At 37.5% G+C, this 461,373-nt stretch carries 479 protein-coding genes, 1 tRNA gene, 1 other RNA gene, 2 pseudogenes and 4 riboswitches (2 of these 487 cut by a window edge); of the genes and pseudogenes, 361 read left to right on the top strand and 122 right to left on the bottom strand.

All coding sequences use genetic code 11. From position 1 onward, the window contains the following. Both JOC83_RS11105 and JOC83_RS11100 read left to right on the top strand, forming a co-directional pair. Positions 1–974 carry the 3' portion of an N-acetyldiaminopimelate deacetylase gene (locus JOC83_RS11105; protein WP_205187175.1) on the top strand. The gene continues 154 nt to the left of window position 1, outside the view, so only the last 974 of its 1,128 coding nucleotides appear in the window; the start codon falls outside the window, past its left edge; the stop codon is at positions 972–974. Between the two features lie 57 nt (positions 975–1,031). Next, positions 1,032–1,274: a YkuS family protein gene (locus JOC83_RS11100; protein ID WP_205187167.1), complete on the top strand. Its 243-nt coding sequence runs from the start codon at positions 1,032–1,034 to the stop codon at positions 1,272–1,274. Positions 1,275–1,310: 36 nt separating this feature from the next. On the opposite strand, the gene JOC83_RS11095 is transcribed toward JOC83_RS11100, so the two are convergent. Beyond that, complete coding sequence (locus JOC83_RS11095) at positions 1,311–2,180, bottom strand: mechanosensitive ion channel family protein (protein ID WP_205187165.1); 870 nt, start codon at positions 2,178–2,180, stop codon at positions 1,311–1,313. A 364-nt stretch (positions 2,181–2,544) separates the two neighbouring features. Between JOC83_RS11095 and JOC83_RS11090 the strand changes: the two genes are divergently transcribed. The 5 genes from JOC83_RS11090 (at position 2,545) to JOC83_RS11070 (ending at position 8,421) form a co-directional block, all read left to right on the top strand. Beyond that, positions 2,545–3,093 carry a peroxiredoxin gene (locus JOC83_RS11090; protein WP_205187163.1) on the top strand — a complete coding sequence of 183 codons (549 nt, stop codon included), beginning with the start codon at positions 2,545–2,547 and terminating at the stop codon, positions 3,091–3,093. A 140-nt stretch (positions 3,094–3,233) separates the two neighbouring features. Beyond that, positions 3,234–3,686 carry a redoxin domain-containing protein gene (locus JOC83_RS11085; RefSeq protein WP_205187161.1) on the top strand — a complete coding sequence of 151 codons (453 nt, stop codon included), beginning with the start codon at positions 3,234–3,236 and terminating at the stop codon, positions 3,684–3,686. A 315-nt stretch (positions 3,687–4,001) separates the two neighbouring features. After that, positions 4,002–5,744, top strand: coding sequence for an ABC transporter ATP-binding protein (locus tag JOC83_RS11080; RefSeq protein ID WP_205187160.1), 1,743 nt, complete (start codon positions 4,002–4,004; stop codon positions 5,742–5,744). Between the two features lie 15 nt (positions 5,745–5,759). After that, positions 5,760–7,577: an ABC transporter ATP-binding protein gene (locus tag JOC83_RS11075; protein WP_205187159.1), complete on the top strand. Its 1,818-nt coding sequence runs from the start codon at positions 5,760–5,762 to the stop codon at positions 7,575–7,577. Between the two features lie 181 nt (positions 7,578–7,758). Then, positions 7,759–8,421 carry a potassium channel family protein gene (locus JOC83_RS11070; RefSeq protein ID WP_205187158.1) on the top strand — a complete coding sequence of 221 codons (663 nt, stop codon included), beginning with the start codon at positions 7,759–7,761 and terminating at the stop codon, positions 8,419–8,421. Positions 8,422–8,462: 41 nt separating this feature from the next. Here JOC83_RS11070 and rnjA read toward each other — a convergent pair whose 3' ends face one another. Both rnjA and JOC83_RS11060 read right to left on the bottom strand, forming a co-directional pair. Next, positions 8,463–10,130 carry a ribonuclease J1 gene (gene rnjA / locus JOC83_RS11065; RefSeq protein WP_205187157.1) on the bottom strand — a complete coding sequence of 556 codons (1,668 nt, stop codon included), beginning with the start codon at positions 10,128–10,130 and terminating at the stop codon, positions 8,463–8,465. A 5-nt stretch (positions 10,131–10,135) separates the two neighbouring features. Then, a complete protein-coding gene (locus JOC83_RS11060; protein WP_205187156.1) occupies positions 10,136–10,345 on the bottom strand; it encodes a DNA-dependent RNA polymerase subunit epsilon in 210 nt (69 codons plus the stop codon). 519 nt (positions 10,346–10,864) lie between these two features. On the opposite strand from JOC83_RS11060, the gene JOC83_RS11055 reads away from it, so the two are divergent. Next, positions 10,865–11,647, top strand: a complete 783-nt coding sequence (locus tag JOC83_RS11055; RefSeq protein ID WP_205187148.1) for a Cof-type HAD-IIB family hydrolase — start codon at positions 10,865–10,867, stop codon at positions 11,645–11,647. Between the two features lie 56 nt (positions 11,648–11,703). Here the strand turns inward: JOC83_RS11055 and def are convergent, their stop codons facing one another. Both def and JOC83_RS11045 read right to left on the bottom strand, forming a co-directional pair. Next, positions 11,704–12,258: a peptide deformylase gene (gene def / locus JOC83_RS11050; protein ID WP_205187146.1), complete on the bottom strand. Its 555-nt coding sequence runs from the start codon at positions 12,256–12,258 to the stop codon at positions 11,704–11,706. Positions 12,259–12,410: 152 nt separating this feature from the next. Continuing rightward, positions 12,411–12,542, bottom strand: coding sequence for a YjcZ family sporulation protein (locus JOC83_RS11045; RefSeq protein ID WP_205187144.1), 132 nt, complete (start codon positions 12,540–12,542; stop codon positions 12,411–12,413). A gap of 613 nt (positions 12,543–13,155) precedes the next feature. On the opposite strand from JOC83_RS11045, the gene JOC83_RS11040 reads away from it, so the two are divergent. From JOC83_RS11040 to JOC83_RS11015, 6 genes are all read left to right on the top strand, one after another. After that, the gene (locus JOC83_RS11040) at positions 13,156–13,797 is read left to right on the top strand and encodes a YkyA family protein (protein WP_205187137.1); all 642 of its coding nucleotides are present in this window, start codon (positions 13,156–13,158) and stop codon (positions 13,795–13,797) included. Positions 13,798–14,424: 627 nt separating this feature from the next. Next, positions 14,425–15,543, top strand: coding sequence for a pyruvate dehydrogenase (acetyl-transferring) E1 component subunit alpha (gene pdhA / locus JOC83_RS11035; RefSeq protein ID WP_205187135.1), 1,119 nt, complete (start codon positions 14,425–14,427; stop codon positions 15,541–15,543). Positions 15,544–15,546: 3 nt separating this feature from the next. After that, entirely contained in the window at positions 15,547–16,524 is a 978-nt protein-coding gene (locus tag JOC83_RS11030; protein WP_205187133.1) for an alpha-ketoacid dehydrogenase subunit beta, read from the top strand. Positions 16,525–16,636: 112 nt separating this feature from the next. Beyond that, positions 16,637–17,995: a dihydrolipoamide acetyltransferase family protein gene (locus JOC83_RS11025; RefSeq protein ID WP_205187132.1), complete on the top strand. Its 1,359-nt coding sequence runs from the start codon at positions 16,637–16,639 to the stop codon at positions 17,993–17,995. Positions 17,996–17,998: 3 nt separating this feature from the next. Further along, complete coding sequence (gene lpdA, locus JOC83_RS11020; RefSeq protein ID WP_205187131.1) at positions 17,999–19,411, top strand: dihydrolipoyl dehydrogenase; 1,413 nt, start codon at positions 17,999–18,001, stop codon at positions 19,409–19,411. Between the two features lie 156 nt (positions 19,412–19,567). After that, a complete protein-coding gene (locus JOC83_RS11015; RefSeq protein ID WP_205187129.1) occupies positions 19,568–19,819 on the top strand; it encodes a hypothetical protein in 252 nt (83 codons plus the stop codon). A gap of 83 nt (positions 19,820–19,902) precedes the next feature. On the opposite strand, the gene JOC83_RS11010 is transcribed toward JOC83_RS11015, so the two are convergent. Then, the gene (locus JOC83_RS11010; protein ID WP_205187121.1) at positions 19,903–20,235 is read right to left on the bottom strand and encodes a hypothetical protein; all 333 of its coding nucleotides are present in this window, start codon (positions 20,233–20,235) and stop codon (positions 19,903–19,905) included. A gap of 107 nt (positions 20,236–20,342) precedes the next feature. On the opposite strand from JOC83_RS11010, the gene JOC83_RS11005 reads away from it, so the two are divergent. The 3 genes from JOC83_RS11005 (at position 20,343) to JOC83_RS10995 (ending at position 22,243) form a co-directional block, all read left to right on the top strand. Continuing rightward, entirely contained in the window at positions 20,343–21,365 is a 1,023-nt protein-coding gene (locus tag JOC83_RS11005) for a M23 family metallopeptidase (RefSeq protein ID WP_205187119.1), read from the top strand. Positions 21,366–21,426: 61 nt separating this feature from the next. Then, complete coding sequence (locus JOC83_RS11000) at positions 21,427–21,819, top strand: DUF1885 family protein (RefSeq protein WP_205187117.1); 393 nt, start codon at positions 21,427–21,429, stop codon at positions 21,817–21,819. Positions 21,820–22,117: 298 nt separating this feature from the next. Beyond that, positions 22,118–22,243 carry a GapA-binding peptide SR1P gene (locus JOC83_RS10995; protein WP_205187115.1) on the top strand — a complete coding sequence of 42 codons (126 nt, stop codon included), beginning with the start codon at positions 22,118–22,120 and terminating at the stop codon, positions 22,241–22,243. Positions 22,244–22,387: 144 nt separating this feature from the next. On the opposite strand, the gene JOC83_RS10990 is transcribed toward JOC83_RS10995, so the two are convergent. Further along, positions 22,388–23,869 carry an aminotransferase class I/II-fold pyridoxal phosphate-dependent enzyme gene (locus tag JOC83_RS10990; protein WP_239583461.1) on the bottom strand — a complete coding sequence of 494 codons (1,482 nt, stop codon included), beginning with the start codon at positions 23,867–23,869 and terminating at the stop codon, positions 22,388–22,390. Between the two features lie 256 nt (positions 23,870–24,125). On the opposite strand from JOC83_RS10990, the gene JOC83_RS10985 reads away from it, so the two are divergent. Beyond that, positions 24,126–25,100: an NAD(P)H-dependent flavin oxidoreductase gene (locus tag JOC83_RS10985; protein WP_205187104.1), complete on the top strand. Its 975-nt coding sequence runs from the start codon at positions 24,126–24,128 to the stop codon at positions 25,098–25,100. A 26-nt stretch (positions 25,101–25,126) separates the two neighbouring features. Continuing rightward, on the top strand, positions 25,127–25,399 hold the full coding sequence (locus JOC83_RS10980) for a UPF0223 family protein (RefSeq protein ID WP_205187102.1): 273 nt from the start codon (positions 25,127–25,129) through the stop codon (positions 25,397–25,399). Between the two features lie 57 nt (positions 25,400–25,456). On the opposite strand, the gene JOC83_RS10975 is transcribed toward JOC83_RS10980, so the two are convergent. Beyond that, complete coding sequence (locus JOC83_RS10975; protein ID WP_205187100.1) at positions 25,457–26,086, bottom strand: YktB family protein; 630 nt, start codon at positions 26,084–26,086, stop codon at positions 25,457–25,459. A 260-nt stretch (positions 26,087–26,346) separates the two neighbouring features. On the opposite strand from JOC83_RS10975, the gene JOC83_RS10970 reads away from it, so the two are divergent. Then, positions 26,347–26,538, top strand: a complete 192-nt coding sequence (locus tag JOC83_RS10970; RefSeq protein ID WP_205187098.1) for a hypothetical protein — start codon at positions 26,347–26,349, stop codon at positions 26,536–26,538. 118 nt (positions 26,539–26,656) lie between these two features. Beyond that, entirely contained in the window at positions 26,657–27,454 is a 798-nt protein-coding gene (locus JOC83_RS10965) for an inositol monophosphatase family protein (protein ID WP_205187096.1), read from the top strand. Between the two features lie 63 nt (positions 27,455–27,517). On the opposite strand, the gene JOC83_RS10960 is transcribed toward JOC83_RS10965, so the two are convergent. Next, a complete protein-coding gene (locus tag JOC83_RS10960) occupies positions 27,518–27,703 on the bottom strand; it encodes a YlaF family protein (RefSeq protein WP_205187094.1) in 186 nt (61 codons plus the stop codon). Between the two features lie 214 nt (positions 27,704–27,917). On the opposite strand from JOC83_RS10960, the gene typA reads away from it, so the two are divergent. From typA to JOC83_RS10945, 3 genes are read left to right on the top strand one after another with little or no spacing between them, the layout of a single operon-like run. Next, on the top strand, positions 27,918–29,759 hold the full coding sequence (gene typA, locus JOC83_RS10955; RefSeq protein ID WP_205187092.1) for a translational GTPase TypA: 1,842 nt from the start codon (positions 27,918–27,920) through the stop codon (positions 29,757–29,759). A 33-nt stretch (positions 29,760–29,792) separates the two neighbouring features. Next, on the top strand, positions 29,793–30,113 hold the full coding sequence (locus JOC83_RS10950; RefSeq protein WP_205187261.1) for a YlaH-like family protein: 321 nt from the start codon (positions 29,793–29,795) through the stop codon (positions 30,111–30,113). Positions 30,114–30,130: 17 nt separating this feature from the next. After that, a complete protein-coding gene (locus tag JOC83_RS10945) occupies positions 30,131–30,421 on the top strand; it encodes a hypothetical protein (RefSeq protein ID WP_205187085.1) in 291 nt (96 codons plus the stop codon). Positions 30,422–30,444: 23 nt separating this feature from the next. On the opposite strand, the gene JOC83_RS10940 is transcribed toward JOC83_RS10945, so the two are convergent. Next, positions 30,445–30,888 carry a hypothetical protein gene (locus tag JOC83_RS10940; protein ID WP_205187083.1) on the bottom strand — a complete coding sequence of 148 codons (444 nt, stop codon included), beginning with the start codon at positions 30,886–30,888 and terminating at the stop codon, positions 30,445–30,447. Position 30,889: 1 nt separating this feature from the next. Beyond that, complete coding sequence (locus JOC83_RS10935) at positions 30,890–31,090, bottom strand: YlaI family protein (RefSeq protein ID WP_205187082.1); 201 nt, start codon at positions 31,088–31,090, stop codon at positions 30,890–30,892. Positions 31,091–31,286: 196 nt separating this feature from the next. Here JOC83_RS10935 and JOC83_RS10930 point away from each other — a divergent pair, with 196 nt between their 5' ends. Continuing rightward, positions 31,287–31,748, top strand: a complete 462-nt coding sequence (locus JOC83_RS10930) for a pyridoxamine 5'-phosphate oxidase family protein (protein WP_205187081.1) — start codon at positions 31,287–31,289, stop codon at positions 31,746–31,748. Between the two features lie 80 nt (positions 31,749–31,828). Here the strand turns inward: JOC83_RS10930 and JOC83_RS10925 are convergent, their stop codons facing one another. Continuing rightward, on the bottom strand, positions 31,829–32,443 hold the full coding sequence (locus tag JOC83_RS10925; RefSeq protein WP_205187078.1) for a YhcN/YlaJ family sporulation lipoprotein: 615 nt from the start codon (positions 32,441–32,443) through the stop codon (positions 31,829–31,831). A 214-nt stretch (positions 32,444–32,657) separates the two neighbouring features. Between JOC83_RS10925 and JOC83_RS10920 the strand changes: the two genes are divergently transcribed. Continuing rightward, on the top strand, positions 32,658–33,989 hold the full coding sequence (locus tag JOC83_RS10920) for a PhoH family protein (protein WP_239583459.1): 1,332 nt from the start codon (positions 32,658–32,660) through the stop codon (positions 33,987–33,989). A 76-nt stretch (positions 33,990–34,065) separates the two neighbouring features. Here the strand turns inward: JOC83_RS10920 and JOC83_RS10915 are convergent, their stop codons facing one another. Beyond that, complete coding sequence (locus JOC83_RS10915) at positions 34,066–34,563, bottom strand: peptidyl-prolyl cis-trans isomerase (protein ID WP_205187068.1); 498 nt, start codon at positions 34,561–34,563, stop codon at positions 34,066–34,068. 119 nt (positions 34,564–34,682) lie between these two features. Here JOC83_RS10915 and glsA point away from each other — a divergent pair, with 119 nt between their 5' ends. The 4 genes from glsA to pyc all read left to right on the top strand — a co-directional run bounded on the left by glsA (position 34,683) and on the right by pyc (position 40,991). Next, the gene (glsA, locus tag JOC83_RS10910) at positions 34,683–35,612 is read left to right on the top strand and encodes a glutaminase A (protein WP_205187066.1); all 930 of its coding nucleotides are present in this window, start codon (positions 34,683–34,685) and stop codon (positions 35,610–35,612) included. Positions 35,613–35,712: 100 nt separating this feature from the next. Then, entirely contained in the window at positions 35,713–35,979 is a 267-nt protein-coding gene (locus tag JOC83_RS10905; protein ID WP_239583488.1) for an Fpa/YlaN family protein, read from the top strand. A 214-nt stretch (positions 35,980–36,193) separates the two neighbouring features. Beyond that, complete coding sequence (locus JOC83_RS10900; protein WP_205187058.1) at positions 36,194–37,378, top strand: FtsW/RodA/SpoVE family cell cycle protein; 1,185 nt, start codon at positions 36,194–36,196, stop codon at positions 37,376–37,378. A 160-nt stretch (positions 37,379–37,538) separates the two neighbouring features. Continuing rightward, the gene (pyc, locus tag JOC83_RS10895; RefSeq protein WP_205187056.1) at positions 37,539–40,991 is read left to right on the top strand and encodes a pyruvate carboxylase; all 3,453 of its coding nucleotides are present in this window, start codon (positions 37,539–37,541) and stop codon (positions 40,989–40,991) included. Between the two features lie 37 nt (positions 40,992–41,028). Here pyc and JOC83_RS10890 read toward each other — a convergent pair whose 3' ends face one another. Beyond that, positions 41,029–41,961 carry a COX15/CtaA family protein gene (locus JOC83_RS10890; protein ID WP_205187054.1) on the bottom strand — a complete coding sequence of 311 codons (933 nt, stop codon included), beginning with the start codon at positions 41,959–41,961 and terminating at the stop codon, positions 41,029–41,031. A 1,257-nt stretch (positions 41,962–43,218) separates the two neighbouring features. Here JOC83_RS10890 and coxB point away from each other — a divergent pair. From coxB to JOC83_RS10855, 7 genes are all read left to right on the top strand, one after another. Continuing rightward, on the top strand, positions 43,219–44,274 hold the full coding sequence (gene coxB / locus JOC83_RS10885; RefSeq protein ID WP_205187052.1) for a cytochrome c oxidase subunit II: 1,056 nt from the start codon (positions 43,219–43,221) through the stop codon (positions 44,272–44,274). 44 nt (positions 44,275–44,318) lie between these two features. Next, positions 44,319–46,187 (top strand): cytochrome c oxidase subunit I, encoded by a 1,869-nt coding sequence (gene ctaD, locus JOC83_RS10880; RefSeq protein WP_205187051.1) that lies wholly within the window; start codon positions 44,319–44,321, stop codon positions 46,185–46,187. Next, a complete protein-coding gene (ctaE, locus tag JOC83_RS10875; RefSeq protein WP_205187050.1) occupies positions 46,187–46,807 on the top strand; it encodes a cytochrome c oxidase subunit III in 621 nt (206 codons plus the stop codon). Before ctaD ends, ctaE begins: the two co-directional genes overlap by 1 nt. Before the next feature lie 4 nt (positions 46,808–46,811). Next, positions 46,812–47,147 carry a cytochrome c oxidase subunit IVB gene (gene ctaF / locus JOC83_RS10870; protein WP_205187046.1) on the top strand — a complete coding sequence of 112 codons (336 nt, stop codon included), beginning with the start codon at positions 46,812–46,814 and terminating at the stop codon, positions 47,145–47,147. A gap of 376 nt (positions 47,148–47,523) precedes the next feature. Further along, complete coding sequence (gene ctaG, locus JOC83_RS10865) at positions 47,524–48,435, top strand: cytochrome c oxidase assembly factor CtaG (protein ID WP_239583458.1); 912 nt, start codon at positions 47,524–47,526, stop codon at positions 48,433–48,435. A gap of 76 nt (positions 48,436–48,511) precedes the next feature. Beyond that, on the top strand, positions 48,512–48,976 hold the full coding sequence (locus JOC83_RS10860; RefSeq protein WP_205187044.1) for a DUF420 domain-containing protein: 465 nt from the start codon (positions 48,512–48,514) through the stop codon (positions 48,974–48,976). A gap of 104 nt (positions 48,977–49,080) precedes the next feature. Next, positions 49,081–50,253 carry a GNAT family N-acetyltransferase gene (locus JOC83_RS10855; protein WP_205187042.1) on the top strand — a complete coding sequence of 391 codons (1,173 nt, stop codon included), beginning with the start codon at positions 49,081–49,083 and terminating at the stop codon, positions 50,251–50,253. 115 nt (positions 50,254–50,368) lie between these two features. On the opposite strand, the gene ytvI is transcribed toward JOC83_RS10855, so the two are convergent. Further along, positions 50,369–51,427, bottom strand: a complete 1,059-nt coding sequence (ytvI, locus tag JOC83_RS10850; RefSeq protein WP_205187040.1) for a sporulation integral membrane protein YtvI — start codon at positions 51,425–51,427, stop codon at positions 50,369–50,371. A gap of 236 nt (positions 51,428–51,663) precedes the next feature. Then, positions 51,664–52,023 (bottom strand): YugN family protein, encoded by a 360-nt coding sequence (locus JOC83_RS10845; protein WP_205187033.1) that lies wholly within the window; start codon positions 52,021–52,023, stop codon positions 51,664–51,666. 234 nt (positions 52,024–52,257) lie between these two features. Between JOC83_RS10845 and JOC83_RS10840 the strand changes: the two genes are divergently transcribed. From JOC83_RS10840 to JOC83_RS10820, 5 genes are all read left to right on the top strand, one after another. Continuing rightward, on the top strand, positions 52,258–52,677 hold the full coding sequence (locus JOC83_RS10840; protein WP_205187030.1) for a CBS domain-containing protein: 420 nt from the start codon (positions 52,258–52,260) through the stop codon (positions 52,675–52,677). Between the two features lie 232 nt (positions 52,678–52,909). Then, positions 52,910–53,914, top strand: coding sequence for a CAP domain-containing protein (locus JOC83_RS10835; protein ID WP_205187029.1), 1,005 nt, complete (start codon positions 52,910–52,912; stop codon positions 53,912–53,914). A gap of 76 nt (positions 53,915–53,990) precedes the next feature. After that, positions 53,991–54,779, top strand: a complete 789-nt coding sequence (gene ypjB, locus JOC83_RS10830) for a sporulation protein YpjB (protein WP_205187027.1) — start codon at positions 53,991–53,993, stop codon at positions 54,777–54,779. 60 nt (positions 54,780–54,839) lie between these two features. Continuing rightward, positions 54,840–55,517, top strand: a complete 678-nt coding sequence (locus JOC83_RS10825) for a zinc metallopeptidase (RefSeq protein WP_205187025.1) — start codon at positions 54,840–54,842, stop codon at positions 55,515–55,517. A gap of 145 nt (positions 55,518–55,662) precedes the next feature. Next, the gene (locus JOC83_RS10820; RefSeq protein ID WP_338038900.1) at positions 55,663–56,124 is read left to right on the top strand and encodes a PCYCGC motif-containing (lipo)protein; all 462 of its coding nucleotides are present in this window, start codon (positions 55,663–55,665) and stop codon (positions 56,122–56,124) included. Positions 56,125–56,183: 59 nt separating this feature from the next. Here the strand turns inward: JOC83_RS10820 and JOC83_RS10815 are convergent, their stop codons facing one another. After that, positions 56,184–57,056 (bottom strand): YitT family protein, encoded by an 873-nt coding sequence (locus tag JOC83_RS10815; protein ID WP_205187023.1) that lies wholly within the window; start codon positions 57,054–57,056, stop codon positions 56,184–56,186. A 234-nt stretch (positions 57,057–57,290) separates the two neighbouring features. On the opposite strand from JOC83_RS10815, the gene JOC83_RS10810 reads away from it, so the two are divergent. From JOC83_RS10810 to JOC83_RS10720, 19 genes are all read left to right on the top strand, one after another. Continuing rightward, positions 57,291–57,626, top strand: a complete 336-nt coding sequence (locus JOC83_RS10810) for a nucleotide pyrophosphohydrolase (protein WP_205187015.1) — start codon at positions 57,291–57,293, stop codon at positions 57,624–57,626. A 13-nt stretch (positions 57,627–57,639) separates the two neighbouring features. Continuing rightward, a complete protein-coding gene (gene dapB / locus JOC83_RS10805; RefSeq protein ID WP_205187013.1) occupies positions 57,640–58,440 on the top strand; it encodes a 4-hydroxy-tetrahydrodipicolinate reductase in 801 nt (266 codons plus the stop codon). 27 nt (positions 58,441–58,467) lie between these two features. Beyond that, the gene (gene mgsA, locus JOC83_RS10800; protein WP_205187011.1) at positions 58,468–58,875 is read left to right on the top strand and encodes a methylglyoxal synthase; all 408 of its coding nucleotides are present in this window, start codon (positions 58,468–58,470) and stop codon (positions 58,873–58,875) included. A 1-nt stretch (position 58,876) separates the two neighbouring features. Beyond that, a complete protein-coding gene (gene bshB1 / locus JOC83_RS10795; RefSeq protein ID WP_205187002.1) occupies positions 58,877–59,593 on the top strand; it encodes a bacillithiol biosynthesis deacetylase BshB1 in 717 nt (238 codons plus the stop codon). Next, positions 59,590–60,720 (top strand): N-acetyl-alpha-D-glucosaminyl L-malate synthase BshA, encoded by a 1,131-nt coding sequence (bshA, locus tag JOC83_RS10790; protein ID WP_205186994.1) that lies wholly within the window; start codon positions 59,590–59,592, stop codon positions 60,718–60,720. The genes bshB1 and bshA overlap by 4 nt, the downstream gene beginning before the upstream one ends. An 11-nt stretch (positions 60,721–60,731) precedes the next feature. Beyond that, positions 60,732–61,922 (top strand): CCA tRNA nucleotidyltransferase, encoded by a 1,191-nt coding sequence (locus tag JOC83_RS10785; RefSeq protein WP_205186990.1) that lies wholly within the window; start codon positions 60,732–60,734, stop codon positions 61,920–61,922. Further along, positions 61,907–62,896, top strand: coding sequence for a biotin--[acetyl-CoA-carboxylase] ligase (locus JOC83_RS10780; RefSeq protein WP_205186989.1), 990 nt, complete (start codon positions 61,907–61,909; stop codon positions 62,894–62,896). The genes JOC83_RS10785 and JOC83_RS10780 overlap by 16 nt, the downstream gene beginning before the upstream one ends. A 271-nt stretch (positions 62,897–63,167) precedes the next feature. After that, positions 63,168–64,001 (top strand): 3-methyl-2-oxobutanoate hydroxymethyltransferase, encoded by an 834-nt coding sequence (gene panB, locus JOC83_RS10775; RefSeq protein ID WP_205186988.1) that lies wholly within the window; start codon positions 63,168–63,170, stop codon positions 63,999–64,001. 1 nt (position 64,002) lies between these two features. Then, complete coding sequence (gene panC, locus JOC83_RS10770; RefSeq protein WP_205186987.1) at positions 64,003–64,848, top strand: pantoate--beta-alanine ligase; 846 nt, start codon at positions 64,003–64,005, stop codon at positions 64,846–64,848. A 14-nt stretch (positions 64,849–64,862) separates the two neighbouring features. Then, positions 64,863–65,246, top strand: a complete 384-nt coding sequence (gene panD, locus JOC83_RS10765; RefSeq protein ID WP_205186986.1) for an aspartate 1-decarboxylase — start codon at positions 64,863–64,865, stop codon at positions 65,244–65,246. 225 nt (positions 65,247–65,471) lie between these two features. Continuing rightward, positions 65,472–68,288: an ATP-dependent DNA helicase DinG gene (gene dinG, locus JOC83_RS10760; RefSeq protein WP_205186984.1), complete on the top strand. Its 2,817-nt coding sequence runs from the start codon at positions 65,472–65,474 to the stop codon at positions 68,286–68,288. Between the two features lie 86 nt (positions 68,289–68,374). After that, the gene (locus JOC83_RS10755) at positions 68,375–69,196 is read left to right on the top strand and encodes a ComEC/Rec2 family competence protein (protein WP_205186982.1); all 822 of its coding nucleotides are present in this window, start codon (positions 68,375–68,377) and stop codon (positions 69,194–69,196) included. A 194-nt stretch (positions 69,197–69,390) separates the two neighbouring features. Continuing rightward, a complete protein-coding gene (locus JOC83_RS10750) occupies positions 69,391–69,561 on the top strand; it encodes a DUF4264 family protein (RefSeq protein ID WP_205186980.1) in 171 nt (56 codons plus the stop codon). Between the two features lie 12 nt (positions 69,562–69,573). Then, complete coding sequence (locus JOC83_RS10745; RefSeq protein WP_205186978.1) at positions 69,574–70,059, top strand: cell wall elongation regulator TseB-like domain-containing protein; 486 nt, start codon at positions 69,574–69,576, stop codon at positions 70,057–70,059. A gap of 87 nt (positions 70,060–70,146) precedes the next feature. Continuing rightward, positions 70,147–71,331, top strand: coding sequence for an aminotransferase class I/II-fold pyridoxal phosphate-dependent enzyme (locus tag JOC83_RS10740; protein ID WP_205186976.1), 1,185 nt, complete (start codon positions 70,147–70,149; stop codon positions 71,329–71,331). A gap of 222 nt (positions 71,332–71,553) precedes the next feature. Then, positions 71,554–72,846: an asparagine--tRNA ligase gene (gene asnS / locus JOC83_RS10735; protein ID WP_205186974.1), complete on the top strand. Its 1,293-nt coding sequence runs from the start codon at positions 71,554–71,556 to the stop codon at positions 72,844–72,846. Positions 72,847–73,110: 264 nt separating this feature from the next. Beyond that, a complete protein-coding gene (locus JOC83_RS10730; protein WP_205186973.1) occupies positions 73,111–73,821 on the top strand; it encodes a DnaD domain-containing protein in 711 nt (236 codons plus the stop codon). A gap of 229 nt (positions 73,822–74,050) precedes the next feature. Then, on the top strand, positions 74,051–74,710 hold the full coding sequence (gene nth, locus JOC83_RS10725; RefSeq protein ID WP_205186972.1) for an endonuclease III: 660 nt from the start codon (positions 74,051–74,053) through the stop codon (positions 74,708–74,710). After that, the gene (locus JOC83_RS10720; RefSeq protein WP_205186968.1) at positions 74,703–75,218 is read left to right on the top strand and encodes a YpoC family protein; all 516 of its coding nucleotides are present in this window, start codon (positions 74,703–74,705) and stop codon (positions 75,216–75,218) included. The genes nth and JOC83_RS10720 overlap by 8 nt, the downstream gene beginning before the upstream one ends. Positions 75,219–75,243: 25 nt before the next feature. Here the strand turns inward: JOC83_RS10720 and JOC83_RS10715 are convergent, their stop codons facing one another. Together JOC83_RS10715 and recU are read right to left on the bottom strand one after the other, a co-directional pair. Further along, positions 75,244–77,940 carry a penicillin-binding protein 1A gene (locus JOC83_RS10715; RefSeq protein WP_205186966.1) on the bottom strand — a complete coding sequence of 899 codons (2,697 nt, stop codon included), beginning with the start codon at positions 77,938–77,940 and terminating at the stop codon, positions 75,244–75,246. 63 nt (positions 77,941–78,003) lie between these two features. Further along, entirely contained in the window at positions 78,004–78,606 is a 603-nt protein-coding gene (gene recU, locus JOC83_RS10710) for a Holliday junction resolvase RecU (protein WP_205186965.1), read from the bottom strand. 169 nt (positions 78,607–78,775) lie between these two features. Between recU and JOC83_RS10705 the strand changes: the two genes are divergently transcribed. The 3 genes from JOC83_RS10705 (at position 78,776) to JOC83_RS10695 (ending at position 80,932) form a co-directional block, all read left to right on the top strand. Further along, the gene (locus JOC83_RS10705; RefSeq protein ID WP_239583457.1) at positions 78,776–79,750 is read left to right on the top strand and encodes a DUF2515 family protein; all 975 of its coding nucleotides are present in this window, start codon (positions 78,776–78,778) and stop codon (positions 79,748–79,750) included. Positions 79,751–80,265: 515 nt separating this feature from the next. Next, positions 80,266–80,523: a hypothetical protein gene (locus JOC83_RS10700; protein WP_205186962.1), complete on the top strand. Its 258-nt coding sequence runs from the start codon at positions 80,266–80,268 to the stop codon at positions 80,521–80,523. Positions 80,524–80,575: 52 nt separating this feature from the next. Continuing rightward, entirely contained in the window at positions 80,576–80,932 is a 357-nt protein-coding gene (locus JOC83_RS10695) for a YppE family protein (protein WP_205186961.1), read from the top strand. A gap of 57 nt (positions 80,933–80,989) precedes the next feature. Here the strand turns inward: JOC83_RS10695 and JOC83_RS10690 are convergent, their stop codons facing one another. Together JOC83_RS10690 and yppF are read right to left on the bottom strand one after the other, a co-directional pair. Continuing rightward, a complete protein-coding gene (locus JOC83_RS10690; RefSeq protein WP_205186960.1) occupies positions 80,990–81,157 on the bottom strand; it encodes a hypothetical protein in 168 nt (55 codons plus the stop codon). 132 nt (positions 81,158–81,289) lie between these two features. After that, a complete protein-coding gene (gene yppF, locus JOC83_RS10685) occupies positions 81,290–81,490 on the bottom strand; it encodes a YppF family protein (protein ID WP_205186959.1) in 201 nt (66 codons plus the stop codon). A 196-nt stretch (positions 81,491–81,686) separates the two neighbouring features. Between yppF and JOC83_RS10680 the strand changes: the two genes are divergently transcribed. Then, positions 81,687–82,163: a YppG family protein gene (locus tag JOC83_RS10680; RefSeq protein WP_205186958.1), complete on the top strand. Its 477-nt coding sequence runs from the start codon at positions 81,687–81,689 to the stop codon at positions 82,161–82,163. A 102-nt stretch (positions 82,164–82,265) separates the two neighbouring features. Beyond that, a complete protein-coding gene (locus JOC83_RS10675) occupies positions 82,266–83,075 on the top strand; it encodes a YitT family protein (RefSeq protein WP_205186957.1) in 810 nt (269 codons plus the stop codon). A 218-nt stretch (positions 83,076–83,293) separates the two neighbouring features. Here JOC83_RS10675 and JOC83_RS10670 read toward each other — a convergent pair whose 3' ends face one another. Next, positions 83,294–83,449, bottom strand: coding sequence for a hypothetical protein (locus JOC83_RS10670; protein ID WP_205186956.1), 156 nt, complete (start codon positions 83,447–83,449; stop codon positions 83,294–83,296). Between the two features lie 280 nt (positions 83,450–83,729). Between JOC83_RS10670 and JOC83_RS10665 the strand changes: the two genes are divergently transcribed. After that, on the top strand, positions 83,730–83,876 hold the full coding sequence (locus JOC83_RS10665; protein WP_205186954.1) for a hypothetical protein: 147 nt from the start codon (positions 83,730–83,732) through the stop codon (positions 83,874–83,876). 182 nt (positions 83,877–84,058) lie between these two features. On the opposite strand, the gene JOC83_RS10660 is transcribed toward JOC83_RS10665, so the two are convergent. Then, a complete protein-coding gene (locus JOC83_RS10660) occupies positions 84,059–84,442 on the bottom strand; it encodes a hypothetical protein (protein ID WP_205186951.1) in 384 nt (127 codons plus the stop codon). 277 nt (positions 84,443–84,719) lie between these two features. Between JOC83_RS10660 and JOC83_RS10655 the strand changes: the two genes are divergently transcribed. From JOC83_RS10655 to JOC83_RS10640, 4 genes are all read left to right on the top strand, one after another. Then, positions 84,720–85,976, top strand: coding sequence for a hypothetical protein (locus tag JOC83_RS10655; protein ID WP_205186949.1), 1,257 nt, complete (start codon positions 84,720–84,722; stop codon positions 85,974–85,976). Positions 85,977–86,033: 57 nt separating this feature from the next. Continuing rightward, the gene (locus JOC83_RS10650; protein ID WP_205186947.1) at positions 86,034–86,699 is read left to right on the top strand and encodes a DUF2642 domain-containing protein; all 666 of its coding nucleotides are present in this window, start codon (positions 86,034–86,036) and stop codon (positions 86,697–86,699) included. 223 nt (positions 86,700–86,922) lie between these two features. Continuing rightward, a riboswitch (SAM riboswitch) is annotated at positions 86,923–87,039 on the top strand. 69 nt (positions 87,040–87,108) lie between these two features. Further along, complete coding sequence (locus tag JOC83_RS10645) at positions 87,109–88,254, top strand: trans-sulfuration enzyme family protein (protein ID WP_205186946.1); 1,146 nt, start codon at positions 87,109–87,111, stop codon at positions 88,252–88,254. Next, positions 88,238–89,428 carry a trans-sulfuration enzyme family protein gene (locus JOC83_RS10640; RefSeq protein WP_205186944.1) on the top strand — a complete coding sequence of 397 codons (1,191 nt, stop codon included), beginning with the start codon at positions 88,238–88,240 and terminating at the stop codon, positions 89,426–89,428. Before JOC83_RS10645 ends, JOC83_RS10640 begins: the two co-directional genes overlap by 17 nt. A 94-nt stretch (positions 89,429–89,522) precedes the next feature. On the opposite strand, the gene JOC83_RS10635 is transcribed toward JOC83_RS10640, so the two are convergent. From JOC83_RS10635 to JOC83_RS10610, 6 genes are all read right to left on the bottom strand, one after another. After that, positions 89,523–89,789: a hypothetical protein gene (locus JOC83_RS10635; RefSeq protein ID WP_205186942.1), complete on the bottom strand. Its 267-nt coding sequence runs from the start codon at positions 89,787–89,789 to the stop codon at positions 89,523–89,525. Between the two features lie 55 nt (positions 89,790–89,844). Further along, the gene (locus JOC83_RS10630; protein ID WP_205186940.1) at positions 89,845–90,525 is read right to left on the bottom strand and encodes an SIMPL domain-containing protein; all 681 of its coding nucleotides are present in this window, start codon (positions 90,523–90,525) and stop codon (positions 89,845–89,847) included. Between the two features lie 116 nt (positions 90,526–90,641). Further along, positions 90,642–92,123 carry a sodium/proline symporter PutP gene (gene putP, locus JOC83_RS10625; RefSeq protein WP_205186938.1) on the bottom strand — a complete coding sequence of 494 codons (1,482 nt, stop codon included), beginning with the start codon at positions 92,121–92,123 and terminating at the stop codon, positions 90,642–90,644. A gap of 515 nt (positions 92,124–92,638) precedes the next feature. Beyond that, positions 92,639–93,643 carry a spermine/spermidine synthase domain-containing protein gene (locus JOC83_RS10620; RefSeq protein WP_205186936.1) on the bottom strand — a complete coding sequence of 335 codons (1,005 nt, stop codon included), beginning with the start codon at positions 93,641–93,643 and terminating at the stop codon, positions 92,639–92,641. Continuing rightward, entirely contained in the window at positions 93,633–94,046 is a 414-nt protein-coding gene (speD, locus tag JOC83_RS10615) for an adenosylmethionine decarboxylase (protein WP_205186934.1), read from the bottom strand. The genes JOC83_RS10620 and speD overlap by 11 nt, the downstream gene beginning before the upstream one ends. Positions 94,047–94,221: 175 nt before the next feature. Next, the gene (locus tag JOC83_RS10610) at positions 94,222–94,734 is read right to left on the bottom strand and encodes a YhcN/YlaJ family sporulation lipoprotein (RefSeq protein ID WP_239583456.1); all 513 of its coding nucleotides are present in this window, start codon (positions 94,732–94,734) and stop codon (positions 94,222–94,224) included. 150 nt (positions 94,735–94,884) lie between these two features. On the opposite strand from JOC83_RS10610, the gene JOC83_RS10605 reads away from it, so the two are divergent. The 4 genes from JOC83_RS10605 to JOC83_RS10590 all read left to right on the top strand — a co-directional run bounded on the left by JOC83_RS10605 (position 94,885) and on the right by JOC83_RS10590 (position 97,948). Next, positions 94,885–95,271 carry a MerR family transcriptional regulator gene (locus JOC83_RS10605; protein WP_205186932.1) on the top strand — a complete coding sequence of 129 codons (387 nt, stop codon included), beginning with the start codon at positions 94,885–94,887 and terminating at the stop codon, positions 95,269–95,271. Beyond that, positions 95,264–96,949 (top strand): acyl-CoA dehydrogenase family protein, encoded by a 1,686-nt coding sequence (locus tag JOC83_RS10600; RefSeq protein WP_205186931.1) that lies wholly within the window; start codon positions 95,264–95,266, stop codon positions 96,947–96,949. Before JOC83_RS10605 ends, JOC83_RS10600 begins: the two co-directional genes overlap by 8 nt. A 64-nt stretch (positions 96,950–97,013) precedes the next feature. After that, positions 97,014–97,184 carry a hypothetical protein gene (locus JOC83_RS10595; protein ID WP_205186928.1) on the top strand — a complete coding sequence of 57 codons (171 nt, stop codon included), beginning with the start codon at positions 97,014–97,016 and terminating at the stop codon, positions 97,182–97,184. 146 nt (positions 97,185–97,330) lie between these two features. After that, the gene (locus tag JOC83_RS10590) at positions 97,331–97,948 is read left to right on the top strand and encodes an acetate uptake transporter (RefSeq protein ID WP_205186926.1); all 618 of its coding nucleotides are present in this window, start codon (positions 97,331–97,333) and stop codon (positions 97,946–97,948) included. 46 nt (positions 97,949–97,994) lie between these two features. Here the strand turns inward: JOC83_RS10590 and JOC83_RS10585 are convergent, their stop codons facing one another. Continuing rightward, entirely contained in the window at positions 97,995–98,897 is a 903-nt protein-coding gene (locus JOC83_RS10585) for an AEC family transporter (RefSeq protein WP_205186925.1), read from the bottom strand. Between the two features lie 170 nt (positions 98,898–99,067). On the opposite strand from JOC83_RS10585, the gene JOC83_RS20260 reads away from it, so the two are divergent. From JOC83_RS20260 to kynB, 4 genes are read left to right on the top strand one after another with little or no spacing between them, the layout of a single operon-like run. Beyond that, positions 99,068–99,427, top strand: coding sequence for a hypothetical protein (locus JOC83_RS20260; protein WP_338038899.1), 360 nt, complete (start codon positions 99,068–99,070; stop codon positions 99,425–99,427). Positions 99,428–99,482: 55 nt separating this feature from the next. Further along, positions 99,483–100,769: a kynureninase gene (kynU, locus tag JOC83_RS10575; RefSeq protein ID WP_205186923.1), complete on the top strand. Its 1,287-nt coding sequence runs from the start codon at positions 99,483–99,485 to the stop codon at positions 100,767–100,769. Positions 100,770–100,783: 14 nt separating this feature from the next. After that, the gene (kynA, locus tag JOC83_RS10570; protein WP_205186921.1) at positions 100,784–101,623 is read left to right on the top strand and encodes a tryptophan 2,3-dioxygenase; all 840 of its coding nucleotides are present in this window, start codon (positions 100,784–100,786) and stop codon (positions 101,621–101,623) included. A 15-nt stretch (positions 101,624–101,638) separates the two neighbouring features. Next, positions 101,639–102,262: an arylformamidase gene (gene kynB, locus JOC83_RS10565; protein WP_205186913.1), complete on the top strand. Its 624-nt coding sequence runs from the start codon at positions 101,639–101,641 to the stop codon at positions 102,260–102,262. Between the two features lie 48 nt (positions 102,263–102,310). On the opposite strand, the gene JOC83_RS10560 is transcribed toward kynB, so the two are convergent. Continuing rightward, positions 102,311–102,610 carry a DUF6509 family protein gene (locus tag JOC83_RS10560; protein ID WP_205186906.1) on the bottom strand — a complete coding sequence of 100 codons (300 nt, stop codon included), beginning with the start codon at positions 102,608–102,610 and terminating at the stop codon, positions 102,311–102,313. A gap of 188 nt (positions 102,611–102,798) precedes the next feature. Here JOC83_RS10560 and JOC83_RS10555 point away from each other — a divergent pair, with 188 nt between their 5' ends. Further along, entirely contained in the window at positions 102,799–103,581 is a 783-nt protein-coding gene (locus JOC83_RS10555; protein ID WP_205186904.1) for an SDR family oxidoreductase, read from the top strand. 177 nt (positions 103,582–103,758) lie between these two features. Here the strand turns inward: JOC83_RS10555 and JOC83_RS10550 are convergent, their stop codons facing one another. From JOC83_RS10550 to JOC83_RS10525, 6 genes are all read right to left on the bottom strand, one after another. Then, complete coding sequence (locus tag JOC83_RS10550) at positions 103,759–104,466, bottom strand: hypothetical protein (RefSeq protein ID WP_205186902.1); 708 nt, start codon at positions 104,464–104,466, stop codon at positions 103,759–103,761. Between the two features lie 64 nt (positions 104,467–104,530). After that, positions 104,531–104,815, bottom strand: coding sequence for a DUF4176 domain-containing protein (locus tag JOC83_RS10545; protein ID WP_205186900.1), 285 nt, complete (start codon positions 104,813–104,815; stop codon positions 104,531–104,533). 2 nt (positions 104,816–104,817) lie between these two features. Continuing rightward, entirely contained in the window at positions 104,818–105,525 is a 708-nt protein-coding gene (locus JOC83_RS10540; RefSeq protein ID WP_205186899.1) for a hypothetical protein, read from the bottom strand. Between the two features lie 40 nt (positions 105,526–105,565). After that, the gene (locus JOC83_RS10535; protein ID WP_205186898.1) at positions 105,566–106,879 is read right to left on the bottom strand and encodes an LXG domain-containing protein; all 1,314 of its coding nucleotides are present in this window, start codon (positions 106,877–106,879) and stop codon (positions 105,566–105,568) included. 14 nt (positions 106,880–106,893) lie between these two features. After that, the gene (locus JOC83_RS10530; RefSeq protein ID WP_205186897.1) at positions 106,894–107,169 is read right to left on the bottom strand and encodes a DUF5344 family protein; all 276 of its coding nucleotides are present in this window, start codon (positions 107,167–107,169) and stop codon (positions 106,894–106,896) included. Positions 107,170–107,171: 2 nt separating this feature from the next. Then, on the bottom strand, positions 107,172–107,534 hold the full coding sequence (locus JOC83_RS10525; protein ID WP_205186896.1) for a hypothetical protein: 363 nt from the start codon (positions 107,532–107,534) through the stop codon (positions 107,172–107,174). A gap of 191 nt (positions 107,535–107,725) precedes the next feature. Here JOC83_RS10525 and JOC83_RS10520 point away from each other — a divergent pair, with 191 nt between their 5' ends. Both JOC83_RS10520 and JOC83_RS10515 read left to right on the top strand, forming a co-directional pair. Then, positions 107,726–109,153: a class I SAM-dependent DNA methyltransferase gene (locus JOC83_RS10520; protein WP_205186895.1), complete on the top strand. Its 1,428-nt coding sequence runs from the start codon at positions 107,726–107,728 to the stop codon at positions 109,151–109,153. After that, entirely contained in the window at positions 109,140–109,697 is a 558-nt protein-coding gene (locus JOC83_RS10515) for a restriction endonuclease subunit S (protein ID WP_205186894.1), read from the top strand. Before JOC83_RS10520 ends, JOC83_RS10515 begins: the two co-directional genes overlap by 14 nt. Positions 109,698–109,840: 143 nt before the next feature. On the opposite strand, the gene JOC83_RS10510 is transcribed toward JOC83_RS10515, so the two are convergent. Beyond that, positions 109,841–110,092 (bottom strand): DNA alkylation repair protein, encoded by a 252-nt coding sequence (locus tag JOC83_RS10510; protein ID WP_205186893.1) that lies wholly within the window; start codon positions 110,090–110,092, stop codon positions 109,841–109,843. Between the two features lie 116 nt (positions 110,093–110,208). Between JOC83_RS10510 and JOC83_RS10505 the strand changes: the two genes are divergently transcribed. The 12 genes from JOC83_RS10505 (at position 110,209) to JOC83_RS10450 (ending at position 123,859) form a co-directional block, all read left to right on the top strand. Continuing rightward, positions 110,209–112,503: a DEAD/DEAH box helicase gene (locus JOC83_RS10505; protein ID WP_205186891.1), complete on the top strand. Its 2,295-nt coding sequence runs from the start codon at positions 110,209–110,211 to the stop codon at positions 112,501–112,503. Next, a complete protein-coding gene (locus JOC83_RS10500) occupies positions 112,487–113,755 on the top strand; it encodes a ribonuclease H-like domain-containing protein (protein WP_205186890.1) in 1,269 nt (422 codons plus the stop codon). The genes JOC83_RS10505 and JOC83_RS10500 overlap by 17 nt, the downstream gene beginning before the upstream one ends. A 157-nt stretch (positions 113,756–113,912) precedes the next feature. Continuing rightward, entirely contained in the window at positions 113,913–114,089 is a 177-nt protein-coding gene (locus JOC83_RS10495; protein ID WP_205186888.1) for a hypothetical protein, read from the top strand. 100 nt (positions 114,090–114,189) lie between these two features. Continuing rightward, positions 114,190–114,657 (top strand): spore coat protein, encoded by a 468-nt coding sequence (locus JOC83_RS10490; protein ID WP_239583455.1) that lies wholly within the window; start codon positions 114,190–114,192, stop codon positions 114,655–114,657. 61 nt (positions 114,658–114,718) lie between these two features. Beyond that, entirely contained in the window at positions 114,719–115,273 is a 555-nt protein-coding gene (locus tag JOC83_RS10485) for an SLOG family protein (protein ID WP_205186884.1), read from the top strand. Positions 115,274–115,379: 106 nt separating this feature from the next. Beyond that, on the top strand, positions 115,380–115,694 hold the full coding sequence (gpsB, locus tag JOC83_RS10480; protein WP_110112321.1) for a cell division regulator GpsB: 315 nt from the start codon (positions 115,380–115,382) through the stop codon (positions 115,692–115,694). 68 nt (positions 115,695–115,762) lie between these two features. Next, positions 115,763–116,151, top strand: an RNA gene (gene rnpB, locus JOC83_RS10475) — RNase P RNA component class B. A gap of 221 nt (positions 116,152–116,372) precedes the next feature. Then, positions 116,373–118,046 carry a glycoside hydrolase family 13 protein gene (locus tag JOC83_RS10470; protein ID WP_205186882.1) on the top strand — a complete coding sequence of 558 codons (1,674 nt, stop codon included), beginning with the start codon at positions 116,373–116,375 and terminating at the stop codon, positions 118,044–118,046. Between the two features lie 284 nt (positions 118,047–118,330). Next, entirely contained in the window at positions 118,331–119,476 is a 1,146-nt protein-coding gene (locus tag JOC83_RS10465; RefSeq protein WP_205186880.1) for a THUMP domain-containing class I SAM-dependent RNA methyltransferase, read from the top strand. A gap of 139 nt (positions 119,477–119,615) precedes the next feature. Next, positions 119,616–119,822: a DUF3921 family protein gene (locus JOC83_RS10460; protein WP_205186878.1), complete on the top strand. Its 207-nt coding sequence runs from the start codon at positions 119,616–119,618 to the stop codon at positions 119,820–119,822. 469 nt (positions 119,823–120,291) lie between these two features. Next, entirely contained in the window at positions 120,292–122,226 is a 1,935-nt protein-coding gene (locus tag JOC83_RS10455; RefSeq protein ID WP_205186876.1) for an ATP-dependent DNA helicase, read from the top strand. A gap of 112 nt (positions 122,227–122,338) precedes the next feature. Beyond that, complete coding sequence (locus JOC83_RS10450; protein WP_205186874.1) at positions 122,339–123,859, top strand: carboxypeptidase M32; 1,521 nt, start codon at positions 122,339–122,341, stop codon at positions 123,857–123,859. Between the two features lie 60 nt (positions 123,860–123,919). Here JOC83_RS10450 and JOC83_RS10445 read toward each other — a convergent pair whose 3' ends face one another. From JOC83_RS10445 to JOC83_RS10435, 3 genes are read right to left on the bottom strand one after another with little or no spacing between them, the layout of a single operon-like run. Continuing rightward, positions 123,920–125,560, bottom strand: coding sequence for a b(o/a)3-type cytochrome-c oxidase subunit 1 (locus tag JOC83_RS10445; protein ID WP_205186872.1), 1,641 nt, complete (start codon positions 125,558–125,560; stop codon positions 123,920–123,922). Continuing rightward, the gene (locus JOC83_RS10440) at positions 125,557–126,030 is read right to left on the bottom strand and encodes a cytochrome c oxidase subunit II (RefSeq protein WP_205186870.1); all 474 of its coding nucleotides are present in this window, start codon (positions 126,028–126,030) and stop codon (positions 125,557–125,559) included. Before JOC83_RS10440 ends, JOC83_RS10445 begins: the two co-directional genes overlap by 4 nt. 16 nt (positions 126,031–126,046) lie before the next feature. Further along, positions 126,047–126,193, bottom strand: coding sequence for a cytochrome c oxidase subunit 2A (locus tag JOC83_RS10435; RefSeq protein ID WP_205186868.1), 147 nt, complete (start codon positions 126,191–126,193; stop codon positions 126,047–126,049). A gap of 250 nt (positions 126,194–126,443) precedes the next feature. Further along, positions 126,444–126,545: riboswitch (purine riboswitch) on the top strand. A gap of 125 nt (positions 126,546–126,670) precedes the next feature. On the opposite strand from JOC83_RS10435, the gene JOC83_RS10430 reads away from it, so the two are divergent. From JOC83_RS10430 to JOC83_RS10375, 12 genes are all read left to right on the top strand, one after another. Then, complete coding sequence (locus JOC83_RS10430) at positions 126,671–127,264, top strand: xanthine phosphoribosyltransferase (protein WP_205186866.1); 594 nt, start codon at positions 126,671–126,673, stop codon at positions 127,262–127,264. A 3-nt stretch (positions 127,265–127,267) separates the two neighbouring features. Further along, the gene (locus tag JOC83_RS10425) at positions 127,268–128,581 is read left to right on the top strand and encodes a nucleobase:cation symporter-2 family protein (protein ID WP_205186865.1); all 1,314 of its coding nucleotides are present in this window, start codon (positions 127,268–127,270) and stop codon (positions 128,579–128,581) included. 251 nt (positions 128,582–128,832) lie between these two features. Beyond that, positions 128,833–129,384, top strand: coding sequence for a GNAT family N-acetyltransferase (locus JOC83_RS10420; protein WP_205186863.1), 552 nt, complete (start codon positions 128,833–128,835; stop codon positions 129,382–129,384). A 384-nt stretch (positions 129,385–129,768) separates the two neighbouring features. Next, complete coding sequence (locus tag JOC83_RS10415; RefSeq protein ID WP_205186862.1) at positions 129,769–130,857, top strand: type III polyketide synthase; 1,089 nt, start codon at positions 129,769–129,771, stop codon at positions 130,855–130,857. Positions 130,858–130,861: 4 nt separating this feature from the next. After that, positions 130,862–131,416, top strand: coding sequence for an isoprenylcysteine carboxyl methyltransferase family protein (locus JOC83_RS10410; RefSeq protein ID WP_239583454.1), 555 nt, complete (start codon positions 130,862–130,864; stop codon positions 131,414–131,416). 322 nt (positions 131,417–131,738) lie between these two features. Beyond that, positions 131,739–135,371 (top strand): dynamin family protein, encoded by a 3,633-nt coding sequence (locus JOC83_RS10405; RefSeq protein ID WP_239583453.1) that lies wholly within the window; start codon positions 131,739–131,741, stop codon positions 135,369–135,371. A 16-nt stretch (positions 135,372–135,387) separates the two neighbouring features. After that, positions 135,388–136,143, top strand: a complete 756-nt coding sequence (locus JOC83_RS10400; protein WP_205186860.1) for a nucleotidyltransferase domain-containing protein — start codon at positions 135,388–135,390, stop codon at positions 136,141–136,143. 31 nt (positions 136,144–136,174) lie between these two features. Next, positions 136,175–136,438 (top strand): YpbS family protein, encoded by a 264-nt coding sequence (locus JOC83_RS10395; RefSeq protein WP_205186859.1) that lies wholly within the window; start codon positions 136,175–136,177, stop codon positions 136,436–136,438. Positions 136,439–136,581: 143 nt separating this feature from the next. Continuing rightward, positions 136,582–137,193 (top strand): hypothetical protein, encoded by a 612-nt coding sequence (locus JOC83_RS20005; RefSeq protein ID WP_239583452.1) that lies wholly within the window; start codon positions 136,582–136,584, stop codon positions 137,191–137,193. Positions 137,194–137,297: 104 nt separating this feature from the next. After that, on the top strand, positions 137,298–137,891 hold the full coding sequence (locus tag JOC83_RS10385) for a hypothetical protein (protein ID WP_205186858.1): 594 nt from the start codon (positions 137,298–137,300) through the stop codon (positions 137,889–137,891). A gap of 48 nt (positions 137,892–137,939) precedes the next feature. After that, the gene (locus JOC83_RS10380) at positions 137,940–138,398 is read left to right on the top strand and encodes a divergent PAP2 family protein (protein ID WP_205186857.1); all 459 of its coding nucleotides are present in this window, start codon (positions 137,940–137,942) and stop codon (positions 138,396–138,398) included. Positions 138,399–138,488: 90 nt separating this feature from the next. Next, positions 138,489–138,767, top strand: a complete 279-nt coding sequence (locus JOC83_RS10375) for a DUF6123 family protein (protein ID WP_205186855.1) — start codon at positions 138,489–138,491, stop codon at positions 138,765–138,767. Between the two features lie 133 nt (positions 138,768–138,900). Here the strand turns inward: JOC83_RS10375 and JOC83_RS10370 are convergent, their stop codons facing one another. Continuing rightward, complete coding sequence (locus tag JOC83_RS10370) at positions 138,901–139,299, bottom strand: reverse transcriptase-like protein (RefSeq protein ID WP_205186853.1); 399 nt, start codon at positions 139,297–139,299, stop codon at positions 138,901–138,903. A 33-nt stretch (positions 139,300–139,332) separates the two neighbouring features. Continuing rightward, the gene (locus tag JOC83_RS10365; RefSeq protein ID WP_205186851.1) at positions 139,333–140,010 is read right to left on the bottom strand and encodes a queuosine precursor transporter; all 678 of its coding nucleotides are present in this window, start codon (positions 140,008–140,010) and stop codon (positions 139,333–139,335) included. A 222-nt stretch (positions 140,011–140,232) separates the two neighbouring features. On the opposite strand from JOC83_RS10365, the gene JOC83_RS10360 reads away from it, so the two are divergent. From JOC83_RS10360 to JOC83_RS10350, 3 genes are read left to right on the top strand one after another with little or no spacing between them, the layout of a single operon-like run. Next, positions 140,233–140,886 carry a ribonuclease H family protein gene (locus JOC83_RS10360; protein ID WP_205186849.1) on the top strand — a complete coding sequence of 218 codons (654 nt, stop codon included), beginning with the start codon at positions 140,233–140,235 and terminating at the stop codon, positions 140,884–140,886. Between the two features lie 17 nt (positions 140,887–140,903). Continuing rightward, positions 140,904–141,086: a zinc-finger domain-containing protein gene (locus tag JOC83_RS10355; protein WP_205186848.1), complete on the top strand. Its 183-nt coding sequence runs from the start codon at positions 140,904–140,906 to the stop codon at positions 141,084–141,086. A 54-nt stretch (positions 141,087–141,140) separates the two neighbouring features. Further along, positions 141,141–141,410 carry a DUF2564 family protein gene (locus JOC83_RS10350; protein ID WP_205186847.1) on the top strand — a complete coding sequence of 90 codons (270 nt, stop codon included), beginning with the start codon at positions 141,141–141,143 and terminating at the stop codon, positions 141,408–141,410. A 66-nt stretch (positions 141,411–141,476) separates the two neighbouring features. Here JOC83_RS10350 and cspD read toward each other — a convergent pair whose 3' ends face one another. After that, a complete protein-coding gene (gene cspD / locus JOC83_RS10345) occupies positions 141,477–141,677 on the bottom strand; it encodes a cold-shock protein CspD (RefSeq protein ID WP_205186846.1) in 201 nt (66 codons plus the stop codon). 315 nt (positions 141,678–141,992) lie between these two features. On the opposite strand from cspD, the gene JOC83_RS10340 reads away from it, so the two are divergent. Next, the gene (locus JOC83_RS10340) at positions 141,993–142,283 is read left to right on the top strand and encodes a hypothetical protein (RefSeq protein ID WP_205186840.1); all 291 of its coding nucleotides are present in this window, start codon (positions 141,993–141,995) and stop codon (positions 142,281–142,283) included. Positions 142,284–142,440: 157 nt separating this feature from the next. Here JOC83_RS10340 and JOC83_RS10335 read toward each other — a convergent pair whose 3' ends face one another. Beyond that, entirely contained in the window at positions 142,441–143,655 is a 1,215-nt protein-coding gene (locus JOC83_RS10335) for a NupC/NupG family nucleoside CNT transporter (protein WP_205186839.1), read from the bottom strand. 386 nt (positions 143,656–144,041) lie between these two features. Here JOC83_RS10335 and JOC83_RS10330 point away from each other — a divergent pair, with 386 nt between their 5' ends. Then, complete coding sequence (locus JOC83_RS10330) at positions 144,042–145,283, top strand: bacillibactin exporter BcbE (protein ID WP_205186838.1); 1,242 nt, start codon at positions 144,042–144,044, stop codon at positions 145,281–145,283. A 43-nt stretch (positions 145,284–145,326) separates the two neighbouring features. On the opposite strand, the gene JOC83_RS10325 is transcribed toward JOC83_RS10330, so the two are convergent. After that, entirely contained in the window at positions 145,327–146,619 is a 1,293-nt protein-coding gene (locus JOC83_RS10325) for a purine/pyrimidine permease (protein WP_205186837.1), read from the bottom strand. 218 nt (positions 146,620–146,837) lie between these two features. Here JOC83_RS10325 and JOC83_RS10320 point away from each other — a divergent pair, with 218 nt between their 5' ends. The 13 genes from JOC83_RS10320 (at position 146,838) to JOC83_RS10260 (ending at position 160,968) form a co-directional block, all read left to right on the top strand. Beyond that, positions 146,838–147,662, top strand: coding sequence for a M55 family metallopeptidase (locus JOC83_RS10320; protein ID WP_205186836.1), 825 nt, complete (start codon positions 146,838–146,840; stop codon positions 147,660–147,662). A 14-nt stretch (positions 147,663–147,676) separates the two neighbouring features. Further along, complete coding sequence (locus JOC83_RS10315) at positions 147,677–148,609, top strand: ABC transporter permease (protein WP_205186835.1); 933 nt, start codon at positions 147,677–147,679, stop codon at positions 148,607–148,609. After that, the gene (locus tag JOC83_RS10310; protein WP_205186833.1) at positions 148,609–149,562 is read left to right on the top strand and encodes an ABC transporter permease; all 954 of its coding nucleotides are present in this window, start codon (positions 148,609–148,611) and stop codon (positions 149,560–149,562) included. The genes JOC83_RS10315 and JOC83_RS10310 overlap by 1 nt, the downstream gene beginning before the upstream one ends. A 4-nt stretch (positions 149,563–149,566) precedes the next feature. Then, positions 149,567–150,568 (top strand): ABC transporter ATP-binding protein, encoded by a 1,002-nt coding sequence (locus JOC83_RS10305; RefSeq protein WP_205186831.1) that lies wholly within the window; start codon positions 149,567–149,569, stop codon positions 150,566–150,568. A 40-nt stretch (positions 150,569–150,608) separates the two neighbouring features. Further along, entirely contained in the window at positions 150,609–152,240 is a 1,632-nt protein-coding gene (locus JOC83_RS10300) for a peptide ABC transporter substrate-binding protein (protein WP_205186829.1), read from the top strand. Positions 152,241–152,350: 110 nt separating this feature from the next. Beyond that, complete coding sequence (locus tag JOC83_RS10295; RefSeq protein WP_205186827.1) at positions 152,351–153,292, top strand: S66 peptidase family protein; 942 nt, start codon at positions 152,351–152,353, stop codon at positions 153,290–153,292. Continuing rightward, entirely contained in the window at positions 153,289–154,368 is a 1,080-nt protein-coding gene (locus JOC83_RS10290) for a dipeptide epimerase (RefSeq protein ID WP_205186826.1), read from the top strand. The genes JOC83_RS10295 and JOC83_RS10290 overlap by 4 nt, the downstream gene beginning before the upstream one ends. A gap of 23 nt (positions 154,369–154,391) precedes the next feature. Further along, positions 154,392–155,312: an NlpC/P60 family protein gene (locus JOC83_RS10285; RefSeq protein WP_205186825.1), complete on the top strand. Its 921-nt coding sequence runs from the start codon at positions 154,392–154,394 to the stop codon at positions 155,310–155,312. Continuing rightward, positions 155,312–156,325, top strand: coding sequence for an ABC transporter ATP-binding protein (locus JOC83_RS10280; RefSeq protein ID WP_275580427.1), 1,014 nt, complete (start codon positions 155,312–155,314; stop codon positions 156,323–156,325). The genes JOC83_RS10285 and JOC83_RS10280 overlap by 1 nt, the downstream gene beginning before the upstream one ends. Positions 156,326–156,340: 15 nt before the next feature. Beyond that, positions 156,341–157,126: a serine hydrolase gene (locus JOC83_RS10275; RefSeq protein WP_205186819.1), complete on the top strand. Its 786-nt coding sequence runs from the start codon at positions 156,341–156,343 to the stop codon at positions 157,124–157,126. 113 nt (positions 157,127–157,239) lie between these two features. Further along, the gene (locus JOC83_RS10270) at positions 157,240–157,785 is read left to right on the top strand and encodes a hypothetical protein (RefSeq protein WP_205186817.1); all 546 of its coding nucleotides are present in this window, start codon (positions 157,240–157,242) and stop codon (positions 157,783–157,785) included. Positions 157,786–157,894: 109 nt separating this feature from the next. Further along, on the top strand, positions 157,895–160,072 hold the full coding sequence (locus JOC83_RS10265; protein WP_205186815.1) for a DNA topoisomerase III: 2,178 nt from the start codon (positions 157,895–157,897) through the stop codon (positions 160,070–160,072). A gap of 11 nt (positions 160,073–160,083) precedes the next feature. Next, the gene (locus JOC83_RS10260) at positions 160,084–160,968 is read left to right on the top strand and encodes an EamA family transporter (RefSeq protein WP_205186813.1); all 885 of its coding nucleotides are present in this window, start codon (positions 160,084–160,086) and stop codon (positions 160,966–160,968) included. Between the two features lie 51 nt (positions 160,969–161,019). Here the strand turns inward: JOC83_RS10260 and JOC83_RS10255 are convergent, their stop codons facing one another. After that, positions 161,020–161,169 (bottom strand): hypothetical protein, encoded by a 150-nt coding sequence (locus JOC83_RS10255; protein WP_205186811.1) that lies wholly within the window; start codon positions 161,167–161,169, stop codon positions 161,020–161,022. 70 nt (positions 161,170–161,239) lie between these two features. Then, complete coding sequence (locus JOC83_RS10250; RefSeq protein WP_378913045.1) at positions 161,240–161,503, bottom strand: DUF3892 domain-containing protein; 264 nt, start codon at positions 161,501–161,503, stop codon at positions 161,240–161,242. Between the two features lie 91 nt (positions 161,504–161,594). On the opposite strand from JOC83_RS10250, the gene JOC83_RS10245 reads away from it, so the two are divergent. After that, complete coding sequence (locus JOC83_RS10245; RefSeq protein ID WP_205186809.1) at positions 161,595–162,275, top strand: class I SAM-dependent methyltransferase; 681 nt, start codon at positions 161,595–161,597, stop codon at positions 162,273–162,275. A 156-nt stretch (positions 162,276–162,431) separates the two neighbouring features. On the opposite strand, the gene metA is transcribed toward JOC83_RS10245, so the two are convergent. Continuing rightward, positions 162,432–163,340 carry a homoserine O-acetyltransferase MetA gene (gene metA, locus JOC83_RS10240; RefSeq protein WP_205186807.1) on the bottom strand — a complete coding sequence of 303 codons (909 nt, stop codon included), beginning with the start codon at positions 163,338–163,340 and terminating at the stop codon, positions 162,432–162,434. 272 nt (positions 163,341–163,612) lie between these two features. On the opposite strand from metA, the gene JOC83_RS10235 reads away from it, so the two are divergent. The 4 genes from JOC83_RS10235 to JOC83_RS10220 all read left to right on the top strand — a co-directional run bounded on the left by JOC83_RS10235 (position 163,613) and on the right by JOC83_RS10220 (position 167,627). Continuing rightward, positions 163,613–165,301, top strand: a complete 1,689-nt coding sequence (locus JOC83_RS10235; RefSeq protein ID WP_205186805.1) for a formate--tetrahydrofolate ligase — start codon at positions 163,613–163,615, stop codon at positions 165,299–165,301. A gap of 75 nt (positions 165,302–165,376) precedes the next feature. Beyond that, complete coding sequence (locus JOC83_RS10230; protein WP_205186803.1) at positions 165,377–166,567, top strand: DUF6843 domain-containing protein; 1,191 nt, start codon at positions 165,377–165,379, stop codon at positions 166,565–166,567. A 14-nt stretch (positions 166,568–166,581) separates the two neighbouring features. Continuing rightward, on the top strand, positions 166,582–167,085 hold the full coding sequence (locus tag JOC83_RS10225) for a hypothetical protein (protein ID WP_205186801.1): 504 nt from the start codon (positions 166,582–166,584) through the stop codon (positions 167,083–167,085). A gap of 62 nt (positions 167,086–167,147) precedes the next feature. Next, a complete protein-coding gene (locus tag JOC83_RS10220) occupies positions 167,148–167,627 on the top strand; it encodes a glutathione peroxidase (RefSeq protein ID WP_205186799.1) in 480 nt (159 codons plus the stop codon). Between the two features lie 38 nt (positions 167,628–167,665). Here JOC83_RS10220 and JOC83_RS10215 read toward each other — a convergent pair whose 3' ends face one another. Further along, positions 167,666–168,130 (bottom strand): DinB family protein, encoded by a 465-nt coding sequence (locus JOC83_RS10215; RefSeq protein ID WP_205186797.1) that lies wholly within the window; start codon positions 168,128–168,130, stop codon positions 167,666–167,668. A 145-nt stretch (positions 168,131–168,275) separates the two neighbouring features. Between JOC83_RS10215 and JOC83_RS10210 the strand changes: the two genes are divergently transcribed. The 3 genes from JOC83_RS10210 (at position 168,276) to JOC83_RS10200 (ending at position 172,001) form a co-directional block, all read left to right on the top strand. Beyond that, a complete protein-coding gene (locus tag JOC83_RS10210) occupies positions 168,276–168,932 on the top strand; it encodes an HD domain-containing protein (RefSeq protein WP_205186795.1) in 657 nt (218 codons plus the stop codon). Further along, the gene (locus JOC83_RS10205; protein ID WP_205186787.1) at positions 168,913–170,805 is read left to right on the top strand and encodes an ABC-F family ATP-binding cassette domain-containing protein; all 1,893 of its coding nucleotides are present in this window, start codon (positions 168,913–168,915) and stop codon (positions 170,803–170,805) included. The genes JOC83_RS10210 and JOC83_RS10205 overlap by 20 nt, the downstream gene beginning before the upstream one ends. A gap of 71 nt (positions 170,806–170,876) precedes the next feature. After that, complete coding sequence (locus JOC83_RS10200; RefSeq protein ID WP_205186785.1) at positions 170,877–172,001, top strand: conserved virulence factor C family protein; 1,125 nt, start codon at positions 170,877–170,879, stop codon at positions 171,999–172,001. Positions 172,002–172,094: 93 nt separating this feature from the next. Here the strand turns inward: JOC83_RS10200 and JOC83_RS10195 are convergent, their stop codons facing one another. After that, positions 172,095–172,937, bottom strand: a complete 843-nt coding sequence (locus JOC83_RS10195; RefSeq protein WP_205186784.1) for a polysaccharide deacetylase family protein — start codon at positions 172,935–172,937, stop codon at positions 172,095–172,097. 203 nt (positions 172,938–173,140) lie between these two features. Here JOC83_RS10195 and ilvD point away from each other — a divergent pair, with 203 nt between their 5' ends. From ilvD to JOC83_RS10145, 10 genes are all read left to right on the top strand, one after another. Then, the gene (gene ilvD / locus JOC83_RS10190; protein WP_205186783.1) at positions 173,141–174,847 is read left to right on the top strand and encodes a dihydroxy-acid dehydratase; all 1,707 of its coding nucleotides are present in this window, start codon (positions 173,141–173,143) and stop codon (positions 174,845–174,847) included. Positions 174,848–175,080: 233 nt separating this feature from the next. Continuing rightward, entirely contained in the window at positions 175,081–175,518 is a 438-nt protein-coding gene (locus JOC83_RS10185) for a BrxA/BrxB family bacilliredoxin (protein WP_205186782.1), read from the top strand. Positions 175,519–175,688: 170 nt separating this feature from the next. After that, complete coding sequence (locus JOC83_RS10180; RefSeq protein ID WP_205187243.1) at positions 175,689–176,465, top strand: class I SAM-dependent methyltransferase; 777 nt, start codon at positions 175,689–175,691, stop codon at positions 176,463–176,465. Positions 176,466–176,522: 57 nt separating this feature from the next. After that, positions 176,523–176,648, top strand: coding sequence for a YuzL family protein (locus tag JOC83_RS10175; protein WP_205186781.1), 126 nt, complete (start codon positions 176,523–176,525; stop codon positions 176,646–176,648). A 530-nt stretch (positions 176,649–177,178) separates the two neighbouring features. Beyond that, positions 177,179–177,781, top strand: coding sequence for a YpjP family protein (locus tag JOC83_RS10170; protein WP_205186780.1), 603 nt, complete (start codon positions 177,179–177,181; stop codon positions 177,779–177,781). A 235-nt stretch (positions 177,782–178,016) separates the two neighbouring features. Then, positions 178,017–178,784, top strand: a complete 768-nt coding sequence (locus JOC83_RS10165; RefSeq protein WP_205186779.1) for an anthrax toxin lethal factor-related metalloendopeptidase — start codon at positions 178,017–178,019, stop codon at positions 178,782–178,784. A 198-nt stretch (positions 178,785–178,982) separates the two neighbouring features. Beyond that, the gene (gene purU, locus JOC83_RS10160) at positions 178,983–179,885 is read left to right on the top strand and encodes a formyltetrahydrofolate deformylase (RefSeq protein WP_205186777.1); all 903 of its coding nucleotides are present in this window, start codon (positions 178,983–178,985) and stop codon (positions 179,883–179,885) included. 110 nt (positions 179,886–179,995) lie between these two features. After that, a complete protein-coding gene (locus tag JOC83_RS10155) occupies positions 179,996–180,790 on the top strand; it encodes a thymidylate synthase (RefSeq protein ID WP_205186774.1) in 795 nt (264 codons plus the stop codon). Then, positions 180,787–181,278, top strand: coding sequence for a dihydrofolate reductase (locus tag JOC83_RS10150; protein ID WP_205186772.1), 492 nt, complete (start codon positions 180,787–180,789; stop codon positions 181,276–181,278). Before JOC83_RS10155 ends, JOC83_RS10150 begins: the two co-directional genes overlap by 4 nt. Before the next feature lie 95 nt (positions 181,279–181,373). Beyond that, a complete protein-coding gene (locus JOC83_RS10145) occupies positions 181,374–182,093 on the top strand; it encodes a lysophospholipid acyltransferase family protein (protein WP_205186771.1) in 720 nt (239 codons plus the stop codon). A gap of 118 nt (positions 182,094–182,211) precedes the next feature. Here JOC83_RS10145 and JOC83_RS10140 read toward each other — a convergent pair whose 3' ends face one another. Continuing rightward, on the bottom strand, positions 182,212–182,457 hold the full coding sequence (locus tag JOC83_RS10140) for a hypothetical protein (protein WP_205186769.1): 246 nt from the start codon (positions 182,455–182,457) through the stop codon (positions 182,212–182,214). A gap of 213 nt (positions 182,458–182,670) precedes the next feature. Here JOC83_RS10140 and ilvA point away from each other — a divergent pair, with 213 nt between their 5' ends. The 7 genes from ilvA (at position 182,671) to JOC83_RS10105 (ending at position 189,690) form a co-directional block, all read left to right on the top strand. Continuing rightward, the gene (ilvA, locus tag JOC83_RS10135; RefSeq protein WP_205186768.1) at positions 182,671–183,942 is read left to right on the top strand and encodes a threonine ammonia-lyase IlvA; all 1,272 of its coding nucleotides are present in this window, start codon (positions 182,671–182,673) and stop codon (positions 183,940–183,942) included. A 168-nt stretch (positions 183,943–184,110) separates the two neighbouring features. Further along, positions 184,111–184,362 carry a DUF2535 family protein gene (locus tag JOC83_RS10130; RefSeq protein WP_205186767.1) on the top strand — a complete coding sequence of 84 codons (252 nt, stop codon included), beginning with the start codon at positions 184,111–184,113 and terminating at the stop codon, positions 184,360–184,362. 231 nt (positions 184,363–184,593) lie between these two features. Next, on the top strand, positions 184,594–185,436 hold the full coding sequence (locus tag JOC83_RS10125; RefSeq protein WP_205186766.1) for a DegV family protein: 843 nt from the start codon (positions 184,594–184,596) through the stop codon (positions 185,434–185,436). A gap of 170 nt (positions 185,437–185,606) precedes the next feature. Beyond that, a complete protein-coding gene (locus JOC83_RS10120) occupies positions 185,607–187,226 on the top strand; it encodes a sensor histidine kinase (protein ID WP_205186765.1) in 1,620 nt (539 codons plus the stop codon). 240 nt (positions 187,227–187,466) lie between these two features. Then, the gene (locus tag JOC83_RS10115; protein ID WP_275580426.1) at positions 187,467–188,054 is read left to right on the top strand and encodes an SCO family protein; all 588 of its coding nucleotides are present in this window, start codon (positions 187,467–187,469) and stop codon (positions 188,052–188,054) included. A gap of 180 nt (positions 188,055–188,234) precedes the next feature. Then, entirely contained in the window at positions 188,235–189,107 is an 873-nt protein-coding gene (locus JOC83_RS10110) for an SGNH/GDSL hydrolase family protein (protein WP_205186764.1), read from the top strand. A gap of 13 nt (positions 189,108–189,120) precedes the next feature. Continuing rightward, positions 189,121–189,690 carry a YpmS family protein gene (locus tag JOC83_RS10105; protein WP_205186762.1) on the top strand — a complete coding sequence of 190 codons (570 nt, stop codon included), beginning with the start codon at positions 189,121–189,123 and terminating at the stop codon, positions 189,688–189,690. Between the two features lie 49 nt (positions 189,691–189,739). Here JOC83_RS10105 and JOC83_RS10100 read toward each other — a convergent pair whose 3' ends face one another. Then, positions 189,740–190,489 (bottom strand): DUF4397 domain-containing protein, encoded by a 750-nt coding sequence (locus JOC83_RS10100; protein ID WP_205186760.1) that lies wholly within the window; start codon positions 190,487–190,489, stop codon positions 189,740–189,742. A gap of 301 nt (positions 190,490–190,790) precedes the next feature. Between JOC83_RS10100 and JOC83_RS10095 the strand changes: the two genes are divergently transcribed. The 5 genes from JOC83_RS10095 to JOC83_RS10075 all read left to right on the top strand — a co-directional run bounded on the left by JOC83_RS10095 (position 190,791) and on the right by JOC83_RS10075 (position 194,930). Next, entirely contained in the window at positions 190,791–190,973 is a 183-nt protein-coding gene (locus JOC83_RS10095) for a hypothetical protein (RefSeq protein ID WP_205186758.1), read from the top strand. After that, positions 190,951–191,388 (top strand): hypothetical protein, encoded by a 438-nt coding sequence (locus JOC83_RS10090; protein ID WP_205186756.1) that lies wholly within the window; start codon positions 190,951–190,953, stop codon positions 191,386–191,388. The genes JOC83_RS10095 and JOC83_RS10090 overlap by 23 nt, the downstream gene beginning before the upstream one ends. Positions 191,389–191,552: 164 nt before the next feature. After that, positions 191,553–191,708, top strand: a complete 156-nt coding sequence (locus tag JOC83_RS10085) for a YjcZ family sporulation protein (protein WP_205186754.1) — start codon at positions 191,553–191,555, stop codon at positions 191,706–191,708. A gap of 166 nt (positions 191,709–191,874) precedes the next feature. Further along, a complete protein-coding gene (locus JOC83_RS10080; protein ID WP_205186745.1) occupies positions 191,875–193,284 on the top strand; it encodes an ATP-binding protein in 1,410 nt (469 codons plus the stop codon). A gap of 176 nt (positions 193,285–193,460) precedes the next feature. Beyond that, positions 193,461–194,930, top strand: a complete 1,470-nt coding sequence (locus tag JOC83_RS10075; protein WP_205186743.1) for an NAD(P)/FAD-dependent oxidoreductase — start codon at positions 193,461–193,463, stop codon at positions 194,928–194,930. Positions 194,931–194,960: 30 nt separating this feature from the next. Here JOC83_RS10075 and JOC83_RS10070 read toward each other — a convergent pair whose 3' ends face one another. Continuing rightward, positions 194,961–195,410 carry an FtsX-like permease family protein gene (locus JOC83_RS10070; RefSeq protein WP_205186742.1) on the bottom strand — a complete coding sequence of 150 codons (450 nt, stop codon included), beginning with the start codon at positions 195,408–195,410 and terminating at the stop codon, positions 194,961–194,963. 6 nt (positions 195,411–195,416) lie between these two features. Next, complete coding sequence (locus JOC83_RS10065; protein WP_205186741.1) at positions 195,417–195,614, bottom strand: hypothetical protein; 198 nt, start codon at positions 195,612–195,614, stop codon at positions 195,417–195,419. A gap of 337 nt (positions 195,615–195,951) precedes the next feature. Continuing rightward, positions 195,952–196,099: riboswitch (cyclic di-AMP (ydaO/yuaA leader) on the top strand. 203 nt (positions 196,100–196,302) lie between these two features. On the opposite strand from JOC83_RS10065, the gene JOC83_RS10060 reads away from it, so the two are divergent. From JOC83_RS10060 to JOC83_RS10025, 8 genes are all read left to right on the top strand, one after another. Further along, positions 196,303–197,538: a dicarboxylate/amino acid:cation symporter gene (locus JOC83_RS10060; RefSeq protein ID WP_205186740.1), complete on the top strand. Its 1,236-nt coding sequence runs from the start codon at positions 196,303–196,305 to the stop codon at positions 197,536–197,538. Positions 197,539–197,715: 177 nt separating this feature from the next. Beyond that, positions 197,716–199,065: an aspartate aminotransferase family protein gene (locus tag JOC83_RS10055; protein WP_205186739.1), complete on the top strand. Its 1,350-nt coding sequence runs from the start codon at positions 197,716–197,718 to the stop codon at positions 199,063–199,065. Then, positions 199,066–199,758: a CoA transferase subunit A gene (locus JOC83_RS10050; protein ID WP_205186738.1), complete on the top strand. Its 693-nt coding sequence runs from the start codon at positions 199,066–199,068 to the stop codon at positions 199,756–199,758. Next, the gene (locus JOC83_RS10045) at positions 199,743–200,405 is read left to right on the top strand and encodes a 3-oxoacid CoA-transferase subunit B (RefSeq protein WP_205186737.1); all 663 of its coding nucleotides are present in this window, start codon (positions 199,743–199,745) and stop codon (positions 200,403–200,405) included. Before JOC83_RS10050 ends, JOC83_RS10045 begins: the two co-directional genes overlap by 16 nt. 29 nt (positions 200,406–200,434) lie before the next feature. After that, positions 200,435–201,703: a peptidase gene (locus JOC83_RS10040; RefSeq protein WP_205186735.1), complete on the top strand. Its 1,269-nt coding sequence runs from the start codon at positions 200,435–200,437 to the stop codon at positions 201,701–201,703. Between the two features lie 74 nt (positions 201,704–201,777). After that, positions 201,778–202,647, top strand: a complete 870-nt coding sequence (gene ablB / locus JOC83_RS10035) for a putative beta-lysine N-acetyltransferase (protein ID WP_205186733.1) — start codon at positions 201,778–201,780, stop codon at positions 202,645–202,647. A 133-nt stretch (positions 202,648–202,780) separates the two neighbouring features. Further along, on the top strand, positions 202,781–204,196 hold the full coding sequence (gene kamA / locus JOC83_RS10030) for a lysine 2,3-aminomutase (protein WP_205186731.1): 1,416 nt from the start codon (positions 202,781–202,783) through the stop codon (positions 204,194–204,196). Positions 204,197–204,209: 13 nt separating this feature from the next. After that, positions 204,210–204,482 (top strand): YokU family protein, encoded by a 273-nt coding sequence (locus JOC83_RS10025; RefSeq protein ID WP_338038897.1) that lies wholly within the window; start codon positions 204,210–204,212, stop codon positions 204,480–204,482. Between the two features lie 106 nt (positions 204,483–204,588). Here the strand turns inward: JOC83_RS10025 and JOC83_RS10020 are convergent, their stop codons facing one another. From JOC83_RS10020 to JOC83_RS10010, 3 genes are all read right to left on the bottom strand, one after another. Further along, positions 204,589–204,918: a hypothetical protein gene (locus tag JOC83_RS10020; RefSeq protein WP_205186728.1), complete on the bottom strand. Its 330-nt coding sequence runs from the start codon at positions 204,916–204,918 to the stop codon at positions 204,589–204,591. Positions 204,919–205,091: 173 nt separating this feature from the next. Next, entirely contained in the window at positions 205,092–205,940 is an 849-nt protein-coding gene (dat, locus tag JOC83_RS10015) for a D-amino-acid transaminase (protein ID WP_205186727.1), read from the bottom strand. 267 nt (positions 205,941–206,207) lie between these two features. Continuing rightward, positions 206,208–207,245 (bottom strand): acyltransferase family protein, encoded by a 1,038-nt coding sequence (locus tag JOC83_RS10010; RefSeq protein ID WP_205186726.1) that lies wholly within the window; start codon positions 207,243–207,245, stop codon positions 206,208–206,210. A gap of 416 nt (positions 207,246–207,661) precedes the next feature. Between JOC83_RS10010 and JOC83_RS10005 the strand changes: the two genes are divergently transcribed. The 3 genes from JOC83_RS10005 (at position 207,662) to JOC83_RS09995 (ending at position 209,356) form a co-directional block, all read left to right on the top strand. Next, positions 207,662–207,877, top strand: a complete 216-nt coding sequence (locus JOC83_RS10005; RefSeq protein WP_205186725.1) for a YozE family protein — start codon at positions 207,662–207,664, stop codon at positions 207,875–207,877. 223 nt (positions 207,878–208,100) lie between these two features. Continuing rightward, complete coding sequence (locus JOC83_RS10000; RefSeq protein ID WP_205186724.1) at positions 208,101–208,790, top strand: hypothetical protein; 690 nt, start codon at positions 208,101–208,103, stop codon at positions 208,788–208,790. Between the two features lie 374 nt (positions 208,791–209,164). Continuing rightward, on the top strand, positions 209,165–209,356 hold the full coding sequence (locus tag JOC83_RS09995) for a YozD family protein (protein ID WP_205186723.1): 192 nt from the start codon (positions 209,165–209,167) through the stop codon (positions 209,354–209,356). A 60-nt stretch (positions 209,357–209,416) separates the two neighbouring features. On the opposite strand, the gene JOC83_RS09990 is transcribed toward JOC83_RS09995, so the two are convergent. After that, positions 209,417–210,526, bottom strand: coding sequence for a DUF2515 family protein (locus tag JOC83_RS09990; RefSeq protein ID WP_205186722.1), 1,110 nt, complete (start codon positions 210,524–210,526; stop codon positions 209,417–209,419). Between the two features lie 183 nt (positions 210,527–210,709). Between JOC83_RS09990 and JOC83_RS09985 the strand changes: the two genes are divergently transcribed. From JOC83_RS09985 to JOC83_RS09960, 6 genes are all read left to right on the top strand, one after another. Next, the gene (locus JOC83_RS09985; RefSeq protein WP_205186721.1) at positions 210,710–210,913 is read left to right on the top strand and encodes a hypothetical protein; all 204 of its coding nucleotides are present in this window, start codon (positions 210,710–210,712) and stop codon (positions 210,911–210,913) included. 11 nt (positions 210,914–210,924) lie between these two features. Next, positions 210,925–211,725 carry a serine/threonine protein kinase gene (locus tag JOC83_RS09980; RefSeq protein ID WP_205186720.1) on the top strand — a complete coding sequence of 267 codons (801 nt, stop codon included), beginning with the start codon at positions 210,925–210,927 and terminating at the stop codon, positions 211,723–211,725. 14 nt (positions 211,726–211,739) lie between these two features. After that, positions 211,740–212,510, top strand: coding sequence for a sporulation protein (locus JOC83_RS09975; protein WP_205186719.1), 771 nt, complete (start codon positions 211,740–211,742; stop codon positions 212,508–212,510). 63 nt (positions 212,511–212,573) lie between these two features. Continuing rightward, positions 212,574–212,714, top strand: coding sequence for a hypothetical protein (locus tag JOC83_RS09970; RefSeq protein WP_205186718.1), 141 nt, complete (start codon positions 212,574–212,576; stop codon positions 212,712–212,714). Positions 212,715–212,797: 83 nt separating this feature from the next. After that, positions 212,798–213,433 (top strand): phosphatase PAP2 family protein, encoded by a 636-nt coding sequence (locus JOC83_RS09965; protein ID WP_205186716.1) that lies wholly within the window; start codon positions 212,798–212,800, stop codon positions 213,431–213,433. 43 nt (positions 213,434–213,476) lie between these two features. Continuing rightward, complete coding sequence (locus JOC83_RS09960) at positions 213,477–213,980, top strand: hypothetical protein (protein ID WP_205186715.1); 504 nt, start codon at positions 213,477–213,479, stop codon at positions 213,978–213,980. Between the two features lie 105 nt (positions 213,981–214,085). Here JOC83_RS09960 and JOC83_RS09955 read toward each other — a convergent pair whose 3' ends face one another. Further along, on the bottom strand, positions 214,086–215,504 hold the full coding sequence (locus JOC83_RS09955) for an LVIVD repeat-containing protein (RefSeq protein ID WP_205186714.1): 1,419 nt from the start codon (positions 215,502–215,504) through the stop codon (positions 214,086–214,088). Between the two features lie 322 nt (positions 215,505–215,826). On the opposite strand from JOC83_RS09955, the gene JOC83_RS09950 reads away from it, so the two are divergent. Beyond that, on the top strand, positions 215,827–216,150 hold the full coding sequence (locus JOC83_RS09950) for a YodL domain-containing protein (protein ID WP_205186713.1): 324 nt from the start codon (positions 215,827–215,829) through the stop codon (positions 216,148–216,150). A gap of 48 nt (positions 216,151–216,198) precedes the next feature. Here JOC83_RS09950 and JOC83_RS09945 read toward each other — a convergent pair whose 3' ends face one another. Continuing rightward, positions 216,199–216,357, bottom strand: coding sequence for a hypothetical protein (locus JOC83_RS09945; protein ID WP_205186712.1), 159 nt, complete (start codon positions 216,355–216,357; stop codon positions 216,199–216,201). Between the two features lie 218 nt (positions 216,358–216,575). Here JOC83_RS09945 and JOC83_RS20190 point away from each other — a divergent pair, with 218 nt between their 5' ends. Beyond that, the gene (locus JOC83_RS20190; RefSeq protein WP_205186711.1) at positions 216,576–217,130 is read left to right on the top strand and encodes a VTT domain-containing protein; all 555 of its coding nucleotides are present in this window, start codon (positions 216,576–216,578) and stop codon (positions 217,128–217,130) included. Between the two features lie 138 nt (positions 217,131–217,268). Then, entirely contained in the window at positions 217,269–217,976 is a 708-nt protein-coding gene (gene deoD / locus JOC83_RS09935; protein WP_205186710.1) for a purine-nucleoside phosphorylase, read from the top strand. A 122-nt stretch (positions 217,977–218,098) separates the two neighbouring features. On the opposite strand, the gene JOC83_RS09930 is transcribed toward deoD, so the two are convergent. Continuing rightward, positions 218,099–218,572 (bottom strand): hypothetical protein, encoded by a 474-nt coding sequence (locus JOC83_RS09930; protein WP_205186709.1) that lies wholly within the window; start codon positions 218,570–218,572, stop codon positions 218,099–218,101. Between the two features lie 132 nt (positions 218,573–218,704). Here JOC83_RS09930 and JOC83_RS09925 point away from each other — a divergent pair, with 132 nt between their 5' ends. The 4 genes from JOC83_RS09925 (at position 218,705) to JOC83_RS09910 (ending at position 221,996) form a co-directional block, all read left to right on the top strand. Then, positions 218,705–219,277 carry a DUF2087 domain-containing protein gene (locus JOC83_RS09925; RefSeq protein ID WP_205186707.1) on the top strand — a complete coding sequence of 191 codons (573 nt, stop codon included), beginning with the start codon at positions 218,705–218,707 and terminating at the stop codon, positions 219,275–219,277. A 290-nt stretch (positions 219,278–219,567) separates the two neighbouring features. Beyond that, positions 219,568–219,741, top strand: a complete 174-nt coding sequence (locus JOC83_RS09920; RefSeq protein WP_205186706.1) for a hypothetical protein — start codon at positions 219,568–219,570, stop codon at positions 219,739–219,741. A gap of 101 nt (positions 219,742–219,842) precedes the next feature. Beyond that, entirely contained in the window at positions 219,843–220,256 is a 414-nt protein-coding gene (locus JOC83_RS09915) for a CBS domain-containing protein (RefSeq protein WP_239583448.1), read from the top strand. A gap of 288 nt (positions 220,257–220,544) precedes the next feature. After that, positions 220,545–221,996 (top strand): SulP family inorganic anion transporter, encoded by a 1,452-nt coding sequence (locus JOC83_RS09910; protein ID WP_205186704.1) that lies wholly within the window; start codon positions 220,545–220,547, stop codon positions 221,994–221,996. Between the two features lie 39 nt (positions 221,997–222,035). Here the strand turns inward: JOC83_RS09910 and JOC83_RS09905 are convergent, their stop codons facing one another. From JOC83_RS09905 to JOC83_RS09895, 3 genes are all read right to left on the bottom strand, one after another. Continuing rightward, entirely contained in the window at positions 222,036–222,206 is a 171-nt protein-coding gene (locus tag JOC83_RS09905) for a hypothetical protein (protein WP_205186702.1), read from the bottom strand. An 85-nt stretch (positions 222,207–222,291) separates the two neighbouring features. Then, positions 222,292–222,447 (bottom strand): hypothetical protein, encoded by a 156-nt coding sequence (locus JOC83_RS09900; RefSeq protein ID WP_205186700.1) that lies wholly within the window; start codon positions 222,445–222,447, stop codon positions 222,292–222,294. Between the two features lie 148 nt (positions 222,448–222,595). Further along, positions 222,596–223,762 (bottom strand): FtsW/RodA/SpoVE family cell cycle protein, encoded by a 1,167-nt coding sequence (locus JOC83_RS09895; protein ID WP_205186698.1) that lies wholly within the window; start codon positions 223,760–223,762, stop codon positions 222,596–222,598. 217 nt (positions 223,763–223,979) lie between these two features. On the opposite strand from JOC83_RS09895, the gene JOC83_RS09890 reads away from it, so the two are divergent. The 11 genes from JOC83_RS09890 (at position 223,980) to JOC83_RS09840 (ending at position 233,010) form a co-directional block, all read left to right on the top strand. After that, a complete protein-coding gene (locus JOC83_RS09890; RefSeq protein WP_205186696.1) occupies positions 223,980–224,558 on the top strand; it encodes an inorganic phosphate transporter in 579 nt (192 codons plus the stop codon). A 71-nt stretch (positions 224,559–224,629) separates the two neighbouring features. Continuing rightward, positions 224,630–225,013, top strand: coding sequence for a hypothetical protein (locus tag JOC83_RS09885; RefSeq protein WP_239583447.1), 384 nt, complete (start codon positions 224,630–224,632; stop codon positions 225,011–225,013). Positions 225,014–225,379: 366 nt separating this feature from the next. Beyond that, positions 225,380–226,006 carry an FMN-dependent NADH-azoreductase gene (locus tag JOC83_RS09880; RefSeq protein ID WP_205186695.1) on the top strand — a complete coding sequence of 209 codons (627 nt, stop codon included), beginning with the start codon at positions 225,380–225,382 and terminating at the stop codon, positions 226,004–226,006. A gap of 262 nt (positions 226,007–226,268) precedes the next feature. Continuing rightward, positions 226,269–226,772, top strand: coding sequence for a PTS sugar transporter subunit IIA (locus JOC83_RS09875; RefSeq protein ID WP_205186693.1), 504 nt, complete (start codon positions 226,269–226,271; stop codon positions 226,770–226,772). 36 nt (positions 226,773–226,808) lie between these two features. Further along, positions 226,809–227,636, top strand: a complete 828-nt coding sequence (locus tag JOC83_RS09870) for a PRD domain-containing protein (protein WP_205186692.1) — start codon at positions 226,809–226,811, stop codon at positions 227,634–227,636. 253 nt (positions 227,637–227,889) lie between these two features. Further along, positions 227,890–229,275 carry a sucrose-specific PTS transporter subunit IIBC gene (locus JOC83_RS09865; RefSeq protein WP_205186687.1) on the top strand — a complete coding sequence of 462 codons (1,386 nt, stop codon included), beginning with the start codon at positions 227,890–227,892 and terminating at the stop codon, positions 229,273–229,275. 26 nt (positions 229,276–229,301) lie between these two features. Further along, positions 229,302–230,249 carry an aminoimidazole riboside kinase gene (locus tag JOC83_RS09860; RefSeq protein WP_205186686.1) on the top strand — a complete coding sequence of 316 codons (948 nt, stop codon included), beginning with the start codon at positions 229,302–229,304 and terminating at the stop codon, positions 230,247–230,249. A 229-nt stretch (positions 230,250–230,478) separates the two neighbouring features. Continuing rightward, the gene (locus JOC83_RS09855) at positions 230,479–230,745 is read left to right on the top strand and encodes a hypothetical protein (protein ID WP_205186685.1); all 267 of its coding nucleotides are present in this window, start codon (positions 230,479–230,481) and stop codon (positions 230,743–230,745) included. 36 nt (positions 230,746–230,781) lie between these two features. Next, positions 230,782–231,549, top strand: a complete 768-nt coding sequence (gene yidC / locus JOC83_RS09850; RefSeq protein WP_205186684.1) for a membrane protein insertase YidC — start codon at positions 230,782–230,784, stop codon at positions 231,547–231,549. Positions 231,550–231,974: 425 nt separating this feature from the next. After that, a complete protein-coding gene (locus tag JOC83_RS09845; protein WP_205186683.1) occupies positions 231,975–232,472 on the top strand; it encodes a GNAT family N-acetyltransferase in 498 nt (165 codons plus the stop codon). 22 nt (positions 232,473–232,494) lie between these two features. Beyond that, entirely contained in the window at positions 232,495–233,010 is a 516-nt protein-coding gene (locus JOC83_RS09840; protein WP_205186682.1) for a GNAT family N-acetyltransferase, read from the top strand. Positions 233,011–233,275: 265 nt separating this feature from the next. Here the strand turns inward: JOC83_RS09840 and JOC83_RS09835 are convergent, their stop codons facing one another. The 3 genes from JOC83_RS09835 to JOC83_RS09825 form a co-directional block, all read right to left on the bottom strand. Continuing rightward, positions 233,276–234,130 (bottom strand): glycerophosphodiester phosphodiesterase, encoded by an 855-nt coding sequence (locus JOC83_RS09835; protein WP_205186680.1) that lies wholly within the window; start codon positions 234,128–234,130, stop codon positions 233,276–233,278. Between the two features lie 208 nt (positions 234,131–234,338). Further along, positions 234,339–234,980, bottom strand: a complete 642-nt coding sequence (locus JOC83_RS09830; protein WP_239583446.1) for a class F sortase — start codon at positions 234,978–234,980, stop codon at positions 234,339–234,341. Next, positions 234,980–235,786, bottom strand: a complete 807-nt coding sequence (locus tag JOC83_RS09825) for a DUF4397 domain-containing protein (RefSeq protein WP_205186678.1) — start codon at positions 235,784–235,786, stop codon at positions 234,980–234,982. Before JOC83_RS09825 ends, JOC83_RS09830 begins: the two co-directional genes overlap by 1 nt. Before the next feature lie 318 nt (positions 235,787–236,104). On the opposite strand from JOC83_RS09825, the gene JOC83_RS09820 reads away from it, so the two are divergent. After that, positions 236,105–236,983 carry a YitT family protein gene (locus JOC83_RS09820; protein ID WP_378913290.1) on the top strand — a complete coding sequence of 293 codons (879 nt, stop codon included), beginning with the start codon at positions 236,105–236,107 and terminating at the stop codon, positions 236,981–236,983. A gap of 53 nt (positions 236,984–237,036) precedes the next feature. Here the strand turns inward: JOC83_RS09820 and JOC83_RS09815 are convergent, their stop codons facing one another. Together JOC83_RS09815 and JOC83_RS09810 are read right to left on the bottom strand one after the other, a co-directional pair. Continuing rightward, positions 237,037–237,489: a hypothetical protein gene (locus tag JOC83_RS09815; RefSeq protein ID WP_205186676.1), complete on the bottom strand. Its 453-nt coding sequence runs from the start codon at positions 237,487–237,489 to the stop codon at positions 237,037–237,039. A gap of 10 nt (positions 237,490–237,499) precedes the next feature. After that, the gene (locus JOC83_RS09810; RefSeq protein WP_205186674.1) at positions 237,500–238,279 is read right to left on the bottom strand and encodes a hypothetical protein; all 780 of its coding nucleotides are present in this window, start codon (positions 238,277–238,279) and stop codon (positions 237,500–237,502) included. Positions 238,280–238,593: 314 nt separating this feature from the next. Between JOC83_RS09810 and JOC83_RS09805 the strand changes: the two genes are divergently transcribed. Further along, positions 238,594–239,325, top strand: coding sequence for an alpha/beta family hydrolase (locus JOC83_RS09805; RefSeq protein WP_205186672.1), 732 nt, complete (start codon positions 238,594–238,596; stop codon positions 239,323–239,325). A gap of 151 nt (positions 239,326–239,476) precedes the next feature. On the opposite strand, the gene JOC83_RS09800 is transcribed toward JOC83_RS09805, so the two are convergent. Together JOC83_RS09800 and JOC83_RS09795 are read right to left on the bottom strand one after the other, a co-directional pair. Continuing rightward, positions 239,477–240,772 (bottom strand): MFS transporter, encoded by a 1,296-nt coding sequence (locus tag JOC83_RS09800; protein WP_205186670.1) that lies wholly within the window; start codon positions 240,770–240,772, stop codon positions 239,477–239,479. 350 nt (positions 240,773–241,122) lie between these two features. Then, positions 241,123–241,725 (bottom strand): DUF3885 domain-containing protein, encoded by a 603-nt coding sequence (locus JOC83_RS09795; protein ID WP_205186668.1) that lies wholly within the window; start codon positions 241,723–241,725, stop codon positions 241,123–241,125. 269 nt (positions 241,726–241,994) lie between these two features. Here JOC83_RS09795 and JOC83_RS09790 point away from each other — a divergent pair, with 269 nt between their 5' ends. The 4 genes from JOC83_RS09790 (at position 241,995) to JOC83_RS09775 (ending at position 244,919) form a co-directional block, all read left to right on the top strand. After that, positions 241,995–242,336, top strand: coding sequence for a hypothetical protein (locus tag JOC83_RS09790; protein WP_205186665.1), 342 nt, complete (start codon positions 241,995–241,997; stop codon positions 242,334–242,336). Between the two features lie 167 nt (positions 242,337–242,503). Beyond that, positions 242,504–243,241 (top strand): CAP domain-containing protein, encoded by a 738-nt coding sequence (locus JOC83_RS09785; protein ID WP_205186663.1) that lies wholly within the window; start codon positions 242,504–242,506, stop codon positions 243,239–243,241. A 131-nt stretch (positions 243,242–243,372) separates the two neighbouring features. Beyond that, complete coding sequence (locus tag JOC83_RS09780) at positions 243,373–243,930, top strand: TetR/AcrR family transcriptional regulator (protein WP_205186661.1); 558 nt, start codon at positions 243,373–243,375, stop codon at positions 243,928–243,930. A gap of 59 nt (positions 243,931–243,989) precedes the next feature. After that, the gene (locus JOC83_RS09775; protein ID WP_205186659.1) at positions 243,990–244,919 is read left to right on the top strand and encodes an SDR family NAD(P)-dependent oxidoreductase; all 930 of its coding nucleotides are present in this window, start codon (positions 243,990–243,992) and stop codon (positions 244,917–244,919) included. 44 nt (positions 244,920–244,963) lie between these two features. Here JOC83_RS09775 and JOC83_RS09770 read toward each other — a convergent pair whose 3' ends face one another. Further along, positions 244,964–245,539 (bottom strand): HD domain-containing protein, encoded by a 576-nt coding sequence (locus JOC83_RS09770; RefSeq protein ID WP_205186657.1) that lies wholly within the window; start codon positions 245,537–245,539, stop codon positions 244,964–244,966. A gap of 79 nt (positions 245,540–245,618) precedes the next feature. Between JOC83_RS09770 and JOC83_RS09765 the strand changes: the two genes are divergently transcribed. Continuing rightward, entirely contained in the window at positions 245,619–246,017 is a 399-nt protein-coding gene (locus JOC83_RS09765) for a secondary thiamine-phosphate synthase enzyme YjbQ (protein ID WP_205186654.1), read from the top strand. A gap of 69 nt (positions 246,018–246,086) precedes the next feature. Here the strand turns inward: JOC83_RS09765 and JOC83_RS09760 are convergent, their stop codons facing one another. Continuing rightward, positions 246,087–247,028, bottom strand: coding sequence for an ATP-grasp domain-containing protein (locus JOC83_RS09760; RefSeq protein WP_205186653.1), 942 nt, complete (start codon positions 247,026–247,028; stop codon positions 246,087–246,089). A gap of 170 nt (positions 247,029–247,198) precedes the next feature. Here JOC83_RS09760 and JOC83_RS09755 point away from each other — a divergent pair, with 170 nt between their 5' ends. Both JOC83_RS09755 and JOC83_RS09750 read left to right on the top strand, forming a co-directional pair. Further along, positions 247,199–247,771 (top strand): GNAT family N-acetyltransferase, encoded by a 573-nt coding sequence (locus JOC83_RS09755; protein WP_205186651.1) that lies wholly within the window; start codon positions 247,199–247,201, stop codon positions 247,769–247,771. A 38-nt stretch (positions 247,772–247,809) separates the two neighbouring features. Then, positions 247,810–248,310: a PCYCGC motif-containing (lipo)protein gene (locus tag JOC83_RS09750; protein WP_205186650.1), complete on the top strand. Its 501-nt coding sequence runs from the start codon at positions 247,810–247,812 to the stop codon at positions 248,308–248,310. A gap of 491 nt (positions 248,311–248,801) precedes the next feature. Here the strand turns inward: JOC83_RS09750 and JOC83_RS09745 are convergent, their stop codons facing one another. The 3 genes from JOC83_RS09745 to JOC83_RS09735 all read right to left on the bottom strand — a co-directional run bounded on the left by JOC83_RS09745 (position 248,802) and on the right by JOC83_RS09735 (position 251,499). After that, on the bottom strand, positions 248,802–249,299 hold the full coding sequence (locus JOC83_RS09745; RefSeq protein ID WP_205186649.1) for a hypothetical protein: 498 nt from the start codon (positions 249,297–249,299) through the stop codon (positions 248,802–248,804). 306 nt (positions 249,300–249,605) lie between these two features. Beyond that, the gene (locus JOC83_RS09740) at positions 249,606–250,487 is read right to left on the bottom strand and encodes a BMQ_0737 family morphogenetic spore coat protein (RefSeq protein WP_205186648.1); all 882 of its coding nucleotides are present in this window, start codon (positions 250,485–250,487) and stop codon (positions 249,606–249,608) included. A gap of 331 nt (positions 250,488–250,818) precedes the next feature. Then, positions 250,819–251,499, bottom strand: coding sequence for an NlpC/P60 family protein (locus JOC83_RS09735; RefSeq protein WP_205186647.1), 681 nt, complete (start codon positions 251,497–251,499; stop codon positions 250,819–250,821). A gap of 633 nt (positions 251,500–252,132) precedes the next feature. On the opposite strand from JOC83_RS09735, the gene pfkA reads away from it, so the two are divergent. Further along, positions 252,133–253,092, top strand: a complete 960-nt coding sequence (gene pfkA / locus JOC83_RS09730) for a 6-phosphofructokinase (RefSeq protein WP_205186639.1) — start codon at positions 252,133–252,135, stop codon at positions 253,090–253,092. A gap of 20 nt (positions 253,093–253,112) precedes the next feature. On the opposite strand, the gene JOC83_RS09725 is transcribed toward pfkA, so the two are convergent. Then, positions 253,113–253,256, bottom strand: a complete 144-nt coding sequence (locus JOC83_RS09725; RefSeq protein WP_205186631.1) for a hypothetical protein — start codon at positions 253,254–253,256, stop codon at positions 253,113–253,115. 116 nt (positions 253,257–253,372) lie between these two features. Here JOC83_RS09725 and JOC83_RS09720 point away from each other — a divergent pair, with 116 nt between their 5' ends. Next, positions 253,373–253,792 (top strand): universal stress protein, encoded by a 420-nt coding sequence (locus tag JOC83_RS09720; RefSeq protein WP_205186629.1) that lies wholly within the window; start codon positions 253,373–253,375, stop codon positions 253,790–253,792. A gap of 86 nt (positions 253,793–253,878) precedes the next feature. Beyond that, entirely contained in the window at positions 253,879–254,640 is a 762-nt protein-coding gene (locus JOC83_RS09715) for an NAD-dependent protein deacylase (protein ID WP_205186627.1), read from the top strand. Between the two features lie 35 nt (positions 254,641–254,675). On the opposite strand, the gene JOC83_RS09710 is transcribed toward JOC83_RS09715, so the two are convergent. After that, positions 254,676–254,927, bottom strand: a complete 252-nt coding sequence (locus JOC83_RS09710) for a hypothetical protein (RefSeq protein WP_205186625.1) — start codon at positions 254,925–254,927, stop codon at positions 254,676–254,678. A gap of 249 nt (positions 254,928–255,176) precedes the next feature. On the opposite strand from JOC83_RS09710, the gene JOC83_RS20365 reads away from it, so the two are divergent. From JOC83_RS20365 to JOC83_RS09695, 4 genes are all read left to right on the top strand, one after another. Continuing rightward, positions 255,177–255,410, top strand: coding sequence for a YuzI family membrane protein (locus JOC83_RS20365; protein WP_472924483.1), 234 nt, complete (start codon positions 255,177–255,179; stop codon positions 255,408–255,410). 85 nt (positions 255,411–255,495) lie between these two features. Then, on the top strand, positions 255,496–255,906 hold the full coding sequence (locus tag JOC83_RS09705) for a MerR family transcriptional regulator (protein WP_205186624.1): 411 nt from the start codon (positions 255,496–255,498) through the stop codon (positions 255,904–255,906). Between the two features lie 102 nt (positions 255,907–256,008). Beyond that, positions 256,009–257,388 (top strand): hemolysin family protein, encoded by a 1,380-nt coding sequence (locus JOC83_RS09700; protein WP_205186623.1) that lies wholly within the window; start codon positions 256,009–256,011, stop codon positions 257,386–257,388. Between the two features lie 431 nt (positions 257,389–257,819). Continuing rightward, the gene (locus JOC83_RS09695; RefSeq protein WP_205186621.1) at positions 257,820–257,984 is read left to right on the top strand and encodes a hypothetical protein; all 165 of its coding nucleotides are present in this window, start codon (positions 257,820–257,822) and stop codon (positions 257,982–257,984) included. Between the two features lie 91 nt (positions 257,985–258,075). Here the strand turns inward: JOC83_RS09695 and JOC83_RS09690 are convergent, their stop codons facing one another. Then, positions 258,076–259,176, bottom strand: a complete 1,101-nt coding sequence (locus JOC83_RS09690) for a mechanosensitive ion channel domain-containing protein (RefSeq protein ID WP_205186620.1) — start codon at positions 259,174–259,176, stop codon at positions 258,076–258,078. Positions 259,177–259,535: 359 nt separating this feature from the next. On the opposite strand from JOC83_RS09690, the gene JOC83_RS09685 reads away from it, so the two are divergent. The 9 genes from JOC83_RS09685 (at position 259,536) to JOC83_RS09645 (ending at position 267,276) form a co-directional block, all read left to right on the top strand. Further along, a tRNA-Thr gene (locus tag JOC83_RS09685) sits at positions 259,536–259,609 on the top strand. 53 nt (positions 259,610–259,662) lie between these two features. Continuing rightward, positions 259,663–260,364, top strand: a complete 702-nt coding sequence (locus tag JOC83_RS09680; protein ID WP_205186619.1) for a tyrosine-type recombinase/integrase — start codon at positions 259,663–259,665, stop codon at positions 260,362–260,364. 151 nt (positions 260,365–260,515) lie between these two features. Next, complete coding sequence (locus JOC83_RS09675; protein ID WP_205186613.1) at positions 260,516–260,698, top strand: hypothetical protein; 183 nt, start codon at positions 260,516–260,518, stop codon at positions 260,696–260,698. A gap of 109 nt (positions 260,699–260,807) precedes the next feature. Then, positions 260,808–261,476, top strand: a complete 669-nt coding sequence (locus tag JOC83_RS09670) for a hypothetical protein (RefSeq protein ID WP_205186612.1) — start codon at positions 260,808–260,810, stop codon at positions 261,474–261,476. A gap of 751 nt (positions 261,477–262,227) precedes the next feature. Continuing rightward, positions 262,228–263,109, top strand: coding sequence for a helix-turn-helix domain-containing protein (locus JOC83_RS09665; protein ID WP_205186610.1), 882 nt, complete (start codon positions 262,228–262,230; stop codon positions 263,107–263,109). A 147-nt stretch (positions 263,110–263,256) separates the two neighbouring features. Then, positions 263,257–263,394, top strand: a complete 138-nt coding sequence (locus tag JOC83_RS09660; protein WP_205186609.1) for a hypothetical protein — start codon at positions 263,257–263,259, stop codon at positions 263,392–263,394. A gap of 337 nt (positions 263,395–263,731) precedes the next feature. Further along, the gene (locus JOC83_RS09655; RefSeq protein ID WP_205186608.1) at positions 263,732–264,691 is read left to right on the top strand and encodes an ABC transporter ATP-binding protein; all 960 of its coding nucleotides are present in this window, start codon (positions 263,732–263,734) and stop codon (positions 264,689–264,691) included. Further along, the gene (locus JOC83_RS09650) at positions 264,688–266,208 is read left to right on the top strand and encodes an ABC transporter permease/substrate-binding protein (protein WP_205186607.1); all 1,521 of its coding nucleotides are present in this window, start codon (positions 264,688–264,690) and stop codon (positions 266,206–266,208) included. The genes JOC83_RS09655 and JOC83_RS09650 overlap by 4 nt, the downstream gene beginning before the upstream one ends. A gap of 210 nt (positions 266,209–266,418) precedes the next feature. After that, entirely contained in the window at positions 266,419–267,276 is an 858-nt protein-coding gene (locus JOC83_RS09645; protein WP_239583443.1) for an STAS domain-containing protein, read from the top strand. A 64-nt stretch (positions 267,277–267,340) separates the two neighbouring features. Here JOC83_RS09645 and JOC83_RS09640 read toward each other — a convergent pair whose 3' ends face one another. Beyond that, complete coding sequence (locus JOC83_RS09640; RefSeq protein ID WP_205186606.1) at positions 267,341–267,706, bottom strand: cupin domain-containing protein; 366 nt, start codon at positions 267,704–267,706, stop codon at positions 267,341–267,343. Positions 267,707–267,865: 159 nt separating this feature from the next. On the opposite strand from JOC83_RS09640, the gene JOC83_RS20255 reads away from it, so the two are divergent. Then, complete coding sequence (locus JOC83_RS20255) at positions 267,866–269,035, top strand: DUF418 domain-containing protein (RefSeq protein WP_205186605.1); 1,170 nt, start codon at positions 267,866–267,868, stop codon at positions 269,033–269,035. Positions 269,036–269,130: 95 nt separating this feature from the next. Here JOC83_RS20255 and JOC83_RS09630 read toward each other — a convergent pair whose 3' ends face one another. Continuing rightward, positions 269,131–269,292, bottom strand: coding sequence for a hypothetical protein (locus JOC83_RS09630; protein WP_205186604.1), 162 nt, complete (start codon positions 269,290–269,292; stop codon positions 269,131–269,133). A 195-nt stretch (positions 269,293–269,487) separates the two neighbouring features. Next, positions 269,488–269,958 (bottom strand): DUF2306 domain-containing protein, encoded by a 471-nt coding sequence (locus tag JOC83_RS09625; protein WP_338038896.1) that lies wholly within the window; start codon positions 269,956–269,958, stop codon positions 269,488–269,490. A 151-nt stretch (positions 269,959–270,109) separates the two neighbouring features. Here JOC83_RS09625 and JOC83_RS09620 point away from each other — a divergent pair, with 151 nt between their 5' ends. From JOC83_RS09620 to JOC83_RS09515, 22 genes are all read left to right on the top strand, one after another. Continuing rightward, on the top strand, positions 270,110–270,964 hold the full coding sequence (locus tag JOC83_RS09620; protein ID WP_205186602.1) for a PhzF family phenazine biosynthesis protein: 855 nt from the start codon (positions 270,110–270,112) through the stop codon (positions 270,962–270,964). Between the two features lie 134 nt (positions 270,965–271,098). Next, complete coding sequence (locus JOC83_RS09615) at positions 271,099–271,743, top strand: hypothetical protein (protein WP_205186601.1); 645 nt, start codon at positions 271,099–271,101, stop codon at positions 271,741–271,743. 48 nt (positions 271,744–271,791) lie between these two features. Then, positions 271,792–272,889, top strand: coding sequence for a M24 family metallopeptidase (locus JOC83_RS09610; protein ID WP_205186599.1), 1,098 nt, complete (start codon positions 271,792–271,794; stop codon positions 272,887–272,889). 309 nt (positions 272,890–273,198) lie between these two features. Next, a complete protein-coding gene (locus JOC83_RS09605) occupies positions 273,199–273,780 on the top strand; it encodes a suppressor of fused domain protein (protein WP_239583442.1) in 582 nt (193 codons plus the stop codon). A gap of 518 nt (positions 273,781–274,298) precedes the next feature. Next, positions 274,299–275,480 (top strand): poly-gamma-glutamate synthase PgsB, encoded by a 1,182-nt coding sequence (gene pgsB, locus JOC83_RS09600; RefSeq protein ID WP_205186597.1) that lies wholly within the window; start codon positions 274,299–274,301, stop codon positions 275,478–275,480. A gap of 21 nt (positions 275,481–275,501) precedes the next feature. Continuing rightward, positions 275,502–275,951, top strand: a complete 450-nt coding sequence (gene pgsC / locus JOC83_RS09595; RefSeq protein ID WP_205186595.1) for a poly-gamma-glutamate biosynthesis protein PgsC — start codon at positions 275,502–275,504, stop codon at positions 275,949–275,951. A gap of 33 nt (positions 275,952–275,984) precedes the next feature. Further along, positions 275,985–277,268, top strand: coding sequence for a CapA family protein (locus JOC83_RS09590; protein WP_205186593.1), 1,284 nt, complete (start codon positions 275,985–275,987; stop codon positions 277,266–277,268). Between the two features lie 26 nt (positions 277,269–277,294). After that, positions 277,295–278,854, top strand: coding sequence for a gamma-glutamyltransferase family protein (locus JOC83_RS09585; protein ID WP_205186590.1), 1,560 nt, complete (start codon positions 277,295–277,297; stop codon positions 278,852–278,854). A gap of 24 nt (positions 278,855–278,878) precedes the next feature. Further along, a complete protein-coding gene (locus tag JOC83_RS09580; protein WP_205187269.1) occupies positions 278,879–279,112 on the top strand; it encodes a CapE family protein in 234 nt (77 codons plus the stop codon). Between the two features lie 154 nt (positions 279,113–279,266). After that, on the top strand, positions 279,267–280,838 hold the full coding sequence (locus tag JOC83_RS09575; RefSeq protein ID WP_205186589.1) for a gamma-glutamyltransferase family protein: 1,572 nt from the start codon (positions 279,267–279,269) through the stop codon (positions 280,836–280,838). A gap of 308 nt (positions 280,839–281,146) precedes the next feature. Continuing rightward, complete coding sequence (locus JOC83_RS09570) at positions 281,147–282,733, top strand: gamma-glutamyltransferase family protein (protein WP_338038895.1); 1,587 nt, start codon at positions 281,147–281,149, stop codon at positions 282,731–282,733. A gap of 211 nt (positions 282,734–282,944) precedes the next feature. After that, positions 282,945–284,411 (top strand): Na+/H+ antiporter NhaC, encoded by a 1,467-nt coding sequence (gene nhaC, locus JOC83_RS09565; protein WP_205186585.1) that lies wholly within the window; start codon positions 282,945–282,947, stop codon positions 284,409–284,411. Positions 284,412–284,692: 281 nt separating this feature from the next. After that, positions 284,693–285,964, top strand: coding sequence for an ABC transporter substrate-binding protein (locus JOC83_RS09560; RefSeq protein ID WP_205186583.1), 1,272 nt, complete (start codon positions 284,693–284,695; stop codon positions 285,962–285,964). 81 nt (positions 285,965–286,045) lie between these two features. Further along, entirely contained in the window at positions 286,046–286,897 is an 852-nt protein-coding gene (locus tag JOC83_RS09555) for a carbohydrate ABC transporter permease (protein ID WP_205186581.1), read from the top strand. A gap of 85 nt (positions 286,898–286,982) precedes the next feature. Beyond that, on the top strand, positions 286,983–287,774 hold the full coding sequence (locus tag JOC83_RS09550) for a carbohydrate ABC transporter permease (RefSeq protein ID WP_239583475.1): 792 nt from the start codon (positions 286,983–286,985) through the stop codon (positions 287,772–287,774). A 10-nt stretch (positions 287,775–287,784) separates the two neighbouring features. Then, positions 287,785–289,509 (top strand): glycoside hydrolase family 35 protein, encoded by a 1,725-nt coding sequence (locus tag JOC83_RS09545; protein WP_205186577.1) that lies wholly within the window; start codon positions 287,785–287,787, stop codon positions 289,507–289,509. Positions 289,510–289,521: 12 nt separating this feature from the next. Continuing rightward, positions 289,522–291,753: an alpha-galactosidase gene (locus JOC83_RS09540; RefSeq protein ID WP_205186575.1), complete on the top strand. Its 2,232-nt coding sequence runs from the start codon at positions 289,522–289,524 to the stop codon at positions 291,751–291,753. Positions 291,754–291,755: 2 nt separating this feature from the next. Further along, on the top strand, positions 291,756–293,726 hold the full coding sequence (locus JOC83_RS09535; protein ID WP_205186573.1) for a beta-galactosidase: 1,971 nt from the start codon (positions 291,756–291,758) through the stop codon (positions 293,724–293,726). Further along, entirely contained in the window at positions 293,713–294,897 is a 1,185-nt protein-coding gene (locus JOC83_RS09530; protein ID WP_205186571.1) for a galactokinase, read from the top strand. The genes JOC83_RS09535 and JOC83_RS09530 overlap by 14 nt, the downstream gene beginning before the upstream one ends. After that, positions 294,894–295,883, top strand: coding sequence for a UDP-glucose 4-epimerase GalE (gene galE, locus JOC83_RS09525; protein ID WP_205186569.1), 990 nt, complete (start codon positions 294,894–294,896; stop codon positions 295,881–295,883). The genes JOC83_RS09530 and galE overlap by 4 nt, the downstream gene beginning before the upstream one ends. 75 nt (positions 295,884–295,958) lie before the next feature. Further along, positions 295,959–297,002 (top strand): aldose epimerase family protein, encoded by a 1,044-nt coding sequence (locus JOC83_RS09520; protein ID WP_205186567.1) that lies wholly within the window; start codon positions 295,959–295,961, stop codon positions 297,000–297,002. An 18-nt stretch (positions 297,003–297,020) separates the two neighbouring features. Further along, the gene (locus JOC83_RS09515) at positions 297,021–298,013 is read left to right on the top strand and encodes a LacI family DNA-binding transcriptional regulator (protein ID WP_205186566.1); all 993 of its coding nucleotides are present in this window, start codon (positions 297,021–297,023) and stop codon (positions 298,011–298,013) included. Between the two features lie 173 nt (positions 298,014–298,186). On the opposite strand, the gene JOC83_RS09510 is transcribed toward JOC83_RS09515, so the two are convergent. Then, a complete protein-coding gene (locus JOC83_RS09510) occupies positions 298,187–298,729 on the bottom strand; it encodes a DUF420 domain-containing protein (RefSeq protein ID WP_205186564.1) in 543 nt (180 codons plus the stop codon). A gap of 221 nt (positions 298,730–298,950) precedes the next feature. Between JOC83_RS09510 and nhaC (JOC83_RS09505) the strand changes: the two genes are divergently transcribed. The 6 genes from nhaC (JOC83_RS09505) (at position 298,951) to JOC83_RS09480 (ending at position 304,521) form a co-directional block, all read left to right on the top strand. Then, positions 298,951–300,384 carry a Na+/H+ antiporter NhaC gene (gene nhaC, locus JOC83_RS09505; protein WP_205186562.1) on the top strand — a complete coding sequence of 478 codons (1,434 nt, stop codon included), beginning with the start codon at positions 298,951–298,953 and terminating at the stop codon, positions 300,382–300,384. 419 nt (positions 300,385–300,803) lie between these two features. Next, complete coding sequence (locus tag JOC83_RS09500; protein WP_205186561.1) at positions 300,804–301,019, top strand: RNA chaperone Hfq; 216 nt, start codon at positions 300,804–300,806, stop codon at positions 301,017–301,019. Between the two features lie 198 nt (positions 301,020–301,217). Beyond that, complete coding sequence (locus JOC83_RS19995; RefSeq protein ID WP_239583441.1) at positions 301,218–302,327, top strand: DUF1349 domain-containing protein; 1,110 nt, start codon at positions 301,218–301,220, stop codon at positions 302,325–302,327. 10 nt (positions 302,328–302,337) lie between these two features. After that, positions 302,338–302,892 (top strand): sugar O-acetyltransferase, encoded by a 555-nt coding sequence (locus tag JOC83_RS09490; protein WP_205186560.1) that lies wholly within the window; start codon positions 302,338–302,340, stop codon positions 302,890–302,892. 144 nt (positions 302,893–303,036) lie between these two features. Further along, positions 303,037–304,284: an MFS transporter gene (locus JOC83_RS09485; RefSeq protein ID WP_239583440.1), complete on the top strand. Its 1,248-nt coding sequence runs from the start codon at positions 303,037–303,039 to the stop codon at positions 304,282–304,284. Positions 304,285–304,338: 54 nt separating this feature from the next. Further along, complete coding sequence (locus tag JOC83_RS09480; protein ID WP_205186559.1) at positions 304,339–304,521, top strand: hypothetical protein; 183 nt, start codon at positions 304,339–304,341, stop codon at positions 304,519–304,521. Positions 304,522–304,574: 53 nt separating this feature from the next. On the opposite strand, the gene safA is transcribed toward JOC83_RS09480, so the two are convergent. Beyond that, positions 304,575–305,201, bottom strand: a complete 627-nt coding sequence (gene safA, locus JOC83_RS09475) for a SafA/ExsA family spore coat assembly protein (RefSeq protein WP_205186558.1) — start codon at positions 305,199–305,201, stop codon at positions 304,575–304,577. 227 nt (positions 305,202–305,428) lie between these two features. After that, on the bottom strand, positions 305,429–306,118 hold the full coding sequence (locus JOC83_RS09470; RefSeq protein ID WP_205186553.1) for an FHA domain-containing protein: 690 nt from the start codon (positions 306,116–306,118) through the stop codon (positions 305,429–305,431). A gap of 213 nt (positions 306,119–306,331) precedes the next feature. Between JOC83_RS09470 and JOC83_RS09465 the strand changes: the two genes are divergently transcribed. The 5 genes from JOC83_RS09465 to JOC83_RS09445 all read left to right on the top strand — a co-directional run bounded on the left by JOC83_RS09465 (position 306,332) and on the right by JOC83_RS09445 (position 310,707). Continuing rightward, the gene (locus tag JOC83_RS09465; protein ID WP_205186550.1) at positions 306,332–306,490 is read left to right on the top strand and encodes a hypothetical protein; all 159 of its coding nucleotides are present in this window, start codon (positions 306,332–306,334) and stop codon (positions 306,488–306,490) included. Positions 306,491–306,788: 298 nt separating this feature from the next. Next, a complete protein-coding gene (locus JOC83_RS09460) occupies positions 306,789–307,463 on the top strand; it encodes a response regulator transcription factor (RefSeq protein WP_205186548.1) in 675 nt (224 codons plus the stop codon). Continuing rightward, complete coding sequence (locus JOC83_RS09455) at positions 307,463–308,842, top strand: sensor histidine kinase (RefSeq protein ID WP_205186546.1); 1,380 nt, start codon at positions 307,463–307,465, stop codon at positions 308,840–308,842. The genes JOC83_RS09460 and JOC83_RS09455 overlap by 1 nt, the downstream gene beginning before the upstream one ends. A 75-nt stretch (positions 308,843–308,917) precedes the next feature. After that, complete coding sequence (locus JOC83_RS09450; RefSeq protein WP_205186544.1) at positions 308,918–310,006, top strand: ABC transporter permease; 1,089 nt, start codon at positions 308,918–308,920, stop codon at positions 310,004–310,006. After that, entirely contained in the window at positions 310,003–310,707 is a 705-nt protein-coding gene (locus JOC83_RS09445; protein ID WP_205186542.1) for an ABC transporter ATP-binding protein, read from the top strand. The genes JOC83_RS09450 and JOC83_RS09445 overlap by 4 nt, the downstream gene beginning before the upstream one ends. Before the next feature lie 61 nt (positions 310,708–310,768). On the opposite strand, the gene JOC83_RS09440 is transcribed toward JOC83_RS09445, so the two are convergent. Then, entirely contained in the window at positions 310,769–311,869 is a 1,101-nt protein-coding gene (locus JOC83_RS09440; protein WP_205186540.1) for an AI-2E family transporter, read from the bottom strand. A gap of 222 nt (positions 311,870–312,091) precedes the next feature. Further along, positions 312,092–312,751 (bottom strand): hypothetical protein, encoded by a 660-nt coding sequence (locus JOC83_RS09435; RefSeq protein ID WP_205186538.1) that lies wholly within the window; start codon positions 312,749–312,751, stop codon positions 312,092–312,094. A gap of 190 nt (positions 312,752–312,941) precedes the next feature. Between JOC83_RS09435 and lepB the strand changes: the two genes are divergently transcribed. From lepB to JOC83_RS09365, 14 genes are all read left to right on the top strand, one after another. After that, positions 312,942–313,499 (top strand): signal peptidase I, encoded by a 558-nt coding sequence (gene lepB, locus JOC83_RS09430; RefSeq protein ID WP_205186536.1) that lies wholly within the window; start codon positions 312,942–312,944, stop codon positions 313,497–313,499. A 132-nt stretch (positions 313,500–313,631) separates the two neighbouring features. Further along, positions 313,632–313,838 carry a hypothetical protein gene (locus tag JOC83_RS09425; RefSeq protein WP_205186534.1) on the top strand — a complete coding sequence of 69 codons (207 nt, stop codon included), beginning with the start codon at positions 313,632–313,634 and terminating at the stop codon, positions 313,836–313,838. 179 nt (positions 313,839–314,017) lie between these two features. Then, positions 314,018–314,944 (top strand): ring-cleaving dioxygenase, encoded by a 927-nt coding sequence (locus JOC83_RS09420; RefSeq protein WP_205186533.1) that lies wholly within the window; start codon positions 314,018–314,020, stop codon positions 314,942–314,944. Positions 314,945–315,080: 136 nt separating this feature from the next. Continuing rightward, on the top strand, positions 315,081–316,997 hold the full coding sequence (locus JOC83_RS09415) for an S-layer homology domain-containing protein (RefSeq protein ID WP_239583439.1): 1,917 nt from the start codon (positions 315,081–315,083) through the stop codon (positions 316,995–316,997). A 183-nt stretch (positions 316,998–317,180) separates the two neighbouring features. Further along, the gene (locus tag JOC83_RS09410; RefSeq protein WP_205186532.1) at positions 317,181–318,035 is read left to right on the top strand and encodes a C40 family peptidase; all 855 of its coding nucleotides are present in this window, start codon (positions 317,181–317,183) and stop codon (positions 318,033–318,035) included. 215 nt (positions 318,036–318,250) lie between these two features. Beyond that, complete coding sequence (locus JOC83_RS09405; protein WP_110112141.1) at positions 318,251–318,544, top strand: WXG100 family type VII secretion target; 294 nt, start codon at positions 318,251–318,253, stop codon at positions 318,542–318,544. 88 nt (positions 318,545–318,632) lie between these two features. Next, positions 318,633–318,872, top strand: a complete 240-nt coding sequence (gene yukD, locus JOC83_RS09400; RefSeq protein ID WP_205186531.1) for an ESX secretion system protein YukD — start codon at positions 318,633–318,635, stop codon at positions 318,870–318,872. A 14-nt stretch (positions 318,873–318,886) separates the two neighbouring features. After that, positions 318,887–320,197 (top strand): type VII secretion protein EssB, encoded by a 1,311-nt coding sequence (gene essB / locus JOC83_RS09395; RefSeq protein WP_205186530.1) that lies wholly within the window; start codon positions 318,887–318,889, stop codon positions 320,195–320,197. A 15-nt stretch (positions 320,198–320,212) separates the two neighbouring features. Then, positions 320,213–324,688, top strand: coding sequence for a type VII secretion protein EssC (gene essC / locus JOC83_RS09390; RefSeq protein ID WP_205186527.1), 4,476 nt, complete (start codon positions 320,213–320,215; stop codon positions 324,686–324,688). Further along, positions 324,685–327,495: a type VII secretion protein EsaA gene (gene esaA / locus JOC83_RS09385; protein ID WP_205186526.1), complete on the top strand. Its 2,811-nt coding sequence runs from the start codon at positions 324,685–324,687 to the stop codon at positions 327,493–327,495. Before essC ends, esaA begins: the two co-directional genes overlap by 4 nt. Positions 327,496–327,523: 28 nt before the next feature. Next, the gene (gene essA / locus JOC83_RS09380) at positions 327,524–327,970 is read left to right on the top strand and encodes a type VII secretion protein EssA (RefSeq protein WP_205186525.1); all 447 of its coding nucleotides are present in this window, start codon (positions 327,524–327,526) and stop codon (positions 327,968–327,970) included. A 127-nt stretch (positions 327,971–328,097) separates the two neighbouring features. Next, the gene (locus JOC83_RS09375) at positions 328,098–328,523 is read left to right on the top strand and encodes a DUF5082 domain-containing protein (protein WP_205186524.1); all 426 of its coding nucleotides are present in this window, start codon (positions 328,098–328,100) and stop codon (positions 328,521–328,523) included. Positions 328,524–328,525: 2 nt separating this feature from the next. Then, the gene (locus tag JOC83_RS09370) at positions 328,526–328,792 is read left to right on the top strand and encodes a DUF5344 family protein (RefSeq protein WP_205186523.1); all 267 of its coding nucleotides are present in this window, start codon (positions 328,526–328,528) and stop codon (positions 328,790–328,792) included. A 492-nt stretch (positions 328,793–329,284) separates the two neighbouring features. Next, positions 329,285–330,913, top strand: a complete 1,629-nt coding sequence (locus JOC83_RS09365; protein WP_205186520.1) for a C40 family peptidase — start codon at positions 329,285–329,287, stop codon at positions 330,911–330,913. Positions 330,914–331,002: 89 nt separating this feature from the next. Here the strand turns inward: JOC83_RS09365 and JOC83_RS09360 are convergent, their stop codons facing one another. Together JOC83_RS09360 and JOC83_RS09355 are read right to left on the bottom strand one after the other, a co-directional pair. Then, complete coding sequence (locus JOC83_RS09360) at positions 331,003–331,452, bottom strand: DinB family protein (RefSeq protein ID WP_205186518.1); 450 nt, start codon at positions 331,450–331,452, stop codon at positions 331,003–331,005. A gap of 152 nt (positions 331,453–331,604) precedes the next feature. Then, on the bottom strand, positions 331,605–333,140 hold the full coding sequence (locus JOC83_RS09355) for a UDP-N-acetylmuramoyl-L-alanyl-D-glutamate--2,6-diaminopimelate ligase (protein WP_205186516.1): 1,536 nt from the start codon (positions 333,138–333,140) through the stop codon (positions 331,605–331,607). A gap of 319 nt (positions 333,141–333,459) precedes the next feature. Between JOC83_RS09355 and JOC83_RS09350 the strand changes: the two genes are divergently transcribed. Then, entirely contained in the window at positions 333,460–333,666 is a 207-nt protein-coding gene (locus JOC83_RS09350; RefSeq protein ID WP_205186515.1) for a hypothetical protein, read from the top strand. Between the two features lie 21 nt (positions 333,667–333,687). On the opposite strand, the gene JOC83_RS09345 is transcribed toward JOC83_RS09350, so the two are convergent. After that, positions 333,688–334,146: an Lrp/AsnC family transcriptional regulator gene (locus tag JOC83_RS09345; RefSeq protein ID WP_205186514.1), complete on the bottom strand. Its 459-nt coding sequence runs from the start codon at positions 334,144–334,146 to the stop codon at positions 333,688–333,690. Positions 334,147–334,264: 118 nt separating this feature from the next. On the opposite strand from JOC83_RS09345, the gene JOC83_RS09340 reads away from it, so the two are divergent. The 5 genes and pseudogenes from JOC83_RS09340 to JOC83_RS09320 form a co-directional block, all read left to right on the top strand. Beyond that, positions 334,265–334,705 (top strand): carboxymuconolactone decarboxylase family protein, encoded by a 441-nt coding sequence (locus JOC83_RS09340; protein ID WP_205186513.1) that lies wholly within the window; start codon positions 334,265–334,267, stop codon positions 334,703–334,705. A gap of 65 nt (positions 334,706–334,770) precedes the next feature. After that, a riboswitch (cyclic di-AMP (ydaO/yuaA leader) is annotated at positions 334,771–334,916 on the top strand. A 136-nt stretch (positions 334,917–335,052) separates the two neighbouring features. Beyond that, complete coding sequence (locus JOC83_RS09335) at positions 335,053–335,712, top strand: potassium channel family protein (protein ID WP_205186512.1); 660 nt, start codon at positions 335,053–335,055, stop codon at positions 335,710–335,712. Beyond that, positions 335,693–337,042 (top strand): TrkH family potassium uptake protein, encoded by a 1,350-nt coding sequence (locus tag JOC83_RS09330; protein WP_378912995.1) that lies wholly within the window; start codon positions 335,693–335,695, stop codon positions 337,040–337,042. The genes JOC83_RS09335 and JOC83_RS09330 overlap by 20 nt, the downstream gene beginning before the upstream one ends. A 154-nt stretch (positions 337,043–337,196) precedes the next feature. After that, positions 337,197–337,346 carry a hypothetical protein gene (locus JOC83_RS09325; RefSeq protein WP_205186505.1) on the top strand — a complete coding sequence of 50 codons (150 nt, stop codon included), beginning with the start codon at positions 337,197–337,199 and terminating at the stop codon, positions 337,344–337,346. A gap of 621 nt (positions 337,347–337,967) precedes the next feature. Continuing rightward, a pseudogene (locus JOC83_RS09320) lies at positions 337,968–338,042 on the top strand (YjcZ family sporulation protein); the annotation flags it as partial. Positions 338,043–338,426: 384 nt separating this feature from the next. On the opposite strand, the gene JOC83_RS09315 reads toward JOC83_RS09320, so the two are convergent. Beyond that, a complete protein-coding gene (locus tag JOC83_RS09315; RefSeq protein ID WP_205186503.1) occupies positions 338,427–338,522 on the bottom strand; it encodes a YjcZ family sporulation protein in 96 nt (31 codons plus the stop codon). Between the two features lie 97 nt (positions 338,523–338,619). Next, positions 338,620–339,942 carry a globin-coupled sensor protein gene (locus JOC83_RS09310; RefSeq protein ID WP_205186500.1) on the bottom strand — a complete coding sequence of 441 codons (1,323 nt, stop codon included), beginning with the start codon at positions 339,940–339,942 and terminating at the stop codon, positions 338,620–338,622. Positions 339,943–340,230: 288 nt separating this feature from the next. Here JOC83_RS09310 and JOC83_RS09305 point away from each other — a divergent pair, with 288 nt between their 5' ends. Together JOC83_RS09305 and JOC83_RS09300 are read left to right on the top strand one after the other, a co-directional pair. Continuing rightward, entirely contained in the window at positions 340,231–340,908 is a 678-nt protein-coding gene (locus JOC83_RS09305) for an NlpC/P60 family protein (protein ID WP_205186499.1), read from the top strand. Positions 340,909–341,099: 191 nt separating this feature from the next. Further along, a complete protein-coding gene (locus tag JOC83_RS09300; protein WP_205186498.1) occupies positions 341,100–341,699 on the top strand; it encodes a DedA family protein in 600 nt (199 codons plus the stop codon). Positions 341,700–341,749: 50 nt separating this feature from the next. Here JOC83_RS09300 and JOC83_RS09295 read toward each other — a convergent pair whose 3' ends face one another. The 4 genes from JOC83_RS09295 to JOC83_RS09280 all read right to left on the bottom strand — a co-directional run bounded on the left by JOC83_RS09295 (position 341,750) and on the right by JOC83_RS09280 (position 345,913). Then, positions 341,750–343,105, bottom strand: coding sequence for an arsenic transporter (locus JOC83_RS09295; protein WP_205186497.1), 1,356 nt, complete (start codon positions 343,103–343,105; stop codon positions 341,750–341,752). A 197-nt stretch (positions 343,106–343,302) separates the two neighbouring features. Beyond that, the gene (locus JOC83_RS09290; RefSeq protein WP_205186496.1) at positions 343,303–344,511 is read right to left on the bottom strand and encodes an MFS transporter; all 1,209 of its coding nucleotides are present in this window, start codon (positions 344,509–344,511) and stop codon (positions 343,303–343,305) included. A 171-nt stretch (positions 344,512–344,682) separates the two neighbouring features. Next, a complete protein-coding gene (locus tag JOC83_RS09285) occupies positions 344,683–345,159 on the bottom strand; it encodes a YtxH domain-containing protein (RefSeq protein ID WP_205186494.1) in 477 nt (158 codons plus the stop codon). 295 nt (positions 345,160–345,454) lie between these two features. Continuing rightward, positions 345,455–345,913, bottom strand: coding sequence for a hypothetical protein (locus tag JOC83_RS09280; protein WP_205186492.1), 459 nt, complete (start codon positions 345,911–345,913; stop codon positions 345,455–345,457). Positions 345,914–346,086: 173 nt separating this feature from the next. Here JOC83_RS09280 and JOC83_RS09275 point away from each other — a divergent pair, with 173 nt between their 5' ends. From JOC83_RS09275 to JOC83_RS09155, 25 genes are all read left to right on the top strand, one after another. Beyond that, positions 346,087–347,562, top strand: a complete 1,476-nt coding sequence (locus JOC83_RS09275) for a glycoside hydrolase family 32 protein (RefSeq protein ID WP_205186490.1) — start codon at positions 346,087–346,089, stop codon at positions 347,560–347,562. A gap of 129 nt (positions 347,563–347,691) precedes the next feature. After that, a complete protein-coding gene (locus tag JOC83_RS09270) occupies positions 347,692–348,483 on the top strand; it encodes an SDR family NAD(P)-dependent oxidoreductase (RefSeq protein WP_205186488.1) in 792 nt (263 codons plus the stop codon). A gap of 173 nt (positions 348,484–348,656) precedes the next feature. Beyond that, on the top strand, positions 348,657–349,502 hold the full coding sequence (locus tag JOC83_RS19990; protein ID WP_205186486.1) for an ABC transporter permease subunit: 846 nt from the start codon (positions 348,657–348,659) through the stop codon (positions 349,500–349,502). After that, positions 349,495–350,424, top strand: a complete 930-nt coding sequence (locus JOC83_RS09260) for an ABC transporter permease (RefSeq protein WP_205186484.1) — start codon at positions 349,495–349,497, stop codon at positions 350,422–350,424. The genes JOC83_RS19990 and JOC83_RS09260 overlap by 8 nt, the downstream gene beginning before the upstream one ends. A 477-nt stretch (positions 350,425–350,901) precedes the next feature. Continuing rightward, positions 350,902–351,918, top strand: coding sequence for an SDR family NAD(P)-dependent oxidoreductase (locus tag JOC83_RS09255; protein ID WP_205186482.1), 1,017 nt, complete (start codon positions 350,902–350,904; stop codon positions 351,916–351,918). Beyond that, on the top strand, positions 351,915–352,547 hold the full coding sequence (locus JOC83_RS09250) for an acetyltransferase (protein WP_205186480.1): 633 nt from the start codon (positions 351,915–351,917) through the stop codon (positions 352,545–352,547). Before JOC83_RS09255 ends, JOC83_RS09250 begins: the two co-directional genes overlap by 4 nt. Positions 352,548–352,674: 127 nt before the next feature. Then, positions 352,675–353,793, top strand: coding sequence for a DegT/DnrJ/EryC1/StrS family aminotransferase (locus JOC83_RS09245; protein WP_205186477.1), 1,119 nt, complete (start codon positions 352,675–352,677; stop codon positions 353,791–353,793). Beyond that, positions 353,790–354,827, top strand: a complete 1,038-nt coding sequence (gene neuB / locus JOC83_RS09240) for an N-acetylneuraminate synthase (protein ID WP_205186475.1) — start codon at positions 353,790–353,792, stop codon at positions 354,825–354,827. Before JOC83_RS09245 ends, neuB begins: the two co-directional genes overlap by 4 nt. Continuing rightward, positions 354,820–355,974 carry a UDP-N-acetylglucosamine 2-epimerase gene (gene neuC, locus JOC83_RS09235; RefSeq protein WP_205186473.1) on the top strand — a complete coding sequence of 385 codons (1,155 nt, stop codon included), beginning with the start codon at positions 354,820–354,822 and terminating at the stop codon, positions 355,972–355,974. Before neuB ends, neuC begins: the two co-directional genes overlap by 8 nt. Before the next feature lie 5 nt (positions 355,975–355,979). Further along, the gene (locus tag JOC83_RS09230) at positions 355,980–356,696 is read left to right on the top strand and encodes an acylneuraminate cytidylyltransferase family protein (RefSeq protein WP_205186471.1); all 717 of its coding nucleotides are present in this window, start codon (positions 355,980–355,982) and stop codon (positions 356,694–356,696) included. Next, the gene (locus JOC83_RS09225) at positions 356,686–357,486 is read left to right on the top strand and encodes an SDR family oxidoreductase (RefSeq protein WP_205186469.1); all 801 of its coding nucleotides are present in this window, start codon (positions 356,686–356,688) and stop codon (positions 357,484–357,486) included. The genes JOC83_RS09230 and JOC83_RS09225 overlap by 11 nt, the downstream gene beginning before the upstream one ends. Then, complete coding sequence (locus JOC83_RS09220; RefSeq protein ID WP_205186466.1) at positions 357,480–358,403, top strand: Gfo/Idh/MocA family oxidoreductase; 924 nt, start codon at positions 357,480–357,482, stop codon at positions 358,401–358,403. Before JOC83_RS09225 ends, JOC83_RS09220 begins: the two co-directional genes overlap by 7 nt. Then, the gene (locus JOC83_RS09215) at positions 358,384–359,208 is read left to right on the top strand and encodes an SDR family oxidoreductase (protein WP_205186464.1); all 825 of its coding nucleotides are present in this window, start codon (positions 358,384–358,386) and stop codon (positions 359,206–359,208) included. Before JOC83_RS09220 ends, JOC83_RS09215 begins: the two co-directional genes overlap by 20 nt. Before the next feature lie 19 nt (positions 359,209–359,227). Beyond that, positions 359,228–360,685, top strand: coding sequence for a capsular polysaccharide export protein, LipB/KpsS family (locus JOC83_RS09210; protein ID WP_205186462.1), 1,458 nt, complete (start codon positions 359,228–359,230; stop codon positions 360,683–360,685). Between the two features lie 29 nt (positions 360,686–360,714). Next, entirely contained in the window at positions 360,715–361,680 is a 966-nt protein-coding gene (locus tag JOC83_RS09205; RefSeq protein WP_205186460.1) for a Gfo/Idh/MocA family oxidoreductase, read from the top strand. Positions 361,681–361,696: 16 nt separating this feature from the next. Further along, a complete protein-coding gene (locus tag JOC83_RS09200) occupies positions 361,697–363,157 on the top strand; it encodes a capsular polysaccharide export protein, LipB/KpsS family (RefSeq protein WP_205186458.1) in 1,461 nt (486 codons plus the stop codon). 24 nt (positions 363,158–363,181) lie between these two features. Beyond that, positions 363,182–364,129 (top strand): Gfo/Idh/MocA family protein, encoded by a 948-nt coding sequence (locus JOC83_RS09195; protein WP_205186456.1) that lies wholly within the window; start codon positions 363,182–363,184, stop codon positions 364,127–364,129. Positions 364,130–364,316: 187 nt separating this feature from the next. Then, the gene (locus JOC83_RS09190) at positions 364,317–365,336 is read left to right on the top strand and encodes a TAXI family TRAP transporter solute-binding subunit (RefSeq protein WP_205186454.1); all 1,020 of its coding nucleotides are present in this window, start codon (positions 364,317–364,319) and stop codon (positions 365,334–365,336) included. Between the two features lie 16 nt (positions 365,337–365,352). After that, positions 365,353–367,296, top strand: a complete 1,944-nt coding sequence (locus tag JOC83_RS09185; protein ID WP_239583438.1) for a TRAP transporter permease — start codon at positions 365,353–365,355, stop codon at positions 367,294–367,296. 23 nt (positions 367,297–367,319) lie between these two features. After that, a complete protein-coding gene (locus JOC83_RS09180) occupies positions 367,320–368,039 on the top strand; it encodes a FadR/GntR family transcriptional regulator (RefSeq protein WP_205186450.1) in 720 nt (239 codons plus the stop codon). Between the two features lie 13 nt (positions 368,040–368,052). Further along, a complete protein-coding gene (locus tag JOC83_RS09175) occupies positions 368,053–369,465 on the top strand; it encodes an FAD-binding oxidoreductase (RefSeq protein ID WP_205186448.1) in 1,413 nt (470 codons plus the stop codon). Beyond that, the gene (locus tag JOC83_RS09170) at positions 369,458–370,711 is read left to right on the top strand and encodes a (Fe-S)-binding protein (RefSeq protein ID WP_205186446.1); all 1,254 of its coding nucleotides are present in this window, start codon (positions 369,458–369,460) and stop codon (positions 370,709–370,711) included. Before JOC83_RS09175 ends, JOC83_RS09170 begins: the two co-directional genes overlap by 8 nt. Next, the gene (lhgO, locus tag JOC83_RS09165) at positions 370,704–371,906 is read left to right on the top strand and encodes an L-2-hydroxyglutarate oxidase (protein WP_205186444.1); all 1,203 of its coding nucleotides are present in this window, start codon (positions 370,704–370,706) and stop codon (positions 371,904–371,906) included. The genes JOC83_RS09170 and lhgO overlap by 8 nt, the downstream gene beginning before the upstream one ends. A gap of 330 nt (positions 371,907–372,236) precedes the next feature. Then, positions 372,237–372,770 (top strand): hypothetical protein, encoded by a 534-nt coding sequence (locus JOC83_RS09160; RefSeq protein WP_205186442.1) that lies wholly within the window; start codon positions 372,237–372,239, stop codon positions 372,768–372,770. 146 nt (positions 372,771–372,916) lie between these two features. Next, positions 372,917–373,330, top strand: coding sequence for a hypothetical protein (locus tag JOC83_RS09155; RefSeq protein WP_205186440.1), 414 nt, complete (start codon positions 372,917–372,919; stop codon positions 373,328–373,330). 100 nt (positions 373,331–373,430) lie between these two features. On the opposite strand, the gene JOC83_RS09150 is transcribed toward JOC83_RS09155, so the two are convergent. Then, a complete protein-coding gene (locus tag JOC83_RS09150) occupies positions 373,431–373,775 on the bottom strand; it encodes a hypothetical protein (RefSeq protein WP_239583437.1) in 345 nt (114 codons plus the stop codon). A 102-nt stretch (positions 373,776–373,877) separates the two neighbouring features. Continuing rightward, entirely contained in the window at positions 373,878–374,060 is a 183-nt protein-coding gene (locus tag JOC83_RS09145) for an aspartyl-phosphate phosphatase Spo0E family protein (protein WP_205186432.1), read from the bottom strand. A gap of 163 nt (positions 374,061–374,223) precedes the next feature. Here JOC83_RS09145 and JOC83_RS09140 point away from each other — a divergent pair, with 163 nt between their 5' ends. Together JOC83_RS09140 and JOC83_RS09135 are read left to right on the top strand one after the other, a co-directional pair. Beyond that, the gene (locus JOC83_RS09140; RefSeq protein ID WP_205186431.1) at positions 374,224–374,409 is read left to right on the top strand and encodes a hypothetical protein; all 186 of its coding nucleotides are present in this window, start codon (positions 374,224–374,226) and stop codon (positions 374,407–374,409) included. A 30-nt stretch (positions 374,410–374,439) separates the two neighbouring features. After that, positions 374,440–375,900 (top strand): hypothetical protein, encoded by a 1,461-nt coding sequence (locus tag JOC83_RS09135; protein WP_205186430.1) that lies wholly within the window; start codon positions 374,440–374,442, stop codon positions 375,898–375,900. A 90-nt stretch (positions 375,901–375,990) separates the two neighbouring features. Here the strand turns inward: JOC83_RS09135 and JOC83_RS09130 are convergent, their stop codons facing one another. From JOC83_RS09130 to JOC83_RS09120, 3 genes are all read right to left on the bottom strand, one after another. Then, positions 375,991–376,491 (bottom strand): hypothetical protein, encoded by a 501-nt coding sequence (locus tag JOC83_RS09130; RefSeq protein WP_205186429.1) that lies wholly within the window; start codon positions 376,489–376,491, stop codon positions 375,991–375,993. A 64-nt stretch (positions 376,492–376,555) separates the two neighbouring features. Beyond that, positions 376,556–376,948 carry a DUF1259 domain-containing protein gene (locus tag JOC83_RS09125; protein ID WP_205186428.1) on the bottom strand — a complete coding sequence of 131 codons (393 nt, stop codon included), beginning with the start codon at positions 376,946–376,948 and terminating at the stop codon, positions 376,556–376,558. A gap of 19 nt (positions 376,949–376,967) precedes the next feature. Next, complete coding sequence (locus JOC83_RS09120) at positions 376,968–378,146, bottom strand: ABC transporter permease (protein ID WP_205186427.1); 1,179 nt, start codon at positions 378,144–378,146, stop codon at positions 376,968–376,970. A gap of 177 nt (positions 378,147–378,323) precedes the next feature. Between JOC83_RS09120 and JOC83_RS09115 the strand changes: the two genes are divergently transcribed. Both JOC83_RS09115 and JOC83_RS09110 read left to right on the top strand, forming a co-directional pair. Beyond that, a complete protein-coding gene (locus JOC83_RS09115) occupies positions 378,324–378,500 on the top strand; it encodes an amino acid transporter (RefSeq protein ID WP_205186426.1) in 177 nt (58 codons plus the stop codon). A gap of 190 nt (positions 378,501–378,690) precedes the next feature. Beyond that, the gene (locus tag JOC83_RS09110; protein ID WP_205186425.1) at positions 378,691–378,900 is read left to right on the top strand and encodes a KGG domain-containing protein; all 210 of its coding nucleotides are present in this window, start codon (positions 378,691–378,693) and stop codon (positions 378,898–378,900) included. Between the two features lie 68 nt (positions 378,901–378,968). Here the strand turns inward: JOC83_RS09110 and JOC83_RS09105 are convergent, their stop codons facing one another. Both JOC83_RS09105 and JOC83_RS09100 read right to left on the bottom strand, forming a co-directional pair. Next, on the bottom strand, positions 378,969–380,069 hold the full coding sequence (locus tag JOC83_RS09105; protein WP_205186423.1) for a DUF4179 domain-containing protein: 1,101 nt from the start codon (positions 380,067–380,069) through the stop codon (positions 378,969–378,971). Beyond that, positions 380,066–380,635 carry a sigma-70 family RNA polymerase sigma factor gene (locus tag JOC83_RS09100; protein ID WP_205186421.1) on the bottom strand — a complete coding sequence of 190 codons (570 nt, stop codon included), beginning with the start codon at positions 380,633–380,635 and terminating at the stop codon, positions 380,066–380,068. The genes JOC83_RS09105 and JOC83_RS09100 overlap by 4 nt, the downstream gene beginning before the upstream one ends. Positions 380,636–380,973: 338 nt before the next feature. Here JOC83_RS09100 and JOC83_RS09095 point away from each other — a divergent pair, with 338 nt between their 5' ends. Beyond that, complete coding sequence (locus JOC83_RS09095; protein ID WP_205186419.1) at positions 380,974–381,339, top strand: hypothetical protein; 366 nt, start codon at positions 380,974–380,976, stop codon at positions 381,337–381,339. 39 nt (positions 381,340–381,378) lie between these two features. Here JOC83_RS09095 and JOC83_RS09090 read toward each other — a convergent pair whose 3' ends face one another. Further along, positions 381,379–381,675 carry a hypothetical protein gene (locus JOC83_RS09090; protein ID WP_239583436.1) on the bottom strand — a complete coding sequence of 99 codons (297 nt, stop codon included), beginning with the start codon at positions 381,673–381,675 and terminating at the stop codon, positions 381,379–381,381. A gap of 519 nt (positions 381,676–382,194) precedes the next feature. Here JOC83_RS09090 and JOC83_RS09085 point away from each other — a divergent pair. From JOC83_RS09085 to abc-f, 6 genes are all read left to right on the top strand, one after another. Continuing rightward, positions 382,195–383,526, top strand: a complete 1,332-nt coding sequence (locus tag JOC83_RS09085; protein WP_205186417.1) for a cytochrome ubiquinol oxidase subunit I — start codon at positions 382,195–382,197, stop codon at positions 383,524–383,526. A gap of 13 nt (positions 383,527–383,539) precedes the next feature. Next, positions 383,540–384,553: a cytochrome d ubiquinol oxidase subunit II gene (locus JOC83_RS09080; protein WP_205186416.1), complete on the top strand. Its 1,014-nt coding sequence runs from the start codon at positions 383,540–383,542 to the stop codon at positions 384,551–384,553. 11 nt (positions 384,554–384,564) lie between these two features. After that, positions 384,565–384,669, top strand: coding sequence for a cytochrome bd oxidase small subunit CydS family protein (cydS, locus tag JOC83_RS20325; protein ID WP_378912981.1), 105 nt, complete (start codon positions 384,565–384,567; stop codon positions 384,667–384,669). A gap of 53 nt (positions 384,670–384,722) precedes the next feature. Continuing rightward, positions 384,723–386,450: a thiol reductant ABC exporter subunit CydD gene (gene cydD / locus JOC83_RS09075; protein ID WP_205186415.1), complete on the top strand. Its 1,728-nt coding sequence runs from the start codon at positions 384,723–384,725 to the stop codon at positions 386,448–386,450. Further along, the gene (gene cydC / locus JOC83_RS09070; RefSeq protein WP_205186414.1) at positions 386,447–388,150 is read left to right on the top strand and encodes a thiol reductant ABC exporter subunit CydC; all 1,704 of its coding nucleotides are present in this window, start codon (positions 386,447–386,449) and stop codon (positions 388,148–388,150) included. Before cydD ends, cydC begins: the two co-directional genes overlap by 4 nt. 299 nt (positions 388,151–388,449) lie before the next feature. After that, entirely contained in the window at positions 388,450–390,072 is a 1,623-nt protein-coding gene (abc-f, locus tag JOC83_RS09065) for a ribosomal protection-like ABC-F family protein (RefSeq protein WP_205186410.1), read from the top strand. 334 nt (positions 390,073–390,406) lie between these two features. Here abc-f and JOC83_RS09060 read toward each other — a convergent pair whose 3' ends face one another. Together JOC83_RS09060 and JOC83_RS09055 are read right to left on the bottom strand one after the other, a co-directional pair. Next, positions 390,407–390,712: an immunity 53 family protein gene (locus tag JOC83_RS09060; protein ID WP_205186408.1), complete on the bottom strand. Its 306-nt coding sequence runs from the start codon at positions 390,710–390,712 to the stop codon at positions 390,407–390,409. A gap of 200 nt (positions 390,713–390,912) precedes the next feature. Beyond that, entirely contained in the window at positions 390,913–391,347 is a 435-nt protein-coding gene (locus JOC83_RS09055; RefSeq protein WP_205186406.1) for an RND transporter, read from the bottom strand. A gap of 407 nt (positions 391,348–391,754) precedes the next feature. On the opposite strand from JOC83_RS09055, the gene JOC83_RS09050 reads away from it, so the two are divergent. Then, positions 391,755–392,147, top strand: a complete 393-nt coding sequence (locus tag JOC83_RS09050) for a hypothetical protein (RefSeq protein WP_205186404.1) — start codon at positions 391,755–391,757, stop codon at positions 392,145–392,147. A 3-nt stretch (positions 392,148–392,150) separates the two neighbouring features. On the opposite strand, the gene JOC83_RS09045 is transcribed toward JOC83_RS09050, so the two are convergent. The 3 genes from JOC83_RS09045 to JOC83_RS09035 form a co-directional block, all read right to left on the bottom strand. Beyond that, a complete protein-coding gene (locus tag JOC83_RS09045; RefSeq protein ID WP_205186403.1) occupies positions 392,151–392,645 on the bottom strand; it encodes a hypothetical protein in 495 nt (164 codons plus the stop codon). A gap of 109 nt (positions 392,646–392,754) precedes the next feature. Then, positions 392,755–392,997 carry a hypothetical protein gene (locus JOC83_RS09040; protein WP_205186402.1) on the bottom strand — a complete coding sequence of 81 codons (243 nt, stop codon included), beginning with the start codon at positions 392,995–392,997 and terminating at the stop codon, positions 392,755–392,757. A gap of 106 nt (positions 392,998–393,103) precedes the next feature. Next, positions 393,104–393,244, bottom strand: coding sequence for a hypothetical protein (locus JOC83_RS09035; RefSeq protein ID WP_205186401.1), 141 nt, complete (start codon positions 393,242–393,244; stop codon positions 393,104–393,106). Between the two features lie 131 nt (positions 393,245–393,375). Here JOC83_RS09035 and JOC83_RS09030 point away from each other — a divergent pair, with 131 nt between their 5' ends. The 5 genes from JOC83_RS09030 to JOC83_RS09010 all read left to right on the top strand — a co-directional run bounded on the left by JOC83_RS09030 (position 393,376) and on the right by JOC83_RS09010 (position 399,330). After that, complete coding sequence (locus JOC83_RS09030) at positions 393,376–394,281, top strand: NAD(P)/FAD-dependent oxidoreductase (RefSeq protein WP_205186400.1); 906 nt, start codon at positions 393,376–393,378, stop codon at positions 394,279–394,281. Between the two features lie 70 nt (positions 394,282–394,351). Then, on the top strand, positions 394,352–396,022 hold the full coding sequence (locus tag JOC83_RS09025; RefSeq protein WP_338038901.1) for a ribonuclease J: 1,671 nt from the start codon (positions 394,352–394,354) through the stop codon (positions 396,020–396,022). A 232-nt stretch (positions 396,023–396,254) separates the two neighbouring features. Further along, positions 396,255–397,442: a stage II sporulation protein P gene (spoIIP, locus tag JOC83_RS09020; protein WP_205186398.1), complete on the top strand. Its 1,188-nt coding sequence runs from the start codon at positions 396,255–396,257 to the stop codon at positions 397,440–397,442. 226 nt (positions 397,443–397,668) lie between these two features. Next, on the top strand, positions 397,669–399,075 hold the full coding sequence (locus JOC83_RS09015; protein WP_239583435.1) for an AlbA family DNA-binding domain-containing protein: 1,407 nt from the start codon (positions 397,669–397,671) through the stop codon (positions 399,073–399,075). Between the two features lie 96 nt (positions 399,076–399,171). After that, the gene (locus JOC83_RS09010; protein ID WP_205187267.1) at positions 399,172–399,330 is read left to right on the top strand and encodes a hypothetical protein; all 159 of its coding nucleotides are present in this window, start codon (positions 399,172–399,174) and stop codon (positions 399,328–399,330) included. Between the two features lie 156 nt (positions 399,331–399,486). On the opposite strand, the gene JOC83_RS09005 is transcribed toward JOC83_RS09010, so the two are convergent. Further along, entirely contained in the window at positions 399,487–399,951 is a 465-nt protein-coding gene (locus tag JOC83_RS09005; RefSeq protein ID WP_205186395.1) for a hypothetical protein, read from the bottom strand. A 122-nt stretch (positions 399,952–400,073) separates the two neighbouring features. On the opposite strand from JOC83_RS09005, the gene JOC83_RS09000 reads away from it, so the two are divergent. From JOC83_RS09000 to JOC83_RS08975, 6 genes are all read left to right on the top strand, one after another. Further along, positions 400,074–400,292 carry a DUF1659 domain-containing protein gene (locus tag JOC83_RS09000; protein WP_205186394.1) on the top strand — a complete coding sequence of 73 codons (219 nt, stop codon included), beginning with the start codon at positions 400,074–400,076 and terminating at the stop codon, positions 400,290–400,292. A gap of 20 nt (positions 400,293–400,312) precedes the next feature. Further along, positions 400,313–400,534, top strand: coding sequence for a DUF2922 domain-containing protein (locus JOC83_RS08995; protein WP_239583434.1), 222 nt, complete (start codon positions 400,313–400,315; stop codon positions 400,532–400,534). Positions 400,535–400,604: 70 nt separating this feature from the next. Then, complete coding sequence (locus JOC83_RS08990) at positions 400,605–400,742, top strand: YvrJ family protein (protein ID WP_205187211.1); 138 nt, start codon at positions 400,605–400,607, stop codon at positions 400,740–400,742. Between the two features lie 192 nt (positions 400,743–400,934). Next, the gene (locus tag JOC83_RS08985) at positions 400,935–401,417 is read left to right on the top strand and encodes a hypothetical protein (protein ID WP_205186393.1); all 483 of its coding nucleotides are present in this window, start codon (positions 400,935–400,937) and stop codon (positions 401,415–401,417) included. A gap of 395 nt (positions 401,418–401,812) precedes the next feature. Next, a complete protein-coding gene (locus JOC83_RS08980) occupies positions 401,813–401,959 on the top strand; it encodes a helix-turn-helix domain-containing protein (protein WP_205186392.1) in 147 nt (48 codons plus the stop codon). 40 nt (positions 401,960–401,999) lie between these two features. Beyond that, on the top strand, positions 402,000–403,250 hold the full coding sequence (locus JOC83_RS08975; protein WP_205186391.1) for an MFS transporter: 1,251 nt from the start codon (positions 402,000–402,002) through the stop codon (positions 403,248–403,250). 194 nt (positions 403,251–403,444) lie between these two features. Here JOC83_RS08975 and JOC83_RS08970 read toward each other — a convergent pair whose 3' ends face one another. Next, positions 403,445–404,191 (bottom strand): alpha/beta fold hydrolase, encoded by a 747-nt coding sequence (locus tag JOC83_RS08970; RefSeq protein WP_205186390.1) that lies wholly within the window; start codon positions 404,189–404,191, stop codon positions 403,445–403,447. A 470-nt stretch (positions 404,192–404,661) separates the two neighbouring features. Here JOC83_RS08970 and JOC83_RS08965 point away from each other — a divergent pair, with 470 nt between their 5' ends. After that, positions 404,662–405,444: an HAD-IIB family hydrolase gene (locus JOC83_RS08965; RefSeq protein WP_205186389.1), complete on the top strand. Its 783-nt coding sequence runs from the start codon at positions 404,662–404,664 to the stop codon at positions 405,442–405,444. A gap of 95 nt (positions 405,445–405,539) precedes the next feature. Here the strand turns inward: JOC83_RS08965 and JOC83_RS08960 are convergent, their stop codons facing one another. Continuing rightward, a complete protein-coding gene (locus tag JOC83_RS08960) occupies positions 405,540–406,742 on the bottom strand; it encodes an iron-containing alcohol dehydrogenase (RefSeq protein WP_205186387.1) in 1,203 nt (400 codons plus the stop codon). A gap of 326 nt (positions 406,743–407,068) precedes the next feature. Here JOC83_RS08960 and JOC83_RS08955 point away from each other — a divergent pair, with 326 nt between their 5' ends. The 9 genes from JOC83_RS08955 (at position 407,069) to JOC83_RS08915 (ending at position 414,283) form a co-directional block, all read left to right on the top strand. Then, entirely contained in the window at positions 407,069–407,515 is a 447-nt protein-coding gene (locus tag JOC83_RS08955; RefSeq protein WP_205186385.1) for a hypothetical protein, read from the top strand. 141 nt (positions 407,516–407,656) lie between these two features. Beyond that, on the top strand, positions 407,657–408,133 hold the full coding sequence (locus JOC83_RS08950) for a DUF2975 domain-containing protein (protein ID WP_205186383.1): 477 nt from the start codon (positions 407,657–407,659) through the stop codon (positions 408,131–408,133). Between the two features lie 9 nt (positions 408,134–408,142). Next, complete coding sequence (locus JOC83_RS08945; RefSeq protein WP_205186381.1) at positions 408,143–408,358, top strand: helix-turn-helix domain-containing protein; 216 nt, start codon at positions 408,143–408,145, stop codon at positions 408,356–408,358. Between the two features lie 83 nt (positions 408,359–408,441). Continuing rightward, entirely contained in the window at positions 408,442–409,065 is a 624-nt protein-coding gene (locus tag JOC83_RS08940; RefSeq protein WP_205186379.1) for a LysE family translocator, read from the top strand. A gap of 112 nt (positions 409,066–409,177) precedes the next feature. Then, positions 409,178–410,632 carry a protein adenylyltransferase SelO gene (locus JOC83_RS08935; RefSeq protein ID WP_205186378.1) on the top strand — a complete coding sequence of 485 codons (1,455 nt, stop codon included), beginning with the start codon at positions 409,178–409,180 and terminating at the stop codon, positions 410,630–410,632. A 60-nt stretch (positions 410,633–410,692) separates the two neighbouring features. Further along, on the top strand, positions 410,693–411,124 hold the full coding sequence (locus tag JOC83_RS08930) for a GNAT family N-acetyltransferase (RefSeq protein ID WP_205186377.1): 432 nt from the start codon (positions 410,693–410,695) through the stop codon (positions 411,122–411,124). 62 nt (positions 411,125–411,186) lie between these two features. Next, on the top strand, positions 411,187–412,005 hold the full coding sequence (locus JOC83_RS08925; protein WP_205186376.1) for a protein phosphatase 2C domain-containing protein: 819 nt from the start codon (positions 411,187–411,189) through the stop codon (positions 412,003–412,005). Positions 412,006–412,384: 379 nt separating this feature from the next. Next, the gene (locus JOC83_RS08920) at positions 412,385–413,047 is read left to right on the top strand and encodes a DJ-1/PfpI family protein (RefSeq protein ID WP_205186374.1); all 663 of its coding nucleotides are present in this window, start codon (positions 412,385–412,387) and stop codon (positions 413,045–413,047) included. Positions 413,048–413,119: 72 nt separating this feature from the next. Beyond that, positions 413,120–414,283 carry an iron-containing alcohol dehydrogenase gene (locus tag JOC83_RS08915; protein ID WP_205186372.1) on the top strand — a complete coding sequence of 388 codons (1,164 nt, stop codon included), beginning with the start codon at positions 413,120–413,122 and terminating at the stop codon, positions 414,281–414,283. A 195-nt stretch (positions 414,284–414,478) separates the two neighbouring features. On the opposite strand, the gene cyoE is transcribed toward JOC83_RS08915, so the two are convergent. Continuing rightward, a complete protein-coding gene (cyoE, locus tag JOC83_RS08910; protein ID WP_205186370.1) occupies positions 414,479–415,396 on the bottom strand; it encodes a heme o synthase in 918 nt (305 codons plus the stop codon). Between the two features lie 186 nt (positions 415,397–415,582). Here cyoE and JOC83_RS08905 point away from each other — a divergent pair, with 186 nt between their 5' ends. Then, on the top strand, positions 415,583–416,554 hold the full coding sequence (locus JOC83_RS08905) for an HD domain-containing protein (protein WP_205186368.1): 972 nt from the start codon (positions 415,583–415,585) through the stop codon (positions 416,552–416,554). A 662-nt stretch (positions 416,555–417,216) separates the two neighbouring features. On the opposite strand, the gene JOC83_RS08900 is transcribed toward JOC83_RS08905, so the two are convergent. The 4 genes from JOC83_RS08900 to JOC83_RS08885 all read right to left on the bottom strand — a co-directional run bounded on the left by JOC83_RS08900 (position 417,217) and on the right by JOC83_RS08885 (position 419,691). Further along, positions 417,217–417,669 (bottom strand): hypothetical protein, encoded by a 453-nt coding sequence (locus tag JOC83_RS08900; protein WP_205186367.1) that lies wholly within the window; start codon positions 417,667–417,669, stop codon positions 417,217–417,219. Positions 417,670–417,849: 180 nt separating this feature from the next. Next, positions 417,850–418,182, bottom strand: coding sequence for a DUF3992 domain-containing protein (locus JOC83_RS08895; protein WP_205186366.1), 333 nt, complete (start codon positions 418,180–418,182; stop codon positions 417,850–417,852). 199 nt (positions 418,183–418,381) lie between these two features. Then, positions 418,382–418,717 carry an S-Ena type endospore appendage gene (locus JOC83_RS08890; protein ID WP_205186365.1) on the bottom strand — a complete coding sequence of 112 codons (336 nt, stop codon included), beginning with the start codon at positions 418,715–418,717 and terminating at the stop codon, positions 418,382–418,384. 110 nt (positions 418,718–418,827) lie between these two features. Beyond that, entirely contained in the window at positions 418,828–419,691 is an 864-nt protein-coding gene (locus JOC83_RS08885; protein ID WP_205186364.1) for a BMQ_0737 family morphogenetic spore coat protein, read from the bottom strand. A gap of 107 nt (positions 419,692–419,798) precedes the next feature. Here JOC83_RS08885 and JOC83_RS08880 point away from each other — a divergent pair. From JOC83_RS08880 to JOC83_RS08845, 8 genes and pseudogenes are all read left to right on the top strand, one after another. Further along, positions 419,799–419,930, top strand: a pseudogene (locus tag JOC83_RS08880) (IS1595 family transposase); the annotation flags it as partial. 186 nt (positions 419,931–420,116) lie between these two features. Beyond that, entirely contained in the window at positions 420,117–420,677 is a 561-nt protein-coding gene (locus JOC83_RS08875) for a cysteine hydrolase family protein (RefSeq protein WP_205186363.1), read from the top strand. Between the two features lie 405 nt (positions 420,678–421,082). Continuing rightward, positions 421,083–421,961, top strand: coding sequence for a Fe-Mn family superoxide dismutase (locus JOC83_RS08870; protein WP_205186362.1), 879 nt, complete (start codon positions 421,083–421,085; stop codon positions 421,959–421,961). 365 nt (positions 421,962–422,326) lie between these two features. Beyond that, a complete protein-coding gene (locus JOC83_RS08865) occupies positions 422,327–422,968 on the top strand; it encodes a CPBP family intramembrane glutamic endopeptidase (RefSeq protein ID WP_205186361.1) in 642 nt (213 codons plus the stop codon). Positions 422,969–423,324: 356 nt separating this feature from the next. Next, positions 423,325–423,471: a hypothetical protein gene (locus tag JOC83_RS08860; RefSeq protein WP_205186360.1), complete on the top strand. Its 147-nt coding sequence runs from the start codon at positions 423,325–423,327 to the stop codon at positions 423,469–423,471. Positions 423,472–423,555: 84 nt separating this feature from the next. After that, positions 423,556–424,017 (top strand): NUDIX domain-containing protein, encoded by a 462-nt coding sequence (locus JOC83_RS08855; protein ID WP_205186358.1) that lies wholly within the window; start codon positions 423,556–423,558, stop codon positions 424,015–424,017. A gap of 216 nt (positions 424,018–424,233) precedes the next feature. Next, the gene (locus JOC83_RS08850) at positions 424,234–424,656 is read left to right on the top strand and encodes an NUDIX hydrolase (RefSeq protein ID WP_205186356.1); all 423 of its coding nucleotides are present in this window, start codon (positions 424,234–424,236) and stop codon (positions 424,654–424,656) included. 13 nt (positions 424,657–424,669) lie between these two features. After that, positions 424,670–425,593, top strand: a complete 924-nt coding sequence (locus tag JOC83_RS08845; RefSeq protein ID WP_205186354.1) for a GNAT family N-acetyltransferase — start codon at positions 424,670–424,672, stop codon at positions 425,591–425,593. Positions 425,594–425,650: 57 nt separating this feature from the next. Here the strand turns inward: JOC83_RS08845 and JOC83_RS08840 are convergent, their stop codons facing one another. Next, positions 425,651–426,655 (bottom strand): serine hydrolase domain-containing protein, encoded by a 1,005-nt coding sequence (locus JOC83_RS08840; protein WP_205186352.1) that lies wholly within the window; start codon positions 426,653–426,655, stop codon positions 425,651–425,653. Positions 426,656–426,785: 130 nt separating this feature from the next. Here JOC83_RS08840 and JOC83_RS08835 point away from each other — a divergent pair, with 130 nt between their 5' ends. Together JOC83_RS08835 and JOC83_RS08830 are read left to right on the top strand one after the other, a co-directional pair. Continuing rightward, on the top strand, positions 426,786–427,265 hold the full coding sequence (locus tag JOC83_RS08835) for a tetratricopeptide repeat protein (RefSeq protein WP_205186350.1): 480 nt from the start codon (positions 426,786–426,788) through the stop codon (positions 427,263–427,265). A gap of 40 nt (positions 427,266–427,305) precedes the next feature. After that, positions 427,306–427,647 carry a hypothetical protein gene (locus tag JOC83_RS08830; protein ID WP_205186348.1) on the top strand — a complete coding sequence of 114 codons (342 nt, stop codon included), beginning with the start codon at positions 427,306–427,308 and terminating at the stop codon, positions 427,645–427,647. Positions 427,648–427,771: 124 nt separating this feature from the next. On the opposite strand, the gene JOC83_RS08825 is transcribed toward JOC83_RS08830, so the two are convergent. Continuing rightward, a complete protein-coding gene (locus JOC83_RS08825; RefSeq protein ID WP_205186346.1) occupies positions 427,772–428,116 on the bottom strand; it encodes a hypothetical protein in 345 nt (114 codons plus the stop codon). A 79-nt stretch (positions 428,117–428,195) separates the two neighbouring features. Here JOC83_RS08825 and JOC83_RS08820 point away from each other — a divergent pair, with 79 nt between their 5' ends. From JOC83_RS08820 to JOC83_RS08810, 3 genes are all read left to right on the top strand, one after another. Then, positions 428,196–428,579, top strand: a complete 384-nt coding sequence (locus JOC83_RS08820) for a hypothetical protein (protein WP_205186344.1) — start codon at positions 428,196–428,198, stop codon at positions 428,577–428,579. Positions 428,580–428,686: 107 nt separating this feature from the next. Beyond that, positions 428,687–430,135: a hypothetical protein gene (locus JOC83_RS08815; RefSeq protein WP_205186342.1), complete on the top strand. Its 1,449-nt coding sequence runs from the start codon at positions 428,687–428,689 to the stop codon at positions 430,133–430,135. 183 nt (positions 430,136–430,318) lie between these two features. Next, positions 430,319–430,699, top strand: coding sequence for a hypothetical protein (locus JOC83_RS08810; RefSeq protein ID WP_205186340.1), 381 nt, complete (start codon positions 430,319–430,321; stop codon positions 430,697–430,699). Between the two features lie 360 nt (positions 430,700–431,059). Here the strand turns inward: JOC83_RS08810 and JOC83_RS08805 are convergent, their stop codons facing one another. Further along, on the bottom strand, positions 431,060–431,539 hold the full coding sequence (locus tag JOC83_RS08805; protein ID WP_205186337.1) for a GyrI-like domain-containing protein: 480 nt from the start codon (positions 431,537–431,539) through the stop codon (positions 431,060–431,062). Between the two features lie 312 nt (positions 431,540–431,851). Here JOC83_RS08805 and JOC83_RS08800 point away from each other — a divergent pair, with 312 nt between their 5' ends. The 18 genes from JOC83_RS08800 to JOC83_RS08715 all read left to right on the top strand — a co-directional run bounded on the left by JOC83_RS08800 (position 431,852) and on the right by JOC83_RS08715 (position 458,231). Beyond that, positions 431,852–432,328, top strand: coding sequence for a GNAT family N-acetyltransferase (locus tag JOC83_RS08800; protein ID WP_205186336.1), 477 nt, complete (start codon positions 431,852–431,854; stop codon positions 432,326–432,328). Between the two features lie 659 nt (positions 432,329–432,987). Continuing rightward, the gene (locus JOC83_RS08795; protein ID WP_205186335.1) at positions 432,988–434,901 is read left to right on the top strand and encodes an endonuclease MutS2; all 1,914 of its coding nucleotides are present in this window, start codon (positions 432,988–432,990) and stop codon (positions 434,899–434,901) included. Beyond that, positions 434,898–435,410: a GNAT family N-acetyltransferase gene (locus JOC83_RS08790; protein ID WP_205186334.1), complete on the top strand. Its 513-nt coding sequence runs from the start codon at positions 434,898–434,900 to the stop codon at positions 435,408–435,410. The genes JOC83_RS08795 and JOC83_RS08790 overlap by 4 nt, the downstream gene beginning before the upstream one ends. A 134-nt stretch (positions 435,411–435,544) precedes the next feature. Next, the gene (locus JOC83_RS08785) at positions 435,545–435,811 is read left to right on the top strand and encodes a hypothetical protein (RefSeq protein WP_205186333.1); all 267 of its coding nucleotides are present in this window, start codon (positions 435,545–435,547) and stop codon (positions 435,809–435,811) included. 287 nt (positions 435,812–436,098) lie between these two features. Continuing rightward, complete coding sequence (locus tag JOC83_RS08780; protein WP_205186332.1) at positions 436,099–436,443, top strand: heterocycloanthracin/sonorensin family bacteriocin; 345 nt, start codon at positions 436,099–436,101, stop codon at positions 436,441–436,443. Between the two features lie 175 nt (positions 436,444–436,618). Next, positions 436,619–438,559, top strand: coding sequence for a putative thiazole-containing bacteriocin maturation protein (locus JOC83_RS08775; RefSeq protein WP_205186331.1), 1,941 nt, complete (start codon positions 436,619–436,621; stop codon positions 438,557–438,559). Continuing rightward, entirely contained in the window at positions 438,559–440,499 is a 1,941-nt protein-coding gene (locus JOC83_RS08770; protein WP_205186330.1) for a TOMM precursor leader peptide-binding protein, read from the top strand. The genes JOC83_RS08775 and JOC83_RS08770 overlap by 1 nt, the downstream gene beginning before the upstream one ends. Before the next feature lie 23 nt (positions 440,500–440,522). Further along, a complete protein-coding gene (locus tag JOC83_RS08765; protein ID WP_205186328.1) occupies positions 440,523–442,094 on the top strand; it encodes a SagB family peptide dehydrogenase in 1,572 nt (523 codons plus the stop codon). A gap of 316 nt (positions 442,095–442,410) precedes the next feature. Beyond that, positions 442,411–443,013 carry a DUF4352 domain-containing protein gene (locus JOC83_RS08760; protein WP_205186326.1) on the top strand — a complete coding sequence of 201 codons (603 nt, stop codon included), beginning with the start codon at positions 442,411–442,413 and terminating at the stop codon, positions 443,011–443,013. A 244-nt stretch (positions 443,014–443,257) separates the two neighbouring features. Beyond that, positions 443,258–445,066: a hypothetical protein gene (locus tag JOC83_RS08755; RefSeq protein ID WP_205186324.1), complete on the top strand. Its 1,809-nt coding sequence runs from the start codon at positions 443,258–443,260 to the stop codon at positions 445,064–445,066. Between the two features lie 476 nt (positions 445,067–445,542). Continuing rightward, on the top strand, positions 445,543–450,144 hold the full coding sequence (locus JOC83_RS08750) for an AAA domain-containing protein (RefSeq protein ID WP_205186322.1): 4,602 nt from the start codon (positions 445,543–445,545) through the stop codon (positions 450,142–450,144). 58 nt (positions 450,145–450,202) lie between these two features. Next, positions 450,203–451,333 carry a DUF4145 domain-containing protein gene (locus tag JOC83_RS08745; RefSeq protein ID WP_205186320.1) on the top strand — a complete coding sequence of 377 codons (1,131 nt, stop codon included), beginning with the start codon at positions 450,203–450,205 and terminating at the stop codon, positions 451,331–451,333. Positions 451,334–451,355: 22 nt separating this feature from the next. Continuing rightward, the gene (locus JOC83_RS08740; protein WP_205186318.1) at positions 451,356–451,580 is read left to right on the top strand and encodes a YdbC family protein; all 225 of its coding nucleotides are present in this window, start codon (positions 451,356–451,358) and stop codon (positions 451,578–451,580) included. A 117-nt stretch (positions 451,581–451,697) separates the two neighbouring features. Further along, positions 451,698–453,830 carry an AAA family ATPase gene (locus JOC83_RS08735; RefSeq protein WP_239583433.1) on the top strand — a complete coding sequence of 711 codons (2,133 nt, stop codon included), beginning with the start codon at positions 451,698–451,700 and terminating at the stop codon, positions 453,828–453,830. Continuing rightward, positions 453,823–454,851 carry a 5-methylcytosine-specific restriction endonuclease system specificity protein McrC gene (mcrC, locus tag JOC83_RS08730; RefSeq protein WP_205186316.1) on the top strand — a complete coding sequence of 343 codons (1,029 nt, stop codon included), beginning with the start codon at positions 453,823–453,825 and terminating at the stop codon, positions 454,849–454,851. The genes JOC83_RS08735 and mcrC overlap by 8 nt, the downstream gene beginning before the upstream one ends. A gap of 390 nt (positions 454,852–455,241) precedes the next feature. Further along, positions 455,242–456,207 carry a helix-turn-helix transcriptional regulator gene (locus tag JOC83_RS08725; protein ID WP_205186314.1) on the top strand — a complete coding sequence of 322 codons (966 nt, stop codon included), beginning with the start codon at positions 455,242–455,244 and terminating at the stop codon, positions 456,205–456,207. A 68-nt stretch (positions 456,208–456,275) separates the two neighbouring features. Continuing rightward, a complete protein-coding gene (locus JOC83_RS08720) occupies positions 456,276–456,851 on the top strand; it encodes a hypothetical protein (RefSeq protein WP_205186312.1) in 576 nt (191 codons plus the stop codon). A gap of 18 nt (positions 456,852–456,869) precedes the next feature. Further along, positions 456,870–458,231: a hypothetical protein gene (locus tag JOC83_RS08715; RefSeq protein WP_205186310.1), complete on the top strand. Its 1,362-nt coding sequence runs from the start codon at positions 456,870–456,872 to the stop codon at positions 458,229–458,231. Positions 458,232–458,407: 176 nt separating this feature from the next. Here the strand turns inward: JOC83_RS08715 and JOC83_RS08710 are convergent, their stop codons facing one another. Continuing rightward, a complete protein-coding gene (locus tag JOC83_RS08710) occupies positions 458,408–459,067 on the bottom strand; it encodes a BMQ_0737 family morphogenetic spore coat protein (RefSeq protein WP_205186308.1) in 660 nt (219 codons plus the stop codon). 175 nt (positions 459,068–459,242) lie between these two features. Here JOC83_RS08710 and JOC83_RS08705 point away from each other — a divergent pair, with 175 nt between their 5' ends. Further along, positions 459,243–461,373: the beginning of an Ig-like domain-containing protein gene (locus JOC83_RS08705; protein ID WP_205186307.1), read on the top strand. The gene runs 6,413 nt beyond the window's last position; the window shows 2,131 of its 8,544 coding nt (coding positions 1–2,131); its start codon is at positions 459,243–459,245; its stop codon lies beyond the right edge, outside the window.

The raw sequence follows: 461,373 nt of genomic DNA, 5'->3' as shown, positions 1-461,373 counted from the left end.
TTGTAAAAGTAAAAGGAACCAATCCAACAAAAATGCTTGGCTATCGTGCGGATATTGACGGCTTACCCATTACAGAGGAAACAGGCTATGCGTTTCAATCTGAACATGAAGGGCGTATGCATGCTTGTGGTCATGATATTCATATGAGTATTGCGCTTGGTATATTAACTCATTTTGTTCATCATCCAATTCAGGATGATTTGTTATTTATTTTTCAGCCAGCAGAGGAAGGACCTGGTGGTGCAAAGCCAATGCTTGAAAGTGATATCATGAAGGAATGGAAGCCAGACGCCGTGTTTGCGTTGCATATTGCCCCTGAATACCCTGTCGGGACAATTGCGACAAAAGAAGGTTTGTTATTTGCCAATACATCTGAACTATATATTGATTTAAAAGGAAAAGGTGGGCACGCAGCATACCCTCATATGACCAATGATATGGTAGTGGCTGCTTGTTCACTTGTTTCGCAGCTGCAAACCATCGTTGCTAGGAATGTGGATCCATTAGATAGTGCAGTCATTACAATCGGAAAAATCACAGGGGGAACGGTGCAGAATATTATTGCTGAGCGTGCCAGGGTAGAAGGCACAATTCGTACACTTTCTCCAGAATCAATGGCACGTGTGAAAGAGCGGATTGAAGCTATTGTAAAAGGTGTTGAAGTAGGATATCAATGTGAAACAAGCATTGATTACGGATGTATGTATCATCAGGTTTACAATGAAAAAACATTAACAGGAGAGTTTATGACATTCGTCCAAGAACAAACGGATGTTACCTGTATTGAATGCAGTAAAGCAATGACAGGTGAAGATTTTGGCTATATGCTAAAAGAAATACCAGGATTTATGTTCTGGCTTGGGGTAGATTCTCCACACGGATTACATCACTCAAAACTTGCCCCAAACGAGCAAGCAATTGATGTTGCTATTTCATTAATGACAAAATATTTCGCTATGAAAGGTAACGACTAAATCGAATAATCCACCTCTCTCATGGAAAAAGTACTTATATGAGGAGGTGGATTGACAATGGCAAAAATCGGTGTTGAATATGGATTAACAGATGTACAAGAAGCGCTTCAACAAATGGGACATGAAGTGGTGCAACTTCGTCAAGAAAACGACGCACAAGGATGCGATTGTTGCGTTGTAACAGGTCAAGATTCAAATGTGATGGGTATTTCAAACAGTGTGACACAAGGCTCTGTCATTAAAGCAAGTGGTTTATCGGCAGAAGATGTGTGTCAGCAAGTACAAAGTAGATTTCAATAATAAAAAAAGCTGAAGGGAGCCCTTCAGCTTTTTTTATTATGAATCAAGTTGAGGTTGGTTATTTCCTTCACCTGGTTGTTTCTTTTCCACATATACTTGATGAGGAAACGGAATTTCAATGCCATTTGCATCGAGTGCTTCTTTAAGAGCTTTGCGCAATTTACGCTCTACAGCCCACTGTTCGCCATTTTGTGTTTTTCCAACAACTCGAAGAACAACATCAGAGGAACCTAAACTTTGGACACCAATCACATTTGGTCCATCTACGACCGCTTCTTCTTCCTGAGCGATGCGATTACACACATCTTGTAAAACCGTGATTGCTTTATCGATATCATCATCGTATGAAATGCCAATATCAACGAGTGCACGCATGTTACCACGAGAATGGTTACTTAAACTTGTAATTTCGCGGTTTGGAACATAGTGTAATGTTCCATCAAATCCACGAATGTGTGTCGTACGAAGTCCAACCGCTTCAACAATACCTGAAAAACTACCTGTTGTTACATAGTCATCTACATCAATTTGTTTTTCAAGAAGTAAGAAAAATCCTGTTACTACATCACTTACAAGACCTTGTGCACCAAACCCTATTGCAAGTCCAACGACTCCTGCTCCTGCTAATAAAGCAGTGGCTTTAACACCTACTGTTTCAAATAACATAACAACAAAAATAAAGACAAGAACATATGAAAATAGATTAAAGGTTAAGCTTTTTAAAGTTAAAGCTCGACCACGTGTCACATTATCACGTTCCATTAAACGCTGAAATGATCGCTCAATAATCTTTTTCCCAATTGCTTTTACAATTAGAAAAGCAATAGTAATTGCTGCAAGTTTTAAAATGAGGATACTTGCGCTAGTTAGAAGTCCTTCCCAGTTGATTCTTTCAATATCAAACATCCAATCATCCTTTCAGTCTGCATCTTGAGCACTTTTATTTATTCCCCACACTAGACATGCTAAACTTAAAATAACGACTATCACAAGTAGTTTGCTCAACGTCGAATGAATGTTACATGGTTTGTTTTAAATTTTTTAAAAGCAGGCATAACATTCGTATGTATGTAAAGAATAGACATGTCGTAGTAAAGTGGCTATGTTACATGAAAGAGATGACTTTGTCAAGAATTCTTTCTTTACATTAATTATTACTTAATATTGACTAAAAAAATAAATTCTATTATAATTGTAACCGTTAAAAGGTTACATAGATGAGAATACATTCACTATATTCTCATTTAACTTTGAATTGGAGGGATCATTTATGCCAGAACGTATGGTAGGTAAACAAGCTCCTCGTTTTGAAATGGACGCTGTGTTAGCAAACAAAGAATTTGGTAAAGTAAGCCTAGAAGAAAACATGAAAAACGACAAGTGGACTGTGTTATACTTCTATCCAATGGACTTCACATTTGTATGTCCAACAGAAATCACTGCACTTTCAGATCGTTATGACGAGTTTGAAGACTTAGATGCAGAAGTAATTGGTGTATCTACTGATACTATTCATACACACTTAGCTTGGATCAAAACAGATCGCAAAGATAATGGTTTAGGTGATCTTAAATATCCACTAGCTGCTGATACAAACCATGTTGTATCTCGTGAATATGGAGTATTAATTGAAGAAGAAGGAATTGCATTACGCGGTTTATTCATCATTAGCCCAGAAGGTGAATTAATGTACTCTGTAGTAAACCATAACAACATTGGTCGTGACGTAGATGAAACATTACGTGTTCTTCAAGCGTTACAAACAGGTGGTCTTTGCCCAGCTAACTGGAAGCCAGGACAAGCTACATTAAACGCTTAATTTGTATGTGATAAAAAGGTCTAACGTGATTGTTAGGCCTTTTTCTAATCAACAAGAAATATACATAAAAATGATGTCATAAATTAGCTACTTACATGGGTATTGTAATAAAAGAAACGCTATGAAGGAGGACTAAAGAGATGAAATTACGTGAATCAATGCCTGAATTAACAGGCGCAACGGAATGGTTAAATGGAGAAGTAACAAAAGAACAATTAATTGGTGAAAAGCCAACACTTATTCACTTTTGGTCAATTAGTTGCCATTTATGTAAAGAAGCAATGCCGCAAGTAAATCAATTTCGCGATGAGTATCAGGACAAGCTTAATGTTATAGCTGTACATATGCCTCGTTCAGAAGAGGATTTAAACCTTGATGAAATTAAGAAGGTAGCTCAGCAGCATGACATTAGCCAACCTATCTTTGTTGACAGTGAGCATAAGCTAACTGATGCGTTTGAAAATCAATACGTACCTGCTTACTATGTGTTTGATAAAATAGGACAACTTCGCCATTTCCAAGCAGGTGGAAGTGGAATGAAAATGTTAGAAAAGCGTGTTAACCGTGTGTTATCAGAGACGGAAGCCAACTAAGTAAAAACATACAAGAAAGCTTTTTATTTATCAAACATGATCATGTTATTTATCAAACATGATCATGCTGTTGTGAATAAAAGGCTTTTTAGATTTAGCCATATTTTTGTTTTAAAAACATTGATAAATAAGGCAAGATTTTCACAAGCGAACAAAACCTCCGACTTTAGGAGGAGGTGTTCGCTTTTTTTATTACTTAATTAGACTGAAAATCAAAAAAATTCTAAAAATATATAGAAAATTATTTCGATAACCGATATATTTAATACTACATTCTATTCATTTGGAATACTTTTACAGAAGGAGGGGAAGTCGATGGATACATTTAAGAGATTAGAAGCTTTTTTTATGCCTCATAAACGGTACTTTATGTATTCAGCAGTTTGCTTATTAATTGTGACAATGATTACAGTAGCCTATCCGATTGTTTTACAGTATACAATTGATCATATTATTCTTGCGGAACGATATGATGCAACAATATCGGTAGCACTTATCTTTATGGGGTTAATGATTGTCAAAGGTATCTTTACATATTTTCAGCAATATTTAGGTGATTTATTTGGAATTACAGCTGTGTACGACTTGAGAAATGCACTTTATAAAAAGCTTCAATACTTACCTTTTAGCTATTACGATAATGCTAAAACAGGTGATTTAATGTCCCGCTTAACAGCAGATGTCGAAGGGTTTCGATTCTTTCTCTCATTTGGATTCTCCGAATTAATTCGCTTCACGTTATTGATTGTGGCTAGTTTTTCAGTCATGTTTGTTTATTCGGTGCCTTTAACAATTGTGACGATTTTAGCGTTACCATTTTTATGCGTAGCGGTGTACCGATTTGATAAAAAAGTACATCCTGCTTTTCGAAAGATTCGTAAGTCATTTGGGCAATTAAACACAAATGTTCAAGAAAACATTAGCGGTATTCAGACCGTAAAATCATTATCGAGAGAAGAGTTTCAAACATCGAAATTTAACAGCTCAAATGGTCATTATAAAGATCGGTATTTAGAAACAGCCAATGTATGGTCAACGTACTTTCCTCTTATGGAATTTATCGGGAATTTATCCATTGTTGCGCTGTTGTCTTACGGAGGCTATTTAGTTATGCAAGGAAGTGTTCAGCCAGGTGAGTTAGTTGCCTTCTTTAGTTTAACAAGCTATCTAATTTGGCCAATTATGAACTTAGGGTTTGTCATCAATATGTTTTCACAGTCAAAAGCGTCTGGAGAGAGATTGTTAGAAATCTTGGATGATGAAGAAAAGAAAGATGAGGATGTATTTGTACAACCAGAGAAATTGGGAGGAAGCGTAACATTTAATGATGTAACCTTAACGTATCCTGGGGAAGAGAAGCATGCTTTACAGTCAATTTCCTTTTATGCTAATAAAGGAAAAGTCATTGGATTAATTGGTGCTACGGGGTCTGGGAAAACCAGTTTAACTCAATTACTTACACGATTTTATGAGCCAACCTCAGGTGAAATCCTGTTAGATCAAGCAGATATTGGAACATATTCTTTATCTACTTTAAGAACCAATGTTGGTTTTGTGTTGCAAGAAACCTTTTTATTTTCAAGTACGATTAAAACAAACATCTCTTATGGTCGACCTGACGCTTCAATGGAAGAGGTCATCCTTGCGGCCAAAAGAGCGCAAGCGCATGAATTTATTATGGAGTTACCTCAAGGGTATGACACCATGCTAGGAGAGCGTGGCTTAGGGTTATCAGGAGGACAAAAGCAGCGCATTGCGATTGCTCGTGCTTTATTATTGAACCCTAGTATTCTCGTATTAGATGATGCAACGAGTGCTGTTGATATGCAAACAGAACACAAAATTCAGCTGGCGTTAAAAGAATTAATGAATAATCAAACGACGTTTATTATTGCGCACCGCATTTCATCCGTGAAGCATGCAGATGAAATACTAGTATTAGAGAATGGGAGGATTGTAGAGAGAGGAACCCATTTTGAACTTATTCAAAAGGAGGGCCCATATAAGCGCATTTACAATATTCAATACAAAGACCAAGAAGCTGTTGCAAAAGTATAATGGAGGAGGGAAGAGATGAAGAAAGAACAAAGTAATATCGTGCAAAATCGCTTTTATTATAAAATGGATGAAGTGATCGATAAGTCATTTAACTGGAAGCAAATGATGCGGTTGTTTAGCTATTTAAAGCCATATAATAAAAATTTACTTCCGCTTTCGTTTCTTACAGTTATTATTACAACAGCAGTACGTCTAGCCATTCCAATTCTTATTGGGGTTTATACGCTTGATCATGCAATTGCTAAACAAGATTTCAACTTATTAACAAAGCTAGTTGTACTCATTTTTTCATTATATATCGTTTCCTATATTGCAAATCGTTTTCGGATTAGATGGATGAATATGTTAGGGCAAAACGTCATTTATGATCTAAGAAAACATTTATTTACACATGTACAGAAACTTTCACACCGCTTTTTTGATTCTCGATCAGCAGGATCCATCCTCGTACGCATTATGAATGACATTAATTCACTTCAAGAGCTTTTTACAAGTGGTGTCATTAATTTGCTCATGGATCTTTTACTACTGATTGGAATTGTGACCATTCTATTTTCGTTGAGTCCGCCTCTGACCATAGCGATTATGATCATTTTACCGATTATGTTCTTCATTTCAACTAGTTTGCGAAAAAACATCCGGAAATCTTGGCAAACTGTGCGTATGAAGCAGTCTGTTTTAAATTCTCACTTGAATGAGAGTATTCAAGGAATTCGTGTAACGCAAGCTTTTGCACAAGAAAAGGAGAATGTAACTTTTTTTGATGGCATAAATCAAGAGAACTTTATGAGTTGGAAGCATGCTTCTCAAAAAAATGCGATGTTTCGTCCTTTTGTTGAGATGACAAACGCAATCGGTACTGTGATTTTAATTATTTTTGGAGCTATTCTTATTCAACAACAAGATGTAACAATTGGAATCTTTGTCTCATTTGCCTTTTATCTAGGAATGTTTTGGGAGCCCATTTCGCGTCTTGGGCAAGTTTACAATCAATTATTGATGGGGATGGCATCATCTGAACGTATCTTTGAATTTATTGACGAGCAACCAAATGTAGTCAATTCGGCAACAGCTAAAGATGTTCATGAACTAAAAGGAAAAATAGAGTTTGACCATGTTGTTTTTTCTTATGATGGAAAGCGTCCTGCGTTGAGCGATGTTTCTTTTACAATTGATGAAGGACAGACAGTAGCATTAGTAGGACATACGGGTTCTGGCAAAACATCCATTGCGAACCTCATTACAAGGTTCTACGATATTGATAGTGGGAAGATAAAAATGGATGACTATGATAGTAAAGACATTACAATTGAGAGTTTACGATCACAGATTAGTATTGTATTACAAGATACCTTTATTTTTTCTGGAACAATTATGGAAAATATTCGATTTGGGAGGCCAGATGCAACTGATGAAGAAGTCATCACAGCCGCCAAGGCAGTAGGAGCTCATGGATTTATTCAAACGTTAAAAGGTGGATACGATACGGAAGTAGAAGAACGAGGAAATATCTTATCTGTAGGGGAGAGGCAACTGTTATCTTTTGCACGAACCCTATTAGCAAACCCAGCAATCATCATATTAGATGAGGCGACCGCAAGCATTGATACTGAAACAGAAATGATTATCCAGCGTGCATTAAAGAAGCTATTGAAAAATCGAACGGCTATTATGATTGCTCATCGTTTATCGACAATTCGAGAAGCTGATCAAATTATTGTACTCGATCATGGGCAAGTCATTGAGCAAGGTAATCATGAACAACTCATGCGTATAAAAGGTCAATATTATCGTCTTGTACAATCCCAGTTCTTAACAAATAATGAGTCGTAAATATTGTATGTTTTAAAATACGTTATCCTTACTTACTCAAGAAAGTAAATGGGTAGGTAAGGACTTTTTTTGCATTTTCGTTTAGTAAAAAAAACGATGGTTTTCACATATGAGTGGAACTTCGTTTTGTGGTAAAATTATCATATAAAGAGACGGAGTTACTCGGTGAGGAGGCAGAATAATGAGGAAAGCGTATGCTGTAATTGGATTAGGGCGATTTGGTGGGAGTATATGCAAAACGTTAAGTGAAGAAGGCGTTGAGGTATTAGCGATTGATACAGATGAAGACAAAGTAAATCAATATGCGAATATTGCTTCACATGCAGTGATGGGTGATTCAACAGATGAGAATGTATTAAAAAGCTTGGGAATTCGTAACTTTGATCATGTGATTGTAGCTATTGGTGATAATATTCAAGCTAGTATTTTAACAACCCTCATGTTAAAGGAGTTAGGGGTGGAGCATATTACGGTAAAGGCACAAAATGATTATCATGAAAAAGTACTAACGAAAATTGGGGCTAATCATGTTGTTCATCCAGAGAGGGATATGGGAAAGCGTATTGCAACCAAAATTTTATCAAACAATGTATTAGATTATCTAGAGTTGTCTGATGAGCATAGCATTGTTGAGGTTGTAGCCAATGATCGTATGCATGGTCATTCCATTATTGAGCTAGATGTCCGGGCGAAATATGGCATTAATATTGTAGCCATTAAAAGAAACCGTGATATTATTGTATCACCACAAGCTTCTGAGGTCATTCAAAGAGGAGACGTACTGATTGTTATTGGAGCCGATGTTGACATCAACCGCTTTGAAAAAAAATTATTAGGTCAATGAATAAAGAGCGAATGTCTTATTAGACATTCGCTCTTTGTTTATTATACTTCCATGATAATTGGTAAAATCATTGGACGACGTTTTGTTTTTTCATATAAGAATGGAGCTAATGTGTCTGTAATTTCATTTTTAATTTCAGACCATTGAGATGTACGACGTTCCATTACTTTGCTTAAGTGCTTTGTAATCAGTGATTGTGCATCATTAATTAAATCACCAGATTCACGCATATAAACAAATCCACGTGAAATGATATCAGGACCAGCTGCAATCTTAAAGTCTTTCATGTTAATGCTTACAACGACAATAACAAGTCCTTCTTCTGATAAAATACGACGATCACGAAGTACGATGTTTCCGATGTCTCCTATACCATTACCATCGATATAAACGGAGCCAGAAGGAATTTTTCCTGCTACAGCTGCTTCATTTTCGCTTAAAGCTAGTACTTCACCATTATCCATAATAAAACAATTTTCTTCAGGAATACCACAATCGTTTGCAAGCTTAATATGCATCTTTTGCATGCGGTATTCACCGTGAATTGGCATGAAGTATTTTGGTTTGATTAAACGTATCATTAATTTTTGCTCTTCTTGTCCACCATGACCTGATGTATGAATATCATTTAGAGCACCATGAATAACTTCTGCACCAGCGCGATATAGCATGTTAATCGTACGGCTTACGCTTACTGTATTTCCTGGGATTGGTGAAGAAGAGAATACAACTGTATCACCAGGGATGATTTGGATTTGACGATGCGTTCCATTTGCAATACGTGATAACGCCGCCATTGGTTCTCCTTGACTTCCTGTACATAAAATCGTGACGCGGTGAGCAGGGAGTCTATTAATTTGTGATGATTCAATAAATGTATCTTTCGGACACTTAATATAGCCTAAGTCTTGTCCGATTTGAATGGCAGCTTCCATGCTACGACCAAATACAGCAATTTTACGGTTGTTCAAAACAGCTGCTTCTACTACTTGCTGTAGTCTGTGAATATTGGAAGCAAAGGTTGCAAAAATAATACGTCCATCTACTTTTCGGAAAATGTCATGGATGCTTTCCCCAACACGACGCTCTGACATAGTGAAATTTGGAATTTCACTATTTGTGCTATCTGAAAGTAGACATAGCACGCCTTCTTTACCGATTTCAGCCATCTTTGTTAAGTTTGCAGGTTCTCCAACTGGTGTAAAGTCAAATTTGAAATCACCTGTATGTACAATTTGTCCATTTGGTGTTTTAACGACAATTCCGTATGAGTCTGGGATACTATGTGTTGTACGGAAGAATGTGACAGAGGTTTTACGGAACTTAATCACATCATCTTCTGTAATTTCATGAAGTTGAGCTCTTCTTAATAAACCGTGCTCTTCTAACTTGTTTTTTAATAATCCTAATGCAAGCTTTCCAGCGTATACAGGAATATTAATTTGCTTTAGTAAATAGGGAATACCACCAATGTGATCTTCGTGTCCATGAGTAACAAAAAGTCCACGGATTTTATCTTCATTTTTAACTAAGTATGTGTAATCAGGAATGACATAATCGATCCCTAATAGTTCATCCTCTGGAAATTTAATTCCAGCATCGATAAGGATGATTTCATCCTGAAATTGTACAGCATACGTATTTTTGCCGATTTCGCCTAGACCACCTAGCGCAAAAACAGCCGTTTGATTGTTTTTAACGAATTTCATTTTTATCATATCTCCAATACTTTAAAATCTTCACTTTGTTGCTCATACTCTAAATGTGCACCCTTAACCGCTTGAACAAATTCAACGTTAAAACCACGGTCTTTTAGTTTTAAGCGAACATCGCGCTCAGACTCACCGTTTACATAAACTGTTTTAGTGTTTTCACGAACAGGTACTTCATTTGCTTTCTCTTGAAAATAAACTTTAAAAATCATGAAAATCTCTCCTTAATCTCCGAAATTCAAGTAACTTTTTTTATTATATTATAAATTGTGTATGTATTTCATGTATTTTCTAAAAGAAACTTGCCTTCAATACATTTTAATCATCACAAGAACACAAGTCAATGAGAGAGTCTATTTAATTAGGAGGGAAAGGGACTTTAATGCGCTAGATGTGTCCACTTTTGATGAATCAGTCTCTTTCCAAAACTTGTTTTTTAAAAGAAGTAAATAAATAGTGGATTAGGCTATGACTTTCTTGTGAAGTAAGTCGTTCCATTGTTTCAAAAGCTTCTTGCGCAGACGTTTCAGCACGATGATTCAACTCCTTATGTTAAAGTAGAATCCTCTTTTTCTACCGTTATTATATGATGAGAGTGGAAAAGCTTTTCGTGGTTATAACTGGAAGAAAAAGTTAAGGTCAAAAGGAGGATCTTAGATATTTCTTGTTTTGTTTGGTATAATCAAGTTGTGAAATACTTAACAAACAATGTGAAAAGCTAGGTGATTGAAGTGAAAAGAAGTGTAATCTTTTTTGATATCGATGGAACATTATTAGACAGCAATAAAAAGCTGCCTCAATCAACAAAAGAGGCGGTCAGAAGCTTAAAAGAAGCAGGGCATGAAGTAGCAATTGCCACGGGCAGAGCACCGTTTATGTTTGAAGATTTACGAAAAGAACTTGATATTCATTCATTTGTAAGCTTCAATGGGCAGTATGTAGTTTTAGATGGAGAAGTGATTTACAAAAATCCATTGAGCACAGAGACACTTGAAGAATTAACACAGTTCTCGACAGAAAAGAATCACCCTCTTGTCTATATGGATCATGAAAGTATGAAGTCAAATATTGAAAAGCATTCGTATATCGAAGATAGCATTGGAACACTAAAATTATCCATTCCGGCTCCTGCTCACGATCCTTCCTATTATGTAGGACGAGAGATTTATCAAACTTTATTATTCTGTGAGAACGGGGAAGAGGAGACGTACAAAGAAAACTTTGAGGCGTTTCATTTTATTCGTTGGCATGAGTTCTCAACCGATATTTTACCAGCAGGTGGCTCTAAAGCAAAAGGAATCGAGCGAATGATTGAAAAGCTTGGATTTTCAAAAGAACAGGTGTATGCATTTGGTGACGGCTTAAATGATTTAGAAATGCTTGAATACGTAGGAAATGGTGTAGCAATGGGAAATGCGCATGACGAAGTGAAAAACATTGCTAACCATGTTACAAAACATGTAGATGAAGATGGTATTCATCATGGATTAACGTTAGTAGGGCTATTAAAGTAATCTGTATTGCTGCTATACAAGGAAGAAGGTGATGTCGGTTTTGACATCACCTTCTTTTATCGATCAATAGGTGTAGCATCCTCTGGTTGTTTAAAAGGGTCTTGTTGATTAATGTGATCATAAAACATGATACCATCTAAATGATCAATTTCGTGCTGAAATACAATAGCTGGAAGTCCTTTCAAGCGTATCTTAATTTCTTCTCCATCGATTGTAAAAGCTTTGACAGTAATACGAGCATATCGAGGCACATAACCTGGCACTTCACGGTCAACTGATAAGCATCCTTCGCCACTAGACAAATACGTTTTTTCTACAGAGTGACTCACAATCTTAGGGTTGAAAAGCGCGTAGCTATGTAAAGTTCCTTTTTCATCTGTTACATGAACAGCCATCATTCTTTTTGATACATTAATTTGTGGAGCGGCTAATCCTATGCCAGGTCTTAAACCATATTGACTAGCAATGTCTGGGTTTTGACTATTGATAACGTAGTCAATAAGACTTTGTAGGGTTGCTTTATCTGTTTCAGACGCAGGTAAGGGGACTTCAGCTGCTGGTTGCTTTAAGGTTGGGTGACCTTCTTTGATAATATCTTTCATTGTAATCATCATACACATCTCCTTGCTTGTAACATCTTATAACCTTATATTATACGAATTAAGTCTAACAAAGGAAACATTATAAATCTATGTGAAGGAAAGAAGCTTTAAAACAAAGAGTTAGGGAAAATAAAAAAACGGCCTATTCATGGCCGTTTTTTTTACCAGTTGCAGCATCCAGCGCCGATGATAATTAACAAGATGAATAAAACAATGATTAATACGAATCCTTTGTTTGATCCGCAACCGCTGTAACCGCCGTAACCACAACAGCCATAACCGTAACCGTACATAAGAAAACCTCCAATAGTAATGATTCCCATTTAGTCCAAAACGTTTGATAAACGTCTTTTTCATTACTGGGTTAATACAATATATTAAAAACAATTAAAAGGTGTGTAGAGAAATAGCCCATGTTTAGATATTTATATTTTTGATAAACAGTTATAAAGAGGGTTAAATGAAAAAATAGATGAAATCTCTATGTTTGTCTCTTTAAATGGAAGTTATATTTTACCTTAAGAAATGTGAAGAACGTAGCTCTACAAGTAAGTAAGAGATGGATAGAGGCTTGAATGGCTGTCTGAATGATTGAACGACACCAATAGAAGTGCTATTCTGTTTCTGTAAGTTAGTCCTTCAAAAGGGAAAATCGCGTAAAAGCATTTGTTAGGTAAAGGTTTTTACCTGCTTATGGTTTCACATACGTCGAAATTACGAAACATAAGCTCGAGCTAAGTGTGTGAAAAGTTAATGCACCAAACTTGAACAAGACGATATGTAGAGGTTGTTAAAAAACGTGTGTGCATACGTGGATGCTTGTAGAGCTCCTTTGCTTCGAGCGTTTGCTAAGTAGGTGGAGTTCAAAGTATAATATTTGACATATAAAAATGGGAGTTTTGCCTTATGAAGAAATATGTCGTTGTTGGAGCATTGGTGAGTGGCTTACTTGCAGGTTGCTCTAATGATTCAGTTCCAGAATTAGCTGTGTATGAATCATTTGAAAAAGTAGTAGCTGAAGAAAAAGCATTTTCAAGTCAGCAGAGATCTCTAACAGAATTAGAACAAAAAGAAAAAGACATGTATGATGAAATCATATCGCTTGGCATGAAAGAGCATGAGCGAGTTAAGAAAGTAGCCAATCAAGCGTTAAAAATCGTGAATGAACGAGAAGAGAGACTTGAAAAAGAAAGTAAGAGTATTAAAAAGTCTTACCAAAAATCGAAGGAAATTCAATCTCAAATTGAAACTATTGAAAATCCGCAATTTAAAAAAGATGCTGAACAGTTAATTAGCATGATGGATGAACGTTATGAAGCGTATGAGAAGCTCTACGGCTTTTACAAGCAGGGTCTTCAATTAGATAAGGAGCTTTATCAATTATTTCAAAATGAAAAAGTAACTCTTGATGAATTAGAAGATAAAATTACGTCTATTAATGCAACATATGAAAATATTATAAAAGCAAATGAACAATTTAATAATAAAACGTACATTTATAATGAAAAGAAGCAACAGTTTTACGAAAAAGTGAATAAAAGTAAGTGAAAATGACTTAATTAAATAAATTTTTTTCTTTTTTGAGATTGTTACACACTTAAACGTGATGTAACAATCTTTTTTTGCTTCAAATTCTCAATTACTTAAAGGTGATTAGCACGAGAGAAAAGATAGCGCTTTCTTTGTGGGATGGGAAAAAAAGAGAGTATTTAAGGTGAAAAACATCTACAAAAGATTAGAGATGTGTAGTCCTATTTTCATTTATTATAAAACATGTAATACAGATTTGTTTTGTGTAATAGTACAGAAAGTAATTTTCCTAATATTTGAAAGTTAACAAAAAGCGGTTAATTTTATTGATGTAAATGGATTGACGAACCATTTTGTTATATTGTAAACTAATGCATGTAATAGACATTGTATTAATGATTTTTTTGAAATAATTAATACAGTTTAGTGGATAGATTATATCCGCTTGAACTTTCCTTTTACTTAAATGTTTTCTTGGAATTCGTCAGGGAATACATATAGGTGTAGAAAAATAACGAATTCACTAGATGTTAGTCTACAAAAAATGACTTTTCCATGTTCGTTTTGGACATTCTAACATTGTATGTTTTTGTATGACTAACAAAATGAATAATAATGGTTAAACGAAAGGAAGAGGTGACTTAGATGGCTGCTAAAACAAAAAAAGCTATTATCGATGTATCAAAGCAACTTGATAAAGTTGCAGCGCATTACACAACGTTTCAAGTTCTTAATGAAGAGGGCGAACTTGTAGACAAATCATTTATGCCTGACTTATCTGACGATCAATTAAAAGAGTTAATGACACGTATGGTATACACTCGTATTCTTGATCAACGTTCAATTTCTCTAAACCGTCAAGGTCGTTTAGGCTTCTACGCGCCAACTGCAGGACAAGAAGCATCTCAAATTGCTTCTCAATACGCATTAGAAAAAGAAGACTTTATCTTACCGGCATATCGTGATGTGCCTCAATTAATCTGGCATGGTCTTCCATTATATCAAGCATTTTTATTCTCTCGTGGTCACTTCCACGGTAACCAAATGCCTGAAGACTTAAATGCATTATCACCACAAATTATCATCGGTGCACAATACATTCAAGCTGCAGGTGTTGCTCTAGGTCTTAAAAAGCGTGGTAAAAAAGCTGTTGCAATCACTTACACTGGTGATGGTGGAGCATCTCAAGGTGACTTCTACGAAGGTATCAACTTTGCAGGTGCATTTAAAGCTCCAGCAATCTTCGTGGTTCAAAACAACCGCTTTGCTATTTCAACACCAGTTGAAAAGCAATCAGCAGCAAAAACAATTGCTCAAAAAGCAGCAGCAGCAGGTATCCCTGGTGTGCAAGTAGATGGAATGGATCCATTAGCTGTATACGTAGCAGTTCGCGAAGCTCGTGAGCGTGCAGTAAACGGTGAAGGTCCAACATTAGTTGAAACGTTAACATACCGTTATGGTCCACATACAATGGCTGGTGATGATCCAACTCGCTATCGTTCTACAGAGCTTGACAACGAGTGGGAAAAGAAAGATCCAATCGTTCGTTTCCGTAAGTTCTTAGAAGCAAAAGGCCTTTGGAATGAAGAAGAAGAAAACAAAGTAATCGAACAAGCAAAAGAAGACATTAAAGAAGCAATCAAAAAGGCAGATGATTATCCAAAGCAAAAAGTAACAGATTTAATGGAAATCATGTACGAAGAAGAAATGCCTTTCAACTTAAAAGAGCAATATGAAATCTACAAAGAGAAGGAGTCGAAGTAAGCCATGGCGCAAATGACAATGATTCAAGCAATTACTGATGCGTTACGCACAGAATTAAAAAACGACGAAAACGTATTAGTTTTTGGTGAAGACGTTGGCGTAAACGGCGGGGTGTTCCGTGCGACTGAAGGCCTTCAACAAGAGTTTGGTGAAGACCGCGTATTCGATACACCACTAGCTGAGTCTGGTATTGGTGGTCTTGCAGTAGGTCTTTCTACTCAAGGTTTCCGTCCAGTACCTGAAATCCAATTCTTCGGTTTCGTTTTTGAAGTAATCGATTCAATTTCTGGTCAAGCAGCTCGTATGCGTTACCGTTCTGGTGGACGCTGGACAGCTCCAATCACATTCCGTTCTCCATTCGGTGGTGGTGTACATACACCAGAGCTTCACGCAGACAGCTTAGAAGGCTTAATGACTTCTCAACCAGGATTAAAAGTTGTTATTCCTTCAACACCTTATGATGCAAAAGGTTTATTAATTTCATCAATTCGTGACAATGACCCAGTTATCTTCTTAGAGCATATGAAACTTTACCGTTCATTCCGTCAAGAAGTACCTGAAGAAGAGTACACAATTGAACTTGGTAAAGCAGATGTAAAGCGTGAAGGTACAGACCTTTCAATCATCTCTTATGGTGCAATGGTTCACGCATCATTAAAAGCTGCTGAAGAGCTTGAAAAAGAAGGTCACTCTGTAGAGGTTGTTGACTTACGTACAGTTCAACCTTTAGATATCGAAACAATCATTGCATCAGTTGAAAAAACTGGTCGCGTAATTGTTGTTCAAGAAGCTCAAAAACAAGCTGGTATTGCAGCAAACGTTGTAGCTGAAATTAACGATCGTGCTATCTTAAGCTTAGAAGCTCCAGTATTACGTGTAGCAGCACCGGATACAGTATATCCGTTCTCTCAAGCTGAAGGTGTATGGTTACCAAACCATAACGACATCGTAGCAACAGCTAAAAAAGTTCTTGAATTTTAATTCAAACAACTAGTGTAGAAGAGGTCAGCAATGTTGCTGATTTCTTTTACACATTTATTGGTTAAATTGACCGTAGTAAAAGAACGTATTGAACATAGGAGGGTGAACACGCATGTCATTTGAATTTAAACTTCCAGATATCGGTGAAGGTATTCATGAAGGTGAAATCGTAAAATGGTTCGTAAAACCTGGAGATGAAATTAACGAAGACGACGTACTTGCAGAAGTACAAAACGATAAAGCAGTAGTAGAAATTCCTTCTCCTGTTAAAGGTAAAGTATTAGAACTTAAAGTAGACGAAGGTACAGTTGCGACAGTTGGACAAGTTATCGTAACATTTGATGCACCTGGTTATGAAAACTTAAAGTTCAAAGGTGACGATCATGACGATGCACCAGCGAAAGAAGAAAAAACAGAAGCTCAAGTTCAAGCAACAGCAGAAGCTGGGCAAGATGTGAAGAAAGAAGAAGCTCCTGCAGCAAAAGCAGAAGAAACAGGTGCAGGTGCTCAACCACAAGCAGAAGTGGACCCTAACCGTAAAGTAGTAGCAATGCCTTCAGTACGTAAGTACGCACGTGAAAAAGGTGTTGATATTAAAGCTGTTCCTGGTTCAGGTAAAAATGGCCGTATTACAAAAGAAGACATTGAAAACTTCTTAGCAGGCGGTACAAAAGCTGCTGCTGAAACAACTGAAGCTGCTCCAGCTACAGAAGAAGTAACAGCAGAAGAGACAAAAGCTGCTGCTCAAACGGTTGTTCCAGAAGGTGACTTCCCAGAAACTCGTGAAAAAATGAGTGGAATTCGTCGCGCAATTGCGAAAGCTATGGTAAACTCTAAGCATACAGCTCCACACGTTACGTTAATGGACGAGGTGGATGTAACGAAACTTGTTGCACATCGCAAGAAGTTCAAAGAGGTTGCAGCTGAGCAAGGCATCAAGTTAACGTTCTTACCATATGTAGTAAAAGCATTAACATCTGCGCTTAAGAAATATCCAGCACTTAATACAGCTATCGACGATGCAACTGATGAAGTAATTCAAAAGCATTACTATAACATCGGTATTGCTGCTGATACAGACAAAGGTCTACTTGTACCAGTTGTTAAGCATGCTGATCGCAAATCTGTATTTGCTATTTCTGATCAAATCAATGATCTTGCTACAAAAGCACGTGAAGGTCGTTTAGCTCCAGCTGAGATGAAAGGTGCATCTTGCACAATTACAAATATCGGTTCTGCAGGTGGACAATGGTTTACTCCAGTAATCAACCACCCAGAAGTTGCAATTTTAGGTATCGGCCGTATTGCTGAAAAACCTGTTGTACGTGATGGTGAAATTGTAATTGCTCCGGTATTAGCACTTTCTCTAAGCTTTGATCACCGTATTATTGATGGTGCAACAGCTCAAAACGCTCTAAACCAAATCAAGCGTTTACTGAATGATCCAGAATTATTATTAATGGAGGCGTAATAAATGGTAGTAGGAGATTTCGCAATCGAAACTGATACGCTAGTCATCGGTGCTGGTCCTGGTGGATATGTTGCAGCAATCCGCGCAGCACAATTAGGTCAAAAAGTAACAATCGTTGAGAAAGGTACTCTTGGTGGTGTTTGCTTAAACGTTGGTTGTATTCCTTCAAAAGCATTAATCGCTGCTGGTCACCGTTTTGAGAATGCTAAGCATTCTGAAGATATGGGGATTAAAGCTGAAAATGTAACAGTTGACTTTACAAAAGTTCAAGAGTTCAAAAACGGCGTAGTGAAAAAGCTTACTGGTGGTGTTGAAGGATTACTTAAAGGTAACAAAGTCGACATCATTCAAGGTGAAGCTTACTTCGTTGACAATGAAACTGTACGTGTTATGGATGAAAATTCTGCACAAACATATAAGTTCAAAAATGCAATCATCGCAACTGGCTCTCGTCCAATTGAGATTCCTGGATTCAAGTTCTCAAAACGCGTGCTTGATTCAACGGGTGCATTAGCATTACAAGAAGTACCTAAAAAGTTAGTTGTTATCGGTGGCGGTTATATCGGTACTGAGCTTGGAACAGCTTATGCAAACTTTGGTACAGAAGTAACATTTGTAGAAGCAGCTGATGAAATCTTAGCTGGTTTTGAAAAGCAAATGAGCTCTCTTGTTAAACGTAACTTAAAGAAAAAAGGTAACGTTGAAATTCACACAAAAGCAATGGCTAAAGGTGTGGAAGAGACAGAAGATGGCGTAAAAGTAACATTCGAAGTAAAAGGCGAAACTCAAACAGTTGAAGCTGATTACGTATTAGTTACTGTAGGTCGTCGTCCTAACACTGACGAGCTTGGTTTAGAGCAAGTGGGTGTGAAAATGACAGACCGTGGCATTATCGAAATCGATAACCAATGCCGTACATCAGTAAGCAATGTTTATGCAATTGGTGATATCGTTACTGGACCACCACTTGCACATAAAGCTTCTTACGAAGGTAAAATCGCAGCTGAAGCAATCGCTGGTGAACCTGCTGAAATCGACTACTTAGGTATTCCAGCAGTTGTATTCTCTGAGCCTGAGCTTGCATCTGTAGGTTATACAGAAGCACAAGCAAAAGAAGAGGGATTAGAAGTAAATGCTGCTAAATTCCCATTTGCTGCTAACGGACGTGCTCTTGCACTTAACGCTGCAGAAGGCTTCTTAAAGCTTGTAACTCGTAAAGAAGACGGAGTAGTTGTTGGTGCTCAAATCGCAGGTCCAAGTGCATCTGATATGATTGCTGAACTTGGTCTTGCAATCGAAGCTGGCATGACAGCTGAAGATATTGCATTAACAATTCACGCTCACCCAACATTAGGTGAAATTACAATGGAAGCTGCTGAAGTTGCAATTGGTAGCCCAATTCATATCGTAAAGTAATAAATGATAAAAAAATCCCTTGTGTTTACTACACAAGGGATTTTTTTGGGTATAAGCGAAATAAATGCATCGTACATATAAGTAACAAATACTTTCAATGACCCTTCATCATGAGTGAAAAGTAAAAATAGGAATGATAGAAGGGAAAGAAGCTTAATGATAAAGACAATGGTTTGGTGTATTCAGCTTATCATTTGGAGTGGATACACCATCATCGAAATGATTTCGAATCGAGATCAGTTTGTTGCTAAAGTGATTTTGTTTTTTGTCTTTGCCTACTTAGCCTACTTAGTCGCAGAAACCATTTTAAAGAGAAAGAAGATAGCTTTTTCAATCACCGTCATGACATTTTTGAGCTTTTTTGTTTTTCAGCGCATCGCATGGTTGGTTATTGCTATGAGCAGTTAATGTAGAATTTAAAAGCCGCTAGCAACTGGTTGCTAGCGGCTTTATTATAATTTCAGTGTTACGTTTATAACGTCCAAATGCTTCTATTCATTTCGTTCCATTCGAAAAGAGAATAGTTTTTGAAACAAGTAGCTAATTGCTAAAAATAAAAAGAAACTGCTGACAAGTGACAACAGAAACGGTATTAGAGAAAACGTAACATGTTCATTAAAATAGCTATTAAATGTAACGGCAATTGGAGTAGATGAAGACATAAAAGGTGTCTCAGTCTGTTGAAAAACAAACGGAAATGGAACACCAAAGGCAACTTTCTCACCAACCGTTACTTTATCGACGTACGTATTAAAAATAAAAGGGGTAAAGATTGTAAAAATAAAACTCGTCACAAAGATCAAAATATAACTTCTAATTTTCATTTTTTCCTCCTCAAGTCTTACTTCATTGTAGCATAATTAACAGATTAAGTTGAGTGAAAGAGGGCTATACTGATACGGAATTGTCTATGGAGGAAAGGAATAAATCATTGAAGCGTTATTATGTTGCTACTATTTTACTCATATGTACAAGCGTCGTTATTGTTTTATTAAAAAGTCCTGAACCTAAAGAGGGTCAATTTATTCAAATAGAGTATATAAATAATAAGCCATATGTTCATGCGCAAAATCTTTCTGTATTAGGAAGCTATTATGACTTCCAACAAATTGATAAGCAGTTGCAAATACAACTTGAACAAGTGACATATACATTTATCGAGCAAGTACCAGTGATGCAGAAAAATGGGTCTTACTTAGCGATTGAAAAAGATGTTTTTATCATTCAGAATAACACCCCCTTTTTATCTATCGAGTTTCTTGAAAATGAACTTTCTACACAAATGCAAGTACAAGGTGATGTTATCAGAGTGAGCAAAAAATTAGCACAAGTGACAACTGAAACAATAGAAACGATGACATCTCACTCATATAGCGTGGAGGAAGTACGACAATATTTTCAATCATTAACGTCTCCTTTAAAAGGTGCTCATGCAGATACATTTGCTTCTCATATACCTGGAGCAAATCGAGCTTATCGTTACGGATATCATGAAGGGTTAGATTGGTATACGTATTCGGCAGGAATGATGATCAATGAAAAGACCCCTGTCTATGCAATGGGAAAAGGTGAAATTGTTCGCATTGATCATGATTACAAAGGATATTCTTCTGTAAATGAAAGAGAAAAAGATTTATTGCTATGTCAGCAAGCCAATAAAACCCCTGCATATATTCTTGATAAGCTAAGAGGAAGGCAAGTTTGGATTCAGTATGACAATGGCGTTCAAGCAAGGTTTGCTCATTTAAGCGCCGTTTCTCCTGATTTGAAAGTAGGAAGCCTTGTTAATCAACAAACATTCATTGGGCTAGTAGGGAATTCTGGGACAAGTGGAGAAGTAAAGAAAGATCAATCAGAGCTACATTTGCATGTGGACTTACTCATAAAAGGAGACCTATTTTGGAAAGGGTTAGAGAGTGAGGAAGTTCAACAGATTATTAAGGAAACCTTTTAATTGATCTATGTAGGTAACTGAAGAAAAATAAAAGGTGAGATAGCAAAGGGGAGTGAGATGATTGAGTCAGTCTACCGTGATTAAGCTTGCACCAAAATCAATTAAACAAAGAATGTCAAAGGATGAGGTAAAAGCGTTATTAGCCTATTATCAAGAAATAACAACTAAGACAGGCGAACAACTTAATTGGACTTATGCACAATCTGCATTTCCTTATGAAATAAGAGAGACAGATACTTCTTTTTATTTAAAAGGCACAAACGATAAATATTATGGCCTTATTTTGAGCATCGGAGAAGAAGAGAGCGGAGGATACATCAAGATAACACTTCCTGCTAGTGCTACAAATGGAGATAAAGGAAAGGCAAATGAGCTATGTAAGTTTTTAGCGAAAAAACTTGAAGCAGAATTACACTTGTTTAATGGTAGAGTGATGTATTTCTATAAAAGATAACCACGAGTAGCTCGTGGTTTTTTTGTTTTTAGAGCGTTTACTCGAAAGGTAACTGCAAAAGATTCGTTAAAGTAGAAATGAATCACTACCTACTACTTATTAAACCACAATAAATTTTGTGAAAATCACCACATGAAAAGAATAAAAAAAAATAAATGTGACATACTAATTAGTTGTTGACAAATCAAATGTGACATAATATTATAATATCAAGAAGAATAAAACGCTTACAAAATACTTCTTTTTCACTTAAAAGCGTCATATAGTTCACTAAACATAAGCAAAGGGGAGTTAAAATATGGGAACAATTATTTGTCAAACTTGCAACAGTACAATTGGACATTTTGAAGATGAGAAGGTTTCAAGATTATACGGGAAATGTGACTGTGAAGACTGCAAAGCAATGGATGAAGATTTAGACTAAGAATAATGAACAGGGATGGGAGGCATGTAGCTAGGGGCTACATGCTTTTTATATATGTATAAACGAGAGGACTATATATAGAAAACCCCTACACTTCATTCAGCAGTCTACTGGATGAAGTGTAGGGGTTTCATAGGGTTCTAGTTATTTAATCGCTTTATGTTCTTTAATAACACGAAGCGTTTTTAATTCGAAATCTTCTGGACCTTGAACAGGTAAGCCAGCTTTTAAATTTGTAGTAATATAATTTAAGTTTTCTTCTGTGATAATTTCTCCAGGAATGAAAATTGGAATACCAGGTGGATAAACCATAATGAACTCAGCAATAATACGCCCTGCCGATTTTTCAAACGGTACAACTTCGGTTTCTGCATAAAAAGCATCTCGAGGTGTAAGCGCAAGAACTGGAATGTTAGGAAGTAACACTGGTACTTCAAGAGAATCTTCTTGTTGAGATAAATGATAAAATTCGGTCGAAATCTCTCTTAAAGCTGTAATAAGCTTTTCAATATCTTCTGCACGATCTCCAGGTGTAATAATGCAAAGAACATTGTATAAGTCAGACATTTCAACTTCGATGTTATATTTTTCACGTAGCCATTTCTCTACATCATATCCTGTAATACCTAAGTCAGATACAGATATAATTAACTTTGTTGGATCAAGGTCATAAGTTGCTTTTGTGCCAAGAATTTCACGACCTACACATTGTAAGTGAGGAATCGTATTAATTTCTGTTCGAGCATATTCAGCTAAACGAATTGCTTGGTCAATTAGCACTTTTCCTTCTGTTGCTAGACGTTTACGTGCTACATCTAGTGACGCCAGTAACAGATAAGAAGTGGATGTTGTTGTTAACATACTTAAAATAGATTGAACACGCTTTGGTGATACAAGTCCTTCACGTACATTTAAAATGGAACTTTGTGTCATAGACCCACCTAATTTATGAACACTTGTTGCTGCCATATCTGCACCAGCTTGCATGGCTGATAGTGGCAAAGCGTCATGGAAGTGAATATGAACACCATGTGCTTCATCTACTAAAACCGGTATGTTATAGGAATGCGCGATTTCAACAATCTTTTGTAAATCACCAGCAATTCCAAAGTAAGTTGGATTAATAACAAGCAATCCTTTTGCATCAGGATGTTGTTCAAGTGCTTTCTCAACAGAATCAGTTGTGATTCCATGTGAAATACCTAGATTCGGATCAATCTCTGGATGAATAAAAATAGGTGTTGCACCAGAAAACACAATGGCGCTCATAACGGATTTATGAACATTACGTGGAACAATAATTTTATCTCCAGGTCCACAAACAGACATAACCATGGTCATAATTGCACCGCTTGTTCCTTGGACAGAGAAGAAGGTATGATCTGCACCAAAGGCAGCGGCAGCTAAATCTTGGGCTTCTTTAATAATCCCTTTTGGCTGATGGAGATCATCTAATGGACCAATATTAATTAAATCGATAGAAAGTGCATTTTCACCGATAAATTGACGGAATTCAGGATCCATACCTGAGCCCTTTTTGTGACCAGGAATATGGAATTGAGTTGGGTTATTTTTAGCATGTTCGACTAGTTTTGTGAATAATGGAGTAGTAAATTGATCTGACAATTTTGTTATACACCTCTTTACTAATTGAATGATAATTATGTCATTTTTATCACGTATTGAACAGTGATAAAAAGTCTTTTCGTTTCTTTTTTTAAAAATGTATGATGAAGAAAACATAAAACAAAAGCATTATAGCATTTCTAGTATGCTTTGCATAGAAATTTTTATCTAAAAAGAAAGGATAAATTGTGATGTACAAAGAAGAACAAAGAAAGAAGAACAAAGAAAGAAGAACAAAGAATGAGGAGGAAAGAAGATGAAGTGGAATACACGTGTGACAAACTTATTAAACATTGATTATCCAATTATTCAAGGTGGGCTGGCTTATTTAGCATATGCTGATTTAGCAGCTGCTGTTTCTAATGCAGGAGGACTAGGGCAAATTACAGCGATGTCATTGCCTTCTCCAGAAGCATTACGACAAGAGATTCAAAAAGTACGTGAAAAGACAGCTAAGCCATTCGGTGTCAATTTTGCAATCGGACAGCACGGGCGCCCATTTGAACACATGCTTGAAGTAGCGATTGAAGAGAACGTCCCTGTTGTCACGATGACAGGTGGAAATCCAGCGCCTATTTTCGAACAGTTAAAAGGAGTAGAAACGAAAAAGCTTGTGCTTGTCGCAGCAAGGAGACAAGCTGAAAAAGCAGAAGAGCTTGGTGCAGACGCAGTCATGGTGGTTGGACAAGAAGGTGGAGGCCATCTTGGGAAAAATGACACGGGTACATTTGTCTTAATTCCTCAAGTGGTTGATGCAGTATCCATTCCAGTTATTGCTTCGGGAGGAATTGGGGATGGTAGAGGTTTAATGGCTGCATTAAGTTTAGGAGCCGAAGGAATTGAAATGGGCACTCGATTTATTGCGACAAAAGAATGTGTTCATGCTCATGAATCCTACAAACAAGCCCTTGTCAATGGAAGCGAATATGATACAGTAGTAATTAAACGCACATTAGGTGCACCAGCTAGAGCCATCGCTAATTCATTTACAGATCAAATATTAGCTCTAGAATCTAACCAGGCTACGTATGAAGAATTGAAACAATACATAAGTGGACAAGCCAATCGCAACTACATTTATAATGGAAACCAAGATGAAGGATTTGCATGGGCTGGACAAGTTATGGGGATGATTAAAGATGTGCCTTCAGTTGAAGAGCTATTTAAACGAATGATAAAAGAAGCAGAAGAGGTTGCTGGACGCTGGGCATCTGTTACAACCCGTGCGTAGAAGTTATGAAGTATGGAGTGATAGATATGGAATATCAATACCCAATATCAATAGACTGGAGTACCGACGAAATTATTGATGTGGTAAAGTTTTTTGAAGCCATTGAAAAGGCTTATGAAAAAGGAATTGAGCGAGATGAGCTTATGGAAGTGTATCGTCGCTTTAAAGAAATTGTGCCAAGTAAAGCAGAAGAGAAAACCATGTGCAATGATTTTGAGGATCAAAGTGGTTATTCTTCATATCGCACCATCAAAAAAGCAAAAGAATCTGCTTCTGGCAATTTAATTAAAATGACCTAAAAAAGACGTGCCTTAAACGAAGTCAGAGTAGAATCGTTTAAGGCACGTCACTTTATTTTATCCTTGCTTTGCCAATTCATATAATGGCTTAAGGGTTTGAAACGTCTCATCAATCGTGTTGATCCATTCTTCGCTTGTCATCGTAGCGGCTTGTTCTTTTGGAATGTTTACCCCACATAGTATTTCTGCTTTTTTGATCGTTTGCAGGCGATTAAACAACTGAAGTAAATCGTCTGTTTGTAAATCCCTCATCTTTCGTACATCCGGCTTTGTATGATCAGCCGACCAAACGAAATGAGAAGGTACTAATTGTTGAATGTGTTTAATCTCTTGTTGCAATAACGATCCAAATGTTTCTTTAATAGGTGATTCATAGATAACAGCAAACCAAATGAACACATGAGATTCCCATAAGCCAATCTGAAAGTGTGGGAGTTTTTTATAGCCTCTTTTACTATTGGCAAAGGCGACCCATGTATCATTTGGTGGATTGACGGTCCGTCTTGCGTGTTTTGCGATATGTACATGCATTTCATCTCCACATAGTGCAGATAAAGTGGGAGCGAAATAATGTCCTAATTCTTCAAATTTGGGTTGTATTTGAGACTTGATTGCCTCCATTCGTGCATCTAATCCTTCAATGTGAAACACATTGAAATCTTCTTGGTGAAATCCAGAAAACGTCATGTAAACCTCCGATAGGAATATATTAATGGCAAAAGTTTAACACACTAAACCCTTGAATTGCACGTATTCAACTTGCTAGGTTAAACGAGGTGGATATCCTCTAAGTTGTACTTTTTATTTTTTTCTAGGTAATCACACAATTTAGTTGCATGATTTTGACTTTCTACATAGAATATATCAATAAAAATATCTGAAAATTTAGTCTTTTTAAAAATTAATTTTTATGTAGGTGAAAAAGTGAAAGAGGGGTGTTTTAATTTATGAAGCAAGTGGTAAATATGTATAAAAAGGCAAATGGGAATAAAAGGCTTGCTGTATTACGCTTAGAAGTAGATTACGAATTAGCAACTCTCTATGACGCTATGATTGAAAAAAATGAAGAAAAGAAAACCGTTTGTAAGCAAAAACTTGAAACATTGAGGCAAGAAATGGTAAAACTACAGAATGTATAGAAGTCTATACGAACCTTTTTATAGGTTCGTTTTTTCTGTGAAAAGGATGGTTACTTGATTTATAGCGCGTATTTTTTTAAGCTTGTATTACATACATATGGACGAGGGGGCTTTAATCATGGAACATAGTTGGGAGAAAATTGATACATATGCAAAGGAATGGGTAACAGAAGCAGGGAAGAAGATAAAAGAATCATTCAGTACAGAATTGTTGATTCAGTCAAAATCAAATCCAAATGACCTTGTCACAAATATGGATAAAGAAGTGGAACAATTTCTAATTGGTAAAATTAAAGAAGTATTTCCAACTCATCGTATTCTAGGTGAAGAAGGATATGGAGAAAAAGTCGAATCAACAGAAGGGGTTATTTGGGTTATCGATCCAATTGATGGAACCATGAATTTTGTTCATCAACAGCGTAACTTTGCTATTTCGGTTGGTATTTTTGAAGAGGGAGTAGGGCAAATTGGTCTAATTTATGATGTTGTTCATGATGAAATGTATCATGCGCGTCGAGGACAAGGAGCTTATATGAACGATATACATTTGCCAAAGTTAAAGCCTGTTCCAATCGAAGAGGCAATTGTTGGTCTTAATGCAACATGGGTGACAGAAAATAAACGAATTGATCCTACTGTGTTAGGTCCACTTGTTCGTCGAGTACGAGGGACACGTTCATACGGGTCAGCAGCTGTTGAGCTTGCATATGTAGCAGCAGGTAGACTAGATGCATATATTACAATGCGCTTAGCACCATGGGATTTTGCAGCAGGAATGATTCTTGTACATGAAGTAGGAGGTACAGTGACAAGTTTAGATGGAAAGCCACTTTCTATTCTAGAAAATAGCAGTGTGTTTATTGGAAACTCCATGCTGCATGAACAAGTACAAAAAGAATACATTCAGAATCGATAAAAAAGGGCTGTGGTAAGTAGGGTGTTTAACCCTCTTCTCACAGCCTTTTATGTATAGGTGATGTTATAATTCACCACGTTCACGCATTTTCTTTTTCGTCACAAATCCAAACCCCATTACGACCACTAGCGCTAAAAGAGCCCCTATAATTCCAAAAAAGCTACCCTCACCAACAAAAATACCGATAGCCATAATTGAAGCGGTTGCTAAGATTGCATAAAGCACAAATACCCACTTAATGTTTTTCATCAAAAAACCTCCCATTCCACCATCTTGTTGTAAAAAGTATACATAACGCTTGTTTAGTGACAAAATCTTTCCATAAATCGAGCTGAAACCCTCAAATATGGTCCTCAACTTATAGTGTACAACAAATTCATTTTGTAATTCTACACTATTCTATAGTATTCTATGGTGAGTGTGATATAATAGCTTAGTTATTACAAGCATAGGAGTGAAATGCGTGAACATTCGTAAAGATTTACGTAATATTGCGATTATTGCCCATGTAGACCATGGGAAAACAACATTAGTAGATAAATTGTTACATCAATCAGGTACATTCCGCACAAACGAGCAAGTTGATGAGCGTGCGATGGATTCAAACGACCTTGAGCGTGAGCGTGGAATTACAATTTTAGCGAAAAATACAGCTATTAATTATAAAGATACACGCATTAACATCATGGATACACCAGGACATGCTGACTTCGGTGGAGAAGTAGAGCGTATTATGAAAATGGTAGACGGTGTATTACTAGTAGTTGACGCATACGAAGGATGTATGCCACAAACACGCTTTGTATTGAAAAAAGCGTTAGAGCAAAAATTAACACCAATCGTGGTTGTAAATAAAATTGACCGTGATTTTGCTCGTCCTGAAGAAGTTGTGGACGAAGTAATCGATTTATTCATTGAGCTTGGTGCAAGTGAAGAACAAATTGAGTTCCCAGTTGTGTATGCATCAGCGATTAACGGTACAGCAAGTAAAGATCCAGCTAAGCAAGATGAGAACATGGAAGCTTTATTTGATGCAATTGTTGAACATATTCCAGCACCAGTTGATAATAGCGAAGAGCCTCTTCAGTTCCAAGTAGCTATGCTTGATTACAACGACTATGTAGGTCGTATTGGAGTAGGTCGCGTATTCCGCGGAACAATGCAGGTGGGTCAACAAGTAGCCTTAATGAAACTTGATGGAAGCATTAAACAATTCCGTGTAACGAAAATGTTTGGTTTCTTAGGACTAAAGCGTGTTGAAATTGAAGAAGCAAAAGCTGGAGATTTAATTGCGGTTTCAGGTATGGAAGACATTAACGTAGGTGAAACAGTATGTCCAGTTGAACACCAAGATGCATTACCAATCTTACGTATTGATGAGCCGACATTACAAATGACGTTCCTTGTAAACAACAGCCCGTTTGCTGGTCGTGAGGGTAAATATGTTACGTCACGTAAAATTGAAGAGCGTTTAATGGCTGAGCTTCAAACAGACGTAAGTTTACGTGTTGAAAACACAGACTCTCCGGATGTTTGGGTTGTATCAGGACGTGGAGAGCTACACTTATCTATTTTAATTGAGAACATGCGTCGTGAAGGTTACGAGCTTCAAGTGTCAAAGCCAGAAGTTATCGTACGAGAAATTGATGGTGTTCGTTGTGAGCCAGTAGAACGTGTACAAATTGATATTCCAGAAGAGCATACTGGATCAATTATGGAATCTATGGGTGCACGTAAAGGTGAAATGGTTGACATGATTAACAATGGTAGTGGACAAGTTCGCCTTATTTTCATGGTACCAGCTCGTGGATTAATTGGATATACAACAGAATTCTTATCATTAACACGAGGATTTGGAATCATCAATCACTCATTTGACAGCTATCAACCAATGCAGCCAGGTCAAGTTGGAGGACGTCGTCAAGGAGTTCTTGTTTCAATGGAAACTGGTAAGGCATCTGCTTATGGTATTATGGGGGTTGAAGACCGTGGTACAATCTTCATCGAACCAGGTACAGAAGTATATGAAGGTATGATTGTTGGTGAGCATACACGTGAAAATGACTTAGTTGTAAACGTATGTAAAATGAAGCAAATGACAAACATGCGTTCAGCTAATAAAGACCAAACAACAAGCATGAAAAAGCCTCGTCTTATGTCATTAGAGCAATCTCTTGAATATTTAAATGAAGACGAACTTTGTGAAATCACACCTGAATCAATTCGTTTACGTAAAAAGATTTTAGATAAAAACGAACGTGAAAAAGTGGCAAAGAAAAAGAAATACGCTGAAATGGAAAAATAAGATCAACAAGGGTGAGGGGGAGAAACAATGGAAATCGATGTAAGAGAGCACCTTTCGTTTTTCGCTGCTTTGTTTAAAGTAGATGAAAAACCTGAAGTGAATATGTGGTTTCTATATTTCACGATTTTTGCACTCTCTGTTGTCGTGTACAAGCTGGGGTTTGCGAGAAAATTACCGGTGTTAAAATCGGTTGTAATTTATACGTTTCTTGCATTAGGTTGTACAGTTTTAACATTTCTCGGCATCTTTTTACCAGTTACAGAAGGATTAGTCGTAGCTGCGCTCGTATTAATTATTTATAAAGTTCGCCTACATCAATCGAAAAAGCAGGAGGCAAATGCGGACTCACCATAATAAGGGAGCTGTTTTGCATGAAGTCGATTCAAGATGCTTTATATAATTGGTTATCAATTAAGATAGTCGCCGATGCTCGTCCTGATGATTTGTCGGCACAAGAAACATTCGCGTTCTTTCAACAGATGCTTGAACAAGACTTTTCTGTAAAAGAAGTGAGTGTAACAAAAGATGAAATGTCATATACGGTTTCATATAAAATTGATCATCAAGAAGAGACGAAGCGTTTTCCTGTTGAACTCATTGAATGTATGTATGAACAAATTAAACAAGAGCCAGAAAAGTTTCGAAATTATCCATCTGCATAAAGTAATAGTAAAAGGTCATCTCATTATTTATGAGATGACCTTTTTTGCATGAAATAATATGAATATGCTAATGTTAGAGCAAATAATAAGTGGCCAATGGTCCAATAGAGAATGGCCATAAAGTCGTTAAGAGCAGGCGTTTCTTTTATGGCTAATATGGTTAATGGGAAATATAAAGGAATGGTTGGTAGTGTCAAAATCGTTGAAATTACCAATAACCATTTCCATGATTGCGTTGTAAATTTCTTTGCGGCATACACAAACAGAATACCAATTATGAAGGCAATGAGAAGGTGAAAGAAAAATTCAATACTTTCTGGCCAGGTTACTGCACCAATCACTGGAATAAAATCAATGTTTAATAATAGCGTATATACTTTTTTACCGGTTATTGTTTCAATCCACTTCAAAAAAAGACCTAAGACGCTACCACTAATTAAGCCGATTGTGATGCCGCTTTTAATCATTTTACCAATCCTCCTCTACTTTTCTTGATTGGTATAATTTAAAGTTTCCTGTTGATGCTCGCTCTTTTGTTCGTTGTGCGATTCGATCTTGACACGGGGCGCACATATATGTATGAATGGGGCGATTGCGCAACTTTTTTGCTACCGAGGATTCATCATCAACGGACTCAATTTTATCACATAATACACATTTAACTCTCATTCTATCACCTCGACTTCTATACAGAACATTTTATAAGAATAAAGCCATGAAATAAAGGGAAACTTCATCTTTCATCGAATCTTATTAAAGAAAGGGTTATGCATTCACTAGCATAGTCAAGAAAATACATCCATATCCTTTCTAAATAAATTAGACTATCCCTCACTAAAAAGAAACAATTCATGGAGGTGTTTATATGGCTAATCAAGTTGAGCCATTGCTAATTAAACCATTGTTTCAAGCTTTGCAAAAAGAAAGATTTACAACGATTTCTACAGTAGATTTTGAAACAAAGGGACCGAATGTTAGCGCTATTTCATGGATTATTGCGCCAGATATGGAGCATATCCGTTTTGCAGTAGATAACCGTTCTCGTATTGTGAAAAATATTGAACAAAATGACTTAGTTGTCATTAACATTATTGCTAATGAATCTTGTTACTCAATTAGTGGCAAAGCAAATGTTAAGTGTGAAAAGATGGAGGGGGTTCCATTGAAATTAGCATTGCTTGAGGTAGAGATACAGGAAGTACGAGATGTAATGTTTTATGGTTCAAAGATTTCTGTTGAGCCAGCTTATGAAAAAACGTATGATGCAGTTGCAGCTGCTAAATTAGATAACCAAGTCATAGAAGCAATGAAAAAAGGGCTGTGTTAAAAGGGGTAAATCTGCCCCTTTTAACACAGCTCATTAACGTTTTAAGCTGAAAGATATATACAAGGCAATGCATAGTTGAACTATTGTGGATTGTATTTATTCTTTTCTAACTGTTGGTTTGATTGTTTCTTCTGAGTATTCTTTAACTGCTTTTGTTCTTCTTCATTTAATTTTTCATTATTTGTTTCTGTCGGAGTTGGATTTTTACGAATATCTTCTGCAATTTCAGGCATAACACGATTGACGATGGCAGCGAGTTCATCTAGAAAGCCTGTAACAGGACGACCTCGTTGAATTTCATGGCCAATTTGTCGAAGTCGTGCAAATGTGTCAGGGTCTGCAATAACAACCGAATTAGCACCATATGGATCGTTTTTAAGACTTTCAGCAACAGTGTACTTAATTGAACTGACTTCTGAACGATCCATTTTATTGTTCACGTCAATTCCAACAATGGCATATTTACCTACAACAATGGCTGTTGCATCTTTTACGTTTGGTACACTAGTAGCTAAGTCTACAAGGTGCTTTGAAATCTGCGTACCGGTTTGGTTCTTAACAGGCTGTGGAGCTGTATTTTTTACAGTGATAAGCTGCTCTTTGTTTAAATCTTCTTCCGCTGTATTGTTTTGGTTATTACAACCTAATAAAGTTAAACAGCAACATAAGCTTGTTAAAATGATCCAATTTTTCATGTTTAAAACTCTCCTTTGTAAAGTAGCTCATTTTTTGTTGCAATTTGTATTTATTGTTCAATAGTTCTTCTATCTTTATGCACAAGTTCATATATTAAAAGCAAACGGTCCGTCCATATGCGTATGCTTTACGCATATACACTACATAATATGGTAAATGGATGGAGCCTTATTTTTACTTCTGAACGGAAAAACAATCAAAGTAGGAGGCGGAATGTTGGGAAAAATCTATGTCTTAGATACAAACGTCTTATTACAAGACCCGCATTCAATTTTTTCTTTTGACGATAATGAAGTTGTAATACCTGCTGTTGTACTAGAGGAAGTGGATTCTAAAAAACGAAATATGGACGAAGTGGGGAGAAATGCTCGACAAGTCTCTAAGCTCATTGATAGTTTGAGACAATCGGGGAAACTTCATGAGAAAATTCCGTTAGAAAATGGAGGCTCTTTACGAATAGAATTAAATCATCGTTCCTTTCATCAACTTCAAGAAATATTTGTTGAAAAAACGAACGATAATCGCATTTTAGCAGTAGCTAAAAATTTATCACTAGAAGAAGAAACGAAGGAAGATGGAAACGAAGTCATTTTAGTAAGTAAAGATGTGCTAGTACGCGTAAAGGCAGATGCGATTGGCTTAAAAGCAGAAGACTTTCTAAGTGATCGTGTTGTTGAGTTTAACAGTATTTATACTGGTTTTATAGAGGCTTATGTAGCAAGAGAAACGCTAAATCAATTTTATGAAAAAGGTGAAATCCTTACTTCACAAATTGCCAATCATCCGTTTTTTGCAAATCAATTCCTAATTATGAAAGATGCATTAGGTGGCTCAGGTTCCGCCATTGGAATTGTGGATCAAAGTGGAAAGCGCGTCAAAAAGCTGTTGTTCGAATATGATCATATTTGGGGGATCAAACCACGTAACGTGCAGCAAATTATGGCGTTAGAGCTTTTGCTTCGTGATGATACTCAGCTTGTCACCCTAATTGGAAAAGCTGGTACAGGGAAAACCTTATTAGCATTAGCGGCGGGACTCATGCAAACGGAGGATTTAGGTTGCTTCAAAAAATTATTAGTAGCAAGGCCTATTGTTCCTGTGGGCAAAGATATTGGATTTTTACCTGGTGAAAAACAAGAAAAACTTCGACCATGGATGCAGCCTATCTATGATAATTTAGAGTATTTATTTAATACAAAAAAACCAGGGGAACTGGATGCGATTCTAGCAGGAATGAGTTCAATTGAAGTGGAAGCATTAACTTATATACGAGGTAGAAGCATTCCAGATCAGTTCATCATTATCGATGAAGCGCAAAATTTAACCAAGCATGAAGTGAAAACCATTTTAACCAGGGTTGGAGAACGCAGTAAAATTGTATTAATGGGCGACCCAGCTCAAATTGATCATCCTTACCTAGATGAGTATAATAACGGATTAACCTATGTGGTAGAGCGATTCAAAGAACAAAAAATTGCAGGGCATGTTCGTTTAGTAAAAGGAGAACGATCAGGTTTAGCTCAACTAGCTGCAGATATCTTATAATTGCTTCAACTATGAAAAAATCCCTGTCGCTCCAGTTTTTAAACTAGTGTGACAGGGATTTTTAAGGCAGCTTACATCATTTAATCACAATTTCCTTTACATGTTTAAGAGGATTAGTTACATTGGAACCATCTCCGTTATAGACATGGATAGGACCATCCTCTTTTAAAGGTTTCCCTTCTTTACTAAAGCCAAAAATGACTTCTTTAGCTTCATCTAAAGGCATCGTTACGGTTTGATTTTCCCCAATGAATGATACTGCCCAAGCGTTTTCATTTGGCTCAGCATTGTGTAAGAACGGTGCAAATGGGATTCCAAATGTTCCAGTAAGGATGCGCTCTTTTTCAAACTTTTTTTCAGTTTTTAATGTCGGCGGGAACACGGCTCCTTCACGAATTTCACGATCCCAATGCTTAGAAACTTCTTTTGTATACTTTTCATTTTCATCTTCATTCACTTTACTGCTTTGAAAGTATGTATGTAGATCTACTTTTCGGTCATCAAAAATCCAAACTCCTGGATCAAGTGTTAAAGAATGCTTCACATTTCCTTTTAATAAAATAATGGCTTCCATCTAATTCGCCTCCTACAAAAAGTATAAGCGCTTTCTTTTTGTTTGTCATCTAGAATGGAAAGATTAACACATTGGTATGATAACAATAATTGTAATAGACATTCAGTTGAGGTGAGAAGATGGTTTGTAAGACAGAACAAGAATTAATTAATCTTGTAGAAGAAGCAAAGGACGTGACCCAGCTTGGAGAGGTAGCCACATATATTCCTGCTTTAGGGAAGGCAAATCGTGATGACTTGTCGGTCGCTATCTTTACATTAAACCAAACATGTATGTCGGCTGGAAATGTAGAGAAGAAATTTACCCTTCAAAGTATTTCAAAAGTATTAGCATTAGCGCTTGTGTTAATGGATCATGGTCCTCAAGTTGTGTTTCAAAAAGTAGGAATGGAACCGACAGGAGATCCTTATAACAGCATTATTAAATTAGAAACACATAAGCCTTCTAAGCCGTTAAATCCAATGATAAATGCTGGCGCGCTTGCGGTTACAGATATGATTAAAGGAGAGACACTAAACGAGAAATGGACAAGACTATTGGATTTTGTTCAACGGTTAGCTCATAATTCAAAGATTTCATATTGTGAAGATATTGCAAATTCAGAATATGAAACAGCTTGGTTAAACCGCTCCATGTGCTACTATATGAAGCAGTACAATGTGATTGAACATGATGTTGAGGAGCTAATGAAACTATATACAAAGCAATGCTCGATTGAAATGCATAGTTTAGACCTTGCGAAAATTGGGGCGGTATTTGCATCAGATGGACTATGTCCATTGACTCAAGAAGTGTTAATCCCAAAGGACATTGCGCGAATTTGTAAAACGTTCATGGTTACATGTGGAATGTATAATGCTTCTGGGGAATTTGCTATAAAAATTGGTATTCCTGCTAAAAGTGGAGTAGCGGGTGGAATTATGGGCGTCGTACCTAATCAGTTTGGCATTGGTATCTTTGGTCCATCGCTTGATAAAAAAGGGAATAGTATAGGGGGGATAAAGTTACTAGAACTTTTAGCTAATAAATATCATTTTAGCATTTTCTAGGCGCTAATATCCTTGCTTTTTTCTCTTCTTACCGTTAATATTAATAGATAGAATAGGTAATCGCTCGTGAACGGAGGGATTGATTGTGACGCCTGATACAATGGTAGATCATCGTGAAAAAGCATACGCGTTGTTAAAAGCTGATGCAGATAAAATTTTAAAGCTTATTAAGGTGCAAATGGATAATTTAACGATGCCCCAATGTCCTCTGTATGAAGAGGTTTTAGATACACAAATGTTTGGATTGTCTAGAGAAATTGATTTTGCGGTTCGATTAGGTTTAATTGAAGAGCCGGTTGGAAAACAGTTGCTAGATCGTCTTGAACAAGAATTATCCGCACTTCATGAAGCTTTTACAAAAAAATAATTAGCTCAGAAAAACTCAAACTATAGTAAGAGATAGTTTGAGTTTTTTATATGCTTTATGAGTTTTTTCCAAACGGGAAACAAGCCATAAATATGCTATACAACTTTTCTTATAAATATAAAAAGATAAACAAAAAGTAGCAAGGTGTAGTAAAATAAAGACAGAAATACTATCGCTATAACTTTTTGTGTAGATTAGATAAAGGAAGATGACAATGTTAAAAAAAATCTTTCGCTTTTATGATTACTCAATTATTTTAGCTGTTGCAGCTCTTTGTGCAGTAGGACTTTTAATGATTTATAGTGCCAGTATGATTACGACAGTCGTTCAATTTGGGGTGGAAAGTGATTACTTTTTTGATAAACAAAAGAAATCACTACTCTTTTCAGCAATTATCTGTTTGGTAGCAATGCTGTTTCCTTATAAACTGTATCCTAAATTGATAAAATTCATTGTAATCATTAATGTCATTGTGTTAGGTCTTGTTTTTATTGTCGGCCATACGGCAGGTAATGCACAAAGCTGGCTAAAGTTTGGAAGTACAGGCTTTCAACCAGCAGAGTTTGCTAAACTTACGGTAATTATTTACTTAGCCTCTGTCCTTTCCAAACGCCAAAAAAACATTAATGATTTAAAGCAAACATTTATAGGACCAATTGGACTAACTTTCTTTATTTTTTTAATTGTAGCTGTTCAGCCGGACTTTGGAACAGCGGCTATTATCGCCATGATTGCAGCTGTTGTCATGTTATGTTCCGGCATTAATTTTAAAACGATTGGTCGCCTGGTGTTACTAGCAATCGCTTGTGTAGCGATTATGCTGCCGATTGCTTATTGGACAGGCTATATGTCTGAAGAGAGACTTTCTCGTTTTACAGGTGCGTCTAATCCTTTTAAATATGCAGAAGATGAAGGATATCAACTTGTTAATTCCTATATTGCGATTGGCGCTGGAGGGCTAAAAGGGTTAGGTTTAGGTGAGGGTATTCAAAAGTATGGATACTTACCAGAATCCCATACAGATTTCATTATGGCAGTTATTGCAGAAGAATTAGGTTTTCTTGGCGTCATAATTGTGTTATCCTTACTTATATTTTTAATTCTCAGAATTTTGCTCTTGTCCAAAAGATGCCAAGACCCATTTGGTAGTCTAATATGTATTGGAATTGCGAGCATGATAGGGATTCAGTCCCTTATTAACTTAGGTGGACTAACAGGGATGATTCCAATTACTGGAGTGCCACTTCCTTTTATTAGCTATGGAGGTTCTTCTTTATTACTATTAATGAGTTCAATAGGAATTGTTATTAATATCTCTTTTTTTGTGAACTATCAAGAAGTCCGCCAATCAAAGAAGTCTCCTATTCAAAAAAGTAACGAGACGATTTCTTTTGACTAAATTCTTTGAAAGATGTTGGAGGTAATAAAAGGTAGGTACTGCTTCATTTTGTTGCCTCTAGCTTTCTATATAACCAATTGCTCTCTTTTATCACTCACGTATTCTGTGAAGGTATGAGCAAGTTAAGAGTAAATACGAAATTCGAGAGGAGAGATACAACATGAGTCTTGTAACTAAAAACATAAAAAAAGTGTTAGTTGCAAATAGAGGGGAAATTGCGATTCGTGTTTTTCGCGCTTGTACAGAATTAAATATTCGTACAGTTGCTATCTATTCAAAAGAAGATGCAGGTTCATATCACCGTTATAAAGCGGATGAAGCGTATTTAGTCGGTGAGGGTAAGAAACCAATTGATGCTTATTTAGATATTGAAGGAATCATCACGATTGCAAAGTCACATGGAATCGATGCTATTCATCCAGGCTACGGATTTTTGTCAGAAAATATCCAATTTGCAAAACGTTGTGAAGAAGAAGGAATTGTTTTCATTGGACCAAAGTCAAAGCATCTTGATATGTTTGGTGATAAAGTTAAAGCACGTCATCAAGCTATAGAAGCAAATATTCCTGTTATTCCAGGAACAGACGGTCCTATTAGTGGATTAGAAGAAGCAGAACAATTTGGTCAAGAACACGGCTATCCATTGATGATTAAAGCAGCCCTTGGTGGCGGTGGTCGTGGAATGCGTATCGTTCGTAATAAAGCAGGATTAAAAGAAGCATATGAACGTGCACGTTCAGAAGCTAAAGCAGCATTCGGTAGTGATGACGTATATGTTGAAAAATTTGTTGAAAATCCAAAACATATTGAAATTCAAATATTAGGTGATCAGCAAGGTCATATTGTTCATTTATATGAGCGTGATTGTTCCGTACAACGTCGTCATCAAAAAGTAGTAGAAGTAGCACCGAGTTTATCATTAGATCCTGATCTTCGAGATCGAATTTGTGAAGCTGCCGTTGCATTAATGGAAAATGTTGAATACATAAATGCAGGAACAGTGGAATTTTTAGTTGCTGAAAATAAATTTTATTTTATTGAAGTAAATCCGCGTGTTCAAGTTGAACATACGATTACAGAGATGATTACAGGCGTAGACATTGTACAGTCGCAAATTTTAATTGCAGATGGATTTGGCCTTCACAGTAAAGAAGTGGCAATTCCAAAACAAGAAGACATTCATTTACATGGCTATGCTATTCAATCGCGTGTAACAACAGAAGACCCATTAAATAACTTTATGCCAGACACGGGGAAGATTATGGCTTATCGTTCTGGTGGAGGATTTGGCGTTCGTTTAGATACAGGAAACAGCTTCCAAGGAGCCGTTATTACGCCGTATTATGATTCTTTACTTGTAAAGGTTACAACATGGGCTTTAACATTTGATCAAGCTGCATCAAAAATGGTGCGTAACTTAAAAGAGTTTCGTATTCGTGGAATTAAAACCAATATTCCATTCCTTGAAAATGTCGTAAAGCATGAAAAGTTTTTAACAGGCCAATACGATACATCATTCATTGATACTTCACCAGAATTATTTGTTTTTCCAAAGCGTAAAGACCGTGGTACAAAAATGCTTACTTATATTGGGGATGTTACAATTAATGGTTTCCCTGGCATCACGAAAAAGAAAAAGCCTGTGCTTACAAAACCTCGTATCCCAGCAGTAAATCTAGCTGAAAAAATGCCTGAAGGTACAAAACAAATATTAGATAAACAAGGTCCAGAAGGATTAGTGAAGTGGATCAAGGACCAAAATGAAGTATTACTAACAGATACAACGTTCCGAGATGGTCATCAATCGTTGTTGGCGACACGTGTTCGTACACATGATTTAGAGAAAATTGCAAACCCAACCGCACGTTTACTACCGAACTTGTTCTCGATGGAAATGTGGGGAGGAGCGACATTTGATGTTTCATATCGTTTCTTAAAGGAAGACCCATGGGATCGTTTATTAACGTTACGTGAACAATCACCAAATGTATTATTCCAGATGTTACTACGCGCATCGAATGCTGTTGGATATAAAAACTATCCTGATAACGTTATTAAGCAGTTTGTTGAAAAATCAGCATTAGCAGGAATAGATGTATTCCGAATCTTTGATAGCCTTAACTGGGTGAAAGGGATGACGCTTGCAATTGATTCTGTACGTCAGCAAAATAAGATTGCAGAAGCGGCTATGTGCTATACGGGTGATATTTTAGATCCGACTCGCCGTAAGTATGATTTAACATACTATACACAGCTTGCAAAAGAATTAGAAGAGTCTGGTGCACATGTATTAGGAATTAAAGATATGGCTGGCTTATTAAAACCACAAGCAGCTTACGATTTGATCTCAGCATTAAAAGAGACAGTCGATATTCCTATTCACTTGCATACACATGATACAAGCGGAAATGGTCTCTTCACCTATGCAAAAGCAATTGAAGCAGGTGTTGATATTGTAGATGTTGCCGTTAGCTCAATGGCTGGTCTTACATCACAGCCAAGTGCAAACTCATTGTATTATGCATTAGAGGGCACGGACCGCAAACCAAACATTGATATTAAAGCATTAGAGCAACTTTCTCACTATTGGGAAGACGTGCGTAAGTACTATCAAGATTTTGAAAGTGGAATGAATTCACCTCATACAGAGGTATACGTTCATGAAATGCCAGGTGGTCAATATAGCAACCTACAGCAGCAAGCGAAAGCAGTAGGGCTAGGCGAGCGTTGGGATGAAGTAAAAGATATGTATTCACGTGTGAACGAGTTATTTGGCGATATTGTAAAAGTAACTCCTTCTTCCAAAGTGGTAGGAGATATGGCTTTATTTATGGTTCAAAATAATTTAACAGAAGATGATATTTATGATCGTGGTGAAACGTTAGACTTCCCAGACTCTGTAATTGAGCTCTTTGAAGGATACTTAGGACAACCACATGGAGGTTTCCCTAAAGAGCTGCAACGTATCATCTTAAAAGGAAGAGAGCCTCTTACAGTACGACCAGGCGAATTACTTGAATCTGTTGACTTTAACGAGGTAAAAGAAACATTATTCCATTCGTTAAATCGTCAGGTAACAAGCTTCGATGCACTTGCTTATGCTTTATATCCAAAAGTATTCATGGACTACAATAAAGCAGTAGAGATGTATGGAAATATCTCAGTTTTAGATACACCTACGTTCTTATATGGAATGCGTTTAGGTGAAGAAGTGGAAATTGAGATTGAGAAAGGAAAGACATTAATTGTCAAACTTTTATCAATTGGTCAACCACAAGCAGATGGAACGCGAACAGTATACTTTGAGCTAAATGGACAACCTCGTGAAGTGGTGATTAAAGATGAAAGCATCAAGACGACTGTTTCAGCAAAGGTAAAGGCTGATAAAGGAAATGAGAGCCACATTGGTGCCTCTATGCCTGGTACTGTTATTAAAGTACTTGTAGAAAAAGGTGAAAAGGTGTCTAAGGGTGATCATTTGATGATTACAGAAGCAATGAAAATGGAAACAACAGTTCAAGCGCCGTTCGAAGGGATTGTAAAAGATATCCATGTATCGAATGGAGAATCAATTCAACCAGGAGACTTATTAATTGAAGTGACAAAGTCTTAAATAAAAAACGAGAAAGGCAATGCCTTTCTCGTTTTTTTTATTTAGAGATAGTATGATTGTGATCAATCTTTCCTTCGTTATACTTGCTACGCGTCGCCATTAGCGCCAAGTAACTTAACACTCCAAAAAGACAAGAAATAAATAAAGCATGTCCAAGAGCGATAAATAAGTTTAGCTTTGTAAATACAACAAGTGCACCAGAAATAACTTGCAGTGATACTAAGATTAAAGCAATCATCCATCCATAGTAAATTGCTCTTTGATTTCGATAATGTTTAAATGCGTGAATAAAGGCGATTAAAACCCAAACAAAAATTAAACCAGCAGCAAAACGATGTCCCATCTGAATCCATTCGTGCATTTGAGTAGGTAAGCCCGCTCTTGAACATAATGGCCAAGAAGGACAAGCGAGACTAGCATTTGTATGTCGAACCAATGCACCTGTGTAAACAACAAGGTAACTATACAGAATAATACCGTAAATATGAAACTTCATTCTAGGTGCAATTTTGACAGATGTTGCGTCAAACTTTTGATCAACTTCAAAGATAATCAGTGTTAATAATAGTACGGATGCAAATGACACAAGCGATATACCAAAATGAAGAGCTAATACAGCATCAGATTGTCCCCACATAACGGCTGCAGCACCGATTAAACCTTGTAAAACAAGAAAGAAAAATGAAATAAGAGCTAAAGGCTTTACTTCACGTACATGTCCAAGTGCAAGCCAAGACCACACTGAAAGAGCTAAAATTAAAATACCCGCTCCTCCAGACACAACACGGTGACTTAACTCTATTACGAGTTCAGGAGTAATGTTACTAGGAATCAATTCTCCATGACATAAAGGCCAAGAATCTCCACACCCAGCTCCTGATTCTGTTTTTGTAACGAGTGCACCACCTAATAACACTAATAGCATAACTATTGTTGAGGCTACAGAAAGCCACTTTAATCCACTTCGCAAACTACTCACCGTCCTAAATCTAATCATTGATAAATAATTACTTTCCAAAATCTCTATTTAATATTATATCAGTAAAAATATGAAACAGTGAAATCAGGAAAGAAAATGTTTTTATAGGAAAATTTTTCACTGATTTTACAGTGAAAAGGAAATCCATATGTTATGATAGTGAAAAGAAAAACAATCAAAAAGAGTAGAAAATGTCGATAATAAGGTTGTGTGAACTTTAATAAACACTACACAAACATTGTTTACAACAAGCACTTATTCATTCTATTGTTAATTATATAGAAGAATCAAGTGAGAGAATAACAATTAAGCAATGTGACAAAAAAAATCCATATATTTTTCATATTTTTTTCACAAAATTGCCGAAAAATGTGTTTTAATAGACAGGAGAAACATGTTCTAATATACAATATAAGTTATTTTTTGGAATTATATTTTTCGCTCTATTTTGTGTGGAAACGCATTCAATTCCTTATATTGAAAAACAGAATACAAATTCCTCACTAAATATGGTAATATGAGTAGTTGTTTCATCTTTTTGGTAATAATATGTGGATTACTTGAAAGACAATGAAAACACCAAGGCAAATACCTGTGGTAACAGGTTCATTTCATCCTATGACTTCTTACTAATGGGAGTGGGGTTTGTTTTAATCGGGTTATTAATGCTTATGATCACGTCTGTAACAGCAACTATTATTAGTTTAATAGGTATTGTTGCATACATATTTCTTTCTACAATGTGCTCTAAGCGTCAATATACACTAAACACTATACATAGATAGTGTATCAAGTGCAGCTTCACTAACTGAATGAACTGCAGTTGATGATGATTTTTAAATTAGTGCTTGGCTATTAGTTTACTTATGTTTATTTGGCAACTATCTCACTTCTTAGCGTTAGTCATGAGAAGAAGTGAAGAATATCGCGCAGCAGGCATTTCGATATTGCCATTTTATCTTCATACCTTAGACTTCTTTTCTTATCGTTAAAAGCTTTGAATATTGGCTGGTTAGCGCTTTAATTTTTTAAGTACAGAAAAGTAGAGGATATAAAATGGGCAAGTTTAATGTTTATTTATTCGTTAAACTACGTAACAGTTTTGTTTAGTGCGATGGTTGTTGTTACTTTAATATAGGGTGTTTCTTCTAATTAGAATTTATATAGAAGGAATTGCATGTTTCATGGTCTATGTATAAGAGCATAGGCGGTGAAATTACATCAATGAAAGAGGGGTTTGAATAAGCTATGAAAAAATGGCTACCAAAGTGGCGCGTATTGTCGTTGTTTAGCATGATAGCGCTTTTATTGGCTGGATGTGGTAAACCGTTCTTATCAACGCTGCAACCAGCTGGTGAAGTAGCAGACATGCAGTACTCACTCATGCTGTTAAGTACTGCGATAATGGTACTTGTAATTATTGTCGTTTCCATTATCTTCGTTTATGTAGTCGTGCGCTTCCGTCGTCGTAAAGGCGAAGAAGATGTGATTCCAAAACAAGTAGAAGGAAGTCACAAATTAGAAATTATTTGGACTGTTATTCCAATCTTGCTACTAATTATCTTAACAGTTCCAACAGTCATTGATACATTCAAGTTGGCTGATGTAAAAGGGATGGAAAAAGAAGACGCGATGGTTGTAAATGTGCGTGCAAACCTTTACTGGTGGGAGTTTGAATATCCAAATGAAGGAATTATCACGTCACAAGATTTAGTTGTTCCAACCGATCAAAAAGTGTACTTCAATGTAAAAGCATCTGATGTTAAGCACTCATTCTGGATCCCATCAGTAGGTGGAAAGCTTGATACGAACACAGATAATGAAAACAAATTCTGGTTAGTATTTGATTCTGAAAAATCGGAAGAAGCTGGTGGTGTGTTCTATGGTAAATGTGCAGAGCTATGTGGCCCTTCACATGCTTTAATGGACTTTAAAGTGCGAGCGCTTCCTCAAGAAGAATATGATGCTTGGGTAGCAAACCTTAAAGATGTTAAACCAGAAGTGGCAACAGAAACTGCACAAGCTGGTGAAGAAATCTTTAACCAAAGCTGTATTGGCTGTCACGCTGTTGAAGCACAAGATGGTCGTCCAGAGCAAGCTCGTCAAGCGCCAAACTTAGCTGGCTTTGCTGATCGTGAAAAGATTGCTGGTATTTTAGATCATAATGATGAAAACCTAAAACAGTGGTTAAAAGATCCTGAGACATTAAAACCAGGTAACAAAATGACGGGTACATATCCTGAATTAAGCGATGAAGAGTTAAATCAATTAACAGAATATTTAAAAGGTCTAAAAGAGAAATAATTCTCGAATAGCTTTTCGAGATTTATAGAAAGGGAGGTTAAGCCGTGAGTACGCAATCTCAGAAACAAGGCATTGGAGCTACATTGTGGGATTACCTTACAACTGTAGACCATAAGAAAATTGCCATTCTTTATTTAATATCAGGTGGATTTTTCTTCCTTGTAGGTGGTATAGAGGCTTTATTTATTCGTATTCAACTTGCGGTGCCAGATAACGATTTTGTTAGTGCTGGTCTTTATAATGAAATTTTAACAATGCACGGAACGACGATGATCTTCCTAGCAGCCATGCCGCTTTTATTTGCATTAATGAATGCGGTTGTACCTCTGCAAATAGGAGCACGTGACGTTGCGTTTCCATTCTTAAATTCATTAGGTTTTTGGTTATTCTTTGCAGGTGGAATTTTCTTAAACTTAAGTTGGTTTTTAGGTGGAGCTCCTGATGCAGGATGGACATCTTATGCATCTTTATCATTAGCTTCTCCTGGTCATGGAATTGACTTTTATGCACTAGGACTACAGATTTCCGGTGCAGGAACATTAATTGGTGGTATCAACTTCCTTGTAACAATTATTAATATGCGTGCACCTGGTATGACTTACATGCGTATGCCGTTGTTTACTTGGTCAACATTTGTAGCATCAGCTCTTATTCTATTTGCGTTCCCACCATTAACGGTAGGATTATTCTTAATGATTTTTGATCGTTTATTTGGTGCAAATTTCTTTGACCCTACAATGGGTGGTAACACAATTATATGGGAGCATTTATTCTGGATTTTCGGACATCCTGAAGTATACATATTAGTACTTCCAGCGTTCGGTATTTTCTCTGAAATCTTATCAACATTTTCAAGAAAAAGACTGTTCGGTTATTCTTCAATGGTATTCGCAACAGTATTAATTGGATTCCTAGGATTCATGGTATGGGCTCACCACATGTTTACAACTGGTTTAGGTCCAATTGCTAATGCCATTTTCGCTGTAGCTACAATGGCAATCGCTGTTCCTACAGGGATTAAAATCTTTAACTGGTTATTAACACTATGGGGCGGTAGCATTAAGTTTACAGTTCCAATGTTATATGCTGTAGCATTCATCCCATCTTTCGTAATGGGTGGGGTAACAGGAATTATGAACGCAGCAGCTCCTGCGGATTATCAATTCCATGATTCTTATTTCGTAGTTGCTCACTTCCACTATGTAATCGTAGGTGGGGTAGTATTTGCACTGTTAGCAGGTGTGACGTACTGGTGGCCAAAAATGTTTGGTCGTATGTTAGATGAAACACTTGGTAAAGTTACCTTCTGGTTATTCTTTACCGGCTTCCATTTAACATTCTTTATTCAGCATTTCTTAGGATTAATGGGAATGCCACGTCGTATTTGGAAGTTCTTGCCTGGGCAAGGATTAGAAACAGGAAACTTAATTAGTTCAATTGGTGCAGCATTCATGGCTGTAGCTACAATCGTTCTTCTTATTAACGTAGTAAAAACAAGCATCAATGGAAAGAAAGCTGCTGGAGATGCTTGGGAAGATGGACGTACACTTGAGTGGGCTGTTGCATCACCACCATTAGAGTATAACTTTAAACAAACTCCACTTGTACGTGGGTTAGATGCTTTATGGGTAGAGAAAATGGAAGGTAAAAAAGGAATGACTCCAGCTGAACCTGTTGGTGACATTCATATGCCAAACGGTTCATTCATTCCATTTATGATTTCTGTTGGCTTATTTGTAGCCGCATTTGGATTCATGTATCGCAATGATCATGGCTGGGGTGATGTGGTTGGTATTGCAGGTTTAGCAATTACATTTATTTCAATGTTCTTCCGTTCATGGATTGATGATCATGGTTATCATATTCATAAAGAAGATATATTAAATGATGATGATAAGGGGGCGAATGCATAATGGCAGCTGAACAGAAACTAACGCCTGAAACGTTTCCTGCATCGCCTGAAAAAGCAACCCTTGAAGGTAAAAATAAATTTCTAGGTTTTTGGCTTTTCCTCGGTGGAGAAACGGTTTTATTCGCATCACTTTTTGCAACGTATCTAGCATTAAAAGATTCAACAGCTGGTGGTCCGACAACACAAGAGTTGTTTGACATTACACTCGTTTTTGTGGCAACAATGTTACTTTTAACAAGTTCATTAACAAGTGTGTATGCAATGTATCATATGAAAAATTTCAACTTTAAGAAAATGCAGCTTTGGATGATCATTACATGGTTGCTAGGGTTTTCATTTTTAATCTTAGAGATTTATGAGTTTAATCATTACATTCACCTTGGACACAAATTTACAAGTAGTGCGTTTGGATCTGCCTTTTATACATTAGTTGGAACGCATGGAGCTCACGTAGCATTTGGTTTACTATGGATTGGTACAATTATCATTCGTAACTTTAGACGTGGTTTAAGTTTATACAATGCTCCAAAGTTTTATGTAGCAAGTCTTTATTGGCACTTTATCGACGTAGTTTGGGTATTTATCTTTACGGTCGTATACTTAATGGGAATGGTGGGATAATCTGATGGCGACAAATCAATCAAGTTCACGTAACCCAAAAGTAGACTTAGCTTATCGAAAAAAGAAAAATGCTGAAGACATGAGATATCAAGTAATCTCATTTGCACTGATGATCTTTTTAACACTTGTAGCATTTTTTGCAGTATATAATGAAGATTTTACTGGTTGGTTTACAGTACCGTTCATTATCTTACTTGCAGTAGTACAGGTTGTTTTTCAACTTTATTATTTTATGCATATGAACCATAAAGGTCATGATGTGCCAGCCATGTTCTTATATTCTGGCTTAGCTGTTGGTCTACTAACAGTATTAGCATTTTTGACAATCGTTTGGTGGTAATAACCAAGAAAAGAGCTAGCGGTTTGTCCGCTAGCTCTTTTCAGCTTGATAGAAGCTTTTAAATTTTAGTTCACGTAATGATGTTATAAGAAAAAGTAAACGTTAAAACTTTATTATTTTCTTTCGATGTTCAGTTAAATGAACGTTAGATGTACTCATTTTTAGTTGTCTAAATGGGGACATTTTTTATTGAAGATGTTCGTTCTATTTTAGTGTTTTCATAAAAGCTCGCTCAATGACCATGACCTCTCTACCGTCATGGTCGTTGAACGAGTAGAGTTAACAAAATGTTCATATGTAGTGTCATTGCTAGGCTTAAAGTTTTTCGTGTATAATAATAGTAACTGGTCACTGCTAAATTAGGGGTGATGTTTCGTTGATTAGTAATTTACAAGTTTTTGGTTTTCAAGCACTTTGGAGTCCTTATTTCTTTTTAGTAATCGCTGCTATTACAGTTTTCTATTTTGTGATCATTCATCGATTGCGTACTCGTTTTGCAGAAAGTGAGCCAGTACATACAAAGACAAAGGCCTATTTTGTGATTAGTATGGTATTGCTTTATTTGTTTAAAGGAGGGCCAGTTGACTTACTTGGCCATTTAATGTTTAGTGCTCATATGACACAAATGGCGATTGTGTACTTAGCCATTCCACCATTGCTTATTTTAGGTATTCCGAATTGGCTAGCACGAGCTGTTATTAACAATAAAGTAATTAAACCGTTCTTTTCGTTTTTTTCAAAACCTTTGATTGCACTTCTAGTATTTAATGGCACATTTTCGTTTTACCATATTCCTTTGATTTTTGATGTTGTGAAAACGGATGCAACGCTTCACGCAATTGTATCGTTTATCTTGTTTTTTACAGCTTTCTTTATGTGGTGGCCATTAATGAATCAACTACCAGAGCAGCAAACATTGTCAGGTGTAAAGAAAATTGGCTACATTTTCGCAGACGGTATTTTATTAACTCCAGCTTGTGCGTTAATTATTTTTGCAGACACATCGTTGTACGCTACGTATACAGATCCTCAAGCGTGGGTAAACGCTTTAGCTCTGTGTGTGCCACCAAGTATGCTAGCAGCCTTGGGTACAATAGGGCCAGAAATGTTTAATATGTTACCACCAGTTGAAGACCAGCAACTTGGGGGAGTCATTATGAAAGTCATTCAAGAAATTGTATATGGAACAATTTTAGGTTATATTTTCTTCCAATGGGCGAAGAAAGAGCGTCAAAATGATGAGCTAGAACTATCAGAAACAATTACACCCACGTCGCCTTTACGATAATAAATGACCGTTTTTCTAACAGCCATTTATCAGTAGAGAGGAAGTAATTGTAGATGAAGAGAGAAAGGATGCAGCTATGAATTCGTTACCTATTTTACCGACTATTAGTACTACCTTTATTGTTCTCAGTGCGATAACAGTTGCGATTGGTTGGTATCTTGTAAGCAAAGGAAAGATTGAAGCGCATAAAAAAACTATGTTCGTAGCAGCGATATTTGCAATTATTTTCTTTGTGATTTATGCGTCTCGTACTATCTTTGTAGGGAATACAGCATTTGGTGGACCAGATGATATTAAGATTTACTACACAATTTTCTTAGTGTTTCATATCTTCTTAGCAACAGTAGGTGCTGTATTCGGTATTGTTACGCTACTAACAGGCTATAAAAGTCAGCTTATTAAACATAAAAAAATTGGACCAATTACGAGTATCATTTGGTTTTTTACTGCTACTACAGGTGTAGCTGTTTATTTGCTGTTATATGTATTTTACCGTGGAGGAGAAACAACCTCTGTTATTAAAGCAATATTAGGATTCTAAACAGCTGTAGGCTTGCCTATAGCTGTTTTTTTAGTTGTGAAATAGAGGGATTTTCGTAATGCATGTATAAATAAAAGGAGTGAACTGAAGGAGGTAGTCAATATATGAGGTTATTAACAAAAGACGACTATATACAATCGTTAGAATTATCTCAATATGCATTTCAATATATATTAACAAAAGAAGAAAAAAATCAACGACTAGATATGTTCAATGATCATCAAGTATGGGGGATCTTTGAAGATAATCGATTAGCATCTAAGTTACATCTATTTCCACACAGTGTGTTTATTGAAAAAAAAGAGATAAAGATGGGGGGCATCGCAGGAGTAGCAACTTGGCCAGAGTACCGACGGCTTGGATATGTAAATAAATTAATGATTCATAGCTTAAAAGAAATGAAAAGGTGTGGTCAACTTATTTCGTATCTTCATCCGTTCAAAGTTAGCTTTTATCGAAAATATGGTTGGGAGCTTATCGCTGATCAGAAAAAATATCAAATAAAAAAGGAAGATCTTACACCTTTAAGTCAAGCATCGGGTTTCATAAAGCGCGCGTGTATTGAGCAAGATACAGAGCAATTAAATCATATTTACGAATTATATGCTAAGCAATACAATGGAATGTTAAAACGCTCACAAAAGTGGTGGAGGTCTTTTGCAGAAGATAAAAGCATTCATTATGTGATGTATTTCAATTCGATGAATGAGCCTTTAGGCTATTTAATGTATAGCATAAAAGATAAGAAAATGAAGGTGGAAGAGTTTATTGCAATAGAGATTGATGGAACAAAAGCGTTATGGAATTTTATTTGTCAGCATGACTCAATGATTGAAGAAGTAGAAATTGTTGTCCCAGCTAATGATTTATTAGCTTATATGCTACAAAATCCTCAAATTGAGCAACATGTGCATCCTTATTTTATGGGAAGAATCGTCGATGTGGAAAACTTTTTGCTACAGTATCCACTAAAGAAAATAGAACAACCATTATTCATACATCTATACGATGCTCACGCTGAATGGAACAACGGAACGTACCTGATTAAAAATGGACAAGTGAAACTTTATCAGAAAGGGAATGAGGCAAGTAGTTGTGCTCATCCACCTAAACGAGGTATTCAACTTGATATCCAAACATTAACTTGTGTACTAATGGGGTATAAGCGAGTAGACGAGTTAGTGAGAATAGGTAGAATTCAAGGGGAAAAAGAAGAAACTGAGTTATTAAAAGAATTAATGACACAGAGAGACACAGCATTTTTAGACTTCTTTTAAAGTAAAATCATAAAAAAGAGAATAGTAAACAAAAAGTCCTTGCTTACGTTAATAAGCAAGGACTTTTATGACCTATTTTAAATGGAGCGGTGTTTGCTCGATTTAAAATGGGTTTTTATATTTTAAACTTTGTTTTAATAATTCCAGCTTCTCGAGCAGAGTTGAATGCAATTAATGTAAGTGGTCCAATGATGAATCCAAGAATTCCAAAAAGCTTTAAACCTAAAAACATCGTAATTAATGTTGAAAGTGGAGATAAGCCAATATGACTGCCCATAATTTTGGGCTCAACTGTACGACGTATAATTAATAGGATAGCAGCTAAAATAGCTAACTTAGTACCTAATGCAACGTTGCCTGCAGCTAAATGGAACAATGACCATGGTGCTAAAATTACGATAGAACCAATAATAGGAATCAAGTCGATAATCCAAATGACAAATGACATCACCAAGGCAATTTCCGGTGCAATAATAAATAAACCAATCAGTGTTACAACAAAGATCAGAACACTTACTAAAAATTGTGCTTTGCAGAAACCAAATACAACATGAGATAATCTAGAACTCATAAATTGAACTTTATCAGCTGTTTTTTCAGTTAAATGACTGTAAAACTTTTCTTTTAACTTAGGTAAATCGATCATAAACAAAAACAGAGCAATTAAGTAAACAAGAAAACTCACTAGAAAATTCGGAATATTCGTGATGATTGATTTGACGTTTTCAATGTTTAAATAGGATGCTAAATCCACACGTATTTTATTTAGAAAATCATCTACTTGTCTGCTTGCTTCATCTACAAATCCGGGAGGAAGGTTTTGAGCTGCATGTGTTAGGTTGATCTTCATTTGTAACCAGAGGTTGTTAATTTCATTAATATACATGGGTGTGTTTTGAGCGACTTGCACAACTTCTGTAATTACTTTGGTTGAGATAAAATAGGCGCATAAACCTAGTAAAAGTAAGAAGATCAAAAATGTAGTCAAAACAGCTAATTGTCTTTTAAATGAAAAGCGTTCTTGTAGCAATCGAACAGCAGGTTCTAAAAAAAGAGCTGTAATAAATGCAACAATTAATGGTACAGATAAAGGTAGAATGTAAAAAGCAAGTAGAGCTAGTAGAAATATAACGAATGAAATAATGATAAAGCGTTTTGATAAAACAGTGGCCAATTTGGTGCTCCTTTCTCCGAACAAACATACATCATTACCTTAATTTTAGCATGTTCTAACGTGGGATAACAGAATTTCGTACGAATAAAATTATTTTATTTTTAAGGGTGATTTTTTAAGAGAGCATAGGGTTCTAAATGGAAAAAATGAGGAGGAGAACAGCCGATATAGTAGTGTTGGTTGGTAAAAAAAAGAACAAAGAGCTCCTTGCTATAGGCAGCTCTTTGTTCTTTGTATTAAGAGTTAACCGCTTCCACTTGTTGCTTTAGTTGAGAAAGGATTTTGTTAGATTGGTCAACAAGTGAAGAAGGGAAGTTTTCGCCCTCACCGTACTCTACGCCATGTGGATAATAATGCTTGCCAAGTAAAGGAGTCATTAATTTTACAACCGCATGACGGCCTCCGATGTCCCCTTCTACCGCATATCCTTGTACGCGAAGGTAAAATACATCATTTTGAATCTCGAATTTACGATCGTATGTTACACGTTCATAATCCCATTGCCCTGCGCGAACTAGTCCTAGATCTTCCATAATTGAGTCTAAGCGAACTAGATCTACTTTTAACTCTTCAACACCTGTGTTTTCAAATTTCATTATGTAAAACCTCCTAAACATATACTCCCTTTTTTAATAATAGTACGAATGGATAAATGTTGCAATGAAATCATGTAAACGATTTACGTATAAATAGATAAAAATGTGTCATCATAACTGGAAAATAGGTGTGAATGACAAAGTGAAAAATGAACAAGTGTGAAAACAATTTAAGATAGAAAAAGAAAATACGTTTCATTTCATGATTACGGTTAACAGAAAGGATGAAATAGCATGCAAACAGTTCGAGACGTAATGACAACAAATGTTGAAGTTTGTACAACAAAAGATAATGTATTTGAAGTGGCTGATAAAATGAAGAAGTTAGATGTAGGTTCCATTCCAATTGTGGAAGAAGGGAATCTCATTGGAATGATTACTGATCGTGATATTGTGGTGCGTGGAGTTGCAGAGAAGAAGGCCAATTCTAGCAGAGTAACGGATGTCATGAGTAGTGAGCTAGTGACGGTATCCACTGATACATCAATTGAAGAAGCTAGCCAACTCATGGCTGAAAATCAAATTCGTCGATTACCCGTTGTTGAAAATGGACAGCTTGTTGGCATTGTTTCTTTAGGCGATTTATCAACAAATCATTTATCAGATGAACGTGCAGGAGTAGCTTTAACTGAAATTTCAGAGCATCTTCATTAAAGGTAAGAACAAACAATACAGTTCGAGTGGTTGCCTTAGAAAGAGCATTTTTGCGCTTTTTGAAAGGCAGCCTCTTTTTATTTCTTGTATTGAACCGCTTTTAGATAGTGGATTATTAGAAATTTTCATAACATAGTGTGTATAATAAAGGTACGAACGTGTTAAAAAGTTAATAAGTAGCGAACAAGGAGTTGAGTCACAACTGAAAAAGCTGTTATTTTTAGTCGTATTTATGTTGATGTTTATTTATATCGGGGATTATTTACCTGATTTATATCATACAGAACCAAGTGAAGTAAAGCCACCTTCTAATGAATTACAAAGTGAAGAAGCATTATCAGTAAAAGGAGATAATGAAAATATTGTTTCGTTAGTAGGGAAAAGTCCTGAAGAGATAATAGGTCTGTTTGGTGAACCTACAAGAATTGACCCATCCGCTTATGGATATGATTGGTGGGTTTATCATGAGAGTCCTGAAGCCTATTTTCAAATTGGAGTATTAGAGAACGAAATTGTAACCGTATACGCAATTGGTCAACATATGAATACAACTCCTTTTGTCATTGGAGCAGATCGAAAAGAACTAATGAGTGAATTTTCGTTACAAAAAGAGGTTGAATTTTCTTACGAAGGAGACTTCTATAAATTTGAGTTATCTGATGAAGATGTAAAGACGAGACCTCTTTTAAAGTATGACGATGTATTCGTTCAGCTCTATTTCGATGATTTCTTAGGCACCGTGTCAAGTATTAGGGTGATGAATGAAGAAACGCTTATTAAGCAGCGTCCATATTCATTAACATACCGAGGTTCTTTATATGATACCCCCCCTTTATCGAAAGAGGAATGGAGTCAAATAGAAAAAGGAACTGCTCAACAAATTCTTGATATTACAAATGTCATTCGGAAACGACATCATTTAGATTTGTTGACATGGCATGAAGAAGTATCGAGTGTAGCATATGGGCATAGTAAAGATATGAGTGATAATCAATACTTTTCACATGTGTCTCCAACAAAGGGGGATTTAGGAGATCGATTAAAAAAGGGTAACGTTCAGTTTCTATCAGCGGGAGAAAACATTGCTTCACAATATCAAGATGGGATTGCTGCTGTAGAGGGATGGTTAAACAGTGAGGGGCATCGAAAAGCATTACTGAATAAAGACTTTACCAGCTTAGGTGTCGGTGTGTATGAAAAATATTATACGCAAAATTTTATTGAAATAGGTATGTAATGCTCTTCATAAAATAACTGGTCTACTCTTGTCCATCTCTTCATAGGTTGTACTATTACCTAGAGGAGGGACAAGGATGAAAGTCAGAATGTTAGTGATAGCTATGCTCTTTTTCTTTTCATTTCAACACGTCACGTTAGCTACAAATGAAGAATGGAATGAATTGAACCGTCTATCAGATGAGATTTTATCACTAGTGCAGCAAGAGAGAAATGAAGAAGCGAAAAAAGTATTAGAACAATTCTCGGACCAATTTGCCCGTTTTGATATAACGTCTCTCAATATGTCTGTAGAAGATTTGCGCATTTTAACGATTTGTCATGAACAGGTAATTCGATCAATTGAATCTCCATCATCTAGTATTGAAGGACGTGTGCAAAAAGCGATTCAATTTCGCTTGCTAGTTGATGCACTACAAAGCGAGCATCAACCTATGTGGACTGAAATGGAAGACAGCATTATGACTTCGTTCAGTCATATGAAAGAGACCCTTGAACGAGGAGAAAGTGAATATTTCGAAGAACAGTTTCATGACTTTTTAAATAAATATGACATGATTTTACCGAGTGCCCAAGTCGACATTAGACCAGAATATATTCAAAGGGTCGATTCACATTTAAGTGTTTTAGGTGAATATAAACAGTTAGTTATGAATGATCATTATCATGCGCAACAAATGCAGCAGATGGAATTGGATCTGCGTGACCTATTTACAAAAATGAAAGAAGATGAAGCAGATCCTTCGTTAATATGGGTGATGATTACAACTGGAAGCATTATCATTTTAACGTTGTCTTACGTGGGATTTCGAAAATATAATGCAGATAAAAAGAAGCAAACATCGCAACGGGAGCTTAATGATTGACATGACAAGCTTCTGTTGTCTAAAATAAAAGCAATAAAACAACTACTGGAGGCTATGTAAATGGGTTTTTTGGTTTACTTTCTGATCATCATTCTAGTACCTTTGTGGGCACAGTTTAAAGTAAAAGGTGCATACAAGAAGTACTCAAAAGTAGCAAGTTCTTCTGGAATGACTGGTGCAGAGGTGGCAAGACAGATTTTAAATGATAATGGTCTACACAATGTACAAGTTGAGCCAATTAGAGGAATGTTAACGGATCATTACGATCCTCGTTCAAAAGTAATTCGCCTTTCAGAAGAAAACTACTATGGAACATCAGTAGCAGGTGCTGCGGTTGCTGCTCATGAAGTAGGGCATGCAATTCAAGATGCAGAAGGATATGCATTCTTACGCTTTAGACATGCGTTAGTTCCAGTGGCAAGCTTTGGATCAAACATTTCTTGGATTCTCATCTTAGTAGGTATACTTGCTTCAATGAGCAATCTTTTATTGCTAGGAATTGTATTTATGGCAGCAGCTGTACTATTCCAAGTAGTAACATTGCCTGTTGAATTTAACGCTTCTAGTCGAGCAATGAGTCAATTGGTCTCTGTTGGTGTGATTCGTAACGATGAAGAACGTGAGACACGTAAAGTATTAAACGCAGCAGCCTTAACATATGTAGCAGCAGCTGCTGTAGCTGTGTTAGAGCTTGCTCGCCTTATTCTGATTTATACAGGTATGAATAACGAAGACTAATTGGAATAGAAGCGAAGTGAGAAACAGATGATTTTAAATTAATCTCACTTACCGCAAAAATAGTCGCTCTTCATCATTGAAGAGCGGCTATTTTTTTGTTGTTAAGACACACTAAAAAGGAAGTAATTGAGAAGGAGTGCATGTTGTGTTTCGAATTCTTTTAGTGATGATGCTGTTACTTAGTAACGGGAGTATAGTAGTAGCTGAACAGCATAGTAACCACGACTGTCGTGTGACACCTGATATACGTGAGAAAACACCAAGTAAAGAGCAACTTCCAACGTTTCTAAAAGAACAGTCACCACGAATAAAAGAGCTATACAAACAAGCTGTATATTATCAGCACTTACTTACATATATTCCTTGCTATTGCGGTTGTGGAGAAATGGCTAATCATAAAGATAATTATGATTGCTTTATTTATGAAATCCAGGAAGATGGAGCAGTTGTGTGGGATAATCATGCAACAAAGTGTGGATTGTGTCTTGATATTGCTGATGAATCAATAAAGATGTTCAATGAAGGCCAAGCAGTTAAAGACATTCGTCATTATATCGACCGTAAATATAAGCGATTTGCAAAGCCTACACCTACGCCTATGCCGTAGCGAAAAGAGGCAGGCTGTGTCAAACGGGGCGCATTTACTCCGTTTGACACAACCTTAGTTTAACGATTAAGTGGATTTTTATTTTCATCCAATGTAAAGCCTTCTCCAAGCACATCATGAACGTCACTGACCGCAACAAATGCATGGGGATCAATGGACGTAATGACTTGTTTGAGACGGAAGATTTCATTCTTACTTACTACACAATACAATACGTTCAATTCTTGTTTAGAATAAGAGCCTTGTCCTTTTAAAAAGGTTACTCCTCTATCCATCTGTTCATTAATCTTTTGTGCAATTTGCTCATTATGAGAAGAAATAATGGTTGCGCCTTTTGCTGCATAAGCTCCTTCTTGCATAAAATCAATGACTTTCGCTGCAACAAACACAGCGACGAGTGTATACATAGCTTCAGTATAAGTAAGGTAGAAAATAAGTGAGACCGTAATCACGACAAAATCAAATAAAAACATGGTTTTCCCCATATTCCATCCTACATATTTCTGAACAAGTCGGGCAATAATGTCTACGCCTCCTGTCGTCCCTCCATAGCGGAAAATGATACCTAGCCCTACGCCAATAAACACTCCTGCAAACAATGCTGCAAGCGTCATATCTTCTTTTAGTGGCATATCAACAGGAAAGCGTTGAAAAATCCAAAGAAACACAGATAAACTAATAACCCCAATCATCGTATAGAAAAAAGAGGTTCTTCCTAATAATTTCCATCCGATGAAAAACAGGGGAATGTTTAATAGTAAATTGGTGTAGGATGGATCAATTTCATATAAGAAAAACAAAAGAAGTGTAATACCGGTAAATCCACCTTCAGCTAAGTTATTTTGCATGTTAAAATTAACAAGACCAAATCCAAAGATAGCGGACCCTAATAAGATAAACAAGATGTTAGGTATTCTTAAACCATTAAACATACGGACCTCCTGATGAGTATTATATGAGCTCTACATAATAATAGTAGATGCGAGGTTCATTCGTAAATACTCAAATTTCTGAATTGATATAATTGCATTTTTTACTATGAACCCTGCTTCTAAACCAATTGTTTGTCAAAAAGCCATTGTTTAGCTAACATGTAAAGAGAATATACGTGAAGGATAAGAAATGTGTCATAATGAGGCGAGTAAACTAGAGTTGAGGTGGAACAGATGGAAAAGAAAACAATGCAAGAAATGCAAAAAGAAGTGGATGGCTACATTGGTCAATTTAAGGAAGGTTATTTTAGCCCACTTGCAATGTTAGCTCGGATGACAGAGGAGTTAGGTGAATTATCAAGAGAGATTAATCACTATTATGGTGAAAAGCCAAAGAAAAACAGTGAAGGAGAGCGAACGATTGAAGAAGAAATGGGAGATATGTTGTTCGTATTAATCTGTTTTGCTAACTCATTAAATATTGACTTAGAAGAAGCACATGATCGTGTGATGGAGAAATTTAATACACGTGATAAAGATCGTTGGACAAGAATTGATAACAAGGAATAAGGAGAGAAGAAGAATGAACACAATTCGCGTTATTTTAGCAGGACCAAGAGGAAGAATGGGCATCGAAGCGTTACGTTTAATTGCGGATACGGAGCACTTTGAACTTGTAGCAGCAGTCGATCGTATCCATGAAGGGAAATACATAAGTGAGATAGAAGGCTTACCTAAGCTGCAAGCTCCAATTTATACTGATATTGAAAAGTGCTTAAAAGAAGTAAAAGCAGATGTTTTAGTTGATTTAACGACTCCAGAAATTGGACGAGTACATACGAAAAAAGCGTTAGAATATGGTGTTCGACCAGTAGTTGGTACGACAGGTTTCTCAGAGGAAGATCTTCAAGAATTAAAACAGTTGTCTTCAGAAAAAGGAATTGGGTGTATTATTGCCCCGAACTTTGCTATTGGAGCAATACTAATGATGAAATTTTCTCAAATGGCTGCCAAGTATTTTAGCGATGTAGAAATTATTGAGCTTCATCATGATAATAAGCTAGATGCACCTTCTGGTACAGGATTAAAAACAGCTGAGTTAATTAGCGAAGTGCGTGAAACAAAAAAACAAGGTCATCCTGAAGAAAAAGAAATTTTAATAGGCGCAAGAGGGGCAACATATGATGGGATTCACCTTCATAGTGTGCGTCTTCCAGGATTGATTGCACATCAAGAGGTGTTATTCGGTGGATTTGGTGAATCATTAAAAATTCGTCATGATTCTTATAATCGTGCTTCTTTCATGTCTGGGGTTAAATTATCAGTTGAGACAGTTATGAAGATTGATGTACTTGTTTATGGTTTAGAAAACATTATTGAGTAAACAATGAGTGGAAAAGGGGAAGGGAAAATGAATGTAGCACTAATTGCACATGATAAAAAGAAGAATGATATGGTTCAATTTGCTGTTGCTTATAAATACGTATTGCAAAAGCATACATTGTTTGCGACTGGCACAACAGGTACAAAGATTATGGAAGCAACAGGATTGAAGATTCAAAGGTTTCAGTCAGGTCCACTTGGTGGAGACCAAGAAATAGGAGCCATGATTGCTCAAAATAACATGGACATGGTTATTTTCTTCCGTGATCCGCTAACGGCACAGCCTCATGAACCGGATGTATCAGCTTTAATGCGCTTGTGCGATGTATATGCGATTCCACTTGCCACGAATATGGGATCAGCTGAACTGTTCATTCACGGACTTGAACGAGGGGACTTGAAGTGGCGTTCTATTCTAAAACAGCAAGGTGAATAACATGATAAATAGTAAAATAGATGTATTAGCAATTGGAGCTCATGCTGATGATGTTGAAATTGGCATGGGCGGATCTATTGCTAAATTTGTAGAGCAAGGATTAAATGTTGTGGTTTGCGACTTAACTCATGCAGAGCTTTCTTCAAATGGAACGGTCGAAATTCGAAAAGAGGAAGCAAGAATCGCTTCTTCTCTTTTAGGTATTCACGAACGTATCCATTTACACATGCCTGATAGAGGTTTATATATGAAAGAAGAGTATATACAAGAAATTGTTTCTGTTATACGTAAGTATCAACCAACGCTTGTCTTTGCTCCTTACTTTGAAGACCGTCATCCTGACCACGGAAATTGCGCACGATTAGTAGAAGAAGCGGTTTTCTCATCAGGTGTAAAAAAATATGTTGACCCTAATCAGCTAGATGCTCATCGCGTATCTTCGCTTTATTTTTACATGATTAACGGGTTTCATAAACCTCATTTTGTCATTGATATATCAAATACGTTTTCTAAAAAGCGCGATAGCTTATTGGCTTATAAGAGTCAATTTACTAAAACGACTGATAGCTATAACACTCCCCTCGTAAATGGATACGTTGAAACAGTAGAAAGTCGCGATCGGTTAATGGGAAAAGAAGTTGGCGTTTTATATGCAGAGGGTTTTCTATCTAAAAAGCCACTGCTTATAGACCGTGATTTAGTAGGAGGGACACAATGAAATTAAAGATTGGAATTACGTGCTATCCCTCAGTAGGTGGCTCAGGGGTTGTTGCCACTGAGCTAGGAAAACTACTTGCAGAAAAAGGACATGAAATTCATTTTATTTCTTCTAGTATGCCTTTTCGCTTGAATAAAGTTTACCCTAATATTTACTTCCACGAAGTAGAAGTAAATCAATATTCGGTGTTCAAATACCCTCCTTACGATCTTGCATTATCCACAAAAATTGCAGAAGTTGCTAAACGAGAAAAGTTAGATATTATTCATGCTCACTATGCAATTCCTCATGCTGTGTGCGCATACTTGGCAAAGCAAATGGTAGGGGAACAATTGAAAATTGTTACAACTCTTCACGGTACGGATATTACTGTTTTAGGATATGACTCTTCGCTAAAAGACTTAATTAAGTTTGGGATTGAAAAATCAGATGCTGTGACAGCTGTATCAAAGGCATTAGTTGAACAGACGTATGATCTAGTAAGGCCAAATAAGCAAATTGAGACAGTATATAATTTTATTGATGAGCGTGTGTATAAAAAGCAAGACGCTTCTCATTTAAAGAAAGAATATGGCATTGCTCCTCATGAGAAAGTTGTCATTCATGTATCGAATTTCAGACAAGTCAAACGAGTTCAAGATGTTGTCAAATCTTTTCATCTTATTCAAGAGAAAGTTCCAGCTAAATTACTGCTAGTAGGTGATGGGCCGGAGATGTCGGTCATTTGTCAGTTGGTGACAAAACTTGGCTTGAAAGAGAAAGTATTATTCCTTGGGAAACAGGAAAATATTGAAGAGCTTTATTCAATAAGTGATTTGAAATTACTATTATCTGAAAAAGAAAGTTTTGGCCTAGTATTGTTAGAAGCGATGGCTTGTGGAGTTCCTTGCATTGGTACAAACATTGGAGGAATTCCTGAGGTGATTGAAGATGGAGAGACAGGCTTTATTTGTGAGTTAGGTGATATTGAGTCAATTGCTCAAAGAGCGGTTCATTTATTAACTAGCCAACAAAGCTATCAAACAATGGTCTCAAAAGCCTTAGCCGCAGTAAATGAACGATTCCATTCAACAACAATCGTTAATGAATACGAACAATTATATTACCGCATTATGGAGTCATCGTAATGGAGGAAGACATGAGAGAACCTTTTATTCAACCGCTAACGATTATAAAAGAGCTTGAGCAGCATGGATATGAAGCTTACTTTGTTGGAGGTGCCGTTCGCGATTCAATCATCGGTAGAGAAATTGGCGATGTTGACATTGCAACTTCTGCTAAGCCGAAAGAAGTCATGGCGTTATTTCCCAAAACGATTGATGTAGGAATTGAGCATGGGACGGTTGTTGTTTTATATAAGGGAGAGCCATACGAAGTTACCACATTTCGAACAGAGGGAACGTACGAAGATTTTCGTCGCCCTTCGTCTGTTCAGTTCATTTCTTCTCTAAAAGAAGACTTACAGCGACGTGACTTTACAATTAACGCAATTGCGATGAATCGTCATGGTGACATCATTGATCCTTTTAACGGGATAGAAGCAATTGAAAAAAAAGTCATTGTAACGGTAGGAGAAGCATCAGAGAGATTTCACGAAGATGCTCTGCGGATGATGAGAGCGATACGCTTTGTTAGTCAGCTTTCATTTACATTAGAAGAAGAAACGAGACAAGCAATTAGACAGCACGGAAGTCTTTTGCAACACGTATCAGTGGAAAGAATCACAGTTGAATTTGAAAAAATGCTACAGGGAGATAGTTCTGTTCAAGCCTTTTCGTTGCTAGCTGAAACAAAGCTTTATTCATTTTTACCGAGTTTACAAGTGAGTGATAACACGTTTTCAAAACTGCTACAGTATAAGTGGCACTTGCTGCAACACGTAACAGAGTCATGGGCACTTCTCCTAATTGGTTTACATAATCAGCAAATAGAAAGCTTTTTGAAAAATTGGAAGCTTTCAAACAAAACAATTAAAGAAGTAAGGGATTATGTAAGTGCGTACACTCAAATACGAACCGAGGGTTGGTCACCTCAACTCATTTATACATATGGTGTACACACAAGTCTTGCAGTAAATCGAATTTGTTACGTAGTGGGAGAGCATGAGGTAGATGAATCTTGGATTAAACAAGTCAATCAAGAACTTCCTATTCATTCCTTACAAGATATAGTGGTAAATGGCGCTGATATCATGAACTGGCTAAATAAAAAAGGTGGGCCTTGGCTTTCTGAGTTGTTACGCACAATGGAACAAAGCATTGTAAGTGGTGAATTAAAGAACGACAAAGACGCAATAAGAGAGTGGGTGCAGTCTTGCAATCAGATATAAGAAGAACGTTATTAGAAATGTTTACGAACTCAAAAGAAGAGTATGTGTCTGGGCAAAAAATTAGTGATATGTTAGGTTGCTCAAGAACCGCTGTGTGGAAGCATATTGAAGACTTAAGAAAAGAAGGTTATGAGCTAGAAGCAGTGCGTAAAAAAGGATATCGTATTGTGAATAAACCAAATAAAGTAAGTGAGAATGAGCTAATTCTAGGATTGCAAACGAAAAAGATTGGACAGCACGTTCATTATGAAGAGGTTGTTGAATCCACTCAAAAAATCGCACACCGATTAGCACAAGAAGGTGTACAAGAAGGAACCGTTGTAGTAGCGGAAGAACAAACATCAGGACGAGGACGACTAGATCGCGTATGGCATTCACCAAAAGGTACAGGTGTATGGATGAGCATTATTTTACGCCCGACAGTGCCTCCGCAGAATGCCCCGCAGTTAACACTTTTAACGGCCGTAGCGGTTGTGCAAGCGATTCAAGAGGTAACGGGTATCTCTCCTCAAATTAAATGGCCAAATGATATTTTAATTGAAGGCAAAAAAGCTGTTGGAATTTTAACAGAGATGCAAGCAGACGCTGATCGTATCCATTCCGTTATCATTGGCATTGGTATTAATGTGAACCAACAGCAGCAAGACTTCTCCGATGCTATTAAAGACATTGCGACTTCACTCGCAGCAGAAACAGGAGAACTTATTAATCGTGCCACTCTTATGCAAACTATTTTTCTTAAAATTGAATCACTCTATGAAGAATACTTAAAAAATGGTTTTGGCTTAATCAAGGTTCTTTGGGAAACGTATGCGATAAGTATTGGGAAACGCATTATTGCGCGAACGCTAAGAGGTTCTATTGAAGGTTGGGCAAAAGGTATTACAGAGGATGGTGTTTTACTTGTTGAAGATGATTTAGGTGTTCTTCATCATATCCACTCTGCCGATATCGAATTATCTACTAGAAAATAACTTATAAATTATTTATAATACGAGTATCAGGGTAGTATCGTAAGAACTTCACCTGGTACTCGTATTTTTTTAACTTAATTTAATCTGCCTTGATCCAAATAAGGACTAGGACAGAGGGATGACAAACACCGAATCTTTACTAGGCAGACGTCTAATTCATGATATTGTTTGAATGTTCAAAATCCTTCTTTCCGTTGTAGAAAGAAGGATTTTTTACTGCTTGATGGACGTTCGGTAGTCATCTCCTCTGAGAAAAAGGAGGAGAAAGATCGTGAAAACGAAAACAGATTTTATGAAAATGAAAAAAGAGTGTAACCCTATCGTGATGTTAACCGCTTATGATTATCCATCTGCTAAGTATGCAGAACAAGCAGAGGTTGACATGATTTTAGTTGGTGATTCCTTAGGGATGGTTGTGCTTGGCTACGACTCTACACTTCCTGTTACAGTAGACGATATGATTCATCATACAAAAGCAGTAAAGCGCGGCGCTTCCAATACGTTTATTGTAACGGATATGCCGTTCATGTCTTACCATATTTCACGAGAAGAAACAATGAGAAATGCAGCAAGAATGGTTCAAGAAAGCGGTGCTCATGCGTTAAAGGTAGAAGGAGCAGGAGATGTCATTTATACCATTACTGATTTAACCAACGCAGGAATTCCTGTGGTTGCGCATTTAGGACTTACCCCACAATCCGTTGGTGTACTTGGTGGCTATAAGGTACAAGGAAAAGATGCTGAAGCTGCAAAAAAATTAATTGAAGATGCGATAAAGTGTGAACAAGCAGGTGCTATTGCTCTTGTATTAGAATGTGTACCAAAGCAGCTTGCGAAAGAAATTTCCAATCGTTTGTCGATTCCAACTATTGGAATTGGTGCAGGTAAGGAAACCGATGGTCAAGTACTTGTTTATCACGATATTTTAACATATGGAGTAGAGCGAGTTCCTAAGTTTGTAAAACAGTATGGACATCTAAATGAACTAGTTGTACCAAGCTTAAAACAGTATGTGTTAGAAGTGAAGAAAAAGTCATTTCCAGAAGAAAAGCATACATTCACGATGAAAGAAGAACAGCTAACTGCTTTATATGGGGGAAAGTAAGATGAACGTTATTAAAACCATTAAAGAGATGCAGCAATATGTACAAGAAACAAAGCTAAAAGATGAAACAGTAGGGTTTGTGCCGACCATGGGTTATTTACATGAAGGTCACCTCACTCTCCTCCATGAAGCGAAAAGAGAAAATGATACCGTTGTGCTTAGCATTTTTGTTAATCCAACTCAATTTGGACCGAATGAAGATTTTGATTCATACCCAAGGGACTTTGAGCGTGATGAGCGATTAGCAAAAGAGGCTGGTGTTGATGTTCTTTTTTATCCAACAGTAGAGGAAATGTATCCGAATGAACCAACCATTCAATTGAAGGTTACGAAACGAGTTGATGTTCTTTGTGGTGCGAAGCGACCAGGTCATTTTGATGGTGTAGCAACCGTACTCACAAAGCTATTTCATATTGTTACACCGAACCGAGCGTATTTCGGAATGAAGGATGCACAGCAAGTAGCTGTGGTCGACGCTCTTATTGCTGATTTTCACTTTCCAGTTACACTTGTGCCAGTAGGTACGATTCGAGAAGAAGATGGGCTTGCCAAGAGTTCGCGTAATGTATACTTAACAGAACAAGAGCGAAAGGAAGCGCCTTTTATTTATAAAAGCTTGCAGAAAGCGAAGCAACGCATTACTGAGGGAGAAACAAATCCAGAAAAAATAAAGAAAGAAATCGAACAGGATCTTCGTAATCATACAAATGGGCGTATCGATTATGTAGATATTTATTCGTACCCACACTTAACCCAGATTGACCATTTATCTGGTAGGATCATTCTTGCAGTAGCGGTTGCTTTTTCAAAAGCTCGACTAATTGATAATCTAACATTTGAAGTATAACGGGGGAAAAGAAAATGTTTCGAACAATGATGAATGCAAAAATCCATCGTGCACGTGTCACAGAAGCGAATTTAAATTATGTAGGTAGTGTGACGATTGATGAAGACTTATTAGATGCAGTAGGAATTGCAGTGAATGAAAAAGTACAAATTGTGAATAACAACAATGGGGCAAGGCTTGAAACCTATGCGATCCCTGGTGAACGCGGTAGTGGTGTGGTTTGCTTAAATGGTGCTGCAGCGCGCCTTGTACAGCCAGGTGATGTTGTTATCATTATTTCATATGCAATGGTGCCAAATGAAAAAGTAGCAACCCATCATCCAACAGTAGCAATTATGGATGAGCATAACCAAATCAAGCAACTGTTAAAGCAGGAGCCAGCTTCTACAATTTTGTAAAACTAAATGCCTATACATGAGGCTGAGTCAAACAGGGGTGTTCTTTGCCCCTTTTGTCTCAGCTCTTTTTTTGATTTAATCATTCATTATGCTTGTCAAAGAAAATTACGTTATAATGATAGCTTAAAGGTACATTCGTGATAAGCGAAAAACCACGATAAATTTTACATACACAACTCACGCTACATGAATACTAAAAAGGAAGAATGATGTGAGGTGTTACCTATGAATAAGCGTTTTGTTGTGATTGATCTTGAGACGACTGGCCATTCTCCTAAGCAGGGAGACAAAATCATTCAATTTGCAGCCGTTGTTATTGAGAATGGTCTTATTGTTGATCGATTCTCAAGCTTTTTAAATCCGGAATTACCTATACCACCGTTTATCGAGCAGCTAACTCATATTAATGATGACATGGTAAAAGATGCGCCACTATTTAAAGAGATTGCTCCAAAAGTGTTGCAATTAATGAAAGACTCTTATTTTGTTGCTCATAATGTAGCTTTTGACCTCTCATTTCTTCAAGATGAATTACATAATCACGGATATGATACATTGTATAATTCGCCGATTGATACGGTTGAACTGGCACGTATCTTGTTGCCAACAATCGATGGATATAAACTCAATCAGCTTGCAGATTGTTTATCCATTACGCATGATAATCCTCATCAAGCTGATAGTGATGCAGAAGTAACGGCTCAAATTCTACTTATGCTCATTGAAAAAATGAAACAGTTGCCTCTTACGACGTTAAAGCAACTGTACTCTTTATCATTGCATTTGAAAAGTGAGATTGGAGAACTCATAGAAGATGTCATTGAAGAGAAGCAACAATTAATAGAAGAAAATAGTGACTTTGTCTTTCTTCACGGCTTAGCCATTCGGAAGATGGAAAATGAAAAGGAAGAAACAAAGGAAATTCCTTTTACTTATAAGGAGTTTTCTAAGCAAAAGCATGAACATTTTAATTCGATATTAACAAACTTCGAAGATCGAAAAGAACAATGGCAGATGATGGATTTAGTTGATGAAGCTTTTTCTTCTCATGAGCATGCATTAATTGAAGCGGGGACAGGAACAGGAAAAACGCTCGCTTATTTAATTCCTGCTGCTATGTATGCAGTTAAGGAAAGAAAACAAGTTGTTGTGTCTACGCATACTATTTCGTTACAACAGCAGCTGATTGAAAAAGATCTAACATTAGCAAGTAAACTGTTATCTTTTCCGTTGTCTGCTGTCGTATTAAAGGGAAGAGAGCACTATATTAGCGTTCGTAAATTTCTTCACTTACTAAAAGAGCGTGAGAATAACTATGATGCTATCTTAACAAAAGCGAAAATTCTTGTATGGTTAACGGAAACAACAACAGGAGATATTGATGAAATTAATTTGCCTTCAGGAGGTAAATTGTTTTGGGATCGCATCAATGAAGCCAATCCATCACAAGTAGATGTACGTAATCCATGGATACATCACTCTTATTATGAACGAGCACGAGCGCGTGCAAAGCGTGCACACATTATTGTGACTAATCATCGTTTACTATTAATGGATGTGCTAAGTAATCAGTCTTTATTGCCACATTATGATCATGTCATCATTGATGAGGCTCATCACTTTGAAGAGATTGCAAGTGAAGAATTAGGAGTGCACTTAGACTATTTCTCCATTCATACGCTTCTAACTCGTATCGGCTCTTTGCAAACAAAAGGGCTATTAATAGATGTGCATAAAGTGATGTCAAAATATCATCATACAAAGCCACTTGAGCGAATAAATGACATGATTGGTCAACTTCATGCTGAATGTAACGACTTATTTAGGCTGATTCATTCATATGTGTTAAAGAAAGGAAACAAGCCTGCAGTTGATATTGGTCGATTAAGCTATCGTTATCATACAAAAGCAGAGCAAGGGAGTCATTGGTCTGCTATTCTTGAACTCGCTTCGCGTGTTCGATTTTTATTGCGTGATTTTCTTCATATGATTCGAAGTGAACAAGCAGGAATTGAAGCCAATTTAGGTTCGTTTAAAAAAGAAGAACAAGCGATTTTCCATGAGTTTTTTACAGTTTGCCACATGTTTGAAGACGTGGATCATCGTCTTTACAAATTATTGTTTGAATCTGAAGAAAATGAAGTAATGTGGTTTGAAATTGAACCAAAAGGTGCAGCCAATGCTACATTTTTATATAGCCAGCCTGTATCAGTAGCGGATCAGTTAGCAGATCTCTTTTTTGCTAAAAAGCAGACCGTTATTTTAACATCAGCTACCTTAACGGTTCATCATTCATTTGATTATGTTATTAATGAATTAGGCTTGTATGATTTTCAACCTTTGCAATTATCAGTGCAGTCACCTTTCTCTTATGAAAAGCAGGCAAAGGTGTTTATTCCGTCAGACTTTCCTGCGATTAATTCTGTATCAGTTGAAGAATATAGTGCTTTATTAGCGGAAAGTATATTAGATGTTGCGTCTATTACGAATGGTAAAATGCTCGTGTTATTTACGTCATATGATATGTTGAAACAAACGTATAGCTATATGAAAGAGTTAAATGACTTAGAAGAATTTGTTCTTTTAGGGCAAGGTGTAACAACTCGCAACCGAAACCGATTGATTAAAGACTTTACTCAATTTGACAAAGCCATTCTATTAGGAACAAACAGCTTTTGGGAAGGAATTGATATTCCAGGTGAAAAGTTATCAGCCTTAATGATTGTGCGACTTCCATTTTCACCGCCAGAACAACCTTTTGTTGCTGCAAAAGTAGAGCGATTAAAAAACAATGGTCAAAATGCATTTATCGATTACTCTCTTCCGCAAGCTATTATTAAATTTAAACAAGGGTTTGGAAGGCTCATTCGATCGAGGAAAGATAGAGGAGTTGTCTATATCTTTGATAATCGTGTTACGAGTACGACATATGGAAAGTATTTTTTAATGTCTCTACCACAAGTCGATATTAAAGAGAAAGCATTTCATGAAACATTGGATGATTTGCAAACGTGGTGGAAGGACATATCGATCGATCATTAGTCGAATAAGGTGGTTTGTGCTCGTTCTTCATAAGTGAAGAACGCTTCCTATTTTTATACGGAACAAATTAAGCTGGAGCTGAGAAGATGAGTCGGCCTTTTATCATTTTACTGATTGTATGTGTTTTATTAGACTTAGGTATTTCTAATAACCGTAGCTATGCAAGCAAAGTAGAAAGCGTGGATTTTGATTTATCTGAAGGTGAAGCCATTATGGTGTTTTTTAGCTTGTCAGATGGAGAAGCAACCTTAATAAAAGATGGTACAAATCATCATATTTTAATTAATACAGGCAGTGCAGCTTCGAAAGAAGAGCTTTATAAATGGATGAATATGTTTGGAATAAAAAAGCTAGATGAAGTCATTATTACAAAGCAAGGAGCTGGATTTGATGACAACCTAATGGATGTGATCAATCGATTTAGCCCTAAGCATGTTTATGCACCAAACGGATATCAGATGAAAAATGATTCTTCGTATGAGGCATGGAAAGAAGGAAAGCACCATCAGTACTCCGAGGATATTAGCGTTCGGGTGCTACATAATGAATCCACTTCTACTGTGTCAATGGATATAATCGTTACGTATGGTGAAAACCGAATTTTATATATGACTAACAATGATTCTTCAATCGAAAAAAAGTTAACGAAGCTTCCACTGTCAGACACGGATGTTTTAAAAGTAGCTAATTATGGGGGAGGTACCACGACTTCGCAACCGTTTTTAGAAAAAGTAGATCCTCAGGCCGCTATTATATTTGAAACGAGTATAAATCGTATAAATCCTGATTTGTTAGAAAGGTTATATGAAATGTGGATTGATATTCATTACGTGAAACAAGTAGGAACAGTAGTGATGAAAATGACAAAGTATCAGTACGAAATCATTTCGATTTCTGAAAGTAGGTAAGTAAAAAAGAGCAGCTTTTTAAATAAGCTGCTTTTGTATAGTGTGGATAGGAAAGAATTTTATTGAGAAAGTTTTCGTAATTTTGTTTTAAGCTGTTATAATAATGGTTGAATGCTTTGTAGGTATAGTGTCACCGAAATACAACATGTTATGAATAGCAATTTTTGTGTGCATCTCGTAAGGAGGAATGACAGGTGGAAAGCAAAATTGAAGTATTATCAACGGTTCGAATTGAATACTCTTCAGATTTATATAAGATTGTAGATAGCTTAAATCGAACATTGAAAAAGAAAGATTTGATGTTTGGACTAGCTTTAGATGAAGAAGACAAAGAAAAAGCGATTTTTACTATTTATCGTACATAAAGTAGGGTTATGATGAAAAAGTGGAGTATTTTAATTATTATTTTTATTATCGTTATCGTAAGTTGGCAGTTTGCTTCGACTTACCATCAATCTGTAAAAGGGAAACAAAGTGATGAAGAAAAAGCGATGGTATTAGCAGATAAAAAATATCAGCTAAAAGATGTAACAAATGTCCAAACATACTTTGGAAAAGATACATTTTATATTGTAAAAGGAACAAACAATAAAGGCGAAAAAGTAATTGTTTGGGTGCCGAAAGATCGTAAAAAACATGATATGATCATGAAAAAAGAAGCAAGTGGCATTACACAAGCTCAAGCTCGTTCTCTTGTAGAAAACGAACGAAATCCTCAAGAAATTAAATCTGTTCGTTTAGGAATGGAGCGAAAACTACCGCTGTGGGAAATCACATATATAGATGAGGAAAATCGCTTTACATACTATTATGTTGATTTTGAAAGTGGAAAGTTCTTGAAACGCTATAGTTTATCACAATAATGAGAATGAATATACCATGTGTTTAACCCTGTTTTTATACAGAACATATGTGATATAAATTTTTGATGCTTTTAGGGGGAGATTTTAGTGAAATTAGCTAAACGTGTATCAGCTTTAACGCCATCTTCAACATTAGCGATTACAGCTAAAGCAAAGGAATTAAAAGCTGCAGGACATGATGTTATTGGATTAGGAGCAGGAGAACCTGATTTTAATACACCAGCACACATTTTAGAAGCGGCAGAAAAAGCAATGAATGAAGGACATACAAAATATACGCCATCTGGGGGATTAGCATCATTAAAAACAGCAATTGCTCAAAAGTTCAAGGATGATCAAGGTCTTGAATATAAGTCAAACGAGATCATCGTATGTTCTGGTGCAAAGCATGCTCTTTACACACTTTTTCAAGTGCTATTAGATGAGGGAGACGAGGTTATTATTCCGACACCATATTGGGTAAGTTATCCTGAACAAGTTAAGTTAGCTCAAGGTGTTCCTGTCTATGTGGAAGGGTTTGAAAGTAACCAGTTTAAAATTACGCCAGAACAGCTAGAAGCGACCGTAACGAACAAAACAAGAGCCGTTATTATTAACTCACCAAGTAATCCAACAGGTATGATTTACAGCCGTGAAGAGTTAGAGGCAATTGGTGAAGTTTGTTTAAAGCATGATCTTCTTATTGTTTCTGATGAAATCTATGAAAAACTTGTTTATGGTGGAGAAAAGCACGTATCAATTGCTGAAATCTCTCCACAATTAAAAGAACAAACCATTATTATTAATGGAGTATCAAAATCACATTCAATGACAGGTTGGCGTATCGGATATGCAGCTGGTAATGAAGAGATTATTAAAGCAATGACCAATCTTGCAAGCCACAGTACATCAAATCCAACTTCTGTTGCGCAATATGCGTCCATTGCTGCTTACAATGGTACACAAGAGCCTGTTGAAATAATGAGGCAAGCATTTGAAGAACGCCTGAATATTATGTATGATAAGCTAGTGGCTGTACCAGGCTTCACATGTATTAAACCACAAGGTGCATTCTACTTGTTCCCTAATGCAATTGAAGCAGCTCGATTAACAGGGTTTGAAAATGTTGATCAATGGGTGGAAGCGATTTTAGAAGAAGAGAAGGTTGCTTTAGTTCCAGGATCAGGCTTTGGATCTCCAGAAAATGTTCGCTTATCTTATGCAACGTCTCTAGATTTACTTGAAAGAGCAATTGATCGAATTAGTCATTTTATGGATCGTCATATGAAATAAAAAATGTGCAAGAGAGAATCAAGTTTTTGACACTTGATTCTCTCTTGTTATTGTGAGTGTCGAATTGTATAATAAAATGGTCGTACATACTTAGTTGATTCTGTTTTTATAGACAGTTGCAAACATGACTGTAAGAGCAGAATTAATTAAATGAGTCAGTAGGAATGTGATTCATTCGACTGACATTTTATTTTACGTAAGTGTTTTGGAGGGGTATTCATCGTGAAAATTACGATTTCTGAAGCAGGCAAGTACGTTGAACAAGAAGTAACAATTGGTGCTTGGCTTGCAAATAAACGTTCAAGTGGTAAAATTGCATTTTTACAGCTTCGTGATGGCTCAGGCTTTATGCAAGGTGTCGTTGTAAAAGCTGAAGTAGGAGAAGAGGTATTTCAATTAGCAAAATCAATGACTCAAGAATCCTCTTTGTATGTAACAGGGGTTATACGTGCAGATGAGCGCTCACCGTTTGGTTACGAGCTATCTGTTACAAAGCTTGAAGTCATTCATGCAGCAGTGGACTATCCAATTACACCAAAAGAGCATGGTACAGAATTTTTAATGGACAACCGTCATCTTTGGTTACGTTCAAAGCGTCAGCATGCAGTTATGAAAGTACGTAATGAAATCATTCGTGCAACATATGAATTCTTTAATGAAAATGGATTTACAAAGGTAGATCCTCCGATCTTAACAGGAAGTGCTCCTGAAGGAACAACAGAACTTTTCCATACAAAGTATTTTGATGAAGATGCATATCTTTCTCAGAGTGGACAGCTTTACATGGAAGCTGCTGCGATGGCATTAGGAAAAGTATTTTCATTTGGTCCAACGTTCCGCGCAGAAAAATCAAAAACTCGTCGCCATTTAATTGAGTTTTGGATGATTGAGCCGGAAATGGCTTTCTATGAGTTTGAAGATAACCTAAAAGTACAAGAAGAATACGTATCACATGTTGTTCAATCTGTACTAAAGAATTGTAAGTTAGAGCTTACTACATTAGGTCGTGACACATCAAAATTAGAAAATATTAAAGCACCATTCCCACGTATTTCATACGATGATGCCATTAAATTCTTACATGAAAAAGGCTTTGATGATGTTCAATGGGGTGATGACTTTGGTGCTCCACATGAAACAGCAATTGCAGAAAGCTATGATAAGCCAGTATTTATCACGCATTATCCAACATCGTTAAAACCATTCTATATGCAGCCAGATGCAGAGAATAGTGATGTTGTATTATGTGCAGATTTAATTGCTCCAGAAGGTTATGGAGAAATCATTGGTGGTTCACAACGTATTCATGACATGGACTTATTAGAGCAACGTGTAAAGGAGCATGACCTAGATGCTGAAACGTATAAGTGGTACTTAGAACTTCGAAAATATGGTTCTGTTCCACATTCAGGATTTGGCCTTGGTCTAGAGCGTACAGTTGCATGGATTAGCGGTGTAGAGCACGTACGTGAGACAATTCCATTCCCACGTTTATTAAATCGTCTATATCCTTAACTTAAGAAATGAACGAATAGAAAATAACATAAGAGGGTGTCTCAAAAGGGATTAACAGCGCCTTTTAGGACACCCTCTTTCAAACTGGATCGTCGTGAAAACTCTGTATTATCAAGGGTTTTAGTTGACGGTCCAGTTTTCATGAAACAGAAAATCAATTCGTTTTTGAATTTTTTGGACAACTCCTTTTATTTTTCAACCATGTCATAATTCAGTACGTAAGATTTCCACTTCATGATATACTAAAAGTTGAGGTGTTCATATATGGATAAAGAAAATATAATCGAATGGTTTGAGCAAGGAAGTGTGTCAATCCCAAAGCTATTGATGAATCACTATGCTCAATTAGGCTTAAATGAAATTGAATTTATGACGCTCATGCATATTCACGCAGCGCTTGAAGGTGGGAATTCTTTTCCTACTCCAGTGGAACTTTCAAGTAAAATGAGCATCTCAAGTACAGCTTGCATGGAGACGTTACGTAGCTTAATTCAACGAGGTTTTCTAACGATTGAACAACATCATGATCAATCCTCTATGATTACGGAAACTTATTCACTAAAGCCATTGTGGGAGAAGCTTATTTACTTCATGATGAAAGAAACCCAACATAAAACAGCTGAAACACAACAGCAAACTGAATTAGACTTATATTCCATTTTTGAAAAGGAATTTGGCCGTCCATTATCTCCTTTTGAATGTGAAACATTAACAATGTGGGTTGATCAAGATCATCATGATATTGTAATTATTAAAGCAGCTTTACGTGAAGCAGTCATGTCGGGTAAGTTGAATTTTCGTTACATTGATCGAATTTTATTTGAATGGAAAAAGAATGGCATTAAAACGATTGAACAAGCGCGAAGTTACGGAAGAAAGTTTCGTCAACATCAGCAACCACAAAAGAAATCTTCAGCTGTAGAGAAAGAAGCCGCGAACTCATCTGTTCCATTTTTTAACTGGCTTGAACAGTAATCATCCTATTGAAAATTTCCTAATGTAAGAAGCTATGTTTATATTTAATTAGTTAAGACGGATAAAAAGTGGGATAATCCCATAAGTAGTAAATAAAAGGAGAGGTCCTTTCAATAAAATCCCTATCACTTTATCCATTCACTTGTTTTGGATTTTGTGTGTAGGGGTTTTTGTGTTATTTTAAGAAAGAATTGAGTAGATAAATTACATAGCAAGGTGAGATGTAAAAATGTTAACGTTAAAACAAATTCGTTATTGTCTCGATCAAATGGCAGAAATGTTCCCAGATGCTCACTGTGAGTTAAATCACCGCAATCCATTTGAATTAGTCATCGCGGTGGCATTGTCTGCACAGTGTACAGATGCGCTAGTTAATAAGGTCACAAAAGATTTATTTCAAAAGTATAAAACACCTGAAGATTATTTGGCTGTATCAGATGAGGAATTACAACAAGACATCCGTTCAATAGGGTTGTATCGAAATAAAGCGAAAAATATTCGTAAATTATGTCAGCTATTAATTGATGAATATGGTGGAAAAGTTCCTCAAGATCGAGATGAATTGACAAAGCTACCTGGAGTAGGAAGAAAGACTGCAAATGTTGTCGTTTCTGTTGCTTTTGGTATTCCAGCTATTGCAGTAGATACCCATGTGGAACGAGTAAGTAAACGGTTAGCCATTTGTAAATGGAAAGATTCTGTATTAGAAGTAGAAAAAACATTAATGAAAAAAGTTCCTAGAGAAGAGTGGTCGGTTACTCATCATCGTATGATTTTCTTTGGTCGCTATCATTGTAAGGCACAATCTCCACAATGTCATATCTGTCCTTTATTAGACGTTTGTCGAGAGGGGAAAAAGCGAATGAAGGGAAAACAAATAGATGGATAGAAAAGGAAATGTAGCCTCAGCTTTTTATCATCCACTATTTTTTTCAGAAAACTCAATCGTTGAGCGAAGTGAGTTGAAAGAGGTCAAGCAAGTGATTCAATCGACTATTTTTGCATATGATATGGGTGTGCAAAGTGAAGAGCCATGGAAGAAACAATCTGATTATATGCCAACCATGTTTCAAGTATGGCGAGAACAGAAGGATTTTATTGCCGATTTATATAAAAAAAGAGAGGCAACGTATGCATTGGATCCTATGAGACACGCAATAGCTAATTTTATTAGTGCTTTATTTTGGACAAATGGAGTAAACGTTCCTCGTCTCACTCATTTAGAGGAAGACCTCAATAAACTGACATATAAACCAATAAATGTGTACGAACGGTTAGCCTTTGTTATGAAGAAACCTTTTTTATACCACTCATTTATTCAATTAGGAGAACTTTATCAAGAGCTTGAAAGGTTATATGCTAAAATGCTAATTGTACAAAAAAAACAACCCCACTGATTTAGGCTTCAGTGGGGTTGTTTTTTTATCCTTCACTAGGAGGAGGGTTTGTGCCATTTGTGTCTCCTGGACTCGGCAGTGGGTTTTGCCCATCTTGATTATCTCCTGATGGCGGAGTAGGCTGATTTCCTTCATTATCCTCGCTAGGCGGTTGCTCGTTATCTTTGTCTTCATTTTTATCTTTATCTTTATCTTTGTCTTTATCTTTATCTTTATCTTTGCCTTTATCAGGCTTATTTTCAGAATCTGATGAATCATCATCCTCTTCATCATCATCATCATCATCTTCTTTACGTTTTTCTTCCGAATCATCATTCTCATCTTCAGATGGTTCTTCTTCCTCACCACCTGGTATTCTTACAGAAGCAGAAGCTCCTTTACTTGTAGAATCACCTAATGTTGCTGTGACTGTAAATGTATAGGTTGCTCCAGGTGTTGGTGATGGCACAACAAGGGATGTATCTGTTGTTGATTGTTGTGAAGAGCTACCATCAATTGAAGTAGTTATTTGGAATGTGACGTCCCCTAATTTGTCTTCTGGATAAGACCAGTTAACATTGATTTGATTTAATGCTGGATCAAACTGTGCTTTCACACCTTGTGGACGGTCTGCTCCCATATATTTTTTCGAAACTTTTGTTGGCTCTGAACCACGAATAAAGTATTCTTCCTCTACCATGTTGCTTGGTGTTCCTGCACTTGGTTTTCGAAGTTCTTCACCCGATACTTTTTCAATAGGTACCTTTACAACACTATTAGGCTGTTTAAAGCTTCCTCTATCTTTACCTTCTGATACATGACTAACCACTTTTTTAAAGATAGATTTAGCCATATCCTTTTCTGATTTGCTGTAAATATAATCTTCGCTCGAATATTTCTCATACCCTGTCCAAACAGCAGCAGTATATTTAGGTGTATAACCTGCAAACCACACATCTTTTACTCCGCCGTCACGAACATTGTATCTTGCTTTTTCTTGTGCATCGAAGTTCGTTGTTCCTGTTTTACCGGCAATCGTTAAGCCAGAAGTACGAACAGATGTAGCAGTTCCATAAGGCTCTTCTACAACAGATCGTAGCATATGTGTCACCATAAAGGCTGTTGAATCTTTCATAGCTACTTTAGGTTTAGGTGTTAAGTCCATTTCTGTTCCATCTGGAAAATTTACTTTTGTCACAGTATGAGGCTTATTGTAAATACCATTATTTCCAAATGCACTATATGCTCCGGCTAATTGAAGAGGGGAGACACCTTTGTTGAATCCACCAATTGAATAAGCTTCAGGAATTGATTTTTCTAATGGAATACCTAGATTTGCACCAAATTCTCTCGCTTTCTCTGCTCCAACAGCTTGGAACGCTTTTAAAGCAGGAATATTTCGAGAGCGTCCAAGTGCTTCACGTGCCGAAAGCCATCCTTTGTGACTGCGATCAAAGTTGTTAATCGCTGTTCCATTTGAGTAAGTGTATGGCTCATCGTTCAGTGGTTGAGCTGTTGACCAATTTAGATATTCAATCGCAGGACCATAATCGAGAATAGGCTTAATGGTTGAACCAGGCTGTGGATAGTTATCTGTCGCTAAGCTAAACCCACGAGATACACGGTTACGTCCACCACCAATTGCTCGAACTGCGCCTGTTTCTGTGTCTAGTAGCACAATAGCTGCTTGGAAGTTATCATTTGGAAATTGAACAACCTCATTCGTGTTCAACGTTTTTTCTACATAGCTTTGTGCCTCAGGGTCAAGAGTGGTGTGAATTTCAAGACCGGCAGAAAACACATCTGCTTCTGTTTTACTTTTTACTTCTTCAATCACTTCATCAATAAACGCAGCATATTGCTCTTGCTCTTCTGTGCGCTCAACTAATGTAGCTTGTACATCAATTTTTTTAGCTTCATCAGCTTCAGCTTTTGTAATAAAACCATGTCGTTCCATTAGGCTTAACACGATATTACGACGCTTTGTTGCTGATTCTGGATTGTTGTAAGGGTTGTATGCATTTGGAGCTTGAGGAAGTCCTGCAAGCATCGCAGCTTGATGTAGTTCAAGCTCATTTAAATCTGTCGTGCCATAAAACGTTTCAGCTGCTTTCGCAATTCCATATACTTCACCTTTTGCAAAGTAAATTTTATTTAAGTACATTTCAAGAATTTGCTGCTTTGAATACTTTCGTTCTAATTGGAAAGAAAGCCACATTTCTTGTACTTTACGTTTAATGGTTTTTTCAGGTGTTAAAAATGAGTTTTTTACTACCTGTTGCGTGATAGTACTTGCACCCTCAGATCCAAATCCATCTTGGAAGTTTGCAATAAGAGCACCGCCAATTCGATAAAAGTCAACCCCATGATGTTTAAAGAAACGAACATCTTCTGTTGCAAGAAAGGCTTCTTTCACGAATGGTGGAATATCATCGTATTGAACGTATGTACGTTTTTGACCGCCAAGCTCTGCAATTTTCTCACCATTTACGTCGTAAATTTTCGATGATAATGAATCTTTTAACATCGAATCATCAATTTTGGGAGCATCGCTTACGAGCGCAAAAAATGTACCTGCTCCAGCAATCATTGAAACGAGTCCTAATAATACAACAACAACAACAATCTTACGGAAAATTCCTCCGCGTTTCTTTTTCTGTGCTGAATTTGATGATTTATTTTTTTGCTTATTGTCGCCTTGAGATCGTCGACGTTCTTCACGAGAAGTGTAATTCTCTGACATAAAAGCTCCTACCTTTCAACTAATTGTAAGAGAATGATTTCGGTAAACATTTATATCATACTCTTAAAAGTACAATTTATCTACAGTTTTGATGTAATCAATTCGTGGGTGATACCCAATTTCTATTAAATGACCTTTTGTTTCTATCTCCTTTTTAGGAATTGACTTTCTTCCTTGCTTTTTCATATTTTCCCATAGTGGAAGCAAATGAGAGGCGTCTAGTAAGTATATTTCTTGAGAAGTAGTAAACATTAATATGACGAAACAAATGCCATTTTGTTTCAAAATTTGTTCCATGTGTTGAATTTGATGTTCATGAAAATTCTGAAGTGGAAAAGACGTTTTGTTTTTCGTTTCTTTTGCTTCAAAATCAAGATACTTTCCTTTATAAACACCATTATAGTCAGTTGTGGAAGCTTGTTTAAAATAAGCTTCTTTAATGACGGCAGCACTTCGCTTTGGATAATCTACTTTCACAATTTGCACAGGTGTTGGTTTTTTATGAACGACCGCAATACCTTTTACTAAATAATATTCATTTGTTTCATTTAAATCTTCTTCAAGTGTCATACCTCGGTTGCTATAGTCAATGGTCGCCTTTTGGGTAGAAGGGGTAGTTCCTTTATTAGTAGGGCTATACATTTTCCCATTCGGATAGCGAATCATTTTATCATTACCCCCTTTAAAAGTAAATACATCAAAAATATATTATATATCATACCAAAAATCATAAGGAGATGGACTGATTAAGTATTTTCAGAAAAAACTGAACTAACTTAAAAAATAATCTAACAGTCCTACGTTACTTTCTATTTTAATGAAAGAGGTTGCCATTATGGATGAGCGCTTATTTGAACAACGTGTTTTAAAATATATTAAGGAAAAAAGACAAAAAATGAATATAGATAATCTTTCACGTACAAACGCATATGCGGACTACTATGAAGTCTATCCTGAAATTCAATGGTCGTTTTTAGCAAGCATGGTGTCTCGAAATGCAGGATGGAACATGTGCGATTTAGAAGGAAAATGGTTACCTTGTTTCTTAAATAAACAAACGAGAGATCTGTTGTTTTTAACGTACGAGAGAGCAAATTGGCTCATTTTTCATGATGTGTATCCTCAACTGCTTATCTATGCTATTTCAAAGGCAAAAGGAAAACCTTACTTCTATTTATTGCCTCATTTTGGTGTTTCTTCTTTTATAATAAAAGAGTGGCAATTGTTCTGGATAAAAGGAGATCAAAAGCGCTTACGAACATCGTTAATTATTAATGAACAAAACATCATTCAACGTCCAGTCATTGAACATCCATTTTATAAGAAGAAGGTGTTTCGCTCTTTTGTTTTTACCTTTCAAGATTTTCTTCATTTTAGCTGTGTGTTATTTCCAACAATAGATGGAGAAATTTTTGGATGCTCTGTTCACGATTTTTGGAAGCTTACAAAACGAATTGAATTAGGAAAGAAGCTAGCCCAAATCTTATTTAATCCTACTCATTTTGAAAGCTTTTTATGCTTTTCAAGACAAACACCTCATACGGGCTCAAGGCATGATTATGAGCAATATTTAAATCCCAAAAAAGAAAAGGATACACCTATTCTACGAACGACATTTCCAATCGTTTCACATCATCAATCCAAAAATAATGATTGGATGGAAGATCAGAGGAGGATTTTAAAATGGCAGAAAGACATTCCATATCCCCCTAAAACTAACGTAACAAAATGGTATCAAAAAAAGCAAGTAGAGCTGCATTTCCTGATTAAATGTCAGTCTTATTTTCGTCATCCACTAAATCAAAAGTAAAATGACGTAGCGTAATCGACTAGTTCTGTTAATCAACGCATTTTTTGCTAAGAAGGAATGTTGTTTACAGGAGATAAGTAAAAACGAATAGAAAAATCCCCCTGTTCTTTCTCTACTTATTTTTTTTAGAGAAGGGCAGGGGGATTTTTGTGTTAGAACAAAAAGTGATGTTTGTTATTGAACATCGGTATGTTTATTATGTTGACGGCTGATTAGGACCATTCAATTTCTTTGGATCAGCATATGTTTTTGATTCTGCTTGTTGAGCTTGCTGTTTTTGATTTTGTTTAGGTTGCTGTTGGTTTTTGTGCATGATTAAACACCTCCTACATTCTTAGTGTTTACGATTTCCTTCTTTTCATTCGTAGCCAAGCACCTAAGTAAATATTGTCGAAAAAATTCTTTCATTTGCATAAAACAACTTTCTTTGACGAATGATTACTAGTTTTGTCAAGTTGATAGGAGAAGTCCATAAGAAGGAGAATATGTAGATAAAATAGTCTGGAGGGATGATGATGAAACAAAACTTAGTAGCTACACAAGATGTGTTAAGTTTGTTAGATGACGTTTTATCCCAATTAGAGGTAACAGAAAAAGAAATGTCTGTTAAGATAGATGAATCAATTGCGAAACAAGAGAAGAGTTTCTTTGAGCATGTGAAACAAATTAATCAAGCTTTGTGTGATATTGAAGAGGCGACAACGGATCTTCAACATTGTTCACCTTTAGGGTGGAAAGAACCGAGAAGAGAAGTACTACTGCGAACGGTATGAATGAAATTTAATCGATCTTTGTGATACAATAACAGCTTAGAGGTGAAGCATAATGGTAACAAATTTAACAGTAATAGAGCTAACAGAAAAATTATTTACTTACAATGAAGAAGCGTTAACTCGCTTAATAAATGTTCATGAAACGGAAGCGGAAGCAGATTTCTATAATGAGGTAAAACCTTATGTAGATGCATTTTTTAAAGAGTTAGATCGATGGGAAGAGGCAACAAAGAAATGGATTCAGCAAGCAAAGCCTCAATATATTCATGTAAATCAAATTACTTCAACAACAGAAAATTTGCATAACGTTGTTTTACAATCATTCTATAAAGAAACACGTGAGAAGCGATTTAAACAAATGTATCAAGCCAATAAGTACGTATTAGAATCTATTTTAGCACAAGAATAAAAGAAGCTGAGCCAAACAGGGGTGTTCTATATCCCTCTTGTCTCAGCTCCTTTTTATTTAAGCTTTTCCAATGCGAGTTGAAACAGGCTTTTCGCCATTGTGAGCAAAAGGTTCAATAGAATACTCAACAATTTCTTCTGTTTTTGGCGCTACTTGTTGTTCATTTTTAGCTGGCTGTTGTTCGTGTCCTTGACGCTTGTGGTTAAAATGATGTCCTCTACCCATAGGGAGTGCCTCCTTTATTTTGAGGTTACATTTATAATATGGGAGACAACAAAACGGTTTATGCGTGGAAGAAGAAGGAGAGAGAAGTAACGATAAAAAAACCATCAGCTCTAGAGCTGATGGTTATGTTGTTTAATGCTGTTCTTCAGCAGCAACAAATTCTGGCTTTTGAGCGCCAATGAGTTCAAGTTCTTTTACAATTGACTTATACTCACCAATTGTAAGTGTTCCTTTTAAATACTCTTGCTGTGCAAAATCAAGAAGTTCATTGTGATGCGCTGGTTCATACTGTTTGCACTCAATAAAATTTTTGCGAAGTTCGTTCACACACATGTAAATCCCCTCCTAGTCCCCATTTGTTTTATCTTAACATGAATATCGAAACTTTCTTTTATTTGAAAAATTTAAACTTTCGACAAATACCAACAAATTATTGCGTAAGGAAAAGAAAGTGTGCCTACTTTTCCTAAAATCACCGATATGCTTGTATAGGCATATAATAAATCAATCATAAAAGGGAGGGTATTGCATGTATGCAACAAATCAGTATCATTCAAATGAACAACATCATGTTGATTTAAGTCAATTTTATCCGTTTCCTCAATATACACAACCGATGCGACCAATGCCAACATATTGGCAAGGAGCTTACATGCCATCGCAAGCTCCATTCGTTCAAATGCCATTTTCGCAAATGAATGGAGGGGTATATGCGCCACCACTTCAACAGCCGCTCCAACAGCCGCTTCAACAACCACTTCAGCAGCCTTTTCAACAACAACCATATATGATGAACGTAGGAAATCCTTATATGACACCCTATCCGAAGGCTAATCAAGGAATTAAACAGCAGCCTTCGCAAATGCAATCATTTATGTCTCAATTTAAAACGTCTAATGGAACATATGATATGAACAAAATGATGAATACTGCTGGGCAAATGATGGGGGCAGTGAATCAATTAACTTCGATTGTAAAAGGATTTGGTGGGATCTTTAAAATATAGATAGAAATTAATATTTCTGAAAAAACTTTTTTTTTCTTTTTTGTTTAATCCTCTACTATAATAAATTAAATTATTTTTAGTTTATGATTGAGGAGAACAGAAATGACCAGAATACTTATAATCATCATTGGATCGATACTTGTAGGGGTTGCGTATAATCTTTTTCTTATTCCACACGAAATATTAAGTAGTGGATTAAGTGGAGTGGCTATTATGCTTGGAATTATTACGCCTTTTAATACAGGATTGTTAAATTTTTTATTAAACTTACCTCTATTAATTTTAGGTGTTTTAAAGCTAGGCAAACGATTTATTTTTTACACAATTTTATCTGTTGTTGTGTTATCGGTAAGTTTATATGTCATTCCAATTATTCCAGTGTCTACAGAGCCTATTTTATCTTCTGTATTTGGTGGTGTACTAACGGGTATTGGGATTGGTCTCATTTTTCGTTCATCAGGTTCATCAGGTGGATTTGATATCATTGCTATGCTGCTCACTCAGAAGAAAGATTTCCCGCTAGGTGCGCTCATTTCTGCCATGAATGCTGTTGTGGTCATTGCTTCTGGATTTGTATTTACTTGGGATGCAGCTTTAAATACGATGGTAGCTATTTATGCAACGGGAAAAGTAGTAGATACAATTCATACAAAACATATAAAATTAACACTCATGATTGTGACCAGAAAAGGGGAAGAAATAAAGCAAAAATTTCTTTCAAGCTTATATCGTGGTGTAACGTTAATGGATGCAGAAGGTGCGTACTCTGGAGAAAGGCAGAAAATGCTAATGGTCGTCATTACTCGCTATCAATTAGCTGATGTCAAAAAAATGCTTCATGAAACAGATCCAAATGCATTTGTAAATATTACGGAAACAACTGAAGTGGTTGGGTCTTTTCACCGATCATAGTAATGACTTATTTATTTAAAGAAAAAACCTCCTCTTTATCCATGTGTGTTTAGGACTGGATGAAGGAGAAGGTTTTTCTTTTTAGTTATTTTCTCTTTTGAGATTCTAGATAATTTTTTCCTAAGAGTGCAAGTACTTCGTTATATGTTAGCCCTGATTGAGCATTTAGCCTTTTAACCTCTTCTATATTTGTGTTGCTTTGTATTGAATGATTTAAATTAAGAGTGTTTGAAGTATTGTTCAAATTTCTCATCTCGCTTATGAGTAAAATACGGATTTTTTTCTTCGTTTGTATCAGGATCTAAATGTGTTTTAATGACGAGTGTTGGTGTATCTGAAGGCTTTACATACATTTTCTTATTTGTAGTAGACATTTTCTTATCCTCTCCTTTTATCTTTAGTGTGATTTTTGCTGAAAAGAATATGTACAAACAATCATTCCAAATCATTCTTTTGATAGCAAAATTTAAGTGAAATAAAAAATAAGCAATGATCCACACTATCTAGTAAGTGAGAAAGGAGAGAAAAAGTATGTCTAAAAATAAACAAAATCGCCCTCAAAAAACAAATATGGAATTTGGCAAAGAGTTTACAAACAAACCTTCTAAACATGAAGCAGGAAATCAACCTAAAAAGAAATAAGAGGTGAGCATTATGACAAACAAAAATGATAATCGTGAACGTCAAAATAAATATCCTAATAATAAAATGAGTGAAGAATTTTCAAAGGAAGTATCAATTCAAAAAGACGCTACACCAGAACATAACGCAAAATATGGTCAACAATCGCACAAGAACTAATACAGTTGACTTAAGTCAGTTGTATTAATTCTTGCAATGATTATTAAGATTTAACATGTATTATTAGATTAATTTTTAAAAGTTGACATGAAATATCTTGTTTTATTGATCAATTGAACTTAATGAATGTAAGTTGGCTGTATGACGTGAGATGAGCTTTACTTCACTTCATACAGCTTTTATTAAAATCGAAGCTCTTGTTGGTTACCATCTTGGAAAATGCGCTTACTATTGTTTGAACTTTGACGTTCCACGACAGAACGATCGTTACTAATGAAGTTAGAGCGATGGCGATTGGAACGAGAGGGATTGCTATTGCCATTAGAGTTAAAAACGTCTCTATTAGCAGAGTCTTCAGTTTGACAGCGCTCTATCTCGTCGATTTGCTGTAGCTCTTCTTCTAATTCATTGAAATCTTCTTCAATCTCTGCATCGATGTCTGTGTCTGGTACTAAATCCGCTTCCTCAGATTGTTTTTCCTTAGGCTCCTGAAACATAAACCCACGAGGTTTGTTCGCTCCATCTTCTTGAACCTCTCCATTTAAGTCACGATTTCGAAAAAACACAGTTTTTCCCCCTTGAAATGTTGAATGTCTAGTAAAAGTTGTAAACAAAACAATAAAGTTTGTCTCTGCTTTTAATGTACGTAGAAAGAAAAAACATGCTCTAGTATAATTGTGTATTTTTCTGGAAATAGACTAGCATCCTTATTACCCATTCTATTAGGCAAGCGTTGAATTTATAAAGAAATAGGCTAATTACTAGAGTCAAACTCCTACCGTGACACGTATATATACAGCATGAATGACCAATATGGATATATATCAGGGAGGAAATAGTATAATGACTTATTATTTGCGCAGTAGCAATAATAATACCTCTGGGCATTTTTATACATCATTAAGACCTTTAATTGGAAAAACAGTAAAGGTTAACCGTGGTGGCCCCGAATCAAAATCTGGTACCTTATTAGATTTAAAGCATGATTATTTAGCTCTTGCTGTAGAAGGAAACTCTCATGTGTCTTATTATCAATTGAAACATGTTAAAAGTGTAACTGAAGATTCTAAAGTAAATGCTGATCAAAGTGATTCTAAAGTAAACACTGGTCAAAGCGATTCAGAACAAAAAATGGTATGTGTGAAAGAGAAATCATTTGTCACTTTATTAAAGCAGCTAAAGAATAATATGATTCAAATTAATCAAGGTGGTCCAGAGTCGACGAAGGTATTTTTAATTGATGTAACAGATTCTTACCTTGTTGTATTTAGTATGCAAAATGGCATTTCTTACTTTAATATGGGGCAAATCAAGAGTGTAACTCCTATCGAAGGGAAGTCACCTAACGTAAATTCTAAGGTTGGATATATTCGAACAAGTGGATTTGCAAGCTTATTTAAAGCGCTAATGACTAAATGGGTATCGCTTAATGTAGGTGGTCCAGAAGCTGTAGAAGGTATTGTTGTTCAAAGTTCTTCTAATAACATTATGCTTATTAAAAACATGGAGGTACTGCGCATTCAGTTAGTTCATATTCGAAGTGTGACGGAAGGTGCAAGAAACTCATTTAAAGCTCAACAAGAATCTTCAGGAGAAGCAGAAGAAGCAGCAGAAAATACCTCAACAGAAAATGCCTCAGAAGAAAGTAACTCAGCGGAAAATAGCTCACAAGAAAATACCTCAGCGGAAAATAACTTATCAGAAAGCAATTCAATAGAAAATAATGAATCAAACAAAGAAAATAAAGACAATAGTAAAGAAGACAAAAATTCGAAAGAAAATAAAGACAATAGTAAAGAAGACAAGAATTCGAAAGAAAATAAAGACAATAGTAAAGAAGACAAAAATTCGAAAGAAAATAAAGGCAATAGTAAAGAAGACAAAAATTCGAAAGAAAATAAAGACAATAGTAAAGAAGACAAAAATTCGAAAGAAAATAAAGGCAATAGTAAAGAAGACAAGAAGTCAAAAGAAAGTAAAGATAATAGTAAAGAAGACAAGAAATCAAAAGATGGAAAAGGTAAGGGGGATAAAGAGATAGACAATGAATCAGGTCAAGAAACGGTTGTGAAAACAAAAGAGTATCGGTGGAAAGGGTAAAAAGATTGGGTGCGATTCAGCACCCTTCTTCATCTATAAGGAAGGAGGTTACTAAAATTGGAAACCTCACTAAAACATTACATTGGAAAAGAGGTTAAGGTTGAAATTACAGGTAATACGATTTTTTTAGGAATACTAATTGATATAGGACTTGATATATTAGTGATTTATGATGGAAAACAATATTTATACATCCCGATGCTTCATGTGCACAGTGTAAAAAGATATACAGATGAAGAGATTAAAAGCGCAGACAGTGAAGAGACCATTTTTAATGAATCTGAAACAATTTCTTATCGAAAAATGCTTCAACATGCAAAGGGAAGATTTGTTGAAATCTATGTAACAGGAAATAAATCCATTCACGGCTATATTACAAGTGTACTTAATGATTATTTTGTCTTTTATTCACCTGTTTATAAAACAATGTGCATTTCTTTACATCATTTAAAATGGCTCACACCATATAATCACGAGTTAACACCCTACATGTTGAATAACGAAGAATTGCCTGTTAAACCATCTTCCATTCCTTTGTCTCGAACATTTGAAGAACAATTAAAGAAAGTTGAAGGAAATCTTGTTGTATTTGATTTAGGTGATAATCCTCAAAAAATTGGCGTGGTAAAGAGTATTGCAAATAATATTGTTCAGCTTATAACAGCAGATGGAGAAATGATGTTCTGCAAGCTTATGCATATCAAGACGATGCATCTTCCATAAGTAAGGTCAAGCCAATGAGTAAATGCTCATTGGTCCATTTTTTATCCGTATCTATTAAAAAGTAGCTATGAGCTTTCTAGTATGTGCATACATATTCATAGCGTAAGTGTAAGGTGAAGAACAGAAAATATTATTAGATTTTTTAGAAAATTATATTGACAACTACATATAGTTTTATTAAAGTGGATATCAAATAGTTTATACATGAAATGAAAATAAGCAACTCTTATCCAGAGAGGCGGAGGGACTGGCCCTATGATGCCCAGCAACCATCAAATTTTTAAATGATTTGAACGGTGCTAATTCCTGTAGGACATTAAATTGTTCTAACAGATGAGAGAAAGTGTGAAATAAAAGCACTCTTCCATCTGTGAAGAGTGTTTTTTTATTTAAAAAAGGAGAGAACAACATGCATATTGAAACACAACTTGTACGATCAGGAATGAAAAGAGATGTAGCGACAGGGTCCATTACAACACCTATTTATCAAGCTTCAACATTTGAACATCCACGATTAGGAGAAAGTACGGGTTATGACTATGCTAGGACTGCCAATCCCACAAGATCAGCGTTAGAAGAAGCAATTGCAAATCTTGAAGGTGGAAGAGTGGGGTTAGCTTTTGCTTCTGGAATGGCTGCTATTACATCTGTATTATTACTTTTTAAAAATGGAGATCACCTTGTTGTGTCAGAAGATTTATACGGAGGAACGTACCGTGTGTTAAGTGATATTTTGTCGGAGCATGGTGTAACTGTCACCTATGTTAATACGGCAAATATTGACGAGGTAAACCAGGCCATTCAATCAAATACAAAAGCACTTTTTATTGAAACACCAACTAATCCAATGATGCATGTAACAGATTTAGAGCGTGTAATCCAGATTGCGAATGACCATGCTCTTTATACCATTGTGGACAATACATTTATGTCACCTTATTATCAACGTCCGATTGAATTAGGAGCAGATATTGTTATCCATAGTGCAAGTAAATATATTGGCGGTCATAACGACGTAGTAGCTGGATTGGTTGTTACACGATGTAGTGAACTTGGAGAAAAGATTAGATTTTATCAAAATGCTGTTGGTGCTATATTGGGCCCTCAAGATAGTTGGTTATTAGTAAGAGGAATGAAGACATTAGGATTACGAATGGAAAAACATAATGAAAATGCGTTAAAAATTGCTAAGTGGCTAACAAGTCGTAGCGAAATTGAAAAAGTCTACTATCCTGGTCTTGAAACACATCCGGGACATGAAGTAATGAAAAAGCAGGCAAGCGGATTTGGAGGAATGATTTCCTTTGCCGTGAAAGATTCCGAGATCGTTCCATTTATTCTTGAACACGTCAAAATTATTACATTTGCAGAGAGCTTAGGAGGAGTAGAAAGCTTAATCACATTTCCCGCTCGTCAAACTCATGCAGATATTCCAGAAGAAATACGTAATCGAATTGGTGTAACAAAATGTTTACTGCGTTTTTCCGTAGGAATTGAGCATGCAGATGATTTAATTCGAGACTTAGAGGAGGTATTTGATGCATACAGAAAATGAGAAGAGTGAAGAGAACTGTCAGTTTGGAACAAAATTAATTCATGCAAAAACAGGTATAGAAGGACATTATGGAGCAGTGAATGTTCCGATTTATCAAGTGTCCACTTTTAATCAAGAAGCAGAGGACAATCATGGACGGTATGATTATTCTCGTTCTGGAAACCCAACAAGAGAAGCATTAGAAAATACGATTACACATCTTGAAAATGGAGAAGCTGGTTTTGCTTTTTCGTCGGGTATGGCAGCAATTTCTTCTGTTCTTTGTTTATTCCAAGCAGGAGATGAGATTATCGTATCACATGATATCTATGGTGGAACCTATCGTGTGTTAACACAGCTTTTTTCCCGATTTGGTATTAAAGCAGTGTTCGTCGATACTACAAACATTGAAGATGTAGAAAAGGCTATTACACATGCAACAAAAGGAATTTATATTGAAAGCCCTTCAAATCCATTTTTACACATTACAGATATTGAAAAGATTTCATTAATAGCCGAAGAACATCAGTTAGTGACGATTGTTGACAATACATTCATGACGCCGTATTTACAACGTCCAATCGAACTTGGAGCTCATATTGTTATTCATAGTGCAACAAAGTATTTAGGAGGACACAGCGATGTTGTAGCAGGTCTTGTAGTTGTTTCTACTAAGAAACTTGCTAGTGAAGTGAAATTTGTTCAAAATGCATTTGGAGCAATCTTGGGACCTCAAGACAGTTCATTAGTATTGAGGGGCATCAAAACGCTAAAAGTACGTCTAGATCAACAACAAAAAACAGCTATTAAGTTAGCAGAGTGGCTAAATCATCATTCACTTGTCGAAGATGTTTATTATCCAGGCTTAATTCAACATCCTCATTATGCATTAGCGTCCAAACAAGCAAGTGGGTATGGAGCAATTATCTCATTTAAATTAAAAGACGAAGCGTTAACGAAACATTTCTTAAAAACGATAAAATTGGCATCAATTGGCGTTAGTTTAGGTGGAGTGGAGTCCATTTTGACTCATCCAGCAACAATGTCACATGCAAGTATACCTAAAGAAGTGAGGGAGGAAAAAGGGATAACCGAAACATTACTTCGCATTTCTGTTGGACTAGAAGAGAATGAAGATTTACAAAACGATTTTGAAAGGGCGTTAAAAACATTTGTAAGAAGTCTACCTATTTAAAAAGTCATCAAATAAATCAACAAGGATGTAGCTGTGTCGAATAGAATGCATTTTGCATCTTTTAGACACAGCTACGTTAACTTTCATATCCTCTTTAAGCAAGTTCTTCATAGACATTCGTATACTGCTCAATGAGGGCAAGCTTTTCATTTGTTTCTAATGAACTAGTAAGGATACGCTTTATAGCCCAATGATACTTTACATGAGCTGTCTTTCTGACACGAGGGTGAGTCATCTCATCAAGCAAATCTTTTTTGATCGCTTGAAGCAATACCTCTTTGCTATTATCGCTTTGTTCACTTGCGAATGAACGACTAGACCATAATTGTTTATAGCAGTGAAGCAATTGATCTGAATTCATTTATAACCTCCTTATGCACCATTGCTTCACTTATTATAGTACAAATAAAGGTTCATTAATAATGATAAATGACTTTAGCAATAGCAGAAATTGTGAGTTGTTGTGATTGAATAGGAGGAGCACTAGAAGCACCGAAAACAGCCATTTTTTGATAGCTTTCAATCCCTTGTGTAGAAAATGGCGTTTCTTCTACTACTTCACTCGGAAACGGATTAATTGTAACTTTAATCGTTTCAGCAATGACGTTTGCTTTCTCTTGTGCATTTAAAAGGGCTTCTGTTAATGCTTGATTGTAATATTGTTCAGGGTTTTCAACGCTAAACTGGATATCTTGGGCAATATTCGCTCCATTTGATATGGCTACTTCATATACCTGACCTGCTTGCTTGACATCGTTTACTGTGATAGTGAAAAGATGTTGAACCTCGTATCCAACTAGTTTAGACTTTCCATCTGAATAATCATATTGTGGATTCACAAAAAAGGATTTTGTTTCAATTTGTTGATCAGAAATTCCTATATTATTTAATGCAGTAATCATTTGTGTAGAAATGGTTGCGTTATTCCGAAGTGCTTCTTGAACATTTTTATGCTCTGTCCGGACACCAATGACCAATGAAATAGTATCAGGATCTACCTCAATACTTCCGTTACCAGTGACAGTTATTGTTTGGTTTTGTGTACGCGATGGATAGTTGTAAGAAGTTGAGTAGTTAGGGTGAAAAGGTGGCTGCATAGAAAATCCTCTCCTTTTGAAATCTTATGCTATACAATTATATGTAGGAAAGAAGAGTTCATCATAAAAAAATCAGCGAGTAGAAGAAAAGCCTACTCGCTGATTTTACGTTATTCTTATTTTGTTTCTTCTTCAAGTGTTTCTTCCATCTCATCAAATTTACTTTGAACCTTTTTAGAAGGATCTTTTGTAAGGAAGCTTACAATAATAACGGCTAGTAAACTTAAGAAGAATCCTGGAATCATTTCATACATGAAATCTTTTAATACGGGAATGTTTACCCAAATGAGAACAGTCCCGGCACCAACGATCATACCAGCTAATGCACCCCAACGTGTCATTTGCTTCCAATATAAACTTAATAAAATAGCTGGTCCAAATGCTGCACCAAATCCTGCCCAAGCATAACCAACAAGACCTAAAATTGTATCGCTTGGATTATATGATAAAGCGATCGCAATTAAGGCAACAGCGAACACGGCAATGCGCCCAACTGTTACAAGCTCTTTATCAGAAGCACTGCGACGGAAGAATGCTTTATAAAAATCTTCCGTGACTGCACTAGATGTTACAAGGAGCTGAGAAGAAATGGTGCTCATAATTGCAGCTAAAATGGCAGCCAATAAGAATCCAGTAATGAGTGGGTGAAACAATACTTGTGCAAAGACAATAAAGATTGTTTCTGGGTCAGATAACGTTGTAGCCGTTTGATCCACATAAGCAATTCCGACTAAGCCTGTAAACATCGCGCCAATAATAGAGATAATCATCCAAGCCATTCCAATACGACGCGCAGGTTTTAACTCTTTTACTGATGAAATAGCCATAAAACGAACGATAATATGAGGCTGTCCGAAATAACCAAGTCCCCATGCTAAGAATGATAATAGTCCAATAAATGATGTACCTTTAAAGAAATCTAAGTAAGTCGGATCAAGAGTACGAATTGTATCAAAGGTAGGTCCAACTCCTCCTAAGTCTGTTAAAGCGACAATAGGTACTAAAATAAGTGCAATAAACATGATAATACCTTGAACAAAATCTGTTAAGCTAACCGCTAAAAATCCACCAAATAGCGTATAAGCAATAACAACACCAGCCGTTACAAATAAACCAACTTTGTAATCAAGCCCGAACGATGATTCGAATAATGTTCCACCTGATACCATACCTGCTGAAGTGTATAGTGTGAAGAAAATGAAGATAACAACAGCTGATACTGTTCGAAGAATTTTGGATTGATCTCTGAAGCGGTTTTCAAAAAAGTCAGGGATTGTAATTGAGTCATTTGCTACTTCCGTGTATGTGCGAAGGCGAGGAGCAAGAATTAAGTAGTTTACATAAGCACCAATTGATAAACCAACGGCAATCCATAAACTTGAAACTCCGGTTGTATACATAGCACCTGGTAATCCCATTAGCATCCAACCACTCATGTCGGAAGCACCAGCTGATAGTGCTGTTACCGCAGGGCCTAGTCCACGCCCTCCTAGCATGTATCCCGAAATATCATCGGTTGATTTTTTATAAGCGTAATATCCAATACCTAGCATTCCGGCAAAATAAATCGCCAGTGCTATAAAAACTTCTACTTCCACAATATCTCTCCTTTGTTTTTAGTATGTACATTTAGAAAAATGCGGCATATCAACGTTTTATTGCTTATGGTTTCTTAACCTAACAAAGAATTCCCCAAGTATCAAGTGATTAAACGCTAGGAAATTGTTAGAAAAGTTTGCGCAATCCCTTACTTTAATAGTAATGAAAGCGATTTCAATATTATTAAAAAGTAAAACTATTCAGAATTTTATATCGTAAAAGATGACCGGTTTTTAAATAGAAATGTTTGTATGACTTTATTAATAGTTTGTGCACTATTTTTAAAAACATACAAATGACCGGCCCATATGATTTTAATGTAATTTTACTAGGTCCAACAAACTGAAAATGAAGGTTTAACATGTGTTAAAAAAGTAAAAAACCTTATGTCTATAATATGACACAAGGTTTTAGAAACTATTTATTTGCAACTGATGAGCAATGCTCATACATAAAAAATTTGATTTAAAGAAGAAAACTCATTGTTAGAGAAGTGCGTCTTACAAAGCAAAAGTTATAAATCCTTAATCTCTTTTAGGAAGGTTTCGTGTAAAGATAGAGATTGTTTACTATTTATAATGGCTTGTTCCTTCATACTATTAATAGAAGTGGGAAATGAGAAGAGTTTTTCAATGTTGTTACGAAGCGTAATTGTTTGAACTTGAAGGCGACTATTATTCCGTGTTAGCTGTGTCTTTGAAGCTAAGTGAAAGCCCCAATCACCAAACGATGGAACAATCGTATGGTAACTTGTAACGTTAAAGCCTGCTGATTGGATTGTCTTAGCAATGCTCCAATAAACAATCGGCGTATCTTCTGGAGAATTTGACTGACAGACAATGATTCCATCATCTGAAAGAAAACGATGAATGTTAGTATAAAATTCAACGGTATATAAATTACTTGTAATCTCATTTGTAGGATCTGGAAAGTCGACAATAATTATGTCGTAAGGGGGAATGTTGCCTGTCAAAAACTTATTTGCATCTTGGCAGTGAATATTAGCGCGACTATCGTAAAAAGATTGTTTATTTAAGGTGACTAGGTTAGGGTTATTTGCTGCTGCGTTTAGAACGATAGGGTCTAAATCAACAAGGTCTACATGTAATACTTGCTGATACTTTAATACTTCTCTTAGAGCAAGTCCATCACCACCACCGACAATAAGAACACGGCTTGCATGTGGAACAAATAGAAAAGCAGGATGAACAAGTGCTTCGTGGTAAATGTGCTCATCTAGAGAGCTAAATTGCAACTGCTCATCTAAATAAAGGCGAAGGTCCGTGGCTTCAACGAGTTGAACATGTTGATAAGGACTATTTTCTTGGATAATCATGTTGTGGTTTTGTTGCTGAATAGCTTGTAAGCTAATCTGATCCCATTCATCTACTGTTGTATTTACTGCTTTTTTATTGTTCGTTACTTTTGTAGGCACATTACGAGTTTTATTTTGTGAATAATCTCGCTTTTTGTGGTAGTAAGGAGAAAGCCATAAATTAGCAGGCTTTTTATTCAACATTTGTTTCCCCTCCTTCATCTTTGCGTGTATCTAAAATGGTTGAAGAGATTTGTTGTTTTTGCTTTTCACCACGAGGAAGATAATAAACATTTGCGTAATTAGATTCAAGGCCCTCTAAAAGCGTAGTAATTTCAGTCATTGGATTTCCATCACCGCATGTATATAAGTCAAGTGCAGCATATCCTTCTTCAGGCCATGTGTGAATGGAGAAATGAGATGTTCCAAGTACGATAACCCCTGTGATGCCTTCGGGGTGAAACTGATGAAAATGAGTATGAAGCACTTCCATATGAAGTGTTTTCGTTATCTGTAAAAGTAGTTCTTCTAACCGTTGAATATCATTGAGGACAGAAGGGTTACAAGAGAATGCGTCAACCACCATATGATGACCATTTATTTCCATTTATCACTATTCCTTTCTATTATAAGCTACTAGTTTATCGTATGTACAAGCAAAGAAAAGGACTGTGTGTCTATCATTATTCTCGATAAATATAAATAAAAAAACTAGAAACAGGCTATTGATAACCTTATCAATAGCCTGTTTCTATGATTACTAAAAGTATTATTTAACTTAATTAACGAGCATTTGGGAATACGCGACGTACAACTTCATTAAATTCATCGAGTAAACCTGTAAGAGGACGTCCTGATTCAATTTTATTTACGTAGTTACCCATGCGGTTAACAAAGTCAGGGTTAGTTGATACGTAAACATTATTAATATCAGGATCAGCTGCCTTTACTTCATCAGAAATTTTACGTTCAATTTCTTTTGTAAGTTCACCTTCTGTGTTGTTTTCTAATACTGCTCCTACGTAGGCATTTTGGTTTGTCACGATAATATTTGCTTGACGTACTTCTCCAAGCTTCACGACACGATCACCAGCTTCATTTGCCACTCGTATACGTTCTTCTTGATTGTTTTGAACTCTATTTTCTGTATCGTTAACATTTTCATACACAACGTTTCGTGCGTCTTGTTGCCCCATTAGCTCGTTTTTGTTTTGACCTTGTTCATTTGTGGCACAACCGACGAGTGAGAAAATAGCTAACGAACTAATGAAAAGAGCTGACATTCCTTTTATCATTTTGTATTCCTCCTTAATATAAGTATTCACTGTTTAGGATGAGTTAAAGATCTAAGATTTATTCTAGTCAACATGTTGAAGGTTTTAATTGACGTTTACGTAAACGTCAATTAAAATATAAGAAAATTCAGAAAAAAGAAAGGTTTCATCATGAACTATACCATTTCTCAAATAACAAAAGAATTTAATATCAGTGCCCGGACCATTCGATATTACGAAGAACGGGGATTAATGACCCCTATACGAACGACGAAGGGACAGCGTCTATACACAAAACAAAACCGAACGGTGTTAAAGCTTATTTTAAGGGGAAAACGATTTGGTTTTTCGTTAGAAGAGATTCAGGAAATGATTGAGTTATTTGATGTAGACCAGACAGGGATTGCACAGCTTGAAACAACAGTCGCTTATGGAAAAAAGAAAGTAGAAGAAATGAATCAACAAATTCAAGAGATGATGGAACTAAGAGACGAAATGAACGAATTCTTAAGAAAATTTGAGCAAATCTTACAAAAAGGGGAGAAGGGAAATGAGTGAAAAACAGTTGTTTCATTGTGATCCAAATCTAAAGCGAATTTTACAAAAGCACCTAGATAAAGAAATGTTTGAATATGCTGAAAGACATTTGCAGTCTTTTTGGAATCTTTGTCAAAATGAATTTGACGAAAGAGCCACACATACAGATCAACAAGGCCAGCCTAAACTAATTAAATATGACCGATACGGAAATGATTGCTCTTATGTTTGGTTAAATGAAGGGTACAAACAAACGGTCAAACAAACATATAACACAGGGATTGTAGGATATGTACACAAACCAATTCCTGAGCTAGGTCGACGTGGAAATTACGTATACTCTTATGCGCAAGGATATTTATTATCGCAAGTAGAACCAGGCTTTTATTGTCCAGTTACACTAACAATGGCTACCGCTTATTTACTTGAACATTATGCAGATGAAGCGTTAAAACAAAAATACCTTCCTCATGTGCTGTCTACAGGAGAAGTAGAATTATATGAAGGAGCCACGTTTCTAACTGAACGACAAGGAGGGTCAGATGTAGGAGCAAATGAAACAAAAGCAGTTAAAGACGGAGAGGCGTATAAGTTATATGGAGAAAAATATTTTGCGAGCAATGCAGGAGCTTGTGGGGTAGCAACGGTGCTTGCACGTATAGAAGGAGCAGAAAAAGGAACGAAAGGATTAAGCTTATTTCTTGTACCTTGGAAAAAAGAAGATGGGACGCTCAATGACTTATCGATTCGTCGGTTGAAAGATAAGCTAGGTGTTCGTGCGGTTCCTTCTGCAGAAGTCGTACTAGAAGGAGCCACAGCCTATTTAATTGGAGAAGCGTCTAAAGGCTTTTACTACATGATGGAAGCGCTTAATCTTTCGAGAGTATGTAATGCCATCGCATCGATAGGGATTATGAAACGAGCTTACGATGAAGCGAAAGCATATGCCGATCAACGAAATGCATTTGGCAAAAAGCTGACAGACTATCCAATGATTCAAGAAACATTAGTAGAGCTAGCCGTTAAGCAAGAGGTGCAAACAAGTGCCTGCTTTGAGCTTATTTCATTATTTGATCACGTAATGAAGGAGCCAAATGAGTCGTCTAAAGAGGAAAAAGCATTAAATCGCTTGTTTATTGCGCTGTTAAAAATGCGTACAGCAGAAGAAGCTATTCATTTTTCCCATGAAGCCATTGAGATACATGGTGGCAATGGTTACATTGAAGATTTTGTGACGCCACGACTATTGAGAGATGCACAAGTATTAACGGTTTGGGAAGGAACGGCAAATACGTTAGGGTTAGAAATACTTCGTTTGCTTCATAAATATAACATTCAGCATTTATTTAACGAGCACATTGAGAAAATGTTGAACACTTTATCAAATGATTGGAGAACGGAGATTAATCAAATTAAAGATCAGATGATGAAGTTAACCGAGTTAGTGCATCATGTGTTAAAACAAAACAAAGAAATTCAAACCTATTATGCGAAGAAAATGGCCAATCAAATGTGTGATATCTACTTGTGCGCAGTTGCGCTTTGCAATGCTGCAGCTGGAGGAGAAAGAGAAAAAGCCATTGCAAAGCTTTGCTTGCGTTTTACATGGGGACATTCTCTTATTCATGATGATCTCCTGCCATTAACGTATTTTAAAGCCATCGTTTTACAAGAAAGAAATCGCATGTTGCATACATGAAGCCATGTTCGTTGTTCATACTACTCATAAGTAGCTGAATTTATACAACGAAGGGTGACAAATGATGAAAGAAAATGGAATTGATAAAAGTCAGTTAAATTTGCATACACATAAACATGAATTGAAAGAAGAAACATCCATTGAACTAACGGAGGAAGAAGCACAGCTTTTGTTTGAGACGTTACAAAATAAACGAAAACAAGTCATAAATGAAGACATTGATCGGATGTTATAGAGCCAACAGTTTGATGAAGTAAGTGGTGAAAGAATTCTCTAAAAATAACAACTTTTTCGATTTGGAATAAGAAGCCTAAAAAAGCATTGACACATGCATACCCCTCTAGTATCTTGTAAAAGTATGTGCTTTTTTAGGAGGTAAACATGGAGAATCAATCAACACAACACGTAAAAATAACAACAGCTGATCCATCTGCAATAGGGTTATTTGGATTAGCTATGGTGACGCTTGTTGCTTCATCACAGAAATTAGGGTTAACAGAAGGACTTGCTTTTGTATTACCTTGGGCAATCTTCTTAGGTGGCTTTGCTCAGTTATTTGCTTGCATTCATGATGCGAAGCATAATAATACATTTGGTACAACAGCTTTTGGGGCATTCGGATTGTTTTGGCTTGGCGTTGGTACGTCATGGTTAATTCAATTAGGCGTTTTTGGTGACAATTTAGCAGCAAATGTGGATCCAAAACAACTTGGCTTTGCCTTTGTCGGGTATTTAATCTTTAGTGTTTACATGACAATTGGCGCGATGGAGACGCATAAGGTATTATTCTTTATCTTTGTTCTAATTGATTTCTTATTCATTGGCCTATCACTAAGTTCATTTGGCATTATGACAGATGCTACGCATATGCTAGCAGCCGTGTCTGAAATGTGTATTGCTTTATTATCGTTCTACGGTTCAGCAGCCGCTGTTTTAAATGCACATTTTGGTCGAGTGTTCTTACCGATTGGTAAACCATTTGGTATTTTTAAAAAGTGAAAATAAAACAAAACCCCTTTCTTGAAATCAAGAAAGGGGTTTTGTTTTATAAAACGATACTTAACACAATTGGAAGGGTTAGCAGGCTTAAACAAGTACTAATGAGTGTTGAGCTTGAAACGAAATCCGTGTCTGTGTCAAATTGTAAGGCGTACATCGTTGTATTTGCTGCACTTGGCATGGCAGCTATAATAATCATAATTTGCTTTGTCATTTCATCGACCGGTAAAAATAATGTAATGATGAATGCAATAACAGGCGATAAAAAAAGTTTTAAAGATAACGAAAATGAAAGTTTGTTGATAGCCAGATTTTTAATTTTAATATTGGCTAACTGCATTCCTAATACAATCATAATTGTAGGAATCGTTGCACTTGCGACGAGACTAACCGCTTCCTGAATGGGGTTTGATAAAGGAATGTTCATATATTGAAAAATAATCCCTAACGCAGCACCATACATGATAGGCATGCGTTGAACGGCACGAAGTGCAGAGCGGAATCCATTTGCTTCTGGACTGCCTTTCGCAGCGTAATAAACCCCGACTGTGCACATGATGAGCTGTTGTAAAACCATTAAGACAATGGCAATATCAAGACCTATTGCACCGAAAACGAGCAATACGACAGGTGTTCCGTAATTACCATTATTCATAAAAGCAGAAGCTAAAATCATGCCGCATAATTCATTCGTTGGATACTGTTTAATAAAGCCAATTAAATAAACGATTCCAATAATCGTGAAGCAAAGAATGAGAAGAAAAATGCCTAAGTACACATAAGTCATACTCAATGAATTTGTATAAAATGTTTGAAAGGTAAGAATAGGTGACATTAAATATAAAGACATTTTTGAGATGGTTTTCGTATCAAAGCCAATGGTTTTTTGACCAATAAAGCCAAGAGCAAAAATACCAAAGATAGGTAGTAATACTTGTAAAAAGTCCATAGACTCACTCCTTTCAATATCGCTTATTGTTTTTATGATTGTAAGGTATGTAGACAAGTGAAGTAGTTAGGAATACAAACTAGTTCAATAATTTTATTATAGAGAATAGATATAAGACGAAGCAATACATAAATCTATTTAGAAAAGAGGGTAGTTTAAAGGGGGGAGAAGTGTCATTATTTCACTCAACTTACACATTCCTTGCCGACAAAATCCAGCTTTATCAATGGATAGAGGTTATTCTTTTAATCAAGTTACCTTCATCTGTTCATACAAGGTATGATAGATTAGTAAGTAAGAGTAAGATGGCAGGAAAATGGTGCTTGATTAAAAGGGAGAGAAATAAGATGAGTCGCTTTCATTGTTGTGCAACTTGTAAGCATTTTAAAGCGGTTAAGTTAGAAAAAGGGATGCTTTATTATTGTGAACGATTGCGGTATGAAACAAAACCAAACTATCAGTTTACTTGTTGGGACCCAACAGAGCAGGTTCAAAGGCTAATAGAAAAAGAAAACATAAAAAAAGATTGAAAGCGCTTCAATTTTTTTGGTACGCTTTTTATAGATTATAAAAGAGGGTGAGAAAATGACTGAATATACATATGAGCTAACCATTGATTGTGCAAACAAGCTAGATGAACAAGATGAGCTTGCGTCCTATCGCCAGGAATTTTACTTGTCTGCATCATCTATTTACATGGATGGGAATTCATTAGGTTTGTTAAGTAAGCGTGCCGAGCAAACGTTATTAGACGTCTTAGATGATTGGAAAAACCTCGGAATTGATGGGTGGATGAAGGGGAAGCATCCGTGGTTTCATTTGTCTGAAAGCTTAGGTGTAAAAAGTGCATCATTAGTAGGCGCTCTTCCTGAGGAGGTAATGGTAACTGGTTCAACGACAGTGAATCTCCATCAGCTTGTTGCCACGTTTTATAAACCAGATGGAAAGCGAACAAAAATTTTAGCGGATGAGTTGAACTTTCCGTCTGATATTTATGCACTTAAAAGTCAGCTTCAACTTCGAGGGTTTGATCCTGACACGCATCTTGTTCAAGTGAAAAGTAGAGATGGTCGTTTTATTGATGAAGAAGATGTGATTGCAGCGATGACAGATGAAATTGCACTTATTGTCTTGCCGACGGTGTTATATCGAAGTGGTCAAATTCTTGATATGAAACGTTTAACAGAAGAAGCCCATAAACGAGGGATTATGATTGGCTTTGACGGCTGTCATTCAGTAGGTGCCATTCCTCATCACTTTCACGATTGGAATGTAGATTTCGGCTACTGGTGTAATTATAAGTATTTAAATGGAGGTCCAGGAAGTGTAGGGGGCTTATATGTGCATGAGCGTCATTTTGGCAAAGAAGCTGGGCTTTCAGGGTGGTTTGGTTCTCAAAAAGAAAAGCAATTTGATATGAATCATACATTTACACAAGCAGAAGCAGCTGGTGCTTATCAAATTGGTACGCCTCATATTATGAGTCTAGCTCCTCTTATTGGGTCACTTGATTTGTTTTTAGAAGTCGGAATAAAGAGAATACGAGAGAAATCACTTCGTTTGACTGACTATCTTATGTGGTTAATTGATCAAGAGCTTGCTGACATGGGATTTACTATTGGAAATCCGCGTGATGAAAAGCGTAGAGGTGGGCATGTAAGTCTTGAGCACAAAGAAGCAGCACGCATTTGTAAAGCATTAAAAGCTGAGAACGTTATACCAGATTTTCGTGCTCCTCATATTATTCGGTTAGCTCCAGTTGCTTTTTACACGTCATTTACAGAGGTGTGGGAAGTAGTACAACGATTAAAGACCATTATGGTTGAAAAGAAATACGAACACTATAAAAATGAGCGTGAAGTAGTGGCATAAGGGGGGAGATAAAAATGAAGGAGAAAGACGGCCAGCCGTTAGAAAAGGGCATTCAAACAGATTTTAAGAAATCGATGTCTTATGGAGATTATTTGCAGCTTGATCAAATTTTATCAAGTCAACAACGGTTATCTAATCACCATGATGAAATGTTGTTCATTATTATTCATCAAACAAGTGAATTATGGATGAAGCTTATTTTACATGAGTTATCAGCAGCGACGAGGTGTATTCAGCAAAATGAATTAGAAGAGGCATTTAAAATGCTTTCACGTGTGTCTCGTATTCAACAACAATTAATTCAGTCGTGGAGCGTATTGTCCACGCTCACACCCGCTGAATATATGGAATTTCGAGACAAGCTAGGTCACTCCTCAGGTTTTCAATCGTACCAAAACCGTTTAATTGAGTTTGCACTAGGGCATAAAAACAGTCATACATTGTCTGTTTATCAGCATGAACCCAATCTTCATCACACGTTGAGTCAGGCATTGCAAGAGCCTAGTATTTATGATGCATCAATTCAAGCTCTTCACATGAGGGGTTTGTTAGTGGATGAAGGCTGCTTAATGAGAGATTGGTCAAAGGAGTATGAATCCAATAAAAGTGTAGAAAATGCTTGGCTAGCCGTATACCAAGATGTGGAGAAGTACTGGGATTTGTATGAATTAGCTGAGAAGCTAGTTGATATTGGTAGTCAGCAACAACTATGGCGATATCATCATATGATGACGGTCGAACGAATTATTGGTCATAAAACAGGGACAGGTGGTTCCTCGGGCGTTACGTATTTAAAAAAAATAGTAGAGCATCAGTTTTTTCCAGAGCTATGGAGTTTACGTACAAAGCTGTAAAAGGAGATGAGGTAAATGAATAGATGGATTGACGTCTCACAAAAATTGACTAATGAAATACCGGTTTGGCCAGGAGATACTCCTTTTTCCTATCAAGTGAGCTGGAGTAAAGAAGAAAGTGGATCCGTGAATGTAGGGCAAATAAATATGAGTACACATACAGGGACGCATATTGATGCACCGTTTCATTTTGATGATGAAGGACAGTGTGTTATTGATTTAGATGTGAATTTGTATATAGGAGATGCACTTGTTGTACATGTAAAGAATGCTAAAAGGATTGAGCTAAAGGAATTGGCTCATCTGTCTCTAGAAGGAGTGACGCGGTTGCTTATTCGGACCGATGCGTGGACAGATCGAACGTCCTTTCCTGCCACCATTCCACCTGTTGACCCAGAGCTTGTTCCTTACCTAGCGAAGCAAGGAATTCGGTTACTCGGTCTTGACTTACCATCTGTAGACGCGCTTGATAGTAAAGAGTTAGCTGCTCATCATGCCCTGCATGAAAATGGCATTCACATCTTAGAAGGACTTGTACTAGATGAAATAGAAGAGGGGATGTATGAACTAGCTGCATTGCCTTTGCCATTAGTTGAGGGAGATGGAAGTCCTGTACGAGCGGTGTTGCGTCAGAAGTAAAAAAGGTGAAGTCAGATTATATGACTTCACCTTTTGTATACATAGCAATTATTCTTCTTCAGTTTCGTTTAAGTTGTTACGGCAAAATGCCTCAATCATTTCTTTTTCATCATCTTCTAATTCAAAGTCAAGATACTCATTTGTTTCTGTTTCTACAAAGTTGTAGTTTGAAATTAACTGCTTGTCACCATCTACTGTGTAAAGAACCTTCAAAGCAAGTCCTTTGTCTGTATGTAATTCATCGTCTTCAGGTACATCTAAATAAAGCAAGAATTCATAACGATCGCCAGATAAAATGTTAAATGGATCTTTAATTTGTTCAACTGTATATTCTGTAATTGTTAGCATACGCAGCACCTTTCATGTTTAACAAAGATTTCATTCCTTATTATACACATTTTTTCGTCATTTCAAAGGAAAGTGAAGAGGAAATCTCGAACACATTGATAACCGCCTTTTACTTTATTATCTTTTTGAAAAGGTAGTATAATAGGAACAGAAAAGTCGAACTAAATCGGATAAGGAAGTATGTGACTATGATTGCAAATGAAAAAGTAGCATTCATTACTGGTAGTGCGACAGGCATTGGAAAACGAACAGCGATTGAGCTTGCGAAGCAAGGGATTCATATTGTGATTAATTATATGCGCAGTGAAGAACAAGCATTTGAATTAGCTCGTTATTTAGAGAAGCAATATCGTGTTACAGCCATAGCACTTCAAGGTGATATCTCATCATTCTCAGATTGTGAGCGCATGGTGGAAGTAGTGAAGGAGCAGTTTGGTCGCATTGATTTATTAATCAACAATGCAGGCCCATACGTATTTGAACGAAAATCAATGGTTGAATACGATGTGGATGAATGGCATTACTTAATCAATGGAAACTTAAATGCGGTGTTTTATTTATGTAAGCTTATTGTTCCGATTATGAGAGAGCAAAGGTGGGGTCGCATTGTAAACTTTGGCTTTGATCGAGCAGAGACCGCTACAGGATGGGTATACCGATCAGCGTTTGCTGCGGCAAAGGTCGGCCTTGTTTCACTAACGAAAACACTCTCATTAGAAGAAGCAAAGCATGGCATTACGGTTAATATGGTATCTCCTGGCGATATTACAGGGGAGTGGAAAGAAGCCGACATTGAATCGGCTCAATCTGTCACAGAGCCACATACACCTGTTGGTCGCGTCGGAACTGGCGAAGATTTATCACGTGTCATTGCGTTCTTATGTGACGATAAATCTGACTTTATGACCGGAAATGTGATACCTATAACGGGTGGAAAAGATGTGTTAGGCAAGATTATGTATGAGCAATAAGCAAAACAGAAAGAAACCAGTCAAGAAGATTCCACCTCTTGGCTGGTTTTTTTCATGCATTTGATGATTGTTGTGTTCATTCGTAACGAGTCATTGCTTTCTTCCGTGAATCACTCGTTTTTTATTTTCAATGTGTAACAGTATAATAGTACCATTTGGAAGTAGATGGTTCGTTTACTACATCTCCTTAGTGTGTTTCTTTTTTCTGTTTTCGTTAGAAAGAGTGACGAGATGACGGTTAGTTTTAATAAAGAAGTATTTGTGAAAGTATTTGGCCATTAGAAATATGTAAATAGCAGAAAACAGTAAGAAAATCATCATCATAACGGAAAGTACAAATTGATTTGATAGTCCCATTAGGTAGTGAGCCACAACATAGCCAGCAGGAACAGAGATAGAAGCTAGTTGATAATGCCAAGCAGGCGTTTGTTTACTTTCTTCGGGCTCAAGTGTAGCGTATCGGTTTAGTTGACGACGAATAAATAAATAATTCGCTCCAATAAATAGTAGAATAGAAAAAATATAATAAATGGGCGATGTAATCGTAAGCATATAAGAGTATTTTAGAGCTAACATAAAATAACAAAAAGATCCTACAACTCCGAGCCATCCTATAAATAATGTGAATTCTATTTCTGTATTTTCAGGTTTCTTTATGAATAATCGAAGTGCCCACAAGTTAATGAGTACAATAAATGGTAAAGTCAAATAGATAAATAATTGAATCGGTGGCACTAATAAAGGTAATAAGATAATAAAGTCTAATAGTAAAAAAGTTAAGCCGAAAATTAAATAACGTACTTGATTGGTAGGCAATGGTTGTAGTTGATTAAGTATGTGCGAAGGTAACTCTTTTCCTTCAATTTTAGGATTTATTTTTAGCATATATGTCCTCGTTTTAGACTAGTGTGTTATATTGTGGGATTATTTAACAAATGAGCCAAGACGCTTAAGATTCTTGGCTCGTTTCATTTGCTGTGAGAAATGCTTTGAATTCTACTTCTTCTTCATTCACAAACCCTGTAAAAATAACTTTGGCAATATCGTTGTGATTAAACACGTACGTGTATTCAGGAGAAATGTATCCTTCAGGATAAGGAACGCCAACATAATCATACATCTGATGCTCGTTTTCTTCGTTCGTAACGAGTAGTTGCTTTCTTCCGTGAATCATTAGTTTTTTATTTCCACCATGTAATAGTAGAATAGAGCCATTTGGAAGTAGATGGTCCATTACTACACCTCCTTAGCCTGTTTCTTTTTTCTGTTTTCGTTAGAAAGAATGACGAGATGACGGTTAGTTTTAATAAAGAAATATTTGTGAAAGTATTTGGCCATTAAGAACATATAAAAGGTCGACAACATCAGGTATACCATCATCATAACTGACAGTACGAGTTGATTTGATAACCCCATTAAGTAGTGAGTAACCATATAACCAGCAGGAACAGAGACAGAAGCTAGTTGATAATGCCAAGCAGGCGTTTGCTTACTTTCTTCGGGCTCAAGTGTAGCGTATCGGTTTAGTTGGCGGCGAATAAATAAATAATTCGCTCCAATAAATAGTAAAATAGAAAAAATATAATAAATGGGTGATGTAATGCCAAGCATGTAGGAGTATTTTAACCCTAGCATAAAGTAACAAAATGCCCCAATTACGCCTAACCATCCTGTAAATAAAATGGATTCCATTTCTGTGTGAATAGGATTTTTTACAAGTAATCTCAAAGCCCACAAGCTTATAAAGGCTAATAAAGGTAAGGTAAGATATAGGAATAGTTTAATAGGTGGAGCAAGTAAAGGTACGATAATAAGTAAGTCTAAAAGGAAAATAGCTGCACCAAAGACTAACGTTTTAATTTGGCTAACTGGTAATGGTTGTAGTTGCGCTAATATGTGTATAGGTAATTGTTTAGGTTTCAAATCTTTGTTTATTTTTAACATGTCAAACCTCTCTTGTTAGCAATAGAATTTTCAATTTAGGTTATTTAAGTAATTCTTTTAAACTATCAAAACTTTTCTCAACATTCTCTTTTAAAGTATCAGAAACGGTTGTTTCACTTTTACCAAATCTTATTCCTTCAAATGCATATGTTGCAGACACGGAAGCGAGGAATCCAACTGCTGCAGCTGCAACTATAGGAGCGCTAAAAGCTCCTGCAAGCCCAACTACAAATGCCCCACCAGCTAAAGAAACGGCCCCTAACCCAACATCCACCGCTGCATCACCAACTATTTTAGATGTGGACGCGTTTGATTGAACATTGCTATTTATGTTTTCAACAGTCGTAACTCCAATTCCAAGCCATCCGATTTTTCCTTTTAAGGTGGACTTTACAGCACCAACAGGACTGACGTACTCCGCCACTTTAAGGTTATTGCCAAGTTTGACTTGAGATTTTATATAGTTTTCATGATATTTTGCACTCTTTATACCAAGAGACTCCCCACTTTTAACAACATGATGATCGCCAACTTTACTAATTGTCGTGCCGTTTCTTACGACCTTAAAAGAGGTACTAAGTAAAGCTGCTCCATCTGTCACCGTGCCAAATCCATTACCGAAAGAGGAAACTGGTGCTTTCCAATCCATTGTGACACGCGGCTCTGACATGAACGGCAGAGGGTATTTAGACTGCTCGTCCTTAAAAGTCTGATAAGCTTCTGTTTTCTTGAATTGCTTGACAGCTGAGTTAGTTATCGCACTGTTCATTACAATCATGTCTTCACATTGTTTTACATAGTTCGTTAAGACGCTTACGGTTGTTTGTAAGTTTTGTAGTTCTTTGCTTTGTTCTGCGTCAAATTGTTCAACATCTTCTACGGTCTCTTTTATATTTTTTCGCGCATGCTCGATTCCTTTTAACACAGCACGATCTTTAAGCGGTGATAAGTGAACGATGTCACTAATTTTGCTAATGGTATCATTCGCAGCATCGGTTAATTCCACCGTAATGTTTTGAATCTTGGTTAAATCTTGTTGTAACTCTGTCTCAAGGTAATGAGTGTGAATAACGCCATCGTTTTCGGGTTCTACAGCCGGATAGGCTTCTTCAATGCTTTTTAACGTTTGATAGAACGTGATGAGAAACTCATTATAATAAGTTAAAAAAGGTACATGACATTCTTGAAAGAACGATTTTAGTGCATCGGCTCCTTTTCCTTGAAAGGCATCTTCCAAAGAAAGAAATTCATTTACATTCGTAATCACGTTATCCAGTTGAGTTTGATAAGAGTGAATAGCTTTCATTGAGTCATTAAGGTTTGTGGTTAACTCTCTAACCTTTAATACTTTCATTTATAATCCCTTCCTTAAGGTGACTTTATTGAAGAAGAAATAGTATGGTCTGCCTCTTTTAGTGAGGTTATAGATGTTTGAGTCACATCAATACTAGCTGTTAACAGGGTCGTGTATCGTTTAGATAACTCTACTAAACTTTGATTCAATTCACTGAGCTTATTCAACACTTCTAAATTCGAATCAATTGTTGTAGCGTTTGTGTGATATGTAAGATTATCGACAGAAGCTCGTAAGTTACTTAATGCTTTTTCGACTTCACTATTGTTTACTTTGATTTGTTTACTCATCATTATTCTTCCTTTTTCTTCATTTGTTCTTCTTCAGCTCGTTGTATACGTTCATGTAGATGAACAATATCTGCTTTTAAACTACTAATTTCAGCTTTTAACAAATTGATAGTCGCAGTAAGCTGAACATTCATGATTTGATCATAATTGGCTCTTATCTCGGTATCTCGATCTGTATCAAATCTTTTAGCTGTTTTGCCATTCCATAAGTTTGGTGGAAGGTTGGGGTTTGTACAATAATCAACATTCATATAGAATTCATCATAAATATGTTCTAATTCATAGTTTGCCTTTGAAAGACGAGACAGATGTTCCTGTTTTAGCTGTAGCGTTGAATAAAGTGTTGAGAGTGAAGAATCAAACACAGTGTAACACCTCATTTATATAAAATAAGTCTTAATAACCAATCATCAAGATTTTACCATACGTGACTTTTCTTTTTTTATGCGATTGTAAAAAATGGTAAAATAAGCCTAAAGGAGATTTTGAATTCATTCTATAATAGGTAGATAGATAGAGATGAATGATAGGAGAAGCAAGGGGGGAGAAAGTGAGGATGGAGCTAGCTTTAAGAAGAATGCAGACTATGATGCGTCAAGATGCAGGGGTGGATGGCGATGCACAGCGAATCTCTCAATTAGTATGGATGCTATTTCTAAAAATATATGATGCAAAAGAGTTGATGTGGGAAGCACAGGATGAACAATTTCAATCTATCATTCCTGAAGAATGCAGATGGAGAAGCTGGGCTCTTACTCATAAAGGAAGAGAATGGTTAACAGAAGATCGTTTACTAGACTTCGTCAATGAGCATTTGTTTCCCACTTTGAAAGCGCTTGAAGTTAACGAATCGACTGAGCAACGAAAAAGGATTGTGAAAGAGGTTTTTGTAGATACTCATAATCATATGCGCAGTGGGGTGTTGCTACGAGAGGTTCTCAACATTTTAAATGAAATTGACTTTACCGTACATAATGAACGACATCTTTTTAATGACATGTATGAGCTCATCGTCAAAGATTTACAATCGGCAGGTAACGCTGGTGAATTTTATACGCCTCGGGCTGTGACGGATTTTATTGTGCAGATGATTAATCCAAAAGCGTCGGATACCATCGCTGATTTTGCATGTGGAACGGGTGGTTTTTTAACCTCTGCTTTAACGTATGTACAAAGTAAAAAAGGAGAGATACCACCATATGTGTTTGGCATTGAGAAAAAGCCGTTCCCTTATTTGTTAGCGGTAACAAACCTTATGCTGCATAACATTGATTCTCCGCAAATTATACGTTGTAATTCATTAGGAGCCAATGTTGTCAATGAGCCTAGAGCTGAGAAATTCGATGTTATCTTAATGAACCCTCCTTATGGTGGAGTTGAAAACGAGACAATTAAAGAACAGTTTCCACCTTCCTTTCAATCATCTGAAACAGTCGATTTATTTATGGTATTAATTATGCGCCGTCTAAAAGAGAACGGCAAAGGAGCAGTTGTGTTACCAGATCACTTTTTGTTTGGTAGTGACAAAGCAAAGGTCTACATAAAAAAGAAGCTCATTGAGGAATTCAACCTTCACACGATTGTTCGACTTCCAAAAGGTGTGTTTGAACCATATACAGATATCCCCACCAATATTTTATTCTTTGATAACACGTGCCCAACAACCGATGTTTGGTACTTTCAACACCCATTGCCAGCCGGAAGAAAAAGTTATTCAAAAACAAAGCCATTACATCATTCAGATTTTCAAATTGAAGCAGAATGGTGGAGTAATCGAAGAGAGAATGAGCATGCTTGGAAGGTAAATGTTCAGGACATCTTTTACCGAAGCTATAACTTAGATTTCAAACATCCTAAGCAATTGAACCCTCAAGTTGTTACCTATAAAATGACTGAGTTAGTCACTGAACTTGAACAGTCGATGCATCGTGTACATACCTTAATGGCGGAGCTAAGGGAGGAAAAAAACGATGAGAACGGTTAAAGTAGGTGATTTGTTGATGAAAGTAAAAGATTTAGTACTCGTTGAAGATGATGTCATGTACAAACGTGTCACAGTAAAAACAAAGGGACAAGGTGTCTTTTTAAGAGATCAGAAAATCGGCAAACAGATTGGAACGAAGCGACAGTTTCGTATAAAAGAAAACCAATTTTTACTTTCAAAGATTGATGCAAGATACGGAGCATTTGGCATTGTGACGAAAGAATTAGAAGACGCCATTATAACAGGGAATTTTTGGACTTATAATGTGAATAGTAAAAAAGTGAATATTCATTGGTTTAATCATTTTGTAAATACGGATCGTTTTATCAATATGTGTGAATATGCGAGTGTAGGGACAACTAATCGAAAATATTTAAATGAGGACCAATTTCTGAATGTGACATTACAGCTTCCAGAGATAGAGGAGCAAGCTGAAACAATAAACAAACTAAATAAAATAGCCAGGATGTTAAAGGAAGTAGATAGGCAGAAAAGTATCATTTGTGAAATGAAAAAAGTGATTGTAGAGGAAGCGTTTAATTAGTGACAAAGGCGCTGCGTTAAAAGGGGAAAAGAGTGTCTGTTTAGTAGAGCTCGCAGCATCCTTTGCCCCTGATGTTTAGTAATCATTCGCCGAAGATGTTTCGCTCCTTGCAAGAGCAGTTAAGGCGGATTTCTTACTTCTCTTTAAGATAAGCGATGATGTTCTGCATGTTTCACAAACATTTGTTCATCTTCAATTAATCCACACGCTGCACATTGAATGCGACGCTCTGGTCCACGGTATGGCGTATGAAAAGGATCAAGGCTATCGTTTGTATACGTATCTGTTACATCACCGGTCTTCGGATCAATTTTTACAGATGTTGCTTTTTGTTCAATGACGTTAAAGCGTGTGCGATTTGTTTTGCAGCTGGGGCATAAATACGGGTTTGCCATTCACTACACCTCCTAGTTGTTACAGTATCCAATTATGCAAAAAACATGCTAATAAGTAAGAGGAGGTTCTAGTGAAATGAGCCGTTCTTCGTTAAAATAGGAAGTAGGTGATGAAGATGAAAGTAAGAAAAAGCTTACAAGAAGTGATAAACATACTAAACGAACAAGAACAGTACCGAGATAACATTGTTCATTGGCATACCATTGATGAGAAGGAAGCAAAAACAGCACCTTTTCCTTCTTTTATTCATGAAAAGTTAAAAAAAGCGCTTGAAAAAAGAGGCATTGCTTCTCTTTATACACATCAACAAACAGCATTTGAATTAGCTTATACGAGACAAAGTTTCGTCGCTGTTACACCAACAGCGTCAGGTAAAACGCTTTGCTATAACTTACCGGTGCTACAAAGCATTATTGAAAATGAGCAGTCACGTGCACTCTATTTATTTCCGACAAAAGCACTAGCGCAAGATCAAAAGAGTGAACTAAATGAAATCATTGATGAAATGGGCGTAGCGATTAACAGTTACACGTATGATGGAGATACCCCAGCAAACATTCGTCAAAAAGTGCGAAAAGCTGGTCACGTTGTCATGACAAATCCAGACATGCTTCATTCAGCTATTTTGCCACATCACACAAAGTGGGTGTCGCTGTTTGAAAACTTAAAGTACATTGTCATTGATGAACTACATACGTATCGAGGAGTATTTGGCAGCCATGTAGCAAATGTAATTCGACGTTTAAAAAGGATTTGCCGCTACTATGGAAGCGAACCAACGTTTATTTGTACATCGGCCACTATTGCAAACCCAAAAGAGCTTGCCGAGGAATTAACGGGAGAAAAGGTAGTATTAGTTGATAATAATGGAGCGCCAGCGGGTAAAAAGCATTTTGTTTTTTATAATCCGCCTATCGTTAATAAACCGTTGAATATCCGAAGAAGTGCGACATTAGAGGTGCGAAATTTAGCAAGTGAGTTTCTTAAAAATAAAATTCAAACTATCGTATTTGCACGGAGTAGAGTCCGTGTTGAAATCATTTTAACGTACCTACAAGAACTTGTGAAAAACGAGCTACAAGCAAAGTCTATTCGAGGTTATCGAGGTGGTTATTTGCCACAGCAGCGTCGTGAAATTGAAAAAGGGTTGCGAACAGGTGATATTTATGGAGTAGTTAGTACAAATGCGCTAGAGCTAGGCGTTGATATTGGCCAGCTACAAGTATGCATTATGACTGGCTATCCAGGGACTGTGGCAAGTGCGTGGCAGCAGGCAGGACGTGCAGGAAGACGGCATGGTGAGGCGGTTATTGTAATGGTAGCAAGCTCAAGTCCCCTTGATCAATATATGATTCAACATCCTGACTATTTCTTTAGTCGAAATCCAGAAACGGCGCGCATTAACCCTAACAATTTAGTGATTTTAGTCGATCATTTGAAATGTGCATCGTATGAATTGCCTTTTAAGCAAGGAGAGACGTTTGATGGTGTTGACATTGAGGAGGTGCTCGAATTTTTAACGGAAGAACGCGTTCTTCATATGAGTGGTGAAAAGTGGTATTGGATGAGTGATTCGTTTCCTGCTCACAACATTAGCCTCCGATCTGCTTCTCAAGAAAATGTGATTATTATTGATCAGTCGGATGTAGCGAATGTAAAAGTCATTGGAGAAATGGATCGCTTTAGTGCAATGACGTTACTTCATGATGAAGCGATTTATTTACACCAAGGCATTCAGTACCAGGTCGAATATCTTGATTGGGATGAGAAAAAGGCATACGTGCGTGAAGTGGATGTGGATTATTTTACCGATGCCAATTTAGCAGTAAACTTAAAAGTGTTAGAAGCAGATAAAGAGAAACAAGAGCTTGAATACGATATTGGTTATGGTGATGTGATGGTCACGGCGATGGCGACGATTTTTAAAAAAATCAAATTTGAAACACACGAAAACATTGGTTCAGGTCCTATCCATTTACCAGAAGAAGAGCTTCACACAAACGCTGTTTGGCTTAGTTTTTCACGAAGTAAGATGGAAAGTATGACAGAAGAGCGGTTAGAACAAGCGTTAATTGCAGTAGCCAACGCTCTTCAATCAATTGCACCATTACGAGTGATGTGTGATCCGTCTGATTTACATGTCGTTCCACAAGTAAAAGCAATTCACAATGAAGAGCCCACCATCTTTTTATATGATCGTTATCCAGGAGGTATTGGACTCAGCGACAAAGTGTATGAACAAATGAGTAGTATTTTGGATGAGGTATACAAGCTAATTACAACTTGTATCTGTGAAGATGGTTGTCCATCGTGTGTCGGAACAGAAGCAAGTGGTGACACTTCAAAGGCAGATGCGATTCAATTATTAAAGTCATTACGCAAGGTGAACAGCAATGGCGATGAAAAATAAATTAAAGCAGTTACGCAAACATATAGTACGTGAAGACGTAGATAAACAAGAAAAAAAAGAAGAGACAATTATTGAGCCGTCTTCTTCAGATATTCCATTTGTTGAGAAATGGCTTGAATTTGGTGCAAAGCCATTCTTTTTTCAAGGCGAATATATCTTTATTCGAGAAATCACTTACCCATTATCACAGCATCATGGTCTATACCCATTTGCGCATTTAAATATAGTGGCAAACGTTTGGTCACAAGTGGACGTACAGCATCCTTTGTCTTTAAAGCAAAAACAAGTATCAGAGCTTTTCTTTTTTGATACAGAAACAACGGGTTTAAGCGGCGGAACAGGCACAACCATTTTTTTATTAGGATATGCGCATATTTTAGGTGATGAAGTAAAAGTGAAGCAATACTTTTTGCCTTCACCAAGTGCGGAAACAGCGCTGTATTATTTCTTTTTAAGAGATATTAATCAGTTTACAACATCAATTGTTTATAACGGTAAGTCGTTTGACTGGCCTCAAGTAAAGACACGACATACATTATTACGAAACGAGTTACCTCCGTTACCACGATTAGAGCACTTTGACCTTCTGCATCCAGCGAGAAGACTATGGAAGCATAAATTAGATTCTGTCAAATTAACGAAGGTTGAAGAAGAGGTTTTAGAGATAAAACGACAAGGTGATATTCCTGGATATTTAGCGCCAATGATTTATTTTGATTACGTTGAGCGGAAAGATCCACAAGGTGTGTTTGAAGTGATGAAGCATAACGAACATGATATTTTATCATTGATTACATTGTATATTCATCTTTCAAACCAGCTTCTACAAGGTGCCTCACTTAGTATAAAAGAAACATATGAAGTGGCACGGTGGTACGATCAACTTGGTGAAAAGAAAGTCGCACTTCCTCTATATGAGGATGTTTCCATAAAAGAACAAGAAGAGCATGATAAAGCAAAGATGGCACTTGCTCTACAATATAAGCGTGGTCAACAATGGGAAAAAGCGATTGAACAATGGGGAGTTGTCTATAAAGTTGGTCGTGAAAAGATCAAGAGAGAAGCAGCGATTGAATTAGCGAAAGCATATGAACATCGCTATAAGCAATTTGACAAAGCACTTCAGTATACAAAACAAGCATATCAATGGTGGAAAGAAAAAAATCAATTAGTAAAAGTTTATAATGAGAAAGAAAAAGTAGCGTTTGAAAAGCGAATCAAGCGGTTAGAAAATAAGAAAAACAACAAATAATAGACCTATTTTCCTGTGACAATTATGACGGAATATTACCAATTATTAAATTTCTCTTTTTTCTTCATTTTTTTATTGTTCTATTTTTCAGTCATTGATACAATATTTCACTGTAATGACAAAAACTCAATCAAGGGATGAAAGCGTATTTTTTTACATGGTCATAGTGAGCGAGCATGTAGAATATGCAAAACCGGATGAGCGAAAAGTAAAAATGGTGAAGTGGAGAGAGAGCCGTATGAAAAATGTCATTTTATTTTCATTTTTCGCAGTAATTTGCTTAACAGTTATTGTATTAAGTAGCATTAAAAACACGTACTACACATTTATGTGAACACGTACTCGTAAAAATAGGTATTTGAATCAGTACATGTACACATCTCCTTACATATTGTATTAGTGTAATAACTAACTATATGAAAAGGAGAATGCATATGTATTGCAGACCAACAAAATGTTGTCCACCAATTGTTCATCCAACTAAATGTAATACACAATTTAGTGCTCAAGATGTGGTGGTACCACATATTCATCCATCACACACAACTTTTGTAAATCAAACAAACTTTAAACATGTACACTATTTCCCACAAACACAGTCTACTGTTAACGAAGAAACAAGCCAACAATTTATTGGTGGTCCAGGTCAAGTAGCAGGTGCACAACAAATGCCAGGAATGATGCCGGGTATGATGCCTGGAGGTATGCCAGGTCAAGTAGCAGGCGCGCAGCAAATGCCAGGAATGATGCCGGGTATGATGCCAGGAGGTATGCCAGGTCAAGTAGCAGGCGCACAGCAAATGCCAGGAATGATGCCTGGTGCTAATGCTCCGTTTCCAGGTCAAGTAGCAGGTGCACAACAAATGCCAGGTGGGTATCCAGGAAAAGGATATTGTAGATAATAGCCCTAATAGGAACTGATAAATATCAGTTCCTATTATCTTTTTATAAGGAGTTGGGAGCATGGTAAAAGTGCTAGCAATTACTGGTTATAAGCCTTATGAACTTGGGATTTTTGACCAAAAGCATGTAGGAATTACATACATTAAAAAGGCGATACATAAAAGATTACAACCGTTGATTGAAGAAGGTCTAGAATGGGTAATAATAAGTGGACAGCTAGGTGTAGAATTATGGGCGGCAGAAGTCGTGCTTGATTTGCAACTTGAATATCCTGATTTGAAATTGGCAGTGTTAACTCCTTTTCTAGAGCAAGAAGAAAAGTGGAATGAAACAAACCAAGAATGGTATGAATTTATTATTAGTCAAGCTGATTTTGTTGATAGTATTACAAAGAAAAAATATGAAAATCCAGCTCAATTTCGGGTGAAAAATCAATTTATAGTTGCAAAAAGTGACGGATTGCTTATCATATATGATGAAGAGCATGAAGGAAGCCCACAATATATGTTCGAGGCAGCACAGCAAAAAAAAGATCGAACAGATTATCAAATCTACACGGTTACATCATATGACCTACAAGATATTGTAGAAGATGAACAACATTCATCTTATTAATGGGAATTTGTCGAACGAACATTAAAAAGAAAAATTGACAATTCATCCTATTTTTGAAAAAATATAAAGTAATAATGAATAGGGCAAGCGTATTGAGGTGAGGGACATGTTATCGGATAAAATTCGCTTAACAGCAAAAGAAATTTTAGAAAAAGATTTTAAATCAAGTATGAGAGGCTACAATCAAGAAGAGGTAGATAAGTTTTTAGATTCTATTATTAAAGATTATGAAGCATTCCACGAAGAAATTGGCAATCTTCAAGCAGAAAATATGCGTTTGAAAAAACAGCTTGAAGATTCATCAAAGCGTCAGCAGCAAACGTATAATCAAAATCAAGCAAGTGGAACAACAAACTTTGATATTCTAAAGCGCTTATCGAACTTGGAAAAGCATGTATTTGGTAGCAAATTATACGAATAACGTATGGCAAAAATAGGAGTTGCATTCAGCTCCTGTTTTTATTATACTAGTATTTGTCGTCATCAATAGCGTTTGGGTAACCGCTGCATCACTTGAGGATGTAGAGGAAAGTCCATGCTCGCACAGACTGCGATGTCTGTAGTGTTCGTGCCTAGCGAAGTCATAAGCTAGGGTAGTCTAGGTAACTAGGCTAACGGCGGGGAACGGACCTAAGTCTTCGGATATGGTTCTAATACTCTGAAAGTGCCACAGTGACGTAGTCTCATTAGAAATGATGAGAGTGGAACGAGGTAAACCCCTCGAGCGAGAAACCCAAATAATGGTAGGGGCATCTTCCTGAAGGAATTGAACGGAGGGAAGGACAAGTTGACTATCAACTTGTAGATAGATGGTTGCCACCGGAGTACGAGGCTGCTAGCCGATTGAAGTACGAAGGGACAAAACATGGCTTACAGAACGCTATTGATAAGCACTCGACAATTTTATGTAAATAAAATATATACTTAATGATAATGAACTCAAGCAAACTCTCCATTTTAAATGGAGAGTTTTTTAGTGGTTAAAAGATTTTTTAGAGAAATATCTGTTTTTTTATACGTTTTCATTATACAATATGGATTAGTGTTAGATTTTTTGCTAGCGCTTACTTCGACGTAGTTTTGTGAGGGGTTGAACATAATGGAAAAGAAATGGTGGAAAGAAGCAGTCGCTTATCAAATATATCCACGTAGCTTTATGGATTCAAATGGAGACGGTATTGGTGACATTCAAGGTGTTATTTCAAAATTAGATTATTTAAAAGATCTTGGAATCGACGTTATCTGGATTTGCCCAATTTATCAATCGCCAAACGATGATAACGGTTACGATATTAGTGATTATCAAGATATTATGAATGATTTTGGTACAATGGACGATTTTGATCAACTATTAGAAGAAGTGCATGCTCGAGGTATGAAATTGATTATGGATTTAGTCATTAATCATACATCAGATGAGCATCCTTGGTTTATTGAATCACGTTCATCTAAAGAGAATCCATACCGTGATTATTACATTTGGCATGAAGGTAAAGATGGACAAGAACCAAATAACTGGGAGTCTATTTTCAGTGGATCAGCATGGGAGCTTGATGAAGAAACGAAAGAATATTATTTACATGTGTTCTCTCGTAAACAACCTGATTTAAACTGGGAAAATCCAAAAGTACGAGAAGAGTTATATAATATGGTAAATTGGTGGCTAGACAAAGGAATTGATGGATTCCGTGTTGATGCAATTTCTCATATTAAGAAAGTGCCAGGATTCCCTGATCTACCAAATCCAGAAGGATTAGACTATGTACCATCTTTTGAAGGACATATGAATCGAGAAGGTATTCAAGAGCATTTACAAGAGCTAAAAGCTAATACGTTTGAAAAATACGACATTATGACAGTCGGTGAAGCAAACGGAGTAAAGTGGGACGGCGCTGACGAGTGGGTTGGAGCTGAAAATGGAAAGTTCAATATGATTTTCCAATTTGAGCATATGAGTTTATGGGACAAAGGTCAATCAAGTCCACTTGACTTAAAAGAAATGAAAACCATTTTAACGAATTGGCAAAAAGGGTTAGAGAAAATAAATGGTTGGAATGCTTTATACTTAGAAAATCATGACCATATTCGTTCGATTAATAAATTTGGTGATCCAGAATACCGTGAAGAAAGCGCAAAATGTTTAGCAACATTGTACTTCTTAATGCAGGGAACACCATTTATTTACCAAGGTCAAGAAATTGGTATGACAAATGTGAAATTTGATTCAATTGAAGAATATAACGATGTAGGGATGATTAACTACTATCGTATTCAACGTGAAAAAGGTCGTTCGCACGAAGAAATTATGCCGGTAATTTGGGAAACAGGTCGTGATAACTCACGTACACCAATGCAATGGAATACAGAAGAAAATGCAGGATTTTCAACTGGAACACCTTGGATGGGAATAAATCCGAATTATAAAGAAATTAACGTAGAATCCCAAATAAACAATGAATTCTCAATTTTAAGCTTCTATAAAAACCTTGTTCGCCTTCGTAAAGAACATGAAGTTCTTGTATATGGCACGTACGATTTAATTCTACCTGATCATGAAAAAATCTATGCGTATACGCGAACACTTGGCAATGAGAAAGTAGTCGTTGTATGTAACATGTCTCGTCAGGAAGAAGCATTTGAGCTTCCGGAAGATATCGCATTTACAAGCCAAAAAGTTTTAGCGAATAACTATCCATTAGATAGCGTTGAGTCTGCTCATGCATTTACGTTAAAGCCTTATGAAACACGCGTTTATTTATTAACAAGTGAATAATGAGCAAACGGTTGCGCATATTTGAAAAATTATTTTGTGCGCGATAAAAATGAGAAGAGAACGGTTTGGAAAGTGAAAAAATTTGTTTGATGCACACGGAATTATGAACCGAACTTAGTGATGTTATTGAGTTTGGATGGTGGTTTAAGTTGCATGAGGGTGTCTCTAAAGGAACGCTTTTACCTTTAGAGACACCCTCTTAATTTTGCAAGATTGTTTGAAATGTACATAGAGATGTGGTACTTTACAGATACATCTAAATTGAAATTAAATGAGGTTAAAACATGGGTAAGTATAAAATTATTGCGACAGCTGCAATGGGAATTGAAGCACTCGTTGCAAAAGAAGTACGTGCATTAGGATATGAATGTGAAGTAGATAATGGAAAAGTGATATTTGAAGGAGACGAGCTTGCTATCGCTCGTTGTAACTTATGGCTTCGTACTGCTGACCGTATTAAAATACAAGTTGGTCAGTTTAAAGCAACGACGTTTGATGAGCTTTTTGAAAAGACGAAAGCCCTTAATTGGGGAGATTATTTACCAGTTGATGCACAATCTCCGGTCAGTGGTAAATCGGTGAAATCAAAATTATTTAGTGTATCAGATTGCCAAAGTATTGTGAAAAAAGCGATTGTAGATAGTGTGAAGAGTCATTATAAAAAAACGACAGGCTGGTTAGAGGAAACAGGACCTGTCTTTAAAATTGAGGTTGCGCTGTTAAAAGATATTGCTACATTAACGATTGATACAAGTGGAGTTGGTTTGCATAAACGAGGTTACCGTGTAGATCAAGGGGAAGCACCTCTTAAAGAGACATTAGCAGCAGCTCTTGTTATGTTAACATCATGGACACCTAACAAGCCATTTGTTGATCCTTTCTGTGGATCTGGAACCATTCCAATTGAAGCAGCTCTAATTGGTCAAAACATCGCTCCAGGATTTAATCGTGATTTTATTTCAGAGCAATGGCCTTGGATGTCTGCTGATGTTTGGGATAAAGCGAGAGAAGAAGCCGAAGATGTTGCAAATTATGACCAAGAGCTTGATATTACTGGGTTTGATATTGATCATCGTATGGTGAAAATGGCTCAGGAAAACGCATTTGAAGCAGGACTTGGTGATTTAGTGACGTTTAAACAAATGCAAGTGCGTGATTTTACAACGAGGAAAGAATATGGTGTGATCATCGGAAATCCTCCATATGGGGAGCGTCTAAGTGATCGCCCATCGGTTGAAAAGATGTATGCAGAAATGGGACAAGCATTTTCTGAGTTAGATACATGGTCAATTTACATGCTAACGTCTCATAAAGGCTTTGAGCAATTTTATGGCAAACAAGCAACAAAAAAGCGAAAGCTGTTTAATGGATTTATTGAAACAGATTACTATCAATATTGGGGGAAACGTCCGCCAAGAAACAATCAATAGTAGATCGTATGAAAAGCGTGGTGCAATCGGCATCACGCTTTTAAGTTTGTCTCTGTTCTTTAAAGGTATAACTCTTTGAGCATTTGTATATAGTAATAGTATTTCATAAATTCATTTGCCTGAGTAGGAGGGCGTATGCATGACGTATAATCAAATTGATTTTGAGAGAATTCATCACGCACTAGAGAATAGCTATGAGCTGCTACAGAAACAAAATGATGTAGCAACAAACACATTATCAGAACTTGAAAAAGCGAAACAAGAATATAAATCAGCGTGGTCGTTTGCTACATCAATTGATGAACGGTACATTTCATATACAACACCAAATATCGAGGAATTATAAAAACGAGCAGGCTTTAGCAAAAGCAGTAAGAAGTATTTCATTAAAAAAGACAACATCCCTTGCCTCTAACATCCATTTACACCTTTGGATAGAGAGGCAAGGGATGTGTCATGCCGTCATGCTTTTTTCTTTTATCTTCTAGATGTAAAACAATATTGACAATTCCTGCTGAATAATTGATAATTAATGTTTGTTTGAAAGATTTTATTAGGGCAATAATGAACCATTATTGCGTAATGTTAAAAGTAGAATGAAGAAAATAAAGGATACATAAGCGATTGGAAAAGCTAAAGCATCACTTTCCAATCGCTTAAATGTTGTTATTAAGCAGGAAAATTTGTTAATTTGTCAAATTTAACATGTGAACCTGAATATGTGAATAAGAAGCGAGTACTTAAAACTGACCATGAGATTACTATGATTCATGCTAACGTTTAAGTCGATTTATATAGTTGAAGGAGTCTAAATCATGATTAGAGAACGGTTACCTTTTACAATTGAACGCGATGAAAATTTTTATGATAAATTAAATGAATGGATTGGAGATGTTTTTTACGATCATCTTCCAGAAGCTGGATTAGAAGAGCGTGATGAGCAAATCTTTATGGCTTTTCAAGTTGAACGCGCTTTTAAAGAAAAAAAAGTGATGTTTGCTGAAGCGGGTGTAGGAACGGGGAAAACTATTGTTTATTTACTTTATGCTCTTTGCTATGCCCGTTACACTGGAAAACCGGCTATTATTGCCTGTGCGGATGAAACACTGATCGAACAGCTTGTTAAAGAAGAAGGAGATATTGCGAAGCTATCTCGTATTCTTAACTTAAATATTGATGTTCGTTTAGCAAAATCACAAGATAATTACCTCTGCTTGCAAAAGCTAGATGGCATTACAATGCGCACTGATAATGAAAACATTGAAAGTATTTATGATACTTTGCCACCTTTTGTTCATGATCGAACAGGAATGCAATCTTTTTATCATTATGGTGATCGTAAAGAGTATCCTCATTTAACAGATGAAGAGTGGCGTTTTGTAAACTGGGATTCATTCCAGGACTGTTCATCCTGTGATCAGCGTCACCGTTGTGGGTTGACGCTATCAAGAGATCATTATCGTAAAGCATCAGATTTGATTATTTGTTCACACGATTTTTATATGGAGCATATTTGGACCTATGAGGCACGTAAACGTGAAGGACAAATGCCATTTTTACCAGAAAGCAGCTGTGTGGTGTTTGACGAAGGGCATTTATTAGAGTTTGCAGCTCAAAAGGCGTTAACATATCGTATTCAAGAAGATACACTTGAAAATCTTCTAACGCGTCTCCTTGAAAACGATGTTCGTGAAGGGTTTGCTTATCAAATTGAGCGTGCGATTAAAACATATGCGGAGTTTTTTGATGAAGTAAGTTTTGCGAGTACGGACGTTGTAGGATCTAATCGTAAAGAAGTAGCGAGAACAGAAGGACTACAATCAAAAGTGAAAGAGATGTTAGCTTTACTTGATCATATTGGAAATGAACTTGTATTTGAAAGTGAAACATACACGGTTGACGAATATACATTGCGTATTGTAGACGAATACCTTGATCAAATTGATTACTCACTACGTCTATTTATGGACAATGACAATGCGATTTATTGGGCAGAAGAACATGAAGCTCAGTTAACACTTGTTATCATGCCACAGGCTGTAAAGGATGTTTTGAAAGAACGAGTGTTCTCAAAAAACATTCCATACATTTTTACGTCTGCGACACTATCAGATAATAAGTCATTCGATTATTTAGCCTATAGTTTAGGTGTGTCGAATCCGTTATCTTTCTCAGTGGAGTCTCCATTTGACTATGATGAGCAAATGAACGTAACAATTAAGCGTGTAAAATCGGGAGAATCAGCCTTTGCTGATAAATTTGGGTTTGCATTGCAACAGTTAGAGAAAACAAATGGACGAGCATTGCTACTATTCAATAGTAAAGAAGAGCTGACACAGTTCAAAAAAGCATCGGTAGAATTAAAGCAATATACATTCTTGTTTGAAGGCGATCAAGAGATTAGTAAAATTGTTTCTAGATTCCAACGTGAAGAAGAAACGATTTTATGTGCGGTTCATCTATGGGAAGGACTTGATGTCCCAGGCCCATCACTATCAAATGTCATTGTATGGTCGCTTCCGTTTCCGCCAAACGACCCTGTATTTGAAGCGAAACGCAACCAAGTGGCAGATCCTTTTTGGGATGCTGATATGCCATATATGATGTTACGTTTGAAGCAAGGGATAGGGCGCTTAATTCGTTCACATGGAGACAAAGGATTCATTACCATTTTTACAGAAGATACGTTACAAAAAGAAGTAACAGATATCATTGAACGCAACTTACCAACTACTCCAACTTTTGCGTGAGTCTAAAACCCGCTGTCTATATGAGATAGCGGGTTTTTAAAATGACAGAGCTAAGTAGATATGTTAAAATAATTCAGAAAGTTTTGGTTTGTAGAATAGAGGGGGAGTTATCATGAAAGAAGAAATAAAAAAAGTTGAAGAGCAATTTCATGAGTATATGAAAAAAATAAAGAGCTACGGAGAAGCAATTGGTGTCATGTATTGGGATTTGCGTACAGGAGCACCTAAAAAAGGAGCTGAACAGCGCTCAGAAGTAATTGGAATGCTTTCTTCTGAAGTGTTTAAATTATCGACATCTGAACAGATGGCAGCATTTATTGCAAAATTAGGTAATCATGAGATACAAGCATACATATCTGATATTACAAAGAAATCGTTAGAAGAGTGTCGAAAGCAATATGAATTAAATAAGAAGATTCCAGCAGATGAATACAAAGAGTATGTCATCTTAACATCAAAAGCGGAGTCTGTATGGGAAGACGCAAAAAACAAAGCAGACTTTGCGATGTTTCAGCCTTATTTAGAGAAAATTGTTGAATACAATAAACGTTTTGTCGAGTACTGGGGTTATGAAGGCAATAAATATAATCGTCTACTAGATATGTACGAACCCGGTGTAACGGTAGAAGTACTTGATCGTGTGTTTGGTCAGTTACGCGAGCGTATTGTTCCACTTGTTCAACAAATTGCAGCATCGCCTAACAAGCCCGAAACAGCCTTTTTACATAAACACTTTCCAAAAGAAAGTCAACGAGAGTTTAGCTTAGCAATTTTAGAAGAACTAGGTTATGACTTTGAAGCAGGTCGTCTAGATGAAACGGTTCATCCGTTTGCGACAGGACTAAACCCAGGAGATGTTCGAATTACAACGAAATATGATGAAAATGATTTCCGTACAGCTATCTTTGGTACCATTCATGAATGTGGCCATGCCCTATATGAACAAAACATTTCCCCAGATTTAATTGGAACAGTCTTGTGTGATGGAACGTCAATGGGGATTCATGAATCGCAATCATTATTCTTTGAAAAGTTTGTAGGAAAGAACTATTCATTCTGGAAGCGTAACTATGATGTATTAAAGAAATATGCATCAGGTCAATTCGATGATGTAGCGCTTGATGATTTCTACCGTGCCGTCAATCAGTCTCAGCCATCATTAATTCGAATTGAAGCAGATGAATTAACGTATCCACTTCATATTATGATTCGCTATGAAATTGAAAAAGGATTAATAAATGGTGAGATGGAAGTAAAAGATTTACCACAAATATGGAATGATAAATACGAAGAGTATTTAGGTATTCGTCCAAATCATGACGGTGAAGGTGTGCTACAAGATGTACATTGGTCAGGTGGAAGCTTTGGTTATTTCCCATCTTACGCTTTAGGGTATATGTATGCAGCACAGTTTAAGAAAACAATGCTTCAAGATCTTCCTAACTTTGATGAATTACTTGAGAGCGGAGAAGGTCATGTGATTCGTGAATGGTTAACAGAACGAATTCACCAATATGGTAGCATGAAGAAGCCACTTGAAATCTTAAACGATGTAACAGGTGAAGGATTAAATGCTCAATATTTAATTGATTATTTAGAAGAAAAATATCGTCGTGTATATGAATTAGCTTAAATAAAAGCCAAGACAATGTGTCATTTTCAACACATTGTCTTGGCTTTTAACATTTTCCATTTACCATAGTTTAAATCCTTTTGATCCAGGTGGAGCGTGATGAATCATATCCACAAATGGGATGGTATAAGCAAATAAAATCAGTGCGACTGCAATAGTTAACCAAACCTTCCAATTTTCAAAAAAGAGAGGAGTGGGTTCTGATTGATTATCTGTTTCTCCTACAGGAAATTCAGTCGTTCCTTTTGGTGCAAAAAAGGCTAAGTTTGTAAAAATAATAAGTATAAGAATAATTCCTACAAATAAAATAGTTCCGCCTACTGCTTGTGCGTATTGATAAGGGATCCATTCAAGAGCTTGAGGTGCATTTCCATACGTTGAAAATGCTGACCGTCTTGGTGCCCCTAATAATCCAACACTATGCATGGAACCAGACATAATGGCCATTCCAAATGCCCATACAAGCGCTTGAGTAATGGCGAGTTTATTCATCGCTTTTGTTAAGACGCGACCTGTTAAATGAGGAACGAGCCAATATAATATGCCAAAGAACGTCAATACAACACTAGTAGCGAGAGTTAAGTGAAAATGCCCTGTTACCCAAATCGTATTATGAACGACTTGATTTAATTGATGACTTGCATTAACCATTCCGCCTGCTCCTGCTGGAATAAAAGCAATCATCCCAATAAACGGTACTACAAATCGTGCATCATTCCAAGGAAGCTTTTTGAACCAGCCAAACAATCCTGTTGCTCCTTTTGAACGTCCATACAATTCAAATGTGGCAAAAAGAGAGAAAGCAGTCATTAAAGAAGGAACGATGACTAAAAACGTTAATACCACTTGAAGGTACTTCCATGAAGCGGCAATTCCTGGCTCTGTTAATTGATGGTGAAACCCAACAGGAATTGAGAAAAGTAAGAATAAAATAAACGACATACGGGCTAAAGAGTCTGAAAAGATTTTCCCACCGATGATTTTAGGAATGATCACATACCAAACCATATAAGCAGGTAACAGCCAAAAATAAACGAGTGGATGACCAAAATACCAAAACAAGGTTCGAGACACAAGAACGTTAATTGTATCTACCATTCCAAGAGACCAAGGAATCAGTTGTAACACAACGGTGGCTGCTACACCAAGTGTGGCAACTAGCCATAGAATCATGTTCACAATGACCATGAATGCAAGAAGTGGACTCACCTGTTTCGGGTGTTCTTTTTTCCAGCTTCGATAAGAGGCAAACATGGCAAATCCACTTACCCAACTTCCAATCACTACAAGAGCTAATCCAATATAAAAGGCAGGATGGGCTTGGAGAGGAGCATAAAATGTATATAAAACAGATGCTCCGTTTAACAGAATGCAAATTGCTGTTATAGTTGTGCCGATGGTCATTAACCAGAAGGCAATCCATCCAGATCGTAAGACATTCTGACTTAATGCTCCGAGCGTTCGACTTAATGCAGCAAATTGAAATCCGATAATAAAGAATGTCGTTAAAACGAGACCTAATAGTACGCCATGGACTGTTAAGACTTGATAATAAGTAATAGGAGAAGGCAGCTCAAACTTTCCTGTGCGAACTAATACTTGTAATAGCCCTGCTAATCCGCCTAGAGCCAACGCAATGATTGCTACATAAATGTGAGCCATCGCTAAGCGGCTATCTTGTTTATTTACCATCGTATTCATTGTTCTACCACCTCAATTTTAGAGGTCATCATATGGTGACCAATTCCGCAATATTCATTACATAAAATTAAAAATTCACCAGGCTTGCGAAATGTTTGGGTAAATTCACTCACATACCCTGGCTCAACCATCATATTAACGTTCGTACCTGCAATTTCAAAGCCATGAATTACGTCTTTTGTGGCAACTTTAAAATGTATCTTTGCATTTGTTGGGACTTGAATCTGATTAGGTACATAAGAGAAAGCAGATGCTACAAGCACTACTTCGTATTCATTGTCATTTAACTTTTTAACACCAGGGTTGTTAAACGGAGGCGTAACATCTACTTTTTCAGGATTAATGGTTGTATGTGAGCTTGGGGGATGATGCCCCATATAAAATGCACTGACTCCAATGGTCGTTAAAAATAAAATAAGTGAGCCAACTCCGAAAATTAACCAAATCTTTTCAAATTTATGCATATGCATGTTGACGATTCTCCTTTTATAAGCGACTTAAAAATAAAAAGTAAACTGAAAACCAGGTGACAATTAGAAAAATGCCTAGTAAAAGAACCGATGATAATGTCCCAATTAACGTTTTAGAATCTTCTACTTTTGTTTTTTTGGTTTCGTGTTGCAATTGAGCCATTGTTTTCCCTCCTCTTATAATGCTTCGTGTTAAGCTAATCGTAATGGTTCAAAAGCTATATAATCTGTGATATATATCACACAAATTATGAAGTTTTTGTGAAGTGATGCACAAATGAAAACAAAAGAAAAGGAAGTACAAAACAATCAATAAAAAACGGAAAAGACGAATGTTAAATAAAATTAAAAAGAAGATAGTTCGATAAAAACTTAAAAACCTCTTTGCAAATCGATTGTTTCTTGATATAATTCAAGTAACTTAATGAAGCACTCATATAATCGCGAGGATATGGCTCGCAAGTCTCTACCGAATTGCCGTAAACGATTCGACTATGAGTGAGCGATGAAGAAAAAAGGTTTATCCTTTTTATCTGTTTCCTTGTGTTTAATAAAACTCAAAGGCATGGCTCTACTCATAAGAGAGTGTGGTCATGTGTTTGAGTTTTTTTATTTTATTACAGCGTTGGAGGAAGCGGATATGAAAGCATTAGAGCAAAAAATTTTAACAGATGGAATTGTGCTATCTGATACGATCTTAAAAGTAGACACGTTCTTAAATCATCAAATGGACCCGTTATTAATGAAACAAATTGGAGAAGAATTCGCAGCAAGGTTTCAACATAAAGAGATTACAAAAGTATTAACGATTGAATCGTCAGGTATTGCCCCTGCAATTATGGCAGCTCTACAACTAGAAGTGCCGATGATATTTGCTCGCAAACGCAAATCATTAACACTGCAGGATGGGTTATTAACATCGAATGTATATTCATTTACAAAGCAAGAGGAAACAGAAATTTCAGTTGCAAAGAAGTTTCTAACTGAAGATGATCATATATTAATCATTGATGATTTCCTAGCAAATGGCCAAGCTGCACTAGGATTACTACATATTGTTGAGCAAGCTGGTGCGACGGCAGCTGGGATAGGTATTGTTATTGAAAAGGCATTTCAAGATGGTGGAGAAAGACTACGTGAGCGAGGGATTCAAGTAGAATCATTAGCCCGTATAGAATCTTTACAAGATGGAAAAGTGCAGTTTGTAAAAGAAACACGCAGAGTGGAGGTATAATTCATGAACGGAAAAATATTGTCACTCGGTTTTCAGCACGTATTAGCTATGTACGGTGGAGCCATTATTGTACCGCTTATTGTTGGAGGAGCATTAGGACTAACAGCAGAACAGTTAACGTACTTAGTTGCCATTGATTTATTAATGTGTGGTGTCGCAACGTTATTGCAAGTATGGAAAAATCGCTTTTTTGGAATTGGTTTACCAGTCGTATTAGGATGTACGTTTACAGCAGTCGGTCCTATGATTGCCATTGGTAGCTCATATGGTATTACGTCTGTATATGGGTCCATTATTGTTTCAGGATTACTTGTCGTCGTGTTTGCTAAGTATCTAGGAAAACTTGTTCGATTTTTTCCACCTATTGTTACGGGGTCTGTAGTAACAATCATCGGTATTACATTAATTCCAGTAGCAATGAAAAACATGGCAGGTGGAGAAGGAAGTGCAGATTTTGGAAGCTTGAGTAATGTAACGCTAGCTTTTGGTGTTCTCTTATTTATCGTCTCGCTCTATCGCTTTTTCTCAGGATTCGTTCGGTCTATTTCTGTTCTATTAGGATTAGTCGGGGGAACAATCGTCGCTTCTTTCATGGGCAAAGTGGATATGTCAGCAGTAAAAAATGAATCATGGATTCATGTTCCTGAATTATTTTATTTTGGTGCACCTACCTTTAACATTACAGCTATTCTAACTATGTTATTAGTGTTAATGGTTGGGATTGTAGAATCAACAGGGGTTTATTTTGCTGTTAGTGATATTTGTAATAGAAAAATTGATGAAAAAGATTTAGCTGGTGGATACCGAGCAGAAGGATTAGCTATTTTATCTGGTGGATTATTTAATGCTTTTCCTTACACGGCGTATTCACAAAATGTCGGTTTGATTCAGTTGTCAGGTGTTAAAACGAAAAATGTGATTTTTGCAGCAGGCGGTATTTTAGTTGTATTAGGTTTCTTACCTAAAGTGGCTGCCATAACAACGGTTATTCCGAACCCAGTACTTGGTGGAGCAATGGTTGTAATGTTCGGAATGGTTATTTCATATGGAATCAAAATGTTAAGTCAAGTGGACTTAGCAAAGCAAGAAAATCTTTTAATTGTTGCTTGTTCAGTTGGAATGGGATTAGGGGTGACCGTTGTACCGGATTTGTTTGTAAACTTACCTCAAAGTTTACAAATCATCACAAGTAATGGCATTGTCGCAGGGAGCATAACAGCTATTTTCTTAAATATCGTTTTTAATATGATTCCTTCAAGAAAACAATCTCATTCATCTGCTGTTTCACCAGCAATAAAACAAGAAATAGTATCATAACCCAAAAGCGCTTGATCGAAAGGTCAAGTGCTTTTTTATATTCGGAAAATTGTTATTTTTATTTTTTAAGTATAATATGTTGAAAACTAAATCGACATATGTAAGAATAAAAACTCCTTAAATACTGTTTATATGATGTGAGTAGTGGGTATTAAGTATGTTATCTTCCCATAATCTTTACCAACGATAATATGTAAGGGAAAAAAGCAAACTATGAACACATGAAGATTGATGCTAGGGAGTTGATATAGATGTTAACGATGGAGAACAAAGAAGTGGTTACATTTGAGTCGAAAGATGGACGTGAAGTAACAATTCGACCGGCTGAAGGAAAAGATGCGGTGCAAATTACAACAGCTGTAAAAGAGATTATTGATGCAGGTGAATTTATTCAAAAAGATCAGCCTCGTACGCTTGAAGAAGAAATTGAATTTATTAATCATGTCAAACAAAACGGTCATATGTATGTAGTAGCAGAAGTAGAAGGAAAAGTAGTAGGAATTGCGCGTGTATTGCGTGGTGAGATTCATATGAAGCGTCATACAGGTCTATTCCGTACATGGATTGTGTCACAAGCTCAAGGAATGGGAATTGGAAAGCAATTCATGGAATATACATTAAACTGGTGTCGCAGAAATGAGCTTCGTAAATTATGTTTAACGGTGTTTGCATCGAATCCTGTTGCATTTGAGCTATACAAAAAAGTTGGCTTTAAAGAAGAAGGAATTTATAAAGAGCAAGCATATATTAACGGTGAATATATAGATGAAATCTTTATGTCGCTTTTCTTTTATGAAAGATAAACGAATAAGTAGAACCTTTCAACCTTTCTCGAGAGGAGCTTCACGTGCTCTTTTGGAGAAAGGTTTTCTATATCCAAATATTGTCGATTTACAGTTCTCTTGTTTGGGATATAATAGAATTGCACAACAAACATACACATTCCTTCAAAACGTTAGGCTGTGTGACCTGGAGAAAAAGCTCTCCAGGTCACACAGCCTATTTTGTTTAACCAAACGGAAACAATGGAGGAGATACTGGATTGAAGTAGCCATCATATACTTTAGTGTAGAAAGTAACAGCATCTAAAAACATATAGGTGTAAATAGGAAATGATGGTTTTTATTTGAATAAAATTTGGCAAATCGCAAAAAATATACCTACCTGTACTAGAAGAGGTGAAAACATTGCCAAAAGTCGTCTCCGTTGGATTATGTATTCCACCGTATGAATTAAAGCAAGAGGATACGGTGTTGTTTGCAAAAGAGCTGTTTGCTCAATCATTTAAAGATATTAATCGTTTATTAACGGTATTTGCAAACGGTCAAATTGAAAAGCGACACTTTGCAAAAGATTTATCATGGTTTAAAACGGATCATACCTTTGAAGAGAAAAACAATGAGTTTATAAAATGTGCGGTTGAATTTGGTGCAAAGGCTATTACATCATGCTTACAGGATTCCTATTACTTAAATGAACCTATTTCTTATGAAGAGATTGATGCGATATTTTACATTTCAACAAGCGGGCTGTCTACTCCTAGTATTGAAGCTCGCATTATGAACAAGCTGCCATTCTCAGATCATACAAAGCGAATTCCTATTTGGGGATTAGGTTGTGCAGGAGGAGCGGCTGGATTGTCAAGAGCGTATGAGTACTGTTTGGCTTTTCCAAACGCGAAGGTGCTTGTTTTATCCATTGAGTTATGCAGTTTAACGTTTCAACGAAATGATCGATCAAAAAGTAATTTAATTGGTACATCATTATTTGCAGATGGTGTGGCCGCTGTTCTAATGGCTGGGGATCATGTAGACTTACGGAAGGTTTCAACGTTACCTGCACATCCATCCATTGTTGATGTTCAATCAACATTAATGCCTCAATCTGAGGATGTAATGGGATGGGATATTAAAAACAATGGTTTGTACGTTATCTTCTCAAAAGACATTCCGACTATTGTAGAAACATGGTTAGGAAATCAAGTTCATCCATTTCTTCAGCAAAACGACTTAACCATTTCGGATTTAACTCATTTTGTTGCTCATCCAGGTGGAAAAAAAGTGTTAGAAGCATATGTAAGCTCTCTTCAATTGAGCTCTCATATGATTGAGTATTCGTTAGATGTGTTAAAGCAATATGGCAACATGTCATCTACAACCGTATTGTATGTGTTAGACCGTTTTATGAGAGGGAAGACAAAGCCGGGTGAATATGGGATTGTTACAGCACTTGGTCCGGGATTTAGCTCGGAGTTATTGTTGCTAAAGTGGGAGTGAGGAAATGATTTTCTATGTATTATTAATCATGTTGGCAGTTCAACGGGTCATTGAACTGATTGTTGCTAAAAGAAATGAAAAATGGATGAAAAAGCAAGGAGCGATTGAAATTGGACAAGCGCATTATAAATGGATTGTCATTGTCCATATGAGCTTTTTTATTTCGTTGTTTATTGAAGTGCAATGGTTTCAAAAAGCGGTCTCAAATTGGTGGATATGGCTCACCTTATTATTTGTTATCGTACAAGGCGCAAGGGTGTGGGCTATTTCATCATTGGGAAAGTATTGGAATACGAAAATTATTATTTTACCGGAGGCAGACGTTGTATTAAAAGGGCCATATAGATATATGAAACATCCTAATTATGTGATTGTGGCGATGGAATTTATCATTATTCCACTTCTTTTTCATGCATACGTTACGTTGATTTTGTTTAGTTTATTGAATATAGCTGTCTTATCTGTTCGTATCCCAATAGAAGAAAAAGCGTTACGCTCGTTAACAAATTATGAGCAATCCACACAAAAATATAGAAGGTTTGTTCCAATAAAAAAATAGCAAAACTAATTGAAAATGATTATCTTTCATGATAAGATGAAATCACCTGATAAAGATTATCAATTTCATCAAACAGAAACGGGTGGTGGACAATATGGTAAGTCTTTTTGTGATCGGAACAATTGTTACATATACAGCGTTAACAACTTATGTGATGAAAAACATCGAAAAAGTTCAAAAAGCATAACAATCCAAAAAGCTGGCGATCGGTCGTCAGCTTTTTTGTGTGGTTTATTCCTGTTAAAAAATTCAGTTTTTTATAGGAAATAAAGGAGAATTCAAGTAAAATAAAAGAAAAATGGGGCAAAGGGGTATAAAGCAGTTGAGACAAACAAAAGAGCCTTTAATTGATTCGGCAAAGCAATCAATTGCATCATCACTTTTTCATTTGCATACAGCATTTCAAGAAGAAGAAGATCTTGAACAAGCGTACAAAACGATTCAATTAGAAAAAAAGTGGATAAAAAGTGAATTTGTCATTGCGTTTTGTGGTCACTTTTCAGCCGGGAAATCAAGCATGATTAATGAACTAGTGGGTCATCCTCTTCTACCGGCTAGTCCAATCCCAACAAGTGCAAATCTAGTAGCAGTAAAAGCTGGTGATGAACATGCTACGATTCATTACCGAAAAGGGGAGTGTGTGAGATACAATGCTCCTTATGATTTTGAAAAAATTAAGCGTTTTTGTTTAGATGGAGATGAAGTAGAAGCGATTCATTTGTCAGTTGATACACAGAAGTTACCTGCAAATGTGGTTGTCATGGATACACCAGGAATTGATTCGACAGATGATGCGCATCGTGTTTCAACTGAATCTGCTTTGCACTTAGCAGATGTTATTTTTTATGTGATGGATTATAACCATGTTCAAGCGGAATTGAATTTACAATTTACGAAAGAACTGCAAAATGAAAAGAAGCGTTTATTTCTTATTGTTAATCAAGTAGATAAACATCGAGATGAAGAACTATCATTTCAAGCGTTTCAACAATCCGTCTCTGATTCATTCGCAAAATGGAACGTAAAGCCAGAGCGTATCTTTTATACATCATTAAAAGATGAGGCGTGTATCTACAACGAGCTACCACAATTAAAAGCGTGGTTACAAGAGCTGATGATTGAGCAGAAGAACCGAAAACCAAACATTCAAACATCGATGCAAAAGCTTATTTCGCAACATGTGGCATTCCTGCGTGAGAAACAAGAAGAAGGATTAACTGTTGATAGAGAGATTGTACAGTCACGAACAGAGTCAGAACGTAACGAGGTGCATACACAACTTGCTCAATTGCAAGAGCAGCTAAATACATTAACGCAACAAGAAAAGCAGCTTGAACAAACGTATGTAAACGAAACTCGCGTTATTATTCAACATGCTAATTTAACACCGTACGACATGAGAGAAAAAGCTCGACTGTTCTTGGAAAGTATACAATCTAACTTTAAAATAGGGTTTTTATTTTCAAAAAAGAAAACAGAAGAAGAGCGAGAGCAACGATTGAACATCTTATATGATGATCTAAAAGAAAGAGTTGATTCACAGCTTCAATGGCATTTACAGCAATATGTGCAAACCTTTGTTGCTAATCAATCGCTTGAAGAAGAATCATTCATTCAACACATCCGTTCATTTTCGATTCCGCTTACAAAAGAAGATATTCAAAAAGTTGTAAAACCTGGAGCATCGGTCAGCGGTGACTATGTGCTAACATACACAAATGATTTAGCAGCCGAAGTTAAGAAAAGAGCAGAAAGGCAGCTTAATGATTTGTTTGCCATCATTGTGGCATCGTTAAACGAGTTACATGAAAAGAAGAGGCAATCAGTCACTGACTCAATGAACGATTTGCAAGCTTTACAACATGCAATGCAGCGAATTAATTCGTCAGATCAGTATTTACAAAACAAAGAAGCTCAATTGCGTGAAATTGTTTATGAAGAAAAAGAGTTAACAGAGGAACAAGAAAAGCAATTATTAACGGATATACAAGATACATACACATTAGCAAGTGATAGTGATGACGAGGTTGTCCTACAAGTGACAGAAGAGAAAGAAAATCAACTGTCAGTGCGTGAGCACAAAAACAACTCTGGTACTTCCATTGAAGTAGCGATTGATGATATTGAAGTTGCGGTTAAAAGTATGAAGCCGTTTAAACAATTACATCCATTTGTGAAGCAGCTTGTAGATAAAAAGGAACGCTTAAAACAACAATCATTTACTGTTGCATTATTTGGTGCATTTAGTGCAGGTAAGTCTTCATTCGCTAATGCATTAATTGGAGAATCTGTTTTACCCGTTTCTCCAAATCCAACGACAGCAACGATTAATAAAATTGTTCCTCCAACAAAAGAGCATCCACATCAAACAGCAACCATTCATATTAAGACGGAGGCTGAGCTCTTAGAAGATATAAAGGTGTCTTTATCTTTCTTTGCAAAGAACGCAAACAGTATGGCTGAGGCATTGGAGATAATTAAATCTATTACAGTGGCAGAAAATTCCGATGTTCGCGAGAAACTTCATCTCTCTTTTTTACATGCTGTCGTAAATGGATATGAGGTAATCAAGGAGTCGTTAGGAAGTTCCATTGCAACAAACATGAATCAATTTCGTCAATATGTTGTCCAAGAAGAAAAAGCATGTTTCGTACAGTTCATTGACTTGTACTATGACTGTGAACTAACACGTAAAGGAATTACCCTTGTAGATACACCAGGTGCTGATTCCATTAATGCACGTCACACAGGAGTAGCATTTGATTATATCAAAAATGCAGATGCGATCTTATTTGTTACCTATTACAACCATGCATTCTCGAAAGCAGACCGAGAATTTTTAATTCAGCTTGGGCGTGTCAAAGATGTGTTTACACTTGATAAAATGTTCTTTTTAATTAATGCTGCTGATTTAGCTTCATCCGATGAAGAGTTACAATTGGTCACACAATATGTACAGGATCAGTTAGGCCAATATGGCATACGCTTTCCGAGATTGTATCCAATTTCAAGCTTATTAGCATTGAAAGAAAAGTCCAAATCACGCTTTTTACCATTCGAGAAGGATTTTTATCAATTCATTTCTTATGAACTAACGGAGATTGCCACTTCCTCTGCATATGGAGATATCAAACGTGGACTCAATGTATCAACAGAAGTTGAGCGATTACAAACAAAATCGGCCTCTGAAAAGGAGCTACATATTAAACAGCTTCAAGAGAAGCAAGAAAAAATGACGAATTTGATTGCTTCTGTTTCTGATGAAAATGAACGAGAAAAGCTACAGCGAGAGTTAAAGGAGCTACTCTATTATGTAAAACAGCGAGTCATGATTCGTTATTATGACTTTTTTAAAGAATCGTTTAATCCTGCAAGCTTGCGGGACGATAAAGGTAATAAGCAAGAGCAGCTTCAAGCTTGTTTACAAGAATTGCTAGAATCCATTGTATTCGATTCTACTCAAGAAGTAAGAGCTACGACGTTACGTGGAGGAAAGTATGTTCATAATTTAGCTAAAGAGGTTCATGAATTGCTTATGAAAAAAGCTCATCAAATTGATGTAGCCTTTGCACCATCTGTTGATGACATGAACAGTGATGATGGAAGTAAGTATATGAATGCAATGGCTATGCCAGATCCAGTTCAGTTTAAGAAAGTATTGAGTCTATATAAAAATAATAAGAGCTTTTTTGAGAAAAATGAGAAGGAAAAAATGGTTGAACAATTAAAGAAAATGTTAGAACCAACTATTGATACGTATTTAGCGGCTCAAGAGCAGTTATTAACACAGTATTACACCGCTTCTTTTTCAGACTATATAATGGAATATAAGGGACAAATGAAGACGCAGTGTGATGATTATTATGCAGGATTACAAGAATCACTGACAAATCCGTTCGATTTAAAAGAACTTCAAGCTACAATTACTACATTGAAACAGCTCATTAAGAATTGAAAGGGAAGAGTCTAGGATGAAAGAAGCGATTCAAGAGCGATTAAAAGAAATAGAGCATAAACGTAACATTACAATCTTATATGCGTGTGAGGCAGGAAGTAGAGCCTATGGCTTAGCGACTGCTGAAAGTGATTACGACGTTCGCTTTATATATAAACATGAGGTAAACGATTATTTACGTTTAAATCGTCCAAATGAAGTGATAAATGAAGGGTGTAATCATGACGATATCCAAGGATGGGATTTGTATAAAGCGATGCATTTATTTACAAAGTCAAATCCATCGCTCTTTGAGTGGCTTCATTCATCTATTATCTATAAAGAAAATCAAGCATTTGCGCATGCTTTACGTACAAATATTAGCAGTCAGTATTCACATAAGGCCCTTAGCTTTCACTATTTTCAATTGTTAAAAACAAATTTGCATAAAAAGCGTAAAAACGATGCAACAATGGAGGAAATCAAGCGCTATTTGCATATTATGCGCGCTTATTTATCATTGCAAGTCATTATTCATCAACAAAAGCTTCCACCAATTATATTTGACAGGTTAGTGACAGAAGCGGATAGTAACCAAACGTTTAGGGACTGCACCATGATACTTGTCAATGCAAAAAGAAACGGTTATCCTGTATCTCAGACAGATATAAAGCATGTTCATGATACAATAGAAGGGAAGTTGTCATTAACATACGAACAAATCTCACGGTTAACGGAAGGAAACATTGATTATTCTTCTGTTAACGACCTTATTTTAACAACACTTTCATAAACAGAATAAACAACAATGGAGGAATTACACAATGAGCGTACATAAAGAAATTTCAGCACATTCCCAAAAGCAACACCAGCTTGTAAAAACATTTGCACAATTAGATATGCTTCGTGAGCAATATATTGAACGAGCAGTCACAAAGTGTCAAAATAATGAGTCGTTTACAACAGATGAAATTAATATAGTTACAACACAAATTAATGAATTAGCTAAAAATGGAATTGTTCCTACACGAAAAACGGTGACTAAATCAATGGTTGAAGAGTATGTATCACGTTTAAATCAAAAGTAATGTCTCCTTTCTTCGTCAGCCTGGATAACTTATGAAGAACATCTAACCAATGCCTATTTTGATTAATTTTACTGTTCATACAAATCCCTAATCAATCCATACTAAGATTGTACCAACGAGGTACAACAAAGGAGGAGATTGTAATGGGAAGAACAAAAAAAGGTAATGCAAACGCACAACGCAATAACAATGCTAAGCAAAACCAATATAACCAAGAATTCTCTTCTGAGTTTAAAGCGAATCAAGCTCAAAAAGCTCAGAATGCAAAGCATGCAAACAAAAACAATCAATACGCAGCAGAGTATGCTTCTGAGTTTGGCGCTGCAAATCCTCAGGCTGGTTCAGCACAACAACCAAGTCAAGCTCAACGTGCAAGTCAGGCAAGCCAGTCTCAAAACCAATATGGTCAAGAATTTGCATCTGAGTTTAACGCGAGCAAAGCTTCTTCAAAAGCAAGTCAAGCTCAATCTCAAATGCAAAAACAAAACCAATATGGTCAAGAATTTGCATCTGAGTTTAACGCGAGCAAAGCTTCTTCAAAAGCAAGTCAAGCTCAATCTCAAATGCAAAATCAAAGCCAATATGGTCAAGAGTATGCATCTGAGTTTAATGTAGAGCAAAACAAAAATAACTCTCATAACAAAGCTCTTGATGCAAAGCAGCAATCAAGCAGCCAGTATAGCCAAGAATTTGGTTCATATGCAGAGTTAGAAGCAAAAAAAATGAACAATCAAGCTCAAAAGAATAAACGCTAACGAAAAAAGGACGCTTATCTTAATAGATAAGCGTCCTTTTTGGTTAAATATGGTATAATCGAAAAGGTGTTTATTCTAAATTTTCAATAAAAAGGTTGATGTCTATGAATCGAACGGTTATTTCGAGTCAAGAAAGCAAATTGATTCCGTTACAAGTTGTGTTTATTTGTATTTTATTTTTATCGAGTATTTTCTTTCCATTTGTGCTTGTATACCCGCTTCAAGAGTGGATCATGTCTAATGATACATATTGGTTTTTTCAGCCTCGAATGTATTCGTCCATTGTATTTATCGGTTCTATATGTGCTTTATGTGTGATTTGGGGTGGTCTTTTAATTTACGTGACAAAAGTGACTCATCGAAGTCGACTCATCATGGGGAGTGGCATCATTAGTTGTTTTCTCGCTTTATTGATTGCAATTTCAGCGTGCTTCTATTATGAACATATGAGTAATGAAGGAATTTGTATCAACCCGTTAACTAGCTTTGATGAGCGTTGCTACCTGTGGGACGAGGTAACGGATGCAAAAAGTATTCTTAATCCTTCTGATCAAGAAACAAAAGAAATTGCTCTTGTCTTTTCTTTTAAAGATGGTACAGAGTGGGAATTCCCATTAAATCATGAGTTAATGGGCAGCAAAAGCAGAATTACTACTATGCTAAAAGAACAAAATATTGAAGTTAAGCGAGTGAAATAACGCATACTTCACTTCATTTGTTACGACACTATAGGTGAGGTGAATAAGATGAATAAAGGTGTTGTTATTTCGCTTGCATCCATTGGAGTGGCACAACTATTAAAAGTACCAATTAAAAAGTATGAAACCGGTGTATGGAATTGGGGATTAGTTGCTTCATCGGGAGGAATGCCAAGTTCCCATTCTGCAGGTGTTTCATCTTTAGCTACGTATATTGGGCTAAAAAAAGGAATTTCATCCACTGAGTTTGCACTAGCCTCCATTTTTGGCATTATTGTCATGTATGACGCACAAGGTATTAGAAGACAAACAGGAGAAATTACAATTAAAGTAAATACGTTAGATGAAGAAATTGAACGTCTTGCAGGTGAGCCTGATAAAGGATTTCATGATTTAGCAGAAGAGCGCCTTAAGGAAATGCTGGGTCATCAACCTGAAGAAGTTGTTGGTGGAGCTATATTAGGGGTAGCGATGGGCGCATTAGGGTATTTTTTAGAGAGAAATTAATCGTTTCTTTTCATTAAATTCATCGTAGTCAAACAGAGTGAAGTAAGCTAAGATAAAGAAGGAACAACAAGCAAAGGGTGGGGCACCGTAGTGATGAGAACTGTTCAAACTGTAGAGGAATACCTTCTTTATCTGAAAGATAAGGGCTTTTACTTACGAGAAGATGCGCAAGGCTTTATTATGTTTGGTCAACACTATACTGAAGCGTCGGATGACATGGTTATGTTTGCAATCGAATGGACCTTAAAAGTTCAAAAAGAGTTTGATGGTAGCTTCTTTCTTTCATTGTTAGAGAGTATTATATTAAATAAAATTAAAACCAAAAAACAAGCTTTTCTTTTTTTGAAAGAAAAAGGAATGATTACATGAAAAAAGCTGAGTTAAAATAGGGAAAAACGCCCGATTCAACTCAGCACGCAACATCCTTTACCTTTAACATTCACTAAAATGAACGGATAGAAGGGCAAGGGATGTTGTATTCATTTTTAGTGTGTTTTTGGGATTATCTCTTTTCATTTTGCTTCGTAATGGCTCTCCTTGCTAACTCATCAGCCGCTGCATTTTCACTACTTGGAATCCATTTCATGAAAAATAAATCAAATTGCTTTGTAAGTTCTAGCGCTTGTGCAAGTAATGGAGAAAAAGTTGGGTTTTTAACATATTCCTTTTCAATAGCTCGATCAACTAATTGAGAATCTGTTCGAAACGATACAACCTTATATTTTTTTTCTACACAAATTTCTAACGCTTTAATTAATGCATGATACTCTGCTTCATGGTTAGTCATCGTTCCTAATGGTAACGAGAAACGATGGTGTTCCCCATTTCCTTTAATATGAATACCTGCACCCGAAGGCCCAGGATTTCCTGCACTTGCTCCATCAATGTAAACTTCAATCAACCAAATTTCCCCCTATCTGCTTGTACGTCTTCATTATGATTTTACTTTGAATGATCGTGCTAAGTAAATAAAAGGTGTATCAATGATGGCTACAATCATTTTAATAAAATAGGTGGTAATAAAGATTTGAATCCATTCTGATAAAGGGTAAAAGCCAATAAATGCGATCAGTGTAAAGACCAACGTATCGACAAACTGACTAACCATTGTACTACCGTTATTACGAATCCAAAGCTGAGAAGGATGAGGAAATTTCTTTTTTAATAAGGAAAATAAATAAACGTCTAAATGTTGGCTAATCATATACGCTAACAAGCTTCCTAATGCGATGCGAGGAAGAAGTCCAAAGATCGTTTCAAGGGACTCTTGTGCAAAGTCGATCGAAGCAGGCTCAAATGCAAGCACAAATTGCATAATAATTGTCATTGCAATAAGAGTGAAAAAGCCAAGCCAAACGGCTTTTCGCGCTTCATCTTTCCCATACTTTTCATTCAGTAAATCCGTTACAAAAAAGGCTGTTCCATACATGATGTTACCAAGCGTTGCAGTTAAGCCAAATAATTCAATCGTTTTGACAACCTGTAAATTTGCCACAACCGTAGAAAATCCAAGCCAAACAAATAAACCAGCCTTTCCGGAAAAACGATAGATAATTAATAACAAGCTGAAATTTATAAGTGCAAAAACAAACCATAACACTTCATTAAACATTACTTTACCTCCAAAATACTTGATTACACTTTCACCAAGTGATACGATTGTGCAATGTTAAAGCTCCAAAATAGACACAATGCAAAATATTATACAACATCTTTATTTATGAGTTAAGTATAAACGTAAAATAGTCGTTTATTTATGATGAAAATAGTGCATGAAATAGTCAAAATGTTTATATAGTAAGAAAAAACGCTAGGAATGAAAGGGTATTGTACAATGAACTTTCAAATTGAATGGCACTACAAGTCACCTAAAGGCTCACAATTATTGTTTCAATCTGCAAGTATTGAAGCCAATGAGGCATTAAAGGTAGTTGACGATTTAGAGAAAACAGGAAGAACGAAAAGCGTTGTTATAATTGATGAACAAGGTCAAAGATGGACATTAAAAGAAGCGAAGAAATTTTTACAAGAAGTAGAAACTGAGCCATATGACATTGTTGCTTATTTTGATGGTGGTTATGATCGAGATACGGAGTTAGCGGGAGTAGGAGTTGTGATTTACTATAAAAAGAATCAAAGCGAGTATCGTATTCGTCAGAATGTTCAATTAGAACAAATACAATCAAATAACGAAGCAGAATATGCAGCTTGTCTGTATCTCATGCAGCAGTTAGAAGAGCTTGGTGTGCATCATATGAAAGTGGTACTACGTGGAGATTCACAAGTTGTTCTGAATCAACTATCTGGAGAATGGCCTTGCTTTGAAGAAGAGTTTAATAAATATTTAGACCGAATTGAAGAAAAGATGAAAGAATTTAGCATTTATCCTGTATATGAACCCATCTCACGTAAACAAAATCAAGAAGCAGATCAGTTAGCTTCTCAAGCCTTGAACAACATCTCAATTTCAAGTCATAAAAAAGTCTAAATGGGAGATGAAGAACGTTGGAACGTAAACAATTATTAGAGGAAGTCACAGAGCTGCTGGATTATTATTGCGAAGGCTGTTTTGTAAAAAAAACACTTAAAAAAGAGCATGGTAAAAATTATGCTCAATCTTTTTGTATAAAAAATTGTACAATTGGTGAGAAGATTAAACAGTACGGTGACTTATTACTTAAAAAGTAACAAGGTATATTTTTAGTCGAGAAGCTTCATTCTATCCATATGGAGGTGTTTTCAATGGATAAAATGAATGAAGAAATTACATCAGGATATAATGATTTGCAACAAGTGCAAATGTCGATTAAAGCTGCAGAAAAAATGGTAGGAACCGCTACAATTAGTATGGATCCAGATCAATTACAGCAGGCATCAAACGCAGTTGCTGATGCACAAGCTCAATTAGCACAAGCAAGAGCAAATGAAACGGGTGTAGACGAGCAGTTTTTGAAGCGTTGTGAGCAAGAGCTTCAAGCTTGTAGTCATCAATTAACTGAAGCGAAACAATAAAAAAAGAGGCTGATTAAAGCCTCTTTTTATCGTTCTTCTATGGATAAATGACATAGCCATTTATAATTAAAGTTTTGTTACGTTAGCTGCTTGAGGTCCACGGCTTCCTTCAACGATTTCAAATGAAACTTCTTGACCTTCTTCTAGAGATTTATAACCATCGCCTTGGATAGCAGTGAAATGTACGAATACATCGTTACCACCTTCAACTTCGATGAAACCAAAACCTTTTTCATTGTTAAACCATTTTACTTTACCGTTTTGCATAAATAGAATCCTCCTAATACTTTGTAGCATACTTTTGCTACTTTGAAACGTATTATCATCTCACATAATATTCTGATATTAGGCTAGATGATTGTTTCTAATATACAATAATGTGATTTTGACGTCAAGAGATAGCGCTTACTTTTTTAGGTTATTTAATTGGAATTATTTTTATTTACTGAAAATTATTTTTTAGGTAAAATAAAGAGAAGAGATAATTGCAAAAATTTCAGTGTGCAAGTTATGGTTAGCCTATTACTAAGAGTATACTGTCAATAAGAAATAAAATGAAGTATACACAAGGGGTTGATTTTCATGTATCGAAGTCAAGTCAATGGACAAGAAATCATTTTGTTATTTTCATTAAAGGAAACGTCTACTGTTCGAACAAGTGAAGAAAAAGAAAGTGTTTATAAACGCATCTTACAGCTTGGGGATAAGTTGTTATCGTTTAATGATGGTACAAGTTTTACAATTGGAGATCCATTAGGCCTAATTGTTGCCCAAGTGAAAAAAAGTGACTTAACGACCATTTACATTGAGCATATCATTGACAAACAATTTATGTATCATGAAGACCAACCAAACAATCAAATCATTATTTGAGACGTATAAAAAATCTAAGGCTTATCTTAGAATTTACGGTCATTTTCAACACTTTTTAATGAAAAAACCCCTTGTTCATTCAGTAATGAACAAGGGGGTTTTTACGTTAAGTCAAATGATGTTGCTTTGTCCATTTTGACTCCATTCTTTAATGGTATTATAAGAACATACCTGCAATCGCAGCACTTAAAAGGTTAGCTAATGTACCAGCCATGATAGCACGGAACCCTAAGCGAGCAATATCTTGACGACGGTTTGGTGCCATTCCACCAAGACCACCTAAAAGAATAGCTAAAGATGATAAGTTTGCAAATCCACAAAGAGCAAAGCTGATAACAGCTACTGTTTTGTCAGATAATTGGTCAATTTGTGGCGCGAATCCAGAGTATGCTACGAATTCATTTAATACAAGCTTTTGGCCAATGAATCCACCAGCAGTAACCGCTTCACTCCACGGAACACCAATTACAAATGCAATTGGAGCAAATAAGTAACCTAATAATAAATCTAATGTTAAGCCTTCAAAGTTAAACCAGTTACCAATACCAGTTAAAATTCCGTTCAATAATGAAATTAATGCAATAAACGCAAGAAGCATCGCTCCAACGTTAACAGCTAATTTTAAACCATCAGATGCACCACGAGCAGCAGCATCTACTACGTTAGCCGTCTCTTTATCACGTTCCATTTTAATTTCATCTGTTGTAGCAGATGTTTCTGTTTCTGGAACAATCATTTTTGCCATAATCAAACCAGCTGGAGCCGCCATAAAGCTTGCTGCTAATAAGTATTCAATTGGCACTCCTAATGCTGCATAACCAAATAATACAGAACCAGCTACAGATGCAAGACCACCTGTCATAACTGCAAATAACTCAGATTGTGTCATCTTTGAAATGTACGGACGTACAACCATCGGTGCTTCTGTTTGTCCAACGAAAATGTTTGCAGCAGCGGAAAGTGATTCCGTCTTACTTGTACCAAGTAACTTAGATAGTCCACCACCTAAGAAGCGAATGATCAGCTGCATAATACCAAGATAGTATAAAACAGCAATTAAAGAAGAGAAGAAAATGATAAGCGTTAATACTTTAATTGCAAAAACAAATCCAACAGCTTCTGGGTCTGCTAAAGGACCAAATAAGAATCCTACACCTTGATCAGCATAAGCAATTACGTTTGAAACGCCAACTGTTACTTTTTGAAGCATAGCGCGTCCAAACTCCCATTTTAATACGATAAATCCGAATAGTACTTGTACCCCTAATCCTACAAGAATCGTACGTGGGTTAATCGCTTTTCGATTATTAGAAATTAAAAATGCTAAAAAGAAAACGAATACAATTCCAAGTAAACCCCACAAGTAGTTCATAGACTCCACCTTTTCTATATAGTATTTATATGAGATAAGACGCGTTGTCAGACTTCTTACGTCATACCTCTTAAATCTCCTAGTCATAATATAAGGGTTTTTGTCGAAAAATGAAAGAGAAATTTTCATCTTTTCGCAAGTTTATTATTTCCAATTAATGCGTTTTCATTGAAAAAATTTAAAAAAGTATCATAACACAATTGAGAAATGAGCTATCTATAAGGTTTTTGAAACCGCTTTATATTTAAAAGGTACATCATTATTAAGTGAAATATGATGCCATTTTAAGGGAGGAATATCACATTAAGAATAGAGGACAATATTAGAGGTATAACTGTACACATTGAGTAAGAGAGAAGAGAAGTTTTCTTCATATGGAGGGTAAGATGAAAACGAAGCAAACTGCTGATTTACTAGCTCTTGCGTCTGTGCCGTTAATTATGACGCTAGGAAATTCAATGCTTATTCCAGTTCTTCCTGTTATTGAAAAAAGGCTTCAAGTCAGTGCATTTCAAGTGTCAATGATTATTACTGTCTATTCTATTTTCGCTATTTTTCTTATTCCTGTAGCAGGGTATTTATCAGATAGGTTTGGCCGCAAAATAGTCATTATTCCAAGTTTAATGTTAGCTGGAATAGGAGGAGCATTAACAGGGTGGGCATCGTGGCAACTAGCGAATCCTTTTTGGTTAATTTTAGTGGGGAGAGCGATACAAGGAATTGGATCAGCTGGAGCAATGCCAGTCGTTCTTCCATGTGTAGGAGACATGTTTGAAGACGAAAAAGAAGTATCAAATGGATTAGGCTTAATCGAGACAGCTAACACATTTGGAAAAGTGTTAAGTCCTATTTTAGGTGCTTTTTTAGCATCATTTATTTGGTTTTTACCATTTTGGTTCATTCCCATTTTCTGTGCCATTTCTATTCTCCTTGTCCTCTTTTTCGTAAAACCACCAAAAAAAGAAAAAGCGAAACAGGAACCGAAACAAAATATAAAAGAATTCGTTATAATGGTAAAAGCTACGCTGAAAAAGAATTTAGGCTGGCTTTTAGCAATCTTTTTTTTAGGAGCAATTATTATGCTCGTTCTATTCGGTATTCTTTTTTACTTATCAACGATTTTAGAAGATCAATATCAAATCGTAAACACACAAAAGGGATTTGTTATGGCTATCCCACTATTAGCGTTGTCTATTGCTTCTTACGTAGCAGGTAAGAAAATTGGTAAAAATAAAATAGTAATGAAATGGTGTACTTTTATTGGTTTTGTATTGTTAACTAGTTCATTTGCTGTTCTCTTTTTTAAAGATACATTGCCTTTTTTACTATCAGCACTCGTTGTTGCTGGGATAGGAATTGGCATTTCATTACCAAGCTTAGATGCGCTAATAACAGAAGGGATTGAGAAAGAAGAAAGAGGGACGATTACCTCCATCTATAGCTCAATGCGTTTTGTAGGTGTAGCTGCTGGACCACCTCTTTATACATTTTTAATGAATTGGTCTAATGCAGCGGTCTTTCAATTGTCGCTCTTATTAAGTGTTATTGGTGCATTAATCGTATTAAAAGCGATTAAGCCGAAGGAAAAAAGTGTTTCAGTCAAAAAGACAAAATATAAATTATCATAACAAAACCCCCGTCACTTAAAACAATGTGACGGGGGCTCATTATTTATGAACGATGTCGAAAAGAATAAACGACTTCTATACCAATAGCAATCATTGTTCCGAATACAAGACCATTGCTTAACAACGTTGTTAAGATAGGAGAGAGATTGGAAAAAGAATTTGGAGGAATAAACATCACACCAATACCTGCTAAAAGTGGAATACCTGCTCTTTTTAACGCATCTTCTTCGTCTTTTGCTTGTTTAAACTCTTTCATACCTAGTGTTAGCATGCTTGCAAACACAGGGAAAATCGCTGCGTATCCAACGGCTGCAGGTAAAGATGACAGGATACTTGTAAGTGGTGTAAACAAGCTAACTAATAGTAAAAGAACAGAAGCGATAATAAAAGGCAGACGCTGAACGATGCCTGTTGTAGCGATAAATCCACCAGATCCCGAAATAGGTACGGCACCTACTGCAGAGAAGCTTCCTCCTAATAGTTGACTAACTCCCGATGCTATTCCTGCCCGTTTGACGGTATTTCCTTCGATCTTTTCCCCTTTTTGAGTCAAGACTGATTCTACAACTTTAATTGAAGCTAGCATATTTGTGATTAAAATAAATGTAACAAATAAAGAAGTAATCACCATGCTCCACTCTACACGAGGTGTTCCAAATACAAACAGCTCTGGCAGGTAAAATAGATGGTCTTCAAAATGGATGGGCTCAGTAAGGCCCATTAACGCAAATAATCCCCACCCTAAACCAATACTAATAATAATATTTAATTTATTCAGTGAGCGGTGTGAAGTAACCCAAAAAGAAAGCAGAACGATGATGAGAGAACCAACGGTAATGAGCGGTTTTATGTTAGTGTCCGTGCCATCAATACCTACCATTCCCTTTAAGAAAGAGCCACTTAATTGAGCCACGAGTAAAATTAAATATGTACCAATCACAGGCGGTGTGAAGTAGCGGGAAAGTTTGTCTACGAGTCCAAAGACACTCATAAAGATACCAATCACTCCACTTGCTAATAAAGAAAATTGTAAAACTTGCAGTGTTTCGCCTTGTGAACCAAACAACACGACGCCGAGACCTGCATAAAGAGAAAATACTCCCCACCATACGCCAGCTGGCCCTTCCATTATTGGATAACGATGTCCGACTAGTACTTGTAATAATCCAGAAAGAGCGAGTACAAAAAGAGTTCGTTGAATAAATTCAATTGAATCGCTTGAGTTGAGACCGTATTGAGATGCAATGACAATCGGTACGATGATACTGTTAGAAACGATAAATAAAAACCATTGCAAAGAAGCGATTGTCGTTTTCAATGAGGTAACCTCCTTCATGTAAGCCTATCTTTCAGTTTATCATAGTTCACAAAAAAATAGAGGAATTGATTGGAAGACGATTCATCTTAAATAAAATCTTTTATATGTGAATCAGCGCACATTTTAGATAAAAATAGGAAGAAATGACTTTTTATTCAAGAAATTGTTGAAATTTTTGGAATTTAGAACTATAATTTTAAGAAAATTTAAATAATAAAAAGAGAGGAGGCGAGAAAATGAATCTTTATATGTCAGTTGATATGGAAGGTATTACAGGATTGGTCGATCACACGCAGGTTGATTCAAGTAAACATAACTATGAGCGTAGTCGAGCCATTATGACGGGTGAAGCGAACGCTGTCATTCAAGCTGCATTTGATTATGGCTGTAGCGAAGTATTGGTGAACGATAGTCATTCACAAATGAACAATTTATTAATTGAAAATCTTCATCCTGATACGACACTAATATCGGGTGGAGCAAAGCCTTATTCAATGGTTGAAGGACTAGATGAAACATGTTCAGCAGCTATTTTTGTCGGATATCATGCAAGGGCATCGATGAAAGGCGTGATGTCACACTCAATGATTTTTGGCGTTCGACATATGTACATAAATGATGTAGTAGTTGGCGAATTAGGATTTAATGCATATGTAGCAGGATATTATGGTGTACCCGTTATTATGGTAGCAGGGGATGATCAAGCTGCATTAGAAGCAGAGTCACTCATTCCAAATGTGACGACTGCTGTGGTAAAAGAAACGATTTCTCGTTCTGTTGCGAAAAGCTTAACACCAGCGAAATCTGCTGAGTTGTTAAGGGAGAAAACAGTAGTAGCTCTTCAAAATAAAGAACATGTAAAGCCGTTAGTTCCACCTGACCACCCAACGCTTCGCATTGAATTTGCGAACTACGGACAAGCAGAATGGGCGAGTCTCATGCCAGGGACTGTGTTAGAAGAGGGAACAACGATTGTACGATACGAGGCAAAAGACATATTAGAAGCATATCGAGCAATGCTCGTCATGACTGAACTTGCGATGAGAACAACATTCTGTTAGAAAGTGTGAGAGAGATGGGAACATATCTTTTTAAACGAATTCTTGCCATGGTTATTACATTGTGGCTAATAGTGACATTAACCTTTTTCTTAATGCATGCAATTCCTGGTTCACCATTCAATGAGGAACGAAATACAAGTGAAATGGTACAGAAGAATTTAGAAGCTCATTACCATTTAGATGAACCTCTCATTATTCAATACTTCATCTATTTAAAATCGTTAGTATCCTTAGACTTTGGCCCTTCGATTACACAACCTTCACAAACCGTTAATGATTTGTTAGGAAGAGGATTTCCAATTTCTTTTGAATTAGGAATGATTACGCTCGTGATAGCAGTTCTGTCAGGAATTACATTAGGCGTGCTAGCTGCCCTTCGACATAACGGTATCATTGATTATTTGGCGATGACGTTTGCTGTGCTAGGTATTTCAATACCAAACTTTGTCATGGCTACATTACTTATTCAACAAGTAGCTGTGAACTGGGGCATTTTACCGGTAGCTACGTGGACAAGCTGGAAACATATGATTCTACCAACACTTGCTTTAGCAACGGGCCCGATGGCCATTATTGCTCGTTTAACACGGTCAAGTATGCTAGAAGTGTTAACACAAGATTATATCCGAACAGCGAGAGCGAAAGGGTTAACACCATTTAAAATTGTCTTTAAACATGCGCTTCGAAACGCACTACTGCCAGTTGTCACGGTATTAGGTACGCTTGCTGCTGGTATTTTAACGGGAACATTTGTCATTGAGCAAATTTTTGCCATTCCAGGTATGGGAAAGTACTTTGTAGAAAGCATTAACCAACGAGATTATCCAGTCATTATGGGTACAACTGTTTTTTACAGCGCATTTTTAATTCTTATGCTCTTTTTGGTTGATTTAGCATATGGAATCTTAGATCCGCGTATTAAGCTTCATAAGAAGGAGGGCAAATGATGGGATTCCCAAAGCAACAAGAGTATAGTAACTCACCGAATATTCCAGATGAGTGGTTTACACCTAAGAAAAAAAACAAAGCGGATGCTGAAGCTGTTGTTCGACCAAGCCTTTCTTATTGGCAAGATGCGTGGAAACGACTTCTGAAAAATAAGTTAGCAATGGGTGGTCTTTTCTTTTTAACCGTGCTCATTGTTATGGCTATCATTGGTCCAATTATTTCTCCTCATGATGGAATTAAACAATCATTAGCAAATCAAAATTTACCGCCTTCAAGTGAACATTGGTTTGGAACAGATGATATGGGAAGAGATGTTTTTGCACGAACATGGTTCGGGGCACGAATATCTTTATTTGTTGGCTTTATGGCAGCGCTCATTGATTTTATCATTGGCATAATTTATGGAGGAATTGCAGGTTACAAAGGTGGTAAAACAGATAACGTAATGATGCGTATCGTTGAGATTTTATATGGCTTACCTTATCTATTAGTCGTCATTTTATTAATGGTTGTCATGGGACCAGGACTCTTAACCATTATTGTCGCGTTGACGGTGACTGGCTGGATTGGTATGGCCAGGATTGTTCGTGGACAAGTTCTACAAATCAAAAACTATGAATTTATTCTCGCATCAAAAACCTTTGGAACCAAAACAGCACGGATTATCCGGAAAAACCTTCTTCCAAATACAATGGGACCAATTATTGTACAGATGACGTTAACCGTTCCAAGTGCGATTTTTGCTGAAGCATTTTTAAGCTTTCTCGGTTTAGGCATTCAAGCTCCATATGCGAGTTGGGGTGTAATGGCTAGCGATGGGCTATCAACCATTCTATCAGGCTACTGGTGGCGTTTGTTTTTCCCGGCACTCTTTATTTCACTAACGATGTTTTCGTTTAATGTGCTAGGAGATGGATTACAAGATGCACTAGATCCGAAGCTAAGGAGGTAACATCATGGATAAAGTACTACAAGTGCAAAATCTCCATGTTTCGTTTGCTACATATGGAGGAGAAGTAAAAGCGGTTCGTGGCGTCACGTTTGATTTACATAAAGGAGAGACGCTAGCCATTGTAGGAGAGTCGGGATGTGGAAAAAGTGTTACTTCACAAAGCATTATGCGCTTAATTCCAAACCCTCCAGGTAAAATTACAAACGGGTCAATCTTATTTCAAGGTAAAGATTTAGTAAAGCTAACAGAGCCAAAAATGAGAAAGGTTCGTGGTGCTGATATCTCCATGATTTTTCAGGACCCAATGACAGCGCTTAACCCAACGATTACTGTTGGGGAGCAAATTATAGAAGGCATTATGCAGCATGAAAATAGATCAAAAGAAGAAGCGAAAAAAGCAGCCGTTGATATGCTGACACTCGTTGGGATTCCGAGCCCTGAAGAGCGCTTAAAGCAATATCCGCATCAATTTAGTGGTGGAATGAGGCAGCGTATTGTTATTGCGATGTCTCTTGTATGTCAGCCAGAAGTCTTAATTGCTGATGAGCCTACAACTGCATTGGATGTTACCATTCAAGCGCAAATATTAGAGTTATTTAAAGAGGTACAGCAAAAAACAGGCGTCTCCATTATCTTAATTACTCACGACCTAGGCGTTGTTGCACAAGTAGCCGACCGTATCGCTGTGATGTACGCAGGGAAAATTGTGGAGCAAGGAAGTCGAAGAGAGATTTTTTATAACGCTCAACATCCATATACACAAGGATTGTTGAAGTCGGTGCCTCGACTTGATTTAGATGGAGAAGAATTGACTCCTATTGCAGGTTCACCACCAGATTTGTTTTCACCACCAGTAGGGTGTCCCTTTGTTGCAAGGTGTGATAAAGCGATGGAAGTATGCGACCGCGTCTATCCATTTAAAACAAAATTAACGAATGAACATCACGTTGATTGTTGGTTACAAGATGAACGAGCAAAAAAAGCGATGCTTTCAACTATAAGTTAGTCTTATAGATTGATAGATAATAAAAAAGAGGGGGAACATCATGAAAAAGTTAATTTCATTATGTGTAATGGCTGTGCTTGTATTAGCACTGGCTGCCTGTACGGCAACGAAAGATGCGGGTAGTGAGCCAGCAAAAAGTGATGGAAGCAGTAAGGAAGGTAGCAGTGAAAAAGTATTACGTCTAAACAATAGTTCAGAGCCAACTTCTTTTGACCCACCAATCGGTTTCGATTCCGTTTCTTGGAATGCGTTAAATAACTTAATGGAAGGGTTAACGCGTTTAGATGCAAATCATGAGCCACAAGCTGCAATTGCAGAAAAATGGGAAGTATCAGAGGATGGAAAAGTGTATACGTTTCATATTCGTGATAATGCTAAATGGTCAAATGGCGATGATGTAACGGCACAAGACTTTGTATTTGCTTGGAAGCGTCTATTAGATCCGGCAACTGGTTCACCAGCAGCATTTTTAGGTTACTTTATTGAAGGTGGAGAAGCTTTTAACACAGGCGCTGGCTCTGCTGATGATGTGAAAGTAGCAGCAGTTGATGAAAAAACATTTGAAGTAACATTAACAAGTCCACAAGCGTATTTCTTAAGTGTTATCGCAAATCCAGCATTTTTCCCAATTAATGAAAAAGTAGCAACTGACAATCCAAAATGGTTTGCAGAAGCAGATACATTTGTAGCAAATGGACCATTTAAATTAACAGAGTGGGAGCACGATAGCCACTTCGTCATGGAAAAGAACGAACAATATTGGGATGCAGATACAGTAAAGTTAGATAAAGTTCACTGGGCGATGGTTAATGACACAAATACAGACTATCAATTATTCCAAACAGGAGAGCTTGATACGGCAGATGTTCCAGCTGATTTAAGTGAGAAGCTATTTAGTGAAGGTAAAGTAAAAGTAGAAGATCAAGCAGGAACCTATTTCTACCGTTTTAACTTAGAAAAAGAGCCATTCCAAAACAAAAACATTCGTAAAGCGTTTGCTTTAGCAGTCGATCAACAACAAATGGTTGATTTTGTAACGAAAAATGAAGAAAAGCCAGCGTATGGTTTCGTTTCTTACGGCTTTAACGATGCAGCAGAAAAAGACTTCCGTGAAACAAGCGGTGATTTAGCAAAAACAAACCTTGAAGAAGCAAAAGCATTACTTGAAAAAGGAATGCAAGAAGAAGGGTATGACACACTTCCAGAGGTTACTTTAACGTATAGCACAAGTGATACACATAAGAAGATTGCTGAAGCACTTCAGCAGATGTACAAAGAAAACTTAGGTGTCGATGTGAAGCTAGCGAACATGGAATGGAACGTCTTCCAAGATGAGCAAAAAGCACTTAAGTTCCAATTATCTCGTAGCTCATTCTTAGCAGACTACGCAGATCCAATTAACTTCTTAGAAAACTTCCAAACAGGACATTCAATGAACCGTACAGCTTGGAGCAACGAGCAGTATGATAGCTTAGTTAAACAAGCGATGAATGAAGCAGATGAAGCAAAGCGTTTTGAGTTAATGTATGAAGCAGAGAAGATTTTACTTGATGAAATGCCAATTATTCCAATTCATTTTTATAATCACGTATATTTACAAAATGAAAAAGTATCTGATATCGTTCGTCATCCTGTTGGATATATGGAACTGAAATGGGCAGATAAAAACTAATTAAATAATTTTAGAGTATAGTGAGTGGAGTTGACCAAGAAAAAGGGAGCGTTTCTTTTTGTTCCTGAGAGTCATCTCCCTCTCTTTTTCTCATAAAGAGGTGAAGAAAAATGACTATGAAACCAGCAAGACTAAAACGAGGAGATACAGTTGGAATTATTGCCCCGGCAAGTCCTCCTAATGCAAAACAATTAAAAAAGTCACTGGACTTCCTGAAGGAATTAGGGCTAAACGTGAAGATAGGAACATCCGTTTACAAGGAATATGGTTATTTAGCAGGAACAGATGAAGAACGTTTAGAAGACATACATTGTATGTTTAAAGACCCTGAGGTTCATGCCATTGTTTGTGCTTGTGGTGGATTTGGTACTGGGCGCATTGTGTCTAAACTAAATTATGATCTTATTAAACAGCATCCGAAAATTTTCTGGGGCTATAGTGATATTACGTTTTTACATACTGCCATTCATCAACAAACAGGACTTGTTACATTTCATGGGCCAATGTTAAGTTCTGATATTGGACTTGATGATGTCCATGAATTGACGAAACAATCGTTTCAACAGCTCTTTAACCAACAGCCAATTGAATATACAAATCATCTATCACCGCTTGAAACCGTCGTAGAGGGTGAGGCAAGCGGCCCTGTAATTGGTGGTAATTTAACGTTGTTAGTCAATACATTAGGAACTCCATTTGAGGTGGATACAAAAGGAAAAGTATTTTTTATTGAAGATATTGATGAAGAACCGTATAAAGTTGATCGCATGGTCAATCAACTAAAAATGGCAGGGAAATTTCAAGATGCAGAAGGGATTATCATCGGTGATTTCCACAATTGTGACCCTGTGAAGCGAGAACAGTCGCTAACATTAGACGAGATTTTTACGTATCATATTGCACAAGCGAATAAGCCAACAATGAAAGGCTTTAAAATTGGGCATTGTTCACCTACTATTGCAATCCCAATTGGCTCTATTGGAAGGATGAATACATACGACCAAACATTCATTGTCGAAAGTGGCATTGAAGAAAAGGATGAAGCAGAATGAAAATTACACAGCTAGAAACGTTCCGAATAGCGGTTCCCTTACATAAGCCATTTAAAACCGCACTTCGAACAGTCGAAGTAGCAGAAGCCATTGTTGTAAAGCTAACATGTGAAAATAACATTGTTGGATGGGGAGAAGCGCCTCCGACGGTTGTTATTACAGGAGATAGTTTAGCGAGCATTGAATCAGCGATACATCATGTGTTAAAGCCAGCACTGATCGGACAAAGTCTTCTAAACCATGAATCTTTGTTTCAACAAATCAATGCACGCTTAGTTCAAAATTCTAGTGCAAAGGCAGCTGTTGACATGGCTATTTACGATTGCTTGGCTCAACATTGTAATCTACCTCTCTATCAGCTTCTTGGAGGATATCAAAGCGAACTTGAAACAGATTATACCGTCAGTGTAAATAGCCCAGCAGAAATGGGAGAAGACGCGGCAGAATATGTTCAGCAAGGTTTCGACGTCTTAAAAATTAAAGTAGGAAAAGATGAAATTGAAACAGATATTAAGCGTATTCAAGAAATTCGGAAGCGTATTGGATACGACATTAAAATACGATTAGATGCTAATCAAGGATGGACTCCAAAAGCTGCGGTGAGAGCAATTCGAACGATGGAAGACCTTGGTTTAGAGATTGAATTAGTCGAACAGCCTGTGCAAGCGGCTGATATAGAAGGGTTAAAACAAGTAACAGATGGGGTAGATACGCTCATCATGGCAGATGAAAGTGTGTTTACACCTAAGCAAGCATTTGAAGTGCTAAAAACACGAAGTGCAGATTTAATTAACATTAAGCTGATGAAAGCTGGTGGCATTTATCAGGCGCAAAAAATTAATGCTTTCGCTGAAGTGTGTGGGGTCGAGTGCATGGTAGGAAGCATGATTGAAACGCGTCTTGGCATTACTGCCGCTGCCCACTTTGCAGCTAGTAAGAAAAACATAACAAGGTTTGATTTTGATGCGCCTCTTATGCTTGCAAAAGATGTAATTGTAGGAGGAATAAAGTACGAAGGACGTAAAATCATGATGCCAACTACATCAGGACTAGGCATTGAACGTATTCACACGTAAGAAAAGTAGAGGAGGAATGAAAGGTGAGTAAAAAGGCAGTCATAAGTGTTCCAGTTGCAACGGTTTGGACGTCTTTTAATTCAGCTCGTGAAATCGATAAACTAGCTATTTCGAGTTCAGTAGACATCCAAAAGTGGCTAGATTCCTTAACTTATGAAACACGGTTAGAGTTATGTGACCGCAATCTTGTTCAATCGCAAGTATTATTTGGGCAAGAAGTGATTGTCACGGAAGAGAAGGGAGAATGGTCACATGTGGTCATTACTGAACAAACTTCTTCAAAAGACAACCGAGGCTACCCTGGGTGGATTCCTAGCCATCAGCTCGTAAAAAGTGACGAACAAGTTGAGTTAACTCAATTTGCGATTGTAACACGTGCTTTTACAGACTTATATAGCGCACAAAATCAAAAGAAGTTCGAGCTAACCTTTCAAACAACGTTACCTGTTTTAAAAGAATATGATGAAGTGGTTGAGGTATGGACCCCACATGGTAAAGGATACTTAAATCGTCAAGATATTATGCTATCATCAACAAATCCAAGCAGGGTAAAAGGAAACGGTGATGATATTGTAAAAGCAGGTGAGTTATTTCTAGGATTACCTTATTTATGGGGTGGAATGAGTAGCTATGGGTTCGACTGCTCAGGTTTTAGTTACACAATGTGTAAGGCAAATGGCTACCTTATTCCACGGGATGCACACGATCAAGCTACAAAAGGTGAAAATGTACCATTTGATCAGTTGAAACGTGGAGATTTAGTATTCTTTGCAAATGATGAAGGAAAAGGAAATGTCCGTCATGTAGGGATTTACTACGGAGAGGGGAAAATGATTCATTCTCCAAAAACGGGTAAGGATATCGAGATTCTTTCATTAGAAGGTACGTATTATGAAAAAGAACTCTGTGTAGCAAGACGTTACTGGCAAGAGACGGAGGCTTAATGATGACAAAGCACAAACTACTAGAAGTAAAGAACCTAAAAAAGTACTTTCATCTTGAGAAGGGTAAAACGTTAAAAGCGGTTGATGATGTATCATTTGATATATATAAAGGAGAAACATTTGGCTTAGTTGGTGAGTCTGGATGCGGTAAGTCTACAACGGGGCGTACAATTATTAGCTTGTATAATCGAACAGATGGAGAAGTACGCTACGACGGCAAGAATGTACATACACTAACCGAAAAAGAGAAGCTATCTTTCTATCGAAACGTGCAAATGATCTTTCAAGATCCTTACGCGTCACTTAATCCACGTTCAACTGTACGTGAAATTATCGCAGAACCAATGGAGGCGCATGGTTTATATACTGACAAAAAAGAACGGTTAGAGCGTATCTATCAATTATTAGAAGATGTTGGACTAAATCGAGATCATGCTAATCGCTATCCACATGAATTTAGTGGTGGACAAAGACAACGTATTGGCATTGCACGAGCACTAGCATTAAATCCAGATTTTATTATTGCAGATGAGCCAATTTCGGCTTTAGATGTATCTGTTCAAGCACAAGTTGTGAATTTAATGAAAAAGTTGCAAAAAGAGAAAGGCTTAACCTATCTGTTTATCGCTCATGATCTTTCAATGGTTAAGCATATTAGTGATCGTATTGGTGTGATGTATTTAGGGCATTTGGTGGAATTGACAGAAAGTAACGAGCTTTATAAAAAGCCGCTTCACCCATATACGCAAGCTTTATTGTCTGCTATTCCAATTCCAGATCCAGATGTAGAAGATACGCGCGAACGAATGATTTTAAAAGGTGAGATTCCAAGTCCGATGAATCCTCCTAGCGGCTGTGTGTTTCGAACACGATGTCCATTTGCGATGGAAGCTTGTGCAACAAAAAAACCACAGTGGCAAGAAGTAGAAGAGAAGCATTTTGTTGCTTGCCATTTGTATGATAAAAGCATTATGGGCGACCAAAATCACCATGAAATCGCTGTAACAAAGTAAAAGGATAGATGTCAAATGAATATCGTATCGTTAGAGCAATCTATTTATGATGTAATCACTCAATGTGAAGGTCGAGTAAGTATAGCAATTGATTTACATCCACACACCATTTCTATTAATAGTCAAGAAATCTATCCAGCTGCTAGTTTAATAAAAATTCCTATCTTATTAGCGGGAGTTCGACAAGCTCAGCAAGAAGTCATTGATTTAGAGCAACTAGTTACAATTCCTCCAAAAGAAAAAGTCGGAGGAGCTGGTGTATTATCGGCTTTATCAGATACTATAACTCTTACGGTAAAAGACTTGCTAACATTAATGATTATCGTATCTGATAATACAGCTACGAATCTGTTAATTGATCGACTAGGTAGAAAATCGATTGATGAATTATGCAATGTCCTTTCTCTCGAGCATACATCGATTAAGCGGAAGTTGATGGATTTTGAAGGGATGGAAAGAGGCTTCGATAATCAAACATCTGCTTCTGATATGATAAGGTGTTTAAAGGCAATTGATAAAAGTACCTTATTTGAAAGCACAAGTCGTGATATGATGCTTCACATTTTAGGGCAGCAGCAATTTTATGATAAACTACCTGCCATGATGAATCGACAGATTGTTTCAGTTGCAAATAAAACAGGTGAATTACCTGGAGTGGAGCATGACTGTGCGATTATTCGTTACAAAGGTAAAACGGCATATATTGCCGTTTTAATTGATCAATTGGAGAACAATCATATAGGTCGTCAAACCATTACACAGATCGGTCATCTGCTTTATACGTATCTAGTCTCACGGTAGAAGCCATTATTTTAGCAAATTGTAGGATTTTTTGAGTATATCACACAACCTATATGAACATTTTGTACTTTCCTATATAATAAGGATATATTATGAATGTTGGTGGTGTGTTCATGTCGAATGAGACTGCAATGAAAGATATTATAAAAGACTTTAAGCGATATTCAACAGAATCAATTGCGATGGATCTTGTGAAAGAAGTAAAAGGTGTATTTATGCCCTTGCCTAAGTATGTCGCAGATTTAATTGATGAATTGCGAAAGCTTCAATTAAAAGATGAAGTCATCAGTGTGCTGTTGTATCAAGCTGTGTTTGTGACAAATCATCAGTTTGAGACAAAAAATACAGCAAACAATAAAGAATTTATTCTTTACACATTAAATATGGCAAAAGGTTGGATCCGTCAATACGGAAAAGTGGAAACAGCAGAAGATGCAATTTGGATTGCAGAAAAAGGGGCAGAAGGGACAACCACTTCAACGGAAAATGCAAATGCACCTAAAGTGAATGAACCTAAAGTGACGTTACAAGTGAAATTACAGCCGCATATTTATAGCATGCTAAAAGAGATTACGGTCGCGAGTGGACATCAATCGTACGAAGAGCCGATTGCCTATGCAATTAGTCGACTATACGGTGAACTGCAGAAGAAAAGGTAAAATAGAACAAAGAGAATGAGACATGACTGCTTGTGAGTCATGTCTTATGTTTTATATAATAAGATTTGGATTTAGCTGCGGTTCATTTTATTTTGTTAGGAGTTTTTCAATGAAAGTAATTATTGCCGAGAAGCCAGATCAAGGTTCAACGTTAGCTTCTCAATTTAAGACAAAAAAACATCAAGGTTACATAGAGATTTTACCTAACGAACTGTTTTCAAAAGGGGCATATGTAACGTGGGCGGTCGGTCATTTGTGTCAGCTAGTTGATCCGCAAACATATAAGTCTGAATGGAAAAAGTGGTCGTTAGATACGCTGCCTATTATTCCAAATCAATTCAAATATGAAGTGACCAAGTCAAAAGCGAAGCAATTTCAAATTGTTAAGCAGCTACTTAAAAAACCGACTGTGACAGAAGTCATCCATGCAGGAGATGCAGGACGTGAAGGAGAACTGATTATTCGCAACATCATTCATTTAGCGGGTGTTAAAAAGCCAATGAAACGATTGTGGATTTCCTCTTTAACTCCAAAATCAATTTATGAAGGGTTTCAACAGTTAAAAGATGAAGAAGAGACGAGAAATCTCTACTATGAAGCGTACACGAGAGCATGCGCTGATTGGGTTGTAGGCATGAATGCTTCTCGTGTGTATAGCATTTTGCTCAAAAGTAAAGGTATTCAAGACGTGTTTTCAGCAGGTCGTGTGCAAACGCCCACATTGGCTTTAATTGTGAAGCGAGAAAAAGAAATTGAATCATTTAAATCAGAGCCTTTTTGGGAAGTGTTTGCGACATTTAATATGAACGGAAAGACATATGAAGGAAAATGGCAAAAAGAGCAAGAATCGCGATTAACTACTCAAGAGATGGCAGTGAAAATCGCCGCTTTTTGTCAACGAAAAGATGCACAAGTAAAAGAGCTAGATACAGAGAGGAAAGAATTTCAGCCACCGCTCCTATTTAATTTATCCTCTCTTCAAGCGACTGCAAACAGTATGTACAAATTTTCTCCTAAAAAAACATTAGATGTGTTGCAATCGCTTTATCAAAAAGGAATTGTATCCTATCCTCGATCTGATTCTAACTATGTAACAAAAGGTGAGGCGGAAACATTTCCAGATATTTTACAAAAGCTAAGCCAATTCCAAGACTATGCATCTTACTTTCCACTCCCAAACCCATCGATTATCAATAATAAGCGGTTTGTGAATGAAAAGAAAGTAACGGATCACTATGCAATCATTCCAACAGAACAAGTAAAAGATCCATCGACGTTATCAGGAGATGAGCGTAAAATCTACGATTTAGTTGTGAGACGCTTACTAGCTGCTCATCATGAGAAAGCGATTTTTGACTATACAACACTTCTTACTCTTGTAGATGGTCGTGCTGAATTTATTTCAAAAGGGAAACAACAAATTCAAGAAGGCTGGCGAAAAGTGTTGTTTCAACAAAATAAGGATGATAAAGATGTGATCCTACCCAACGTTGTAAAAGGGGAAGAAGGGAAAGTAGTAGATGTTCAAGTAAAAGAAGGAAAAACACAGCCTCCTAAGCGTTATACAGAAGGACAATTGATTACTCTTATGAAAACAGCAGGAAAGCATCTTGATAACGAAGAGTTAGAGAAGGTATTAATGAAATCAGAAGGACTTGGAACAGAAGCTACTCGTGCTGGCATTATTACGATGCTAAAGGATCGCAAATATATTGAAGTAACAAAAAATCAAGTGTTTGCTACTGATAAAGCAAAAGTATTAATCACCGCTATCGGTGATAAAATACTGGCTTCACCGGAAATGACGGCCAAGTGGGAGCAGCGTCTGGCGGAGATTGGGCAAGGGAAAGCGTCGGCTAGTTCATTTATGGAGCAAACAAAGAAACTATCAGCAAAAATTATTCAAGATGCAATTCAAACGGCAGAGTCATGGGATTTTAATGGTTTAGATGTTGAATCAATTGAAGGACCAAAGCATAAAAAAGCACGTAATGTCTCAATTGGAACTTGTAAATTGTGCGATGGAAAAGTAATGGAAAAAGGCCAGTTTTATGGCTGCTCAAATTACGCAAAAACAAAATGCAATTTTACCATTTCTAAAAAAATATTAAGTAAAACGATTTCGCAAACAAACGTCAAAAAATTACTAAAAGATGGTCAAACCAACCTAATTAAAGGTTTTAAGAAAGGTGACAAAACGTTTGATGCATTTCTGAAGTGGGATGAACAAGACAAAAAGATTGTCTTTCAATTTCCTGCTCCGTCATCAAATCAGGTTGAGTCATAAAGGTAGATAACATGCGAGATATGATGCTGGTTTTTCTAGGAGCATGTAGCTATGGAGTTTTGTCGACTATTGTGAAGATAGCATACAGCCAAGGATACGTACCTAGTGAGGTGATTGGCTCACAAATCTTCTTTGGGTGTATACTTCTTTGGACATTGGCTCTTTTGTTTTCTCGTAAAAAGGTAGCGTGGAAGCAGTGGCTACCCCTTATGGCAGTGGGGGTGACCACGTGTTTGACAAGCATATTTTATTACATGTCTCTACAAACCATTCCTGCTTCAATTGCCATTGTTCTTTTGTTTCAATTTACATGGATGGGTGTATTAATAGAATCAGTTGCACAAAAACAAGTACCTAGTCAGTCAAAAGTCATATCAATTCTTATTCTAGCGGTTGGAACACTTCTAGCGGGTGGTGTATTTGGAACACAACAAATGTTAGATAAAATAGGGTTGATGTATGGTTTACTGTCAGCTATTACGTTTGCATTATTTATCTTTTTTAGCGGTCGAATCGGTCTAGCTGTTCCATCCATTACACGAAGTGCTATCATTTCAACCGGGACATTAGTAGCTGCATGTTTGATTCTTCCACCCACTTTTTTAATAGACGGAACGTTACTGCAAGGCTTGTGGCTTTGGGGTCTTTTACTTGGATTATTTGGGTTGTTTATTCCAACATTATTCTTTTCAATAGGAGTACCTAAAATTGGTACTGGAATGGCAACCATTCTTGGTGCAGCAGAGCTTCCAACAGCCGTTCTCATGTCTAGCTTGGTTTTAAAAGAATTTGTAGGTGTTCTGCAATGGATAGGTGTTCTTTTTATTTTTGCTGGAATGATTTATCCTCAATGGAGGGGAAATCAAAGAAAGAAAGCGAGAGAGTTAACTCGTTAATATATAGAGAGGAAGCGCGTTACATGTAACGCGCTTTTTCGTTATGGCCGCTTATTTAGACGTCTTGCTGCGTTGATCTTTATTTCGTTTATTTCCTTTTGAATTATCACCTGCTGTTAATTCTTGTCCCATTTCCACTAATTCATGCTGTCTTTTTGGGTTACTTTGATTGCTACTGCCATTGTTGAATTTTTTTGTCATGAGATTTTATCCTCTTTTCTATGTTATTCGCTTAATGCTTTTTAAACCTAAATAACTCCATTTATACTTTTTAGAATTCCGGGAGGTTGTCTAGGTTGTTGGATTTTTCGTTGTCTGGGTTACTACGGATGTAGGTTTCCCCGTCTTTGCCAATAAAGGTGCTTACATTTTCAATGTTACCAGCTTGTACTTGCTTGAGAGCTTCGCCATAGTTTAGCTGTTGACCAGAAGCCGTCTGAAATGCTTGAAGGTCACCGTCTGCATTTCGTCTGGCGGCTGTAAATCGATCTTTCTGATTCATCTTTTCAACTCCTCCATAGTGATAGCGTGACACACTCGATTTGAAAATATTCGTTTCCTTAATAAGAAAAAGGTTTTTCGCTTTAAATAGCGAACAAAGAAGGTAAAGAAAGGAGAGAATAGCTATGAACTCATTTAAATGGCATGAAGAAGCCGAAAAGCAGTGGGACGAACGAGCCAATTTTTGGAATCAGAACAGTAAAGAGATGTGGTTAAATGGAAGTCGAAAAACGATTATTCCTTTTATTACTCAACATTTTGAAAAAGAAAGCTTCGTTGTGGATATTGGATGCGGAGATGGAGTAGGATCCTTCCTTCTAGCACAAGCTGGCTTTCATGTTACGGGTGTAGATTTATCAAAAGAAATGATTGAGCGAGCAGAAAAGAACAATCAGCAAGTGAACTTGTCATTTCAACAAGCCGATATTTTATCATTGCCTTTTCAAGATGAAGAAATAGACGGTATGATGGCGATTAATTCATTAGAATGGACGGAAGTTCCGGCACATGCTTTAAAAGAAGCAACAAGGATTGTAAAAAGCGGAGGATATGCATGTGTTGGGATTTTAGGGCCAACAGCAGGACCGAGAGCGAATAGCTATCGTCGTTTATATGGTGAAGATGTTATTTGTAACACCATGATGCCTTGGGAATTTGAAAAGTTAGCAAATGAACAAGGGTGGAGCGTGATCGATGGGCATGGCGTGTATAAAAAAGGAGTGAACGAGCAACAACTTGGAGGTCTTTCAACGGAATTAAAGCAATCACTCACATTTATGTGGGTATTCTTACTAAGGAAATCCTAGTCATAACAGTACATACTAAAGAAATAGGTAACGAAACGTCGAATTCTACCTCTACAAGAGACTTACATGTCAAAGCCACGAATAATGAACAAACAAAGAGCTGTGTCAACTAGAGCAGAAAAAGCTTCTTTGACACAGCCCGTAACATCTCTTCTATTATCTCCAATAATAAGGTGTTTCCTGATAGACATAGTAATTTAACCAGTTAATAAATAAGAGATTTGCATGTGATCGCCACGTTTTAAACGGTTTTTTTGCCGGGTCATTGTTCGGGAAATAGTGTTGAGGAACGTGAATATCAATTCCTTTATTTACATCTCGCAAATACTCTTCATGTAGCGTTTGAGCATCATATTCAGGGTGACCAGTAACGAAAACAAATTTTTCATCCGTGGACATGACCAAATAAACACCAGCTTCCTCTGAATAGGATAGAAGCTTCAAACCTTGGTGTTGTTCAATTTGCTGGAGGTCTACGTCTGTATAACGTGAATGAGGTGAGAAAAACACATCATCAAATCCACGTAATAATTTAATAGGCTCTTCAATTGAAGTATGGCTGAAGATACCGGAACACTTTTGTGTAAGAGGGTGCTTTTTAATACCAAAGTGATGGTATAGTCCTGCTTGAGCTCCCCAACAAATATGAAGTGTAGACGTTACATTCGTATGGCACCAGTCCATAATCATTGAAAGCTCTTGCCAATAATCAACGTCTTCAAAGTCTAATTGTTCAACAGGGGCACCAGTAATTATCATCCCATCGAACTTTTTATGTTTAATTTGTTCAAATGTTGAGTAAAATTGATCGAGATGATTTTTGCTCGTTGTTTTTGTTTCGTGAGTCGCAGGGTAAAGTAACGTAACATTTACTTGGATAGGTGAGTTTCCAAGTAATCGCAGTAGCTGCGTTTCTGCTTTTTCCTTTTCAGGCATCAAGTTTAAAATAACAATATTTAGGGGACGAATATCCTGTGCTGTTGCTCGTAAATCATCCATAATAAAGATTCGTTCACTCTCTAGTATTTCTTTTGCCGGTAAGTTCCGTGGAATGTTAATTGGCACGACAAACCCTCCTTTATTCTGATTTATCAATTAAATGCAATACCTAATATTATAAGAATATACTGAAAAATTAGCAATATAAATTAACCCATAAAATATGACAAGAAAAAACAGTTGTTAAGTCCCTCTTATCCACTTATCTAAATCTTGATGTGAGGCATGCATGGTTGTTTTGAACTGACAAAAAGATCATTTATATTCGTAGAATCGACAAAAAATGTTAAGATAAGAGAGCAAACAGAAATTGACGCAAAAGAAAGAGGTTTTGGGCAATGAAAATAACGACGAATGTAAAAAGCGACTTACAAATTGCACAAGAAGCAACAATGAAACCTATTACAGACATTGTAAGTCAACTAGATTTGTTGGAAAGTGAAATTGAGCCGTATGGCCACTACAAAGCAAAGTTATCTTTAGATGTTATGGACCGATTACATACGAAGCAAGAAGGAAAAGTTATTTTAGTGACAGCGATTAGTCCAACACCAGCAGGAGAAGGCAAGTCTACTGTAACGGTAGGGTTAGGACAAGCTTTACATAAGGTTGGAAAGAAGGCAATGATTGCGATGCGTGAACCTTCACTTGGACCTGTGATGGGTATTAAGGGTGGAGCAGCAGGTGGTGGTTATTCACAAGTATTACCAATGGAAGACATTAATCTTCACTTTACCGGTGATTTGCATGCCATCACAACGGCAAACAACGCCTTAGCAGCATTGGTTGATAATCACATTCATCAAGGCAATGAATTACGAATCGATACGCGTAAAATTACGTGGAAGCGAGTTGTCGATTTAAACGATCGTGCACTTCGTCAAGTGGTGATTGGATTAGGTGGCCCGGTTCAAGGAGTACCTCGTGAGGACGGTTTTGATATTACCGTTGCCTCAGAAATTATGGCGGTGTTCTGCCTTGCAACAGATCTTCAGGATTTAAAGCGACGCTTAGCCCGCATTGTTGTGGCTTATAATTTAGATGATCAGCCTGTGACAGTCAAAGACTTAGGGGTAGAAGGCGCATTAACTCTTTTATTAAAGGATGCGATAAAACCAAACCTTGTTCAAACGATTGAACATACACCTGCTCTTATCCATGGTGGACCGTTTGCAAATATTGCACATGGATGTAACAGTGTGGTTGCAACAAAGATGGCCGCTAAGCTAGCTGATTATGTTGTAACAGAAGCAGGGTTTGGAGCAGATTTAGGTGCTGAAAAGTTTTTAAATATAAAAGCGCGTATGGCTGACTTAAAACCAGAAGCGGTTGTGTTAGTTGCGACGATTCGTGCGTTAAAAATGCATGGAGGCGTTGATAAAGCAAATTTAGCTGAAGAAAATGTAGATGCATTAAAAGCTGGGATGGCGAATTTACAAAAGCATATTGAAACGATTCAAGCATTCGGACTGCCTTACGTAGTTGCAGTAAACCGCTTCATGACAGATACAAAAGCAGAAGTAGACGCATTAATGGAGTGGTGTGAAGAAAACGATGCACCAGTTGCGTTAACAGAAGTGTGGGAAAAAGGTGGCGAAGGTGGTCAGGAGCTAGCGAAACGAGTACTTCAGGTGATGGAAAAAGGTGAAAATACCTTTGCTCCTCTTTATCACGTTTCGGATTCCATTCAATCAAAAATTGAAACGATTGCGAAAAAAGTGTATGGCGCAACGGGTGTCGAGTTTGCCCCAAAAGCGTTGAAGCAAATTGCTCAGTTTGAAAAGTTAGGTTGGGACAACTTACCGATTTGTATGGCAAAAACACAGTATTCGTTAAGTGATGATCAAACAAAGCTTGGTCGTCCAACGAATTTTACGATTACAATTCGAGAATTTCGTCCATCCATTGGCGCAGGATTCCTTGTGGCATTAACAGGCTCAATTATGACAATGCCAGGTTTGCCGAAAAAACCTGCAGCGTTAAATATGGATGTGGATGAAAACGGACAAGCACTAGGGATTTTTTAAAGAAACATGTAAATACGAAAGAGCTAGAGGACAATAATCTAGCTCTTTCGTTCTGTTAGTAAGGGGAGACATACATTGGGAAAGTATATTCTTAGAAAAGTATGGATTAGTGTGATTACAGCGATCATCATGGGGGTTTTATTTGTTATACCAGGTCTTGTTGATTCGGGCTTAGGAGCATTCGTATATGCTGTCATCTTTGCTTTTTACGCTGTTCTTTTTATTTTAGGATATGGTATGCCGGTATCCATTTTATCTGACTGGATAGCAAAGCATATAAGTTTAACTTGGTTACGTATTGTTGTTTCATTTATTGTTCATGTGGGTTTTGGGACCATTCCATTCTTACTTGGTTCTTTGTATTTTGATGGACTACTAGAGGGAATTGCCTTTGTAGGTTTAGGTGCAGTCATCTACTGGGTTGTCAGCTTTATCTTAGCACTTAAAAAGCCTATAAATTATCGTGTTACATGGAGACTCGCTACACCTTCTATTCTTGTAACCATACTTGTTATGGCTGTTTACTTTGTTCAAGCTATTGATGACATTGGAGAGCCAGTCATTTATGAAATTCCTGAGAATTACCGAGGAATTGTGAAAATTTATTATAATGATAAAGAGGAGCTGCCGTTAAAGAAAGATGGGCACTATTTAATTGCTCCCATTAATGAAAAAGGCATCTTAAAAACATCAACATCAACTCCTTCAGGTGTGTATACATATAAGTTTGTAAACGAACAGGGAGAAGAAGTAGTGAAACGTCAAAACCTTCTTCATTTTGATAATGTGTTAACAAGTGAATTTGAATATGAAGGTGAATATGATCAAGAAATTAACTCGTTTTTTGTTGGTACAAAAGAAGAAGCGGAAAAATATTACAAAGAAAATGAACGAGTCTATACAGCTGACTTTCGAAGTGAAGCCATTTATCACCTTTATATGCCTGAATCCTTTCGAGGGTGGGCAGTTGTGTCGCTTGGTGAAGAAACAGAAACGGCAGAACAAAAGCCTTATCCAATTCATATGAATGATCAAGGAGTTGGAACATTTTCATTATCTTGGATCGACTATCAACCACAAGCAGATAAATTTTTCTTTGTACAATCAACAGGAGAAGCAAAACAAATAACCAAAGAAATGATCCATGAGCCAATGCTATATCCTGATTTATTTGCGGTGTTTGTTGGCACAAAACAAGAGTATAAAAACAGTGAACCGTTTCATTATATAACGTATAAGGAAAAGCTTTCACAGTATAACGAATAAAGGAAGGGCCTATCATGTTTGATCCTATTGTGTTTGATAATTTAAAGGTAATTGTAGAAGGTGAAATTTACGAGTTAGATTTGTCGGGGGAAGTGTCTGTTGTCAATCGAGAAGATTTTGTTGATTTGGCTCGTTTTACGCGTACGTATCACATTTCATTTCGACAACACAGTTGCTGTATAGCCACATTAAAGTTATCAACAGACCTTGATAACATCCATGCTGAGTTGAATCCGAGGCGAAATGAAAAGCCAGGTTGCACGGTTTTTATTCAATTTACATATACCCAAGATAAACCGTTCGATACTGAGCAATGTGAGCATTTTCAACATGTACTTGAAGACATTTGGGGAGAAACAAGAACCATCACACAGCGTTTGTCTCATGAAGTAGGAAACGAAGAATATGAAGATCTTATTACGGTGACATTCAATCGGTATATCTATGAAGACCAAGTTGGGGATTTAGTAGAGATGATTGATTACATGTTACAAACCTTAGATGCACTAGAAGAGTAAAGCGTTGTTGCTTTGCTCTTTCTTTATGAGCGATTATAATAAAGGAAAAAGGAGGAATGAAGATGAGTGTATATGAATATTCTGCAAAGACGATTAAAGGTGAGGACGTTTCATTAGATCATTATAAAGGAAAGGTTATGCTTATTGTAAATACAGCGAGCAAGTGCGGTTTTACACCGCAGTATAAGGATTTACAAGCACTTCATGAAGAGTATAGCGGACAAAACGTGAACATTCTTGGCTTTCCTTGTAACCAATTCGGTGGTCAAGAGCCAGGTCAAGAGCAAGAGATTGAGCAGTTTTGTGAGTTAAACTATGGCGTAACATTTCCGATGTTTGCAAAAGTCGATGTAAAAGGTGAAGATGCCCATCCGTTGTTTACATATTTGACAGAGAAAGCACCTGGGTTACTTGGTTCTAAAGCAATAAAGTGGAACTTCACAAAATTTTTAGTGAATCAAAATGGTGAAGTTGTGAAGAGATACGCACCGCAAACTTCACCAAAAGAGATAAAAAAAGATATTGAAGAATTGCTAAAATAAGAAAAAGAGCCACCTTCTCGATGAAGTGGCTCTTCTTCTTATTTTACATTCACATAAAGCGGTAATTCAGTATGACCCATTTCACGGACATACACGAATAAGTTTCCTTTATGATGAATTTCATGATCGATTCCCATGGAAAGTAGTTGCTTTCCTGTGATATTTGATCCGAAAATTGCTGCTACATCTAATTCTTTTTCTAACTCTTCTTCTGATAAAGATTCAAGTAATTCGACAGTCTGAGCTGTATATGTATCCGCAAGCTTGATCAAGTTTAATTCCGTCTCTTCTTTTTTCTCTTGAAAAGGAGAGAGATTTCCGACTTTTACAACAGCTGCAAACTTATAAAACGATGTAAGCATATGTGTTACAAGTCGTTGTGTAGGCATAGAAGTTGGAGTTGGTTTGTAGTCATAATGATTTTCTTCGATTTTTTGAATTAATTCGTTTGTTACAGAGCGATGTGATAAAAAATGCTGAATAATTTGATTTTTATTGCTCATAAAAGAGCCTCCTTCTAATAAAAGAATATCCCAAATTATATCATTTTCAGCAAAAGTAACGCGAGTAAATTGCCTCCAAGAGTATAGATGGAAGTAAAACGTCATTTCGTGATAGAATAAGGCATGATGATAGGAGAATGATAGTGTGGAAGAAATCATTAAAAGAGCGGAAGAGTGGGTTCAAGAAAAGTTAAAACATGATAAGACGGGACATGATTGGGCGCATATTAGCCGTGTTTATCGTCATGCTGTCTATTTAGCTGCTAAAGAAGGGGGACAAGTTCCCGTTATTGAATTAGCAGCTCTTTTACACGACGTGGTGGATGATAAGCTAGTGGAAGATGTAGATGCTGCTTACATGGAGTTGATGGATTGGCTTCATGCCCAATGTGTCCCTGAATCCATGATTATACATATTATTGATATTATCAAAAGCATGTCTTTTAAAGGCGGGAATCGCCCCCCAATGAAAACAATTGAAGGGCAAATTGTCCAAGATGCTGATCGTTTAGATGCCATCGGTGCAATGGGTATTGCTAGAACGTTTATGTATGCAGGAGCAGTTGGTCATTCCATGTATAAAGAAGATGGGATGGTTAGGGAAACGATGACTGAAGAAGAATATCGAAATGGACAATCAACAGCCATTCATCATTTTTATGAAAAGCTGTTGAAGTTAAAAGAGTTAATGAATACACAAACTGCGAAAAAATTAGCACAGGAGCGCCATGATTATATGGAGCAATTTTTAACCCAATTTATGAAAGAGTGGAAAACTGATTATGAAAATGTTGACGGTTGAACATGTAACAAAAACGTATGGAGATAAAGCACTATTTTCTGATCTCTCTTTTACAATCTCAGAGAATGAACGCATTGGTTTAATTGGGATTAATGGTACGGGGAAATCAACGTTACTAAAAATTATAGCAGGTCTTGAAGTAAGCGATAGCGGTGATATGATGCATTCAAAAGGATACCGCATTAGCTATTTAGCGCAACAACCTGACTTTGATGACAATCTAACGGTGTTAGAACAAGTGTTTAGTGGAGAAACACCTCTTTTACAATTGTTAAAAGAATACGAAGAAAGCTTATATAAATTAGAGCAAGCACCAGAAGATGAAGCGTATCAACAGCAGTTATTTACGCTTCAACAACGTATGGATGCAATGAACGCATGGGAGACGAATTCAAGCGCACAAGCCATTTTAACAAAGCTTGGCATTACAAACATGAGAGCCAAAATTGGAGAGTTATCAGGTGGGCAGAAAAAGCGAGTAGCCATCTCTCAAGTGTTAATTGAAACGCCAGATTTACTCATCCTCGATGAACCGACCAACCATTTAGATTATGAGACGGTAAAGTGGTTAGAAGAATATTTAGCAAAGTATCAAGGTGCCGTTCTATTAGTTACCCATGATCGCTATTTCTTAGATGCTGTAACAAATCGCATCTTTGAGCTTGATGGAGGAAATTTATATAGCTATCAAGGAAACTATGCGTCTTTTCTAGAAGGGAAAGCAATTCGTGAAGAGCAAGAAAAAGCGACGCAATCCAAACTTCATAATTTGTATCGAAATGAATTAGCATGGATTCGTAGAGGAGCTAAAGCTCGTACAACGAAGCAAAAAGCTCGTATTCAACGATTTGATGACTTAGAAGGTAAGCTTGATCACAGTGAAAAGGAAAAATTAGATTTAAGCTTAACAGGAAGCCGTCTTGGGAAGAAAGTGTTCGAACTGAAAGAAGTAAGCAAAGCTTATGAAAATAAAATGATTTTATCTTCTTTTACACACATTGTGAAAAAGGGTGATCGTATTGGCATTGTAGGGCAAAATGGAAGTGGAAAGTCAACGCTTCTCAATATGATCGCAGGTCGTATACAGCCAGATGCTGGGGAGATTGATCAAGGACAAACGGTGAAAGTTGCGTATTATACTCAAGAAAGTGATGACATGGACTTGAATCAGCGCATGCTAGAGTACATTAAAGAGTCTGCGGAAGTGATTCATACAACCGATGGCAAAACAATTTCTGCTTCACAAATGCTTGAGCGCTTTTTGTTTCCATCTCATACGCATGGCACGCCGATTCGAAAGCTTTCAGGTGGAGAGCGTCGCCGTCTTTACTTATTGAAGTTGTTAATGACATCACCGAATGTTCTGTTATTAGATGAGCCTACTAACGACTTAGATACACAAACGCTCACAGTGCTAGAAGATTATTTAGAAGAGTTTCCTGGTGTAGTCGTGACTGTTTCACATGATCGATACTTTTTAGATAAAGTGGCGGATTACTTACTTGTATTTGAAGGGAATGGCCAAATTTCAACTTATTTTGGTGAGTATACAGATTACCTAGAAGATGAAATGAAGAAGAATCAGGTCGTAGCTGCACCGAAAGTAAAAGAAGAAAAACCAAAGCAGCAAGATAAGCCTAAGAAACGCCGTCTGTCGTACAAAGAGCAAAAAGAATGGGAAGAAATTGAGGACAAGATTGCAGAGAAAGAGGAAGAAGTCGAGCAATTAACGGCTGAGATTGAAAAAGCAGGAAGCGATTATTCAAGAGCACATGAATTATCTCAAAAACAAGAGCAGGCAAATGAAGAGTTAGAAGAGCTTATGAACCGATGGGCAGAACTATCAGAGTTAGTAGAAGAGTTGCAAGGATAATCACCTCATTAGACTCTTGTTTTTTGAAATGCTAAAATTTGAAGTGAATCGTAAAAGAAGGGCGTGTCGTGATGAAAATTAAATCAATTGAACCAACACCAAGTCCAAATACAATGAAAATTACCCTAGATCAAGAGCTACCGGGCGGAAAAAGCAACAATTATCACAAAGATAATGTTGAAGGAGCACCTCCTGTTATTCAACAAATGATGAAGGTTGAAGGAGTAAAAGGAGTGTATCACGTTGCTGACTTTTTAGCAGTTGAACGAAATGCAAAGTATGATTGGAAACAAATTTTACCTCAAGTACGTGTGGCTTTTGGAGAGAATGTGTCGGATGAAGACCATCAAGAACAAAAAATAAACGAACACTTTGGTGAAGTGAAAGTATTTGTACAAATGTTTAAAAATGTTCCAATGCAAGTAAAGTTAACGGATGATCATGAAGAAAAGCGTGTCGGATTGCCTGATCGCTTCGCAAAGGCTGTTGCTCAAATTCAAACCTTTGCTGATAATGTCGTGCTAGAACGTAAATGGAAAGAGCAAGGCGTACGTTACGGAGCGCTTGCTGACATTGGAGATGAGGTAGCAGATGAACTAGAAGCTGCTTATCCTCAAGAGCGTTTAGACCGATTGGTAAACATGGCCAAGCAAGAGAAAGAAGGCGGATTGGTTGTTCAGCCTCGTCAAAGTTATCAAGTGACACTTGATATGTTGAAAGAAGAGGATTGGTCAAAGAGATATGCGCACCTTGAGCAAATGAATCCAACAAAAGAGGATTTGCACGTATTGGATAAAGCGTTAGAAGATGAAAAAGCATCGATTCGTCGTCTTGCAACGGTTTATTTAGGAATGATTGAGGAAAAAGACGTTCTTCCTTACTTATATAAGGCGTTAAATGATAAATCTGTGACAGTAAGACGAACGGCTGGAGATTGCTTATCTGATTTAGGATTTGAAGAAGCGACTCCTGCTATGTGTGAGGCTTTACAAGACAAAAACAAACTCGTTCGTTGGCGTGCAGCCATGTTCTTGTATGAAGTGGGAGACGAGTCGGCACTTTCAGCATTAAAGGCAGCAGAAGATGATAAAGAATTTGAAGTCGCGATGCAAATTAAGCTAGCGATTGAGCGTATTGAAGGTGGCGAGGAAGCGAAAGGATCTGTTTGGAAGCAAATGACCGAAAGCCGTAAATAATGGATGTTCATACAAAAGCCGAGGCTAAAGAGCAGCCTCGGCTTTTGTGTTTAATTATAATAGACAACTAGCTATTTCGATAGTGATGGGATATTACCGAGCTTTAAACTGTAAGGGCTCCATTGTTTCGTTAATGGTAATAGGTTGATACCCCGATTTTGTTGTGATGGTTAAAATTTCAGGTAATGATTCCGCTGTGAAAGATTTGTCGTGAAACAGTAAAACTGGTGTTTCATGTCGAGCGTCTAAAGCTGTTAATTGCGGAAGAATGTTGTGAATAATTTTAGAAGCAGAACGTAGCGTCCAGTCTTGACTATCAATATTCCAATCCCACATTTGATAATGAGATAACAAGTCTGTACGGTGTGGCTCTTTTAAGTAAGGAGCACTTCCAAAAGGTACACGAATGAGTGAACTATCAACATGTGTAATAGATTGTAAGGTTGCTAAACATTCGCGCATTTCGTTTAATGCCGCACCCTCAGATCCATAAAATTGACTTAAGTCATGACTAACCCCATGACAACCTACTCCATGACCTTCAGCAACGATTTGTTTTGTAATGTCTGGATGTTGTTCCATTTGTCCCTTTAACATGAAAAAGGTAGCTTTCACGTGATGCTGCTTTAGTACATCTAAGATATGTAGCGTATCTTTCGTTGGGCCATCATCAAATGTCAAGTATAGTGGTTTTTCTAATGGTTCATTATTATGGTTGAAAGTTGTTGTGACGAATGACTGATTGAGTTCTTTTTTTAGCTCATTTGAATACGCAGTCTTTCGACTTGGTAAATCTTCATGTGTAAGTGTGTGGCTTAAGGCAACAGCCTTCTCACGTCCTTTTACTTCTGTCATTGTAAAAATGGATGTGGTGATCATGATTAGAACCATGATAAGAAAATAAAATGGCTTTTTTGGCTTTCGAATCATTCTCATGGTCAAAATCCTTTCTTCGTTGTGACTCGTCCTCTCTCTAACTATAATATAGATAATCTATGAATAACAGTCAAAATACGACAAAAATGTTCCAAAGAACGGGAAAAAATTGTTTGATAAATTTTTAGAATATTATTGCAAAATAAATAGAAACGTACTATAGTGGTTAGAAAATATAGAAAAGTTAGACAGGAGGATTTCTTGTGACAAAAGATTTAAGAATTCGCAGCAAGGCAATCAGTGATGATATTAGACGTGCTCCAAACCGTGCGATGTTAAGAGCAGTAGGATTTACAGATGAGGATTTTCAAAAGCCGATGATTGGTGTTGCAAGTACGTGGAGTGAGGTAACACCGTGTAATATACATATTGATGATTTAGCAGTAAAAGCAAAAGAAGGTGTTAAGGATGCAGGTGGAGCACCACTTATCTTTAATACGATTACAGTATCAGATGGAATTTCAATGGGAACACCAGGTATGCGTTACTCTTTACCGAGTCGTGATGTCATTGCAGACTCAATCGAAACAGTTGTAGGTGCAGAAAACCTTGATGCATTTGTAGCCATTGGAGGCTGTGATAAAAACATGCCAGGCTGTATGATCGCAATTGGCCGCTCTGAAGTGCCTGCTGTGTTCGTATATGGAGGTACTATTGCAGCAGGTCATCATGATGGGAAAAAGCTAGACATTGTATCTGTATTTGAAGGGGTAGGTCAATATAACAAAGGCGATGTATCGGAAGCTGAACTTAAGCACATTGAATGTAACGCTTGTCCAGGATCAGGTTCATGTGGGGGAATGTATACAGCAAATACAATGGCATCAGCAATTGAAGCTTTAGGTATGAGTTTACCAGGTAGCTCATCCAACCCAGCAGAAACAGAACTAAAAGTAGAAGATTGCTATAAAGCGGGTCAAGCTGCATATCAATTGCTAGAGAAAGGAATTTATCCAAAAGATATCATGACAAAAGAAGCGTTTGAAAATGCGATTACGGTTGTCATGGCGCTTGGCGGTTCAACAAATGCTGTTCTTCATTTATTAGCCATTGCTCATTCTGTTGATCTAGATTTAACGTTAGAAGATTTTGATCGTATTCAAAAGAAGGTTCCGCACTTAGCAGATTTAAAACCAAGTGGGAAATATGTAATGGAAGATTTGCATAAAATTGGTGGCGTTCCAGCCGTTATGAAATATTTATATGAACAAGGATATTTACATGGAGACTGCTTAACTGTGACAGGTAAAACGTTAGCGGAGAACTTAGCAGAGGCTCCATCTCTTGTTGACGGGCAAGAGATTATTAAACCAATTGACGCAGCGTTCCGAAAAACGGGCCCTCTTGTGATTTTAAAAGGAAACTTAGCACCAAGTGGCGCAGTAGCAAAAGTATCAGGTGTAAAAGTAACGCGTCATACTGGACCTGCTCGCGTATTTAATACGGAAGAAGAAGCAACTCAAGCTGTATTAAAAGATGAAATTAAAGAAGGCGACGTACTTGTTATTCGTTATGAAGGACCAAAAGGAGGTCCAGGTATGCCAGAGATGCTATCTATTTCTGCTATCTTAGTAGGAAAAGGACTAGGTGAATCAGTGGCATTGTTAACCGATGGCCGCTTCTCAGGTGGTACTCACGGTCTAGTAGTAGGGCATATTGCACCAGAAGCACAAGTTGGCGGACCAATTGGACTTCTTCAAAACGATGACCTTGTTACGATTGACTCTCAAACGCAAGAAATTACAATGGAAGTATCCGAGGCAGAATTAGAAAGACGTCGTCAACAATGGACAGCTCCACCTCTTCGAGATAAAGGCGTATTATCAAAGTATGCACGCCTCGTATCATGCGCTTCTAAAGGAGCGGTTACGGATTTATTCGAGGAAGAGAAAGTAAAAGTGAATTCATAATTTGATCGATGGAAAAATAAATCCTGACTTCTTTTCAGTCAGGGTTTATTTTTTTTACGGAAGAGATCATTCCAAGTTATGAGGTAACTAACCGTGAACAGAGACCTGTGTCAAATGATAAAGAAAAATCTATATATATAAGGAAGAAAAGAGTATATTACGCCTATACGTTGATTTCCTAGGCAGATCTATAGTATGCTTTTAGCGTCTATGAATAGTAGGAGGAATGTACAATGTCAATGGCATATGAAGAATATATGCGTCAAATTGTTAAGCCAATGCGTGAAGAGCTAACACGTGCAGGCTTTCATGAATTAACAACAGAAGAAGAGGTTGAAGGCTTTATTGAAAAGGTAGAAGGTACAACGTTTGTTGTAGTGAATTCTGTTTGTGGTTGTGCAGCAGGCTTAGCTCGTCCAGCAGCAACTCAAGCTTACTTACAAGCTGATAAGAAGCCAAATCATGTTGTGACTGTATTTGCCGGTCAAGATAAAGAAGCAACAGCTAAAATGCGTGAATATTTTACTGACATAGAGCCATCTTCACCATCTATGGCTTTATTAAAAGGAAAAGAGGTTGTTCACTTTATTCCACGTCATGAAATCGAAGGTCAGCCACTTGAGGCTATTTTTGAAAACATTTTAGATGCATTCAATACCCATTGTAAATAAGAAAAGTTCAGCGTTTTGTCACAATGTGCAGCTAGACTTTTTCTTCTAAACCGCATATACTTTGATGAGGAATAAAAAGGATGTCGTTTGACGTCCTTTTTTCATTGAGAAAATTGAATGAGCATTCAAAAAATGTTGGTTTTAGTGATATAGTAGGAGGCTAAATGAAAGTGATTGTAACGACTGCAGGTCGAACAAATGAAGAAATGATTGCCATGGCCCACAATGTTGCGTCAGATTTGCACGTTCCATTTGTTTTGAGACGAAAAGAATCGGTTAAAGAGATTCAAGCGCGTGAAGATGCCGATGTATTAATTGTTGGTAAAGAGCGGTTGGAGCTTCATCCTCAAGGTGCAGAAGAGCCTGTGTTCTTTCATCCTAATTCAGCAATGTTTCGTTCAAAAAGAGTATTGCGCGGAGAACATGAGCCGTTTTTAGAAGCGACAAAATTAGAAAAAGGGATGTCTTTACTTGACTGCACCTTTGGATTAGGATCAGATAGTATTGTAGCGAGTGTGGCAGTTGGTAAGGAAGGGAAAGTTGTGGGGATAGAAGGTAATCGATATTTAGCTTATCTCTGTCAACAAGGATTAAAAAACTGGGAAAGTGGCGTTCATGAAATAGATGAAGCGATGAAGAGAATTCAACTTCATCATCAAACCTTTGAGGCATTTTTACGTTGTTGTGAGGATAATAGCTTTGATGTTGTTTATTTTGATCCGATGTTTCCCGAGCCAATTGAAGAGTCAGATGGAATTAAAGGGTTGAAAACGATTGCTTTATATTCTGCATTAACAGCAGAGGTAATAAAAGAAGCAACACGAGTAGCAAAAAGGCGAGTTGTATTGAAGGATCATTGGAAAAGTGAACGATTTGATGCTTTTTCGTTTCAAGTGTATAAACGAAAAACAGCCAAATTTCATTTTGGTGTCATTGAGCTTATGTGACGATTCTTTCATAAAGTAGCGGAAAGCGGGCACACTAGAGGCGGAGGTGTGATAAAGATGAGTAGAATTAAAAAAGATCACTCGAAGTCAGACTTAGCGGCTCCAAACGTACAAGGCCAAGGAACGACAACGTCTGAAACAGGCGTTGAAAAAAGTTCGTCAAGAATGAAGCAGAAAAAATAACAACTTTATGAAGATGTCAAAAAATAGACCGTCACACATCCATAATCGGAAAAGTGAAGGTCTATTTTTTGTCTATCACAACATAGGAACTCTAATCAACAATTGTCAATGTAATAAAATAAATCATTAAAATGAAGCTAGAAACGATATAAACTGCCTCCATACATTCACACCTTTCTTCTTTCTATTTTACGTTTTAGGTTTAAATAAAATGAAAGTGGATAATGTTTTATATAAGTTAACTTACTGCGTATGTATCCCACTTTTTTTAAAAGTATTCCACAATTTAAAAAAATTGAAACTTTTTTAGCCGTCATTCGTCTATATAAATATAACCAAGGTTAAAACGGTATTTCAATTTGATGAACAAATGAAAAAAGAGCAGTAAACCGCTTCCAAATATGTTACAATACTGAATAAGTTTTTTGTAACAGAATGATAGGACAATAGAGAAGATGAACTTCTCTATTTAGACGTATAATGAATGTCGCTTATGATGCAGAAATGGTACTAGAAAGGAATGGTTAGTAATGCCGAAATGGTTTCGTAGAACGTTAATAGTATTAATTACAGTATTTACATTCGGTTTGGTTACACCACCGGAATATTTATATGTTGATGATGCAAAGGCTGATAAGCATCATAAGTCAGGCTACATTAAAGAAAACATTCCAATTAGTACGTATGAGCAGTATTATGAGCTGCCAACGGAGGAAAGTAAGTATGAGAACGCTGAATCATTTGTAGTATTTGCAATGGAAGAAGCTGAAAAGCAATCGGTTGAAAAGTTTGGCACAAAAATTAAGCCTGTTATCGAAGATGAATTTAGAGAAATCGTTTTACCTGAAATGGAAAAAGTGTTAGCAAGCTTAGCTGAAGAGCGAGAAGAAAGCATTCATAATCTTGAAATTAGCGAGCATCCTGCAGCTGGCTATGGAGAAAAGATTTTTCATGTATATGATCGTGAAAGTGGACAAGACTTGATTCGCTTTCACGTTCGTAGAGAAAATCCACCGAAAGCTGGATATTGGTTTAATTTCCATTATCATAAGGCAGATGACAACTTTCAAAAACATTATGATTTAGGCAAGATTTATTGGAATCGCAACATGCCGCCTAAATGGATGAGTTGATTTTTTCTATAAGACATTACTTAGTAAACTGGACCGTCAATCAAAACCTAGTAATACCAAGGGTTTTGATTGACGGTTCTTTTTGTATGAAACAGAAAATGGTTTGTTGGACGTTTACGATAGTCCTTTGTATAGGTGGCAGATATTGCATCTCAAAATAGATAGGTAATGTGATAGGATAAAAGAATATGAGTCGATGTGTTCATGTATGTAGAAATGAAAGGGGGAGGCATATATGAATACGCGGATTTTTGTTCTTTTTTTACTTATCTTATTTATTTCCCCAGTTATTACGTACTCGTCCTTTGAACGAGATTCAGTGGCCCTTCGTGATACATCCCTATCTAATGAAATAACTTATGAGAGAAAGCAAGTCTCCTATTATATTGAACGTATCATTTACCTTCCGAAGAAACATTATAACAAAGATGATGCGATGCTCATGGTGAAGAGAATTGCGGCTATTAACCCTTACTTACTTGAACAAATGTACAAAAAGCATATACGAATTAAATTTTTTACAGGTAAATTAACAGATGAGCCGGCATTTTCTCATTTAAAAGGTGTGAAACCAAGAGGTTATAGTGATGAAGGCCCAACATGGGATGACATTCCTGGCGCAGGTGGTTCAACGACCGTTTATGTAAAAGTTGGACATAGTAATAAGGGAGAGGGACATGGATCAGTAAATTTAGAACTACATGAACTCGGCCACACGATTGATCAACAAGTGTTAAATGGTATTAGAAGAAACAAAGAATTTTTAACACATTGGCAACATGAGCGGAATAAATTATTCCCGAATCAATCCTATTTTCTGCTTTATCCAGAAGAGTACTTTGCGGAAGTATTTGCGATGTATTATGCAAATGAGTTAACAAAAAAGCAGCTAAAAAGCTTAGCACCTCATACGTTACGTTATTTAGAAAAAATCTTAGAAGTGTACCCTGTGCACCAAGAGAAACATTTATTTTCATTCCGACTACAAAATACCGCCTTCTAGTCAATACTATCCCTTGCCTCTCCCATTCGTTAAGATGAATGAATAGACGGGCAAGGGATAGTACGTTATAGAATCATAATTGGCAAAATGGCAGAACGTAATAGAAATGAATAAAAGTTAAAACAATCCTTTGAAAACGAAACAAGAATGCTTATAATGAGTAAATAGTCTGAAAATAAAGTTGTAAGGGAGAATAACATGAAAACACGTATTGAGGGTCATCTTCGTTCATTTCAGGAAAATAATCGAAACCGTGGACGTTTACTCGTTAGTTGTCCAGATCAACCAGGGATTGTAGCAGCCGTCTCTAATTTTCTTTATGAAAAAGGGGCGAATATCGTTGAGTCTAGTCAGCACTCAACGAATCCAGAAGGTGGGACCTTCTTTATTCGTTTTGAATTTGAATGTGAAAACTTGAACGAGAAAGAAGCATTGTTAGAACATGACTTTCTTGCCATTGCTGAAAGATTTTCGATGGATTGGAAATTTACATATGCTTATAAAGTGAAAAAAACGGCCATCTTTGTTTCAAAAGAACTTCATTGTTTGCTAGAGCTATTATGGGAGTGGCAAAGCGGGGATTTTACAACAGATATCGCGCTTGTCATTAGTAACCATGAGGATGCAAAGGATATTGTCGAATCAATGGGCATCCCGTTTCACTACATTCCAGCTTCAAAGGAAATTCGAAAAGAAGTGGAAGAGAAGCAGCTTCAGCTATTAGAAGACTATGATATTGACTTAATTGTGCTTGCGCGTTATATGCAAATTTTAACACCAGATTTTGTTACCGCACATCCAAATCGCATTATTAATATTCATCATTCATTTTTACCAGCGTTTATCGGTGCAAGGCCGTATGAGCGTGCCTATAAGCGTGGAGTAAAGCTTATTGGTGCAACCTCTCACTATGTGACGAATGATTTAGATGAAGGGCCTATTATTGAACAAGACATTGAACGAGTAAACCACCGTGACAGTGCAGATGATTTGAAAAAGATTGGACGGTTAATTGAGCGCACAGTATTAGCAAGAGCGGTAAAATGGCATTTAGAAGATCGTGTCATCGTTCATGAGAATCGAACAATTGTGTTTAACTAAACAAAGCCATAATGCAATAGGAAGGGTAGCAGAAGAAACAACGTTTGCTACTCTTCTTTTTTATGACATGCTACAATAGAAGAGGAATTTTTTAAAAGGATGTGTCGGACTTGAAGCAATATCTTGAGCTTTGTGAACATGTATTGAAGAATGGAACGAAAAAGGAAGATCGCACTGGAACGGGAACAATTAGTACATTTGGCTATCAAATGCGCTTTGATTTACAAGAAGGTTTTCCCCTCGTTACAACAAAAAAGCTACATTTGAAATCAATTATCCATGAACTTCTTTGGTTTTTAAACGGCGATACAAATGTGAAATATCTACAAGAAAACGGTGTTCGTATCTGGAATGAGTGGGCAGATGAAAACGGAGAGCTTGGTCCTGTTTACGGTCATCAATGGAGATCATGGCCTACTTCAGATGGTGAAACGATTGACCAGATTTCAAACTTAATTAACCAGATTAAACAAAATCCTGATTCAAGACGTTTAATTGTAAGTGCATGGAATGTAGCAGATGTTGATAACATGGCGTTGCCACCATGTCATTGTTTATTTCAATTCTATGTAGCAAATGGAAAGTTATCGTGTCAATTGTATCAACGCTCGGCTGATATCTTCCTAGGTGTACCGTTTAATATTGCTTCTTACGCATTGCTTACAATGATGGTTGCGCAGGTTTGTGATTTAGAGCCAGGTGAGTTTGTGCATACTTTTGGAGATGCACATATTTATACAAATCATCTTGAGCAAGTGAACTTGCAATTATCACGTAAGCCTCATTCATTACCGAAGATGAAAATAAATCCAGACGTGAAATCAATTTTTGACTTTAACTATGAAGACTTTGAATTAGTTGACTATGAAGCGCATCCACATATTAAAGGAGTTGTCAGCGTATGATTTCACTGATTGCAGCGATGGACAAGCAGCGCTTAATCGGTAAGGAAAATGACTTACCGTGGCGTCTTCCTGAAGATTTAAAGCACTTTAAACGAGTAACGACTGGTCATACTGTAGTGATGGGGAGAAAAACGTTTGAATCCATCGGAAAGCCACTTCCAAGTCGAACAAATGTCATTGTTACTCATCAAGAACAATATCAGCCTGAAGGAACAACGGTTGTTCATTCATTGGATGAATTAGAAAAGCTTGATCGAGAGTTAAATGATGAATTATTTGTGATTGGGGGCGCAACTCTATACGAGCAAACGCTTCAGCTTGCAACACGCCTTTACCTTACACATATTGACGAGGTATTTGAAGGCGATACATATTTTCCAGAAATTGATTTAACAGAATGGAAAGTAGTGACAAAAGAACAAGGTCCAAAGGATGAAAAAAATCCATATACGTATTACTTCACCATGTATGAGCGAGTAAACAAATAATGTAGCTTGATGATTTTTCATAAGCGGATAGCTCTTTTCTTAAAAGAGAGGGCTATCCGTTTATGCATGAGTGTAAAAATAGGAGTGTAAAGATTATGTTTCGAAAGATTGCTTTTTTTATTTACTTTTTTGCTTACTTGATTTATAGTTTACCAACTTTAAAGAAGGTAAAGCACCTGCCTATATCAATGGCTGTTCAAGAACGTGATCGTATTCAACATGAGCTGCCAAAGCGATGGGCAAGAAATTTAGTTCGTATTACAGGGTCAACGATAACGGTAGAAGGAGATGCTCATATCCCTAACGGCCCTGTATTGTTTGTGAGTAATCATCAAGGAAATTTTGATGTACCTGTTTTATTAGGCTTTGTTGAAAAACCTTTTGGGTTCTTTTCAAAAGTAGAGGTGAAAAAAATTCCATTCATTCCGAGGTGGATGGAAGTGATGAACTGTGTGTTTGTAGACCGATCAAATCGCCGTCAAGCATTGCAATCAATCAAAGAAAGTGTGGCGCTTTTAAAAGAAGGTCACTCAATGGTCATCTTTCCAGAAGGGACGAGAAGTAAAGGTGGTCCTGTAGCAGAATTTAAGACGGGTGGATTGCGTATGGCAATCGATGCAAATGTACCTATTGTGCCAATAGCGATTGAAGGTACATATAAAATTATGGAACAAAATAAAGTTGGATTTAAGCGTGCGAATGTCACAGTAAGTATCTTAGAGCCCATCACGTCTCACTTAAAAGAAGAAAAGACCGACACAAAAGAATTAGCTGCTCATATTCAGAAGGTTATTGCAAAGAAATTAAATAAATAATAAGACAGAGAGCGATTGGATAGAAAAAATGTTCATGTAACATCCTTTGCTTATCTATCTGTTGATTTAGTTAGCTGAGTCGAAATGGGTGTTCTTTCCCCATGTCGGCTCAGCTTTTTTAATTGAATGTATTACGACGATTCACCAGATGTCGCTTTAGTGACAACAGCATGTTAGTGTATTCATCTGGTTGAGTAAATTGTTCTGCTTGCCAATTGTCTTCCACCCAATGAATTAAATCTTCGATATTATTAAATACTTGTCCGCTTGTGTCAGCGTTTCTCAACATAAATCGTCCGTTATCTTCATCAATTGTGACTTCACACGGAAAAGCTCCATCGTAACTTTGTAATGAATATTCCATGTCTTCACCTTCTTTTTACTTGTTTTTTATAGTATGTAACGATTCCTTCTCGTTTATCCGATAAGTGAAATGAATGAGCCTTGGGAGCGTTTTAAGCATCCTTCAACCTAACCAAAAAATTAACAGATTTATTAGTGGAAAATAATGATTTTTCTAAAAATTATGTGATATAATGTACAAATTACTAAAGGAAGCACAGGAAGGAAGTTGGTTATGAAACAACAAGTAGACAACAGAACAAAACACGTACATTTAGAAGACATCATGATTGCGAATCAAATGATTAAAGATGTTGTTGTACATACACCACTACAACGAAACGATGTTTTGTCAGAGCGTTATGAATGTAACATCTATTTAAAACGAGAAGATTTACAAGTGGTTCGTTCCTTTAAACTTCGTGGCGCGTATAATCGAATCAAAAAATTGACTCAAGAACAATTAGAAAACGGCATTGCCTGTGCAAGTGCAGGGAATCATGCACAAGGTGTTGCGTATGCATGTCGGCATTTAAATATTGATGGGAAAATTTTTATGCCAAGTACAACACCAAGACAAAAAATAAACCAAGTTCAATTTCTAGGAAAAGAAAATGTGCAAATCATCTTAATAGGTGACACGTTTGATGACTCATATGAGCAAGCGATTAAATGTAGCACGGAAGAAGCTCGTACATTTATCCATCCATTTGATGATGTTGATGTGATTGCCGGTCAAGGAACGGTAGCCGTAGAAGTATTTAATGATTGTGAAGAAGAAATTGATTATGTATTTGCAAGCATCGGTGGTGGTGGCCTTGTGTCAGGTGTGGGCACATATGTAAAAAGTGTGTCTCCGCATACAAAATTAATTGGTGTAGAGCCATTAGGAGCACCAGGTATGAAAACATCGATTCAAAAAGGGGAAGTGGTTTGTCTAGAGAAAATTGATCCTTTTGTAGACGGGGCGGCTGTTAAGCGAGTAGGAAACATCTCGTATGATGTGAGTCAAGAGTTGCTAGATGATATCATTGTTGTACCAGAAGGCAAAGTATGTACAACAATTTTATCTCTCTATAATGAAAATGCGATTGTTGCTGAACCAGCTGGAGCGTTATCTATTGCTGCATTAGACTCTTATAAAGACCAAATTAAAGGGAAAACAGTTGTTTGTATTATTAGCGGCGGCAATAATGATATTGGGCGTATGCAAGAAATTAAAGAAAAGTCGATGATTTATGAAGGGCTTCAACATTACTTTATTGTGAATTTTCCTCAGCGTGCTGGTGCGCTCCGTGAGTTTTTAGATGAAGTATTAGGGCCAACAGATGACATTTCACGTTTTGAATATACAAAGAAAAACAACAAAGAAAACGGTCCTGCCTTAGTGGGGATTGAACTAAAACATAAAGAAGATTATGAGCCATTAATTCAACGCATGAATAAAAAAGGCTTTTCATACACAGAAGTTAACAAGGAAAGTAACTTATTCAGTCTGCTTATCTAAAAAGAAGAATGCTATCTATTTAATACCCTGCCTTCTATTCATTGTTTTTATGGATGAAAAGAAGTAGGGTATTTTGTTAATTTTTTATGTTGTTTTAACATCTTTAGACACTATTCGCGCTTGTAAAGGAGTATAATAGAAAAAACGGGTAAAAAGAGGATTGATAGCTTGCTATTAAAAAGCCTGGAATTCAAACATGGTAATGGGGAAAAAGTGAAAATTATTCAAATTCCTGTATTGGAGGAGGATAGCACATTTAGGTTTATGATATCACTTCGTTTTGAGGTGTTTCTTAATAAGATTTATCATGAACCAGAGCCAAAACATGTATACTCGTTTAAAGATTATTTAAAGCGCGTACTGAAATGGAAAGATTACGAAGCCATTTTCAAAGAAGATGCATTAAAACATAACGCTTAACAGAAAGAGGGTATGTAAAAGAGAGAACACAACCTCATACCCTCTAGCAAAATGGACCGTCATGCAAATTCCCTCACCAGAAGGGTGTTAGTTGACGGTCCATTTTGCATGAAATGAAAAAACGAAATTTTCTGTAGGGTATTAGATAAAAGGAAATAGATACACGTTACTTTTAATTCAATAGATAGAGGTGATATAATAGCAAGAAGGAGCTATTTTAGGGGTGAATTTATGAAAAAAATTAAAATTGTAACTGATTCTACATTAGATCTTTCACAAGAAGAATTGAATCAATACGATATTGAAGTTGTGCCATTATCCATTTACATTGATGATGAAACTTTTCTAGACCGAGTGGACATTACGCCGACACAATTTATTGAGAAAATGAAGCAATCAAAAGAGCTGCCAAAAAGCTCACAGCCTGCTGCTGGACAATTTGTTCAAGTATATGAGCGTCTTGTTCAAGAAGGATATGATGTGATTTCAATTCATATGACAGGCGGAATGAGTGGCACAGTGCGTTCAGCTGAAAGTGCAGCGGAAATGGTAGAGGGACATATTACAGTAATCGATTCAATGTACATATCAAAAGCGCTCTCTTTTCAAGTTATTGAAGCAGCGAAAATGGCCAAAGAAGGTAAGAGTGTAGAAGAAATTGTGAACAGAGTAGAGGAAATTCGTAAAGGTACGACGCTATTTGTTGTCGTTGATACGCTTGAAAACTTAATTAAAGGAGGGCGTATTGGACGAGGTAAGGGTCTTATTGGATCGATTTTAAACATTAAACCGATTGCATCTTTAGCAGATGGTGTATATACACCTGTAGCAAAAGTACGTAGTCACTCTCAAGTAGTTAAGTTTTTAACGAATCAGTTTGCAGAAGATATAAAAGGTAAAACCGTAAAAGGAATTGGGCTTGTTCATGCTGATGGGCTTGAATTAGCTACAAAAGTCAAAGACTCAATTGCAAAAGTGAGCGATTATTCTTCTTATAAAATTGAAGATACGACACCAATTATTGCGACACATACTGGTGTTGGAGCAATTGGCTTTATGTATTTTGCTGAATAGACGTTAACGGTCTGTTTGAATAAGAGCGATATCAACAAAGAAACGAATTCCTTGTTGATATCGCTTTTATTTGTGGGATAATTTTCTAAATTATTTGAAAAATAAAGCACTTCCTATGATATAATAATGAAAAGTATTTCACATCATTCTTTGAGTCGAGGTTATTTACAATGAGAAAATATATTCGCAATTTAAGTATTTTCAATAAGACTGTATTGTTTTCTACTTTTATCGTTATTCTTGTTGGAATTGGGACTGCGTATATTAGCTATAAAGTACAAGAGAGTATGACAGAAGAAATGCTTTCTCATCATGCATTAAGCATTGCTGATATATGGAAGCAGTCACAATCTGTTGAGCAAATAATTGCGACAAAAGAGGATTTTAATGAGATAGAAAAAAATAAAGCAAGTCTTGCTGAGTCTCTTTCAACAATCTACGGCACCCATCCCCCTTATTTGCAATCTCATATTTTTTCTGCGAAAAAAGAGAAAAATCAAACAATTGAAATGATTGTGAGTACCAATAAGGAACTAAGTAAGCAAAAGGCGTCCATCAATTATACCTCTGATACCGAATTTTACAGAGTATTTCAAAAAGTAACAAGAACCAAAAAAGATGAATATACATCTATTTATAAAAATGAATTTGGTACATGGATTACTGCCTTTACCCCCATTATGAATCATGATCAAGAGGTAATTGCCATTTTGGCTGTAGATGTGGACGCAAGTATTATCAGTACATATCAAAGAGAATTAGTTACCTCATTAGTCATGGGCTTACTTTTCTTGTTTAGTATTATTATTTTCTTCCAAGATTGGGGATTGCGTAAATTAATGTTCCCACTGCGGGAATTGCTTTTTGGAATTAAGCAAGTAAGCAATGGAAATTTACGCATGAAAGTTAAGCATGAAGATGAATCAGAGATTGGAGAGATTAACAAGCAATTCAATGAAATGACAACACAGCTTGAAGTTTTATTTAAACAAGTCGCGGCAACGACTGAAGAACTTGGTGAGAAGGCAATGAGGAGTCCATCAACAAATGGAATCGAAAAAGCAATTAACGATATGGGTCTCATTATGGAAAAAACAAAGCTTCAAAAAGAGTTTCAACGTGCTGAAAAAATGAATGCGATTGGGCAGTTAGCTGCTTCGGTTGCACATGAAATTCGAAACCCGATGACGGTTGTAAAAGGATTCTTGCAATTATTCCATGGAAAAGAGCATTTAACATCTTCAGAGAAAGGCTATATTCAGCTTATGATTGATGAAATGCATCGAGCAGAGCTAATTATTAATGATTATTTATCTTTGGCTCGTCCAGGTATGGAACAGTTAGAGGTATTAAATTGTAAAGAATGTGTAACAAGTTTAGTTGATTTGCTATCATCTTATGCACTATTAAACAATAATATCATAATTGATTTACAGGTTAAAAGAACGGTATACATAAAAGGAAATAAGAATGAGTTTAATCAAGTATTATTAAACATTATGAAAAATGGAATTGAATCAATGAAGGAAGGAGGGGTTTTAAAAGTATCCATGGAAACAAAAGGCGACGTAGTTGACATTCATATAACAGATACCGGGATTGGGATGTCTAAGGAGGAAAAGAGTCGACTTGGCACACCGTTTTATTCGTTAAAAGAAAAAGGGACAGGAATTGGCTTAATGGTTTCCTACCAAATTATTGAAAGTATGAAAGGGACGATTTTAGTGGCAAGCGAAAAAGGAGTCGGCAGCACCTTTACCATTAGTCTTCCAATCCATCGACCGTTTTAGTCTCTTTTATTAAGTGATATACATATGTGAACAATTAATGAAAAAGTTGCTTATTCTTTTCACCTGTAACATAGTTTGCTAAAATAAGAGAAGAAAGCGGCGACTAAAAACACTTTATTTGTAGAAAGATACATAGTATAGGGAAAACATACATAACAAAGCAAGGAATGAAAACCCTTACTACTTTTTATCGACCGTTTTCTGTAAGAGAAAAAATGGCCAATATAAGGGAGTAACAACATGATCCGAAAACACAATAAGCAATTTTTAGCAGGAATGATGATTTTATTATTAGTAGCTTTAACCGCATGTAATTCCGATATTCCGGATCGATTAGATTGGGAGCTAGATGACTTTTCATATGTGAATCAAGAAGGAGACACGGTTAGTAAAGAAAGTTTAAAGGGAGATATTTGGGTAGCCGATTTTATCTTTACAAATTGTGAAACGGTTTGTCCTCCAATGACAGCGAACATGGCAAAGCTTCAAAAGATGGCCGAAGAAGAAGGATTAGATGTTCGATTTGTATCGTTTAGTGTAGATCCTGAAGTGGATTCCCCAGAGCGGTTAAAAGAGTTTGCCTCTCAATTCAATACAGATTTATCAAAATGGGATTTTTTAACTGGCTATAAGCAGGATGAAATTCAAGAATTTGCACTTGATAATTTTAAAACGATTGTGCAAAAGCCAAAGGATGAAGATCAAGTGATTCATCAAACAAGCTTCTATTTAGTTGATCAAGAAGGGAAAGTAGTAAAGGACTATAGTGGAGTATCTGATACACCTTATGAAGAAATCATTGAACATATTAAAACCCTTCAAAAATAAGAAACCTGATGGAAAAATCCTTACTTTCAGTAGTGAGGGTTTTTTGTTCATAAAAAAACACGTTTTTACAGCACGTCTTTTAGGTTATACCATTGATAAATGGATGTTCAATTTAACAAGTTATGATAAGATAAGTAATACAATACAACAAGAAAACTAAACAAATGAGTAGGTGTTTGCATGAATAAATATAAAAAGTGGTTTGTGATGTTAATATGCGTCTTTTTACTTTCAGCATGTGCTGCGCCTGCCTTTTTAGCAAAAGAACCAACTTCTATGACTGAAAAGCAAGTTGAATTATCTGCTAAACAGCGATTGCCAAAAGGCTTCTTCCCAGTCGATTTGAACATGGTTGCGATTGGCGATTCATTGACAGAAGGAGTAGGAGATGGAACAAAAAAAGGTGGATATGTTCCACATGTGGCTAAATATATATCTGAACAACGGGCAGTTGAAAATGTAAGTGTCAACAATTTAGGAAAAAGAGGGAATCGTACAGATCAATTATTAGCTCGCCTAAACGAAGGAGCGATTGCTGCAAAAGTTCAAAGAGCAGATATTATTTTCATTACAATTGGCGGCAATGATATGATGAAAGTGGTACGAGACTTTTTTTACAATATTTCATTAGACACGTTTAAACAAGAACAAGTGAAGTATGAAAGTCGCTTGCATCAAGTGTTTAAAAAGGTGAGAGAGCTAAACAATGATGCTCATATTTATCTAGTTGGGTTTTATAATCCATTTTTCCATTCATTAAACGATGTAGATGAAATTAATACAGTTGTAAAAGAGTGGAATGAGACAAGTGAAAGGGTGTCCTCTCAATATGAGAATGTTTCCTATGTAAAAGTAGATGATATTTTTGCTTTAACGAAGGAAAATTTATTAGCAAAAGATGAGTTTCATCCGAACAAAAAAGGATATAAATTAATGGCAGAGCGTATTAATTATTATGTAAAGAGACAAGAACCTATGCTGACTGATGACGGTAGTCTTGTTGAAGAAGGTGTATTCTTCGTTGAGGAAGAGGAACAAGGAAACGAGAATTAAGGAGTTTTGATTTATGAAGAAATGGAAAGTATTATTTATTGGATTATTGAGTGTGAATATAGTAGTAGCACTTATCCTTGTTAGCATTATCTTTATGCCTGCTAATGATGTGAATTTTAACGATTCATCCAAAATTGAAGGCAACGCAGAACTAACCCTACTAGCAAAAAAAGAGGATTTAAATACATTAATTGATAAATATTTAAAGAAGGAATTTAACAATCAACCTCTTAATTATCAAGTAAGATTAACAGACGTAGTAGAAGTTAATGGAACTATTCAGGCGTTTGGAAATGATCTTGATATTCAAATGAGCTTTGAGCCGGTTGTACAGGAGAATGGTGATATTTTATTAGAACAGCAAACATTATCAGTAGGAAAATTACAGCTTCCAGTACGTACGGTACTGCGCTATGTGAATAACAATTTTAAGCTTCCTAAGTATGTTCAAATTGATCCGAATAACGAATCTGTCTATGTCGCCTTACAACAACTAGAGTTAAAGAGTGATTTTCGTGCAAAAGTACAGAAGTTTGATTTAGAGAATGACGATATTCGTGTCAAGCTTGTGTCAACTCAATAATACGTAAAAAGAACTCACCGTCTCCAAAAGAGACGGTGAGTTCTTTTTGTTAATCTTGTGAAATTAAGGCTTCTAACGGTGGGTTGCCGTTTAGTAAACCAACTGCGTAGATGGTATAAGCTCTATTTGGCCTTAACCGAACAGGTGGTACGTCAAGAACGACTTTATCTGTGCCGGCTGCTCGTACCTCGACATCAAGTGGCATCGGTGTTAACCCTAGATAGTCCGTTATCTCTTTAAATGAGATGTTTGAAAACACGACATCTCCGTTCTTTGCAGCAATGTCAACGGCAGGAGCATTCGGTGAAAGGTGAATAAATCTTACCTTTGTTTCACCTTCTGGTGTAGAGCTATTGTCTGCGATGAGGATCAAATCCAAATCATTTGGTGTACCAACAACTGCAGACGTGTATTTTCGGTTCGCTTCGAGTTGAACGTCCTCTGTTAATAACGGCTTATCTGTTTGACCGGCTGGGTAGATATCAATTCGGTATCGCCCTTCTTCTTTTAATGGGATATAATCAGTTTCTTGCTTGAACGTTAAGTTTCGAATGGTACGACGGCCGTTTAGATAAACATCGACAGAAGAAGCTCCAGGAGAAGCGTGTAGAATTCGCATCATCGGTTGTTCTCTATCCTCATAACTACGTGATGTTGGAGTAAGTGCCTTTTGCATATAATGCAAATGCTTTTGATAGTACGTAATAAATAAGGTAGGGTCACTGTATTTATAATAATTTGATAAAAAATCGTATTTCATTGCTTTTTTTAAATATTTATCAAAGTGTGAATAATTCATACATGCAACTCCTTTACAAAATAAGCATCATTAAAACAGTCGTATACGTAACCAAGTATATGCCGTAAAAACAAAACTATGACGCTCTTTTACATAGTCAAGCTCTAACAACCTACCAATAGATCTTTTTATTCATATAATAAATAGCTCTTTACAAATGGCTATGCCAGTCCTTTGAATTCTTTTTCAAAGGTTTAGATTATTTCACCTGTCAGCTACTTTATCGTATTTTAAATCGAGGTATCGCTAACTCATTGTTACATGATGATGAAAAGATTTGGTAAGGGAAAGGAGTAGAAGTATGAAAGGATTTTATGTGAAAACGGTTCGTTGTATTTTGTGTAGTTTCTTACTATTGCTTGTTCTTGTATACTTTACGACTTATGCAACTCATATTGAACGTGATGAACAACAATATCCATCTTCTTATGAAACTAGTGAGTCTGTTAGAGGTGGTATAAGTGAACAAAAATCAACTATTTAGTTTATTTCGATATAGCCTTGTTCTCTATGTTGTTTTCTTTTCGGTTCTGTTTGTTGCGCTGATACCAACTATATTTGGCTATCAAGTAAGCATTTATCAAGCTGAACAGGAGGTAAACAACATTGAGAGAGATTCACTTATTATAGCGAAGCGTGACAACTTTGTGTTAGAGAGACATGACTTTATTCTTGTAGAGAAGTTAAATGAGTCACATTACGTTCTTCTTCATGTTAATGAAGTAAAAGGGAGAAAAGACATTTTTCACCCTGAAATGGCACATAATCATTACACTAAATATATGTACCACATACCTTATATTGGATCTGTCGTTCATGTTTTAAAGTCACATATTAGCGCATTTTTTATCGCTACAAGCTTGATGTTTTTAATCACCTATCTAAAATGGAAGCTGTAAATAGGACAAAGAAAAAGCCAATATCCTCTTTTTGTCGTGCGTTGGCTTTTTTACGAGAGAAAATGGAAAGTTAGAAAAAATAGGCATATGCACATACGGTACAAACTAGAGCCACATACTGTATAAATGTACTAAACGAATATCACAAATGAGGAGAGATCAAGATGTATAATTACGGATATGAACATTCTTGTTACCCAATGGCACCAGTTGGAGGTTACGCTGCACCTTCTTGTGGAATTGGCAATTCATTTACATTAATCGTTGTATTGTTTATTTTATTAATCATCATTGGTTGTAGCTACACATATACATGTTAATTCATTTAACAGTTTGCCCCCACCTGAAGTGGGGGTTTCTTATGCTAAAAGAGAAGAAGACTTTTGGAAGATAGGATAAAAATTTCGAAAATTGTAAAAAAAAATACAAAATTAACATTTCCCATATTATACTATAATTACTACATTTATAATTGGAGGTGAATATATGAGAAAAGAAACGTTATTTGAACAAGTATTTAATCTGTCTTTAACTCCTACACTTGTTATGGAAAACGATGGAAGTGTTTTGTTTGTAAATGATGCACTTGTCCATTTGTTTCGGCTATCTAAAGAAGAGATTAAACAGCGAAATGTGCTGATACATAAAGAGCTTTTTCAAATTCAAGAGGAAGAAATTGAACCGGTTCGAAGTGAGGAAGAAACCTTTGTATTGTTAAAGAAGCAGTCGAGGCCTTATCCAGCTCATATACATATTCAGTTACTGAAACAGAATTCAGAGTTTAACGAACCCTTACTACTTATACAATGGCAGGAGTATTCCTCTAATATTGAAAAGCAAGAAGAAGTGATTCGGAAAATGAAGCAATATAAGCAGTTTGTTCAACAAAGTCAAGACGCGTTTATCGTGACGCAGCACGGTATTATACAATATATGAATCCTGCTGCTATTCAACTACTTGGTGGTAACAAAAAAGACGAGTACATTGGACGTTCTTTCTTACAATTTATTCACCCTGATCATTTCGACACTGTTCATGAACGAATGAGAAAAATTATGAGTGGCATATCTGTTAGGCCGCGTGCAGAAGTTCAACTTTTAACAAAAAGAGGGATTGTGACAATTGAATCATCTGTAACAAAGATAAAATTCAAAGGTAATGACGCTATTCAGTACATTATTCGTGATGTGACAGACCGGAAAAAGTATGATGAAATGGCTAGTAAATCTGAGAAACTAACGATGGTTAGTAAGTTAGCTGCCGGTGTCGCTCATGAGATACGTAATCCAATGACAGCGATCAAGGGATTCATTCAACTGTTAAAAGCTTCAAAGGAATATAATGAAGAGTACCATGATATTATGCTTGAAGAATTAAACAGGGTGGAATCCATTATTCAAGAATTTTTAACATTAGCTAAACCGAAAAAAGAGACAATGTTTGAGGTGAAAAGTTTACAAAAAATTTTACGCCATGTAACGTTGTTATTAGCCACCCATGCCAGTTATAAAGATTGTCAGATTGTTAGTTTACTGGAAAGTGAAGATATACCTGTTTCCTGTGAAGAAAATGCCTTAAAACAAGTATTTATTAATATTATTCAAAATGGATTGGAGTCAATGACAAGAGGAACGATCACTGTAAAGCTTGAAAAGCGTGGTGAGTATGGAGTTGTCACCATTGAAGATGAAGGAAGCGGAATTGATGAAGCCACTCTCGCTCGAATAGGGGAACCGTTTTTTTCAACAAAGTCATCCGGCACGGGCTTAGGCTTAATGATTAGTTATCAAATTATTGAGCAGCATAGTGGGCATATTTCCTTTTCAAGTAAGTTAGGTGTAGGAACAAAGGTAGAGATTGCCATTCCGTACGTACAAGAACCAGTGAACGTGTAAATCAATTGATTTACACAATGTCACTGGTTCTTTGAGTTTAATTACGAACTTTTTTGTGTTTAGTATAAAATATTGTTCGTATTTATTGTTGACTGACAATTGGAACTTTGATATAGTAGCTAAGGGTTAGGAAATAACCGAATGTTGGAAGAATAACATAACGGGGGAATGTACAAATGAAACAAAATTATGATGTCATCGTCGTCGGTGCAGGACCAGCCGGAATTTTTACTTGCTATGAATTAACATTGAAAATGCCTGAAGCGAAGGTTTTATTAATAGATAAAGGACACGATATTTATAGAAGAAATTGTCCGATTCTTCAGAAAAAAATTGAGAAATGCCCACCCGCTGCTGGTAAAAAAGATTTTGCTGGCTGTCTACCCGCTTGCTCAATCACAAATGGATTTGGTGGAGCAGGCGCATACTCAGACGGCAAATTCAATATTACGAGTGAATTTGGTGGATGGATGACGGATTATCTCCCGGAGTCTCAAGTAGTGGATTTAATTAAATATGTTGATGAAATCAATTTAGCTCACGGAGCAACTGATACAATTACCGATCCAATGACAGATAAAGTTCGTGAAATTGAAAAACGCGGCTACGCTGCTGGATTAAAGCTACTTCGTGCACAAGTTCGTCATTTAGGAACAGAGCAGAACTTAGAAATTTTAAAAAGCATTTACGAATACTTAAAAGAACGTGTGGACATGGTTTTTAAAACAGAAGTAGAAGATCTTGTTACTGAAAAAGTAGAAGGAACGCATGTGATTCGTGGAATCGAATTGAAGAGTGGAGACGTTGTAAAAGCTGAAAAAGTGGTAGTGTCTCCAGGGCGTGATGGTTCAGTCTGGTTAGCGAAATTATTAAAGAAGCGTCGCTTACGAATGATTAATAACCAAGTAGACATCGGGGTGCGTGTTGAAACATCTGATGTCGTCATGGAAGAAATTAATACGCATTTATATGAAGGGAAATTTATTTTTAACACATCAGTAGGCACTCGCGTTCGTACGTTCTGTAGCAATCCGTCAGGACACGTAGTTGTTGAGAACCATTCAGGGATTATGCTAGCAAACGGACACGCTTACAAAGATCCTAAGCTAGGTAGTAAAAACACGAACTTTGCCCTGTTAGTTTCTCATAAATTTGCGGATCCGTTTGATCGTCCAAATGAATATGCACATGAAGTATCTGGTCTTGCTAATGCATTATCAAATGGAGGCATCATTGTTCAAAAGTATGGAGATATTTTAAAGGGTCGTCGTTCAACGGAAAATCGTATTAAAGAAGGATTTTTAGAGCCTACATTAAAAGAAGCAGTGCCAGGTGATTTAGGATTAGTTCTTCCTTACAACACAATGAAGAGTTTAATTGAAATGACAGAAGCGTTAAATCATGTTACTCCAGGTCTTGCGTCTGAACATACGTTATTTTACGGAGTCGAAGCCAAGTTCTATTCAGCTCGTCCAAAGCTAAATGATAAATTTGAAACTGAAATCTCAGGTTTATATGTAGGTGGAGACGGTGCAGGGATTACACGTGGACTAGCGCAAGCGAGTGCATGTGGTGTATGGGTAGCACGAGATATCATTGAGAAGCTAAATAAGACAACTCATGTAGAATCACCAGTATTTGCATAAAAGAAAGCGTGGGACGTACCCACGCTTTTTTTACATGATTGCTTTTTTTAAGTGATTTAGGTAACGAGATCGAATAAAAAGGAAATACAAAAGTTGAGCAATGACGAACCCTAAAATAACAAGAAGTGTTTCTTTTGCAATCGACATCGTAAACATGCTTTGTAATGCTTGAAAAGCGAATAAGCTATGAATGGCTGCGATAATAATGGGAACGAAAAACAACAGTGCAAGTTGAGCGGTCGCAATTTTGTTTAACTCTTGTTGAGTTAATCCTACTTTTGCAATGGTATTATATTGACGTTTATCATGATCAAGATCTGTATATAAACGGAAGTATAAAAAGCTTCCAGCAGCGATGAAGAAAGCGCACCCAACAAGCAACACAATAAAGAGAGCAGATTTATAAGATTGCATCATAAAGTTATAATCATACCCACTTGCAAGAAAGAAAAACTGAGGATCAGATGTATAATTTCCCATCACTATTCAATCTTTATACGAATACATATCTAGTGCAATGTTTTTTGTTTCTTTCCACTTTTTCGTAAAGTAAGCATAGTAGTCAACAACAGCGGCAGAAGGAGAGAGTGTGTCATAAAGCTTATCAGATACAGCAATGATTTCAAAGTCTAGTAAGCCTCCACCCGTGACAGGACCTTTTTCAATTAAGGTAGAGATCTCCATGTTTTTGTTTCCTTCTTTAAAGGTTACCAGTTGTGTTTCCTCCTGACGTAATCTTCTATTAGTTTATCAGAAAAGTAAATGGATTAGGAAATTAAGGTATAGTGAAATTGTGGAAAAACGAATAAATATACTAGATGGTGCAATTATGAACATAAACGGTGTATAACCATTGGTGAATAGATAGAAGCTATCTAGTAGTAACAGTTACAATTGGAACAGTCACTGTGTCATTGTAATCAATTCCATTTTTCGGTAAGTGATAAAAGTATAAAAATAACTTGACAGAAATATAGGCTATGACTTTTAATTATACATATAAGAAAAGTTATGATGCTAATATAATAGTGTGCCTAATTTCTAGATAGATAGAGAGCGGGGGAACCATTCCGTGCATGGACATGCACTAGGGGTGAATCCTATTTTAGGACGGGTAACTCACATACCCGAATCCGACAGCTAACCTCGTAGGCAATGTGTGGGGAGGACGATCAAGCTTATTAAAGCCACGAGAGACTCTTGTGGTTTTTTTGTAGACTTTTTTACGGATTTTGTCGTTTCTTCCCGATATAATGTTCGGAATTTTCTGGGTTATATCAACGTTGTAAAAATTCTAAACCTTCTAATTATAGTCACGTTTATCTTTTAAATCACACGCATCATGGTTTAAATCATAAAGGAGGAAGCATTTATGAAGTTATCGACAAAAATTATTATTGCATTAATTCTGGGTGCTGTTGTAGGACTTGCTTTGAACATCTTTGCACCAGATACGTTCACAGTACTTGATAAGTACGCATTTACACCGTTAGGTCAAATTTTCTTAAGCTTAATTAAAATGCTTGTTGTTCCAATTGTGTTCTTCTCCATTACACTTGGTGTAGCTGGTTTAGGAGATCCAAAGAAGCTTGGACGAATTGGAGCAAAAACAATTGGGTATTTCTTATCAACAACAACGGTTGCCATTATTATTGGTCTTGTTCTAGCATTTGCGATTAAGCCAGGTACGGTTGGTACCTTTGATACAACGAATGCAGAGTTTGAAGCAAAAGAAGCACCGCCGGTAAGTGAAACGTTATTAAATATTATCCCTTCAAATCCGATTCAAGCCTTTGCAGAAGGTAACATGCTGCAAATTATTGTATTCTCAATTTTTGTTGGGTTAGGAATTACGATGTTAGGTAAAAAAACAAAAGGTTTATATGATGTCATTGATCAAGGAAATGAATTGATGATGTATCTTGTCAATCTCATTATGAAATTCGCTCCATACGGTACATTTGGATTAATTGCCACAGCGGTAGGTAGCCAAGGTCTTGATGCAATGAAAGCAATGGGACTTTATATGTTTGTTGTCGTGCTGGCATTATTCATTCATGTGATTGTCACGTATGGTGGCTCAATCTTCTTCCTTGCAAAGCGCAATCCAATTGAATTCTTTAAAGAATTCAGTCCAGCAATGACAGTAGCATTTAGTACATCAAGTAGTAGTGCGACATTGCCGGTTTCAATGAACGTTGCGCAAAAGCGTTTACGTGTACCAGAGCAAATTAGTAGTTTCGTACAACCTTTAGGTGCAACGATTAATATGGATGGTACAGCCATTATGCAAGGTGTAGCCACTGTCTTTATTGCACAAGTATACGGCGTGGATTTAACGTTAACGATGCTAATTACGGTTGTCTTAACGGCTGTATTAGCAAGTATCGGAACAGCAGGGGTTCCAGGCGTAGGTCTAATTATGTTAGCAATGGTTTTATCATCAGTGAATCTACCTGTTGAAGGAATTGCTCTAATCATTGGGATTGACCGACTATTAGATATGACACGTACAGCGGTTAATATTACAGGAGATGCTGCTTGTGCAGTTATTGTAGCAGAATCAGAAGCGAAAAAAGAGCAGCAAACATCTAATTTATCAGCTTAATTAATGACTAAAAGAATAGATGATAAAAAGAACGTCACGTGACGTCCATTACAAAAATGGATAAAACGTGGCGTTCTTTTTTTGTTTACGGTGAAGTGTGCTTTCCTTTCGCATGTATTGTTATTTTTTTTCATATAATCTACTACTTTCTTAATTTTATATAACGGGGGAAGGCGGATGAAACGATCTCGATTAATTAAGCCACTTTTAGATCAACACTATCCAATGATTTCCCATGGCAAAGGTGTGTATTTATATGACAAAGATGGCAACAAATATTTAGATGCTTCATCAGGAGCCGTAACAGCAAGTATTGGTCATGGGGTGCAAGGTGTTGTTGAGGCAATCATGGAACAAGCACAAAAGGTTGCGTTTGTATACCGATCTCAATTTACGAGTGAACCAGCAGAAGAGTTGGCAGAAAAGCTATGCTCGCTTAGTCATGATCACTTTCAATGGGCTTTTTTTGTGAATAGTGGAACGGAAGCGACAGAAACAGCTATGAAAATAGCTCTTCAGCATTGGCAAGAGCAAGGACAGCCCTTAAAAACAAAAGTGTTATCAAGGTGGATGAGCTACCATGGCATTACGCTTGGAGCTTTGTCCATGTCTGGCCATGCGGGAAGGCGGTCACGGTTTGTTCCTTTACTAGAAGAGTTTCCATCTGTTTCTGCTCCTTATTGCTACAGATGTCCATTGCAAAAAAGCTATCCTTCTTGTCAGCTTGCATGTGCAAAGGAGCTAGAACGAATCATTAAACGAATAGGCACAGATCACATTGCCGCGTTTATTACAGAACCAATTATCGGAGCAGCAGGTGCAGCTGTGACACCACCTGATGGATACTATGAAGAAATAAGAGAAATATGTGATAAGTATAATATTTTATGGATAGCAGATGAAGTCATGACAGGCATCGGCCGAACTGGTGAGATGTTTGCATATGAACATTGGAGTGTGAAGCCTGATATCATTACGCTTGGTAAAGGGCTGAGTGCGGGGTATACACCAATCGCTGTCACAATGGCTACGGCCAGTGTCGTTGAACCAATTTTAAGAGGGTCTAAACTCATTATGAGCGGTCACACGTTAAGTGCAAATCCATTATCTGCCGCTACAGCTTTATCCGTTATTAATTATATAGAAGAGCATCAGCTAGTGAAGGCTGCAAAGAAAAAGGGAGATTATTTAATAAAAGCATTACACCATATTCAAAGTCAAAGTCGCTTAATAGGAGATGTGCGAGGGAAAGGCTTATTGATAGGAATTGAGATTGTAAAAGACAAAGAAAGCAAAGAATCATTTTCACCGCTTATGAACATTACGAGTCAGATTGTGAAAAAAGCTCAATCAAAAGGATTGCTTCTTTACCCAGCACAAGCTGGAATAGATGGAATAGATGGAGATGCAGTAATGATTGCACCACCTTTTACAATCACGGACGATGAAATGGAAGAGTTGCTTTATCTGTTTACACAAACAATGGTAGAAGTGGAATCTGAGTTGCGTAGTGCTGAGGGGGATTAAATGAATAATCAATTTGGAAAAATCATATCGGCTTCTGAAGCCGTGACACATATAAAAGATGGAATGTCAGTAATGGTTGGTGGATTTGGTGGTGTAGGAACGGCTCCTACTATGATTGATGAATTACTAGACAAGGATGTTAGTCATTTAACGCTCATTTGTAATGACACGGGGTTTCCTCACATTGGAGTTGGAAAGCTTGTGAGTAATCGAAGAATTAAAAAAGTCATTGCCTCTCATATCGGCTCTAATCCAATTGCAGGGTCATTAATGACAGAAGGGGTATTAGAGGTAGAGTTCTCGCCACAAGGAACATTAGCCGAGAGAATTCGTGCTGGAGGGGTTGGGCTTGGTGGCGTGTTGGTCGATATTGGTATTGATGTGGAGGTAGTCAATCAAGGCAAAGAAGTGATTGAAATAGATGGAAGGCCGTATTTAGTAGAAGAAGCGTTAACAGCTGATGTATCCATTGTTTATGCTAAAAAGAGCGATCCATTTGGGAACTTACTTTATGATAAAAGCGCACGTAATACGAATCCCCTTGTTGCGATGGCAGGGGCGGTTACAATTGCAGAAGTAGAAGAAGTGGTTCCTTTGGGAGAGATTGATGCTGAAGAAGTGATGACTTCAGGTGTCTTTGTTGATTATATCGTGCCATCAAAAGGAGTGAACTGGAAATGGGTTTGGGAATAGATATTCGACATCGAATTGCCAGGCGAGCGGCTCAAGAAATTGAAGAAGGAATGGTCGTTAATTTAGGGATTGGTATTCCATCGTTAATTCCAAATTATTTGCCTTCTTCTATGTATGTAATGTTTCATGCGGAAAATGGGATTGTTGGCATGGGACCCTCTCCAGAAGCAGGTAATGAGGATGAAAACCTTTGTAATGCAGCTGGTTATCCTGTTACAACCGTTACAGGTGCCTCTTATTGTGACAGTGCAACTGCGTTTGCGATGATTAGGAGAGGAAAAGTAGATATGACAGTGTTAGGGGCGCTTGAAGTAAGTGAAAGAGGCGATTTAGCAAATTGGATTGTACCTGGTAAAAGAGTACCTGGTATGGGGGGAGCGATGGAGTTAGCACAAAAAGTAAACAAAGTTGTTGTGCTAATGAATCATACTAGCAAAACAGGTGAACCAAAGCTTGTGAAGGAATGTCGTTTACCGCTAACGTCAAAACAATGTGTAGACATCATTATCACCGATCGAGCTGTGTTTGAGGTTCAACCAAACGGACTACTATTAAAAGAAATGATGGCTCCTTACACCATTGATGACATCTTGCAATCAACAGAAGCAGCGGTTGTCATTGCTGAGGATGTAAAGATTATTTCATGACGAATCAATGAAGCGAAGGGAGTGTTTGAATGGTCGATATTCGAGAATCAATTCGCGCATGGATACAAGAAAATCGCCAAGAAGGAATTAAGTTATTAAAGCGCTTTGTTCAAGAAGCAAGTACACAAGGAAATGAAAAGCATGCACAAGCCATTGTTGTAGAAAAGTTAAGACAAATTGGCCTTAAGATTGATATTTGGGAACCGACTATGCGTGAATTGCGGAAACAGGAAGCCTTTGTAACAACGCGAGAATCCTTTGAAGATAGTCCGAATGTAGTTGGTGTATTAAAGGGGAGAGGCGGAGGTCGTTCACTAATCTTAAATGGTCATATTGATGTCGTTCCAGAAGGAGATTTAGCGCAATGGAGCGAAGCCCCTTATAGTGCAGTTGTGAGGGATGGGAAGTTATACGGCCGAGGAGCTACAGATATGAAAGGTGGCAATGTCGCACTGCTGTTAGCTATTCAAGCGATTCAAGAGTTAAACATATCATTAAAAGGAGATGTTATTTTTCAAAGCGTCATTGAAGAAGAAAGTGGAGGAGCGGGAACGCTAGCTTGTATTGTCCGAGGATACAAAGCAGACGGAGCGATCATACCAGAGCCAACAAATATGAAAATCTTTCCGAAACAACAAGGCTCAATGTGGTTTCGTCTGACAATCAATGGACGTTCTGCTCACGGAGGCACGAGATACGAAGGAGTAAGTGCAATTGAAAAAGCGATGAATGTGGTGACACATGTACTCGACTTAGAAAAAAAACGAAATGAGAGAATTAATGATCCACTTTATCAACATATCCCCATTCCAATTCCCATTAACCTTGGCAGTATTAAAGGAGGTTCATGGCCATCATCTGTTCCTGATGAAGTCATCATTGAAGGGAGAATGGGTGTTGCACCTGGAGAACAAATGTCGCATGCAAAACAAGAGCTTCAAACATGGATAGGTACGCTTAAAGAAAAGGATCAATGGTTTGAACAATATCCTGTTCAAGTTGAATGGTTTGGCGCACATTGGTTACCTAGCGAACTAGATGTAGAGCATGAATTGGTTCAAACGTTAACGAAAAGCTTTCAAGAAGTTAAAAAGAATGATCCAGTTATTGAAGCCTCTCCTTGGGGAACAGATGGCGGGATGTTAACAAATATCGGTCACATCCCTACGATTGTATTTGGACCAGGTGTTACTGAAATGGCACATTTTCCGAATGAATATATTGAGTTAAATACATTGTTTGAAGCAGCTGAAATTATTGCATTAATGATGTTAGATTGGTGTGGAGTATCGGAATAGTAAGTAGTTCGTGTAGGTGGAGCTCTAACCATCCACCTACACGGCAGTTAGAAAGAGAACGAAAGGGGTATTTTATGAATGTAGAGTCCGTGTATAAAGAAATTTGTATTCGTGAACAAACATTTTTTTTACGAGGTGTTTGTGATTATTTCAATCAGCGACTTCGAGTCGAAGATTACCGAGGAAATGTGAAAGAGGCACAAGCAAAAGTAGAGGAATTAGTAAGACAATCAAAGTTTGGGAAAGTCATTGTCAAGGTCCGATATGAGCAACTTGAAGCCTGGATTGAGCAAGGTTTTCAGGTTGAGACGACCATCCCAGCTTATTTCAATGGACATACAGCTTATTGCTTGGCCAAATACTTTGAAGCGACGAGAAGAAAAAGTGATCAATGGATTAAAGAAGATGAAATTGTCTCATCCGTACAACAATTACCCTCTCGGCAAGTGTTAGAACCACTTTCTTCAAATTACACACTACGAAAAGCAACGGTAAACGATGCGCAAGCATTAGTTTCGTTGTATCAGGCTGTTTTTCAGATATACCCCACTCCTTTATACGAGGTGTCGTATCTTCAAGACCTCCTTAAGTCAGGTGGCTTATTTTATGTGATTGAGTATGAAGGAGAAATTGTAAGTGCTGCGTCTGCTGATATTAATTACACCTATCATAATGCTGAGTTAACCGACTGCGCAACACTTCCAGATCATCGTCAAGGTGGGTTTATGAAGCACCTGCTAACAAAATTAGAAGAAGCGTTAAAAGAAAAAAGCATTTTTTGCTCGTACACAATCGCAAGGTCATTGTCATTTGGGATAAATGCTGCGTTTCATCAGCTAGGCTATACGTATTGTGGACGTTTTACAAATAACTGTTACATCTATGATAATTTAGAAGACATGAATGTATGGGTAAAAGACTTATCTCAAGTAACAAACACATAATCCATCATCTATTAAATACGTGGAATGAGCAATTTCCTTCCTTAAAAGAATAACCATTTTTGTGCTTACCACATATACAGATAATAAAGAATTAGGCATAAAGTAAAAAGGGATCTTTAGGAGGGTGATTTGCTTGCTACAAGATTTATATCAACCAAAGCGTCACTGGAAAGACGTAGACCTTTGGAAAGATGTCACAGAAGATCAATGGAACGATTGGATTTGGCAGCTGACTAATACGATTCGTACGTTAGAGGACTTAAAGAAGGTCATTCATTTAACACCTGAAGAAGAAGAAGGGGTTAAAATTTCAACGAAAACGATTCCGCTTAACATTACACCATACTATGCGTGGTTAATGAACGAAGATGATCCACGCTGTCCTGTCCGTATGCAATCCGTTCCAATTGGAGAAGAACTTCATAAAACAAAATATGATTTAGAAGATCCACTTCATGAAGATGAAGACTCACCTGTTCCAGGATTAACGCATCGCTATCCAGATCGTGTGTTGTTTTTAGTAACGAATCAATGCTCCATGTATTGTCGTTATTGCACGAGACGTCGCTTTTCGGGGCAAATAGGTATGGGTGTACCTAAAAAGCAGCTAGATGCAGCCATTCAATATATTAGTGAAACACCTGAGGTACGTGATGTGTTGATTTCTGGTGGAGATGGGTTATTAATTAACGATAATATTCTAGAGTACATTTTAAAAAACTTACGTGCTATCCCTCATGTTGAAATTATCCGTATTGGTACAAGAGCTCCAGTTGTATTTCCACAACGAATTACCGAGAATCTATGTAACATCTTGAAAAAGTACCATCCTGTATGGTTGAATACTCATTTTAATACGTCCATTGAAATAACCGAGGAGTCAAAATTAGCGTGCGAAATGCTAGTAAATGCAGGAGTTCCAGTTGGTAATCAGGCTGTCATCTTGGCTGGAATTAATGATAGCGTTCCCATCATGAAGAAGCTCATGCATGATTTAGTGAAAATTAGGGTAAGACCTTACTATATTTACCAATGTGATTTATCAGAAGGAATTGGTCATTTTAGAGCTCCGGTTGCAAAAGGATTAGAAATTATGGAAGGACTACGTGGTCATACGTCCGGATATGCAGTGCCTACATTCGTAGTTGATGCACCGGGTGGAGGCGGGAAAATTGCCATTCAGCCTAATTATCTCATTAGCCAAAGTGCAGATAAAGTTGTTTTGCGAAACTTTGAAGGGGTCATTACGACGTATCCAGAGCCACAAGGGTATGTCGCAGGGCGAGCAGATGACTATTTTAAAAGTATTTATCCAAATGCTGATCAAAAGAAATCCAATGTCGGTATTTCATCCTTAATGAGTGATGAAGCATTTAATTTGGTACCAGAAGGGCTAAAGCGAGCGAATCGACGTAAGCAATATGAAAACAATCCATCTCACGCCACGCTAAAAGATAAACGGGAAAAGCGGGATGAACTAAAAGAAAAGAAATTTCAAGCGCAACAAAAAAAGACAGATGCAACGCAAGATGAGTCAACATCGTCTTAAGGAGGCGTTCAATGTGAAGTGTGAATGGTGTGATGAGGAAGGTGCATTTGAGGCAACCAATAAGGTTTACTGGGAATTGCCTGATGGCTCTAGAAGCATTGAACTCATTAGCGTACCTTGTATAAAATGTCCTGCATGTGGAATGGAACATCAAGAAGAAGACATTGTTGAGAAAATTGAGACGCAGCTTTTACTCATCGATACGAAAAAACTTCCACCTTCCATGACCTATGACGAGTTTATGAGCGTTCCACGATGGCTGAAGAGAAATTACTTTAATTTTTAATGAACTTTGCCAACAGGAGCAAACATGCATCCTGTTTGGCAGGTTTTATAACAGCCTTTGCTTATGAACATAATGCAGCTTAACAGATAGATAAGGGTGTTATGAATTAGTTTAAAGTTGTAGAGCTACAATTCGCACCAATGGACTTCACAATAAGAGTTGATTGATTTTTTTCATATTCTACATGAATATCTCCCACACAGAATGTCGGTTCTTCACCGTTACCTGCAAAAATAAAAAATAAGGTAACGAGTGACTTTTCTGGATAGAAATCTTCCTCGACCCAATACTCTTTGTCACAAGCATTTTCCCATAGTTCATCAAATTCAAATTCCTCACGATCTTCTATTTCTTTACCGACGTGCTTTTGCATCACCTTTATCATTTGTCGTAAATCATCTTCTGTAAATGTTTGATTCTTTAAATTAGTACTCATTGCTCACTTCTCCTCTAGTTTCATTGCGAACAATTATATCAACTATTTTATACAATGACGAACTCATTTTCATTTACATCTTTGACTCGAATTAATTAAAAAAAGCTCATTATATCTATTCTCTAACAGGTAAAGAGAAGGGGATAATGAGCTTTTTCATTTATACGTAGTATTTATGCATGTGCTTCGTTTGTTGCGTATAGCTCGCTATAAGCTTGAGCGAGTGCCGTTGTAATTGGACGTTCATCAGGTAATGTAATACTTTCAACTTTTGAGACAGGTAAGACTTCCACCGATGTGCTTGTAATGAAGACCTCATCTGCATGTCGTAAGAAGTCTTCACTCATATCGTATTCTTTGAATGGAATGTTCAGCTTACTTGCACATTCAATGACCGCAGCACGTGTAATGCCATGTAAAATACGATTGGTTGCAGGAGTTGTGTATAGTACCCCATCTTTAACAGCAAACACGTTACTTGAAGATCCTTCTGTAATATAACCGTCTCTAGACAAAATTGCTTCACCATGACCGTGTTCAAATGCTTTTTGTTTTGCGAGTAAGTTTGGTAATAAATTGAGTGATTTGATAAAGCAATTCGCCCAGCGCTCGTCTTCTAAAATCATAACGGAAATTCCTTGTTTGCGCTGTTCATTTGGCACGACTTTTCCACTGCGAATGGTCATGGCAAATTGAGCAGGGACATTTGTAGGAAATAAATGATTACGAGGTGAAATACCACGGGTTACTTGTATGTAAATGTCTGAATTTTGTAGGCCAGATCGACGTAAGCCTTCTTGAATGAAATCTTTGATTTCCTGACGAGAATAAGGGAGTTGAAGCAAAATGTTTAGTGCACTCTTTTCTAACCGTTCTAGATGTTCGTCTAATAAAAAAGGTGTTCCATTATACACTTTCACATATTCGTACACACCATCGCCAAACTGATGGCCACGCTCATCAATTGGAACAACCTTGTCGTTAATATCAATAAACGAATCTCCATAAAATGCGATTTCCATCTAATCTCCTCCTTTTTCTATAAAACAAAATTAACACAAAAGATCGAAAAATGAAATTGTTTGTTTGTATAGAGTATGAGGGAGGCGTTCATACAATGTATATGTTTTCGTAGAAGTAGTGATTTCAGAGTGTGTTACGACTCAAAGCTTGTTTAAAAGTCTGTATCAGTCGCAAGCATGAAAAAATGATAACAAAATAAAGCCCTTGCGTATTCATGAACTCCATGAATACGCAAGGGCTTTTTACAATGTGTGAAAAATTGTATCTTATGAAAATGTTCGTTTTAACACCATCGTTAATTTCGTTAAGCTGTTTTTCGGTAGGATAAACTTAATGAGTAACTTTGTGGCGATGATGACAACATCCACCAACTTACTTCCTAATACAAGCGTGACAACAATGGAAAGAATCGTTAGAACAACAAATCCCCATGATGTACTGTCTAGACCTTTTGCAAATTCTGTTGTGAAAAACCACTTCAATACAAATCCATGTAGTAAATAAACATACAATGAGCGTTGGCCTACACTTGTAAAAGCAAATTCATGGGACGGAATCAGAGCCATAAAGGCAAAGGATACGGCAAAAGCAATGGCATAGTGAACGATACGCATCATAAATTCACCACTTTGATCGTATGTGTTCGTTCCATATAACATGCTTGTATAGACCGTGTCATTTAAGACGACATAAGAGCCCACTAAAGCGACGAACAGAACAGTAGCAGAAACAAATCGTCCCTTTACGGTCATCAGCTTTTTAAAAGGTTCCTCCATTTTTGATAAATAATAGCCTAGTAAGAAAAACGGAAAGAAAACAAACATACGGCTAATGCTTAAAAATTTTTCAAAGCCGTCAATGTTCACAAACCCAACTCCTAGACCTAAAAGTATGGCAAAGGTCATGCTAAGCCACATTGGAAACTTCGCAAAAAACGGTAGCATTAACTTCCAAAAAATCAAGCTGAGTAAAAACCACATGGCCCATCTTGGTACCAAGTATTGTAACGTGTACGTCTCATTTTGATATAAGATATCATAATAAAACGTATAAATGGTTTGGAAAGCTAAATACGGTAAAGCTACTTTTGTAAATATTTTTTTATAGTAGCCTTTTTTATGAAAGTTTTTTGAAAAGTATCCAGCTAGCAAAATAAATACGGGCATATGAAAAATAAAAATAAAGTGATAAATGGATAACATCCCATCACTATCCGTTCGGTACGGTGAAATCATATGACCAAATACAACTAAAAAGATTAAAATAAATTTGGCGTTATCAAAGTATGCATTACGTGTTCTCATAGTATTCATTCATTACCGCAAAGTGGTAGAATGTAAACCTCCCAATGATTGTTTTCATCAAAATAAGAAAAAGGGCCTAGATCTACCCTCCTGCGACGAGGGAGAATAAGTCTTAGTTTGTGTGTAGAGAATTTTTACTTATTCAAAGTGTGGTACAAATTGTTAGCAAGTATTCAGCATGCTCAAATCAACCTGTACAATAGGTGATTAAAACACGAAAACCTACTTTTTGCAACGGTACTAAAGAAAATGTAATCTTTTTGAAAATAAAGTAAAAAAGCTGAATCCAAAAAGACTCAGTTAAAATAAACTAAAGTGAATTGATTCTTTCGTATTTTTAATAGGTACGCTATGATAGAACACATAAAAACATACAGATGTTAGGAAGAAACACAAATATAAATGGGGGATGTAAGTTGAAATCGTTTTATCATTACATGATGAAATATCGTTCAAATCATAAAGATGATCCAATTGGTGAATTTGCAAGGAATGCATATGACGATCATGGCTTTCCAAAATCATCAACAGATTATCATGAAATAAGTTCTTATCTTGAAATGAATGGTCATTATTTAGAGAGCATGTCCGTATTTGATCAAGCATGGGAATTATATGAGAGTAATCAGTAACAAAAGATTTCTTCATAGGACTAGCGTAAACAATACCTTGTTTGAACTTAAAACCTAATAAAGTAATCATTTAGGCCACAAGTATTTACTTGTGGCCTAATAGCTGTGGTCAACGACTGTGATAACGGGCTTGGTTTCATTCATGTTCCTATACCGCTTTCAAATGTTTTGCATATAATATTGTATCTTTCGAACATGTGTATATGTCAATGGGGGTGCGACGATGGGAGAAAAGAAAAAGCCAAAGTACAAAATAGGAGATACAATTGTTATTACCATTTATGGGACCGTCGGCACCATTACAGATATTAAAGTAATGGATGGGCTATTTGTCTACGAAGTAAATCATAGTGATGGACTCTTTTTAGAAGATACAATCCAACTGTTAGAAGACTATAACGGTCAGGTGTTAATACAAGAGCGCGTAGATCTTGAATATAAATTCTTTTTCGGCGATATTGTTCAAGTATTTAATTATGGAAAAGAATTGTTTAAAGTCATAGGAATTCGCACAGAAGTGTGGCGCTATCAAGAAGATGCATGGGAAGATATTGTCTATGAGTTATCTCGAATAACAGATGGTGAATGGCTTGAAGCGAGTGAAGAAGAGCTAACTTTAATGGCACCTCATGAAGAAGCAGAGCGTTACATGCAAAGTATTAGCATGCTGTATTTAGGAAAAGAAATTCAGAAGACGGAGTTGCTACCTGCGATGAAAAAACAAAATGGCTATGAAAAAGAGGAAACACGTTTAATGAAAGAGCGCGATGAAATCATTGATGGATTATTGGATGTGTACAACGATTATAAAGTGTTATATGAACTGTTTCAAGATGAAGAGTATGCAGAAGTCATGAATTTAGTGTTAAAACATTTGCGTAAAATCATTGATCAGTCATCTGATAAGTTATAAGTTCACCTCCTTGTTTTTCATCGTTTGTTTCGTATTAAGGATAAATACTTGCTTATGTAAATGTTGAAAATGTGAATTGTAGAGATTTACTGCAGCATGGGATGTCTTGAGTTGTTCCCATGCTATTCCTCGCCATTGAATCGGACAAGGTGGAATCATTGCTCACTATTTTTACGTAGATAACAAGGTTGAAATGAATACAACGTAAGCTTTGTCTAAGGTAGAACATGGATGTAAAGGTTCATCTAGGTAGCCGCGCACCTGTTGAAATTGCACATGAAGAAATAAGAAAGAACAATATGCTTAGCGTGTCTATGAAGTTTTAGACATAGATTGGACAGTATAAACATAAATGTGTATAAAGGGGTGATATTGTGAAAGAAATCGAAGTGGTAATCGATACGGAAGAAATAGCGGAGTTCTTTTACAATGAGCTAGTAAAGCGGGGATATGCCCCGACAGAGGATGAAGTAGGAGAACTAGCAGACATCGCGTTTGATTATTTAATTGAAAAATGCATCATTGATGAAGAAGTGGATCTTGATGTAGATCACGATTATGACTAAATAAGAATTAAAATAGTGTAAAGAACGACGAGGTCCTCCTCGTCGTTTTGTATGTTTAGCTTACATTAAATCGCTATCTTCTCGTGATAAAAGTAAAAGTGGAGTTAATTTAGACATGTATTCATTTGTAAGGTCAATTAGGTTTGTCATCGGCATCCTTCTTAATTCATCCATGATGGAGATGTGATTAAACCAATCATGTTGATCAAAAAAAGAATGGTGAACGATTGGCCAAGCAGTTTGGAGTGACGGACTATATATCCGCTTTTCCTTTTTGGAAGTCGAAAAGAAATCGGGGGCATAATCAGATCGAGAAGCCGTGTGGGTGTGCATGTTAGCGAATTGAGCTGCACCTTTAAATACGGAAGAGTGTGAAAAAAGTAAGCTATAGAGCATCTTTCCAACATGAATGCGTTTATTAACAGAATCAAATTGTTGTACCGTTACACCAGTTAGCTTAAGATTCTGTTTATCATAATAAGGAAGAAGAACACGCGTGAATCCGAGTAGCTCTTGCAAGGTAAATTGCCATGTGTCCATTACGTCTTTTTGATAAGTAGGATGATGAATGACTCGTTGATCAATGTAATGCTGTTCATTAATAATTAACGCAAGGGTAAGAAGAGAATCATTTCTCACTTGCATATAGTACGACCATATAATTTGCATAAATACTGAAACATGAAAAGCAGGCAAAAGATGAAAAAGATTTTTCTTCCGTTGCTTGCTTTTCTCGTACAGAAGCAATTGTGGATATGCATCATGGAAAATGAGCGCATTCGCTCGCTCTAAAAAGGAAAAGTATGATTTCTTCCTTGGCACCGATAAGACATGTTCGACAAGACCACCTTTTAAGTCTGTCATGTGATAGCCACCGTTTCGAGACACTAAGTGAGCAAGAAATGCCCAATGAATCTCAGGGTTTCGCTTGAAAAATTGTAAGTATGCATTTGTTCGAGAAAGGTTGTCTCGATTATGGAGTAAAGTTTGAGCGCGAATGTCCTTCATCACTTCGACATCCTCACCAATAAGAGTGATTGTTTTTGAGGAAGAGATGGTTAGCTTATGTGATGCAGCTTGTTTCAGTGAAGAGATGGTCGGTTCATCAGCCACTATTTGCGACTGAACCTTGTCTTTTTTGAATAAATCTTTCAAAATATGTGGAAGCATACTCTCACCTTGTTTAAGAAATTTGTTTAAAAAAATGAATGAAGGGAAAAAAGATGAAACTAAAAAAATAATGAAACGTATATATATCAATCAAGCAGATAAAATGATTGAAGAGCAAGAAACAATGAAGTTATATTCATGGTTACTATTTATACGTGAATTTAGAAAAGAAGGTGTATAAAAATGATTAAAAAAATTATTGAATCGTTATTAGGACAAAAAAAGCATCGTCGTTATAGTAGTAGCGACCGTTTTCGAAGACCTCGTCATTATAGCAGCAGTGACTATAAAAAGCATCGTTCCTCTCATAAGCATGGTTCCTATGGCTATCAGCATTATAAAGGAAAACGAAAGCGAAGCAGCTTCTTTTCTAGCTATAGCAGTTAAAACAATACGAAATGATGCAGTTATGGAAATCTATTCATCGATGGGTAGTTGATCGTCCATTAAAGCAAGGTGATAAGATTGGACATCAGTATGAAATAAAGTCTGCTATTGGAATGGGAAGTTATGGTATGACGTATCTTGTTTCGACAAAAGACAAAAAAGAATGGGTTGCAAAACAGCTTCGAAAAACAAAGCAACACACAAAGCAAGGAAAGCAATCCTTTGATTATGAGGTAAAAGTGTTACAAGCGATACAGCATTCACAAATTCCTACTTTGCATGAAGTGATTCAAGATCAAGGACGATTATTTATTATCATGGATTATGTGAATGGAAAAACGTTTGAAGATTTAATATTTGTTGAAGGAAAAACATATACCGAAAGCGAAGCCTTATATGTTTTGTTGCAAGTTATAGAGGTCGTCACTTATATTCATAAACAAGGTATTGTTCACCGGGATTTGAGAATTCCCAATGTGCTATTTGTAGAAGATGAGATTTGTATCATTGATTTTGGTTTAGCTCGATTTATTGGCGATCAGGATGAGGCTGCTCCTCTTATAAAAGAACAGCAGAGAATGCGTGAGGTTTCGTTTAAAAGTGACATTTATGCCCTTGGTCATTTTTTGTTGTTTCTATTATATTCTTCCTATAAACCTACCTCAAAACAGGAGAGAAGCTGGGAAGAAGAGCTAGGGTTATCCCCTTTTTTAAACAGCATCATTCGCAGAATGTTACAGCTGGATCCGCCGTATGAAACCATTGAGCAAGTGAAGCAAGATGTGCATGATTATTTGAAAATAGATCAGTAGTTGGAGGGAGAATAATGGCTTTATTTAACAAAGTATTAGCTCGTATTGGAATTGGTGCAGCGAAAGTTGATACGAAATTGTATAAGGATCAATTAACGGCTGGTTCAAAAATTGAAGGTGTTGTCGAGGTATACGGTGGGAATATTGAACAAGAGATTGATAGTATTTATTTACAGCTCTTTACAAGCTATGTAAGAGAAGTAGATGATAAAAAAGTAAAGCAAGATGTTATGTTGAATAACTTTAAGATTACGAATCCTTTTGTTATTACTCCAGGTGAAACGAAGCAGCTGCCATTTTCATTTGAGCTTCCAAAAGACACGCCGATTACAATGGGGAAAACACGTGTATGGGTAGCGACAGGGTTAGACATTAAAAATGCGGTTGATCCACAAGATGTTGACTATGTAAACGTATTGCCTAATAAAATGGTGTCAGCTGTCATTCCGGCAATGGAACAACTAGGGTTTCGCTTGCGTCAAGTCGAATGTGAGGAAGCGCCAAGAAGAATGCGTAAGAGACTTCCATTCGTACAGGAGTTTGAATTTGTTCCAACAAGAGGGCCGTATTTCGGTAAGCTTGATGAGGTAGAAGTGATTGTGCAGCCAGATGGTCAGGATCAATATGAACTTCTTATTGAAGTCGATAGGCGTGCAAGAGGATTAGGTGGCTTTTTAGCAGAAGCGCTTGAGATGGATGAAACGTTAGTGAAGACAACGGTTCATGAGCGAGATACTGCCCATGTTAAATCGATTCTAGATCAGCTTATTTCAAAGTATAGCTAAGTAGCCACGAATAATCGTCGCTCTTTTTTCACATAGTAAGAATGTGAGAAAGGGGGCATAACAATGTCGCATAAACATAGTAATCAAGCAGAACAAAAAGCAATTATTAAGTCGAAACGTATGGAACCTGAGTTCTCAAATGAATTTGTGGCGAATCAGGCACCTCAAAAAGAACATTATAAACAACCGAAGAAAAACGGTTAATAGTAAATCGCCCCTTTCCCATCATACGTGAGCGAGGAAGTAAAGGGGCGGTTTTCATTTTTACATAGAGAGTTGTGTATAACATGAAAAAGCAGATGATGTTAGTTTTAAGTTCTTTATTTGTTTTTTTACTGATTGTATTTATCCATAAAGCCCCTTGGTTAGAAGTCTTTGATCGTCAAGTGTTAAAAGGGGTATTTGAGTTGAGGAAAGCTTGGCTCACACCCATTATGGTTTTTTTTACAGAAGTGGGATCATGGTACCTTACAGCACCTATCTGGTTCGGGCTCATTATTTATTTGCTATATAAAAGAGAAGCCGTTGCAGTTGCGTTCATTACGCTCGTGTATTTTGGTTCGCGTTCATTAAATTGGTTATTAAAAGATTTGTTTGAACGACCTCGTCCACAGCTCGATCAGCTGATAGAAGCTAGTCATTATAGCTTTCCAAGTGGACATGCTATGAATTCAATGGCTTTTTATGGCGGCCTCATCTTGTTGATAAATGTATTTGTACCTGAACAAAATCGCGCAAAGACAGTCATACACCTATTACTTCTTGTACTCATCAGTATGATTGGCTTTAGCCGCATGTATTTAGGTGTTCATTATTTTACAGACGTAGTAGCGGGCTTTGCAGCAGGGATTGTTTGGTTGTTCAGTGTGTTTATTTTGTGGGAGCGTATGTTACGTAAAAAAAAGGGGGTTGAAAGAGGATGAAACGGGATATATATACATTGTGTCGTTAAGGAGGAGTAAGAACTTGAGTAAGAATAGTAAAGTTACGTATTTTCGTGAAACGTATCTTCAACGCTTACATACATATATGTCGCAATGTAATTCAGTAGAGGTTCGTCAATATAAAGAGTCTCTACAAACAAAACATCCATATGAACAAATTCGAACGATTTTTCATGATTTGCCCTTGCTTTATGGTCATACTCACATGACATTACTTGAGGCGATGACAGAAGCATTAGGATCGGTAGTAGAAGAATGTGTGGTTACAATTTTAAAAGAAGAAAAGTGTACATCAGTTGAAACGCCATCTTTATTTTGCGGACCTCGTGTGTATCAGCTGAATCGTCATGGAGAGCTAGAGCTTACGGTTGATTTATCCGTCACATGCTCGAAAACAAAGGTATTGTTTGTTTCTGTGAAGTGTACAAAATATGATTTGATTTGTGATTCAAGTTTACGTTTTGTATATGAAGATATGGTTCAGCAATTAAAGCGTCAACTTGTTAAAGGGAAAATTGTATCGTAAAAGAAAAGGACTGAGTTGAAAGGGGTGGAATCGTCCCATTCAACTCAGTCCTTACTATTTTTTTGAAACTTAGTAATATAAATGGATATGTGCTTTTTGAAACTATTAGCGCTGTAAGCCTGTGTTTCCGTTTCCACCGCTATTATTCTTTTGTAAAACTTTTAGTCCTGAACCAATATCAGAAGCTAATACATAGTTTCGGTCAACGAATACACCCCACACATCTGATTTTTCTGGTGTATATCTCCCAATTTCAGTCGGATTTGCTGGATTTGTAATATCAACAGCAATGACACCGCCTGCATAGTGAGAAAGGTAAAGTGTGTTGCCATGTACTTTTGGGTCGTGAACCGTTCTTGAGAATGTGCTGTAAGATGAAGTTGCATCGTCAGGAATATCAGTTGTTAAGTCTGTTTTAAATTCACTTAGTAATTTTGGATTCTTTTTATCTTTAATGTCAAAGATACGCGTGTAGCCAAATGCTTTTTCATAGCCAGGCTTTAACGGCTGATATACTTCACGTGTTTCGATTAAGATGTTTCCACCTTTTGCGACAGCTGATGAGTGAGCAGAACCTTGTTGGTGAGAAGCGAAATCTGTGCGCCCTAAGTACGTTGGGTTTTCAGGATTGCTAATATCAAAAATAATGGTCCCTAAATCCCACATTGAAATATAAGCATAATCCCCATCCACCCTTGTACTATGATTAAACACGGGGCGCGTTTTTCCATCAGGAGATTTCCAAAAGTATCCGTCAAAATCATCTGCTACTTCTGGAAGCATGCGAGGGTCAAATTCCCATAGCTTTTTAGGCTGAGTAGGGTTTGATACATCAACAATTTGGAAATCTTTCTCTTCACCATGGCTATAATAATCAGCGTAAGGATTAGCGGTTAAGACAATAGCACGATTACCTTGAGTAGTTAAATAAAGCTCATGTGTTCCTCTTGTTTTCTTTGTTACTTCTGAAAACCCTAATTTTTTAGGGTTATATGGGTCTGTCACATCATAAAGAAGGAAACCACCTTTTGAGTCAGGGTTTGCACGATTTGTCTGCTGAACGCTGACAACTGCTAAATCACCTTTAAAATCTGGTGTATTAATCGACTTTACAATTACTTTTTCTTGCCACGTACCAGGAATATCGTTGTTTGCAAATACCGCTACTTCTTTTGGATTAGCTGGATCTTTTAAGTCATAGACACGAACGCCACCATTAGCTCCATTCTTTGTATGCGTACCTAAGTAAGCAAATCCTTTATGAGCATACACATCGGCAAAAGAGTTTTGTTTCCCATCAGCTCGTACGACGTTCGGTTCTGGTGCTGCGACTTCATGCCAGTATTTTAGATTTTTGCTACCTCTTAATACTTCAGCCGCTAAATCGTTGTATTCAGCACGATCCCCTTTGTCAACATTGACATCACCTAATTCATCATGAGCTAGAACATTGAATGGACCAAAAGATGAAAGTGTCAATGCCCCACTTAATACAGCAGTCATTAAAAGTTTCTTTTTCAACATACTCTCTCCTTTTTAAAAAGAAATTTATGTAAAAACAACCAGTAGACATTAAATATACAGAAAATAATGAAATTTTAGTACATTACTAAAGGTTTATTTTTCAAAAGAGGTTATTCGATTTTTTGTTCATTTTATAGATCTTAAGACTTATTATTTTAAGTGTTTTTGTGGTTGTAAAGTAACGAAAAAGATGAATGTGGAGAATCTTTCATTCAGTATAGTACCTAATCGACAAAATAAGTGTTGTTTTGATAAAGGATATCTTGTTTTAAAACGCTAATATATTTAAAAAATCCTTGTGTTAACTGAAGGGGGCTATTGGATGTTTAACATATGGAAGATCATAAAGCGTTTGTTTAGGTGGAGTACAGAGTATGATGTAACGATTATGCAAACAAAAGTAAAAGGAGAGGAAAAGGGATATAAGCAGGTTTATCGCCTTACGTTAAAAGCTGGTAGTCATGATGAAGCAGCACAGAAAATATTTCAAATGTTTAATGTAGCCGATACGCTTCCAAAAGATTTTCAAGCAAGGTATATTAGTACTGGAGATGTTATCTTAATTGATGAAGGAACGAGAGGGAAATTTTATTATAAATTATGGTCAGGTGGATGGAAGCCTGTTAATCGAATACAAGTGCGATAACAGAAAAATGTCCCAAAATGGACAATGCCTTTTGGGACATTTACGACGTTACCCAGTGTAATCTTTTTGATTATGACCAGGGCCGTTTTTGCGCTTTGCTGCCGAATATTCATCTGCATGAGCTTCGTGTTCAGCAACGATGGCTTCTGCAGGGATATGATTGTTTTTCTTTGGTGAATTAATGCGATTTCGATGTTTCTTGCCCATAATAATCACCTAACCTTTTATAATTTTTTATCAGATTTAGATGTAACAGGTTTAAGGCTGCGTTTTGAAGTTGGGTTTGTTTCATTTGCGTGTTGAACAGCTTGTTGGAGCTTTTTGCTCATTTGTTGATTCGCCATTGTTCTTCACCTCTTTCTCCATTAGAATCACCATCTTCTTCTTCTTTCATCACACCAGTTTTTACAAAGGATGTATGGATTGTGCAACAAATCGTTATTGAATGGTTTCAACAGTATCAAGAGGTTGCGTTTGTCATCAGTATTTTAGTTAATGTAATAATTAGCATCGTGGCCGTTATTCCAAGCGCTTTTTTAACAGCCGCGAATGTGTATATGTATGGATTTACAGGTGGAATGATTTTGTCTTTCATTGGTGAGTCTCTCGGTGTATTGGTTGCATTTTGGTTGTATCGAAAAGGTGTATTAAAGTGGTTATCAACTCGTGAAAAAGAGCCGAAATGGATGAATAGACTGCAACAAGTAAGTGGAAAAGAAGCGTTTCAACTTATTGTCTTGTTAAGGCTACTTCCATTTGTTCCTTCTGGGGCTGTTACTGCAATCGCCTCTGTTAGTTCTGTATCGATGGGACTATTTTTTACTGCTAGCACATTAGGCAAAGCACCTGCTGTTCTCTTGGAAGTCTACGCAGTACAAGAAGTGATGAATAATAGTATGATCGGAAAAGGAATGATAACCATTGTAGCAATTATTTTCTTAGGTCACTATGTTTATAAAAAGAAAACACGAAAAGTATAGCTGTTTCGTTGAATTATGGTATAGTGTAAGGGGTAGAGATGTGATGCGCTTTCATGAGAAGTCAGACATCATACTACTACTAAAAAATCATAAAACTTATCATACTAATGAAAGGTTTACTTTTATAGGAGGGACAAAATGAGCGTACATATTGGAGCAAAAAAAGGTGAGATTGCAGAAACAATTCTTCTTCCAGGAGATCCACTTCGTGCAAAATATATTGCAGAAACATTTTTAGAAGATGTAACGTGCTATAACGAAGTACGAGGCATGTTAGGGTTTACTGGTACGTATAAAGGTAAGCGTGTGTCTGTTCAAGGAACAGGAATGGGTGTACCGTCAATTGCGATTTATGTAAATGAATTAATGAACGAATACGGTGTTCAAAACTTGATTCGCGTTGGAACGTGTGGAGCGATTCAAAAAGATGTAAAGGTACGTGACGTTATTTTAGCGATGTCTTCATCAACAGATTCAAACATGAATCGTGTAAAATTTGGAGCAATTGATTATGCACCGACAGCAGACTTTGATTTATTAAAACGTGCCTACGATGCAGGTGTTGAAAAAGGACTTCAACTAAAAGTAGGAAATGTGTTCACGGCTGATCAATTCTACAATGATGACTCTCAACTTGAAAAATTAGCAGCACATGGTGTGCTAGCTGTTGAAATGGAAACAACGGCTCTATACACGTTAGCAGCGAAATATGGCCGCAAAGCATTATCTGTCTTAACAGTAAGTGACCACATCTTTACTGGAGAAGAAACAACGGCAGAAGAGCGTCAAACAACATTTAATGACATGATTATTGTGGCGCTAGAAGCAGCAATTAAAGAATCATAATGTCCTTCATCGACAGGTGTACAAATTGAGCCTGTTTATAGAAGCGACAAAATCCCTTGTCTATAGCATCCGGTATGATACCTGGATAGATAGCCAAGGGATTTTTTTAGGTATTAAAAAGGTTACTTTAACTTTTCTTCGATTTCTTCTATGTCTTTTAGAACGAGTTCTTTAGCTTCTGAGCTTTCAATTTTTTTTATGTAGGTAGTTGCGTCATGCAGTGCTTCTTTTGCTAAATCATCTTTTTGAAGGTGTGCGTATGCCCTTGCTTGTGCCTCATAAGCATATGCAACATAAAACGGCTCTAAATGAGTTCTTATGCTAATCTCGATACACAAGTTAGCGTAATAAAGGGCTTGATCAGCCATAGTTGCTACGGAATATACCCTTGATAGCTGCCAGTAACCAATCGAGCGATTTTGATCTGTGCATGATTCAACTTGATTCCAATGAAAGAATGATGCGTGAGCAAGATGAATCATTTGTTCGATCTCTTCAATGGAACGAGAGTCTTTGTCTAAAAATTCCCATGTTTCATTAAAGTACGTAACAGCTAACTTTTGATGATTGATTTGTTCTGTTTGTTGTAAAGTCATACATATCTCCCTTTTTAGAATTTTCTTACTTTATTATAAAGTAATACAAGATGAATAAAAGAAAAAATTGACAGATAAATCTATTTTTATTATTATCTAATTAGATAATTATCTAATGAGGTGTGCTGAAATATGCAATTAAATCGATTAGTCAGCTTTTATAAGACGTTAGGAGATCCCACGCGTATCCGTATACTATCACTTCTAGCAAAAGGACCCTTACATGGGCAGGCGCTAGCTGGCAAGCTTGGATTGACGCCTCCAACGATTACTCATCATATGAATAAGTTAAAAGATGTGAGTGCCATTTACCAAAGGCGTGAAAAAAACACCATTTACTTCTATATAAATGAAGACGTCATTCGAAGGGGATCAAGTGCGTTACTGTCACTTATTTTTGAAAGAGAGGATGAAAAAAAGATGGATTCATCACATTATGAAGTGGTTCGAAATTTTCTTAATCAAGATGGAACGATTAAGCAGATTCCGGCTCAACGCAAAAAGAAACTAATGCTTCTTCGCCATTTAATAAAAGGATTTGAGCGAGGAATAAAGTACGAAGAAAAAGAAATAAATGAATACATAAAAAAATACCATGATGATTATGCGACCATTCGCCGTGAGTTCATTATGGCGAATATGATGTATCGAGACAGCAATGTATATGAGGTAAATCCAGAAGAGCTATGGGCAAAAATTGAGTAAGAGATTGATGGTGAAAAATACTTGTAAAACGTATAAAGACTCTTTATAATAACAAGTAAGTAAACAGACTCGCTTAGGGGAGTAGCGTCAGGGAATACCTGAAACAAAGTCGTCAATACATGGAATGCGTTCCATCGGCTTTGTTGACATTTAATGAATGTCTAGCCAGACCTTTGCCTTATTAGGTAAGGGTCTTTTTATATTCTTTTTGAAGGGAAGATTTGTGGTGTAGAAGTAATCGTTTTTCATAATCATTCTATTTTGATAAAAAGAAGGAGAAACGATTTTAGTTGGACATAGACATACGACGAAATACATTCGTTGTTCTTATGTTTTCATTATTAATTCAATTATTCATGTTAGCGATGTTAACGTTAGAAATTAAAAACCCACCTCGTATTCAACAAGCGAGTGGAGCAGCAATACAAATGATGAACTATATTGAAATGCCTCCAAATAAATAAGCCAAATCTGCTATCAAAATTTGGAGGACGATAAGTCGGATAGAAACGACTAATCATCACATAATACTTCTGTAACTTATCTTACAGGAGGGGATTTACGTATGCGAGTTCGTGATGTTATGAGTTCAAATGTTCAAAGCTGTTCGAATCAAGACGCTTTAAGTTCAGTTGCTTCTAAAATGCAGTCATCTAATATTGGAGCGTTACCTGTTGTGGAAAACAACCAAGTTGTTGGAATGATTACAGATCGTGATATGGTTGTACGTGGACTAACATCTGGTAATGCTAACTCAAACGTATCAAGCGTTATGTCAAATCACGTCATTTCAGTATCACCTGATGCATCTTTAGAAGAAGCAGCAAGCATTATGTCTCAGAATCAAATTCGACGTTTACCCGTTATCGAAAACGGAAGCTTAGTGGGAATGGTTTCTTTAGGAGATCTTTCTGTACGTCAACAAGCAGACCAAAGTGCTGGGCAGGCACTATCTCACATTTCTGAAAAAGAATGTTAATAAAGATAAACTAATAGTTCATTCATTTCATTCTCATTAAATGTTCATCAAAAACGTAAGCCATACGGCTTGCGTTTTTTTATGTTACAAAAATGTGTCAAAAGAATGAGGAAGGGAGAAAACAAGAGAAATTGAAAGAAAAAAGTAGAAAAAGCCAGTTTTTAATCGTTTTCATAGGTGTTTGCAATCATTTTAATCTATGTTATGATGTTTTTCGTTGTTATCGGTCCCGACTTTCGTGAGAGTCGAAAGTCAGTATGGTTTAAAAATTGAATATGAGGTGATGAAATGAACCTAGCAACATTCAAGCAAGAATGGTTCTCAAACGTCAGAGGTGACGTATTATCAGGGATGACGGTTGCGCTTGCGCTGATTCCTGAGGCAATTGCCTTTGCTATTATTGCAGGTGTAGATCCAATGGTTGGATTATACGCTTCATTTTGTATTGCAGTAGTCATTGCTTTTACAGGTGGGCGTCCTGGTATGATTTCGGCGGCAACAGGAGCAATGGCGTTATTAATGATTAACCTTGTGAGAGATCATGGAATCGAATATTTATTTGCTGCAACGGTGCTAACAGGAATTATTCAAATTATTCTAGGGGTATTAAAAGTTGGCAGATTTATGTCATTCCTTCCGCAAACGGTTATGATTGGTTTTGTCAATTCACTGGCTATTTTAATCTTTACAGCACAGCTACCGCACTTTGTTGGTGCTAACTGGATGATGTATACGATGGTTGCTGGAACGCTTGCAATCATTTATTTATTGCCGATGGTTACAAAGGCTGTACCATCTCCACTTATTGCGATTGTCTTCATGACAGCAGTTGCAATCTTTGGAGGACTCGATTTAAAGACAGTTGGAGATATGGGGGCGATTACTCGCTCATTACCAGTCTTCCATATTCCAATGGTTGAGTTATCATTGGAAACATTAATGATTATCTTACCTTATTCACTACCGCTTGCGATTGTTGGTTTATTAGAGTCTCTGTTAACAGCAACGATTGTTGACGAAGCAACAGAAACTAAGTCTGATAAAAACAAAGAAGCGCGTGGACAAGGAATTGCGAACATTGTGACTGGTTTCTTTGGTGGAATGGCTGGTTGTGCAATGATTGGTCAGTCAGTCATCAATGTGAAGTCAGGTGGTCGAGGGCGATTATCTGCTCTTATTGCCGGTGTGTTTTTATTATTCTTAATCATTGTATTAGGAGATGTTGTCACACAAATTCCAATGGCAGCTCTTGTTGGAGTTATGTTTATGGTATCAATTGGAACATTTGATTGGCAGTCATTAAAAGACTTAAAGCGTTACCCGGTATCGGATGCGGTTGTGATGGTTGTAACAGTAGCAGTTGTCGTATACACACATAACTTAGCGTTAGGTGTTATGTTAGGAATTGTCTTAAGTGCTGTTACATTTGGCTGGAAAATGGCAAAAATCCGTACAACTTCAAAGCTTGAAAACGGGGTAAAGGTTTATTCTGTATCTGGACAACTATTCTTTGGTACAATGAGTTACTTTATTGATGAATTTGACTATCAAAAAGATCCAGAAGTGATTCATATTGATTTTACTCATTCTCATGTATGGGATCAATCTGCCGTTACGGGAATTGCAAAAGTGATGCAAAAATATAAAAAGTTAAATAAACAAGTCGTTGTGACAGGATTAAATGCAGAAAGTCAGCAAATTGTTGATCGTCTCGGCTTACATTCTGTTTCAGGACATTAATTTTAAAAAGCCGCTCGGGAAAATATCCCGTGCGGCTTTTTAAAACGTATCATTTATCCATGCGAAAAATGCTGATATACTTAGCGTCATGCTTTTGAGTACATGATTATATTTATTCGTTGTATAGGTCTGCTTACATTCTTCAATGACTTCTTCTTTTTGTTCAGATAAGATTTCGTATGCTTTGCGTCGATACTGGTAATCCATCATCGCAATCATCTCCTTTTATGAACAACACATGTAAGCGCTTTCTTTATTGTACTATACCATAAAGGAGATCGTGATTTCAAGATGATTACCCTTGAAACATTGGTAAAAGATAGTTGATTAAAAACCAAATCACACCGAAAAAGATAATTAAATACGCAGCATATTTAATAAATGTAGACATTACCTTTCCACTATCTCTTTTTGTTTCTCTGCGCTCTACTTTATAATCTCTGTTTTCCATCTTTCATCTTCCTTTCTAGTCTATGATTACTGTTATGAAAGATGTACCCGAGAAAAGTAGGAAGTAAACATAAAAAAGCCTTGCCCATCTATCCATAAATTTTACTGGATCTAGTAGGCAAGGTTTTTTGCTTCGTTCAATTGTGATCTTATTCTGAGCCAAACATGTATCGTTTATAGTGATAAGATACGCTAAACATTAAGCCCATCGCTAACATGTTACCCATTAAAGAACTTCCTCCATAAGAGATAAATGGAAGAGGAATTCCTGTGATAGGTAAAACTTGAATCGTCATGCCAATGTTTTGAAAAACATGGAAGGTAATCATAGCGATTACACCAACACATAAGTAGGAATTAAATTCATTACGTGTTTCGAGACCAAGCTTGATTAAGTAATAAATTAGCACGAAAAATAAGCTAATAACAATACTACCACCGATAAATCCAAACTCTTCACCGATTACTGCAAAGATAAAGTCGGTATGACTCTCTGGCAAGTACACCACACCATTTGCAAAACCTTTACCGTTTACCATTCCTGATCCAATAGCTTCTAGCGATTTCTTTAGGTGATATCCTTCCGCACCACTATATGTATATGGATCAAGCCATGAGTAAATACGACCAAATTGATACGCTTTTACTTTTAGATATTTCTCTAGTAAATCAGGAGCATAGATCACAAGTGCTAGAATAGAGCCCCCTAGCGTTGCTCCTCCTAAGAAGATAGGAACGATAATTTTCCATGTAACACCTGACACAAAAACAAGACCTGAAAAAATAGCAAGAAACACTAACGCTGTACCTAAGTCAGGCTGTTGCATAATTAACAGCAAAGGGAGAGATAACGTTAATCCCATTTTAAAAAGAAGAATGAAATCTTCTCTGATGTGACGAATCCGATATTTTTCGTTATGTTTTGTAATGACAGTGCTTAAAGCAATAATTAAAAAGACTTTCATAAATTCAGAAGGCTGCAATGAAAAACCTGGTAGTCGAAACCAACTTTTAGCTCCGTTAATTTCAGGAGCGATACCTTGAGGAGCGACAATTAATAAAATTAAGAGTAAGTTACCTAGTCCATATAACACCCATGATAATTTTTGAAATTGTTCTGAGTCGAAACGCATAACAACCGCTATAATCACAGATCCAATGATGTAAAAAGCAACTTGTTTAACTAAGAAGTTTTCACCATACTGACCAATAGCTTGTGCACTATAAATGGCAATACTACTTACACAAAAAAAGAGGAACAAAATAAAGGCTAGATTCCAATCGAATCTACTAACATTCGTTTGATTTTCACTCATTATATTCACCTGTCAATCGTAATTCTCAACACAATACAGCACTTAATTATACATGAACCATCATACAACATAAATAGGATTTTTGCATGAGTATACACTTGGTGTAATGTGGAAAAAGAGAGGATGCCTTTATTTGATATTTTCTATATCAAATCATATAGAAAGAAGAGTGCGCATATAGTAGAACATAGATTAAGAGAGAATAGGAGAGAACGAGATGACGATGGGAGAACTTATCATAGTACAAGTCTTACTTTTATTTCTTCTTTGGACATGCTTCTATATGACACGCTATCATATTCACGTTCAAGCGAAGGTAGGAACATTCGTTTCAATGATTGTAGGAGCGAATGTAGGATTTTTAGTAGGGATGGGGAGTTATTTCTTTTTTGCACAACCACCATTTATGGCCACTCTATTTGGTTCTTTTATTGGATTAGGTGTTGGCTGGTTTGTAGCCATTCCTGTTTCCACATTTGCGATTGTAGTGGGCTCGTTTTCAGGTATGATAAGTGGAATCATAGGCGTATGGGTAATTCAAGTCGTTTCCATTGAACAAGCTCATAGTGTATGGCTTTTCTTTTCGCTGCTCGCTCTTTTTTGGTCAATGTTCATCCTATTCATTATTTTGAAAAGAATACCAGCAAATGAAGATGTCTTTGTAAAAAAGTTTATTCAGCATCCACTTATCTTAGGACTCACCTTAATTGTCATCTTTTATATATATGGTAAAATTGAACGTTTCTTTCCCCAAGCAGAGGATACGACGACGCCTGCTCCGCCTAAAACCGAATAGACATTCACCTATCCCTTCAGAGACGCATATTGTATGTTAGTATGCCAAAGTCATTGAAAGGGGTAAAAAACATGTACTATCCATATGATCCGAGGTTTATTGGTATTCCAATTGGGGGAGGAGGACAATCATTTCCTCCAGGATTTCCATCATCACCACCGCCAGGTCAAGGAGGTCAAGGAGGGGTACAACCGCCGACATCCCCACCACCTTCCTTTACACCCCAATTAAGTGCTAGTAGCGCTAGTGGCCCATCTTTACTTGCGGTTGACCCTGGTGCTATCAGAAGCTGTTTATTCCGCTATACGTATATTTGGCAAAATAACGGGCGACAGTTCTGGTTTTATCCAACATATGTAGGTCGCAAATCTGTAGCAGGATTTAGATGGACTGGATTCTTCTGGGTGTATTCTGGTCTTGACTTACGGACAATTCGCGAGTTTCAGTGCTTCTAATAAACTAAATGCCTCTTCCACTTTTCATTCATCATCATTGAGGAATAGAGTGGAAGAGGTGTTTTTTATCAATTTCATGTAGTCTGATCGTTTAAAACTGAGTTGAAGGAAGGCGAAGTATTGATAAAGCAGGTTGATCATTCCTGCAAGTAGTGGTGGTTAAGTAGGCATTTAAAAGCAAAACAACTTAATTTATTTTGAAGTAAAAATATTTTAACCAAAAGAGTTGACGGTAAATAAAAGTCGTTATATAATAAATCTCGAAGTAAAGATAAATGATTTAACGATAAATGATTTATCTATTTTTTATGTAAGATAGACTTAATTAAAAATATATGAATTAACAACTTTGAGGAGATGAGAAATATGGCAAACGTATTATATGTAAAAGTAAACCCTAAAACAGATGAAGCATCATTTTCAGCACGATTAGCAAATGCATTTTTAGATGCATATCAATCAGAGAACCAAACAGATACAGTGACTACGTTAGATGTGTACAATGAAAACATTCCGTTCATCGATGGTGACGTGTTAAGTGCGTGGGGAAAAGCAGCAAGTGGTCAAGAATTAACGGCTGAAGAATTAGCAAAAGTAACACGTATGACAGAATTAGTAGATCAATTTTTAGCAGCAGATAAAATTGTTTTCTCGGCGCCAATGTGGAACTTTAGCTTCCCACCATTAATGAAAGCATACATTGATAACATCGCAATGGCAGGAAAAACATTCAAATATACAGAAAATGGTCCAGTTGGGTTAGCAGGGGACAAGAAAGTGGTTTTACTAGAAGCTCGTGGCGGTGTTTATTCCGAAGGTCCAGCAGCAGAACTTGAGCACACACAAAGCTATCTACGTGCCGTAATGAGTTTTATCGGCATTACAGATTTCCAACTAGTCGTATCGGAAGGTATGGCAGCAGCACCAGCAGAAGCAGAAGCAATCTTCTCAAAAGCAGAAGCTCAAGCAAAAGAGGTAGCACGCAATTTCTAAGTTAAAAACTATAAATGGTCATGGCGAATTACGGAAAATTGGTAATTCGCCATGATTTTATATTTAATAGAAAAAAATGTTATTTTTAAAACATTTTTATTTACAAGCCGGTAAAAACCATGTTTAAATAATGAACGTATTGACTTTCATGTGAAGCGTGTAGGAGAGTACATTTCTTTCTTCATGCTTTTTTTGTTTTGACACTTGTGTGATGGGGTAAGCTAAAAAACAAAAACACAACTGTAAAAGAAAGGTGATTAACATGTTTAAAAAATTATTTGGCGGTAAATCAAAAGAAGTTTCAAAAGATACAACACTTGTTGCACCATTAACAGGAACAATTTTACCTTTAAGCGAAGTACCAGACCCAGTGTTCTCACAAAAAATGATGGGTGATGGATTTGCGATTGAGCCAACAGAAGGACAAGTTGTTTCACCTGTAGAAGGGGAAGTGGTTCAACTATTCCATACAAAACATGCGATTGGTTTAAAAACAGCAGCAGGTACAGAGGTACTTATACATATCGGTCTTGAGACAGTTGCGATGGAAGGCGAAGGATTTGAAGCGCACATTCAGCAAGGTGACAAAGTAAAAGTTGGTTCACCACTTGTTACATTCGACTTAGAGCTTGTAAAACAAAAAGCGAAAAGTACTATTACACCAGTTGTCATTACAAACAGTGATCAAATGGCTTCATTTGATGTAGTAGCACAAGGTACTGTACAAAAAGGTCAAACAGAATCTGCGAAAGTGACGATGAAGTAATGAATCGTCTTCTTCCTGTAGAGGAGGAGCGTTAGGTTGAAGATTTTAAAAGTTTTAAACAACAATGCAGCGGTTATTAAAGAAGGGTCCATCGAAAAAATTGCGATGGGCCCTGGTATTGCATTTCAAAAAAAGAAAAATGATCCAATCAATATGGGGAAAGTGGAAAAGCTGTTCGTCATGAAAGAAGAAAATGAAAAGTTTCAAGAAATATTACGTAACTTGCCTGAAGAGCATATTGAAGTGGCAGAGGATATTATTTCTTACGCTGAGAAAGAACTTGAAGTGACGTTGAGCGAACATATCCATATTGCCTTAACCGATCATGTATCTTTTGCGATTGAACGCTTGCGACGAGGTATTTCCATTCAAAATAAGTTATTAAATGAAATTAAAGCCTTATACCGTCCAGAATATGAAATTGGATTATGGGCAGTAGAACACGTTCGTAAGCAATTAGATGTTGATATGCCAATCGATGAAGCTGGATACATTGCTCTTCATATTCACACGGCAAAGCTAGAGACATCGAGTATGCAGCAAGCGATGATGCATGCCACAATAATCAACGAAATGATTACAATCATTGAACAAGAATTAAACGTCAAGATGGACGAAGACAGCATTTCATATCAACGACTTCTTACACATTTACGATTTGCGTTAAATCGAGTTGAGCAAAAAGAGCCGTTTCATTCGATGGATGAAGACATGTTGGCAATTTTGAAAACGAAATACGAACAATCATTTCAATGTGCAGAAAAGGTTAGGCAGTTTTTAAAAGAAGAGTACGACATTACATTTCCTGAATCTGAAATCGGTTATATTACGCTTCATGTTCATCGCATTAAAGATCGTATTTGACTGAATGTGATTGTTCTTGCTCGAAAAAGAAACAAAACAATTGACGAATGATGTCGAAGGAGATAAAATGAAAACGTATTGATTCAATAAATCGGGATTGTGACTGGTAAGGCAGGCAAGACCTAAAACATGTAGAGAAAAGGACACTTTTTTTGTATCCTTTTTTGCCTATGTTTTAGGTCTTTTTTGTTTTTTAGACTTATTAGATGAGTGAAAGTAACGAACCCTAAGAAAAATTAGAGGAGGATTATACATGGATCCAAAAGAAACAGGAAAGAAGCTCGTGCCACTTTTAGGCGGTAAAGAAAACGTTGTCAGCGCCCAGCACTGTGCAACACGCCTTCGTCTTGTTCTTCGTGATGAAAGCAAGGTCGATCAAAAAGGTCTTGATGAACTTGATGATGTAAAAGGGGCATTTTCAAATTCCGGTCAATTTCAAATCATCTTTGGAACAGGATTAGTAAACAAAGTATACGCATCATTTGCTAAAGAAATCGACCTTCAAGAAGAACAAAAAGAAGAGGCCGTCAATCATCAAGATGAGATGAAGAAAAAGATGAACCCGTTTGCTCGTTTTGCACGTGTTTTATCAAACATCTTCGTTCCAATTATCCCAGCGATTGTAGCAAGTGGTTTGCTAATGGGATTACTTGGTATGATGCGCGCATTCAAATGGGTATCCGAAGATAGTGCTCTTTTTGTTTTACTAGACATGTTTTCAAGTGCAGCCTTTATCATTTTACCCATCTTAATTGGGTATTCAGCAGCCAAAGAGTTTGGAGCCAACCCATATTTGGGAGCCGTTATTGGTGGGATTTTAACACACCCAAATTTATTGAACCCATGGACGTTAGCTGATGCACAGCCGGAGTATATGACGTTTCTAGGCTATGAGTTTCCGCTCTTAGGCTATCAAGGTACCGTTGTCCCAATCTTACTTGCCATTTATGTGATGAGTAAAATTGAAAAAGGGTTACGTAAAGTTGTACCGAATGCAATTGATTTATTAGTTACACCGTTTGTTACAGTGATTATGACAGGCTTTATTTCATTAATTGTGATTGGTCCATTTGGAAAATACATTGGTGATTTAATTTCAGTTGGTTTACAATCACTTTATAACACAGCTGGCTTTGTCGCTGGAATCGTGTTCGGTGGCTTATACTCAACTATTGTATTAACAGGATTACAGCATAGTTTCCATGCAATTGAAGCAGGATTGATTGCAAATCCAAGTATTGGTGTGAACTTTTTATTACCAATTTGGGCTTGTGCGAACGTTGCACAAGGAGGAGCTGGCCTAGCGGTTTACTTTAAAACAAAAAACAAGAAAACAAAAGAAATTGCGATTCCAGGAGCGGTATCATCATTCCTTGGTATTACAGAGCCAATTATTTTTGGTGTGAACTTGAAGCTACGTAAGCCGTTTATTGCTGCAGCAATCGGTGGAGCTGTCGGTGGAGGATATGTTGTATTGATGAATGTAGCAGCAAATGCTTATGGCTTAACTGGAATTCCAATGATGGCAATTGCAGCACCACTCGGTCTATCTAACTTAATTCATTATATTATTGGAATGGTTATTTCGATTGGTATTGCCTTTACAATTACATTCTTTATGAAGCTAAAAGAAGACTAATGTTTGGTATAAAGGGGAAGAAGAACATGAAAAATGGTGTAATTTCACTAGGTGAAGCGTTAATTGACTTTATTCCACTTGATGAAACAAATTTAACGTATCAAAAAAGTCCAGGTGGTGCACCTGCTAATGTAGCAGTAGGAGTGGCACGACTCGGCTTACCTTCAACCTTTTTAGGTAAGGTAGGAGACGATGTATTAGGCCGCTTTTTACAAGAAACCTTAACGAGCTACGGTGTAAATACGTCTGAACTGACATTAACAGATGAGGCACGAACGGGAGCGGTATTTGTCACGCTTGCTGAAAATGGTGAGCGAAGCTTTGATTTTTACATCGACCCAAGCGCAGATCGCTTTTTACGAGAAGAAGAAGTGAAGAAAGAGATTTTTTCAAATCATAAAATTCTGCACTTCGGTACGATTTCTATGATTAGTGAACCAGCGCGCTCAGCAACAATAAAAGCAGTCAAGTTAGCAAAAGAAAATGGTGTAGTGGTGTCATTTGACCCGAACATTCGCCTTACGCTTTGGAAAGAGAAAGACGCGTTAAAAGAAACAATCATAGAAATGATTCCATATGCCGATGTATTAAAGATTTCAGAAGAAGAGCTTGCGTTCATTACAGGAATGGAAGACATTGAAGAGGGAATTCAAGCGCTAGCTCATTACAATATCCCGCTGTTAATTGTGACGTTAGGTGCAGAAGGAAGCCATGCTATTTCCCAACATGCGCGTGTGAAAATTGATGCAATGAAGGTAAATGCAGTTGACACAACGGGCGCTGGTGATGCATTTGTATCAGGGATGCTGTATTGCGTAAATGAGTTTGAAGGAAATCTTTCTGACTTAACAGAAGAGGATTTGAATCGTTTTGGCCGCTTTGCGAGCGTATCAGGTGCGCTAGCTGCTTCGACTAAAGGAGCAATGACGGCTTTACCAACCATTGAAGAAGTGAATCAGATTTTAAATAAGTAAATACGCTCTAGTTAGCTGAATCTTCAACATCCCTTGTCTATAAGATCCATTAGAATAAAATGGACAGATGGACAAGGGATGTTATGCTAAGGCACTGTTTTTCCATTTGTCGTGATTTTTCTAGTTCATTTTGAAACTTTTTTGTAATTGTCATGAACAACGTTGTGAAATGTGTGTGTACATGCTACACTCATATAGTACAAATGTCGTTTATGAAAGAGGTCGACACATGGAATTTTTTTATCAAGACCTTTTTATATATGTACCGTATATGTCTGCTATTTTGTTTTATGTTATTTGTTATTATATCGTACGAGAATCTAGACATTTATTGTTTCATTCTCAACGATTTGTATATGAAACAGATATAACAATAGACAGCTCTGTCTTCCTTCTATGGAAGCGTCTCGATTTATTTACGTATATATATAAGAAGAAACCGATGAAAGAAAAGAAGAATGATGATGAAGATTCTTTCCTTCTAATCGCTTCATAACGTAAATATTTTCACTTTTTAGGAGGAATTGAATTAATGAAACGAAAATGGATTCTTTTAATAGCATTGTTAATGTTAGTACTAACAGGTTGTAGTATGAGTGAACCAATTACGTCAGAAAGCACGGGGATTTGGGATCATTACTTTGTATACCCAATGTCTGTTGCGTTAACAACGATGGCTGAATGGCTTGGTGGCAACTTTGGTCTTTCAATTATTGCCGTAACCATTATTATTCGCCTTGTATTATTACCACTGATTATGAAGCAACAAAAAAGCACGATGGCAATGCAAGCGTTGCGTCCTGAAATGGAAAGCATTCAAAAGAAATATGCAGGGAAAAAAGATCCTGAGTCACAGCAAAAAATGCAAAAAGAGATGATGGGACTTTATCAAAAGCATCAAATCAACCCACTTGGTGGATGTTTGCCGATTTTGTTTCAGTTTCCAATCATTATGGCGTTCTATTATGCAATCGGCCGTACAACAGCAATTGCTGAACACTCATTTTTATGGTTTAGCTTAGGACAACCCGATCCGTATTTTATTTTACCGGTTGTTGCAGCAATTACGACATTCCTACAAATTCGTGTAAGCATGACAGATGAAATTCAGCCACCGATGAAAATAATGATGAACATTATGCCTGTCTTTGTTCTTATTGCTGGTTTCACACTTCCGTCAGCGTTAGCACTATATTGGGTAATCGGTAACTTGTTCGGGATCGTTCAAGGTTATTATCTGAAAAAGCGCATGGAACTGTTAAAAAGTAAAGATGCTGCTCAGCCAGTAGCGTCAAAATAAACAAAAAAACTCAGTTTGTTCATTCAAACTGAGTTTTTTGTTTGTCTAATTTTAATTTGAAAGAAGAATTTGTAAAAAATCACTTGACTTGAAAACCGTTTCATAAAGTACACTAATTTTAGTAAAATATTGGGTGAGATGGCGTAACTTGTGTAAGGGCAAGGCGTGACATCGTAAAGCTTCTATAGAAAAAATTGCCTAAAGAAACTGTTTTTTGTATAGAGCACAATGTAATCGAAACGCTAACGACTTATGCTGTGCACATAGTCAACTTAATCGTGAGAAAAGAGAGCGCTTAAGCATTCAAGCTATCAATGAAAAAGAAGTCCATAGAATGGAGCTTCTTTTTTTATTGAGGAAGACGTATTCATTTTGATTAGATGGAAAAAAGGATAAACTAAAGTAAGAAAGAGAGGGGTAAAATAATGGGAATTCGAAAAGGAACAGCACAAGATCTTATAGTAATTATGGATATGGTAAAGGAAACAGTAAATATCATGAAAGAAGAAGGTGTCGATCAATGGGATGAGACGTATCCTGTACGTTCGATTTTTGAACGTGATGTTCAAAATAGCACTTTGTATGTAATAGAAGAAAACGGTGAAGTGGTCGGCTCGATTACAGTCGACCAACATGAGCCTGAAGAATACAAGTCGATTGATTGGAGAAAATGGGGAGAAGCATATACGTTTCATCGCCTAGTAGTAAATCCAACTGTTCGAAAAGGCGGAGTTGCAACGAAACTCATTCAACATGCAGAGCAAGTTGCAAAAGAACATCATGTACCATATATGAAAATTGATACATATTCGCTGAACGAAAAAGCGCAAAAAACATTTGAGAAAAATGGATATACAAAAGTAGGAACAATGTCTTTTCATGGGAAAAGCAATCTCTTTTATTGTTATGACAAATTCCTATGATACATAGATGAAAGGTGATGCCATGATTCGACTATTAACAAAAGAAGATGTAGAACCATACTGGGCTCTACGGTTACAAGCATTGAAAGATTACCCGGAAAGCTTTGTAAATAGCTATGAAGAGGCAAAGGAAAAAGAGCTAAGTGAAATTAAGAAGAGCTTCCCAGAAGAATCTACTTCTTTTATTATGGGAGCTTTTTTAGACGGGGAGTTAGTAGGTATAGTCGGATTTAATCAGCGAAAGCCTCTCAAAGTTAACCATAAAGGCGATATTTGGGGCATGTACGTAGCTCCAATTGCGCGTGGAAACGGAACAGGGAAAAAGCTACTTCAAAGAGCTATTAAACAAGCAAAACAAATCGAAGAGTTAACGCAAATTTATCTTGTCGTAGCAGCCGACAATCAACAAGCAAAAGCGTTATATGAAAAGCTTGGGTTTGAGCGATATGGCTATGAAAAAAATGCACTTAAAATCAATAATCAATTTATTGATGAGGAGCATATGATGCTCGTGATCTCAAATGTTTCAAATTCATAACAATGCTGTAACAGTGCTTGTGTTCAGCATTCTTTGAGCTATAATGGTTTGTGAGAAGTAAAAAGAAGTATGCAAAAAAGCAAGTAGCAAAAACTCCTACGACAAAAAGATTGGCAGAACATGATGTTCTGCCAATCTTTTTTTATCGTCTTTTTGTTCATCATTCGAAAAAAGAAGAGCTCGCATAAAAAAGGAAATAAAACTTTTTTATGCGAGCTCTTACAAGTGAGATGGTCATGAAACAACTTTATTCTCAATGAGTCACTCAGTTGTGTAACATTCGATATAAAAGATCGGGTGTGTTTGTAAACATGCCCGTTACCCCCCAGTCGATCAGCCTTTTCATTTCTTTTTTGCTATTCACCGTATAAGGATGAACGTCGAGTTGATGCTTTCGTATATGTTGAATATACGTTGGATTAAGTGAAGAGGCATTAGGGCCAACGCCACTTGCGTATGTTTTTAATTCTTGAATTTGTTGAGCAGAAATTTTTGCATGCCTAGCATACTTAATGAGTTGAACAAGCTTTAGTTTTGAATCTAGCTTATGAAGTGTTTTCAAGCTTTTTTTACTAAATGATTGAACGATGACACGCTCAGTATCAATGTTGTATTGCTTGAATTTATTGAACAGCTTTTGTTCTATACCCACTCCATATTGAGGTGATTTTGTCTCAATGTAATAGTGGACGTCATTACCAAAGTGTTGAAAAATTTCATCAATCGTTGGTACTTTCTGTTTGTTGTACAGTGGCTTAGCTAAATCTGGGTAACGTTTATTAAACGTACTTCCTGCATTTAGCTTTTTAATGTCTTTTAATGTAAGATTTTTAACAAATCCAAATCCATTCGTTGTGCGATTGACGGTTACATCATGCATTGCAACGAGGTGACCATCTTTTGTTAATTGTAAGTCAATTTCAATATAGTCGCTGCCCATTTCTTTAGCTAGCTCATAAGCAGCAATCGTATGTTCAGGTGCATAAGCAGAAGCTCCTCTGTGAGCAATAATCGATACGTGATTTTGTTTGTTTTGTATGGAAGAATCATCGTATGTAAAAGCACAAACGATGGTTGTTAAAAGGATAATGATGCATAAGTACAAAACGTTTCTTCTCATACGTTCCTCCTCAAATAATGACTTATCTATAGCGTAGCACAACTTTATGAAGATTATGTAAAAGTGAAAAGGACATAGAAGTTTTTGATAAAAAGAGGTTTGAAGCAATCGAAAAAATGCTCCTAGAGTTGTCATCGTAAAAAACACCCCTAGTCTATCCATCCATTTTTAATTGAATGATAGAGGCTAGGGGTGTTGTAAGTGATCTTTAGTTACTTGCAGTGGCTCGAGTTTCTTTTAATTCCGTATAGACAACAAGGCGTTCTTCATGAGTCCCTTTTTTGCGGTCAAATAGCCCTGTGCATGTAATTAAATTTAGCTGACGATTGTATGTTGGACCAAAGATATCTCGAATAGGTGCTTTGTCACGTGGATAAGCTTGTTTTGTTTTAACAACAAATGTAAGTACATTTCCATTTTCATCAGAAACAAACAATTCATCACCTGTTTCAAGCTTTCCTAAGTGATAGAAAATAGCGGGTCCTTTTTTGTCATCAACATGACCTGCAAGGACAGCGTTTCCTTCACGACCGGGAATAGTGCCAGGTTCAAACCAAGCAACCGTTTCACCATCATCTGGTACGCCCATTTGACCGTCTTTTGTAAGACCTGTCTCTTCAATTGGCGCTTGGATGTTTAACTTAGGTATGGATAATTGAGATGGAGTAGAAACATCAATTGACTCGGCTGCTGAAGAAGAGTTTGATTTTGACGTCGGTTGTGTTTCTACCATATTTGCTTGTTGAATAGTCGGCTCGGACTGTACAGTGCTTGTAGCTTGATGTGTACATCCGACTAATCCAATGATGGCAAAAGTACTAAATGTAGCGATCCATCTCGTTTTGGTCATTAGTTTTGATAGCCTTTTTGAATGCGTAATACGACTAGTGCCGCAATTCCCATACCTGCAAAAAGTAAGATTGGAAGGATTGAACCAGATTGCTCAGAAGCTCCACCCATACCTGTTTTCGGCATTTCAGAAGGCATTGCAGTTGCGTCCTTTAATACTAATGGTTCAAGGCTATCAGCTGTGTTAACTGCTAAGACAGTGTAAACGGTATTTGCTTCTAAGTTTGTACCTGCTAAATCAAGAACTTGCTGATTACCTTCAGCTGTTGTTACAGCTAAATTGTATGTACCAGCGTCTACTTCAGCGTAGTCTGAAACATTAGGGAAAGATAAGTTTTCAAATAACGTTGGGCCATCTGTTACACCTACATTTACAGCTGGTGCATCAGGAGAGAAGTGACCAACACGTACTTTCGCTTTTCCATCTGATACATTCATTTCATCTTTTAATACTTTTAAGTCAAGATTTGCAACTTTATTTACAGCTGCTACTGTGTATGCTGTTCCACCTTCAACTGTTAATTCCGTTGAGATAACAGCATCTTCTTGCCCTTTTGTACCTGCTGCATAAATGTCTACTTTATGTGTGCCTGCTGGAACACTTAAATAATCCGTTGCTGCTTTAAAGTCAGCACCCTCAACAACTGCTTCGTCATTCACATATACATCAACTGCTGGAGCATCAGGTGAAGCGTGAACAATACGCACCATCGCTTCCTCCGTTGTTTGTGCAGATGCTAAGCTTCCTGAAAAGGCTAATACCATTACTGCTAGAAAAGAAGTAACTAACGCTTTAACTTTTTTCAAATCTTCCAACTCCTTCGTTGTATAGTTTTTGTTTAACATTTGCGCAAATGTTGTACACCTATCTTATACCCATTATGTAAATTTGAAAACCATTCAATGTGCTGTTAATTGTGACAATTATTTTAAGGTAAAAAATGGATGTTTTATACGCATTGTTAGGATGCGCAAATTCAAAATAGATATACATTCTTTTTTTAGTTTTTTGAAGTGATGATGAAAAATAGTTGTCATAAATATATAGAGAGGACGAAAGAAGGAAGATAAATGAAGTAATCAAGGCTTTTAATAGAAGAAAGGAAGTGGGAGATGGAAGCAGAGATGATTCAAAAGCCAAAGCCGAAGCATCAAGCACTATCGACTAGGAATATTATTAAGCGTACCTTTTTCATATTTGTTGGAGCTGTTTTTATGGCAGTAGGTCTTGAAGCTTTTCTTGTACCTAATCAAGTTATTGATGGGGGTATTGTAGGTATCTCCATTATTTTAGCTCATTTAACAGGCGTTAAACTAGGCGTCTATCTTTTTGTGTGTAACTTGCCATTCTTTTTTATTGGATATAAACAAATAGGAAAAACGTTTGCAATCTCAACCTTATTTGCGGTATCGGTACTATCGTTGTCCACTCTTTTATTTCATTCGCTTCCTGCTTTTACTACTGATACACTATTAGCCGCTGTATTTGGGGGAATTATTTTAGGAATAGGAGTAGGTTTGGTTATTCGTTACGGTGGCTCTCTTGATGGAACAGAGATTCTAGCCATTCTATTTAATAAGCGGACACCATTTTCAGTTGGTGAAACCATCATGTTCTTTAACTTGTTTATTTTAGGGAGTGCAGGTTTTGTGTTTGGATGGGATAGAGCCATGTATTCATTAATGGCCTATTTCATTGCATTTAAAACCATTGACGTTGTGATACAGGGATTAGATGAATCGAAATCTGCATGGATCATCAGTGACGAGTTTGAACAAATTGGTGAAACGATTTTAGCTCGTTTAGGAAGAGGTGTTACGTATTTAAATGGAGAAGGTGGTTATACAGGAGATGATAAAAAAGTCATTTTTTGTGTTATTACAAGGTTAGAAGAAGCAAAATTAAAAGCCATTGTTGAAGAGATTGATTCAGGTGCATTCTTTGCGGTTGCGAGCATATCAGAAGTAAAAGGAGGTAGGTTTAAGAAGAGAGATATTCACTAACAATTAAACATCGAGCTATGCTGATCATTTATTAAGGTTTAATTGTTAGTGAGTTAAGGTAAAACAGCCGTTGCCAAAGCAAAGTGTTCTTTTAGAATGTTCTTTACGTCATTTACCTGATGTGGCAAACACTCTATAATAAGAATGACTTCTGGTCCTTGCTCCTGTTTTTTTACTTTTTTTATGAACTTGTAATAAATATAATTACATAAAAAACCAACTGTGAATCCACCTGTTGCTCCTATTAATCCCCAATAAATAGGACCCCACTCTAAATTAAATCCAACACTTGCTCCAATTACTGCAAAAGCCGTTCCTAAAGCCGCTCCTGTGTCAAATAAGCTAATGCCATCTGAATGATGAATGGAGTCGAATAAAGAAACGTTTTCTTTTTGAATTTCAAGTGGAATAGCTAATATTTGATAAGGACTAATGCCTTTTTGTTCAAGCGATGTAATGGCAAGTTCTAAATAGGTAGAATAAGTAAAAGTAGAAAAAATCTGCATGGCAAACTCCTTATTTTCTTAACGGCAACCGAAATCGATAACGTTGATAATTCTTAATTAAGTAGTTGCGTTGGTAACTATCAAATAGCTTGTTGTTTTCGACGGTATTACTATAGGCATCATAGATAGAGAATCCATAAATTGAAGGTAAAAATAAGAGCCATTCGGGATTCAAAATCGCACTAGCTTTTGCCACATTTCCTAAAAATAAATAATGAATAGCTGGAAGAAGATTGGATTGATAATAGAACACCACCACCCAAACAAGAGAAAAGAAACCAGTTAAAATGCGGTGAATGTATAATTGGCCTGTTCCTGGCATAAAAGCGGACCATATGACCGCTAACAAGGGGTTTCGTTGATCGAGATAGTTCACTTCTAATGAGCCAATGCTAAACGAATTAAATGGCGCATTCTCACGCTCAGCTAATATAGCCACTTTATTTAAGTCAATGGTTGTTCGATAACTATCCCATATCGCAAAAATATAGACTGGAATGTACAGTAAAATCCATCTTGTATCAATGATTTCTTTGGCACGATTGATGTCTCCACAAAAAGAATAAACCATCGCCAAATTAAGGTTGGAATGAATATTAATATAAACCTCCCAAATGAATAGTAGAAACCCTCTTAAATATTTTGATAATAAAAGGTGTCCGAATCCAGGAAATGCTGCTGACCACCAAGCGACAATGTAAGGATTTCGTAAATGAATTTGAGTTGTTCCAAAAATACTAATATGAGCCTTGAAGCGTCTATACTTGTTTGTTGGTGAGAAATTTTCCATGACAAACATCCTTCACGGTCGTTTTTTATAGTGTGTGCGAACTTTTTTGTGTTCATTCATTTGTTTTCTACACTACATAGGATATAGGAGAAAAAATGAGTCGTTTATTTTATAGAAGTTTGTTAAGAGGTGAATATTTCGTTTCTTTAATATGAATGGTAAGAAAACAAACGAAATAAAAGATTGAGTCGATTCGTTCATTTCTGATTAATTATCTCTTCCCTAAGTATTCATCCTTGCAAAGGTAGAAGGCACAAAGATAAAATTTGAATGACGTTAGTTTCTATAGATGCTGAAAGAAAAGAGGACAAGTAGTGAAAAATATCTTGAAAATTGGATGTGTCGGTCTAATTGTTATTGTACTAATGACAATGCTGACATTTGTTGTTTGGTCTCGGTTTGATTACACTCCTTCCTATGAGCTGTCACGACTAGTAGATGAAAAGAACGTAACACAAAAAGATACATATTATGTGATTCAACCTGTTAATCAACAAGTGAAGGCAGGCTACATTTTATATCCAGGTGCAAAAGTGCAGCCACTAGCATATGCGTATTATGCACAACAGCTAGCAAAAAATGGCTATGTAGTAGCCGTTGTTAACTTTCCATTTAATATGGCTTTTCTTAGTGGAAATCGAGCAGATGATGTGATCACGGATTTCCCGGAAGTGAAAAAGTGGTTTATTGGAGGACATTCATTAGGTGGTGTCATGGCTGCAAATTATGCGTATAAAAATCAAGATAACCTAACAGGCGTGGTCTTCCTCGCTTCGTATCCGATGAATAAAAATGATTTTTCATCTACGAATATGCCAGTTTTATCACTCTATGGTGAGCGAGATGGTTTAACAACAACAAGTAAGATTGAAGAAACGAAAAAGCTACTTCCATCTTCAACAACGTTTGTGGAGATAGAAGGTGGGAATCATGCGCAATTCGGTCTATATGGAGAGCAAAGAGGGGATAAAAAAGCTACAATTTCAGCTGAAGAGCAACAAGATCGATTGGTTCGTGAAACTATAAAATGGCTGAATGGTTATTGAAAATCAAATGTTTTTACACATAATCTTTGTACAGCCTTGATAAATAACAAGGGACTGAGGCAAAAGGGGAGCAAAGAGCACCCCTGTTTGACTTAGTCCGCAAAATCTTCTTTTCTTCGTTTTACTCACTGATGTCCCAAAATCTTGTTAATTAAGCTTTTAACGTAGTCTTAAGCATTCTTTCTTGTGGTGCTTGTTTTTTGATCACAATGACAAATAAGCTTGCTAGTAAACAAAAAATCCCTGCTAGAAAAAATGCCCAAGTATAAGAGTTGAATACTTTATAAATGATTCCTCCACCATAAGCTGCTACGGCTGCACCAAGCTGATGTGAAGCAAAAATCCATCCATATACAATCCCGCTTTTTTCTATTCCAAAGATTTGTCTTGATATGCCAATCGTTGGTGGGACCGTCGCAATCCAATCAAGTCCATAAAACACTGAAAAAACAAGAAGTAAAGCGTAAGAACCGTCAGCTAACGCAAAGGGAAGTAAAATAAGCGATGCTCCTCTTAAACCATAGTACCAAAATAATAACCACCTATTATCAAAAAGGTCTGATAACCATCCTGAAAGAGTGGTTCCTATCAAATCGAAAACACCCATAAATGAAAGAAGCGATGCGGCTGCAACTAAAGGTATCCCATAGCTAATGCAATAAGAAATGAAATGAGTCCCAATTAATCCGCTTGTCGAAAGCCCGCAAATAAAGAAGCTACCTGCTAACAACCAAAACTCTTTTACTTTTACTGCCTCAAACAAACCGTTAAAGGCAAGAGCAATCGGGTTTTTTTTCTGTTCCTTTAATGGATCTTGTTTTTCTGTATCAAGGCCATATGAAAGAATCCCTATATCATGAGGAGAGTTTTTCATGAACAATAAAATGATGACAAGCATCATGGCACTCAGTGTCGTAATTAAGACAATTGCCCAACGCCAAGACGATTGATTGATAATAATTGCTAATATGGGAAGCAATAGTAACTGACCAGTTGCTGTACTTGCTGTTAATATTCCTAGCGCAAGTCCTCGTTTTTTCTCAAACCATCTATTCGCAACATACGGACTTAACACGGTTAAAAACACACCAGATCCCAAACCAATAATGATTCCCCAAATAATAATAAGCTGCCACGACTCTTGCATGATAAAGGTAAGTAAAGTCCCTATTAATAGTGTAGCCATTGATAGGACCATCACTTTTTTTACACCTAATACTTCGATTAAGGCAGCCATAAAAGGACCTGATATTCCATATAAAAATAGCCCAATAGCGAAAGCTAATGAAATAACGGAGCGATCCCACCCAAATTCATTTTCAAAAGGGTCTATGAATACACCGGATGAAGACCTAACAATACCAGCTACAATAATTGAGAAGAAAGTAATCAGCAGAATAATCCAACTGTAATGTATACGATTTCGATTCAACGTTTCACCCACCATCATCGTAATGTTAAAGTTAATAGAATGAAAAGTATGTAGATTCTATTAACTTATTATATTCTATAATGTGTGGATGAATGAAGCATGAAATTACGAATGCTGAAATTGTTAGAAAAGAAAATATCGTACTACTATTGAAAGCTAATGGTTTATATCGCCTTTATATATACTTTAAGTGATGCATACACGAAGCTAAGTCTTATTATCTTGAGTCATAAAAAGCAGAATGCCAACCATATGACATTCTGCTTTTTGAGTGTTCTACTTGAATTTAAAAAAGGAGTTGCCCCATTGTCAACTCCCTGTTTATCTATTTTTTTCTTAAATAAAGAAGAATGTGCGTTCAACGATTAACGAGAGACACGTTTTTGCTCATATAGTTGCTGCTCATCAATGTCGACAATCCAATGGTGAAATTGCTGTTGCAATCGTTTCAGGGCAAGAGGATTATTTGACACAACATCAAGCCCACGATCATCATAAAGATGAAAAACAGTATGTTTATTCATGTTAATAATATAGCATTCTTCTTCAAGGGAAGGCTGAATGTGTAAATCACGGTTTGCAATTGATTGAATAAGCAATTTATGCTTTAAGTCGTCTGTTTTACAGTAAATAAAAAATTCATTGCGTTCGCTCTCAGACACCAGGTGAATTTCTTGTTTTGAAAACTTTGTTTTAATGTATTTTTTTATTTTTGGTTCTTCATCACGTTTGTGAGTGTTATGTTTTCCCTTAAAACATAATAGAAGATCATCATTTTTATCGTGAAGCGAACTGAAGATGGCATAAGCACGTTCATAGACATTCTTCATATATTCCTTTTCCCATACTTTCTTTTGATTGCCTAGTTCAAAACGAATGCCAGCAGGTGCGTGGTAGAATAACGGATGTTTTAATTGAATATTCGGAAAAATTTTGCGGATGTATGTGCGTAAATTTGTTTTGTCCATAACCATCATCCTATCTATTAAAGTGTACGTTCTTACAAGTTGACTTCATTTTATCATGTGTTTGGATGAAAATGTAATGATGATACATGTTTTAATAGAAAGGTAACAGTCTTGTCATATTTTTATAAGGAATAGATAAAAGAAGTTATTTTTATCAATCTTTTTTAGAAGGTTGTTGGAAGGATTGTCGAGAAGTAAGAGCGAATTGATACATATGGAGATGGAAGCCACTATTTAATAAAAATAAAATGATGGGGGATGGGGAGCTTGTGAGAAAACAGGTGCTAGTAGCGTTCTTAGTAGTAGGAGTACTGTTTTTTAGCTTATTTGGGAAGCTCGTGTTTCAAGAAGGAAACCCTATTCCAGTTGTCATTGGTTTAGTTAAGCTAGCAAATGGCCATCACGTAGCCCAAATCGATAAAAAGCCGAAAAAGTACATAGTAACTGCGAATGACTATCTAACTTTTATTGATCAAAAAGAAAAAGAAGGTTGGGCATTTCATCAACAAATTGGAGACTCCTTTATCTTTAAAAAAGAAGAGGCTGAGCTTACATATACTAGTTATATGTTCACCGAAAACTACACAATTATGAAAGAAAACAAAAAATAGTAAAAATTACACCGTATACAATAAATTGCTAGAATCGTCAAAAACCTTTCATTCTATAAGGTTTTTGACGATTTTTTTATATGTTGGTATTTTTTTCAGATTGAGAGATTGTGAGATATGAAGCATGATAAAAGAGGGAGTCACAATAATCAGTAGGAGGAAAGATAATGAAGAAATTATCAGTTATCGCAGCAGGTGCTGTATTAGCAACAACGATGTTTGGAGGAGCGAATGCAAGCGCTTCATCAAACGAGCAACAACCAACTACTTATAAAAAAGTTGTGCATGCCTACAACTGTCAATTTGACCAAGCTTATCTTGAAAACTTAATCAAGAAATACAACCTTCAAGTTAAGCCAGTTATTCAACCATCGGCCAAGCCAGCAGCAGAGCCAGCGAAGCCACAGGCACAGGCACAGACAACTGCACAAACACAAAAAGAGTCAGCTGCGCAGCCTGCACCAGCACAAAAGCCAGCTACAAATACTACGAAAAACACTCAAGCGGCAGCTAGTAGTGTAAGTGAATACGAGAAAAAGGTAGTAGAGCTTGTAAACCAAGAGAGACAAAAGGCAGGCTTAGCACCCTTACAATTAGATACAAAGTTAAGCGATGTAGCAAGAGAGAAGTCAAGAGACATGATGAACAAAGGATACTTTGATCATCAATCTCCAACGTACGGTTCACCGTTTGATATGATGAAGCAGTTTGGCATCTCATATAAAGCTGCAGGTGAAAACATTGCAAAAGGTCAACGCACACCAGAAGAAGTAATGAACGGATGGATGAATAGTTCAGGCCATCGTGCAAACATTTTAAGTAATAATTTCACACATATTGGTGTAGGGTATGTAAAAGCTAGCAATGGTACAACATACTGGACACAAATGTTTATCGGTAAATAATTGATTTAAGCGAATGAGCACGACTAGATTGCAGTCATGCTCATTTTTTGTATGGTCAACGTTGTTGACAGTTGGAAAAATTTCTCATAAAATAAATTAAACAGTGGTTAATAAAAAAGAAGGAGCACATCATGTCACCAAGGAAGTCAGTAGAGAAAGAGTTAACAAGAGACATGATTATGGATGTAGCGCGAAAGTTGTTTGTAAAAGAAGGCTATCAACATGTGTCGATGCGACAAATAGCAAAAGAGCTTACGTATAGTCATGGCGCCATTTATTATCATTTTAAAAACAAAGCAGAGTTATTTTACGCCATTGTGGCTAAAGATTTCACATTGCTTGATCAAGAGATCGATAAAGTTATGAAGCTAGAGATGACTCAAGAAGAAAAAATAAAAGAAGTATTAATAAGATTTATTCGCTTCGGTCTTACGCATCAACAGCATTATGAATTAATGTTTTTGACAAAGGACGAAGAGATAAGAGAATTACTATGTGATGCCCCAAATAAAAGCTATGAGAAGTTTGCACAAACGGTCTATGAGTTAAGTGAGGAAAAAATAAATTTACAAGAAATTTGGTCCATCTTTTTATCGCTGCATGGCTTTGTTACTCATTATTGCCGTACAAATCAACAGTTTGAAGATGTGAAAGAGTTAGCTATGCTGCATGTGAATCGGTTACTATAATCACGTTTGTCATTTTTTGATTTTAATTGAACAATGGTTAATTAATGGGAGGGATAATGATGAAAAAGGCGTTAGTGTTAGGGGCATCAGGAGGAATGGGGTATGCATTAGTTTGTGAATTGCTCAGTCGAGAAATTGAAGTTATTGCATTTGCGCGTAACAAAGATAAAATGCAGCGTCTGTATGAATCAAAAGCGCTCGTGACGATTTTTGAGGGAGATGTATGTAATCGTGAACAACTAAGTGAAGCTGTGGCTTCTGTTGATATTATTTTTCACGCCATCAACGTACCTTATCAAGAATGGTCTGAAAAGCAACCAATGATCATGCGTGCCATTTTAGACGTCGCTAAGCAACATCATAAAAAGCTTGCCATTGTTGATAACATTTATGCATATGAAAAAAGCAATGGTACATCAATTAATGAAGACTATCCTAAAAATCCACCAACGAAAAAAGGGAAAATTCGCTTGGATCTTGAGCAGATGGCAAAAAGCTCAGATGTAACGATGTTTCTTGCTCATTTTCCTGACTTTTATGGTCCTAACGCCGAAAATACACAAATTCATTACTTTCTCCAGGGTGTTCTTCAAAACAAAAAAGCGATGTTTATTGGCAATCAAGAAGTGCCACGTGAATACATTTATACTCCCGATGGAGCAAAAGCCATGGTTGAGCTGTCGTTAAAAGAAGAAGCATACGGTCATCATTGGAATATTCCAGGTAGCGGTGTTATTACAGGTGAAGAAATCGTGTCAATTGTAAAAGAGAACACAGGCTATCAGAAGTCTGTTTCAACCGTGACGAAAACGATGATTCGCTTTCTTGGATTATTTGATGGTGGGATGCGTGAGTTTGTTGAGATGTTTTATTTAAACGAGCAGCCTACAGTCCTAAGTGGTAAGAGAACAGAGCAGTTAATTGGTCCGTTGCCACAAACTCCGTATCAGGATGGATTAAAAGCGACAATCTTGCATATGAGTCGATGAACAAAGGAGCAATCGTCGTTCTAAGTTTGACGATTGCTATTTTATTATGTGTGAAATAGTTTCATAACCAGCTGTTTATAAGTTGTAAAAAGCGTTGGTGGATGTGAAACATTCGTCATAAGTGCTTCTGAAATTGATGAGTAGTACCATTGTTGTTCTGTCTTTGGAGCGTTAAACTTTTTCCATACCTCTTCTCTGTTTTGTTCATAGTCCTGTAAAATAGAAAGTAAGTTATGCGTTTTATCTGCACAAACGATGCATTTCACTTCAAAAGATGCATTTGTTAACTGATTAATAGTATGTTGTTTTCGTTCTTTCCACGATTTTTCTTTATCCGGTTCAGATGATTGTGTCACAAGAGTAGCGACTTCGCTTCCAAACGCGTCTTTAATTGCTTCTAAATCATACTTTGTATCTTCAGCTACGTCATGAAGTAATGTAGCAATGACGATATTTTCTTTGACTTGTTCATCGAGGGATAAATCTTGTAGTGCATCAATGACGTATAAAGCAGCGGTATACGGATGGGTAATGTAGCTTAGGCTGGTTACTTTTCTTTTTTGTCCTTCGTGTGCCATTGTAGCAAATTGAACAGCTTGATTGATTCGTTCATAATTCACGTTTATCGTTCCTCTCTTTTAGATCCTATTCGTTTCATATGATAAAATCATTATAGTATACATAGTAGGGGGGAGACACATGCTGAAGAAATATATTATTCGTACATCTTCTCGAGATGAAATGATTGAAGTCACCAATATGGTTCAACAGGTGGTGGGTGAACTGGGCGTAAAAGAAGGGACGGTTATCGTTTATTGTCCACATACGACTGCGGGCATTACCATCAATGAAAATGCAGATCCAGATGTCAAACGTGACATGATTCGCCGTTTTGATGAGGTGTACCCGTGGCATCATGAGTTAGATCGTCATATGGAAGGAAACACAGCAGCACATATGAAAGTAAGCACGGTTGGTGCTTCTCAACATGTTATTGTGACAGATGGCCACCTATTGCTTGGAACATGGCAAGGTATTTATTTTTGCGAGTTTGATGGTCCAAGAGAGCGTACACTTTATGTAAAGGTTAGTGAGTAACAAGGAAAGTCGGATGATGTCAAAAAAAGGCAGAAAGCTCAATTTGACATCCATCCGGCTTTTATCTGTTTATGCTTTTTGTGTTAAGGAGTGTAACGCATTCGCTAAATGATTTGCAATCGCTGTCATTCCGTAAAGGCCGGCTACTTGTTCAGCATCTTTGTTATAGTTTGTATTTGTATTAACATCATACGTGTAAATCGTTCCTTGTGCATCTTGAATAAATTCAATACCAGCAAATGTTATGCCATTAGCCTGTAAGAAACGTTCGTATTTTTCAATAATGGGGTGATCAAATGATTCGCGAATAACGAACTTTGGCTTAGGTGTTGCAGTCGTTGGACAGAATGTATCGCCAATTTGACAAGCATCAGCAGGACAAAGTTCAAAGCCATCTGATGTATCTACATCTACCGCATAAAAGAACTTTCCACCAATAAATTCACAGCGTGTAATTTTTGCGTTTGGTGATTGGATATATTGCTGCAATAACGTAATGCCATCAATTGGCTCTTCAAAATCATCACTAGTAAGATAAGATTTTAATGCATCTGGATGTTGGAAAAGCTGGACACCGAGTCCTTTTCCAGCACGATTGTGTTTTGTAATAAACGCTCCGTCAAAGTGAGAAGCAGCTTCTAAAAGTTGTGCTTTTCCTACTACAGCCATTGTTTTAGGTGTTTGAATACCATGAGCTTGTAGTGCTGTGTATTGAGCCACTTTACTTACTTCAAGGGCTAATGCCCGGCTGTTATTAAAGACGATACGATCGTGTGCTTCAAGCCACGATAGAACAGCAGCCGTATATTCTGGTGCAAAGCGATGGTCACGTGTATGAGAGGAAGCGCTCATACGGTTATAAAAAATACCTTTTGGAGGCTCTTTAGATAAATCAAGTGTACCTTCATGAAGATGCCAATCCTCATACGGTACGTTTAATGCATCTAATGCTTGTCGTAAAGGTTTTGTCCACTCGTCGTTTTCGTGGATGATGTGAATAGTAGCTGACATGACAATCCCCCAAATTCTTTCATTCTCTTAAAATTAGTTTTTTTCACACATTTATTTTATCATGAAGAAAAGGAAATGTTCAAAAAGTTTGTGATTTAACAAGGGATTTTTTCAATCTTGTGGAATATCAATTAGTTAAACGTCACAAAACTGGAAGGGGGATTGTTAGGGTGAATGTAACGATTCGAGACATGACAATCCATGATTTTGACGTAGTGCGCAATATTGCTTATGCAGGTTGGTATTATACATATAGTAGCATGGTCCCTGTGAAACTCCAGCAGGCGTTTTTAGCAAAACATTATGAGAAAAAACATATATTGCGTCGTATGCAAAAATCCACTACGCTTATTGCCGAAGTTGATGGAGAAGCAGTTGGATTTGCAACGTTTACAATGGGAGGTAGTGTCAAAAAGCAAGGAAAGCTTGAAGCCATTTATTTATACCCAACTCACTGGCGAAAAGGCTTAGGGTCTAGGTTGATTGATGAAGGGATGAAGCGGCTAGGATGTATAGATAGCCTACTTGTTACGATCATGACAGAAAACGAAGCTGGAAGACAATTTTATAAAGCAAAAGGATTTACACAAGTGAAGATAAGTGAAAAGAGTGTGTATCCCTATTCTGTTACGATGATTACGATGAAATTAACCGTTTCACGATGGATGTTTTATAAGCATCAAAATGAAACATTTCAAGGCAAATTGGTGAACAATATTGAAGCAAATTCAAATTATTCGTAAACTAATGATAAACATACGATAAAGAGAGGTTACGAATAATGAAGAGATGGTTAGTCGCAGTTTTTGCAATAGGTAGTCTGATGCTAGGAGCTTGTTCAAACGAGGAAAATAACCATGAAGGTCATGAGTCTACAGGTGAACAACATAAACAGCATGAGGCACATGGTGATATTCGTGAAGAAACAGCAAGTATGGATGAAATGCCTTCATTTTTACAACAACATAATGATGATATGAAAGCATTGTATGTAGCAGCAGCAAAGCATAAAGAAGTTTTAGAAAACATCCCGTGCTATTGTGGATGTGCAGATGAAGCGATTGGTCATCGTAGCAACTATGATTGTTTCGTTCATGAAACGAAAGAAAATGGTGCAATTGTTTGGGATGATCATGGAACAAAGTGTCAAGTGTGTCTTGATATTGCGGCTCAATCCATCTTAGACTTCAAAGATGGAAAGGTTATGAAAGAGATACGAAATGATATAGATGAGCAGTATAAAGAAGGATATGCAAAGCCAACACCAACACCTGAAGTGTAAAAAGAGGCAGTCATTTCAATCGAGTCTAAACTGGATTGAATATGATTGTCTTTTTTTTAATTATTATGTTATAAAACAAAAAGTAAATAAATATAAATGTTATATAACAGATGGTTAATAAAAAGCAAAAGGAGAGGATAAAAGTGGAGCAAACTGTTGTAGAGAAAAAAGAAGAAGTAAATGAAAAAACAGATTTTGAATGGATCGATGAATACCCAACAATCTTAGATATTATTAATGAGTATTATGGAACGTGCCGGTAATTTATCCATTCATTTAAAAGGTTATGTAACGGTAGAACTGTCATGTCAAATTTTTTAAACCTATAGCGGCTGCCATCCTTCTTATAGGATTCATGTCAGCCGCTATAGAGATAGTTAAGAGAGTTCGAAGAGGTTAGGGTAGTCATTTGGAAAGTTCTCTATAGAAGTAATGGTAGATGCAACCATTGCTTTTCTTGCGTTCATCATGGATAGGCTAGCTTTTTGCACTTACGACAGCTTCATAGATTGTAGTTTCTCTAGTTGATTTGTATACTTAGTCGTTTGATAATAGTCTCCCATGGTGCTAAAGAAATGTTCGCATTCTGTTAGCAGTACTTGTATAAGATCTTTTTTGGGTAATGTCCACGATTGATTATTCAATTGAAAGCGTATCTTTTTTTCTGAGATTTGTTCAAGGCCAATTAAAAGTGACTGATCTCGGAAGTATGTTTCTACCTGCTTGTCATGTTGAAAATGAGCAATGAGGTTTAGTATATACGTCCATAACTCATCAACGAGGTTGTATTGTTGAAAACCAATTAATGTTTCGTCTCCATATTTAAGAACAATCGCCCCTTCTAAAAGTTGGTGGTCAAATTGATTGAGCATTCGTTTTACACGTTGATCATGTAAGTGAATGAAGTATTGATAAGGATTACTAGCTGCTTCAATCGAATCTTCAATAAATGACGATGGTCTCTTTAAGTAGGAATCTACAGTCAACATACATATTCCTCGCAATCAATCCTCGACATGAACAAACTCCTCCTTTTACCTAGTTTAGTGGCTACTTGAAATGTAGCTAATCTCTATTATAAAGATGATTTTTCTCGACATGAAGGAACAAAATGCACATTTCTTTTTACAATCTCTTAACAAATATATCTGAATATTCCTACTAATAATGTTGTTATAATCTTACTAATGTTGAAACTATACTATCTAAACTTAATATAAGGTGTGAATATAGACCTAAAAAACTCTACCTATGCTTTTCTAGATGAACTAGAGATGTGTGGTAGAGTTTTCGATTTATTCACCATAGAACGAAACGGAATCTCGATTGAGGGTAAGAGAAAAATAACGCTGTCTAACAGTCCAATCATAAACCTTTTTTATATTAATACATAGTGCCTCAGTTTTTTGTACACTAGCATAAGGTAAAGTAGGAGAAGGATAATGACTACGTGGCTGGATGAGTGTTCCTTTCATTTCTATAATGGATGGTGTGTACGAGGTAATATGCTGACCTAATGTAATAGAGACAGTTAGCTCTTGAAAGGTTGGAATCCCTTGTTCATTTTCTTCGCATATGATGTCTGCTTCACAATCAAATGCATCAATTGTAAAGTCGATGCCAGTTCCTTCAGGCGCATATAAGATGAATTGCTCAAATCGCTGAAAGAAAATAGGAGTGCTTTTGCAAGTACCTTTTGATGTCTCAACTTCTACAACAACGAAGCCTTTTATGAGAGCGGTTATTTTTTGCATGTTGAGTATTTGTCCGTTAGTAAGGGTTTTTTGAACAGTTGAGCGAGGACCAATTTCAGTAAATGTAATGGTTTTTTTTCTTGTACCATCTGCTTCCGTTAAATAGCAGTTGATATCTAGCTTCTCACCATTGCGGCAAGGGTCAAGAAATAAAGGGGTTAAGTCACAGTTCAAGATGGTACGTTCATTTGAGAGTAAAATAACCTTGGATTCGGGGTGATAGTGTAAAGCCGTAATTTCAACCTTTACGTTTTCAGACGGCAAGTTTAAGAGAAGATATTCTCCATTATCATCCGTTATTGTTTGAGCAATCACTTTTTCCTCTTCAAGCGATTGAATGACAATAGCTGCTCCTCGAATAGGTAGGGTTGTTTGTGTATCCACGATTTGACCAGTTAGTGAGGAATCACCTAAGAAATTCACAATCTTTGCTCCTTCCGACAAACGAACTGTTATATTGTATGTACAAAGTAAGAGAGAGTGATTTAAATGAGAAGATATAGGCTAGGGATGTCCTTTTTACAGGCTGTTGAGCTACTTTTAACAGCCTTTTTTTATCATTTTTACCGAGAAGACCCCCACCTCAAGGAACACAGTGAGTAGGTGGGGGATGAATCGGTTTTTTAAACTTTTTTTCATTTCTGTGAGGATAACGGACGTCCTGTTGTTCATTTCAGTCATGGTTCAGTTTGACGAAACCTAGAGAATGTCTCGTCAAACTAAAAAAAGACCTTGCATACAAGGTCTTTTTAGCTTAATGCGTAACTTTCTTTGCTCCGATGTAGCGAGTCTTCCAATAGCTGCTGTTTAAAGAAGCTATCGAGACACCTTTAGATGAAGAGCTATGGATGAACTGGTTGTTACCTAAGTAAATTCCAGCATGAGACGCACCTTTTTTATATGTTTCAAAGAACACAAGATCACCAACGGCAGGTTTTGCTACTTTTTGTCCCTTTTGATAGATTGCATCTACTGTTCGAGGAAGTTGAACCCCAGCGCTTTGTTCAAAAACATAACCAAGGAAGCCGCTGCAATCGAACCCTCTAGGTGTTGTGCCTCCCCATTTATATGGTACACTTGCATGCTTTTTAGCCTCTGCAACAAGGGCATTTACATTGAAAGATGATACTCCTTTTACGTTGCTTGATTTATGTATAGGTAACTTAGCAATCGTTTGTTTTCCAACAATACCGTCTGCTTTTAAGCCTTTTGATTTTTGAAATGCCATCACGGCTACTTTTGTATCGTAGTTAAAATAGTTTGAAACAGGCTTTTTTAAATGGCCAGATGCTTTTAATGCCTGTTTTAACTGTGTTACATCACTATGTTGCATACCTTGCTTTAATACTCTATCTCCAAGAGCCGCTTGGCCCATCATTGGACTGCTTGATAATAAAACCCCAGCTACCGTAATAGCCGCTATGAACTTTTTCACGATGTGTACCTCCTGAAAACGATTCCTTTTAGTACATTTATCATACCATCATTCGACATTATTTTAAGTTACAGTTCTTTTACAAATGTAAAAAGGACGTTTAAATAGAAAAGAAAAAGGGGAAAAAGGCGATATTTGTTGATATTTAAAGGCTTTTGGAGTTAGTGGGGAAGAAAAAGAATTGTCCGAATTGTTAAGAATATTCTTGTTTTTAAGTAACTTTTGTAACACAAATGTAATAAAAAAGGTTAATTATGGAAAGTTTGTACTTTCTGAAATCGATAAGTGCATGAGTTAAAATAAAATAGGAAATGATAGGACGTGATGACTAACTGACATTTTTAAAAAAGAGCAAGACGTTTATCATCAATCTCTTTGTTGGATAGATCAAAAATCTTTAAAATAGGTGTGTTTTGAAGGATTACTCACTCTTTTAGCACTTAAATTTTTGATAAACAGAAAAGGGATCATGATTACATAAACTGTAAAAATAAAGGGTTTGTATATGTAAAAAAGTTGATCAAAGCAAAAAAACGCAAAAAATATGTGAATTGTTACACAAAGGGTTTGAAGTCGTGTAAAATGTAAACTTATAATAGATAGGTGATTTTTTATTTTATGAGGTGATTGTTAATGAAAAGAATAGGTGTTTTAACAAGTGGTGGAGATTCGCCAGGAATGAATGCGGCTGTACGCTCAGTTGTGCGTAGTGCCATTTATCATGGCTTAGAAGTATATGGTGTGTACCAAGGATATCAAGGATTAATTGCTGGAAACATTAAAAAGCTTGAAGTAGGAGACGTTGGTGATATTATTCAACGCGGTGGTACAATGCTTTATTCTGCAAGATGCCCTGAATTCAAAACAGAAGAAGGACGTCAAAAAGGAATTGAAAACTTAAGAAAGCATGGTATTGAAGGCCTTGTCGTAATTGGTGGAGACGGATCTTATATGGGAGCTGTAAAGTTAACAGAATTAGGTTTTCCATGTATTGGGATTCCAGGGACAATCGATAATGATATTCCAGGAACAGATTTTACATTAGGATTTGATACTGCGTTACACACGGTTATTGATGCGATTGATAAAATTCGTGATACAGCAACCTCTCACGAGCGCACGTTTATTATTGAAGTAATGGGACGTGATGCAGGGGATATCGCACTGTGGTCGGGTCTTGCTGGTGGAGCAGAAACCATTTTAATCCCAGAAGCAAAAGAAGAATTCAGCGAAATGATTGAACGCTTAAAGAGCGGATTAGATCGCGGTAAAAAACATAGTGTCATCGTTGTAGCTGAAGGTGTAGCAAGCGGAGAAGAAGTGGCAAAGCAATTAAAAGAAGCAGCGAACATTGATACACGTGTTACGGTACTTGGACATATTCAACGTGGGGGTTCACCAACTGCCATGGACCGCGTGTTAGGAAGTCGTTTTGGTGGACATGCCGTTCAGCTTTTACTACAAGGTAAAGGTGGACGTGCGGTTGGAATTCGTCAAAATAACATTGTGGATTACGACATTATGGATATTTTAAAAGAGCCACACCATATCAACCTTGATATGTATAAATTATCAAAAGAGCTTTCTATTTAATTTAAGGAAGTTAATCCCTCTTAAAATGGGGGATTTTCTTCTTTCTTTTGTTGTAGACCTGAGCCTAAGCAGCATTTACATGTTTTCGTGTAGCGTACGCCAGAAATAATTTCTACTTTTCCTAATCCTTTACAGCACGGACAGATGATTTCAAATCCGGTCAAGTTACATACACCTCATTTTTGTAAACGGTTTCTTTTCATTGTAACACAAAAGGTATGAACAAAACGAAATAGAAAGAAAATTATGGTACACTACAGATAGAAAAGGAGTGAGATAGATGTTTAAGCGTATTTTATTAGCTTCTGACGGATCGGAACATGCAACTCGAGCGACAGAAAAAGCGGTAGAGCTTGCTAGTTTAACTGAAAACAGTTTTATTCAAGTTATTTACGCAGTAGATGTCGATACAACGAAAAATGATATCATTCATAATTTTAACTCATTAGATCGTGATTTGCTTCGAGAAGAGCGGATGAAAACAACACAAGGTGTATTAGAAAAGTCTGATATAGAATATGAAATGACATTTATTCACGGTGATGCAGCAAAGACCATTATTGATTTTGCAAATCATAACAAATTTGATGTAGTCGTTGTTGGTAGTCGTGGATTGAATCCTGTGAAAGAGATGTTGTTAGGAAGTGTCAGTCATAAAGTTGCGCAACGTGTAAAAGTACCGGTATTAATCGTCAAATAAACAATCGTTCAAAATAGGAGAGCTGTTGAGATACATTGTTTCTACGTCAACCATCTATGTGGATTGAAGAAAAAGGAGAAATGAGGATGGACCCAATGATTGAAAGGCTTCAATCGTTAATAGACAGCGCAAAATCGATATGTGTGTTTACAGGAGCTGGCATTAGTACAGAATCAGGAATTCCTGACTTTCGATCTCAAAACGGCTTATACCGTCAAAATCTCACCTTTGTAGACGTTGTATCTCGCTCATTTTTTGAGCGTCGTCCAAAAGAATTTTGGCCTCTTTTTAAAGAAATCTTTCATATAAAAATGTTGCATGAGTATAAGCCTAACAGAGGTCATCAATTTATTGCCGCGCTTCAAAGCGGAGGAAAGGACATTCGTGTCATTACTCAAAATATTGATGGACTTCACCAGGATGCAGGAAATGTACATGTATATGAAATTCATGGGAGCATCAAAAAGGGGCATTGCCCGAAATGTAAAACGATCTATGATTTAGCGTACTTAAATGAGAAGGACATTCCAAGGTGTAGTCACATCTTAGAGAATGGAAGGCTCTGTGCTCTTATTTTAAAGCCGAATGTTGTATTGTTTGGTGACTCTATCTATCAGTTTGAAGAAGCGGTAGAAGCAGCGTTGAACTGTGATTTGTTTATTGTACTTGGATCGTCATTAGAGGTGACACCAGTTAACCAAATTCCCGTCATTGTTTATCAAAATCGAAAAGTACCTATGGTCATGATTAATCGAGATGAAACAAGGTATGACTCGTTATTTGATTTGCGAATCTACGACTCCATAGGAGAGGTTGTATCGAAAATACAAACAAAAAGCGTCCGATGAACCTATCGGACGCTTTTTGTTTGTATAAATGACAGTTAGGATACTTCCATATACATGCCTAAGCAAAATAATGAAATCACTAAAAAGAACGCGGAATTAAACTTGTTTTCTTTGAATGTCGTTACGGCTTCAACGAGTAAAAATAAACTTAACATCAGTTGAATATATGGTAAATACTGTATATATGATCTAGAGTCTGTATTCATAATCGTAAACCCAGCAAAAACAAGTGCTCCTATTAAAAATAAGTATTTTAGTAGGTTTAATCCTTTAAAAAGCATATTCATTTTTTGTCTTGCCCCCTCATCTACTTGCTCTATCGTATGATTATAGCATACTTTTATTTTCTTTCTCATGAAAGGAATGTGAACAATTTTACCTCACCTTCCATTCTTTTGTCAATTTGTGATTTAGCTTTAATTGAAAGAGTGAAAAGAGTCTAGAAATATACAGATTGAAACATATAAAAGAACGATATGACATATTTTTAAATGTAATCAAGTTATTTATCATAACGTGGAAAGGACTGGCTCAGTGTGGGGTTTGCCTTACGAACATGCTTTTTTATCTGTGGTATTTTGCTAAAAACAATGGCGGCGCTAGCACTTATGTTTGAGCTGAATTTACTTCCTATACATGGTCGAAGCACAGATTATTATGTTGAGGTGTTTGCATTAAAGCTTCCACTGTACTTATTTATCATTGGATTCGTTATGATCGTATGTAGTTTCTACTTTCCAAGAAGAACAAAACGTCGAGGAAAGGTGTAATTCGTCAAACTAAAACGTTTGACTGTATGGTTTAAACACTTTAAAATAAGAATATTAAGGAAGATTGGGGTGATACGATGGGGCAGTGTATAAGATTGGTGAGCTAGCGTCGTTAGCGAATGTATCTAAGCGGACAATTGATTACTATACGAACTTAGGATTGTTGAAAGCAAAACGCTCTCCATCTAATTATCGCTACTATACGGAAGAGTCTTTAGCTGAACTAACATTTATCGAATCGTGTAAAAGCTTACACATTCCGCTTGAAGAGATTAAGAGAAAATTAGAGTGTAAGCGAAATAAAGAAGTAGAAAAAGAAGTTGTGTTAAGTCAAGCAGCATTATTAACAAATCAATTAGAACAAGTAAACAAAGAACTATCGAGCATAATGCCCATTATTCATAAGTTAGACGATGAGGAGAAACAACAGGTTACAAGAAAACTTTCACTTCAGTCTGACACACTTTTACAGTCACTGAGGCTGTTGTTCGTTTAATCCCTCCGTTTAGCGCAAGTAATGCAATTGTGCGATAGCGTCTAATTTAAAACTTTAGGAGGTGACTTCCTTACTCGCGTATAGCGAGATAAGGAACGTTTCTTGGACATATTTAACTTACTTTTACTCGCGATCTTGATTGCGTTAACCGCTTTTTTCGTTGCGTCGGAATTTGCGATTGTAAAAATACGTAGTTCTCGTATTGATCAGCTTCTTGCAGAAGGTAGTGCCAGAGCGAAGGCTGCTAAAAAAGTAACGACTCACTTAGATGAATATTTATCAGCTTGTCAGCTTGGTATTACAATAACAGCACTTGGTTTAGGGTGGTTAGGAGAGCCGACAATTGAAAAGTTACTTCATCCACTTTTTGTAGAGTTAGGGCTTAGTCAGTCTGTTACAACCGTTCTGTCATTTGGAATTGCGTTTGCGTCTGTTACATTCTTACACGTTGTTGTTGGAGAATTAGCACCAAAAACGCTAGCGATTCAAAAAGCTGAAACTGTCACATTACTATTTGCTCAGCCGCTTATTTGGTTTTACCGTATCATGTTCCCATTTATTTGGGTATTAAATGGTTCAGCACGTTTGTTAACAGGGCTGTTCGGATTAAAGCCAGCATCTGAGCATGAGCTAGCACATAGTGAAGAAGAATTGCGTATTCTCTTATCAGAGAGTTATAAAAGCGGTGAAATTAATCAATCTGAGTTTAAATATGTAAGTAAAATCTTTGACTTTGATGATCGCGTAGCAAAAGAAATTATGGCTCCGAGAACTGAAATTGTGTCCTTTGATAAAGAAGACACGCTTGAATACATTCTCGAAGTCGTTAAAGAAGAGCGTTTCACGCGTTATCCAATTGTCGATGGTGATAAAGATCACATTGTAGGTATGGTAAACATTAAAGAAATTTTAACAGAAATGGTGTTTAACGAAAATAAGAGTCACTTAAAGCTTTCACAATACATTCGACCTGTTATTCAAGTGATTGAATCCATTCCAATCCACGACTTACTCTTAAAAATGCAAAAGGAACGTATTCATATGGCTATTTTAATTGATGAGTATGGTGGAACATCAGGACTTGTGACGGCTGAAGATATTCTAGAAGAAATTGTAGGTGAAATTCGAGATGAGTTTGACGCAGATGAGCGTCCACTTATCCAGGAAGTAAGTGAAAATCACTACATTCTTGATGGGAAAGTCCTTGTTGGCGAAGTGAACGATTTGCTAGATGTTGATATGGATGACACAGATGTTGATACAATTGGAGGTTGGGTGCTGACCGAAAAATATGACATCAAACAAGGTCAACGATTAACGTATGGTGAATACACGTTCAAAGTAGCAGAAATGGTTGGCCATCAAATTCAATATTTAGAAGTGACAAAAGAACAGGTGCAAGAAGAAGCCGTTCAACAAGGCACAGCGGTTCAACCCGTAGCCAAAAACCAAGCCATTTCATTAAATAATGCAACGTTGTAAAAACGATGAGCGAAAAAGAGACGAGTAAGCACCCTTTTCTCTCATCTCGTAACAGCCCTTGCCGACAACATCCGGTTATTTCAACGGATAGACGGGCAAGGGTTGTTGCATGTAAACCAAACCACCTTTACTTAGCTTTACTGACCGACCTCTCAGTTTAATGAGAAGTTCTTTTCGTTTTCGTCAAGCTACACCACTTTATGTTGAAGTGCTCAAAGTAAAGAAAAAGAAGATAAACATATCTTTTTTAAGAAACTAGTCAATCACTTGACCTAAATGAGTCTAGTGGTTGGCTATTTTTTATGAAAAGATTGTGTGTAAAAAGAGCAGACTATTCGCTTAAGTTCTTTTAAAAAATTTATATACAAAATTTTCTGATTAATGTATGATTTAACTAGTACAATCTGACTAGATAGGAGTCGGTGTGAGAGATGAATCAAAGTACAGAACAGATAAAGTCACAAGCACCAACGAATCAAGTTTATAATTATGGATTAGTGTTATGTAGAGATTGTAAAAGTGAAACCGTCATCATGTTGAAAAAGCACCAACAAGGCCTTTCTTTTTATTGTCCAGTATGTGGAGAAAAGCAGTAAGCATAAGAAAGGGGCTGAATCAAATAAGGCAACACACACCCATCTAATTCAGCCCGCCATTCTTTTTAGCACGGTTATGACTTAATTTCCTTTATCCTCGTGCGCGTTCAAAAAATTCTTCTTGTTCTTTAACGGGTTGTCCGTCTTTTTGAATAACAAGTGTACGCGTTGGGAAGGCAATTTCAACCTGTTCTTTTTCTAAAATACCCATGATGCGGAAATTGATATCTTCCTTGACGTTTAAATAATCACCAAACACTGTTGTATTTGTGAAGAAGTATAAATACAAGTCTAAGCTAGAGTCATTAAAACGATCAAAGTTTACAAAAATAACCTCATTATGAATATCTGGATGATCAATTAGCATTTCCTTTATTTCTTTGACAACCTTTTCAAGCTTTGCTTTTGGTGTATCGTATGTGACACCTAGATGAAAGGCAATTTGACGTTTGCCCATTTTTGCCCAGTTAATGATCGGTTCATTTGATAGCGTTGAATTTGGAACAGTAACAAGTGCTTGAGCAAATGTACGAATTTTCGTGCTTCGGAATGTAATGTCTTCAACAACACCCTCAACGCTTGGTGTTTTAATCCAATCGCCGATAGTAAAGGGCTTCTCGGTGATAATGACAACACCACCAAATAGGTTCGCAAGGGTTTCACGAGCGGCTAAGGCAAAGGCTAATCCTCCAAGTCCTAAACCGGCAACAAATCCATTGACGTTGAACCCCCACTCTTCAGCAATGATGGAAACGGATAAAACAATAACAATTGTCCGAATAATTTTTTCAACAAATGGAATGATAATGCGATCGACTTGAAAATCAAAGTTCTTTGAAAAAGTAGAGAAAAACAATGATGTTGAATCAGCCATGTTATAGAATCCCCAAGCAGCTAACGCAACAAATGATGAACGAACGATTTGTCGTTCAACTTCTAGTGATAAAAGTTCAAAAGGTAAGTAAGGCAGAGCAAGTTGAATCCCAATAATCACGAAAACCCAACGAAGTGGCTTTTCAAATGCTTCTAAAATATTGGTTACGATATCAATTTTTTTGTTTTTGACAAACCCGATAATAAATTTAAATAGATAGGTAGTAAATAATTTTCGTAAACCTAGGAAAATAACAAAAATCCCAATGGCAATTCCAGTATTTTTCCACTGATCTACGGTTAATAGTAAATCAAACACGAACTAAGAACCTCCTAAAAGCTATCTCAATTAAACATGATAATAAGATAGCACAAAGTCGACATTTATTCTAGAACATTTGACTAGGGAGAAAGAGCTCTTTTTGATAGATTTTCAAACTGTGTATCTACTAGTATAACATATGGAAAAAAGGAGGGAGTTGGGAGAAGAGAAGAATGAACCATTTTACGGTTACGATGACCGAGGTATTGTGTAAGTTCAGCATGATAGAAGGTAAAGTATGTTGTGGAATCTATAAAAACGATAAATTTGATGTTTAAAGAGTTAGAAGTGATAAAAAAAAGTGGAGAATCTATTTTCAATTCCAGTCAAATATGGTAAGATATAAAATGTCTAACGCTGATGTAGCTCAGTAGGTAGTAGCGCATCCATGGTAAGGATGAGGTCGCAGGTTCGATCCCTGTCATCAGCATCAATGCAGTTATATCAAGGGTTGTACAGTGTTTTTGAAAGATATGCTGTACGATGGTTGTGGTCAAACTAGCTACAACACAAAAAAGCCACTTTACTAATAAAGGTGAGGTGGCTTTTTTGTTATTAAAATTTGCTATTCAAGATTTTCTAGATGATAGGAAATTTAAAAATTTATCCCCTACTACAATTTCAAATTACAAAGATATTTTAGGACAATTTCAATTGTTCTGTGCGGAGAATGAAGTAATTAACGTTCAAGACATTACTTCTAACGTCATAAAAAAATATCTCCTTCATTATCAAAAGGTAGGTAACAACTCAACTACTACTAACTCTAAACTTCAAAGAGTAAAAGCATTTTTAAATTACATGATTGAAATTGAAGTATTAGAAAAAAATCCCGCTGAAAAAATTAAACGTGCCAAGGAAGATATACGAATTGATGTTTTTTCAGACTACCACATAACTCAGGTGTTGAATTACTACAGAAGGATAAAGCATCGTGATAAGCCATTTTATGCGTATAGAGATTGCGCAATCATTGTTACGCTGATCTCTAGTGGTGTTCGCTTATCGGAAATGTGCGGTCTAAAGTGGTATGACATTGATTTTCAAAATAATACAATGAGTATTTTTGGTAAAAATCGCAAACTTGAAACAATTCCTATATATTATTTCTTTGTCTGTAAGGATATTATAATCTCTTTCAGAATTCAAATTCATTCAATATTATCCATTATGTTTTATTTCTAATTTATTATACAAAGCAATTAAAGAATATGCTAAATCCAATTCGAAGTAAAAGTAGGGTGATTTATTTACAATATAGTAGGTATAGAGGCAATGAAACTAATAAAAAAGCTATTCTTTTATAAACTGAAGCATTACAAGGAGATTGATTATATTGAATCACGTTAAGCGTTTAGAAAAGCAAGCTGAACAGCTACATAAGGAACTAAAAGAGTTACGTACATTATTAAATGAAACGCGTAGCGTATTTAACAATGAAATGGAATCAATAAACAAGCGTTTAGATCGTATTGAAGAGAAACAGGAGAGAGAGATACTCCATACTTCTAAGTTATGACACCTAGACATTTATTCTTTAATTAGGCTTTAACCTATACAATTTGTTTATTTCTTCATAGCCTAGTGTTAGATGCCTAGCGTCTAATAATTAATTAAAGGAGAAATTTATGTACAATTATATGTTTGATGATATGAGATATGGTGCGATAGGTACGCCACCAACTATGGGTACTGGAACGGGTTCAATACCGATTGGTACTGGAACGGGTTCAATACCAATTGGTACTGGAATGGGTTCAATACCAATTGGTACTGGAATGGGTTCAATACCAATTGGTACTGGAATGGGTTCGATACCAATTGGTACTGGAATGGGTTCGATACCAATTGGTACTGGAATGGGTTCAATACCGATTGGTACTGGTGTTGGAAATCAAACTGGAGGAACTATACCAGGAACAAATATAAATATTGCTTCATTATTAAAACAATATCCGAGGCCAACTTCACCTCCACCGCAAACAGCAGTAAATCTAGTAAATCAACTGAATTCTAACCCACAATTATTACAATTAGTAGTCCAACAAAGACCTAAGACTTTGCTGCAACTAACTCAAATCATGCAAACAGGTAGTAGTCAATCTCCATATGGTGGATATGATAGAGGTTTTTGTCCAATCGGATGGGAAATTGTATTTTTTAATACAGGTTTTGGATTTGCTGCAGAGTTAATCTTCAATATTGTCCCTTTCTTTATACCTGGAGTCGTTGTAGGATTTGACCAATTCTTTAATTTAAGAATAATAAATAACGTGATTTTCGAAATTTGTTTGTAGTCTATCATTAGCTGTAGAAGGGGGGAACTACCCTTCTTTTTTATTCCAGCACCCTTAAAATGAATCGGATAAGGTTCTTCTTTTAATTTCATTGAATATCGCCTGGAAAATTCCCTTTAATTTCTCCTTATTTATTGCGTATTCCATTAGGAAACAAGATATTATTGTATTTCCTAACATACTTGAAAACGGGTGTTATCGTTTATAAATGTCGTATTCCCTTTTTATATCTCCGATAAATTATGTCGTGTTCCTATGATGATTGTATAAGTGACAGCTTGAACATCTAAGAATTGTAGTTTAATTGGAAGTTCATTCGCTTGTGCGTGTCTATAGCAACACGAAAATACTCAGTAAAGTTTCTTATAACAAACGCTTTACAACTATCAGCAACCATTTAATAATAAAAATTTAACAGTGAAGTGGTTGTGTAGTAATAATTACTTATAACCACTTGATATACAGGCATAGTAGTTTACCCTACCATGGTAAGGATGAGGTCGCAGGTTCGATCCCTGTCATCAGCATCATCAAAAGAGCATTCGGTTCAAACCGAGTGCTCTTTTTTGTATATTCTTTTCTTCATATAAAAGCACTTTCAGTAGAAAGAGAAGGAAATGAGTGTCATAAACGAAAGGAATAGTCTAATGTGCTCATTTTTTTGGGTCTTCTTTGGTTTTTGTATGCTATTAGTCATAAATCTACTGTATAATAAAGGCAAAATGACTTTAGTGCTAAAGGGGAAAAAACGATGCAGCAAAAACAATTAGGTCAGATTATTCGTGAGCTGCGACAACTTGCCGGTTTATCGCAGCAAGAGCTTGCTAACGGTATTTGCTCTCAAGCTCAAATTAGTAAGCTTGAAAAAGGAAGCGAATTTCCATACAGCAATACGCTGTACGAAATTTCGAAACGACTTGGCGTGGATATGAACTATTTCTTTGAGAATATGAACACACCACGACTTGATTATGTCGATGAAGTAAAAGGGTTAATTAGGCGCTACGTCAGACAACGGGACTACGAATCTGTAGCGTTTATGATTGAAAAGGAAAAAACAAGCCCATTGTTTCAAAGCGCATCAAATAAGCAATTCTTGATTTGGCATGAAGGAATTTGTACGTACCATTTAACAAAAGATAAACAAAAGGCCATAGAAATTTTAAAAGAAGCTATTCAGTTAACACGTCAAGGACAAAACTTTTATAAAGAAAATGAAATTGAAATCCTTTCTAGTATTGCTATCATTTACGATTCAGAGAATGAATATGATGAAGCAATTATTTCGTTTAAAAAAGCATTACAGCATCTCAGTCAGCTTCCTCAAATAAAAGATCATCACATTAAAGTGAGAATTTTATATGGTGTATCACGAACATATGGAAGAAGTTGCAACTATCAAGAAGCTATACAATTTGCCCTAAAGGGTGTAAAGCAATGTATAAGTAATGAGAGCATGTATTTATTAGGGGAGTTATATTACATGGTTGGCTATTCAATGGCTCAATTAAGACGAGAAAAAGAAGCTGTAGAGTACTTAAATAAAGCAATTCTAATTTTTGAAATTAGTAGTAACCAACAACTTATAAATATGGTGAAAAGAGAGTTAGATAAAATCGCTTTTAAAATATAACTATAATTATAATTTAAGAAGAAAAACAGAGAGAAAAGGAACTATATGCAAAAAAGTGGCTTTATAGGCCTTATATACAGGAAAAGGTAGTTTTGAATTCTATAGTACAATAGGTTTATAAGTGAAACTATTAAGGAGGGCATTAAAATGAAAAAAGCAATTTTAAAATTAAGCATGGTAGTAACTGTAGCAGCAGCGGTGTTTACATTTGGAGGTACAACAACAGTAACAGTTCAAGCTGAAGAGCCAACATTCAAAGCGTATATTTTACCTGAACAACATTAATCCACAAAAGTAGAAGGCTAAAAACCTTCTATTTTTTTATGACGATGTGTCGATACGAGCCAAAAGAATTCTATTTGACATAGCACTGATTATCTCTTGCCTTCTCATTTGATTTGTATGACTGATAGGAGAATAAGGGATATTGCATGAAAATATATCTTTTTCCCATAGACATATTGTTAAAACCACACTCTTATAATTAGAACGTGTGGTTTTTTACTTTATGAGAAAGGATAAAACAGAAAAAACTAGAAAAAATAAGAAATAAAGGTTTTGATAGTTCGGTTATAGGGTACGAGTAACTATTGTGAATAAACGAGCAAGGAGTGCGGTGAGGTTGATTACATTTAAGCATGTATCAAAAGTATATGAAGACGGAACAAAAGCAGTGGATGATGTGGATTTGGAAATTAAAGACGGTGAGTTTTTTGTATTTATCGGTCCAAGTGGTTGTGGGAAAACGACAACTCTTAAGCTAATTAACCGATTGCATGAAGTAACAGATGGAGATTTATATATTCATGATAAGCGAGTAATCGATCATAACATTCATGAGCTCCGTTGGAATATTGGTTATGTTCTTCAACAAATTGCACTATTTCCACATATGACAATTGCAGAAAACATTTCAATTGTACCGGAGTTAAAGGCGTGGAAAAAAGAAGACATTAAAAATCGTGTGGATGAATTATTAGAGCTAGTAGGCTTAGAACCAGAGACATATCGAAATCGTAAGCCATCTGAGCTATCAGGAGGTCAACAGCAACGAGTCGGTGTAGCGCGTGCACTTGCAGCTGATCCACCTATTATTTTAATGGACGAACCATTTAGTGCGCTTGATCCCCTTAGTCGTGAACAGCTACAAGAAGACTTTTTGCGGTTAAAAGAAAAAATTAAAAAGACGATCGTATTTGTGACGCACGACATGAGCGAAGCGTTAAAGATTGGTGATCGCATTTGTTTAATGAAAGATGGAAAAGTTGTTCAAGTAGGAACACCAGAAGATTTTATTAAGCGTCCAAAAAATGAATTTGTGAAATCATTTATTGGAGATCAACAAAGCGTATTAGATTTGTCACTGAAAGAATTCATTCAACAAGGTAGTGTTCACATTCCGATTGAAGGAAGTGAAACAATTGATGCAGAAGCAACGATTAGTGATGCGTTAGAAAAATTACGTTATCACGACGGAGTGCGTATTATTGAAAATGACATTCAAATCGGTGTGATTACACGACAAAGTGTTGTTTCCTTTCTTTATGAACAAAACAAAGAAAGGAGAGTGATGATGCGATGAATGCTTTTCAAACATTAATAGAAGTGCGAGGGTCAGAGCTTTTGCAAGCACTGTTAGAGCACATCCAAATTTCTATATTGGCTCTTATTATCGCCGTTGCGATTTCAGTACCACTAGGTATTTACTTAACAAGAAAGCCGCACATTGCTGAGCCAATTATTGGTATAACAGCTGTGCTTCAAACGGTTCCTTCTCTTGCTTTATTAGGCTTGCTTATTCCTCTTGTCGGTATTGGAAAGGTGCCAGCAGTCATTGCCTTATTTTTATATTCATTACTACCAATCTTACGTAATACATATACAGGAATTAAAGAAGTCGACTCATCTTTAATTGAGGCAGCAAAAGCAATGGGGATGACGTCATCTAAGCAACTTTGGAAAGTAGAGTTACCCCTTGCATTACCTGTCATTATGGCTGGAATTCGGACGGCAATGGTATTAATCATTGGAACAGCTACAATTGTAGCTCTTATTGGAGCAGGTGGGTTGGGGAGCCTCATTTTACTCGGAATTGATCGAAACGATAACGGTTTAATTTTACTCGGGGCGATTCCGGCTGCCCTCCTAGCTATCCTATTTGATATCGTGTTGCGAGGCATCGAGCAATCCTCACGTAAAGGGTCTGCAAAGCGATCGTTTACTTTAGCTACTGTTCTTGTATTGCTTCTCGCTTCTCCGTTTGCATTTATGAAAGCAACAGAACCAGATGTAGTAATTGGCGGTAAAATTGGTGCAGAGCCAGATGTGTTAATCAATATGTATAAACTATTAATTGAAGAAGAAACAGATTTAAAAGTGGGCTTAAAGCCATCGCTTGGAAAAACAACGTTTGTCTATCAAGCGCTTCAAAGTGGAGAAATTGATATTTATCCTGAGTTCACTGGAACTGTAATTGTCACTCATATGAAAGAACAAGCAGTCAGCAATGATGCGCGTGAAGTGTATGAACAAGCGAAAAAAGGAATGAAAGAACAATTTGATCTTGTATATTTAGAGCCAATGCAATTCAATAATACGTATGCGTTAGCCATACCGAATGCGTTTGCAGAGCAAAAGAATGTACAAACAATTTCAGACTTACAGGGTGTTGTAAATGAAATGAAGGTCGGTTTTACATTAGAATTTAAAGACCGTGAAGATGGATATGTAGGCATTCAAAAACAATATGGACTAAGGTTTAATAACTTACAAACAATGGAGCCGAAGCTACGATATAGAGCTATTGAAACGGGAGATATTAACTTAATTGATGCGTATTCTACTGATGCCGAAGTGAAACAGTTTAATTTAAAAGTATTAGAAGATGATCAAAACTTATTTCCTCCATATCAAGGAGCACCTCTTTTACGAAGCGATACGTTAAAAGAGTACCCGGAAATTGAAGATGCGCTAAACAAGCTTGCTAATCAAATTACAGATGATGAAATGCGTGATATGAACTATCAGGTGAATGTAGAAGGTCGAACAGCTGCCGATGTAGCGAAAGAGTATTTATCAGCTAAAGGGTTAGTAAAATAAAAGAGGTTGTGTCAAAAGGAAGCTTTCCTTTTGATACTGCCTTTTTGGGGTTGATTCCTTATATAAAATATGGTTTGGTAGAGAGAGGGATTTACAAACTGCATCGATTAATGATGTAACAAGTGAGGTTTTATCGCCGCCTTTTCAGCAGTTCCTAACAACTTGCGATTTATAGAGTCGTAGAATATACGAAATAGTAGAGGTGTGGACATGAAAACAGAAACAGATCAATTTTATGATTACTTACTTACCAAATGCGATACGATGTTAGAAGGATGGCTACAAGCGAGAGAAATAAAGCCTCATTCTGTATACTCGGCAAACGCACCAATTGAAACGGAAAATCAACTGATTGATTCAACGAGAATCCTCATTCAAGCGATATGTAAAATGTTTAATGATGATCAACATGGGTTTGAACAAGGAATTAAAGCGTGGACGGACAAAGTGGCGGAGCGCCGTGCTGCTCATCAGACTCCAATTTATGAAATCATTCAACAGTTTTACAATTTGCGTACATCGTTTTGGAATGTGATTAAGCAGTATGTTGTAGATCATCAATCACAAGCTTCTACTTCAGACGTATTAAAGTGGAGTGATATGATGAATCGCTCGTTCGATTATGTGATTACGCAATTTACGGAAGAATATTATAAGCTAAATAAAGAACTTTTGACGGCTCAACAAGAAATGATTAATGAGCTTAGTTCACCAATTATTCCAATTACAGCTGAGATTGGTGTATTACCTTTAATTGGTGACATTGATACGAATCGAGCAAAATATATTTTAGAGTCAACTTTAAAGCAATGTGAAGAGCGTAAAATCTCACATTTGTTTATTGATTTGTCAGGTGTTCCAATTGTGGATACGATGGTTGCGCATCAAATCTTTCAAGTAGTGGAAACACTGCGATTGTTAGGTGTTGAAACCACTCTTTCTGGTATTCGTCCAGAAGTAGCGCAAACAGCGGTGAATCTAGGGTTGGATTTTGTGGATATTCCAACTCAATCAAACTTAGCGAAAGCACTTGCTTCAATCGGATTAGAAATTAAGGTGCAAGCATAAGAAACCTCCTGCTGAGTCCATGATAGAGGTACTCAACAGGAGGTTTTTATTTATAATCATTAAATTATGAAGCGTGTACGATTTGTTTCATGAATAGCTCAGGATTGATATCGAGCCCTTCAATGACAATTGCCATCATGCCTCTTTCACTTCGAGCTGCGTGGAGTTCACCAGCTTTCCAATAGGCTGCTTCGCCAGCTTTAATACGCATTTCACTTTTCTCATTCCCTCGGACGACACCTTCTCCTTGAACAACAAGGAATAGCTGCGGAACCGTTGCTTCATGTTCTCCCACATAGTCACCGTCGTCAATATATAGACAGGAAATATGAACATCACCTGTTTTTGCTAACAGCTTTGTCATTTTAAAATTTGAGTTATACTGCGTCATTATCTGAGCTTCTTCTTGGTCAAAGTGAAACAACTTCATACTGTCATCTCCCTAATAATGAAATCTTTTTATAATCCTATGATTCGAGGGAGCCAAGTTAGAATCCTCTTTCTTTCAAATTTATTTTGCGACATTTTATACAAAAAAATGGTATTTTTAAAAAGGTGTAATATTTTATGAAAAGGTGGGAGAGGTTGAGTGAATCGACTCAGATTATTAGATATTTTAAGGGGTTTCGCAATCTTAGGAACATTAGGAACGAACATCTGGTTATTTGCGACACTAGGTGATTTTACACTTTTTTTAGGTGGAAATTCGAAATGGTGGGAACAAGTAGATACAAGCATGATGATGATCTTTGCATTCTTTACAAATGGAAAGTTTTTAGCTCTTTTAACAATTTTATTTGGAGCAGGATTAGAGTTGAAGCGTCGAAAACTACAAAAAACAAAAGGATTATGGCCTTGGATGTACATTTGGACAGCTTTTTTACTGTTTTTAGACGGACTTCTTCATTATATTCTTGTCTTTGAATATGATATTTTAATGAGTTATGCAGTGACTGCGATAATTGTTTCATTTATTGTGACGAAAAGTAAAAGAGTGATGAAGTGGGTAATTGGTATTTGTATCGGTCTACACCTTCTGATTGTTAGTTTATTAACGGTTAGTTTTCAAATGTTAGTAAAAGTTCCTGCGTTATCACAGGAATTAAAAATAGAGATGATGGAAGTAAGTGCGCTCTATATGACAGGAACGTGGTTGGAACAAGTACAAATGCGTTTGACTGATTTTTGGGCACTCCGCTCAGAAGCGATAATGGTGTTGCCAATGAATATTCTATTATTTTTGCTTGGTGTTCTGTTTGTTCGTTCAGGTGTATTTATGATGGACGAACAAGGAAGAATGAAACGACGTAAACTATTAATTTATGGACTATTATTTGGTATTCCGTTAAATGCTCTAACTTTTGTACCAGGTGGTTTCTTCGATATTAGTGTTCGGTATTTATTTGCACCAGTTTTATCATTGGGCTATTTAGGATTACTCGCATGGATGTTAGAAAGAGCGGAGCATTCATTTTTATTATCTAGATTTGAAGAGGTTGGAAAAGTGGCACTTAGTTGCTATATCCTTCAAAATATTGCCTCATCAATCTTGTTTTATGGATGGGGATTTGGGTTAAGCGAACATTACTCTGGGCTCAATACATTTATTATTTGGTTAGCAATCTGCATGTTAATGTTTATGTTTGCTCACTTATGGTTGAGGTTCTTTACATTAGGACCAGTTGAGTATGTTTGGAGAACTTTAGGGAATTTGCCATTAAAAAGACTGAAACACCATCATACACATACACCGCAATAAGAGGTTTTCATAAAAGTTTAACCTTCATGATTTGTCAGTACTAAAAAGGTTGCCTCAAAGAGTTTGTTTCCGCTTCTTGAGACAACCTTTCTCTCTTATACAATAAATCCACTAATCATTACAATAAGTAAAAATAGAACAGACCTGACATTTACAAAGTTGATGCGGAGTGAACCAACTGTTCGTTTAAACAAATAGTTGTTTTTTAATCCTTGGTAGCTTGTAGCTACTTGTGATTGGCTGTAATTCGTTGTCATGCCGCCGCTACTAGAAAAATAGATAGAAGTAACGGTGAAAAATACGCCAACATAAAACATGGCATCAATTAGTCGTATGTCGACCTTTTGGGATAGAAAATAGCTGATTCCGATTTGAATTAAAAGGGTGATGAAGATGAATAAGAGAAAGTGTATTAATGGGATGGTTCATTTTTCCCTTCCTTTTAGATAATGTTAAATGTTCTTTGAAGAAGGCATTTTTTTACGAGTTGCGTAAGTTCGTCTAGTCAGAAAAATAAGAGGTGAACCAATAATTGTGGGCAGAAACCAAAGTAGTAAGATTGGAATGTCATTCAATAGCTCTAGCTTTGGAGCATTCACCACAATGACAGCGGTAATGATTGCGATATAGGAACCAAGCATGCCTCCTATATGAGCCCCTATCCAATTTCTTTTCTTACGCTTTGCGGCGATATAGCCAGATAATGCAAATGAGTACGAGAAGATGCCAATGAAAAATAAGTACGCACTTTCACGCCAATTCAATAGCGCCATAATAATGGAAGTGGCAAACACAACAACAAAGGACCAATGATACACTTCTCCTGCAAGGCTATGTATACCTTTTTTCTTTCTTGAAATCATCGCCAGCAATCCAGTTAGTAAGCAAATACACCCAGCTATAATATGTAGAAATAAGAACACCACGGCCGCCTCCTTTTTTACCAATATTTCCATTTTATCTTATTTTCTAAGTGGTGTATATATTCTTCAGGTGAGAGGTGGCTTTATCGTCAATCTCGCTCAACTGCGCTACAATAGGAGGTATGAATGATGCGAGGGAGGAGTATAAAACATGAAAATTGTACATACGGATGTGTTTGCGTTAAAAGAAGGTGGGGGTAATCCGTGTCCTGTAGTGTTAGATGGTGATGGTCAAACGAGTGAGGAAATGCAACAAATGGCGAAAGAATTTGGAGTTGAGTGTGTATTTGTAGAAAAGGGGACTCACAAAAATTGTGAGTGGAAGCTTCGCTACTTTGTTCCAAACAATGAAATGAGTATGTGTGTGCATGCGACAATTGGTGCGGTAACCGTTTTAGTAGAGGAAGGCAGAATCACACAATCACCCACCTTTATTGAAACAGAGCTAGGTGAAGTAGAAGTACAGTGGAAGCAAGAAAACGATGTGATATTTGTAACAGTGAAGCAATGGAAACCGACGTATCAACAGCGCGTACCATCTCGTCAAGAGTTATGCGAAGCCCTACAAATCAATGAACATGATTTTGCTCGTTTCCTGCCTGAAATTATTTCAACATCTCGTTCAAAGTTACTTGTACCAATTAAAGATGAGAAAACTCTACATACCATTGAACCGGATTTTAATAAGCTTTGGTCTTTATGTGACAAGTATGAAACGACAGGCTTTTATCCGTTTGCGATTGTCGAAGGGGAAGAAAATACATTTCAAGCAAGACAGTTTCCTAATAACTCAGGCTACAAAGAAGATTCAGCGACTGGAGTGGCTGCTTCCGCATTAAGTGTTTATGCAGTCAAGCATCAGCTACTACATGATCCCTCCAAACCGTCCCGTATTATTCAAGGGGTAGCAATGGGAAAACCAAGTGTCATCATGGCTCGTCCAGTAATAGAGAATGATAGCATGATTGAATCAGAGGTTATCGGAACCGCTCTTGTACATCGTTAAAAATGATAATAGGAAAAAGAAGGAAAAGGCGAGGTTGATTTCTAATTATATAGAATAGACTAAAATCAATAACCGATCATAGTAACCGTCGACGTGTGCGTATTTGTGCACACAAAATAAAGGAGTTGTGAGTCATGAGTATTTATGTTGCATCACCTACGATTGTACTGATGCCAGAACAGGCCGCAACACAGTGGAAAGCTTATGGACAAGGAAGCCTTTTAGGGGCATTTGTGTGGGGAGAAGGTTGCCCAGCGCTTTTGAAAAAGCTTCAAAACGATTCTTTGGTGAACAATCAAATCATTCAAAAGCAGACCAATCGATTTTTCATTGAATTTTACGATGTGGAAGAGAAGTATTCTCTCGAATTTTTTATGAGATTATGTAATGGTAGTGGTGAACAGGTAAGCTATCAATTTGTATACACCGATCATTGGTCTACAGCTGTTGTACAAGGTACATTGTTAGTCGATGTAGACGGCTTTTTAGCACCGCTTATTCATCTTGATCATACAGGTGAATTTGAATTAGCTAAAAGCAGAGATGGTTTATCTATTATTCTAGATGATGAAGAGGACACAATTTCACATATAGCGGTCTCGCATACGATGGTGTTAGATGAGGGGTATTATCTTTTATCTGATTTAGGTTTTGTTAATGATCAAGAAGCTCAAGCTTACGTTGTAAAACATTACTTTGAACAAGGAACGTATGAAATTCAAAACGAGTACAATGAGCAAGATTGGCTTGTGAGGATTGCCATTCAAAAGAAACAATAACAGTGCTATGATAGAATAGGAGTTTAAGATTGAAAGGAGCTTTTTTTTATGCAACAACGACTTCAACAGGTTGTAGAGTGGTTGAAAGAACATCATCATGATCTTGCGTTTATCCATTCTACTGAAAACGTTTTTTATTTAACAGGATTCTATACAAATCCACATGAGCGCTTACTTGGTTTATTTGTTTTCCAAGAAGCTGAACCATTACTGGTTTGTCCAGCGATGGAAGTTAATCAAGCAAAAAGTTCAGGTTGGGAGTATGAAGTGCTAGGATATGAAGACCACGAAAACCCTTGGGACCTTATTAAAGCATCTTTACATAAACGAAATATGACAACAGCTTCTAAAATTGCGGTGGAAAAAGAGTTGCTTTCTTATGCACGAGCGGAAGAGTTGTTTAATTTGTATCCTTCAGCATCATTAGAAAGTGCCGAAGTGAAGTTAAATGAGCTACGCGTAGTGAAAGAGGCGCATGAAATTGATGTGTTACGACAAGCTGCAGAACTAGCAGATTACGGTGTACAAGTAGGAGTGGAAGCCTTAAAAGAAGGCGTCACTGAAATGGATGTACTTGCAAAAGTTGAGTATGAATTAAAGAGAAAAGGCATTTGTGAAATGTCGTTTTCAACGATGGTTCTCTTTGGAGAAAAATCAGGTGAACCTCATGGTAATCCTGGCCTGCGCACATTAAAAAAGGGAGACTTTGTCTTATTTGACTTGGGTGTTGTGTTAAATGGGTATTGTTCTGATATAACTCGTACAGTTGTGTTTGGAGAGGTTTCAGACAAGCAGCGTGACATCTATGAAACAGTAAGAAAAGCGCAACAAGCAGCCCTTGATGCATCTAAGCCAGGAGTTAGAATCGGCGATTTAGATGTAATCGCACGTACGATTATCACAGAGGCTGGATACGGAGACTACTTTCCACACAGACTTGGCCATGGACTAGGCATTAACGTTCATGAATTCCCGTCAATGAGCAAAGCTAACAATGATGTATTAAAAGAAGGAATGGCTTACACCATTGAACCCGGTATTTATATTCCTGAAATCGGTGGTGTGCGCATAGAAGACGATGTTGTCATTACAAAAGAGGGCGCAATAACATTAACAAATTATCCAAAGGAATTACAAATTATATAAGTCGATTTAGAAAATGGACCATGATGGAAGAAGTGTCATGGTCCATTTTCTATACTTAAGTAGTTGTTACCTCACTTATAGAATGACCTCTCCCGTCATATGTAGGTCAAGTAGCAAGAAGTTGTTGCTTCTACCAAATGAGATGACTGACGCTATAAAGAAGTTCAATACGTTGCGAAGGTTTGTGTAAAGAGAGCGAATTATTACGGGAAGATGACAATTTCAGTATAAATGACATAAATCGTTTCATTCATACGAATCTTATAATATGCTTAAGTGAGAAGTGTGGATGCAAGGAGGAACTAGTTAATGAGTATGACGTATACAAAAGATCAAGAGATGATTATACATAAAGCGGCCAATGTGTTTGGCGAAAACTATACAATTGAAGATTATACAGATGAGCGTCAGAGAAAACAGGCACATGTGTTACTTCGTGACGATTCACCAAGAGAGGGTGTAACATCGTATGCAACCATTGGAGGTTACAATTGTCCAACAGGCTACACGGTCGGTGGTGTGCCACTTCGCATTGAAATTGTAGCGGCTTGTCAATCTAACTTTACCATTTTTCCAACGATTTTAGCAGCATGTGTCTATCATATGATGAAGTCGCATGTTTCGATTTTCCCAGGAGCAATCTATAAAGATATTATTCATATCATTGACGATTCATTTCATATGCAACATATTTTGTTGATTCCACCATTTTTATGGGAGCAGTTATCAACCATTGAACTTGAAGATAAAAAGGTAACGTGGCTACAAGCAGTTCCTATATCAGAAAAAGAGCGCACATTTGCATTAGAACATGGAGTGGATTCACTATTAAGTCGTTTTGATGATGCGCAAGTCAATGTATTCAATCTTGAGAGAAGATCCGTCCTTTAAAAAAGTATTTTAATATAATAATAGTGATAAAAAATAGAATGTGCATTTGTTACAAATGCACATTCTATTTTTTATATGCGGCTAAATAGTCTGTATTTTTAGAAAAAACATTTTCCTTCCATTTTCCAGTCAATAGAAAAATAATGGAGCGTTTGGTTATTATGTCCAAGCGCTATTTTTTATGTTTGAACCAATATAATCACTTTGCTTTAAGGCTTTTGTTCTTATTTTTCTAGTATTATTCCTCTTATTCCACAAATTAGGTCAATTAAGGACTTTGTGCTCATTAAATAAGTTTTAGGTGTAATATTGCTGTAATTTAAATAACACACTTTATAACATTCACTACGAAATAGATGTGTTACTATGACATTGGTTTTGTTTTAGGTGAATAATTTATTCGCCAAGATTTAGATAGAAAAACTCTACAAAAGATTGAATTGAAATCATTCTTTTTATCTTTTTTTTCTTTCGTAGAGTGAATAACAAAAGACCCTGTGTGGGAAGGAGAGTCAGGTATGATACTCATCATTGTTAGTTGCTTATTTTTACTTAGTTATGGAGCCTGGGAGTACCGCAAACATTTAAAGAAATTGCATTCCATCCCTATTCGAGTAAACATTAACGGGATTCGCGGAAAGTCAACCGTGACAAGGTTAATTACAGGGATCGTAAAAGAAGCAGGTTATAAGACAGTTGGGAAAACAACAGGAACGCAAGCGCGCATGATTTATTGGAATACGTCAGAGGAAGAGCCAATTATTCGTCGTAAGGAAGGTCCAAATATCGGAGAACAACGACGCGTTGTGAATGAAGTTGCGGATTTAGGTGCAGAAGCACTGATTTGTGAATGTATGGCTGTTCAACCGGATTATCAAATTACATTCCAAAATCAACTCATTCAAGCAAAAGTTGGCGTCATCGTAAACGTATTAGAAGATCATATGGATGTAATGGGACCAACATTAGATGAAGTTGCCCAAGCCTTTACAGCAACGATTCCGTATGATGGACATCTCGTTACAATTGAAAGTGAGTACTTAGAGTACTTTAAAGAAATTGCTAAAAAACGAAACACAAAAGTCATTGTTGCAGATAACAGTAAAATTTCAGAAGAGTATTTACGTAAGTTTGATTATATGATTTTCCCGGACAACGCCTCAATTGGTTTAGCCGTTGCAGAAGCTTTGGGAATTGATGAAGAAACAGCATTACGTGGTATGTTAAATGCTCAGCCAGATCCAGGTGCGATGCGTATTACAGCATTTGGAGACGATCAACATCCAGCGTTCTTAGTAAATGGATTCGCGGCAAATGATGCTTCGTCTACTTTACGTATTTGGGAGCGAGTGGATTCAATGAATTATAGCGAGAAGCTTCCAATCGTTATTATGAATTGCCGCCCAGACCGTGTTGATCGTACCGAGCAGTTCGCAGCAGACGTGATGCCTTATATCGAAGCAGATATTATGATTGCGATTGGTCAAACAACATCCCCAATTGCAGATGCACATGCACGTGGTGAACTTCCAACAAAAGAGTTCTGGGATATGGAGGATGCATCAACAGAAGAAATTTTAAATCGAATGAAGCCATATCTTCAAGATCGTATCGTGTACGGAGTTGGTAACATTCACGGTGCAGCTGAACCGTTAGTAGAAGCAATTATTGAAATGAAATCAATGAAAAAAGCAGTTTAATTTAGGAGGCGAAACAACACAATGTTCGGATCAGATTTATATATCGCACTCGTATTAGGAGTAGCATTAAGTTTAATTTTCACAGAAAAAACAGGAGTACTACCAGCAGGTCTTATCGTACCGGGTTATTTAGCTCTTGTGTTTGATCAACCAATCTTTATGCTTGTTGTGCTATTAATCAGTATGTTAACGTATGTGATTGTTGTATATGGAATCTCAAAGTTCATGATTTTATATGGAAGAAGAAAGTTCGCAGCGATGTTAATTACGGGTATGTGCTTAAAGCTCATTTTTGATTATGCCTATCCAATCGTACCATTTGAAATGTTCGAACTTCGTGGAATCGGAATTATCGTACCAGGCTTAATTGCTAATGCAATGCAAAAGCAAGGATTACCATTAACAGTCGGCAGTACGCTATTACTAAGTGGAATTACGTTTGGAGTTATGCAAGTTTATTACCTATTTTAATGAGACCAATCTTTCGTAGATAAGGTGGGACGTATGAAGAAAAAGACGCTGAATTTCCAAGAAAAGATTTTAATGTTTATTAAAAAGACGAAGCCATCAAGCGCACGTCAAGCACTCATTCTTACGCCTATCATTATTGCTGTATTAGCATTTGCTGGTTGGATGGAGCGTTCTCAAGCCATTGAAAACCCAAAGCTTGCACAAAACAATGATGATGAACTGACACTAACAATGGTTGGCGATATTATGATGGGCCGCCACATTAAAGAAATTACAGACCGATACGGTGAAGATTTTGTATTCCGTAATGTAAAAGGTTTCTTTGAAAAGTCAGATTACGTAAGTGGAAACTATGAGCACCCTGTTATTATGGGACAAGAAGAAAGCTATGAGAAATTAGAAAAAAACATTCATTTATCAAGTACTGAACAAGACTTACAAACAGTAAAAGATGCAGGATTTGATGTGTTATCTCTTGCTAATAACCATACGATGGACTTTGGCTCAAAAGGCATTGAAGATACAATGCAAGCATTTAAGCAAAACAAAGTAGAGTATGTGGGTGCAGGAAACAACATCGATGAAGCAAAAGAAGCCATTTCGTATAAAGAAGTCGATGGGGTTCGTATTGCAACAGTAGGATTCAACGACACACTTGTACCAGGAATGAAGGCAGATGAAAACCGCCCAGGTGTATTAAGTGCAGACCCAGATCTTATCTTTGAAGTCATTCAAAAAGCAAAAGAGAATGCAGATTTAATTGTGGTCAATGCTCACTGGGGACAAGAGTATGATGTCGAACCAAGTCCTCGTCAAGAAGGTTTAGCAAAAGCTATGGTTGATGCAGGAGCAGATGTCATTGTTGGTCATCATCCACACGTTGTTCAATCATTCGATGTGTATAACGGAGCGGTTATCTTCTATAGCTTAGGTAACTTTGTATTCGATCAAGGTTGGTCAAATACGAAAAATAGTGCAATGGTTCAATACCATTTAAATAAGCAAGGAGAAGCGACGGTTGATGTCATCCCAATGCAAATCAAAGAAGGAAGCCCACAGCCGACAGAAAGCAAGTGGAAGCAAAATCGTATTTATCGTGATTTAACGAAGTATTCTTCAAATGAAGCGCGTCTTGAAAAAGAAGGAGACAAGTTCCAATTAAAGCTTGATCATGAACATGTCATTGAGCGTGCGAAAGAGCGTAAGCAAAAAGAAGAACAACAAAAAACAAACAATGATGCTAAGCAAGGCCAATCTAGCACAAGTGAAGCACCAGTGAACAACACAGAAGAAGCCTATCCTGAGAATGCTCAGTAAGGCATAAGCCAAGGAGGTGAAGGTTGATGAGAAAGTGGAAGGTAGTTGTGATTTCGATTCTCATCATTTCACTGATCATTGGAATTGTTTCCTATCAAACTATTTTTAAGAAAGAACCTTATGCTGTAAGTACATCTGATCCAGTAGCAACACAAATTGGATTAGATGTACTTGAAAGCGGAGGAACAGCGGTTGATGCCGCAATTGCTATTTCCTATGCATTAGGTGTTGCAGAACCGTATGGATCAGGTATTGGTGGTGGTGGAGGAATGCTCATTGATCCGGCCGATGCTGACCCAACATTCATTGATTACCGTGAAACAGCACCTGATAAAGATAAAGGAAAAGAGGGTGTACCAGGATTTGTTGCAGGAATGGAGTACATTCATGACAACTATGGAACACGTCCGATGAGTGATCTCATTGATCCCTCTATTCAAGTAGCCAAAGAAGGCATTGAGGTCGATCAATCGTTACACGATCGTTTAAATTCTTATAAAGATAACATTGATGAAGAAGAACTAGACAACTTTTATCCTGATGAAGAAGCAATTGAAGCAGGGAAAACATTAAAACAACCAGAGCTTGCTAAAACGCTTGAGCGTATTAAAGAGGATGGAGCCAAAGCGTTTTACGAAGGGCAAATTGCTGACAGCATAAAGGATGAAACAAAGATTTCTTCCGATGATTTAGAGGATTATGAGGTTATTGAGCGTGAACCGCTCATTGAGTCATATAAAGGTAATCAAATTGTGACCGCACCACCGCCATTTTCAGGAGCCACACTTATTCAGATGTTAAAAATGGTGGATAAAGAAGAAGTGTGGAAGCTAAAAGAAAATAATCCGAGTCTGTATTATCACTACATGGGCGAGATTTCTAAGAAAGCCTACAAAGACCGTCTTGGTAAAATGGCAGACCCTGCTTTTATCAAGCAAGCAACAGATGATTGGACAACTGATAAATACGTTGATCTTTTACGTAAACAACTCACTTCGACAGAGGCAGATAAAACGAAAGTGAGTGACGTAGAGGAGCATGAAAGTACCACTCATTTTGTTGTGATTGATGGCGATGGTACGGTCGTTTCGACGACAAATACGCTCAGTAATTTCTTTGGAAGTGGAAAAAACGTAGATGGTTTCTTTATGAACAACACGCTTGATACATTTGGTGAAGGAATTAACAAGCGAGAAGAGGGGAAACGCCCTCGAACCTTTACTGCACCCACAATTATTCGTGATGCAGAAGATGAGTGGGTATTAGGAATCGGAACCCCTGGTGGGAATCGCATTCCGCAGGTACTAACGCAAGTGATTGGAAACTATTTCGAGGGTGACCAACCAATTGAAGAAGCGGTTGACTCTAATCGCGTTATCTACGATTCTAGTAAGCTTTATATGGAAAAAGAGCCGAACGAGAAAACAGCGGATGCATTAAAAACATACGGATATGAATTTCCTGAGAATGATAATCCGATGTTTTACGGTGGCGTTCAAGCGTTAGTGAAAGACTTAGAAGAAGGTAGTATTAAAGGTGCTGCTGATTCCCGCCGTGAAGGCGTTTGGAATACACAAAATAAGTAAGTATAAAATTGGAGGAATGTAAAAGTGGTTGCGTTAAAACGTGCAGTAGGAGCAATTGTACCAGTAGTTATTGTAGGAGGATTAGTTGTCACATTAGGAGCATTAAAGCATTCAGACACACTATCACCGGTTGAAGAACAGAAGATTGAGCGAAACATACAATTAGTTGAACAAGCTGCTCAACAAAAAGTGCAAGAAGCAAAACAAACTGTTCAAAATCAACAGCCTGTACAAACTCAACCAAAAGAAGGTAAGTAACCCGTTTACAAGCGGAAAAAAGTTAAAGCCCCTGCATAGAAAATCCAATTCATTTATGGATCGTATGTAGGGGCTTTTTGTTGGAAAAAATCGCTTTATTTGAGCATTCATACTAAAAATTAGCTCACTATACATCAAGGAGGAACCCATCACGATGAAAAAGTTCAACAAAGTGGTAGCCCCTCTGTTATCCTTTTCCGTGCTTATAGGAGGAGCAGTTACCGCAAAATCAACACATGCAGAAACGAGCGAGGCAAATTACGGAGTCAGTGCTTCTGATCCGTTAGCTGCGAAAGTGGGAATGGACGTGCTTGAAAACGGTGGAAATGCAGTTGACGCTGCGATTGCTGTTTCCTATGCACTAGGAGTAGTAGAACCGTATGGCTCTGGATTAGGCGGCGGTGGTGGAATGTTAATTGCTCCAGCTCAAGAAGGAACGGATGCTTCTTACATTGATTACCGTGAAGTCGCGCCAAGCTCTGAAAAGGGAAGTGTGAGCGTCCCTGGCTTTGTAAAAGGAATGGAAGTAGCCCATGACAAGTATGGCACAAAACCAATGGCAGAACTAATTGAACCTTCTATTAAATATGCAGAAGAAGGATTCGAAGTAAATGATATTTTACATTGGCGTTTAAAAGTATCGAAAGACCGTATGCCGGTTGATGATTTACCCAACTTTTATCCCAATGACGAAGCCATTGAGGCAGGGGAAACGTTAAAGCAGCCAGAGCTAGCAGAAACGTTAACGAAAATTAAAGACGAAGGTGCTGATGCATTTTATGAGGGAAGCATCGCCGATGAAATGGAAGATCATACGGCTATCTCAAAAGAAGATTTAAAAGAGTATGAAACTGTAATGAAAGACCCAGTCGTTGGGAAATATCAAGATAAAGAAATTTTATCTGCACCTTCGCCATTTTCTGGAGTTGCTCTTATTCAAATGTTAAAAATGATTGAGAAAGAAGACATTTGGGCGTTAAAGAACGAAGATCCAGCTATGTTTTATGAAAAGATGGAGCAAGTGAAAAATGTAGTGTATGAAGAGCGCTTTGTGAAGATGGGAGACCCAAAGTTCCACGAACAGGATTCAAAGAAATGGGTAAGCGATGAGTATGTAGAGGACTTACTGAAAAAAATGGACGATGTGAAACAAAATGAAGATGAAGTAGATGAAGAAGAGCATGAAAGTACGACACATTTTGTGGTGATTGATCGCGACGGTACAACCGTTTCTTCAACGAATACATTAAGTAACTTCTTTGGCACAGGTAAGCAAGTCGAGGGGTTCTTTTTAAATAATAACCTTGATACGTTCCATAGTGGTAAAAATGCAAAAGAAGAGGGAAAGAGATCACGTACGTTTACCGCACCAACCGTTATTCGTGATGATGGTGAATGGGTAACGGGAATTGGCTCAGCCGGAGGGACACGAGTGACACAAATCTTAGCAAAAGTAATGGCTGAACATTTTGAAGAAGATGTCTCAATCGGTGAAGCTGTAGAGAGTTCTAGATTTGTATTTGATAAAGGAACCATGTATGTAGAAGAAGAGTTAGATGAAGAGACAGAAGAAGAATTAAGAGATGATGGACAAGAAGTGAATGTGAAAAAAGACGAGATTTACTACGGTGGCGTTCAAGCCCTTGTAAAAAACCACCCGAACGAAATTGTTGGTGGTGCCGGAGATCCAAGGCGTAAAGGTGTTTGGAGAAAAAGTGATCAATAGAAAAAAGACACGAATGCATAGAGAATGCGCATTCGTGTCTTTTTTTATTGTCATAGAGGTACGTTTATGGACTAGAAGAGTTTGATATAAGTAAGAATGTGTAGTGTAAAATACCTATGATTATCGTTTGGCTAGAATATCTATAACTTTGTTCTCAAGAATGATAGCGCTTTGATGTGTATAATAAAGGGAACTTCTAGGATTTAAAATGATTGCTTATTTATGGTTAGAAGTGATTAGAAGAACAATAATAAAAATAGATAGAAGATAAAGATAGACGAACGAGAGAACCATAAGGAGCGATGTTTGTGAAGAAAGTTTTGCTAGTTGTGATTTCAGCTATCTTTTTAGTTGTATCCGTTACAGCTATTATTAATAAAAATCAGCCGAACATCATTAGTGAAGTGCCTCTTCCGTTTAAAGAAGAAGTAGGGTATGGAGTTAGTGTGTCAGATCCAATCGCAGCTAAAGTAGGAATGGACGTGTTAGAAAATGGAGGAAACGCTGTGGATGCAGCTATCGCCATTTCATACGTACTAGGTGTCGTGGAACCGTATGGCTCTGGAGTTGGAGGCGGAGGTGGCATGCTAATTGCAAAAGAAGATAAAAATCCAACATTCATTGATTACCGTGAAGTCGCTCCAGAATCAGAAGAAGGAACGATAGGAGTTCCTGGATTTGTGAAAGGAATGGCATACGTCCATGAGGAATATGGAAAGAAACCATTGGATGAACTGATTCAGCCGGCTATTGATTACGCAGATAAAGGATTTGAAGTTGGAAGTGTGCTCTATTCACGGCTTCAAGCTTCACGAGGTCGTATGCCTGTTGATGACTTAAAATCCTTTTATCCGAATGAACAAGCCATTGCAGTTGGTGGTGTTCTGAAACAACCTGAGTTAGCGGATGTGCTACGTATTATTCAAGAAGAAGGACCAGATGGTTTTTATGAAGGAGACGTAGCTAAAGCATTGGCAGATCAAACGGATATTTCACTTGAAGATTTAAACGAGTATGAAATAGAAGAGCGTGAGCCCGTGATGTCAACGTATGATGGTTATGAAATCATCTCAGCACCGCCTCCATTTTCAGGTACAACACTAATTCAGATGTTAAAGATGATGGAAAAAGAACAGATCGAACAGATAGCAAAAGATGATCCAAATAAGTATTACTATTCAATGGGCCAAATTAAAAAGATTGCCTATCAAGATCGTATTTCTAACATTAGTGATCCGAATTTTGAAGAGCAATCACCTGACGAATGGGTGGCTGATGATTATATTGGAAAACTGACTGAAAGACTTCATGAAAAAAATTTAGATAGTGGTCAAAAAGATGATGAAGAACATGAAAGTACAACGCATTTTGTGGTCATTGATAAAGAAGGAACTACCGTATCAACAACGAATACATTAAGTAATTTTTTCGGAATTGGTAAGCAGGTGAAGGGCTTTTTCTTAAACAATAATGCAGATACCTTTGGAAGTAGCGGTGTCAATACGATGGAAGGTGGTAAGCGTGCACGGACGTTTACGGCACCTACCATTATTCGCGATCAAGGAGAGTGGGTAATGGGCATCGGTTCGCCAGGAGGAACGCGTATTCCACAAATTTTATCACAAGTGATGAACCATCATTTCCAAGGTGACGTATCGCTAAAAGACGCTGTGGAACAAAGTCGCTTTATTTTTGATAAAGGTGATATGGTGATTGAGCCAGAATTAGAAGGGAGCATTCAAGATGTCATTTCAAACGGTGATTACAATATTTCTATAAGACGAAGCGATGTGTTTTACGGAGGAGTACAAGCGTTAACGAAAGATTTGCGCACAAATCAAATTAGTGGCGTTGGAGATCCAAGACGTGGTGGTGTTTGGGAAAGTGGTAGATAAGGAGAACTTGTATAACAAGTGATGAATAACCGGTTTTGAAATAAGATGACTTGTTAATCTAGACGGTCATTTTATCGTGATATAAGAGATTGTGTGACCGTTCTCGAGAGGATACTCCTTCCTCCTGTTGAGAACGGTCTTTTTGATAGAGGTTTACTTTTTAGAAAATTGGGTAAACACACTATGTGCTGAATTTTTTGAGGAGGTCAACATGAAGAAAAATGACATAACAAAGAACGAACACCAGGAACAAATTGATCTATCATTTGGACTTGCGGTTATTCCGCTGCTTGTGATGATAGTTGCAATGGCTGTAACGATTATTCGTTTTGAAGGAAGTCCTCACATCCCACTTTTAGTAGGAACAGCGATTGCAGCTTTTATTGCGTGGAGAAAAGGATATAAGTGGAAGAGGATTGAACAAGGAGCGTATAAAGGGATCCGTCTTGCATTACCTGCTATCTTAATTATCATCTTGGTGGGAATTATTATTGGAGCATGGTTAGGTGGCGGAATTGTTGCGACGATGGTCTATTATGGATTAATGATTATTTCACCGCAGTTTTTTCTCGTTTCAATAGCGATTATTTGTGCGGTAGTTACGTTGGCAATCGGAAGCTCGTGGTCAACGATGGGGACAATCGGAGTTGCAGGAATGGGAATTGGAGTGAGTATGGGAATACCAGCACCTGTTGTAGCGGGAGCCATTATTTCAGGAGCGTATTTCGGAGACAAGCTGTCCCCGTTGTCAGATACAACAAACTTGGCAGCGGGAATTGCAGGTGCGAATTTATTTGAACATATTAAGTACATGTTAATCACAACCATTCCTGCGCTTCTCATAGCTCTTATTGTATATGGTGTAATGGGAAGAAGCTATGCTGAGAATGAAATGAAAACAGGTCAAATTGGAACGATTATGGAATTGTTACAAGAGAACTTTGTTATTTCGCCGTGGTTACTTCTCGTTCCGCTCACGTTAGTTGTGTTGGTTGCACGCCGAGTGCCTGCCCTACCTGCAATTGGAATAGGAATTTTGTTAGGGTGGATTTGTCATGTGTTTGTTCAAGGTGGCTCACTTGGGAGTGCAGTAAACACATTACAAGATGGTTTTTCAATTTCTACAGGAAATGACATGGTCGATGAGTTGTTTAACCGAGGTGGAATTGACGACATGATGTTCACGGTATCACTGGTGATTGTTGCCATGACGTTCGGTGGCGTGATGGAGCATACAGGGATGTTGAATGCAATTGTGAGTCAAATTCTAAAGTTAGCAACTACATCACGAAGGCTTGTACCGACAACTGTTGTTTCATCCATATTTACTAACATTGCAGCGGCAGAACAATACATGTCGGTTGTTCTGCCCGGTCGAATGTATGCAAGCGCATATGAGGAGAAAAGTCTTCATCCTAAAAACCTATCACGTGCTCTCGAGGATGGTGGAACCGTCACGAGTGTATTCGTTCCGTGGAATACATGTGCCGTGTTCATTTTTTCAACTTTAAGCGTTCATCCATTTGAATATGGCCCTTATGCCATTTTAAACTACATGGTACCGATCATTTCAATTGTTATTGCTTCCATGGGGATTGGGATTACAAAAATGTCGAAGCAACAGTTAAACGAACGAAAAGAACGCATTCGTAAATCAAACGAACAAATCGCAACATAAATGTTAGTAAGCACCTACACGAAAAGTGTAGGTGCTTTTTTGAGTCATCACCCAACTGCTAAATGACCTAATGGAAGAAAGCTTTTGCTTCGTTGAAAACAATTCGTTTTACTGTTTATTGTGAAAAGCGACAGTAGTTTTATTACGATTGACCCAGTAAAATCAGTAAGTAAAACATCATTGAAAAGTTTTACTAAAATTTTAGTTAAATTTTTATTGAACTTTTTACTAAGATGTTTTATGATGTTACTGAAAGCGGTTACGATATGAGGGGGATGAAAATGAAAAAGCTATTTAGTACGTTTAGCGTAGCAGCTGCACTGACTTTAGGTTTAACAGCGTGTGGAGGAGGTTCCTCTGAAAAAACATCAGCAGATCCAAAAGAACTGACAGCTTGGGCATGGAATATTAACGTTCCGGTATTAGAACAAGCAGCAGAAGAGTTTGAGAAAGAAAACCCAGGCTTTAAATTAAATGTCGTTGAAACAGGTACAGGAGATGTGTATTCAAAGTTAACAACAGGCCTGCAAGCGGGTGGAAAAGGATTACCAGACATTGTACTAGTTGAAGATGATCGCGTTCAAGGCTATATGAATGCGTTCCCGAAAGCGTTTTTAAACGTATCTGAAAAGGGTTTTGATGAGCACGCAGATAAGTTTCCTACATATAAAAAGGAACTTTTAACGAAAGATGGAAACGTGTACGGATTCCCATTTGATGGTGGTCCAACAGGTGTCTTCTATCGTACGGATTACTTTGAGCAAGCAGGTATTAAAGCAGAAGACATTCAAACGTGGGATGACTTTGTTGAAGCTGGTAAAGTCATTAAAGAAAAAGTAGGTGTTGACTTCATTGGATTAGACTTAAATGGGGATGACGGTCTATATCGCATGATGTTAAATCAGCAAGGCTCTTTCTACTTTGACGAAGCTGGAAAAATTGACTTAACATCAAAAGAATCACAACAAGCAATGGACGTAAACAAAAAGCTAAAAGATGCAGAAATCGTGCGTAACACAGTTGGTTGGGATGCATGGGTTAGTTCAATGGCTGAAGGAAAAGTAGCAGTTGCACCATCTGGAGCTTGGTTAGCAGGCTCACTTACACAACAAGCCGTTGACACAAAAGGGAAATGGGGAGTGTTTCCACTACCAGCATTTGAAGAAGGAGAGAATCGTGCATCAAACTTAGGTGGTAGTAACTATATGATTCTATCATCGAGTGAAAAAGCAGACTTAGCCTATGATTTCATGGAGTTTTTCTCTACTTCTGATGAGACGCAATTAGAAGCAATGAAGGGTGGTCTATTCCCATCATTGAACACGATCTATGACAATGAGCTATTTACGGCAAACGATGAATTTTTCAGTAATCAAGCGGTATGGAAAGTATTTGCTGATCAAATGGCTGACATTCCAGCAGTGAACTATACGGAAAACTATTCATTAGCAAAAGACGAAGCGATAAAAGCACAATCTGAAATCACAAATGGAAAAGCGATTGAAAAGGCATTAGAAGAAGCAACAAGTCGCTTAGAGAACAGAATAAAGTAAAAAAACAAAAAAGGGGGATGGCTTACAATCGCATATGGCGTTTAATAAGTCAGCCCCCTATGTTTTAAAGCGGAGGTTAGTATGAATAAAACAAAATATTTTCCTTATGTATTTGTTGGACCAGCAGTTGTTTTATTTGCCTTATTTACCGTTTACCCAATCATCGCATCGCTTCTATTAAGCTTTAAAACGATGGAACAAGGGGAATACGTTTTTATCGGATTAGACAACTACATACGATTAGTGAACGATCAAATTTTCTTAAAGGCATTAGGTAATACCTTTATTATCTTTATTATTCAAGTGCCACTGATGATTTTACTTGCATTAATCTTAGCAAGTGCATTAAACAGCCAGTTATTGAAGTTAAAAGGATTTTTCCGTGTATCATTTTTCTTACCGGCTGTGACGTCGCTGGTTGCGTATTCGATTTTATTTTCGATCATGCTTCAAGAAGAAGGGGTTATTAATAGTTTTCTAGGTTTCTTTGGGATTGAGGCCATTCAGTGGTTATCAACACCATTTTGGGCAAAAGCATCGATTATTATTGCAATGACATGGCGTTGGACAGGGTATAACATGGTTATTTTCCTGGCGGCGTTACAAAATATTTCAGAAGATATGTATGAAGCTGCATCATTGGATGGGGCAGGAAAGATTAGACAGTTCTTCTCCATCACCGTTCCACAACTAAAGCCGGTTATTTTATTCGCAGCGATTCTTTCTACCATTGGAACGCTTCAGTTATTTGATGAGCCGTTTAACTTAACAAAAGGTGGACCAGCCGATTCAACGATGTCTCTTGGGCTATATATCTACCAAAGTGGATTTGAGTATTTTGACTTCGGGTATGCATCTGCCATTGCCTATGCAGTTGTCGTGCTAGTCGCAATCTTAACCTTCATTCAGTTTAAAGTGACGGGGGATAAATAAGATGAATACAGTTCAAAACGTAACAACCAAACAAGTTGTTGTTCAAACGAAACGTAAACGTAAAGGTTTACTTGGAAAAGTCGGCATGTATGTGCTGTTAGGGATTTTTACAATCATTTCAATCTTTCCATTTTACTGGATGCTAGTAGGGGCGACCAACCATTCTAGTAAAATGTTTACGAGCCCGCCTACGCTTATTCCAGGTGGCGAGTTCATGACAAATCTTACAAACTTAAATGACTCAATTGGCATTGCGCGCGTGTTATTTAACTCATTAGTCGTGTCAGGCTTATACGTCGTAGCAGCACTGGCGGTTTGTACAACAGCGGCTTATGCGCTTGCGAAGTTTGAGTTTAAAGGAAGAAATGCTATCTTTATCGTTTTCTTATTATCAATGATGATTCCGTATCAAGCGACAATCATTCCATTGTTTCAATTAATGTCTGATTTAGATTTACTAAATACGTACTTTGCGCTTATTGCGCCACAGCTTTGCTATCCGTTTGCCATCTTTTTAATGAGACAAAACTTTTTAGCGTTTCCAACAGAGCTATTAGAGTCAGCTCGTCTAGATGGAGCGGGTGAATTCCGTATTTTCTTTACAATCGTTTTACCATCAATGAAGCCGGCAATTGCAGCGACATCGATTTTCTTATTTATGACGCAGTGGAATAACTTTATGTGGCCGCTTGTTGCAACAACGTCAAGTGATATGTACACGTTCCCAGTTGCTCTTTCAAGTTTAATGGGTCTATCGATGATTGACTACGGACAAGTAATGACTGGGGTAACGCTAGCAACCATTCCAATTATTATCGTGTTTTTAGCGCTTCAAAAGCACTTTATCTCAGGAATGCTAGGAAGTGCACTGAAATAGGAGGGAGTTTATGCTTCAAGTACGTGACAATCACTTTTTACTAAACAATGAATCTTTTCAATTATTATCAGGTGCGCTTCATTATTTTCGAATCGTACCTGAGTATTGGGAGGATCGATTATTAAAAATGAAGGCGTGTGGATTAAACACGGTTGAGACATACGTGCCGTGGAATGTGCATGAACCGAAAAAGGGAGAATTTCAGTTTGATGGATTAGCAGATTTAGAAGCCTTCATCCAAAAAGCTGAAAAGCTAGGAATGTACGTCATTGTTCGTCCTTCTCCTTACATTTGTGCAGAGTGGGAATTCGGTGGGCTACCGGGATGGTTGTTAAAAGAAAAAGATATCGAGCTTCGTTGTTCACACCCATCTTATTTAAAGCACATTGAAGATTATTATGATGTTCTCATTCCAAAGATTGTCCCGCATTTATCAACAAATGGTGGGCCTATCATTGCGGTTCAAATTGAAAATGAATACGGTGGATATGGAAATGATGCACATTATATGTCCTTTATGAAGGAAGCACTTGTGAGTCGAGGAATTGATGTCTTGTTGTTTACATCAGATGGTCCAGACATGATTAAAAGTGGTTCACTACCAGATGTGTTGACAACGTTAAACTTTGGCTCAAGGTCTGGAGAAGCATTTCAAACACTTGAAGCATTTAAGCCGAATTCACCTCGTTTATGCGCTGAATTTTGGATTGGCTGGTTCGATCATTGGGGTGGAGAGCATCATACGCGTGACGGAGAAGATGCAGCGCGCGTGTTAGATGACATGCTAAAAGTGGGAGCTTCCGTGAACTTTTATATGTTCCATGGTGGTACGAACTTTGGCTTTTATAATGGAGCGAACCATTATGAGATGTATTCACCAACCATCACGAGCTATGACTATGATGCGTTGTTAACCGAGTCAGGAGACATGACTGATAAATACAACAAAGTAAAAGAAGTCATGAGTCGATACGTTGAGCTCCCTGAGCTGGATATTCCAAAGATTCCAAAGAAAGCATATGGAACAGTAGAATTACAGGAACAGGTAAGTTTGTTTGATACACTTTCTTTGATTAGTGAAAAAGTAACACATGCATATCCACTTGCGATGGAACAACTGAATCAGAATTTCGGCTTTACTTTATATAAAACGACCGTTGCGTTTCAAGGAACGGTAGAGCTTGACATTACACCGATTAGAGACCGTGCATTCATTTATGTAAACGGTATGTATCAACAAACGATCTATCGCAACGATCAAGAAAAGATGGTGTCACTTCAATTAAATCAAGAAGAGAACGTCATTGAGCTTCTAGTCGAGAATATGGGGCGCGTTAATTACGGAAAGCATTTAAAAGATGCGAAAGGAATCATCGGTCCACTTTGGATTAACAATCAATATGTGTTTGAGTGGGACATGTATCCCATTGAACTACATACATTACCAACCACCTTTCATGTTGGAACAGATGAGCGTTATCCGAGATTTTACAGAGGAACGCTTGAAGTCGATGAATTAGCAGACACATTTATTGAGCTAAAAGGATGGACGAAAGGAAATGTGTTTGTGAACGGCTTTAATCTTGGGCGCTATTGGTCGGTTGGGCCTCAAGAAACATTGTACGTACCTGGTCCGTTGTTAAATAAAGGGACTAATGAGGTTATTGTGTTAGAACTAGAAGGAAATGAAACGAACATCATTACGTTTACGGATACACCGAAATTAGGCAAATAGAGGAGAGAAAGAATGCTTATTCACATTAATGAAGAAACGAAACAATTTCATTTAACAAATGGTCAAGTGAGCTATATCTTTCACATTATGAAGAATCAACAGCTAGGTCATCTTTATTATGGAAAAGCTCTTCGTCATCGCGCTGATTTTTCACATTTGCAGCGTTATGACGTGCCAACGGCTGCAAGCTGCCACTTATATGCAGACGACCCAGCGTTTAGCTTAGAAACGGCTCGTCAAGAATACCCAAGCTATGGTACATCTGATTTTCGTGAACCTGCCATGAGTCTTCGTAGTCAAGATGGTAGCCACATTTCCAATTTTCAATACGATTCATATTCGGTCACGAAAGGAAAGCCTGCGTTAGCGGGTCTTCCAGCAACGTATGCATCCGATGATGAAGCGGAAACATTAACCATTATCTTAAAAGATACACGTATGCAAGCGGAATTACAGCTTCACTATACAATTTTTAAGCATCATCCGATTATGACAAGAAGTGCTTCAATTAGTAATGGTGGCTCAGAAGCCTTATACATTGAACGAATGATGAGTGCATCTGTAGACTTTGCTGATAAAGACTTTACAATGATTCAATTATCAGGTGCATGGTCAAGAGAGCGCCATGTGTTAGAGCGTCCGCTTCAAATGGGAATTCAGTCCGTTTCAAGTATGAAAGGAGCAAGCTCTCATCAGCACAATCCATTTTTAGCACTTCGTCGTCCTCAAACAACCGAGCACACGGGTGAGGCGTATGGGTTTAACTTTGTTTACAGCAGTAACTTTTTAGCACAAGTCGAAGTGGACCATTACGATGTAGCTCGTCTTACAATGGGGATTCATCCATTCCGATTTGAGTGGAAGTTAAAAGCAGGTGAAGAGTTCCAAGCTCCAGAAGTGGTGATGGCTTACTCTAACACAGGATTAAATGGCATGAGTCAAGCCTTTCATAACGTGTATCGTGAGCAGCTTATTCCAGAGCAGTGGAAAAAGGAAGAGCGTCCTGTATTAATCAATAATTGGGAAGCGACTTATTTTGATTTCAATGAAGAAAAGCTAGTTGATATTGCAATGGAAGCAAAAGAGTTAGGGGTGGAACTGTTCGTTCTTGATGATGGCTGGTTTGGTAAACGTGATAATGACACAACGTCATTGGGCGATTGGTGGGAAGATCGTACGAAATTACCAAACGGTTTAGAAGGTGTGTCAAAGAGAATTCATGATCTCGGCTTAAAATTTGGATTATGGTTTGAGCCTGAAATGGTGAATCCTGTGAGTGAGTTGTATAAAGAGCATCCAGAATGGGCCATTCATACGCCAGGTGCCCCACAAACTCTCGGTCGTAATCAGCTTGTGTTAGACTATTCACGAGATGAGGTCATTAACTACTTGTATGAAAAAATCGCAGGTATTATCGAGAAAACAGGGCTGTCATATATCAAATGGGATATGAACCGTAACATTACAGAGGCCTATTCACTTGGATTGGAAACGGATCAGCAAGGCGAGTTTTTCCATCGCTATATCCTAGGAGTATACAAGTTGTATGACCGCCTAACAACAAACTACCCACATGTGTTATTTGAGTCATGCGCAGCAGGAGGAGGACGCTTTGATCCAGCCTTGTTACATTATGCACCACAAGCTTGGACAAGTGATGATACGGATTCAGTGGAACGCTTGAAAATTCAATATGGTACATCATTTGCGTATCCGCTGTATAGTATTGGTTCGCACATATCAGCGGTTCCGAATCATCAAACATTGCGTGTTACACCGCTTGAAACGAGAGCAAATACCGCATATTTTGGCACATTCGGCTATGAATTGAATCCAATTGATATGACGGATGATGAAAAGGCTGCGGTAAAGGAGCAAATTACGTTTTATAAAAAGCACCGTTCGCTCGTTCGAGATGGACATTTTTATCGTTTGCAAAGTCCATTTCATCACAATGAAACAGCGTGGATGGTTGTGAGTGAAGATCAATCAGAAGCTTTAGTTGGTTGGTACAAAGTGCTCGCAACTCCAGCAAATAAAACACAACAAACACTTCCGCTAGTCGGACTACATGAACAAGTAGAGTATGAAATTGAAGGATTAGCTGGCACGTTTTATGGAGATGAGTTAATGCAAGTAGGCATTCAACTTCCAACAGAATTTAACGGTGTCAATGGTTCAAAAGCAGCACGAGGCGGAGATTATCAATCACAAATCTTCTATCTTACACAACGAGGTGAATGAACATGTATGTAGGCGTTGATTATTATCCAGAACATTGGGATTTAAGTTTAATGGAAGACGATTTAACAAGAATGAAAGAAATGGGTGTAAATATTGTTCGTATCGGTGAGTTTGCATGGCATTTAATGGAGAAGGAAGAAGGACAATTCGATTTTTCATTCTTTGATGCAGCCATCGAAAAAATCAAACAGTACGATTTTAAGATTATGTTTGGAACACCAACAGCAACTTTTCCAGCATGGTTAGCCAAAAAGCATCCAAGTATTTTTATTGAAGATGAAAATGGACAAAAGATGGCATTCGGCGGACGCCGTCAATATTGCTATAATTCTCGCGTGTATCAAGAATATTCGTTAAGAATTGCAGAAAAAGTTGTGAAACACTACAAAGGTGAAGAAGCAATCATCGCGTGGCAAATTGATAACGAATTTGGTCATGAAGGAAGCGACATGTGTTATTGCGGGCAATGTCACGCAGATTTTCAAACATTTTTGGAGAAGAAATATAACACGATTGATGAATTAAATGAAAAGTGGGGGACGATTTTCTGGGGTCAAACGTACAATGACTTTTCAGAAATTCCAGTGCCAAAGAAAACAATTACGGTTCATAATCCGTCTTTATTATCAGATTGGGCACGCTTTCGCTCTTACTCATTAAGTCAATTTGCTTTAAAACATATTAACCTTGTCAAAGAAATCAAAGGTGATCACCAAACAGTTACAACAAACTTACCAGGTGGATTCTTTGATAAATGGTTTGATCATAATGAGTTTACGCGTGATTTAGATTATGTATCATACGATAATTATCCAGTATGGGGAGGTTTAAAGGAGCCTGTTACACCGGCTGAACTCTCTGCTTCCTTAGATTTTGTACGTGGTTTAAAGAAGGAAAACTTCTGGATTGTTGAACAATTAATGGGTGCACAAGGACATGATGTTATCGGATATTTACCAAGACCAAACCAAGCAAAAGCGTGGTCATATCATGCGTTTGCTCACGGTTGTACTAACATGCTGTACTTCCGCTGGAGAGGGATGAACCGAGGTGCTGAGCAGTATTGCTTAGGTATTGTAGATGCGAACAATAAGAAAACGAGAAAGTACAACGAAGTTCAAGAGTTCTTCCACCATATTCGTAACTATGAACATGTATTTGATGCACCTATTCAAGCAGAAGTAGCCGTTCTATATGATTTTGATAATGTGTGGTCATGGCGTGCGCAGCGTCAAAGCTCGATGTTTAACTTTACGAAAGAGCTTGTACGTTTATATGAGCCGTTTCATCGTCAAAACGCATCCATTGATGTGATTCGCTACGATCACGATTTCTCTCAATACAAAGTTGTCGTTGTACCAGTTATGAAAATGGTAAAACCAGAGTTAGCAGCGCGATTAGAAGCGTTCACGAAAAATGGTGGAACCGTGATTGTATCGTATCGTGCGGGTGTAAAAGATGAATACAACAACATTCCGTTTGGTGTGATGTCGCCAGGTAAGCTAGCAGATCTGTTAGGAATTGAAATAGAAGAAGCAGAATCACTGCATGAAGGACAATCAGCGCCAATTATTTCTCCTTCTGGTGACGAAAGCTCTTGTACCGTATGGCGAGATATCGTGCAACCAACAACGGCAAAAACACTGTATCAATACAACGATTACTTCTATAGCGACTATGCGTGCATCACGGTGAATGAATTTGGTGCGGGTAAAGCGTACTATGTAGGTGGCGGTGTTGAAGTTGATACATTATGTAACATTGCAGAAGAAATCGCAAAAGATGTTCAGCTACAAACGATGGAAACAAGTGCAGGTGTTGAAGCGGTTCAGCGTGTTGTTGGTGACGAAACGTATGTAGTGGTTATTAACCATAACGGGTATGAAGAGAGCTTTAGCGGTCGAACATTACAACCATATGAGTGCGTCTTCTTTAAGAAGGAAGAAGGAGGCGAACTTCATGAATTATCGTGAACTAGCTCGTATATTTGTTGAGAAGTTTCAATATGATGACTACCGTGTTTTTTTCGCACCAGGTCGCATTAATTTAATTGGCGAGCATACAGACTACAATGGTGGACATGTGTTTCCATGTGCGATTACATTTGGTACAACGGCTCTTGCACGTAAGCGAGATGATGATCGCATTCGTATGTACTCTGTTAACTTTCCAGAGAAAGGGGTCATTGAGTTCTCTCTCAATGACCTACAGTATCGAAAAGAACATGATTGGACGAATTATCCAAAAGGCATGCTTGCGTATTTAAAAGCGCAAGGCCACTCCATTACAAATGGACTTGATGTGGTGTATCATGGTACGATCCCGAACGGTGCAGGGTTGTCCTCATCTGCTTCTATCGAGCTTGTCACAGGTATTTTACTAGAAAGCTTGTTCCAGCTTCATCTTGAACGATTAGACTTAGTGAAGATTGGGAAACAAGTAGAGAATGAGTTTATCGGAGTAAATAGCGGCATTATGGATCAATTTGCCATTGGGATGGGAAAAGAACATCATGCGATTCTATTAGATTGTCAAACGTTGCAATATGAATATGCACCGATGAATGTAGATGACCATTCCATTGTGATTATGAACACAAACAAGCGTCGTGAACTAGCAGATTCTAAGTACAATGAACGTCGCAGTGAATGTGAAGCTGCATTACACGAGTTGCAAGCTGTTGTTAATATTGAAGCACTCGGTGAATTAACTGAAGAGCAGTTCGAGTCACATAAACACGTCATTACAAATGATACGTGGGAAAAACGGGCAAAGCATGCGGTCTATGAGAGTAGACGTACGTTGAAAGCAATTGAAGCGTTAAAGCGTCATGACCTCTATCATTTTGGTGAACTGATGAATGCATCACACCGTTCACTTCGCGATGATTATGAAGTAACAGGAGTCGAGTTAGACACGTTAGTTGAAGTGGCGTGGAAGCAACAAGGTGTTGTTGGTGCACGAATGACAGGAGCAGGTTTTGGTGGCTGTGCAATTGCCATTGTTGATAAACTGTATGTAAAAGAATTTATTGAAAAAGTTGGAGCTGAATATCAAGAGCGAATCGGATATGACGCAACGTTTTATGAAGCGAGCATCGGAGACGGAGCAAGAGAATTAAAAAGAGAGGCGATGGTTGGATGAGTATTTTAGTATTAGGTGGAGCAGGATATATTGGTTCGCATGCTGTTTATCAACTAATTGATCAGAATGAGCAGGTAGTAGTCGTTGATAATCTTCAAACGGGTCATAGAGGAGCCATACATCCAGACGCGACATTTTACGAGGGCGATATTCGTGATAAAGCATTTTTACGCGATGTGTTTTCGAAAGAGCAAATTGATGGTGTTCTTCACTTTGCAGCCAATTCACTTGTTGGAGAGTCGATGACAAACCCAATTAAATATTTTGATAACAACGTATATGGAACGCAAGTCCTTTTAGATGTAATGAATGAATTTGACGTAAAGAAAATTGTGTTCTCGTCAACAGCTGCCACATACGGTGAGCCTGAAATCGTACCGATCACAGAAGAGATGCCAACTGTTCCAACAAACACGTATGGTGAAACAAAGCTCACGATGGAAAAGTTAATGAAGTGGTGCGATGCTGCTTATGGTATGAAATATGTATCGCTTCGTTATTTTAACGTAGCAGGTGCACGTGAAGACGGAAAAATTGGTGAAGATCATTCACCAGAAACACACCTTATCCCCGTTGTATTACAAGTTGCGCTTGGGCAGCGTGAGCACATTACAATCTTTGGTGAAGATTACGACACACTAGACGGGACATGCGTTCGAGACTACATTCATGTAGAAGACTTAATTGCTGCACATCTTTTAGCGTTGAATTACTTACGCAGCGGTGGAGAAAGTAATGTCTTTAACCTTGGAAGCAGTCAAGGCTTCTCTGTAAAAGAAATTGTCGATGCAGTGCGTGATGTAACGAAACATCCAATTCCAGCACAAGTCGGAGAAAGACGCGCAGGCGACCCAAGTAAATTAATTGCTTCGTCTGCAAAAGCAAAAGACGTATTAGGCTGGGAGCCAGAGCGTACGTCGATTCATAAAATCATTCAAGACGCGTGGAACTGGCATCAGCATCATCCACACGGATACGAAGACTAATGACAAGGCTCCGTTAGGCGGAGCCTTTCTTCCACAGAGATACTGGAAAAAATTAACGAAAAGGAGTGGGTGCATATGAACGTGATGAAAAAGTCTTTAGGGTTTGTGGAACAGAAGGAAGTTCATGAATATACGTTAGTGAACGACAAAGGTATGACGGTAACGTGTTTAGATTATGGATGCATCATTACGCGTATTTTAACACCAGATCGTTTTGGGAATATGGAGAACGTCGTGTTAGGTTACGATCATTTAGAAGAATACATACCGAATCCTGCTTATTTAGGAGCGATTGTTGGCCGAGTGGCAGGGCGAATTGCTGGTGGCTCATTTGAATTAGATGGACAGCACGTTGAATTAGTCAAGAATCATGGAAACAATCATCTTCATGGCGGTACAAAAGGAATTAGCCATCGTGTTTGGAAAGCTGATATAATGGAAGAAGAGGAGCAAGTTGGTATTCGCTTTACATACATAAGTCCTGATGGAGAAGAACAGTATCCAGGAACGGTCTCGTTATCGGTGACATATACCGTAACGAACAAGAATGAACTAATTATGACATATGACGGATTATCTGATCAAAAAACGTTATTGAACATGACGAATCATACATATTTCAATTTAAGTGGGAATTTAAAACGAGACATAAAAAATCATGAGTTGAAGTTAAATAGTGAGAAGTTTTTAGAGTTGAACGAGGAGTTCATTCCAACTGGAGCATTTTTAGATGTAGAAGGTACACCATTTGATTTTAGAGAGTTTCAGCCAATTGGAAAAGGAATGGATTCAACTCATCTTCAAATTCAATTAGTCGGGAATGGATTTGATCATCCGTTTTTACTAAACGAAGGCGAAGACAATGCGGTTGAGCTTGTTGAACCACAGAGTGGACGTACACTTTCGATTGAAACGGATCAGGTTGGTCTAGTCATGTACACAGGAAATTTTCTACCCTCAGCGTCTATGAGAGGCGTACAGTGTCGACCTTATTTAGGTGTGTGCTTTGAAACACAAGGGCTGCCAGATGCGATTCACCACAATCATTTTCCATCAATTGAGGTAGAAGCAGGTGTTCCGTATAAGGCGAAAACAATTGTTCGATTCGGCGTAAGATAAGAAAGGAAGGGGAATGAGATGGCAACGATTCGAGACATAGCAGAAAAAGCAGGCGTATCCATCGCCACTGTATCACGCGTGTTAAACTATGATGCGACATTGTCCGTGAGTGATGAAACAAAGAAGAAAATTTTTGAGATTGCAGAGGACCTTTCATATAAAAAATTACAGACGAAAAAGGTTTCGACGTCTAAAATTGGGATGATTAATTGGTACACAGAGAAAGAAGAATTAGATGATATCTACTATATGTCAATTCGTTTAGGTGCTGAACAGCGTTGTCAAACTCATGACCTTCAAGTAATAAAGTATTCGCAGCCTAACTTAGGTGACCTTCAATCTGCACCTATACCTATACAAGGTATGATTGCAATTGGTAAGTACAGTGAAAAAGAAGTAGAGCAGTTGAAGCAAGTGACTGAAAACATTGTGTTTGTTGATTACAGTCCAAATGATGATGAGTGTGACTCAGTCGTTGTGGACTTTCAGCGTGCAACAGAAAAAGTCTTGCAGCACTTTATAGAGCATGGTCATAAAAAAATTGGTTATATTGGCGGTCGTGAGCAATTTAAAGACCGCACTGCTTATATTGAAGACGTGAGAGAAGAAACGGTGAAGTCATTTTTAGCGAAGCACGGTTTATTAGAAGAATCGTATTTGTATGTAGGGACATTTACTGTAAACGAAGGCTATGAGCTGATGAAAAAAGCGATTGCTGAACATGGTGACAATCTCCCTACTGCTTTCTTTGCAGGTAATGATTCCATTGCCATTGGCTGTTTGCGTGCGCTTCATGAAGAAAAGATTGCCGTACCAGAGCGAGTAAGCATCATCGGAGTAAACGATGTCAGCGTTTCAAAATATATTTATCCTGCGTTAAGCACGGTTAAAGTGCATACCGAATTTATGGGGGAGACAGCAGTAGACTTACTGATGGAGAGGTTGAGTGACCGTAAGATCCCTAAAAAAGTCGTGGTGCCAACGGAGCTTGTATTAAGAGGAAGTAGTTGAAAAAGTGATGAGGCTATCACAAGATAAAAATAGCAGACCAATGATCTAGAGACTGGGCTGCTATTTTTATTTTTCAAGTAAGTTTTATTGTAAGCTCTGTTCATTAGTAGAACATACTCAATCCTTCTATCCTCCATCAGGAAGTAAAAAAACCACCTTAATAGGTGGCTTTTTTAATAGTAAGGCGAAATCATTAAATATACAATGACGCCTGTAAAGCTAACATATAACCAAATAGGCATGCTCCAGCGCACAATTTTACGGTGTTTTGTAAGTTGATTTGTTAACCCGTAAATGAGTGAGAAAAGCGCAAGTGGGACAATAATTGCTGCTAATACACTGTGCGTTGTTAAGATAAATAGGTAGAGAGTTTTCATAAAGCCTTCTCCACCGTAGTACGTACGTTCAACCGACATGTAGTGATACGTTAAGTATGATACACAGAATAACAAGGTGGATGTAAACGCCGCAAAAATAAAACGTCGGTGCAATTTGACGTTTTTCTTTTTAATAAAATACAAAGCTGCTACTAAGAAAATAAATGTAAAGCTGTTAAGTACTGCATTGATACGAGGAAAGATATGAATATCAAACGTGACCTCACCTTGATAACCAATTGGCGAAAAGAAAAGGGTTAAAATAAGTGCATTAACAAGAATAGAAACGGTCACAACAAGACCTGTAAAGTTACGATTTGTTTTTGGTGCTTCGCTCAAGCTAGTTCCTCCTTTTTAAAAAGCCTTTATATATGTGAATTGCGTCACAAATAATAATAAGTTGTTTGGAAACTGAACGCAACTTTTTATGTATAAGAACAACCGTCTTCTTTAATTTTCTGTATATTGTATTTATTTAGATATTTCGCTATAATTTAGTCGTGTCGTAAAGGGGTTATAAAACAAAAGCGATGCAAACATCAAGGGTAGGGGGAACAGAAATGAAGACAGAAAGAAAAGACATTCCTTTTTTACTCGCGATCACTCCACTAGTAGTAATGGTAATCGCGATGGCAACAACCATTGTAAAGTTTGAAGGAAGTCCACACATTCCGCTCATTTTAGGAACCGTTGTGGCTGCTTTCATTGCATGGCAAGTTGGCTTTCGATGGAATGAAATTGAAAAAGGAATCTATGAAGGAATTCGGCTTGCTTTACCAGCAATCGTTATTATTATTATGGTTGGATTAACAATTGGTGCTTGGATAGGCGGAGGGATTGTCGCTACGATGATTTATTATGGATTAAAAATCATTTCACCATCGCTTTTCTTAGTATCCATGACCGTCATTTGTGCCATTGTAGCATTGGCAATTGGTAGTTCATGGTCAACGATGGGGACAATTGGTGTGGCAGGAATGGGAATCGGAATTAGCATGGGAATTCCAGCTCCAGTTGTAGCGGGTGCAATCATTTCCGGTGCTTACTTTGGAGATAAAATGTCACCGCTTTCGGATACAACAAACTTAGCAGCAGGAATCGCCGGTGCCGATTTATTTGATCATATTAAACATATGTTTTATACAACGATTCCGGCATTGGTGGTTGCATTGATTGTTTACACCGTCATGGGACGTCAATATGGGAAGAATTCATTAAACAGTGAAAACATTGATAGTGTGATGAAGTCATTACAAGATAACTTTGTCATCTCACCTTGGTTGTTAGTCATACCGCTGATTGTCATCGTGCTAGTCGCAAGAAAAGTACCAGCACTACCAGCGTTAACCGTTGGGATCATTTTAGGATGGCTTTGTCACATTTTTGTACAAGGTGGTTCGATTGGCGAGGCAGTAAATACGCTAAATGATGGATTTAGCATAGAATCAGGTAACGAGCTTGTCGATTCGTTATTTAATCGCGGTGGAATTGACGCGATGATGTATACCGTATCGTTAACGATTGTGGCGATGACATTTGGTGGTGTTCTTGAGCATACAGGGATGTTAAAAGCAATTGTAAAGAAAATTTTAACACTAGCAAAAACAGCGCGTAGCTTAGTTGTGACTACAATTGTATCAGCGTTTTTCACAAACGTAGCGGCTGCTGAACAATACATATCGGTCGTACTACCTGGACGCATGTACTCGGAAGCTTACCGAGAGAAAAATCTTCATCCTAAAAACTTATCTCGTGCCGTAGAAGATGGGGGAACCGTTACAAGTGTATTCGTGCCCTGGAACACATGCGCCGTCTTTATTTTCGCAACATTAAGCGTGCATCCGTTTGAGTATGCACCGTATGCCGTGTTAAATTACATGGGCCCAATCATTGCAATCATTATGGCACTCGTTGGTTTTAAAATCACATACATGACAGACGAAGAGCGAGCAGCAAATGATGAAAAGAGAAAAGATCAGTCGTTAAACGTGTAGGTAAAACTGAGCGAGTTCATATAACGTACAGACGAAACCATGATGTGAATGCTTTTCAAATGGAAAGACTCTAGCGTGGTTTCGTTTTATCATGTTTACCGAGAAGACCCCCACCTCAAGGAACACAGTGAGTAGGTGGAGGATGAATCGGTTTTTTAAACTTTTTTTCATTTTGAGTGTTTTTCTAGGTTCTTTTCTCACTAACGGTTGCTTTTTCAAGACCCTTCATGGAAAGAGAGAACTTTTGCTTGAGTGAAATCAATAAAAAGGCAGGGAATTTATCATTTCTATCGAAACAAAGTAAGATATAAAACCGTGACCAATCTCTCTTGTATGTCAATAACGAGAAATGGTAACATGCTTAAGGTGATTTTAATTGTAAATAAAGTGATAGACGAAGCAAAAGAGGAGGCAAGAAGATGAGCAATGGTCAGCGTAAATTTGATATTCAAAACCGTACGTTACAATCTGTGATCAACAAGCAAGTAACGGCTTTTACCGTCAATGGTGTTAGGTTAACAGGTATATTAAAACACTTTGATCAATACAATTTGTATCTTGAAGTGAACGGTGTGACACAAATGCTATTAAAGTCGAACGTTTCAACAATTGACTTAGGTAACCAAAAGAAATAATACATAAATGATGTTAAAAGGCTAAGCCGAACTCCGCTTTTACCATCCCTTGTCTTCTATATTCCGTCAATAGGTCTGGAGAGAGTGGCAAGGGGTGTGTTATTGTAAGAGAAAAGGAGAGTAAAAAATTTTACCTTTAGGTTAACCGTTTAACCTGTTACGTTAATAGTATGTTATGGGTTGCAAAGGAGAGTTAATATGAACAAGTTGCTAGAGTTAATTAATCGTAAGAAAAAAGCAAAGGGTCCTTTATTTATTGGTGTAAGCGGTATCTTTTTTTCTGAGCATGAACAAGTGGCAACAGAAATGACGAATGTATTGAAGGAAGATGGCTACTCGGTTATTCATCATCATGTACCTGTGTCGTACAACTTATCAGTAGAGGCCTTAAATGATAAAAATACAGGTAAATACATTTATGAACATTCATTAAAAAACAAAATGGAGGACATTGCAGCATTCAAAGAAAAAGAAGTAGATATTGTTGTTGTAGATGGACTTTTTATTTTAAAAAATCTATATCGGGATATGTATGATCTTACAGTATGGATAGATTGTACGTATGAGACTGGATTTTCTCGAGCGGATGAATGTAATGTAGTAATGGATAAAGATAGTTGGAAAATAGCGAAAGATATTCAATATTCTATTGATGCACCAAAAGAACAGGCTGATATGATCATTGTTCGTGATGAGTGTATTGAAAGAGGGCCACAAATTATTTTACATGAGACATTTAACGATTCATTAAATCCTCAGCTAAATTGGTTACATGAGCCATCAGTTTGGAGCGTTAAAAACGGTTCTTTATATGTGAAGACGGATCCCATTACTGATTTCTGGCAACGTACTCACTACGGATTTCAAAACGACAATGGTCATTTTTTATATGTAAATACAGATCGTGATTTCGTTATGACAACAAAAGTGCGCTTCAATCCAAAGCATCAGTTTGACCAAGCAGGCTTAATGATTCGAATTGATGAAGAGAATTGGATAAAGACTTCTATGGAATATGAGCTAGATAATCCTGCTAAGTTAGGAGCCGTAGTAACAAATTTAGGCTATTCAGATTGGTCAACTCAGCCAATTCAGAGCAATGTTACGGAGTTGACGTTTCGGATCACTCGCACAGGAAAAGATTATGTCATTCATGCACTAGTTGAATCAGAATGGATTCAATTGCGTGTTGCGCACTTGCATGATGACGCTAAAGAAGTAATGTGCGGCTTTTATTGTTGTAGTCCAATTAAAGATGGATATGAAGTTCATGTGGATGAGCTTATCATAAAAGAATTATTAGTTTAGGAGGTACTTCATGAAAGCAGAAAAAGAGAAAATGTTAGCAGGAGCGTTGTACCAGCCTTGGGATGAGCAATTGGTGAAAGAACGTGAGAATGCGCGTCGCTTAACGCGTTTAGTAAACGAAACAACTGAAGCACAATATGAAGAGCGCAAGAGACTATTAAAAGAGTTATTTGGGTCAACAGGAGAAAATGTATATGTAGAGCCAACCTTTCGCTGTGATTATGGTTCAAACATTCATGTTGGTGAAAACTTTTTTGCTAACTTTGACTGCATCATTTTAGACGTGTGTGAAGTTCGAATTGGATCAAACTGCATGTTTGCACCCGGTGTTCACATCTATACAGCTACACATCCACTAGATGCAGAGACTCGTAACTCCGGCTTAGAGTCAGGTGTACCTGTTACAATTGGCGATAACGTTTGGGTTGGGGGAGGAGTAATCATTAATCCAGGTGTGACAATTGGAGACAATGCCGTTATTGGTGCAGGAAGTGTTGTGACAAAAGATATCCCCGCTAATACAGTTGCAGTAGGAAATCCTTGTCGTGTGATAAAACATCTGTAAGTGATTTTTGGAAAAATAGCAAATCATTCCTTATTTTATGGTATGATATACATAATTTAACTGTTCGGGAGGCATAAAGTCCAATGTGATGTTCACCATATTTGTTCAAAACTGACAATTGAATAGAGAAAGGGAGAACAAAATATGGTGAACAAACAATCATTCCGTTTTCTTTGGATTGGGCAATCATTGGCAAATGCGGCTGATGTACTTTACATTGTAGGGATAATGGCGATTATTTACGCTGAAACAGGTGCAGCCATTTATATGGCACTTGTACCCTTTTTTATTACAACGTCTCGGTTCTTAAGTGGAATTCTCGCACCGCTTCTTTTAGATCGGTATTCATTGAAAGGATTGCTTGCGTATTCTCAGCTGGGAAAAACAATACTCGCGCTTAGTATGGTGCTGTTCGTCTCTTTTTTTCTAGGCAGTTATCCGCTAGCAGTCTTATTCGTAATGGTTATAGGTATTGCATTTTTAGACGGCTGGGCGAGTCCTGCGCAACATGCGCTCATCCCTCAGCTTGTAGAGCGGAATCAGCTTTTAAAAGCAAACGGATTTTTAGCGACAATTTTTGAAATCATCCAATTAGTAGGATGGGCAGCTTCGGGTGTATTCGTTGCATTAATTGGTGGGAAATGGGTGCTTTGGCTTACGTTTTTCTTATTTGTACTCTCAACCGTGATGATGTTTCTTTTGAGCGTGCCCAATGATAAAAGAGTAAACGAGAAACGAAGCTCTAGACAAGCTGGCATGAAAGAAGGCTGGAGAATCATCTGGCAGACACCTTCTCTTCGAATGATTAGTGGTGTTCAATTCATTGAGGCCATTGCGAATGTCGTTTGGGTAGCAGCTATTATGTATGTGTATGTGGAGCAGGTGCTTCAAGTTGGTGAGCAGTGGTGGGGATATATGAATGCAAGCTTTGCGCTTGGATGTATGATTGCAGGCACACTGAGCTTGAAATATAGTCAATTATTAACGAAGCATCTAAAAATGGTGATTGTAGGAGGAGCATGCATCGTAAGTGGAGCCACTCTTTTGTTAAGTGGAATCTCTACACCATGGCTTGCTCTCATTCTATCTCTCTCTTATGGAATTGCCAATGTGCTAAAAGCTGTTGGGCAAGACACACTTGTTCAAATGAGTGTAAGCGATAGTAAGTTGTCGAAAGTATATGCCGCTCAAGAATCTGTTATCTTCGGAACGTTTGGACTAGCGACACTGTTAATGGGCTATATCACAGATATATATGGTCCCCGTTTTTCATTTTTACTAGCGGGTTTGCTGCTTTTACTTTCCGCGATATGGTTACTTGTTAGTCGAGCTCGTTTAACGGTGAATGACGATGAAGTCGTAACGAGTAGCGAAGAAATAATTTTAGGTTAAAAAGCAATCAATGAAATTTGTTAAAGTCAATCGTTGTAAAAGGAGTTTTGCATCATGAGAGTTATGCGTCAAGGAATGGGGTTTGTACTTGTTGGAATTGTACTGCTGTTGATTCTCTTATTTGTGAATGTCCCGTTTTCGTTATGGGTTATTGTCTTAATCGGGAGTGTCACGTGTAACATGATGGGTGTTACAAAGCTAGTAAAATATATTCATCACACAAACAAGCAAGCATAACAAAAGCCACGTTGTCGAATGGTTAGACAGCGTGGCTTTTTTGTTGTGTCATGTTATCGAGAAATAAACATTTGCGTCCAGTAATGACCGTATGAACCGCCTTTTACATAGCCTACACCAATTTCTTTGTATTGAGTAGAAAGGATGTTTTTACGATGACCATCGCTGTTCATCCATGCTTTCACAACATCTTCAGGCGTTTGCTGACCAGCAGCAATGTTTTCTCCAGCTGCACGATACTGAATGCCAAAGTTTTTAATCATATCAAACGGACTTCCGTATGTAGGAGAATTATGATTAAAATAATTTTTATCAATCATGTCTTGTGACTTAAAGCGAGCTACCCTTGATAATTCCCAGTTTTCTTTTAACGGAGGGAGGTTGTATTTAGCTCTTTCTACATTGACTAAATCTACGACTTTTAATTCAGCCGCTCTAGTCGCATTCTTTTGTGGAATGGTTAGCTGCTGACCAGGATAGATAAGATTTGCATTCTTAACAGAAGGATTTGCGCTAATAATTTCGGCAACCCCAACTTGGTATTTCACAGCGATTTTCCACATCGTATCACCAGACTGCACCGTATGAGTAGTCGAAGCTTCTGAATGTGTGATACTAAAACCAAAAACAAGAGGGACGGACAACGATAAAGTTATGAGACATTTCTGTAAAGTTTTCATACATTTATTCTATTAAAATTTTAAATAGACTGATAGCTGTAAATATTGTTAAAAAAACGGTGAGTTTTTCCTTATAAAAGGATGATGGATAGGTCAAATGGTCATTGCTTTGACACATGGAAATCGACTTTCAAGCACACCGTGTTTACGTAGCGGGAGAGAAACTAGTACTGAATGAAAAAAACCGTAGGACATATACGTGTTCCTATGGTTTTTTACGTATCCTTCTAACGTGGTGCATACTCCACTTTTTCATTTACATGCAAAATGTAGCCTTTTCCACGAATGGATTCAATGGTGATGTAGTCTTTTAGTTGCTTCCGAATGCGATAAAGCAGTGAGGCCATTTCTTCTGAGCCAACGTTTGGTACATCTTCATCTTCTAAAAGACGCTCAGGCCATACACGCTTTTTAAGATCATCTTGGGAGACGAACTGTTCTTGTTGGCGTAGCAGCATCTCTAAAAATTGAAATTCTTTTGATGAAAATGGATATGTTTGATCGTCTACATAGACCATTTGTTTAATCGGTTCGAGTGTCAATGACACACGTGGCGTTTCGTTCAAAAGAGGTGTAAGGTCCATCGTTTCATCCAAATTGGTTGAAAGGTAAAAAGAGACCATCGCATTCGCGAGCGTAATTTTATCAGAAGGCTTTAATGCAGCGGGGACGTGCGGCTCTAATTTTACCCCATTCACTTCTGTTCCATGTTTACTATTTAAGTCCATGATAAATAGTTGATGTTCTTCTACATAAAGACAAGCATGTTTTCGAGACACAAACGCATTCGTGAGTGCGATTTGTGGTGTCCAATCATCTCGCTGTCTACCGATAATCATATTTGTTAGTTGTAATGGAATCGAAGACCCTGCCTCAAAAGGAGGCGCTTGTTCGACGATTAAATAGAAAGAGTTCATTTCGTACCTTCTCCATTTTTTAATTTGTCAGAATGTTATTATGTAAATATCATGTTCATTCTATTGAGGTAGAATGATAAATTTTATAATATCAAATTACGGTTTCGGATAATACCTTTTTTAGTAGGTTCGTACTAATGACTCAGATCATTCATCGACTTTAATGAGTATTTTATATAAAACATCACGGTTACATAAATGGAGGAAATCTAAATGAGAAAAAAGCGAAAGAAGTTATGGCTTACGGTAAGTTTTGTGATTGCTCTTCTACTCGTTGCGTGGAAAACTCCATCGGAAGCAGCTGCCGTACAGAAAGCAGTGAAGTTTTTAAAAGATGGCAAGCTAGATATGCTTTTATATAAATCGAAATAAAAAGCGCATGACGCTCTACAAGTCTAGAAAGCTAGAGGGGAAGAAAACCTCTAGCTTTTTTGTATGCCATTTTCAATATAGGTTTGTAATTCCTCGAAGCGGTCAATGAGGAAATCTGCTTTCACTCCATTTATCACGATTGGAAAATATGTCTAATTGTTAATGTAACATGAATGTTTTGTTTTTAAAACGAAAACGTTCACAAGACTGTCAATTGACGTAAATCATGGCAACGAGTACGTTTTAATAAAGGAGAAATTTGCTTATGCTAGTAGGAACGATGTAAGGAGAGAGTTGAATGAGAAGAATTTTAATTGCTGATGATGATGCTCATATTCGAAAGGTAGTGAGCATTCATTTACAAGAAGCAGGCTATTATGTGATACAAGCTAAAAACGGAGAAGATGCTTTACATAAGGTAGAAAATGAGTTCATTGATTTAGCGATTGTTGACATTATGATGCCGGTGATGGATGGGTACGCCCTGACGGAAGAAATACGGAGACACTTTGATCTACCCGTCATTCTATTAACAGCAAAAGGCGAAATTAATGATAAAGAAAAAGGATACGAAGCAGGAACAGATGACTATCTTGTAAAGCCATTTGAGCCAAAGGAGCTGCTGTTTCGAATGAAGGCTTTATTAAGAAGGTATGAAAAAGAAAGTGAGTCTGTTTTAACAGTAGGTTCAACAACGATTAATAAAAAAAGCTATGAAATTCAAGTTGGTGAGCATGTTTTCTTATTGCCACTAAAAGAGTTTGAACTGCTTTATTTACTCGCATCGCATCCGAATCAAGTATTTTCGCGAAATCATTTAATTGAAAATGTATGGGGCATTGATTATGAAGGTGATGAGCGAACGATTGATGTACATATAAAACGGTTAAGAGGTCGGTTTTCTACTGTGACAGATGATTTTCGGATTAAAACCGTGCGTGGAATTGGCTACTCACTCGAGGCGAGGAAATGATGAGGTCTCTTTATAGTAAGTTCACGTTGACGACCATTGTCATTATGTTAGGAAGTGCCGTCATCGCATTTGCCCTTTCCAATGTCTATTATCAACGTAACTTAAAAGCTGAAAATGATTTAAAGAACATGAAATTTGCTCAAGAAATCACTGAATACATCACGACTCAAGAGCAATTACCGTTAGCACGTTATTTTGAACATATCGCTTCAATTGGATATCAACTCTATGTAGTAGATGAGACGGGAGACGCAGCTTTTTACGGTTCACCGTTTCGAGATCAAACGTTGTCTACTACTGTTCAACAGCAAGTCTTACAAGGGAAAGGGTATCATGGAATCGCTTTATTTCCAAAGGAATTTTTTGTAACAGGCTTTTTTGCTAATGAGTTAAAAAATACCGTTGGCGTTCCATTTGAGCATGATAATAAACAGTATGCACTTTTTATGCGACCAGATATTAAACTGCTCTTTAACGAAATACACCTATTATTTGGGTGGCTGTTACTGCTGACGATTGTGTTTAGCATCGGGTTTGTCCTTGTCAACACGCACTTTCTAGTGAGGCCAATCTCAAAGTTAACGTTCGTAACGAAGCAATTAGCACAAGGTGACTTCTCCATTGAACTTGATATTAAACGACAAGATGAGATTGGGTCATTAGCCAATCGATTTACAGAAATGGCGAGTAAACTTGAGCAATTAGACGATATGCGCAAAGAATTTATTTCTAATATTTCACATGATATTCAATCCCCGCTGTCAACTATTCGTGGCTATATGGACTTACTCCAAGGTCATTCGTTAACGACCGAAGAAAAGAAAGAATACATTGACATTGTGAATCGTGAAATTTACCGCTTGTCTCTGATGACAAAACAATTACTATTACTTGCTTCCTTAGATCAAAAGACAGATTTGGTAGAAAAGAAAGTCTTTTCTTTATCACAGCAGTTGAAGGAGGTCATCCATCAACATCAATGGGCGATGAGTGAAAAGAATATCATGATTCGTTATTCCTTTAAAGATGTAGAAGTGAATGGAGATCCACAGCTGCTTTATGCTGTCTGGGACAATTTACTGTCAAATGCGATTAAGTATAATGTGGAAAATGGCAGTATCACTGTGTCAGCTGTCGATGAAACAAAATTTGTCACCGTTGAAATACAAGATACAGGAATTGGCCTGTCACATAGTGAACAATCTCGAATCTTTGAGCGTTTTTACCGAGCGGATGTTGCCAGAACACGAGACATAGAAGGAACAGGGCTCGGTTTGTCAATTGTTCAGACGATTGTAAAGCTACACGGTGGAAGTGTTCGTGTAAGAAGTATAGAAAATAAAGGCGCCACATTTACAATCTTACTTCCTAAAATGTAACCTGTTATTCATTTTCCGTTCATATTCGTTTTGTACATTTACGAACGAAATGAACAACAGGAAGGTGAATGTTTGATGGTGGCTCTTGCATTTAAGGAAATGCGCTTTTTTAAACTTAAATATTTACTTATTGGTTTTATTCTCTTTTTCATTGCATTACTCGTTTTTATGATTAACGGACTAGCGAATGGTTTATCTGCTGATAATGCTTCTTCCATTCAAACCATGTCCGCTCAAGCTTTTTACATGAATGAAGATGCGAGTGCGCGACTAGATCGATCAGCGTTTACAAAAGAACAAAAAGAACAGATAACGAAGCTGTCAACGATTGATCCATTAGGTGTTCAAATGGTTTCACTTGAATTTAATCAATCTAAGATAGATATGACGCTGATGGGTATTGAGTTTGATAGCTTTCTACATCCAGAGGTAACAGAAGGCAAACCATTGTCTAAGCACCATTCTCATGCGGTGGTTGTTGAGGAGAAGTTAAAAGAAGAAGGCGTTAACATTGGAGACACGTTTTATGAAGAACAAGCTAATATGACATTAAAAGTCGTTGGTTTTACGAAAGGGCAAACCTATAGTCACACACCTGTCGCCTTTATAAACGTAAACGGATGGGAAGACATAATGGCTGCAAAAGGACACGTTTTTTATAATGCATTCGTCACTCATGATAATGAGCCGCTCGTAAAAGAAGGAATTGATTCACAGCTTGGCGATGGAGATTGGATTGAGCAGGATCAGGTCATTCAAAACATTCCAGGTTATTCAGCAGAACAAACCTCTCTTTATATGATGCTTTCGTTTTTAATTGTCATCGCCGTGTTTGTGCTAGGTGCTTTCTTCTACATTATGACAATCCAAAAGATGAATCAGTTTGGCATTTTAAAAGCACTTGGAGCAAAAAATAGCTATTTGATTTCACTTACAATGGTTCAAGTGGTGTTAGTATCGGTAGCGAGTATTGGGTTAGCGCTTATCTGCACGCAGTTTATCCAAGAAGTGTTACCAACGGGTATTCCGTTTATGTTAAATACAAGTATGATGATAAAGCTATCGGGCGTGCTGTTTCTAGTCTCACTATTTGGCTCGCTGCTTTCTAGCTATAACATTGTACAGGCAGATCCATTAACAGCAATGGGGAGGGCGGAATCATGAATCATGCACCATTACAGCTACACAATGTAACCAAAACGTTTACAGATGGAGACAAAGAAATCGCTGTGTTAAACAGCATATCGTTTCAAGCGATGAAAGGTGAGTTAGTGGCCATTTTAGGTCCATCTGGTTCGGGGAAGAGTACATTTCTATCAATTGCCGGATTACTTCAAGGATTTGATCGAGGAGACATGTTCATAAATGGTCGAAATGTTTCTTCATTAAAAGAACAAGAAGCAGCAGATATTCGCTTGCATGAAATGGGTTATGTGTTTCAAGCATCTCATTTAGTTCCGTATTTAAACGTACATGAACAGCTAGCACTGATGCTGCAAATGGCGAATAAAAAAGTAGATCGTGCTCGTATAGATGACTTAGTAGAAGCAGTTGGATTGAGTCACCGCAAAACTCATTACGCTCACCAATTGTCAGGTGGAGAGAAGCAGAGAGTAGCAATTGCACGTGCGTTTGTGAATGATCCATCGCTTATTTTAGCAGATGAACCTACTGCGAGTCTGGACTCAGAACGAAGCTGGGAGATTGTTCAATTACTTGCAAAAGAAGTGAAAGAGAGAAAGAAAGCCGCTATTATGGTCACGCATGATGAAACCGTCTTGCCACTTTGTGACCGTGTGTACGATATGATGGACGGACACTTGAGTCTTCAGCATAGGGAAACATCTGTACATGAAAATAAGTGACGTTTATAAAAACGGTACCCCATTGGTAAAGATGTCAACCAATGGGGTACCGTTCATGATACTATTGCGCAGGATCATACTTGTGACGAGCTCGTAATTTAACGAGTCGAACAATGTTTAACACAATCGTTTTGGTCATGGCATACACAGGTATGGCTAGAATCATTCCTAAGATACCAGCTAAATTTCCGGCAACAAGTAACAAGAGGATGATAGTCAACGGGTGGATGTTTAGCTTTCGCCCCATAATAAGGGGAGAAATGACGTTTCCTTCTAGTTGTTGCACAGCAAGCATGACAACAATGACGAGCATGGCCTTTGTTGGTGAATCGAGCAGTCCGATGACAACGGCTGGTGCCGCTCCGAAAAATGGTCCTAAGTATGGAATGATGTTTGTGACGGCTCCGATTAACCCAAGTGCAAGAGCAAACGGTAAGCCAATGATTAAGTAGCCAATCGATGCACATACACCGACAAACAAAGCAACAAGCATTTGACCTTGAATATAGGTGGCTAGTGTTTCTGTTGTTTCATCAATGATTCGTAACCCTTCTTCTCTGTAAGCAGCAGGTACCACTTTTACGACAAGCTCCGGTAGACGGTGGCCATCCTTTAACATGTAAAACAAAATAAAAGGGACGGTCACAACGGTCAGTGTAATATTTGTTAAGACACTAAAAATAGTCGTCACGCTGTTTGTTAATCGTTGCGTGAAATTGGTTGAAAAATTAAGAAATGATTCTTCGATTTTATCCAGTGAAACGTATTCTTGTTCGACAATCCATCTGAATCCTTTCGTGTCTGAAACATTGTCTAACACTTCGCGGCTTTCTTCTGCGTATGTAGGCATTTTATCAATAAACTCATTTGTTTCTTTTGAAAGAGCAGGTCCAAGTGTGACGACTGAGGTTGTGATGATGCCAACGAATATAGCGTACAAAATCAGAATCGCTAAGGTTTTTGGTACGCGCTTTCGCTCTAAAAAAAACACAATTGGACTAAACAAGAAATACAAAAATCCTGAAACGAGAATTGGAAAAAAGAGCGTTGTGAAGAAAATGACAATTGGTTCAAAGACGAACGAAATTTTTGTACATAAATAAATAAAAAGGGCTATTAACACGAGTTGAATTGTCCAAAATTGAACCTTAGATTTTGTCATAAGATCCCTCCAATCTAGTGAAATGCATACGTCAATTATTACCCTTCAAACAAAAAAGAAAACATGTGCACGTGGAAAACATACTGAGAAGAAGGGGACGAGACGAACCATAGAAATTAATAGCGATTAAAAGGGCCGGTTTAACGAACTATCCCTTGCTTCTCTATCCAACAATTTGCTGGATTTTGTAAGCAAGGGATTGTAACGGCTAACTGTGTATCGTTAGTTTCCTTTCACAACAATCGTTTCTTTTTTATTTTCGTTGTTTTCTTTCCATTTTACTTCGATGGTGGCAAATGTAATGTCTTTTTCAACGGCTTTTATATCTTTTACATCGTATGTCTTCAAGTTGTTTCCAAGCAATGTATCAACGGAAATAATATGATCGCTACTCGTTTCGCCAATCGGTTGAACCGTCGTATAGCTTTTTACTTCACCGTTCTCTTCTACAAACTCAACCGTGCCTTTCCAACTTTTTGTTTCACCAGTTAATGTTTTAAGCGGCTTATTGGTTGTTGTCTCTTCATCCTTTTTTGTACTAGAATGAACAAACGATAAAATATCATCTTTCATCATGGACATTGCATAATCACAATAATAGTCATACGTAATTTTATTTGTTTTTAAAGCAGCATTTAATTGTTTAAATTGATCCTTTGAAAGAGCTATAATGATGGTTTGCTCATCAATCCCATTTGCTTCACCAATTTCTTTAATCGTTTTGCCGCTTTTCCATTGCTTTTCAAATTCAGCTTCACTCATTTGGAGAATGTTGTACAGTTTTTCTGGTTCATATTGATAATGAAAAGGTTCGTCAGCATGGACGATTCCACTACTAAAAAGAAGAAAAAGCAGAGAAAAAACAAGTTGTTTTCGTAACATCAGCATTACTCCTTACATAACGGGTATTTACATTTATTTTCCTTTATTAATAGAAGATTATACTTCATTTTAAATAAGAAAATCATCTGTCTGAAAAAAGGACTTTATGAGTAGAGTGGCGAATAGACATGAAGAGAACAAATGAGGACATGAGTACTGCTTATGATAAGCATGATAAAGGAGAGAAAACATGATAGACAACAAGAAGCAAGAAAAAGAATCCTTCTTTTCATGGGTGAAATCCATTTTACTTTCAGTTGGTCTTTTTTTATTGATTAAAACATTTTTATTTGCACCATACTTGGTTGATGGTGCATCGATGGAACCGACGCTTTATGATAATGAACGTCTATTTGTCAATAAACTAGCATTTATGATGAGTGATATTGAGCGACAAGAAATTGTCATTATTAAAGATGAAAAACAACAAACTCATTATGTGAAACGAGTGATTGGCTTACCGGGAGATATTGTTCAAATGAAAGATGATCAATTGTATGTGAATGATAAATTAGTCCAAGAACCGTACCTTTCTGCGTATAAAGAAACAGCAAATACTCAAGGCATGCGCCTAACGGGTGATTTTGGTCCAATCGAAGTACCAGAGCAGCAATTTTTTGTAATGGGTGACAATCGTTTGCGCAGTATGGATAGCCGGAATGGATTAGGTCTTATTTGGCAAAAAGATATTGTTGGCAAAAGTGAATTCGTCTTCTTTCCAATGAAGGAAGCAAGAAGTACAAATTAATCTTCTTTTTTGTGGACATAGTAAGAAAATTCTGGTATATTAATTTTATAGTCTTTTATCATTATTCGGTGTACTACTGTTGAATAACCCCAGATTTTCTGTGGGGTTTTTTGTTTTTAGGAGGGACGAGAGATGAAAAGAGGCCGTGTTTTCTTTACCATATCTGCCATTTCAATGACGGTTTGCTGGGATGAAATCTTTAAATACATTGCATTTTTTGTTCCGTTAGAGACATTCTATGAAATTGGATTAATGATTACGGTCTTTTTAATTGGCGTTGCTGGAGCATTATTTGCTTCAAAGAAGATGACGTCATATATGATCCAAAAAACGATGTAAGGAGAAAAACATATGGGTACGTTGACACATATGTTTTTTTATTATACAATTATCTTGAATTCGAGATAATAACAATAAAATAATATCTCGAATTGAAATTATTTTAATTAACGATATGAAGTAAAAGTTGAAACAATCAGGAACAATGAATAGATAAGCAAAAGGAAGGGGAATAAAAGATGAAAACAGCAGGTATTCACCATATTTCAGCCGTAGTGGGACATCCACAAGAGAACATTGATTTTTATGCAGGTGTATTAGGTTTACGTATGATTAAAAAAACGGTTAACTTTGATGATCCAGGAACTTATCATTTATATTTCGGAGATGAAGCAGGAACACCGGGTACCATTATGACATTCTTTCCATGGGAGAACGCGCGTCAAGGTCGCATTGGAACAGGTCAAGTAGGTGTAACATCGTTTGTTGTACCAGTTGGAGCACTACCGTTTTGGATGGAACGATTAGAAAAGCATCATGTACCGTTTGAGAAGCAAGAGCGCTTTGGTGAAGAGTCTCTTCTTTTTGAAGACCCACATGGATTAAAAGTAGAAATTGTAGCTCGTGAGCTTGGGAAGAAAAATGAGTGGACACACGATACCATTACAAAAGATGAAGCGATAAAAGGATTTGGTGGTGCAACGCTTTATTCATCACAGCCTGAAAAAACAGCTCATTTACTTGAACATGTTTTAGGCATGGAGCGAGTTGGAGAAGAAGGCAGCATCATTCGCTTTCGTACACCTAGTGACCTTGGAAACATGGTTGACATCGACACATCGGTTACGACACGTGGATTAATGGGTGCTGGAACTGTGCATCATATTGCATGGCGAGCAGAAGATGATGAGAATCAGCTAGATTGGAAATCGCATGTAGAGCAAAATGGTTACGGTGTGACACCCGTTCAAGACCGAAATTACTTTAATGCGATTTATTTCAGAGAACATGGTGAAATCTTGTTTGAAATTGCAACAGATCCACCAGGCTTCTTAATCGATGAACCGTTCGAACAGTTAGGTGATAACTTAAAACTTCCACCGCAATATGAGCCACACCGCCAACAAATTGAAGACATTTTAATTCCGGTAAAGGTACCTCGCTGAGCTTAAAAACCTTCGTCTATTTATATAAATAGACGAAGGTTTTTTTGTTGCGAATAGGAAAAAAGTCTTAACAAATCTTCTCTTTTATCCGATAATAATGTGGTAATATTTTCTAATGTGAAAGAGGGGTTAGTAATTGAAAAAGCTTATTATTGTATTTATGATCGTTTGTGCATTTGTGGTGACACCGCATAAGCAGCATGAAGTAAAAGCTGAACCGACAACGAAAGTAGGAGTTGTGGCTTCCCATTTTAGTGAATTATATCCGTATATTGAAAGACCAGGAGGAACGTATCAAGGTCAAACCGTTGTACCAAAAGGATTAACGTCTTCTGTAAAAAACAAGCGCATTAAAATGAAGGTGATGCTTGAGAAATTAGGCTATGACGTTGAATATGTTAATGATCAGCAGTTAAAAGATGCGAAAGCATTAGCGAAGTTTGATACACTTGTGTTTCCAAACACGGTGATGATGTCGTATGAACAACGCGGCGCTGTGAAGCAATACATAAAAGATGGTGGCGGAGCAATTATGGCATTTGCATTTGCCCGTAATGAAAGTGCTAGGTTCCCTCACAAAGAAACGGAGATGGATATTACCGCTCTAATTTATGATACAAAAACATGGGTTTGGGAGTGGGACAATGTCAGTGAAGTGCTTCAGTCAGGCTTTGTGAATGATGTCGTAATAGGAAATTATGAAATGACGAACGCAAGCAATCATCCCATCATTCAAGAAACGTTAAAAGCACATGGGAAGACTTCGCTGCAAATAGAAAATAATCGAATGGAAAAATTTCATTATAGCGGTGATTGGATTGAGGTCATTAAACCGTATCCAAACAGTAAAGTGACACCTTTACTTCATTATAATAAAATTGGCTTTTCATCTGTTCGTGAGCATACACCAGTGAATACTGGTGCGGCATATGCCATTGAATACGGAAAAGGAAAAGCGGTATGGATTGGCTTTAGTTTGATTGACTACTTAGAAGTTGCTTCACAAGGTTCAACTGAGTGGGAAATGACGAGCCCTAAAGGAATTAAGGAAGTGACTAATAAGGCGTGGGAGGGCTTGGTTGGTGGAGAACAATTACAAACGTTTATTCAAAAATCAGTGGATTGGACGGCCGCTAAAAAGTCAACATATCAACCAACTGACCAAAACACAACCATCGCTCTAACGAACGTGCGCGCGTATCCAAGAAGTGCTGATTATATTGTGTACGGAACGATGACAGCCAAAAATAAAGGAAACATCGTCAGCCGCGGAACAATGAAAGCAGAAATCATCAATCCATCAGGAAAAGTGATAAAGACATATGAAAAGTATGTAGTAGGAATAGAGCCGAACAAGTCGAGTTATCCAGAGCAGCTACAACTATCATTACCAAAAAACCTTGCACCTGGTCAGTATACGTTTAGAGTGACGTATCAATCTGGTAAGCAAGGGAAGAAGCAGCGTACAATTTCAGGCGATCAATACACGTTAACGATTCCAAAAAGCACACAAACGGCTAACATAACAAAGCCAACGTTTAACGATGTACCGAGTTCCCATTGGGCTCATCATGATGTCATGCAGATGTATTATAGTAATGTTGTAAAGGGAAGTAGTGGAATATTTCGACCGGAATACAAGACTACGAGATTAGAAGCTGCAACGGTACTTGTAAACGCATTAAATCTCTCAACAGTGAATCGTCCTAATCCGAATTTACGAGATATGAAGCCCGGTCAGCTTGGATATGATATTGTCGCAACGGTTGTAGATGCAGGCATCTTTAGCGGTTCAAACGGAAAGTTTAACCCTACTAGTTATTTAACGAGAGAACAAATGGCAAAAATCTTAGTGAATGCATTCGAATTAACAGGGAGCGAGCAACTTCCCTTTAAAGATATTAAGCAAGATCAATGGTCAAAAGAATATATCTCAACGTTACTAGCTAATAAAGTAACGACACCAAATACAGAGTATCGACCATCTCAGCACACAAGCAATGCTCAATTCATTTCGTTTGTACGTCGATCTTTAATTGCAGGTGTAAAATAATGATTAAAAAGCATCGTGAGTTCACGATGCTTTTTTTGTTGAATTGGATGATAGGACCATAAATGGGAATGTGCTACCTGTCATGTTACAAGTGTGTAAAAAACCAAAAAGAGTTCTACCGTTCGTTTATGTGTCTGCTAAACTATGAGAGGGTAAACCGATGGAAAGAGAGGAAAAAGATACATGAATATTCGTAAAACAGTAGTAGCAGGTATTGTTGGGATGGGGTTATTGCTTCCCATCTATGAAGGTCATTCATTTGTTGAGACAACACATGTAGAAGCAGCATTTGACTCAAGCGAAGTGGTCAGTACAGCAAAGTCATTACTAGGTACACCTTATCTATTTGGAGGAGAGACACCAAGCGGCTTTGATTGCTCTGGATTTGTGCAATATGTATTTGAGTCAGTGGGGGTCTATTTACCTCGTTCCACCGATCAGCAATGGCAAGTAGGAGAATCTATAACGAAATCGAATTTGCAAGCCGGAGATGTGGTATTCTTCAGTAATACATATCGTGAAGGTATCTCTCATAGCGGGATTTACCTAGGAAATGATGAATTTATTCATGCGCATAGTGAACGAGGTATTGAGATTGCAAGATTAACAAGTTCGTATTGGACGGAGAAATACACAGGTGCCAAAAGATATGAAGGATTAGACGTTGCAAGCGAAAGCGCTATTGTCAAAGAAAGCATGAAGCATATTGGTACAGAGTATAAAAAAGGCGGAACGACATCAGAAGGTTTTGATACCTCAGGATTTGTGCAATATGTATTTAAAGAAGCAAAAGGGATGGATATTCCAAGGTATGCAGATAGTCAATGGGCGGCTGGAGACTATATCACGAAAGATAAGTTGGAAATAGGAGATATTGTTTTCTTTCAAACATCTATTTTAAATCCAGCTATTTACATTGGTGGGGACTATGTGATTCATGTTACCCTATCAGAAGGCGTTCGTATTACCAACTATAAAGTTGACAGCTACTGGGCGGATAAATACGCGGGAGCAAAACGAATCACAAATGAAAAGTAATTATTTTTAAATATTCTGATTAATTATGTCGATATTCCCGAAAACAAAAAAGTAAATATGAAAAAAAGATTGGTTTTTTATGGTTTAGCTTCCTTTTAAAGGTGGTATACGTAGATATATATACTCATTTTTTATGAGTTTGCTAAGAACCTTTGACCAACAGCGACACTTTTTTTACAATTATAGTAAATACATAACTAAAGGAGAGATGAAGAATGTCAGGAATTATTCGCGTTACACCAGCTGAACTTCGAGACATGGCATCACGTTACAACAATGAAAGTGGTCAAGTACAAGAGTTAGTTGCTCGTCTTGATTCAATGAAAAGCCAATTACAAGATATGTGGGAAGGTGCTTCAAGTGATGCATTCGCAGCACAATACGAAGAGTTAAAACCTTCATTCGTACAAATGGCTAACTTACTTGCAGACATTTCTAAACAATTAGGTGACTCTGCAAACATTCTTGAAGATACAGACAACCAAATCGCTAGCCAAATTCGCGGTTAACCCTTCATCTGAAAAATCTAATGAAATGTCAAAGGAGCGCCGAATTCAGTGATGAAGGCGCTCTTTCCATGTTTTGAGGTGAGTGCACATGTATATTGAAATTACGATTGATTTAAAGCATTACACAGGAGAGCGATTCGATCTTCGTCTATCAAACTATCATTCTATTAAGAAAGTCATTGATATTGTTTGGCAGACGAAAACCATTTCCCAGGCGCCGCGTGATGGATATTGGGTGAGAGTCCCAAATAAAAAAATGGTTCTTTCGGGAAATGAGAAGCTGATTGATTGCAACATCAAAACCGGTGATTGTATTGAAATTCTTTGAGGGAGTTTGTTCAAATGTCTGAGAAGAAGGTAACTTACTTAGAACAGCAAATCGAAGCTGTTATGACGAGAGAGAATGAAAGCTATTCGTTCACCTTTCAAAAAGAGAAAACACGTATGAATCATATTCTTGAAATGGAAATGTTAAAGGAAGTTCATTCGTTTTTCACATGCGATATATTAATGAACGACAATGAACTGACGGTTAAGATTCAAACACCTAGCAGCTTTAAGCCGTTTCACTATATAAACAGAGCTCAGTCTATTCAGCGCTGGATTTTAAGCTATCAACTAGTGAAGAAGGTTGAACAGCATGTTTATACACGCCTTCATCTCATTGTGTGTCCAGAAAACATTGTATACGACAAAGGATTCACTCCTTTTTTCTTGCATTATGGAGTAAAAGAAAGCCTTCCACCTTACGAAAAGGAAGAAGATCGTTTATTTCTTGAATTAAAAGCGACCGTTGCAGCGACTGTTGATGCGAAACATTCATTTTATCACTATTTAACACAGTATCAAACGTTACAGTTATCTGAAGACGCTCATCAAATCATGAATAGCAAAAGCATAAAAGAGCTTGAAGTGTTTATTCAACGTCGAATTGATGAATTAGAAAGTCACGATCAATTACTTGTTAAGCTACCTAAAAAGAAGTGGAACTGGCTACGCTACAGTTCCATTGGAGTAGGGATTCTCCTTGTGCCTGCACTTGGCTACATGGCTTATAACCTTTTCTTTCAGCAGCCGAAACAAGAAGCATTTATGCAAGCAAACGAAGCGTTCATTCAGCAAAAGTATAGCGGTGTAGCAGATGAGTTAGATAACTATAAAGTAGAAGACATGCCGGCAGTTGTTCAATATGAATTAGCTTATTCATACGTCATGAATAAAAACTTCTCTGATGTGGCCACAGAAAATATCTTGAATGCTTTGACGCTTCAATCTGATCCAAGCTATTTTGCTTATTGGATTCATATTGGACGAGGAGAAGGAGAAGCTGCGTTAGAAATTGCTCGAGCGTTAGATGAACGAGATTTAATTATTACGGCGTTAAATACATACGTCATTGAATTGAAGTCAAATGAGAAGTTGTCTTCAGACGAGCGTCAGAAAAAATTAGACGAAGCGCGCCGAGAACTTGATGAATTCAAAGATGAAATTAAGCGTGAGCAAGAAGAGGGTAATAAAGAGTCAGAAGAAGAAGCGCCTGCTCAGACAGCTCCAAAGAAACAAGCGACACCACCAGTTGAAGAGCCGAAACAGCCAGCTACTGATCAACCAGTACCGCAAGAGCCGGCAGCCGAAAATCCAAATCCATCATAAGCGGGAGGTGAAAGGATGACAACATTATGGCTGTTTTATCATGAAACGTATCAGCAACTATCAATTAATCCGACGTCTTTTAAACGGGCAACAATCGGTGCTAAGCAGCGTGATACGGTTACAGTACCACATTTTCCGTTTGCTGATGGTCCAATAACGATTACTAAAAAAAATGATCAAAATGGGCTGACGGTTGTTCAGCAACAGCGAGTCATAGGTGAGCTCGAAGACTACAAGCCGCTCTGTGTTACAGATCAACAACAGGAAATCAATATGATTGCAACACCAGCACCGGTGAATAAGGGAACCTATTACATCGGGGGTCGTTCTGAGTTAACTTTAACAACATCAGAGCATGGACACATTCAGCAGAGTGAGTACCTGATAAATGAAGGAAAAGACGTACGAATTCTACGTGTAAACAATGCATGGCATCTCATTCCAAATGAGTCAATCATCTATGTAAATGGAAAGCAACTGAATGAACCTCTTTCTTTGCAAGTAGGAGACATTATATTTTGGTCAGCCATGACGCTACGATTGATTGAAGAGGACTTAATTGAAATCGTTGCGTGGAGAGAATTCCATACAGAGCTTTCAATGGCTGAGAAGCCTGTTTCTGAGATGCAAAAGAAGTATCCGTTTTATAGACGAACACCGCGAATGATTTATGAGTTGCCAACTGAAAAGGTTCAGCTATCTTTTCCAGCTCAGGATTCAGATGACAATGGGAGAAGCTTGTGGCTAACGATTTTACCGCCACTTGTCATGTTGCTTGTCATGGGAACAATTGCGATTATTCAGCCTCGTGGTTTGTTTATGATTATTTCAGTGATGATGTTTACAACAACTATGTTTGTATCAACTGTGCAATATTTTAAAGATAAAAAGCAACGAAAAATACGCACAGAAAGACGTAATCGTATTTATACAAAGTATTTAGAAACGAAGCGAGAAGAGTTGTATAACATATCGGAGTCACAGAGAACGATTTTGCATTATCATTTCCCTACGTTTGAACGAATGAAGTATTTAACAGATATGATTTCTGATCGCATTTGGGAGCGTACGATTGAGCATAAAGACTTTTTAGAAATGAGGCTTGGAATAGGGAATGTTCCAGCTACGTATACCATCGCAATGAATAACAGTGACATGTCAAATCGAGAAATGGACGAGCTGTTAGAGCAATCGCAGCAAATGGAAAAAGTTTATCGTGAAGTGACAAATGCACCAGTAACGGCTCATTTAGCGCATGGTTCAATTGGATTGATTGGAAAGCCGGGAACGGTCAAAAACGAACTTCATCAGCTTATTGGACAGCTTGCATTTGCTCATAGTTATCATGATGTTCGCTTTGTCTTAATTTTTGATGAAGCAGAATATGAGCAATGGGAATGGATGAAATGGCTTCCTCATTTTCAACTTCCAAATTCGTTTGCAAAAGGGTTCATCTATAATGAACAGTCACGAGACCAGTTGCTATCCTCTCTCTATGAAATGATTCGCGAACGAGACTTACAGGAAGAGAAAAAGGAACGCATCTTTTTACCACATGTAGTGTTTATTGTGGCAAATCATTCGTTAATTTCAGAGCACGTGATTTTGGAATACTTAGAGGGTGAATATTCACATTTAGGTATTTCTACTATTTTTGCAGCAGAAAAGAAAGAAAGTCTAACCGATAACATTCATACGCTTATTCGTTACGTAAACGAAAAAGAAGGCGACATTTTAATTCAAAAGAAAAAAGCGGTGAGCATTCCGTTTACGCTAGATCATCACCAGCGTCATAACAACGAATCATTCGCGCGGATGCTAAGAACGCTTGAGCATCAAGTTGGGATGACAAACTCAATTCCAACAAGCGTGTCGTTTTTAGAGATGTTCAAAGCAAAAGAAGTCGATGAATTACCAATTGTCCACAACTGGCAAACGCGTGAGTCGGCAAAGTCACTAGCCGTACCAGTTGGATTAAAAGGAAAAGAAGACATCGTCGAGCTTAATCTTCATGAGAAAGCACATGGTCCTCACGGGTTGTTAGCAGGGACAACGGGATCAGGGAAAAGTGAATTTTTACAAACGTACATTTTATCGTTGGCGGTTCATTTTCACCCACATGAAGTTGGCTTTCTGTTAATTGACTACAAAGGAGGAGGAATGGCTCAGCCGTTTAAAAACATTCCTCACTTACTTGGTACAATTACAAATATCGAAGGCAGTAAAAACTTTAGTACGCGTGCACTAGCTTCTATTAAAAGTGAGTTAAAACGTCGTCAACGCTTATTTGATCAATATGAAGTGAATCACATTCATGACTATACAGATCTTTATAAGCAAGGAATGGCAGCAGAACCACTTCCTCATCTGTTTTTAATTTCAGATGAGTTTGCAGAATTAAAAAGTGAAGAGCCTGAGTTTATTCGCGAGCTAGTAAGTGCCGCGCGTATCGGACGTAGCTTAGGGGTTCATTTAATTCTAGCGACACAAAAGCCTGGTGGCGTCATTGATGATCAAATTTGGAGTAACGCTCGCTTTAAAGTAGCATTAAAGGTACAAGATGCTACAGATAGTAAAGAAATTTTGAAAAATGCAGATGCAGCGTCGATTACCATTACAGGACGAGGCTATTTACAAGTTGGGAACAACGAAGTGTATGAGCTATTTCAATCAGCGTGGAGTGGCGCACCTTACTTAGAAGAAACGTCTGATTCAGAAGACGAAGTGGCCATCGTAACGGATTTAGGACTCATTCCATTATCAGATGTATCAACGCTGCAGGAGAAAAAGCGAAATGTACTATCTGAAATTGACGTGATTGCTGAACGGATTGCAACGGTTCAAAAAGAACTTGGTATTCAAAAGCTACGTAGCCCATGGCTTCCACCGCTTGCTGAACGTATTTCTCGCTTTGAATATGAAGGAGAAAGAGAAGGCGAGTTCCTTATTGGTTTAGTAGATGAGCCAGAACAACAACGACAAGTGGCTTACCGTTACACCATGATGGATGATGGAAATGTTGGCATCTTTGGCTCTTCTGGTTATGGGAAATCATTTACAGCTATGACGCTGCTGATGAGCTTTGCAGAATCATATAGTCCTGAGGAGCTTCATTATTATATCTTTGATTTTGGAAATGGAACGTTGTTACCACTTCGTCAATTGCCTCATACAGCTGATTACTTTTTAATGGATCAAACACGTAAGATTGAAAAGTTTATCAGCATGATGAAAGAAGAAATGATGCGTCGCAAACAGTTGTTCCAGCAATATGAAGTAAGCAATATTAAAATGTATAATGCGCTTAGCGACACGAAGTTACCGTTATACTTTATTACGATCGATAACTTTGATTTAGTAAAAGATGAAATGCCAGATTTAGAAATGCAATTTACTCAATTTGTACGTGATGGACAATCGTTAGGAATCTACATGATTTTTACGGCAACACGGATTAACTCGGTTCGTCAAGCCGTGTTAAACAACTTAAAAACAAAAGTGGTTCATTATTTAATGGATAACTCAGAAGCTTATTCGATTTTAGGGCGTGTGCCTTATAAGGTAGAAGCCATTCCAGGTCGAGCAATTATTAAAACCGATCAAGCCTTCTTCTCACAGCTGTTCTTGCCTGCAAATGGACAAGATGAGTTTGAAATATTAGAAGAAATGAAAAGAGATATTCAGCGTTTAAAAATCAAGTACGATGGAATGGAGCTACCAGAGCCAATTCCAATGCTGTCAGACAAACTCTTGCTTCATGAATTCATCACAAATCGTCGTATTGTGCGCGAGCGTGGTGTCATTCCGTTAGGTTTAGATGAGGAGTCGGTTCGTCCGGTTCATATGAATTTAACGAAAAGCAAGCATTGTCTTGTTATGGGACAAGGTCAAAAAGGAAAAACAAATGTGCTGCAGCTTATTTTACACACATCACTGTCACAGCAAGTAAGCAACATTGGGCTTTTTGATGCAGTAGACCGAGGACTTTCATCGTATGCGAGTGAACAATCGATTCATTACATGGACACGAAGGATCAAATTGTTCAATGGCTAGATCAAGCAGAAGCGATCTTAATGGAACGTGAAGGTGTCTATTTAGAAGCTGTTCAGCAAGGAGCGGTGTCATCCTTAACGTTTGAACCATTGCTGCTTGTAATTGATGGTTTTGCTCGCTTCCAAAAAACGATTGATGCGCTCATTCAAGAGCGTATAACAAAGTTGATGAAAAACTACACGCATTTAGGCTTTACCATTATTGCTGCAGGTAGTCCGACTGACTTCTCAAAAGGGTTTGATTCACTTACAACGGAACTAAAACAAGTGAACAAAGCAATTATGCTAATGAAAAAGTCCGAACAAAGTCTGTTTACGCTTGCTTACGATCGTAAAGAAGCAGATATTCACCCTGGATTTGGTTATTTCGTAGAAAACGGCAAAGCGACGCGAATTCAAATCCCATTATGTACAAATGAAAGGAAGATTTTGGCATGAACGAACAATGGAAGTACGGCTTAAAAGTCGTGTTAGCCGTTATCATGATAATGGCACTTCCTGTTTTCTTCTTCCAATACATTGGTGATGATCCATTGCGAGTATCAGAAAATGCCACGAGAAAAATTGCCGTGGTAAATGAAGACCTCGGAGTTGGAGGAGAAGATGGAAAGAGGGGCTTTGATCTAGGAGCGAGTGTAGCGCCGATGTTAGCAGAAGGCTCAGATTTTGAGTGGATGGTTTTAACGCGTGCAACAGCCAATCAAAAGCTAATAGATGGTGAATATGATGCAGTCATTTATATCCCATCGGACTTTTCAAAGAACACACTCACTTATACCGATGAAAAGCCAGCAAAGGTATCGCTACAATATCAAGTGCAAAATCAATTGAATGCTACGAACAAGCAGCGTGTTGTTCGTGAATTGGAAGCAGCTTCAACGAAAGTAAGTGACGATATTACATCGCGCTACTGGAACTACGTATCTCAAGAAATTAACGACTTACGTGGGAAATTTGATAGCATTTTAGAAAAAGAGATTCAGTTTCAACAAACGATGCTTTCTTTTTACAAGCCTGGTTCTAAAAATTTAGCGGGTGAATTAGATAATCAAAAGAAGCTTCTTGAACAAATGCAATCGAACATTCAAAGTGCTGAAACGGGTTCTGACAACCGAAAGCAAGATGTTCAACAAGTTGAAAAAAATCTTGTGTCATTTGTTGACTATGTTGAACAATACCGTCAATATCAGCGAGAACAAGAAAATCTCCTGCGAAAAGCTCAGGTTGTCAGCTTACAGAGCATGGAAGAAGCTGTTAAAGGCGTGAATAGCCGTCAGTCTCAATCGAGAGCTGAACTAAATAATCAAGCAAATAAAATGATGAATGGCCTTTCTTCACTTGAGCAAAGATTGAATAAACAAGTTGAAATGGCAGATGAATTGCAAACAGCTCAGCAAAATCAAGCGTCTGAACAAGAAAGTAAGATGAAGCTCTTTAACGATGAGCTACTAGAGCAATATCGTCAACAAGAAGCGATTACAGCTTTTAATGAAATTGAAGCTTCTCTTCTTCCGCTTCGTGAACAGTTAGAAAGCGGTGGATCACCAAATCCGAACCCAGGAAATCCTGGTGTTCCAGCTGATGAGACTCCGCCACCGTCTGAAGAAGATGTGCTACAAGAAGAGCGAGCTGAACTAACAGACATTGCTGCAAAAGTACAAGAAGCAAAAGAAACACTAGAAGCAATGCCGGGGGAAAAAACAGAAGAAGTGACAAAGGTTATCACGTCACTAGCTGAATTAACTTCACGCATTCAAGCGGTTGAGCAACAATTAGCAGATGTGAATACAAATCAATCGAATAACGAGCTGCGACAGCAACTTCAACAGTTAACTCAGCAATATACGAACTTGCTTCGTCAATATGAACAAGCGGTTCAAAATAATGGTGTGGATGTAACAGATCTTGTGAAAAAGATTGAGCAAAAAGAAGCGGAACTTGTTTCGTCGTCACTGTTATCTCAAGAGCGAAAAACTCGTTTAAACAACGCGTTTAGCAAGGAGATTGGCAGTACAGATATCGATGACTTGTTCAATTATTATGAGTATCTCTCAAAATACGAACAAGCATTGAAGCAAATGGGTCGTACGGATACAAAAGAGGTCATATTAAATAGTGAAGAAACAAATAGACGTACTCAATCCATTTTGTTTGAAAACCGACAGTCACAAGAGATTAGCGGTGTACTTCAAGAAAACCTTGCATCCACTCAAGAACAATCATCTTTACTTAATGAAGATGCAAAAGCATTTGTCAGTCAATATAGTGAAAATATTAATCAAGAGTATGAATTGATGATGAATGACTTATCAGTGATTCAAGATCGTGCAAGCAACATTAGCGACATTTTACAAAACTCAAGTAACGATGTGAATACAGATGCAGTAGATCCAAATGTTAGTAAGCTTGTGACATTGCAGCAAAGCATGGGTCAAGAGCTACAAGGCTTAAATGATTTACTTGTGTCACTAGGAGAACGACAATCAAACGTTGTTCAATATACAGGGGATCTGCAAAAACAAGTAAATGATGTGCAAGAAAAAGCAGACAGCCTTAACAGTAAATGGGCAGAAAACGTTGATTCCACGAAGCTTGTGCGTGGAGATGTATATAATCTCTTAAATAACGCCTTTGTGAATGGACAACCAAACAGTGATGTTTATCGTTATTTAGCCAATCCAGTAGAGGTTAAAGGAGAAGTGCCAGCTGAGAAAGTAAAAGAAGTACCTCCAGTTGTCATTTTAGTGATTATTTTAATTAGTAGTTTGCTAATAGGATATTTCATTCACTATTATCAAAGCGCACCTTTATTTGTAAGAGGCTCATTATTTGGGCTATTAAACTTAATTGTTGGGTTAATGATTAGTGTGTTTAGCTTAAATATTTATACCCTATCTGATGAACGCGCAATTGAATGGTCTGTTTATACGATTTTATTACTTGTCGTCTCATCTTTGCTTGTTCGCAGTGCCTTTTTAATTGGTCCGTTTGTTGGATGGATTGTAACCATTGTCATGATGATGCTGTATATTAATCCGCTTCTTTCATTAGCGATGCCAAACTTTCACTATGACGATCCGGTATCAAAAGTATACATGTCCATTCAATACAATACGCATACATTATTTACGGAAGCGATAATCGTTCTACTAGGAATAATGCTTGTGTTAATCGTAATTCCGGCGGTTGCCTCTTATGTAAAAAAAGGCAAACAAGCGGAGAGTGATCACACATATGAAGCGTAGGAATCTAATAGGAAGGGCCTTCTTACTGATGGTCCTTCTCTTTCTATCAATGGAAAATATGGTTTTAGCTACTAATGACGAGATTGATCAATTAAAGCCAAATGAGTACAAAAAGAATGAAATTGAATTAAATCCACGAGCTTTACAGCAAGAAAATCAATCAACAGAGAATGTACCAGAGGAATTTCAAAATTTAACTTTTAAGCAACAGCGTAAAAAAGAAGAGGATGAATGGCAGGAGTACTTGTTCACAGAAGTAGGTCAGAAAAAAAGTACACTTTCCTCACAAGTTGAAGAGTTAAAATTGTTTTCATCTCCACCTTCGTCTATCAGTCAAACAATAGATGAACCTGCTCTTCAAAAAAACGCCCAACTCAAATGGGTGTTGATTGGGTTGATTGGAATTGCCGTTATCTTGTTATTTGGACTTCTGCTTCCTAGAATGATTGAAGCTTCAAGAAAGTCAATGAACTAACAAGTTAATACGTCTAACATTCATCTAAGCAATGAAACTCCTTTGTTGGAAAAGCTACTTAGACAATCAATTTTGAAAGCTAAACAACGAATGATAGAAATGGCTTGTTTACTTGGAGGTGGTAGAGATGGATTATGGAAATATCTTACAAGGCTTAATGCAAGCTATCTCTAGTCAAAGAGCAGATCTTGATGAGAAAATTCAGCGGCTACAAATGGCAGCGCAGCGTATTGAAGAAGAAAAACAACTTTCAATGGGTGAAATAGCACTCCTGTTACAGCCTAGCCTCGATGTGAACTGGGCAGGAGAGCGCTCTAACGCATTTGAAGAAAGCCGACACAGTGCGCATGATGAAATTGAGCGAATTCTTAACCATGACTATGAAGAGTATGTTCAAGTTATTCGCTCAAACATTTCATCGTTAGAACTTCAAAGAGGTGCGTTAAGCTTTGCAAGTGGGCTAGCACATGAAGCGAATGAGTTACTTACTAAAGGCGAAGACGCATTTGAAGCAGTCGGAGAGAAGGTTAATCAAATTAGAAGGAGCTTGTGAAGATGTCGACAATTAAACTAAATTATGAATCTGTCACGAGTCAATTAAAGCAAGTTACAAGTGCAAAAGAAACCATTTCGTTGTCTTCAAGTGGAATGAATCAGTTAGGTCAAAATCATTTAGCCATGACAGAGAAGTGGAAGGAACAAGAACAAGCCATTCAACAGCTTGTTCAACAATACGTTCAGGCTGTAACAAAAAACATTGAAGATACACAAGCAAATATTGATTTGTTAAAGAAGCAAGATGAAGCGATGATTCGTAATTAAAAGAAGCTGTGCATAATTCGTCACAGCTCATCACATCCCTTATTACCAAAGTCCAGTCATATGAATGGATAGGTAAGCAAGGGATGTTTTTTTTATTTTTAATGATTTCTAAGATACATTAAATTCATCAATCCTTATTAAAATTATCATGGTAAGTAGTCCCTATAACACACACGATTCACTCCCTCTATTGAAGGATTTGCTGTCTATTTTTTCTCTTCCTTGTATGAATATTTGTTTTCTCAATATACAATACGATACTTTTGAATTGTTAATTGGTTTTATTTTACCATTTAGTAGTCTAATTGAATTATTTTGGTTAAATATCTCAAATAATCAGCTAATATACCTATGAAAAGAGTCATTATTGGATTATAATGTGAATGAAGTTTCATGAAACTATAGAACTATATAATTATTATAAAATGGTAATTAATCTATCGATATAATGATTACCTTGGATGGAGAATAACAAACAAGGAAGAGGAAAATATGTTGAAGAAACCAGTGAAACTACTAGTTGGAGCAGTAAGTGTAACGATTTTACTATCAGGTGCGTCTCCTTATTATACGCAAGCAGAACCGATTGCTGTTCAAGAAAGTGAAGACTTGTCTGAGATTGTTAAAAAAGCACTAGAGTATGTCAAAATGCCTATGTATGTCAAGGCGAACCCGAATGAAACATTCATGACAAATACAGAGTTTGTTCAAACCGTGATGAAAGAGTCCGTTAATGTGTATTTACCAGCAACGATTTCTTCGCAATGGCAACAAGGACAATCTGTTCCAAAGGCAAGTCTACAGCCTGGAGATCTTGTTTTCTTTCAAAATAGCGAAGGGGCTGTGAATCACGTCGGAATTTATATCGGCAATGATAAAATGGTATCATCGCGACCATCAACAGGTGCAACCATTAGTCCATTAAGTGAAGAGGCTCATTTTAAAGGCGGAAAGCGTGTTACAGGCTTTACTCATATGGAAATCGGAAATGACATTGCAACACAAGCGCTTGCCCTTCTTAATGCTCCTTATAAAGAAGGCGGGCAAAGCGAAGAAGAAGGCTTTAATAGCTCTGGATTCGTTAAATATGTTTTTGCACAATCACTCAATTTACCGATGCCTCGTCTATTAAGTGAACAAATTAGTGTCGGTGATGATGTAGCTCGACATGCACTTCAGCCTGGAGATGTTATTTTCTTTAGCTCTGCTGCAAATGGTTCTCCAACAAGTGCAGGCATTTATATTGGAGATGATAAAATGGTCTATCCGTCTCCTTCAGCAGGAAAAGTGGTGACAACAAACGTAGAAGGAAGTACATTTTGGTCGACGCGCTATTTAAAAGCAAAGCGAATCACAAAAAGTACGCCAATTGATACAAACAACCCAATAATAAACGAAGCAATGAACTATTTGGGAATCCCTTACGTATTCGGTAGTGAAGATCCAACGATTGGGTTAGATTGTTCAAGTTTCGTACAGCTTGTTTTTGAAAAGTCAATGAATATTCATCTTCCGCGTTCGACAGATCAACAATGGCAAGTGGGAGAGTCGGTTGAACGTGAAGATCTTCAAGTTGGAGATTTGCTGTTTTTCAGTGACACCTATCGTGCAGGGATTTCTCATGTTGGTATTTACATGGGTCATAATCAGTTTATCCATGCGAACCGCAGCTATGATGTATCTACAACTTATTTAAGCAACAGTTATTGGAGTGAGAAGTATACAGGAGCACGAAGAGTGAATAACCTACGTTTACCGAAAGAGAATCCTATTGTATCAGAAGCAACGAAATTTATTGGTGAGGCTCCATATGCAAGTGAAGGTACAACACCTGAAGGATTTGATACAGCTGGTTTTACTCAATATGTGTTCAAGCAATCAATGAACATTGAACTTCCTCGTTATGCAAATGATCAATGGAAAAAAGGAGAGTTTGTTGAGGAACAAGATTTGCAACCTGGTGATCTTGTCTTTTTCCAAGCAACGTATTTAAATCCTGCGATTTATGTTGGCAATGGAAATGTTGTCCATGTTTCACCTTCAAAAGGGGTACAAATTACGCATTATCCTACAAGCAGCTATTGGAAAACGAAATATGTAGGAGCAAAACGAATAAAATAATAAGGTTTTTTCAAAAGGACCGTCATGAAAACACATAATCTCGCTGTGTTTTCATGACGGTCCTGTTTTGATTGTCTAGGGCAACGTAGTCATTTTATGCATATTTTCACCATTTGTTGAAGGTGATGTAAGTCATGTTCAATGAGTTGACTGATGAATTGATTGACTGTCATTGTTTGATGTTCAATTGAAAAAACCGTTTCAAGTGGAATGGTTTCTAGCTGTTGAACAAGCTGCTTGCGTGTCGAAATAAACTGTTCAATCAGTTCTTCTTTTGAAATACCGGATTGAGCATTTGTTTCAGATTGTTGATTTACTCCGTCTACATCAATGTCAGAGCGACTAAGCTGTGCACCTTCTGTAAAATAAGGAATGCGTTCGTTTATTAAGTAACGATCCCAAAAGCGTAAATGCTCCACCATTCCGGCAAGTGACCATTTGTCTTCTTCAATAGGACTGAAAAACATGTCATCGTCTACGTGTTTAAAGTGATTCATCAAAAGAGATGCGTCCTCTAATAATTTTAACGTGTTTAGCATCTTCGTCTCCTTTAAGAAGTTTTTTCTCTCATCTCATGGTCTAGCTGTTACAAAAAATGATCAGTTCTTTGAGTTATTTCGACAGCTATTTGACAAATCCTCTATTTAATCATGAAAAAGAGAGGTGACGTTGACCTCTCTTAAAATCGTTGCTAGATCACGATATCTTCATCTTTTTCGTCTTCTATAACAGCAAGTACGGTTTCCATGTCGGAGCATGTTCCGAGTTCAAAAGCTTGTTTATATTGTTCATGACCTTTACCTGTAATGAAGATCCAGTCTCCTTCACTTGCTTCAGTAATAGCTTGTTGAATAGCGGTTGTACGGTCAGGAATAACTTCACCTTTGTCATTTCCATGTTCGTAATGCAGTGTCATTAAGTTTAAAATCATATCTTCTTGTGCGGATTGATAAACATCATCAAGTGTTAATACGTACTTTGTCACGAGTGAAGCAGATGTTTGAAGCATCGTTGCACGCTTAGAATGATCTCGTCCATGGCGAAAGCCGAACACGTGGAAGATTTGCTGTGCATCGCATTGCTTTGCGGTATTTAAGCAATGCTCAAAAGCATCGGCTGTATGCGCATAATCAACAACAATGGTTTTTCCATTATGTTCAATCATTTCGAATCGTCCTGGTACACCTTTAAAGTGAGCCATACTTGAGGTGAGACGTTGGTGTTCAATACCAAAAGCGTTCCCAGTCATAAGTGCCATTGCACAATTGTATACGTTATGCTCACCAGGAAAGCATAGTTCAAAATGAAGTGCGCCTTTTTCATCATTTACAAGTGTACCGCTGGAATGTCTATTCACCTCTACCACATTCATCTTCCAGTTTGCTTCTTTATCGGTGCTTAGCGACCATACACGCTGCTGCTTTTGTAATAGCAGGTTATGCAACTTCTCACCCCACTCATTATCTATGTTCACAATTGCATAACCGTTTGGTGAGAGTTGATGAAATAAGCTCGCTTTTGCTGCAAAGTAATCGTCAAATGTTTGATGATAATCGAGGTGGTCGTGCCCTAAATTCGTAAACAAGCAATAATCAAATTCAATTTCGGCGACACGTGCTTGTGTTAAGGCGTGCGAAGACACTTCCATAATAACGACTTGATCGTTACTAAGATTAAGAAGTCGATTTAATTCTAAGCTATCCGGTGTAGTCGCCGTAGCAGGAATTTCTTCACCGTTAATCATGTTCATCACCGAACCTAAAATCGAGCACGTATATCCTTCTTGCTCGAGAAGATGCTTTAACATAAAAGCGGTTGTTGTTTTTCCATTGGTTCCCGTAATGCCAATCATCACATGTTTTTTGGCAGGATGATGATAGTAGTTTACGGCTAGCTTTGCTAATGCTTGCCGACTATTTTGAACTTGAATGTACGGAACCGATAAAGGAAACTCTAGAAGCTTTTCGCCAACAATTGCTGCAGCACCTGCGTCAATTGCTTGTTCAATATACGCATGTCCATCATGGGTGCCACCAGAAATTGCAACAAACAAATCACCTGTTGTAATTTGTTTAGAATTAAATGAAATGTTGTGAATGTCAATATTGTTTATCATACTTAACGGTTGTTCACTGTTAATACCTTGGAGAATATGATGTAACTTCATGTTGTATTCGTCCATCTCCTTGTTTGTTGGAATGGTCTCGTATGTGTATTTTGTGAACAACGTATTTCACCTATACCTCATAGGTGAACATAAGAATGATTTGGTTATAAAGGATAAATAAGGATATGTTATGTTTATCTTTCTAACTTACAATGAAATAGAAGCATTACTAGATGTGGTTGTAAGTCTGGAAAACAGCAAAAACGTTCTAGGTATTATATGTGTCGTTTGTAGACAGCTGTTCACAAAATGCGTTGTCCTTTATTTTATGCATGCTTGTCATCGTTTGTCCCAAGAAGTACGGACGTTTTTTCTGTTTTACTTTTCTTTTTTTATTTTCGTGTATAAGATAAAGTAAAAGAGTAGAGGAGTGGCTGTCATGCATAGAGAGGAACCAAAAGAAGTAATCGATTATCGAATGTTTGGGATTTTATTAATGGTAGGTTCTCTTATATGGGGTGGCCTTGCTTATGCTGGAAGTGAAAATTGGATTTTTTATACGATTTTATTTGTTCTGTGCTATGTAGTCGGAGTGGGAAGTTTATTTAAGCATATGAATGAAAAAAAAGCCCGTTCAAAAAATTGAGCTCTTTTTGAACGGTTTTTTTTAATGGCGTTTATGTCTTAAGTCATGTAATGTCGTACTCTTCATGTTGACATTTGATAATACAACGTGAGAAATCGTTTTAGCAAATGGAGTCACTTCGTTAATAAATTCTTCTAACTGTTGCAGATGAGGAAGCTTAAGCTTTGTAATAAAGCATGCTTGACCGGCGATGCGCTCACAAAATTGTGCGTATGGATACGCAGCAATAAATGATTTAAACCGCTCGTATTCTCCGTTTTTCATTGTTATCTCCACGTAACACTCCACTGTTAACCCAAGCTTTTCATAGTTAATATCAATTGTATATTTCTTTAAAATATCTGCCTCTTCTAGACGTCGAACGCGTTCTGTGACAGAAGGAGCAGATAAATTCACTTTTTTGGCTAGCTCTCTCATCGAAAGGCGACTATCTTTTTGTAATTCCTCTAAAATATGAAGGTCCACATCATCCATTTTCATTTGTAAAGTATCCTCTCTATTATTATTTCAATTGTTATTAGATTAATGGAAAAGACGTTTAATATGCAATCGAAAAATGCGCTTTTTTCTTTTACAATAAAAAAAAGGAGTGATGAATATGGCACATATACAATTGCCTAAAGTTGAAGGATCGAATTTCGAAAAAGCACTATCTCTTATTCCAGAAGTAAAATCATTGTATGACCAATTATACGAAGTATTATGGAATAGTCACATCACAACAAAAGAGTTAAAAGAGAGAATTCGCCTTTATTTAGCAAACGTAAATGGATGTCAAACGTGTATTAGTTTGTCATACGTGAGTGAATTTCAAATTAATCAAGAAGTCATAACAGAAGAAAAGTGGTCAAAAGAAGAGCAGGTGCTTTTCTCTTTTATCGATCGATATCGAGTAACACCGAAAGAAGCTTCTGTTCATGAACTGAAGCTATTTTATCGTGATGAACAAATAACAGAAATACTAGCGCTTATTAACTTGTTTGATAGTTTTCATAAAATCATTGTGAGTCTTGATTTGTATGATTTTTGTTCTTTGTAAAAGTTTTATAAATAGTCTTGACAGAAAAATTTTACAGGAGTATGATAGCATCCATAATGAGTGAATACGTCAGATCGCTTAATCTACAAATAGAGCGGGGGAACCACTTTTTTGTGCCTATAGGTACCAGGGGTGAATCCTTTTTTAGGTAGGGTTACTCTCATAACCCGAATCCGACAGCTAACCCCGTAAGCGTGATGAGAGGGAAGGTGACACTTGTGTGGATGAATTTGTAAAACACAGGAAGGGCAACCCTGTGTTTTTTTGCGTTCATTTTTAAGTAATTCGGGAATAAAAGAAGCAAACTATGGTCAATAGTTGTATGTAATGAGAAAGGAAGACAGAAGATGAAAAAGCAATTTGCCGTATTAGGACTAGGACGTTTTGGAGGAAGTCTTGTTGAAGAGTTTGCGAATTTAAATGTAGATGTGCTTGCCATTGATCGCGATCAAGAAGTGATCAATAAGTTTGCGAACTTAGCAACATATGTAGTCGCTGCGAATGCGATTGATGAGACGAATTTAAAAGGGTTAGGCATTCGAAACGTCGATCATGCCATCATTTCGTTTGGTGATGACATCGAAGCGAGTATCCTTGCTACGATGCTATTAAAGGATATGGGAGTAAAGAAGGTATGGGTGAAAGCTGTTAATGCTTATCACCAAAAAGTACTAGAAAAAGTTGGCGCAGATCGTGTCATTCATCCAGAGCGAGATATGGCAAGAAGGCTTGCTCATCATGTGGTATCAGAGAAGATCATTGATTACATTGAATTATCAAAAGACTATAGTATTGTTGAGATTGTCGCATCGCGAAAGCTGCATAATAAGACATTATTTGATTTAGACATTCGTGCCAAATACGGATGTAATATTATTGGATTTCAACGTAAAAATGGAGAAATGGTCATTTCACCTACTGCGCATGAAGTAGTAGAAGAGGGAGATATGCTCATTGTCGTTGGTCATAACAAAGACTTAAATCGTTTTGAAGACGAAGGAGTATAATTCAATGAAAACGAAGTCGATCCAGTTAAGCCCCCCACAGCTACTTGTTGCTGTCTTTGGTGTATGTATTATTGCAGGAGCTGTTTTATTAAAGCTCCCGTTTTCAACAACGCATTCGATTAAGTGGATCGATGCCATGTTCACGGCCACATCGGCCATGACTGTAACAGGATTAGCGGTGATGGATACAGGAACCGAATTTACGATATTTGGTCAAATTGTTATTATGTGTTTGATACAACTTGGTGGGTTAGGTATTATGTCGTTTGCCGTTTTAATCTTTATGGTGCTAGGTAAGCGAATAGGATTTAAACAACGTCTTTTAATTCAACAATCGTTGAATCAAACAAATATTGGTGGTGTGATTCGACTTGTAAAGCATTTGTTCATCTTTTCCTTTTTAATTGAAGGGGTTGCGATGCTGTTTTTAGCCATAAGATGGGTTCCTGAATATGGGTGGGGTAAAGGACTTTATTACAGTCTTTTTCATTCCATATCATCATTTAATAACGCAGGATTTGCTTTGTGGTCTGATGGATTAACACGTTATGTTGGGGATCCGATTGTAAACGTGACGATTTCACTTTTGTTTATAATTGGAGGAATTGGATTTACCGTTTTAGTGGATATATGGCAAAAGCGTTCTTATAAAAAGCTGAGCTTACATTCAAAAATGATGCTCATTGGAACTCTTGTGATTAATACGGTTGCGATGATTTTGATTTTCTTTTTAGAATATGCGAATCCTAAAACGCTAGGAGGATTAGACTGGAGCGAAAAGGTGTGGGCTGCGTATTTCCAAGCGGTTACGACACGTACGGCTGGTTTTAACACGATTGATATCGGAAGTATGGATGAGTCAACCATTTTTCTTATGCTGTTATTGATGTTTGTTGGGGCTGGAAGTGCTTCAACGGGTGGAGGAATCAAATTAACCACTTTTATTATTATCATTTTGGCTGTACTCGCCTTTTTACGAGCGAGAGATGACCTTAATATATTGAAGCGACGCATTGATGTATCGTTTGTGTTTCGAGCCCTTGCGATTTCTACGATGGGTGTGCTTTTTATCTTTTCTGCCATCTTTATCTTGAATATATCAGAATCAGAGCGTATTCCATTTCTAGAATTAGTCTTCGAAGTCATTTCTGCGTTTGGAACAGTCGGATTATCCATGGGGGTAACAGCTGACTTATCGGACTTTGGACGATTTATTATTATTTTTATTATGTTTCTAGGAAAGCTAGGACCACTTACGTTAGCTTTTTCACTTGCGAAGCCGCAGCGTTCAGCCATTCGCTATCCGAGTGAAGATGTACTAACAGGATGAAATTCATAAAGAGCTGAGTCAAAAGGAGTAATCACTCTCCTATTTGATTCAGCTCTTTTGTTATCTCTGATTTTCTAAGTGAATGGATCTATACATATAATGGAAGAAGGTTTTTTAGTGAAAAGGGAGAATGAGGATAGTAGGGGGGATGGGGATGAAAGATGAGAAATGGGTGCGTGCAATAACGATTTTAGTATTCATCTTATTTGTGTCTTTTATTACAGCAAACAATGTGTCGAGTAATCACAATCATATTGAAGTGATTGAAACGTTTAAAGAAGTCAATGAGGAAGATTGTAAATAGAGGCTAAGACAAACAGGGGTACTCTTTATCCTGTTTGTCTCAGCCTTTTTTATTTTTATCATTTTTACCGAGAAGACCCCCACCTCAAGGAACACGGTGAGTAGGTGGAGGATGAAGGGGTTTTAGTTATTAGATGTATCTATGTATACGTCATTAAATAGCTTGACATCCGTTTTAGCATTTAAAAAGTAGTAGAAAAAATGAGTATAGATACGATCAATAGGAGAAATGTAAAAAATAATATCCCTGGTAACCTATTGTTTCGCATAAAGATCCTCCTTTCACATAAAAAAAGAAATGTAATAAATGACTCAACTATAGCAAACATCTTGAAAAAATGGATTGTGAGTGTAGATGATACGATTTTTCCTCACCTGTTCATCATTATATAAAGAATAACTTAATTCCTATCTAATTAATCTGACCTCATTTATACGCTCTCAAAAGGTCTACTAATAAGACGTATGACATCTGTCTTTTGTTTCAATAAAATAGTGATTTTCAGAAAAATTTGTGGTGTGGAAAAAATCCGCAATTGCCCTCGGCGCTTGTCCTGCACCGTTTGTCCGATTCTTCATATGTTAGTAGTAGGAATGGTGAAAGGGGGAAAAATAAATGAGTGGAAACTATTTTTCTTTAATCGTTGTGTTGTTTGTTTTATTAGTGATTGTTGGTTGTTCATGCTTTAAATACTAATGAGTAATGGGTAAGAGAGAGAAGGTCATGCTTCATGCATGACCTTTTTTATTGTCAATTAGGTGAAAAATCCGCATTCACCGTCAACGCTTGTCCATTACATACTCTAGCAAATCACATATAGTATAGTAAGAGATTCGATAGGGTCTCTTACAAGTAGTATCCGTGTTCATATCCTAAGGTATGCCTCAAGTGTTTAAACCGCCGATTGATGACCCCCTTACCTCGTCAATCATTATTTTCTGTCGAAACCTTCTTTTCGGATTGCTGCATTGGCAGCAAGGGAAGGTTTCTTTTTTTTTATGAAAAAGGTGAAGTGTGTTTTTTTATTGTTCTAACCTAAATAAAAATGGCTCCCTTATGGAGCCATTTTTAGATGGTAAATTAATAGCAACAAGCGCAACCTACGATGATTAATAAAATAAACAACACAACGATAAATGAGAATCCACCGAAACCATAACCTGCTGTTGAACTCATGTGTTGTAGCCTCCTTTAATAAAAGTCTATACATCATATGTCAACAGTAGGTTACATGACTGAGGAAAAAGCCCAATTTACAATGCAGTTTTCAAGGTTAATTTATCAGCGTATGAGAATGATCTCCTTCTATTTGTGTTGATAAGGTTTTTAAATTGTCTGATGAAGCAGCAATCTGTTCAATGCGTTCTGTTAATTGAGTAATAACCGATGAAATGACTTCTAGTTCTTCTTGCGTTTTCATCGTTTGTTGTTTGTTTTGTGTCGTTATTTTTAGCACATTATCAAAAAAGCTATTTATATTTGACATATGAGAAGTTGTCTCTTTTGTGAGAGCTGCTACGTTTCCTGTTAGTTTTGAAATGCTATCAATTTGTTGGTGGATATCATGAATAAATGTTGAAATATTTGCAATTGAGTTTTTTGTTTCTTCTGCTAGCTTGCGTACTTCTTGAGCCACAACGGCAAATCCTTTTCCATGTTCCCCAGCGCGTGCTGATTCAATTGACGCATTTAATGCAAGTAAGTTTGTTTGCTCAGCAATGGATGTTACAATGGCAACAATTTGATTGATTTGCTGAGATGTATGTTCAAGCCCTTTCATTTTTTCTTGGATTTGAAGAGTACTTGTTTGAATGTCACTCATCATTTGTTTTTCATCATCGAGCTTTTGTTTGCTTTCTAATGATTCTTTTTCAACAATCTCGGCTAGCTCTGAACTTTGATTTGCATAAGTGACAACTTGCTGTGCCTGTTTATGAATACTTCCAACAAACTCATTTGTCTCGTCTGAAAGAGAGGCGAGAACAGAAGATGTATAGGTGATTTTGTCTTGAATGGTTGCTTTTTCGTCTTCAAGAGATTGACGAATCCTTTCATATTCATGGTTGTATGCTTCAAGAACGAGCTGTTGCTCTAAGCTTAATAGCTTTGTCACGCTTATAATGGTTTGTGTACATGTCTCTTTAGAATTTATATAAGTCGAAAAGGTTGTAATAAAAGCTGTTAGCAAATTTTGAAACGCACATAAATACCAAACAGGCTCAAGCCCAATTTTAACGTGCATTTTGGCGATGTTTTTTCGTTTTATTAAAAATTGCTCATCGATTTGGCCATCAAATAGCTCAATAATGTGTTGGCGAAGAGTTTGTTTTAAACGATCAACAGAGCTATGTTGATTAATAATCTCCACTAGGTGAGGTTGCTTATCGATTATGGCATAAAATTGAGTGACGATTTCATCAATGTGTTCAAGAACAATCGATTTCACTTCAACAACGTTAATTAAATCATCTGTTGTTAAGTGTATCATTTGCATTTGCTTATTAATTAATGGATTTGTAACATCAAGACGAACGTCATGTTTTGTTGTGACTTCAGTTTGAATGTCACTTTCTTTGCTTTTACGGAACCATCCCATGTTTTTATCACCTTTTATCTTTTATGTAATGTAAGTATGATGAAGCGATTCTAGTATTCTTCATTTTCTCTTAGGTAATTGTACTTACTTTCTAGTACATATGCAATAGATTTGGCTAGGACTCACCCTTCTTTTGCAACGGTTTCTAGTTAATCCAGATGTTTCAGACTGAAAGGAAAGAGTACGGAGCTGTCATTAGATTGTTAAGTTCTTATTATCTGTTTGTCACCTTTTTGTTATCTAAACATGTTACGGTGTTAAGCGTATGTAAAGATCGGAGGGAATAAAGTGAAGAAACTAGTAACGACGCTTGCAATGACAGGGGCTATGTTTACAGCACCAGCTATTGGACAAGCAGCATTAGGAGATCAAACGTTAAGACAAGGAATGCAAAATAGTGATGTAACGGAACTGAAAGAAATATTGAAGAAAAAAGGTCACTTAGATGCAACGGTTTCAAACTATTATAATTATGATACAGTTGTAGCGGTGAAGGATTTTCAACGAGCACATGATTTGAAAGTCGATGGTATTGTCGGTGCGCATACATATAAAGCTATGCAAGTGGTTCAAAAAGAAGTGAAAAGTGAAGTCGGCTTTAATATCGATCAGCTTATTGCAGATGCGAAAAATCATGTAGGTACATCATATAAATGGGGTGGAACATCACCCAATGGATTTGATTGCAGTGGTTTTTTACAATATGTATTTAAGGAGAGTGTAGGTGTGGACTTGCCTCGAACCGTTGAGCAAATGTACAACGCAGGTGAGAGTGTAACAGAACCAAGTAGAGGAGATCTTGTATATTTTGAAACATACAAGTCAGGTGCCTCACATGCTGGCATCTATTTAGGTGATGGCAAGTTCATTCACACATCTACCTCAAAAGGTGTAACGATTAGTGATAAAGATTCAAGCTATTGGAAAGAGCGTTATTTAGGTGCAAAAAAAGTAGCCGTAGATTAATAGAGTGACAAACAAAACCCATTCCTTTATCCATTTGCCAACGGAGATGGATTGAAGGGAGTGGGTTTTATTCGTAAAGTGACTAGTTATGTAGAGAAAATAAATGTATAGAAATTTGCATGGAAAAAGGCTAAAATACTAGTATTGTCATCCTATTATAATAGGTGAGGAGAAGTTAGGAGGAAATAGAGTTGCTTGAAGAATTAGTCCTCTCTCTTGTAGAAGCGCTGAAACAATTGTCTTACTTTGGAGTCATTTTGGCATTAACGTTTGAGTTTGTTCCAGCAGAGCTCGTATTACCGTTAGTTGGGTATTGGGTTTATCAGGGAGATATGAACTTGTATTTAGCCATCTTAGCCGGAACAGTCGGAGGTGTATGTGGACCGCTAACATTGTACGCACTTGGCCGGTACGGTGGACGACCACTGGTTTTAAAATACGGAAAATACTTTTTAGTGCGTGAAAAAGAAATTGATGCATCAGATCGTTTCTTTGAAAAATACGGACCTAGTGTGGCCTTTTTAGGTCGCTTCATTCCTGGTGTTCGAACTGCTATCTCAATTCCATGCGGAATGGCAAAAATGAATGTTGTTCAATTTTCAATTTATACGTTTCTCGCGATGTTACCTGTCACATCGATTTATGTATATTTAGGCTATAAGTTAGGTCCGCGGTGGGAACAAGTAGGACCAATTGTTTCTCAATATATGAAGCCACTAGGCCTTGCTCTTATGATTTTCATTATTTTATTTGTTGCGTTTAAACTAACAAGAAAAGGTAAAGCAATTTAAACTTTTATACAAATGGTGCCTCCTAAAATAGAAGGCGCCATTTGTTGTGTTCAGGTGAAAATAAGTTGAACCCAATAAAATAACAAGAGTAAAGTGATGATAGTGGTTAAGGGGATAACTAGCAAAGATACACTTAAATAGTCTTTCCATGTCACTTTAATGTGATTTTTTCTTAAAATGTGCATCCAAATAAGAGAAGCGAGTGTACCAATCGGTAATAAGAGAGATCCCATATCGCTACCAATAATATTAGCCAAGTAAATGGTCTTTAACGTAATAGGGTCTAAGCCCATTTCTGTCAACGTAATAGTCCCAATCATTAGTGCCGGATGATTGTTAAAAAGGTTGGAAAGAATAGAAACTAATCCTCCCATCACAAATGTGGCGTATAGTAATCCTTCACCTACGATAGGTTGAGCTAATTGTACAAGTATGTCTGTTAGCCCTGAATTATGAAGGGCGTATATAATGACATACATAGAAAAAGCGAAAATCAGAATATGCCAAGGTGTTTTCTTTAAAATATCGATTGGGTTTGTACGCAAGTAATACCATCTCCACATGAGCAATAGTAGGGAGCCAACTACGGCTACAATCTCAATTGGAAAAGCAAAGTAAGAGGCAACAAATAATAAGCAACGCATGATGAAGACAAACAGTAAGATTTTCATCATAAAGCGAGTTCGTTTCTTTTTAGATACAGTAGAGGGTATTACTTTTAAAGGGTGGAAATGTTTCGTGAAGAAATGCTCCTCAATGTCGTGAGATGAGGAAGGGAGTTTTTTTGGCAGCTTTTTTTTGACAACTTGAAACATTAGCCAAGACATAAATAATAATCCTAAAGTAGAGGGTACAAACATCATCGCTGTATGCATATAAAGTGACATATCTACAATGTTTAAAGCAATTAAGTTTACAACATTACTAACACCAATCGGTGCACTTGAGGCTGTCGCAATGAGAGCTCCACTTAAGAGGTAGGCAATTTGTTGATGTGGTTTTAAACGAAGGTTCTTTAAAAGTAAAATGAGGATTGGTGTTGTAATTAAAATACTACCATCGTTATTAAAGAGCAATGTCATTAAAAAGCAAAGTAATTGTACATACCAGTATAATCGGTGCCCTGAACCTTTTGCTAAACGGGCAAGTCGTGCAGCAGACCAGTGGAAGAATCCAAAGCTTTCTAATATGACAGCCATTACAATGGTTGCCATTATCGTAATAGAAGCGCCGCTGACTTTATCTACTATATCTAAGACATCATTCCATGATACGATTCCTAACAAAAGGACGATAATCGCTCCAATTGAGGCAGGCCATGCTTCATTTAATCCCCCAGGTCGCCAAAAGATAGCGATCATGGTTAGCATAAACACGAAAATCGTGATGCTAATATCAAAACTCATGATGATCCTCCTTTCTTATTTCTCGGCCAATCAGTCAAGTATCACTACATGTCTGATTATTTATATGTATATTCACCTCTATTAAATTGTAGCTAGATAATAGCCTTAATTTTGCTAATATGTATGTTTGTCTCTCTAATAGAGTTGCCATGTATGGACAAAAGTGTATGATAAAAGTCAAAAAAGCAGGCTATAAGCTAGCGGCCTGCTTTTACAGTGGAATGTTTTTGATGGTGTACAATCGTTCGTTCTTTTGTGAAGAGTAAGATAACACTAAATGCAATCATAATAAAAAAGACAAGAGTAAGCACAAGGCTAATCCATCCATTATGAGTTAATACAAATCCCCCACTTGTACCAATGATACTTGCACCCAAATAGTAGAATAAAAGGTAGAGAGAAGAAGCTTGCGCTTTATTACTTACGGCATAATCACCGACTAATCGACTTGCAATGGAATGGCTTCCAAAGAAACCAAACGTTAAGATTCCAAGTGCGATGATGATGAGAATGAGCGATGAGCTTGTTGTTAAGAAGAGTCCTCCTATCATCAGCAACATACAAATTAACAGAACTTTGCGTGGTCCTACTGAATTCGCAACGGTTCCGGCATACGTGGAGCTAAATGTACCAACAAAGTAAATAAGAAATAAAAGTCCAAGTGCGGTTTGGCTAAAAAAATAAGGTGGAGCAGCTAAAAGATAGCCAATATAATTATAAATAGTGACGAAACTACCCATTAAAAGAAACGATAGCGCGTAAAGAGCCCGTAGTTCCTTTCGTTTAAAGGGGGAGAGTAAGGTTGTGAAAAAAATATTCAATGAGTACGCTTGAATTGAATGGCTTGTTTCTTTTGGCAAGTACCGCCAAAACAAGAGACTAAGAAAAATACTCAGAAGACCAATGACCAATGTTGTCACATGCCAAGAGATGATATCAGTTAATACACCTGTAAGCACCCGTCCTGTTAATCCTCCAACGGTTGTACCGCTTACATAAAGGCCCATCACAATTCCAACTTGTTTAGGTGGAAATTCTTCACTGATATAAGTCATTGCAATGCTAGGAAATCCAGCGAGCGATATGCCCATTAACGTTCTTACGATGAGGAAAAAGATAAAGGTAGGACTAACGGCTGAAAGAATACAAAGAAAAGATGACATCATTAATGAAAGAATCATGAGTCTTTTTCTTCCTAGCTTGTTTGAAACAAGCGGAGCAAAAAGTAGACTAATGGCCAAAGTAGCCGAAGTTAGTGACAAAGACAAACTGGCTGTCCCTGGATTAACCTTAAATTCCGATGAAAACACAGGGATGAGTGTTTGTGGAATATATAAAATCATAAAGCTAACAAAACTACCTGTAAACAACGCAAAAGCCGCTTTTCTAAATGATACGTGATGCAATGAATAACCCTTCCTTCTCTTTTTAACATTCACCAATATTTACCTTATAATGATTTATAGTATACCAGTAATCACCCATAAAGGCATTTGGATTTGAGATGAAAGGAAGGGATAAATTAAAAATAAAAAGAATGGTGCAAAAGTGATAAATTTGCACCATTCTTTTTGTGATTAATTCTCTACTTTTTCTTCTTCTTCAAGGGTAGCTGCACTTTCTAGTAATGAATCATCTTCTTCTACTTTTTGTGCAACAAGTTCTTCTTGTTCAATTCCTGCTTCAATTTCCTCTAGTTGTTGTTCTTCTGCTACTTCTTCTTGATTCGGCTTACGAATGCTTTTCACTTTTTCAATAACTTGGTTTGATTGAACGGATACGTATTCTTGTATACGAGACGTTCGTTGCTTCGCAGAAGAAGCAAGCTCTTGGCTCTTTTCGACAACGGATTCTTTTACTTGTGCCGTTTTTTCAAGTGCTTGACTAGATTGTTTTTGAAGATCAGCGCGAAGGTCTTTACCAGACTTTGGTGCGACTAATAGTGCGGTTGTAGCACCGAGGACACTACCAACAAGTGTACCAACTAATAATCCTTTACCTCTTACACCTTCCTTTGTTTCTTCTTTTTTCAATGGTTGATTTTGTTCAGTCATGAGTTACTCCTCCTTTTTGAATATGTAAATCGTAATGGGTCATTTCTTAACTAGTACTATTCGACTCGTTTAGAAAAAAACCTTCTTTCGAAATTGAATATTCTGAATATTTTTCGTCTTCTTTTGACGTTTTTCAAATAAATACGGTTCTTATTTTGTGGAAAAAGACAAGAATTCCACGAGAAGTGTAGAAAAATAAAAAAAGAATTTGATCGTTGTTCAACGTTGCTTCGACGGCTTTACAGATTTTCGTCATCAAAAGAAAAAAAGTGCCGAATAAAGGCACTTCGATTGGTTACGTTCGCGTGTGATCAAAAGCGGTGTCCTGCCACTTTTGAAACAAGTAATTTATAAGTGAAATCAACAGTGCAATTAAAAAGATCCCGTACGCTGGCATGCTTTTTAGTTCATATAAATTCACTTGATCTAAAAGTTTACCGAGTATCACTACTTGTAAAACATCAAGTATAATATTAGCAATAAGATAGAGCCAAAAGCTTGGGTAGGTAAAATAGAATACAATGATTGTCATGACAATAAAAAGTCCATAAACAGAAGGCGTCATATTTGTTAAGAAGAACAAGTTTTCTTTTAAAACCCACCACTCGTACCGTTCGCCTAGCTGATAAACAATTGTAATAAGAACGGTAGAAAACAAGCCGACCGGTACAAAGCGTTTGACACGCTCTGTGTTCAATGGAATGATGAGAAGCCATGGAGCAAGAAAAAGTGCCCATAAAATAAGTTGGTTCATGTAATCCTCCAATTGAGTATAATGATAACTTTATTTTGTGGATAATACATTTTGTTATCCATGTTCATGGTAATTTTTACGAAAGTTTTATATGATGGATAAAGAGGGAAGGTTAATCTTAAAGGGTTAATGATTCCCTTTTTTGTTTGGAGCATGCTGGAGGGATACATATAATGGAATCAACATATCGTACGATTTTACAAGCAAGGTCAGGAGAACTAGAGAAGCTAAAAGAAATGGCTAAAAAAGATAGCTGGCAGCCTATTTATCACATTTACCCAGAATATGGACTGATGAATGATCCAAATGGACTTGTTCACTTTAATGGCGAATATCATGTGTTCTATCAATGGTATCCATATGGACCCATTCATGGAATGAAACATTGGGCTCATGTGAAGTCACCAGACTTAGTGAACTGGGAGCGATTACCTGTCGCCATTACACCAACAGAAGAGTATGAGTCACATGGTGCTTACTCAGGTGGAGCGATTGTAAAAGAAGACAAAGCGCTTTTATTTTATACAGGAAACGTGAAGTATGAAGACGGTTCACGTTCAGCCAATCAATGTGTGGCGTTTTTAGATAAAGGTGGAATTGTTGAGAAGTATGCTGACAATCCAGCGGTTCGTGGTGTTCCGAATGGATATACAGGTCACGTTCGCGATCCCAAAGTATGGAAAGAAAACGATACATATTATATGCTGCTTGGGGCTCAGCGTGAAAATGAAACAGGTGCACTGATTGTCTATGAATCACCAGATGCATTGAGTTGGACGTTTAAAGGAGAAGTAAAAACAAAATTAAAGGATTTCGGATATATGTGGGAATGTCCTGATTATTTTAAGTTGGATGGAAAAGATATTTTTGTATTCTCACCACAGGGCATTCAGTCAGAAGGTCACAATTATCATAACATTTATAATGTCATTTATGCGGTTGGATCATTTGATTTAGATACGCTTACATTTGATGTTGACTATTATCGTGAAATTGATAAAGGCTTTGATTTTTATGCTCCTCAAACATTTGAAGATGAGCATGGTCGCCGTTTAATGTTTTCATGGATTGGAAACCCAGACGTTACGTATCCATCTGATGAGCATCAATGGGCTCATGCGCTAACATTACCTCGGGAGCTTGCATTAGACGGAAATGAGCTTATTCAAAAGCCTGTAGAGGAGCTGAAGAAGCTACGAGATGCCGCGGCGAATTTTAGAGGAAAGCTTGAAAGTGAAACAACCTACATCGATGAAGCAACAAACAATGCATATGAAATTGATATGACCTTCAAAGATATAAATGCAAATGAGTTTGGGTTAGAGCTGTTCTCAAGTAAAGAAGAATCGACTCTTTTAACGTTTGATACATTAAAGCAAGAAGTACGATTAGATCGAGAAGGCATGAAAATTCAATATGCAACCGAGTATGGAACGGTTCGTTCAGAAGCGTGGACACCTACTGAAAAGGTTGATGTACGAATCTTTGTGGATAAAAGTATAATTGAGGTCTATATAAATGGAGGACGTACAGTGTTTACTGCACGCATATTCCCACAAAAAGAATCGAAAGCAGGAATAAAACTGTTTGCTCATGGTTCCGTGGCATACGATTTGGAGTATTACGGGTTAAGACGTGGTATTGAGTAAGTTTATGTGAACTCATTCTTTCTCTCTGTTTAATAATTGAAGGGATTAATACTGAGCATAAAGCTAGCTTACGCTAAGGTGAGTAAGCTATACTGTGTAAATAATCTGCTTGAAAAGGAATGAAAGAACATGGAATTGAACTTACAAAACAAGTTAGTATTAGTCACAGGCTCAACAGGTGGAATTGGAAAAGAAGTGGCTAAAACCTTTTTACAAGAAGGGGCAACGGTCATTGTTAATGGTCGTACAGAAGAGCGTGTGTCAAAAGTAGTTGAAGAGCTTTCTTCATTCGGTACCGTGCATGGAATTGCAGCTGATTTAGCGAATGCGGAAGAAAGCAAGACGTTTGTTCAAAAAGTCGATGCTCTTGGTGAGCTTGATGTTTTAATAAATAATTTAGCGTTTTTTGAGGTGAAAGCTTTTGAAGACGTGACGGATGACGAGTGGATGGAGTATTTTCAAGTTAACGTCATGACGGCTGTTCGCTTATCTCGTCACTTTTTACCGAAAATGATTGCACGTAACAGTGGACGTGTCATCAACTTAGCAAGTGAAGCAGGTGTAAAACCTCTTCCACAAATGATTCCGTACTCTGTTACAAAAACAGCTCTTATTAGCTTATCAAGAGGACTAGCGGAATTAACAAAAGGAAAGAATGTGACAGTCAACTCCGTATTGCCAGGTCCAACGTGGACAGAAGGTGTGGAGAATTACATGGAAGGTGCAGCGAAAGCGGAAGGAAAAGACCTTGAGACGTTTACAAATGAATACTTCAAAGTAAACGAGCCAACGTCACTCATTCAGCGCTTCGCTACAGTTGAAGAAGTAGCAAGTACCATTGTCTTCCTATCATCTGATAAAGCTTCTGCCATTAACGGAGTCGCTCAACGTGTTGAGGGTGGAATTATACGTTCGCTTTAAAAGAGAGTTGAAAAGAGACAATATTACTCATATGTAACTAGTTGTTAAGCAGCCGTGTCTAGTCTATTCATTAAAGTCAATGAATAGAGTGACATGGCTGTTTATTTTTTAGGTTGAAATGTTTGACTTTTGGTATAATTGAAATAATTTTACTTTAATGGGGGATTTGGTTTGTGAAAGTTGTGTGGAGAGGGTTTTTAAGTCTGATATTTATCATTGTAGTGGCTATTTTTCCGTTACTAATTAGCGTAGAGAACAACGCAATTGTGTTCTCTCCAAACCGTGCGCTTACTGTGATTCAATCTTCGATAAGTGAACAAATGTTTCTGAAGTATGAGCTTGGTTCAGAGATGCGCTCGATTATAGGTGATGTCATTCCGTTTGGGACGAACACGTTTTTGTTACTTACATATAGTGTCCTGCTTGCATTTGCAATTAGTTTTTTATTTGGATACTTGATCAATCGCACAATCTTATCAAAAATTGTAAGAGACGTGATGAGTGGGTTATCTGTCATTCCAGATTTTGTATTTGTCTTTTTTGCCATTTTAATGGCCGTAAAGTTTTACCGAGCAACGGGCGTTCGCTTAATTAGCTTATCACCGACAAAGCCAACGTTATCGATTTGGATTCCGATGCTTACGTTAAGCATTACACCGACGATTTATTTAGTGAAAATGATTTCATTAAAATATGAAGAGCTACTAACAGAAGATTACGTTCGTACCGCTTTAGCAAAAGGGCTACCAAAGCATTATATCGATGTGCAGCATTTATACACAAACTTAAAACCTTCGTTACTAGCAGACTGTAAAAAAGTTGTTTCGCTCACAATTGGTAGCTTGTTTGTCGTGGAGTTTTTATTTAACATTAGCGGGCTGACAAAGTTTATTTTTTTAGATTATCAATTTCAAAAAGTAGCAGTAGGACTGATGGCGATTGCACTTATCGGTATTATCGTCTATCTATTGTTGCGGGTGCTCCTATCTTTGTTTGAGAAGGTGTTCATTCATGATTAAAAAGAAAAATGTCGTATTGTACATAGGACTTACGTTAACAGCTGCTTTACTTGTCATCGCCATCTTTGGGCCAGTATTGGCTCCTTATAGCTTAGAGGATAACGTAGGGATTCATACAGAAGTTGTGAATGGAGAAACAAAAATGATTGTGCCACCGATACCACCGTTTGAAGACATCAATCATTGGCTTGGAACAGATCGTTGGGGATACGATGTATGGACCATGCTGCTTTTCGGAGCGAGGTATACGATTTTTGTGGCGTTTATTGTTGCTGCCCTAAAAGTAGTGATAGGCGCGCTTATCGGCTTAATGATGGGGTTACGTAAAAAGCAACCGATCTGGTGGACGACGTTTGAAGAAATGTGGGGATATGTGCCAGGCTTCTTAGTGGTGTATTTTCTACTGTTGCCAATTACGATGAACCCGACTTTATCACCTCTAACACTCACTAGCTTATTTGTGATTGTCATGATTTTAATTGGGGTTCCGAGTGTAACATCTTCAATTCGTGAAAAAACCATTCAATTGAAGAGGGAACCGTTTATTGAAGCTTCACGCATTTTAGGTGCTTCGAAATGGGGATTGATTCGGCGTCATTTTCTTCCACATTTTCGCGTTCAATTTTTACTTTTATTCGTACTAGAGATTGTGTACACATTAACGATGATGGGACAGCTTGCCTTGTTTAATCTGTTTGTTGGAGGTACTATTTATCAACCTGATTCAAAGTTGTATATTTCGATTACGAAAGAGTGGGCAGGATTAATCGGACAAGCAAGGCCTTATTTATATTGGGGAGAAAGCTACTTGTTATTTGTGCCACTTTGCTTTTTAGTAGTAGCAATCCTTACTTTTCATTTGTTGGCCAAAGGATTACAGCTTCATTTTGATCATACATATAAAAAGACACGATGGTATTAACTAATAGCCAAGTGTAGAGTGATAAGCCTTTCCACCTAAACCTAGATAAGTAGGATAGAGTGGTTAGGCTTTTTATTATAGAAGGAACTTACTTATAGCCACAGGATTAATCGGAACTTTTGGAATGTATGGACAATCCTATCTTGTTGCGATAGGTCACGGAGCGGGAGTTAATAAGGTAGGTATCAGAATTCTAGTAGGAATAAATGGTGTTTCAATCTATGAGCATACTGTTAATCATTTGACAGCTGTTTTAGTAACTGAAAAACAATCTTGTTCCTACTTTCCAAAATCAATTGCCTCCTATTTACACAAACTACTTAAGTCATCTATTTAATTTTCTCATCAAGTAATTCCATAGACGTGGATAGCTTATTAGATGAATAGAAAAATGGGGAGATGAACTAAGTCGTTTTAAATAGTAGAACATATGATGATAAAAGAGACTACTTAGCATTATGGATTAGGAGGCTTTATATGTATGCAAAAATTGATACAGAGATGGCGCAATTTTATCAAGATAAAGTTGTGCTAGTAACTGGTGGCACTGGCTCGATTGGCCGCAAAATTGTTCGTGAGTTAGTCAACTATTCTCCAAAGAAAATCATTGTGTTCAGCAAAGACGACAGTAAACAATATTTGATGAAGCAAGCTTTTAAACAATTTCATCATATTTATTACTTAATAGGAGACATTCGTGATTATCAAAGAATTGAATATGTAACAAGAGGTGTTGATTACATCTTTCACACTGCTGCTTTAAAGCAAGTTCCGACTTGTGAAGAAAATCCTGATGAAGCGATTAAAACAAATGTACTAGGGAGTATTAACGTCATTGAAGCAGCCATTAAAAACAATGTAAAAAAAGTGATTAACATTAGTACAGATAAAGCGGTTAATCCGGTAAATACAATGGGGGCAACAAAGCTTTTAACAGAAAAGCTTTTTAAACAAGCGAACATGAAGTTAAATAACAATCAAACAAAATTTTGTTCCGTTCGCTTTGGAAATGTTATTGGCTCAAGAGGCTCGGTCATTCCTCTTCTCTATGAACAGCTAATAACGGGCAAAGCACTTACGATTACCGATATGAATATGACTCGTTTTTTTATGTCCGTAGAAGAAGCGGTGCAATTAACGGTAAAAGCTGGCTATTATACCGAAGGTGGAGAAACATATATTCTGAAAATGAAAGCTTTAAAGCTAGAAGATTTAGTGAAAGCATTAATGGAATTTGCTAAAAAGCATCAATTGAAAAAACCAAAGGTTCAAGTCATTGGAGCTCGACCTGGAGAAAAAATCTATGAAGAATTAGCGTTTGAATTTGAGCTTGCGCAAATTTATGAAACAGAGGACATGTATGTCATTTCAAACAACGAGCTTCCTAAAAATAAGTTCCGAAAAACAAGTTTGATGAATTATCGATCTGATCAGGTGAATCCAATTCAACAGCATGAAATGTTAATGATCATCGAAGAGCTTAATCAGTCATGAAGTGGGGGGTGGTTGGAACGGGTGGTCACAGTAAAGTGGTAGTAGAAGCTATTCAAACCGTTACTCCTGACGCCTCTTTTGTGTTTTTTTCACAAGTATTACCCGCACATTCTTTCTTTTCCCTTTATACAACGCTGATTGATGAAGAAGAGGTAATCAACTCATACAAGCACGAGATAGAGGCGTGGCATGTAGCAATCGGTCAGATAGATGTAAGAGAACAAAAACTAACACATTTAATTGAAGATAAACACAATACTCCTATTGTGATGCACGAAACAGCAACTGTAAGTCGTTCCTCCATAATTGAAAAAGGAACGTTTATCAATGCAGGAGCCATCGTTAATGCCTGTGCATGTATCGGGCAAGGAACCATTATTAACACAGGATCGACAATCGATCATGATTGTATCATTGGTGACTATGTGAATGTTGGACCTGGCTCTCATTTGGCAGGTGGAGTAATCATTGGACAAAAAACAGATATCGGAACGGGTGTGAGTATCAGACCTAATATTCAGGTTGGGCGTGAATGTGTAATAGGTGCAGGCTCTGTTGTTGTAAGTGATATTCCTGATTATAGCGTAGTATATGGTGTTCCTGCTAAAGTAATCAAAATTCGTTCATGATTACCCCTTTTTACTCGGAAAACAAAAAAGCGATGAAGCACGCTTACGAAAAGGATGCATATGATGAGTCAGAAGTGGGCGTTTGCCTGGTTGTCCGTATTAAGACAAACGTGTAAGGAGAATGAAAATGCAGATTCCATTATCAAAACCTGACATAACCAATTTAGAAATTCAGTATGTAACTGATGTATTAAAGTCAGGAAATTTAAGCTTAGGAGATAAAGTCAGAGCATTTGAGCAAAAATTTGAAGAGTGGTTACGTATTTCACATGCGGTGGCTATGAATAGCGGTACAAGTGCTTTGCATGTTGCCGTAAAATCATTGGGATTAAAGCCAGGAGACGAGGTCATTACATCTCCTTATAGCTTTGTTGCATCTAGCAATTGCTTGCTTTTTGAAGGAGTAAAGCCTGTTTTTGTTGATGTACATCCTGACACAACCGTTATGAATGAAGATTTAATAGAAGCTGCTATTACGGATAAAACCAAAGCTATTTTAGTCGTTCATATCTTTGGGCACCCATGTAATATGGAAAAGATCATGGATATTGCCAACAGATATCAATTAAAAGTGATTGAAGATGCATGTGAATCCATTGGTGCTACTTGGAATGGCCAATATACAGGAACATTTGGAGATATAAGTGTATTTGCTTTCTATCCCAATAAGCAAATGACTACGGGTGAAGGTGGCATGCTTGTAACGAATAACACACACATTTATGAAATGGCTAAGAGCCTTCGTAACCAAGGAAGAAGTGTCAAAAATGAATGGCTCGTTCATGAGCGTTTAGGCTATAACTATCGATTATCAGATGTGCATGCGGCTATCGGAGTGGCACAAATGGAGCGCATTCAAGACATCTTAACAAAGCGTGAGCAGGCAGCAACTCGCTATCATACCCTTATTCAAAAGCATACTGTGCCTGTAACACACTTGCAATGTCATCCAGCAGCCACCATTAGCTGGTTCGTCTATCCGATTTTATTACCAAATCAGGTGAATCGTGATGAAGTAATGGCAAAGCTTAGTGAAAAAGGTGTGCAAACAAAACCATACTTTCCATCCATTCATCTTCAATCTTTTTATCAAGATATGCTGAATACAAAGACAGGGGATTTTCCAGTGAGTGAAATGCTTGCACAACGTTCACTTGCTCTTCCATTTTTTAATAACATTACAATGGAAGAACAAACATATGTCATTGAAACACTTCTCTCCATTTTAAAGGAGCAAGGCGCATGAGTTTATCATCAATCATCCATCCAAACAATCCTACGTTCATCATTGCTGAAATCGGTGTGAATCATAATGGTTCCATGACATTGGCAAAAGAATTAATTGATGCAGCGGTCTATGCGGGTGCGGATGCAGTAAAGTTTCAAATGTTTCATACAGAAGAGCTCACAACAGCACAAGCTGATTTAGCTGACTATCAAAAAAAAACGAATGAAAATAACCAGTATGATATGTTAAAAAAGCTAGAACTGTCCGGATCTGAGTTTGCAGAATTAAAAGCTTATTGTGATCAAAAGCATATCTTATTTCTAGCGACTCCTTTTGACATTCAAAGCGTTGACTTTCTAGATCAGCTTGGAATGAGTATGTTTAAGGTTGGAAGCGGTGATTTGACGAACTTTCCATTATTAAAACGTATTGCCCAAACGAACAAACCAATGATTCTTTCCACAGGTATGTCAACCACCGATGAAATTGACCATACACTGTCTTACCTCACATCTCTTAATCCTACCATGTCAATTAGCATTCTTCATTGTACGTCAAGCTACCCTGCGCCAGAATCTCAATTAAATTTACGTGTGATTTCAGAGTATATAAAGCGATACCCACATGTGATTGGTTACTCCGATCATTCAGTTGGTATCCACGTTCCGATTGCGGCAACAGCACTAGGAGCTAAAATGATTGAAAAACATCTTACATTGGATCGGTCCTTACCGGGTCCTGATCATGCAGCATCCATTACCGCACAAGAATGCAAAAGAATGGTCGAATGCATTCGGTTAACCGAGCAAGCCCTTGGAACTAGAAAAAAAGAATTAACCGAAGATGAGAAAGCGATTAAACCGTTAGTACGAAGAGGCTTATATATGAGAGAAGATGTCGCGATTGACACGGTTTTAACGGAAAAGCATCTCATTGCACTACGTCCACTAGCTTCTATTGAAGCCAATCAACTAGAGAACGTCATTGGGAAGGTCGTAAAAACAGCTAAAAAGAAGCATGAGCCGCTTCAATGGAGCGACTTTTATGAGTAAAAAAAACATTCTTTGTATCACTGGGACGAGAGCAGATTATGGTATTTATCGACCTCTTTTACTTGAGATGGAAAAGAGCGCTGATTTTAACCTTTCCCTACTTGTGACAGGTATGCATCTGTTAAAGGAATATGGAGAAACGATTACTCATATTAAACGTGATCAGTTACACATTGTCTCCACTCCCTCTATTTTAATGAAGGGAGATGATCACCTTTCGATGGCTCAATCACTAGGGGTTGGCATTTTATCGTTTTCTCATGTGCTAGCGGCTGAAAAGCCTGATTACTTACTTGTGCTAGGAGATCGAGGTGAAATGCTTGCTGCGGCAACCGTTGCGCACTATTTGAACATTCCCATTGTTCATTTTCATGGAGGAGAAGTGAGTGGATCGGCTGATGATGCAATTCGACATGCGATCACAAAGCTTGCTCATCTCCACTTTGTATCATCGGAAAAGTCAAAGAACACCCTTCTTCGACTTGGAGAAGAGGAGTGGCGTATTCATGTGATTGGCAGTCTTCGTAAAACGGAGATTGAGCATATAAAGCGTATGGACACTTCTCAAAAGCAGGAGCTACAGAAAAAATATAACCTTCCACTAAATCAGCCGTTTTTGTTAGTAGCGTTTCATCCTGATTCACGCGATGAGTTATCACCAAAAGAACAAGTGCATCGCCTGTTACGAGCGTTAGAGCATGTTAATGAGGTTATTCTCTTTATCGGTGCGAACAGTGATGCAGGTGGAGAGTATTTCAACGACACCATCAACCAGTTTTGCAGAAAACATCATCAGCGAGCTTTCTTTTATGCATCCGTTCCACAAGAGGAGTATTTATTTTTACTGCAACAAGCAGATGCCCTTATTGGTAACTCAAGCAGTGGATTGATTGAAGCGCCCTTTTTTAACCTTCCTTATGTGTTAGTAGGAAACCGACAAAAAGGAAGAGAGAGGGGAAGTAATGTGATGGAGACACCTTATGAAGAGAAGGAAATCTATGCAGTTATTCAAAATAGAAACAGTGTAACAAAGCAGCAACACGTTAATCCGTACGATGTATTAGACTGTCCAGAAAAGCATGTACTCCATCACTTAAAACAACCCATTGATCATTGGGCATTCATTAATAAGAGAGTAGGTGAGTAAACAGCATGTATAAAGGAAAGAAAATAATCGCTCTCATCCCCGCTAGAGGTGGGAGCAAAGGCATTCCCTACAAAAATATTAAACTACTGGGAGGAAAGCCGCTTATCGCATGGACGATTGAAGTAGCCAAATCCATTCCTGAAATTGATCAAGTCGTCGTGTCAACCGATGATCTCAATATTGCGATTGTGTCGCAATACTATGGGGCCGAGGTGGTGACAAGGCCAGAGGCAATTTCTGGAGATTATGCGATGTCGATTGATGTAGTGAGACATGTGTTAGGAGCTTGTAAAGAACAAGACGAACATTATGATGTGATGCTTTATTTAGAGCCAACCTCTCCTCTTCGAACGACCGATGATATTTATAACTGTTTAGACTTACTACTTGATCAAGATAACAGTCATACATCGGTCGCGACATTTTCAGAAGCGGAATTAAATCCAGTCAGAGCTTGGCGAGTAGAAGGGACAAAACCTTATACGTTTATTGAAAACGCAAATCCGTTTTTACCACGTCAACAATTACCCAAAGCGTATCAATTGAATGGAGCTGTTTATGCATTTTATGTGGATGTTGTAACTCCCACTAGTAAAGTGTTTTTAAATCAACATACAGGCGCTGTTATTATTCCGAAGGATAGAACAATTGATATTGATGATGAGAAAGACTTTTTGCTGGCAGAACTTCTTATCGAGAGGAGACAACATCATGAAAAATAGTTTAAAAGAATTATTCTCCTTAGAAAATAAATGTGCGTTTGTTACAGGTGGGGCTGGGTATCTAGGTGAGGCGATTACAGAGGCGCTTTTAGAACAAGGTGCAAAAGTTATTATAGGTAGTAGAAACTTAAAAAAGTGTGAAGAGAAATGCAAGGAATTAGAAGCAAAGCTTAATGTCAAAGGAAAGGTTTTTGCTATAGAAATTGATGTCACGGATACTAAAAGTGTAAACGAAGCGTTTCAGAAAATTGAACAAGATTTTGGTGAACTTGATATTCTTGTAAACAATGCATGGTCTGGAAATAAAAATTCATTTGAAAGCATTTCTGAGACGGATTGGCAATATGACATTAATATGAGCTTGTCATCTGTCTTTCGGTGCGCGAAGACAGCTCTACCATTATTGCAACAAACAAAAGGTGTGATCTTAAACATAACGTCTATGTATGGACATGTCGCACCAGATTATCGCATTTACGACGGAATTGAATTTACAAATCCACCTAGTTATGGTGCAGCAAAAGCAGGGGTTATTCAATTGACAAAGTATATGGCTAGCTTTTTTTCGCCTTATGAAATTCGTGTGAATTGTTTGAGTCCAGGTCCTTTTCCACATCCAGTCACACAACAAAACGAAGCATTTATGAAGCAACTTTCAGCTAAAAATCCTTTAAATCGAATTGGTCAGCCTCATGAAATAAAAGGAGCAGTTGCTCTTTTATGCTCGGATGCGTCAAGTTATATGACAGGTCAAAATATTTGTGTAGATGGGGGCTGGGCTGTTTGGTAAAGAGATTGGGTGTAATTGGCCTTAGTCCGGAAAATGGTCATCCTTTCTCATTTTCTGCCATCATTAACGGTTATGATGATGAGCATATGAAACATGCCGGGTGGAATGTCATTTATGACTATTTACGGAAACGAGATAAGAGTGAATTTGGCATTCCGAATACGAGCGTTACACATTGTTGGACACAAGACAAAACAGTAACAGAGTCTCTAGCAAAAGCTTGCAAAATTAAGCATCCAGTTGAAGATATACATGATTTGGTTTCTGAAATAGATGGCGTATTGATTGCAAGAGATGATTACGCATCGCACTATCTACTTGCTAAGCCTTTTCTTGAAAAGGGAATCCCTGTTTTTATTGATAAGCCTTTGACATTAAATTTAAATGAACTTTCTTATTTTTTACCGTTTTTAAATAGCGGGCAGCTCATGAGTACATCTAGTTTTCGCTTTTCACATGAAGTGAAAGAAGCTAAAAAGCAACTTTTTAAAGATGAGACTCATTTATTGAGAGGCACGATTGTGAATGGGTGGGAGAAATACGGTGTTCATTTAATTGAAGGATTTGCAGCATTAACCGATTTTCAGCCACAATTTGTTGAATATGAACCTAGTTTTATGGAGGCGTATGTTATTTATCTTAAAAATGGTAGCAAAATTCAAGTTAATTGTGCTGGTAGTCAAACACCTGTCTTTATTATGGAAGCATTGAATAAAAAGCAGTATATACGCTTTGAAGTAAAAGACAATTTCTCAATGTTTAAACAAATGCTTCATTCTTTTATTGAATCCATTGATAAACAAAGACCAGTAGTCAATCCTGATGATACGACTGCCATTATGAAAACATTAATGGCAGGATTGATTGCTAAGTCTGAGGGCAGGAGAGTGTCGATTGATGAAATCATCTTACCGTAATTTATTTTCATTAAAAAATAAAACCGTCATTGTTACAGGTGCACTTGGATTTTTGGGAAGAGAGTGTGTCAAAGGACTTGCTGAACATGGAGCAAATGTTGCGATTGTAGATCTTATTGAAGAAGATGCTGTCATATTTGCTGAGGAAGTGTCACGTGTTTATAACGTAAAAACAGTAGGAGTAGCATGTGATGTATCTGTAGAAGCAGATGTTAGTAAGATGGTAGAAAAAGTGGTTGAGACATTAGGGAATGTTGATGTGCTCTTTAATAATGCTGCGTCAAAATCGAATGATCTAGATGCGTTCTTTGCTCCGTTTCAAGAATACTCTCTTGATGAGTGGAAAAAGATTATGGCTGTTAATTTAGATGGAATGTTTCTTGTGGCAAAGCATGTGAGTAAACAGATGATTCATCAGCAAACTGGAGGCTCCATCATTCAGACATCTTCAATTTATGGAATTGTAGGGCCAGATCATCGGATTTATAAGGGATCCTTGTTTTTAGATAGAGAAATAAACTCACCAGCTGTGTACTCAGCTTCAAAGGCAGGGGTAGTCGGGTTAACAACCTATTTATCTACGTATTTAGCAAAACATCGCATTAGGGTTAATACATTAACACCTGGTGGTATCCAAACAGGTCAAAATCAACAATTTATTGATAATTATTCAAACCGAGTTCCTCTTGGACGCATGGCAAATATTAATGAAGTAGTAGGTGCTGTTATTTTTATGGCATCTGAAGCATCAAGTTACATGACTGGACAGAATATGATCATTGATGGAGGATTAACAGCTTGGTAAGCTAGAAAGGAAGAGAGACATGTACGGTGAATTAGAAGTCAATGATCATCATCTTATTAAATATGCACTTTTGTGTGATTTTTTTCAGTACTTCTCTTCAATTACAGTCTATGGATTACCACTAGCTCAATGTTTAGTTAGTCAATTTTTAGTCAATATCCAGTCGTTTGTAGATAGCCACTTAAACGACGAGTTATATGTTCAATCACTTCGACGTAAATATCCGTTTCAAACGATGGGTGATATTAATAAAAAATTGTTGACCTTTGAGCAAATTCCATCTGAACGAATGATTAAGAGAGAAAAATCCATTTTATTATGCGACAGTTATTATGCATTTGCCGTCGATCAGTTAAAGGAGTACGAGGTTACGTTATACCGAGTACGGCGTCAAGAACGAGAGGAAGCTCTTCCAAGAGGATTCACCTATGTTCAATTTCGTGATGAACTTTTGCAAATTAATCAACAAGTAAGAGCGCAACAAGCAAGCCTTAAAGTCAGAGTTGAGCTAGTATGTAAGCGTGTTAAGACCCACCCATATTTAGGGACAAATAATTTTAAACGATGGATTGTGCAAGCATTACCTAAAATTACAAAATGGGTTTATATGCTCGATCAACTTCTCTTAAAAGTAAGGCCTTCAATCATCATTGATCCAGTAGAAGCTAGTATTTATGGAAGTATCTTGGGCTTATTGTCAAAAAAATATACTATTCCATTTGTAAATATGCCTGTTGTAGCGATAGGTGATCGTTCTCTTATACCAACACGAGCTTCTCATTACTTTGTATGGGGAAAGGCACAGAAAAAATGGCTTATAGAAAGAGAAATCTCAGCAAATAAAATCATTGAAACCGGAAATATTCGTTTTTATTATCGAGACCTTCCTACAACTTTAAAACCCTATATGTATAGAAAAATAGGTGTTTCATCAGCTCACTATGTAATCGGCTTTACTACTCAACCGTTTGTCAATACCAATCACATTGTTGAAAGATGGATTGCTGCTATTCCTTCTCATTTGCCTATTACTATCGTTTTGAAAAAGCATCCAAATGATACTTATGAATATTCATTGTTAAAGAACAAAGAGCAAGTAAAAATTTTAGGTAATGAGATTGACATTTTAGAACTTCTTTATCATATAGATGCACTCATGACGATTTCTTCAACGACGGGATTTGAAGCTGCGCTTTTTGGGAAGCCACTTTTTATTTTACAGCCTCCTATTCCTTATCATTACGTATTGAATAGTAATGAAAGTAACTCGTTTTTTGCAAATGTTAACGCGGGGGCTGTTATATCTAATCGACAACAATTTATACAAGAGTTAGAGAAAGTGATAAGTGATGAAACATATGTAGAAGAGCTTAAGCAAAAGTCGTCGAAATTAATTACAGAAACGATTCATAATCTAGAACAGGCGCCTTTATTAGTCAAAAGCAACATTGAACACATTTTGAAAAGAGGTTTATAGATTGATAGTTGACGAAAGGAGGAGAAAAGATGTTTAGTGTAGTCATTATTGGCGGAGGTAATATTGGATTTAGGCATTTCGAAGGGCTTTTAAAAGTAAACTTACCTCTTTCTATTTATGTAATTGATCCGAGCAGAGAAGCTTTAAATCGAATTCAAGAATGCTATCAAACAGCGGATATAAAAGATAAAAAACTCCACTTGTTGTTAGGTTTAGATGCTCTTCCAAAAGAAGTGGATCTTAGTATAGTTGCAACAAGTTCAAAGATTAGACTTAAAGTTATCAAAGAATTAGTAAGTGTTGTTAACGTTCGATATTTACTGTTAGAGAAAGTATTGTTTCAAAAGGAAAGTGATTACGATGAAATGGCTTCACTCCTTAAGGTTCATCAAGTAAAAGGCTGCTGGGTTAATTGCCCTCTTCGAACAATGCCAATTTTTAAACAGGTAAAAGAAAAGATAAAAAAATCTGTAATTAGTTATAGCGTTGACTATGAACATTTCGGTATTGGCTGTAATAGCATTCATCAAATGGATGTTTTTCACTTTTTGACAGACGGGCAAGTTCCACACCTTCAAACGAATCAACTACAGGAAGTTGTGAAAAGTAAACGAGAAGGATATTTAGAACTAGTGGGGACATTAACTGGAGCGACAAATCGAGGAGACGAACTGATTATCTCGTCTCACCAGAAGTCGAGCAACACGTATATGATTAAATTGCAGTTTGATTGTGAGATGTGGACTATTTATCCGACTTTAGAACAAGTAGAAGTGCTAAATACGTTAACAGGAAAGAAGCATATAAACTCTATTCAATTTCCTAAACAAAGTACATTGACGACAAAGGTTGTTCATGACTTACTGATAAGTGGGAAGAGTGAGTTATCAACTTATGAGCTTTCAAAACAACTACACCTTCCTTTCATTCGCCGACTTAACGAGTTTTTTTCAAGTCAATTAAATCAAGAAATAACCGAATGTCCAATTACGTAAAGAGGAGAATGATTTAATGTTTGGACAGCTAGAAGCAAATGATAATGTGGTGCTTCGGTATTCATTGCTTTATGATTTCTTTACCCATTTCTCAGCCGTCACACTCTACGGATTACCTATTGCACAATGTTTGGCTCCACACTTTCTTTTTCATATCCAGAGTTTTGGTGATCAAAATCGACTTAATCAATCCTTCATTAACAACCTTCGTAAGAAATATTCATTTTTCACAATGGGTAACATTACAGAGAAACTAGTATCATTAGAGTCTATTACACCTGTCCCATTTAAGAGAAATAAAAAATCGATTCTTCTATCTGATGACTATGAAAGCTTTGCTGATGAGCATCTAAAAGAGTATGATGTCACGTTATACAAAGGGAAATATAAGATGAACGATCGGGTGAAAAATGGTCGTTTTACGTATTGTCACCTTCAAGATGAGGTCAATAAGATAAGAAATAATGCAGAAGTTAAAAAACAAGAAGTACACATCGAAGCTCAATTAAATCGGCAACTAACGACATGCTCAAATCATTATTACTTTAAAAAAAGAGCATTTCAGATATGGTTGCTTGCTACCTATAAGAAAATTATTCGCTGGGTCAGTGTACTGGAATCGTTGATACAGAAAGTAAAACCAGGAGCAATTGTTGTATCATCGGAAGCAAGTGTGTATGGGACGATCCTCTGTCTTCTTGCGAAAAAATATGGGATTCCATTGTTAAATATTCCACTCGTCGCGATTGGAGATCGTAGTCTTATTCCAGCTCGAGCTGACTATTATTTCGTATGGGGAAAGAAGCAAAAGGAATGGTTGCTACAGCGTCATGTGAAGGAAAGTGCAATTATTGAAACAGGGAATATTTATTTTTATTACAAAAAAACAAAGCCAACACGCACGAAGCAAGCCTTCTACCGAGAGCAAAACATTCCATCTCATCACCTAATCATGACTTTCACTACGCAACCACTATTGAATGCCAATAAGAGAATTGAGCAATGGTTGAAAACTGTACCAATTCATTTGCCTGTTACCATTATTATCAAAAAACATCGCAGCGATCAACATACGTATTCACTTATCAAAAATCAAAACAATGTACGAATTCTACCAAATGATTACCCACTTTATACAGTGTTACATTACAGCCATTGTGTGATGACCATTGCATCCACAACAGGATTTGAGGCTGCTCTTTTAGAAAAGCCACTTCTCATCTTGCAACCACAAATTTCTTATCCCTATATGTTAAATGATAACGAAAGTGCTGCGTTTTTTGCAAAAGCACGAGCAGGAGAAGTAATCACAAATGAAGCGAGCTTAGTATCGACTATTAAAAAAATAAACAAGAGTAATGTGTTTATGGAAGAGTTAACAGAGCGAGGAAGAAAGTTCGTGGAAAATACCATTTTAACAGTCGATGAGGCACCTTTATTAGTCAAAAAGCATATCGAGGAAATTTTATTAAAGTAAGCTAATAGAAAAGGAGGCTAAACGATGTCAATACTTCTTGTCGGAGCGGGGAGTATGGGGGTAGAGTATGCGAAAGTATTAAAAAGTTTAAATCTATCTTTTGACGTGTTTACACGAAGTGAAAAAACAGCAAGACAGTTTGAAAAGAGTACAGGGAAAAAAGCTTATTTTGGAGAGCTATCGTCACTGTTACAGCAGCATTCCTATGAAAAAGCGATTGTAGCCATTGATGTGGAATTTTTAAAAGACGTAGCCATCATGCTTCTAACACATGGAGTGAAAGAGGTGTTGCTTGAAAAGCCCGGTGCAGTCGATGAAGAAGAGTTAACGAAGCTTTACGAGACAGCGCAAGCACTGAAAGCTAATGTATGGATTGGATATAATCGGCGATTCTATGAGTCTGTGCAGAAGCTGCAAGACTTTCTGACAGAAGAAAACCCAGTGAGGTCGATTCACTTTACGTTTACTGAATTAAGTAAAAAAATTGAGCAGCTGCATAGCTCAGAGGTGTTAAAATCAAATTGGTTATTGGCAAATTCCTCTCATGTGATCGACCTTGCTTTTTATCTTGCTGGAAAACCAACCTCTTTTTCCGCTTTTTCCGCCGATAAGCTACCATGGCATCCAACTGGAGCCATCTTCTCAGGAGCTGGTGTGACAGAAAAGGACGTATTATTTAGTTATCATGCGAATTGGAAAGCGCCAGGAAGATGGGGAGTAGAAGTCATGACAGACGAGTGTACACTCATTCTTCAGCCGCTTGAAAAGTTGTATAAAATGAAACATGGATCTTTTCAATTACAGGAAGTTCCCTTGCTAGGAGCGGATGATACGCAATTTAAGCCAGGGCTCTTAAAACAAGTTCAATCATTCGTAACGACAAAGGATCGATTGGTTAGTATAGATGAGCAGTTGTCACACATTCGTACTATTTATAATCAAATAAGAAATGGTCAGCACAAAGGATCATAAAAAGCACCTGTATGCGTGCTTTTTTTGTTTCTGCCAACCTCGTGTGAGTATGAATGTCTTTTTAGCAGTAAAATAAAAAAGGAAGATTTATGTAAAATATTTAGAATATTTGTTTAAATTTGTCTCAGTCTCATGTATACTTGTAATACAATTATTTTAAAGCGCTTACATAAAAGGGAGGAGAGTCATGACGAGACATAAGAGATTACTAGGTTTACTTGTGGTAATGACTACACTAGTATTCACAACAGCCTGCAGTATGGGAGTAGCAAACGGCTCAAAGCGAACGTTTATTAGCGTAGCCACTGCTTCAACAGGGGGGACGTATTATCCGATTGGTGTTGGGCTTGGTAACGTATGGACAGAGCTTTTGTATGATGAAGGAATCAAAGCAAACGGTCAATCATCCGCTGGTTCCATTGAAAACATTCATTTATTAAGCAACGATGAAGCGCAAGTGGCCATTCTGCAAGGATTGATTGCGTCACAAGCATATGACGGACAAAACTCATTTGAAGGAAAAGCTTACAAAGATTTGCGAACCATTTCAATGCTATGGCCTAACGTGGAGCATTTTGTGTTGATGAATCGTGAGAAGGAAACAGGAACCATTGCAGATATTAAAAAGAACTCATTTTCAGTTGGACCACAAGCCAGTGGAACAGAAGCATCAACGCTTGTCATTATGCAAGGATTAGGCTTAACAAAGAAAAGCATTGCTCCTGAATACTTAGGATATGATGATACGATTTCTGCCATGCGTGATGGTCGCTTAGATGGGGGATCACTTCCAGCGGGTGTTCCGGTTGGGGCGATTACAGATATGTATGCAAGTAACGTAAAAGCATCTGTTCTTGATGTGACAGATGAACAGCTAGACGCCATTAATGCTGTCTCAAATAGCTGGTACCGTTTCACCATTCCAGCAGGCACGTATCCAAAGGTTGATCAAGACATCCAAACCATCGCACAGCCAAACTTACTAGCAACATCAAAAGAAATGGATGCAGACATTATTTATAAGCTAACAAAAACGATGTATGAAAACTTAGATAAAGTCTATGACATACATAAGTCTGCGCACAACATTAAGCTTGAAACAGCGCTTGATGGCCTTTCGGTTCCACTTCATGAAGGCGCTTATCGCTACTTTAAAGAAGTAGGTCTTGAAATACCAAAGGAATTAGTACCACCAGAAGCTAAATAGAAAGGAGATGAACAGAATGAGTCAAACAAAGCCACCTGAAATAGAGCCAGTCAGTCCGATTAGGACACTCACTGGAAATCAAAAGAGACTCGCAGTCAGTGTCGCTGTTCTTTTATCATTATTCACCATTTCTGTAAACGGACTGATGAACATCCAAGAAATCTACCGAAATATTATCTTCTTAGGCTTTTTACTCGTCCTCACGTATTTACTCTATCCAGCTCGTAAAAAGTCCGTTTCTAAACAAATTGGCATCACTGATTATCTATTTGTCATCTTATCTATTGTAGGATCTGTGTATATTTACTTTCAATACACAACGATTCATGTAGAACGTGGGTCGGTTGCGATTGGCATTGACTATGTATTTGCCGTTATTTTAATTTTAATGCTATTAGAAGCTGGACGACGCACAATTGGTTTATTTATCCCACTTCTTGCGGCACTTGCAATGATTTATGCCTTATTTGGACCTTATTTTCCAGGTTTGTTTGGACATGCTGGTTTTTCAATTGAGCGCTTTTTATATCGCATGTACATGACAACAGAAGGGATTTTTGGCATTACATTATCCATTGCATCGACGTATATTATTATCTTTATTTTGTTCGGTGCATTTTTAAATGCGAGTGGAGCATCTGCTTTATTCAATGATTTAGCGCTGGCGATTGCTGGACGAACGCGTGGAGGTCCTGCACAAGTGGCGGTTATTTCTAGCGCCATGACCGGTTCATTAAACGGAAGTGCAGTAGCAAACGTAGCAACAACAGGTGCGTTTACAATTCCACTAATGAAAAGCATTGGTTTAAAGCCGCGATTCGCTGCGGCGGTTGAAGCAGCTGCTTCGACGGGTGGGATGGTCATGCCGCCAATTATGGGGGCAGCAGCATTCATTATGGCAGGATTTTTAGGTGTTCCATTCTCTGTCATTCTTTTAGCAGCCATCATTCCGAGTATCCTTTATTATGCCGGGTTAATTATTGCTGTTGATTTAGAAGCAAAAAAACAAGGATTAAAGGGCATCAGTAAAGAAAATATTCCTAAGGTGTGGGCGGTGTTAAAAGAGCGTGGTGTTCTTTTATTACCGATTATCATCGTATTTGGGACATTGTTAGCCGGCAAAACGCCGCTATTTGCAGGGTTTGCAGGAATTATTGCTGTTATCCTATCAAGCTGGCTTACACTTGATAGGTCCAATCGTATTACATGGCGAAAAATGATCACAGCGCTTGAAGAAGGTGGCAGAGGAGGCATTCAAGTTGGCATTGCGTGTGCGTCTGTTGGAATTTTAATCGCTGTTGTGACGATGACAGGCCTTGGAAATGCGATTGCTTACAATGTATTAGCGTTATCAGGTGGAAGCTTAGCGGTGCTGCTCATTTTAATTATGATTACGTGTATCGTGCTTAGTATGGGTCTCCCATCAACAGCGCTTTATATTGTTGTCGCTGTAACAGCAGCACCAGCGCTTATCGAAGCGGGTGTCAATCCTGTCGCTGCTCACTTTTTCGTTTTCTGGTTCGGTGCAATGTCCAATATTACACCACCAGTAGCACTTGCATCGTATACCGCAGCGGGAATAGCAGGGGCAGATGCAATGAAAACATCATGGACAGCACTCAAACTAACATTACCAGGTTTTATCATTCCATTTATGATTGCATACAACCCAGTGATGATTATGCAGCCGGCTGCCGGGGAAACAGTCACTGCATGGTCAATCATTCTAGCGTTTGCTACAGCGCTTTTAGGGGTGTTTGTGATGTCGCTGGCGATTCATAATTTCTTTTCGGTCAAACTTAATTTAATCGAAAGAGTTGTGTTTTTTATAACGTCTCTTCTCTTAATTCACCCTGGTGGATTAACAGATGCCATTGGCGTTGCTGTCTTTGCCGCATTTTTTGCCGGACACATCATGCGATCGAAAAAACAAGTTTCATCAGCTAACGAAGCGTTTTAATTGTGGGGAAGGGGAGAAAATGAATGTTTACACCAATTGAGAGAAAGAAAGTATCAAGTCAAGTATTAGACCAACTAAAAGAGATGATCAAGGATAAAACATTTCCACCAGAATCAAAATTACCATCAGAGCATGAATTGTCAAAAATGTTTGGTGTGAGTCGTGCTCCAATTCGCGAAGCACTTAGTGTATTAGCTGCAAGCGGTCTCATTGAATCAAGACAAGGTGGAGGAAGCTATGTCAAGCGAGTTGAACTAGCGGGCATGCTTGATCCAGTTACATTTGAAATGGTGGAGATGGATCAAATTTATGATTTACTCGAAATGCGCTCAATTGTGGAGTCAGAAGCTGCGAAGCTGGCAGCAGAGCGACGAAATGAAGAGGATCTTGATTTAATTCGTGAAGCCATTAACTCGTTTAAACAAACGATTGACAATTATTCAACCGTAGGACACGAAGCTGACTTTCAATTTCACTATGCGGTGGTAAAAGCAGCGAGCAATCCATTTTTAATGCAAGCTTTTGAAAATTTAGCCGAATTAAATCGTAAAGCACTTCTGTTTTCATTAAAGAAAAACGTTCAAAAAGAAAAGCGTGAGAAAGTATACAAAGAGCACGTTCGTATATACGAAGCCATTTTAGATCAGGATGCAGAGCGAGCTTCGAAGTCGATGCGTATTCATTTAACAAATGCCCGCATTAAACTCGGAGATGAGCGAGTGGCCATTGGTGAAAACGAATAAAGGAGAATGAGCCATGCTTTCAAATGAAATCATCACACGTGTACATGCAATTATTAAAGATAAAGACCGTGTGCTTGCAGATGAAGGCGATCGCTATTGCTATGCGTATGATGCGTCGTTTGGTGTACATGTACCAGATTTAGTGGTACAGCCAATGTGTACAGAAGAAGTGGCAAGACTTATGAAGCTTGCAAACGAGCATCGTATCCCTATGTATCCAAGAGGAAGAGGAACATCGTTAAGCGGTGGTCCTCTTCCTGTTGAAGGGGGAATTGTTCTTGATTTGTCACGGTGGAATCAGACGTTAGTCATTGATGAAGAAGATTTAGTAGCGATTGTATCACCGGGTGTCATTACCGCTACGATTAATGAAAAAGCCAATCAATATGGCTTAATGTATCCGCCAGATCCAAGCAGCGCACATGTCTCAACCATTGGTGGAAACTTAGCAGAAAATGCGGGAGGGCCTCGAGGGCTAAAGTACGGAGTGACAAAAGATTATGTGCTCGGTTTAGAAGTGGTGACGCCTGAAGGAGAAGTCATTCGAACGGGTGGGAAAACCGTGAAAAATGTAACAGGTTATGATTTAACAAAGCTCATTGTAGGATCTGAAGGTACACTCGGTATTATTACAGAAGCCACTCTTCGTCTTATTCCGAAACCAGTGGCAACGAAAACGGCAATGGTCATTTTTGACGATCTGGTTGATGCTGGTCGAGCGATTTCGCATGTGCTCACATCAGGTATCTTACCATCTAAAATGGAAATTATGGATCAGTCATGTGTAGTTGCGGTAGAAAACTATCAACCTAGTGGACTGCCAACCGACATTGAAGCACTTTTACTTATTGAGATTGATGGTCATCCGGCTGCGCTTGAGTACGAAATAGAAGTGGTGAAACAAGCCTGTCACGAAGTAGGAGCACGGGAAGTAAGAGTTGCACAAACGAAAGAAGAGGAATCAGACTTATGGCAAGCGCGCAAACTTGTGTCACCAGCGATTGTTCAGCATAAGCCAACGAAAATATCAGAAGATGCGACCGTTCCTCGTAGTAAAATTCCAGACATGTTTAGAAAATTAAAAGAAATTCGAGAAACGTATCACGTCGATCTTGTTGTGTTCGGGCATGCAGGAGATGGAAACTTGCATCCAAATATTATTGCCGATGTGCGCGATCGTGAAGAGATGAAGCGAGTGGAACAAGCAGTGGAAGCCATTTTTAAAGCAGCGGTTGAGCTCGGAGGAACACTTTCGGGTGAACATGGAATTGGAACGATGAAAGCCCCGTTTATGGAAATGGAGTTAGGTAAAATTGGCTTAGACATGATGAAGCGTATGAAGTCGGTGTGGGACCCGAATAACATATGCAATCCTGGTAAAATTTTTCCGAAGCCTAATCAAAGGTTTACGCTAACTCATGACTAATCTTGCATATGAAGAGACGTTTGACTGCGTGCAGTGTGGCTATTGTCTTCCTGTTTGTCCCACGTATTTAACGACAGGAAAAGAAGCACAATCACCGCGTGGCCGTATTCATCTTGTGAAAATGGCAGCGGAAGGAAGAATCTCCTATGACACAATGAACGAATCCATGGCTCTTTGTCTTGGTTGTCGTGCATGTGAAACGGCTTGTCCAACCAATGTGCAATATGGTGATATTTATGATTCAGCTATACGTGCTGTACATGAGAAAACACCGCTTTTGAAAAGGTTGTTATTAAAAAATGGATTGACGAACAAAACCATCTTAACAACGGCTTCTTATAGTCTTCAACTCTATCAAACGTTAAAAATCGATAAAGTTGTCAGACAATCAGGCATATTAAATGCGCTACCTCCAGCGGTAAAAGAGCTTGAACGAGTGACGCCACCAGTGAAAGCAAAAAAACATTCAAATTCATTACATCCATCAAAGAAGCCACGATACAAAGTTGCCTTTTTTGTTGGATGCATCATGGATGTGATGTTTGCACAAATCAATGAGTTAAGCATGAAGTTACTGCAGCTTGGTGGATGTGAGGTCGTCGTGATAAAAGAACAAACGTGCTGTGGAGCGCTTCAACATCATAGTGGGGAGCACGAAACGGCAAAGCAACTTGCAAAAGCAAACATTGAGGCATTTGAAAAAGTGGAATGTGACTACATCGTTAACAGCATCGGTGGCTGCGGTGCCATGCTTGTTGAATACGACAAGTTATTTAAAGACGAAACCATGAATGACCGAGCAAAAGCATTCACAAGTAAATGCGTAGATATCTCTGTTTTACTCGCTCAGCTAAATTTGCCAATGGACTATTCTGTTAACAAAACGGTGACCTATCAGCCATCTTGTCATTTGCGCAATGTACAGCGAGTGGAAAAAGAGCCGATGCTGTTACTACAGCAAATAAAAGGGTTAACGTACGTTGAATTAGCTGAAAAAGACGTGTGCTGTGGTTCAGCTGGTATTTATAACATTGAACACTACGATGAAGCGATGAGCATTTTAGACCGAAAAATGAATCATGCAAAATCCATTGAACCCGATGTGATTGTCACGTCTAACCCTGGCTGTCACTTACAAATGAAGCTTGGGGTGAAGCGAGCATGTATGAGTGAGCAAACAAACGTTGTTCATCTTGTTGAATTGGTAGCAGAAGCATGTGGAATAGGAGTGAAAGAGCATGTATGATTATGCCATTATTGGTGGAGGGATTGTTGGATTATCAGTAGGACTATCATTAGTTGAACAGCTTCCTGGGGTGAAAGTTGCCATTATTGAAAAAGAAGCGAAACTAGCATCTCATCAAACGGGTCATAACAGTGGAGTAATTCATTCAGGTATTTATTACAAGCCTGGTAGTTTTAAAGCAAAGTTTGCGAAAGAAGGCAGTCAGTCAATGATTGCATTTTGTCAAAAGCATGAGATTGATCATGATATTTGTGGAAAAGTGATTGTTGCGGCTACAGAAGCAGAACGAGTAGAGCTTCATAAACTGTACGAGCGAGGGTTGCAAAACGGACTCGATCTTCAATTGCTCTCAAAAGAAGAACTTCACGAAATTGAGCCGTATGTCAATGGAATCGAAGCGATTCGCGTTCCGACAGCTGGTATCGTCAATTACCGTCAAGTGTGTGAAAAGATGGGGAAGTTGATTACAGAACAAGGTGGAGATATTTTTTTACAATCACCTGTTGAACACATAAAGGAGCATGAAGAAGGTGTAACCATTCAAACAAGTAATACAACGATTCAAGCTCAAATGCTCATCAATTGTGCCGGCCTACATAGCGATCGTATAGCGAAAAAAGCAGGGTACGAGCTCGATATGAAAATTGTTCCATTTCGCGGGGAATATTATCAGTTAAAAGAAGAGAAGCGTCACCTGGTCAACCATCTTATCTATCCAGTGCCTAATCCAAGTTTTCCGTTTTTAGGCGTTCATTTTACAAGAATGATTGATGGGGCAATTGATGTTGGACCAAATGCCGTTTTAAGCTTTAAGCGAGAAGGGTACAAGAAAACGGATTTTCATGCTGGTGATTTAGCAGAGGTCTTAACATACAAAGGCTTTTGGAAATTAGCAAGTCGCTATATGAAAGAGGGAATGGGAGAGATGGCACGCTCTTATAACAAGCGGCTATTTTTAAAAGAAGTGCAAAGGTTGATGCCAATGATAGAAGAAGCCGATCTCATTCCAGCACCAGCCGGCGTACGTGCGCAAGCTCTTCGTGATGATGGGGGACTGGTGGATGACTTCTTTATTGTAAAAGGGACAAAATCGATTCATATTTGTAACGCACCATCCCCAGCTGCGACAGCTTCTCTTGAGATCGGTAAGCACGTAGTAGACTTAATAGAAAAGCAAACAAGTATCCAAGTATAGGAAAGAACGAATTCCTGCTTTTTGTCAGGAATTCGTTCTTTCTTTTTCTATTAAAATAGCCTATTATCCTTAAATTTATGATCAACCTCAAGTGTTGGACAAGGTAAACAGGGTATATGGAAAGAATATAAAGGAATGAGAAGGAGAATGACTGACATATGTAAAAGCGCAAAATTTGGTGTTGACGAATGAAGAGAAGGGAAAAATCTCGTTTTTCTATATCATGGAGGAGGGAATCAATCACATTAATCCTAACGTGTTTGAAAATTGAAACTTTTTTCCGCTTTAAACGTCTTTAATTATGAAGGAGAATGAACTTAGGAGGGGAGAATGTTGAAAAAGCTTTTGTCTCTATCGGCGTGTACACTTATGCTTGGAGGATGTTATTACTTAGGCGAAACGCTTGATACATCGAAATTGAAAGAAGTTAAGCCTAAAAACGAAGTCGTTCAACATGCTCCACTTACATATGAAGCACCGTCTGTTCCAGCGGGGTTAGAAGCCGTACCGTTTACCGTCAATTTACCTGTTGATTTACCATTTGAAGCCGTTCCGTTTCAGCGACCTATCATTTATGATTTAACACGTGAAGGAAAAGAGGTAAAAATGAGCGTGTCGACCTTTTCTAGAAACAAAGAAGATCAAGTTCGATTAGAGGTCATTGCTTGTAATAGGGAAGAAGAATTTGAGAAACAAAAGACAAATAAAGTGACATTGATAGATGGAACGGTGGCTTATTATCAAAAGGATCGTATTTTATTTGAAAAAGACGGAATTTTCTATGAAGTAATCTATACAAATCATCAGCTGTCACGAAATGAGCATCAAGCTGAAATTGTTAAAATCGCGAGTCAAATGTTGTAGCCAAAAAATAAACATGAACCATCAACTAATAAAAGCCTTTGTTGGCTGACGGTTCATGTTTATTAGTAATTAGCACTCTTCAAATGATAAGTTTTTGGGTTCATCTAATAGTTCAAACTTAACCTAAAGAAAGGGGTCAATTTGTGATGCGAAAAAAGTTAGAAGAGAAAATATATGCTCAAGGTTATCCAGACGCACCAACAGCTCCTATTGTTTCACTTGAAGACTTTTTTGAAGGAAATGAAGATGAAGGTTCCATTGGTTGTAATCTTTTAGAACATCCTGGCATTGAGAGTTTTTACAACGTATTGCTCGATATTAGAAATATGGACAATGTTCAAGATGTATTTGTAGAAATTATGGAAATTGAGGATAATGAGGACTACTGGGCATTCTCAGAAAGAGTTTACATCCTAACCTCCGCTGATATTTCAGAGGTCGAAGAATGGATCGCACAACTACAACCATCCGAAACAGATGAAGGTTATGCTTTTGGTAAGCCTCCAGTCGCACCTAATTTAAAAGAAGGATATAAGGTTCTTTCTGTTTGGTGGGACTAGAAAAGGGATAGCATAGACTATTCCTTAATTCACTTTAAACTTTAACATAGCTAAAATGAAAAAAGATCTTCAATATAAGTTGAAGATCAGTAGCTTCGTATTACGACCTTAAAAGGCGCTCGATATCGGTTTCCACTTTGTATACACGCTTGTTCAAAGCTTCCGTTTTGTCGTCTACGTATGCGACAATCTTATCCATATATGAGCCTAACGTTGACATAATTTCTTTTTGCTTCTGTTTTTGGTATTCTTTCAGCTCTGTCACATCAGATTGTAGATTAGATATATCGTTGCGCATCTCTTGTTGTTCAGACTTGAGCGAAGAAACGTCAGACTGTAGGTTAAAAATATCTTTACGCATTTCGATTTGTCCCTCTTCTAGCGAGCTCATTCGTGTATGAACACTTTGGAGTTCAGAGAGAATTTGTTTTAACACGGCTTCCATCAAACAGCCTCCACTTTTAAAAAAGTAAATGCAAAAATGGTAATAGGGAAAAGCGTTTTCTACATAAAATGGAGCTAACGATTGTTAGCTCCATGAGTGTTTTTAAGCATATCTAGTCTTAAGAGGTTGTTCATCAAGATGCATAAGATTTAATAAACTGTCTAATTGCTGACTAATTTTGACTGTTTCTTGATGTGTCAATCCGTTTGATAGTGCTAGATTAATCATTTCTTGTCTTTTTTCTTCAATAAGCGACATAGTATATTGCGTTGAATTTGCAGTCATCACTATCACCTCTCTTTAACCTATTCTACCACTTTTTCATCCAAATCGTTACAAAAAAATCCAAAATTTAATAGAAATAATTCGAATGTCGTGAAATAAACAGGAATCGTAGGGGCAAGTATAGAAAACGTAGGAAAGAATGTTTTGTGGAGGCGGTTGCCGAATGAAGAAGGTGAAATGGACGTACGTAAGTGGATGCATTGTTGCGATCGGATTTCCAGTTTTTTTCCTTCTAATAGGAATATGGACAGGGGATTGGGGATATGCATTGTGGAGTGTGCCACCTGCTTTGATGACAATTTGGGGAGCCCTTGTTGTTTCAAGAAAGCAAAAAGTTGTGAAAGATTAAAGGATGAAGAAATGGGAAGGATGAGGAAGGATGTACGATACGTCGCTTGTTTCTGCACTACTTTCAGCTAAGGGTGATACACTTCGTTATGTATATGCGCTATGTAAAACGAACTCAACAATGCAATCGTTTATAAAAGAAGCAGAATTCGAGCTCAGCTGGGAGCAAGCCACTCTCCATTTATATCAACTTCACCTTCAAGAAGAAATGGAAAAAGTGCAATCCGTGTCCGACACAGAACTTCACTTACAGTTATTATTAAAACTAGGAACACTCATTGATTATCCATTACCATTTTTAACAACGAGTGAGGATCTTCAACTATATAGTAAAGAGCTAACAAATCAAATCATTCTTGAATATAAGCAACAATATGAAGTGTTTCATTTTCAAACGATACAAGAACTAATCATTCATCAGCTGCGTCTGTTTTTCCAACTTGTAGACAAGCAGTATACAATTGCAACGGAATCGGAAAAAGAACGATTTGAAGATCAGTTGCTAAAGTGGTATCAACAATTGTCAGATGATTTAAAACGTGACATTGAGCATGCAAATGTCACGGAAGTAGATACAACCTCTCTATTTAACATCGTGTTGTTTCATGAATCACTGCTTTCACTACTCGCCATCGGTACAAGTTTGTTTACAACTAATTCCTATCAACAATCGTATCTAATTGCGATGAACGCTCCTCTTTTTATGATGGCAAACCTTGAAAATGAAGATACAGGGGGAAAGCTTGATTTTCCAACGATGATGATGAGTATCATCGTAACCCAACTTCTCTTAGCCTATGAAATGGAAGAGCAAGATGAGCTTGTAAATGATAGCTTTTTACTCATTAAATGGTCGAAAATATGTTTCATGCATGATCAAGCAGTCAAAAAAGTAGAAACGACATTGAAAGAGTATGAGCGGCTAGAAGATGAGCAAAATGAAACAAGCATGACGATGAGAGAGCTTCGTGACCATGAACGAGCATGTGTGAAAGAAATTGATAGAAGGAAAGAGCAGTTAAGAGGTCGTTTAAGTACAATGGATTTAACACAATTAAAGGGCGGACTGGTCTTGAAGAGAATGATTGATGAACACGAACTATTAAAAAATGAAGTCGAAGAATTGCAGCGTAAGATTGTTGTTCGTAATCAACGGTTCGCAAAAGTGAAAACAACACTGAAAAATGCAGAACGAACCATTAAAGGCAAAGTGAAAGAAGTCGAACGTCAAAAAGTGTTAATGCAGATGACCGACTTTATCGTCGCAAATCAATCACCTATTTGTATGGATTTACAGAGAGAGCTCGCAGAATACAAAGAAAAGTTAAATTGTGTACGCGATGAGATTGACGCGCAATCACAAGATGAAGAAGCAGTGAAACGTCAGAAGAAGGTGTGGCGTGAGCAACTTGATAACGCAGAAATTACAGCTAAAACATTAGAAGCTTCTTATGAAGGATTGGAGTATGTGAGGGTAAAAGAGCATGTATAGTACAATGATTGAAAGACGAAATCATTAAATAATGTAACGAACCGAAATTCTTTGTGCGCGTTAATAAGAATTTCGGTTCTTTTATTTTTGTTAATCTTGCAGGGGATCTTGTTGTTTTTGCGCCGCTGTTCTTTTCATCTTTTCAACCATTAACTGAAAGGCATATAAAAGCGCCGATTTGAAAAAGAATAGAAGAGATAATTGATAGCGCTTTAGTTTGATGAGTGATGAGATTCCAAGCTTTTGAAAAATAGTGACAAGAGGATAGGTGAAAAAGCTATCAACGGCTATATTTAAAAGCATGTAAAGGTAAAACCTTCCGTACGTTAATCTCAAAATCCACATGGAACCAATTAAGAACGGTCCCCAAATCATAGGAAAATCTCCCGTTACTTTTGGGTGGATTGTTTCATGATACACCCACCATTTTCGCTTCTTCGCTACCATGTTTTCAAAAAATACCAATGTTGAAATAAAAAGTCCTGCAGGAAAGAAACGCTTTAGCGCTTGTTTTCCGAGAAAAGGCAAACTGAGCCAAGGTAAGAGTAGCATAATCCACAATATGACTTTTTTATACTTCAGATGGTTCATTAGAATCCTCCTGTACGACCTGTTACTTATACTATTCCCGACAGAAGGCAAATTATAAGAAAGCCTATATGCGTAAAACTCGAAATCCTTCAGCGACTTTATGAGCGAACGCGAGCGGAGGCTCTACAGACTGAAAGTGGACATACATAATGTTCGGTTTGGTGTAAAGCCGATGATTATGAATGGCACTAATAATCACTCCATTTTTCACAAGGATGTTTGTAAATAAAGGAACCTCTTCTTCAAGCAGAACGACTTCTCCAAGATTCAGCGCATTGCCTTCATAGTCTAACGATTCAAACATAACTTCAGCGTGAAGTTCACTGTGGCTTGGTCGTCCTTGAATCGTAACGGATAAATGCCTCTTGAATTCGACTGAACAAACATTGTCTTCAACGATTAGCTTTTGTTTAAGAATTTGCCCGTATTGTTGACATAGTGTACTTACATCCAACATGTAAACACCTCATTTGTTTTTATCTGCTTACTTTCCACCGTTTCTTCGCAAAGTGATAAACAAACCAGCCTATAAAGATTGCTTGTGCAAGAAAGACCATTAACATAGCGGAAAGAGGGTGAGTAAATAGCGTGAATAGGGTCAAAATGCTTGCTTGTACAATGAGTAACGATAGAATGACCTTTAGAAACGACGATTGTAGTAAAGCATGAGTTAATGGATATAACCTTACCATTTCATTTCTTGCTCGTTGAAGCGGTAGAAGCTGATAGCCAGTCATATATAACATACTTACCGTGACGAGCCATGGCTTAGCTGGAACAAAATATAAAATCATTAATCCAATTAAAGTCAATCTTATGTACATGCCAAAATATTGATCGTAGCGAATGGCAAGTCGTAAAAATAAATATGTGTACGTTGATGGTTGCTTAAATGAAATAGCTTTTTCAGCTAATACTATAAAAAGCGTTCGTTTATGAAACGTGTTTTTTAGATGAGGAACGTCTACAAACAAGTGAATAAAGCGATACAGCCGTTCTGTATTTTTTTCTTCTTGGTCAATTAAATATAGCCAGTTGAAGCCTCGTTTCTTATGGCTAAAGAGAATGTATAAAAACCCTCCATTCACCATCCATACAAGCAACGACAATAGCCATTTTTCACTAAAAAGAAAATAAAACATCGCCCACATTGAAACAATATGAATGAATGTGTGAATGAGAAGGGATGAACGAGTAGGTAACCACTGTTTAACCCAAATGAACCATGTTGTTAATAGGAGAGCTGCTGTGCTCACAAGAGTCCACGATACGATATGAAAGGTGCTCACAAGTGGAATAACCATAACTAAAGCGATGAATAGTGTGAAGCTATTCAAAGTTGTACTGTATGTAAGAGATCTTTTGATGTAAGAAGACAAATGGGATTCTGCTGCTAGTAAAAAGACGATATCAGGTTTTTTGAAAAACGTTCGAATTCTCATGCGAATTGTCATGATGCTAACAAAAAGAGCTGCGACGGCTTCTCTTGGAAATGATGTCGGAAGCTGTTTGAGTAGCGTCATGTAGTAATAAATAAAGATGCTTCCACCAATAATGAGAATGTAAAAAATGCTAGATGCGATGATGGAAAAGTATTTGCTCATCTGTTCGAAAAAGTCTGCGAGTCGCTTTGCCCAAAGTGATTGTAAATCCATCTTTCACCTCATACGTTTTAGTAAGATATGTTTTATTATAACGTGAATGTAGAGAAAAAGCCGATAAATCATAAATGTACAAACGTGACATGAAGTTATTCACAAGCATAGTTACATTTTCAAAAGGAATAACATCATAATGGTCGAACTTCTTATGATGAAGGGAGAGAATGTGCGATGTCTAACCGAAAGCCTATAAACGATGTGATGAAGCATCTGAACAAACTCGAAGGCTATCCAACAAACGTTGAGTTAAAAACTTTACCAAAGCCTTTACGATATTTCGGCTACTTCTTTATCAGCTTTTTTGCACTTGCCGCCCTTATTATCCTGATGGGTGTAATCATTACGTGAAAACAACTCGTCTAAACAGATTGAGTTGCTTTTTTTGTTAAAGTAAATTGCTCAACAAAGGGATTTATGGAAGGGTATTTAAAAAAAGTAAAAAAATGTAGTTTACTCTCCTTCTCATCGGGAATACAAACCATGAATCAACTAAAAGAAGGAGGAGATTCAATCGACAGTAAACAAAACAGAGGACAAAATGACGCAAGAAGAAGCAGGACGTAAAGGAGGGGAAGAAACGTCAAATAACCACAACAAAGAGTTCTATCAAGAAATTGGTGAAAAAGGCGGAAACGCAACATCACGAAATCACAACAAAGAATTTTACGAGGAAATTGGTGAAAAAGGTGGCAAATCAAGCAGTAATTCAACAAGCAACAATGAAAATAGAAATTCAACCAACAGATAAACAAGTATCTTAAAAGCCCTTCTACGTTTAAGACAGTAGAAGGGCTTTTTGTGTTTCATCATTTATTCTCACGGATTTAGTTCAATGACAATTTTATCAAGAATGATGCTCTTTGGTTCCTGCACACGATTTTTTGAAAGCGGTGCTTTTGGCGTTTTTACTTCTTTCCCATCAATCGTTACACCACCATGATTGTCAGCATCATTGTTTCTTAACGTTACCACCGGAGTAATAACGAGATTTGTAGCATCAGGATGAAGCTTTTCAACGGTGTGACTCCAGTTAATATTGTATGAATCATCTCCAACGCCACCGTTGCCTTCTCCTGCGTACGAATTTCCGAGATCATCTTCTACCTGTAGTTGAACGTCAGCCATCGACCAGTGCTTGATGACGTCATACGAAACTTCTTGGTTGTAATGAAGGATGGTGGAAACAGGCGTTTGCGAAATCGATTGAATGTTCACTTTTACACCATCTTTTTCAGAGCTTTTGTGTACCTCATGTAATGTACTATCTGTTGCGGGTATAGAAAATGCAAAGTTCCAGGTGCCATTTATTTCGCGTTCTTCGTTCATATCTCTCATACCTTCAATGTTCCATTTTACATTTGCGACATCTTGCTTTTCACCATTCATTCCAGTGACACGAACTAATCCAACGTACTTGTTTTCAGCAATTTGTGTGAGCTGATTGCTTCCACTGTTAGCTGAAAAGCCTTTTAAGCTCATTGATGGGCCAAGTAGCATAATGTCTTTTCCTAACGGTTGTTCCGTTTGAACAGAGTACGTCACTGATACGGTTTCTCCGTCAAAAAGCGCATCATTGATCGTAATGGCAATTCCTTTATCGTTTTCCGTTAAGTTCAGCTCTTGTGAGTACTCTTTGTAATTTCCGTACAATTTCTCATCAAGCAATGTAAAAATATTGCCGACAATTGGTAAGTTGCTTGCATAAGTAGGGAATGATAATCCAATTGTTGCCGTCGATAAACCAATCAGTACAGCTGCTGCGACTAGCTGCTTTTTCCACTTGTTTTTACGAGATTTTGGAAGGTTTTGCTTTAATGATTTTTTCAATCCCGCTTTTTCTAAGTCAGTGACAGGAAGTTCTTTATAATCTTGTTCTTTTACTTTTATATCATTGAATCGTTCATAAAGGTGCTTCATGCAAGGGTACCTCCTAATGCTAGATTTTCAGCTTTTTGATGAAGTTTCTTCTTTCCTCTATACAGTCGATTATTAACAGTTGATTTTGTTAATCCGAGCCTCTCACAAATCTCATCAATCTTAAAACCTAAGAAATATTTCATTAAAAAGATTTCTTGATCGAGCGGTTCGAGCTGTTCAAGAAGAGACATTAATTCAGCTCGGTTTTCTGAAAGGACGAGAACATCTTCCGTTGAAGTGCTACCTTCCATTTCAATATAGTCGGTTGCTTGTTCGCAACGGTTGCTTATTTTTCGGTAGTAGTCAATCGCTTTAAATTTGGTAATGGTACAAATCCACTTTTTAAAATCATCGGCATTCTTTCCTTTAAACTGACGAGCGTTCGTCCAGATGGATAAAAACACATCATTTACACACTCCTCAATGACTCCTTCATTTTTTAACGGACTTAATACGTGATAGGTAATTCCTTTCACAAGAGAAAGGTAATGGTCGACGATATAATCTAGCGCGTCTTCTTTTTCGTTCTGAAGTCGCTTGATAAAATTCCGTTCAGTTGCTTTCATCTTTTGAACTCCTTTTGGTTTTGTAAAAGCTTTTACATCTTATATAACGAATGAAAGGAAAAAAACTCTCGTTTTTTGTGAAAAAGTTATTTATATATGTACATGTATGTAATAAACCTAGGCTTTCGTCTTTTTTACAAAATGTGGTTAGGCTTGATATCTACTTGTTGAATATATTCATCTGTTTCACCATTCGTAAGGAAATTGGACAAGTGAATCACGTTATTGGAAATTTTATGATTATACTATCAAATGGAAAAAGAGGAGGGTAGGCTGAAACTTTTTTCCCCATCTCACGTATACCTACATATAACATATTGGCGAGGTGAGGGGATAAAATGGAGCCAAACATACAAACACAACAGCACGTCACAATGAAAACAAAGAAAGAGTTAAGTATGAGAAAGCTATTGCACATGATTGGGTTTGTCATCTTCGGTGGATTAGCACTTTCTATTTTAACCGTTCCTTATTATATAGAGGGACTTCAAATTAAAGCAGTTGAAGGTCTTCAATTAGGTGAAGAAAAAATGATGGCTAAGAAGGTGAAAGAGTTTCTTCTATTTATAGGGGGAGCAGCGGCTCTTTACTTTTCACTTTTGAATATATATTGGACGGGGAAGAAAGGTCGAATGCTCTTTTTTGTTTGTTTAGTAGGACTTTGTTTGGTGAATGTTGTCTTTCTTTTTAGTTCGATTGAGTGAAGTTGAAAATAAAAACGCTAGTTAACAAGAAATGACGCGTTAACTAGCGTTTTTAACGTTCACATCTTTCTTTTTAAAAATACCAATCAATAACACAATTAGTCCAATAAGGAAAAAAAGCGGCAGCAATAGCATCATTAACCCAATGGCTACAAATCCATCTTTTTGGAGGATGCCAAACGGGATGGCAATGAGCCAAGAGATGAATGGTGTAAAAACAAACATGGTGACAAGACCCCAGGTTATCCATTTGATTTTGGTTGATTTCTCTTTTGTGAATAAATAACTGACAATCGCAAATAAAAGTGGTACACCAATCGCAATGATGAAAGCCAACTAAACACACTCCTCTCACAATTAACTATGTTAGATTCATATAGTGTATGCTGAATGCACTTCCTCATTTTACCACTTATAGAACGTATTTACTTTCTATTTTTAAAATGTATCAACATAGTATAGAGACAATAATATTATTATGTTAACAAAATGGTCGAATTAGATTGTCATGCATTTAAAAAGAGAAACCGTTCACAAATCGTTCATTTTATCGGTAAACCAATGCGTGTGAGCAGAATATTTTAGGAGTAGAAGAAATAAAAGTCAAGCAAGAAATCTTCGAAAAAAACAAAGATTGTGAAATTGTGAACAATCTTTTACAAATTCGTGAAGTCTATGGAAAAGTACATTTTTCTTTTTTATACTGTGCGTAAGTGATTTATCTCCCTTTACTCCACAGAATTATGTGAATGATTTCACAAACTCGCGAACGTTTGAATGAATGAAAAAAGTGGAAATCAAAGGGAAGAAGCATGCAAATGAAAAGCGTACATAACGATTAAAGGAGGAAGAGCCTTGTTTGAGTATGATCCGGTCTTATATAGTCGAATCTTAACAGGTTTAACATTAGCGTTTCATACCATTTTCTCGACGCTAGGTGTAGGGGTTCCGCTCCTCATTGCATTAGCGGAGTGGATTGGAATTCGTCGAAACGATGAGCATTATCATTTATTAGCGAGACGTTGGGCGCGTGGGTATATTATTACTGTTGCCGTTGGGGTTGTAACAGGAACGGCCATTGCGTTGCAGTTAAGCTTACTATGGCCAAACTTTATGCAGGTAGCTGGGCAGACCATTAGTTTACCACTGTTTTTAGAAACGTTTGCTTTCTTCTTTGAAGCCATTTTTCTAGGAATCTACTTATATACGTGGGATCGCTTTAAAAACAAAATGATTCACTTGTTGCTGCTGATTCCAGTGGCGTTAGGAGCCACAATGTCTGGCTTTTTCATTACAACCGTAAATGGATTTATGAATGCACCGCTAGGATTTAATTTAGAAAACGGTGTGTTAACGGGTATTAATCCAATTATGGCGATGTTTAATCCAGCAACGCCAACGAAAATGGCGCATGTGTTATCATCTGCGTATTTAACATCAGCATGTGTGCTCGCAGCGATTGCGGCGTTTATGATTTTGCGTGGCCGTAACCATGTGTATCATAAAAAGGCGCTTCACCTATCAATGGTCGTTGCGTTTGTGTGTGCCATCAGTACTGCGCTCATCGGTGATTTATCGGGTAAGTATCTTGCAAAATATCAACCTGAAAAGCTAGCAGCGGCTGAGTGGCATTTTGAAACTGTTGAAGAAGCGTCTCTGATCCTAGGTGGGATTTTAGATGAAAACAATGAAGTGAAGTACGCGCTTGAAATACCTTACGCATTAAGCATTTTAGCGCATGGTACACCAGGATCTGAAGTGATTGGACTTGAAGAATTTCCAGAAGAACAATGGCCACCACTTGTGGTTCACTACCTATTTGATTTAATGGTTGCCATTGGGATGTTTTTAGCGTTCATTTCCTTTATTTATGTGTTTATGAAGTGGCGTAAGAAATCTAATGAATTGAACAAGCCACTTTTATGGTTGATTGTGAGCAGTGGGCCGCTTGCGATGCTGGCGATTGAAGCAGGATGGTTCTTCACCGAAGAGGGAAGACAGCCTTGGATTCTTCGAGGCTACATGACAACAGCAGAAGGTGCCACAACATCAGGCTATGTGGATGTGATGTTATATCTATTCATCGTGCTCTATGTTATTTTAGCCGTATCGGCTGTGACGGTCTTGCGCCGCACATTTAAAGAAAATCCGGTAGAACGTGAATTAGAAAAACGCGGAATCGAATAAGGAGGGACGTTACATGAATTATGAATTGCTTGGTATTACCGTACTTTGGACGTTTTTATACGGATATCTCATCGTAGCGTCCATCGATTTCGGTGCTGGATTTTTCAACTATTACACGACGCTTACTGGGCGTGGTCAAATTGTCAAAAAAGTAATCAATCGTTATTTGTCACCGGTGTGGGAAGTAACAAATGTCTTTTTAATCTTCTTTTACGTAGGCTTAGTTGGGTTCTTTCCATCGCTTGCCTTTTATTATGGAACAGCGCTTTTAGTACCAGGGAGCATCGCGATTGTTTTAATTGCGCTACGCGGTTCGTATTATGCCTTCCATCATTACGGACATAAAGAAAGTAGCTGGTATCAGCTTTTATATGGAGCAACGGGACTTCTTATTCCAGCGTCGTTATCCGTCGTGTTGACGATTTCAGAAGGTGGGTATATGACAGTAAATGGAGATAGCGTGAGCTTGAACTATAGCGAGCTATTCACAAGCTTTTACGCATGGGCCGTTGTGTTGCTTGCGATTGTGAGTGTTCTCTACATCTCGGCGTGTTTCTTAACGTTTTATTCTCATAAAGCGAAAGATAAAGGAGCGTTTGATTTATTAAGAGGATATGCGTTATTTTGGAGTGCACCAACGATTTTAGCAAGCTTTCTCGTATTTTTAGCAATGAGTCGTCATAATCCAGACCATTTTAACCGAATGATGGATGTATCATGGCTATTCGCTTTATCGTTTCTGTTTTTCCTTGGAGCGGTGTACTTCATTTGGAAGAAGAAAAACTTAGGGCTTTCATTTATTCTTGTAATGCTTCAGTTTGCAACCGCCTTTTTCGGATACGGTGCTTCACATTTGCCGTATGTGCTGTATCCATATGTCACGATTTACGATAGCTTTACGAACGAAACGATGGCCATTGCCCTTGTACTTGCATTTATTGCGGGCTTGTTATTACTAGTGCCGTCACTGTATTTGTTACTTCGTCTGTTTTTATTTGATAACGAATATGTCGAAGGAAAGCGATAGGAGGGAACGAAATGGATACCTTTTTAATCATGGTCGCTCCCGTTCTTATTCTTGTACTAACGGTTGTTGGACTGTTTGTGTGGGGAGCAAAAGGGAAAAATCCATATGAAAAATGAACGTAAAAGTGCTCGCTAATCGGGCACTTTTTCACTAAAAAGAGGGGATTAGAATGAAGCAGCTGAAGCAAATGGCGTTTGAGCAGAAAAAAAGAATACGATTTCTCATGCTATATGCGGCGTTAACAGGAGCGACAATGGTTGCTCAAGCGTACTTTTTTGTGAAAGTAGTAGATGGCGTCTTTTTAAAAAGTGCATCGTTTCAAGATGTCATTCCGTTAATTGTTAGTTTGCTTGTTGTGTCATTTGCACGCGTCTTATGTATGTATGGCGGTCGAAAAGCAGGGATGTCACTTGCGGCAACGGTAAAGAGAAATGTACGAATGGCACTTATCAAAAAGATGACGCACAATCCGATTCAAGCGTCATTAAGTGGACAGACGGGTCGAAAAGTAAATACGATCATGGATGCGGTGGATGAGCTTGATCCGTACTTTAGCGCCTACATTCCACAAATGATTCAGACGACGTTCATCCCGCTCTTTATCTTACTTGCAGTATTTACTCAGCACGTGTATTCAGGACTCATTTTACTCATTACAGCACCATTTATTCCGTTATTTATGGCACTTGTTGGGATGAAAACAAAGCAAAAATCTGAAGAGCAGCTTGAGAAAATGTCGATGTTCTCTGGTCACTTTTTAGACGTGTTGCAAGGACTAGTGACGTTAAAGCTAGTTGGTCGTGCGCGTCGCCAAAAGCAAGACATTGAAACAAGTAGCTTTGCGTTCCGCGATGCGACGATGCAAGTGTTGAAGATAGCGTTTTTATCAGCGCTGTCACTTGAATTTATCTCAATGCTTAGTATTGGACTTGTTGCGTTTGAGCTAGGCTTGCAAATCGTGATCTTTGAAAACATCTCGTTCTTTTCAGCATTCTTCATTTTAATTTTAGTGCCGGATTTTTATTTATCGTTAAAAGATCTTGGAAGTGCCTTTCATGCAGGGCGCGGTAGCATGGGAGCGGCGAAAAGTGTGTTAGAAGAGCTTGAACAAGAAGACGCAGGGGTTCAATGGGGAGAGACACCTTTAGTAAATTCTCCTCCAACGATTGAATTACAGGATGTTTCCTTTTCATATGAACAAGGCGCGTTTTCATTGAATGATATACATGCAACGATTCAACCTTACGAAAAAGTGGCGATTGTTGGACCGAATGGAGCAGGGAAAACGACATTGTTGCACGTGCTTGCAGGCTTGTTGCAGCCTGCTTCAGGAGAAGTGATGATAAATGGCAAACGACGCAATCACTACGAAGAGAAGAGTTGGTTTGACCAAATTAGTTACATTTCACAGCATCCGTTTGTATTTGCTGGAACGATTGCCGAAAACATTGCAATCGGTGGAAACAAAAAAGCAACGTTTGAAGACATTCAAGCAGCCGCACAAAAAGCAGGCCTCTCATCGATGATCGAATCGCTCGAATTTGGATATGAAACCGTCATTGGGGAAGGTGGGCGCGGGCTTTCTGGTGGAGAAAAGCAACGTCTGGCATTAGCACGTGCCTTCTTGAAAAAACCAGGGTTTATCTTATTTGATGAACCGACTACAGGACTTGATTTATATACAGAACAAGTGCTTCAGCAATCCATGAAAGAGTTAGGAAAAGAAGCGACGATTGTAACCGTAGCGCATCGCTTGCATACGATTCGCGATGCAGATACGATCTATTTCTTACAAGACGGAGCACTTGCTGCTAAAGGCACACATGATGAACTACTAGAACGCGTAGAGCCATATCGTCATATGGTAACCGTGCATAGAGGGGAGGCTGTCACATGAGAGATTTAGTACCGATTATTCGCTTAATGTGGAAAGAGAAAAAAGATATTTGGCTCACCATTTTATTTGGCTTTTTAGCGGGTGTACTAGGTGTCGCCTTATTTGCGTCAAGCGGCTATCTCATTTCAAAAGCAGCTCTTTTACCACCGCTCTATACGCTCACGGTTATGCTAGCGCTGTTAAAGCTAATTGGTATTTCACGCGCGCTCAGTCGTTACGGAGAGCGCCTCGTGTCACACCGCGGTACGTTTACGATTTTAGGGAACATTCGCGTGACATTCTTTGAAAAGCTAGAGCCATTGACACCGCGTATTTTACACAAATACCGAAGCGGTGACTTGCTATCACGAATCGTAGGCGATGTAGAAAGCTTACAAAATTTCTTTTTACGTGTGTTCTATCCTCCGCTTGTATTTTTACTCGTTTTCTTAAGCACGATTTTCTTTACGACGTTTTATTCTGTTAATGTAGCATGGACGTTGTTTGCGGGAATGATTGTGACAGGAGTTATCGTACCACTTTTTTTCACCTGGACACAAAAGCGTGTAGAGGATTCTGTGCAAGGAAACCGTAACGTCTTGTCGTCAGAAGTAACAGAGCTTTTATATGGCTTTCGTGATTTAAAAATTTACGGACGACTTCATGAAAAAGAGGAACAGCTTCGCAAACTATCGGATGTGTATATTGAGGAGCAAAGAGACAAAGAGAATCGAGGAAATCGAACGCAGTCATTAAATATGGCTGTTGCGATGGTTGTCAGTTGTGCCGTACTTGCTGTAGGTGCCTATGAAGTGGTTGAGGGTCGCTTGGACGGTTTGTATTTAGCCATGCTTGTGATGATTTCATTAAATGTATTTGAATTTTCTATTCCGCTTGCAGCGTTCCCCGGATACGCAGAAGATAGCCGAAGAGCCGCTTCTCGCTTGTTTTCAGTTGTAAACGAGACACCGATAAAGCAAGAGAGATTGCTAGATGTAAAAGAAGGACCGATTTCTATTGATGTGCAACATGTTCAGTTTTTGTTTGATCACATGCGTCCCACTCTAAATAACGTATCTGTTTCGTTTCCAGCTGGATCGAAAACAGCGATCGTAGGTCCATCAGGTTCAGGAAAATCGACGCTTTTACAGCTTGTGATGAACATGTATCCAGCAGATGAGGGGGAAATTACGGTAAATGGTACGTCTATCAATGAGCTGAATCAAGAAAGCTTATGGGCAAAAAGCAATGTCGTGTTGCAAGAAAATCATTTCTTTTACGGAACCATTCGCGAAAACTTATGTATCGCAAGAGAAGATGCGAAAGATAATGAGCTGCAAGATGTGCTTACAGCCGTTGGACTAACGAAGCTGCTTGATGATCCTGTGTATGAAAAAGGTGAAAACTTATCAGGTGGTGAAAAGCAGAAGCTTGCAATTGCTCGTGCGTTGTTGCGTCAAGGTCAGCTATGGTTACTCGATGAACCAACGTCGTCAATGGATGTTTTAGCGGAACGCCGCGTCTATGACGAAATTTTTGCTCGTGCAAAAAATGATACGCTCATTCTCGTTAGTCACCGCTTAACGGGTCTTGAACAAATGGACCAAATCATTGTCATGGACGGAGGAGAAATCATCGAAGTTGGCTCGTTTGATGAGTTAATGGCGAACAAGGGTTATTTTTATGGATTAAAAGAAGTTGAACGAAGTGTGCTCTTTTAGGCAATTAAAATAAGTAAAAGCGTGGTTGACAAAAAATGTAACGCTATCATATACTAACAATATCTTACAGGAAGGGAAAGGTACTTACGCCGATGTGGTCTTAATCCTATTTTTAGACATTATTTTAAATGAATCTTTTAAAAATAATGGTTTCTAGATAGGATTAGTCTGTGCATTGTTAAGTGCTTTCTCTTTAGACGGAATACGTATGCCTACCCGTGGTCTCTTTATGACCAGGCTTCTTTTTCATACCTAAAGACAATCAGACGTCCTCTCTAGAAAGCTAGGGAGGTTTTTTTATGTTTATAGAAGCGAAATGCATTGAAAAAAGTTACGGTGATCGACTGATTGTAAAAGTGGATCATCTTCAAGTGTATAGCGGTGATCGAATTGGAATTGTCGGGAAAAACGGTGAAGGAAAATCAACGCTGTTGCGCATGATCGTCGGCGAGATTGAGCCGGATGGAGGGAACATTCAACGATACGCGCCACTTGCGTATATTCCACAGTTAGAAATGGGAGCGGAAGAGACGTTAACAGCGAAAATGAAATCGCAATGGGATGTGCCAAAAGAAAGTCATGAGGCGTTAAGTGGTGGAGAAATCACTCGTCAAAAGATTGCTGCAGCCCTAGCATCTGATGCGAAGGTAATCATCGCGGACGAACCAACCAGTCACTTAGACGTGCAAGGAATCGAACAGCTTGAACGAGAGCTAACGTTATTTAAGGGCAGTGTCATCATCATTTCACATGATCAGGAATTTTTAACACAAGTGTGTACGACGATTTGGGAAATCGAAGATGGTAACCTTCACATCTACGAAGGAAATTACCGTGATTACGTGGAACAGAAGCAGCATATAAAAGAGCGCCAGGCGTTTGAATATGAGCATTATGTAAAAGAAAAGCAGCGGTTAGAACAGGCCGCGATGGAACGAAGTGACAAATCAAAGTCGTTGAAGAAAGCACCAAGTCGAATGGGCAATTCAGAGGCGAGGCTTCATAAGCGAAAGGTGGGTCAAAAGAAAGCAAAGCTAGATCGTGGTGTGAAAGCGATTGAAACACGAATTGAAAAGCTTGAGAGAAAAGAAAAGCCAAAAGAAGAAGAGCGCATTGTCTTTGATGTGCAAGCATTTAGTCATATTCATAGTAAACGAGTAATCGCGTTTCAACACGTCAAAGCGAGTGTTGGCCAGCGAATGTTATTTGGTTCATTAAATGGATCTGTTAAGCCAGGTTCAAAAGTGGCCATCATCGGTCAAAATGGTGTTGGAAAGTCTACGTTACTTAACCTAATTCATCAAAGACATGAAAACATCACGATTGCCAAACCAGCAAAGATGGGCTATTTTCACCAACAGCTTGAAAACCTTGATGAAGAAAAGTCCATTTTAGAAAATGTGAAAGAAAACAGTCGCTACACAGAAACATTTATTCGTACCGTCTTATCACGCCTTCTGTTTAAGCGTGAAGATGTGCATAAAAAAGTTCACATGTTGAGTGGTGGAGAGCGTGTGAAAGCAGCACTTGCCACCGTCTTTTTAGGTGACTACAACGTCTTACTTTTAGATGAACCGACAAACTATTTAGATTTGCATACGAAAGAATCGCTACAAGAAGTGTTAAAAGCATATCCAGGTACGATTTTATTTGTCACACATGACCGCTATTTCGTCAAAGAACTAGCTACGCATGTTGTCGAGATTGAAGAAAAAAGAGCGAAGTTACGAGCGGTTGATCAACAGAAAAAATCGTCTTCATCTACGCAGCAAAAAGAAGCTGATTTACTTGCGATTGAGATGGAGTTAACCGATACCATTAGTAAACTATCACTTGCTGTGAATGAGCGTGAAAAGGAAGAGTTAGAAGGAAAATATACAGAGTTATTGAAGCGAAAAAGAAGATTAACAGAAGCGATGTAAATGTGTTTTTGTTAATTAGAGCAACAAACCGTCTCTTTTGATAAAAATGATAAAGCCCCTTGCCATCGATGAGTAAGCAAAGGGTTCTCATTCTAACGGGGTCGGTTGAAAGGTGCAAACAGCTAAATAACAGGGTTAAAAACATATCAACAAATAAGCATACTAATTCGCATATGAATTGGTATGCTTTTTTGTTGATATATTAGGGTTTACTTGTAATTCCTATTCATATTTAACCTGTATTACAGCACAGCAAAAAAAGGGGACTTCAGCAGTAAATTGGAGTTCCCTTTCTTATTGAATTAAAGCCCCCTTTAATTCAATAAGAACTTTATTATCTTTCAACCCATTCTTTAAAAACATCTAAGATTTCTTCTAAATTTTCTGGACCACCAAAACTAACAAAATGAAAACCATCTCGTTCTTGGTCATAGTCAGTTTTACAATAAATCCAGTCAGTTCCGGTCCTTTCAATATCAATATTGTCAAAAGGTTTATCCCTTAAATCAGTATCTTCTATGCTAATCATTACACTCCATCCAGGATTATCTATTGTATCAATTCGTATTCCATATCTGTGTTCCCAATCACCGTTACATTGCTCGAAATACCATTTTTGAATCCATTTTAATGCCCGCATTACACCCTCCGTTAGAAATGTCCTTCTTCCATTAACCTGCCCTTTAATGGAATAACTGATATTTCCATTTTAACATAATTGTCCAATATCCTGTTTTAATTATATAAATAAAAAAGCACACCATTTTAGCTGTTGAATGGTGTGCGAATTACTTTGCGATATCCTGTTTTGCACCTCTGAACCGAACCTGTTATTCTCATTCATCCTTCTTTTTTCCTTGTATGGCGGTCTGTTGCAAAAGGAATAAAATGAAACAACAGAAGCAATGCGCCAATTATACATGCAATAGCCAATCCAAGCATTCCTTGCATACCTACCCAGCCGACTGTAAAGGTCAAGAAGAACAGAAAGTAATAAAAGCCTGAAAGAATGATCGCAAGCGGCACGCTAAAAACGTGTAGCTTCTTCCAGTATATGATTAACCAAATGGTAAGAGGTAAGAGGATGATAATTAAGCCTGTATGCAACGAGCCCCAGCGAAATTGAGCACGAGATTGAGGACCATCTGCTCCGTAGTCTGCTTCCGTCATGGTGAGTAAATCAACCATCGTCACACATGCCATCACAATACCAATAAGTAAGAGAAAACCAAATATGAACCAATTGAACGAGCTTGCGTTTGTATTCGTTTGCATCGTTGTTCACCTCATAGGCTAGTGTAACACAAAAGGAAATTTATGGGTTAATAAGAACGTTGTTTTACAGTATAATAGAATGAATGAAATGAGAGAAGGAGTCAACAGATGAAGTATTGTAAACGACCAGTTACCGTATTAATCGTAGCAGGGATTATGTCAGGAATTATCTCAATGTTTTTCCCTAATCAACATCAATCATTAGTCACGTATGGCTTTTAGCTTTAGGTTGTCACCGTGAAGTACGCTACAAATGAGTGATGAAGGGAGATGTTTATGTTGATGATAAAAGCACAAGACTGCAAAAGGATAAAAGAAGATATTAGGTTGGAGAAGGTTATTATATTAGAGAAGGAGAATCCGCTTCAACATGCTGATGACATTTATACTCCCTCAGGTGAGACGTTGTGAAATATGAGCATAAAGAGTTTACGCTCACATTGAAAGAAATCATTCAACAGAAAGAAAAGCAGGTACAAGTCCTTCTAGAACAAATGAAAAATGAACATGTAGCTCGATTTGAACAGCTTGACTTGACGCTTGAAGCGGAGTTTGAACGAGTGGGTATCGATCCATTTCAACCAGGCTATTCCTCTTCCATCAGCATCGGTATTAGTGATTTAGATAATGAGCTCATTGATTTATATACGGTATACATTTGGGAATGTGACCGCTCTTTTTTAGGTCTCACTATCTTGAAAAATCTTCCTGGAAGCAAAGTGAAGGGTGAACTTTTAGATGAATCGATCGAAGAGCTTGAAAAAGAGTTATATGAGTATATAGAGGATCACTTGACATGACGTTCACATCCTGACGTAATCGATAATCCAAATCATTGCAACCAATACAATCCAAACGAAAACAGCCATACCAAGGCCGATCAACACATGCTTAATCGTGTAGTCGGTCTTTTTTGATTGCAAAAAGCGGTCGATAATGAAAAATAAAACAGCTGCTCCTAAACTGAATATCCATAAGATAAAGCCAAATAAAAGATGAAAAATGGCAGAATAGATAGTAGCAAATCGAGTGTTTGTATAGACCGAAAGTTGTTTTCCTAACCAATCGCTTAGAAGAGAAGTGAACGTTCCGTATAAATAAATAGCTGGAAAGCTATAAATCATGTAAATAGTTGAATAGCTAATGGCATTAAACAAGTAGTCTTGAAAGGACGACATCCTTTCACCAAATGGATCAGGGTAGATAAAACCAAGAAGAATTGCATAAACGATTCCACAAATAGAAGCCGTCACTAGCTTGCGCTTTGTTTGTTGAGCAAGTATAAACTCTGTTGACATGTGTCATTACCCCCTTATCGCTCTCTTTTTATCTTATCATTACTTTTCCATTATGTAAGAGAATTTGAGCGTAACAAAAAAACACCTTGCAATAGGTGTTTACATGCACTTACACAAACGCAACAACAAAACTTAAAAATAAGACAAGGCCACCGAGAAATGAAAAGAGTATGACAGATCCTTCTTCGTCCACAACAAGTATGTAGATAAGAATAGGTAACGTAAAAATCCATTTGAACGCTTCAGTGTCATAGGATTGAAAAAATGGAATTTCAGGTATCATGACAATGCTAAAAAAGAGCCATGGGCCAATCATAATTGAATAAAGTAAAATGCGTAACAGCTTGTTCAATAATCGTCACTCCAAGTTAAAAAGGTAAAAATGACTTGTATAGTTATATCTTCCTATTCTACCATATGGAGTCAAGCATTAAGAGGTGCGATGGGCACCTCTTTTTTTATTGCCCATTTGCACCGTTAATGGTGATGTTACGTACGTGATCGTCTTCATACTGGTTATTTCTCATTTCAGCTGCTTTGTCATCCACAAGTTTCTTTTGATCCACTTCTGTAGAAGGAGTATGTTTCTTTTTTGACATCGTCGTTCCTCCTTTCCATTCTCGTTTTTTCTTTCTTTAGTGTGACTCATTTTGATGAAAATATAGCTCGTTTTTTGATAGAAAGTCGAAAACGTGCAAAAGATACATAAAGAAGAAAGTGAGGGAACGTGATGAAGTCAGCAGAATGCATCATTATTGGGGGAGGTATAGCGGGGCTGCAAGCAGCCATTCAGCTTGGGCGCTATGAGCGAAGTGTCATTGTTCTTGATTCAGAACAGGGACGGTCTACGATTTGCAAAAGCTACCGTAACTTATTAGGCTGGCCTGATGGGGTGAGCGGTTCCTTTTTACGAGAAACAGGACGAAAGCACGCTGAAGGATATGGTGTGCAATTTAAGAATGAGAAAGTGATGTCTCTTATAAAAGAGAACGATCAAATCCAAGTGTTAACTGAATCTGGGAACACCTATGCAGGAAAAACGGTCTTACTAGCAACCGGTGTAATGGACTACATTCCGTTCATAAAAAATGTTCAATCTTGTTTAGGTGAAAGCATCTACGTTTGTCCTGATTGTGATGGATATGAAGTAGTCAATAAGAGAGCCATTATTGTAGGAAATGGGAAGGCTGGGGCTAGTTTATCACTCACCTTAACGTATTGGACAGATGATGTAGTGTATGTGAATCATGAAGGTGAAGAGCTCGATGCTAACATGCTTGAGAAGTTGCATCATTCCAATGTCCAGTACGTAAGACAAGAGGTAAAAGAAATCATGTTGAATGATGCCGGACTATTTAGTGGTGTCATCCTACAAAACGATCAGGTTTTAAATGGAGATCGAGGATTTCTTGGCTTTGGACGAAAAGGTGTACATAATGAGCTTGCAAAACAGCTTGGTGTTCAATTGATGGAAAACGGTCATATTGAAGTAAATGCTCGAACAAAAGAAACGAGCGTAGAGAATGTATGGGCAGCAGGTGACATAACGGGTCACTCAGAGCAAGTTACAATCGCAATGGGAGACGGAACACAAGCGGCCATTTGGATGCATAAGCGTTTGCTTGAAACAAGATAACCGTTCTCTTTTTATAAGAAGATAGCGAACAGACCATACTAAGACAACGTATGTGACACAAAAGGAGGGTATAAGCTTGAGTTTATTATCAATTTTTGCGCTAGGTGGGTTAAATGAAGTCGGAAAGAACATGTATGCGATTGAATGTGAACAAGATATTGTCGTGATTGATTGTGGAAATAAGTTTCCTGATGAAAGCTTGCTAGGAATTGACCTAATTATTCCTGATATCACGTATCTAGAGAAAAACAAAGACAAAGTAAAAGCACTGGTTGTTACACATGGACATGAAGACCACATTGGAGGTATTGCGTATTTCTTAAAAAAACTGAATGTTCCTGTCTATGCGACGCGGTTTACGCTTGGATTAATAGAGCTGAAATTAGAGGAGCACAAGTTGTTAGGTGACGCGGAATTGATTGAAATTGATTCAAATTCTCATCTCGCGTTTGAAGACATTCAAGTGGACTTTTTTAAAGTAAATCACAGCATTCCTGATTGCCTTGGCATCGCGTTTCGCACGCCACAAGGAACGATTGTTCATACAGGAGACTTTAAGTTTGATTTGACACCTGTTCATCATCAGTATGCAGATATTCATAAAATTGCCCGAATAGGTGAAGAAGGTGTTCTCCTTTTACTATCGGAAAGTACAAACGCAGAGCGGCCAGGCTTTACACCGTCAGAGCACATTGTAGGAGAGCATATGGAAGAGGCGTTCAAAAAAGCAACAGGAAAAGTGATTGTCTCTACGTTTGCTTCAAACATAAATCGCGTACAGCAAGTCGTCGATGCGTCAATGAAAACAAACCGTAAGCTAGCCCTGCTTGGAAGAAGTATGGTGAATGTAGTGGATGTGGCAATCGAAAGAGGATACATACAGGTGCCAGAAGGGATGTTCATTCGTGCTGAACAAATTAACGACTTACCTCCTGAAAAAGTGACGATTTTATGTACAGGAAGTCAAGGAGAACCATTGGCAGCACTTGCGCGTCTTTCAAACGGAACATACCGAGGTGTAGACGTGTACCGAGATGATACCGTGATCTTGGCAGCAGGGCCGATTCCTGGAAATGAAAAAAATGTATCAAGAATCGTTGATAACATGTTTGCACTTGGAGCAAAAGTGATTTACGGAACGGGTAGTTCAACGAGCATGCACGTATCCGGTCATGGCTATCAAGAAGATTTAAAATGGATGCTTACACTCATGAAGCCAAAGTATTTTATTCCAATCCACGGTGAATATCGAATGTTGCATCATCACTGCTTACTAGCAGAATCGGTAGGGGTCGAGCGAGAGAATATGTTCATTCTGAAAAATGGAGACGTGGTTGATCTTGAACATGGCGAAGCTCGTCACACTCGACATGTGCCTGCAGGCAATACGTATGTAGATGGGATTGGTGTAGGAGACGTTGGTGAAATCATTCTCCGAGACCGTAAGCAGCTATCAGAGGATGGCATGTTGGTGATTATCTTGACGATGAGTAAAACGGAAAAGAAATTGATATCACCTCCTGACTTAGTGACGCGTGGATTTGTTTTTGTGAAGGACTCAGAAGCACTGCTTCGAAATGTAAATAAACTCATCACATCGACTGTGAATGACATGGAGTTAGTTGGTCGTAGAAGTGAATGGAATGAAATCAAACAAAACTTAAAGCGTGCCATCGGTCAATATGTATATACTCAAACGAGAAGAAAACCGATGATTTTGCCAATTATTATTGAAGTTTAAATACAAAAAGTATCCCTTACCCACCTATTCATTCATATGACTAAATTTTGGTGGGGTGGGATGCTTTGGGCTGTGACAAAGGGGAGACTTTTACTCCCTTTGTCACAGCTTTTTTTTCTATTAAACTTTCATGCTTCCTATCATAATGGTGATTATCCTGCATAGACTAGTAGAGAATTCTATCAATGAACGATTTGCTTTACTAGAATGAGATCTTGCAGGAGGGCCTGTCATGAAAAAGAAAAATCATCAACATAAAGCGGGATTTATTGTTGTTACGTCCCGAGCTGTTATTATTTCGGTTGTGGTCGTGTTGTTGATGTCTTCCGCAATTGCAGTTGTTAGTTATTCAGCGTTTAAAGACCAATTTCGCTCCTCGGTTATTTACCAAACTCTTTCAAATTATAAAGCACAAAGTTTGTTTTACTTAATGAGTCAAGAAAATCAACATTTTTCACAGGCATTGGAGTCAGATTTTCAGCCTGTTCCCTTTTCGTCTGTGGCGTTAGAATTAACAACAAATATACGTGCAAAGGATTCACGTAGCTTACTAGGGTCAGAGTTGCCTGGCTTTCGTATATTTGATTCCAATATCATTATTGCAGGGGAAGGAACGGATTATACAACGATTCCACAAGAATCCTCTCCACCACTCGAAACCATTTTAGAAGAACGTGAGCTTGCAAAAGAAGAAATTGAAAAGTACGAAGAAAATGAACAAAATCGAGAAACAGCGCCTCCTCCTAGTATGACGACAGGTGATCGAAAAGTCGTCTACCTTTACCATACACATAGTTGGGAGTCTTACTTACCGTTACTAGGATTAGAAGGTGATCCTAATGAAAATAAAGCCGTCGATAATAAAACAAACATCACCTTAATCGGAGATATCCTTGGTAAAGAGCTCGAAGCACGAGGGATTGGAACAACGGTTGATAAAACGAATATGACACAAAAATTGAATGAAAAGAAATGGAAGTCTAGTCGTTCATATACAATGTCCAGAGGAATTGTTGAAGCTGCTTCTCTGCAAAATAAAGAGCTAACCTATTTTATTGATATTCATCGTGATTCACTTCGAAAAGACAAAACAACTGTTAATATTAATGGAAAAGCATATGCGAAAACGGTTTTTGTGTTAGGACAAGGCAATAAGAACTTTGACCAAAATCTTCAGCTTGCGACCGACTTACATCAACGACTACAAAAGAAATACCCGGGGTTAAGTCGTGGGGTTATCGGAAAGCCAAAAACAAGTGGTCAAAATGGCGTATATAATCAAGACTTATCACCTAATGCCATTTTAGTAGAGATGGGTGGTGTTGATAACAACATGGAAGAACTTACAAATGCCGCAAAAGCGATTGCCGATGTGTTTAGTGAGATGTACTGGGACGCAGAGAAGGTAAACGCTCAATAAACGGCATGTACGAGCGTAACCGTTTCTTTTTAGATAAAGGTGAAAGCGTACAGTAATCGAGGTCAGAAAGCCAAGCGTGACAAGAGAATACGAGAGATGAGTAAAACGCCACTTGTGATGTACGAGTGGCGTTTCGTTTGTGCTCTTTTTCGAATGTTTCAAAAGCTTGGTCATATATATAACTACAGATGAAAAAACAGTGGTGATTAAAATGGGAAATAAGACTATGAGCCGGAATCGTCCGACCATTTACATAGCGGAACAATATGACCGCGTAGAGAAAGGGAACAGGGGGAGAAGTGAGATGATTGAATCGTTTTATTCACCATTTGTGACCAATAGTGGGCGGAAGAAGACGATTTTTGAAATCAAGTTTGCCGATGTGGAAGCGATGATTGAGAACGATACAGAAGAGGGATATCAGCTAGAATTCAAGCGAGAAATTAGCTCTACGGTCCGTCGTAAAATCCCGAATATTATTGCTTCATTTGCGAATGAAATGGGTGGATGGCTCATTTTTGGTATCGATGAAGATGAAAAGCGAATTCACCTGATTGAAAGAAAAGACTACGAATTATTTATAAACAATATGTTAAAAGACGTGACGAATCCAGTCCCACGAATTGTGACGCGCTTTTTAGCGACAGATGATGATCCAAATCAAGGTGTACTTGTTATTTGGATTCCAGAAGGAAATAATCCTCCATACATTTCATATGGGAAAATATATCGTCGAGTTGGAAGTGGTTCATCACCTGTAACGGAAATTGAAGATCGCTATCATCTTGATCGACTGTATCAAAAGTCAGAAGACCGCATGTATAAATTAGAAGAGTTTTGTACAAAAGAGCTCTCGATTTATAATCGGAAATGGCCGATGCATGGAAAGAATTATGTTCATTACGGAATGTGTAATATTTATATCATTCCACTTTATGATCTTGATTTACTTCAACAAATGAACATAGATATGTTAAAGCAGCATATTCTAACAAAGTCACTAGAAATGAAAGATTACGATCTTGAGGGTGGCTTTCAAGTTCAAGCGAATTTGCCATTTTTAAAGGCTTCTCATTCTGCCGATTCTATTATTTTTCGAAACAATGAAATGATTGACTCCTATGACAAAACCATTGCGTGGGAGCAGTTCTTTAACGGCTCAGCAAAATTTCATATTCCCATTCCATATGTCGATGAGCTTGATCAAGTGAAGAAGGTTTTAAAGCAGTCGGTGCCTAATTATGTGGATGAAAAGATTTTTGAACAATTTCAATACATTGATGGACATTTATTTTTAACAGCTCTTCTTAGCTGTTTTGGGGAGTACTTTGACTGTATTACGGACTTGAAGGCAGAATGTGATGAAATGATTGTAGTGATTGATTTAGAAAATGTGCGCAATGATGTGCTTTATTTTCATCATGAGCCATTTGTCTCGTTTTTACAAAGTGATGGCCTCGTTTTTTCTGATAAAAACAAATACCGGTTCAACAAATCCTTTTTATCAACACAGCTAGAAATGAAGCAGCCTGGTGCGTTGCTTGCTTACTTCGATTCGGTCATTCATGCGTTTGGTTTGTCACAGACAGATGGTATTCGCTTTTTTATTCATCAGCTTTTACATGAAAAATAAGTAAAAATGTGGATGATTTTTCAGAGTTTTATGATAGAATGAGGACAACGTTTTATGAAGTGTGACAATCATGGGGAAAACAAGGGGAGAAGATTCATGAAAAAAGTCACCTCCATCCTTCTAATCGTAGTTGCGTTAATTGGCCTGGGAGGAACAGGAGCTGCTTATTATCACCTAGAACAGAAGCGGCAAATGAATGAAAAGATGATTGAAGACGACGTCAAAGTGGTAGATGAGTCGTCTACGACAAAGTAAAAAAAGCTAAGTCACAATAGCTCAAAAGCATCTATAGTGACTTAGCTCATCACATCCCTTGCTTGTAAAATCCGGTCGTGGCCAATGGATTAATGAGCAAGAGATGTTGTGTTAAGGTATTCTTTTGTCATTTGTAGTCACGTTTAGAGTAAATGTTCAAAGTAAATGAAACAGCGAATTGGCATGTTTTGTTTTTGTGTAAAGTTCAATGGATACATGTCCAATATAAGCAATTGTGGCTGTGGAAAACAGTGTAACCGCTCGACATACATAGCGGTTTTTTTGCTTTTGTTTGACATAAATCCATAAGGCAGTAAGAATCAACCAATACAAACCAAGCGTCATGAGCTGTCCCTTTAATGCATAAATGTCATTTACGGTATGACGAAAGAGTTGAAGTGCTTCATTATTTAACTTCGTTTCACTAATTTGTCTTTTTGTATCAGAAGATGAAATCCCCACGTTCCATTCGTAATGATACATCCGTTCATCATGGTGTTTATACACTGTATAAAAATAACTACCACTTCGTTGCGCATCAATCATAGTCATGTCGGTTTGTGCAAACACCGCTTGAGGAACGGCAAATAACATAAGTAAACAAATAATCCACTTTATCATCCTAAAAATCCTCTTCCTCTATGTAACATCCATCTTTTATTATAAAACAGAAAAAAAGTTCTATCTACCACCCTCTTTTCCTATTTTCATTTCTATATATAGAGTGAAAGGAGGGTGATCACATGTCAACGAAAGTGAAAAACAGCAGTCAATTTCGCCTAGTATTTGAAGAAGGAATGAAAGAAGATGGCAGCGCGATTTTTAAATCAAAAACATTCAACAACGTGCGTCAAGATGCAACGGCTGACGAGTTACAAGCAACGGCTGAAGCACTAGCGAGCCTTCAAACAATGCCACTTGAAGCAGTCGAAGAAGTCGTTACATTTCGTATCTACAAATAAGCTGAAAAGGAGGAGAAAGCATGATGACCAAAACGTTAACGCTTCAATTCGTCAATGAAGCGAAAAAAGCAGCCAGTGTATCGATTAATAACGTAAAAGAACCACTTGACCAAGCGGATGTTCACGCTGCGATGGACGCCATTATTGCCAACAACGTGTTTATCACAGACGGTGGTTTCCTCATCGAGAAAAAAGGAGCTCGTATTACCGAGCGTCAAGTCACAGACATTGAACTAGCGTAATCCCATTTAGTCAGAACCCCTCTAGCCAGTCGTCGGTGTGAGGGGTTTTTTTATGAAAGGAGAGGAACAAATGGTGGAATGGTTTTCGTTCATTCAAGATGTCGGTTTTCCAGTGGTCGTGACGCTGTATCTTTTGCATCGCATTGAATCGAAGCTAGATATGGTGGTCACCTCCATTCAAAAGCTACCAGATGAAATGAGAAACTAAATGAGAAGGGGGGCTGTATGAAAAGAAATTCATTTGATGCAGTCCCCCACATCCTTTATGGCTCTTATTATACAAATTATATACATAAAATTCCTTATTTGTATAATGACTGTAAATGGGTAGTCGAACATATAGTGTGGTGCTATACTTGTGAAAGACAAGAATGACCATTCACATGGAGAGGTGATACACATGGAATCATTCAACACATACGATCAACGAATTGGAGAAGCGATGTTAACGTGTGCGAACCAATTTGAAGCAAACGTTCGCTACTATGAAATTCGTCAAGATATGATGGCTACATTACAAGAAATAAGTAAAATGGTCGAGGAATTCGAGGTTGATTACTCGGCTGAAAGCTTACAAGTAGTAGAATTACTTTATTATGATTTAGTTGAAACCGACCAATTCTCGGTTTTCCATACAACAAAAGAAGAATTTGAAATGTGCTTAGGTGTCTATCTAGGAGAAGCCGTCATCGCACACAATGATCAAGCACAATGGATTGTTCAGCCCTATGAAGCAGTTGAAGACAAGTACACAATGGGAATTGAAAAAGGCCGATTTACTCTCATGGTTCCAAACGGATTCGTTGACTTGTACGAGCAATACCCACAATTTCGCTTTACTGTCTATCGAGAGTTTTTACTTTTTGGACGTCGGAAAGCATAAAAGAATGCGCAAAGCCAGGAATGGTTTTGCGCGTTTTTTTGTTTGGTTATGGAATGTTCTGAAAAGAGGATTTGTGTGAGAGGATACTGTATGATAAACAAGCGAGAGGTGAAATATGGAAATGTGTGAAGGGGGATTTAGTTGACCTTACTGTTCCTCATTTACTTGAACTTGTCGAATGTATAGTCGCATTTCAATTGAATGAGCAAAATGAGGTGCTTTTTATCATTCTTACCGAGAAGACCCCCACCTCAAGGAACACAGTAAGTAGGTGGGGGATGAATCGGTTTTTTAAACTTTTTTCATTTTGAGTGTTTTTCTTTTGTAATTTCTTCTAATATTGTTATAAAATAGAAGTAGGTAAAGAACACCAGTTCGCAATGAGGTGAAGGCCAATGTTAGTAAAAAAAGCATATAAATTCAGACTCTATCCAAATCAAAAACAGATGGAATTAATTCATAAAACCATTGGTTGTTCTCGTTTTGTGTACAATTATTTTGATTCAGGAGCAGTATACTTGTTAAATCGTTTGAATAGGTAATGAAGTGGAGAAAAAGATTTTCGATTAAAGGAGAATAGTTATGTCAGAATCAACGGCTAATCAAAAGTTAGGTATGGGCGCATTGTTTCAAAATCGAGTCATTAAAGTGATCCTACTGTCTGTTTTATTTCTTCAAGTCGGGATATGGGTGAGAAATTATTCGATTTTGTTGTATGTCATCGAAAAGACGAATGAAAATCCAGTAGCCATCTCATTAATTTCAGTGGCTGAATTTGCGCCTATCTTTCTGTTTTCATTTATTGGAGGAGCATTTGCAGATCGTTGGCGTCCAAAGAGAACAATGATTTGGTGTGATGTGTTAAGTGCCGTGTCTATTTTACTCGTGCTTGTCACCTTACTGTTCGGTAGTTGGAAGGCCATTTTCTTTGCGACGCTTGTATCCTCCATTCTGTCACAGTTTTCACAGCCGGCGGGTATGAAGCTATTTAAATTACATGTACCGACTGAGCTTGTTCAAATGGGGATGTCGATGTATCAAACACTGTTTGCCATTTTTATGATTTTAGGACCAATACTCGGAACCTTTGTTTATCAGCATTTTGGTATTATGACAGCTATTGGCATTATGGGCGTTGCGTTTTTATGTTCGGCAGCGGTACTACTTATGTTACCAACGGATCCTGCACCTGTAAAAGAACAGCAGGAAACCACCTTAATACAAGAAATGAAAGAAGGATTTCGCTATGTGTTAAATAGTCAAACACTTACCTTGCTAGGTGGATGTTTCGCAGCAGCAGGTCTTGCGATTGGATTAACACAGCCGCTTGGTGTCTTTTTAATTACGGAACGACTCGGACTACCAAAAGAAGACCTACAATGGCTCATGGCGGCATCAGGTGTGGGAATGATTCTTGGTGGAGGGATAACGGTCGCTATTGCGAGAAAAGTAGTGCCTCAAATGCTTCTAATTATGGGAATGACCGCAAGTGCGATTGGATTTGTCGCGCTCGGATTATCTACTGCCTTTTGGCTGACGTTAGCGGCACAATTCTTTTCAGGCTTGTTCATGCCTTGTATCCAAATTGGGATCAACACGATGATTTTACAAAACACGAAAGAGACGTTTATCGGAAGGGTAAATGGTATCTTAAATCCACTGTTTATGGGGGCAATGGTGATCACGATGTCACTTTCAGGATGGGTGAAAAGCCATTTCTCGATTATTTATATTTACCAAGCATCAGCGGTTCTTCTTGTAATCGGAATTATCATCTTGCTGCCATTAATGAAGAAGGCGGTCGTTAATCAAGTGGTAAAGGAAGAAGCGTAAGAAGAAAGCGGGCGACTAAAAGTTAAGTAATTCAATTATCGTGAAGAAAACCTAAAATAACAAGATAGGTAACATGTGAAACCAAAGGTGAATGAACACAGTAAACAGTACATAAAAAAGCTCAGATTATATGAATCTGAGCTTTACTTTTTATAAAAAGATCCTGTTTGTATAATAAAGAGTGCTGTCATTAACTATAATCTCTTAGCTATCAAGTGCTTAATCGCATTAATAACAACTGACGGTTCATCATTTTGAATATAATGAGTACTATTTTTAGCAATGATAAACTCACTATTTGTAGATATATTAAGAAGCTCTTCCTGCATTTCATTCCAAAGCTCTTGTGATTGAGATGAATAGTGAGCTTTTTTACCTGCTGAAATAACAATCAAAGGAATATCAAGTTTTCTTCTTTTTTCCTTTGTCTGTTTTAAACTCTCCATAAATTCATGATAAGTACCTTCATAAATAAACTGTTTTTTATAAGCATCCTGAAACTCAGCTGACATAGTAGGGAGAAATATTTCTCTGTAATCTTCGGGTGTTGAGTCGACTAAAACTAATCCATCTACTTCATTCGGATATTCAGTAGCATATAATCTCATATTTACACCACCGAATGAATGACCTACTAATATATACGGTGGCTCTATGCCTATATTAGTAAGTAGCTCTTTTAACTCGTTAACCATTTGTTCACTTGTCCGTTTATTAGAGCTCTTTTCACTCTTCCCTAAACCAGCTCTATCATATAAAACCACTTCAGTAATCTTAGCTATTTCAGGAGCAATTTTATTCCACGCTTTTGAGTAGTCTCCATAACCTGCATCCATTACTACTGTCGGTTTATTTTTCTTTTTGCCCAATAAATTTACATAAAGCTTAAAATTTTTTACTTTAATAAAGAATTGTTCATTATTTATTTCATAACCATTCATAAATATTAACCCTTCTTCTATTTGAATTTTGTTCTATGCAATTATCTTGCATGTTAACTGAACAAGAGTGATTGGCTTCTCTATAAATATTAACATAAGTACCCTGTTCATCTTGTTTATTCCTCAGTTTACGATATTTACCGAACTCAAAATCATGTAGTGACAATAACTATTAAATGAAAATAATGAATTAAAGGATAGCTAGTCTGTTATGGGTCTCTTTACATCCCATAAAAAATGGAGCCTAACAACTTTGTGATTTCATACTAATTATATTACTCTTTTACGTTATCTGGACTAAGCTAAAAGCGCTCTTCTTTTTTGCGAACCGTTACATAATTCAAAAAATGTTACTCATTGTGCGTGAACAAGAAGAGAGCCTGTTGTATAATAAATGATAGAAAAAAAGGTTAGTAGGTAAAGGGAATAAAACGAGAACATTTCCTCGGAAAAGGTGAGAGGTGTATAGCGTGAAGGTTGTATTCGATTTAGATGGAACGATTTGTTTTAAAGGAAAGCCTTTAACGAAAAGAATCGTTGAAGCGTTGAAAGGGCTAGAAGAACATGGACATGAAGTGATTTTTGCATCTGCAAGGCCGATTCGAGATATGCTTCCAGTAATTGATGACAGTCTTCATCATGTACGAATGATTGGGGGGAACGGGTCCCTCATTTCCAAAGAAGGAAAGCTGTTAGAAGCTACTGCCTTTTCAGATGCACAAGTAGAAGAATTGCTCCGATTCATTAACGTGTACGAAGCCACTTATTTAATCGACGGCGAGTGGGATTATTCTTATACAGGTGATGCTGCTCATCCCATTTTGCAAAATGTGGATCCTGCCTTACTTGCAAACATGGTGGACGTACATAAGCATGAATCCATTGTAAAAGTTCTTATTTTAAGTGCAACGAACATGGAAGAATTAGCGAGAGAAGTATCCAAGCTTGAGGTGGTGACACATCGACATCATGCAGAAGATGTGTTGGATATTAGCCCAAGTAACATTGACAAATGGACGGCGCTAAAAAAGCTAGGAATTGAAGAAGGGGATTACGTTGCATTTGGCAATGATGCAAACGACATTACGATGTTCCAGCACGCTGCACATTCGGTTATGATTGGTTACCATGAGCAGTTAGCACCTTATGCGACAGAAAGCATTCCGTGCGATGAACATGTAGAAGAAAAAATAATAGCAAGATTGCAAGAATTGGTACAGCAATTTAAACATAAAAACGTGATGAGTCGATAGTGTGAGAGCAGCAAATCCCTTGTGGATTGCTGCTTTTTTTTGTTGGTGTATGGAGGAATAGTGTTCTTTTTTTACTTTCTTCACAGTAGAGTTTGTTACCCTTCGCGAATCATCCCATAAAGTCTTGTCATATCCTCTTGAGCGAAAATTTTAGGCACAGGATAGAGAGGATTGGCTTCCTGTAAAGAGCGTTCAATCATAATCGGAATATCACTTTCAACAATTCCGTCCAGTTTGGCTGGAATGTTCATCGATGTGTTAAGCTGCTTGATGGCATCAATGAACGCTGTAGCCTTTTTAGCATCGCTGTCGCTTTCTTGGGTTAGGTTGACTAAGTCTGCAAGCTCGGCCAGTGGTTGATGCACAGATTTGCCGTAGTATTCTAATACGTAAGGCATAATAACTGCGTTCGCTAATCCGTGTGGAGTGGAGTAAAACCCTCCTAATGTGTGAGCAATGGAATGGATATACCCAACACCGACACGTGTAAAGGCCATTCCTGCTAGGTAAGACGCTTTTTGCATGTTGGCACGTGCTTCTATGTTTGTTCCATTCAAGTACGCTTCGTAAAGGTTGTTAAAAATAAGTACAACGGCATCTTTACTCCACGCTTTTGTTTCATGTGTATTGCTTCTACCAATGTATGCTTCAACTGCGTGCGTTAAGGCGTCCATGCCAGTTGTAGCAGTTAAAAAAGGCGGAAGGTTGACGGTTACTAATGGATCAAGCACCGCTACGCGTGGAACAAGGACGATGTCATTGATGGCATACTTTTCGTGTGTTTCACTATTTGAAATAACAGCGACAATGGTTGCTTCACTTCCTGTGCCAGATGTGGTCGGAACTGCAAACAGTGGAGGAATCTTTTTCTTCACTTTTAACTGACCTTTCATGCTTGAAAGGTGCTTTGTTGGATTTGCGATACGTGCACCAACTGCTTTTGCGCAATCAATGGGTGAGCCTCCTCCAAACGCAATGATGCCTTCACAACCATGTTCATGAAAAACAGCAACCGCTTCTTCAATGTTAGAAATAGTTGGGTTTGGAACGGTTTTGTCGTAAATCGAATAAGAAATGCCTTCAGACTGTAAATCGCTCAATAATGCATCCATTAACCCAATGGATGTAATGCCTTGGTCTGTTACAATGAGGACACGCTGAATGCTTTCCTTTTTAATGAGCAAGGGAAGCTTTATTAAGCTGTTTTCTCCCTCTAACAAAGTAGGTGTTGGACATCCTATTAAGCGAAAGGCCACCTTAAAGGCAGCTTGATACGCTCGACAATACAACTTGTACATACCATACCTCCAATCAGTTAGGTGGATGTAAGAAGAGTTCTAGATAAAATGGAGAAAGTCCTGTTTTATACCTATTCGTTGAACAGAAAAAGCATGAATACCGTGAGTGGATGGTGGAATCTAGATGTGAAATGAACTGAATAAGTGTAGCTAGTTGTTAAGTCTCTGAATTAGTTTCACAAAACCGTCATACATTCACCGTAGATGTCACCCTTTGTTTTGCTATACTAAAAATAGAAATAAGAATAAGTTCGTGCACCGTATGATAGAAGAGCTTTGTGCTTACATTGGGGAGAGTGCAAAGAAGCAAACAAGGGAGGACAGCGATGATGGGGTTTTGGATTAGTGTGGCGGTTATTTATGTAATCTCTTTTTCACTGTTTTATTTGTTTATGAAAAAAGAAAAGCGAGCGAGCGGGTTGATTGGTCGTGCAGCAGGGATGGCGTTATTGCCAACGATGTTTATGATACCGATGTTTCAACTTACGATGAGTTTGAATCATTTACTCATCATGAGTGCCGCATTTGCTTTTTATGTTCTGTTTGTGGATGACTTTATGATGATGATTGGTCGCTATTTATCTGATAATGATCGTTTAAAATACGTTTTTGCGGCTGTGTTCCGCTTCGGTTATTTATATATGCTAGGGTTTTTCCTTTCTGTTGGTACAAGCAACAATTTGAAATTCGCAATCGGTTTAACGGGATTGTATGTACTGTTAGAAATGATGTTTGCAAGATTAAAAGAGCGCCAGGCAGAAAGTCATGGATAAGAAAATAAGTGATAAAGAACGCATTGGGATGTGAGATCCAATGCGTTTTTTTATATCTCCATCATAAAAAACAATAAATATTTATTGAAAAACGATAAATATTCATTTATAATTAACAAAAAATGGAGAAAGGTGAGAGTGATGAAACAAAGAAACGTTTTGTTTTTAAAAGGGGTTGTTGTGCTCATTGGTTTAACTATTTTGATCGCTTGTGCGTTTTGGTTACCTTCATTCGCTCAAAAAGCAGCTTTGTTAAATCCAACATACGCCTATTTGCGTTATCCTGTTCTGTTAGGCTTGTACCTAACAGCCATTCCGTTTTTTCTTGCATTATATCAGGCATTGAACCTGTTAACGTATATTGAAAAAGGGGATGTATTTTCAGAGCGTCCTATTTGGGCTTTAGGGCGTATTAAACATTGTGCGTTCCTTATTATTCTTTTATATGTGATTGGAATGGTACTGCTTGGAGCGTTGCATGCTCTACATCCAGGAATCGCTCTTATCGGTATACTCATTATAGTTACAACAGCCGTTGTGACCGTCTTGAGTGCCATTCTTCAAGAGCTGTTGCGGTGTGCCGTTGAAATGAAAATAGAAAATGAGTTAACCGTTTGAGGTGAGAACATGGCCATAAGAATTAACATTGATGTGATGTTGGCAAAAAGGAAAATGAGTGTAACTGAATTAACAGAAAAAGTGGGCATTACAATGGCAAACCTATCAATCTTGAAAAATGGAAAAGCAAAAGCCGTCCGCTTTTCAACATTAGAGGCACTTTGTAAGGCGCTCGACTGTCAGCCAGGTGACCTTTTAGAGTATGAAGAACAGGAAGAGAAGTAAGCGTTCTTACATACAATTCTTACATGTCATTTGCTTAAAGGTGAGTTATAATGATGTGAATGGTACATATGGGAGGTGTTTGAATGGACTTGATGATTTTAGTTTCTTTTTTAGGGGTAGCCATCTTCCTAACCGTCATGCCTGGTCCTGATAATTTGTTTGTAATGATTCAAAGCATTTCACAAAACAAAAAAGCCGGCATTGCCACGTCACTAGGACTTTGCACAGGGTTAATTGTCCATATAACAGCTGCGACAGTTGGGATTTCAGCAATGGTGTATCAATCTGCACTCGCTTTCTCCATCGTTAAATATGTTGGAGCTGCTTATTTGTTATACTTAGCGTTTCAATCCTTCCGGGAAAAGGATTCCATCTTATTAAATGGTAAGCAAAAACCGCTAGACTATAGTGCTCTCTATAAAAAAGGGATTTTGATGAACATTTTAAATCCAAAGGTATCGATCTTCTTTTTAGCGTTGCTTCCGCAGTTTGTTGTTCCTTCCTCAATTGGGGTCTCAGTTCAAATGATGATCTTAGGAGGCATTTTCCTTGTTCAAGCACTCATTATTTTTACGCTTATTAGTGTGTTCTCAGAAAAAGTACGTGATGTGTTAAGTGGTAAGCCTGCTATTGCGAAACGAATGAACGTAATAAAAGGATCGCTACTGACCTTGATTGGTCTGCAAATTGCGTTAAGTCAAAAGTAAGAGAAAAAGTCGAGCATGCTGTGCTCGATTTTTTTATTATGTGTAAGAAAGCGATATAATAAGATAGTAAAAGGTGATTACGTATGAAGTCAAAAGGTGAAAAGGAGATACAATGACAAAGCAAACAGAAACGGGATGGAATTTTGACAATCGTTATGCGAACTTGCCAAATGTGTTTTTTTCAGAAATGAAGCTAAATCCAGTTGAATCCCCTGAAATCGTAGTAGTAAATAAGCCATTGGCTGACTCACTCGGATTACATGCTGAAAAGCTACGTGTAGAAGAGCTTGCTGGAAATGAAGTGCCAGAAGGTGGATTTGCGCTTGCTCAAGCATATGCGGGCCATCAATTTGGTCATTTTGCGATGCTAGGTGATGGCAGAGCGATGTTACTTGGTGAGCAAATTACACCAGACAATGAACGGTTTGATATTCAATTAAAAGGATCGGGACGAACGCCTTATTCTCGTGGTGGTGATGGTCGCGCAGGACTTGGTCCTATGCTGCGTGAGTATATCATAAGTGAAGCGATGCATGGGCTTGGCATTCCAACAACTCGAAGCCTTGCCGTTGTCACAACGGGTCAATCTGTTTTTCGTCAAACGGTTCAACAAGGAGCGATTTTAACGCGTGTCGCATCGAGTCATTTGCGTGTTGGTACGTTTCAATATGCAGCAAACTGGGGAGGGGTAGAGCACTTACAAACGCTTGCGGACTACACATTAGAGCGACATTTCCCAGGTGCAGAAAAAGCTGACAATCGCTATTTGTTCCTTCTTGAACAAGTCATTAAGCGTCAAGCAGATCTCATTGCCAAATGGCAGCTTGTTGGTTTTATTCATGGTGTGATGAACACGGATAATATGGCATTAAGCGGTGAAACGATTGATTATGGGCCGTGTGCGTTTATGGATACGTATGATCTTGATACGGTTTTCAGCTCGATTGATGTGCAGGGTCGCTATGCATATGGAAATCAACCACGTATGGCGGGGTGGAATCTTGCTCGCTTCGCTGAGTCGTTGTTACCGTTATTAAACGATGACCAAGAGCAGGCTGTTAAGATGGCACAAGAGGCTGTGTTAACGTTTCCAGATTTGTATCGTGAAAAATGGTTAGCGGGCATGCGTTCAAAGCTTGGTTTGTTCAAGGAAGAAGAAGGAGACAAAGAATTTGTTGAAGAGCTTCTTAGCATGATGCAAAAGCACAAAGCAGACTATACGAATACGTTTCGTGCGCTCACGTTTAATAAGCCAGAAGACACGGTATTAGACGGAAAAGAAGAGTTTGCAAATTGGTACAAAGCATGGCAAGAAAGGCTCAATCAGCAAGCACAATCAAAAGAGGACGCGCATGAGCTTATGAAGCGTGTCAATCCTGCGGTTATTCCCCGTAATCATCGCGTAGAAGAAGCACTAGAAGCAGCAGAAAACGGTGATAGAACGGTGATGGAAAAGTTACTGAATGTCCTGTCCAATCCATATGCACACACGCCAGAGCAAGAAGAATACACAACGCCGCCTGATCCTGCTTACTGCAGCAGCTATCAAACGTTTTGTGGTACTTAATTAGCTAAAATATAAATAAAAATTCTGTCACAAGAAATAGAGAGTGAGAGGAGAAAAAATATGAACAAAGAATTGAATGTAACAATTAGTTCGAATAAAGAAGAAGCCAAGTTTATACGAGAGAGCCTTATTTCATTTAATAAAAGCAAAGTACCGTATACGGAAGAAGAAAAGATAAACCTTGTTATTAAAAATGAACAAAACCAAATTGTAGGAGGCCTTTTAGGTCGCATTGATTGGAAATGTTTCTTTATCGATATTCTTTGGGTCGATGATTCCTTGCGAGGATTAGGCAAGGGCAAAGAATTAATGCAGCTTGCTGAAGAAGTTGCTTATGAAAAGGGATGTAACTTCATTCGATTAGAAACGTTTAGCTTTCAAGCCCCTGATTTCTATAAAAGCCTTGGCTATGAAGTGTTAGGGAAGTTAGAAAATTTCCCTGAAGGCTTTGATCACTATTACTTGTATAAACGTTTAAAAAATGAAAGATAATCAACATGGTCTCCTTGTTAAAGAGTGAAAGGTGAACAATCACTGAATCGGGAGTGAATGATATGAAAATCGAAACGTGTTCAATCAAAAGCAACCGAAAGTCCATTTGTGAAGATCATGTTGTAGAGGTGAGGAAAAAAGGATTGTTTGCCGTATTAGACGGGGCAACGCCAGTCTCAGATTTTGTAGATGAAAAAGGATATAATGGTGCTGTGCTAGCTTCGAGAATTGTAGGAGCGGCTATTCAATCTACTGTCGAACCAATTCATGTGAAACCGTGCTTAGTGAATGCGAACGCTCAATTACTTGAAAAGATGAAGTGTGCACAGATTCCGTTACAACAAAAGCATGAGCGTTGGAGTACGTGTGCAGCCGTTGTTCATCTAACAGACGACCGTATCCATTACGGACAAATTGGTGACTGTATGATTTTTGCAACGTTACGAAACGGAGATTTTCTCGTGCTTTCAACAGATACGGTTGAGGGGATTTCGAAAAGAGCGAAACAACATCGAGAGAGAGAACGCTTAAAGGGAGTCGCTCTACCTGACGAGTCCTACTTTAACGTGAGAAAAAACGCACTCATTTATAACCGGTCGTTAGCAAATGTGAAAAATGGCTATGGCGTGCTGAATGGAGATCCTGCGGCCGACATGTATTTTCACACAGGTTCGATTAAGCGCGAAGACTGTTGTGAGCTACTACTCATTTCCGACGGTCTTTTTCCGAAAGATAAAAAGTGGGAAGACATGTTTCAATTTATTTCAACAAATGGCCTTGAGCGATATGCGCGAGATCTGGTTAGCTATGAAGAAAAACATAGTGCTTACCAAGATGATAAAACGGGAATCTTTATTCAATTAGCGACGAATAAAAGGTGAGGTAAAACCCTCACCTTTTTTTGTATGTGATCTAATGATTAGTTTTCTAAAAGCAATGTAAAAATCCTGCTTTAAGCAAAGCTCGTAGTATAGCTATTCTTTTATTAAATTCAGATGATCTTCCATTTGCGGTGGCTCTTTAAAACAGCCGTGTTTAATCATGACGTTAACATTTATTTTTCTTACTCCTAAATTCCTTTTACTCTCTTCATCTATGAAGATTTGTATACACCGCTTGTTTATCTATAAATTTATTTATGATTCGTTACATATTTTCTAATTTGTATTATAGATTAAATCGAACTAAAATAATGTTTGTAACATAGCAAAATGAGGTAAACAAAAAATAGATGATGTTAAAACGAGGAGGAATTTAACTGTGTCAAAACATGTATTAATGGTTGTTACAACAGCAAATGAAATGAAGGAAGGTCATGCAACAGGTCTTTGGCTTTCAGAGTTTGGCGAAGCGTACATTGAATTCATAGAAGCAGGCTATGACGTAACAGTGGCTAGTCCATTAGGTGGAAAAGCACCAGTAGATGAGCGTAGCTTACAAGGGGACGTGCCTCAAGAAATGTTAGATACAGCTAAACATTTAGAGAATACAATCAAATTAGATGAAATCAAAGATGCTTCAGCATTTGATGCGGTATTCTTACCTGGTGGTCATGGAACGATGTTTGATCTTCCAGACAATGAAAAGCTTCAAGCCATCATTCGTGAAGCGTATGAAGCAGATAAAGTAGTGGCAGCTGTATGTCACGGTCCAGCTGGGTTGGTCGGTGTGAAATTATCAGATGGTACACCGCTTGTAGCTGGTAAAGTAGTGACAGCATTTACAGATGAAGAAGAGCGTGAAACAACATTAGATCAATACATGCCGTTTCTTTTAGAAACACGCTTACGTGAGCTTGGTGCAGAATTTATCGGTGTGGAGAACTGGGCAAACCATGTTCAAGTAGAAGGTAACTTAATTACGGGTCAAAACCCACAATCAACAGAAAGTGTCGCAAAAGAAGTTGTCAAACAATTATCTTAATTGCATAAAGGAGGTCTGTACACATGCAGACCTCTTATCAGCCTAGAAGAAACAAAAAGGAGAGAAGAAGAAATGGAAAACTTTCAATATCATAATCCAACAAAATTAATTTTTGGTAAAGGACAGCTTGAAGCATTACAAACAGAGATTCCGAACTACGGAAAAAATGTCCTGCTTTTATACGGAGGCGGAAGCATTAAGCGTAGCGGTTTATACGATCAAGTAATGAGACATTTAAACGAAATCGATGCGACGGTTGTAGAGTTAAGTGGTGTTGAACCAAACCCACGCTTAACAACAGTAAACAAAGGAATTGAGCTTGTAAAAGAGCATAACGTCGATCTGATTCTTGCGGTTGGCGGAGGAAGTGTGATCGACTGTGCAAAAGCAATCGCAGCAGGTGCTCACTATGACGGAGATGTATGGGACATTGTGACGAAAAAAGCTCCTGTGCAATCAGCCGTTCCAATTGGGACTGTGTTAACATTAGCGGCAACAGGTTCAGAAATGAACGGAGGATCAGTTATTACAAACTGGGAACAAAATGATAAACGTGCATTCGGTTCGATTTACACGTATCCAAAGTTCAGTATTTTAGATCCGCAATTAACGTTCTCAGTACCACGTGACCAAACGGTGTACGGAACGGTTGACATTATGTCACACGTGTTTGAGCAATACTTCCACGGCTCTGAAAATGCACCACTACAAGAGCGCATCGGGGAATCGATTTTACGTACGATGATTGAAATCGCGCCGAAGTTAATGGACGATTTAGAGAATTACGAGTACCGCGAAGTGATGATGTTAAATGGTACATTTGCGTTAAATGGTACACTGTCAATGGGTGTGAAAACCGATTGGGCAACACACATGATTGAGCATGCTGTATCAGCTGTACACGACATTCCACACGGTGGTGGACTTGCGATTTTATTCCCACACTGGATGGCATTTGTTGCCGAGCAAAAGCCGGAAAAAGTAGCACAACTAGGGGTTCGCGTATTTGACATTGACCCTGAAGGTAAGAGTGAAGCTGACATTGCAACAGAAACAATTCGTGCATTACGTGACTTCTGGAACTCAATCGGTGCACCAGTCGCACTTTCAGATTACGACATTGATGACAAAGAGCTTGAACTAATGGCAGAGCGCGCAATGGTCGCTGAAACATTAGGTAACTACGTGAAGCTGACAAAAGAAGATGTAACAGATATTTTACGTCGTTCGCTATAACGAAAAAACTCCTCATGGAAATGGGGAGTTTTTTGTGTAGAGGAAAAAAAGGATAGGTGACTTTCTTGTATGGGTGGCAGAAGTCGCTGAAGCATTGATTAAAATTAGCGAAGTAGAGGATTTTGTGAAAAAGGAGGAGAGGTGGAGTTAAAATGACAAAAAGCCAAATTTCCCGAAAGAAATTTGGCTTTTGAATTATAAGTTAAAAATCGTTCCAACAAGTGAGTAAATAATCACGGTTGAAAAGATGATTGTCATGTGAATGAGCGAAAAGATGAACATGGATTTTGCCCATTTTTCAGAGTCTCGTTTTTTATATCCGCTTATACTTAACGCAAGCCATGCAATGTTTAAAATAAGTGCAACTAGTACAAGTCCTAAGCTTAACGTAATGAATAAGAAACTACTTGCGATCAAAATAACTAAATACACATTCGTTTGAATGTACGTACGATTGAACCCTTTTACAACAGGAAGCATCGGTACGTTGGCTGCTTTGTATTCGTCGTGCTTACGAATGGCAATCGCGTAAAAATGCGGCATTTGCCAAATAACCATAATCATAAACAGACCGAGAATAGCAGGGTGCGTAATATCTGGATAAATGGCTGCCCAACCGATAAGAGGAGGCATCGCGCCAGATAGACTTCCAATCTCTGTGTTGTAAATGGTTCTTCGCTTACTCCACATTGTATACGGTACAACGTACAAGAATAATCCTAAAAACCCGAGAAGTGCTGCTAATGGCGTAGTTAAGCCAAGAATGCCAATCCCGATAATCGACATGATCACCGCAAGCCATAAGACAGTTTTTACGCTAATTTCACCTGTGACGGTTGGTCGTTCTTTCGTTCGTTCCATAATCCTATCAATATCTCGATCGTATAAGTTATTAAATGCCCCAGCTGCTCCGATCACAAGCGCTGATCCAATAAACGCAAACAGTATTTCAGGAATGCTTTCCATTAAACTCATATCATACGTATAGATAGCCAGTGTGAGTCCTGCAAACATTGGAATTAAATTTGATTTAATAATACCAGTTTTAACTGTTTGTGCGATAATTTGGGGCAATGTTTTCGTTGGTGATACGAGGTTGTTAGCTTTTGACATATTCCCCTCTTCTTTCTACTAAAGTTACTAGATTCTATAAATTTATACGTTCTATTCTCTTTTTAAATAAAGAGGCTACTAACGTATCTTAAATTTGTATGGTAGGATTGTCAAGGATAGGAGAAAGAAGATTAAGGCTGAATAAAGAAAGTCATAAAAAGTTCATAAATAGAGGGGGATATTCATATGAACATAAAGGATTGTCTGTACGGTGAACATGTAATTGACGGTGTACTAGAGGAGCTTCTATTAAGTGCCCCTGTGCAACGTTTAAAAGGCGTGTATCAAGGTGGGGCGACCTACATCGTGAACGAAAAGTGGAATGTGACGCGCTATGAGCACTCGGTTGGTGTGATGCTACTTATTCGAAGACTCGGCGGTTCGATTGAAGAGCAAATGGCGGGGTTACTTCACGATGTCTCTCATACCGCGTTTTCTCATGTGATTGATTTTGCGCTTGATAATAAAAATGAAGACTATCATGAACATATTTATGAACAAGTCATTAAGCAGTCAACGATTCCGGCTATCTTACAAAAGTATGGCTATGACGCTGCTAGCATCTTAGGTGACGACTCACAGTGGACACTGCTTGAACAGTCAGCACCTGAGTTATGTGCAGACCGCGTTGATTATACGCTGCGTGATATGTATCGCTATGGAGTCATCACAAAAGAAGCGGTTACTTATTTTTTAGAAAACTTACTCGTAGTGAATGGCCGAATGTATCCACGTCATATCGAAGCGGCGGAATGGTTTGTGGAGACCTATTATAAAGAAGTGATTGATTACTTTTTACATCCTCTTGTCGTTTATGGCTATGACGCACTTTCAAAAGCGTTAAAAATAGCACTCAATGAAGGAGTCATTGAATTTGATGACTTACTGCGTGAAGATGAGGACGTGTTAGCGATGCTGCGTCAATCAGATAATGAACAGCTTCGAAAGACGATGAAGCTACTGCACCGCCATGCTTGTGTGGAAGAAAATCACGATACATATGATATTCATTTAAAAGGAAAAGTACGCCTCATTGATCCGTCCGTACCACAAGGAGGAGAGCTTGTGCAGGCATCTAAGCTGTCACAGCGCGTGCAACAGTTAGGAAAACGTGCGTATGAACAATCAAAACAAGGAACCTATGTGAGAATCATTTAATGTATTGGTTGAAGAACATCTACATGTGTGCACATCAAACAAAGAACTAGATGAGTTTTTAGTTGGTTTAAACAAGCATGCAAATTATAAATTATCGATTGTTATTTCTAGCAACGAGACATAAGTGCATTCTCGATGAAAATGGTTGGTCAACATACGCTTATCGAAGTGATAAAGCACTTTGGGCAGCTTCTTATACTCTCCAAAACGGATGGGGATGTAATTTATCCAGAGTGATTTCTATCATTTTCTGATGAATAAGTCGAAGAGCTAGAGATTTTGTGAAATGAAAGCAAAGACATAGCTTCTCTAACATTTAAAAGTGAAATGTTGATATTGGTGTTGCAGAAGGACTAGCTAATAACAAAAGAGCTGATTCAATAAGACACCTTGTTGAATCAGCTCTTCACTATGTATACGCGATATCGGATAAATCGTTTTTTTCACTCCGAGGTGGGACATAAAAGAAACATGACGACAACAAACAAAAGTCCAATCTCAACCATAGCTGAAATGGGCCGCCTCCAAAGTCACTGAATGGAGAAGAACTTATAGAGAATTCTCAATGTTTCACTCCTTTCCAATTTATTCTATCCTATTAAATAAATCTGACACCTCTTATGTAAGAAGTGTCAACGGGTTTAATATTCTATTATTCTCCTCTATGAATCGGCAATTTTTTTTACAACTAAACTAGGATTGAAATATTCATGCCCTGAAGTTGAGCCGCCTGTTACTTCAACTGTAATTTGGTTTGTTGCGTTTAAAGGGAATAAAATGGTTTTTGAACCAGGAGTAACGCTTCTAGATACATTAATGTATTGAAAAAGAATAGCTGAAATGGTTTGAGGCGTACCATTAATCACAATAGAATAAACAATGTTGTCATTAGTAGATGAGCGACTATTAAGTGAATAGGTGATTTCATATATTCCATCACTAAGAATTGTAATGCTATTACTCACTGGATTGGCGATCATTCCAGAAGTAGGTCCAGCGATGGTAAAGTTAACAGGGGTAGTCGAAGCAGGAGTAAAACGTTCTTCTCCATAAAGTGATCCATACACAGGAGTTGGAGTATTGTTAGACGAACAACAAGGATTAAGCTGTGCCATCTTTTGTGTCACATCCTTTTAAGATAGTTGAAAGGTTATGCCTTCTAGTATCTATTATATGTAAAAAATGGTAGATTGGTTGGATGCTTGTCTACTAGAGAAAAGTATTTACTCTAGTAAAAATAGAAAACCTCCTATATGCTAGCTTGTTTATAGAAGGCTTGTGAAAGGAGTATCTATTTAATACTTGTAGTTTAGTGAGAATGAGACTTTGATGCTTGCTGTTCCCGTTCCTCCAACACCATTTAAGACGATAAGTTCAAGGTTATTTAGAGTGACAGAACGGCATTCACCTGGGCCGACAACAATGTTGGCGGATGCACCATTGACAAACAGAGAAGCGCTTGGTGTACCCGGTGATCCATTGTTTTCAATCATAACTGTACCATTAACAACAAAGCTTGTTTCGTTTTCCCATATTGTAGTACTTTCCCCTGTCGTTAAATTCATGGTGCAACAAACTGCATCATTAACGCAGCAAGTAGAGTCATAGCATTTCCCTAGATTAGCCAATTTATTGACCTCCTATGATCATTCCTTTTATTTCTCGATACTATTATATGTAAAGAAGAAGAAGGTGTTTGGACGCTTGTCTTATTGAAAGAAAGTGTGCAGAACAAACGATATAACCCTTTCTATTCAATAAAAAGGGTTAGTAAGGACGTAATTGAATGGGTGGTTCTTAAAAGAGGAAGATAAAGAAGAGCAACGATTAAAACTTATAGTTTAGCGAGAACGAGACTTTTACGTTAGCAGTTCCCGGGCCATCCGCCCCTACAATGCCTATAGAATTTAAGTCGTTTAAAGTAATGGAGCGACAATCTCCTGGTGCAACGATAAAACCAGTTACTGGTGCTTCATTTACAATAAGGCCTGCGCTTGGTGAGCCAGGAGAACCATTGTTTTCGACCATAATGGTTCCGTTAATAAGAAACGTAGTGACATTCGTCCAAATGATTTCTCTTGAACGCTCTGTTATATCAATGGTACAACAAACGGCATCGTTGACACAGCAAGAAGTGTCACAGCACCTACCTAAATTAGCCACTTGTATAAACCCCCTGTAGTATTCGTTATTTTTTCATTATATGTCGATTATTGGAGGGCGTATAGGTGTATGCCTGATGCTAGGAGAAATAGGCTATAAAAAAGAGCATTCTATAGGTATAAAGGTTGTCGAGAGGGTTCTTGTCGTGGATGACAGAGATTGCTTTTTAACGAAAAAGTGATATCCGCTGTGCTTTTAATATTTTGACAAATCGTTATTGAAAGGTTAATAAAACTACCGTCATCATAAATTGTAACAGTAGGGATACACTCAACATGAGTGATGTCACACTCAACACGTGTTCCGTTTGGCGCGCATAATAAAAGCTGCTCCCTAAAATAAAACGGAACAATTCTTTTATAGAGCTTACCGTCAATTTTATAGGATACGGCTATACAGCCTGTTTTACTTAGAAAAATACGTTGAAGAGAGGCTACATCTCCAGTCGGCATGATGACAACTTGATCTTTTCGAACATGTGAAACCTCCGTACATTGAATTTCATTACAACAAGGTGCTAAACGTGTATCATCACAATTTGCTAAGTAGCACGTCACGCTTTCTGGGTCTGGAATAAGAGCGCGAACTTGTTTTTCATGGATACTCAACGAAAAGCTACCACTACACACGTCATCATCATTAGGGCAACTTATTTCAATCGAATGAAACGAATCAAGTGTCATAGATCGTACTTTTCCTTTTGGAACGAAAAAAGAAAAGGTGCCGTTTACAAATACGTCTAGCACATCGCTGGATCCTTCGCTAAAAAATACAGTAAGAGTTCCCGCTGTTGTTGCGGTTTCTTCCCTTATCTTCCATAACAATTGAGGTGCAGACGAGCCGTTAAGTGTAAAATCCTCTGAGATCTGATTTGATATCGTACAGCATGTATCAAGGCTTATGCAGGTATGAAAAGTTGACTCTTTTGCGACCCAATCATATAGTTTAGGAACCTTTACACAAGTTTTTTCCATTTGCTTATCTATCCCTTAAAAATAATAGTTATTTCATTATACGAAGAAATTACATAGGAGTTACATGTAAGAGTAAGAATGATGAGATGTTTTTTTTAGAAGGCTCTATTAAAGGGTTGATACAGCGATTTAACGGTGTGGCGACTAAGTATCTGAACAATTATCTTGCGTGGTTTCAAGTGTTAGAGAGCATCCATTACCAAAGAAACGAAGTCACAATGAATGATATGACAATATGAAGTGTTATTTCAATCATTATATGTTAATATTTAACTGTCTGAAAATTCGAACTGAAAATTAGAGGATAATCTCAGTGTAGGAGGTAGATATTATGAAAATGAAAAAATATATCGACGTTAAAAACATGAAGGGGAAAACGTCAAATTAAATAAAATGTTTCCCGAAATTTGAGAGGGGAAAATTATTTGAAGCAACTATTGTTAATCATTGATGCCCAGCAGGAGTTAATTGAAGGGAATCAAGAAGAAAGTGCTGTTTACAAAAAGGATCAACTTATCACAAACATCAATTCAGTAATTGAAAAAGCAAACCATTCTAATGTTCCTATTGTCTTTGTGAGGGACTTGGAGGTTGCAGAAGGAATAGGAAAAGGTTTTCAAGTTCATGAAAAAATTAATGTACCTACAAATGCAAATTTCTTTGATAAAACTGCAACGAATTCGTTTCATGGTACAGGACTTCTACATCACTTAAAATCTCAAGAGATTGGACATGTTGTTGTAATGGGATGTGCGACCCAACATTGCATAGATAGTGCAGTCCGAACTGCAACTATTAATGGAATGGATGTCACCTTAGTTGGAGATGGACATTCAACAACAGACGGCGATGTTTTGAGTGCGGAACAAATTATAAAGCATCATAATGAAACTCTTCATGGACATTACAATGTTGAAAACTTTTCCATTGTAAGAAATACAGAAGAAGAGTTATTTTATCCAACCCATCATTCATATAGGTCATAATTGAGTAGTGGAATAATATCCCAATTTCTCAGTTCGACTTAGAGTTTGGGATCGTATATTATCGTTGATATTACTTATTACGGTAGAATGGAATTAAATTTAAAACGTTAAAGTATGCGAACCATTACACTTAAAGTAACGGATGTGTTAGTTCAATAAGAGAATAAACCAAACAGAACTTCTAGTTTTATAGGAGTTCTGTTTTTCTATAAATATCAACATTGAACTTTAACTGAGCCAAAAAGAAAGAAGAGCAAAAAAGCGAATGAACCACTCACACTTATTCATTTTGCCTTCTTTAGCACAATTAGAAGGGTTCTTGCTTATGCAAAATTCATGAAGACAACTTTCTTCTAGACGCATGTCTTGCATACGATATGCTGACGAGGTTAGAGGAGGGTCACCATGACGATACAATATCAACACGCGTTTCGAAAGTATGTAAGTGATACCGAGGAATGGTGTTTATCGGTGTTGACAGATAGTGAAGGTTATTCAGTGGATTGGTTAGAAAATGTTCGCTTTGTGCTAGAGTTAGCACAAGGCTATGAAGAGAATGAAGAAATTTTAGAAGAAGACATTTTAACGATCCAAACGTGTATGGAGCGGCTTGAACATAGTTTTTGCCCAGAAGTTGAACGTCAAAAGCAAAGTGCACGCGTCCCAATCGGTCAGCATAAATTGCCACCATTGCCGTATCGTTATAACGCGCTTGAGCCGTATATTGCAACAAAAATTATGGAGCTTCATCATCAAAAACACCATAAAAGTTATGTAGATGGTTTAAATAAAGCAGAGAAAAAAATGCAAGAAGCACGAGAAACTGAAAATTTCGATCTTATTAAACATTGGGAGCGAGAGGCGGCTTTTCACGGATCGGGTCACTACTTGCATACGATGTTTTGGGAGAACATGTCGCCAAACGGAGGAGGGCAACCTCGAGGTCGTCTCGCTCAACAAATTGTGCAAGACTTCGGTAGCTTTGATAAGTTTAAAAAGCATTTTTCAGCAGCAGCGGATAAAGTAGAAGGAGTTGGCTGGGCCTTACTTGTATGGTCTCCACGTGCACACCGGTTAGAAATTCTTCAAACCGAAAAACAACAGCTCTTTACTCAATGGGATACCATTCCACTTTTAGGGCTTGATGTGTGGGAGCACGCGTATTACTTGCAGTACCAAAACGACCGTAAAACGTACATTAATAACTGGTGGAACATCGTAAACTGGCGCGATGTAGAGGACCGCTATCAAAAAGCGGCGATGGTGAAATGGAAAGCGTATTAAAGGATAGAAAGAGGCAAAGTTAAAGATGGCTTTGCCTCTAATTTATTATGACGGCTCATGAAAATTACATATTTTATCGAAAGTGTTGAAAGACAAGAAGAATATATAAATAAAAGTTTAAAAATCACTAATTTAAAAACGTAAACAATGAATGAGGTGCTACGAGTACATGTATAAAGAAAGTAAGAGCAATATAGAAAATGCTTTTAGAGCAGAAGAGTTTTACGAAATAAAAACAAACCAATTGATAGAATTGAAGCTATCATAAGAAATGAAATGATGAAAAATATGTAAAAAATGAAACGAAATGGTAATATATACCGTATGTAGAAGAGGTTTGAGTTTAAAAAGGAGGTAGGGCTGATTTGGACAAGCAATATTCAAAAAGAGATGAGGTTGTGGCAGGGTTTGTACTTGGTGGTTTGTCGCTTTCATTAACAGGGGCGTTGCTTTTTTGGTACATACGAAACCCAGAAGGATTTGTGAAAGAACGGTTGGGTATTCACGCAAATGCATTTGATTATCCGCTTGCGTGGCTAGTAAGTATCGTGGTGGTAGTCGGATATGTGATGTATACATCTAAAGTGGTTCCATTTGTTCGCGATCATCTGATGACGTTCTCATGGCTAAAGGTCATTGGAATATGGGCAGCTATTGTATCAAGCACCGTCGAAGAGATTTTGTTTCGTCAAGCGCTAATGGACTGGTTGATGAACAAGGATTATTCCGTCATCCTACAAATCATCCTCTCAGCCGCTGCTTTTGGACTGGCTCATGGGGCGTGGGTCTTGTTAAAAGGACAGCTGAAAATTGCGCTACCGGTCATTTTATCAACTACAGTATTAGGAGGACTACTAGCCATTCTTTATATCATGTCTGGTCGTCAAATTCTCGTACCAATTGTTGCACACATGCTTATTAATCTAGCAATTGAACCGTGGCTCATCCTCTCAGCGGTATCTGGAAAGTGGGAAGATCAGCCACAAGATCAGCCAGTATCTCACTGAGTAAGCAGAAAGAAGCGTGAATCCACATATATCAATCATTGAGTCCATTATGGCCGTGTACGTGTTCGATACCTATCTAGTTGTCGAACACGTACTTTTTGTATGAAAAAGCTCTTCTATAGAAAGTAATGTACATGTTTTTAAATTCCCTCATCATATAATAGTTTGATAATTTTGGCAATCACTACTATAATTTCAGTATGTGGTTGAAACGGACGTAAGGAGCAAAGAAGTGAAATGAGTGTGCGTTCTCCCTAAAAGTGAGCGCTTTCTTTTATGGTCTGATGAACGAGTAGTCGATTTCTTATCAGTCAATTTAACTAGCTTATTAGAGTACCGGGTGAAGGAGGAAATCAATGGGACGATTACTAGATGATCTAGCAGGTGCTATCTACGACTTTTTAAAGTTTATCTTGAAAAGTATCAGTTATTTACTAGCAGGAGGACTCATTGTCGGAGCACTCATGTACATAGTGGTGTTTTTCTTTTCATTTATGAATTAGGAGATGGTAAACGACAGCTACAGTGTTGATCCAATAAGAGAGTTTTATCAAACACAAAGTCATTATACTCACGAGGAGATTACGATGCATATTCGAAACTCAGCAAAAGCCATGATCATCAAGGAACAAAAAGTTTTACTAACGAAAAATAAAGATGAGGAGGGGTACTTTTACCTTTTTCCAGGCGGTGGACAAGAGCACGGAGAAACAATCCACGAAACGCTAAAAAGAGAGTGTATAGAAGAAATAGGAGGGGAAGTTAGCGTTGAAGAGCTTATTCATGTGCGTGAATATATTGGGAAAAATCATGAACATGCTTCATTTGACGCTCATCTTCATCAAATCGAATATTATTTTGTTTGCCAGCTTGCAAGTGATTTATCGACAATCACTCCGACCAACCTTGATGATCACCAAGTAGGTGTTGAATGGATTGATGTTGAAGACATGTCGGCTTATCGCATTTATCCAAAAGAATTAGTAAAGCACATTGTGCGCCGCCTAAAAAATGAAAAGGTACCTGTGTATGTAGGAGATGTAAATTAAAGAATCGTTTCACGTACAAGATAACTTAGTAGGGAGGAAGCTCAATGAACATCCGCTTTGTCAAAAATGAAGATTATAAAGCTATTTCTCCGCTTGTAAACGACTGGTGAGGTGAGCAGATGAATTTTTATATCGCATTGAGCTTTCAAAATAAAGAGAACGTACGAGCACTTGCAAGTTTGTTAAAAGCAAGCGACGATACAGACTGGACACAAAATGAAAACAATTAAAAAAGCCTATGCGTATGTGACGAGAATGAAAGATGAAACGATCCAGCTATTAGTATTCAAACACAAGGATGTTCCTGAAGCGGGTATACAAGTGCCAAAGGGGACTGTAAAGAAAGATGAAACTACATATGATGCTGTCATACGAGAAGTGAAAGAAGAAACAGGTCTTGAAGAGTTTGAGGTAAAGAAGCTAATCGCTGAAGATGAGTGGGAAAATGAAGATGGCGCGATTCATCATCGGTTTTTTTATCACATTCATTGCACAGAAATAGCCGATGAATGGGAGCATCACCCAACAGGTGGAGACGAAGAACAAGGGTTGATCTTTCAATTTTTTTGGATTTCATCTGAAAGCGAAGTAGAGCTAATACGAGGACATACAGACTATTTTACAAGGATTCTTTCATAAAAGGGAGAGACACATGGAGATTACAATTCAAAAAGCAACGATGCGAGATGCTGAAACATTAACAGAGATTATGAAAAAAACATTTGATGAAGAAGCGAGAAAGTGGCTTTCAAATCAAGAAATAGTCGATTATAACATTCAACCACCTGGCTATTCATCGATTGAAATGACGAAATATATGATCGAAGAATTAGCCTACTACAAAATTATGTACAACAATGAGATTGTGGGTGGCATTATCGTAACAATAACGGGTAAGTCATTTGGAAGAATCGACCGAATCTTCGTTGACCCCCATTATCAAGGGAGAAACATCGGTTCAACCGTTATTGAACTAATGGAGAAAGAATTTCCGACCGTTAGAACGTGGGATCTTGAGACATCGAGTAGACAGGTGAATAACCATCACTTTTACGAAAAAATGGGCTACAGCACCACGTTTACAACAGACGATGACTATTACTATATGAAGAGAAAAGACGGTACGTTAAAAGGGGAAAACCTCGTTGAAGGTCAAGATATCTCTACTACGCAATACGAAAATTGCCAGATGGAACGAACAGAGTGTTATCAAGTGAATTTAGCCGGCAGCTCTTTTAGCAACAGTAACTTATCCACGAATCATTTTAGTAACTGTAATCTTAGTCACTCAACATTCCAAAATATCAATCTTAGGCATTCGCTGTATGCAGACCTGAACCTTTCTCACAGCAAAATGCGTCTTGTTACGCTCGGAGGAGTTCAGTTTATGGACACCAACCTTGGAGATGAAAAAGCACCCATTTCGTTTGAACGATGCGATCTACAAGGAACCGTAATCAAAGGTAGTCATTTGAAAAACGTGCAAATTGTCGATAGTGATCTGACAGGCATGACGATTAACGGTATTTCAGTTGAAAAGTTGTTAGAAGTATATGAAAGAGAGAGGAAGAAGTGAAAGCAGGTTCTATGGATGAGTGGGACTGTTGGTTTCAAAACGAACAGTCCTAGCCATTCATTCATTAAGCAAGCACTTCATAATCGTATCACCGAATTCTCGCACATCGGCTAAGTAATCAAATCCTTCAGGTGAGCCAAAGCTATTAAAAGCTCTTACCGCAACTAACTTATACGTAGGGATGACGAGGAGCGTAACGCCTGTGTAACCTAAAATTTGAAAAGAACCTTTAGGAACAAGCTCTCCGATTTCTGATTTTGCTGCTGGCCAATCTTTTACAAACCATAAGTAACCGTTTTGTGGTAGTTCTTTGTCTACGAGTGATGGACTCTGAAGACGAGTAGCTAGTTTGAACAGTTCAGGTGGAATTTGTTGTTTGCCGTTTACGTTTCCTTTTTGTAGATGTAGATACCCCCATTTCGCTAATTCTCTAGCGGATACGTACATATTCATTTTATCTCCATCGGTACTTTTACTCGTTGCCCAACTTGGATCGTCTGGTTTTCGAATCACGTCTACTAATTTTTCGTGTGTCTTTCCACACCATTCCGACTCAGTGAAGTGGAGGGGCTTAAATACAAGTTCAGCTAGTATTTGAGCTACTGACTGATTTGTCGCTTTTTTTACGAGTTGAGTTAACATCTCAACGCCAATACCTCGATAAGCCCAACTGCTTCCTGGAGGAAACTCACGAACCATTTGACCATCAATGCTTCTTAAACCATGTGTGTGCGTTAGTAGATGTCGAATAGTAGTTGTATCTAAAATGTGCGGATCCATTAGTGGAAAGTAGTCAGCTACAGGCGTATCAATTGAAGAAATAAATCCGTTCCTTACAGCATAAGCAACCGCAAATCCAATGTAACTTTTGCGAACAGAAGCAACGTGAAACTGTGTATCTGCTTGAATGCTTCGTGAATGGGGGTCTTTAGAGTGTTTTCCCCAGTACTTTTCTACAACAACTTCATCGTTATGAATGATGTATAAAGCTGCACCTGAACAGTTAACAAACTCAGATGTCCCCTTGACTTGAGAACTAACAGAATCAAATTGAACATTCATTCTTGATTTCCCCCCTTTGTATTGAATGTTCTTATTTTAGCATAATCTACCAAATGCGTAACGAGCAGAAGAAGGGATTGTGAATCATGTAGAGAAGGTAAGTAAGTCGATAAAAAGAGGAGTTAAGAAGATGAACATAGACAAAGCGATTGAACTACGTAAAAGTGGAAAATTAAAAGAATCGAATAACCTCCTTTTAACATTGATTGAAGCTTTTCCAGAAGATGCGTGTGTGCATTACCAATGCGCATGGAGTTTTGATGCGTTAGGAGAGGAAGCGGAGGCCGTACGTTTCTACGAAAGAGCGCTTGAGTTAGGGTTAAATGGAGAAGACCTAGAAGGAGCGCTCCTTGGACTAGGAAGTACATATCGAACGTTAGGAAAATACGAAGAATCGAAGGAAACGTTTGAAAAAGGAATGCGATTGTTTCCAAATAACTATGCGCTAAAGGTATTCTATTCAATGACCTTATACAATCTAAACGAACATCAATCGGCAATGGAGTTACTACTGAAATGCTTACTTGAAACAACAGAGAATGAAGACATTCAGCAATATAAAAAAGCGATAGCATTTTACTCCGATAAATTAAGTGAAACGTGGACGTAGAGGGTATCGTTTGTTACGTAATTAACGAGGGAGAAGTTTAATGGAAAATCGAAGTATAAAGTCGTTAGATGTTTTGAAAACAAGCGTGGTTTTTCTTAGCGGACTGGTTCAGCTATATACCTACTACATGCTTTCGAGTACGATTATCTTTTCTATCATTGCCTTCATTTATCGAAAAGTGATGGATGTTGATGCCTACGTCCAAAAAAATGGAATCGATCCTTCTGCGACGGTTACAATGATGGTTGGGTTCACGCTTGTACCACTCCTCACAATGGGGCTCGCTTATTGGACGTTTACCTTCTTGCGAAGACAATCATGGAAGGTAGTGGCACTTGTAGTGAGCTTGCATATCGTGATGGCTAGTATGTTTATCTTTTAACGATACAGAGTGGACCACTCTATACATTTGCTGAAGTAGAGTTTGTTTACTTTGTGAAAGTTCGGCTTATACAAAGAGGGTAAAGTCGTTTTTTGAACAGTGAGACCCTAGTGTGGTCGAAGTCTCACTGCTTTTTCATAATAAAAAAGCCAACTAAAATAATGATCACACCAACTACTGTACGCCAATTGGGAACTTCACGTAAAAAAAGATACCCAATCACCACACACACCATGATTTCAATTCCTTTTGATAAGGTAAGGGCGAATGTTAGGTTGTTTACCGTTTTATACGTAAATTTTACGCCATAGCCAATAAGCAAATTCGCCGTTAAAAACAAGGGAATCAACTTTACTTGATAGAATAAAGTGGTCACAAATGAAGGGTCAATGTGCTTTGCTTGATAGGCAAAAAGCGAATTGATTAGAAATAACCCCGCAATTAATAAAAGAATGGCATATACAATCATGTGTTCACTTCCTGTCCATTTTTCGTCTTTATGTTGCCCAAGGTGAAAAAAATTACCCAAAGTCAAAAGGAGTATATTTATGAAAAAAGCAATGATTGTATTCGTACTAACGATTGCGGTACCTCTTAGTGCGTTTTTTGTCTATTTTGGAAGCGCGCTTTCTCAAGAGGCGCACACACCAAACATTCTTCAATCCATCTTCACTCTTCATGTGTCAAATGGTGATTTCAAGCAAGTACACAGTGATGAGTCGCGCTATCAATATGTGTCTCGCTATGAGCCAAAAACGGATTATGAGCTTATTAAACGGTTTATGTCTGAAAAAGGGTGGGCATTTAAAGAACAAATGGGAGCTGGGTTATTTTTTGAAAAAAATTCGGTGCGCACAGTGATCACAACGAAGTTATATACAGGACGTTATATGCTGTGGAATGTTGAAAAGGATGTAGTGGAGGGGAGTTAATCCGCTCTTTTTTTATTTTTATAAAAATTTTTTTCAAGAAGCCACCCCCTTTTGACCAACTTCTTTCTATATGTATAGTGAAGAAGTATTTGAAAGGAATGAATGAGATGATTTTACACAATGAAAAAGGAATGAAAAAAGGGGAGCGAACTACTCCAATCGCCGTGAGTGCAGAAGCGTGGGAGGCGTTGCTTCGGATTGAGCGCGTGAGTGATATTACAGACAAGTGTGATGTGAAGTATAAGCTTCATCGTTTGACGAATGCTGATTTGTCTTTGTTTTTGTTTCTGTATAAGGTATGCAATGTAAAAGGGGAAATCAAAGATCTACAAGAAGGGTACAAGCATCATTTGTACCGCACGCTTTGTACATACTACGAACGTCCGATAAGTACGGCTCAATTTTATGTGAGTTTTGAAAAGCTTCAGTATCATCAGCTGTTTGACATTCATCATCATGAAATGACAGGACTGTATACGATCAAGCTGTGCCACTTTTTGAATGACGAAACAGGAAAGCCTCATCGCTACGTCCCCGTGTCTCCCATTATCTTCACGAACGAATTTGCTTCACTTACCTTAGCTGCAAAAAAACTTTATCTACACTTGTTTATGCAACACCTCTCTGGTTATATCCACCGAAAATTGACAGGCGAAACAGGCTTGTACACCTTTCTTCGCAAAACACATCCTCACCATTTACGCGCCGTGTTCACCGAATTAACCACTTCTCTTGGTGTTTACCCTGCTCTTTGTACCACTGCTACTCTTGAAAAAAGCAGCTACACGTATACATACGCTCGCTTTTCGTTAAATCCTCATTATATGGAAAAGAACCAAACCGAATACCGTGAACCGATGACGTCGCCGCTTAAATACCCTCGTAAAGCATCGTTTATTCAAACTGTTTTAAATCAATTAGGAATTGGTGAATTATCATCACAGCTATCCTTACTTGTGAACTGTTTAAAAAATCAAGGTCATGCGGTTATTCGTTATGCGTTGTACCGCGTTCAACAATATGTTCAAACGAATGGAATGTTTCCTAGCGAACTAGCGTATTTTTTAAAGAAAGAAACGCGTCAAAAGCGAGAATCTGAAATTTTACACATAGCGGCTGAAACAGGGATTGAACCGCTCTTAGCACCGAAGTTAGTCGGAGATGACCGGAAGCAACGTTTATTTGAGTTTGCTCTTCACTTTTCATCGTATTCATTATCGCAGCTTCGCGTCATGTTCAAAAAGGCTCGCACGCTTTTAGACTATACGGTTGTTGGAAGTGGGTTACATTTACACGATTACAAATTTGAATCGCCGTTAACAGGAAAAATAGGTGGTTTGTTTGCCGTGCGGATGGCTGCGTATCATCGTCAAATCAGTCCTGATGACTTGCTTAAGCTTGAATGGGCAGCGCTCATTCACTTTTCGTTTGAGCAAGAACGAGAAATGTGTCATTGGCTTTTAGAGCAAGTGGACAAGCTTCCAAAAATGATAACGGTCCCATCGATTATCAAGCTAGAAGATTTTATTGACAAGCATTGTTTGAACGATGTTTAATAAGAAGTGGATTTACAATCCCTTTACAAAGAAACGATTTTGAAATAAATGGATATGTGATGGAACGTGCCATTTATACTGATTGATAGAGAAATAGCTTGATAAATACGAAAAAGTCGTAGAGGCTACGGCTTATTTCGCTATTTCGTTCGTAAGCTTGAAGGAGAAAGGAAGTTTTACACGTTGTATAAACTATTCCAATTTATGTTTTTACTAGGATCATTGTATTTGGTGTTTGTGTTTTATCCTTTATCTGAATCGTCAGGAGGGCTGATTCACGACCGAATGCTTGCGTTTATTTATATCCCGGCGTTGTCAGTACTAGGGAGTACCGTATTTCAGATGATTCGTTCTTATGTAAAAAAAGAACGCATATTACTGATTGTGAGCATTGTTCATATTTTTATCTTTGTGTTTATTGGTTATTTTACGCTTGCAAGCTTGTTTTCCTTTTTAGGAACGGTCGCATTTATGATCGCTGGAGTCGGAATTGGCGTGGTGCAATATAAAATTTTAAAGCGAATTAAATCTGTTTTTTACTATGAAACAAACGTTAGGTCATAAACGTGTAACCTCTTAAAAAGGGACCTTTATGACTTTGACTATTCACTTCTACAAAAAATCATCACACGATTTGTGGAAGATGGAGATAACGGGGATAACGAACTACATATGTGTAAAAGTTTTGCGGTTCATCATAAAGGTAGTGATGAAAACGAACGTGTATCAATTTTATGTAGAGAATCGAAACGGTCATATTTGTTTTATGTAGGTAGCAAATAGGACCGTTTTAATTTTTTGTGAAAAAAAACGGCGAATCCGTTGGGGCTCAACGGTTCACCGTATCTCTATAAAAGGTTTAGAGGTTTTAAAAAAGAAAAAGAAATTAAAAAAGATAAATAAAATAAAAGTGAACCACTCTTTTTATGAGCCAATTTTAATAGGAAGATAAATGTCCATTTCGTATTGATCACTAAATGGATGACTTGCTTTATCAACGGTTACAACCTCAAGCTCAGGTCCATCTACTAATTCATAGCCTGTTTTCGGAAACCAGTCACTCCAAATGGCTTCGTATGTACGAAAGAGGTGTTTGACTGATCCTTTATGCGTATAGCGAACATACGTAAAGGTCGGAAAGGTATGAACACTCATCCCTTCTGGTATTCTCTCTGTCTCACAAACTTCCATTCCTGCAATATAAAAATAATCATCACTTCTCGGTGGAATACAAATGCCTGTTATGACATCGTTTTCTAGGGTGTCGGCAACTTCTAGTTGTCTACTTAGTATCTCTTCCCAAAGATCACTAATTAATGTAGCATCTTTCTCATTTTGGTGTGAACCTTTTTTTGCAACCCCAACAACAGAAAATCCTCGCTTGACTACGATTTTTCCTTGCATAATGGCACCTCAAGTTTTGATGTTTATTCCGCGTGGTTTCTCGCGGCATACACGGATTATAACACATCATGACGATACGTGCTAAGTGCACATATCGCCTAAAAAAAAAGGTCAAATTTCCTAGCAAGAAAGTGAAACGGACAACTTACTTATCTCGTATAATAGATGTTAACGATAAGCAGATGACGACCGAATTTTGGTGTTGGCGTTATACGCTTAGGTAGACCTTTGAGAGGGTTCTAGCTGTTAGCGAACCGCTCTCTTGATCGAAGAAATAAGGTTATGACGTAGTTGAGTGGAAGGGGCGAAGTTATGAGAGTACGACCATTTCAAAGAGAAGATGTACATGAGGTATATGCGCTTTTTTATCGCACGGTTCATACAATTAACAAACGAGATTATGATCAAAGACAGCTAGAAGCATGGGCGCCGAATGATGCAGATTTACAGAAATGGGAACAGCGGCTTATGAACTCTCATTCGTTTGTGGCAATGAACCATGATAAAATGGTCGGCTTTGCGAGTATGACAGAAGATGGCTACATTGACTTGTTTTATGTGCATGCTGATCACCAACAAGAAGGGATTGGCCACGCGCTTTTTCAAACGTTAAAAGCGTATGCCAATGAAAAAGGAATGAAACGGTTTGTAACTGAAGCAAGCATTACCTCTAAGCCATTTTTTCAGCACCAAGGATTTCGAGTCGTGAAAAGGCAACGCAAGCATCTGCGGGGCGTGGTGTTTATTAACTATGTGATGTCGTATGAGCTAACGAAAGTGTATTTATAGACAAAAATAAAGAAATGAGAACACGCTCTTGCCATGTGCAAGGGCTTTTTTGTTAAAGTGTCTATTTACATCTTACATAAAATTTAGTATGATGACACTATCAATGAAAACGTCAATGAGACGAAGACAAAACTAGACGAGGTGCTTTTATGAGCGGGGTAGTATCTAAATAGGAAAAATTTAACTAAATGAATAAGCGAAACAAAGGGCATTTTCAAAATAAATAATGAAGACCCTTACGTTTGTGCTACATTCATTTAGGAACCTATGAAGATACCTACACCACATACAAAGCGTATCCGAAGCGACGGCTGTCGTTTATTTCGCGATACATCTATGCCTTGTAAACGTGCGAAAGCTGTGGGATCTATTCCCGCAGCTTTTTTAGTTATTTTGGCTATTTTATGATAAAAGGCTGTTTAATCTGTTTCACTGAGGAACAGAAAGCAACGTCAAAATGAGTAGCACTCATGAAGATAGCTAAAGATAGATAAATCTAATGAGCCATTTGAATTCTCTTCAAAGGTTCCCCTAAGCGAATGTCATTCACCTCTTAAGAAAGGAATTCGCCTAGGTGTACAGATTTATTGAATACTCATTGACTTCTCATTGAGTAGGTATCTTCATTATGAATACAACCATAGTGAGGAGAAGAAACAATGAACGAAATGACAATGGAAACCCTACAATATAACGAATTAAAAGAACGCGTGAAGGCTCACTGTGTTAGCGGACTTGGCAAAGAATTAATTCAGCGCTTACAACCAAGCTCAGCGCTAAACGTTGTTAAAACGCGCTTGCGTGAAACAACAGAGGCGAGACGCTTGCTGGATGCAGAAAGTCATGTGCCGTTAATCGGTATTTCCAATATTGGAAGCATCGTAAAAAAGGTGGAAAAAGGAATTCTGCTAGACCCAGGTGAATTACTGGATGTGTCTGACTTTTTACGAGGATGTCGTCGGATGAAGACGTTTATGTTAGAAAAGGAATTTTTCGCACCGATGCTGTCGTCGTATGCACAATCGATGACGGAGCTGCGCAGTATTGAAGAAGAAATTAACGCATCAATTAAAGGCAACCGTGTTGATTCAGAAGCAAGTAAAGAATTGAAGCGAATTCGTCGCCATATTGAAACGACGGAAGCAAACATTCAAGAGCGCTTGCTGAAATTTTTACGAAGCAGTGCCAATAAAGACTACATTCAAGAGTTTTTCATTAGTAAAAAAGACGATCGCTACACGATTCCCATTAAAGCTTCGTATAAAAAGCATGTACAAGGAACGATTGTAGAAGCATCAGGTAAAGGCTCAACGGTATTTATCGAGCCAGCAGCCGTTGCGAAATTAAACAATGAACTCGCAATGTTAAAAGCAGAAGAAGCGGTGGAAGAATATCAAATTCTTGCGACGTTATCCGGCATGATCATGGAACAAATCGCAAAACTAAACGTCAACGTCGAACTGATTGCACAGTATGACATGGTGTTCGCCAAAGGAAAGTATAGCCGAAGCATTGACGGCATTGAGCCACAGGTTAATGACCACGGCTATGTGAACATTGTTGGTGGGAAGCATCCGCTTCTACCAGGTAACGTCGTCCCGCTTGATTTTACGATTGGTGAAGATTACCGTGGACTGATCATTACCGGACCCAACGCTGGTGGAAAAACTGTTGTTCTGAAAACGATTGGACTTCTAACGCTTGCGACGATGTCAGGCTTTCATGTGGAAGCGAAGGAAGAAACGGCTATCTCCTTATTTGAGCGCATCTTTGTTGATATTGGAGACCATCAAAGCATTGAAAACGCACTAAGTACGTTTTCATCACATATGAAAAACATGGCTGATATTTTAATGAGTGCCAATCACCGCACCTTGCTTTTATTTGACGAAATCGGAAGCGGAACAGAACCGAACGAAGGAGCGGCCCTTGCGATTGCAATCATTGAAGAGTTTTACCAAAAAGGCTGCATCACCGTTGCGACTACACACTACGGGGAAATTAAGCGCTTTTCAGAAATGCATCCAGACTTCATGAACGCAGCGATGAAGTTTAATAGTGAAACACTAGAACCGCTGTATCAGCTATTAATCGGCACATCAGGTGACAGCAACGCTCTTTGGATTTCGAAAAAAATGAACATCAGTGACTCCATCATCGAACGAGCAAAAACGTACATGGAGCACAAAGCTTATAACCTAGACACTGTTGATGAAAGTAAAAAACGAAAGCCAAAAGTAGTGGAAACGAAGAAAGAAACGTACGCCGATTATGAAGTAGGCGATAAAGTAAAGCTACTAGATGAACAAGAATCAGCGCTTATTTATAAAAAGGTAGACAGCTACAATAATGTCACCGTCTTTTACAAAGAAGCGTTTAAAGAAGTAAACGTGAAGCGCATTGCGCTTGAACTTTCAGCAAGCGAGCTGTATCCACCTGATTATGACTTGAACACATTATTTGTTTCTTTCAAAGAACGGAAAATGCAGCATGACTTCGACCGTGGCTCAAAAAAAGCGATAAAGAAGGTTGAAAAAGAAATGAGGCAGCGAAAAGGAGAAAACCACTCATGAGCATTCGAATTGAACAGAAAAGCGATATTGAAGTAATTGATTCTGTCATCAAACAAGCCTTTAAAGACCTACCGTTTAGTGATCAAACGGAGCACGAACTCGTCAAGCGGCTGCGAAAGTGCAAGGAATGGATTCCCGAGCTGTCTCTTGTATACGAACAAGACGGAAACATCGTTGGACATTTGTTAGTAACGAAAGCCTACATTGGCAAAGAGCGAGTAGAAACACTCGCTCTTGCGCCAGTGTCCGTGCTTCCAGCTTATCAAAAAAGAGAGATTGGGAAGAAATTAATCGAGCACGGTTTAAACGTCTCGGCTCAATTAGGATTCGGATCGATGATTGTACTTGGTCACCCTACTTATTATTCGAAGTTTGGCTTTGAACGTGCGTCGAAGTATAAAATTGAAGCACCGTTTGAGGTAGCGGATGAGTTGTTTATGGTAAAGGAGTTAGGGAAAGGACGTTTGGATGGTGTAAGTGGGGTTGTGGCCTATTCGGACGCTTTTTAGCTTAAACGCATTGCTTAGGAATCAAGATGTTCCTAAGCTTTTTTTGTGAAAACAGGTGAGTCGGTCGTAGAAATTGCTATAAGAATTGAAGAGATTGTAGGGTTTCACTAGTGTGAAAGGGCGGGAGAGGTGCGATGGACAGAGAAAAGTGGAAAGAGCGCGGTTTGATTGTTCTGCTAATTGTTGGGATTATCGTCATTGTCGGGACGGCCTTGTGGAAGGTAGCGGCCATCACCGCAGGATTAGGGGTGATCACTTATACACTCATCCAAATGGTGATAGAGAAAGACTACAAAAGTGTGATGTATCTTCTCTCGTTTTTAGTTGTTTCTTCTCTCTTTTTGGTTTTTATTACCCCAAAAAGAAAGAAAAAAGCACCTCGAAAACGAAAAAGAAGTTAAAAAGAGAAGAAGATAGAGAAGTGTGGATTGCTGAAAGAGAAGCGGTTCATGCTTTTTTTATTTTCTTTTGGCTATTGCGATTCTCTTAGTAACAGGAGTTCGTCAACAATTATAAATAGCCACAACATTCGTTCTTGAATCAGTAACAATGCCCAAGCAGGGTTCATATTTTGTGGAGTAGAGTATTCGAAATGTTGGTGAAAATTCTTGCCATACAGTTCCTTTTTTGCTTATTGCTTTTTGGGTAATGCAGAGAGCTTGTTACTTTAAAGACGGAGGTATGAAACGTGAATCATTTTCAAAATGAACTTCAACAGTTGAATATTGGAGATTTCCAGGCAAACCAGGCGATTCCTTGGGATGCAAATCAATACTATACCGATCCAAATCAATACTATACCGATCAGAATCGACAAATTGGATTAATCTTTCGGTGCTTTAGCTGCTTTAGTTGTTTTAGCTGCTTTAGCTGTTTTAACTGCTTTAATTGTTTCCAATGTGGCGGCAATTGTGGTGGGCGTTGTGGCGGTAATTGTGGCGGACGTTGTGGTGGCAATTGCGGTGGGCGCTGTGGCGGTAATTGTGGCGGACGTTGTGGCGGCAATTGCGGTGGCCGTTGCGGAGGTTCATGATCCTAGATTGAGTATGAAAAATGTAGGTATGAATAGAGAAAATCCCCTGTATGAGTGGCAGGGGTTTTTCTCTATAGATAAGACATAAGAGACAAATTACGATACATAGGATAGAAATGGAGATAGAAAACATTGCAGTAGATGTAAGGGAAGCTCATGGATAAGGAGGAGCGGAATGACAAATTTGAACTCTTCTATGCGGTTGAAAGTAAAAAGAGACACTTTTTTTCTCCCTGATCCAAACAGAGGTGTGTATTTTCGAAATAATGCAAGCTCGTTCCATATGCAAGGTAGTGCGGTAGATCAATGGGTTAACAAGCTGCTCCCTATGTTTAATGGGGAATACACATTAGGAGATTTGACAAACGAACTGCCAGGTCCGTATCGAGATCGTGTGTATGAAATCGCACAAGCTCTTTATCAAAACGGATTTGTTCAAGATGTAAGCCAAGACCGCCCTCATAATTTAACAGATCATGTTCTGGAAACGTACGCTTCTCAAATTGGTTTTTTAGAAAATTTAGTGGACTCGGCTGCGTTTCGTTTTCAAACCTATCGACAGGCCAACGTGTTAGCAATTGGCTCTGGCCCTTTTTTTGTGTCGTTAGTTTCGTCATTGATTGAGTCGGGATTACCTAAGTTTCATGTCCTACTAACAGATGAAGTACCAACCAATAGGAGACGATTAGAAGAATTGGTGGTACATGCTTGTAAAACGGATTCTGACGTAGCGGTAGAGGAAATAACCTTGAAAGAAGAGAGCGAACAATCTTGGCGAGAGGTCGTGCAGTCGTTTGATTGCATTTTATATGTATCACAAAAAGGAAATCTCGAGGAGCTAAGAGCTCTTCACAAGATTTGCAGAGAAGAGAACAAGCAGTTACTGCCTGCTATCTTTCTGAATTCAGTAGGGATGGCAGGTCCTCTCGTTCATCCGGATTCTAAAGGATGTTGGGAGTCTGCTTGGCGCAGCATCCATCAATCCGTCTTTTGTGATGACGAACAATTATCAGATTTCACTCCCATAGCTGGAGCGATGTTGGCAAATGTTATCGTGTTTGAATTGTTTAAAAGCATCACGGGAGTTACTAAAGTAGATGAGAAGAATGAATTCTTCCTGCTTAATCTCGATAGGTTAGAAGGCAATTGGCATTCGTTTATGCCTCATCCGCTCGTGACTAGATGTGCATCTGTTGAATGGATTCAACAAATCGATTTGCAGCTCAACCGCGATTCTGGTGGAGAAGAATTGGGTCAGCTTCTGCTGTACTTTAGTCACTTAACATCAGCGGAATCAGGTGTTTTTCATGTTTTAGAGGAAGAGGATTTAAAACAGTTACCGTTAGCACAGTGCCGCGTACAGGTTGTTGATCCATTATCAGAAGGACCAGCAGAGCTGTTACCGAGCATGATATGTACAGAGTTGACGCATGAACATGCAAGGAAAGAAGCAGGTTTATCTGGAATTGAAGCGTATGCGTCTCGAATAATCGATGTGCTCGTTCCTCCACAAGGGAAAGCAGAGAAGAGCATGGTAGAATCGAAAGAATTGATTGGTGTCGGTGCTGGAGAAACAATCGTTGAAGGTACTTGTCGAGGATTGCAAAAGTGTTTAACAAAGGAACTAACGAAACAGCTGATGGATGAAAAAGTTGTTGTTTCTCAGGTAGATGTAAGTGATGTAGAAGATGAACGTTGTCAGTATTATTTACGAGCATTAACAACAATCCAGGAAGAACCAATCATCGGCTTAGGTAAGGAAGTAGATGGATTTCCTGTAGTATGGGTCGGTACGAATAATCGCTGGTACGGCAGTGTCGGTTTAACTACAACAATGGCGTTGCAAAAAGCGTTACAACAGGCACTGATGAATGGAGGAAATCAAGGGACAGAAGGGTTAGAGCGTTCGTCTATTGTTTTAAAGGATAACCTACGACAAAGTATGGTCATCGGTAAAAGTGAAGAACAATCACAGTCTGAAATCTTGCAGTCTGCCATGAAAATCTTAGAACAGAACCGAAAGCGAATTTTGTTGTTTGAACTAGCCTTGGAACCATTTTTAAATAAGAAACTGGTGGGTGTGTATGGAATGTTGCTACAGGAGGTGGAATCCTAGTGAGTGCAGCCATAGTGGTGATCGGAGAAGGAAGGTTAGCTGACAAAGTATGTGCAGAGTTGTCAGCTCAATACGAGGTAGCCCGTCATCTTGATTTTGGGAGAGAAGTCCCTCAATCGACTGATTTGGTTTTAGTGTTACATGATGCTTGGAATCCTGCCATCCATCAAAAAGCGGAAGAGGTGTTACGTTCAAGCGGCATTCGTTGGCTACGAGGTTTTGTTTCATTTGGAGAAGGAGTAGTGGGACCGCTGGTTTGCTCGGATACACCGGGCTGTTCGCAATGTGTGGATATGCGACGTCTCATGGCAGGACGTGACCGTAAAGAGATGTGGAGGTTGCAACAGAGGTTAGCTGCAGACGGAGGACTGTCACATGACGCCTGGGCATCAAGCACGGGGGTGCTGCAAATCGCTTACCTGCTTGTGGCAGAAGTGCAGAGGATCTTGCAAGGTGATGAGGTCTATTCGAAAGGAAGAGTATGTTTCATCAATTTGAGAACATTGAAGAGCTCATGGCACACGTTTCTACCTGATCCGTTATGTGAAGTTTGTAGTGAATTACCTGACGATTTACCGACCTCCGCCAACATTTCACTAAAACCAAGCCCTAAAATAAACGATAGTTATCGCTGCCGTTCAATTGATGATTTGAATCAAGTTCTTGTTAACGATTATCTGGATTATCGGACGGGTATTTTTAATGGTAAAATGAATGACCTTATACCGCCTTTTGCTGATGTAGGAGTCAACTTGCCATTATTCTCAGGGGATGAGGGAGTAGCAGGGAGGACTCATTCATACGCGACAAGCGAGTTAACGGCCATTTTAGAAGGATTGGAGCGCTCCTGCGGGATGAAGCCTCGTGGAAAGCGGACAATGGTGTATGATAGTTACCGTAATTTAAGAGATCAAGCTCTCAATCCGATTAAGGTAGGAGTTCATGCGAAGGAACAATATGCACGTCCTGATTTTCCATTTGAATCATTTGATCCCGACCGTTCGATAAAATGGGTATGGGGATATTCATTTTTACAGAAGCGTCCAATCTTGGTTCCTGAGTTGCTTGCTTATTACAGCTTAGGGTGTGAACCAGGGTTTGTCTATGAAACTTCTAACGGATGTGCATTAGGAGGGAGTTTAGAAGAAGCGATTTTCTACGGTATGTTGGAAGTCGTGGAACGTGATTCGTTCCTCATGACTTGGTATGCAAAATTACCACTCCCTCGTCTTGACCCTTATTCAGCGAACGATCAAGAATTACAATTGATGATTGACCGTGTACGGGCTGTGGGAGGATATGATGTGCATGTTTATAACTCCACAATGGAACACGGAATTCCAAGTGTTTGGGCGATGGCAAAAAACAGGAAGAAAAAAGGACTGAATATTATCTGTGCAGCAGGTGCTCATCTAGATCCAGTACGGGCCGTGAAAAGCTCGATTCATGAATTGGCTGCGATGATGCTTACACTTGATGAGAAGTTAGAGACAAACGAAGAGGAGTTTGTAAAAATGCTTCAAAATCCTTCGTTGGTACAGAAAATGGATGATCATGGCATGCTGTACGGATTGCCACAAGCACAAGAGCGCCTGCAGTTTTTGCTAGATGATAATCGTCCGCTGCGATCATTTGAAGAGGAATTCAACTGGAAGTCTCCTCATTCAGATTTGACCAATGATCTGAAGGACCTTCTTCAGAAGTTTCGTCAATTAAACCTCGATGTGATTGTGGTCGATCAGTCGACAGAAGAAACAAAACGAAACGGACTGTATTGCGTGAAGGTGTTAATTCCAGGGATGTTACCCATGACATTCGGACATCATCTTACGAGAATAACTGGATTGGAGAGAGTGCTTCGCGTGCCGATGGAACTTGGGTATACGAAGCAGCCACTGACATTCGATCAGCTCAATGCACATCCACATCCGTTTCCATAAATGGTAACTAGGAGGGTAGGAGGATGACTCTAGAGGAATTTTTGTACAATTTACACTTTGACATTGAAAAGGTAAGCCCACCGGACTGGAAAGTGGATTGGGAGGATGCACCGCTTCCATATAAGCTCTATCGGACCTTGCCTGATTTTCCTTTATCTTTGGAAGTACCGCTAACACTTGAGAAATGGGACACACCAAAACAACCTAACCTTCAGAAAATGAGCCATTTTCTTTGGTATGTATTTGGCCTTACACAATTTTCTCAGTCATCTCTTCCTCCCACGAATCAAGTGCCGGAATTAACGCAATCGTATCGGCGATTTGTTCCTTCTGGAGGAGCACTCTATCCGAACGAACTGTACGTTTATTTAAAGATGGAGGATTTACCTGTTGGGCTGTACCATTATGATGTAGCTCACCATCGCTTAATGTGCCTAAGAGAAGGTAATTTCGATTCCTATATCACGCGAGCTCTTGGTAATCGTTGTGACGTATCCTCTTGCTTTGGAATGGTTTTTGTGTCGACCATGTTTTGGAAAAATTACTATAAATACAATAACTTTTCCTACCGTTTGCAAGGGTTAGATGCGGGTGTGCTTATTGGACAGTTACTTGAGGTGGCAAAACGATTTGGATTTGCTTCGGGAGTGTACTTCCAATATCTTGATGAGGCAATCAATCATCTGCTCGGCTTAACGGAAGAAGAGGAAAGTGTGTATGCAGTGATCCCACTCACAGTGGAACCGATGAGTTGGTTTACGAATGGGGGTGGGAGAGATGAGGTTATCTCTGCTACTAAACTGTGTCAAGAGCTCGAAGGAATTCAGCATCATCACGACATCGGATCAAAGAGAATCAAGAAGAGTTCAATGCTAATGAAGATGAATGAAGCCTCTAAACTACACTCAACGCAATCGTTTCGACCAGTTAAACCAAAGGAGAAGTTAACTTGCGAGAGTGAAGTGGTCACTCTTCCTCGTGTGAAGCGGTTATCGTATGATCTAGCTTCCGTTTGTCAAAAGAGATTTTCACCGGGAATGGATTTCATAGCAGGAAAGGTGAGTCAATCGCAGTTGGCTACTCTCCTACAGGAAGCAACAGCTTCATACGTATATCGAAGCGATTTGGATGAAGCTCCTTTGAAGCACGAGCCGCGTGTCACACTGTATTGCTGCTTGCATCAGGTTGAAGGCATTGCGGACGGAGCTTACTATTATGATCTCACTCATCATGCGTTACGACAGATAGATCTTGGTGATCACCGACTGAGTTTGCAATACGGAATGCCTGCAGGGAATGTGAATTTGTTTCAAGTTCCTCTTTGCTTTCATGTGGCAGGAGATCAAAATTACGTGCAATCAGAGCTTGGATACAGAGGATATCGTATTCAACAAATGGAAGCAGGCATGCTCGTACAACGATTACTACTAGCAGCATCAGCTCTTGAGATGGGAGGACATCCATTGCTCGGGTTTGATGTGAAACTGTGTGATGAGCTATACAGGATGGATCAACAAGCAAAAACGAGCTTAATTCAAATCCCCATTGGTCCCTATCAAGCTCGCTCTTGGTTAAGAGGGAGTTTACAAAGTTAATAGGACTATATCTACTTTTGGGGATTTTACATGGTAGTAGGTAAAAAGATCGCGTTGAATGTTCATTCAACGCGATCTTTTTATTGTTTTTCTTCCTATATTCCTCTGCGTGGTTTTTTATTCCTTAGAAAAACTCATTAAATTTGTTTAGGTTAGCCAAAAATGGTTCTTCTTATCTAGTAAGATACTCGTAGAAAGTAGTTAAGGGAAAGAGCAAGATGAACTGAATCAACGGTGGGCTACCGATAAAGAGGTTTCGTTTCTGTTCTCTAACTTTAAAACTACAAACATTCTTATTAAATGGAGGAGAAGGAAAATGGCAAAAGAAAAAGTGAAAAAACCGTTCTACAAAAAATGGTGGGTATGGGTGTTAGCTGTTATTATCATTGGATCAATCGCAAGTGGTGGAGAAGAAGAAATCGCTACGACTGAACCAAAGAGTGAGGAAGCGTCAGCGGACGTGAAGGCAGAAACAGCAGCGGCAGAGTCAGCTAAAAAAGAAGAAAAGAAAGCATTTGGGATTGGTGAAGAAGTAAAAGTTGGCAACCTAACGTATGTGGTGAATGCTGTGGAAGAAACCAATAAAATCAGCAACATCTTAGGAGACAAAACGACAGAAGGCAAATTCGTTGTCGTGGAGCTAACAGTAAAAAATACAGATAAAAAAGCACGATTAGCTGATACAAACATGTTTAAAGTACTAACTGCAGATGAAACAGAATACTCAGCGGATGGCACACTAGACATGTATGTGAACGAAGCAGGAGAAGGATTCTTCCTACAGGATCTTAACCCGAATATCGGAAAAACAGGGAAAGTTGTATTTGAATTACCAACAGAAGCAACACAATATGATCTACAAGTAAGCTCAGGCTTTGGTTGGTCAGGTGGAGAGTATGAGAGTATTGTATTGAAATAAATAGATGAATGTTAGAGAAGTTACGCTGAAGAGAAGCGTGACTTCTTTTACTTCTTATGCACTTCCTCCTAGGAGAACAAATCCGTTTAACTAAGCAACCTTTTACAGAGGTACACATACTTTTACGTTTCTTTGCTTTTTCAAAAGAGTAGAAGTTCATTATTTTAGAAGTGTAGTAAAATGATAGAAGTACAAAATGTGGTATGAACAAATAGATCTAAGTAGTGAATAGAGGGAGACAAGGATGAAGGAACCATACATAAAAGTGGAGAACAACATTGCATTACTGCTTAACAAAGAGCTAAAACACCTTTCTGACCAACAAGAGCAAGAAACAAACCAATTACGTCAGAAAATCATGCTGCTAGAAGAAGAGGTTCTTCGTTACAAGAACAGATACGAGATGTTAAAAAGAACGGTTGAATTGAACGATGAAAAAGTAACTTCTAATGATAGCCATTCTGAGAAGGAGTTAAATGTCTTTTTCGTCGATTATGCATTTCAACATGAACGTGTTGAAGTAATGGACGATATGTTTCAATTAATGGACAAGCAAATGACAACGGAGCAAGCAGTGTATCATCAATTACGTGTCATTGATCTGTTGATGCAGCAACAACGAACAAAACTAATCGCTCCTTGTTTAGAGAGAGTGATTGCGAATCTTCGTTTAACAAATAGTTTTGATGAAGAGTGGATACCGCTTATAAAAGAGTTGTTAAAGAAAATATTTGAAGATGGCTTTTTACATGTAGAAGAAGTGGAAGATATGTATGTTCATGCTTTTAAGCTCATTCAGCATTTTTCTGATCAGCCTCTTTGTGAACAACTATTTCGTTCTTTCTTAGAAGAGGAAGCCGAAGTTGTTATTGCAAATTCAATGGATATTAATAGTACATATGTCATTGATGAATTGTTGTTGACGTATTTTTTATATGAGCTTGGTGGAGTAGTGGAACAAATCATTGATCAAGTGATTGAAGAGTGGAAGTTTATTGACACACAATTGACGATTGGGCAATACGTTCGTATGTTATGGTATGCCTTTTACTTTAATAGAGATGAAGACATATTGGGGCAATCTGAGGAAAGTGCAGGTTATTTACAAGAAAATATTCCTGAAGTGAAACTGTATTCGTTGTATTATGATTTACTTAATCATCAACAAGCACCGAATCAGGAAATGAAGCAGCTTATGGATCAAGTAAGTTTGTTTCGTAATTTAGAAAAAGCGTGGCTATTTGATCAGTTAGAATACAACTTGAAAAATATAGAACGAGAAGCATCTACAGTCACAAAGGTGGTCGGCAACAAAAGTCAAACAACGAACCGTTTTTTAAATGAACCCATGCATGTGTTGCCTGATAAAGAGAGCGAACCGTTGCTAAAAGCAATAAAAAGACTACCTAATAAAGGATTCTTTCAATCAACTGTCAAAAGAACGATAAAAGAGCAAACTGTGAAGTTAGCCGTTTATCAAGATCCATTTACGCATCATCCTCATGATTATGAAGTGATTAAGGTTTTATATTCAAAAGAAAAAAATGAATGGTACGTTACAAAATCTCACATTCGAAACGTGAAGAAAAAAGTGAACAATCCTACTCTTTGGATTGAAATTCATCATCTAGATAAAGATGGGTTATTTGTAAAGGCGGAGCGTGTTAAGCTGTTTCAGTTAGATCGCAATGTTCCTCAGCAACCTAATCAAGAAGCGTTTAAATGGCCAACAACAGAAATCAAAGACTCTACAGACACGATAGAAAGTCTAGATTTCAGTACGAAGAGCGAGCTTAGGGAGTTGGGCTATCAAATTACGGGGTTAACAAGAGCAAAACGTTGGGATATTTTATCCGGAAAAGCTGTGCCAACACTAGGTCTTAAAAAGGTTGCTTATACCATTGCATTTTTAGTTCGAGGAAGAAAAGCAATGAAGAACGGTTTGATACGAAACCAACACTCGATTACAGAGTGGGAGTACGACCTTGATAAGCTTAAAGCTCATTACTATAAAAAAGATTTTGTGTGGCCGCGTACAGATTTGAAAGGGTAGTGGGGTTGTTTTAAATAAGGTTAAAAGTGAGGAGATTGGCAAATTAGTATTTCAGTCAATGATGAACAGAGAGAATTGGAAAGAAATTGGATTCGTCATTTTAGTGGTTATATTTGGAATTGTTATCATAGGAACCGCTTTGTGGAAGTTGCTTGTGATCACCGTGGGATTTGGGGGCACCATGTATGGGGTGGTTAAAATGCTAGCAGCTAGAGACTATCAATCATTTATGTACCTATTTTCGTTCTTACTAGTTTCATACTTATTCCTCATTATTATTACGCCAAAGCAATCGAAGAAGGGAAAGAAAATAAAAAAAGAAAGCGGAAGAAGAGGAAAAAGCGTGGGTAGAAATAATAAGGGTTTAGAAGATAGTCAAGTTCATATATTTATAATTTAATGGGCTGTTAAGAGGAAGTTTAAAGTTGTAAAATAATGTAATAGAAGAGGTGAAGAAATTGGAAGAGAAAATACGAATGAATAAAGCAAAAAATTTCTTTGAGTACTTGCTGTCACTTAATAATATGGTGGGTAAAGTGACTCGAGACTATAAAGAATTTGAAAAAACTTGGTTTTTAGATGAATTAGAAGGATTGAGTGGCTGCTATCTTCTCGAAGATTGTGAAGAGGAAGGTACGTATTTTGAGATACATAGACCTGAAATAACGACAGAAGATAAGCAATATCCTAAGCCACCTACATTAATTCTAGATTGGATAACAATAGACTATAAAAATGAACAAACACGCTTATCAATGCCGATTGAACATAAAATTAAGAAAGAGGATAGTAAGGAGGAGGTAACAGAAAAGTTTCGCGATAATCTTGAGAGAATAAAAGCTTATCAAGAGTGGGAGCGTGACTGGAATGAGTGGGCTAATAAGTTAACAGAAAAGAAACGTGTGCAAAAACTATATGGTGAATTTTTTAACTTAATTCAGCAAATAGACAAAGAGGGAGAAGTACTTGAGTTCATATATGGTAGAGGGATGTTTTGTTGGAAACACCCTGATGGAAAGATAGGCACCATTCGCTCACCTCTAGTAACAACCAAGTTAGAGATAGATTTAGATGCAGATAAAGGTGTGATTAGTGCAAAGCAAATAGAGGAAGTAACAAGCGTTGAACGCGAGATGTTCTCTGGTGTTTATCCACCTAACACTGTAAAGATAGATGCACTTATAGATTATGTGCAGAATCAGAGCATTCTCGATGATAAGGATGAGTTCTTTACGCAATTTGTTCGCCTTATCGATGCGAAAGGTGAATACATAGCTTTTGATTCTTCCCTTACTATGCGAGACGAACCTGTAATTTATGATCGTTCCCTTTTTTCATTACGACGTAAGAACGTCCGTGTTTTACGAAATGACTTAAAACAAATTATTGCAAACATTGATGGTGAACAAATGAGTTTGCCAGAAACCATTACAGCAATTATTGGAGAATCAGCACAAACACCAGATGAGCAAGGTGAAAAAGGAACAACTAATCATACATTTATCAGTAACGATCTTTATTTTCCTTTAGAGTCAAATGAGCAGCAAAAAGAGATTATCCATCGTATCGAACGTAACTATGGTGTAACTGTACAAGGACCTCCTGGGACTGGTAAAACTCATACAATCGCAAATCTTGTTTCCCATTTCTTAACACAAGGGAAAAAGATACTAATTACAAGTCAAAAAGAGAACCCGCTAAAGGTGCTCAAAAATAAAATACCGGAGGAAATTCGTGACCTTTGTGTTCCTGTTCTAGGTGGAGGGCGTGAATCGCTCCAGGAAATTGAACAGTCAATTCGTGTAATAAGTGAAAAGCTTGGTGAACTGGACACGCATCGTTTGAAAGAGGAAATCAGTAGAGATAGAGAAGCATTGGATCAAAGTAAACGTAATGAAGCTCAATTAAAAAATCAATTAAAAGACTATGCGCAAAAAGAAGGCAGTGAACTTGTATATAAAGGTGAAAATTTATTTAAGTACGATGTTGCAAAAAGACTTTCAGAATCGACAATCAATTACGCGTGGATACAAGATAATCTTCCGATGAACCCTACATTCCCGCTTGAAAAGCCTGACTTTCAAGAATTGTGGAAACTAAAGTCGAGCTTAAAGAGAGAAGATTTACTTCTTCACAAACAAAATTTACCAGAAGTTAGTCATCATGTGCAAACTTACTTAGCTTTAGAAAAGTTTATTGAAGAGGGACGAGCGCTAGAATTTCATATATCAAACGCAGTGGAAATTATTGAAAAGTATCAATTACAGGAAGACGAATTAACAATCAACAACCTATTAAAAGATGCAAAAGATTTAAGTCATCATTCACAAGTGTTATCTAGTAAGCATTTAAACCCAATTATTGAAGATTTGCAATCAGGGGGAGTGCGAGAAGAAAGATGGCGCTCTTTGCATGATGAGATGATGTTGTCTATTGAACAGCTTTATGTGCTTCATAATAAGTTCGTTATTTACTCAATTAATCTTCCAGACAAACCATTAGATGAGTTAAAAGAAGATATAACGATTGCAAAAGAACGTATTTTAAGTGGAAAGAAACCAAATTTTATGTTCTTTCTGATGAAAGGAAAACAAGCAAAATACTTGTTTGAGACACCGGTGTTAAATAGTAAAACTATAAAAGAGTTAGAGGACATAGAATTATTGGAAGAGTACCTTCAGTTTGAGGATAAGAAGGTGGAAACTGCACGTATTTTTAATGGACATATGACAGATATAGGCCTTGATTCGCTTTCGATTGATCATAATCGCTTCATTCATATGCTTGATGATCGCATGAAGGAGTTAGTATTGGTCATAAAAGCAATTGATGCTATACATGCCTTCAAGGAAAAAACGAAGTTGTTTTATATGGAACAACTTAATTTTTACGTAACAGAAACATACAAAGGGCTTGTAGATGAACTGGGAATTGTCATTCAGTATCTTGAGCATCAAAAATGGTTGGATAAATACAATAATGAGTTAAATCAACTGAGAGAGTGGGCTACTAACGAGTCCCATATGATTTGGAATGATTTCTATAGTGCGTATCTAGTGAAAAATGTAGAGAAATGGCAACGCTTATTAGCTCATTTAGAGAAGTTACACCAAACTCAGTCAGAAGTTCGTCGCTTTTATGAACTTTATAATTCTTTATATGCTTTGTTACCTTTAACGGCAAAATCATTAGAATTATCAGTAGGCACTCATTCTTCTTTTCCAGAGGATTACATGGAAGCGTTTGAGCTGAGAAAGCTTCAAACATGGCTTGATCAAACAAGAGATGTGAATGTAAGTAAGCTAAAGGGTCAAATTGAAGAGGAACAGAAAGAACAAAAACGACTAATTCGTAGCATTGTTAGTAAATCAACGTGGAAAAACCAAGTAGAAAGAATCACAGACAAGGAAAAACGTGCCCTTTCGGCTTGGAAGTCATACATTAAGCGCTTTGGTAAAGGGAGCGGAAAATATGCTCATGTTAACTTAAAAGGTGCTAGAGAAGAAATGAAAACCGCTCAGACGGCCATTCCTGTTTGGATTATGCCTGTTAGTCAAGTGCTAGAAAATTTTCCAGTCACAAATGAAAAGTTTGATATTATTATTTTTGATGAGAGCAGTCAGTGTGATTTATTTTCAATTAATGTTCTTATGCGTGGTAAGAAAGTTATTGTCGTTGGAGATGATGAACAAATAAGTCCCCAAGCAATTGGTACAAACTTAGAAGATGTACATGAACTTGTTAGACGTCATTTGAAGAATATCCCTAACGGTAATCTGTTTGACGGTAATATCTCTTTGTATGAAATTGCAGAGCAAACGTTCCCGAAAGAAGGAAAGCTTATGCTTCGAGAGCATTTTCGTTGTGTACCAGAAATTATTCATTTTTCAAATGACTTAAGTTATGGTGGTCAAATGATTCCGTTACGTTTGCCGCTAGAGGAAGAAAAAATTGACCCGCCTGTCGTAGCTATTAAAGTGAATGAAGGGTATAACGATGAAAAAGATAAAGATCTTAACATTCCAGAAGTAGAAGCTATTGTGTCTGATATAAAATCGATGATCAAGGATCCTGCATTTAATAATCAAACATTTGGAGTAATTGCGTTACAAGGTCAGAAACAGGCGAAGTTACTGGAAACAAAAATTCGAGAAGCGATTGGCGATAGAGAGTTTGTAAAGCGTAAGATCATTTGTGGAAATGCTTATACACTTCAAGGCGATGAGCGTGACATTATCTTTCTTTCACTAGTGGTGGCATCAAATCGCCGGTTTATGGCTTTAACTAAAACGAGTGATAAGCAGCGATTTAACGTTGCGGCTAGTCGAGCTAAGAATCAGATGCGTTTATATCATTCAGTAGAGTTAGAAGAGTTAAATTCAGAGGACTTACGTTATAAATTATTAAGTTATTGTAAGAATCCTGCACGTGTTAATCAACAGCTTGAGAACCTTGAACAAAAATGCGAATCTCCATTTGAACTTGATGTTCTTAGAATGATCGTAGCAAGAGGGTATAAAGTTACACCACAAGTTGAAGTTGGGCAATATCGCATTGATTTTGTGATTGAAGGATTGCGAGATCGTTTAGCGGTTGAATGTGATGGCGAAAAGTGGCACGGTCCTGAAAAGTTTGAAGAAGATATGAAGAGGCAGGAATCTCTTGAGCGTGCTGGTTGGAAGTTTTGGCGTGTTCGAGGTCGAGAGTTTTATTTTGACCGTATGAAAGCAATGGAAAGTCTTTGGGATAGATTGCAGGAGCTAGGGATTGAGCCTGCAACAGATTTTGCTAGAATACATGAAACAAGAACGGAAGAACCTATTTCTTTCAATCAGGAAAATAATGAGGCTGAGGAGTTGTGTTGGCTTAAAGATGCTCTTATTAAAAAGGGACTTATCGTCATTGATAAACGCGATGTCGGTGGGAAGCTTTGGATAGTAGGTGGTTCTGAACTAGGTCAAACCCTTCAAAAGTTTGAAAAAGACGGAATGAACTTTGTATTTACTGAAAATGGGAGTCGAACAACAAAGAATTTACCTGGATGGTATTTAAAATCGGAAGTATTAAATCTCTTTTAATCTTGTTAGTAAGAACAGCACCATAATCAACGGTGCTGTTCATTTTAGGAGGTTCCACATGGAAAATCAGTCTTATTTCTATCAGTTCCTCGAGCCAGCTTCTAAAGAGTTAGCACTTGTGGCACGAGAATTGGAGAATAGTATTTTTACAAGTCCGCGTACGATGTTGACCCATGCGAGAGTATTTGTTGAAAACATTTTGCAACAAGTGATGCAAATTGAGAAGTTAGTAGAAGTACCAAGAATGAGTTTGATTGATCGAATTGATACCCTTCATGAAAATGGATTATTGACAGTTGAAATGCGTGATGCGCTTCATCATGTGCGTCAAGTTGGCAATCAGGCGGCACACGATACGAGAAGGTTTCGTTATTCAGAAGCATTGTTGTCGTGGGAATCACTTTATCACATTGTGAAATGGTATGTTGAACTGTATGGTCCTGTTGAGATAGAAGTACCACACTATGAAGACCCTTCTCCAGTTGTTACACAAACATATGATATTACAGAAATTGAGCAGCGATTAAAGGGTTTAGAAGCCCTACTTCTTCTTTCAATGAAAGGAAAAGAGACAGAACAAACATCACCATCAACACTAAAGTTTACGAAAGTAGCACAAGAGCGCCCAGGATTCACACCCATTCGCACGCTTACTTATAAAAACAAAACATTAGACATTCCGTATTTTTTACGAGATGCATTTTTATTACCACAACGATTTTTGAAATCAGAAATCTTTCTCATTCGTCTCGGTGCAGAGCAGCAAGCACGCATTATGAGTGAATTACCGAACAACTTAGAAGAATTACATACATATGTAAAGCGATATAATGAAAAAAATGATGAAGTCTTTTTTGATGAATTGATGGTTTTCGTTGAAGAAGAGAAAGTGAGAAGGCAGCTTACGCAAGAGCGCCCTGGGGAATTATTTTTCTTTTATAAAGATGATCATATTGTTGTCACAGAGCAACTTTCACAAATCCCGCTTACAACCGAGGAATTTAGCGGCATGCCTAACTTGTTGAGGCAATTAAATGAAAGTGGTATTGAAACGGTGGGGCAACTGCCTAAAGAACTTGTTATCTTAGCGAAATATGCAAGTGTTGGAGTTGGCACAGTTGAAAAGCTGTTTCAACAGCTAAAAGTGAAGCAAGGAAATAAATCAAAACAAGAAGCAATTACGACGTAAAAGAGAAAGGGCGGATAGAACGATGCCAGAAATCAAATACGAAATCGTTGAAACAATCGCAGTGTTATCTGAATCTCCAAAGGGATGGAAAAAAGAGCTCAACCTTGTGAGTTGGAATGGTCGTGAACCAAAGTATGATTTGCGTGAATGGATAGAAAGAAACGAGGTGCAGATCGCTATGATCTGTGCCTTTCTATTTATCTATAACACTTTCTATTTATCTATAACACTTTCTATTTATCTATAACACTTTCTCTTGAATAATTAATAAGTAGTAGACTTTACTATTCCATCACCATATTTGGTAAAATATAGTTGTTTATTACGTTTACATACTTACATAACAAAAGGAGAACAGAACTCAATGACCGCTACATACTTAAAAAACGACTTTCAAAACTGGATGGGTCGGCAGAAGAAGAAAAATGGAGAGCTGTATAAACCGAATACCATTCAAGCGTATACACAGGCACTTCAAAGTGATACGGCTAAATTGCGTCTTGAAGGAATTGCGACGAATTTGTTTCAAGTGACTTATTCAGATGAATTTGAAGAGGTGTATGAGCAAATTATATCTGCGCCACATTTTAAAGAAGTGGATTTGTCTAAGGGAAATGCTGCCTATTCAAAGGGATTATCTCTTTATTCAACTTTTTTAAAAGAGCGAGAAGCCCCTTCTGTATGGATTTTTCAAGGCAATCCGAAATACTATGATGTCATCAATGCAGTGAAAAATCTTGACAGTATCACTTGGGCGGTAAATCAGTATCCGAAACAAATTAAAGCGGGCGATAAAGCGTATATTTGGCTGTCTGGTTCAGGTGGCGGGATTATAGCGGTAGGAACGGTACAAGGTGATCCGAAAATGACCGAGCCGCATTTAGAAGATCCTTATAATCGAAGCGAAGAGTTAAATCGAGAGCCTTATTTAGCGGTGGACATTAAAATTGAAGAAAAATTGGTTGATTCCATTGTAGAGAGAACGACGTTGCTTGCAGACGAACGGACGAAGAAAATGGGCATTTTAACGTATCCAGGAGCGACAAATTTTCCTGTGACAAAAGAAGAGGATGCTGTGATTACAAGTATCATACATCAAACCTATGAACCGGCTGTCAGTTCATCAGCTGAACCGATTCAGTCAAAAGATAAAAAGCGTTACTGGATTTATGCCCCAGGTCGTGATTCAAGCAAGTGGGAGGAGTTTTATACGAAAGGCATCATGGCAATTGGTTGGGACAAGCTTGGAGATTTAAAGCAATACAAAACAAAAGATGCGATGAAGACGAAGATGAAAGAGATATACGGAGAGGAATATTCTTATAAAAATGCAGGTCATGCGACGTGGCAATTTGCGAACGATCTTACCATTGGTGACGTCGTGATTGTGAAAAAGGGACGTCAAAAGATGATTGGCCGCGGCATTGTGACATCGAACTATACGTTTGATGATTCGCGTCAAGAGTATAAGCATAAGAGAGAGATTCATTGGACGCACAAAGGGGAATGGGACCATGAAGGACAAATGGCGATGAAAACCCTCACGGATATTACTCCTTATACGGACTATTATAAAAAGCTAGAAGCGATGTTTGAAGATGTTTTAGAAGAAGAAGTTCTTCAAGATGAAGAAGTCTCGCACTATGACAGCTACACAGTAGATGATTTTTTATCAGAAGTTTATATGAGTGAAGAAAAGTACAATACGCTTAAAAGTCTTTTGATGAAAAAGAAAAATCTCATTTTATCAGGTGCACCAGGAGTAGGAAAAACGTTCGCAGCGGAGCGACTTGCTTATTCCATCATGGGTGAAAAAGATACGAGTCGCGTTTTAACCATTCAATTTCACCAGAGTTATAGCTATGAAGATTTTATGATGGGCTATCGTCCTACTAAAAATGGTTTCTCTTTGTCAGAAGGACCATTTTATCAGTTCTGTAAGGAAGCAGAGCCAGATGATAGACCGTACTTCTTTATTATCGATGAAATCAATCGCGGAAACTTGAGCAAGATTTTTGGGGAATTGTTGATGTTAATTGAACATGATAAACGTGGAAAAGCGCTGCGTCTTCTCTATTCAGACGAGCAATTTTTCGTTCCTGATAACGTGTATATTATCGGAATGATGAACACGGCAGACCGAAGCCTTGCGATGATTGACTATGCGCTGCGTCGTCGTTTTGCGTTTTATGAGGTTGAACCTGCCTTTGAAAGTGAAGGATTTAAAGCATATCAGGACACAATTGGAAATGAGCAGTTTAACCGTTTAATCAAAGCTGTCATCGAACTAAACGATGACATTGTCGAAGACCCATCTTTAGGGACTGGCTTTCGAATTGGCCATAGCTATTTTTCATCAATAGATCATCACGATGACAGATGGTTATTTGAAGTGGTGGAGTATGAATTAATTCCTTTACTTAATGAATACTGGTTTGATGAACCATCGAAGGTAGAACAGTGGAGCGGCCGACTCCGCGGTGCCATTCGTGATTAAAATAAGAAACGTGTACTATATGCTTGCTTACGCGTATCAAACGTTAAATGAAGCAAGTTTTAAAAGCATTCAAGCAGAAGAATTTAATCATATTCATGATTTGATGGCTGCGATTCTCATTCGTGGTGTGAAAAATCAAGTGAAGCGTGGCTTACATCGAGATTATAAAGAAAGAAGTGATGTAACCGGTCATTTGCGAGGCAAAATCGATGTAACAAATTCGGTGAAGCAAAACACAATGATTATGCAAAAAATGGTTTGTCGTTACGATGAGTTCTCGGAGAATACGCAGCTCAATCAAATCTTGAAAACAACGATGCAGCTCCTCATTCAACATGGTGAGGTCAACGCTCATAACCGAAAAGAATTACGGAAGGTCACGTTGTTTTTTAATCATGTAAGTACCGTTCAGCCATACTCAATTAATTGGAGCGCCATTCCCTATCATCGTAACAATGCAACGTACAAACTGTTAATGAACATCTGTCAGCTCGTTCTAAAAGGACTATTGATGACAACGGATGATGGTGAACATCGAATGAGAGAGTTTTTAGACGATCAACAAATGCATCGACTCTATGAAAAGTTTTTACTTAGCTATTTTAAAAAAGAATATCCTCACTTTTCTGCTCGTGCGTCGTACATTGAGTGGAATGTGGATGATGATATATCTGATTTTCTCCCAGCGATGAAATCGGATGTCACACTCACTCATAAGGGAAAAACGCTGATTATCGATGCGAAGTATTATGCGCGTACGATGCAAACACACGCGATGTTTCACAGCAAAACGTTGATTTCGAGTCATCTTTATCAAATGTTTACCTATGTAAAAAACAAAGATCGAGCGGGAAGTGGAACGGTCAGTGGTGTCATCCTCTATGCAAAGACGGATGAAGACATCACGCCTGACCATGACTATCAAATCAGCGGAAATCGATTCAGTGTCAAAACCCTTGATTTAAGCGCTGATTGGGAAGACATTGTGAAGCAATTGGGTGCTGTGGCAGGGATGATGTGACAGGATGCTGAACGAAACGGATACTTGAAATCGTTAGTGTCCATAACGAGCAGTTATAGACAGAACACTAGTATGCTTTTACTATCTTGATAAAACGATTAATAGAAAAAATGTGAAAAGAGCTCATCGGAAAAAGTAGATGGGCTCTTTTTAGTTCGCGAATCATGCTCTTCACACAAATTACATAAATAACCTTGGAAAATACTATAAATATAGTAAAATAGATGCAGTACATTTGGTTTGAACGAGGAATGAAATGACCATTTAATCGCAGATTAATTCTTTTTTTGAGAGTTTCTTTTTGAAGTACATAATATGTCCAAGTGAATTGGTAGGATGAAGAGGTAAGGGAGCTCTTGGATCGTTAAATAGAAGCAAGGAGAGGGGCAGATGAGCTTATCGCAAAATCAAACGTATCGCGTGTTATCGATGTATGATCGGTTATCTAAAGGGCATGCGCTCACAAAAAAAGGAGAAGCAGATTCATTTCAAGTTGGAGAAAAGACAATTCAACGGGACTTTGAAAGCATCCGTGCTTTTCTTGAAACAGCGAAAACAAATGAATACCTTGAATATGACCGTAAGGATAAAATCTACAAGTTAGAAGTAGGAGATGAACACTATTTACGAAACGAAGAGATTTTTACACTTGCGAAAATACTGATCGAGTCACGTGCGTTCCCAAAAGCGGACATGGATCGCTTAATTGATAAATTGACCAACCTAGCTCAACCCGCTAATCAAGATTTCATTAAAAAATTGATGCTGAATGAAAAACATTTATATGTTGACTTGCAGCATAAAAAATCACTTTTTTCTTTGCTTTGGGAGCTAGCGCAAGCCGTTCATACAAAACGAGTCATCAATGTGTGTTACAAAAGAGAGCATGACCAAGAAAGCAGTGAACGGACGTTAAAGCCTGTTGGATTACTTTTTTCAGATTACTATTTTTATTTAATTGCGTATCAAACGAAGCATGAGCTTGAATTTCCTACTATTTATCGTGTGGATCGCATGACGGCATGTCATGTCACAGACGAGCATTTTCAAGCACCTTATCATAATCGCTTTCAAGAAGGTGAGTTTCGCAAACGAATTCAATTTATGCATGCAGGCGAGCTTATGACCATTCGATTTCGATTCACAGGCCCTTCTCCGCAAGCAGTTTTAGACAGACTCCCAACCGCACGAATCATTGAAGAAGGTGAGAGTGGGATGGTGTTTGAAGCAGAAGTGTTCGGACGTGGCATTAAAATGTGGCTGCTGAGTCAAGGTGAGTATGTAGAAGTTCTAGGGCCTCAGGTGTTGAGAGATGAGATGAGAAGAAGTGTGATGGATATGGTAAAGAACTACTAATCGTTTCATACAGACACGACTTGGTGCTTACGAGATAGCTAGATTTTAAACAGGAAGAAGGTTTTAAAATGGCAAAGAAATATTATCAAAATGTTGATTCATTAAAAACGGTCGATGAGTTAATCACAGCAGCAGAGCGTTCCTTACAAACATCAGCTGCAATTTACACAACATCGTCAAATGCACCAGAGGTCTTAAAAAAATCATTGCTTGCGGTTTCAGGTGTAGGAGCTGTTGCGGCTGCATCAGCAGGGATTGGGGCGACAAGTGCAGGAGTGGCAGGATTAGCGGGTGCGGCAAGTTTTACTGGCGCAAGTATCGGCACTGTGGGAGCAATCGGAGCAGGTGCGTTATTAGCCCCAGTTGTTATACCAGCTGCAATCTTAAGTGGGATTGGCTATATACTATTTAAAAGTAAAAAGCAAAAAGAGCTTCGTCAAAAAGTGGAGTATCGCTTGAAAAAAGCAGTAACTCTACAAAATGAGACGATTCAAAAGCTTAAGCTGTATATGAAGAAACTTGAACACGCAGCAGAGAACCTGTATGAAGAAAATATGAAGCTACGCCAAAAAATTGACGAGTTGATGGCGATTAATGAAGCGTTAATGAATGAGATTCATAAAATGACAAGCGACTTATCGTAAGTGTAGGGGAGGGATAGAATGTCGAAAGATTTACAAGAAATTTTAGATGTACTAGCCTATAATCGTAAGGAATCGGAACAGCTACAAGCTCACACAAAACAGGTAACAGAAACCTTTTCAGACATTGCTAAACAAAGTGTAGATGCATCAAATCAATCAGCAGCTAAAGCCGATGAAGCCATTCAACATTCAATGAGGCTATTAGCTAAGAGAGGCATATCGGTGAATTTACCTGAGATGATAAGAGAAGAATCACGGGTACCTCAATCACCACACATACATAGTAAACGTGATTGGAGTGAATTGCTAACTGAAGCACGTGCTGCCGGGTTTGAACAGACCGTACTTGAAGATTTGTTGACGCCTCAAGAGATGAGTGAAGCAGATGATGAATACATACGCGTAAAAGCAGCGTTTAGCGAGAATACCCGTTTAACGAAAATGGATATCTCACTGTTACTATTAACGGTTGCTTTGCAGTGTGCGAGGCAGTACATTTTTGCGAACGATAAATTCCGCTTTCGTACAGCAAAAGAGGCAGATGAGAAAATAAAAGCCTCACTCAAACATGCAACGCCGACTCATTGGCAAGACATCTTATTTGGACCTGTTCCTTACGATGCAGTCTCAAGGCTTGATCCAATGAGTGATAGTACAGGATTAAGTGCTAAAACGCATCGGTATCGTACTCTTGGACATGACCCTGTACTTGGGTGGGTGTTTGGACCGATTAACATTTTATCAAACTCTCTAACGAAAACGGATATTGTCACTACATATGAAATCCACGGTGGAAAAATTGGCCCTTTTTACAAAGGCGGAACGTTAGGGGCTACGGAAATGGCAATTGAAAAGGCTCAAGAAAACAAATACAATTTACCAGCCGCTATTATAAAGCAGGCTATTCATTTCGGTTCAGACTACTTTACGAAGCAAGGGTTACCATTACCGTTTGTGAGTTCGCTTGACAATGACCTTGCTCAAAAGCTTGTGCAGCGTTATAGCATTGATTCCTATAGTGTCACACGCGGCGCTACAATCGCAGCATTTATCAATACGCTCATTACGATTATCCATAAGCTATTTTACGATGAAAAGAAGCATGGAAGCCAAGAGCTATACGAAGTGAGAACACGTAAACTATTGATGATTGCCAACGCAATTGCCACATCAAGCAATGTAATTTATGTGGCGCTTTCAAAAGATGCTAAGAAATTAGATATAGGTGGTATGCTCGTTACGATTTACCGTATTATTTCTGACCTATCATTTATAAAAAAGATTCAGCAAGAATTTATGTTTGAGCAATATGATCAGAGCCTTTCAAAGGAACTACAATGGGTATCTCACGTATCGATGAGACAGGATATAAGTGAGTAAAACGAAAAAAGAAAATAGACAGGCGATGTCCCTTGCCTGTTTATCGATTAATGCTATTGAACTTTTAACACAAGACATGTTACGGGCTGAGCCAAACAGGGGTATTTTTTGACCCATTTGTCTCAGCCCTGTTTCTTTTTAACCATGAGAAAGACTGTTCGTTCTTTTTGACCGTTTTATTTTGTGTAGACATCTGGAAAAATAGAGGCGCATGAGGGGGGAATCACATTGTTATGACAACTAATACTTATCAGGTCAGGTCTTGGTTGACAGTCAAGGTGCTTCATCTCTATAGGTATACTTAGGCCGCTTGTCATTCGCTGACAGAAGTAAAGAGATACAGATAGACTTTCAATGGTGTCTCCCTCAATTTGAAGGTCGGTTTCGCAAGTCATGTCGACAACTTCACAATTGATTGTTGTGTCAGGAGGGGCACATAAAATCACATTTTCTGTAAAGGAAAAAGGAATTGGATTTGAAGTGCACGTTACATTTCGAGCTGGATCTGTTAAATGGATGACATAATAGCCACTTTGTTGAAGGCGTACTTTTTGAAGAGGTATGGTTTCATTTAAATAGTGCACCGTAACATCTTGACGAGATTGTTCCTGACACGATAAAGAAGATGGTAATGAAATCGAATTTCCAAGCTCATCTACAAGTTGACAGCTGACGATAATGTTAGTGGGTGATGTGCAGAGAATACAAAAGTCTTCACCTATTATATCAATATCAAAAAATTGTCGGGTTGGCGTTTTTTTCATTTTTTGAACATAATCATATACTTTAAACACGCGAAAACAACTGACGTTTTGTTTCAATTGATTTTCAATCACGTTTATCCTCATCCTTCTTCATTTTTTCTTCATTCTCTCAGTGCTACTACTATACGCTTTTGCCCAATTTTTGTTACTTAGATCTGTGTCTAGTTTCACAAGGACAGTCTCCTTTTCCTTATGCCTCAATATATATACTAATGTGTAAAATGAATCTGGAAATGAGGTGAAATCGTTGTCTTATGCAAATCGTTTTTTTGGCAACGCAAACGGAGCCATTACTTTTACAGGTAACACCTTTGGTTTAAGTAAGGAAAATAATGCAAATAATCCCGGGACGGCTCACGCGATTGGAACATTTTTTAGTGCAGATCCTACTTCTGTTGATGGAGGATACCCTGCTGGAACGACCTCTGACTGGAGGGAAAATGCATCAACAGCTATTTTGCAGCTTCCTGCTACAACAACTGAAATTCTCTATGCAGAGCTTATTTGGGGAGGAAGCTACGATTTAGCCGGAGAAGATGTATCGGCTTTTTTGAATGATCCTGTTACACTTGTGACACCAAAGGGTAGATTTTCAATTGAATCTGATCCAGCAACAAGATTTACGCTCACACAAAACCCGTTTTATGTTCGCAGTGCGAATGTAACCAATTACATCAATCGATCTGGATCTTATCGTGTCTTAAGTGTACCAGGGACACAAGGTAACAGAAACAATACATTAAATCATGCAGGTTGGACGTTAGCGGTTGTTTATGCAGATCCGTTGCAACGTTCACGAAACCTTTCTCTCTTTGTGGGAGCAGAGTTTACAAGTTCCTCAACCGGAAACTCAACAGCGAGTGTGTCTGGTTTCGCAACCCCAACGACAGGTGAGGTGAATGGACGTCTGTTGGTGAGTGCTCAAGAAGGGGACTCATCTATTGCAGGAGATCAATTACAATTTGGTCCATCGCTGTCATCCCTAGAGCCTGTTTCAGGGCCAAACAATTCGCTTACGAACTTTTTTGCATCACAAATTAACAATGATAAGGGAAGATTAAATACGACGGGAAGCTTTGGGACGGTCAATCATCCAATCGGTACTAACATTTCTGGAGCTAGGCAAGGGTGGGACATTACAAATGTTGATGTTTCCTCTGGATTAATAAATAATCAAACGAGCGCAATTGTACGTGGAACAACAAGAGGTGACACGTATGTAATCAATGCTCTTGCGTTGCAAATTGATATTAACGCTCCGATTTTTACGATTACAAAAGAATCAGATGTCTCATCAGCACGTACAGGTGATACGATTACCTATACCGTTCGAGTCACGAATAGCGGAACGGCTGATGCTGATTTAACTCTTGTACGAGACGCGTTATCAAGTGGCACGGATTTTGTTTCGGATAGCTTAACAATTGATGGCATCACTCAACCGGGTGTTGATATTCGAGACAATGTTCCTTTAGGAAGCATTGAGGTCAATCAAACGAAATTGCTGACTTATCAAGCAGTGGCAATAGAAGCACCATCTCCTCCAACTGTTTATTCAAATCAATTGTTTATCAAGTATCAGTTTGAAAGTACACCAGGAGATATTGTGAAAGGATCAAGTTCATCCCCTGTTAATAAAGTAACAGCAATTAATACACCGCCTACGGTGCCTAATTATACGGTCACCAATCCAGAAGATGTGATTGCGATTGGGCAAGTTGTTGGAAATGATGTGGATTTCAATCCCTTAACGTATCGTTTAGGAACAAACCCTTCCAATGGTACGGTTACGGTTAATCCTAATGGACAGTTTGTCTACACGCCGGACTTGAACTTTGCGGGAACAGATGCTTTTACCGTTATCGTTGATGATGGTCAAGGTGGAACCGCTACATCAACCGTTACCATTGTTTTTATACCTGTCAATGACCCACCAGTCACTCAAGATTATTCACTTACTACCCTCGAGGATACACTAGTCGAAGGTGCGATTGTTGCGACTGATCCAGATGGAGATGGTTTAACATTTACCCTTCAAGATGCTCCACAAAATGGAGTTGTAAATGTAAATCCAGATGGAACCTATTCCTATATTCCAAACGAAAATTTTAATGGAGTAGATACTTTTTCAGTACTTGTAAGTGATGCGGAAGGAAGTACTGCTGTATCGACCGTCACGATAAAGGTTATCCCTGTGAATGATCCACCAGTAGTCCCTGATTATTCATTTACGACACAAGAAGAAACGCCGGTTTTGGGAGCCGTTATTGGAACAGATACAGAAGGAGAACTTCTTGTCTATAGCTTGCAATCACCACCAGTAAATGGAGATGTGACGGTTAATGTAGACGGTACGTTTACGTATACGCCAAATACAG

This window comes from Priestia iocasae (genome assembly GCF_016909075.1).
Taxonomy (GTDB): Bacteria; Bacillota; Bacilli; order Bacillales; family Bacillaceae_H; genus Priestia; species Priestia iocasae.
The sequence above is the reverse complement of the archived record's forward strand: the minus strand, read 5'-3'. Positions and strand labels throughout refer to the sequence as shown.

What these genes read in the sequence shown, in the direction of transcription:
- JOC83_RS11100 (WP_205187167.1), top strand. Translation starts at nt 1,032, where the DNA reads ATGGCAAAAATCGGTGTTGAATATGGATTAACAGATGTACAAGAAGCG.
- JOC83_RS11095 (WP_205187165.1), bottom strand. Translation starts at nt 2,180, where the DNA reads ATGTTTGATATTGAAAGAATCAACTGGGAAGGACTTCTAACTAGCGCA.
- JOC83_RS11090 (WP_205187163.1), top strand. Translation starts at nt 2,545, where the DNA reads ATGCCAGAACGTATGGTAGGTAAACAAGCTCCTCGTTTTGAAATGGAC.
- JOC83_RS11085 (WP_205187161.1), top strand. Translation starts at nt 3,234, where the DNA reads ATGAAATTACGTGAATCAATGCCTGAATTAACAGGCGCAACGGAATGG.
- JOC83_RS11080 (WP_205187160.1), top strand. Translation starts at nt 4,002, where the DNA reads ATGGATACATTTAAGAGATTAGAAGCTTTTTTTATGCCTCATAAACGG.
- JOC83_RS11075 (WP_205187159.1), top strand. Translation starts at nt 5,760, where the DNA reads ATGAAGAAAGAACAAAGTAATATCGTGCAAAATCGCTTTTATTATAAA.
- JOC83_RS11070 (WP_205187158.1), top strand. Translation starts at nt 7,759, where the DNA reads ATGAGGAAAGCGTATGCTGTAATTGGATTAGGGCGATTTGGTGGGAGT.
- rnjA (WP_205187157.1), bottom strand. Translation starts at nt 10,130, where the DNA reads ATGAAATTCGTTAAAAACAATCAAACGGCTGTTTTTGCGCTAGGTGGT.
- JOC83_RS11060 (WP_205187156.1), bottom strand. Translation starts at nt 10,345, where the DNA reads ATGATTTTTAAAGTTTATTTTCAAGAGAAAGCAAATGAAGTACCTGTT.
- def (WP_205187146.1), bottom strand. Translation starts at nt 12,258, where the DNA reads ATGATTACAATGAAAGATATTATCAAAGAAGGTCACCCAACCTTAAAG.
- JOC83_RS11045 (WP_205187144.1), bottom strand. Translation starts at nt 12,542, where the DNA reads ATGTACGGTTACGGTTATGGCTGTTGTGGTTACGGCGGTTACAGCGGT.
- JOC83_RS11040 (WP_205187137.1), top strand. Translation starts at nt 13,156, where the DNA reads ATGAAGAAATATGTCGTTGTTGGAGCATTGGTGAGTGGCTTACTTGCA.
- pdhA (WP_205187135.1), top strand. Translation starts at nt 14,425, where the DNA reads ATGGCTGCTAAAACAAAAAAAGCTATTATCGATGTATCAAAGCAACTT.
- JOC83_RS11030 (WP_205187133.1), top strand. Translation starts at nt 15,547, where the DNA reads ATGGCGCAAATGACAATGATTCAAGCAATTACTGATGCGTTACGCACA.
- JOC83_RS11025 (WP_205187132.1), top strand. Translation starts at nt 16,637, where the DNA reads ATGTCATTTGAATTTAAACTTCCAGATATCGGTGAAGGTATTCATGAA.
- lpdA (WP_205187131.1), top strand. Translation starts at nt 17,999, where the DNA reads ATGGTAGTAGGAGATTTCGCAATCGAAACTGATACGCTAGTCATCGGT.
- JOC83_RS11015 (WP_205187129.1), top strand. Translation starts at nt 19,568, where the DNA reads ATGATAAAGACAATGGTTTGGTGTATTCAGCTTATCATTTGGAGTGGA.
- JOC83_RS11010 (WP_205187121.1), bottom strand. Translation starts at nt 20,235, where the DNA reads ATGAAAATTAGAAGTTATATTTTGATCTTTGTGACGAGTTTTATTTTT.
- JOC83_RS10995 (WP_205187115.1), top strand. Translation starts at nt 22,118, where the DNA reads ATGGGAACAATTATTTGTCAAACTTGCAACAGTACAATTGGACATTTT.
- JOC83_RS10985 (WP_205187104.1), top strand. Translation starts at nt 24,126, where the DNA reads ATGAAGTGGAATACACGTGTGACAAACTTATTAAACATTGATTATCCA.
- JOC83_RS10980 (WP_205187102.1), top strand. Translation starts at nt 25,127, where the DNA reads ATGGAATATCAATACCCAATATCAATAGACTGGAGTACCGACGAAATT.
- JOC83_RS10975 (WP_205187100.1), bottom strand. Translation starts at nt 26,086, where the DNA reads ATGACGTTTTCTGGATTTCACCAAGAAGATTTCAATGTGTTTCACATT.
- JOC83_RS10970 (WP_205187098.1), top strand. Translation starts at nt 26,347, where the DNA reads ATGAAGCAAGTGGTAAATATGTATAAAAAGGCAAATGGGAATAAAAGG.
- JOC83_RS10965 (WP_205187096.1), top strand. Translation starts at nt 26,657, where the DNA reads ATGGAACATAGTTGGGAGAAAATTGATACATATGCAAAGGAATGGGTA.
- JOC83_RS10960 (WP_205187094.1), bottom strand. Translation starts at nt 27,703, where the DNA reads ATGAAAAACATTAAGTGGGTATTTGTGCTTTATGCAATCTTAGCAACC.
- JOC83_RS10945 (WP_205187085.1), top strand. Translation starts at nt 30,131, where the DNA reads ATGAAGTCGATTCAAGATGCTTTATATAATTGGTTATCAATTAAGATA.
- JOC83_RS10940 (WP_205187083.1), bottom strand. Translation starts at nt 30,888, where the DNA reads ATGATTAAAAGCGGCATCACAATCGGCTTAATTAGTGGTAGCGTCTTA.
- JOC83_RS10935 (WP_205187082.1), bottom strand. Translation starts at nt 31,090, where the DNA reads ATGAGAGTTAAATGTGTATTATGTGATAAAATTGAGTCCGTTGATGAT.
- JOC83_RS10930 (WP_205187081.1), top strand. Translation starts at nt 31,287, where the DNA reads ATGGCTAATCAAGTTGAGCCATTGCTAATTAAACCATTGTTTCAAGCT.
- JOC83_RS10925 (WP_205187078.1), bottom strand. Translation starts at nt 32,443, where the DNA reads ATGAAAAATTGGATCATTTTAACAAGCTTATGTTGCTGTTTAACTTTA.
- JOC83_RS10920 (WP_239583459.1), top strand. Translation starts at nt 32,658, where the DNA reads ATGTTGGGAAAAATCTATGTCTTAGATACAAACGTCTTATTACAAGAC.
- JOC83_RS10915 (WP_205187068.1), bottom strand. Translation starts at nt 34,563, where the DNA reads ATGGAAGCCATTATTTTATTAAAAGGAAATGTGAAGCATTCTTTAACA.
- glsA (WP_205187066.1), top strand. Translation starts at nt 34,683, where the DNA reads ATGGTTTGTAAGACAGAACAAGAATTAATTAATCTTGTAGAAGAAGCA.
- JOC83_RS10905 (WP_239583488.1), top strand. Translation starts at nt 35,713, where the DNA reads ATGGTAGATCATCGTGAAAAAGCATACGCGTTGTTAAAAGCTGATGCA.
- JOC83_RS10900 (WP_205187058.1), top strand. Translation starts at nt 36,194, where the DNA reads ATGTTAAAAAAAATCTTTCGCTTTTATGATTACTCAATTATTTTAGCT.
- pyc (WP_205187056.1), top strand. Translation starts at nt 37,539, where the DNA reads ATGAGTCTTGTAACTAAAAACATAAAAAAAGTGTTAGTTGCAAATAGA.
- coxB (WP_205187052.1), top strand. Translation starts at nt 43,219, where the DNA reads ATGAAAAAATGGCTACCAAAGTGGCGCGTATTGTCGTTGTTTAGCATG.
- ctaE (WP_205187050.1), top strand. Translation starts at nt 46,187, where the DNA reads ATGGCAGCTGAACAGAAACTAACGCCTGAAACGTTTCCTGCATCGCCT.
- ctaF (WP_205187046.1), top strand. Translation starts at nt 46,812, where the DNA reads ATGGCGACAAATCAATCAAGTTCACGTAACCCAAAAGTAGACTTAGCT.
- JOC83_RS10860 (WP_205187044.1), top strand. Translation starts at nt 48,512, where the DNA reads ATGAATTCGTTACCTATTTTACCGACTATTAGTACTACCTTTATTGTT.
- JOC83_RS10855 (WP_205187042.1), top strand. Translation starts at nt 49,081, where the DNA reads ATGAGGTTATTAACAAAAGACGACTATATACAATCGTTAGAATTATCT.
- JOC83_RS10845 (WP_205187033.1), bottom strand. Translation starts at nt 52,023, where the DNA reads ATGAAATTTGAAAACACAGGTGTTGAAGAGTTAAAAGTAGATCTAGTT.
- JOC83_RS10840 (WP_205187030.1), top strand. Translation starts at nt 52,258, where the DNA reads ATGCAAACAGTTCGAGACGTAATGACAACAAATGTTGAAGTTTGTACA.
- JOC83_RS10835 (WP_205187029.1), top strand. Translation starts at nt 52,910, where the DNA reads ATGTTGATGTTTATTTATATCGGGGATTATTTACCTGATTTATATCAT.
- ypjB (WP_205187027.1), top strand. Translation starts at nt 53,991, where the DNA reads ATGAAAGTCAGAATGTTAGTGATAGCTATGCTCTTTTTCTTTTCATTT.
- JOC83_RS10825 (WP_205187025.1), top strand. Translation starts at nt 54,840, where the DNA reads ATGGGTTTTTTGGTTTACTTTCTGATCATCATTCTAGTACCTTTGTGG.
- JOC83_RS10815 (WP_205187023.1), bottom strand. Translation starts at nt 57,056, where the DNA reads ATGTTTAATGGTTTAAGAATACCTAACATCTTGTTTATCTTATTAGGG.
- JOC83_RS10810 (WP_205187015.1), top strand. Translation starts at nt 57,291, where the DNA reads ATGGAAAAGAAAACAATGCAAGAAATGCAAAAAGAAGTGGATGGCTAC.
- dapB (WP_205187013.1), top strand. Translation starts at nt 57,640, where the DNA reads ATGAACACAATTCGCGTTATTTTAGCAGGACCAAGAGGAAGAATGGGC.
- mgsA (WP_205187011.1), top strand. Translation starts at nt 58,468, where the DNA reads ATGAATGTAGCACTAATTGCACATGATAAAAAGAAGAATGATATGGTT.
- bshB1 (WP_205187002.1), top strand. Translation starts at nt 58,877, where the DNA reads ATGATAAATAGTAAAATAGATGTATTAGCAATTGGAGCTCATGCTGAT.
- bshA (WP_205186994.1), top strand. Translation starts at nt 59,590, where the DNA reads ATGAAATTAAAGATTGGAATTACGTGCTATCCCTCAGTAGGTGGCTCA.
- JOC83_RS10785 (WP_205186990.1), top strand. Translation starts at nt 60,732, where the DNA reads ATGAGAGAACCTTTTATTCAACCGCTAACGATTATAAAAGAGCTTGAG.
- panC (WP_205186987.1), top strand. Translation starts at nt 64,003, where the DNA reads ATGAACGTTATTAAAACCATTAAAGAGATGCAGCAATATGTACAAGAA.
- panD (WP_205186986.1), top strand. Translation starts at nt 64,863, where the DNA reads ATGTTTCGAACAATGATGAATGCAAAAATCCATCGTGCACGTGTCACA.
- dinG (WP_205186984.1), top strand. Translation starts at nt 65,472, where the DNA reads ATGAATAAGCGTTTTGTTGTGATTGATCTTGAGACGACTGGCCATTCT.
- JOC83_RS10755 (WP_205186982.1), top strand. Translation starts at nt 68,375, where the DNA reads ATGAGTCGGCCTTTTATCATTTTACTGATTGTATGTGTTTTATTAGAC.
- JOC83_RS10745 (WP_205186978.1), top strand. Translation starts at nt 69,574, where the DNA reads ATGAAAAAGTGGAGTATTTTAATTATTATTTTTATTATCGTTATCGTA.
- JOC83_RS10730 (WP_205186973.1), top strand. Translation starts at nt 73,111, where the DNA reads ATGGATAAAGAAAATATAATCGAATGGTTTGAGCAAGGAAGTGTGTCA.
- nth (WP_205186972.1), top strand. Translation starts at nt 74,051, where the DNA reads ATGTTAACGTTAAAACAAATTCGTTATTGTCTCGATCAAATGGCAGAA.
- JOC83_RS10720 (WP_205186968.1), top strand. Translation starts at nt 74,703, where the DNA reads ATGGATAGAAAAGGAAATGTAGCCTCAGCTTTTTATCATCCACTATTT.
- JOC83_RS10715 (WP_205186966.1), bottom strand. Translation starts at nt 77,940, where the DNA reads ATGTCAGAGAATTACACTTCTCGTGAAGAACGTCGACGATCTCAAGGC.
- recU (WP_205186965.1), bottom strand. Translation starts at nt 78,606, where the DNA reads ATGATTCGCTATCCGAATGGGAAAATGTATAGCCCTACTAATAAAGGA.
- JOC83_RS10705 (WP_239583457.1), top strand. Translation starts at nt 78,776, where the DNA reads ATGGATGAGCGCTTATTTGAACAACGTGTTTTAAAATATATTAAGGAA.
- JOC83_RS10700 (WP_205186962.1), top strand. Translation starts at nt 80,266, where the DNA reads ATGAAACAAAACTTAGTAGCTACACAAGATGTGTTAAGTTTGTTAGAT.
- JOC83_RS10695 (WP_205186961.1), top strand. Translation starts at nt 80,576, where the DNA reads ATGGTAACAAATTTAACAGTAATAGAGCTAACAGAAAAATTATTTACT.
- JOC83_RS10690 (WP_205186960.1), bottom strand. Translation starts at nt 81,157, where the DNA reads ATGGGTAGAGGACATCATTTTAACCACAAGCGTCAAGGACACGAACAA.
- yppF (WP_205186959.1), bottom strand. Translation starts at nt 81,490, where the DNA reads ATGTGTGTGAACGAACTTCGCAAAAATTTTATTGAGTGCAAACAGTAT.
- JOC83_RS10680 (WP_205186958.1), top strand. Translation starts at nt 81,687, where the DNA reads ATGTATGCAACAAATCAGTATCATTCAAATGAACAACATCATGTTGAT.
- JOC83_RS10675 (WP_205186957.1), top strand. Translation starts at nt 82,266, where the DNA reads ATGACCAGAATACTTATAATCATCATTGGATCGATACTTGTAGGGGTT.
- JOC83_RS10670 (WP_205186956.1), bottom strand. Translation starts at nt 83,449, where the DNA reads ATGTCTACTACAAATAAGAAAATGTATGTAAAGCCTTCAGATACACCA.
- JOC83_RS10665 (WP_205186954.1), top strand. Translation starts at nt 83,730, where the DNA reads ATGACAAACAAAAATGATAATCGTGAACGTCAAAATAAATATCCTAAT.
- JOC83_RS10655 (WP_205186949.1), top strand. Translation starts at nt 84,720, where the DNA reads ATGACTTATTATTTGCGCAGTAGCAATAATAATACCTCTGGGCATTTT.
- JOC83_RS10645 (WP_205186946.1), top strand. Translation starts at nt 87,109, where the DNA reads ATGCATATTGAAACACAACTTGTACGATCAGGAATGAAAAGAGATGTA.
- JOC83_RS10640 (WP_205186944.1), top strand. Translation starts at nt 88,238, where the DNA reads ATGCATACAGAAAATGAGAAGAGTGAAGAGAACTGTCAGTTTGGAACA.
- JOC83_RS10635 (WP_205186942.1), bottom strand. Translation starts at nt 89,789, where the DNA reads ATGAATTCAGATCAATTGCTTCACTGCTATAAACAATTATGGTCTAGT.
- JOC83_RS10630 (WP_205186940.1), bottom strand. Translation starts at nt 90,525, where the DNA reads ATGCAGCCACCTTTTCACCCTAACTACTCAACTTCTTACAACTATCCA.
- JOC83_RS10620 (WP_205186936.1), bottom strand. Translation starts at nt 93,643, where the DNA reads ATGTTGAATAAAAAGCCTGCTAATTTATGGCTTTCTCCTTACTACCAC.
- speD (WP_205186934.1), bottom strand. Translation starts at nt 94,046, where the DNA reads ATGGAAATAAATGGTCATCATATGGTGGTTGACGCATTCTCTTGTAAC.
- JOC83_RS10610 (WP_239583456.1), bottom strand. Translation starts at nt 94,734, where the DNA reads ATGATAAAAGGAATGTCAGCTCTTTTCATTAGTTCGTTAGCTATTTTC.
- JOC83_RS10605 (WP_205186932.1), top strand. Translation starts at nt 94,885, where the DNA reads ATGAACTATACCATTTCTCAAATAACAAAAGAATTTAATATCAGTGCC.
- JOC83_RS10600 (WP_205186931.1), top strand. Translation starts at nt 95,264, where the DNA reads ATGAGTGAAAAACAGTTGTTTCATTGTGATCCAAATCTAAAGCGAATT.
- JOC83_RS10595 (WP_205186928.1), top strand. Translation starts at nt 97,014, where the DNA reads ATGAAAGAAAATGGAATTGATAAAAGTCAGTTAAATTTGCATACACAT.
- JOC83_RS10590 (WP_205186926.1), top strand. Translation starts at nt 97,331, where the DNA reads ATGGAGAATCAATCAACACAACACGTAAAAATAACAACAGCTGATCCA.
- JOC83_RS10585 (WP_205186925.1), bottom strand. Translation starts at nt 98,897, where the DNA reads ATGGACTTTTTACAAGTATTACTACCTATCTTTGGTATTTTTGCTCTT.
- kynU (WP_205186923.1), top strand. Translation starts at nt 99,483, where the DNA reads ATGACTGAATATACATATGAGCTAACCATTGATTGTGCAAACAAGCTA.
- kynA (WP_205186921.1), top strand. Translation starts at nt 100,784, where the DNA reads ATGAAGGAGAAAGACGGCCAGCCGTTAGAAAAGGGCATTCAAACAGAT.
- kynB (WP_205186913.1), top strand. Translation starts at nt 101,639, where the DNA reads ATGAATAGATGGATTGACGTCTCACAAAAATTGACTAATGAAATACCG.
- JOC83_RS10560 (WP_205186906.1), bottom strand. Translation starts at nt 102,610, where the DNA reads ATGCTAACAATTACAGAATATACAGTTGAACAAATTAAAGATCCATTT.
- JOC83_RS10555 (WP_205186904.1), top strand. Translation starts at nt 102,799, where the DNA reads ATGATTGCAAATGAAAAAGTAGCATTCATTACTGGTAGTGCGACAGGC.
- JOC83_RS10550 (WP_205186902.1), bottom strand. Translation starts at nt 104,466, where the DNA reads ATGCTAAAAATAAATCCTAAAATTGAAGGAAAAGAGTTACCTTCGCAC.
- JOC83_RS10545 (WP_205186900.1), bottom strand. Translation starts at nt 104,815, where the DNA reads ATGGACCATCTACTTCCAAATGGCTCTATTCTACTATTACATGGTGGA.
- JOC83_RS10540 (WP_205186899.1), bottom strand. Translation starts at nt 105,525, where the DNA reads ATGTTAAAAATAAACAAAGATTTGAAACCTAAACAATTACCTATACAC.
- JOC83_RS10535 (WP_205186898.1), bottom strand. Translation starts at nt 106,879, where the DNA reads ATGAAAGTATTAAAGGTTAGAGAGTTAACCACAAACCTTAATGACTCA.
- JOC83_RS10530 (WP_205186897.1), bottom strand. Translation starts at nt 107,169, where the DNA reads ATGAGTAAACAAATCAAAGTAAACAATAGTGAAGTCGAAAAAGCATTA.
- JOC83_RS10520 (WP_205186895.1), top strand. Translation starts at nt 107,726, where the DNA reads ATGGAGCTAGCTTTAAGAAGAATGCAGACTATGATGCGTCAAGATGCA.
- JOC83_RS10515 (WP_205186894.1), top strand. Translation starts at nt 109,140, where the DNA reads ATGAGAACGGTTAAAGTAGGTGATTTGTTGATGAAAGTAAAAGATTTA.
- JOC83_RS10510 (WP_205186893.1), bottom strand. Translation starts at nt 110,092, where the DNA reads ATGGCAAACCCGTATTTATGCCCCAGCTGCAAAACAAATCGCACACGC.
- JOC83_RS10505 (WP_205186891.1), top strand. Translation starts at nt 110,209, where the DNA reads ATGAAAGTAAGAAAAAGCTTACAAGAAGTGATAAACATACTAAACGAA.
- JOC83_RS10500 (WP_205186890.1), top strand. Translation starts at nt 112,487, where the DNA reads ATGGCGATGAAAAATAAATTAAAGCAGTTACGCAAACATATAGTACGT.
- JOC83_RS10495 (WP_205186888.1), top strand. Translation starts at nt 113,913, where the DNA reads ATGGTCATAGTGAGCGAGCATGTAGAATATGCAAAACCGGATGAGCGA.
- JOC83_RS10490 (WP_239583455.1), top strand. Translation starts at nt 114,190, where the DNA reads ATGTATTGCAGACCAACAAAATGTTGTCCACCAATTGTTCATCCAACT.
- JOC83_RS10485 (WP_205186884.1), top strand. Translation starts at nt 114,719, where the DNA reads ATGGTAAAAGTGCTAGCAATTACTGGTTATAAGCCTTATGAACTTGGG.
- gpsB (WP_110112321.1), top strand. Translation starts at nt 115,380, where the DNA reads ATGTTATCGGATAAAATTCGCTTAACAGCAAAAGAAATTTTAGAAAAA.
- JOC83_RS10470 (WP_205186882.1), top strand. Translation starts at nt 116,373, where the DNA reads ATGGAAAAGAAATGGTGGAAAGAAGCAGTCGCTTATCAAATATATCCA.
- JOC83_RS10465 (WP_205186880.1), top strand. Translation starts at nt 118,331, where the DNA reads ATGGGTAAGTATAAAATTATTGCGACAGCTGCAATGGGAATTGAAGCA.
- JOC83_RS10460 (WP_205186878.1), top strand. Translation starts at nt 119,616, where the DNA reads ATGACGTATAATCAAATTGATTTTGAGAGAATTCATCACGCACTAGAG.
- JOC83_RS10455 (WP_205186876.1), top strand. Translation starts at nt 120,292, where the DNA reads ATGATTAGAGAACGGTTACCTTTTACAATTGAACGCGATGAAAATTTT.
- JOC83_RS10450 (WP_205186874.1), top strand. Translation starts at nt 122,339, where the DNA reads ATGAAAGAAGAAATAAAAAAAGTTGAAGAGCAATTTCATGAGTATATG.
- JOC83_RS10445 (WP_205186872.1), bottom strand. Translation starts at nt 125,560, where the DNA reads ATGAATACGATGGTAAATAAACAAGATAGCCGCTTAGCGATGGCTCAC.
- JOC83_RS10440 (WP_205186870.1), bottom strand. Translation starts at nt 126,030, where the DNA reads ATGCATATGCATAAATTTGAAAAGATTTGGTTAATTTTCGGAGTTGGC.
- JOC83_RS10435 (WP_205186868.1), bottom strand. Translation starts at nt 126,193, where the DNA reads ATGGCTCAATTGCAACACGAAACCAAAAAAACAAAAGTAGAAGATTCT.
- JOC83_RS10430 (WP_205186866.1), top strand. Translation starts at nt 126,671, where the DNA reads ATGAAAGCATTAGAGCAAAAAATTTTAACAGATGGAATTGTGCTATCT.
- JOC83_RS10425 (WP_205186865.1), top strand. Translation starts at nt 127,268, where the DNA reads ATGAACGGAAAAATATTGTCACTCGGTTTTCAGCACGTATTAGCTATG.
- JOC83_RS10420 (WP_205186863.1), top strand. Translation starts at nt 128,833, where the DNA reads ATGTTAACGATGGAGAACAAAGAAGTGGTTACATTTGAGTCGAAAGAT.
- JOC83_RS10410 (WP_239583454.1), top strand. Translation starts at nt 130,862, where the DNA reads ATGATTTTCTATGTATTATTAATCATGTTGGCAGTTCAACGGGTCATT.
- JOC83_RS10400 (WP_205186860.1), top strand. Translation starts at nt 135,388, where the DNA reads ATGAAAGAAGCGATTCAAGAGCGATTAAAAGAAATAGAGCATAAACGT.
- JOC83_RS10395 (WP_205186859.1), top strand. Translation starts at nt 136,175, where the DNA reads ATGAGCGTACATAAAGAAATTTCAGCACATTCCCAAAAGCAACACCAG.
- JOC83_RS20005 (WP_239583452.1), top strand. Translation starts at nt 136,582, where the DNA reads ATGGGAAGAACAAAAAAAGGTAATGCAAACGCACAACGCAATAACAAT.
- JOC83_RS10385 (WP_205186858.1), top strand. Translation starts at nt 137,298, where the DNA reads ATGAATCGAACGGTTATTTCGAGTCAAGAAAGCAAATTGATTCCGTTA.
- JOC83_RS10380 (WP_205186857.1), top strand. Translation starts at nt 137,940, where the DNA reads ATGAATAAAGGTGTTGTTATTTCGCTTGCATCCATTGGAGTGGCACAA.
- JOC83_RS10365 (WP_205186851.1), bottom strand. Translation starts at nt 140,010, where the DNA reads ATGTTTAATGAAGTGTTATGGTTTGTTTTTGCACTTATAAATTTCAGC.
- JOC83_RS10360 (WP_205186849.1), top strand. Translation starts at nt 140,233, where the DNA reads ATGAACTTTCAAATTGAATGGCACTACAAGTCACCTAAAGGCTCACAA.
- JOC83_RS10350 (WP_205186847.1), top strand. Translation starts at nt 141,141, where the DNA reads ATGGATAAAATGAATGAAGAAATTACATCAGGATATAATGATTTGCAA.
- cspD (WP_205186846.1), bottom strand. Translation starts at nt 141,677, where the DNA reads ATGCAAAACGGTAAAGTAAAATGGTTTAACAATGAAAAAGGTTTTGGT.
- JOC83_RS10340 (WP_205186840.1), top strand. Translation starts at nt 141,993, where the DNA reads ATGTATCGAAGTCAAGTCAATGGACAAGAAATCATTTTGTTATTTTCA.
- JOC83_RS10335 (WP_205186839.1), bottom strand. Translation starts at nt 143,655, where the DNA reads ATGAACTACTTGTGGGGTTTACTTGGAATTGTATTCGTTTTCTTTTTA.
- JOC83_RS10330 (WP_205186838.1), top strand. Translation starts at nt 144,042, where the DNA reads ATGAAAACGAAGCAAACTGCTGATTTACTAGCTCTTGCGTCTGTGCCG.
- JOC83_RS10325 (WP_205186837.1), bottom strand. Translation starts at nt 146,619, where the DNA reads ATGAAGGAGGTTACCTCATTGAAAACGACAATCGCTTCTTTGCAATGG.
- JOC83_RS10320 (WP_205186836.1), top strand. Translation starts at nt 146,838, where the DNA reads ATGAATCTTTATATGTCAGTTGATATGGAAGGTATTACAGGATTGGTC.
- JOC83_RS10315 (WP_205186835.1), top strand. Translation starts at nt 147,677, where the DNA reads ATGGGAACATATCTTTTTAAACGAATTCTTGCCATGGTTATTACATTG.
- JOC83_RS10310 (WP_205186833.1), top strand. Translation starts at nt 148,609, where the DNA reads ATGGGATTCCCAAAGCAACAAGAGTATAGTAACTCACCGAATATTCCA.
- JOC83_RS10305 (WP_205186831.1), top strand. Translation starts at nt 149,567, where the DNA reads ATGGATAAAGTACTACAAGTGCAAAATCTCCATGTTTCGTTTGCTACA.
- JOC83_RS10300 (WP_205186829.1), top strand. Translation starts at nt 150,609, where the DNA reads ATGAAAAAGTTAATTTCATTATGTGTAATGGCTGTGCTTGTATTAGCA.
- JOC83_RS10295 (WP_205186827.1), top strand. Translation starts at nt 152,351, where the DNA reads ATGACTATGAAACCAGCAAGACTAAAACGAGGAGATACAGTTGGAATT.
- JOC83_RS10290 (WP_205186826.1), top strand. Translation starts at nt 153,289, where the DNA reads ATGAAAATTACACAGCTAGAAACGTTCCGAATAGCGGTTCCCTTACAT.
- JOC83_RS10280 (WP_275580427.1), top strand. Translation starts at nt 155,312, where the DNA reads ATGATGACAAAGCACAAACTACTAGAAGTAAAGAACCTAAAAAAGTAC.
- JOC83_RS10275 (WP_205186819.1), top strand. Translation starts at nt 156,341, where the DNA reads ATGAATATCGTATCGTTAGAGCAATCTATTTATGATGTAATCACTCAA.
- JOC83_RS10270 (WP_205186817.1), top strand. Translation starts at nt 157,240, where the DNA reads ATGTCGAATGAGACTGCAATGAAAGATATTATAAAAGACTTTAAGCGA.
- JOC83_RS10265 (WP_205186815.1), top strand. Translation starts at nt 157,895, where the DNA reads ATGAAAGTAATTATTGCCGAGAAGCCAGATCAAGGTTCAACGTTAGCT.
- JOC83_RS10260 (WP_205186813.1), top strand. Translation starts at nt 160,084, where the DNA reads ATGCGAGATATGATGCTGGTTTTTCTAGGAGCATGTAGCTATGGAGTT.
- JOC83_RS10255 (WP_205186811.1), bottom strand. Translation starts at nt 161,169, where the DNA reads ATGACAAAAAAATTCAACAATGGCAGTAGCAATCAAAGTAACCCAAAA.
- JOC83_RS10245 (WP_205186809.1), top strand. Translation starts at nt 161,595, where the DNA reads ATGAACTCATTTAAATGGCATGAAGAAGCCGAAAAGCAGTGGGACGAA.
- JOC83_RS10235 (WP_205186805.1), top strand. Translation starts at nt 163,613, where the DNA reads ATGAAAATAACGACGAATGTAAAAAGCGACTTACAAATTGCACAAGAA.
- JOC83_RS10225 (WP_205186801.1), top strand. Translation starts at nt 166,582, where the DNA reads ATGTTTGATCCTATTGTGTTTGATAATTTAAAGGTAATTGTAGAAGGT.
- JOC83_RS10220 (WP_205186799.1), top strand. Translation starts at nt 167,148, where the DNA reads ATGAGTGTATATGAATATTCTGCAAAGACGATTAAAGGTGAGGACGTT.
- JOC83_RS10215 (WP_205186797.1), bottom strand. Translation starts at nt 168,130, where the DNA reads ATGAGCAATAAAAATCAAATTATTCAGCATTTTTTATCACATCGCTCT.
- JOC83_RS10205 (WP_205186787.1), top strand. Translation starts at nt 168,913, where the DNA reads ATGAAAATGTTGACGGTTGAACATGTAACAAAAACGTATGGAGATAAA.
- JOC83_RS10200 (WP_205186785.1), top strand. Translation starts at nt 170,877, where the DNA reads ATGAAAATTAAATCAATTGAACCAACACCAAGTCCAAATACAATGAAA.
- JOC83_RS10195 (WP_205186784.1), bottom strand. Translation starts at nt 172,937, where the DNA reads ATGAGAATGATTCGAAAGCCAAAAAAGCCATTTTATTTTCTTATCATG.
- JOC83_RS10185 (WP_205186782.1), top strand. Translation starts at nt 175,081, where the DNA reads ATGTCAATGGCATATGAAGAATATATGCGTCAAATTGTTAAGCCAATG.
- JOC83_RS10175 (WP_205186781.1), top strand. Translation starts at nt 176,523, where the DNA reads ATGAGTAGAATTAAAAAAGATCACTCGAAGTCAGACTTAGCGGCTCCA.
- JOC83_RS10170 (WP_205186780.1), top strand. Translation starts at nt 177,179, where the DNA reads ATGCCGAAATGGTTTCGTAGAACGTTAATAGTATTAATTACAGTATTT.
- JOC83_RS10165 (WP_205186779.1), top strand. Translation starts at nt 178,017, where the DNA reads ATGAATACGCGGATTTTTGTTCTTTTTTTACTTATCTTATTTATTTCC.
- purU (WP_205186777.1), top strand. Translation starts at nt 178,983, where the DNA reads ATGAAAACACGTATTGAGGGTCATCTTCGTTCATTTCAGGAAAATAAT.
- JOC83_RS10150 (WP_205186772.1), top strand. Translation starts at nt 180,787, where the DNA reads ATGATTTCACTGATTGCAGCGATGGACAAGCAGCGCTTAATCGGTAAG.
- JOC83_RS10145 (WP_205186771.1), top strand. Translation starts at nt 181,374, where the DNA reads ATGTTTCGAAAGATTGCTTTTTTTATTTACTTTTTTGCTTACTTGATT.
- JOC83_RS10140 (WP_205186769.1), bottom strand. Translation starts at nt 182,457, where the DNA reads ATGGAATATTCATTACAAAGTTACGATGGAGCTTTTCCGTGTGAAGTC.
- ilvA (WP_205186768.1), top strand. Translation starts at nt 182,671, where the DNA reads ATGAAACAACAAGTAGACAACAGAACAAAACACGTACATTTAGAAGAC.
- JOC83_RS10125 (WP_205186766.1), top strand. Translation starts at nt 184,594, where the DNA reads ATGAAAAAAATTAAAATTGTAACTGATTCTACATTAGATCTTTCACAA.
- JOC83_RS10120 (WP_205186765.1), top strand. Translation starts at nt 185,607, where the DNA reads ATGAGAAAATATATTCGCAATTTAAGTATTTTCAATAAGACTGTATTG.
- JOC83_RS10115 (WP_275580426.1), top strand. Translation starts at nt 187,467, where the DNA reads ATGATCCGAAAACACAATAAGCAATTTTTAGCAGGAATGATGATTTTA.
- JOC83_RS10110 (WP_205186764.1), top strand. Translation starts at nt 188,235, where the DNA reads ATGAATAAATATAAAAAGTGGTTTGTGATGTTAATATGCGTCTTTTTA.
- JOC83_RS10105 (WP_205186762.1), top strand. Translation starts at nt 189,121, where the DNA reads ATGAAGAAATGGAAAGTATTATTTATTGGATTATTGAGTGTGAATATA.
- JOC83_RS10100 (WP_205186760.1), bottom strand. Translation starts at nt 190,489, where the DNA reads ATGAATTATTCACACTTTGATAAATATTTAAAAAAAGCAATGAAATAC.
- JOC83_RS10095 (WP_205186758.1), top strand. Translation starts at nt 190,791, where the DNA reads ATGAAAGGATTTTATGTGAAAACGGTTCGTTGTATTTTGTGTAGTTTC.
- JOC83_RS10085 (WP_205186754.1), top strand. Translation starts at nt 191,553, where the DNA reads ATGTATAATTACGGATATGAACATTCTTGTTACCCAATGGCACCAGTT.
- JOC83_RS10080 (WP_205186745.1), top strand. Translation starts at nt 191,875, where the DNA reads ATGAGAAAAGAAACGTTATTTGAACAAGTATTTAATCTGTCTTTAACT.
- JOC83_RS10075 (WP_205186743.1), top strand. Translation starts at nt 193,461, where the DNA reads ATGAAACAAAATTATGATGTCATCGTCGTCGGTGCAGGACCAGCCGGA.
- JOC83_RS10070 (WP_205186742.1), bottom strand. Translation starts at nt 195,410, where the DNA reads ATGGGAAATTATACATCTGATCCTCAGTTTTTCTTTCTTGCAAGTGGG.
- JOC83_RS10065 (WP_205186741.1), bottom strand. Translation starts at nt 195,614, where the DNA reads ATGGAGATCTCTACCTTAATTGAAAAAGGTCCTGTCACGGGTGGAGGC.
- JOC83_RS10060 (WP_205186740.1), top strand. Translation starts at nt 196,303, where the DNA reads ATGAAGTTATCGACAAAAATTATTATTGCATTAATTCTGGGTGCTGTT.
- JOC83_RS10055 (WP_205186739.1), top strand. Translation starts at nt 197,716, where the DNA reads ATGAAACGATCTCGATTAATTAAGCCACTTTTAGATCAACACTATCCA.
- JOC83_RS10050 (WP_205186738.1), top strand. Translation starts at nt 199,066, where the DNA reads ATGAATAATCAATTTGGAAAAATCATATCGGCTTCTGAAGCCGTGACA.
- JOC83_RS10045 (WP_205186737.1), top strand. Translation starts at nt 199,743, where the DNA reads ATGGGTTTGGGAATAGATATTCGACATCGAATTGCCAGGCGAGCGGCT.
- JOC83_RS10040 (WP_205186735.1), top strand. Translation starts at nt 200,435, where the DNA reads ATGGTCGATATTCGAGAATCAATTCGCGCATGGATACAAGAAAATCGC.
- ablB (WP_205186733.1), top strand. Translation starts at nt 201,778, where the DNA reads ATGAATGTAGAGTCCGTGTATAAAGAAATTTGTATTCGTGAACAAACA.
- JOC83_RS10020 (WP_205186728.1), bottom strand. Translation starts at nt 204,918, where the DNA reads ATGAGTACTAATTTAAAGAATCAAACATTTACAGAAGATGATTTACGA.
- dat (WP_205186727.1), bottom strand. Translation starts at nt 205,940, where the DNA reads ATGGAAATCGCATTTTATGGAGATTCGTTTATTGATATTAACGACAAG.
- JOC83_RS10010 (WP_205186726.1), bottom strand. Translation starts at nt 207,245, where the DNA reads ATGAGAACACGTAATGCATACTTTGATAACGCCAAATTTATTTTAATC.
- JOC83_RS10000 (WP_205186724.1), top strand. Translation starts at nt 208,101, where the DNA reads ATGGGAGAAAAGAAAAAGCCAAAGTACAAAATAGGAGATACAATTGTT.
- JOC83_RS09990 (WP_205186722.1), bottom strand. Translation starts at nt 210,526, where the DNA reads ATGCTTCCACATATTTTGAAAGATTTATTCAAAAAAGACAAGGTTCAG.
- JOC83_RS09985 (WP_205186721.1), top strand. Translation starts at nt 210,710, where the DNA reads ATGATTAAAAAAATTATTGAATCGTTATTAGGACAAAAAAAGCATCGT.
- JOC83_RS09980 (WP_205186720.1), top strand. Translation starts at nt 210,925, where the DNA reads ATGATGCAGTTATGGAAATCTATTCATCGATGGGTAGTTGATCGTCCA.
- JOC83_RS09975 (WP_205186719.1), top strand. Translation starts at nt 211,740, where the DNA reads ATGGCTTTATTTAACAAAGTATTAGCTCGTATTGGAATTGGTGCAGCG.
- JOC83_RS09970 (WP_205186718.1), top strand. Translation starts at nt 212,574, where the DNA reads ATGTCGCATAAACATAGTAATCAAGCAGAACAAAAAGCAATTATTAAG.
- JOC83_RS09965 (WP_205186716.1), top strand. Translation starts at nt 212,798, where the DNA reads ATGAAAAAGCAGATGATGTTAGTTTTAAGTTCTTTATTTGTTTTTTTA.
- JOC83_RS09955 (WP_205186714.1), bottom strand. Translation starts at nt 215,504, where the DNA reads ATGTTGAAAAAGAAACTTTTAATGACTGCTGTATTAAGTGGGGCATTG.
- JOC83_RS09950 (WP_205186713.1), top strand. Translation starts at nt 215,827, where the DNA reads ATGTTTAACATATGGAAGATCATAAAGCGTTTGTTTAGGTGGAGTACA.
- JOC83_RS09945 (WP_205186712.1), bottom strand. Translation starts at nt 216,357, where the DNA reads ATGGGCAAGAAACATCGAAATCGCATTAATTCACCAAAGAAAAACAAT.
- deoD (WP_205186710.1), top strand. Translation starts at nt 217,269, where the DNA reads ATGAGCGTACATATTGGAGCAAAAAAAGGTGAGATTGCAGAAACAATT.
- JOC83_RS09930 (WP_205186709.1), bottom strand. Translation starts at nt 218,572, where the DNA reads ATGACTTTACAACAAACAGAACAAATCAATCATCAAAAGTTAGCTGTT.
- JOC83_RS09925 (WP_205186707.1), top strand. Translation starts at nt 218,705, where the DNA reads ATGCAATTAAATCGATTAGTCAGCTTTTATAAGACGTTAGGAGATCCC.
- JOC83_RS09915 (WP_239583448.1), top strand. Translation starts at nt 219,843, where the DNA reads ATGCGAGTTCGTGATGTTATGAGTTCAAATGTTCAAAGCTGTTCGAAT.
- JOC83_RS09910 (WP_205186704.1), top strand. Translation starts at nt 220,545, where the DNA reads ATGAACCTAGCAACATTCAAGCAAGAATGGTTCTCAAACGTCAGAGGT.
- JOC83_RS09905 (WP_205186702.1), bottom strand. Translation starts at nt 222,206, where the DNA reads ATGATGGATTACCAGTATCGACGCAAAGCATACGAAATCTTATCTGAA.
- JOC83_RS09900 (WP_205186700.1), bottom strand. Translation starts at nt 222,447, where the DNA reads ATGGAAAACAGAGATTATAAAGTAGAGCGCAGAGAAACAAAAAGAGAT.
- JOC83_RS09895 (WP_205186698.1), bottom strand. Translation starts at nt 223,762, where the DNA reads ATGAGTGAAAATCAAACGAATGTTAGTAGATTCGATTGGAATCTAGCC.
- JOC83_RS09890 (WP_205186696.1), top strand. Translation starts at nt 223,980, where the DNA reads ATGACGATGGGAGAACTTATCATAGTACAAGTCTTACTTTTATTTCTT.
- JOC83_RS09885 (WP_239583447.1), top strand. Translation starts at nt 224,630, where the DNA reads ATGTACTATCCATATGATCCGAGGTTTATTGGTATTCCAATTGGGGGA.
- JOC83_RS09880 (WP_205186695.1), top strand. Translation starts at nt 225,380, where the DNA reads ATGGCAAACGTATTATATGTAAAAGTAAACCCTAAAACAGATGAAGCA.
- JOC83_RS09875 (WP_205186693.1), top strand. Translation starts at nt 226,269, where the DNA reads ATGTTTAAAAAATTATTTGGCGGTAAATCAAAAGAAGTTTCAAAAGAT.
- JOC83_RS09865 (WP_205186687.1), top strand. Translation starts at nt 227,890, where the DNA reads ATGGATCCAAAAGAAACAGGAAAGAAGCTCGTGCCACTTTTAGGCGGT.
- JOC83_RS09860 (WP_205186686.1), top strand. Translation starts at nt 229,302, where the DNA reads ATGAAAAATGGTGTAATTTCACTAGGTGAAGCGTTAATTGACTTTATT.
- JOC83_RS09855 (WP_205186685.1), top strand. Translation starts at nt 230,479, where the DNA reads ATGGAATTTTTTTATCAAGACCTTTTTATATATGTACCGTATATGTCT.
- yidC (WP_205186684.1), top strand. Translation starts at nt 230,782, where the DNA reads ATGAAACGAAAATGGATTCTTTTAATAGCATTGTTAATGTTAGTACTA.
- JOC83_RS09845 (WP_205186683.1), top strand. Translation starts at nt 231,975, where the DNA reads ATGGGAATTCGAAAAGGAACAGCACAAGATCTTATAGTAATTATGGAT.
- JOC83_RS09840 (WP_205186682.1), top strand. Translation starts at nt 232,495, where the DNA reads ATGATTCGACTATTAACAAAAGAAGATGTAGAACCATACTGGGCTCTA.
- JOC83_RS09835 (WP_205186680.1), bottom strand. Translation starts at nt 234,130, where the DNA reads ATGAGAAGAAACGTTTTGTACTTATGCATCATTATCCTTTTAACAACC.
- JOC83_RS09830 (WP_239583446.1), bottom strand. Translation starts at nt 234,980, where the DNA reads ATGACCAAAACGAGATGGATCGCTACATTTAGTACTTTTGCCATCATT.
- JOC83_RS09820 (WP_378913290.1), top strand. Translation starts at nt 236,105, where the DNA reads ATGATTCAAAAGCCAAAGCCGAAGCATCAAGCACTATCGACTAGGAAT.
- JOC83_RS09815 (WP_205186676.1), bottom strand. Translation starts at nt 237,489, where the DNA reads ATGCAGATTTTTTCTACTTTTACTTATTCTACCTATTTAGAACTTGCC.
- JOC83_RS09810 (WP_205186674.1), bottom strand. Translation starts at nt 238,279, where the DNA reads ATGGAAAATTTCTCACCAACAAACAAGTATAGACGCTTCAAGGCTCAT.
- JOC83_RS09800 (WP_205186670.1), bottom strand. Translation starts at nt 240,772, where the DNA reads ATGGTGGGTGAAACGTTGAATCGAAATCGTATACATTACAGTTGGATT.
- JOC83_RS09795 (WP_205186668.1), bottom strand. Translation starts at nt 241,725, where the DNA reads ATGGACAAAACAAATTTACGCACATACATCCGCAAAATTTTTCCGAAT.
- JOC83_RS09785 (WP_205186663.1), top strand. Translation starts at nt 242,504, where the DNA reads ATGAAGAAATTATCAGTTATCGCAGCAGGTGCTGTATTAGCAACAACG.
- JOC83_RS09780 (WP_205186661.1), top strand. Translation starts at nt 243,373, where the DNA reads ATGTCACCAAGGAAGTCAGTAGAGAAAGAGTTAACAAGAGACATGATT.
- JOC83_RS09775 (WP_205186659.1), top strand. Translation starts at nt 243,990, where the DNA reads ATGAAAAAGGCGTTAGTGTTAGGGGCATCAGGAGGAATGGGGTATGCA.
- JOC83_RS09765 (WP_205186654.1), top strand. Translation starts at nt 245,619, where the DNA reads ATGCTGAAGAAATATATTATTCGTACATCTTCTCGAGATGAAATGATT.
- JOC83_RS09760 (WP_205186653.1), bottom strand. Translation starts at nt 247,028, where the DNA reads ATGTCAGCTACTATTCACATCATCCACGAAAACGACGAGTGGACAAAA.
- JOC83_RS09750 (WP_205186650.1), top strand. Translation starts at nt 247,810, where the DNA reads ATGAAGAGATGGTTAGTCGCAGTTTTTGCAATAGGTAGTCTGATGCTA.
- JOC83_RS09745 (WP_205186649.1), bottom strand. Translation starts at nt 249,299, where the DNA reads ATGTTGACTGTAGATTCCTACTTAAAGAGACCATCGTCATTTATTGAA.
- pfkA (WP_205186639.1), top strand. Translation starts at nt 252,133, where the DNA reads ATGAAAAGAATAGGTGTTTTAACAAGTGGTGGAGATTCGCCAGGAATG.
- JOC83_RS09720 (WP_205186629.1), top strand. Translation starts at nt 253,373, where the DNA reads ATGTTTAAGCGTATTTTATTAGCTTCTGACGGATCGGAACATGCAACT.
- JOC83_RS09715 (WP_205186627.1), top strand. Translation starts at nt 253,879, where the DNA reads ATGGACCCAATGATTGAAAGGCTTCAATCGTTAATAGACAGCGCAAAA.
- JOC83_RS09710 (WP_205186625.1), bottom strand. Translation starts at nt 254,927, where the DNA reads ATGAATATGCTTTTTAAAGGATTAAACCTACTAAAATACTTATTTTTA.
- JOC83_RS09695 (WP_205186621.1), top strand. Translation starts at nt 257,820, where the DNA reads ATGAATCAAAGTACAGAACAGATAAAGTCACAAGCACCAACGAATCAA.
- JOC83_RS09680 (WP_205186619.1), top strand. Translation starts at nt 259,663, where the DNA reads ATGGTTGTGGTCAAACTAGCTACAACACAAAAAAGCCACTTTACTAAT.
- JOC83_RS09670 (WP_205186612.1), top strand. Translation starts at nt 260,808, where the DNA reads ATGTACAATTATATGTTTGATGATATGAGATATGGTGCGATAGGTACG.
- JOC83_RS09665 (WP_205186610.1), top strand. Translation starts at nt 262,228, where the DNA reads ATGCAGCAAAAACAATTAGGTCAGATTATTCGTGAGCTGCGACAACTT.
- JOC83_RS09660 (WP_205186609.1), top strand. Translation starts at nt 263,257, where the DNA reads ATGAAAAAAGCAATTTTAAAATTAAGCATGGTAGTAACTGTAGCAGCA.
- JOC83_RS09650 (WP_205186607.1), top strand. Translation starts at nt 264,688, where the DNA reads ATGAATGCTTTTCAAACATTAATAGAAGTGCGAGGGTCAGAGCTTTTG.
- JOC83_RS09645 (WP_239583443.1), top strand. Translation starts at nt 266,419, where the DNA reads ATGAAAACAGAAACAGATCAATTTTATGATTACTTACTTACCAAATGC.
- JOC83_RS09640 (WP_205186606.1), bottom strand. Translation starts at nt 267,706, where the DNA reads ATGAAGTTGTTTCACTTTGACCAAGAAGAAGCTCAGATAATGACGCAG.
- JOC83_RS09630 (WP_205186604.1), bottom strand. Translation starts at nt 269,292, where the DNA reads ATGACAACGAATTACAGCCAATCACAAGTAGCTACAAGCTACCAAGGA.
- JOC83_RS09620 (WP_205186602.1), top strand. Translation starts at nt 270,110, where the DNA reads ATGAAAATTGTACATACGGATGTGTTTGCGTTAAAAGAAGGTGGGGGT.
- JOC83_RS09615 (WP_205186601.1), top strand. Translation starts at nt 271,099, where the DNA reads ATGAGTATTTATGTTGCATCACCTACGATTGTACTGATGCCAGAACAG.
- JOC83_RS09610 (WP_205186599.1), top strand. Translation starts at nt 271,792, where the DNA reads ATGCAACAACGACTTCAACAGGTTGTAGAGTGGTTGAAAGAACATCAT.
- JOC83_RS09605 (WP_239583442.1), top strand. Translation starts at nt 273,199, where the DNA reads ATGAGTATGACGTATACAAAAGATCAAGAGATGATTATACATAAAGCG.
- pgsB (WP_205186597.1), top strand. Translation starts at nt 274,299, where the DNA reads ATGATACTCATCATTGTTAGTTGCTTATTTTTACTTAGTTATGGAGCC.
- pgsC (WP_205186595.1), top strand. Translation starts at nt 275,502, where the DNA reads ATGTTCGGATCAGATTTATATATCGCACTCGTATTAGGAGTAGCATTA.
- JOC83_RS09590 (WP_205186593.1), top strand. Translation starts at nt 275,985, where the DNA reads ATGAAGAAAAAGACGCTGAATTTCCAAGAAAAGATTTTAATGTTTATT.
- JOC83_RS09585 (WP_205186590.1), top strand. Translation starts at nt 277,295, where the DNA reads ATGAGAAAGTGGAAGGTAGTTGTGATTTCGATTCTCATCATTTCACTG.
- JOC83_RS09575 (WP_205186589.1), top strand. Translation starts at nt 279,267, where the DNA reads ATGAAAAAGTTCAACAAAGTGGTAGCCCCTCTGTTATCCTTTTCCGTG.
- nhaC (WP_205186585.1), top strand. Translation starts at nt 282,945, where the DNA reads ATGAAGAAAAATGACATAACAAAGAACGAACACCAGGAACAAATTGAT.
- JOC83_RS09560 (WP_205186583.1), top strand. Translation starts at nt 284,693, where the DNA reads ATGAAAAAGCTATTTAGTACGTTTAGCGTAGCAGCTGCACTGACTTTA.
- JOC83_RS09555 (WP_205186581.1), top strand. Translation starts at nt 286,046, where the DNA reads ATGAATAAAACAAAATATTTTCCTTATGTATTTGTTGGACCAGCAGTT.
- JOC83_RS09550 (WP_239583475.1), top strand. Translation starts at nt 286,983, where the DNA reads ATGTATGTGCTGTTAGGGATTTTTACAATCATTTCAATCTTTCCATTT.
- JOC83_RS09545 (WP_205186577.1), top strand. Translation starts at nt 287,785, where the DNA reads ATGCTTCAAGTACGTGACAATCACTTTTTACTAAACAATGAATCTTTT.
- JOC83_RS09540 (WP_205186575.1), top strand. Translation starts at nt 289,522, where the DNA reads ATGCTTATTCACATTAATGAAGAAACGAAACAATTTCATTTAACAAAT.
- JOC83_RS09535 (WP_205186573.1), top strand. Translation starts at nt 291,756, where the DNA reads ATGTATGTAGGCGTTGATTATTATCCAGAACATTGGGATTTAAGTTTA.
- JOC83_RS09530 (WP_205186571.1), top strand. Translation starts at nt 293,713, where the DNA reads ATGAATTATCGTGAACTAGCTCGTATATTTGTTGAGAAGTTTCAATAT.
- galE (WP_205186569.1), top strand. Translation starts at nt 294,894, where the DNA reads ATGAGTATTTTAGTATTAGGTGGAGCAGGATATATTGGTTCGCATGCT.
- JOC83_RS09520 (WP_205186567.1), top strand. Translation starts at nt 295,959, where the DNA reads ATGAACGTGATGAAAAAGTCTTTAGGGTTTGTGGAACAGAAGGAAGTT.
- JOC83_RS09515 (WP_205186566.1), top strand. Translation starts at nt 297,021, where the DNA reads ATGGCAACGATTCGAGACATAGCAGAAAAAGCAGGCGTATCCATCGCC.
- nhaC (WP_205186562.1), top strand. Translation starts at nt 298,951, where the DNA reads ATGAAGACAGAAAGAAAAGACATTCCTTTTTTACTCGCGATCACTCCA.
- JOC83_RS09500 (WP_205186561.1), top strand. Translation starts at nt 300,804, where the DNA reads ATGAGCAATGGTCAGCGTAAATTTGATATTCAAAACCGTACGTTACAA.
- JOC83_RS19995 (WP_239583441.1), top strand. Translation starts at nt 301,218, where the DNA reads ATGAACAAGTTGCTAGAGTTAATTAATCGTAAGAAAAAAGCAAAGGGT.
- JOC83_RS09490 (WP_205186560.1), top strand. Translation starts at nt 302,338, where the DNA reads ATGAAAGCAGAAAAAGAGAAAATGTTAGCAGGAGCGTTGTACCAGCCT.
- JOC83_RS09485 (WP_239583440.1), top strand. Translation starts at nt 303,037, where the DNA reads ATGGTGAACAAACAATCATTCCGTTTTCTTTGGATTGGGCAATCATTG.
- JOC83_RS09480 (WP_205186559.1), top strand. Translation starts at nt 304,339, where the DNA reads ATGAGAGTTATGCGTCAAGGAATGGGGTTTGTACTTGTTGGAATTGTA.
- safA (WP_205186558.1), bottom strand. Translation starts at nt 305,201, where the DNA reads ATGAAAACTTTACAGAAATGTCTCATAACTTTATCGTTGTCCGTCCCT.
- JOC83_RS09470 (WP_205186553.1), bottom strand. Translation starts at nt 306,118, where the DNA reads ATGAACTCTTTCTATTTAATCGTCGAACAAGCGCCTCCTTTTGAGGCA.
- JOC83_RS09465 (WP_205186550.1), top strand. Translation starts at nt 306,332, where the DNA reads ATGAGAAAAAAGCGAAAGAAGTTATGGCTTACGGTAAGTTTTGTGATT.
- JOC83_RS09460 (WP_205186548.1), top strand. Translation starts at nt 306,789, where the DNA reads ATGAGAAGAATTTTAATTGCTGATGATGATGCTCATATTCGAAAGGTA.
- JOC83_RS09455 (WP_205186546.1), top strand. Translation starts at nt 307,463, where the DNA reads ATGAGGTCTCTTTATAGTAAGTTCACGTTGACGACCATTGTCATTATG.
- JOC83_RS09450 (WP_205186544.1), top strand. Translation starts at nt 308,918, where the DNA reads ATGGTGGCTCTTGCATTTAAGGAAATGCGCTTTTTTAAACTTAAATAT.
- JOC83_RS09445 (WP_205186542.1), top strand. Translation starts at nt 310,003, where the DNA reads ATGAATCATGCACCATTACAGCTACACAATGTAACCAAAACGTTTACA.
- JOC83_RS09440 (WP_205186540.1), bottom strand. Translation starts at nt 311,869, where the DNA reads ATGACAAAATCTAAGGTTCAATTTTGGACAATTCAACTCGTGTTAATA.
- JOC83_RS09435 (WP_205186538.1), bottom strand. Translation starts at nt 312,751, where the DNA reads ATGTTACGAAAACAACTTGTTTTTTCTCTGCTTTTTCTTCTTTTTAGT.
- lepB (WP_205186536.1), top strand. Translation starts at nt 312,942, where the DNA reads ATGATAGACAACAAGAAGCAAGAAAAAGAATCCTTCTTTTCATGGGTG.
- JOC83_RS09425 (WP_205186534.1), top strand. Translation starts at nt 313,632, where the DNA reads ATGAAAAGAGGCCGTGTTTTCTTTACCATATCTGCCATTTCAATGACG.
- JOC83_RS09420 (WP_205186533.1), top strand. Translation starts at nt 314,018, where the DNA reads ATGAAAACAGCAGGTATTCACCATATTTCAGCCGTAGTGGGACATCCA.
- JOC83_RS09410 (WP_205186532.1), top strand. Translation starts at nt 317,181, where the DNA reads ATGAATATTCGTAAAACAGTAGTAGCAGGTATTGTTGGGATGGGGTTA.
- JOC83_RS09405 (WP_110112141.1), top strand. Translation starts at nt 318,251, where the DNA reads ATGTCAGGAATTATTCGCGTTACACCAGCTGAACTTCGAGACATGGCA.
- yukD (WP_205186531.1), top strand. Translation starts at nt 318,633, where the DNA reads ATGTATATTGAAATTACGATTGATTTAAAGCATTACACAGGAGAGCGA.
- essB (WP_205186530.1), top strand. Translation starts at nt 318,887, where the DNA reads ATGTCTGAGAAGAAGGTAACTTACTTAGAACAGCAAATCGAAGCTGTT.
- essC (WP_205186527.1), top strand. Translation starts at nt 320,213, where the DNA reads ATGACAACATTATGGCTGTTTTATCATGAAACGTATCAGCAACTATCA.
- esaA (WP_205186526.1), top strand. Translation starts at nt 324,685, where the DNA reads ATGAACGAACAATGGAAGTACGGCTTAAAAGTCGTGTTAGCCGTTATC.
- essA (WP_205186525.1), top strand. Translation starts at nt 327,524, where the DNA reads ATGGTCCTTCTCTTTCTATCAATGGAAAATATGGTTTTAGCTACTAAT.
- JOC83_RS09375 (WP_205186524.1), top strand. Translation starts at nt 328,098, where the DNA reads ATGGATTATGGAAATATCTTACAAGGCTTAATGCAAGCTATCTCTAGT.
- JOC83_RS09370 (WP_205186523.1), top strand. Translation starts at nt 328,526, where the DNA reads ATGTCGACAATTAAACTAAATTATGAATCTGTCACGAGTCAATTAAAG.
- JOC83_RS09365 (WP_205186520.1), top strand. Translation starts at nt 329,285, where the DNA reads ATGTTGAAGAAACCAGTGAAACTACTAGTTGGAGCAGTAAGTGTAACG.
- JOC83_RS09360 (WP_205186518.1), bottom strand. Translation starts at nt 331,452, where the DNA reads ATGCTAAACACGTTAAAATTATTAGAGGACGCATCTCTTTTGATGAAT.
- JOC83_RS09350 (WP_205186515.1), top strand. Translation starts at nt 333,460, where the DNA reads ATGCATAGAGAGGAACCAAAAGAAGTAATCGATTATCGAATGTTTGGG.
- JOC83_RS09345 (WP_205186514.1), bottom strand. Translation starts at nt 334,146, where the DNA reads ATGAAAATGGATGATGTGGACCTTCATATTTTAGAGGAATTACAAAAA.
- JOC83_RS09340 (WP_205186513.1), top strand. Translation starts at nt 334,265, where the DNA reads ATGGCACATATACAATTGCCTAAAGTTGAAGGATCGAATTTCGAAAAA.
- JOC83_RS09335 (WP_205186512.1), top strand. Translation starts at nt 335,053, where the DNA reads ATGAAAAAGCAATTTGCCGTATTAGGACTAGGACGTTTTGGAGGAAGT.
- JOC83_RS09325 (WP_205186505.1), top strand. Translation starts at nt 337,197, where the DNA reads ATGAAAGATGAGAAATGGGTGCGTGCAATAACGATTTTAGTATTCATC.
- JOC83_RS09315 (WP_205186503.1), bottom strand. Translation starts at nt 338,522, where the DNA reads ATGAGTTCAACAGCAGGTTATGGTTTCGGTGGATTCTCATTTATCGTT.
- JOC83_RS09310 (WP_205186500.1), bottom strand. Translation starts at nt 339,942, where the DNA reads ATGGGATGGTTCCGTAAAAGCAAAGAAAGTGACATTCAAACTGAAGTC.
- JOC83_RS09295 (WP_205186497.1), bottom strand. Translation starts at nt 343,105, where the DNA reads ATGAGTTTTGATATTAGCATCACGATTTTCGTGTTTATGCTAACCATG.
- JOC83_RS09285 (WP_205186494.1), bottom strand. Translation starts at nt 345,159, where the DNA reads ATGACTGAACAAAATCAACCATTGAAAAAAGAAGAAACAAAGGAAGGT.
- JOC83_RS09280 (WP_205186492.1), bottom strand. Translation starts at nt 345,913, where the DNA reads ATGAACCAACTTATTTTATGGGCACTTTTTCTTGCTCCATGGCTTCTC.
- JOC83_RS09275 (WP_205186490.1), top strand. Translation starts at nt 346,087, where the DNA reads ATGGAATCAACATATCGTACGATTTTACAAGCAAGGTCAGGAGAACTA.
- JOC83_RS09270 (WP_205186488.1), top strand. Translation starts at nt 347,692, where the DNA reads ATGGAATTGAACTTACAAAACAAGTTAGTATTAGTCACAGGCTCAACA.
- JOC83_RS09260 (WP_205186484.1), top strand. Translation starts at nt 349,495, where the DNA reads ATGATTAAAAAGAAAAATGTCGTATTGTACATAGGACTTACGTTAACA.
- JOC83_RS09255 (WP_205186482.1), top strand. Translation starts at nt 350,902, where the DNA reads ATGTATGCAAAAATTGATACAGAGATGGCGCAATTTTATCAAGATAAA.
- JOC83_RS09250 (WP_205186480.1), top strand. Translation starts at nt 351,915, where the DNA reads ATGAAGTGGGGGGTGGTTGGAACGGGTGGTCACAGTAAAGTGGTAGTA.
- JOC83_RS09245 (WP_205186477.1), top strand. Translation starts at nt 352,675, where the DNA reads ATGCAGATTCCATTATCAAAACCTGACATAACCAATTTAGAAATTCAG.
- neuB (WP_205186475.1), top strand. Translation starts at nt 353,790, where the DNA reads ATGAGTTTATCATCAATCATCCATCCAAACAATCCTACGTTCATCATT.
- neuC (WP_205186473.1), top strand. Translation starts at nt 354,820, where the DNA reads ATGAGTAAAAAAAACATTCTTTGTATCACTGGGACGAGAGCAGATTAT.
- JOC83_RS09230 (WP_205186471.1), top strand. Translation starts at nt 355,980, where the DNA reads ATGTATAAAGGAAAGAAAATAATCGCTCTCATCCCCGCTAGAGGTGGG.
- JOC83_RS09225 (WP_205186469.1), top strand. Translation starts at nt 356,686, where the DNA reads ATGAAAAATAGTTTAAAAGAATTATTCTCCTTAGAAAATAAATGTGCG.
- JOC83_RS09215 (WP_205186464.1), top strand. Translation starts at nt 358,384, where the DNA reads ATGAAATCATCTTACCGTAATTTATTTTCATTAAAAAATAAAACCGTC.
- JOC83_RS09210 (WP_205186462.1), top strand. Translation starts at nt 359,228, where the DNA reads ATGTACGGTGAATTAGAAGTCAATGATCATCATCTTATTAAATATGCA.
- JOC83_RS09205 (WP_205186460.1), top strand. Translation starts at nt 360,715, where the DNA reads ATGTTTAGTGTAGTCATTATTGGCGGAGGTAATATTGGATTTAGGCAT.
- JOC83_RS09200 (WP_205186458.1), top strand. Translation starts at nt 361,697, where the DNA reads ATGTTTGGACAGCTAGAAGCAAATGATAATGTGGTGCTTCGGTATTCA.
- JOC83_RS09195 (WP_205186456.1), top strand. Translation starts at nt 363,182, where the DNA reads ATGTCAATACTTCTTGTCGGAGCGGGGAGTATGGGGGTAGAGTATGCG.
- JOC83_RS09190 (WP_205186454.1), top strand. Translation starts at nt 364,317, where the DNA reads ATGACGAGACATAAGAGATTACTAGGTTTACTTGTGGTAATGACTACA.
- JOC83_RS09185 (WP_239583438.1), top strand. Translation starts at nt 365,353, where the DNA reads ATGAGTCAAACAAAGCCACCTGAAATAGAGCCAGTCAGTCCGATTAGG.
- JOC83_RS09180 (WP_205186450.1), top strand. Translation starts at nt 367,320, where the DNA reads ATGTTTACACCAATTGAGAGAAAGAAAGTATCAAGTCAAGTATTAGAC.
- JOC83_RS09175 (WP_205186448.1), top strand. Translation starts at nt 368,053, where the DNA reads ATGCTTTCAAATGAAATCATCACACGTGTACATGCAATTATTAAAGAT.
- JOC83_RS09170 (WP_205186446.1), top strand. Translation starts at nt 369,458, where the DNA reads ATGACTAATCTTGCATATGAAGAGACGTTTGACTGCGTGCAGTGTGGC.
- lhgO (WP_205186444.1), top strand. Translation starts at nt 370,704, where the DNA reads ATGTATGATTATGCCATTATTGGTGGAGGGATTGTTGGATTATCAGTA.
- JOC83_RS09160 (WP_205186442.1), top strand. Translation starts at nt 372,237, where the DNA reads ATGTTGAAAAAGCTTTTGTCTCTATCGGCGTGTACACTTATGCTTGGA.
- JOC83_RS09155 (WP_205186440.1), top strand. Translation starts at nt 372,917, where the DNA reads ATGCGAAAAAAGTTAGAAGAGAAAATATATGCTCAAGGTTATCCAGAC.
- JOC83_RS09150 (WP_239583437.1), bottom strand. Translation starts at nt 373,775, where the DNA reads ATGGAAGCCGTGTTAAAACAAATTCTCTCTGAACTCCAAAGTGTTCAT.
- JOC83_RS09145 (WP_205186432.1), bottom strand. Translation starts at nt 374,060, where the DNA reads ATGACTGCAAATTCAACGCAATATACTATGTCGCTTATTGAAGAAAAA.
- JOC83_RS09140 (WP_205186431.1), top strand. Translation starts at nt 374,224, where the DNA reads ATGAAGAAGGTGAAATGGACGTACGTAAGTGGATGCATTGTTGCGATC.
- JOC83_RS09135 (WP_205186430.1), top strand. Translation starts at nt 374,440, where the DNA reads ATGTACGATACGTCGCTTGTTTCTGCACTACTTTCAGCTAAGGGTGAT.
- JOC83_RS09130 (WP_205186429.1), bottom strand. Translation starts at nt 376,491, where the DNA reads ATGAACCATCTGAAGTATAAAAAAGTCATATTGTGGATTATGCTACTC.
- JOC83_RS09125 (WP_205186428.1), bottom strand. Translation starts at nt 376,948, where the DNA reads ATGTTGGATGTAAGTACACTATGTCAACAATACGGGCAAATTCTTAAA.
- JOC83_RS09120 (WP_205186427.1), bottom strand. Translation starts at nt 378,146, where the DNA reads ATGGATTTACAATCACTTTGGGCAAAGCGACTCGCAGACTTTTTCGAA.
- JOC83_RS09115 (WP_205186426.1), top strand. Translation starts at nt 378,324, where the DNA reads ATGTCTAACCGAAAGCCTATAAACGATGTGATGAAGCATCTGAACAAA.
- JOC83_RS09110 (WP_205186425.1), top strand. Translation starts at nt 378,691, where the DNA reads ATGACGCAAGAAGAAGCAGGACGTAAAGGAGGGGAAGAAACGTCAAAT.
- JOC83_RS09105 (WP_205186423.1), bottom strand. Translation starts at nt 380,069, where the DNA reads ATGAAGCACCTTTATGAACGATTCAATGATATAAAAGTAAAAGAACAA.
- JOC83_RS09100 (WP_205186421.1), bottom strand. Translation starts at nt 380,635, where the DNA reads ATGAAAGCAACTGAACGGAATTTTATCAAGCGACTTCAGAACGAAAAA.
- JOC83_RS09095 (WP_205186419.1), top strand. Translation starts at nt 380,974, where the DNA reads ATGGAGCCAAACATACAAACACAACAGCACGTCACAATGAAAACAAAG.
- JOC83_RS09080 (WP_205186416.1), top strand. Translation starts at nt 383,540, where the DNA reads ATGAATTATGAATTGCTTGGTATTACCGTACTTTGGACGTTTTTATAC.
- cydS (WP_378912981.1), top strand. Translation starts at nt 384,565, where the DNA reads ATGGATACCTTTTTAATCATGGTCGCTCCCGTTCTTATTCTTGTACTA.
- cydD (WP_205186415.1), top strand. Translation starts at nt 384,723, where the DNA reads ATGAAGCAGCTGAAGCAAATGGCGTTTGAGCAGAAAAAAAGAATACGA.
- cydC (WP_205186414.1), top strand. Translation starts at nt 386,447, where the DNA reads ATGAGAGATTTAGTACCGATTATTCGCTTAATGTGGAAAGAGAAAAAA.
- abc-f (WP_205186410.1), top strand. Translation starts at nt 388,450, where the DNA reads ATGTTTATAGAAGCGAAATGCATTGAAAAAAGTTACGGTGATCGACTG.
- JOC83_RS09060 (WP_205186408.1), bottom strand. Translation starts at nt 390,712, where the DNA reads ATGCGGGCATTAAAATGGATTCAAAAATGGTATTTCGAGCAATGTAAC.
- JOC83_RS09055 (WP_205186406.1), bottom strand. Translation starts at nt 391,347, where the DNA reads ATGCAAACGAATACAAACGCAAGCTCGTTCAATTGGTTCATATTTGGT.
- JOC83_RS09045 (WP_205186403.1), bottom strand. Translation starts at nt 392,645, where the DNA reads ATGTCAACAGAGTTTATACTTGCTCAACAAACAAAGCGCAAGCTAGTG.
- JOC83_RS09035 (WP_205186401.1), bottom strand. Translation starts at nt 393,244, where the DNA reads ATGTCAAAAAAGAAACATACTCCTTCTACAGAAGTGGATCAAAAGAAA.
- JOC83_RS09030 (WP_205186400.1), top strand. Translation starts at nt 393,376, where the DNA reads ATGAAGTCAGCAGAATGCATCATTATTGGGGGAGGTATAGCGGGGCTG.
- spoIIP (WP_205186398.1), top strand. Translation starts at nt 396,255, where the DNA reads ATGAAAAAGAAAAATCATCAACATAAAGCGGGATTTATTGTTGTTACG.
- JOC83_RS09015 (WP_239583435.1), top strand. Translation starts at nt 397,669, where the DNA reads ATGAGCCGGAATCGTCCGACCATTTACATAGCGGAACAATATGACCGC.
- JOC83_RS09010 (WP_205187267.1), top strand. Translation starts at nt 399,172, where the DNA reads ATGAAAAAAGTCACCTCCATCCTTCTAATCGTAGTTGCGTTAATTGGC.
- JOC83_RS09005 (WP_205186395.1), bottom strand. Translation starts at nt 399,951, where the DNA reads ATGATAAAGTGGATTATTTGTTTACTTATGTTATTTGCCGTTCCTCAA.
- JOC83_RS09000 (WP_205186394.1), top strand. Translation starts at nt 400,074, where the DNA reads ATGTCAACGAAAGTGAAAAACAGCAGTCAATTTCGCCTAGTATTTGAA.
- JOC83_RS08995 (WP_239583434.1), top strand. Translation starts at nt 400,313, where the DNA reads ATGATGACCAAAACGTTAACGCTTCAATTCGTCAATGAAGCGAAAAAA.
- JOC83_RS08990 (WP_205187211.1), top strand. Translation starts at nt 400,605, where the DNA reads ATGGTGGAATGGTTTTCGTTCATTCAAGATGTCGGTTTTCCAGTGGTC.
- JOC83_RS08985 (WP_205186393.1), top strand. Translation starts at nt 400,935, where the DNA reads ATGGAATCATTCAACACATACGATCAACGAATTGGAGAAGCGATGTTA.
- JOC83_RS08980 (WP_205186392.1), top strand. Translation starts at nt 401,813, where the DNA reads ATGTTAGTAAAAAAAGCATATAAATTCAGACTCTATCCAAATCAAAAA.
- JOC83_RS08975 (WP_205186391.1), top strand. Translation starts at nt 402,000, where the DNA reads ATGTCAGAATCAACGGCTAATCAAAAGTTAGGTATGGGCGCATTGTTT.
- JOC83_RS08970 (WP_205186390.1), bottom strand. Translation starts at nt 404,191, where the DNA reads ATGAATGGTTATGAAATAAATAATGAACAATTCTTTATTAAAGTAAAA.
- JOC83_RS08960 (WP_205186387.1), bottom strand. Translation starts at nt 406,742, where the DNA reads ATGTACAAGTTGTATTGTCGAGCGTATCAAGCTGCCTTTAAGGTGGCC.
- JOC83_RS08955 (WP_205186385.1), top strand. Translation starts at nt 407,069, where the DNA reads ATGATGGGGTTTTGGATTAGTGTGGCGGTTATTTATGTAATCTCTTTT.
- JOC83_RS08950 (WP_205186383.1), top strand. Translation starts at nt 407,657, where the DNA reads ATGAAACAAAGAAACGTTTTGTTTTTAAAAGGGGTTGTTGTGCTCATT.
- JOC83_RS08945 (WP_205186381.1), top strand. Translation starts at nt 408,143, where the DNA reads ATGGCCATAAGAATTAACATTGATGTGATGTTGGCAAAAAGGAAAATG.
- JOC83_RS08940 (WP_205186379.1), top strand. Translation starts at nt 408,442, where the DNA reads ATGGACTTGATGATTTTAGTTTCTTTTTTAGGGGTAGCCATCTTCCTA.
- JOC83_RS08935 (WP_205186378.1), top strand. Translation starts at nt 409,178, where the DNA reads ATGACAAAGCAAACAGAAACGGGATGGAATTTTGACAATCGTTATGCG.
- JOC83_RS08930 (WP_205186377.1), top strand. Translation starts at nt 410,693, where the DNA reads ATGAACAAAGAATTGAATGTAACAATTAGTTCGAATAAAGAAGAAGCC.
- JOC83_RS08925 (WP_205186376.1), top strand. Translation starts at nt 411,187, where the DNA reads ATGAAAATCGAAACGTGTTCAATCAAAAGCAACCGAAAGTCCATTTGT.
- JOC83_RS08915 (WP_205186372.1), top strand. Translation starts at nt 413,120, where the DNA reads ATGGAAAACTTTCAATATCATAATCCAACAAAATTAATTTTTGGTAAA.
- cyoE (WP_205186370.1), bottom strand. Translation starts at nt 415,396, where the DNA reads ATGTCAAAAGCTAACAACCTCGTATCACCAACGAAAACATTGCCCCAA.
- JOC83_RS08905 (WP_205186368.1), top strand. Translation starts at nt 415,583, where the DNA reads ATGAACATAAAGGATTGTCTGTACGGTGAACATGTAATTGACGGTGTA.
- JOC83_RS08900 (WP_205186367.1), bottom strand. Translation starts at nt 417,669, where the DNA reads ATGGCACAGCTTAATCCTTGTTGTTCGTCTAACAATACTCCAACTCCT.
- JOC83_RS08885 (WP_205186364.1), bottom strand. Translation starts at nt 419,691, where the DNA reads ATGGAAAAAACTTGTGTAAAGGTTCCTAAACTATATGATTGGGTCGCA.
- JOC83_RS08870 (WP_205186362.1), top strand. Translation starts at nt 421,083, where the DNA reads ATGACGATACAATATCAACACGCGTTTCGAAAGTATGTAAGTGATACC.
- JOC83_RS08860 (WP_205186360.1), top strand. Translation starts at nt 423,325, where the DNA reads ATGGGACGATTACTAGATGATCTAGCAGGTGCTATCTACGACTTTTTA.
- JOC83_RS08855 (WP_205186358.1), top strand. Translation starts at nt 423,556, where the DNA reads ATGCATATTCGAAACTCAGCAAAAGCCATGATCATCAAGGAACAAAAA.
- JOC83_RS08850 (WP_205186356.1), top strand. Translation starts at nt 424,234, where the DNA reads ATGAAAACAATTAAAAAAGCCTATGCGTATGTGACGAGAATGAAAGAT.
- JOC83_RS08845 (WP_205186354.1), top strand. Translation starts at nt 424,670, where the DNA reads ATGGAGATTACAATTCAAAAAGCAACGATGCGAGATGCTGAAACATTA.
- JOC83_RS08840 (WP_205186352.1), bottom strand. Translation starts at nt 426,655, where the DNA reads ATGAATGTTCAATTTGATTCTGTTAGTTCTCAAGTCAAGGGGACATCT.
- JOC83_RS08835 (WP_205186350.1), top strand. Translation starts at nt 426,786, where the DNA reads ATGAACATAGACAAAGCGATTGAACTACGTAAAAGTGGAAAATTAAAA.
- JOC83_RS08830 (WP_205186348.1), top strand. Translation starts at nt 427,306, where the DNA reads ATGGAAAATCGAAGTATAAAGTCGTTAGATGTTTTGAAAACAAGCGTG.
- JOC83_RS08825 (WP_205186346.1), bottom strand. Translation starts at nt 428,116, where the DNA reads ATGATTGTATATGCCATTCTTTTATTAATTGCGGGGTTATTTCTAATC.
- JOC83_RS08820 (WP_205186344.1), top strand. Translation starts at nt 428,196, where the DNA reads ATGAAAAAAGCAATGATTGTATTCGTACTAACGATTGCGGTACCTCTT.
- JOC83_RS08815 (WP_205186342.1), top strand. Translation starts at nt 428,687, where the DNA reads ATGATTTTACACAATGAAAAAGGAATGAAAAAAGGGGAGCGAACTACT.
- JOC83_RS08805 (WP_205186337.1), bottom strand. Translation starts at nt 431,539, where the DNA reads ATGCAAGGAAAAATCGTAGTCAAGCGAGGATTTTCTGTTGTTGGGGTT.
- JOC83_RS08800 (WP_205186336.1), top strand. Translation starts at nt 431,852, where the DNA reads ATGAGAGTACGACCATTTCAAAGAGAAGATGTACATGAGGTATATGCG.
- JOC83_RS08795 (WP_205186335.1), top strand. Translation starts at nt 432,988, where the DNA reads ATGAACGAAATGACAATGGAAACCCTACAATATAACGAATTAAAAGAA.
- JOC83_RS08790 (WP_205186334.1), top strand. Translation starts at nt 434,898, where the DNA reads ATGAGCATTCGAATTGAACAGAAAAGCGATATTGAAGTAATTGATTCT.
- JOC83_RS08785 (WP_205186333.1), top strand. Translation starts at nt 435,545, where the DNA reads ATGGACAGAGAAAAGTGGAAAGAGCGCGGTTTGATTGTTCTGCTAATT.
- JOC83_RS08775 (WP_205186331.1), top strand. Translation starts at nt 436,619, where the DNA reads ATGACAAATTTGAACTCTTCTATGCGGTTGAAAGTAAAAAGAGACACT.
- JOC83_RS08765 (WP_205186328.1), top strand. Translation starts at nt 440,523, where the DNA reads ATGACTCTAGAGGAATTTTTGTACAATTTACACTTTGACATTGAAAAG.
- JOC83_RS08760 (WP_205186326.1), top strand. Translation starts at nt 442,411, where the DNA reads ATGGCAAAAGAAAAAGTGAAAAAACCGTTCTACAAAAAATGGTGGGTA.
- JOC83_RS08755 (WP_205186324.1), top strand. Translation starts at nt 443,258, where the DNA reads ATGAAGGAACCATACATAAAAGTGGAGAACAACATTGCATTACTGCTT.
- JOC83_RS08750 (WP_205186322.1), top strand. Translation starts at nt 445,543, where the DNA reads ATGAATAAAGCAAAAAATTTCTTTGAGTACTTGCTGTCACTTAATAAT.
- JOC83_RS08745 (WP_205186320.1), top strand. Translation starts at nt 450,203, where the DNA reads ATGGAAAATCAGTCTTATTTCTATCAGTTCCTCGAGCCAGCTTCTAAA.
- JOC83_RS08740 (WP_205186318.1), top strand. Translation starts at nt 451,356, where the DNA reads ATGCCAGAAATCAAATACGAAATCGTTGAAACAATCGCAGTGTTATCT.
- JOC83_RS08735 (WP_239583433.1), top strand. Translation starts at nt 451,698, where the DNA reads ATGACCGCTACATACTTAAAAAACGACTTTCAAAACTGGATGGGTCGG.
- JOC83_RS08725 (WP_205186314.1), top strand. Translation starts at nt 455,242, where the DNA reads ATGAGCTTATCGCAAAATCAAACGTATCGCGTGTTATCGATGTATGAT.
- JOC83_RS08720 (WP_205186312.1), top strand. Translation starts at nt 456,276, where the DNA reads ATGGCAAAGAAATATTATCAAAATGTTGATTCATTAAAAACGGTCGAT.
- JOC83_RS08715 (WP_205186310.1), top strand. Translation starts at nt 456,870, where the DNA reads ATGTCGAAAGATTTACAAGAAATTTTAGATGTACTAGCCTATAATCGT.